Origin of the sequence: Brevibacillus sp. AF8 (genome assembly GCF_021270385.1) — a bacterium.
Taxonomy (GTDB): Bacteria; Bacillota; Bacilli; order Brevibacillales; family Brevibacillaceae; genus Brevibacillus.
Map to the genome: position 1 here is coordinate 1 of NZ_JAGQDN010000003.1, position 350796 is coordinate 350796.

A 350796-nucleotide genomic window follows, 5' to 3' on the forward strand; every position below is an offset into this window, starting at 1 on the left:
ACGTTGCGAGCAGCCAACGAATTGGAAATGCAGCGAGGAAGAATAGGACAAATGCCTGCTCTCTCCAGTGATACGAGCCAGACATTACTCGCCACAGCCGTACCCAGCGTTACAAGAAATGCGAGCATCCCTAATCCAAAATTAATCCAAATGGTTCCTAACATTTGTTATACTTCCTTCACACCTTGATTTACGGTCCTGATTTGAAGAATGCCGTTTGTGGCATCTAACTCTATTGTCCGACCGCAGTTTCCCCCTGTATCTTCTGCCACGATCTTTATATGAGCATCCTTCAATGCAAGTTTGCACGCCTCTACATTCCGAGGCCCAATCCGCATGGTGTCATTATTTCCTAAAAACGCGAACATTTGTGCGCCACCAGCCAATTTCGCAACTGTGTGTCTCGTCTCCGCACCAGCCTTCACCATCAACTGAATCAGATGAGGGATTGCTGTATCTGCATATTTGCCTATCGTTAGCTCCCCGCCTTTAGCCAAAGACGATTCAGGGAGCATAACATGTGCCATACCTGCAATTTTATGGATATGATCGTAGAGTACTACTCCTACGCAAGAACCTAAACCGGTAGTACGCAGCTTGCTCGGCGGCTTTGCCACACCGAGATCAGCCATCCCTATCTTAATAATCTCCATCGAACGGAACCCCTAATGAACGAAATAGTATTGGGAGCGATTCAGGATCAGGAATTAAGAAAAAGTTCCCTTTTACTTGATCATTGCCTTCGAAAAAAGCGGTGTCAATCGTGAGGGCAAAGTCACCCGCTTGACCCAACGCTATTAATCCATAACTTAGAATAGCTCCAGCCATATCCACAGCGAGTGCAGGTACGGACGGCTGTAAATTTAATTGTGTAAAATCAGCTAACGATGATAAATAAGAACCTGTTAAGATGTTGCCAATCTCATGCAACGCGGAGATCTCCAGCTCTTCCCACTCGTGCACATCTTTATTAATTCCTGTGATTTGCTCGAGCAGGTGCTTGGCTGAATCCAAATCAAGGATGAAAAACATGTTGCCTGGACAATCGCCTTCAACCCGGAGGAAGACGGTCACTACTACAGTTTCCGCTCCTCCGACACAATCTGCAACTTCGTCGAAGGGGATAATCTTGACTTGTGGAACTTTCATATCGATTTCTTTTTGTATGAGCTTGGAGAGAGCCGTGGCAGCGTGACCAGCACCGATATTCCCGATTTCCCGTAAAACGTCAAATTGGAAATCCCCAAACTTCGTAAAATCGCCCATTTTACTTACCCCTCAATTGCGTCCAACTGCTTGATTTCCTCAGTGCTCAATACTTTATCGAGGTTTAAGAGGATTAACAGTCGTTTATCCAGCTTAGCGACGCCTCGCAAATAAGCAGCCTCCACACCTCCAACAACTTCTGGAGGCGGTTCAATCGCATCAACTGGTATATCGATAACATCGTTTGCGGCATCTACAATGAGACCCACTTCCAATTCACCTACGGCCACGATAATGATTCGAGTTGCTTCGGAATAGACGCTTTCTTCGAGACTAAAACGATTTCGCAGGTCAATAATCGGTGTCACAACGCCACGCAGATTAATAACCCCTTTGACGAAACTAGGCGTTCGAGGAACTCTTGTGATGTGCTCCAGCTTTTCAATGGATTTAACCTGATGAACCTCAACGCCATACTCTTCGTCCTTCAATCGAAAGACAATCACTTTGACTTCGCTAATGACTTCTTTTTGATCGAGCATGTGGCTGCCCCTCCTTCTACTTAATCAGCGAGTTACAATCTATGATGAGCGCGACCTGACCGTCTCCCAGGATCGTTGCACCTGAAATGGCAAATACATTGACCAGATATTTGCCGAGAGATTTTAGAACAATCTCTTGTTGTCCGATGAACGAATCGACGACAAGGCCTGCCATTTTCTCACCTTTACGTACGATGACGACTGCCACTTCATCTTCCATCGTTTCCCCATTATCAGGCACTTGGAAAATGTCCTGCAGCGAAACGAGCGGAACTACACGTCCCCGGAAGTCGATCACTTTTTGGCGGTGAGCCATCATGATTTGATCTTTTTTAAATACAGCCGTCTCAATAATGGAGCTGAGTGGGACAGCGTACTTCTCATCCTTCACTTGCACCAGCATCGCGGAAATGATAGAGAGCGTAAGTGGCAATTGAATGAGGAAAGTCGTGCCCTGACCGCGCACAGAATCTACGCTGACACTGCCACCCAACGATTCAATTTTGGACTTCACGACATCCAATCCAACACCACGACCGGAAATGTCAGATACAACTTCCGCTGTACTAAAGCCTGCTGCAAATAGCAACTCATGGATTTGCTTGTCACTCATGCTATCTGCATTGGCAGGATTGACAATGCCTCTCTCAAGCGCTTTTTTGAGAACTTTATCTTTATTGATTCCAGCACCATCATCTCTTACTTCAATAAATACATGGTTGCCACTGTGGAAAGCGCGGAGCTCGATTTTTCCTTCCTCTGGCTTACCCGCCTTTTTCCGATCTGCTGGAGACTCAATTCCGTGGTCAAGCGAGTTACGCAGCAAGTGATTGAGTGGGTCCCCGATTTCGTCGATGACGGTACGATCCAATTCTGTCTCCGCACCGATAATCTCCAGATTCACTTTTTTATTTAGATCTTTTTGCAGATCGCGAATCATACGTGGGAAACGATTGAATACTTGCTCCACCGGCACCATGCGCATGGTCAGAATGATGTTCTGGAGATCGCCACTAATCCGGCTCATGTGCTCCACGGTTTCTTGCAGTTCATTCTTTCCAATTTCTCGTGCCAACTGCTCCAAACGACCGCGGTCAATGACCAATTCGCTAAACAGATTCATCAAGATATCCAAGCGTTCGATATCGACACGAATGGTTTTTCCACCAGCCGTCGCCTTTTTCACTGGTGCTTGAGGAGCTTCTGCTGCACCCTTTTCAGCTGGTGCTGGTGCCTGTTGCACTACGGGAGCAGGTGGAGCTTCCTTCTTCAATTGAATGGTTTCGATTGTCACATCTTGGATTTCCGAAATGTTAAGAATCGTAGTACGTACCTTTTCAATCGAGTGCTCCGTCACATAGGCGATTTCAAACGACTGTTCAAATCGCTCATTCTCGATATCTTCAACAGCTGGCTTCGTTTTGATCACTTCACCCATGGATTCCAGTTGATCAAAAACCATGTAAGAGCGGGCTGCCTTGAGCAAGCAGTTTTCATTCAATGTCACTTTGATCCACAAAACGTTGTTCCCGAGCTCCTGAGACTGCTTCAAGACCATCATGGCATAATCATCAAGCTCATGATCTTCAGCTGATGTAGTTTCCTCTTGCGGTGCTTCCACTTCCATAGTAGTAGCTGCTACTTCCTGCTCGGCTGAAAAGTCTCCTGCAACAATCGCACGCAGCTTCTTTACAATAGCGGATACATCCGCTGAGCCGTCTCCGCCTTCTGTGATATCGATGACCATGCCTTCAATCAAATCTACACTCTGGAAAATAGAGTCCATGATATCACTGGTAATCGTTAGCTTCTGATTGCGAATCAGGTCAAGTACATTTTCCGCTTCGTGAGTCAAACTCGCCATGTCTTCAAAGCCCATAGTTGCCGACATACCCTTCAATGTATGCGCGGATCGAAAAATCTCTTTGACGTGGCCAATGTTACCCGGATCACTTTCCAAGAGTAGCAAATTGGCGTTGATCGCCTGTAGGTGTTCCTTTGACTCCTCAATAAACATGTCCAAATACTGATTCATATCCATAGGTGATCCACCTCCCAAAAATCAGTGCAAGAGCTTGCACAACAGCTCTGGAATCTTTTCCAATGGGGCCACGTTGTCTGCCAAGCCTGCTTGAATCGCTGCGCGTGGCATTCCGTATACAACACAGCTCGACTCATCTTCGATAATACTTGTGACACGGCCCAGTTCCTTCATGAGTTTTAGCCCTTTAGTCCCATCATTTCCCATGCCTGTCATGATGATTGCCCACTTGTCTACATTTGTCAATTGACTGACTGATTCAAACAGGATATCGACAGACGGTCTGTGTCCGCCTCGTGGCTCCTCTTGATGTAAGTAGGCCTGCAGTCTGCCATTCACTTGACGAACTTCGAAGTGGAAGCCTCCTGGAGCGATGTACGCTGTACCATTTTCCAAAAACTCGCCATCGACAACCTCGGTTACTCGAATCTGACATAACGAGTCTAGTCGATTTGCTAACGATTTTGTGAATCCAGCTGGCATATGCTGAACGATAGCAATTGGTGCAGGAAAATTCGCCGGAATTGCAGTCAGTACACTCTGCAATGCTTTAGGACCACCTGTGGAAGTACCTAGAACCACCAGTCTTGCCTTCCCCCCCACTTGTGACCGCATCACAGCAGGCGGGCTCGGTATTTTCGTACGTATTACTGGGGAGGCCGGAGCACCAGGTGCAGCTGTTGGTTCGAAAGATACCGGTTTGGCTACGCGTGGCATCTGCTTTTTCAAACGTACTTTCGATGCTGCCGCAGCCTTCACGCGCTCGATAAGACGATCTCCCACTTTGTGGATATCGAGAGAAATTGGACCCGAAGGCTTCGTTACAAAGTCAAACGCACCTAGTTCCAACGCATGAATCGTAGCTTCGGCGCCTTCTTTTGTCAGGCTGCTCAACATGACGATCGGAACCGGACACTCATTCATCAGTTTTTCCAGAGCGTCCAAACCGTTCATGACAGGCATTTCAATGTCGAGTGTGAGAACATCCGGCACCAGTTGTTTACATTTTTCAATACATTCGAGTCCATTCTTGGCACGATCGATCACTTCAATCTCAGGATCAGTAGATAAAATGTCCGAAATCACTTTACGCATAAATGCTGAATCGTCCGTGACGAGAACGCGGATTTTGCTCATTCGAATGTCGCTCCCTTCCTACTTTTATGTCTCATCGTATCAAGTGCCTCAACCTCGCAAGAAAACCTTTGAGGCCACTGACAGAAGCATCTGAAGTAACCGGACGATCCAAATACCGCTCTACCAGATTTCGTATGCTTCTCGCGGCTTGCGATTGTGGATATGTAAGTAGAAAAGGACGCTGCAGTTTAACAGCTTTTGAAACATAAGGATCATCCGAAACATATCCAAGCGACTGAATTTCCATATTCAAAAAACGTTTGGAAACCATCGCAAGCTTGTCTGCCGTCATTTTCCCTTCTCTCTCCGACGACGCTCGATTTATCACCAAACGAATGGATACAGCAGGATTGCGTGCGTGTAGCATCTTCATGACTGCATATGCATCTGTTATCGCTGGTGGTTCAGGAGTGGTAACAAGGATGACCTCGTCTGAGGAGAGCATGAATCGCATGGATTCTTTTGAAAAACCTGCTCCCGTATCAAAAATGATGGTGTCGGCATAGCCCTGCAATGGGTCCAGATGTGAGAATAAGCGATCAAGCTTCTCATCATCTAACTGCATGATCTGCGTAAATCCAGATCCACCCGCAATGAATTCTAAGCCTCCTGGCCCGTGCTCGATAATGTCCCAAACAGTCGTATCTGGCTCTAACAAATGAAACAGATGCTTTTTTGGGGTAATTCCCATTAATACATCCAGATTTGCCAGACCCAGATCCAAGTCAAACAAAACCGTCTTATGACCTTTCTCAATCAAACCAAGTCCAAAATTCAAGCTGAAATTGGACTTGCCGACACCACCTTTTCCACTCGTCACTGTGACCAGTCTAGTTGGTCGTGTCTTCTTGTTTTGTAGCATCCGCTCACGGAGTTGCTCTGCTTGGTCACGCATCTGTTTACTCTCCCATAATCATCGTTGAAACCAGCTCGGGTGTAGCTACAACGATATCATCTGGTACATTTTGACCTGTCGTTACATAGGAGAGCTGTAGATTCATCTCCTGACAAACATTCAACATCGTGCCAAAGCTCTTCGTTTCATCCGCTTTTGTAAAAATGACTTGCTTCACTTGAACTTCCGCAAAATTTTGGACGATCGCTTTCATATCATTGAATTTGGAGCTCAAGCTAAGTACCAGGTAGTTCACGCTGTCTTTGCCATGCTCCAACAATTCACGAATGCCTTCGACGTATTCATCGTTGCGAAAATTTCGTCCAGCCGTATCTACAAAAATGAGGTCACAATCACTTAAGCGCTCCATCGCTGCCGCCATTTCTTTCGGCGAAAAGACAACCTCCAGTGGGACATTCAAGATGTTTGCGTACGTCTTCAATTGTTCTACAGCCGCCATTCGATACGTATCAGCCGTGATAAAGCCGATTTTTCGCTTTTCCTTCAACATGCTGTTCGCCGCAAGCTTCGCAATGGTCGTTGTTTTTCCAACCCCTGTCGGACCGAAAAAGAAAGCATACCGTACGTTCTTACCCAGCTTTGGCGAAGATGCTGTATATGGCTCGATCATGGAAGTGATAATCGTTCGGCTTACCGTAAACGCTTCTTCCTCCGTCCATTTTTCACCCGGTTGCGACATATCCATTACTTTTCGAATGATTTCTGCAGTTAGCTCTTCCGTCACTTCTTGCTTCAATAACTTTGCACGAATAGATTGTATCGCCGGAGGAAGTTGTTCACTTAAGTCATGCACCAACAGCTTTTGAAACATTTGACGCATATCTCGCATTTCAGTGGCAATCGCGTCATGATTGCTTACGGGTATAGCTCTTTCTTGGGATGTCGTGACAGGAGCATGCTGCTCAGCTGGCTCTCCTTGCTTTGGCACAGCTCTCGTATCTGAGATCTCTTCTTGAGGAGGCGTCGCAACCGCAGTTTGTGTCATCGCGGCTACGAGCTGCTCCCTCCCTGTTGATTGAACTTGTTGATTCTCCGATGTTTTTGCCACAGTCGGTCTTCGATACGCTTGAGCAGCCGTGTACGTACCCGTCTGCGATTTGGGCAAAACGTTGCTGGTTCGATGTTCAGCTGCTACTGTGGGATTTTCTCGCTCGGATGCCTTTTCATCGACAGCAGCGATTACTTCGATTCGTTGTTTGCCAAACATCCCGAACAATCCACCTGTTTTGATCGGCTTGGAATTAAGAATCACTGCATCCATTCCTAAGTCCGTCCTGATTTTTTCCATTGCTTCTGGCATCGAATCGACAATGTAACGTTTTACCCTCACGAAATGTTCACCATCCCTACGCTTTGCACTTCAACATGTGGTTCGAGCTCGCTGTACGACAAAACGGGAACGTCTGGCATCATGCGATCTACTAATTGACGCAAGTACATTCGGACCGCTGGTGATGAAAGAATGATCGGCTGTTGACCCGAGTTGATCATTTTGCTCACTTCAGTCGACATGTTTTGGAAAATTCGCTGAGACGTTTCCGGATCCATCGCCAGATAGCTTCCTTGCTCAGACTGTTCCACACGTTCAGAGATTGCTTTTTCCAATCCTGCTCCAGCTGTCAGCACGCGAAGTGGTTGTCCTGGCTCCGTAAATTGGAGTGTGATCTGTCTCGCCATCGCCTGTCTCACATATTCTGTCAGTACATCCGGATCTTTTGTATACAAGGCATGATCCGCGAGCGCTTCAAGAATGACATGGAGATTTCGAACAGACACTTTTTCACGCAACAGCTTTTGCAATACTTTTTGTACGTCCCCGATGGCGAGCAAACTTGGAATCAACTCGTCTACGAGAACTGGTGCTGTCTCCCTTACATTGTCGATCAGGGCCCTTGTTTCCTGGCGACCTAACAATTCGTGGGCATGTCGCTTGATGACCTCTGTCAGATGTGTAGCCACAACAGATGGCGGATCGACAACTGTATAGCCAGACAGCTCAGCAATCTCCTTATTCTCTTCTGTTACCCATAATGCGGGCAATCCAAACGCAGGTTCTACGGTTTCTATCCCAACAATGGAATCATCTTCAATCCCCGGGCTCATTGCCAGATAGTGATCCAGCATGATTTCCCCTTTTGCGACCTGGTTGCCTTTTATTTTGATCATGTATTCATTCGGCCGAAGCTGGATGTTGTCACGTATACGAATGACCGGTACAACGATCCCCATCTCGAGTGCGATTTGTCTTCGGATCATGATGACTCGATCTAGCAGATCTCCCCCCTGCTTCACATCAGCAAGCGGGATTAAGCCATAACCGAATTCGAACTCGATCGGATCGACCTGTAACAGGTTCACGACGCTTTCTGGACTGCGTACTTCTTCCATTTGCTGTTCTTCCACCTTATCGGCGGATTCTTGTATCTGCATCTTCTGGTTCTTTTCCATTTTCCAGGCGGCAAATGCCATTATCCCGCTTACTGGGAGCACAGGCAAAATTCCAATCGGAGTAAAAAGACCCAGCAACAACATGCATCCCGATACGATATAGAGAAGACGTGGGAAGCTGAACATTTGCTTGACGATGTCTTCTCCCAAACCTTCACCAGAAGTGGAACGCGTTACAATAATACCCGCTGCAGTCGAGATTAAGAGCGCAGGAATTTGGCTCACCAATGCATCACCGACAGACATGGTAGTGAAACGAGAGGCAGACTCGGCAAAGCTCATATCGTGAATGAGCATCCCGATGATAAAACCACCGATAATATTTACGATAAAAATGATAATACCCGCGATGGCGTCCCCTTTTACGAATTTGCTGGCACCATCCATTGCTCCATAAAAGTCAGCTTCGTTTTCAATCTTTTTTCTTCGTACACGTGCTTCTGCTTCTGTGATCATTCCTGCATTTAGATCCGCGTCGATACTCATCTGTTTACCAGGCATCGCATCGAGCGTAAAACGTGCTGCTACCTCAGCGACACGCTCAGAACCTTTGGTGATTACGATAAACTGAATGATGATCAAGATCAAAAACACAACGAAACCGACGACTTGATTACCACCGACTACAAAGCTACCGAACGTTTCAATAACTTTACCGCCTTCACCGTGCGATAGAATATTTCTCGTCGTCGACACGTTCAAGGCCAGTCGAAAAAGTGTTGTAATAAGCAAAACCGTCGGAAAGATCGAGAATTCCAAAGTTTCTTTTGTATACATCGACACAAGCAAGATGGTCAATGCAAGGGAGATATTCAAAATCAACAGCAAATCAAGAAGCGCTGAAGGAAGTGGGATTACCATCATGACAACAATGCTTATGACAAAAAGGATCGTACCAACTTCTTTAAATTTGAATCCCACTGGTTATCCTCCTTCCATTTATTTCACTTTCCCTTGCAGCTTGTAGACGTACGCGAGAACTTCCGCGACCGCTTTAAACATCTCTTCGGGAATTTGTTGCCCAACTTCAACTTGACTATAGAGAGCCCGGGCCAAGGGCTTGTTTTCCATGGTAACGATACGATGCTTTTTCGCTACTTCCCTTATTTTTAACGCTAGATAGTCTTGCCCTTTGGCGATTACCGTCGGTGCACTCATCGCACTCGCGTCATAGCGAACGGCAACAGCAAAGTGAGTCGGGTTCGTAATAATGACATCCGCTTTGGGAAGCTCCTGCATCATACGGCGAATGGCCATGCTTCTTTGCCGTTCACGAATCTTCCCTTTGATGAGCGGATCACCTTCCGCTTGCTTATGCTCGTCCTTGAGATCCTGCTTAGACATCCGCAGATTCTTTTCATGCTCATAGCGCTGATAGGCGTAGTCCAGGACCGCAAGAATGAAAAGCAATAACCCGAGATAGATTCCCAGCTTTGTCACCTCTTCGGCAGTAAACGATAAGACTGCTCCGAGAGACAATAAGGAAAGCTGTACAACTTGTTCCTTTGCATTCCACAAAATGACGTACGCGACGTAAATGCCTGCGCTTATTTTTAATAAAGATTTCAGTAGCTCTACGAGCGAGCGTAAGGAAAAAATTCGTTTTGCCCCTTTAATCGGATCGATCTTTTCCAGCTTCATTTGAAGGGGTTCTGTACTAATTAGCCAGCCTACCTGCATGTAGTTCACCGCAAATGCGATAAGAAAACTCAAGCCCAAGATAGGTCCTACAATTTTTATCGCTTCAAATGCAAGCTGCATTACGATGACTTTTAAATTTTCTTCATTTACTTGCCACGTGGTATATGTAATCAATGACTCCCGCATCAAATCTTGAAAGGTGCCTAGCATGGTAGAGCCAAGCATCATTAGCAGAAAGAAAAATGCTGTCAAAGATAGGGCTGGGGAAAGATCCTGACTTTTCGCGACTTGCCCTTTTTTTCGTGCATCTTGCTTTTTCTTGGGCGTAGCTTTTTCTGTCTTTTCCCCATTAAAAAATTGAAGATCTACTTGATAGGAAAGCCTCAATTGATTCATGGTGATCCTCCGAGCGATTTCATCATTTCTGCAAGTGCCCGGAACATGTTTCCAAACAATCCGTTCAGGGTCAGCAAGAACGCAGGCATCACCACAATAAGCAGTAAAAAGCCGGCAAGCAGTTTAATGGGCAAACCCACCACAAAGATATTAAACTGCGGGACAGATTTGGCGATAATACCAAGAGAGAGATCAACCAGAAACAATGCAACGACGATCGGTGCCGCAATCATAAACGCACTCGTAAACATCGTTTGAAATGTTTTTACTGCTGTCATCATGACGTTTTCGCTTCCGAAAGCCGCCCACATGATGTCCACGGGTATAACCTGGTAACTGCTTATCACACCTCGTATCAGCATGTGATGTCCGTCAATACTGAAAAAGTACAGGACAGCGAGAATGTTTTTGAAGTTACCTGTTATCGGGATATATGCACCCGTTTTGGGATCAATCACGTTTGCCATTGCGAGACCCATCTGCATGTCCATCAGTCCGCCGGCAACCTGAATGGCGACAAACATCATTTCACATATGTATCCAAGAATGACACCAACAAGCGCTTCCTTCATAATATACAGAATAAAAGTCAAATCCATTGGAATCTCGCCTTGTACCGGCAAGGATTGAAAACTAATGACGGCAATGATAAATGCGAGACCGATTTTAAACTGATTCGGTACACCACGAATGGAAAAGAACGGAGCCGTTACAAAAAAGGCACTCATTCGGACAAAAACAAGCAAGAATACGGGCAGATACATCAGAAAAAGATTCATACGCTACCCAACAAAACGATGAAGGTTACCGAAAATCCCCATCGTAAAATCAAGCAGTACCCGGAGCATCCATGGACCAGCAGCCAAGATCACGACAAATACGGCCACGATCTTTGGAATGAAAGCGAGTGTCTGCTCCTGAATTTGTGTCGTTGCCTGAAAGACACTGACCATCAAACCGACCAGCAAGGCGACCCCAAGTGCGGGTGCCGAAATCAGCAGGATGGTATAAACAGAGCTCTGGGCAATTTGCATAAGTAATTCTTGTGTCATGCTCTACCTCCTGAGGCATTCGGAATGTCGCTAAAAACTGGTCAAAAGTGATTTCACAATGAGATACCAGCCGTCCACCATGATGAACAATAAAATCTTAAACGGCAATGAAATCATAACCGGCGGTAACATCATCATCCCCATCCCCATCAAAATACTGGAGACGATCATATCAATTACGAGAAATGGAATGAATATCATAAAGCCGATCTGAAAAGCCGTCTTCAATTCACTAATGGCAAAAGCAGGTACCAATGCATTCAACGGAATATCTTGGATTGATTTTGGTCGTTCGGCTTTTGTGTATTCCAGAAAAAGTGCTAAATCTTTTTCACGCGTCTGCTTTGCCATAAATTCCTTAAAGGGTATGACCGCTGCGTCTAATGCCTGCTGTTGCGTTAGCTTTCCTTGCATAAATGGCTGCACGGCTGTTTCGTTTACTTGTCCGAGTGTCGGAGCCATTATGAAAAATGTCATAAATAACGCAAGGGCAATCAATACCTGATTCGGTGGCATTTGCTGAGTTGCCAATGCATTTCGCACAAAAGACAAGACAATGATAATTCGCGCAAAACTGGTCATTAAAAGCAAAATCGCTGGAGCTACAGATAATACTGTCAAAATCAGTAACAGCTGAATGGCCGTCGATGTCTCCTGCGGAGTTCCTGTTCCGCCGCCTATCTTCAAATCAATACTCGGAACAAGCGGTGTCCCCGCTGGCGCCGCCATGACCATATCAGGTACGGATAGCAACACTGCGACAAGCATCAGCACCTGCAAAAAATATTTCATTTTTGGTCCCCTCTGTCCTGAGCTTGCTCTTTCTTCCAATGTTCTGTTTGGTTTGGACGATTTCTCAAGTCGTTCCATTGACCTTGCAACAGATCTTGAAAGCTTTTCCCGTCCATGTCAGAAGAAAACAAGATTTCTTCTTCCGCCTGCTTTTTCTTACCGAACGGGAGCCATTCTAGCGAGAATGGGCTTTTCATCGGTTTGATCTCAGCGTCAGCCAAGATCACATCTACCTCTTCACCCGGTTCGATCCTACGAAGCAATTGAACGTTTTCTCCTACTCCCACGATGTACAAAGACTCGCCGATCATAACAACCTGCAGTGTTTTGCCATTGCCAAGCGCAGTAGCGCTAATCACTTTAATCGGTCCATGACTCCCGGCCCCTTGACGTCGACCAAGAAAACGAAGCAATAAAAAGATCAATACTGCAATAAAGCCAAGCGAAAAAATGACTTGAACCAGATACCCGATCATACTTCCTGTTCCGCTGCCCGGAATGGCCGCCGGCTGTTCACTGCCGGCGGGCGCATTGCTAGTTGGCACTTTTCCCTGGTTGTACGCATCCGCTACTGAACCTTCCGCAAAAACGGTACTCGGCAGGGAGGAGACGAAAAGCAACAGGATCAGACTGAAGGCTAAAATGAGTCTTGCCCCTGCATTCCGGATCATCATCATTAGCTCATTGTCTTTTTGATCGCTTCCAGAACGCGATCTGCCTGGAATGGTTTTACGATGAAGTCTTTTGCGCCCGCCTGGATCGCATCGATTACCATCGCTTGTTGTCCCATCGCAGAGCACATGATCACGCGCGCGTTAGGATCCAACTTTTTAATTTCTTTCAATGCAGAAATTCCATCCATCTCTGGCATGGTAATATCCATGGTTACCAGATCAGGTCCCAATTCTTTGTACTTTTCAACTGCTTGTGCACCGTCACTTGCTTCCCCTACGACGCTGTACCCGTTTTTCGAAAGAATTTCCTTGATCATCATACGCATGAATGCTGCATCGTCGACGATTAAAACTTTGTTAGACATGAATAGCTCCTCCCTAATGCTTCCCACTTGATTGGTTTATTGTAATTTTTGAACACGATCTATCTGACTGATGATGTCTGTAACACGAACCCCAAAGTTCTCATCAATGACGACAACCTCGCCCTTGGCAATTAGTTTGTTGTTCACCAAAATGTCTACATGCTCACCTGCCAGCTTGTCCAACTGTATAATCGATCCAGCGGACAAGTCAAGGATTTCTCTAATAAGCTTTTTCGTACGTCCTAACTCAACTGTTACTTGTAATGGAATATCGTGAAGCAAGTTCAAATTCTGTATGTCTCCTGTATACATAGGAGCACCTCCAAGCGGAGCAAATTGTGCTGGTACTACATTCGCCTGACTAGCGGCAGGACCTCCGAAATGCTGTGGTGTTGGCGGAGCCATTGGAGGCTGCTGATACATTCCTGGGTACGGAGCGTAGCCAGGTGGCATCATTGGTTGTCCATACGCGTCAGGATACATCGGCGGCTGTCCTGGGTAGCCCATTGGCGGTGCGTAGCCCGGCGGCTGCTGATACATTGGCTGTTGCTGTGCCTGTGACGGCTGCGCTACAGGCGGTACATGACTCTGTGGCTGTTCTTGCGCACTTGGCTGGATAGAAGGAGCCGACAGACCCATAGCAGGCAGAGAAGGCATCTCTATCTCATCTATGAGGGCCGCTGCTGCTTCTTCATCCCCTGCACCTCCAACCAGTCGATCAATCATCTTTTTCGCAAAGGAAAGAGGGAGAAGCTGCATAATATTGGAATCAATAAGTTCGCCATGTTCTCCTACCTTTAAGCGGAAAGATACTTTCACCAGAGGACTGTCATCATCAGAGAAGCTGTCTCCACCCTTGCCTTGCGCTAGATCCATTACATCGATGCCTGGTGGCGTAATATTGATGAACTGGTTGAAAATCGTCGACATGGACGTAGCAGCGGAGCCCATCATTTGATTCATGGCTTCCTGAACCGCGCTGATATGAAGCTCAGACATTTCAGTGCTCGCTGGTCTACCATCTCCGCCCATCATCAGATCCGCGATAACGGCAGCATCTTCCATGCGAATGACGAGCAGGTTAATTCCTTTGAATCCATCTGTATATTCCACGTGGACAGCCACGTGAGGAATCGGAAATTCACTTTCCAATTCATCGACATTGACTACGGAAACAGTAGGGGTGGTAATATCTACCTTTTGACTTAACAAAGTAGATAACGCAGTAGCTGCGCTCCCAAAGGAGATATTACCAATTTCTCCGAGTGCATCCTGTTCAAACGGGGACAGAAAATCGGCAACATCCTGGGTCACTGCCGATACAGCTTCCTCTTCGTCCTCAACCAAGTTGTTCGCACGTAACAGCGCGTCAATCTCGTCTTGAGAAAGCATATCTCTACTCATTTTGTTCCTCCCCCTCCTCTATGACTTCATCAATCTGTACGGCGACTCTTCCTTTATGTGTTCCTGGCTGACCCAAGAACTTTAAGTGGTCGCCCACTTTGACTTTCAGCTTGTTGTCGATCGATTGATCTAATTGAATGACATCGCCTTTTTGTAGCTGTAGGAAATCTCCTACTGTAATCGTAGCTGTTCCCATTTCAGCAACAATCGGCAATTTTGCAACTTTTACTCGCTCTTCTACACGCAGGCGCTCTTCTTCATCCCGCGTTTTCTTCTGTTTGGAGAACCAGTATTGTCCAGACAGCTTTGTCATGATTGGCTCCAGTACCACGTGAGGCAAACAGAGATTGATCATTCCTGTTGTATCGCCGATTTTGGTACTAAAAGAGATTACCACGACAATCTCATTAGGTGAGACGATCTGCATGAACTGTGGATTCATTTCCAAGCCTTCCTGATACGGGTCCAGTTCAATGATTTGCTTCCATGCCTCGTGGAAAGTATCCAGCGCTTTGCCGAATACGCGTTCCATCACCGTTGTTTCAATTTCCGTAAGGGCGCCCATTTTTTCCGGAATCGCCCCCTGTCCTCCCAGAAGTCGATCCAACATGGTATAGGCGATGTTTGGATTTACTTCCAAAACCATTCGTCCTTCCAGCGGAGGAGCTTCAAAGATGTTCAAGATAGTCATCTTGGGAATAGAACGTATAAATTCGTCATACGGCAATTGATCGACGGAGGCAACCGTAATTTGCACGAAGGTACGGAGCTGAGCTGAAAAATACGTAGTCAACAGCCTCGCGTAGTTTTCATGGATTCGCGTTAAACCACGGATCTGATCTTTCGAGAATCGCAGGGCGCGTTTGAAATCATATACTTTGACTTTACGCTCAGTTTCTTCCTTTTTCAGCTCGTTGGCATCCATTTCACCCGAAGATAGGGCGGCCAACAGCGCATCAATCTCACTCTGTGAGAGAACCTCGGCCATATGTCGTCACCTCCTTGCTATGTATACCATAATCGCTTCCTATGACAAGACGCGTTTGGTTGTCACTACTTGAACAATCTTACCTTCTTGCATCAGGGAGCTGATTTCATTCATGATTTTTGCTTCTAGCTTGTTCACACCTTCAGTCCCTTTTATGTCTTCTGGTGTCAACCCCGCCAATGTTTTAATAATCACCTGATTGACTTGCGGCAAGCGCTGCTCCAACTCTGTTTTGGCAGCACTACTGTCAGCCGTAATGCTAAAGCGTACAATCATGTAATTATTCGTTAGCAAGTTCGTAGTAATTTCGCCAGTATCAACAGAGAACTCTTTCATTTCCTCTGCCGTGAGCGGCTTCACTTCTTGCTCTTCCGTCGTGGCTGTTTGGGCTGCCGGAGAGAGATAGGTTTGCCAGAGAACAAACGAGATCACTCCCAGTAGCGATATCGCGATGATAATGATTAGAGCCATGTTAAACAATCGATTTTGAAACATCGCTAATGCCTCCCGCTATTCATTTGAATCACCCGGCATTTTCGGTACAGATGTTGCCGGAGGAACATTATGATAAAAAGCCTGAACACGTTCAGCGATGGATTCCACCGAATCCTTCACGATGTACTTTCTGTCGTTGAACAGCGTAATTACGCTATCCGGAGTTCCTTCAACAGTTTCAATGTGAGTGATGTTCAGATAAAAAGTAGAACCGTTAAACCGCGTTAACTTAATCATTGGCTGCTCCTTTCCGGATCAAGCTGGGGAAGGCTTAGAACACTTCCCCGGCTTTTCCGTTAAACGAAATTATCGTTTCAGGTTCACCAGTTCTTCCAATACTGTGTCAGATGTCGTGATGATCCGTGAGTTTGCTTGGAAACCGCGTTGTGCCACGATCATTTCTGTAAATTCTTCAGAAAGGTCAACGTTGGACATTTCCAGTTGTCCTGCGATGATGCTTACTTTTGCATCAGCTGGCGTTACTGGTGTCAAGGGGTCATTATCATTCGCACCAGCGTTTACTGTGTTTTCGTAAAGATTGTTCCCAATCTTCTTCAAACCACCTGGGTTATTGAAGGTCATTATCCCAATGGTATTCGTAGAGTCTAATGCACCTGTTTCATCCACCGTTGTGATGACTCCGTCTTTTCCGATAGAGTAAGAAACAATCCCATCATTTTGGCTGATCTGAATGGCACCTGGATCAGTGTTCATGAGCTTCATCCCTTGGGAGTTCACCAGGTATCCGTCTGCATCACGTGTAAAGTTGCCTGCACGCGTATAATAGATCGTTGCCCCTTCATCCGGGCTTACCATAAAGAATCCATCGCCCTCGATAGAAAGGTCTGTTGGCAGGTTGGTTGTCATTGGACTACCAGCATTGAAGACGGTATCAACGGATGCGATTGAAGCTCCTAGACCAATCTGAGTTGGGTTAGTTCCGCCCTTCCCACCAGCTGTAGGTGCCCCAGCCCCTTGAACGTTTTGGCTCAAAATATCTTGGAACATCACACGACCCTTTTTGAAGCCCACGGTGTTTACGTTCGCGATATTATTACCAATAACGTCCAACTTAGTTTGAAATCCACGCAAGCCTGAAATACCTGAATACATAGATCGAAGCATACCTGCTTCCTCCTTTACCTTCTCATTTACAGCGGCTACCTCTGTCAGTCGGTAGCCGAATGGGCTTCCTCAAAAGGAGGTCCAGCCCAGTAAACAGCCACCTACACGAATATGGCACTGTCAATGTTAGTAAATACGTTGTCTTTCATGCTGCCATCGTCTACAGCGGTAATAATTTTCCGATTTACGATGCTCACGACGTAGGCCACATTATCCATCATAATGAGAGACTCTCTGGCGCCTTTGGCGGCTGCTTTTTCCACAGCGGATTCCAAACGCTCCATCTGTTGTCTTTCTAGCGTTATGCCCCGTTCCTGCAAGCGATTGACGGCATGCTGGCTAAAACTAAGTGGCTCCGCCTTTGTTACAGCGCCAATCGATTCCGTCAAATACTGCTGAAATAACGTGTTGTTTCCCGGAGCAGTTTGGGCAGTAGCTTTTGCGACGTGATTCGTTTTCGGAGGAAAATAGGGTTGCCCCACACGAATATGGTTCATGGCACTTCCTCCTTACATCCAATCCTAGACGATGTCGTCAATGCCGCGAGCCGTTTCCCGCAATCGATTCCATAGCACTTCTGATGATTCATTACTGTCTACCAGGGCATCGAGAGCAAATTCTTGCTCGTCTTTATCTTGCTGTTTTCGATTCTCTTGTTGCTGTCGTGCTTGTTCACGCTGTTGCTGGAAGTTAAAAGCTGTATCCTGCTGTTGGTTTACCTCCAAGCGATCAACCTGCAAGCCTTGTTGGGTCAAAGCAGCTCGAAGCTGTGGAAGCTGATTGTCCAGCATATCCTTTCCAGCCTGTGTTTCAGCATGGAACTGTGCTGTAATCACTCCATTTTGGGAAGTAATTGTTACATCTACTTGGCCCAAAGATTGTGGATTCAGAATCAGCCTTGCCTCATGTACGCCATTATGTTGGGTCAACTGCATCTTGGACACGAAAAGCTGTGTGACTTGCTGTGTCAGTTGGTTGGCGTTCACGTGATGTGTTGGAACAGACTGTTGCTGAAAGGTCTGTACAGATTGTGTCTGTGTATTAGATGAAGCAATAATCGGCGACTGACCATTTCCATTCAACATGCCCTCTTCTGCATTGCCATCCTGATTCAAAAGGCCGCTTTGAAGGGTTGACTGTACTGTTTGGGATTGAATCCCTGCCTCTAGCTTGTAAGCCGAGAGTCCTTGATTCAACCGCAGTGGAGAAATCGTCTTAAACGTATCCTGTTGGGTTGTGTTCATGTTTGCCATCACATCGGATCGCAAGTTCAGTCCACTTCGTTTTGACTCCTCAGCATTTCCTTTTTGATTCTTCAGGGATTCGAGAAGAGCTGCCAGCTTGTCTAGTTCGTTTGGAGTTGCTTCCCCTTTTTTCAGGTTAGCTAGAAGCTGCTTTAAATCCTCACTCACTTGACCAGCATTCCCTTGCGCTTTACCCAATAGTTGTTCCATTGCAGTTGCAAATTTTTCTTGGGCGTCAGGCGGTAATTCGTCTTGCGCAGTTTGACCAGAGCCAAGCAGTTGGGCAAATAATGCCATGAGATCAGCTAATGCGAGCATGTCCTCTTCACTTAAACCCTCTGGATCCACCATTGTCTCTTCTGGGTTCCCCACCTGATCCAACACCTGAATCAATTGCATGGAAAACATTTGACCTAGACCAGTTCCACCTGCATTAACGGTAGGGGTTGCTGTAACAGATCCTGCTGATCCTACTGCAGGGGTCAAATTGGCCACATTCATCTCGTTCACCTCCTCCATTTGATATTTGTTGCTTATAAGAACGAAAACAGATGATTGCTCATTCTATTTTCGAAGCAACTCTGCTGTAATGCGAGCCGCCAGATTATCTGGTTCTTTCTGTTTCTTGTCGTCATTGGCGATCGCTGAGAGAGTTTGTGCCCGTTTATCCGCAGGCAAGTCTTTCATTAAGGCAATAGCTTGACCTCTGTTAGTATCCATGAGTGAACGAATGATAGCAGCAGCATCCGCAGGCGGCAATTGAGTAAATGTCTTCATTAGTTCCTCGTTCGACTCAGACCCCTCACGCGTATTGCTCAACGCCTTAGTCAGAACATCAACTCGTTGTTGCAGAGCAGCAATGTCATCATCTTTGTTCACAACTGAATCTTTTAACAAGATGGAAATATCGGCAGCTTTCTTTGGTTCCATCTTGGCCAAAATGTCTGCCTGTTGTGCAGGCTTCATTTTCGTCATGACGGCAACTGACTCTTGCAGTTTTAAATTTTCAATGATGGCCGCAGCATTCTTTGGAGACATGGTTGTGTACACTTTCGCCAAATCTGTAAACTGCTTCTGACGCTCTTCCTCAGTTGCACGCTTGTCTTCCATTGCCTTGTTTACATCATCGATTTGTTTTTCCAGTGCCGCAATCGTGGCATCTTTCTTTGCTGACTCTTCTTTTAAAGTGGTAATCTGCTGCTGGTTTTTTGCTTGATCTTGCTGTAGGGTTGCCACTTGTTTGTCCATGTCAGGTTGTTCTTCTGAGCCGGGAGTTGCTGCATAGTCGTCCGGGACTAATTTTTCCACGTACGGTATGGAGTTAGCCCAGTGGAGAACAGTCCCTAACACGTTTACTCCGAGCAAGCTCAGGAGCACACCGCCAAGGAGGCTGGCAAACAGAGCAGGAATGACAATCATATAAAAGAACCATTCCCACCTGCCGTATTCCCGTTCTTCTTGGATTTCTTCCATTTGGAACCTCCCTCAGTAGCTTCGGCGAAGATAGAGCTGCGTACCGATCTCATCCAACTCTTTTTGCTCTCTTTGCTTCTGGTCGTCCAGAAATTGGTGGAGCGACTTTTCCCGAAGGCGTTGCCATAGTTGGGACTCTTTCATACGTTCCGTCAATCGTGACTGACAGCGTTCCACATCCTGTTCACAACCATGCAAGGTACGTTGCTGATTCTGAATGGATTTCGCAACAGATTGCTGATATTGCGTAATGGAAATGAGCTGCGCAGCACTGCATGTCTGCATCTGTACTTCCTGGAGCTTCATCGTCATCTCGTCATGATGCTCAGTTAGTTGAGAGAGCTTCCACTCTTCTTCGTTTTTACGCTGGATGGACTTTCCGAAAGCCCACTCTGCTTGTTCTTTTTCTTTTTCCTTTAAATCAAGAACCTTTTGGAGATGAAACTGAAACACACGCACGTTAGTTCACTCCTCCGAAATGAGCTGTCAACGCTTGGATAGCACCCTGCAAAGTAGACGGTTCATGCGTTCCTTGTGCCGTAAAACCAGAAATGATATCACGATAGCGAATGGCTGCATCGATTTCCCGATTGCTTCCCGGCTTGTACGCCCCGATGTTTATGAGGTCCTCCGCTTCACGATACGTAGCCAAATGTTTTTTCAGCTGACGAGCAGCATCCAAATGGTTACTATCGACGATTTCATTCATGACACGACTTACACTCGCCATCACATCAATGGCAGGAAAATGACCTTTGTGAGCAATTTTCCGGTCAAGAACGATGTGACCGTCCAAAATCCCCCGCGCCGCATCCGCAATCGGATCGTTCATGTCGTCAGAGTCAACCAATACGGTATAAAATGCCGTAATACTTCCCTTATCCGCTGTTCCTGCACGCTCCATCAGCTTTGGCAGCATCGCAAACACCGATGGCGTATAACCACGCGTAGCCGGAGGTTCACCGATTGCCAAGCCCACTTCACGTTGTGCCATGGCAAAGCGCGTGACAGAATCCATCATGAGCATGACATTCATTCCACGATCGCGGAAATATTCCGCTATGGAAGTCGCAATCATCGCTCCCTTGATTCGAATCATGGCAGGTTGATCGGAAGTAGCTACGACAACAACAGACCGCTTTAGTCCTTCTTCCCCAAGATCGCGCTCGATAAACTCCATGACTTCACGGCCACGTTCTCCAATGAGACCAATCACATTGATATCTGCCGTCGTATTTCGGGCAATCATTCCCATCAATGTACTTTTCCCTACCCCCGATCCAGCGAAAATGCCGACCCGCTGACCTTTCCCGATGGTAAGGAGTCCGTCTATCGCTCTCACTCCCACACTCAATGGTTCTTGAATGCGCGGTCGAAGGATAGGATTTGGCGGCATATTGTTGGTAGGATAGGACGTCAGTCCAAATGGCAGTGAACCTTGATAGGGCCGCCCAAGGCCATCGAGGATCGAACCCAATATTTCAGGTCCAACTTTTACATCTAGCGACCGTCCTGTCGCGACGACGTCACAACCTGGACCAATTTCGGTCAATTCGCCTAATGGCATTAACAGCACTTTATTTTCGCGAAATCCAACCACTTCTGCGATGATCGGTTCCTTTGTGTTAGCCGGATATAGATGGCATATCTCGCCTAATTTCACTTCTGGCCCTTGCGACTCAATGGTGAGTCCAACGACCTGTGTCACTTTGCCATTCACCCGCATCGGATCTAAGCCATGCAGCATGTGCTTGTACTTCGAGAGATCTAGGATGCTCATGGAGCCTCACTTCCTCTGGCAATCGTAAGCAGTGCCTGCTTAATCTCCTCCATTTGTGTATCGATGCGGGCATCGACACTTCCCAAAGCGGTACGGATGACACATCCACCGTCTTGTACTGTATAGTCAGGGTAAATGGAGAGCTCTGCTTGTCCATCTAATAATTCCAGAAAACCAGCACGATGCTCGAGCACATAATCGAAGTACTTATGGTTGACGCACACTGTAATCTCGCCATGAACCCGGGAGCGGCGGAGTGCTTTTTTGGTCATTTCCAGGACCTGCTCGGGATGCTGTTGCAATTCCTGTCCGATGATTTTTTTGGCAATTTCTATGCTGAGTTCCACTAGAAAGGGCTCCGCCTCAGCGATAATTTGTTTTTTCTCGGCAAACGCTTGTTCCAGAATGGTTTTTGCTTGGCTGAGTGTATCTGTTTGCTCCTCGTACGCCTCACGTTTACCCGCTTCGAAACCGGCCTCTTGCCCTTCCGTCATAGCCTGCTCCTGCACTTGCTGAAAAAGTTGAGCGGCTTCCTGACGCTTTTGTTCCCACCATTCTTCCATCTGAGCAAGCGTCTCTTGTCTTACCTGCTCTGCTTGCTCCGCAGCTTGCTGCAAGATGTTTTGTGCGGTTTCTTCTGCATCTGAGATGATCGTTTTCGCCTCGATCTCAGCTTGATTAAAAATTTCTTGGTTTTCTTGCAACCTTTCGGCAACTTCCTCCGTCTTAAGTGGTACAGGCGTTACCGAGAGAAGAAAAGATTCCTCAGAAGGCCGATAATTGGCGCTTTTGATGATCCTAGACAATGATATCATCTCCTCCACCGCGGGCGATGATGATCTCACCAGCCTCCTCTAAGCGACGGATAATTGCAACGATACGAGATTGTGCCTCTTCGACGTCGCGAAGGCGAACTGGGCCCATAAACTCCATTTCTTCTTTGAAGGTATCCGCCATCCGCTTGGACATGTTCCGGAAAATAACTTCCCGAACTTCTTCACTGGATACCTTGAGGGAAAGTTGCAGATCGGCATTTTCCACGTCGCGGATAACGCGCTGAATCGAACGGTTGTCGAGTGTAGCAATATCCTCGAAGACGAACATACGCTTCTTGATTTCTTCTGCCAACTCTGGATCTTGAATTTCGAGGGAATCCAGAATCGTGCGTTCGGTTCCACGATCGACACCGTTGAGTACAGCCACGATCGCTTCGATCCCGCCTGCCTGCGTGTAATCTTGGGTAACAGTGGCAGAGAGCTTTTGCTCCAATACCTGTTCTACTTGGGCGATTACTTCCGGTGAAGTACTGTCCATAGTCGCAATACGTTTTGCAACCTCCGCTTGACGTTCTTGTGGAAGTGCCGACAGGATCATGGCAGCTTGTTGAGCCTCCAGATAAGAAAGCACCAGGGCTATCGTCTGCGGATGCTCATTTTGGATAAAGTTTAGGATTTGACCTGGGTCAGCCTTTCTAGCAAAGTCAAACGGTCGAACTTGAAGGTTTGCCGTCAAGCGATTGATAATATCCATCGCTTTGGTCTCACCCAAAGCTTTTTGCAAGATTTCTTTGGCGTATGTAATCCCGCCTTGTGCAATTACCTCTTTGGCAACTGCTATCTGGTGAAATTCAGATAAAATTTTATCTTTTTCATCCGTATCCACTTTTCGCACATTGGCGATTTCTAATGTCAGTTGCTCGATCTCATCCTCACGCAAATGCTTGAACACTTGGGCAGAAACTTCCGGCCCGAGTGAGATGAGGAGGATAGCTGCTTTTTGTCGTCCTGACAACTCTTTAGCGCCGCGAGCCATACCATTCACTCCTTAATCTTCTGCTAACCATGTACGAAGCAGAACAACAAACTCATCTGGTTTGCTTCGCGCCAATTTTTCAAGTTGCTTTCTGACCACTACCTGGTCTCCATCTTCTTGGTAAATCAAGTCTGGTATTTCGGCCGCGTTTAACGGTGTCAGCAAGTCTGGCAATTCCTCTTCTTCTTGTTGTTGCTTCGCTTGACTGCGTCTGCGATAAACGAGGAAGGCAACAGCAGCAAGTGCCAAGACTGCAATACCACCAACTGTCCAAAGAACAGCAGGACTTAGTGCACTGGAATCCTCAATCTCAGCTTTTCCTGAGAACTGACGAGGGAGTACAGAAATATGCTTGTCCAACTCAGTATCCGTCAAATCAGAAGCCTGCTCACTTAATGTGACACGAACAACATTGCGCAACACTTGTTTAATGCTCTCGAGTGTAGCAGCATCCAGTGTTCCACCAGCTGGCGGTTCTACCCCAACGTTGATTGTGATGTCTTCGATCTTGTACGGGCTTGATGTAACATTTCGTGTGATGCGATTTACTTCACGGTTAATCGTATCATTCAACTCTTCGTATTGACTGTTACTTCCTTGTGGGTTAGCTCCCGGGTAGTTCGGAACTGCATTGTTATTGGTTCCTGCAATTCCCCCTGGAGGTTGACCTTGTCCAGAAAAGGCTTTTGATAATTTTTGAGAAGAAATGATAAGTCCTTCGTTATTCTCTTTGTCAGGTGCCTCGACGATGTTCTCTACGCGATTTTCTTTGTCAAAGTTCATTTTGATGAACGTATGTACGATGACTTTATCGCGTCCCATGATTGTACCCAACAAGTTGTACAGGTTTTGTTGAATTTTCTTTTCAACATCTGCTTTGATTGTTTCCTGTTGCTTAAAGCTACTCAATGTTCCTTCGTTTTCATTGCCTTCGGAACGTTCCAGTGGATTGGAATACTGGTCTGTAATCGCAATCGCTTCCATCGGCAATTTGGGAACGCTTCGGGAAACAAGCAGATAAAGCGAGTTAATTTGCTTTTGATCAAGCGTTGTTCCAGGTTCTACATCGACGATAACGGAAGCCGTCGCTGTATCCGGAGTCTCCGTTACCCAAACGCTTTCCTGCGGCAACGTAATCATCACTTGTGCGGAGCGTACACCTTTTACACGTTCCAGCATCTTGCGTAGCTCTTGTTGTAAAGCCTCTTTCTTCATGACATCAAATTGGCGATCTGTAACTCCTAGAGTACTGGAGAATATTTCCGCATTAATTCCTGCTTGGCTCGGAATACCTTGTGCAGCCAAATCGACAATGACATCTTGTGCCATTTTTTCTGGAACCTCGATACTTGTACCATTCCCCGTGATACGGTATGGGATTTGTGAAGCTTCCAACTCTTGCTTGATAGTCCCGATTTCCTGTTCACTTAATCTTTGGTTGTAAAGTGGTTTGTACACCGGCTGAGAAGCGATGTATATGTATAGACCTAGAGAAATCAAGAGGAAGAGCGAAATACCGAGAATCATCCATTTTTGTTTCTTGGAAAATTGGTTCCATTTTGACGTAATCTGGTCTTTGTATACTGCTAAACGTTCGTTCATGTTTCACCTCTCAAAGGATACCAACAACGATCAAATCGACATGCGCATGATTTCTTGATAAGACTCAATCATCTTGTTCCTGACCTGCATGGTCATTTGTAGCATCACGGAAGCTTTTTGACCTGCAACAGTCAATTGGTGCAAGTCGGTAATTTCTCCCGCTGCAAACCTGTCGGCAAGATTCGACGATTCTACTTGCGCCTGATTCACTTTATTCATGGCATCCGATAGAAACGATGAGAATTCTTGGGAAACTTCAGCTGGGGTTGGCTTGTTCACACTCGGTGTACGAATTGGCGTTAGTTGGGAGATTGCACTCATTTCCATTCCTTACTGTCACCCGCCTTACTTGATTTCCAATGCTTTTAGCATCATCGATTTGGAAGCATTCAATGCTGTCACGTTGGCTTCGTATGATCTTGATGCGGAGATCATGTCCACCATCTCTTTCATCGGGTCGACATTCGGCATCAAGAGATACCCGTCTTGATCTGCATCTGGATGAGATGGATCAAATACTCGCTTAAACGGAGTATTGTCTTCTTGAATCGCTGTGACCTTCACACCTTGTCCACCCCGACTTCCTGAGACCGTCCCTACCGCAGCTTGCAGGAAGTTATCAAATGTTCCATTTGTTTGAGGTGACAACTCCACCATTTTCCTCCTATATGGCTGCCAGGCGCCATCTACGAAGTTCGCTCGAGTGGTTTCCGCATTCGCAATATTGGAAGCAATCGTATCCAATCGCAAGCGGTTAGCTGTTAAGGCAGAAGCACTTGTGTTAATTCCCTGAAACAAGCTCATCTTTATTTACCTCCACCCTCAATTACACTGCGTAGTTTTTGAAAATGTCCTGCTGTCAATTGCGTTAAACCGCTGTACCAAATTTGGTTTTTGGCCAATTCTGTTGTTTCTGATTCCAAGTCAACATCATTGCCACTGTTCTGAATGAAGTTATTCGGATTGGACACAACCTGTGGGACTGCAACACCTGCATTTCCAAACGGGAGGTGTCTTTGATTGGTCCGATACGCTTCTAACTTGCCATTTCCCGCTCTTGCGTTCAACTCATCTTGCAAAAAGCTCTCGAAGATGACTTGTTGACTTTTGAATTGAGGGGTGTCTATGTTGGCAAGGTTGTTTGCGATCGTTCTATGTCGCAATGTTGCAGCGTCCAGTGATCTCTCCAAGACCTGCAGATGGTAACTATCCAGCATTTTTCCTTCTCCCCCAATATGAGTCAATTCTTTTCCCTAAAACCACCTATATTTCCTGTATTTTCGACACCCTAATACGATTCAATCATAGCAAAATCAATTTGGACAAAAAAGCCCCTTTTCATGACGTTTTTCAAAATGATTCAATGGGACTAAATCCCTTATCTTTCCTGTTTTTTTACTGCATTTTACAAGGAAACCATATTCAAACCATTGCAAATGTCGAGGCATGCATAAAAAATCAATATATATTTTATGGTAATAATGTGTCGTTTTTTACTACAACTAGGACCAAAGTCCCATGAGAAAAGGTGCAGCAACTTGAGTTGCTACACCTTTTTGTTTACTTTCTTGTAACTTTTGACAAGGTAAATTACGAAGTTTTGAGCTTCTCAAGCTCAGGCAACAGCTTTTCATTCAGCACTTTAATGAAGGTACCTTTCATCCCCAGGGAACGGGATTCGATAACACCCGCACTCTCCAGCTTACGGAGCGCGTTTACAATAACAGAGCGAGTAATTCCTACGCGATCCGCGATTTTGGAGGCTACGAGCAAGCCTTCTTTGCCTTCGAGTTCTTCAAAAATATGTTCAACTGCTTCCAACTCACTATAGGAGAGGGAACCAATTGCCATTTGTACAACCGCTTTGCTGCGTGCTTCTTCTTCGATTGCTTCAGAACGCTCACGCAAGATTTCCATGCCTACTACCGTTGCCCCTACTTCTGCAAGAATCAGGTCGTCATCGACAAATTGATCGTTAATACGACCCAAAATCAACGTACCGAGACGATCTCCTCCACCCATAATTGGAACAAGCGTCGTCCAACCTGTGCGGAATACTTCTTTCATTTCAACAGGGAAAATCGTGTATGGGCTATCTACATCCAGGTTCGCAGATGTTTCGTCTACTTTTAGCAACCCCATGCTGTATTCTTCTGGAAAACGGCGCTCTTCCAGCATTTTGCGCATACGGCTGTTATCCATTTCTTGATGAATCGCAAAGCCGAGAAGTTTTCCTTTGCGGCTTACCACATAAGTGTTTGCTTCAATCACGTCACTCAAAACTTGGGACATTTCATTGAAGTTCACGGCATGACCCGCGGATTTTTGCAACATGCGGTTAATTCTTCTTGTTTTTGACAGTAGATCCATCTGTATTTCCTCCTAATTATATGTGCTGCCTATCCAATGTTTATAAAATATATTGACTCAAGTCTTTGTTCCCCGCGATTGTACCTAATTTCTGATTAACGTAATCGGGGGTAATCTGTACAACTTCTAGGTGAATTTCTGGGGCTTCAAAAGAGAGATCCTCCAGTAGCTTCTCCAATATGGTGTGCAATCGTCTAGCACCAATGTTATCTGTGCTCTGATTGACCTCAGCAGCGAGGCGAGCGAGTTCCTGAATGGCTTCCGGGGTAAAGTCAACACGCACACCTTCTGTTTCCAATAGGGCCACGTACTGCTTAAGCAACGCATTTTTAGGCTCTGTCAGAATTCGGACAAAATCTTCAACGCGCAAGCTAGTCAACTCCACCCGAATCGGAAAACGACCTTGCAATTCAGGAATTAAATCTGATGGTTTTGCCATGTGAAAAGCACCAGCTGCAATAAACAGAACATAATCTGTTTTGACAGGACCATACTTGGTCATGACGGTTGAGCCTTCCACAATCGGTAAAATATCACGCTGGACCCCTTCACGGGATACATCCGGGCCACGCCCATCCTTACCCGCAATCTTATCAATTTCGTCAATGAAGATAATCCCGTGTTGTTCAGCTCGACGAATTGACTCCTGCGTGACTTCGTCCATATCCACCAGTTTTTGCGCTTCCTGCTGAATTAATACCTTTCGCGCATCTTTTATTCGCAATTTTCGTTTCTTCATCCGCTTAGGCATCAGGCTACCGAGCATATCTTGCATTTGCATCCCCATTTGTTCTGTACCCGGAACCTGGAACATGTCAAACATCGAAGGTGATTGATCTTCGACTTCAATCTCAATCATTTGCTCTTCCAACTGGCCATTCGTCAATTGCCACATAACTTGCCGGCGTTGCTGCTGAATCGACACTTCTTCTTGATCAGAGGTATCCTGCTGCTGTTGCTGCTGTCCACCGAAGAACATCTCCAACGGATTTTTGAATGAGTTCGCCTGCTTGCGAGATGGAACGAGTACGTTCACAATCGCTTCATTCGCAAGCTTCTCGGCTTTCTCTTTCACCGACTCTACTTTTTCTTGTTTGACCGTACGGATAGAAGCTTCCACTAGATCACGGACCATCGATTCTACGTCTCGTCCTACATAACCGACTTCCGTAAACTTCGTTGCTTCTACTTTAATAAAAGGAGCACCAGTCAGTTTTGCAATCCGACGTGCAATTTCCGTTTTTCCAACACCAGTAGGTCCGATCATCAAGATGTTTTTTGGAACAACCTCTTCAATCATTTGCTCTGGCAAACGACTGCGACGATAGCGGTTGCGAAGTGCCACAGCAATGGCTTTCTTGGCTTGTGCCTGCCCGACAATGTATTTATCCAAATGCTCTACGATCTTACGCGGGGTTAATTGCTCAAGATTCAGCACAGTAGGTCCTCCCTTTCGCTCAATTCAACTCATCCACAACAAGATTGTTGTTTGTGAACACGCAAATTTCAGCAGCGGTACGAAGCGATGCTTCCGCAATTTCACGTGCACCGAGGTGAGGCGCATATGTTTTCAATGCACGACCTGCTGCAAGGGCAAAGCTACCGCCAGAACCAATTGCAAGAATCCCGTCATCAGGCTCAATGATTTCACCATTTCCGGAAATAAGCAGCAAATGCTCCTTATTGGCAACAATCATCATTGCTTCCAAACGACGCAAAATTTTATCCATGCGCCACTCTTTCGCCAGCTCTACAGCAGCTCGCTGCAGATTGCCGTGGTACTCCTCCAGCTTTCCTTCAAACTTCTCAAAAAGCGTAATGGCATCAGCAACAGAGCCAGCGAATCCTGCTAAAACTTCGCCGCGATACAGACGTCTTACTTTTTTGGCACCGTGCTTCATTACCATGCTGTTGCCAAAAGTAACCTGACCATCTCCGGCCATCGCTACAGACCCATTGTGCTGTACAGCAAATATGGTTGTTGCGTGAAACTGTTCCATCACTGATTCCTCCCGTTATGTCCGATTGGCGGAACCTGTATTGCCCGGGTTTGCTCGTGGGTGAGCGGTGTCATATACATGCCGAAGTCGCTCTTTGGTCACATGCGTGTACACCTGTGTCGTCGATACATTAACGTGTCCCAATAATTCTTGCACGGTACGCAGATCAGCACCGCCATTCAACATATGGGTCGCAAACGTATGACGAAAGGTATGTGGTGAAACCCGCAATTGAAGAGCGTACGTTTCTACGTATTTGTCTACAATCCGCCGAACACTGCGGTCGGATAACGGTTCTCCCCGATAGTTAACCAGCAAATTGCCGTGTTCTACTTTTCCAGCCAACAGTTTTTCTCTTCCATATTCTAGGTATTGCCGAAGAACGTCGCAGGCATAACTTCCAACCGGCACATATCGTTCTTTCGCTCCTTTTCCATAAACCAAGGCGACTCCCATGCTCGGATTCACATCACTCACAGATAAAGTGGTGAGCTCCGTAACGCGCATGCCGCTAGCATACAACAGTTCAAAAATCAGCCGATCACGAATTCCCAATGGAGTGGTTGTATCAGGCAGATCGAAAAAAGCTTGAACTTCTTGCGGATATAAAAAGGAAGGAAGTTTCTTCTCCATTTTGGGAGTGGAGACTAGTTGAAATGGGTTCTGTTCCAGTTGACCTTCACGCAACAGAAATCGGTACAAGCTACGCAAGCTGGATAGCTTGCGGGCAATACTTCGCCGGGAAAGCCCCCTGCCAGCCAATTGCGCGAGAAAGGAGCGACCATGCAAATAAGAAACAGCAGCAAATACGGTGATTTGGTGCTGTTCCATAAAGGAGACAAATTCGCTGATATCTGCCACATACTGCTTCACCGTATGAGGAGAGGCGTTTTTTTCAACTCGCAAATAGCGGGTAAACATCTCAATATCCGCAGAATTTTGTTGCGAAATGTCCATACGGGATGCACCCTCCTCGAAGCACCTATATAGTAACACAGACGAAAATCGGATATCAATGTTAATTGTGTCGTTCTTGTGTAAAATTCTGAATTGTATCTAGCGCCCGCTCAGCGAGCTTTTCATTTTTCAACCGCTTGTCTCGGATTCGTTCTGGCCATTCCGGTACAAGCCCGAAGTTTGCGTTCATCGGTTGGAAATGCTTTGGATCTGCCGTTGTAATATAACGAGCCATACTACCCATAATTGTTTCTGGTGGGAGCTCGATTAATTCTTCCCCTTTTGCGAGTCGTGCTGCATTTATCCCCGCAAGCAAACCAGATGCTGCTGACTCTACATATCCTTCGACACCAGTCATTTGACCAGCAAAGAAAAGTGTTTCCCGGTCTTTATACTGATACGTAGGCTTCAACAGTTTTGGCGAGTTGATAAAGGTGTTGCGATGCATCACACCATAACGAACGATTTCGCAGTTTTCCAACCCAGGAATGAGTGAAAAGACTCTTTTTTGATCCGGCCATTTCAGATGGGTCTGGAAACCTACGATGTTATACAATGTGGCAGCACTATTGTCCTGACGAAGTTGTACAACAGCATAAGACTTTTTGCCCGTCCGCGGATCAACCAAACCTACTGGCTTCATGGGACCAAATGTCATGGTCTTGTGACCACGCTTTGCCAATACTTCAATCGGCATGCAGCCTTCGAAGAAGATTTCCTTTTCAAATTCCTTCAATGGAACTGTTTCCGCAGAGATCAGCGCATCATAGAAACGATTGAACTCCTCTTCAGTCATCGGGCAGTTCAGATAAGCTGCTTCACCCTTATCATATCTGGAGGCAACGAATACCTTGTTCATATCAATCGAGTCTTTTTCGATAATGGGCGCTGCTGCATCATAGAAGTACAGATACTCTTCACCCGTCAGCTCTTTTAACTTTGTAGACAAAGCTGGAGAAGTAAGTGGCCCCGTCGCAATTACGACAATCCCATCCGGAATTTCGGTAATTTCATCCGAAATGACCTCAACCAATGGATGATTTCGAACGGCATCTGTAACATGAGCTGCGAACTCGTGTCTGTCTACGGCAAGCGCGCCTCCAGCTGGAACCGCGCAACGATCTGCCGCATCGATAATGACAGAGTTCAGTCGACGCATTTCTTCTTTTAATACACCCACTGCATTCGTTAACGTGTTAGCACGCAATGAATTACTGCATACCAACTCTGCAAATTTATCGGTATGGTGTGCAGGCGTTTGTGTCTTCGGTCTCATCTCATACAGCTTTACTTTTACACCCGCCTGCGCGATTTGCCATGCTGCCTCACTACCAGCGAGACCAGCGCCCACTACTGTAATTGTTGGTTGTGACATGCTGTTAATCCTCCAAACTACAAAATCGAATCAGGCTGTCTAGGAGTCTGCCTCTTCTTGATAATCACACTTGGTGCAAACAATGCTAACTCCTTGCTTTTTGCGCTTTTTCTCCACGAGCATGCTGGAGCATTTTGGACAAGGTCTGGCAATCGGTTTGTCCCACGATACAAAATCGCATTCCGGATATTGATTGCAGCCGTAAAAAATACGACTCTTCTTAGATTTACGTTCAATAATCTCTCCGGTTTCACACTGCGGACATTTTACGCCGATTTCTTTTACAATCGGCTTCGTATTACGGCAATCCGGGAATCCGGAACAAGCTAAAAACTTGCCAAATCGACCAAGCTTATAAACCATCACACGGCCGCAAAGCTCACATGATTCATCCGATTCTTCGACTTTCAGCTCTACTTCTTTCATTTCTTCTTCTGCAACAACTACGCGCTTTGCAAAGTCTTGATAAAAATTGTCCAGCACTTGCACCCAATTGGTGGTTCCTGCTTCGATGTTATCCAAGCCCGATTCCATATGGGCAGTGAATTCTACGTTGAGAATTTCCGGGAAGAACTCTTCGACAAGAGTGATCACAATCTCGCCCAACTCGGTCGGGACAAACCTTTTCTCCTCTAATGACACATAGCCACGCTTTTGAATGGTTTCTAATGTAGGCGCATAGGTAGACGGGCGTCCAATCCCCATCTCTTCCATCGTTTTAAGCATGCGTGCTTCGGAGAATCGAGGTGGTGGCTGTGTAAAGTGCTGACTCGGCTCGATTTCTTTTTGTTCGAGGATTTGTCCTTCTTCAATAGGTGGAAGGAAGCTCTCTTCTTCTGCACCATCATCGTTTCCTTCAATATATACCTTCATAAATCCAGGGAACTTCACTTTTGATCCTGTTGCTCTGAAGGTAACTCCACCTGCGTCAATATCTACGCTCATCGTATCAAGAACAGCAGATGACATTTGACTGGCAAGGAAACGCTCCCAGATTAATCGATACAAGCGCAACTGATCTCTCGACAAGTATTCCTTGATTTCATCCGGTGTACGCATCACACCTGTTGGACGAATCGCTTCGTGAGCATCTTGAGCATTCTCGTTTTTCACTTGATTGCGTGGCTCAGTTAACACATAGTCTGGACCATATTTCTCAAGTATGTATTCCCTTGCTTCGTTCTGCGCCGTTACAGATAGGCGAGTAGAGTCTGTACGCATATAGGTGATCAAACCAACTGCGCCTTCTTTATTGCCAACGTCGATCCCCTCATAGAGCTCTTGAGCAATCCGCATGGTCTTAGACGTGCGGAAGTTCAGCTTACGCGCTGCCTCTTGCTGTAAAGAGCTCGTGATAAAAGGAGGTGCAGGGTTGCGCTTACGCTCACGTTTCGTTACCTTTTGTACCACGTATGGTTTGTTCTTCATTCGTTTTAATACCGCTGCTACATCATCTTCCGAATGAAGTTCCACCTTTTCATCGCCATAACCATAGAATTTCGCGTTAATTACTTTACCGTCGCTAATCAATGTACTTGCAATCGTCCAATACTCTTCCGGGATAAACTCTTGGATCTCACGCTCACGATCCATGATAAGCTTTACCGCAACCGATTGTACACGTCCGGCACTCAAGCCTTTTCGAACCTTTTTCCATAAAATTGGACTGATATTGTACCCCACGAGTCTGTCGAGAATGCGACGTGCCTGTTGAGCATTTACCAAGTCCATATTTATGTGTCGTGGATGCTTGAACGCTTCTTTGATAGCATCTTTGGTAATCTCATTAAACACCACACGAAGTGGCTGATTCAAATCGAGCCCCAAGTATTGTGCCAAATGCCAAGCAATTGCCTCCCCTTCGCGATCCGGGTCGGCTGCGAGATATACTTTTTTTACTTTTTTAGCGGCATCTTTTAAGCCCTTCAATACATCCCCTTTGCCGCGAATGGTTATGTATTTGGGTTCAAAATTATGTTCAACGTCTACACCCATTTGACTTTTCGGCAAATCGCGCACATGCCCGATAGACGCTTTCACGATATATTTACTACCCAGGTATTTTCCAATGGTTTTGGCCTTCGTAGGGGATTCTACGATTACTAGCGTATCAGCCATTTTTTTCCTCCCCTTTTAGTAAGGAATCTTCCCTATTATTAAATACCCTCATCCGGTTTGTCAAACACTTGTGCCTCTAGGCATTGCCAAAAAGCTAGCGGATATGCTATCGCCGTGCAAAATAACCGCCAGGAAGTGCCACGATGGCTCCTTTTGCTTCCAAACGAATGACCAGCTGATGCAGCATCCTGCGTTGGTCTTTTTCTAAGCTGCTCATTAACTCATCCAGATGAATCCCATCATAGGTTACGGCTTCCACAATCGCTTTTTCTTCATTAGATAAGGGAACATCATCGGTTGCCTTGCTTTTTTCCACCTGCTGCATCTGCTCTGCTTCGGGAAGATGATGCTTGATTTCCTCCCATATATCGCTACTGCACGTTACTAACTTTGCACCTTGTTTGATCAAGTTATGCGGCCCCGCACTCATCAATGAAAAAATCGGTCCAGGAATTGCAAAAACTTCCTTGCCCTGCTCAAGTGCACAGTCTGCCGTAATCAACGATCCGCTTTTTTCTGCTGCTTCCACCACTAATACACCGATAGAAAGTCCACTTATGATGCGATTTCTCTCTGGAAATAATCCAGAAACAGGGGGAATATGTGGAGGATATTCGCTGAGGAGTAGGCCAAAAGATTCAATTTCACGATAAAGCTCTCGATGTCGAGAAGGATAAACATGATTCATTCCGCAACCGAGTACGCCTATAGTCTTACCACCTGCTTTCAAGGTAGCTTGGTGAGCCTCTGCATCAATTCCATATGCTACCCCAGAGACAATGACAAGACCTGCTTGTACCAGCTCTCGGACAAAAAAGCTACAGCTCGCTCTTCCATATGGTGTCGGTTTGCGCGAACCAACAACGCCAATCGACAATTTATCCAATAATGTGTGATCGCCACGATAAAACAACATCAACGGAGAATCGGGAATATTGCGGAGCGAAACAGGATAAGCATCGTCCAAAGGACATAAAAAGCGCGTTCCCTCTTCCTCACGCTTTTCCAATAATGCCATAGCTGAAGCTTCATTGCTTTGCTTGTCAACCTGCCCAGTGATCAAAGGAGTCAATCTGAGCTCACGAGCCAGTTCCTGCCAATTTTCGATGGCAATCTGAAAAGAACCTGTGATTTCAAACATCTCTCGGATTTTCTTTCTTCCCAAACCCGAGATCATCGTTAACACATACAACCAGTCTCTCTCGTCGAGCTTCGCCTTTTCCACACCAAAATCCTCCTTCATCCCGACCACAATTGTCACAGCGGATAGCATTTGAAAGTTATTCTATCGAAAGAAAGAGGCTGCTTCAAAAATAAAAAAGTGGACAAGCCTAAGCCTGTCCACTTCTGTCTTATCTGATTACTTGCCCATTACTTTCTCGAGCATACCGCGCTCTTTCAGCAATTCAACAAGTGTTTCACCGATAACAGCAGGTGTTTTCGCTACGCGAATACCGCATTCTTCGAGCTTCGCGATTTTCTCAGCAGCTGTACCTTTACCGCCAGAGATGATCGCACCAGCGTGGCCCATACGTTTTCCTTCAGGAGCAGTTTGTCCGCCGATGAAGCCTACAACTGGTTTTTTCATGTTAGCAGCGATCCACTCTGCTGCTTCCTCTTCCGCAGTACCACCGATTTCTCCCAGCATGATAACTGCTTCAGTGTCTGGATCTTCGTTGAACATTTTCAGTACATCGATGAACTCCATACCTTTTACTGGGTCTCCACCGATACCTACAGCTGTGGATTGACCAAGGCCGCGAGTAGAAGTTTGGTGAACTGCTTCATAAGTCAAGGTACCGGAGCGAGAAACAATACCCACTTTACCTGGAACGTGGATGTAACCAGGCATGATACCGATTTTGCACTCACCTGGAGTGATTACGCCAGGGCAGTTAGGACCTACGAGAAGGGTTTTCTTGCCTTCCATGTAACGCTTAACTTTCACCATGTCCAGAACTGGGATACCTTCTGTAATGCAGATTACCAGATCCAGTTCAGCGTCAACTGCTTCCATGATCGCGTCAGCAGCGAAAGGAGGAGCAACGTAGATAACGGATGCAGTTGCACCAGTTGCTTCAACCGCTTCTTTAACTGTGTTGAAAATTGGAATACCGTCAACTTCGGTTCCACCTTTACCAGGTGTTACACCGCCCACCATTTGTGTACCGTATTCAACGGCTCCGCGAGTGTGGAACAGACCAGTTGCACCCGTAATCCCTTGCGTAATTACTTTTGTATTTTTATTAACGAGAATACTCATCGCGTAATTTTCCCACCTTTTTTTACGTATCTACTCGAAATATCTTACTTCACCAAGGATACGATTTTCTCAGCGCCATCCGCCATAGATTCTGCAGCTACGATGTTCAAACCGGACTCATTGAGGATTTTCTTACCCAAATCTACGTTTGTACCTTCGAGACGTACAACGAGAGGTTTGTCCAATTTGATTTGTTTTGCTGCATTCACTACGCCGTTTGCGATAACGTCGCATTTCATAATGCCGCCGAAAATGTTGACGAAAATACCTTTTACTTTTTCGTCACGGAGAATAATTTTAAACGCTTCCGTTACTTTCTCTTCAGTAGCTCCGCCACCAACGTCAAGGAAGTTAGCTGGGTCTCCACCGTAGAATTTCACGATGTCCATTGTTGCCATCGCCAGACCTGCACCGTTTACCATGCAACCGATGTTACCATCAAGTGCGATGTAGGACAGATCGAACTTGGAAGCTTCGATTTCTTTCTCATCTTCTTCATCCAGATCGCGCAGAGCTACGATGTCAGGGTGACGATAGAGAGCGTTGCTGTCGAAGTTCAGTTTCGCATCCAGTGCCATTACTTCACCGTCGCCAGTAACAACCAGTGGGTTGATTTCAGCGATAGAAGCATCTTTATCAACAAAAGCTTGGTACAAGCTCATCATGAACTTGGCAGCTTTGTTAATCAATTCTTTTGGAATGTTGATTGCGTAAGCCAGGCGACGAGCTTGGAAGCCATTCAGACCTGTTACTGGATCAACTACTTCTTTGAAGATTTTTTCTGGAGTGTTTGCTGCTACTTCCTCGATGTCCATACCGCCCTCTTCGGAAGCCATCATTACAACACTTCCAGTAGCACGGTCAACAACTACACCAACGTAGTATTCTTTCTTGATGTCGCAGCCTTGCTCGATCAGAAGGCGCTTAACTTCTTTACCTTCTGGACCTGTTTGATGAGTAACCAGTACTTTGCCAAGAATTTCGCTGGCATATGTACGAACTTCATCAAGATTTTTTGCAACCTTTACACCGCCAGCCTTACCACGGCCACCAGCGTGAATTTGCGCTTTTACTACGTTTACTTGGGTGCCCAGTTCTTTTGCTGCTTCTACAGCTTCTTCCACTGTGAAAGCTACGCGTCCTTCAGGAACTTTTACACCGTACTGCTTAAGTATCTCTTTACCTTGATACTCATGAATGTTCATTCTCCATCCTCCTATGGCAGATAAAGATCGGCAGGCTTTTAGACCGGTTCAAAGACGTCTGTCTTTTTCCGGTCATAACCTCCACTATCAGTGCAACGTAACTATTCTACGACAAAAACTGCAAAAGTGGTAGTAATATGTTCTTTTTATCGTGACCAGAAATGCGAAACTTCATGAGGAAATCCCTCATTTTCGTAGAGATTGAAACAATTTCCACACGTTTTCAGCGAGTTCATCCTGAATATACCAAGTTTGGTCATACTTAAAGTAACGTGGATATACTTCCATTCTCTGATCGATATCATTCACCAAAAAATGAAGTTCGTATTGTTTTTGTCCCGGATTTTTGGGTGGAACATTTAGTGGATCGGCATTTTTTAGCAATCGGACAGATTGATGGGCAATTCCTTGCTCGATTGTCGTTTGGGTGACATCCAACTTTGTGTCTTGGACATTCATTTCGCCATTTGCTGTGACGCGAATCCGTGTAGATTTAAATAACGGGTCAATCTTGTCGTCCTTACGATTGCTTGGCGGCATCCATTCCGTTAACCGCGAAAAGAGACTACCTTCCACGTGAAAGAAAAACGTTTCTCTCCCAAAAGGAACCGCAATCAGCGTCGGCGTTAAAATGGCCACTTCAACTGGCCTGTCAGCAGAATTCATTCTCATCTGATAGTTCGGGTAGAGTGGATACTGCTTGCTGCGCGTGTCCACCTCCGGGACTGCCGATCCCATTACTTTCCTGATGTATTCTGCTTCTGATTCGTTCAACACGCGCGCCTGCCCAAGGTCCTCTGCCGATAAACGCACGCTCTGAATTTTTTGTGAGAGCACTCCTTTTCCAGTTAACTTGTTTACCCACTGATAAAAATAGCTGGCCCCCGCTCCACGATACGTGTGTCCCCCAAACTCACTTGCCGACTCACCCACTGTCACGACGAGTGGCGCCTGCTGTGTTCGATAAAGGACGAGCGTGAAACGTACATCTTCTTGCTTTAAAGCCTCCGATGATACTTGTAAATCTTGTCCTTGTCCGGACAGTTCTTGCAAAAACAAGCGCAAGTCCAATAATACTTCCTGTCCATCCGTTGACATCACCGTTACTTTTTCAACCGCACCAAGCTCTTTCTCGATATGATCTTTCATGTCGTCAGAAACCTTGCCTGACTGTGCACAGCCAGTGACGAACAAACTACTCACCATCATAACCAGTAGACACGTACGTAAAGACGCTATCACGCAGTAACCCTCCTCGTGTATTCCTGTAAGATAACGCTACAGAAGTCCCAATCGACGGCTGATCTCACTGCCTAGCTTTCGTTTCACGTAAATTTCACCAATTTGGTGCGGATCTTTCACGACAACGGAGCGATTGTTCGTACGAATCACCACATACTTTTCATTGTTTTTGTCCAAACCACAGATCAAATCAGACGAGGCTTCGACAAAGATAGCTACCACTGTTTTCCCATCTATTTTTTTCAACGAAATTTTTGGAAATGGGGTTACAAACGGTGACGTCTTATCTTGGATGTATTGCGTAATGGCCAGGATGTATTTGTCCGGGTCTCCGTACTGCTCGATCTCATGATCAATCCCGCACACTGTCCCCTCATCTGTAATGCCTAAAAATAAATTTCCGTTGTTTGAATTCGCAAACGCCACAATAGACTTAATAATCCCCGTCTTTGAATAAAGAAAGTCGCGTTTGAATTCAATCATGTCGTTCTCACCAAGTTTTGTTGCTGTTACAGGATCGTCAATTCGGCCTAAATAGCGAAAACGACTGATGGCGCCTAAGCGATAGACATATTCTTCAAATATATCAGCAGGTAGGGAAAGGTCTTCTATGCTTGCATCTGTGTTTTGCCACAATTTATATGTTTGCGGAGCAAAGCACATGTCAAACAATACGTTTCCACCGAGCGAGCGTATGTTCATACCAATGGAAGCAGGCATAGTCTTCCCCGGCTGATATGGGGCATCTGTTTCCACTTCCAATACTCCTGAATGAATTAAATAATCGAAATAATGACGCGGTAATTGTACATGATGCTTTAATAACTGACGTTCTGGCTTGGGTCGTCTGATTTCTTGATAAAAATCAAAACGCACAGATTGTTCTTCCAGTTGGCTTACCATCGCAATCAATGAACAAATATGGCGCATGTTTCCCCTCGTTTTGTGTTAGAGTAGGTGTCATTGTTTGGTCATATTTTAACGCAACCTTTTAAGAATTGACTAGTTTTTTCGTTATTTTCGTGATTGATAGTGATGCAAGATTGTTTGCAATTTAAACGAAAGTCCCATTTCTCCGCTAATTTTTAGCTTACCCGTTACAAAAGCAACGGTGGGATTCAAGCGTCCCTCTACGAGCTTAACAAAATCTTGGTCAGACAACTCCAGTTTGCAGCCCGCTTCCCTTGTCACACCCATTGAATAGTCCGCTTGATTATCGGATAAAACCACCTCGTAGGTGCCACCCTCTTCTCCACTTAGGACAAAATGGTACACAGCATGTAATCCAATGATCCCTTGTGGTTGGGCGTTTATTCTATTCGATAAATCCTGAAGAGTTTTTTGTACCTGCATGCTCACTGCTCCTTGCTTGCTATGTATGTGGACCGCTTTTCTGTAAAAAAAGAAAGCCGGGTGTTTACCGGCTTACTTTACACGGACAGCTGTGCCTGTGGCAATAACCATCATCATACCTTCCCGCAATGTTTCGAAGTCGAGATCAACCCCAATCACTGCGTTTGCACCCAATGCCCGTGCTTTTTCTTTCATTTCACGCAAGGCCAGTTCACGCCCTTCTGAGAGCTTGCTCTCATACGAGCCACTTCTGCCTCCGATGATGTCCGTAATTCCTGCAAGAAAGTCACGGACTACGTTTGCGCCCATGATTACCTCTCCGCTGACGATATCCAAATACTCCACCACTTCTTTTCCTTGGATCATGCTGGTAGTAGTTACGATCATGTCATTTCCTCCTCATATCGATCTTTTCACAATATATATTACGTACCATAAAATAATCGGTTGCAAAGAAGGATCTAAACCTGTCCAAAAGTGTATGCGCATTGCTAACAAACTATACTTTTCCTATCCTACTGTGGAAGTAATTGTTTTGGATAATTTGGCAGCTGAGGAGCCTAAACTTGCTTCAGCGATTAATTCCCGCCAAGATTTATCGAAAAAGTCTGGGGTTTGAAACCCGTTTACATGGCCAACAGCTGCAGATACAAAGATATCCAGAACGTTTGTTGGACGTGTAATAAGCGAAATGTATTCCTGAATCTGTTCATCGGAAATCGTAGAGATCAAAACAAACTCGTCCCCTGCATAACGACATAAGTAATCCCCCTGTTCTTCAGCCAGAGAAGAAAGAACCGATGAATAGGTGCGGATGACATCATCCCCGAATGGATGGCCATGCAGCTTATTAATTCGGCCAAAGTCGTTCAAATCGATAAAAAGCAAATGGAAAGGTTTACGCTCCTTTAAAAAATTCTCCCCAATAAACTGGATGTAGGGAGCGCGATACAAACCCGATAATGGGTCTCGATATTCTGCTATTTTCATCTCTACGATTTCTTTTGTGATGAATCCGATTAGTTGATCCTCTTCCTTGATCAAAGCCAGACCACTTTGTTCTTGATGAAGCGCGTGATAAGCCTCCCAAACATTGTGGTTGGCAGACAGGTAGAACGGGTGACTGCTCATGGCATCGGCAACGATTCGGTTAGGATGAGCGGACAGCACGTCTCTCGTCGTAACCATTCCCAGCACCTCTCCGTGATCCATGACAACTAACGAATCAACATGAGATTCGTTCATTCGCTCCGCCGCATAAGAGACACTTTTGTCAGAGGTGATGGTACAAATCGTCGTCGTCATGATGTCGGAGATGTTCATAGTAGATCCACCTCTCGTTGGACAGACAGTGCTATTTTCAATTCAGATCGCAGAACCATAGAGTCGCTAATCATACGCTCTGCCTCTTCCAGAATAATTTTCATCAATAATTTTTCATCAATCATTTGCAAAAGAGTATTTCTTAACAAGACTGCCTCAATCTTCGGATGATTCATCTTTAGTAATGTAAATTGCTCTGGAGAAAGTGCATCCGCCATTCTCCTTACAGCCTCAGGACCAATTGGTGCTTTCCGTCCGATGATCAACAAATCCTGCATCGGAGGGACTTCAAACTCGGATATTTTTAAGGAAAGCGTTGCTTTCCGAGAATATACGTTGTTATCACTAGCCATAAAAATTCCTCCAATTCTGCATTGCCTTCTTATTCGTCCGGCAAACTGCCTGGTTTACCAAACAAGTATCCCTGGCCGATTGCAACGCCCAATAAAGAAGCACAAGCAAAATCCTCTTCTTCTTCAACTCCTTCGAGAATGAGTTGAGGTGCATCTTTGCAAAAATCGACAAACAGTTTTACAGTCTTTTGCTTTTCTAATGAACTCGAGAGCTTTTGCGAAAAAAAACGATCAATCTTGATGTAATCTGGCGAGATATCTTCAATTTTACTGAATATGTTTGCGCCATCTCCGACATCATCCAACGCAATTAAGAAACCCAGCTTTTTCAATTCAGCTATGCGTCGCGTAAAAATGGGTTCGCTCCAGCATTCCCCTTCCATAATCGATTCGTTGATCTCCAATACGATTTGGGTTAAATAGGGACGGAAGGTACGAGCGATCTTTTGAATGAACCCAGGAAATGTGTCTTCTATTATGGTAGAAGGAAAAATATTCACAAATAAAAGCTCGTTTTTGTGTTCAGTCGACGAATGAAAAAAAGTCAAGAGCGCATAATGCAGGGAATGGGAGTCGAGTTCTGGCAGCATTTTGTTTTCCTTCGCCAAAGAAAACAATGCCTCTGGATGGATCCCCGCTTTACTGCGAAGTAATACTTCATACCCTATCCTACTTTTCTCAGGAAGTTGACATATTGGCTGAAATGCGTGGTAGTATTCTTTTTTCTTAAATAATTCTGCAATGCTCTCCATCAATTTTCCTTTCCCTTTCCTAGCAAGTATGAACACAAAGAAAAAGCTTCTTCCATGCGAGATATTCTGAACCATGGAAGTGCCGGGAAATGTACCTACATGCACGAGCAAAAGAAATTCTACTCTCTGTGGATATTTCTAGTCATAACAATAACTAGGTAATAAAGATTACAAATATCAGCAGACATTTCGACAATTTATGTCTTTGTCCCTACTTATTCGCCAGCATCTTGCATATTCCTTTCCAGATCATACTAATTGTTTCAAATTAATTAGGAACATTGTATGTACAATGCCTATTTTCTATCGTTATATTTCCGTAAAATGATAGATGTATCAAGTAATTCCACAACTTGTAAACTGTTCTGAATCGCGTTACGCGTTATATAAATAAAAAATTAAAATTTTACTGCTTGTTCCGTCGTTAGCAGCTATAGAGCTTTTTTCATATCGTATGAAAAATGGGTATCGTCCTCATCCAAAGGGAGGAAGGTAGGCAGTGGTCAAGATTTCAACGTTTACACTGCAAGTGCAGGAAGGCCACTTGTTCACGATTACGCTAGCGGCAAATCCCTCAACCGGTTACCAGTGGGACTTGTCTAATCCAGTGGATGCTCGCTTTTTATCGTTGCATGCGAATCATTTTGTTCCCCCATCTTCGCCTGCTCGTATTGGGCAAGAGGGGCATCAGGTGATATCTTTTCAAGCTTTGCGGCGTGGAATGACGTCGATATCAGTGAAGTATTGTCGGCCTTGGGATAGTGGTGAATGCGGGGAGTTTGCGTTTTATGTAGTTACGATTGTGTAGGGTTATGTTTCAAAATTACTTACTGTTACTGAATTGAAAGTGAAGCGGTTAGTCTGTATGTGTTAGGTTTTCATTTATGAGGCACATACAGACTAAACGATTCTGTTCTAAAACTTGACTATTTACATTTGGACAGGCGTTGACATCTTTGCAGACGTGACCATGCAGCAAAGCAAACTGTGTGCATCAAAGGCAAAATAGTCGAGGAACAAAGAAGGAGCATGATCTGGATACTGATTTAAACTGCATATATTGATAATCATCCAGCGGGATATGGTATAATTTGGATGAGGTGAATAATATGGGATTCATTGTTTTAACTGCTTTGTACCTTAACCCTATTCTGGCTATTTTGTTCTTTGTTAACTTTACATTTATTATGAAGAAAATTGTCAATAACAAGGATTATAGGCGAAATGCCGTTATTGGATCATTGCTGATCGTATGGATCTTTTTTTCTTATGGATTGCTCGCTATCGCAAGGTAGTTACTGCTAAAGGAATTGGATTTTCCATTCTATCTAGCATTTTAAAATCCCTCACGTTTAAAAAAGTAGCCCTCGATCCAAGGCTCTGTAGCCAATTGCTTCTGCTACATGTGCAGCATCTCTTGTCCTTCCTTATCTAGTAGGGCAAATTGACGGAGCTCTTCACCATTCATCACACTTATAAAAGGACATCCCGGAGGATAGTGGTATCTTTCGCATTGGACAGCCCTCGCTTGTCCTACTCGCTGCTGAATGTCTTTTGAGGACTCCTCTGCTTTTCTTTGTGAAGAAGTTGAACGGGTACTTTCGGCACCTCGATGTGCAGATCGATGCGGTCTAGCAAAGGACCTGAGAGTTTTGAGCGGTATTTGTAGATTTGTTGAGGAAAGCATGGGCAGGTTTGCTTCTCTCGAGTACCGAAGAATCCAGAAGGACAAGGTTGAAGATAACACCCTTGAAATATCACTCAAAAAGGAAAACTATTCTCCCCTTTTATGGACATGAAAGATGATAGTCCTGGTGGCCGTCTTAGAGCAGCACGTACAGCAAAACAGATGTACTTGGTCGATCTTGAATCAACTTTAAGGGAACGTATTATTAAAGCGCGCTTGTACAATGGGTACACAAAGAGAGAATTTGCTGCGCTTTTAGGAATAAGTGAGCGCACTCTATACGAATGGGAACATGGGCGCAGGATCCCACCCGAAGAACAAAGAGTCATTATCGAGAGATAGAGTCTGTAAAATATTCTGTGTAAACTCTCAACCTCTAAACTACAATTAGTCTTAGAAAGGTTGGGAGATTTTTATGATGTCAAAAGAGCAGATCAAGCAGTGGATCAAGGAGAAAAACATGAAGTCTGTGGACGATGTTCAGTCAGCCTTGAAGGATTTGTTTGCTGAAACGATCCAAGAAATGCTCGAAGCTGAGATGGAGTCCTCACTTGGATATGCCAAGCATGACATGAAAAACAAGCGAACAACCAATAGCCGCAACGGTTATAGCAAAAAAACGGTTCGCTCCGAGTATGGCGAAGTCGATATTCAAATTCCTCGTGATCGTGAGGGAGAATTTGAGCCTGCCATCGTAAGGAAGCACCAGTCCAATGTAACAGGGATCGAAGATCAAATCCTCGCGCTGTATGCAAAAGGCGTATCCACACGTGATATTCAAGATCATCTACAGCAGCTCTATGGCATCGAAGTCTCACCAACACTCATTTCTAATGTCACGAACAAAATCGTTCCACTGATTAAAGAGTGGCAAAATCGCCCCTTGCAATCGGTATATGCCGTTGTTTTCTTAGACGCTATTCACTTTAAAGTAAAACAGGACGGGGCTATCGTCAACAAGGCTGCCTATATGGTCATTGGCATTGACCTTGACGGTCATAAAGATGTCCTTGGTATCTGGGTTGGCGAGAATGAGTCGGCTAAATTCTGGCTACATGTACTCAATGAACTGAAAAACCGTGGAGTCCAGGATATTCTCATTACTAGCGTCGATAACCTCCGAGGCTTTACGGAGGCTATTTCAGCATGTTATCCAAAGACAGAGATTCAGAAGTGTGTCATCCATCAAATACGTAACTCTATTAAATATGTTTCCTATAAGGATTTAAAGAGAGTGACAGCTGAATTAAAGCCTATTTACAAGGCTCCAACGGAGCAAGCTGCACTGGAAGAATTCGATCAGTTTGAGCAAACTTGGGGGAGTAAATATCCCTTAATGGTACGCTCCTGGCGTTCCAACTGGGAGGAGATTGCGACCTTCTTTAAATATCCTCCAGAGATTCGAAAGCTGATCTATACAACTAATGTTATTGAAAGTTACCATCGTCAACTTCGAAAAGTAACGAAGGGAAGAGCTATATTTCCGACAGACGATGCCCTTCTAAAGATGTTATATCTCGTAACCATGGATGTCTTACGAAAATGGACGGGAAGGGTCCACAATTGGGGACAGATTCTCATGCAGCTATCTGTTTTCTTTGAGGATCGCGTACGGCCACACATCCGTTAACAAGTAAAAGAAAGGCTTCATCCCCGAAGGGATTGTCTTTTTCTACACCCACGTGTCAAGGGTTCGCTTTGCCTTACGCCCTTGACCCTGTTGGCTTCGAAAAAGATGTCCTAATTAGGGGGATGAAACCTTTTCATATATCGGTTGATTGAGTTTACACAAAAATCTTGACAGACCCCCTTGGGTTCTATATGCGTTAGCTCGTTCATGCGCTTCGTCTTGAGCCTTTTCTCGTTTTGCTTTGTCTTTGATTTTTTCTGCCTCTCTATATTTTTCTTTTTCTTTTTGTATTTTTTCATTCAATTCTTTAATACGATCTATACTTGTCTCTCTACTTAACATACCGCCTTTTTCTCGTGCATCTTTAGCAACTGCTTTTGCTTTTTCCTTTCCATCTTTATCACCTATTCGGTTAGCGGCTTCCCAATCTACCTTTGCTTTTAGTATACGATCATTTTGATACGTTACATTATTCATATACTTATCAATCGCTTGTTTTTCCTTATATGTAAAGTCACGATAAGTTTTTTTATTACTTTGAGTTATATATTCATTAATTTTTTTACCTGACTCTTTAACTCGGCCTTTCTCTCTCTCAACAAACTCGGCTACTCCTGGTGATACTCCAATCTTTGAATCTGCAAGCGAAAGTACATACCCGGTACCTAATGAAGCCATTAATGCAATAGTTTTATCTTTCTGTGGTGTTAGTTTCATATAAGCTGGTGATACTGCGATTGCATTCACCAATGCCGATGAACCTAGTTTAGAGATTATAGCGCCTGTAACAGCCTCTGTAAAAGATTGCGAAATCGATTTATTACTCCCAAACTTGGTATCACCTTTAGAGAGATTAGCTGCGGCATCGTAATAAACATCTGCAGTTGACGTACCTACTGCAACGATTTTCCCCGCTGTTCCTGGAAGAGTTGAATCACTAATAATGCTGCTTAACATTTTTTCAGCTGCATTATTTGTAAGTGTTGAAAGCGAAGCACTAACTGAGGCTTCACTACTTGCCTCACCCCATGTCATTTCCGTTTTAGCAGGAATTGGTGGACCGTGCTTTACTCCTGTGTTATTTGATGTTTGAGCTTGTTTAGGCACCGTAGCTGCTAAATTTCTTGCCGCTTCGCTAATGTCAACTCTATCTACACTAGCTTTTTGCACGGATGATTTCGATAAGTTTGTATTGCTTTGTTGAGCGCGACTAGAAGTCGATTTTTTTGCTTCTGCTTGGGCTTTTGCCTCTAAAGCTTGACGGCGTTTTAATCTTGCATCTCTTCTGTCCTCATTACGTTCGCTTCGAGATAACCCCATAAATACTCCTCCAAACACTTACAATTTAGCTTCAATATATTACTATCAACCTTATATCTTGATAAAGTTTAATGTTTCGACACTTTTCCGCTTTTTTGACAATACGTTTCCTAGTATTACTATTTATTTGACATTTACTCACTCGCACGATTTGACAAAACATGTAAAATGGTATTTCAAATTACGAAAACTATGTGACAGATATACTATTTTCGTGAATTTTTCATCTTGTTTTTTAGTAAAGAGACCAGATATGCTATCGTTACTCAAGCAGATAATAGTTGAATACCCGTCTCCTTAAAAGAGACGGGTTAGTTAAATTCTAAGGCTAGAAAATATAAAGGGATTTTCTTTAACTATTTTGTCAATTAGAGAGTCTCTTACTGTAGCGTCCACGACTAGATGAACATTGTGTTCAACATTCATAATTTATTTAGCATCAAAAAAGTAATCCACGATCCAATGCTCGGTAACGAATCGCTTCAGCTACATGTGCTACCTCTACGTTGGAAGCTCCATCTAAATCAGCGATAGTTCTTGCTACTTTGACTATCCTGTCGTAAGCTCGGGCACTTAAACCGAGAGTCTCGAAAGCTAACTGCAGCATCTCCTGTCCTTCCTTATCTAAGTGGGCAAATTGACGGAGCTCTTCACCATTCATCACACTATTAAAAGGACATCCCGGACGATAGTGGTATCTTTCACATTGGACAGCCCTCGCTTGTTCTACTCGCTGCTGAATGTCTTTTGAGGACTCCTCTGCTGTTCTGTTGTGAAGAAGTTGAACGGGTACTCTCGGCACCTCGATGTGCAGATCGATGCGGTCTAGCAAGGGACCTGAGAGCTTTGAGCGGTATTTGTAGATTTGCTGGGGGGAGCATGAGCAGGTTTGCTTCTCTCGAGTACCGAAGAATCCACAAGGACAAGGATTGCACGAACCGATTAACAGAAACCGAGCAGGAAAGGTAAAAACCTGCTTAGATCGTCCAATCGTGACAACCCCTGATTCAAGCGGCTGACGCAGTACCTCTAATACATGCCGAGAAAACTCTGGCATCTCATCCAGAAAGAGAATCCCACCGTGAGACAAGCTACACTCTCCGGGACGCGGGATTTGCGCACCGCCGCCAATTAGGGCTGTAGCGGTAATCGTATGGTGCGGGGAACGAAAAGGTCTCTCCTCGACAAGCCCACTCTCCCGCTTTAATTGACCAGCAATACTGTATATTTTCGTCACTTCGTATGATTCATGAATAGTCATGTTCGGCATGATACCAGGTAGGCAAGTGGCTAAAAGAGTTTTCCCTGAACCTGGGGGCCCCACCAATATCACATTATGAAACCCAGCTGCTGCAATCTCCAAGCCACGTTTTACAAATTGCTGACCGTAAACATTGGCAAAGTCCGGGGGTAGCTGGTTTGCCGTTGTCTTGCCTATCTCTGATTCGAGAAAAATCAAGTTTGAGTTTTTACTATGAAGTCCTTCTTTCCAATAGTTCACGGCCTCTTCCAGATTACTCGCAGCCAATACGCTAATGTCGACGAGCCGTGCTTCCGCTGCATTTTGTTTGGGGAGAATCACGTGAGTAAATCCTGCATTTTTAGCTTCTAGCAGGATGGGGAGTACACCCGTTACAGGGCGAAGAGAACCATCTAATGCCAACTCTCCTAGAACAAGGATTCTCTCTGGTCTAGGGAGCATTTGCTTCGAGGCTAGTAAAATTCCAAAGGCAATAGCAAGGTCAAAGCCTGAACCTTCCTTGCGCTGGTCTGCTGGTGCCAGGTTGACGGTGATCCGCTGCATAGGGTAGTCGTAGCCTGCGTTGCGCAAGGCGGCACGAACACGATCTCTCGCTTCTTTTACTGCTGAACCGCCCAGTCCGACCAAATCGAATTGAGGCAAACCATTTGCTATGTCTGTTTCTACAGTGACGACCATTCCGTCTATGCCGAGCACCGTGCCTGAATAACTGCATGCGTACATGTTCTCACCCCCTCTGGTTATAGGGTAGGAAAAGATAGAGGGGGTGGGCAAGTAAATTGGAGCTTTTGCCTAAACGTTTATGTCGAGAGCAATTCTTTAATGGCTTCTTTGTAAAGCAACAACCGCTCATGGTCTTTTGGTTTTGGATCTGGAATACGGCTCAAGTCACAATTATCTTCCAGATCTGCCAATTTAACACACCTTGCTATCGGGTTGCGTTTTGCTCTTTTGACAAATTCCATATAAGTTTCTTCTTCATCTCTGGTAACAGCTAATACAGCCTCAACAATCTCATTTGAAAACCCCGCTTGAAATAAATCTTCTTTCGTTACCTCTGTGTCTTCCAGTACATCATGGAGGACGGCAACGATCATCGATTCCTTGCTTGGCATCTTCATCATTATCCTTAATGGATGAAGTATGTAAGGATTTCCTCCTTTATCAAGTTGTCCAGTATGTGCATTGGTTGCAATTACAATCGCTTTTTCTAACGTACTCATCAACACTTCCCCTTTTCTAATGAACTACCGATTTTATTGAACATTTATTAAAAAGCCCAATAGACACTCATCACTTAATAACTTAGTTCCACCAGCTCCCCACACCTTTCTGGAAAACTTTCACTCCAGCAGTTATACTTCAATTAAACAGCTAAGGAGTTGGTTCTATTTGAATTTCACAGTTGATCCCCATCAAATTTCCATCCACTACGAACATGCTGAACCTGTTCAGATCGACTGGGACGAAGTATACAGTGTTTCTTACTACAAAATCGATTGCATTGAGTATGAAATGGGTTATCTCGTTTTTGACTTGGTATTCGGCGAGTTCATCGAGATTAATGATAGTGATAAAAATTGGGAAAAAATCGTAAATGACCTCGAAAAATACTTACCTTCGCAAGCAAGCGATTGGAGGCATTCATTATGTAGTTGGTCGATCGACGACGGTATTCTTTATCTTTATGAAAAAGCGTAAAATCGAAGGTGAACTGGATTGAAAATTTTTGAACGCATTTCCTTTTACAGCGACCTGGACCTTATCACTTTATCCAACGATTTAGAACGGGTATTATTGCTGAAACCCTTTGAATACGATGGGGAAAACGATAACTTATGATCAAGACCACATATTGACTACGAACAAGACAAATACAATACGGTTTTTGTTATCTCCGTCCTGATTCCAAAATATCTAGCCGTCTTACCATGGATACTCCATCGTGACAACTACGCACTCACGCTCATTCACCCTTTACCTCACTGCTTTCTCTTCAATTCATTCAGGAGTTCAATGATCCGTTGGTTTTGATCCACTTGCGTTACGATGTTCTGGTTCAGCCTCCGAATCGCGTCGTAGATTGCAAAAAGTCCTGTCAACAGTAGAAAAGCAAACAACAAAATCCATACCACTTTCACCTCCTTACTATGCTCATTGGTACAAAAAAGACCCGCGTTCGACTGCGAGTCTTTCCCATGCTGTGTGCTTCCTCTCGAGCAAGTCGAGCTACTTCTGATAGACAGAGATATACTCTTTTTGCACATGATCTGCTAACCAAACGAGCTCATTTCCATGGTAAAACTTCACACCATCTTGCCAAGCTTGCCTCGCATCGATTCGTAAAAGTACGGGATGATCGTCTCGTCTTTTCCCAACCTGCTGTGCTGTTTGGACGTCTTCAGACAGATGCACATACTGTCTTCCTTTGGGAACAAGTCCGCTTGCCAAAATAGAATCAAGGAATCTTTGCGGCGTGCCGTGAAAAAGAAATGCAGGCGGTTCTTTTTCTTCCTTTTGGACCTTTTGCGGCACTGAATGTCCATAGAGTGCGCGAATTTTACCTTGATTGATCTCATGGCGCTTTTTTTCTGATAACGCAATCATCGTATGTAGATCTTCTTCGGTAACCGCTCGCCACTTGCGCTGTTCATGAAGGGCCATAAGCAATTGCTTGATAGGTACCCATCCTTGTTCGTCTAATTCAAGTTCATATTCATGGGGGGCATGACGAAGCGCATAGGACAGTTCTTTACTCAATCTTTGATAATCCATACACTCATCTCCCATTACAGGTCATAGCCACTTCTTTACACAAAAAAGTAACCAAGACTCACGATTGAAGCAATAAATAGGTGAACGATGAAATTTCCTGTTAGTCGAATCCAGAGCTGTTGGCTTTTCATCGTCCAAAATCCATAAAGGAGAGCAACGATCAAGTAAGCCAGAACATAAACGAGAAACACCAGACTGTTCTCCTTTTTAGGCCATTTCTTTTTTTATGTTCGCAATTAGCTTGTCAGCGTTGTTTTCATCGTTATCAAACATAACCAGATCCTGCAAGGCAATCCCTTCCACGGATTGAATTGCTGTGGACATCGAATCGGCCAGTTGCTGCATATCAGCTTTGTCTGCTATTTCAACATCTAGAACCAGTACAAGTTTTTTCTTCATGGTGAAAATCCTCGCTTTACGATAAGTATGGATAGTGCGATCGAGCCATATCATCCCCATTATACAAAATAATCCGGCATACATCGACCATGTCGAATAACAGCTTATTCCGGAATCTCTAAATATGCGGAAGCACTCGACTTGTTACTCTGATTCGCTCCCCAGTTTCAGTACCTGCTGATCTAACTTCATATTCATTGATCCCGTGAAAAATCTTTTCTGCCGTCAAGCTCCATTTATTTCTGCTACAAATAAACAATAGCTTCATTCTTCCTCCTCATCGAAATCTTCAAACTGCCATTCCTCTGGTACCGGAAAATAAGCGTCATACTCATTCCTAGCATCCACACTCATTTCCTCTAGCCACGGCCAATAATGCATGACATAGTCCTCACCAAATCCCATCCGCCAAAACAAACTATATGGATGCTCTTCTGGAAACTCAATCCATGGCGGCAAATAGAATTGCGGTTGATACCCATCTAAGCTTTCACGTACTTCCATCCACAATTTTCCGAGTAAGTTTGGATCGTTACTCGAACGATCGATTAAGGCTGCATCCCCGGTAGAGAGCAGAATTTCACGAATGACAGGATACTGTTCCACTTTTGCTTGTAATGCCTTGCGCATGATTTCTTTTTCTAGGGCAGTCCCTAAAACTTTTTTGGCTTGCAGATAGTGTTCCAAGGTTGTCCATATTTCCCCTTCCAACTCTATTGGATGACAGGAGAAGTTGGAGAAGCAGCCGTAAGGTTTGTCTGGCTGGTCAAAATGAATTTCGAGAGGTTGCTGTATATGTTTTCGGATATGATCCTGCATGAAAATTTGTACCTCCCTATATATCGTAACGTTTCCATCATGACTAACTGATAATCCACGCCTTCTGTAAATAATTCCGAAATATCTCATCCAGCTTGTCAGTTGGGTCCTCCAAATCATTTGTATATTGGCTCGCCAGTGCAGTCAGACGCCCTATTTGTTCCTCAATAAAACGGTGAAGCTCTTCGATTCTTGGCTCCAAATTCAACTCATTCCCAGCCATTTTTCTTTGGAGCAGCTCAGAAATTTTACTTTTTAGTATAGAATCTGTTACTAGCTCTCCAACTAGCTGATCAAATCCAATGGGAGGATTCGTATGATACGTTTCGATCCAGATGCATGCGAGGATCGGGCGTAACACATAAAAGTATTTTTTGATTTTGACTTGCTCACCTTGCAGATAGTCCCGAAAATTCCCTTTGGCCATACTGAGGTAATGATGCAAGGAAGCCTTTGGCGAGAATACTTCCCCTTGCAACCTTAGCAGCTCATTCCGAAAGCCAAGTGTATCGAGATAAACAATGTCTGATACAAGCCATTCTTGTAGGGGCGGATTCGATTTTCGAAATAGCTTGAGTGCTTTTCGAATATCCCAGCCGTTTATATCTAATAGGTCGTTGATCGGTACTTCCACAACATCCCGTTTGTCGTCAATGGACAAATACCATTCCGGCTTCTTCACATAGACAAAACGTACATCATAATCGCTATCTTTGGACGGAAATCCCCATGCCCGGCTTCCTGATTCAACAGCGAACAATATTTTCAACTCGTGCGCTTGCTCGATTTCTCTTAACTTTTCCAAGATGATCTCTCTCAAGATTCATTCCTCCTCCTACAACAAATAACAAGGTACCCCTTCTCTGGGAAAAAAACTCGCTGAACCAATAACGATTCAGCGAGTTTCTTGTCAACTATTATTTTACCGTTACTTCGATTTCCACTTCATAGCCTTTATATTCAGCAGTAATAGTGGCCTTACCTTTCTTTTTACCTTTTACCGAACCGCTGCTGGATACTGATGCTACGGACGACTTGGAGGACTTCCATTTTGCTTTAGAGCTGCTGATGTCATCGCCATCATAGGTGAGTTTGATTTTTTCGGAGTCACCCTTTTTAATGGTAATGCTTGTGTCATCTGCTTCCAGCTTGCCTGAGCTTTTGCTGTCTACTTTTACTTCAATTTCTACTTTTTCGCCTTTATACGTAGCTGTAATGGTTGCTGTACCTTTACCTTTTGCTGTAATCGTACCACTGCTGGTAACGGTTGCTACAGAAGATTTAGAGGTTTTCCATGATGCTTTTGAATTGCTAATTGTGTCGCCATCATATCTCAGTTTTACAGTTTCTCTCTCGCCTTTTTTCAAGGTGATGCTCGTATCGTCTGCTTCCAGGCTTCCTGAGGAGGAGCCATCAACAGTCACTTCAATTTCTACTTTTTCGCCTTTGTATTGAGCAGTAATGGTCGCTGTACCTTTACCTGTTGCTGTAATCGTACCAGAGCTGCTTACTGTTGCAACTGAGGATCGGGATGTGGACCAAGATGCATTCGAGTTGCTAATGGTGGAACCATCATATTTCAATGTTAATGTTTCTCTTTCCCCTTTTTTCAAGGAGATAGTGCTGTCGTTTACTTCCAGTTTACCAGAGTTGTTGTAATCGACCTTTACACGAATTTCAACCTTATCGCCTTTATATGATGCTGTAATAGTAGCTGTTCCTTGGCCTTTTGCCGTAACGACACCATCGTCAACTGTTGCCACGCTGGAGTTGGATGTTTTCCAGGTTGCTTTTGATCCAGACAATTTTTCATCATCATATCTTAGCTGAATCGTGTCTCTGTCGCCTTTTTTCAGGGAGATGCTGGTTTCATCTGCTTCCAGTTTACCGGAACTGTCAGTATCTACATAAACATCAACTTCTACTTCGTAGCCTTTGTATTTTGCAGTGATCGTTGCTGTACCTTTGCCTTTTGCCGTAACGACACCATCATCATTTACAGTTGCTACAGAGGACTTCGAAGTTTTCCAGGTTGCTTTTGATCCAGAAAGTTTATCGTCGTCATACGTCAACTTAATTGTTTCTTTATCGCCTTTTTCCATTTTCAGTTTGGTAACATCTGCTTCTAGCTTACCGTCTGAATTTCCGCCGCCTTCAACATCAACGCGGATTTCTACCTCTTGGTCTTTGTAACTAGCAGTAATGACTGTGCTTCCTTCGCCTACACCTTTAATTTCACCATCGTCAACAGTTGCGACATATTTATCTGCGGTTTTCCAAGTTGCTCTTGATCCAGGGAGACTGCTGCCCGCAAATTTCAAACTAACGTTTGTTTTTTTACCTTTTTTAACAGAAACCTCTGTTTTCGTAGCTTCGAGAGTCTGTGCTCTGTCAACAGTCACTCTAACGGTAGCGCGATAACCGTTGTATCTAGCAGTAACAACAGTCGTTCCTACTTTCTTACCGTAAACAACCCCATTGCTGACAGAAGCGATGCTGGAGCTGCCAATTTCCCAATCAACCAATGCGTTATCGATAGGGCTGCCATTATAAGTAAGGCGAATGGTTTCTGTATCCCCAATCGTAACATTCACTGAGCCTACGTTTGCTTTCAGGCCTGTAGTGCTTGCTACCATACTATAAGCTTCAATAGGTTGTGGTGTCGTGACTTGAGCAGAAGCAATGCCTGCAACTGAAAACTGAACAGTACAAATAGTTGCTACCGCTAAGGAGACGTTTTTCATTAAACTGTTCTTAATCTTTTTCATGTTTTTTACCTCCAAATTATTTCCTATACTTCTATTGACGAATGAGATGGAAAAATGTCACACCAAATTGGATATTTTTTTGAAAAACATTTGTTTTTCTTTTAAATAATTGTTGGTATCCCGGGATTCAAAAGCAACAGTGATACTAGTGATGGGCTTGTCCGTGCGAATCAATCCGTTTCATCAAAAAAAATGCTTCCCAGCTTTTGAGCCGGAAAGCGGATATTGATGCTTGGAGGAGTTTCATCGCGTCGAGTACAGTACATAGTACGCTGGCTCTGCGACTGATGCTGTAGACGTATCCCCAATATATCCGTGGTCAAGAGCCCGTTTTTCCTAGAAAGCACTCTCATAATGCTCAATGACTGGGTTCGTGAAGTCTCCACCTTGCTTTGATGTACCGGTGTAAATCGCAATGACATCAAAACGAAAGGCCGGGATTGGCTGTGAGGCTTTTTGCAAGTATTCGATGGCAAGCTCACGCAGCTTCTGTTTCTTCTTCCACGTAATGGACTCGCCCGCTGTTCCAAAAAATTGGCTGCTTCTCGTTCGAACCTCAATGAAAACCAAGCAATTACCGTCTCGAGCAATCAAATCCATTTCCCCACGTTTTGTTCGAACATTTCGATCAACAATGAGGAAACCCTTGTTCACTAAATATCCTTCAGCAAGCTGTTCTCCTCTTTGACCAAGAAGACGGCGGCGATCGCTCATAATTTGGTTCCTCCGCCTTTATCGATGCGATAGACAAAAGCAAGGATTTCTGCCACAACTTGATACAGCTCCGGGGGTATTTGTTGATCCAAATCCAGCTTGCCCAAAACCTCTACAAGTGATGGATCCTCCTGAACCGGTATATCATGCTCCTTCGCTGTCTTCAGGATATTATCAGCCACGTACCCCTTGCCTTTTGCCACAACCTTTGGCGCTTCCATGGTACCCGCCTGATATTTTAGTGCAACTGCCTGTTTTCGTTTTTGCTCTGATGAGGATGGCGGCTTCATACGCGAAGGTCCACCCCTTTATAGTCAGCCAGGATGGGGCCTTTGGTTTGGATCGGACCTGTCGACTTCCCGCGATCGGCCGGGACTGGCTGCACACGCATAGCCGATAGATGGTAACCAACATCCTGTAATTGATCAGCAAAACGATCCTTGGACCCTTGAATGAGTGCTTCCACCCATGGCGTATCGTTAAATATTTGCAAGTTAACGATTCGATTCACGATACTTACATCAATCATGGTTGTCCCCATACTTTGGAGTTCCAAATGAAAGAAAAGACGGCAGTTCTCCGGATCAAGCTGTCCAGAGCCTTTCTTTTTCGATTCAATTTGGACGAAAGCGGTCTCATCCCCCTCATCTTTGCGAATCGGAATTTGCATAACGATTTGAGACAAAGCCTGGTTAGAGGGTTGTACCATCATCAACTGTTGTCCGGTCACTTGTTGCAGCAGTTGATCTGCTGCTTCACGCAAGGCGGTTGGGATTGCCTGAGCTGGCGCTTGACTGATTTGCAGCAAGAGGGATTTGACTGTATCCATCTGCTTTAATGAATGCGAATCGTTTGCCCCTTGTGAAAATGCCTGTCCCATCAATTCTCTCTCGTGGGTTACGCCTAAATGACGAAACAATTCAGCAATCGGGTTAGCAGCTGTGGCGCCATTCACTGCACCAGATGCTTGCGACACCATTTGTGGCATGACTTTTTGCCCCGCGTCGTTCACTACTGCCCTTTGCTCCGCCATCTGCTTGTTTTGGACCGGCTCCTGATTCATCTGTATTGACTGAGGAGTAGGCAATGGCTCGTTTCGAGCAATCTTTGAATCGATGCTTGGACTACTGGTCTGGTTAGACATCAATTGATTACTCTTTCCGGTCATAGCGTTTTGCAACGAGTCTACCTGTTTACCGGCGGTGTTTGGTGCAGGTACTGTCCCTGTAGCAGTAGAAGCATTTGGCGAAACAGGTTGTGATGGCGTTGGCGTGTTACTGGAAACCACCGTTGATGGTTGGGGAGATGTCTGCATTTGCGATGAAGGCTGACCGCTCTGCGCAGGCAGGGGCTGTGTCTGGTTTCCTCCAGTCGCATTCTGCGAAGCACCTTGATTGGGCTGATTTCCTTGTGGCATTTGTTTGACCGCCAGTCCCTCGTCTGCACCATCGTTGCCCGCGATAAGTATAGAGAGTCCCGTCAACTTATCTTTTAACTGACTAACAAGCTGTTTGACATCTCCCGTTGCCGCATTAGCTTGTCCGGGGACTTGCTGTGATTGGCTTTGAGGAACTTGACCCGTCATCTGCGAAGGCTGGCCCTCTCCTTCTAAAAAGAGCGAGGCTTGCTGCAGCAGGTTCTGAATGAGTTGACCCATTGGCTTGTCCGATAAAAAAGCTTTGAGCCCTGCGATTGTATCGGGAGACAGTGGCAAATTTCGTTTCATGGCAGTCATGAATGCCTCAATAGTGGCATTGTCTACACCTAATCGCTGCGCAACAGCTGAAAAAGCTTGTATTGTCTCCTTATTCACAGGCAGATTGGCACCAAGCAGCGCTTGCACGATCGCTTTGTTCTCTTTTGTATCGGCAATCCCCAGTGAGCGCATTAGCCCTTCTAGAGATGCTTCTTTGCCTGCTCCTTCCCCGACGCTTTCCAAAACCTTCAGCGTGACGACACCTGTTGATGGCTGGACTTGCAGCCAAGCTTTTTGGCCCGGTTCCAAACTTGCTTCCATTTTAGCCTGAACCTGCATTCCCCCGACTTGTACGAGCGCCATATTGTCCGGGTAATGCTTGATTACCGTGCCTTTAAAGACTTGTCCGGGAGTAAGCTCAACCGGCTTCGGAGCGGATATGGGTGCTTTTTGCACGAATGATTGAATAAGTTGCGACGGGGAAAACATGCAGATCCTCCTCCTGTGGGCGGTATGTTACTAGCCCTTTTTATGCGTGTTCTTTTACACCAGTAAATGTCTTGCGATGAATCGGCGTAGGTCCAAATCGAGCGATTGCTGCCAGATGCTCAGGAGTGCCGTAGCCTGCGTGCTTGTCAAAGCCATAGGCTGGATATTGTTCGGCATACTGGGCCATCAATCGATCACGGGTGACCTTCGCTACAATCGATGCGGCCGCAATCGAGACACTCTTGGCATCTCCACCGATAATCGGAACCTGCTCGCAATCCATTCCAGTTAGCTGCACGGCGTCAATCAGTAATGCATCTGGAGATTTCCCTGCCTGCTGGATTGCCAGCTTCATCGCCTCTTTTGTAGCAGCTAATATATTGATCGCATCGATTCTTGCCGCATCGACAATTCCGATACCCACAGCAAGTGCATCTCTTTGAATGATTTCGCAAAAAGCCTCGCGAGTGGATACAGGTATCTTCTTCGAGTCATTCAGGCCTGGCAAGTAAAAATCCTTGGGCAGGCACACGGCACACGCGACAACTGGTCCAGCCAATGGTCCTCGTCCGACCTCATCTACCCCGAATATGTATTGATGGCCTTTATCAAACATCGCTTTTTCATAGACGGTCATGTCAGCCCACATCTGCGCGAGCTTTTCTTGCCGTGCAAGCGCTGCTTCTGCCTGCTTCGCCAGAGCCTGTACACCCGCTCTTTTGTCTTCTTTCAGCAATTGTAAAAAATCTTTGGGTACCTCGTCCAACTTTTCCATCGTCACTCGTATTTCTTTTATCGACATATCCGCTAGATTCATTGACTCATTTCTCCTTATCGATCCTCATAGTAAAAAACCTGCCTACCGTATATGTCGATAGACAGGTTTTTGATGGCTGGGAAGCTTATTCTGGAAAAGACACTGGCTTACCAATCGGTTCGTCCATTTCCCAGTCAATCGGGCGCTCGACAGAGATCGTTCCCAGCTTACCGGAACGCAGCTCACGCAGGAAAATTTCCGCTGCCTTGTCGTAATCGATATTTCCGCCAGAAACGAGACATCCGCGCTTCTTCCCGATTTCTTCGAGCATCTCTACTCGATCCTCAGGCAATTCTTTTAGCTTGAAGCGTTCGATCAGGCGTTCCGGATAGTAATGCATCATGTAGCTGATGACAAATAATGCTACCTCCGTAAAATCGATGAGCTCATCTTTAATTGCCCCACTTGCCGCCAATCGCAGGCCTACCATCTGATCTTCAAATTTCGGCCAAAGAATACCAGGCGTATCGAGAAGCTCCAGTGTATCGCCCATTTTTACCCATTGTTGCGCCTTGGTTACCGCTGGTCGATCACCAGTGGCTGCTACCGAGCGCTTGGACAAGCGGTTAATGAGGGAAGACTTGCCGACATTCGGAATACCCAAGATCATGATGCGGATGGCACGACCTTGCATCCCACGCTCACTGCGCTTTGCCAGCATGTCAGCTGCTAGCTCCTTACACATTTCTGGCAGCTTGCTGACACCTTTTCCACTCAGGGCATCAATCGGCAACGTACGAATGCCTTGCTTGCGAAAATAAGCAATCCACTCATCTGTTGCCCGTTCATCTGCCAAATCTGCTTTGTTTAGTAATATCAAACGTGGTTTATCACTGACAATCTCGTCAATCATCGGATTTCGGCTGGAAAGCGGCAGACGTGCATCGAGAAGCTCGATGACTACATCGATTAATTTCAGCTTTTCCGTTACTTGACGACGTGCTTTAGCCATATGGCCAGGAAACCATTGGATCGTCATGATGTCTCACCTACCTTGAAGCTTTGCTTTATCTTGTCAAGCGAATTCCCGCAACCGGCCAAAAAGTAAATTCAGCTCTGCCAACAACCGTACTGACGGCAACAGGACCGATCGCTCTGCTGTCATGACTGTTCAACCTGTTGTCGCCCATCACAAAGATATGGTCTGCTGGTATTTGGACCGGGGGAAAATCGTGGGTAAAGAACGGCTCTCCCTGCTGCTTCGCTTGTTCTTTCGATTGTGCAAGATACGGTTCCTCTACCACTTTGCCATTGACAAGCAGCTGATCGTTTTTGACCTCTACTGTATCACCCTCAACAGCAATGACTCTTTTGATGTAATCTCGCTCCTTTTCAGCATGGAACACGATGATTTCACCAGGTTTCGGATCTTGCAAAAAGTAAAGCGCCTTGTTCACCACTAATTTTTCGCTGTTATGTAATGTACTTTCCATGGATTCGCCTTCTACAATAAACGGGGCGAACAAAAAGGTACGAATGAGAAACGCCAAGATTAAGGCGATCCCAAGTGCCTTTATCCATTCCCATAGTTCATTTTTCTTCTTATGACTGGAGGTAATTTCTTCGCTCATGACTTACGATCCTCCCATGAAAGCTCGTCCAACCTTAGCTGTAACATATGTCAAGATGAACTATTTTATTTCAAGATCGCTAAATGGAAAAAAGAGGCCTGGCAAGCAGGCCAGTCCTCTTTCTAAGCGTTACGCTTATCGACGAATTTCTTTAATACGAGCTGCTTTACCTACGCGATCGCGCAGATAGTACAGTTTCGCACGACGTACTTTACCATGACGCACGATTTCGATCTTGTCGATCTTAGGCGTGTGTACTGGGAATGTACGCTCAACACCTACGCCGTAAGAAATCTTACGAGCTGTAAATGTTTCGCTGATACCTGTACCGCGACGGCGAATGCATACGCCTTCGAACAGCTGGATACGCTCACGCTGACCCTCGATAACCTTAACGTGTACACGAACAGTGTCACCAGGTCGGAACGCAGGAATGTCCTGTTTCAATTGCGCTTTTTCCAGTTCACGGATAATTTGGTTCATTTGAATTTCCTCCTTCCGATAGACGTTCTTACTCGTCTAACCCATAGGTCCAGCCGCTTGGGCTGCGTTACGAGTAGCGGACCGCCTTAGTCAGCGGGCAAAATTGCCACAAGAAGTATATTAACATAGCGGGCACAAAACTACAAGACTCTTCCCCTATTTGTTCCCTACTTTTTTTCCTGCTCTAATTCAGCCAATAGCTTTTTCATTTCATCTGTCAGCGCGAGCTTCTCCAACAAATCTGGGCGCCGTGCTTTTGTTCGACGCAGCGACTCTTTTAACCGCCAGCTTTCAATATTGGCGTGATGGCCTGACAACAGTACGTCTGGCACTTTCCAGCCGCGAAACTCAGCTGGTCGTGTGTAATGTGGGTATTCGAGCAGTCCCGTTGAAAAGGAGTCCTCAACGGCTGACGTTTGGTTTCCCAACGCTCCTGGTTGCAGACGAACGACACTGTCAATGACCACCATCGCCGCAAGCTCTCCCCCGGTCAGAACGTAATCGCCAATCGAGATTTCATCCGTGACGAGATGCTCCCGAATTCGCTCGTCGTACCCTTCATAATGACCGCAGATGAAGACAAGATGCTCTTCTTGCGCTAGCTCTTCTGCCAGCTTCTGATGATAAGGCACACCCTGTGGGCACATCAGAATCACTCGGGGTTTTTTCTCTCCCGTCAAGGCTTCTACAGCCCGGAACAACGGTTCGGGCTTCAGGACCATTCCTCCGCCACCGCCATAAGGGGTGTCATCTACCGTACCGTGCTTACTCTCAGAGAAATCGCGAAAATTGGTGACGTGAAAATCAACCAGTTCTTTTTCGCTTGCCTTGCCCAAAATGCTGCTGGATAAAACACCTGTAAACATTTCGGGAAAGAGCGTAAAAATATCGATCCGCATCTGAAGTTCCTCCTACAGCAAGCCTTCCATTAGATGGCAGACCACACGTTTGTTCGCGATATCCACTTCCTTGATGCATTCGTCGATATACGGCAACAGGATTTCTCCGCGTTTTCCCTTCACTACCCACACATCGTTTGCTCCTGGCTGCATAACATCCACGATTTTGCCCAGTTCTTCGCCCTCGTCGGTTACTACAACGCAGCCGACGAGCTGATGAATGTAGAACTCGTCCTCTTCTAATTCCATCAAGGCTTCCTCTGGAATTTTCAATTCTCCACCCTTGTACTTTTCGATATCGTTAATATGCTCATAGCCTTGAAAGCTCACAATCTCAAAATTTTTATGCGGGCGACGAGAAGCGATTTTCAATTTTAGCGGCTCACTAAGTGTCGGGTGGAACAAGTACAGCTCATTTCCTTTGCGAAAACGCTGATCTGGAAAGTCAGTCGTTGGTGTTACGCGCACTTCACCACGCAGGCCATGCGTATTAACCAGTTTGCCTACTCCGTAAAAACTATTTTGGCTCAACGTGTTCATTCCTCCTTTTCTTTGTTCCCATTTTTTGTTTGTAGCCGAATCTCATGTACCAGGCCATCTTTTATCATGATTTCCGTTCCGGACATCATTTCATCCCAGACATCGCCCTCTTGAATCGAGACAGGGCTTTGAACTGTCTGGTAATCGACCTCGCTTCCCTCTGGAAGATTTTCTACCTGCTGGAGGGTATATGTCAGGTGATCTATCTTTTCCTTGCGTCGACGCTCTTCCTGCGCGATTTTTTCTTGGGCCAACGCATATGTATCCGCAGACTTTTTCTTCGCCTCGGTTAATAACTTTTTGGATTGAAACTGCCACTGCTCCCATTCTTTACGCTGCAAACGAAGTCGCTGGCTATACTGATCAATGAGAGCAGCCCGTGATGCTTCCGTAATGATCAGTTTAACCTGTACCGTCCGAAATATAGTAAGCACCTTCGCCACTCCTTTCGGAAAAATCATCATGGTCTATGAGCATCTTGGATACTAGAAAAAAGACTGGGAAAGCTCCCAGTCTTTTTTCATACAATTTCAACCGTGACACGCTTGTCCGTTTCCACGGATGCGGCGATCACGACCGTGCGCAGGGCTTTCGCGATTCGACCTTGCTTGCCAATAATCTTCCCCATATCATCAGGGTGTACCGACAATTCAAAGACGAGAGTTCGCTCTTTGTCCACTGCGTTAACACGAACCTCATTCGGATGATCGACGAGAGCTTTAGCGATCGTTTCGACCAGCGCTTTCATCATCAAACCTCCAGAAGACCGACTTATTTGCCGTATTTGGTTTCGTGTACTTTTGCGAGTACGCCTTCTTTGGAGAGAAGGTTACGAACGGTGTCAGTTGGAGCTGCACCATTCAGGATCCATTGTACCGCTTTGTCGGTATCAATTTTCACCACTGCCGGTTGTGCAACCGGATTGTAGTAACCGATTTCTTCAATGAAACGGCCATCGCGTGGGGAACGGGAGTCAGCTACTACTACACGGTAGAAAGGAGCTTTCTTGGAACCCATACGCTTCAGACGGATTTTTACTGCCATGTTGTGTCACCTCCTGTATTAATCAACGCTAGAAGAGCATCTGCGTTGGTGCTACTATATCTGAACCATCGCGGCCAGCTGACAAGTCAGTGTCGCGAAGAGATCATGCCTACTTACTTGAACGGCGGCTTGAAGTTAAAGGGGAAGTTCATCCCGCCCTGGTTGTTGCCTCCGCCTTTTCCCATGAAAGGTAATCCGAAGCCTTTTTTCTTCGACTTCTTGACCATTTTGTCAGCAGCGCCTGAGAATTGCTTCATCATCTTTTTCATTTCCTCGAACTGCTTGAGGAAACGATTGACTTCTTGAATACTCGTTCCGCTTCCGCTTGCGATGCGCTTGCGACGGCTGGCATTCAATAAATCAGGATTCGCGCGCTCTTGTTTGGTCATGGATTTGGCGATCGCTTCAACGCGGGCAATCTGCTTTTCATCCACGTTCATCTTGCCCTTCATCTTGTTCATTCCTGGCAGCATGCCGAGAATGTCTTCAAAAGGACCCAGGTTGCGAAGCTGCTGCATGGAATCCAGGAACATGTCGAAGGTAAACTCACCTTGGCGCATTTGGCGTTCCATATCGCGTGCTTTGTCTTCATCCACGGATGCCTGTGCTTTTTCAATCAGGCTGAGTACGTCCCCCATACCCAAAATACGAGAAGCCATACGATCCGGATGGAACGGTTCGAGCGCATCTAGCTTTTCACCCATCGCCGCGAATTTGATCGGCTTGCCAGTGACAGCCTTGACGGACAGTGCCGCACCGCCTCGAGTATCACCATCGAGCTTCGTGAGAACCACACCAGTCAGTTCGAGCTGGCTATTGAAGCTCTCTGCTACATTGACGGCATCTTGACCTGTCATCGCGTCCACGACGAGTAAAATCTCATCGGGCTTGGTTACCTCGCGAATCTGCTTCAACTCGTCCATCAGCGCTTCGTCAATATGCAGGCGACCTGCAGTATCGATGAGGACTACGTCGAGATGATTCGTCTTCGCGTGTTCAATCGCTTGGCGAGCGATATCGACAGGACTGACTTGATCACCGAGAGTGAAGACGGGAACATTGAGTTGGTCCCCTAAAACCTGAAGCTGCTTGATCGCAGCAGGACGGTAAATGTCGCCCGCTACCAGAAGCGGCTTGCGGTTTTGCTTTTGCAAATACTTGGCCAGCTTACCGGTTGTGGTTGTTTTACCTGCCCCTTGCAGACCTGCCATCATAATGACGGTCGGCGGGCGGTGAGCCATCGTGAGCTGAGCGACGTTGCCACCCATCAGAGCGACCAGTTCTTCATTCACGATCTTTATCACCATTTGACCAGGCGTCAAGCTTTTCATGACTTCCTGACCGACTGCGCGCTCCTTGACACGAGCAACGAAGTCTTTTACTACTTTAAAGTTAACGTCTGCTTCCAGCAAGGCCAGACGAACTTCACGCATCGCTTCATTCACGATGGTCTCGTCTATTTTCCCTCTGCCGCGCAGTTTGTCAAACGCGTTTTGCAGCCGATTGGCTAAGCTCTCAAACGCCATGCGAGCCCTCCTAATCCATCTCTGACAGTTGGTGGAGCAAAGTGTTCAGCTCGTCTCTTGTCTCGCTCTCCGAAAGCTCATTTACAAGTTCATTCATGCGATTCAACACGTCCATGCGTTTTTCATGACGCTCAGCGAGGCGAAGCTTCTGATCGTATTCAAACAGTTGCTTCTCTGCTCGCTTGATATGATCATAAACAGCTTGGCGGCTGACCTCATGCATCTCGGCAATTTCTCCGAGCGATAAATCGTCCAGATAATACAGCTCAAGATATTCTCGCTGCTTGCCCTTGAGTAGCGGCGCGTAAAAGTCAAACAAGAGATTGACTTGATTGGTCTTTTCTAACATGAAACCAATCCTTTGCTATGAGGTACTCGTTTCAAACTGTAAAGACTTTTTCTTTACAGCACGTAGATTATAGTACCTAATTCCACACCTAGTGTCAAGGTTTTTTATTGACATCATTTTTTTATCTTTGAAACACTATGTTTTTACGCATTTTCCTGCTCTTCTGTTTCATCTTTTTGGATCAATCCAGCAAATAGCGCATGAACAAATTGCTCAGGATCAAACTGCTGCAAGTCATCCATTCTTTCACCCAACCCGACGTATTTCACCGGAATGTTCAGCTCGTTGCGAATCGCAATGACGATACCACCCTTTGCTGTACCATCCAGCTTGGTCAGGACTAAACCTGTTACTCCAGCAGACTGTCCAAACGTTTTCGCCTGTGAAAGCGCATTTTGCCCAGTCGTAGCGTCCAAAACAAGCAAAACCTCGTGCGGAGCTCCTGGCAATTCGCGCTGCAATACGCGGTGTACCTTCGCCAGCTCTTCCATCAGATTGACTTTGTTTTGCAAGCGGCCTGCGGTATCGCACAACAGCACATCAACCTGTCGGGATTTCGCTGCCTGAATCGCATCGTAAATCACTGCAGCCGGATCAGAGCCTTGTTGCTGCTTGATTACATCAACTCCTACACGCTCTCCCCAAACCTCCAGCTGTTCAATCGCTGCTGCGCGGAACGTGTCACCTGCTGCCAGCAGCACTTTTTTGTTTTGCTGCTTGAACATATGCGCCATTTTACCGATCGTAGTCGTTTTCCCTACTCCATTTACCCCTACGAACAAAATGACGTTCAGACGACCGTCCTCTACATTCAGAGACGTATCCGCCGCATCATCATTTTTCAAAAGGGCAACCAGTTTTTCTGAGAGAATGGGCTGCAGGTCGATCGCATTCTCGATTTTTTGCTTGCGCACTTCTGTCCGCAGGTCGTCAATGAGCTCCATGACGGTATTGACGCCCACATCGGACGTAATCAAAATTTCTTCTAATTCATCGAAAAAGTCATCGTCGATCTTTTTGTAGCGACGTACCAGATCCTCGACTTTTTCTACTAGCAGGTCTCTCGTCTTAGCCAAACCATCCGTAAACTTCTGGGTGACCTCTTCGGACTTTTGGACAATAGCATCACGAAGGCGCTTGAAAAAACTCATGTTCATCTTCCTTTGCGGGTAATATCGATTGAATAGCAGATCCCTTTAAGAGGCAGATTCAACAAACTTGTCACTGTCCTCTAGCTTGACGGAGACGAGTTTGGACACGCCGCCCTCCTGCATCGTGATACCGTATAGCACGTCTGCGCTCTCCATGGTGCCTTTTCTGTGTGTGACGCAAATAAACTGCGTCTGGTTGCTGAAATGGTGCATGTACTCGGCGAAACGGTTAACGTTCGCCTCATCCAAAGCGGCTTCTACCTCATCCAATACACAGAATGGCACTGGCTTCACACGCAGGATGGCAAATAGCAAGGCCATCGCAGTCAAAGCACGTTCGCCCCCGGACAAGAGCGCAAGATTTTGCAGCTTCTTGCCAGGTGGCTGCGCCACGATATCGATGCCCGTCTCAAGCAGGTTATCTGGGTTGGAGAGTACAAGATCTGCGCGTCCTCCTCCAAACAGCTGGACAAACACGTCGCGGAACTGCTCCGAGATCGCATCAAATGTTTCTTTGAAACGGCGCGACATCTCTGCGTCCATTTCTTGGATCACTTGATAGAGCATATCTTTTGCTTCATTCAAATCAGCTTCCTGCGAGCTTAAGAACTGCTGACGCTCGGCCAAGCGCTCATATTCCTCAATCGCACCAAGGTTCACAGTGCCAAGTGCCCCAATTTGCTTTTTGAGACGATTGACCACTTGTGTCTCTTCCTGAATCTCGCCACGTGCCGGATATTTTTGCTTCGCAAGGTCGTAGCTCATTTCGTATTCTTCGGAGAGTTTATTCAACAGATGGTCGAGCTCTACCTCGTTGCGGTTGACTTTTACTTCTTCCTGATGAAGCTTTTCCTCGAGCAATTTAACCTCGCGGCGGATTTCTTTCACCTGCTGTTCTACTTGCTCCTGTTTGTAAAAGAGAGTCGCCCGCTCACTTCTCCGCTCTTGAATCAAACCAGCTACACGGTCTTTATCCTGGCGCAATTCGCTAATGCGCTGATCCAGCTCTAGCCCGGACGATTCGTTCGTACGCTCCAGCTCATCAAGAGATGCCAAATTCGCGTTTTGTTCTTCCCATTCTCGCTGCAATTGGCTTTTTTGCTCCAGCAATCGTTCTGTTTGCTCCAAGCGTGATTGATACTCTTGCTTGACCTGCGCATTCAATACTTTGAGACTTGTTATTTTTTGATTCATTTCTTCTTTGGATTCGAGCTGCTCTTGACGTTTCGCCTCTGCTTCTGCGATCTGTGCACTGAGCTCTTTTTCCTCTTGCTCCATGGCAGTCAAAGAGGCTTGCAGCTGCTCTTGCTTGCGTTTGGCTTCTTCCATCTCGCGGCGATAGCTCTCAATATCTTGTTCAACAAGCTTTGCTCGCTCGCCTAAGGATCTGCCTTCCGATTCCTTTTGCTGCAAGAGTCCTTTTACTTCCTGTTCTTTCAGTCGCAGACTTTCGCCCTCTGTCCGCAGAGCTTCTTGCTCCTGCTGCATTTGCGCCAGTTCCTTCGTCAGCTGCTCCATAAGGGTAGTATGCCCAGAAATTGCCTGGTCGATTTCTACCAGCTGCGCTTCCAGCTCTTCTGATTGACGGTTGCGCCCAAGCAGGTTCGTGCTGTTCTTTTTCAATGCCCCCCCTGTCATGGAACCGCCAGCATTTACGATATCACCTTCCAGCGTCACGACGCGATAGCGGTAGCCAAGCGTACGGGCTACACGGTTTGCCTGCTCCAGCTTTTCCGTAATAATGACATTCCCCAAAAGACTTTCGAGGATGGGTCGGTACGCTTCTTCAAAAGTCACGAGCTCACTCGCGATTCCGACGACTCCACTCTCCTCCTCAAGCTGGCGCTTATCGCTTGCCTGCAAGGTACGAGGACGGATGACATCGAGCGGTAGAAATGTTGCCCTACCTGCATTGTGTTGCTTCAAGTGAGCAATGGCTGCACGACCAGATGCTTCGTTGTCCACGACGACGTTTTGCAGTGCGCCACCCAATGCGACCTCCATCGCTGTCTCATATTGCTGTGGCACAACAACGAGCTCAGCGACCGCTCCATGGATCCCTTTGAAGCCCCGCTCGCGTGCTTTCAAAATTTCTTTTACCCCTTGCTGAAACCCTGCGAATTCCGACTGCATTTCTTTTAACAGGTCAAAACGAGACTTCGCTGCTTCCCGCTTTTGTTCCCAGTTGCGCAGCTCCCGACGGGCTGTTTCAAGACGGGCTTGTCCTTCACGCATACCCTCGACCAGCTCTTTGTATCTGACGCCAGTTTCTTGAATGGTAGAAACGATGTTCTCCAGCTGATCTTGGAGTTGGCTCAACTGAGCTAATCGCTGCTCTTCTTCTTCATCAAGCTGTTTTTTTCCAGACAATTGACGTTCGACTCTGGCCTCGCTTGTCTTGAGTAGCTGCTCTTGATGACGATTTTCGTTGCGCAGATTCGCCATTTCGTTGAGCTTTTCGAAGTAATCACTCTTCAAACGCTCCACGTCATCTGTCAGTGATTGCACCATGGAAAAAAATTGACCTTCTGCTTCTTGCAGCGAAGCGTGGGCTTCGGTCATGCGGCGATCCGCTTCCTTGGCCCGCTCTTGTTCTTCTGCCAATTCTGCCTCAAGCCCGTGCTGCTTCTCGGTAATCCGATGCATCTGCTCCATCGTCTGCTGGCGATTGGCATTGAGATTGCGCATACGCTCCCGCAATACCTCACGTTGTCCTTCGACTTTTTCCGTCTCTTCACTGACTGTCAAAAGTACTTGTTGCAGTTCTTCGATAGATTGGTCGATCTGGGTGACATGAAAACGCGCTTGCTCCAGATCAGCTTCTTGTTTGGATGCTTCGGTCGTTTGTCCGATTAACAGGTGCTTGAGTTCCTCTACCCGTCCGGTGGCTGCTTCCCACTTCGTATGAGCTGCTTCAATTTGCTGCACGTAAAGAGCAACTTCATGCTCAACCAGTTGGCGATGAAGCTCCTTGTACGTCTTGGCTGTCTCTGCCTGCTCCTGCAAAGGCCCGATCTGCTCCGTAATTTCACTGACGATATCGTGAATACGCACCAGATTTTGCTCGGTGTCATCGAGCTTTTTCTCCGCCTCGCGCTTGCGTGTTTTGTATTTGACGATTCCAGCCGCTTCTTCAAATATTCCACGGCGATCCTCGGACTTGGTACTGAGAATTTCCTCAATTTTTCCTTGACCGATAATGGAATACGCTTCTTTACCCAGCCCCGTATCCATGAACAGCTCCATAATGTCTTTTAGACGGCAGGATCTGTTGTTTATGTAATACTCACTGTCACCAGAACGATACACTCTGCGGGTAACGGACACCTCCGAATATTCCACATCGAGCGAACGATCTGTATTGTCCAAGGTGAGTGTCACTTCTGCGAAATTCACTGGCTTGCGCTTGTCACTGCCCGCAAAAATAATGTCTTCCATTTTCGCTCCACGCAACGACTTCGCGCTCTGTTCCCCCAGCACCCAGCGGATCGAATCAGAAACGTTACTTTTCCCACTTCCATTCGGTCCCACTACAGCTGTTACCCCTGGTACAAATTCCAATTCCGTGCGATCGGCAAAGGATTTGAATCCAGCCAGCTCCAGGCGTTTCAAATACATACGTACGGTCCTCCTTAAGAAACCATCCAAGACTGCCTGTCAAATTGACAGACTTACAAACATGCAAGGAACGGATGGTACCCGAAAAGAAGCCCCTGCATCGAACAGGAGCTACCTACTACGAGCCTACATGGTCATCTGTAGGTAAGTGTATCATAGATAGCGGTCATCTCGCAGTATTTTCCCTATGTTTCCCACCCGAAAGAAAAAAGCTGCACCATCTTGTAGCAGATGATGCAGCCCTTCTCGCTGACGAGTGATTATTTATCCCCCAGCTTGACCAACGCTCGTGCAGCAGCTTGCTGTTCCGCTTCTTTTTTGGAGCGGCCAGAGCCGATGCCAAGCGAACGATTGTTCAAAAGCACCTCAGATACGAATTCTCGATTATGAGCTGGTCCTTTTTCTTCTACAATTCGGTAATGGATGTCTCCCAGATTGTCTTGTTGAACAAATTCCTGCAACTGGCTCTTGAAGTCGGTTACCTGGGCAAACTCTCCCTTGTCGATGCGCGGGTACACGTATTTTTCCATAAAGGAAAAGACTGCGTCCAACCCCTGGTCCAAGTAAAGCGCACCTACAAACGCCTCAAAAACGTCCGCTAGCAAGGCTGGTCGCTGACGTCCACCTGTCAGCTCTTCCCCTTTTCCCAGCAATACGAGATCGCCAAAATTCAACAGTTCAGCAAACTTGACGAGAGAAGGTTCACAGACAATGGCTGCACGCAGCTTCGTCATTTCCCCTTCACTCATCTTCGGAAAAGTTTTATACAAAAACTGGGAGACGGTCAACTCCAGCACAGCATCCCCCAAAAACTCTAGCCGCTCATTGTCTGATATTCGTTTGCCGCGTTGCTCGTTCACGTAGGAAGAATGGGTGAATGCCTGCCGCAAAACGCTTTCATCGCGAAAGCGAAAGCCTATCGTTTCTTGCAGCTGTGCAAAATTCATCACCCTCACCACCATTCCAGGAGACTGCCTACTATTTCTATCAGTAGGGCTCATTTATGCTTCGTATCGCTTCAGGACAATCGTTGCGTTGTGACCGCCGAATCCAAATGTATTGGAAACAGCCACATGGACGGTCGCCTTGCGCGCATGGTTCGGAACATAATCCAGATCACATTCTGGATCCGGGTTTTCCAAGTTGATTGTTGGAGGCAGTACTTGATCACGCAGCGCATATGCCGTCGCGATTGCCTCGACTCCACCAGTAGCACCCAGCAAATGGCCTGTCATCGATTTGGTCGAGCTGACAGCCAATTTGTATGCGTGCTCGCCAAACACACGCTTGATCGCTTGTGTTTCTGCGATATCTCCTTGGTCAGTAGAAGTACCATGTGCATTAATATATTGGACTTCTGTTGGATCAACGCCAGCGTCTTTCAGTGCGCTCGCCATGCAACGCGCTGCCCCTTCGCCACCAGGAGATGGAGAAGTAATATGGTGAGCATCTGCACTCATCCCGTAGCCAATGACTTCCGCGATGATCGTTGCTCCACGTTTTTTCGCATGCTCAAGCTCTTCCAGAATCAGAACACCAGCACCTTCGCCCATTACGAAGCCATCGCGATCTTGGTCAAACGGACGGCTCGCTTTTTGCGGCTCATCGTTTCTGGTGGACATCGCTTTTGCCGAGCAAAAGCCTGCAAATGCCATTGGACGCACCGTTGCTTCTGCTCCACCTGCGATCATGACATCTGCGTGATCGAACTGGATCAGACGCAGTGCATCACCGATCGCATTGGTACCTGTCGCACAAGCGGTAATCGCACTGGATGTTGGTCCTTTTGCACCGTATTGAATAGATACTGCACCAGACGCCATGTTCGCAATCAGCATCGGTATGAAGAATGGACTCACACGACGCGGTCCTTTTTCCAACAAGACGGAATGCTGTTCTTCCCATGTAGTCAGACCACCGATTCCGGACCCGATGTATACACCCACTCGTTCCGCATTTTCTGGCGTGATCTCCAGTTTTGCATCTTCTACAGCCATTTTGGCAGCAGCTAATCCAAACTGAACGAATCGGTCTGTACGTCGGATATCTTTCTTGTCCATATACTGCTCAGGATCGAAGTTTTTCACTTCGCCTGCAATTTGTGTTGGATAATCAGAAGCGTCAAAGGCAGCCACACGGTCAATGCCTGATTTTCCTTCCAGCAAGCTGTTCCAGAAAGTCTGCGCGTCATTCCCTACTGGAGAAACGACACCAACGCCAGTAATCACCACTCTGCGTTTCATTACAATCACCTCTATATGAAAGTCAGCAGTCAGCTTCTTACATTCACTGCATGCAAAACGTGTATTTATTTGAATTATGTACAGGTGGCTATTGAAGGAGAAGTCCCGTATGGTACGGGACTTCCAACAGATCAACCTACTTGTGAGATTCTATGTATTTAACAACCTCACCAACAGAAGTGATCTTTTCAGCATCTTCGTCGGAAATCTCTAAATCAAACTCATCTTCGAGTTCCATTACGAGTTCAACCACATCCAGGGAGTCAGCGCCCAGGTCTTCTTTGAAAGAAGCTTCCAAAGTAATTTTGGACTCATCTACACCCAGACGATCGACGATGATTTTCTTCACACGCTCCAAAGTATCTGCCATCTTGCTTCACCCCCTCTCCCGTATTATAGTGGATGAGCTTTCAAAAAACCAGTTTTCAGAAAACGCGCGATGGTTTTCTTCCTACATGTACATTCCGCCGTCTACGTGCAGGGTCTGCCCTGTCATGTAGTTGGCTGCGTCGGATGCCAGGAACAACACGACAGATGCGATATCATCTGTTTGTCCCAAGCGGGCAAGCGGAATTTGGCTTGTGAGTCCTGCTTTGACATCCTCCGGCAATACAGCAGTCATTTCTGTATCAATAAATCCTGGGGCAACAGCATTCACCGTGATATTGCGACTTGCGAGCTCACGAGCAGCTGTCTTCGTCAAGCCAATAACCCCAGCTTTTGCAGCTACGTAGTTAGCTTGTCCAGCGTTCCCCAAAACACCTACCACAGAAGTGATGTTGATGATTTTGCCTGAACGCTGCTTCATCATTGGGCGGGTCGCTGCCTTTACGCAGTTGAATACACCCTTCAGATTCGTCGCAATGACATCATCCCACTCGTCTTCTTTCATGCGCATAATCAAGTTGTCGCGAGTGATTCCCGCATTGTTCACGAGAATATCAATTGCACCAAAATGATCCAAAGCAGCTTTGAACATGTCGTTGACATCTTCTGTAGAAGAAACGTTCGCACGAATCATGATGGCATCGCGGCCCATTTCTTTAATAAGGGAAACAGTCTCACTCGCTGCCGCTTCACTACCTGCGTAATTGACAACTACATTCGCGCCAGCTTCTGCCAGCTTCAATGCAATTGCACGCCCAATACCACGGGAAGCCCCTGTGACCAGTGCTGTTTTTCCTGTTAACATAGTACCCCTCCGTTCAAAAGCTCAGTAAGCGAATCCATGTCCTGTACAGAGATAATCGTCGTATCCGCTGGTGCGATTTTCTTGATTAAACCGGCCAAAACTTTTCCTGGACCGATTTCCACAAAGGTTGTCACCCCTGCTTCGACCATCCATTGTACAGAATCCTCCCACAAAACTGGAGCGGAAACTTGTTGAACCAATTGATCTACAATGATTGTAGCCTCAGATACTGGTCTAGCCGTTACGTTTGCCACAACAGGCACGGTCGCTTCTTGTACCGTAACGCCAGCCAAGACAGCTTGCAGCTTCTCTGCTGCCGGCTGCATCAAGCTCGAGTGGAACGGACCGCTTACATTCAATGGAAGGACACGCTTTGCGCCCGCTTCCTTCGCTTTTTCACCGGCCAACTTCACACCTTCAGCAGAACCAGAGATGACAATTTGCCCTGGGCAGTTCATGTTCGCTAATTGAACAGGATGTCCAGCTGCTGTTACCTCTTCGCAAACCGCATGCAGTGCCGCGCGATCCATGTTCAAGACAGCAGCCATAGCACCTTGTCCCGCTGGCACCGCTTCTTCCATGAACTGACCACGAGCTCGCACAGTTTTGACTGCATCTGCAAAGGACAAAGCCCCTGCCGCGACCAAAGCAGAATACTCACCCAAGCTATGACCTGCTACGAACGCAGGCTTATAGTCAGGCAACTTTTCTTTCAATGCTGCGAAAACAGCGATGCTTGCTGTCAAAATAGCTGGCTGTGTGTTTGCTGTCAGCTTCAATTCCTCTTCTGGTCCTGCAAAACACAGTCCCGACAAGGAAAAGCCGAGTGCTTCATCAGCCTGCTCAAATATATGACGGGCCGCTTCCGATTGTTCGGAGAGAGCTTGCCCCATTCCTACAAATTGTGAACCTTGCCCCGGAAAAACAAAGGCTACTTTTCCCATTCCTACTTGCTCCCTTCTGCCGGAGTCGTGCACCACTTCAAGAGCGTCGCTCCCCAAGTCAAGCCGCCACCAAACCCAACCAGGATCAGGTTATCGCCTTCTTTTACACGACCAGCCTTTACTGCTTCATCCAACGCTACAGGAATAGACGCAGAGGACATGTTTCCATAACGATCCAGGTTGATCGCTACTTTATCCTCAGACAAACCAAAGCGCTGTACGGCAGAGTCGATGATTCGTTTGTTTGCCTGATGCGGTACCAACAGGTCGATCTCATCCTTCGATACGCCCGCTTTAGACAAGACAGCCTCTGTTGCAGAATTCATGACGCGAACGGCGAATTTGAAAACTTCTCCGCCTGCCATGTAGAGATAATGCAGGCCTTGTTCGACAGACTCAGCAGATGCAGGCGTTCTGGAACCACCTGCTGGCAAGCACAAGAGGGACCCGCCTGATCCATCTGCACCGAGCTCAAAGGACTGGAAGCCGTATCCCTCAGTAACTTCACCGATAACAGCCGCACCTGCACCGTCTCCGAACAAGACGCATGTATTTCGATCTTTGTAATTCGTAATTTTGGACAAGGTCTCAACGCCTACGACCAATACTTTTTTATACAAACCGTTTTGGATGAACTGAGTCGCTGTTGTAATTCCGTACAAAAAGCCTGTGCAAGCCGCGGAAAGATCCATGGCAGCCGCACGTGTAGCACCCAGCTTTTCTTGCAGCAAGCAAGCAGTAGACGGGAACGACATGTCAGGCGTTACAGTTGCGACAATGATCATATCCAGCTGTTCCGCGCTGATGTTTGCTTTCTCGAGCGCTTCTTTGGCAGCCTCGTAAGCCAAGTCGGAGGAAGCTTGCTCCGGTGAGCTAATGCGGCGTTCTCTGATTCCGGTACGGGAAACAATCCACTCATCAGAGGTTTCCACCATTTTCTCCAGATCAAAGTTCGTCAACACCCGCTCCGGGGTATAAGAGCCTGTAGACAAAATTCCTACTGAACGCTTTGTACTCATCTGCTTCACTCGCTTTCTCCCAAAGTATTTTTCTGTAATGATTGCTGGATAATCTCGTTCACGTCCTGCTGAATAAACCGCGTTGCACTGACAATCGCGTTTTTCATCGCACGCTCATTTGAGGAACCGTGGGCCTTGATCACAGGGGATTTCAGTCCCAGCAAGGGAGCACCACCGTATTCCGCATAATCCATTTTCTTTTTAAAGCGTACCAATCCTGGTTTCAGAATGGCAGCTCCTAGCTTATTAATCAGGCTGGAAGTAAACTCCTGCTTTAACTGCGAAAAGATTGTGGAGGCAGCACCCTCTACGGCCTTTAACAAAACATTTCCTACAAAGCCGTCGCATACGAGCACATCACAGGCTCCTTGCATAACATCGCGTGCTTCCACATTTCCTACAAAGTTCAAGTCAGCTTCTTGAAGGAGAGGAAAAACGGCTTTCGTCAATTCATTCCCTTTTCCTTCTTCCGTTCCGACATTCAGCAAGCCTACTGTCGGCTGCTTGAAGCCCAACACTTTTTCAGCGTACAAGCTCCCCATCAGCGCGTACTGGACAAGCTGATGCGGCTTGGCATCCATATTGGCTCCGACGTCCAGCGTCAGTGTTACACGGCCTTTTGTATTCGGGATATAGGCACAAAGCGCCGGGCGCTCGATTCCATCCATGCGACCTGCGTACAGCAAGCCCGCTGTCATTAAAGCACCCGTATTCCCAGCCGAGATCATCGCGTCAACTTTTTTCTCGCGCGCCATCTCAACAGCTACAACCAGCGAAGAATTTTTCTTACGCCGAACTGCTCGAACCGGTTCATCATCTGGCAAAATCACTTCCGCTGCAGGAACAATTTCAATGTTCGCCGGAATATCCTGCGGCAAGTGGTTCCGAATAGCCTGTTCATCTCCCACCAATACAACTGTAATGGCCGGGTTTTCCTTGATGGCAGCAAGCGCCCCTAATACTGTACTCTTCGGTGCGTGATCGCCGCCCATCGCATCCACTGCAATTCGCAACCGTGACTCCTCCTTACTCCTCATCCATGCTGTTATGGTAGCTCGACATTTCTACTACACGGAAGGTTGCGGTAAAGACCAATTCACCCTGAACCTTCGTCTCTACACGCACCTTGCATTCGTCGCCGTTACGGCTCCTCACCACTGCTTTTGCAACCAGCTTTTCCCCTGCTCGTACAGGACGGACAAAGCGGATTCTCGCTGTAGCTGTCAACGCTACCTCTGCGTTGATTACGGCAACTGCCAATGAGTTGGCCTGAGCAAATATATAATGCCCTCGGGCAATTTGTGTTTTCGAAAAAACATGCTCTTCTTTAATTTCCAATACGGAAATGGCCTGTGAATCGAGCTGTAGATCAATAATCTCACCGATGATTTCATCGATGCCCAATGATTTTACAGGATCAAGACTTTTCTCTGCGACTGTCTTGATTCGTTCACGCAGCTCCGGTATGCCTAATTCCAGTCTGTCTAAGCGTATGGTTTGAATACTGACACGAAATAACTCAGCCAGATCTTCGTCCGTCGCAAATGGGTTATCCGCCAGATACTGCACTAAGCGGGACTGGCGATCTTTTTTTGGCAAGCGGGCGATGCTGAACACCCCCTTAAGCAGGATTCAGTTGTACTATGTATGATTGCGATCTGTTTTTAATACCTGGTACCAAAACACAGTATACGGGAGAAGATGTGGAATTACAAGTATCGATCACGAAATTAGGTAGCCATCCCTAACGGTAAATGAGACGAATGATCTCCTCAATCCCCGGTTCTTTCATCTGGATGTCCAAAGGCTCACCCCACCCCGCCACCTCGGCAAGGATTCGCGGCGAAGAAATTTTTCCTTTGTCGAAGTAAATCGAAAGCACATTCTCAGATAGCTCCATCCGCTCAATTCCCTCTAGCTCGTAAAGCTTTTCAGGCGGTTGTCGAAATTCGATTCGTATGAGGCTTGGCAGCCCTATCTGGTGTCGCAAATCAGCTAAGCTCGTATCCATCATCTTTTTGCCATGATTGATCACGATAATCCGGTTGCAGAGTTGTTCAATATCATCCATATCATGAGTCGTCAAAAGAATCGTCTTCTTCTGGGTCTGATTCACTTCTTTCAAAAAAGCTCTGATGCGAGTCTTCGCGACCACATCCAACCCAATCGTAGGCTCGTCCAAAAACAGGACAGGCGGATCATGCAGCAGCGCCGCCGCCAAATCAGCTCTCATCCGTTGTCCTAACGACAATTTACGCACTGGCGTATCAAGGAATTCATGGAGGTCCAGCAGTTCCTGATACACCTCCATCGATCGCCGATACGCGCTGTCGTCAATTTTGTACATCGCTTGCAAAATTTCGAAGGAATCTCTGACTGGCAAATCCCACCAAAGCTGTGTTCGCTGCCCGAATACTACTCCGATCTGCGAGGCTACTTGAATTCTTTCCCGCTGCGGACTATATCCACCTATTCGTATTTCCCCCTGACTGGGATGAAGAATTCCCGCCAGCATTTTGATTGTCGTCGATTTTCCAGCGCCATTCGGCCCGATATATCCCACGAACTCGCCTCTGTCAATGGAAAAGGAGATATCGTGGACGGCTTTGACTTCCCTTCGTTCACGAGAAAAGAGTGTTCGTAGAGAAGCAAAGCGCCCCTCCTTCGCTTGATTCAGGAAAAATGATTTTTCGATGTGCTCTGCTTCAATCATGTTACCCCTCCTTAGCTCCCTGTACTATGGTAGTGTCGAATCCCGACATTCCACAGCATACGAGCGAAATAAAAAGCACTCGCTGCAGCTACTGGGGTGAGTATCGGATAAAACCATTCGCCCCCTTTGCCCAACAGCGTCAACATTGGCAAATAATTCATATAAGCAATCGGAATCGCTGAGAAAAAGAGCCATTTGAGCCAGTTTGGATATAGCCCGATCGGATAATTGGAAGCATTGGCTGGTGCATAAATGGTAAAGGTCAGCATGTCTTTTATCTGATGCGTCCAAAAGGCGACCCCTGCCGTAGCAAGACCAATGGAGAAATAGATCACTCCGCCAGACAAAATGGCAACCGGTGAGAATAGCACCAACCCCATGATCGATTGCCCTTCCGCCGCAAGACCCGACAAGGAGATGACCAAAACAGACACCCCTTGCACCAACCCTCCCACTCTCGATAAATCAAGATTACGTGTCAATAGCAGAAGCAAAGGTGAAACAGGCCGGATGAGCAATTGATCGAGCTCCCCTTGTACGATGTACTTCTCAAAGTCGTTAATTTCCGGAGCAAACAGTCGATACAAGGAGACAGATGCCGAGGAAATCCCGTAAAGCATCCCAACCTCGTAAATATTCCACCCGACCACATCGTGAAATCGGTACAAAATCGCAGAGAGAATAATAAAATCAAGCACCATAATCATTCCGGTCGTGGCAGCGCTCGTGACAAAATTTATCTTGTATTGCATTTGCGAGCGAATGCTGGCCGCAATCAGTTTGCGATAGAGGGCAAACATATGGTTATCCTCCTTGAATTTCTAGCTTTCTTCTTGCCATGTTCGTCACCAATAAAGCAACTACCGTTAAAGCGAGCGCCCATCCAGCTTGGACTAGCATGCCATAAGGAGGAGCAAGCTCTAGCAAGGTCATGACTGGATAATAAATCATCGCGGAAAAGGGCAAATAAGGCGCTACCTTTCCAATCATCCCGGGCATCAAGTCGATCGGAATCATTTGTCCACCTAACCCAAAGATCAACGACAAAAGAATGAGATGTACCCAGCGGATTTCTGTGGTCCAGAAGGAAGAAATGCCCGCGAGATAAAAGAGTAACATGCCTACGTACGTTCCTAGCAGAAGCGAGAGGATAAACCAGAAGTAAGTGAACAGATGGGAGGGAAAAAAGAAGCCTACCGCTAATCCTAGCAGCAAGCCAATCGGAACACTTCGGTAACAAGCATTGTACAAAAGTCGTCCAAACTCCTGACTGAGCATGTACCAGAGATAATGAACAGGCTTGATCATATCCAGACTGACAGCCCCGCTCCTTACCGCTATTTGCACATTCAGACCTGGGGACAGAAAAGTTGTCATCCAGAGAACGCTTTGGCAAATCGCGATGTAATACCCCATCGTTTTGACATCATACGGGCCATATACTTGTTTTCCAGAAAGGACACCCGTCCAAATGGCAATAAAAACAAGCCCAAAAATCGAGCTTGCGACATTGTTGACGACATGCGATAAACGATACTGAAGATTTCGACGATAGCTCTTGCGAATAATCCGCCAATAGACCATAGAACCCTCCTCTTGGAAAAGTCAGGATTACCAGAATAGCAGGGGCGGTACACAAATGCAAGAAAAAAAGAAAGAGTCCTTCCCATTTGAAGGACTCTTTCTGATAAATCCATTTGCTGTCACGCTGGTCACCCATTCACGCCAGCCAAATGGAACTTATCCTCTTTTTTATGGATCAATAGCTTCATGTGGAAGCTACAATCACCTCTACATCGTTAGCGTGCAAAGCCTCAGCTATTTCCTTTTCAGGCAGCTTATCAGTCACGATAATATCGATCTGGTCAAAACCTGCAACGCGATACAACATGCTTTTTCCAAACTTGGTATGGTCAGTGAGGATGATGGCTTGATCGGCGCGCTTGATCATTTCTTTGATCAGAAAGCCGTGATCCTCCTGCGTGGACATGAGCCCTTCCTTTGTAAGACCGCATGCACCAACCAGCACTTTATCAACATGAAAATCAGCGAGGTTTTGAATCACTCGTGTACCGAGCACACATTGATCCTCTGCATGTACGTCTCCGCCCAAAAGCTTGACAAGAACGCCATCTTTTCGGGACATACTGGCGGCAGTCGCTAATGAATTCGTGATGATGACATGATCGCGGGTCTGCAACGATTCCACCGTAAGCTGAACAGTTGTGGACGCATCGAGCAGCAAATAATCGCCATCTTTGATCAGACGGGCCGCCGCTGTCGCAATACTGCGCTTTCCTGTCAAATCAAGCTGCATTCGTTCCTGATGGGAGTAGTTCTTTTTGTTGAGGCTGGGCAGTACTGCTCCTCCCCTGGTTCGCAGGATTTGTCCCTGCTCCTCCAGCTTGACGATATCACGCCTCGCTGTGTCACGGGAAACCCCAAACTGCTCAACTACTTCTTGCACACTGATTCGCTGGTGCTCCTGCAGATACGCAAGAATTGCAGCCAACCTCTCCTCTTGAAACACGAAGCCTCAACCCCATCCTTATCTTGACTTCATTATAAGTCATTTAAGTTATTTACACAAGTGATAATAAGCACTTGTAAGTAATGATAAGCAATAGGAAGGAACAAAAAAAGCAAGGCGATTTCTCACCTTGCTTTCTTAGCAGCGAATATTACTTCGCTACTTTCACGCCTTTGTAGTGACCGCAGCTTGGGCAAACACGATGCGCAAGCTTGTATTCGCTGCAATTATCGCATTTGATCATGCCTGGAATCTCTAATTTGAAGTGCGTACGACGCATTCTTTTACGGGTTTTGGAAGTTCTCCGTTGAGGTACTGCCATCTTCCTTACACCTCCTTCAACTGACAAATGCTAAGAAGCTCTATTGGGTGGACAGTATAGGCAAAATGCTTATGCCATCCTTCAAAAATGAGACGCTGCCACGAATGGTCGGCGAATCATCTTGAATACAGTAAGAATACTTATTTGCTGTCTTTGAAAAAGTCAGCCAACCCAGCCAAACGCGGGTCAACACGCTCATTCTTGCAGCTGCATGCCACTTCGTTACGGTTCACACCGCAAGTCGGGCACAGACCTTTGCAATCCTCCTCACAAAGCGGGAAGGTCGGCATTGCCAGTAAGAAGTCCTCTTGCAACAGCGAGTCCAGCTCGATTTCATCGCCTTCCAAAGGAAGGATATCGCTGTCCTCGTCATCTTGCAGGATTGGATCATCCGCAAGCGCAAATGTCTCAGAGAAATCTACTGTTGCCTGATCGACAAAAGGATTCAAGCATCTCGCGCAGACAAAATTCACGTCTGCCTTCATGCTTCCTTTTACGTAATAGAGATTGCCCAGCTGAACGGCTTCACCACTCGCAGTCACAGGACTAATCCCGCGAATCTCATGATGACGCTTCTTTAGCTCATCTGCTTCCAAGGTTACCTGGAATGGCAACGGCTCTCCTTTTCGGTGCTCTAACTCTGCTAACTTAATGTTCATAGCATTTTCACCTCATGCACAACAAAGATGATTATAGACCCTGCCCAAAGCTTTGTCAACCATTTTTGCTTGACAGCTAGTTTGCTCAGGTAGATTTCGGTTTTTGTCCATTCAAGTACGTAATCGCTTCTTCCACCGTCTTGACCGGAACCACTTTCATTGAAGTTCCAATCCGCTTGGCAGTCGCTAACGCCTCCTCGTAATTGGAGGTCGTATCTGGCGTATCCTGTGGAGCAAAGAAGATCTCTGCGCCCGCTTTGTCCGCTGCGATTACCTTTTGATTAATGCCACCGATCCTGCCTACTTTTCCGTCTAACGAAATCGTGCCTGTTCCTGCAATTTTATAGCCTTTTGTCAAATCCGTCTTCGTATTTAACTGGTCATAAATCTCCAGGGTCATCATTAACCCAGCAGAAGGACCACCAATCCCTTGAGAGGCAATGGTAACTTCTTTTGGAATGATGATTTCCTGTTTGTTGTCAGGGCGTACACCAATTCCAACTGACTTGGACTCAGGCAGTGGTTCCAAGGTTAACATCGTTTTGGCCTCTTGTCCATCTCTTGTGTACGTAATCTCGACTTGGTCGCCTGCTTTTTTTGCAGAGAGGGCTGTCAGCAAATCTTTTGCCTCAGATGTGCGAACCCCGTCTACATACGTAATGACATCTCCGATTTGCAATGCTTTATGGGCAGGAAACCCTTCCAAGGTACCCATCACCCACACACCCTGCTTCTCGATTTTCACTTCGAAGCCGGCAAGACGGAATGCGACTGCCTCCGCAATTTTTTGTGAATTGTCCATGACCGCTTGTTCTCGACGGATAAAATCTTCGCTGTCTTCTCCCTTGCTGACAACCAACTCCTTGGGCAATAGCTCAACATCCTGCGTCATTTTTGCATACCAATACCACGGCAAATTCGCTTCGCCCATTCGTACCGTCGTGAGCATGAAGGAGCCGGTCTCGTCTTTCTTGCCGCCTTCCACTTGAATCATCGGCCCCAACTCAATCGCTGACCCTGGACGACTCACGTAATAATTCGTCGGTACAAAAAAGGAAATGCCCAACAAGACAAAGACCAAGGCAAGTATCCAGCTAAAGCCTCTGGTTCCTGTAGATCTGCGTCTGTTGGCATAAAGCTGTTCCTCACTCATTCTTGTGCCTCCCAATTTGCAATTAGTTCCTGTATGCGTTCGATATGTTCAGTACCCGCACGTTCGCCTAGCTCGATAATTTGTTCGACACCCGTGTACGCGATACTGCTATAGTGTCCAACATCAGGCCTGATTACGATGTCTGCCGCAATGATTCGATGTCGCAGAATTTCCCTTTCCATGACATCAATCGTTTGGGCGATCACATCAAAAATACTTTTGACTTCCATCCGAGTGTCGAATTGGGCGACATCTACCGCAATCACGATATCGGCACCCATTTCACGCAGCACCGTCACCGGCACGCGATCAATTACTCCTCCGTCGACCAACAGCCGCCCCCCTACTTTTTCAGGGACGAAGATGCCTGGAATGGATATGCTCGCCCTCACCGCTTGATCAATCGGTCCTTCACGAAATACGACGCGCTCCCCTGATTCAATATCCGTCGCTACAATGGCAAGCGGCTTGTTCAGCTCTTCCAAGCGCTTTCCGTGCGTTAACAGACGAATCAATTGTTTGATCTTTTCCCCCGTAACAAAGCCCATGCTGGGTACGGTCAAATCGAGCCAATGCTTGCGTTTTAAATTCAAGGCAAGCTTTCCCATCATGTGCGGTTCAATTCCGTTGGCATAGACAGCTCCAATCAAACTGCCCATACTGGAGCCAGCGAGCATGTCAATCTGAATACCATGTGCTTCTAGCGCATTCAATACACCAATATGCGCAAAACCGCGAGCGCCTCCTGAGCCCAGGGCTACACCCACGATTGGTTTACGTCTTGTCTGCATGGAAAAACCCCTCCCTGTAACCAGCCTATGTGGTAAATCGCTGTTCCTTTCACACTTGGGAGATATTCGTCGACCAAGCTTACGCATAGTTCTCCCGCTTGCCACGTAGACATGTACTACTACTTTTCTTCGATTCAGGAGGAATCCATGTCACGCCACTCACCCGTACTTACATTGTTGCTCGCCATTTCGACAGTTTTCATTGTTATTTCGTTGATCGCATACTCACAGATTTCTTTTGAAGCTGCCGTACGCGGTCTGAAAATATGGTGGGAGGTAGTTTTTCCCTCTACTCTTCCCTTTATTGTGCTGTCTGAGGTGTTGATGGGTCTGGGCGTCGTTCATTTCGTCGGCGTGTTACTGGAGCCATTCATGCGCCCACTGTTTAACGTTCCGGGAACTGGCGGGTTCGTGCTGGCAATGGGCTTCTCGTCCGGCTATCCGGTAGCAGCAAAGCTGACAACACGCCTGCGTCTGCAAGGCAATGTGACGAAGGCTGAGGGTGAACGACTCGTCTCTTTTACAACGACGGGAGACCCTTTATTCGTCATGGGAGCAGTGGCAATCGGCTTTTTCCACAGTGAGCAAATGGGCATCATTCTAGCTCTAACTCATTATTTGTCAGCTGTACTCATGGGTGTGGTCTATCGTTTTCATGCGCCTTTTGCCATAACTTCAGCCCCATTGGAGAAAAATTCATTGCCTCTTCCTTTACGCGCCTTGCAAGCGATGCATCGGGCACGTGTCCGTGATGGACGTCCGTTCGGAAAATTAATGGGAGAAGCAGTTCAATCCGCTCTGAATACCTTGCTGATGATCGGTGGTTTCATCATTGTTTTTTCGGTATTAATCCAACTTTTCTCCACGATTCATCTGACACAAATCATCAGTACGCTTCTCTCGATTTTTCTCGGTCCCTTTGGTTTTCCGCCAGCCTTTTCCCAAGCAATTGTGGCAGGATTGTTCGAAGTAACCCTCGGCGCACAGGCAGCGAGCATTGTCCCTGATGAAGTTTCCTTGGTCTGGAAAGCAGCCATTGCCAGTGCGATATTGTCTTGGGGCGGTTTGAGTGTTCACGCGCAGGTCGCAAGTATCTTGAGTGAAACGGATATTCGTGTCGCCCCTTACTTGATTGCCAGATCCCTGCATGCTTTGCTAGCTGCGATTTTGACCTTCGTCTTTTGGGGGCCACTTGCCACAGTCAGCTCCTGGTTCGTGGAGCAAGCCGTCCCTGTATTTGTGCATGCGAAACCTGAGGTCCCTGCGACGAGTTGGTGGGAGACCTTGCTATTATCAGGGGGACTCGCCATAGGCGTTGGTGCAATTCTTTTGTGTACCAGCCTGGCTCTTTCGCGCATGAACCGCAGTAAGACGTGATAATCTACTCGGCCATTTTTCGCTTCAGTGCCTCTTCTACGATTGGCGGCACCAAATCTGCGACACTCGCCTTGTATTTCGCAACTTCCTTCACAATACTTGAACTCAAGTACGAATATTGATTGTTCGTCATCATGAAAAACGTTTCGATATTTTCATCGAGCTTTTTATTAATCGAGGCGACTTGCATCTCATATTCAAAATCAGAAACAGCACGAAGGCCACGAATGATCACCTGTGCGCCCTTTTTGTTCATATAGTCAATTAATAAGCCGTCAAATGAGTCCACTTCTACATTTTTCATGTCAGCCGTTGCCTGACGAAGCAATTCGACACGCTCTTCTACGCTGAATAATGAGTTTTTCTTTGAATTGATCAAGACGGCGACAATGACCTTATCAAAAACGTTGGCACCCCGCGCAATAATGTCGAGATGCCCATAAGTAACAGGGTCGAAGCTTCCTGAACATACGGCGATTGCCATAGCGGGTTATCCTCCCTTGATGCTCTTTACGCACCTTAATTTGAAAGTTAGGCTTGTGGTTCCAAATCGTAATAATAAACGGTAATGGCCGTATCCCCATACTTCGCTGCTCGATCCTTCACACAATGACCAATCGCATCCGGAAAGGAGTCTGCGATATCATGCTCAGCCACGATCCAAGCTCCGTCCGCCAACATTCCCAGCTCTTGTAACATCGCAATTTCTTCAACAATCTTTTGCTGGGCGTATGGCGGGTCCAAAAAGACAAGATCAAATTTTTGATGGCGGGTACTCAGCGTGCGAATGGCGCGCTCCGCATCCATGCGATATACCTCGGCATAATCGTCCAGCCTGCAAGTGCTGACGTTTTGTTTTACCACGGCAAACGCTTTCGGATCTCGCTCCACAAAAACAGCTCGATCCACTCCCCTACTCAATGCCTCGATCCCGAGACCACCTGTTCCTGCGTATAGGTCCAATGCCCAACCACCATCGAAATAGGGGCCAATCATATTAAAAATCGATTCTTTGACTTTATCGGTTGTCGGTCTGGTTCCTTTGCCCGGAACTGCTGCCAACCGTCTTCCTCTGTGTTCTCCAGCGATGACTCGCATACTCATTTCACCTGTCTGCTTTCCTGATATGTATGTTTTAAGACGCGATTTTCTAAGACTGAGAATGATATCATACTATCACAACTGCATACACCCGTAAAATTAGCAACTGGAAAAATTTATGCGCAAGAAGGTATACAACCCCATTCTATTGGAAAAGATGATGAATAGCGACGCAACGGTGTCGCTGACAACCGCGGAGAAGACTTACGTTTCCCCATAAGCTCTTCCTCCGGTTTCTCCTCTCCCATAATTGAAAGGCTGTTCACTTTGGCGCACGACGTGTCTGATAGGAGCATTTCGTGCCATCGCTCCCTTCATCGGGAGGAGTTGAACGGCTGCCCCTCGTCATTTGGCGATGGGGTATTTTTTTTGTGTCCAGCGCATACTACATGTACCTGTAAAACCCTCTACATGTAGATTGCCTGAAGGGAGTGAGTCAATCATGGCAGAAAAGCGACCGTCCGCACAAAAGCTGAAGGCGTCCAAAGCCCAGTCCATTGCAGACCGCACAGGCAAAGACGTCGAACTGGCGCGTGACATGCAATCGCGTGCAGATCAATCGGACATCGTCAAACATGGACAATAGTTGCATATGTAGCCAGCCGCATCGAATCGGCTGGCTTTTTACTTTTCCACCTTCAATTCCCTCGGCACTTCTTCTAAGCGGATACAGATACTATACAAAAATGACTGTGAAGGAGGTATCCGCATGCATACGGTGTGGAAGGGTTCAATCAGCTTCGGCCTCGTCAATATACCTGTTCGCATGTTTACTGCAACGGAAGAGCGCGATATTCGCTTTCGCCAACTGCATAAAGAGTGCAATACCCCGATCAAGTACACGAAAATGTGCCCACACTGCCAGCGCGAGGTCGATACGAATGAAATCGTCCGTGGCTTCGAATACGAAAAAGGACATTTTGTCATGATCGACGATGATGATCTGGAAGCCATTACGCCAGAAACACGCAGAGCCATTGAAATTATCGACTTCGTAGACTTGTCGGAGATTGATCCTGTTTATTTTCACAAGAGCTATTTCCTATCTCCACAAGACACCGGCGAAAAAGCATACGCCTTGCTGCGATCGGCTATGGAACAAACAGGAAAGATCGGCGTTGCACAGGTAACGATGCGCAATCGGCAAAGCCTGGCCGTTATCCGACTGTATGAACATTGCATCATGCTGGAGACGATCTTCTATCCGGATGAGGTACGCCCCGTCAATCAAGTGCCCGCCTTGCCTGAGGCCAATGTAACGTTGGCCGAAAACGAACTGAAAATGGCAACTGAGCTCATTAGCAATATGACGCTCCCTTTTGATCCGGCAAAATATACGGATGAATATCGATCCGACCTGCAAAAACTGATTGAGAAAAAATTGGAGGGTCAGGAAATCGCCACTGCACCTACTGTGGCAAGAACCAATGTTATTGATCTCATGCAAGCCCTAAAAGAAAGCTTGGAGTCTACAGCCGGTCAAGCCGCAGTACCCATCAAAATCGAGCCGGAACCGACTCCTTCAAAGCCTGCGCGAAAACGCACCACTGCTGCCTCCTCGTCCGAAAAAGAGCAAGCATCAAAAAAGCCGACCGCAGCCGATCCCCAAAAAACTACGACTACTTCTACAACCAAAACACTGCGCAAAAAGAAGGCTACCTCTGGTTAGCAGCACATAACAAAAAAACCTGCCCACATTGGACAGGTTTTTTGTATTCCCATGATGGAATCTAACTAGGCGCCATCTTCCTGCACGGTTCAATATGGATATGAACGGCGTTAATGCGGTGAATCTTGCGCATCTGTTCTTCAATTTTTTCGGTGATGGTGTGGCTCTCCACCACATTCAGCCCTGGATCTACATGGATCACAACATCAACCAGCACGCTGCTTCCATGGTAGCGGGCTTTGATGTCACTGATATCCTTTACTCCTGAAATCGAGGAAATCGTTGCCCGCAGGTCCGCAAGCTCGCTTTCGTCGAAGCCATCTGTTAAACGGTGGGTTGCTTCTCTGAAAATGTCCCACGCAGTCTTCAAGATGATGAGACCAACAACAAAAGCAGCTAATGGATCGAGCCAATGCAATTGAAACTGTGCGCCAGCTACCCCGATAAACGTCCCGATACTGACGAATGCATCTGAACGGTTGTCAGCGGCCGCTGCATCCAGTGCTTGGCTGTTTGTTTTGATGGCGAGCTTTTTATTGTAGCGATAGACGAAAAGCATAATAACGGCAGTTGCAAGTGCTGTCCACCCTGCTAACAGGTCAGGAGCCGAATGTTGTGGATCAAACAAGGATGGTACAGCATTCGTAATGACCTGAACTCCGACAAATAGCATAATAAATGATGCGACAAGTGCTGAAATCGTCTCTGCCCGGAAATGGCCATACGGGTGATCTTTGTCAGGTGGTTTCCTTGCAATACGCAGCCCAATCAAAACAGCAATTGATGCGACCACATCTGTTGAGTTGTTAAGACCGTCGGCCATTAAAGCTTCCGACGCTGTGACATACGCAACTCCTATTTTTAATACAGAGCAGAAAATGTAGGCGAAAATACTCACCCACGCTCCACGTTCTCCTTGTTTTAGATCCGAATAAACATCCATACCTCATCACCTCAAAATACTTCTCCATCTGCTTCGACAACGCGGAAAATCAAAGCGCTGGAAGCAGTTGCTTTTTTTCGAACTTCATCGTAACAGATAGGAATCATGTGGGTCTACAGAAACAGTTTTAGTCCGATTCATGAGAATAGGGGGGAGGAAAATGTGTTGCACACCTGCAATTTTTCACTAGAAAATTATCCTTGAAATTAACTTGACTTCCCGTTATCCTATTGTTGCAATCCAAAAATAAAAAAGCACGGGAGCTTGGAATTCACCAGGCTGAGAGGATGGTACTGTGCCATCGACCGTTGAACCTGAACTGGGTAATGCCAGCGGAGGAATGTCATATACGACACGAAAAGATACGTGTATTTTTAGGATACCCGTTTCTTCTCTACTCTCGCGTTGGCGTCGCATGTTGTTTATGCGGCGCTTTTTCGCGGGATGTTTCTTTCGCCTCCCTAAACGGTTCTCGCTTTCGTGCAACCAAAACAAGGAGGTTTTTCTTATGTCATTGGTGTCATCTTTTCCAGGTAGTCGCAAAGTATACGAGACAGGTAGTCGTGCGGACATCCGTGTCCCGATGCGCGAGATTTCTCTTCATCCTACCGAAGGATTGTCCGGCTCCACACCCAATCCTCCCATTCGCGTGTATGATACGAGTGGCGAGTATACTGCATCCGGTTATGTCCCTGACATTCAAGCAGGACTCCCCTCCATTCGCCACCAATGGATTGATGAGCGAAATGATGTGGAAACGTATGTCGGTCGCGAACCACAACTAGTCGACGACGGCATCCGAAACGAAGAGAAGGCTGTCACCCTCCCCACTTTCCCTCGAGAGGGCTACAAACCAAAACGGGCAAAGCCAGGCAAAAATGTTACCCAGCTTCATTATGCCCGAAAAAATATCATCACACCGGAAATGGAATACGTTGCCATTCGCGAGGGGGTCTCTCCTGAATTTGTACGGGCAGAAATCGCCGCTGGACGTGCGATCCTCCCTTCTAACATCAATCATCCTGAGAGCGAGCCGATGATCATTGGCCGCAACTTTCATGTCAAAATCAATGCCAACATCGGAACATCAGCCGTCAGCTCTTCCATGGAAGAAGAGGTCGAAAAAATGATTTGGTCTGTCCGTTGGGGTGCCGACACCATTATGGACCTCTCGACGGGAAAACATATACACACCACGCGGGAGTGGATTATCCGCAACAGTCCCGTTCCAGTTGGTACTGTCCCGATTTATCAAGCACTTGAAAAAGTAAATGGGAAAGCCGAGGATTTGACATGGGAGGTTTACCGAGACACCTTGATTGAGCAAGCGGAGCAAGGCGTCGATTACTTCACGATTCATGCTGGTGTTCTTTTGCGCTACATCCCCATGACAGCTAACCGCGTTACCGGTATCGTCTCTCGCGGCGGATCGATTTTGGCGGCATGGTGCCTGGCCCATCACGAGGAAAACTTTCTGTATACGCATTTCGCTGAAATTTGCGAAATTCTGAAGGCCTATGACATTTGTGTATCCCTTGGAGATGGACTACGTCCTGGCTCTATCGCGGATGCGAATGACGAGGCACAGTTCGCGGAGCTTGAAACATTGGGGGAACTCACAAAAATTGCGTGGGAACACGACGTACAAGTCATGATAGAAGGCCCCGGTCACGTCCCCATGCATCTCATTCGCGAAAATATGGATAAACAGCTATCCATTTGCCATGAGGCTCCTTTTTACACACTCGGGCCGCTCACGACAGACATTGCCCCCGGCTATGATCACATTACTTCAGCGATTGGCGCTGCCATGATTGGATGGTTCGGAACAGCGATGCTCTGCTACGTAACGCCCAAGGAACATCTCGGCCTTCCGAATAAAGAGGATGTCCGCAACGGTTTAATCGCATACAAAATCGCTGCGCATGCCGCTGATCTCGCAAAAGGACATCCGCGGGCAAAACAGCGAGACGATGCCTTATCCAAAGCTCGTTTTGATTTTCGCTGGAACGATCAATTCAATTTGTCGCTGGACCCGGAGCGCGCCCGCGAATATCACGATGAAACGTTGCCAGCAGAAGCCGCCAAATCTGCCCATTTTTGTTCCATGTGCGGTCCTAAATTTTGCAGCATGAAAATATCGCACGACATTCGTCACATCGCCAATGAACAAGGGGGTGCGCAAGATCCCGCCATTCTTGCAGGGATGCAGGAAAAATCGCGTGAGTTCCGCGAACAGGGAAGCCGTTTGTATCAGTCGTAATGAAGGGGGATTCATATGGAGGAAGCCAGTCGTTTACGCGAAAAAATCCTTCGACTAGAGGCTGAGCTAGAGCACTCTAAACAACAATTGCGACTCATTCAACAGGATTGCAGTCACGTCTATATCGAAACGCCACTTACGCGTACATGCTCCAAGTGCCTGCAATCCGAAAGCCTCTATTATTAAATAGAAAAAGGTCGAAATCCTTTTGGAGGATCTCGACCTTTTTTTCTTGCTTATTTCGCCATTCCGACTTGCAACGGAAGTCCTTCTTTATAATAGAGAGTGGGCGATAACAGGATGAAGAAAATATGGACTTGCAAAAAGCCTTGCTTCTTCAAAATGCCGTGGACGGCGTTTGCAATCGCATCATGTTGCTTTTGTTCACGGGGAAACATCATGATCTCTACAGACAAAGGACTGTTCGTTAGTTGCTCTACCTGAAGCAGCTCCAATTTCACCTTTTCTTGAGCTACCTCAGCAATTTTGGAAAACTCTTCTATAAGAATCTGAGAAATGGGCTCTATGTCTTGCTTCGCAAAGCCTTTAAACCGAAGAAACGGCAAGTCAATTCCTTCTTTCGTAAATGAGTTCGCACAGTCATTATAAACAAGTCTCTAATTGTATATCAACGAAAAAAGGATTAAAGAAAGTGAACAACAAACATTCCCAACTGGGGCGAGGGACACAAAGAGGGCCATATCAGAGAGCAGCTCCCTTCCATGAGGTGTGGTGGACGTACCACGGAAGGAGGAAGCAGCTCAACCAGATACAGCCCAACCCGCTAACCCAGTTACTTTATACAGGTAGTATAGCTCGAATTTAATACTTAATCAATAAAAAAGTTTCGTAAAATTCTAACAGGAATGCATCCGCCAGCTCCACATACATAGGATGACAAACACAAAGAAGCAATATTAAAAACATCCCACTATTTATGGGATGTTTTTTGTTCTGTGTTGCACCAAGAGCCTCTACTCCAATACACAGTAATCAACAGGTACATCAACAACTGCTTGAATACTCGGTTGCCGTAACGTATAGCCTTCTGTCCATTCCGCGAATTGTACCTTAACCGTGACAGTTGGTCTTAACCACACAGCACCCTTGAACCTTGCTGGGGTATTTACAAATGGCATTTCATTTTGTATCAAAGGTACAATCTTTTCCGTCAAGGCCATCCAGTCATTTCGAGTTAATTTGCCTGTTCCTGCGTGGCCAATATAAAATAGGCGCCCTTCCAGATCATACAGCCCTAACAAGAGGGAATTCACAACGTTATCACGCAGCGTAACCCCCCCAACGACAGCTATGGTGTCACGATAGTATTTTTTCTTTTGCCATTGCTTCTCTTTCCCACCAATGACATATTTGCTGTTAAGATTCTTCATAACTATGCCTTCCATACCGTACTGCTTAATGATCTCATACATAGCGTTTCCATTATCATGACCATCAACCAATTGTACATGGTCATTGGGAATAATGATTTCTTGTAATAAGTTGATACGTTCGCTCAATGTAAGATCGATTTTCCACTCATTATTTGTAAATATGACATCAAAGATCATATAGGTAATAGGGACAGCCTTCTGTGCCTGGCTGACTTTCTCCAATCGTCTAATCCCATCCCGCCGCATCACTTCATGAAATGACGGTTTTCCGTCAGTTCCTAATGCAATCACTTCTCCATCTAAGATCACCGAGCGAGCATTGCAATATGTCTGTATGTGAGCTAACTCTGGGTATTGGTGGGTCCGCTCATTTATTCTCCGATTGTATAAACGAGTTCCCTGTCCATCAAAGTAAGTCAGGATTCGAACCCCATCCCATTTAACTTGGGCAATCCACTCGTCCCCTTGGGGTATATTCTCACAGCTTATTGGCTCCATAGGTATAATTGGATTCATCTTTCACCTCAGAAAAGGGAAATGTAGTATGGATCTTATACTCTTCTTTATGGGAGTTTTTGTTGTGCTTCATACCAAATTCAATTGTTGCAAATAACAAAAAAGCGTGCAACATCATTACATAGGCACGCTTTTTCTCAAATATTTTTAGCTGGTTTACTCTATTTTTACTTTGCTTCCGTCGTTTATAAGCGTTTGTCCCTTACATAATGCTTGCCAATAGCACGATAACCGTGGTAAATACTTTCATTTTTATATGAAGGCTGGCGCGCTTTCACGGAAAGAATCCAGCCCCTCGTCAGTGTGTTTTGGAGTAAGGAACCCCTTGACTTTTGACCTCATTGTCGAAACGACCCAGCCTGTTTTGTTCTCCCCAGCCTTTGCTTGCCATGATTAAGGGCCTGCATTTCCCCGTAGCTTGTCAACAGCGCTATCAGTAAGAGGACAATGTAGACAACAGCGGTCGCTCCCCCAGCTATCGCTGATTTATCCTTAAAAAAGTCCCCAACCACTATCACGATCACACAACCACTTAAACAGACTGTCGTGGTCCATACCATGGACCTGTAAAATCGATAAAGCTTCGTTCCTTCGGGAATGAGGCTTTGCTCTCTTCCTTTATTCTTTCGCCTTACATGAACAAGCAAAAAGAGCGCCAGCGGCAATTGAAAGACGAGCACGATCAACGGCAAGCTATAGCTAATAAATTGATCGATATGTGCTATATTTGGAAACGCGAATATGGACGATACAACGATAAACCATCCACACGGTGCATTGAGTGTATTGTAATGCCTCTGTCCCCCAAACGATCCCACCCCCACTAAAAACGCCAAGTAAGCGACTATGACTTTAATTGTGAAAGCAGGAAACCAAACACTAAAGAGGATCATTTCGACCCTGTCCAGAAAATCTGTGATGTGAATTTGCTGGACGAGAATATAGATAGGGAAATTCAGTCGACCGGCGATAATGTAGCCCATCACCCCGAGCAAAACGAGCAACATAATCGTCGTTCCAAAACCAACAATAATGACCCCGTGCTTCATCGCAGCATAAAATAGCCGCGGCTCTACAATGGCATGTAAGAATGCCCCAATGAGAAATACATCACCATATACACCCACTGGAAAAAAGTTGCTGATCACGATCCGATCCAATCTATTCGTTAAAATTGGTTCCAATCGCTCTACGTTGTATTCATTCATTAGCAGGAAATATAACGATATACACATGAGGAAATAAAGAGGAAAATAAAGCTCATTTACTCGCGCCGCCACCTCAAGGCTCGTTTTACCATAGTACATTATCAGTAGGACGAAGACGAGTAAGATGACCTCCAATGGCGTGTTTGGCAATAACGAGATATGTAAAAAATCAGCAGCCCCTTTAATATCGATCGCCAGGATGATCCAAATATAAAACAAAATGAGTAGATTGACAGCTCCACCAATCCACTTCCCGCCAATAATAAACAAGATTTCAAAGATATTCTTCCCAGGGTAGGCCTCCACCAGCCCACTCAAAACGTAGGCGACAAAAATCGCATAAAAGATGGGGAAAATTTGAGAGAACCAACCATCCATCCTCGCTACCTGAACGACAGACCGCAAGAAACCGATCATCATCCCTGTCATCAAGACACTGCCGACGAGCCAGGCAATTTGCCGATGATTGACAACTTGCTTGTGAATCATACTTGGTCCTCCTTATACGAACTGATCCACCCACCACTTCACATGGGGAGAGAAAATGTTCATGATGTTACTCGTGGGTAGGATTTGATAATACTGGAATTGCAAAGCGATCAGATAAACAATCGTTAGGGTGTAAAAAATAACAATGACTCGTTGCTGTCTTCCATCTATGCCTTTTCGCTTCAGGATGAATTCTCCAATGGAATGTAACAGCATGAAGACAAAAAAAACCAGAAATATTCTATTCATGATCATCTTCACCTTTGGTTATATTCTTCGTTGTCTGTCCGAAATTGACCACGTTCACTTTGGATCGTATTTCGTATGTGATTTTCGGAAGTTCCTTATACCACCTGTTCCGATATCGGTCCCGCCACTCTCGCGGATAATTCCTTGACAACGCGATTCCTAACCCGATGAAGTCTGATTGTTTCTTTTGGATCGTTTGCATCATGTGGTTCACACCGTTATTGATTTGCTCGACGAGCTTCGCTTCCAGCATTCGAATATTTTTCTCTTCCTCGAGATCGAGGTTTGACTGATTCTCCACCACAACGGCAGAAGTGTATAAGTCAATTTTGAAATGGATGTGGTCCTTCCTAATCACAGGCTTGATATTCGCCCTTCCTTTCGAAAGAGTTATCGTAAGCCGTTCGTGCTTGGTAAGGGGGAGCACAATAGAAAACGGTGTAAATTCGCGTTGGAACAATCGCAAGCCGAGCAGCTCTTTGGGCTTCGCGATGGTTACGAGCTTGTCTTGTCGAAATAACCCTACCCCCGTCGCCTCTATTTCTTTTGACTTTCCTTTCGGATGGGAATCCACAGCCGCTAGAACGGGTAAGATGGCATCAACCCCTGGTGTACCGAGCATCTGGGCCACATCCTTCAACGTTACACTAATGCCCCCCATCTTGACCAACTCACGCATCGCTTCTCCTGAAAAACGTTCAAATTGCGGCTGTGCGGTTAGTAATTCGATTGCTTTGCCTTTTGTCATGACAATGTATGCTGTCAGTCTGTTTTCCGGAAAGCGTGCCACAATATCGAGCACATCGGACATTCCGTCCTTCGCCAGTTCTTCCCCTATCACGATCATCCGGTGATGGGAGTAGTAAATTCTCCGAGACATTCTTGCTTGGATCAAGCCATTTGCTTCCCGAATTGTCCTGCCCACTGCGGAATCAACGTAATAACTCTTATCACCACTCGTCCCCCCACCCCCTCCAGACTGTGCGCCTAGGCTGCTGACCAGGGGGACCTGAATGGAGAACCGATACCTTCCGTCTGGTTCCTTATCCATCGCCATTGCAATGACGATAGCCATGTCATTTACTTCGCGCCGATCCCAACAACCAGAAATCAGGAACATGCAGAGCGACACCACCAATATGCGGGTCACAGCCTTCACGATTGTCCCTCCTCGTTTGGATGACGGTTTCCTGTCATCCCTGATTGCCCTCCTCTTTGCTGCATAGAATTAGCAAAACCATCGTTCATACGCCTTGCGTTTTGAACTCCCAAAAAGCTCGGGCGTTTTTCCATCATCGACCATGGCGTTCTTATCAGGACGTCTTTGAGATCGCCGATTGACATCGGTGCCAGCGGAGATAAATATGGGACACCAAAAGAACGTAGGTTGGCCATATGTCCGAGGACTAGCAATAACGCTACCAGCATTCCATAGATGCCGAGGATCGAAGCCGCAATCATGATCGGAAAGCGCAGCATTCGCAATGAAATCGATGCATTAAAATGCGGGATGGTAAATGAGGCTATCCCTGTGAGCGATACAACGATAACCATGGGGGCAGAAACAATCCCTGCCTGCACAGCTGCTTGACCTACGACCAGCGCGCCTAAAATACTGACGGCTTGCCCGACCGTTTTCGGGAGACGAATCCCCGCTTCTCGCAAGGCTTCAAAAGAAATTTCCATGATAAAAGCCTCTACAATAGCAGGAAAAGGAATGGACTCGCGCGCAGCCGCAATACTTAAAAGGAGCGTGGTTGGCAGCATCTGTTGGTGATAAGTCGTTATGGCCACATATAAGGCAGGGGTAATGAGTGAAATGATGAGAAATACATAACGCAGTAGTCGTACAAGCGTAGCCATTTGAAATCGCTCGTAGTAATCCTCGCTGGCCTGCATCATCATCCAAAACGTAACAGGCACGATTAAAACCATCGGTGTCCCATCCACAAATATCGCGACACGTCCCTCCAGCAATGCCGCAGCGACCGTGTCTGGGCGCTCGGAATACATAACCTGAGGGAAAGGCGAGTATGTATTATCCTGGATCATCTCTTCGATATATCCGCTTTCCAGCACAGCATCTAAATTGATCTTACTGATTCGAGCAGTGACCTCCTGAACGATCTCTGGATCAGCAATCCCATCCAGAAAAGCAACCACCAGGTTGGTGTTTGTCTCACGTCCAACTACCAAGGACTTCATTTTCAATCGAGGTGTTCGCAATTTTCGCCGTAGCATCGACGTGTTCGTGCGAATATTTTCGATAAAACCCTCACGCGGCCCCCGTACGACCGCTTCTCCTTCCGGTTCGTTTACGGAGCGTTTTTCTGCTCCACGAATGCCGAGCGTAAGTGCTTCTGTATTTCCCTCTACAAGAATGCCTGTATCACCTGAAAGCACAGCCTGTAATAGCTTTTTATAATCGTCTACTCTTCCCATCTGGGAAACAGGCAAAAGTGACTCTTCTATCACTTTTATATCGTCATCGCCGTCTTCAAGCACCATTAACGATTTCAGTGCAGAATTGACCTCTTTGGTATCAATCAGCCCATCGACGAAGACAGCAATTGCACGGACACTGTTTTTTTGGCGGAATTCCCGTATGACAAAATCGGAGCAATCAGCGAACATTTTTTTCAACAGATCAATGTTCTCTCCCAATTGAGGCGAAATCGGTATACCCTCCAGATCAATCAAGCTGCAGGCATTCATCGTCTCAATCAGGTCCTTCATTTTATCTTTCTTCTTGAATTTCATTTCATCACCAACCACTGGAAAGCTACCCGTATTATGGTTGATTGGCAGGAAATATATGCAAAGAGGAATTCTCAATACATAGAGAATCGTGGGTGGGAGATAGTAGGAACACCTATACCGTTTCAAAAGAAGGTGAAAACGTCATTGCGTCCTGCAACAAAAGAGTACGAGCTGACGATCGACAATCACGTATTGTCCATCACAAATCCTGACAAGCCTCTATGGCCAGAGGCCGAGGTAACCAAGCTAGATTACTTGCGCTATTTGCTGATTGTTGCAGACCCACTGCTCAGGTATAGCAAGGATCGGCTCTTAACCGTCATTCGCTACCCGCACGGAATCGGTGACAAGCACTTCTATCAAAAAAATGCCCCAGACTATGCACCCGACTGGATACAAACGCATACATGGGAAAACGTACGTTACGTACTGTGCAATAACCGAGCGACACTCGTATGGATGGCGAATCAAGCAGCATTGGAGTGGCACGTCTCTTTTCATCTCGCCAAGGATGAGACTCCGACTGAGCTCGTGTTTGACCTCGATCCTTCCACAGATGATTTTGGTGTTGTGATAGAGTCTGCCCTCTTATTGAAAGAGCTGCTCGATGAATTACAGTTGCCTTCATGGGTCAAGACATCTGGTTCGAGCGGCTTGCAAGTTTATGTTCCGATCGAACTTTGCTATACGTTTGAACAGACCCGCCAAGTCGGACATTTCATCGCATCCTATTTAGTCAGCAAGCATCCCTCACTTTTAACCATCGAGCGTTTCGTGAAGAATCGGGGAAATAAGCTATACATTGATTATTTGCAACACTGGCGCGGTAAGACACTGCCAGCCCCTTATTCAACCCGCGCAAAACCACAGGCAACCGTATCAACGCCACTTCTGTGGGAAGAGGTTCCCCATTGTCATCCCACAGACTTCACCGTTTATACGGTACCCAAACGCCTGGAAACAATCGGAGATTTATTCTCATCCATTTCTGCTCCGACAAAGCGGTCCTCTCTTGATGGCATCCTCGGCTTTTTGCAGTCCCGGTAAGCCATTAGTTGGAATCCTGCAGTCTATTTGTGCTATACTTGGCACAGATGTTTTAAGGCAAGGAGGCACATTCATGATCGATCCGATCGCAATTGCAATCGGCCCCTTAAAGATTCACTGGTATGGCATTATTATGGGGCTGGCGTTTTTCTTGGGTACTTATCTCGCGCGCTACAATTCCAAACGTTCTGGCATTGATCCTGATCACGTCTTGAACATGGTGGTTCTGATCATTCCAGCAGCCATCGTTTGTGCAAGATTGTATTATGTTACGTTTGAATGGCAGCAGTACAAAGACAACCCACTGGACATCTTCGCAGTTTGGCAAGGCGGCTTGGCTATTCACGGCGGATTAATCGGTGGTGTTCTGGCAGGAACCTGGTATATTCGAAAGCATAATCTGCCGTTCCTTCGCTTGGCTGACATTTTTATGCCGAGTGTCATTTTGGGTCAAGCCATCGGGCGTTGGGGAAACTTTATCAACCAGGAAGCTCATGGTGGTCCAGTCTCTGCCGAGTTTATGGAAAAGTTCCCCGCATTCATCCGCGAGCAAATGTTTATCGGCGGACAGTACTACCATCCTACATTCTTGTATGAATCGATATGGAACCTTATCGTGTTTGGCATTCTCGTGCTCATACTGTACCGATTCAAAAAATTCGATGGACAGGTCTTGTTCAGCTACATGATCCTGTATTCGATTGGACGCTTCTTCATTGAGGGCATGCGTACAGACAGTTTGTTGATAGCCGATACCCTGCGTGTCGCTCAATTAGTCAGTCTGTGCTTGATTGCTGCCGGTGTCATCTTGCTACTCGTGTTTGCACGCAAAAGCAAGCAGGCCGGACATTCCCAAAACTCGATTGAATAACGTCAACATGCCATATCCATTGCCACTCAGGTCTGCACGACTGGGTGGTTTTTTCTTTGCCTTGTCTGAATTGTCGCAATGCAGGCAATAACTAGGAGAAAGAATAAAAAAGGATGGGAATAACATGGATGATGGAATTTTGGAAGAGTATCTCGATCGTTATGTACGTATTCATTTCGCTCCTGATATGATCGGCCAAGGATTATCTGCATATGCAGAAGGTAAATTGTATGATTACAGCCCCAATGGCATATTAATTGAAGAACGGGACGGCTCGCTGGACTATATCCCATTCTCTGCCATTCGCCTCGTGCAAATTAAACCTAAGCCTGGCTTATGGGAGCGTTTAACTGGATCAAGCTAATGAAAAAGACACCTCCCCGCGTACTCTACACGGAAAGGTGTCTGTTATCTGTTGGATAAAGATGTAGCTCTACAGGAATACGTCAAACACGACGTAGCAGGCAGCAGCCAAAAGTCCGGTAATCGGAAGGGTAATGACCCAAGTGACCAAAATCCGGCCAGCCAAGCCCCATTTTACTGCGTTCAGCTTTTGCGATGCCCCTACCCCCAAGATGGCGGATGTGATCACATGCGTTGTGCTCACTGGCAGTTTCAAAGCTGTAAAGATTGTGATAATCAAGGCAGAAGACAGGTCTGCTGAGAAACCGGAAATTGGCTTGATTTTCATAATCTTACCACCCAAGGTCTTGATGATCCGCCATCCACCAAAGGCTGTACCTAAAGCCATTGCAAGAGCAGCTGAAAGTTTTACCCACAGTGGAATAACGAATTCGCCCGGTGCTTGTACCAAGAATCCTCCAGAAATCAAAGCAAGGGTGATTACGCCCATTGTTTTTTGCGCATCGTTGGCTCCATGGCTGAAAGCCTGCCAAGACGCTGACAATACTTGCATCGAACGGAAACCTTTATTGGTTTTGTGATACGCGGAGTTACGAACGAACCAAGACACCAGCTTGATCACCACAAAACCAACAGCGAAGGCAACAAGCGGCGATACGATCAACGCTTGGATAATACTAATGAAGCCTGACCAGTTAATGGCACCACTTCCTGCGGCACCAAAAGCGGCACCTGCAACGCCGCCGATAATCGCGTGCGAGGACGAGCTAGGAATTCCGAACCACCAGGTGATTAGGTTCCACAAAATCGCAGATGTCAACGCGGCCAAAACGACGACCAATCCATTTTCCAGCTTGAATGGATCAGTAATGCCTCCCCCGATTGTCTTCGCTACCCCCGTATACGAGAGTGCACCAATCAGGTTACACAAGGATGCAATAATAATCGCCGTTTTTGGACTTAATGCGCGCGTGGAAACAGAAGTCGCAATCGCGTTCGCCGTATCGTGAAAACCATTAATAAAGTCAAATGCTAACGCCATGATGACGACGAGTACGAGAATAATCACCTCTGGCGAAAGATCAAGCATTCTTTAACACGATCCCTTCTACCAGGTTGGAGACGTCCTCAGCGAAGTCAGCACAGTCTTCGAGCTTATCGTAAATCTCTTTGAGTTTGATCGCTTCCATTGGGTTGGTATCAGGAGAATTCAACAAATCAGATACCATTTTACGGTAGTTGGAGTCAGATTCATGCTCCAAATCTTTAATTTCCCCAGCGATTTGTGTAACGACTTTATGATCCAGTTTGCGCAGTGTGCGAATCAGCTCGATCAGCTTAGCCGAGCATTTCACCAAAATATTGGCTTGTGCCAATACACGTGGATCTGGTTGAGTCACTTGGTACAAATACATACGATCAGCAACACCGTCAATGTAGTCGATCATCGAGTCCATCGTATGAGCGAGTTGGTGAATGTCTTCACGCTCAAGCGGAGTGATAAAAGTAGAGTTCAACTCGTTCATGATGCGACGAACGATTTCGTCTCCTTCTTTCTCGACAGCCTTGATTGCCTTAACCTTTGTTTCCAGATCATGATAATTTCCTATCATTTCATAGAAAAGATGAGTTCCTTTGTGTACCGTGGCAATCTGCTGTTCGAACAGATCAAAGAAGATATACTTGTTTGATTTCAACATATGGGACTTCTTCACTCCTTTGAATAAATCACACCTAACAGATTATATCGAATGTTAATGTTTCCGTAAATTTAAAATCAAGGTCAAATGTGTATATTTTTCTTTAAGGAATTATTAAGTTTTTGTAAATGCTCTTTACAATAAAAAAAAACACCCATGTCAAGAGAGATGACGAGTGTTAGTCTTGCCAATATTTATCATTTCATTCGAAGCGACCATCATGCAATCTTTCCTTTTTTTCGCTTCATACATAAGCATATCTGCTTTTTTCGCTAACTCTTCCGCTGTTGCAGCATGGTGTGGATACGAGGCTACTCCGATACTGACCGTGACACCTGCCGCCTTCCAAATGGCCAAATGAATCATTGAATATTTTGAAATTATCCAAATAAATAAACAATAAAGTAACAGATTGATGATTGCTTTTTGCCAACTCTACTTCTTCAACCAATTTGTCCAGAAATCTGCGATTGACGAGAACGCCTGTAAGTGAATCATGATAAGCCATCTGCCGCAACCGCTCTACATATTTCCCTATTTGATAGGCAGCAACCGACTGAATGACACCCACAAGTAAAAGAAAGACAATCATGCTCTCATCCCTCGGCAATCCGTAACCGATCAGCCAAACCGAGATGATCACACAGGACACACCTAAGCTAATCCAGCGTGATCCCAAAGTACAATACCCCCGATCCATCCGATGTAACCTTCTTTCTATTCGTACATTAGACCTATCAAGCAAAACCAGGAAACTGCCACTTATTCATTCAAGCGAATCATCGAAAGCTCCTGACAACCAGCCTGTGGTCTATGTACATGGTACTGCATGAATTGGAACCAATTGGAAGGGATAAGCTAATGCCTAATAAAAATAGACGGGAGTGAATGAATGTATGCCCCGTATAGAAGCCGTGGCTACAGCAGTACCTTCCCATGAGATTACACAAGAGGACTCCATCAAGCTGGCGCGCCTATTTTTTCAAGATGCCTTTCCCGATATAGACCGTTTGTTACACGTTTTTGCACACAGTCGCATTCAAAAACGACATTTTAGTATGCCAATGGATTGGTTTTTGGAAGACCGGCCATTTGCAGAGAAAAATCAATTGTATATCGAACATGCGGAAGCTTTGGCAGAGGAAGCAGCCCGAAAGTGTTTGACGAAAGCTGGAGTTGAGCCGGCATCCATTGATTGTCTGATGTTTGTATCAAGCACTGGCATTGCGACCCCAAGCCTTGATTCCCGCTTGCTCCACCGCTTGGGACTCCGATCGCAAGCAACCCGTGTCCCGTTGTGGGGCCTTGGCTGTGCCGGTGGAGCGATGGGATTGTCGCGCGCATGTGAGTACACCCAGGCTTATCCCTCCCGGCGAGTATTGCTTGTGAGCGTAGAACTGTGCGGTTTGACCTTTATCCGACAAGATTTGTCTAAAAGCAATTTGGTTGCAACGTGCCTCTTTGGAGATGGAGCTGCTGCCGTATTAATTGAAGGAGATCAAGTCTTTTCCTCATCACTCACACCTAAGGTTCAATTTTGTGATGCGCGAACGACAACATGGCCGGACACCGTAGATGTCATGGGATGGGAATTGACCGATCCTGGGTTAAAAGTGATTTTCTCTCGCGATATCCCTACTCTCATCCGGTCTTCGATGCGAGAAAACGTGGAGAGTTTTTTGTCACCGCATGGGATGTCTATTGACCATCTACGTCACTTCATTTTCCATCCAGGTGGAGCCAAGGTATTAACGGCTTACCAGCGTTCTCTGGGCATTGGTACCGAAGCCACTCGTTTTTCTGAAGATGTCCTAACCAATTTTGGAAACATGTCTTCCCCTACGGTTCTGTTCGTCTTGGAAAAAAGCATGGAGAAGGCGTGGGAGCCAGGAGATCGCGGATTGGTCGCTGCGCTTGGACCTGGATTTAGCTCCGAGCTCTTACTTCTGGAGGCGAGATAGTCATGTTGCTCTTCTTTGGATTTGTCATGGCTGGAGTCGTGTTGCAGCGACTGGTGGAGCTACTCGTTGCCGTGAGGAATGCCCGCTATATCCGCTCAAAAGGGGGCTACGAAGTTGGGGCGAGTCATTACAAATACATCGTCCTTCTTCATTTTCTCTTTTTTCTCTCGCTTATTTTCGAAGTGGTGGGAAAAGGCAGTTCCATGGTTCTGCCCTCTTGGTGGGCGGTTCCGTTCAGCCTGTTTTTGATCGCCCAAGGACTACGTTATTGGTGTATTCGAAGCTTGGGCAAACGGTGGAATACACGCATCTTCATACTCCCGGGCGAGGCTCCGATCAAGCGAGGTCCTTATCGGTTCATTCGTCACCCCAACTACTTGGTCGTATCGCTTGAGCTACTCCTACTGCCCTTGACATTTTCCGCTGTGGCTACTGCTCTGACTTTTTCTCTCTTGAATGCCTGGCTGCTCCTGCGCATACGGATTCCAATGGAAGAAGCAAGCGTCTACGATGGTCATCGTGAGTCATAAAAACAAAAAGTCTTTGGCACACGCACATGCCAAAGACTTTTTATCAGACAAAAGGTTTATTCCTTGTCATTCAGCGGGAAAAGAAAAGAAGCTGTTACTCTTTCCCGTGAGGTGGATCTAGTGAATCGCACAACCATAGTGGAGCCTCAAGAGACGAAACGTATCATCGTCCGAGACTTTTTCGCTTTGATTGAAACGGTACCGAACAAGGATGACCAGGCTAGTATTCAAACATTTCTCCGCTATTTGCAAAGCCTGCTAAGAATCAAGCAAGTCGTTCCTCCCGTTGTGGAAATCATGACGGTTATCAAACAAAACAAGCCACTTCTCTACCACGCGGCACGCAGAATTACCCTTCCTTCAAGCAATTTGCACATGCTATTTCAGCTAGAAATGGATATTATGCTTGCCCACGAAAGGCTCCGTCAGTACGACAAATGATTTGGGTAGGCTTTGCCTTACCCTTTCAAGTTTTCTGGATTCAGACATTCAAGCTCTGCAATGACAAAACGACCATCTTTGCGAATCAGGACGTCATCAAACCAGATTTCCCCTCCGCCCCATTCTGGACGCTGGATGGAAACCATGTCCCAGTGCACAGACGATTTGTTGCCATTGTAAGCTTCGTCATAGCATTGACCAGGCGTGAAGTGGAAGCTTCCGTCTATTTTTTCGTCAAACAAGATATCTTTCATCGGGTTGCGAATGTAAGGATTCACACCGATAGCGAATTCCCCAACGAAACGCGCTCCCTCGTCCGTATCCAAAATTTGATTCAAGCGTTCGGTATCGTTCGCTGTTGCTTCCACAATTTTGCCGTCCTTGAAGGTCAGGCGGACATTTTCGAATGTGAAGCCGTGGTATGGTGTTGGCGCATTATGAGTGATAACGCCATTTACGGAATCCTTTACAGGTGCTGTATACACTTCACCATCCGGTATATTGCGCAGGCCAGCACATTTTACAGCAGGAATGTCCTTAATTGAGAAGGTGAGATCCGTTTCAGGTCCTACCAAGCGTACCTTGTCTGTGCGATTCATCAAGTCAACCAGACTGTCCATTGCTTTGTCCATTTTCGCGTAATCCAGGTTGCATACCTGGAAGTAAAAATCTTCAAAAGCTGCTGTAGACATGTTCGCAAGCTGTGCCATGGAAGGATTCGGATAACGAAGAACAACCCACTTCGTTTTAGGCACGCGCACATTCATCACGGGCAGCTCATACAGGCGAGAATAGATGCCGAGCTTGTCACTTGGAACATCAGCCATCTCATTGATGTTGTTCGCTGCACGAATGCCGATATAACCTTGCATTTTCTCCATGAGTTCAACTTCATGTTGAGCCATGGTCTTTAACTGATCTTCATTGCAATTCATTGCGATTTCTCGGCTTACGGCGGGATCAATCAATTGAACATAAGGACTGCCGCCTGCTTTGTAAATCTCACGCACGAGGGCTTGCACCAAATCCGGTGTGTCCCCTTTCGCGTTGATCAAAATGTTTTCCCCTGGCTGTACTCGTACAGAATAGTTAACCAGATTGTACGCTAATTGATCTAATCGTGAGTCTCTCATTCGTGGCACACCCTTTTTAAATTTTCTGATTCCTCTTGTATTTTTACCGATACAATCTACTAAGTCAATAAAAATTTTTTTATCAACGAAACAAAAAGCGGCCAGCCTTCTTACATCCAGGCTGGCCTTGCTCTTTTCTTCCGTTTTTACATCGTCTGTTTCCTGTCCTCAATGGTTCCCATCTTGTACATGTCACTGACCAGCTCCCGTGTCGTTGCCAGTCCAGCCGTATATTCGTCTGCCGCTTGATAGTAGACGGCTCCGCCTGCATCCTCCATGCCCAACTCTCTCGCCCTGGATCGAGCCTGATCCTTATCATAACCTGCCATTTTCATTCCTCCTTCCCTTTGGTTGAATCCGCTTTAGTTTGTACGGGAATCTCCAGCTTTAGCCAAAAAGGCGCCTTGCCCAATTCGAGGGACAAAGCGCCTTTATTATCAGCTATGCTTATTTTTCGTTATCGGATTCTGGAGCGATCATTGCCCAACCAGCTGCTGGAGCACTCACAGGAGTTACGCCACCAGTTGTAACAAATTGATCTACTCCTGGCATCATTGCCCAACCAGCTACGTTAGAGATGACTGGAACATATTGACCACTTACCCATACATACTCATCTTTACCTGGCATGATAACCCAGCCACCTTGTTGAGTCAAACCTTGAATTGGAGTAACGGTTTGTGGAGTCGCAGGTTTTACTTCAGGTTTAGTTGCTGGTGCAGTTGTTGTTGCATCAGTTGCCGGCTTTTCTTCAGTAGTTGCTGGTTTTTCTTCAGTAGTTGCCGGTTTTTCTTCAGTTGCAGTTGTTTTTGCTTCTGTTGCAGTAGTCGTTTCAGTAGCTTTTACTGCCTCTTCAGCAAATGCAGCTTGTGTGAAGAGAGCTGCTCCTAAGATACAAGAACTCATGATCAGTGTGCTTTTCTTTTTCATATGTGTACACTCCCATTCCGCGGTACACACTTTTGTCTTACACGAATGTCCCCAAACCCGAACTTGAAGGTATGCTATATGCACTGCTGCATTTTCCTGAGAAAATACGTAAACTGCTCTAATTCGTCGTCAGTCAGATTCTCCAGCAGCTTTCCCACTAGTGCTCTCCTGTGGCACAGAAGTCCTTCCAGAGTTGGAACGGCTTGTTGTGACAAAGTGACCCACACGACACGTCGATCCTGTTCGTCTCGAACCCGGTCAATAAAACCGGCCTTAACCAACCGATTGAGTGCGATTGTGGTGGCACTATTGGATAACTTCAAAATAGTCGCCAGCTCAGAAACTGTGCTTCGTCCTTTTTGATGTAGCACACGCAACAAGATAAACTGCTTCGGACTGATTGACTCTTCCTCTAGCCAATTGTTAATAAAGAAACGAGCAATCTCGACAAAAACTCGATCCAGTTCCTCAAGTTTACTGGCACGGGACATATTGCTCACGACATCACCTATTTTCGGAAAATTAATAATATAAGTACTTTTACTATAAAACTATATAGCCTAAGTACCGGAAGATCAATAGCACTCCCGAAATTATTTCTTTTCACGAAAGATATGTATGAGCCAGACAAAGTGTTTACCACTTAATATTTTTATTGTAAAACTTATTTCAAGAACATCTTAACTCAAACAGGAAAAACTGACAATAGATATGCTTGTAAAATAATGTTACGACTTTTTCCGTTTTATCCACGAAGCCAATTATTTCCTTGAATCATCTTTCGTATCTATTCGTAAAGCATGTATAATGGGAAGACAGCCTTACACACACGAGGCATTTGACTCAGGCATGTTTGCCAAAGAAATCACATACATAGGAGAATTTCAATGGAACAAACCAACCCTACACCAAAATGGAAAGTGGAATTGCTTGATTGGTTAAAATCGTTTGTCTTGATTGGCGGATTGACTGCCTTCATCTACGTATTTGTCATGGCTCCCTACGTCGTCCAAGGGCGTTCCATGGAAAGTACGTTGCATGACCGCGAGCGCGTCATCGTAAACAAAGCGATTTACTACCTCAAAGAACCGCAACCTGGCGATATCGTCATCATTCACCCGGATGCAACTGGTGACAACTGGATCAAGCGCGTGGTCGCAGTAGCTGGCGACACCGTTGAAGCCAAAAATGATCAAGTGTATGTCAATGGCCAACCCCTCAGCGAAGAGTATTTGGTCGAAAACAAGCTAAAAACCTCTACAGCAGGTGTAACGTTAACCGAAGATTTTGATCCTGTAAAGATTCCAGAAGGCAGTGTATTTGTCATGGGGGATAATCGCAACAATAGTATGGACAGCCGCGTTATTGGCCCTGTTCAACTGGATCATGTAGTCGGACGAGCAGAGGTTGTATACTGGCCGCTGTCCCAGATTCGCCTCCCACGTTAACATTTATTCAGGCAGCAAAAAGCCGCTCCTTATCGGGGCGGCTCTTTTCGTTTTCGATGGCGTTATTTGTGGGCAATGGTCGCTTCCGAAAAATAATCCTCCAAAGTAAGACCACTTGCCATAATTTCTTTCGCCATTTCCTTCCCTACATAACGCAAATGCCAAGGCTCATACGCATATCCAGTCGTATCTTCCTTGCCTTTCAAATAACGAATAACAAACCCATAGTCTGCACAGTTGGCTGCCAGCCATATACCTTCTGGTGTCTCAGCAAATGCTTCTTCCAAGCGTGTGCTTGCATCATATCCGGACACATCCATAGCCAAGCCAGTCTGATGCTCGCTCTTTCCAGGTACCGCACTGTAAGCAGCAGCATGTTCAGCACCTTGCGTCCTTACATACGTTTCGTACAGCGATTTTTGGGTCTTATACGAGCGGTAGCCAGAAACGGCATACAGTTCAATGCCTTCTGTCTTTGCTTTGGCAAACAGTTCTTCTAAAGCTTGTGCGGCTTCTGCTCTCAGCAATCGCTTCTCCACTTTTTCATCAAAAGGAAATGGAACATTCGGCTCTACCAAATCCGGTGGAATATAATCGCCAGGCAATGCCCGCTGTTTATTTACGACAACCGAGAGATCTGTAGCATTCGTAACGGTTGGCACTCCATCCACATCTTTTATCGTCTCTGCAAGAGATGCCCGTTGGGGACGTGCTTTCTCCTCTTTATTTGGCTCAACTGTCGTTGATTGTGTTCCCTCAGCTGCCGGCTGTCCATTCGATTCACTGGATAGCAATCCGCCTAATGAGGGAGGTTCACATCCACTGAGTAGTGCTACTGATAATGCTGCGACGATCGCAAGGCTGCTGGTGCGATTTTTGTTCATGATCGATCCTCCTGGTTCCTTACAGACACATATGTCTGCTCTACCTTACCACGGAGTACTACGAAAGAAAAGGTAGATAGGTCACGCTTTTTCAAAAGGTATATTCCTCGTTTAGGCTTTGGATAAGCGCCGGTAACCATTCATCCAGCGACCAAAATGGAAAGCCCGCTGCCTTAGCCTTACCGTTATTCATGTAAAAGGAAGCTGCAAATCCAAAGGGAGACGCATCAGAAGCATCTGTCGTTTTCTCGATTCGGACAGGTTTTCCGACTGTTTGCGCAATTGTCTCCATCAGCTCAGCAAGCGAAACAGTCCCATCCGAGCACGCATTCACTGGCCCTGTGATGGACGCTGTCGCCACCCATTCCAAAAATTGAGCTGCTTCCTGTGCATGTATAAAGCACATCTGGGTAGCGGGATTCGTGATCCCAATCGGCCGCTCCTCTTGCACATGCTCAATATGAAACCATAGCCGCCGTGTGTAATCATCTTCCGCCAGTACGATTGGAAAACGAACAGCTACGACAGGGAAGGCTTTTTCTTGAAAAAAGACGGCTTCTGCTTGACGCTTCCCCTCTTGATAAGTTATCTCGTCTCTCGTTTTCCGGTTGATTGCATACGTGAATGGATCAAATGCTTCCTCCTGTAGCGGTTCCTCGGCATAATCGTAGACGGACAAGGTTGAGGTCAAAACGTACTTTCCCACTTTCCCCCGAAAAACCTTACACGCATCCATTGCATTTTGAGAGGAATAACAGATATTATCGTACACCACGTCCCACTGCTCTTCCCCTGCAGCCATTAATGAGTGGATGTCATCGCGATCAAGCGTTATTCTTTTGACAGCGGCAGGTAACTCCACTTGGGTAAGTCCCCTCGTTGCCACCGTAACATCTGCCCCCGTTTCAACGAGAAGCTGGACCAATCGCTTTCCAAAAAATCGCGTTCCGCCGAGTACAAGTACTTTCTTCATTTTTGCTACATCCTTTCCTTGATCAGCCTACTTTTTGCTTTTCAACTCGATGGTTCGCTCTCCTTCCTTCCACACGACTGTATAGCCCAGCTTCTCGCCAACTTTTTTGACAGGCAAGTAAGGGATTCCCTTCACCATGACCACATCAGACTGGAAGGACGTCACTTTTTGTCCCAACCCTAACAGCAGCTTTTTGGCGTGAACATGCGCTACTCCATCTATCATCACTTTTTGCTCTGCTGTGTATGGGTAAACATGGCCGTTTACTTGTAAATCAAAAGGGCCATCTTTTTCTTTTGGAGACTGGATTGGCTGAGCAGCCGTATACGCGATGGCATCGACCCCGAGTACAGTGCCCTCGCGTGTGTTATCCGCCCCGCCGTACATTTTGCCTGTTTCAAAATCGTACACAATCGCTTGGACGTTGCCAATGTTCGTCGGTTCCTCAGCAAAGACGTGACCTTTTGCCATCAATTGCAGGATGACATCTTGGTCAATGCCCGCTTCCCACGTCACATTCGGATAGCTGCTCGAAAAAATGCGTGGCGCACGGATCGCATCCTCAATTTCCATTCCATGATCGATCACATTGAGAATCGTCTGCGATACAGAGGCGATAATCGTGGAACCACCAGGTGAGCCAATCGCTAAAAAAGGCTTCCCGTCTTTTAGTACCATGGTTGGCGTCATACTGGAACGCGGACGCTTTCCGGGCTCGACCTGATTGACTCCGCCAGGAATCGCGTCAAAATCTGTCAGCTCGTTATTGAGCATGAAGCCGTATCCCGGAACCATCACACCGCTTCCAAAAATATCTTCAATGGTGGTCGTATACGCCACGATATTCCCCCATCTGTCCATCACAGAGAAATGCGTAGTCTGCTTGACCGGAGATTGATCTCTCAGTTTTATCGACACCTCTGGCTTTTTTCCGGGATCGTACTTCCAAGGATCGCCTTCCACTATATCGGCATTCGCGGTCTCTTCATGAATGAGCTGACGCCGTTCCTTGATGTATTTGTCCGCAATCAGCCCCTTTCTTGGTACTGGATAAACATCCTCGTCCGCCATAAAAGCCGCCCGATCTGCGTAAGCGAGGTGGTTGGCTTCGATCAGATGATGCAAATAGGCTACCGACCCGATTCCGTCCTTTTTGTTATCGTAGCCTTCCATCAGCTTCAAAATCTGAATGAGTGTCAAGCCGCCAGAGCTGGGTGGTGCCATCGAAATCACTTCATATCCGCGATACATGCCGCGGACTGGTTCACGCTCCTTTACTTGATACGCCCGCAAATCATCGAGACTCATAGAGCCACCCGTTCTTTGTACTTCCTCAACGAGAGCCTTGCCAATTTCCCCTTCATACAAGGCATCTGCCCCTTTGTCGCGGATGATTTTCAACGTTTTCGCCAATTGGGGCTGAACCAGCATCTCGCCTTCTTTGAGTGGAACTCCGTTTGGCGCAAACACCTGTGCAGCCGTCTCGTGCTTTTTCAGCTTTTCCATGGAATTGGCAATAAATTGAGCGGACACCCAATTGACGCGAACTCCTTTTTCCGCTAATTCAATCGACGGTTCTATCACTTTTTCCAAGTCCCATGTCCCATACGATTTCAACGCCTGCTCTACGCCAAGCAATGTACCTGGGACACCTACGGCCTGACCGCTCGTATGTCTCTCCTCAAATGGGATCGGCTTACCATCTGCCAGTAAAAACATATCGGGAGTCACCTTGGCAGGAGCCACTTCTCGACTATCTATTACCGTCACTTTGTTTTGATCCTTGACATAAATCATCATAAAACCACCGCCGCCGATGCCGGACATATACGGTTCGGCCACATTCAACGCAAATTGGATTCCAGCCGCAGCGTCAATCGCATTGCCGCCCTTTGCCAGGATATCTCTACCGACCTGCGCCGCTGCTGGATGAGAGACCGCGACAATTCCTTTTGTAGCTCCTTGCACTCCTGCTGGCACACCTGGGACTTTTCCCACAGCAAAATGCGGAAACGAAAGCACGGAAACAATCGTGAGGGCAACCAACATCCCTTTTTTCATGCGATCCCTCCTATTCCATTTCGTTAACTTCTTCTATTATTATAATTTTCAGCATTTTTTAAGGTCAACCCACAATGACAGTTGCCTAGGCAAACTTTTCTCTACAGAAAAAAACACTCTTCTGCAGCAAGACTTGTCGTCTTCACAGAAGAGTGTTGCGATTTTTGCTTATGGCATGATGACCAAATTGCTCACCACGCGCCGTTCTTTGCCGCCTGAAGGCTTGTTCAACAGCTTGCCATTGTAATAAAACGCACTGGAGCCACCGCCGTCGAGATTATACGCATCCACGACATGCCACTCTTGCAGCTTTCTTTGCGCTTCCTCCAGCGTAACCCCATTACTCCAGCCGTCTCGTCTTCCGTCAATGACAATCAGCAACAAATCGCCGTTGTCGAAATGGCCGATCAGCGTTCGCGGTTGACGTGCATTCGCCCATTCGCGAGGAATAGGCAATCGCTTGCCGTCCTGCAAGAGACGCGGCAAGAAGCTCGCGCCCTGCAATATCCCTTGTTGCGTAATTTGTGCCTGCGTCTTGATGCTTGTTCCAACCAGATGACCTTTGTTGTTGAAACCGACAAAGCTCAGCTTCGCATTATTGGAAAAGGTTCGAATCTTGCCGTCAACAACCGTAATGCCTAATGGAGTCAGATTGCCCTGCTTGTCCGACATAAAGCCGCCTGCATTAATCGCAAGAATGGCTCCAGTACGCTTACCAGCTTGAGTCGTCGTTTCCCCTTTACTTTTCACAGAGTTGTTGGCCAGCACCATTTTCAGCGCTTTCGGATCATTGAGGCGAACTTTGGCCATATAACCGCGGTATCCGCCTTCTTGCAGGGAATAAACTTTCACGGTCGCGTTTTTCCCGAAGTGTTGACCGATCGGCTTGCCAAGCATGTTGGACAAAATCGTGTCCAATACATCCGCAGATTTTTGTGTCTGGGATTTACTCGCTTCCAGTGCGCTACTGATCTTCTTGTTTTGTTGCTCGTATTCCTTCTGTTCCTTTTTCGAGCGATCCCGGATGTCTTCGATGACGAATTCCACGTTTCGAAGCTGCACCTTGGTGTCGTTGAGCCGTTCCCCCAGCTCATCTGCTTGGCTCTTCGCTACGGCAGAAGAGAGCTTCAAGCCTTCTGTCTGGAGCTTGTCCACTGGATTGTCCAGCGCAAAAGCGACCAAGAAACCGAGAGCAGGCGCCAACAGAAAGAGAAAGAAACGGTTTATCTTACCAAGCACGGGCAGCATCCTCCAATTTTTTCAGAGATGCTTTCAAATCAACCAGCTGTTTGTTGAGCTGGTCAACCCGATCCTGCAGGGCTTCTTTTGTCTTGTTGGTGCCACCAATGGTTTCACCCGTCAATGCCAAATCTTCTTCCAGATTTCCCAAACCCTTCTGGACATTTTGCATTTCTTCCTGCACCAGAGTCAGTTGATCTCCCAATGCCTTCATCTGCTTTTGATTGTCTTCCTGAATTTGATCAATTCGTTGGTTCACAAATTGTTGTTGCTTGTCCAACGTATAAACAGCAAAGGCATATCCAGCATAGGCAAGTCCTACCCAGACCAGAACGGCCAAAACGATGGGTAGTAAAGGACGCTTACCTTCTGTCTGGGAGGGAATCAATGCCTGAAAAAGACTGCCTCTTCTGCGTCTTCCTTTCTGCTTCCCGTTTGCCGGAAGTGGCAGTGTCGGTGACGAAGTCGAAGACGCTCCCATGTATTTGTCGTCCATCGGCTCCCTCCTCCTTTCTGTGACATAGAGTGAGGTTTCATTATAACATAGAAAGATTTTGAAGCAGCCTTTTGCGGAATAATGGAAAAATACGTCCAGAAAAGAAAATACCGCCAACATTTTTGGCGGTACTTCACTTTATTTTCGAAGCCGAAATTCGCTTTGCAGCTGATTGTGCAGTCTTTGCAAAAACAGGATCGGGTCTTCTTTGGTGTTCTGTTCTTCGACAAGTTCTAATTTTTTGCGCATGATGCTGGCAATTTGATTCCCGAGTTCATATTTTTTCGCTTGAGATAAAGAAGATAATCTGCTGATGAAGGAGGAAAGCAGCTGCCAGTCCTCTCGGGTAATCGCCTGTTTTTGGCGCTCATCAAGCACGAGTAGCGCATGATTCAAATCAAAGCCGTTTGGCTGTTTGTCTTTCTTTTTCTGAAAAAGAGTCGAGCGCTGTCCTGACTCCATCACGACAATCGTCCCCGCCACCATATCGCCAAGTCGCTTATCACGGGGGTGGAAAAAGCAGACGAGCGCCCCCAGAAAATAACCAGTTGGCATTGCGTCAATGATGCGAAACAGATTCCGGATCGTCGAGGAAACAAACGTCGCAGGCTGTCCATTATCACGGATGACCCGGATTCCCACCAGCCTTTTACCAACGGTCTGTCCACCCCAGAACGCTTCCAGTAACCAATAGTAGCCAAAATTCACCACGAAGATAGCCAGGATGACGATGGCCAACGCATAGTTGCCAGAATCCAGGAAAAGATCATCTTCATTTCCAAATAAAACTATACCAAACAATAGAAATACAGTAAGATTAACCAGGAGCAAGATTCCTGTATCAATCAGCATCGCAGTGGCGCGGCTGCCTAGACCTGCCGTCTGAAATCGCAGCATCACATGCTCGGGTGTCACGACAGACGCTTCTCGATTTGACCCACTGACGTATGTCGGTTCATTCATGATAGTTTTCTTCCCCCCTCGAAACTTTGAGGTTTTTTCGAGTTTATTACACACGCGCTAATGAAGGAGGCATTATACATGGATATTACCTCGTTTTGGCACAAGCATAAAGCCTCTTGGGCCGAACTGGAACAATTAGTAGAGCGTTTTACCCGACAACCTCGGCACATCAGTGCTACCGATATTGATCACCTGACACAACTATATAAGAAAACATCTGCTCATTTGGCCTATGTACGCTCCTACCATCCTGCAGACGAGATCACCCTCTACTTAAACCAACTCGTCTTGCGTGCACATAATTTGGCTTACAAGCAGCGAATAGGCAGTTGGCAGCAGCTCAAGCATTTCTTTGGCAGCTACTTGATGGGTCTCGTACATAAGCGAATGGGCTTCATTGGTGTTGCAGCCCTTCTTTTCATCATCGGTGGTATTTCTGGCTTTGCCGCCGTCATGGTCGATCCACTCAACCTGTATTATGTATTACCACAAGGGATGGCTGAGCAGATCGATCCATCCAGGCTGGGAGAAGGGCACGACTCACTAGACAGTCCGGTCATCTCCACGATGATTATGACCAACAACATCAAAGTCGCGATGCTGGCCTTTGTCAGTGGAATTACATTTGGAATCGTCCCCATCTACCTTCTCTTATTCAATGGCCTTCTGGTTGGAGCTTTGGCTGCCGTGTACTATCAAGCAGATAGCAGCTATGCTTTTTGGGCCTACATTTTGCCACACGGCGTAATCGAGCTGACTGCCATCTTCATTGCTGGCGGAGCAGGTCTTCACATGGGCTACCGCCTGCTTGTGCCTGGCCGCTACGCAAGAAGACATCAATTTTTGGAGGCGGCAAAAGAGTCTGCGCATTTGCTGTTGGCTACCATTCCACTTTTGTTCATCGCGGGAATCATCGAGGGCTATATTACTCCATCGAGTCTTTCGCTCGAAGCCAAGTACATTGTAGCTATTGGCACATTGCTTTTGCTAATTGCCTGGTACTTACTCGGATACAGACCGGATTCTCACAAAGCTTCTCTTGATTTGATGTCCAAGTAAGTATTGATAACCGTCAGCGTTAATTGATCGGCCGGAACGTCCAGTACCTGGATACCCGCGCCGATCATTTTTTGTTGAAACGCCCTGCGATCGAGCTGGAACCGTTGAGCTACCGCCTTCGTAAACGCCAAGCTACTGTTGCTCGTGTCTATATGACTCCATTCATGCAGCAGCGGATCTGCCAAAGACAGCAGCAAGAGCAAATGCGAACGGCGCATCCGCCACAAATAATTGCTCAACTGATCTTCGACGAGGTAGTTTTCCATATCAGAAAAAAGAACGATCAAGCTCCTTCTCTTCTGCTGGCGATTCAAAAATTCAAGTGCCTTCGCCGGATCAGCCTCTACAAAATCACTCGTCAGGTTGTAGGTCGCCTCCAACAGAGTGTGCAAGTGGCGCAGCCCTCTGCCTGGAGGTATGTACGTCTTGATCTCATGCGAATAGGCTAGTAACGCCACCTGATCTCCTTGACGCAATGCCACAGCCGCTAATGTGAGCGCAGACTCCAGTGATCGATCCAGTCTTGTCTGGTTATCCAGCTCGACCCCCATCAACCTGCCACAATCGATCAGAATGGTTATTACCTTGCCATGCTCTGGTCGATATTGATTCGTCATCAGACGTCGGGAGCGTGCTGAAGCGGACCAGTTAATCATCCGAGGATCATCGTCAGGCACGTAATCGCGGATCGCATGGAATTCCGTACCCGCTTTCGCCCTGCGCATGATTTTTTTCCCGTCGACGATCAAACTCTCCTGCAACGAAGCCAAATAGCCTCGAACGGCTGAAAGGTCGGGGTATACCTTGATCGTTTGTTCGCACGCAAAGCGGCTTTGGCGATACCACAAGCCGAACTTGCCATGCCACCGCATGTAAAGCCAGCGGAACACGTACTCTCCGCGTTCTTTTCCTCTTGTTTCAAAACTGATGTTGGTTAAGGGTTGTTCCATCACACCCGTGACTGGTCCTGCTTCTTCAAATGACAGCGGAAGATCATCCACGATGGCGTACGATACGGATTGTCCGCTTCTATTGGCAAGCTCAAGCTCGATCGAAAACGATTGTCCGATATCCGTCTGCTCAGGCAAGATTCTTTGGATCGACAAGTCCCGGCGTTTGGGGATAGTAACCCAATCCAAGACGCTAGCAATCAGGAGCAAGCCGTTGTACAAAAAGAAGAGCGAATAGCCAATTTCCAGTAGGAATCCGACGATCGCGATGGGCGTGCCCAGCAAAACTGCCACGAGCAGTCGCTTGGATGGCAAGACAAAACGGTCTGCCAAAAAATCAGCGAGGAACTGGAATAGCCGCCAGCGTCTCTTCGATGATGTGGTCACTGGTACCCCCCTCCAATTCTACCTGCGGTGACAGAATGAGTCGGTGCCGCAATGCAGGTCGGGCCACCATTTTCACGTCATCCGGCGTCACAAACTTGCGATTGTCCAAAAGCGCCCAGGCTTTGCTCGCCATCAACACGGCAATTCCAGCACGAGAGCTGGCACCTAAGAGCAATCGTTTCGTTTCGCGTGTGTTGCGAATCAATGTCGTAATGTACTCCAGAATCGAATCATCCACAACCACTTCTTCTAATTCGCGTCGCTTCTCCAAAATTGCCTCCCATGTAAAGAGCGGCTCTTGATTACGTTCGTGGCTGCGCTTGTTGGGAATATGTTTGGCGAGAATTTGCTTTTCATTTTCATGGGAAGGATACGACATCGTTAGCTTGAACAAAAAGCGATCGAGCTGAGCCTCCGGCAATACATACGTTCCTTCATACTCCACCGGATTTTGCGTAGCGACGACAAAAAACGGATCTGGCAAAGGATAGGTGACACCATGAATCGTCACTTGCCCCTCCTCCATGGCTTCTAAAAGGGCCGCTTGGGTTTTCGGGGGAGTCCGGTTGATCTCGTCCGCCAGCAGCAAGTTGGCGAAAACAGGACCTTTGATTGTCTCAAACTGGTTCTGCTGCATATTGAACACCACATGACCAATTATGTCCGATGGCATCATGTCAGGCGTAAACTGGACGCGCTTACTCACGCCCCCCATCAACTCCGACAAGGTCTTTACCATTTTCGTCTTTCCGATACCGGGTACACCTTCTAGCAAAACGTGTCCACCGGCAACCAAAGCGGTTAGCAGCAACCGAATATTTTGCCTTTGACCAACCAGCTCTTTTTCCATTTGTTGCAACAATTGCTCCACGGTAGTTGTCACTCCTTCTCCAGACGCTTCGTAATCTCATCCAACAAAAGACTGTCTGCAAGCAAGCTCTTCGGCGAGTATCGCCCTTCGTTTTTTGCCTGCTCCAGTCGCTCCAGCAGATGAGCGAATTTCTCTACCTCTTGATTTGTCCATCTTGTTTTGGCATATCGCACGATTTCCACACGATCAGCTCGCAGGTGCACTCCCCATCGATCGTACAACAGCTGTCGCATGTACGTTTCTCGATGTCGCAACGCATCCTTTGCCAGCCCTCTTCGCTCATACCAGCTAGACACGGCAAGCAACGTCTCATCACCACGTCGCACCGTCCATTCCCTAAGCGTATAGACTGGTCCGAATCGTTTTCCTCTCCACCACACATACAGCAAAAGCAGGATACCGAGTTGGATGCAAGCGGCTATGAGCCACCCCGGGTAGATCGCCAAAAAACCTGGTTTTTCCTGCAAGCCGTGATGGTATTCATCTACCCAAAGAACTGACCAATCCCCTTGTACATACGGCCAGATCGCTTCAAAGTGGGACAGTCGATCAATTTTTTGATTGGTTAGCCATTCCGGTACGAGAAAAAACGTGACACTGCCATTTCCCACTTCTGTTCTTCCTCCGAGTATCCCTTGATCGTCGTAGAGAAGTGGCTCCATGTCATCCTCTTCTAAAAATCTCAATGAGGTCTCCGCTTTGCCCATGAAGCTGCCCTGAACGAGAGGTCCCTGAATGTTGCGCTCCTGATTTTCTTTACCCCGGATGTACTCCGTATCAAAGGGAAGATCTTCCCACTCTGGTCTCGAGTGAAAGAGAATCAGGTCATTGCCTTCACTGACCCAGTCCAGAATATCTATCTGTTCCTCTGGCATCAGCCTTTCCGGCTCTACCACGAGCATGGCCTGCCCAGTTGCTGTCGGTAAAAAACGCATCGGCTGACGCCATTCCTTTACTTGCTTGCCTTTTTCCTCCAGTAGTACGAGCACCGCCTTGATTCCACTCGGCTGTGCAGATGAAGCCAAGTACGGTGGGAGAGGCTCAGCTGTAGGCTTGACGATCAACCAGCCCACGATGACGAGCAACAAGGTAGCCACAACGATTCCGACGCGATAAGTGCGCAAACTATCCATGCTGTCCCTCCTCGCGCCAGATGCCTTCCAGTTCGTTCACACGCTGCCAGAATGACCCTTCATCAACAAGTGCCTGCCCGTACCAAACAGCGTCGAATTCTCGTGCGAAACTGCCGAACACATCACGTAAGCTCGGCTGATTTGCCTTAATTTCTTCTGCGTATTCCCAATTCGTTTTCCATTTCTCCACGCGAACCCACGACTTCATTTGCAAATAAACCAACAACGCCAAAAACAACGAGCGTTCTCCTTCCCGCCATTCTCCTCGCGCTGCTTTTTCCTTCGCATCACGCAAATAATCTGCATGGGAACGTATTTTTTCACCGTCCATAAACAGCGGTCGATGCTTCTTCTGTTCCCAAATCATCCTGCGGAACAACCAGTAAATGATGCCGACCAGTCCCAGTACTGCCAGGATGAGCACGAGTGTCGATACGGTATTTGCCGCACCAGTTGGAATATAGGTCCACTCAAAAAGATCGGCGATCAACTCGATCAAAAACTCCATGGCTCTTTGAATCCAGTTCTCTCCACTGCCTTGGGGCAAATTAAACTCGTCTCTGGCTAGAATCTCTTGTAAATGCTCCTTGTCATCTACCCAAGGACTCGTGCTAATCATGTGTAACTCCCGGCTCTTGTGCAGGGGTAGGAGCTGCTGGTTCTACTGGTGCAGATGTGGCAAGCTGACGGCTTACGAGCTCTTGTAAATCTGTCCCGTCTTTTCTCACACGAAGATCAAAGTAAGCCAAGGCGTAAACAATGGCCATCCAAGGACTCAAGAGGCAGGTAAGTGCAACCAGAATCATTTGCGCCAGAATAGATGTGCCTAAGACGCCCGTGAGTACTAATTGTATGCCGCTAGAGAACATCGAGTAGATCACACTCAAAACAACAAAAATACCGAATAAACGCCAAAAGTTTCCTTTTGTCAAATTCCAGCTCTCGCCGATTCCGATACCATCGCGTTCGAACAGAACGAGCGGCATATAAAAACCCCACCGAATTAAGAAAAAGCCCGGTACGAGCATCATCCCGGCAATTAAGAATAAATAGCCAAATAAAACCAGAACGATCATAAGCACAATACTGCCTTCATCTGACGGATCAAACATAGTTTCCAATGTCATTCCACCAGCGAAGGCGATCATAACGAAAATCAATCCATATACGATGACAAATGCTGTCGACACTGCAAATGCGATTACTCCATATAGGAAAGTACTGCCCGCGAGCGGCCAAAATCGGCGAAGTGCCCCCTTCAAGGCATCTTTTAAGCTCAAGGTCTCTCCCTCGAGAGCAGCCTTCGTCAGTAAAATCGAACCGGAAATCATTTGCGGATAGGCGATGATCAAAAGAATCGGTCCGACAAGGAATATGAATATGAGCAACATAGGCAAGCTTTGTGTCATAAATTCTTCTTGTCCGGCAAATCTTGCGCCTAACGATTCTGCAAAGTCCATACCTTCTGTATCTTGTGCGAGCAAAGGCACTCTGGTAAGGTCAACCAGAAGCAGTTGCTGCAGGAGTAATAATGGACCGAACCAAATTAAAGCCAACAAAAAGAATGCTCCAAAATGCTGGCGATACACTGAAAAGCTCTTGTCCAACAGCTTCCCCACTCCCATGGGGGCAATCGGCGTACGATTCATGAGAAACCTCCATCTTTCTTTTTGAGAGTACCTGATAAGTATACACGATTTTCCTGTTTTTTTAAAAAAATCATCTAATTTTGCTAATGTTTTCCTGCCTGATTTTGTCAAATCAGGTGTTAGTCCAATGCGGTCGCCACCCTGTTGAATATGATATTGCATGCATAGTTAGGAGGGTGTTGCCTTTGAAAGCATTGAGAAAGAAGCAGCTAAAAGCAAAGCAAGCCCGCTGCCGCTGCAAGAAGCGATCTACCAAACGCAAATCCAATAGTCTGCTCAGGCAGTTACGTCGTTTTGTGCGTATCCACGTTCGCGCACCTCAAGTGAATGTGACCACCCCCACCCCTCAAGTAGAAGCACCTGTTGTCCATGTAGATGCTCCTGTTGTACAAGTAGAACCGCCTGTTGTACAAGTAGAACCGCCTGTTGTACAAGTAGAGGCACCTTATGTACAAGTAGAAGCTCCAAAGCCAATCGTCATCCCGGCACCGTTAGTGAAGGTAGATGTCGAGAGGGAAGAATCAGCGGACCAAGCATGTATAGAAGGGCTTCGTCAGGAACTTAACAAATGCATGAGAAACGATCAACTTGTGGAGGTCTTACTGACGACGGATTGGGGACCTGGGGGTCGTTCTTACCGAGTCGGCAAGCTTCTGAGAGTGGACGAAGGAATCATTGAATTACAGACCTTACCCTCTTCACGTACCAACGGAGCCTCTATTCTTTTTCCTATCACCCACATCGTCGCGATTATTCCAAATGCACAACCCAATTGAACAAGCTAATATTCTGCGAGGCTTTAGGAGGGACTAAAGATGAGGGGAGTCTGTGCGTAGTAGATTCCCCTCATCTTACCCCATTTCGTACAATACGCATGTGGGACAAGCCCTTTTGTTCAACGGGCCTGTCCACTCTGGCGCAAGACATTGCATGATTCTTTCGTCTCGAAGATATAAATAAACGCCCACTTCTCCGATCTCACTTTAGGGAAGTGGGCCGCTAGCATTCACTTTTTGGTTTTACATACCCCTGTTATTCCATACGTCTAGCACATCTCTTGCGACCCGATCCCATGTAAATCTTTGTTCGGCAAGCTGGCGTCCACTTCTCCCCATTTGACGTTGGAGGTCGCGGCTGGACAATAGTTGTTTTAGCTGTACAGCAAACGCTTGAGGGTCCTCCGGCTGCTCGACCAACAGTCCATTGCCTCCGATGATCACCTCAGCATTTCCACCCCGTTTTGTCGTGACAAAAGGCAGACCGGCAGCCATCGCTTCATAATGGACACGAGCCAGTGGTTCCTCCCATTGCGAAGGACAGACAAAAATGTCCCCCGCCCAGAACCAGTGGTGAATCTGATCTGCCGGAACAAAACCCGTTGTAATAACCGGAACAGGCGAACGATTCGCTAATGAGCGTACATATGCTGCATAGTCACTGATTTTATTTTCACCGTACCAGGACCCTCCAACCAAAACGAGAGCAATGTTGGAATGGTAGGAGCGGAGTTCATTCATCGCACGAACCAGAATATCGGCCCCTTTTTTCGGCGTCAATCGCCCAACAAACAAGATCACTTGTTTGTTGCCCAGATTGTGGGTAGCCCGAAGTTCCTGACGAATCTTTTGCGCCGTTTTGGATCCTTCTACCGGAACGAATGTATCCAGGTTTACACCGGAATAAATCGTACGAAGCTTGTTTGCGGCTTCGGGATACAACGAGGCAATGACCCGGCCGACATAATCACTGATGGTGATGATCCGTTCTGTTTCAGCAACCGCTCTAGCAGCTTCTGCCTGCCCTATTTTTACCGGATCAAACATATCATTGTGCATACTTAGAATAATACGTGCGTTCGGGCATACTTCACGAATGATGGGAACCATCCGCGGTCGGTTAAAAACATGGATGACATCATAGGTGTTCGCACTCAGAAAAGCGGCTACTTCACGTGCATAAATCTCGAACACACCTTGACCATCTACTCGCACATAACGCGCATTGTGAACTTTTTCATCCTTTGGTAGCGTGGGATCCGACGTTCCCAGGATAGTCAGTTCGTGATGCCTCCCTAGAATATCTGCAATCCCTGCAATATAAGTCTGAATCGCTCCCCCTCGTATAGGAGGGACTGGCAATTTTTCTGTACAGACCATGATAACTTTCATCCGTATTCTCCTTTCCCGTTCCGACTTCTTACATTAGTTGCCTCTCGTCTTCTTTGAATTTGGACGTTGCTTCTTCAACTGATTGTTGATGAGTTTACGGCTTAGTTTCGCCGCCTTGGCAACCTTCTTGTTCTTGTTGGAAGTGACGGTCCGGGACTGCTGTTTAGATGTCCACACAGTTCCTTTTTTGTTTTTCTCTGCTTGACTTGCAGGTTTTGCTTGTGATGATTTGGCCTTTACATTGATAGGGACCTTTACTTTACTTTGAAGCTTACTCGACTTTTTGCTGCTGTTTTTTGACACAGCGGAGATCATGCCCCGCTTTTTGTTTCGACGAACGAGTTTTTGTGGTTCACTTGCAACGAATGGCGCTGATGGCGTAAAAGGAACATTTCCCGAAAATGCAATTCGAGTTCTGCGGGTAGTGCTACTTTGTTCTGCCTCTGCCCCTTTTTGCTGGCTTTCTTCCCGTGTTACTGGCGTCTTCCGGGAAGTCGGAAGTGAAGTGGCTACTTTATCGCTTGCAGCCTCCTTGACTTTGGACTCTTTGTCTTTGGATTCCTTCACCTTAGACACTTTTTCCTTGGATACCTTGACCTTGGACTCTTTATCCTTAGACACCTTGAGCTTAGTAGACTTTTTGTCTTTCGGTTCCTCGACCAAAGACTCTGTTGTTGGAGTGGATACAGCAACAGGTATGAATTCCTTGATACCGGATGCTAACCTTTGCGGTTCCACCACTTCCGTTATTTGGTCATAGTTGCCCGGTTCGTATTTGCTGATGTCTTTTGCGAGCTCTGCCAATGCCGCATCTTTCGTCTTATCCCCCGTCAAAACTCGCTGCAGAATGCCTTCCGCTTCCGTAGACAGAAAGATTTCGGGATCATAAAACATCTCTTTGAGGTGCTTATAAAATTCGTTTGGCACTGCCATATCATTCAAGAGCACCTCAAACGATTCGCGATCCAGCGGGTTTGCCTTATGATAGGCTTCGATCATGCCGCGCATCCAGGTAACATCCCAGACGCCCATATCATCCATCGTACTGGTGATGAGCTTGCGCAAATCCCGAAACGGCAAATCATACGACACGCCATCTAGGTCGATGACCCAAAGCCCTCCCGGACCATTTTGACCATTTGACCAGCCATAATCTTGGTGCACCAATCCCCAGTGAGCCTCTCCCATTTTGATCATTTTCGGATAGGCAGATGCTTTTAATTTCTCTAAGGCTGCCCATGCTTGCTGTTCATAGTGATCGACGACGGCCAAAATGGATTTACTTGCCGGTGTTTCACTGTAGGCTTTTGCTACTTCCCGCATCCACCCGATTTTTTTGGCAATCTTTTGATAATGATTGGGCCAACGATATAAACGGGAAGAATTTTTGGCTCCTGCGGGCGGAACATAGCCTTTCGAATGCCGATGGAATTCACCAAGGCCGTAGCAGAGCTCTTGCGCGCCTACCAAATCTACTTTTGTTGCCGGTTGCAAAGCAATCCAATCGGTAACAATCCATAGTTTCCCGCCTTTTTCCACATAAAGACTTCCATTTCGAGCAGGAATCAGTGCTGGTACCCTTGCCCCCTGTTTGACAACGTATTCTTGGAAAGCCACACTATAGAGACTCCGTTCAGGCGTACGGTGCAGTACCTTTAGGCTGCGCGGACCTTTATCTGTTTCGATGCGCCAAATAGCCCCGCCTTTGTCTGGCTTGGAAGTAATGAGTGTACGACTCTTTACCGACATGTCATACTCCTTGATCACTTGTTCTGCGATCGCATCTACTTCCGGTGGCACTGTCATATCCCAGTTAGCCGGCGTTTCCGCATTCCCTTCTCGGGTATCCCATGGCTTAATCACATATTGTTCCATTCCATTCCCCCCACACTTCTGTGGTGATGCCTTCGTCCTTCTCCATAAGCTATTCGCTATGTCCTTTTCTCGAACCGGACAAATATCATTGGGAGTCTGCCAATTCGTTATTCGCACAGAGATAAAGTCTCGCAAAAAAACAGCTTGACTCCTCGCATGGTTGCGACAGTCAAGCTGTTCATGTTAAATCATCAGTAATTCACGTATTTCCTGCTCGGTTAAAGAAGAGATTGCCTCTTGTCCCGGTGTAATGATTTCTTCAATCAAGTTTTTCTTTTTTTGTTGCAGCTCGTACATCTTCTCTTCGACCGTTCCCTCTGCAACAAGCCTGATCACTTGGACGACGTTCTTTTGCCCGATACGATGGGCACGATCCGCCGCCTGTTGTTCGACGGCGGGATTCCACCACAGATCATACAAGATTACGGTGTCAGCGCCTGTCACATTCAATCCTGTTCCACCAGCTTTCAGAGACATGAGAAACAAATCCCGCTCTCCCTCGTTAAATCGGTTACACAAATCTAGTCTCTCTGCTACTGGTGTCTGTCCATCCAGATAGAAAAACGGGATACCATGATACCCCAGCTCGCGTCCGATTATTCCCAGCATCTCTGTAAATTGAGAAAAGAGCAAAACGCGCTTCCCTGCGTTTTTGCATTCACCGATGATCTCGAATAGCTGTTCGAGCTTGGCTGACCCTCCGTCATACTCTTTGACGAACAATGCTGGATGACAACATATTTGGCGAAGTCTCGTCAAGCCTGCGAGAATTTTGATCCGATTTTTTTGAAAGCCTTTATTGTACAGGTGCTTCACTGTTTCCTGTTGGAGCTGCGCCAAATAGGCGACATACAGCTTTTTCTGCTCTGGCAACAGTCTCGCGCTTTGCAGTGTTTCAATTTTGGCTGGTAATTCCTTCAGTACCTCCGTCTTGAGCCTGCGCAATAAAAACGGACGCGTCCGCTTCGCAATCGTATCTCGCGACAAGTCGAGAAATTCCTTTCGTGCCGGAAAAAGCTCCGGGAAAACAGCATCGTAGATGGACCACAGCTCCTCTACCCTGTTTTCCACAGGTGTTCCCGTAAGCGCAAAGCGATGCTTGGCTTTTATCCGTTTGACTGTCTGGGCTGTTTGGGTCACATAGTTTTTGAAGGTCTGTGCTTCATCCAAGATCAAGGTGTGAAAGGAATGCTCCTCGAACTGGGCAGTATCTCGACGCAAGAGCGGATACGAAGTAATGAGCACATCGATTTCTGAAAGCTCATTCACGATTTGATTCCGCTCTTCCTTCGTGCCATCCACAATAACGCTACGGATATTTGGCGCGAACTTTTTGATTTCATTGTGCCAGTTGTATAAAAGCGAGGCAGGAGCCACGATAATCGCCGGGAGCTTATGTTCTCGGATTTCGGGCAGAACAGAGAGCAGAAAAGTAATACTTTGCAAAGTCTTCCCCAGACCCATATCGTCTGCGAGAATTCCCCCAAAGCCGTAGTGTGCCAGTGTTTTCATCCATTGATAGCCATATTTCTGATAATCGCGAAGTGTCCCTTGCAAAGATTGGGGTACGGGAAAATCAAGATTATCTGGATTACGCATATTCTCCAAAAACTGGCGCAACAATTTGCCTAGCTGAACAGGCTGTCCCTGCATGGGGATATCAAGCAAACGCAGCCCGCGAAATGCAGGCAGTTGAAAACCACTCCCCATTTGCTCAGCATATTGCATGCCCATCTCGTCCAAAAAACGATTAATTTGCTCAAATTCTTTTGTCTCCAGCGGCAAAAGTGCTCCATTCGACAGCCGATGATATCTGCGCTTTTCTTCTACCGATTGAATAACACTTCGGATTTCAGACTCGGGTATGCCATCCATATCAAAACGAAAATCCAGCCAATTGGTTCGCTCATCGACATCCACTTTTACTTTTGGTGGTAGGTGAAGAGGCTGAATCCTGATTTTCACGGAAGTGGTCGCGTATACCTTTAACAGCTTTTCCAGCTTAGGGACGGTGTGGTAAAGAAAGTCGTACTCAGCTTCTTCGTCATCCAGAAAATAGCCTCCTTCTGTGCGGGTAAAGGTACTTTCCTCCATCAGCTCTAAAATCTGCCGCTCCTTCTCCCCGTCACGCATCAGAATCAGCTCACTGCCACGTTGCCCTCCGCCTTCATAGCCTTCCAGCGGATTGATGATGATATCGCCATATTGAAACTCAAGCCCCGCCAGCAGCCGGTCTCTTACCCTGTCCAAATACAGCTTGGCCTTTAACTGGAATTGCACGACTCGTTCGGAGACGGCCTTTGCAATTTGTACGTTGCCCAGTTTCATCAAGGCCGGAACAATTTGCACCATGAATGGCTCGATTTTTTCTGGGGGAATGTGAATCCGCTCACTGCTATGAGATTCTAACAAGTGCTTCAGCTCAGCCAAACTGTGGCATTGTTCCTTTGGCAGTTTGTGCCATTTGCCATCCACGAGTAACAATCCGTAAGCTTCCAAGACAGTGATTTGCTTGAATCCTTGGACTTCCAGCTGATATTGATCGGTTTTTGTCTGGTCAAATTCGAAGTGGAGTGGCGGCGGTTCATCTATACAGACAAATGTTGGATACACTTGGTCATGATGCTGGATGTGTACAGACGGTGCGGTAAGTAGCAAAGCAAATAATCGCTCCCACGTAAATGGTGGAACCAGAAGAACCCGTTCCCCACCCACATGCTTCTGTTCCTGATACTGGTAGCTGGCTGTCTCTCGATATATTTTTTCCGTGCGGTAAATTTGCAGGAGTTCGCGGAGGATGGCTTCATGCTCTGGCAAAAAGCGTTGCAAATTCGGGTCATAAGTAAATTGGTTAGAGAATCGATACACTTGCTGCTTATCCACCCGTTCCAAAAACGCGCGAATGTCCTTTACAATGTACAGCCTCTTTGGCCCTAGCCTCAGCTCTATTCCGATCATACTCTTGCGAAAGCCGTACGGTACGATTTTACATATGATTTCCAAGGCAAGCGTTGTTCGGGAATCCAGCAACACGCGATTATGGCTTGTCCGAATCGGTCGGTCCACGAACAAGCCGAACAGTCCCTCTGTCAGTTGGGAATCAGCCTGTGTTGCCATACCTGCTTGTCTCGTTGTAACGGAAGTGGAATAGCTGCCAGGATGCTCGTCTACTTGCAGTTCACGCATGATTAGCAACGAGGCTGCGATATGTTGACAGTAGTGATCGTACGACGTCAAAGTAGGACAACTGCACACGGCTGCCATACCAGACTCGTCCAGTTCAATGGTTACTTGATAGTTATTTTTCCCTGCATTCACTCTCGTTCTGATCCAAGCAGGTTCCGGTTGAAAATCCTCCACGAGCACGTTCCCAGAACGGTAAAAAGCCTTTCCTCTCTCATAAGAAAGGCGACCACACCATTCTTTTATCATTTGATGGCTCACTTGAAAGCTCATTTTCTGTTCCATCCTCATCTTGAAATATGTTTAATATTACAGAATGCAACTGAAAAAAGATACGCATGAAAGCGTATCTTTTCCCACACTTATAAAAATCAATTAGGCTTCGTCGTCAGGATCTTCGTCCTCGGAATCTTCGTCCTCGGAATCTTCATCCTCGGAATCTTCTCCAGCATAGTCTTCATCTTCTTCATCATCTTCATCGTCGTCATTATTGCCAAAGTATAATTTTTTCGTAGTGCCATCTTCGTATTCAATTTTTACTTCCATTTCTTCTGCACCTTCACCGAGTGCTTGTCGTAATTGCTCCAACCATTCGTCCATATTACCACACCTCCTGGGTATAGATGATCTCTTGGCAGCATTTGCCAACAGCTTTACTGTCGACATTGATACTATATGAAGAGTTTCTTTTTCATGTTTGGACAGCTGTCCCCGTCCTCACAGTAGACTTTTACACAACTTGCCCTCGCAAGTAATGCGTCTCCCAAGAAGCACCTATTGCCTACGTATCGTTTACATATTTGGAAGTAGACTGGACAAACTTTTGATGGAATCGACTTAAATACACCATGACTTCGCCACAGAAGGGAGAGCTCATTATTGAACAGACGATGGATCAAAAGCTTGTTGGTCGGGATTAGCTTGTTGCTTACAAGTGCCTTGCCGGTTGACTCGATTATGGCCTCACCAGATCATCCTTACCATTTTGGATTTAAAAAGAGCAAGAATGGTCAATTACCCTCGATCAATGAGGAAGGCTTTAAAAGCATTGTGGATCGCCACGGTGCGGTTTTTTTAGGGGATACCACGAAAAAAGAGCTTTACTTGACGTTTGATAACGGGTATGAAAATGGCTTTACACCAAAGATTTTAGACACACTTCTCTCAAAAAAAGTCCCTGCCATTTTCTTTGTGACAGGGCACTTTGTGAAGGAACAGCCCGAGTTGTTAAAGCGGATGGCACAGGAGGGACATCTGATCGGCAATCATTCCTGGAGCCATCCCGATATGACAACCGTACCGAATCAAAAAATCAAAGACGAACTGACAAAGGTAAGCGATGCCGTCCGGCAAGTGACCGGGCAGGCTAACATGCGTTACTTGCGGCCTCCCAGGGGAATTTTCAGCGATCGCACACTTGCTGTAACCAAAGATTTGGGCTATACCAATGTCTTTTGGTCGGTCGCCTACAAGGATTGGGATACCAAAGCCCAGCGGGGAGCAAAATATGCCTATGATAGCGTGATGGCCCAATTGCATCCCGGTGCTGTTATTCTGCTGCATTCTGTCTCCAAAGACAATGCAGAGGCTCTCGGGATGATGATCGATGAAGCACGCAAGCAAGGCTATGAATTCAAGAGCTTGGATCAGCTTCCGAAAAAGTAGCGCAAGCCTTCCCTTTTGCAAGCAAAAACTCCCGCTGCTTCGCATGTGCAAAGCGCGGGAGTTTTTGGGTTTAGTCGCGATCCAGCAAGGATGCTCCAGCAATACCTGGATGCGTCATTTCAAATGGATCGAGAATCAGATCCAGCTCTTCTTCTGTCAGTACATTGTGTTGCAAGCACAGCTCACGTACAGACTTTCCTGTCAATATAGCTTCGCGGGCAATGCGTGCAGCAGTCTCATAACCGAGATGAGGATTCACCGCGGTGATGACGCCTACACTTTTTTCCACGTATTCTTTCATGCGCTCGCGGTTTGCTTCGATTCCTTCCAAGCAGTGACGCGTAAAGACATCGAATGCATTGTCCATAATGCTGATCGATTGCAGCAAGTTGAAGACAAGCACAGGCTCCATAACGTTCAGTTCTAGCTGACCTGCCTCAGATGCCAAACAAATCGTATGGTCATTTCCGATGACCTGAAACGCTACTTGGTTGATGAGCTCTGCCATAACAGGATTGACTTTTCCTGGCATGATCGAGGAACCTGGCTGACGTGCTGGCAAGGAGATTTCTCCCAGTCCAGCTCGAGGTCCTGATGCCATCAAACGTAAGTCATTCGCGATTTTAGACATGTTCATCATGCAAACTTTCAGTGCTGCTGATACTTCTGTATACGCATCTGTGTTTTGTGTAGCATCCACGAGATGCTCTGCACCTGTCAGCGGGAAGCCTGTGATATCGGCAAGATGCTTGACTACTGTTGTAATGTAACGCGGGTCAGCATTCAATCCCGTTCCTACCGCAGTTGCTCCCATATTCACTTCGTACAAATGCTGACGAGATTGCTTGATACGCTTGATGTCGCGCTCAAGTACTCGACGATATGCTTCGAATTCTTGCCCCAAACGAATCGGAACCGCATCCTGCAAATGCGTTCTGCCCATTTTAATGACATCATCGAATTCTTTTGCTTTTTGGCCAAATGCATCATGCATCTTATCCATCGTCACGAGCAGCTTTTCCATCAGAGTGAGTGTTGCAATATGAATCGCTGTTGGGAAAGCATCATTGGTAGACTGAGACATGTTGACATGTGTATTTGGGCTCAAGTGGAAATAATCCCCTTTTTTCTCACCAAGCATTTCAAGACCGCGGTTCGCGATTACTTCGTTGGCATTCATATTAATCGAAGTACCTGCTCCGCCCTGGATCGGATCGACGATAAATTGATCATGCCATTTTCCTTGCATGATTTCTTCCGCCGCAGCGACAATCGCATTTCCTAAACGCGGATTCAATCTGGAGACTTCCATATTTGCCATCGCAGCTGCTTTCTTTACCATTGCCATTGCATTGATGAGGGAAAAATGAAGACGATACCCGGTGATTGGGAAGTTTTCCGTTGCTCGCATCGTTTGCACGCCATAATAAGCATCTACTGGAATTTGCTTCTCACCAAGAAAGTCTTTTTCCACTCGAAACGTCTGTTGTTCCATTCTTATCAGACCAGCCTTCTAGGAATAATGGTTGCTACTTCCCCATTCTACCACAGTTTATGCAGGAAGACTCATCCACCTGAAACACTATTATTTGTTTTTGCGTCTTATTATTTGTAAGTACCATTTCATACCAGACAGAATCGAGGGATACCATGAAAAAAATGCTTTTGCTGCTGTTGACGATCGGCTTGCTGCAAGGATGCACGAGTGGCACAGATAGCCCTTCCACTCCAACAGAACAACAGAAGCCACCCGTTACAGCCCAGCCCGAGACACCTGCTTCTGAGCCACCCGCAACCACACAACCACCTACAACGTCTGAGAAGCCACCAACGGAACAACCAGCTCAACAGGAGGCTGTCTATGGCAATGACATTTTCCGCAATGTCACTGTGAAGAAAACTGGTCAGGACACGTTTGAAATCAAAGGACAGGCGCGCGTGTTCGAAGCTGTACTCAATTATGTCGTAGAAGATGGACATAACGAGCTTACGCAAGGTTCCGTGCAGGCTTCGACCGCTGCTCCTGATTGGGGAGATTTTACCCATACACTGAAAGTGAAAAAAGCGGAGCAGAACAGCACACTAACACTGATCTTGTTTGAAACAAGCATGAAAGACGGCAGCCGAAGAATGGAGCTCATCATTCCACTCCCGGAGTAAAGCCTGCAAAAAAATCAGACCCTCTCTATTAAAAAGAGAGGGCCTGATTGAAAGGGTCTATTATTAGATAGCAGTAGACAGTCAGTTGCCGTATGCCTTGCTTTTACTTTTACTCGCCTTGTTCTTCCTTGAAGCATTCCATGCAGAGTGCACCATTGTTCTCGATTTCATACTCGGTCAAGCGAGCCTGGCAAGACTTGCATTGTTTTTCCGTGAGCACTAAGTTCAAGACTATATCTCCTCTCAATGATGTAACGTAGTCTATTTATATTATAACCAAAGATTTATATCAGACAAACAGCTATCTGTTAAAATTTCGTGAATTTTCAAATATAAAAAATAATAAACAAAGAGGAGATCATCATGACCTCACCCTATTTTTCACTTTTCCTAGCAGGGGAGCCGTTTCGGCTGTTTTCCCCTTCTCACATTATCACTTTGATTCTTGTGCTCTGTCTGGTCGTGCTCACCTATTTATTTCGGCAAAAGCTCCAAGCCCCGACAAACCGACTCACCACCCGTTACGTACTTGCGGGTGTCTTGCTTTTGTCAGAGGTTTGTTATCAGCTTTGGCATGTTTATACCGAGAGTTGGACGGCTGCTTACACATTGCCCTTGCAGCTGTGTAGCGTGACCCTCATTCTTTCTACCGTGATGCTAATGACGAGAAGCTACGGTCTGTATGAGATTACGTTTTTTGCCGGGATTGGCGGCGCCATGCAGGCATTGCTTACACCTGAGTTGTTTTATCCATTTCCACATTTTCGCTTTGTGCATTTTTTTGTAGCCCATGCAGGAATTGTCCTTGCTTGCCTGTACATGACGTGGGTAGAAGACTACCGTCCGACCGTCCGTTCGATATGGAAAACGATGGGCTTTTTAAACCTGCTTTTGCTCGTTGCACTTTTCGTCAACCAATGGACGGGCGGAAATTACTTATTTGTCTCACGCAAACCGGACAATCCCAGCCTGATTGACTTTTTGGGCCCGTATCCGTGGTACATCGTTTCATTGGAAGGAGTAGCGCTCGCTTTGTTTTTCTTGTTGTACCTGCCCTTTGTCCGAAAGCAGCCGATGGCGAAGGAAGTCAGGAGCGATTTGTCTGTCTGAATTACGCTTGCTGCTCGTTTACCCAATCTGTGACACACTGCAAAAAGCGTTTGGCAGCCGGTGACTGCTTGGAAAAAGAGGTTGCTGCCACCCCCAGCGAACGGTAATGCTCCCCTTCGAGCGGGATCATCCGGATATTTGCAGGCAAGCGGAACAAGATCATTTCCGGAAGGATGCTGATCCCGAGCCCATTTTGCACCATGGCAATAATCGCGTGATCATCTCCCACTTCATATTTGATTCGCGGCTCGATCTGATACTGGGTCAGCAAACGCTGTATATCATTGTCACAGCCCGTCTTCGGCATGATAAATGTCTCTTCTGCCAATCGGCTCACATGCACCCGCTCCTCTTTGTAGAGCGGGTGTTCCTCTGTCACCAGCAAATACATCTGATCCTTTTTCAAAGGAATCCATTCCAAATCCTCTGTTGTCGGTAAGGAGACGAAACCAAAATCAATCTCTCCACTTTGAATCCAACTCTCAATTCCATCGTAATACCCTTCCATCAGCTTAATCTCGATCGCCGGATACTGGTCTTGGAACCGCTTGAGGATTCCCGGAAGCCACTGTGTGGATACACTCGTGAACGTTCCAATTCTCACCGTCCCGACCTCCAACCCATTGATGGCAAACACCTCTTGTTTCATCCTCACATGACAGCGCAAGGTCTCGCGCATGAATGGAAGCAGTCGCTCCCCATTACTCGTGAGGCTAATGCCCGATCGTCCCCTTGTCAAAAGCGAAAACCCATATTCCCGCTCGAGACTCGCAATCGCATGACTAATCGCTGATTGTGTCAAACCCAGTATTTCTCCAGCTTTGGTTAAGCTCCCCGACTCAATAACGGTGATCACTACCTCAAACTTGTTCAAACTCACCCTTCTTCGCCTCCTTTTTCATGAATTCGATTCATGAAAACCATCACAAACATTCATTTTTCTTATTCAAACGATACTCGTATACTGTTTATGGCGCAACACGGATTAGGACCCGATTTTCTCGGGCAAGGAGGCTTATCTCATCATGAAACCGCAAGTGAAAGCCGATTTGGCTATGATTTTGGTCACCCTGTTTTGGGGAACCTCGTATGTGTTTATGCAAATGGGATTGAAGGATTTGGAGACCTTCAATTTGATCGGAATCCGCTTTGGCATTGCTTTTCTACTAGCTGCCGCCTTGTTCCATAAACGCTTGCGTGGCACGAATCGAAAAACATTGCTCCATGCGTTCGTACTCGGTGCGCTCCTCTTCGGGGTTTTTGCCACCGTCACGAACGGAGTGAAATCGACGACAGCTTCCCAGGCAGGCTTTCTCGTTAGCTTGACTGTTATCTTTGTTCCGCTCTTATCTATTCTTTTGCGCAACCGCCCGGAAAAAAGAGTCTTCGTGGGCGCTGGACTGGCCATGATCGGCATCGGTCTTCTCACACTAAGCGCTGAATTTCGAATCAGCCAAGGAGACCTTTTGTGCATCGCTGGCGCCCTCTTTTATGCTACACATATTACCGTAACGGGCAGATGGGCCAACCAGTCGGATACGATTCAGTTGGGGATTTACCAGCTTGGCTTTACGGCGCTGCTCGGCATTGTTTTTTCATTTGCACTGGAGACCCCTGTATTGCCGCAGACTACAGAGGCTTGGATCGCCGTCCTCGCCCTTAGCGTATTGTGCAGCGCAATCGGCTTTGTCGTTCAAACGGTGGCTCAAAAATATACGACCGCCACGCACACGGGTGTTATTTTTTCCTTGGAGCCAGTCTTCGCTGCCCTGTTTGCCTTCTTGGTCACAGGCGAAACACTGTCTGTTCGCGGGTACATAGGCGCAGGTCTCGTTTTGATCAGTGTGCTGATTGCGGAAATCGATGTGAAGAGCTTGCTGCGCGGAAAGCAGCTGACAAAAAACCCGACTCATCTATCCTGAGTCGGGTTTCGCGTATGGGTTAGGCAAGAGCGCAATCTGAAGCAAATCGACGCCATAAACCAGCGGAAGTCCAGGACTTCCTTTCTTGTCCAGGGCGCCGCTGCTCTGATTTTCGGGTTATTTTTTCAAGACGTGTAGCAAACTTTTCCACCAATGATGGTCATCATGACCTTTGTCGAGAGCAACTCGTCTGGATCGATAGTAAACAGGTCTTTGGAATAAACAGTCATATCCGCATATTTTCCACGAGACAGCGTGCCTTTTACATGATCTTCGTTCGTAACCTGTGCACTGCCCAATGTAAACAGATGAATCGCTTCCTCCATCGTCAGCTTTTCTTGTGGGAAGTATCCATCGTGAGTTTCCCCCGGTGCCTTGCGCGTGACGGCTGCGTGTATCCCCAAAAGAGGATCGATGGGTTCTACTGGTGTATCCGAGCCCGCAGCGCAAATGATTCCATAATCCATCATCGTTTTCCAGATGTACGAGTGTTGAATCCGCTCCTGTCCTACGCGATCCATTACCCACGGGAAGTCTCCTGCGAGAAAACGCGGTTGGATATCTGCAATCCGATGAGGATGCTTCAAGCGGTCCAGCAGGTCCGGCCGCAAGATTTGTGTGTGTATGAGGCGGTCCCGGTAGGCCACTGCCGGAAACTGATCCAAGCTATCCAGCACCATCTCCAGTGCTTTGTCGCCAATGGTGTGTACAGCAATGGGCATCCCGAGTCCACGTGCTTGTCGTACCAGCTCTGTCAGCTCGTCTTGCTCATGCACAGGATAACCGCTGGTGCTCGGATCATCAGCATACGGAGCTGACAGGTAAGCCGTCCTGCGTCCTAATGCCCCATCTGCAAAAATTTTCACCGCACCGATTCGCACATGAGCGTTGCCATAACCAGCCGTCATCTTTAAGTCGCGCAGCTCATGCATATGCGGGTAGTAGACAAGCAAATTGCTGCGCAGCGCAAGCTCTTCGCCATTGATGAGCTCATCATAGAGTCGATACGTTTGCGCAAGTCCGCCCAATTCACGCAAATCCTCCGTATGCGCCCCTGTCAATCCATGCGCCATTGCATAGTGGATCGAGTTGCGCAGGCTTTGCTTCAACTGATCGTAGTCAGGTCTTGGAATATGCTTCGTAATCAGGTTGGAGGCCGTTTCCAACAACATGCCTGTTGGCTTTCCGCTCATAGGATCATGTACGATGACTCCCCCCGCAGGCACCTCCATGTCACGTTGATAGCCACTTAGCTCCAATGCCTTGCTGTTGACCAAATTCGCATGTCCACATATTCGCGCCAGAAGAATCGGGCAATGTGGTGCAGCTTGATCAAGTTCTTCGATGGTAGGAATGCCGCCACCATCCGCGAACAAATTCTCATCCCAGCCATAACCTTGTATCCACGCATTTTCAGTTGTGACTTGCGCTTTTTCTTTTAAGAGAAACAGCAGCTCATCCTTGGAGCGAGCTTTGCTCAAATCCAGTTGCAAAAAGGTCAGACCGAGCCATCCCAAGTGCAGGTGGCTGTCAATCAATCCCGGGGTAGCGGTACAACCTTGCAGATCAATGACCGTTGCATCACTGCCTCCGTATTGAAGAAGCATCTCTGCATCGCTGCCAAGGTCATGCACAATTCCATCTCGAACAACTAATGCTTGTACGAACAAATGCCGGGAATCTCCTGTGTAAATGCGTCCATTTCTGAAAATGGTTGTCGCCATCTCGTGACCTCTTTTCTGTTCGCTTCTGTATTTTTCGTATGCCTCCCCTCTTAATTTGTTTGCTTGTAGTCGTTTTCCTCCCTGAAATGAAATAACGTTCAAAAAATTACGACCTTCTTTTTCATTTGGGAAAACATGGTGTTTACTCACTTTCCTGTTGAAAGCAGCAGCGGTAGGGCACGTTATGTTCATGTCCTATTTTTGCGCGGAGGGAACGTATGCAACAAAAAACAAAAAAACGCCTTCCACCCTTCCTTCCCATACAGGAGTCCACTGGTCTGAAAATGTCGCACCATGAGCCTTCTCACCAAAAGTCATCAGGCCGTCTGGACAATCAAGCCAAGCTGCTACTCCTGGTCAACGCTGTGTTTATTGCCGCTGGCGCCCTTTCTGGCACGTTTGTAAACGTCTATTTGTGGAAGGTAAAAAGTCAATTTGCCCCGATCGCTTGGTTTACTTTTTCCGCTCATCTCGCGGGTGCGCTTACCTTTTGGCTTGCGGGCTGGTACGTGAAGCGTCTGAACAAAATGAATGTCCTGCGCGCTGGCATGGCCGTTTCTGCCCTTTTTTATTTGCTCGTTCTTCTGGCAGGTCCCAAAGCTGTCTCTTATGCTGTACCGCTTGGGCTCGTTCAGGGTATGGCGAATGGATTTTTTTGGCTGTCCTTCAACGTGGTGTACTTCGAAATCACGAATGCGGATAACCGCGACCTATTCAACGGTACGGCAGGGCTGCTCGCTTCACTTGGCGGCATGCTCGCTCCATGGATATCGGGCTTGCTCATTACACGGCTTCCGGGCAACAGCGGCTACTCCCTTATTTTCGGGATTTCTCTTGCGCTATTTGTCGTCGGCGTGTTCATCAGCTTTTTTCTGAAAAAACGCCAATCGGAAGGGACGTATTCCTGGAGCTTTTCCTTACGTTGTTTGCGAGAGGAGCGCGAGTGGCGCTGGGCAGCAGGGGCTTTAGCTGGTCAAGGACTGCGTGAAGGTGTATTCGGCTTTGTGATCGGTCTACTCGTCTACATTGCCACGAAAAGCGAGATGACTCTCGGCAACTACTGGCTGACTACATCTGCCGTCGGACTTGTGAGCTACTTCCTGATCTCCAAATGGTTCACTCCCCGCTTTCGCAAGTGGGGAATGCTCACTGGTTCTGTCATCATGTGGGGGATTCTCTTCGTATTTTTTTGGCAGGTGAGCTTTACAACACTGCTTATTTTCGGGATTGCCGTGTCCATTGCTTACCCACTGTTTTCAGTGCCCATGCTTTCCACGATTTTTGATCTGATTGGCACGAACGAAGAGAGCGCCCGCAATCGAGTCGAGTATGTCGTGCTGCGAGAGTTCGCTCTGGACGTTGGTCGGCTGGTGGGGATTCTGATCTTTCTGCTGGTAACGTCTTTGAGCGTCTCTCCTCTTACACTGAATTGGTTGATTTTGTGTATCGGAATCGGCCCACTCATCGCATGGTTTTGCATGACCAAGCTATTCCGTCACGTTCCTGCTGCTAAAAAAGCAGACAATTGAACGAAGCGTGCACCCAGGAGAAAACAAAACCCGCTTCGGCTGACTTGCCTGGCGGGTTTTAGCAACAAAAAACCTTTCCCACTCGGAGGCTAGCTCCCAGGAAAGGTTGCGCTGGTTTTTTCGATTATGATTGGGCTACTTTTTCTTTCGCTTTCGTTACGATGTGGTGACCGAGCGGCAAGCCGCGCTGCTCCAGCTCATCCGCTGTCACAATATGGAGCGTCTCACTTTTACACGGCATGGGCATCAATCCGCCCAATGGACTCATCACTCTTCCGATCGTGTCTGTCTCAATGAGCACGTACAGGCCTTTTTCCTCCAATTGTTGCATGAATTCTCCCCAACGCTTGGAAGTAATTTGATCGGCGTGCTTGGTGAATATGACACCCATTTCTTGTGCTAGCATGCAAAATCTCCTTTGTTCTATCCGTCAAATATATGCTTCAAAAGATAATCTAACAATACAGGGAAACCTCCCTTCTGGCAAAATCCGTGTAAGCCAAAAAAACACGAAAAACGGTTGTTTTTGACCGCTTTTCGTTTCAGGAATCTCACATCTTCCTCGCACACACCGTTTCAACGCGGCACGCTGTTTTTTGCCGCTTGCTTTTGAAAAAGAGGCCTATTTTTGCCGATTTCCTGAGTAATTCTCATATCTTGCCCATCATGTACCTGCATTTCTTCGATTTAGAAGCTCGCTGCCAGCTCCACATGCAGCAATCGGGCAAAAGGAACCCAGTGAATCTCGGAGCCTGCCCGAAGCTTGAGGCGTCTCGCCGCTTGATCAATATGGATAATGTGGGCAGACAGGCGTCGCGGCTCTCGCCCGTCATAATAGGTCAGTGTCAGGATACTCTCTGTCTGAAACGCCTGCCATACCAGCTCGCTCAAGGCGCTGAGCTGCTCCTGATCCAGCTCGGGTGGTACATAGCGGCGCTCTTCTTCCTTGATCCGCAAATACATTTCCCGATGCTCCGGCAGCACAAACCGACTGGCCACGAATACATTTTCCTTTTTGGACACGCGTTTTTCCCTCATTGCTTGTTCTCTCCTCGCTGTTCATATCGGGTCCATAAATGGACGAGCTCCTGACACTCTGCCCGCAATACCTCAATCGTATAGATCGCTTCTCGCACATACCCGCGTTGTCGATAGTGGACGACATACATATGTCCCTGACGTCGTGAGCTGACGACTGTGCACCCTCTTTGCCGCAGGATGCGACGCAGCTGGTGATGCTGCCGCTCCGCCCACCGCGAGAGCTCATTGAACATCATCTGATAAGAAAACTTCAACGGCACAATCCGCATCTGCCCCAGATCGGCCATGACCGCCCGAAACAAAATGCCAAATAAAATATACTGGCGTATCATTTCCTGCTCGTCAGACACCATCGGCTCCGTCACTTGTAGTGTCCTCCGATCTTACGTGCACGCTCTTTCGCCTGTCCTGCTTCCAATACAGAGGTGGCGCGCAGGATGGCGTCCTGACCGTATCGGGTCCGGATATCATCCATAGCTTGTGCCAACGAACGCCGCTTGTGATTGTCCGTGAACAGATTGAGTTGTACCACGTTGTCAGGGACAAGCTGCCCCAGATTGACCCCGATACTGCGGACGGGCGTTTCCTGCCAGTGGCGGTCAAACAGAAAGCAGGCCGCTTCGTACAAAGTCATGGCATCATTCGTCTGCTCCGTGAGCTTCATCTGCCGTCCAAAGCCCGTTCCAGCAGCCAAATCAGCTCCACGACAGCCCACAGACAGAACGGAGCCCATCAGCTCCTTTTTCCTCGCCCGACGGCACACTTCTTCGCACAGCTCTAAAAGCACCACTTTGATTTCCGCTGCTGTATGGTAATCCCGCGGCAACGTCATGTGATGACCGATCCCTTTTTGTGAATCATAGGAATCCAAAGCCACAGGTGAATCGTCGATTCCGTGAGCCGTGCGCCACAGCACTTCCCCGTTTACTCCCCAATGCCGGGTGAGGATGGCTGGCCTCATATCTGCAAGCTGCCCGATCTGATAGACGCCCATTCGATGAAAATGACGCTTCATGCGTGAGCCTACGCCGAACAGCTTTTCAATCGGAAGCTTCCAGAGCGTATCCGCTAACGTTTCCCGCTTGAGCCAAAAAACGCCTTCTTCCCGTTTCTTGGCGAAATTATCACAGGCCATCTTGGCCAATACCTTGTTCTCCCCGATGCCTACCCGACAGTTGATTCCTGTCTCCATCCAGACGCGCTGCCGAATCTGTGCAGCCATCTGCATCGGATCACCAAACAGGTGAACGCTGCCTGTCACGTCGAGAAACTGCTCGTCGATCGAGTACGGCTCCACCTTGTCGGTAAATGCCTCGAATATGCGAGTGATTTGCATGGAGATGCGAATGTACATCTCCATGCGCGGACGAACAACGACGAGCTGGCGACACTTTTGCTGCGCCTGCCACAGCGCTTCGGCCGCGACCACTCCGTATGACTTGGCAATCGGACACGCTGCCAGCACGACTCCACTGCGCCGCTCCGGATCACCCGCGACGACAATCGGTTTGTTTCGCAGCTCTGGATTGGCCCCTTTCTCGATACTGGCATAAAAGCTCTGCATGTCGATCAAAAATACGATCCGCTTGTTCGCATTGGACATACGATCATCCCCTAAATAAGAACTTATGTTCCCTTGTTGCTTTGTTCTTATTATAGCAAACAAACGTTCGTTTTTATGCCTGTCTCGCGCAAAAAAAAGCTAGTAATTATTTCCTCTCGGATAAGCACACATCGGTAGGTGTTCCGCAAGCGAGAGCGAATCCAATAAAGGGTTACTTTTTCACGACAGGAATCCAAATTTCGCTTCGGAAGGTTGGGGATGAAGTGTCTTTATTTTCGTTCCACAAAATCTCCGGACCCTCAGCCTGTTCATAACCAGAGGATAAAAACCATTCCGAATAAATCCGGGCCCAGACATCTTGCAGCGTATCGGGAAAAGGACCCACTGCTTCGAAGACCGCCCAGGTGGAAGCAGCAACTTCAAGTACTGCCAGGTTGTCTGGATAAGCTTTTGTAGTGGCTACGCCGATATAATGATCGAGCTCGCCATATTCCAGCCGACCTTCTGAAAAGTTCGTGGACGCACTGATCAGTCCTAGTGGTTCGATATCGGATAGCGACTTCAGCTGCTGGATCGTCTCCCTATCTAATGAAGCCCACATAGCCGCAATCTCTGGATTGACTCCACGATAAATCAGCGGGACTCTTTTTTTCAGACCCACAATACGAAATGCCTCTTTTTCTTCCATGCGGTAGTTCATGGCACTGCCTCCTTTTATGGATAGATGAAAGGTCATTCGTGGATAAGCCTTCAAGGGTTGGCCGATATGTCTGGCTTCTGTCGGAGTGACTCCATGCACATTCTGAAAAGCTCTGGCAAAGGAATCAGCCGATCCGTATCCGTATTTGATCGCAATGTCAATGATCCGCTCGTTGCTGTCCGCAAGCTCAAAAGCTGCAAGCGTAATGCGCCGACGCCGGATGTACTCGGATAGCGGAACACCAGCGAGAAAAGAAAACATTCTTTTGAAGTGATACTCGGAGCAGCAAGCTACCCGGGCGATTTCTTTATAGTCAATCTCGCTGGTCAAATTGTCTTCGATGTAGTCCAGAGCCTCATTCAGCTTTACAAGCAAATCCATGGTAATGACCTCCCTTTCCTCCTCAGAATAGCAGATGCAAAATCGGGCGATCCGACATTTCGTGCACGATGATGACGGGTCGATCTTGTGAAAAAAACGCCTATTGAAAGGAGCTCTATCACATGACAACGACTTCCCCTCTGCTCCCCCAAATCGGAGCTATTTTTGTAGCCGTCAGCGACATCGAGCGCGCACGCGACTGGTACTGCCGTCTCTTGGGCATTCCCATAGACGGTGAAATTATGTTCGGGCATATATACTGCATTCCTTTGCAAAGTGGACTGACACTCGTCCTGGACAGCAAAATCTTTCCGAAGCGTATCACAGATGATGCCCCCTTGTTTCATTTCAACACACTGGATATCGAAGCCTCCTATGCCTTTCTCAAAGAGAGCGGAGTCGAAGTCGTCACCCCTATCCAGCATGGCCACTGGTTCAACTTCCGCGATCCCGACGGCAATCTGATTATGGTAAGCCAATGTTAAATGAAAGAGGAGATACACGCATGACCATCCACTTGCGCCGAACTACACCGGCAGACATTCCTTTCGTATGCGAAGTAGAAAATGCACCAGAGAATGCCCCGTTCATTATTCCGTGGAGCGCAGATCGGCACCATAACGCTCTTGGCGACCCGGACATCCTCCATATGATTGCCGAGAAAAAAGAAACAGGCCACCCCGTCGGCTACGTCATCATCGCCGGGCTGACCAATCCTCATCAAAGTATTGAACTCATCCGTATCACAATCGCAGCAAAGGGGAACGGCTACGGTCGCAACATCCTGCGTCAGATCAAGCAGTGGGCATTTATCGAGCAAAAGGCCCATCGGCTCTGGCTGGATGTAAAAGAAACGAACGACCGCGCCCGCAGCCTTTACGTATCCGAAGGGTTTCACATAGAGGGCACCTTGCGCGATTGCCTAAAAGCAGGCGATACTTACGAATCCTTGATCATTTTATCGATGCTGGCAACGGAATATGACGCTTAAGGGGCAAATGCGTCCGGAGTCGTGACGTAGAGCCATTTTCCATCGTTGCTCGCTCCCAGAATCGATACACTTGCTGGCAGTCCTTTCACCAGCACAGATTGTTGCTTACGATCGGCATCGAACAGGAAGAGCGACGAAACGGACTCCGCCCCTTGTTCAGCTTTTTCCCAATCGATATAAACCAAATGGTGAGTGCCTGGAATCCATACCGCTTCTGGCTTCATTTCCATCAGTTTGACGTCGCCCTTAAACACTCCTGCATTCCAATACATTTGATAGGCGCCATCCGTCGACTGAATATAGCCAGACCACGCTTCTTTGGGAACCGGTGGATTCCAGCTGATCACCTTGCCTGACTGCCAATCGTAGCGTTGACGAAGCTCTTCGAAGCTATCTTCCTCTGTTCTCATTTCAAACGTCGCGTAACGTCCACCATCCATAAAACTAACGGGCTGGACTTGCCCATTCATCTCGTCTGTTGGAACCCATCCTTTGATGACACCTGGGAGGCGCCGTTCTTTTCCAGTCTCCAAATCGTACACGATCAGATCGAGGTCCTTTTTCTGTTCGGTCTTGCCCACTGCCATCAATACATGCTTGCGATCATGGCTAAAGCTGGCTCCATGTACGTATCCATCTACCTTGACACGAATGGCAAACTCGCTTTTCGGTACTTCTGTCCCTTTCGGTGGATGAGCGAAAAAGAAGCCGCGACGATCTGCCATGAAATCGCCTGCACCGCTGTAGTTGTCAGTCAGCTCCACTGGATAAGCAGTCAGCTCTTTTGTCTGTGTGTCATAAATCGAATACAGCATGGCGAAACGGGCATCGCACTCGCAATATTCTGTAAATCGCTCCAGTAGCACATACCGTTCCTCGGGGTCGATAAACTGCATGGGAGTCCTGACGGCAAAGTCCGTCATTTTCTCTTTCACCTTGCCATCGACTGAGACTCGCCAAATCTGAGACGGAGCAAACACCACCGCCGAGAAATCATTTGTATCGCCAAAGACGGTTCCCTTTACCTTCTTCGCTCCTGCTACGCTGACAACATATTCCGTCCAGCTTCTGTCCTTGGCAAGCTCAGGAAGGGTAGCCAGCAATTGCAGTTGACGGTCGTGCACCCAGTGAAACGTAAAAATCGGCTCCACGAAACCCAAATCCTCTTTTTTGGTCTCTTCCTGGGCATTTTTGCGGATGGCCTCTTCGACTGTTCCACGGTTCACGGCTTCCTTAAAAAAGATAGTGTACGCCTGTGGTGCAGGTCCCACAACCGTTCTTCGAGGAGAGCGGAGCTGTGGTGCATCGTTTAGCTGTATAACCACGTCTTCTTTCATCGCCGCGTAGTCGTAAGGCAGTTCCTTTTGCTTCCATTCCTTTGTCGTTTGGCTAGTCGTATGAGATGGGCCAGTCTGAGCAATCCGACTGTCCGTGGAAGTTGCTTGCGCGAAGTCGGATCCTGTCATGATAAGCAATGCGAACACAATGGACATACTCATTCCCCGAATTTTTCGCAAAGACAAAAAACTCGCCTCGCTTCCTAGAAAAATTTACCTTACAGAGGATAGACGTCGAGAGCTTGCTTAAGGTTTCACCCCACAAAAGAAAAAGCCTTCTCACACGCGCTTGAACGTGGGAAGACTTTCCTTTCTTAATCGAAGACGACACCGTCGAGTACGCCCTCATTCTTCAAATAGTCACGCAGCCAGTGATACTTTTCGTCACGCCAGAAGGAGTCCTCTGCTACCAGCTTGACCGTCTCCTGTCTCGCTACCTCCAGCGCTTTGTAATCACTTAATAAATCAGCGACTTTAAACTCCGGCAAGCCGCTCTGCTTGGTTCCAAAAAAATCACCCGGTCCGCGCAATTCCAAATCGCGCTGCGACAGCTCAAATCCATCCGTCGTCTCGCACATGACACGCATCCGCTCTTTTCCAATCTCGGATTTCGGATCGGCGATCAGCACACAATATGACTGTTCAGAGCCACGTCCTACGCGCCCGCGCAATTGGTGAAGCTGAGCAAGACCAAACCGCTCCGCATCATAGATGACCATATAGGTAGCATTCGGCACATTCACACCGACCTCTACGACCGTTGTACTGACCAGGACAGCGTGCTCTGCGGCAAGAAAGGCTTGCATGACGGCATCCTTTTCTTTCGCGGGCAGTCGCCCATGCATCAGGCCTACGCCGAATTCAGGGAAAATGTGTGTGAGCTGAGCATGTACATCAATCGCATTTTGCACATCGAGCTTTTCGGATTCCTCGATAAGCGGACAAATCACGTAGGCCTGTCGTCCTTTTCGTAGCTCATCCCGCATTTGCTCCAGCACAGCCGGAAACTGATCATGCTTTTTCCATGTCGTCTCAATCGGTTTGCGCCCCGCAGGCATTTGATCAATCGTAGAAACGTCCATGTCGCCAAATGCCGTAATTGCCAGTGTTCTCGGAATTGGCGTTGCAGTCATAAACAAGACATCAGGGGACAAGCCTTTATTCCGTAAAATTCGCCGCTGCTCCACACCGAATCGGTGCTGCTCGTCCGTAATCACGAGACCAAGACGAGAAAAAAAGACATCCTCTTGAATGAGCGCATGGGTACCGACTACGACATCGATTAACCCCATTTGCAGAGAGCCGATGACTTCGCGTCTACGTTTCGCCGTCAGCGAGCCCGATAAGAGCGCAACTTGAATGCCGTAATCGGATAGGAGCTTCGTCAACGACTGCACATGCTGCTCGGCGAGAATCTCCGTCGGTACCATCAACGCTCCTTGATAACCTGCTTTCACCGCAGCAATCAGCGCGATGGCGGCTACAACGGTTTTCCCCGAGCCTACGTCCCCTTGCAGCAATCGATTCATCGCATGAGGGGCCCGCATGTCGTCCAATATTTCTTTTACTACTCGTTTCTGCGCATCTGTCAGTGGGAACGGCAACCCTTTGACAAATTCCCGGACCTCTTCCATCGGAATCGCCAAAGCAACGCCTTCCGTTTGCTGCCGATTAATCTTGCGCAATGTTTGCATTTTCAACTGGAATAAGAAAAGCTCCTCGAACATAATCCGTCGCCGCGCTTGACGACCATCTTCCGCATTTTCAGGAAAATGAATCGAATGAAAGGCATCCTTCCGCGGCATCAATCGGTAGCGCTCCACGATATCCGCAGGAAGGATCTCAGGTATCTCCTTGCCATATTGACGCAACGCCTGTTGAATGGTTTTGCGCAGCAGTGTATGCGTCACATCCCCGCCAAGTGGATAGACAGGGGCGAGCTCGCCTCTTTTTGTCGCGCGTTCGGAGTCTACTTCTGTCATTTCGCTCACTGTGATTTGTAGCTTGTGCTTGTCCCATTTTCCCGTGACGAGTATTTCCTTGCCTGGCGACAGCCTGCTTTTGACAAACGTCTGATTGAACCAGACAGCCGTCACCACGACACGGTCCATGACAACCTTGACGGACAGTCGTGATTTTCTTTTTCCAAAAAAACGAACAGAGGGTTCGCCGTACACCGTACCTGCCAGCGTGACCCTCTCTCCGTCTTTTACTTCAGTCAAATCGCGCACACGGTAATCTTCATAGCGAGACGGGAAATACTCCAGCAAATCGCCAATGCTGTTGATTCCCAGTCCTGCAAATGCCTTCGCTCGCTCTTCCCCTACCCCGTGCAAAAGGGAGACGGGCGATTGATATGCACCAGCCATCTTACTTCTCCATCCGTACGCCGAACACTTTGGCTTCGATCATGCGACCCGTTTGCGTGGCAGCAAGACCACCCTGTGCGGTTTCCTTCAGCGTAGTCGGCATAGCACAACCGATTCGGTACATGGCATCGATGACTTCATCTGTTGGGATTACGCTCTTGATGCCTGCCATTGCCATATCTGCGGCTACTGTCGCAATCGCTGCTCCCATCGCATTTCGTTTGACACATGGTACTTCAACCAGTCCGGCTACGGGGTCACAGACCAGACCGAGCATATTTTTCAACGCGATCGCTACTGCTTGGGCAGATTCCTCAGGCGTACCGCCAGCCATTTCTACAATCGCCGCAGCAGCCATGGCTGTTGCAGAGCCTACCTCTGCCTGGCAACCACCCGCAGCACCTGAAATAAACGCATTATTGGCAATGCAATACCCGATAGCGCCTGCCGTGAACAAATAATTGACCATTTCTTCACGGGTCGGCTGCAGCTTGTCAGATACGGCAAACAACGTGCCTGGTACAATGCCGCATGCTCCTGCTGTAGGCGTTGCGACAATCGTGCCCATTGCTGCGTTTACTTCATTAACCGCCACAGACATCGAGACTGCATTCAAAAGTGTGGGACCGGACAAAAACGTCTTGGTCTCCATGTATGTTTGCAGCTTCTTCGCATCGCCGCCCGTCAACCCGCTATGCGAGCGAATATCTTCGGTAAGCCCGCGACGCACTGCTTTTTCCATTACATCGAGGTTGGCGTACATATCTTGCATAATGGCATCCCGACTGCGCTGGGAAACTTCCATTTCTGCTTCAATCATCACCTCGGAGATCTTCTTCCCCTGGGATTCGGCCAACTCTACTAGTTCAGCCACATTACGAAACATCTGGTTGTTCACTCCTCTAATCCTGCTCGTCCTTTTGCTTAGTTCAATGCGAGCAGGGATACGTCAAAGATATGGGGAATTTGACGAATTTCCTCCAGTACTTCCGGGGAGATCGTCGAATCCGTTTCGATTGCCATCAAAGCACGCGAACCGCGTGTATGTCGAGACACTTCCATGAGTCCAACGTTAATGTTGTGCTGCGTCAGCACCTTTGCCACAGCCGCAATCATCCCGAAGCGATCTTCATGCAGAACCAAGAGCGTCGGTGTATCGAAGCCCAACTGAAAGGAAAACCCGTTCACTTCCAACACTTCGATCTTCCCGCCACCAATGGAGACACCAACGATTTCAATCTGACGCTCATCATCAGACAGCTTGATCCGCGCCGTATTCGGGTGCTCTGTCAAAATGTCAGAAGTGGACAACTCCACTTCCATGCCAGCTTTTTCTGCAATCACCAGCGAATTTTTCAGACGCAAATCCGACGTGTCAAAGTCAAGAATTCCTGCAACAGTCGCCACATCAGAACCATGTCCTTGATACGTTTTTGCAAATGAACCGTAAAAAACAATTTCTGCTCGCAAAGGCATTCTGCCAAACAGCTTGCGAGCCACACGACCGATACGGGCTGCACCAGCCGTATGGGAGCTAGATGGTCCAACCATAATTGGACCGATAATATCAAATACGCTTTTGTACTTCAACCGGTTCTCCTCCCGAATCACAAGGGGTTCAACAAGATTCACTCTCATTGTATCCTACAGCCTTTGAAAGCGCTACAGAGGAAACTGTACGTAAAGCAATCATAACCGATTTCCGGAGGCAACATGCGGTCAAATCAGGATAAATGAAAAAACTCCCTTTGAAAAAAATGGGGACGGGAATCTTCTTTATCATTGCTCTACGCCCAATAATCACCAGAACCTCTGTATAAAAAAGAAGCCCCCTGCCTCAGGGAAGCTCCTCTCCATACTGAATATGCCTTACCTATCTTTTACCATGACGATCCCGAGTAGACCGGGACCTGTATGCGTACCGATCACCGGACCAATCTGTTCCAACCAAGAATCCGTTACCGCAAACTCTTGCTTGAGTCGCTCCAAGAGCTCAGCCGCTTGATCGGGAACACTGCTGTGCAGCACAGCGATTTTCACTGGCTCGCCTTGCGCGTATTCCTGCAACGCTTCAAATACGCGATTCAGAGCTTTCTTCGTCCCTCGTACCTTGTCAAAAGCAGAGACGTACCCGGCAGGATCCAGTGTCAAAATCGGCTTGATGTTCAAGAGCGAACCGATGACAGCAGATGCTTTGCCGATTCGACCGCCTTTTTGGAGGAACTCCAGTGTATCCACAATAAAGTATACCTGCACCTCATCCAAGTAACGATCAATCTGATCCAGAATTTGCTCCTTGTTCTTGCCTGCTTGAGCGGCTTTGGCAGCCTCTATGCAGATCATTCCGTGAACAAATGAGGCTTTGCGAGAATCGATCACCGTAATGTCGATATTTTCATCCAACATCGACTTGGCGATCATCGCTGACTGATACGTACCCGATAAGGAACCCGATAAGAGTATGGCAATGATTTGCACGTCCTCGCCATATTTCTCATGGATCGCTTTGTACGCTTCAGCAAATTCAAGCGGAGACGGCTGCGAGGTTGTCGGCATCACGCTCGATTGCTTCAGCTTATCGAAAAACTCCGAAGACGAGATAGTGACCGCGTCCACATACGTTTCCGCCCCAAACATGATTTTTAACGGGACGGCCACGATCCCCAATGACTGCCTCGCAGACGCATCGATATCAGACGCACTGTCGGTAAGAATCACAATTGGCATTCTCGATCGCTCCTCTCCCTGTTCATTCGTTCAAAAAATAGGCTTTTACTCGACAGAAAAAATGAATGGATACAACGGTTGACCGCCTGCCTGGATCTCAACTTCCACATCCGGGTATGAATCGGACAAAGCTTTTTCCAAAGCATGAGCTTGATCTTCTGTCGCATCTTCCCCTAAGAAAATCGTAATGATTTCGGAGTCTTCATCCACCATTCCCAAGAGCAGCGTCGTTGCGCAAGCTAACAAGTCAGGATTTGCTGTGACGATTTCTTTCTCGGCCATGCCGATAAAATCGCCTTCTTTGATTTCTACCTCACCCATTTGCGTGTCGCGAACCGCGTGCGTCACCATTCCGGTTTTCACCTGAGCAATCGCCTTGGTCATCGCTTGCACGTTCGCTTCCGGCTGGGCATCTGCACGGAAGCTGACAAGTGCTGCCAACCCCTGCGGAATGCTCTTCGTCGGTATGACAGAAACCGGAACTTCAGCTAGCTCTGATGCCTGCTGTGCTGCCATGATGATATTGCTGTTGTTTGGCAGGATGATGATGTGCTGGGCATTCAGTCCTGCGACGGCCTTCATGAAGTCCTCTGTGCTCGGGTTCATCGTTTGGCCGCCCTCTACTACCACATGCACACCCATGCTGCGCAGAATCGTAGCGATTCCCTCACCAGCAGCTACCGCGATCAATCCGTATGGAAGCAACTCTGTAGCAGGTTTAGCAGCTGTTTCTGGCTTCGCCTGTCCTTTGTTTTCCTCCGCTTTGAGAATGTTCGCATGCTGCTCGCGCATGTTTTCTATCTTCAGTCGATGCAGGCTGCCGAATTGCTGAGCGTATTGCAGTACGCTTCCCGGATGCTCTGCATGAATATGTACCTTGACAACTTCCTCATCAGAGACGACCAGTAGTGAATCACCCATTGTATCCAGATGACTGCGAAACAGTGCCTCTGAAAACGGCTTTTTGTTCGGCTCGGTGCTATGCGCGACATGAACCATAAACTCCGTACAGTACCCGTACGTGATGTCTTCTGTTTTCATGTGGATTTGTGCATGATGCTGCTCAGAAATGAGCTTGTCCAACTCTTCCTGACCGATTTTGGGTACCGAACGCTCGCGATCGGCGGATAGTTCTTCCCCGCGCAATGCTCGCAAAAACCCTTCATAAATAAACAAGAGACCTTGTCCACCTGAGTCGACTACGCCCACTTCTTTTAGAACAGGCAGCATTTCCGGCGTACGCAACAGCGTAGCTTGCGCCTGCTCGTATGTTTTTTCCATGACAGAGATAATGTCATCTGACGTGCGTGCTGCACGCACAGCCATCTCCGCCGCTTCACGGGCAACAGTCAAAATCGTGCCTTCTACCGGCTTCATCACTGCCTGATACGCAGAGTCAACACCAGCTTTCAAGGCATCGGCAAACTGACGGGCGTTAACCTCATCTTTTCCATTGACTGATTTGCTGAAGCCGCGGAATAACTGGGACAAAATCACGCCGGAGTTACCGCGCGCTCCCATTAACAGACCTTTTGCCAAAGCAGCAGCCGATTCAGTGATTCGGGGGGATTCCTTTCGAGACAGCTCCTCCACACCAGAAGAGAAAGTCAAATTCATGTTTGTCCCCGTATCGCCATCCGGCACAGGAAAGACGTTTAATCCATCCACTACTCTGACGTTGTCGGATAAAAGGTTCGCCCCCAGGTAAACCATCCGGCTAAACAGCACGCCATCTAGACGCGTATGTACCAACTGATGTTCCTCCTTACATATCCCTGTCTGTACGAACTCCCTGCACAAAAATATTAACAGCAGTCACATCAATGCCTACCGTTTGCTCCAAGGTATATCGAACACGGCGTTGAACGTTGCCTGCCACCTCGGAAATTTTCACGCCATAGCTGACGATAATGTGCATGTCCAATACTACTTCGCCATTTGTGTTATGAACGACGACACCTTTGCTCAGGTTGTCTCTTCCTAACAGCTCAGCGATTCCATCTTTCAACGCTTTGCGAGAAGCCATGCCCACAAGTCCAAAAACTTCCATGGCCGCGCCTCCAGCAATCCGTGCGATCACATCTTCTGTAACATCGATCTTTCCTAGCGATGTATTCATTTCCACCGTCATGCAAGGACTCCTCCTCTGTTAAACAGCTTGACCGTCATAGGTAAGCGTAACCATGCTTCCTTACAATTCTACACTAACACTTAATAGAAATGAAGCGTTTTGTCAATCCTATCAACCCTACGAGAAAGACTGGGTAAATCATCTTGTCAAGTATTGCAATTGACAGCAATGTTGTGCTAATATAGTCGAGTATTTGTATTTCCCACAAAGGAAATCCCGTTTAGATGTAACAAGGGAGGTGGATCGTAATGGCACGTCGTTGCTTTGTAACAGGTAAATCTGCTAAAGCTGGAAACGCTCGCTCCCACTCCATGCGCGCAACTCGCCGCACCTGGGGTGTCAACGTACAAAAAGTGCGCATTCTCGTAAATGGAAAACCGAAGCGCGTTTATGTAAGTACTCGAGCACTGAAATCCGGTCTCGTAACTCGCGTATAGTTAATCTCAGCTATGCGAAAAAAAGCACCCTCGAGGTGCTTTTTTGCATTTCCTCCCGTTTCTCCACTCTTCTCCCAAAGGAGGCTCGGGGCCGAGACTTCACTTTTTCTTGTTGAACGCCTCGATGATGCCCCGAATCATGCCACCCAGGAACTTCGGCAACTTGATGGTGTAAAACCGCATGCTACCCCTCCTCACCGAAATTACTACACACGATACAAATACACGCCGGCCCCTATGAGTGCTAATGCCAATAGGCTATACCAAACCCACGGAGGTGCCCAATACAGGAAAATGGTGATTCCCCCGACAGCCAACGCTACCCCGAGAACACGTCGCAAGGCGCCCCCCTGTCGCAGGCGATAGGAGCGCAATCCCATTTCGCGTAAGCACCTCCTTTAGGTGTTCTCAAAAACGTGCATATTACATCATATTCTGCTGTCGGATAAACATGTATCCTGCCACCTGAAAAAAGTATATGTCTAAGAAGTAAAAAATCAGGCAACGAAAACTCGCTGCCTGATTACATTATGTGGATAGTTTGTACATGATACCGATTTTTTCCTTTTTCTTACGCAACTCGATCGCGTGCAGGAAACAGCAGCTGCGATGCGCTGCTAAGCACAACTGTCAAGACGACTCCCGCAATAATCATTTCTGGCAACAGATACGTGATGTTATAAATGAGGGAATATTGCCAGACTGGTACACCTTCTGGCGCGTAGCTGCCAAACCAAATAACACCCGATAGAAAATGGCAGACAAATCGTCCAATCACGCCGATGAGCAAGCCGCTCCACAGTACCATGATTCGTTGCTTCGTTCCTTCGTAGCCAGACAAGCGAAAAAGCCCAGCAAGACCAAGCGCACCAAAAGCAAGAGGATAATCCAGCAACAGCTGAACCGGATGGACAACTGTACTGCCCAAGAACAATTGAAGAAATCCGACAACAAGCCCTGTCATGACACCAGCAGCGAGTCCACGGCGAACAGCGATCAACGCGATTGGTACCATCACCAGGGACACAGAGCCACCCTGTGGCATATCGAAGACCTTGATCTGACTAAAAACAATTGCAAGAGCCGCCATCATCGCCATTTCCAACAAAATGACCAATCGTTGACGATCCAAAATAGTCACTCCCCAAAATAGAATAAATAAAAAATTTTTTACACTGATAATGTTTCTGATTCTAGCCCAAGTCTATGCTCGTGTCAAAGAAAAAAGCCGCTGCCTCATCGGCACTGCGGCTGATTGTATTACCGAACCTTCTCCAAAAACTGCTGGGCACGTTCACTTCTTGGCTTTTGGAAAAACTCTTCTGGTGGCGTATCCTCCAAGAGACGACCATCATCGAGGAATAAAATACGATCTGACACCTCTTCGGCAAAGCGCATTTCATGCGTGACGATTGCCATGGTCATTCCGCTATCAGCGAGCCCCTTCATAACCTCCAGAACCTCCTTGACCATCTCTGGGTCGAGGGCAGAGGTCGGCTCGTCAAACAGCATGATTTGCGGCTCCATCACAAGTGATCGGGCAATGGCTACACGCTGCTTCTGACCACCTGACAAACGTGATGGAAAGACATCCGCTTTGTCTGCCAGTCCTACGCGCGCCAATAGTTCTCTCGCCTTTTTTTCCGCTTCCGCCGCAGACATGCCTTTTACTTTCATCGGAGCATAGGTCAAGTTCTTTAACACTGTCATATGCGGAAACAGGTGAAAATGCTGGAAAACCATCCCGATTTGCTGACGAATGCCCATCACGTCGGCTTTTGGCGCGGTGATTTCCTGTCCGTTGATCGTAATTGTACCCGTCGTTGGTGTCTCCATCAGGTTGATGCAACGCAATAGCGTAGACTTCCCCGATCCAGATGGACCGATGATGGCGACAACCTCCCCTTTACCGATGTTCGTCGAGATGCCCTTCAACACATTCAGTTGCCCAAATGACTTCGTAATGTTATCGATCTTAATCACTGAGTCTCATCCTCCGTTCCAGTACGCGAGCTACCCAAGTCAGGATCATAACCATGACATAGTACAGGATACCGGCCATCATGTATGGCTCAAAATAGCGGAAGATGGTGCCTTTGACCACATTCGCGTTCTGCATGATGTCTGCAAGACCAATCGTGGAAACGAGTGCGGATTCCTTCAAGAGTGCAATTGTTTCATTGACAAGAGCAGGCAAGATATTTTTGACAGCCTGCGGCAAAATAATGTCGAGCATCATCCGGTGATAAGGTACCCCAAGCGCTTTGGCCGCTTCCCACTGCCCTTTATCCACCGCCAAAATTCCACCACGAATAGTCTCGGAAATGTATGCACCTGAGTTTAATGTAAACGTCAAAACAGCTGCTTCCAGTTGTGAAATATTGTAGCCAGTAAGCTGTGGCGTTGCAAAATATACAAAAGTCAGCTGCAAAATCAAAGGTGTCCCGCGGAAAACAGACGTGTAGGCAACCGCGAGCCAGTTCAGCAATTTTACATTCGAAATTTTAATGAGTGCGAGGATGGAGCCCCAGAAAAATCCTAATACAACCGAAATCAAGGTAACAAGTAGCGTGCCCTTTATCCCTTCCAATATGAAAGGAATATAGGGCACGATTTGTTCAAAATCCAAATTCATGCCCATTCTCCCCTCTTGCTGCTTATACAGTTATTCTTCGTTGTCTGGAGAGATTATTGACCGAACCATTTTTGAATCAGCTTGTCCATTTCTCCGTTTTCTTGCATCTTTTTAATCACTTCATTAAATTTCTGTACGTGCGGCGATCCTTTTGGGAACGCAACAGCGGAGCCATTCTTTTCATTTTCTTCCATTGTGGTGAATTGCAGAGAGTCATTGTTTGCCACGAAGCCTTTCGCTACCGTGTCCTCAATAATGGCAGCATCTACGCGGCCCGCTTTTACTTCTTCGACGATCTCAGGCAGCTTGTTCAGTGAAGTGATCTGCAAGCCGGAAACAGTCTTTGCAAGTTCTTTTGCTGCCCCTTCCTGAATAGAGCCGAGCTGTACCGCCACTTTTTTGCCAGCCAATTGCTCAGGCTTGGTCAGATTGCTGTCTTTCTTTGCTACGATTGTATTTTTCGCATCGTAATAGATGGTAGAGAAATCAGCGTTCTTCTCGCGCTCAGGTGTTGCTGTCATGCCCGCCATAACGAAATCCGCGCGATTCGTTTGCAGCGCCGGAATAAGTCCGTCAAAGTTCATGTCGTTAATTTGCAGTTCGTAGCCGAGCTCTTTTGCAATGTATTTCGCGATATCAATGTCAAAGCCGACAATCTCGTCTTTTCCACTGCTCAGATCGTGATATTCATACGGCTTATAGTCCGCAGAAGTAGCCATGACCAATGTTTTCTTGTCTCCAGCAGAAGGTGCAGGTGCTTGTCCTGTTGCGGTTTGATTGCCTGTACCACATCCGGCGATTACCACTGCCGCAAGCATGGAAGTAAGTGCCAGAGAAATAAATGATTTTGTTTTCTTCATGATGAAACCCCCGTTGTTATGATTTTTACGCATAAAGCAGTCTATTCGTAGCATTAATTTGCATGAAAACTTATATTTATGCATCACAATGATTATTTTACTCATAATCTGAACAATTTCAATCATTTTTTACTTGTGTTTTAAACACGGAATATACAGAATTTTATGTACAAATCTTTATTTTTGTGGCAGAAAATCAAACAAGGCTTTATAGTGCTAGTAAAAGGATTTACAGGAGGCTGACATGGAGAAAAATTGGACGTCCTATTTTCGGCAGCAGCTCCCAGAAATTATTGAGGAACTGCGTACATATGTAGAGATGGAAACACCCACCCATAACAAGAAAGCTGTCGATCAATTAGGCAGCCTGATCGCAGAACGCTTTCGCCAATTGGGATGTCGGGTGGAGAGCTTGCCACAAGAGCAATACGGAAATCAGCTGCGCATGGAGTATGGAAATGGCGATGAACAAATCCTCATTCTCGGTCACTTCGATACCGTAAAAGAGATTGGAACATTAGCTGTTGAGCCTTGTCGCGAGGAAAATGGCCGACTCTATGGGCCTGGTACATACGACATGAAAGCAGGGATCGTTTTTAGCTATTTCGCCCTGCGTGCCATGATGGAACATAATCTTTCGCCCAAACATAAGCTCGTCTTTTTTTGGAACACCGATGAAGAGATCGGCAGTGTTTCCTCCGAAATGCTCATTCGAGAGGAAGCAAAAAGAAGTAAATATGCATTGGTACTGGAGCCCGCTGCTGGAGATGGCTCTTTGAAAACAAGCCGCAAAGGCGGCGGAGACTTCATTCTGAAAGTAACAGGCCGCGCTGCACACGCAGGCAATGATCACGCCAAGGGGATCAATGCGATTGCTGAGCTGGCTCACCACGTCCTCGCGATTCAATCGTTTACGAATTATGAAGCGGGCACAACCTTGTCTGTCGGCACCATTACAGGTGGAAGTGCATCAAATGTCGTGCCTGACTTTGCCATGACTGAAATTGATGTCCGTATCCAAAGTCGCGAGGAAAGCGAACGCATTACCCGATTGATGAATCAACTGACCCCTGTCCATCCGGAAGCCAAGCTGTTCGTGGAAGGCGGAATCACCAAACCTCCTATGGAACGAACCGCTGGTACCGAGCAACTGTTCTTGCACGCACAGGAACAAGCGCGTCTGGAAGGTTTTGAATTGACGGAGCAAGGTGTCGGTGGAACAAGCGATGGAAACTTCGCCGCTGATGCCGGAACACCAACACTTGACGGTTTGGGACCTGTTGGTGATGGAGCCCACGCTTCTCATGAGCATATCGTCATTGACGCTATTCCTGGCAGGATTGCCGTCATGCTTCGGATGTTTTTAACCTTGTCATAATAATTTTACAGGTGTATAATTTTATGGAAAATTAAGGCTCCGTCTACTTAACGACGGAGCCTTATCTGCACTATTTTTGAATGGGCAATCATATATATTCCTATTCGAATAACAAGGAGAGGGAAAACATGGAATCAATCACCACATCGCCAAGCAATCCCGTAGGATTTTGGCTCCGACTCGGTGCCGGTCTGCTAGATGCAATCATTGTCGGACTACCGCTACTACTGATCACCTATATCATTACAGGCAATACAGAAGACAATCTTGTTACCAATATTATCTCCTCGCTCTACAGCCTACTCGTACCTGTATTTTGGCATGGCTATACGGTGGGAAAAAGAATTGTCGGTATTCGCATCGCCCGAATCGATGGAGAGCCGGTAGGAGTCGGAACTATGCTGTTACGCAACTTGGTCGGAGGAATCGTGTACGTCATTACACTCGGTCTTGGTATCATCGTCAGCGCCATCATGATTGCTGTTCGCCAGGATAAACGCTCGATCCATGATTTGATCGCCGGTACGTATGTAACCTCGAATCAGCCTTAATTACCATTCATCATACATAAAAATAGCAACTCTGCGACGAGCCCCCTTGGAATCAAATCCAAAGGGGCATTTTTATTAGATTGGCGCCCACAACAGCATGTCCCGACTAGAAAAGACCGGATATAATCATCCGGCCTTTTTCACGTTTATTGGAACAGCACCTTATCAGTTTTTGCATCCATAAACACCATTGTTGTGTAAGGCGGTAGGCTTGCCCGTACTATGATATAAGGTGTGTGCACCGCTGGCATTGTAATATCTTCTGGAGCAGGATTTGTCAGCTCTACATATACCGTGAGCATTTCCCATCCTTGCTCTGTTCCAACAACCTTCAAACCATAGCCAGAGGTAGGCACTTCACCACGGGAGACTACATACAAGTCACCTTGGCGATGTACACCCTTCTTCGCCTTTACTTTCCCTACGAAAGCTCGTTCAGCCGCTGACAATGTACTTTCTTTTTCGATAGACAATTTTTTCGTTTGCACGTCTACTTGAGAAGCCGTGATCGACTCCGAATGTTTTTGTTCAGCATGCACGGCAGCTTGTGAAAATGGCAGAATGGAGAGAATGGTGAGAACCGCTACACTGTTTTTCCATAACGATTTCATACATGATCAACTCCTGATTTTTTTTAGAGGGCGAGAAACATTTCTTGATACTGGCCAGTATCTCTCAGATAGGAAATTTTTACCATCTATCTGGATAATTTGATTTAATCATTATATTTATTAAAAAGCAATATTTTCCAAAATGTTTTATTTTTGTTAATTAACTTTTACCATATATACCCAAAAATCCTTGTTATAGCAAGAATAATTCAATTTTATTCAATTTGTAATACGAACGATAATTATACTTTTATTTTTATTATTAATTGATTTATCATATAATTAGTTATAATATTCAGATGATTACAAACCGATTATAAACAGAGGAAGGCACAAAAAAGCTGACGCCGATTGCATATCGTCGTCAGCTTACAGGAGCTAAGTGTTTTTCTTATTGTCCACGAATTGCAGCGATTGCTTGACCGCGATTTTCCTGATTGAATACGGCGCTTCCCGCAACGAGGACAGTGGCACCTGCTTCCTCGCACAAACGTGCTGTTTGTGCATTGACACCGCCATCGATTTCGATTTCCACATGCCCCAAACCACGTTCGTTCAGCATTTGACGCAACTGGGCAACCTTTGGCACAACGCTGTGAATGAACTTTTGTCCACCAAAACCAGGGTTCACTGTCATAAGGAGAACCATATCCAAATCAGCGAGGACTGGCTCGATCGTGGAAATCGGTGTAGCCGGGTTCAATACCACTCCCGCTTTCACACCTTGCTCCTTGATCAAGTACAGCGTGCGATGCAGATGACGGCATGCTTCCTGATGAACCGTAATCCAGTCTGCCCCACTTTTCGCGAATTGCGGAATGTAGCGATCTGGTTCCTCAATCATCAAGTGCACATCGAGAGGCAGCTTGGTCACTGGGCGAATCGCCTCCACAATCAGAGGACCGATCGTAATGTTTGGAACGAAGTGTCCATCCATTACATCCACGTGAATCCAGTCAGCTCCTCCCTTCTCGACATCGAGAATTTCTTCACCCAGACGGGCAAAATCAGCAGATAGGATAGAAGGTGCGATTTTTACCATGGTTTGTTCCTCCGTTGGTATTCTTTTAGCTCGTCGCGGAATTGTTTGTAGTGCTCGTAGCGCTGTTCGCTGATCTCTCCAGCCTCCAGCGCGGCCTGAACAGCACAAGCTGGCTCGCTTACGTGTAGACAGCCACGGAACTTGCATTCCGAGCTGCGATCGGCAAAGTCCCGGAAGGATTCCGCCAGGTCAAGCTCGGAGAAATCGATAAATTCCAGTGAACTGAAGCCCGGTGTGTCTGCCACATAGCCGCCGCCCGCAAGCGGAATCAGCTCGACATGACGCGTTGTATGCTTTCCACGTCCGAGCTTTTGGCTGACATCTCCTGTCTGCAGGCTGACACCCGGGAACAGCATGTTGATCAGAGAGGATTTGCCTACACCTGACTGACCGGCAAAAACCGAAATACGGTCCCGCAAAATCTCACGCACGTCCTCTACACCACGCTCATCGGCCGTGGAGGTCGGAATCACGCGGTACCCGATCGCTTCATACTTCTCCACGATTTCGGTTACCTCTTCTTCCGACACTTGATCGGCTTTGGATAAGACAATCACGGAATCAATCCCTGCATGCTCCGTGTGCGTCAGGAACTTGTCCAACAGCAACGGACTGAACATCGGCTTGTACATCGAGAAGACAAGTACCGCCTGATCCACATTGGAAATGGGCGGACGAACCAACTCATTCGTCCGTTCGCCCACCTCCATGATATAGCCTTCTTCCTCATTGATCACATCGTAGACGACCCAATCCCCAACCAGTGGGTTTACTTTTGCGTCTTTTTTCTTGAAGAGCCCTCGTGCACGGCAACTGTAGATTCGCCCTTCGTCGGCTACATAATAGAAACCGCTGAGCGCTTTCACAATCCGTCCTTCTGGCATTCATGTCCCTCCACTACACTATGGCAAGCTGCTATAGGAAATCGAATACTTTTGTGCCTCCATAAAGTTGTTCATGTTCGGCCCTTTGACCAACAGCCTGATCAACGCATCTTTTTGAGGCGACACTACGTATTGCACGTTGTATTCTTTGCTTTCAGTAACCGTCTCAGTCTGCACAACCTTCGTACCGCTGGCATCCGTTACTTCAATTTGCACTTCCAATGTATCACCAGGCATCACATCGAGATAGACAGGTGAAGTCCCGGTCTTGGCGTCCTGCGGATATTGGCCATTGCTGACCTCAAGTGGAATCGCTACGTCCTTTTGCACATCCATTCCTGGATCGTATGGGTGAGTGCTGAGAACAATGCCTGGTTTGTCGGTTGTATAAGTAGGCACTTCGGTGATTTTCCCGACAGACAGCCCTTTTTTGAACAATTCTACTTGCGCAGCCTCTACGGATTTATTCCGGACATCCGGCATTTTCACGAAGGCTTTTCCTTTACTAATCGTGACCGTCACATTCGTTTTGATCGGGAACACCTTTTCATTGGCGGCTGGGGACTGCTTGATAACCGTTCCTACCTCGGCCTTGTCGTCCTCTTCCTCTACGAAAGTGACATTCTCCAGTTTAAAACCATTGCTTTTCAATGCTTCCTCTGCTGTTGCCCGCGGCAACGTAACCAGATTTGGCATGTTGATCTCTTGTTGTCCTTTGCTTACAAACAAGGTCACAACGGAATTTTCCTTTAATCGCATGGGAGGTGCAGGGTCCTGACGAATCACCATTCCCTTTTCTATCGTATCGTTGGCTTCCTCGACGATACGGGCAACAAGTTTGGCATCCTGAATCTTTTTCTCAGCGAGAGTCACTTCGATCCCTTCTACATGAGGGACCTGTGCCTCTGGTACTGACGGGAACAGATTCAACAGTAAGTTAAATCCGAAGAATGCCAGTACGAAAAACAGTCCGATACCGCCTACCCACAGCAGAGCCTTGACCCACCATTGTTTCTTTGCTGGTTTGACATCCTCTTCTTCTGTACGCTGCTCATAGCGGCTACGCCCCGCTCCTCCGGTTTTGCCATTGGTGTGGCCTTCGAGCATGTCAGGTGTGATGATCGGCACCACTCGCGTCATCTCTTCATCCACCGGGAACGTCAGCTTTTCTTCGTTTAATCGTTCCGGGAACAGGCAGGTCTCCAAATCTTCTAGCATTTCACTCGCGGATGCGTATCTGAGAAATGGATCCTTTACCAGCGCCTTCAAAATGACATTTTCCACACTCTGTGGGATAGCCGGATTGACCTGGCGCGGCTCTGGAAGCGGCTCCTGCAAATGCTTGAGCGCCACTGATATAGGCGAATCACCGGAAAACGGCAGTTCACCTGTCACCATTTCGTACAAGACGATCCCCAGTGAGTAAATATCAGATTTTTCCCCGGTAATCCCACCGCGTGCCTGCTCTGGCGAAAAATAATGGACAGAGCCAAGCATCGCATTCGTATGCGTAATCGTTGCGGAAGTAACGGCTCGCGCAATCCCGAAATCCGTAACCTTCACCCGACCATTTTTTCCAATCATAATGTTATGCGGCTTAATATCTCGATGAATGATCTGGTTTTGATGCGCATGATCAAGTGCATCGCAAATTTGCTCGGCGATCCGCACTGCCTCTTCTACCGGCAGCGCGCCACGTTGAATGATGACCTCTTTCAACGTATAGCCTTCTATGTACTCCATCACCATATAATGGGTATCGCCATCCTGACCGACATCATACACCCCAACCACATTGGGGTGAGATAAGCTCGCCACCGCCTGCGCTTCACGTCGGAAACGATTGACGAAATCTTCGTCCGTACCAAACTGTGAACGCAACACTTTGACTGCCACTGGACGATTCAAAATTAAATCTTTGGCCTTGTATACAATGGCCATACCGCCCCCACCGACGCGGGATTCTATTTGGTATCGTCCTCCCAGTCGTTGACCTTCCATCTCTCTCACCCCTCTTTCTGACCGGCATCAAGCGTATTTCGTACGGCAACCAGCGTTATGTTATCTTCCCCACCGGCATCCAGTGCTTCCTGCACCAAACCGTCCACCTTCGCTTGTAACGATATCTGTTTCTGCAAATTTTCTTCCAAGGAAGGATGACTGACTTTATTGCTCAATCCATCTGAGCAAATCAAGACGACATCACCCTCTGACCATTCAAACTGTCCAAGATCAATGAGCACATCCGGCTCTGTCCCGAGCGAACGCATGATAACGTTGCGGTGAGGGTGGACAGACGCCTCCTCGGCTGTAATCTGTCCACTTTTCACCAGCTCATTGACAAGAGAATGGTCTTCTGTTTTCATGACCAGTCCGTCTTGGTTGTAAAAATACAGACGGCTGTCGCCAATATGCGCGGTAATCACGGAGGATTGGTCAAACAAGGCAGCAACCACAGTTGTGCCCATGCCACTACACTCCGGATGTTCAGCCGCATATTCATAGACTTCTTTATTTGCAAGCAGGACGGCGTTCATCAACTGCTCACGCACATCCTCTGCTTCGAGGTCCCCATCTAGGTGACGCAGTTCTTTTACTATTCGCTCAACAGCTAGGCGACTGGCAATATCACCAGCCTGATGGCCACCCATACCATCTGCTACAATGGCGAGCACGCGTCCGTTTAAATCGGTCACACAGGCATAATAGTCCTCGTTAACCTGACGAACGCGGCCAACATGGGATTTCATCGCGATTTCCATGGCATCACCCCACGGTTTCTTTAGCGTGTTGTGCCCTCAATTGTCCGCAAGCAGCAGCAATGTCACTGCCTTGCTCGCGTCTGATGGTCACATTGATTCCTTTTTCCTCTAAGATGCGTTTGAACTGAAAAATCTCATTGCGTGGCGTGCGTACATAATCACGCTCTGGTACGTAGTTCACCGGGATCAGATTCACGTGGCAAAGCATGTCGCCAATGAGTTCAGCCAACTCCTCTGCATGCTCGGGCTGATCGTTTTTCCCGCCGAATAGACCGTACTCAAAACTGATGCGGCGCCCTGTCTTGTTAATGTAATGGTGGCATGCTTCCATCAGCTTAGCGAGCGGGAAGCCGCGGTTGATCGGCATTAGCTGGCTTCTCAACTCCGTGTTTGGAGCGTGCAGGGAAATCGCCAAGTTCACTTGTCCGCCTCGTTCAGCAAACTCGTAAATCTTCGGCACAATTCCACTGGTGGAAACTGTAATGTGACGAGCACCGATATTCAAGCCACGGTTATCGTTGATGACAGACAGGAACGCCATCAGGCTCTCGAAGTTCTCGAAAGGCTCCCCGATCCCCATGACAACAACGTGACTGACGCGCTCACCTTCCGCATCCAATCTGCGTTGTGCCGTCAATACTTGAGAGACGATTTCACCTGCATCCAGGTTACGTTTTAGTCCCCCTAATGTAGATGCACAAAACGTACATCCGATACGGCAGCCCACCTGCGTCGTAACACAGATGCTGTTTCCGTAGTTATGACGCATAATCACCGTCTCAATCGCATGCCCATCGACAAGCTGGAACAAAAACTTGATCGTTCCGTCCTGCGACTCTTGATGTGTGATTTCCTTGAGTGGCTCCATGCGGAATGTATCCGCCAGCTTTTGGCGCAGCTCCTTGGACAAATTGCTCATCTCTTCAAAAGAAGTGACGCGCTTTACATATAGCCAGTCAAAAATTTGTTGCGCACGAAATGCTTTGTCGCCGGCACTAACCAGCCATTCCTTCATTTCATCTTGCGTCAAACTGTAAATAAGCGGCTTTGCGCCAGTAAATGTCGTTAACGGCATTCTATCTCCACATCCTCAAAATCATTGCTTGCCTAAATCCATTCTATCATTGTACCTCGTGGGGCGTCTCGCTTCAAACGGTTTTGACATCCAGATTCATAAATGCGTCACTTTTCCTAGTGTAAACCAATCTAAGCGCTCGCAAACAAAGGCAAAGGAGTGGCATTTTCCACCTGTTGGTGCGCCACCCCTTGCTTGTACGTCCATTACCTTATCCTCTTCGTTTCAATCGCGCGATAAAAAATCCATCACTCTCGAAATGGTGAGGCAAAATTTGTACGCAGGCTCCGGTTTCATCGACATGCACTCTAACGGCCTCAGGCAGGTCTTGTGCCAGTGTATTATCGAATACGAAATCAGGGTGTTCTTCAACAAAGCGGCGAACAATCTCCTGATTTTCTGCTGGCTCAATTGTACATGTGCTGTAAACCATGACACCACCCTGAGCAAGCATCGGCGCCAATGTCTTGAGCAGTTCGTACTGTAGCTGAGCAATCGCACGGACATCTTCCGGCGTTTTGTTCCATTTCAGGTCAGGCTTGCGACGAATTACGCCAAATCCGGTGCATGGCGCATCCAGCAAGATTCGATCGAAAGTTCCCAACGCTTTTTCAGGTAGGTCCAGTGCATCACTAACAATTGGCTCGATGATCGTAATCCCGAGTCTTTTCGCTGCACCAGCAATCAGATCGCGTTTGTGCGGATGCACGTCACTCGCAATGATTTGCCCGCGGTTTTCCATCATTTCCGCTATGTGCGTTGTTTTTCCACCAGGTGCCGCGCAGGCATCTAATACACGCATGCCTGGTTGGGCTGCAAGAGCTGGTGCTACGAGCATAGAGCTCTCATCCTGAATCGTGAAGTAGCCTTCCTTGAATAAGCGTGAGCCTGCTGCATGTCCGCCTTCCATCAGAATCGCGTGAGGACTGACAGACGACGTTTGTCCTTCCAGCCCTTCTTCCGCCAGCTTGTCCAGCACTTGTTCCTTCGTCGTTTTCCATGCATTGACTCGGACTGAGCTATGCGGCGTTCTGTTGTTCGCTTCGCAAATCGCAATCGTCGTCTCTTCGCCATATACGGCGAGCCACTGACGCACAAGCCATTCTGGATGAGAATAGGCTACAGCGATTTGCAGGGCACGACCGCCTTTTGGCTGACGCTCCCACACATCCGGCTGGCGCAGCACATTGCGCAAAACACCGTTGACCATCGAAGCAATCCCTTGATGACCGCGTTTCTTGGCGATTTCAACTGCTTGGTGTACGGCAGCGCGTTCAGGAATACGGTCCAAAAAACGAATTTGATACAAGCTGAGACGCAGTAAATTGCGGACCCAGGTTTGGACCTTTTTATTCCCGACAAAATGGGACAGGACATGATCCAGCGTCATTTTTCGCTGAATGGTACCGTAAACAAGCTCTGTCACCAGCCCTGCATCTGCTGCACTGAGATTTTCCCGATCAAGGACATTGCGCAGTTCAAGATTGCTGTAGGATTTATGTTCTTCTACCCTGTTCAAAACGTCGAGGGCGATATCGCGAGCTCCCTTTTTTGCCACGGACTATTCTCCTACCTTTGTGCCGATTTCAATGCTGCTGCCCGCTCCACGCAAAAAGTCGAGAGCACTCATACGTTTTTTGCCTTCTGGCTGCAATTCGGTTATTTTCACTGCACCACTACCGCAAGTGACAACAATACCGTCTTCCTCGCGAGCGATGATCGTTCCCGGCTCTTTGCCATCGCCGGACACAGGCATTTTTTCTACCCACCACAACTTCCAAATCTTGCCCTCACATGTTGTAAATGCGACAGGCCACGGATTCAAGCCACGGACTTGGTTGTAAATCTGTTCCGCAGAACGGCTCCAGTCAATTTTCTCGTCTGTACGCTTGATATTCGGGGCAAAAGTCGCTGCTGAATGATCCTGTTGCTCTGCTACAAGCTCTCCAGCCAGCAGGGGCGGAACGGTAGCAATCAACAGCTCAGAGCCTGCCGCAGCCAATTTGTCATGCAAGGTCCCCACGGTATCGCGCTCCTCAATCGGCACGACTACCTTGGACAGCATATCCCCTGCATCGAGAGCTTCGACCATGTACATGATGGTCACGCCTGTTTCCGCTTCTCCCTCGACAATCGATTTATGAATCGGGGCACCCCCGCGATATTTCGGCAAAAGAGAGGCGTGTACATTGATGCAGCCATATTTCGGGGCATCGAGCAGTTTTTTAGGCAAAATCTGCCCGTACGCCGCTGTAATGATCAGATCGGGCTCGAGGGCCAACACTTCTTCAAGTGCATCCTCAGCCTTGATTTTTTCCGGTTGCAATACCAAAAGTCCATGACGCAAAGCCGCCTCCTTCACGGGGGGCGGCGTCAATACTTGCTTGCGTCCAACGGGACGATCGGGTTGTGTTACGACTCCAATCACGTTGTAGCCTGCTTCGAGTACTGCCGTAAGACTCGATACAGCAAAGTCAGGCGTACCCATAAACAGGATGCGAGCATCTTTCAAATGGTTATTCCCCTTCCTGGTTCGGGTTTACTTTGTACACCTTGTCAGCTACATCGATAAAGAGGACGCCGTTTAAATGATCGATCTCGTGTTGAGCGCAACGTGACAACAGGTCGTCTGCCTCGAGCTCAACCACATTCCCGTTACGATCATGACCGCGCAGCTTGATCCACTTGTGGCGACGAACGTCTCCTTGCAGGCCAGGAATACTGAGGCAGCCTTCTGGATAATCGTATTGCTCCCCTTCATGCTCAATGATTTCCGGATTGATCATTTCAATCAGTCCATCACCGCAATCCATCACGATGACACGCTTGGAGATGCCCACCTGTGGAGCAGCCAAGCCTACACCGTCAGCATCGTACATCGTGTCTGCCATATCATCAAGCAGCTTGTGCAAATTGGCATTAAATTTGGTTACGACCATTGCTTTTTCACGCAAAATCGGATCTGGATGTTTTACAATTGTGCGAATCGCCATGTGTTTCATATCCTCCCTAAAGCAGTACGTAAGGGTCGACGTCAATCGTCATCAATACTTTCTGCTGTTTGTTCCATTCTTCAAACGCAGCCGTCGCCTGAGCGAGCAGGTCCGACAGTTGCGGTTCATCACGATATTTTAGCATGATCTGAAAACGAAATCTATCCTTCACCCTTGCAATGGGCGAAGCCACAGGGCCCAAGAGAATCGTCGTCTGTGCCAAACGCTGTCGCAAATAGTCAGCCATCGTATGCGCACCGCGGATCACAACAGGTACCTCTTCGTGGCTAAACGTAATTAAAACGAGACGGAAATACGGCGGGTAGCCTGTTCGTCTGCGCTGCATCATTTCATCCTGATAAAATGCGGGATAATCATGCTTGGTCGCATGAACAATGCTGTAGTGCTCCGGCGTATACGTCTGAATCACGACATCTCCGTCCAGCTCATGCCGTCCTGCACGTCCACCTACCTGCGTCAAAAGCTGAAATGTCTTCTCCGCTGCACGGAAGTCAGGCAGATGCAAGGATGTATCCGCTGCAATGATGCCCGCCAGCGTCACTCGTGGAAAATCAAGCCCCTTGGCAATCATCTGCGTACCGAGCAAAACGTCGCCTTGACCCGAACGAAATTTGTTTAGCAGCTCTTCGTGAGAGCCTTTTCGCGAGGTCGTGTCCACGTCCATTCGGATGACCCGGATTCCGGGGAATAGTTTTGCCAGCTCCGCTTCCACCTTTTGCGTTCCGGTACCAAAAAAGCGTATATGCTCACTTTGACACTCTGGACAATGCTTGGGCTGTGCGATGGTGTATCCACAGTAATGACAGCGTGCTGTATGATTCGTTTTATGATAAGTAAGCGAGATGTCGCAATGAATACAGCGCATCGTATAGCCGCAGGAGCGGCACATGACAAAGGTAGAAAAACCTCTTCGGTTAAGGAAAATGACCATCTGTTCTTCTTTTGCCAGTCGGTCTGCAATCATCTCATGCAGCTTCCGGCTGAACATCGAGCGATTCTGGGCCTGAAGCTCCTCGCGCATATCCACAACATGAACCTCTGGCATCGGGCGATTCCCGACACGCTCCGGCATGCGCAACAGCTCGTATCGCCCACGTGTGGCCAATGCATACGTCTCCAAAGCAGGAGTGGCGCTTCCCATGACGAGGACACCCTGATTCTCTTTCGCTCGCCACAGGGCTACTTCCCGCGCATGATAACGCGGCGTCTCTTCTTGCTTATACGAGCTCTCATGCTCTTCATCGATCACTATCAACCCAACATTCCGAAACGGAGCAAAGATGGCAGAGCGTGCCCCTACCACCACTTTGACCTGATTGCGGATGATCTTGCGCCACTCGTCATAGCGCTCTCCTTGTGACAACGCACTGTGCAAAACAGCTACGTCTGCGCCAAAACGAGCTTTGAAGCGCTCTACCATTTGCGGAGTCAGTGAAATTTCCGGAACGAGAAAGATCGCCTCGCGCCCTTTTTCCAAAGCGCGTTCGATTGCTTCGAGATACACTTCGGTCTTACCGCTTCCGGTAACGCCGTGCAGCAAGTAAGAAGCATACGTTCCCGACTCAATCGATTGCAAGATAGGGGTCAGTGCCGCTTCCTGTAAGGGAGTAAAGACGGGTTTCTGCTTTTCCTGGAATCGTCGATTGGCGTACGGGTCCCGGTAAACTTCCACTTGCTCGATCGTGATCCAGCCTTTTGATTCCAGACTTTTTAGCGGGGAGCGCGTAATTCCGTATTCATCCCGCAGCATTTGTACAGATAAGGACTGCTCCTTGTGCATAAGCATCAGTTGAAGGACACGGCGCATCTGCTCTGCCCGTGCTGGCAACGAACCAATCGCTTCTTCCAGCTTACCTTCATCCAATAAGCTTCGGACAAATGATTGCTGTTTGCGGGTAATTCTGTCTCTTACCTGATACTCCGTTGCAAGCAAACCACTCTGTATCCAACCCGGAACAAGCAAATACTCCTCCGCAAATTGCTTCTCCACTTCTGAGAGCGGAATTTGCCGTTTGCGAAACAATTCCCACAGAAGCCCGGATCTCCCGCATGCTTCTTCGTCTAATGCGTCTGTCGCCGTCAGCCACTTCTCCGACTTCCCTTTGAGCACAGCAGGGAGCATCGCCTGTACAGCCGTTACCCACGGACACAAGTATTGCTTGGACATCCATTCGCTCATTTTTAGCAGTTCTGGCGTTAGAGGAGGAGTATCGTCTTGTACCTGCACGACATCTTTTAGTCGCGAACGGTCTGGTATAGCTTCATCATCCTCTACGATCCCGATGACATAGCCTTGCAGTTGACGGGGGCCAAACGGCACAACCACACGACTGCCAATGCGAATCAGTGGACGCAACCAAGGCGGAACATGGTAATCAAAAGGTCGATTCGTCCGATTGACCGGAACGTCCACGATAATTTGGGCAATCATGACAGGTCTCGGAGCGGTCTATGCTCTTGCACGGCAAGGACAGCATCAAACAGCTTGTCTGCCACAGCCCGCTTGCTCAATTTATCCAACGCCAGTTGCTCTCCGCCACGGGTTAGCAAGGTCACGATATTCGTATCGCTCCCCATGCCTGCTCCCTCCAGCAATACATTATTGGCTACAATCATATCGAGATTTTTTCGCTCCAGCTTGGACTGGGCATGCTGTAACACATTTTGGGTCTCTGCTGCAAAGCCTACGACGAATTGCTTCGTTTTCCGCTCACCAACCGTTTTTAAAATATCGGGTGCTTTCTCTAGCACAAGGTCGAGTGGACCGTCACCTTTTTTCATCTTATGTTCAGCTACATGCTTTGGTCGATAATCGGAAACGGCTGCTGATTTGACGACGATGTCACAGTGCGGCAATTGCTCCATGACGGCATCAAACATTTCTTGTACCGATTCCACCGCGATGAATTCTACTCCATCAGGACGTGCCAAGGTAGTCGGCCCACTAATCAGTGTGACCTTTGCCCCTCTGTCTCGTGCCGCTTCCGCAATGGCGTAGCCCATTTTTCCTGAAGCATGATTGGTTATGTAACGAACGGGATCAATTTTTTCACGAGTCGGTCCCGCTGTGATCAGTACGTGCTTGCCCTGCAAATCCTTTTCTCGGATCGTTTGTCTGGTCTCATCGGAAGCAAACCATTGACGCACAGCTTCGACGATTTCCTCCGGCTCCGCCAAACGTCCTTTGCCAATCCAGCCACATGCCAATAGCCCGACACCCGGTTCAACAAACCGATAACCATAGGCGGTAAGCTTATCCATATTGGCGATAACTGCGGGGTGATTGTACATATTGACGTTCATGGCTGGCGCGACCATGACAGGAGCTTTCGTAGCCAGTACAGTCGTCGTCAGCATATCATCCGCAATGCCATTTGCCATTTTGCCGATCACGTTGGCTGTTGCTGGCGCGATCAATACGAGATCAGCTCGATCAGCCAGTTCAATATGGCTAATCACATGCGGGTCTGGCTCCGTAAATGTATCTGTATAAACAGGCAGGTGAGACAAGGCTTGAAACGTCAAAGGCTGAATAAACTGTAAGGCGCCCTCTGTCAAAATGACATGTACCAATGCACCTGCCTGTGTCAGCTTGCTGGTCAGTGCAGCAGCCTTGTAAGCAGCGATGCCGCCAGATACTCCAAGAACAATACGTTTTCCTGCAAGCGAATGCATCTGCACTCTCTCCCTTCTCCCCTATCCGAAATCCGAAAAAAACAACCTCGTGAGGTTGTTTTTAAAGGTGACTGCTTATTTGCGACCGTCCAAAAACTCGTGAACGAGCTCGTCGGAGATGAACTCTTCCAGTGCCAAACCTACAAACTTTTTGGATTTTGGTCTCACCACTTGAATTTCGCTGTTTTCGCGAAGCTGACGCGCACGCTTGGATGCGACTGTCACCAGGATGTACTTGCTCTCCGCTTTTTGGGTCAATTCGTCAATAGATGGATACAACATAATTCTATTCAACCTCCTGTAACCATTTACGATATTTGTGAACCTGACGATCTTTTTTCAGATGTTCCGCTGTAATAATTGCTTGGATTCGATCGCAAGCCGATTCGATGACGTCATTTACGACTACATAATCGTAGTGGTCCATGAGCTCGATTTCAGCACGCGCTACTTCCATACGCTTGCGAATGATCTCTTGCGATTCTGTCCCGCGTCCCACAATCCGGTTTTCCAGTTCGTTTAAATCAGGCGGAGCCAGGAACAGGAATGTACCTTGCGGGAAGCGCTCTTTTACTTGAAGAGCACCCTGAACTTCAATCTCAAGAATGACATCGCGCCCCTCATTGAGCATATCGTCCACGAACTGACGAGGGGTTCCGTAGTAATTCCCTACGTATTCTGCCCATTCCAGGAGAGCATCTTCTTCAATCATCTGCTTGAACTCTTCCTGGCTTTTAAAAAAGTAATTAACCCCTTCTACCTCTCCAGGACGAGGCTGGCGTGTGGTAGCAGAAACCGAATACACCAGATCAGGCATCACTTCACGAAGTGCCTTGCATACTGTTCCTTTTCCCACACCAGCTGGTCCGGAAAGAACCAAAAGGAGACCACGATCAACCATACTCATTGTTTACACTCCTACTTTATTCGTCCGATTCGTCATCCTTCGTTGTCAAGCGCTGCGCCACTGTTTCAGGCTGTACCGCTGACAAAATCACGTGATCGCTGTCTGTAATAATGACCGCACGTGTACGTCTCCCATAGGTAGCGTCCACTAGCATGTTGCGATCGCGCGCTTCCTGGATGATCCGTTTGATAGGAGCGGACTCCGGACTTACAATTGAAATAATGCGGTTGGCATTGACGATGTTGCCAAAACCGATATTGATTAGCTTGATTGCCATGACGGCCCAGCCCATCCTTTCATGCTACTCGACATTCTGTATTTGCTCCCGCATTTTCTCCAGTTCTGTCTTGATCTCGACAGCCAAATGCTGAATGCGCAAATGATTCGCTTTGGAAGCAATCGTATTGGCTTCCCGATTCATTTCCTGGAGCAGAAAATCCAGTTTTCGACCAATTGCTTCTTCTTTGCCTAATTGATTGGCAAACTGTTGGCAATGACTATCTAAACGGGTCAACTCTTCACTAATATCACTTTTATCAGCGAAAAAGGCAACCTCTTGCGCTACACGAGCAGGGTCCAATTCAAAAGGTGTCAAACCGGCCCACTCACTAACGCGTTGCTCAAGTCGGCCCTTGTAATCTTCCCTACAAAGTGGGGCCAACTGGGAGATCTCCCGGGTCCATGTGTTGACGGCAGTCAGGCGACTGGCTAGATCAGCATGCAGCAGTTTACCCTCGGTCTCTTTCATCGAAACGAGATCCATTGCTGCGGCCCTGACCAGGTCTTGGAGCCACTCTGCCAGCTCCTCCACATTGTCCTCTGACTCTTTGGTATGTATCACGCCAGGAAAGTGTAGCAGATCCTTGACGGTTAAAGGCGTCTCTAGCGAAAAACGCTGAGTCATCTCGCGGGAAATGGAGACGAGCTGTTCAGCTACATCCCAGTCAATGTCCATGACCGTAGCAGAAGAATTTTTCCCTTCCACTGAGACAGTGACATCGACACGCCCTCTTCTGACATACTGTGCGACCAACTTACGAATCGAATCCTCAAGCATATTCCATGCTTTGGGCAGGCGCACGACAATCTCAGAAAAACGGTGATTCACTGCACGAATCTCGACTGTTGCTCGAATGGAGCCTTTGCTATCTTCTTTTCTACCGTAACCAGTCATGCTTCGAATCACAAGTTTTCACTTCCATAGACGCAAAATCGTTAATTTATTATAGGAGACAACTCTTGGCAGTGTCAACCGAAGCAGCCCCACCATTGAGAAGATTCCTCCTTGCTCTGACTTATGCTACACTGTGACTGGCAGCTGTCTATCTATTATTCTAGCCATTTTTTTGATCTGAGGTGACTTTTGTGGCATTTGATGGCGTAGTAACCCGCTCCGTTGCGCGGGAATTACATAAACTGGTAGGAGGACGCATCTCGAAAATCCACCAGCCCCACCATAGCGATATTGTTATGCAAGTACGGACACAAGGAGAAACAGTAAAGTTCCTCCTGTCTGCAAACCCGACCTATCCGAGGCTTCACATCACGACAGAAGAATTCACGAATCCGCTGGAAGCTCCGATGTTTTGCATGCTATTGCGCAAGCATTGTGAAGGCGGCGTCATTGAATCTGTCGAGCAAATCGGGATGGAGCGAATCATTCACATCGATGTACGCACCCGGGATGAGCTGGGTGACACGGCTGTCCGCCGAATTATTGTAGAGATCATGGGCAAGCACAGTAACATCATCCTCATCGATCCTGCAACCGGAGTGATTTTGGATAGCGCCATGCATGTGACGCTGGCCATTAGCCAGTACAGACAAGTAACGCCTGGCAGACCTTACGTCTCTCCTCCGAACCAAGATAAACGCGACCCTCTCACTGTAACCGAGCAAGCGTTTCTTTCTTCCCTCGACTGGAACAGCGGTCGTTTGGACAAGCAAATCGTAGATGGCTATACCGGGATCAGTCCCTTACTGGCAAAAGAAATTTTGCACAGAGCAGGGCTCGCGAATCGTGAAACATTGTGGGCTGCCTTTTCACAGGTAATAAAGGCAATCAACGAACATGAATATGCACCATCCATTGTTGAGGCGAATGGCAAAGCGTATTTTCACGTCGTCGAGCTGACTCATCTCTCAAACGGGGTTACCACCCCTTATCCTTCCGTCCAAGAATGCTTGCAGGCATTTTACGAAGGAAAGGCGCTCCGTGACACTGTCAAGCAACGTGCGCACGATTTGATTCGCTTTGTCACCTCTGAGCGCAATAAAAATGAAAAGAAAATCGAGAAGCTCGAGCAAACGCTGCAAGATGCGCATGAAGCAGACCAGTTCCGCTTGTACGGGGAATTGATCACCGCCAATATGCACCAAATGAAGCGAGGGGATCGAGAGCTCGTCACAGTTAACTGGTATGACGAAGTGGGAGATACCATCACCATACCTCTCGACCCATTGAAGACCCCGTCGGAAAATTTGCAGTCGTATTACAAGCGGTATAACAAGGCCAAAAACAGCCTCTCCATCGTGAGTGAGCAGATTGAACAAGCGCAGGCTGAACTCTTGTATTTGGACGGCGTATTGGTTCAACTGGAACATGCCACCTTAAAAGATGCCGAAGAAATTCGCGAGGAGCTCGTTGAGCAAGGCTACATGCGGGATCGTAAAAAACGCGGTCCGCGCAAGAAAAAAGATACCAGACCTGAGCTTGATACATACCTTTCTTCGGACGGCATTGAAATTTTGGTCGGCAAAAACAATAAACAAAATGAATACTTGACCAACAAGCTCGCATCGTCGCAAGAAACATGGCTGCACACCAAGGATATCCCTGGGTCCCATGTCGTCATTCGCGCTCGGGAATTTTCGGATAAAACGTTGCTGGAAGCTGCGAATCTGGCGGCTTATTTCAGTCGAGCCAAAGAAGGCAGCCAAATTCCCGTAGATTACACGCTCGTCAAGCATGTAAAAAAACCGAGCGGGGCCAAGCCTGGCTATGTGATCTACGAGCAGCAACGAACGCTGTATGTAACACCAGATGAAGCATTGATCCGCCGTTTAAAATCAAACACCTCTTCTACGAATAGTGCGACTACCTAAGTTCATACTAAGGGCATGAAAGGTGGTGTTCGCACTTTGAACATCGTTCTCAAGCTCTTGTTTAACGGAATCATCGCCATTCCAGGGCTTTGGTGGTCGGGGACGTCCCTTATGTTTGCTGTGCTCGCAAGCGTGATTGTCAGTTTACTGGGTTATGTACTGGATTTGACAATCCTCCCACGTACGAACAATACGTTTGCGAGCTCCGCTGATTTCTTGTTCGTGTATGCCTCCTTGTGGCTTGGCTGTTACTTGTTTGGTCAAACCATATCCTTATCTGGTTTGTTGTTGACGGCATTTGCCATTACGGTGGTCGAATACTTTTTCCATGGTTACCTGCAACGGCACGGTGTCCACCATTCCAAACATCCGGGCTGAAGCATCATTTCTATTTTGGAAGGAGGATCAGGATGAACGTCATTGGCATCATCCAGACCGATCTTAACGAATTCAACGTGCTGTTTGAGCAGCAAGGCGGACAAGGCGGAAACGGACAAGGGCAGCAATCACATGACGGCGGACAAAACAACCAACAAGACCAAGACAGCGACTCGATGTTTCTCAGTTTTCTCGATGAACAACCGAGTTCAAATGAACACAGCGGGCATGGGAACAGCCAAGGTGGGCAGCAGCAAAATGGCGGCGGCCCGCAAGAGTTGACCGTTCGCATTAAAGGAATTCCTGAGGGACAAAAAGCAAACTTCCTGCAAATGTATCAAATTCTTCAAGACGCCCAAGACTCCCAAACCCTTGAAAAAGACCTGACCATTGTCGATCACGGAGATCAAGACCAGGGCTCACAAAAACAAGGGCAGGGTCACAGCTCGGGCAAGCAAAACAAAACCACTCATTAATTTGAAGGCAAAAACAAAAACCACCTGGAAGCTGATTCCAAGTGGTTTTTGTTTTTGTGCTATCGGCAATTCATTGCATTCATAAACGGCCAAGTCCCCGCTCTGCCGTTGACCTCATGTTTCTATAACCTGCGCTCACACAGGTGGGCGACCCTTCTGCACTTCAGCCTTCCCATGCATCCAAAAAGGAGGTGGGCCTGACATCCATCACAGTTTCCGTCTCCCAAAAAACACGTATAAGGTTAGAAACATTTACGGCCTATCGTACATCGCAGGATCTTGATATCCCTACTTTAACACAGAATGGTCCATTGCTCAACGGATAAAGTTCCCTTTGGACTTTTCCGAGCGCAAAATAGCCTATCGCTACGTCCGCTTTAATTTCGCTTGTACAAGCGTCTGAAATTCAGGACGTGCGATCAGGGACGGCTGCTGTTGCTTTTCCCAGGCCAGAGCGTATTCTAGGCTGTTTGTGTGGCAGCGTCCCACCCCTTCTTTTGTTATAGCATACGCTTGTTTGGGCAGGCGTAATACCGCAGCAACCAATTTTTCAACCTCACTTTCGACTTGACTTGCTTCTACCGCTCGATAGATCAAGCCGATTTCCTCCGCTTTTTTCCCTGTTATCTTTTCTCCCAGGAGTGCGAGCCGCTTCGCCCACGCGGTACCAACAAGCTTCGGCAAAAGGTACGTCCCACCAAAATCCGTTGTCAGACCGATCTGGACAAAAGGCTCCTGCAACAGTGCATCTTCCGTCGCAATGACAAAATCAGCATGCAACGCGAGATTGAGTCCCGCTCCAACAGCTACTCCCTCGATAACGGCAATCACAGGCTTTGGCATTTGATGCAAATTGGTGATGAAATCATTAATGATCGTCAATGATTGATCAGCGTCACTCTTATCCGTCAGCGCAGTCAACACGCCCAAATCAGCACCGGAGCAAAAGTTCCCTCCTGCTCCCCGCAAAATAAGCATATCGACTTCCTCATCGGCTGAAGCTTTTGCGATCGCGTCCTGCAAAAGCGAAAACATTTCTACCGTCATCGCATTGAGGACATGTGGTCTGTTGAGCGTAATCGTGCAGATTCCACCAGCTTTTGTTACGATTAATTGCGTTTGATGATCCTGTTCCATGATTTTCTCACCCTTTCCTATAAAGAAGCAGCAGGTATAACCCCCTGCCTGTGCAGCCTGTTCAGATCTTCCTCTGTCAGGTTCAGCTTGCGTTTGAGCAGTTCGTGCGTGTAATCGGTGTGCCATGGGGGTGACAACCTCTCTGCCCTGTAACGATGCGAGAAGCTCCCCTCTTGATTGAACGACTTCTTTTCCAAATAAGGAAGCGTATACGCTATCTCCCTGTTCGCAACGTACGGATTGTCTGCCCAGTTTTCCCAATCTTCAACAGCGGTCAGACAGCAATCCACTTCGCTGCCCAACTCACTCCACTCGGCTTGGGTTCTGGACAGAAACAGTGCTTTCATATCGTCAAACACTTCTGGATACTCAGCAACGCTCGCCAGGTGGCATAGCTCCCAGTCTGCTCTTCCTACCGCGCGGCAAAAATTGAGCCAGAACTTCTCTTCCAGGGCAGCAAGCGCGACATACTGACCGTCTGCTGTCTCAAAAACCTGGTACGCCAGCAAATTCCCTCTTCCTGTTTCCCGTCCAATCGACGAACTGTATGTCATAAACAGCGCATGAAGCCCTGTCCAAGAACTAAACAAGTCAGCCGATGATACATCCAAATAAGCTCCTCGTCCTGTCCGCGCACGTTGCACAAGCGCCGCACATATTTGTTCACTGGCATACAGCCCAAGTGCGTAATCAGTAAGCGGAGTATCAGCAACAACGGGCTTTCCTTCCAGATCGCGAACCAGCGAGAGAAATCCGCTTACTGCCTGGACATTCAAGTCATGCCCCCCTATTTGGTATAGCTCCCCGCTTTGACCATAGCCCGTCACAGAACAATAAATAACCGCAGGGTGCATCTCCCACAGGCGATCATAATCAAGTCCCAAATGTCGCATCACACCGGGTCGATAGCTTTCCACCACGACATCAGCCTGTCTGGCCAGAGCAAACGCGAGCGCTTTTCCCTCATTTGTCCGCAAATTCAAGGAAATACTTTTATGATTGCGATGTGAACGCAGGTAAAACGCTCCCGTCTCTCTAGCTTCGGATTGAGTTGGCCTGGTTAACGATGAGTGAGCATTGTCGTGATACGGTTCCACCTCGATGACCTCTGCCCCCAAATCAGCCAGGCGCATCGTACAAATCGGACCTGGAAGATGGCGAGAAAAATCGACTATCGTCACTCCTGTCAGCATGATTTGACTCCCCCTTCACCGACTACACTCATTTGGAATTCGAGATGAACGACTGTTCACCCTCTTTTTTTAATAGAAAATTCAAACAAATAAAAAAAGCCGTCCCCTGCGGAACGACTTTCCCAAGAACGGTTATTTGATAAACCGGAGAGTGAGCGGGTAACGGAATTCCTTTCCCTCATTCGCTTTCACCGCAGCGATAATAACGAAAATCGCCCAAAAAATAAAGAGGGCTCCCAATAATAGTACGCCAATAAAAATAATGATCAACAAACTTGAAATGGCGGCATAAATCGTCACCGAGATACTAAAATTCAAGGCCTCTTTTCCATGCTGATAAAAAAAGGCTCCTTCTTCACGTTTGATCAACCATACGATTAAAGGTCCTAGTACATTGCCGAACGGAACGATAAAACCAAGGAAGGCAGATAGATGTACGATCATCGCCCACATTCGTTCCTCTTTCCCATTCAGGAATTGCATACCCATACCTCCATTAATCCTTTTCCTCTATTGTACGAAAAATTGTGCAAAACTTGCGAAAAAACGAAAAAAGCGCCACTTTGGCGCCTTTCTCTATTAATACTTGCTCTCGTGACTTCCACCGTAACCGCCGCCGTATCCGCCACCATAAGAGGAGCCGTAACCATCGTAACCGCCGTAACCGCCGCCGAAGTGGTCATAACCACCAAAGTGACCGTGTCCACAGCTACGACCGTATGGTTTACAATGGGTTTTGTAGTGTGGCTTGTAGAAGCAATGCTTTCTGTACACTTTCTTTTCGCAGCATTTAAAGCATCTGCGACGAGATCTTCTGCATCCGCAACTCATTAACCTCACCCCTTCCTGTTCGTTACATCTACAAGGTATGTAGGTGAAGACATATCGGCATGGACAGAAGTCTATATACGAATCAAAATCAGCGGATGTCTCGTAGGCAATTCACTAGCAGGAGTGGTCAAACGCTGATTGGATCGCACTTTTTCCGGCGCTGCGAATGGAAATGATCGTACAGGAATTCAAAATCTATCGTCAACAGGAGCGAGGGCATGAAGCCTGTATACGGGGTCATACTAATTCAGATGACAATTCCTTAGGAAGAAGGTGCCTTCGTGGGAGAACACAGCCGTTTTCGTGAAGGAGAAAAGTCTCCGAAAAATGCCGTATACATGGAGATTGGTGAGTCCGGTGCAAGCGTGCAGGACCCGATGATCATCGAGCTTTCCAGAGGGGAAAAGTTCCCCGCTACACGAAATAAAAATCGCGTATGGACACAAAAGTAAGAATGCAAAAACCAACCTGGCAACATGCACAAGGTTGGTTCTCTTTTTTCCTAAATGTCGTCGTCTTCGTCGTCGTTTTCTTCCTCTTCGTCTTCTTCATCGCCGCTCAAGTAAATAATGGTGACACCCAAGCTCTCCAACAACGAAAGGACTTCTTTGTTCAACTCCTGATCCATGAGCAATCCCAGGCTTTCCACGAGCTCGAGCTCTTCCAGTTCGCCCTGTTCAGCATCCTCGATCAGTTCTATGATTTCGGTCATTCGCTTTTTTTCCAATACAGCTACGAGTTCATCTCTTGTCATAAATGGTTTTACACCTCATTTTCTACTCTCTATGCTTTATAATAGTACATAAACGAACCATTGAAAACCAAGCAGTGAGGTGAAGATCACCATGTATCCGCAACCATATCTGGATTATTTAATCCAATTTCATGTAGAACGCGATTATTTTGAGTGTCATGAGATTCTCGAGGAGTATTGGAAAAGCGCTCCTCCCCATGAGCGACAGCTAGTGTGGGTAGGTTTGATTCAAATCTCCGTCGCTCTTTATCACCAGAGACGCGGGAATCAGTCAGGTGCAATCAAAATGCTCACGAGCGCCATTTCCCTTGTCAAAAAGCATCATCTTGACATTCAGAAGCTCGGGTTGGATAGTGCCAGTCTGGTAAGCCTGCTTGAAGAGCGCCTGACGGAAATGCAAAATGGTCTGCCCTATCGAAGCCTGTCCTTGCCGATGTCCGATTCCTTGAAAAAAGCGTATCAAGAGGCTTGTGCGATGCAAAATCACCCAGAAGATCGGGATAGCGATATGCAAGACGCCTACTTGCTGAATAAGCATACCTTGAGGGATCGCAGCGACGTTTTGGCAGAACGCCAGCACCAGCTACAAATGCGCGAAGCACGTCGAAACAACGAGTCAAGCTAATCTGCGTACAACTGCAAAAAAGTGGCTGGGACAGCATCACTCAAACAATAGCGCTCACCCACTCGGTAAAAGCAAATGCCGGCTTCATAGGCCTCCTTTGCATTCACAGTGACGAGGCGCAATGTGTCTGTCGGCTCTCCGATATGCTCCGGTCTATCCGCAAGCTGCACAAACTCACTGGCAATCGGCAACAGACCGCCAGTGAGTACTTGTTTCAATAACTTTCGATGTGTCCCGTAGTAGAGAACGTCAGGTGGCACGATCTCCATGAGCCTGCTTTTTGCAATCGAGGGCAAAAAGCCGTAGGTAACACGAATGAGTGCTCCTCCGTCCCATTCGATACTTCGCTCCGGATCGAATTCCATGACTTGATGAAGATCTTGCCTCGTTATATATGCGCACCCTTTCAGCGTATGAAGATATTTCAGCAACGGCTCGACCGGGGTATACCCATACGTGTCATAGTAGAGTTGAAATGCTTCACTGTTTTGCCGAAGTATACTGAGCAGTCGCTTGCGAAGTCTCGTTTCTTCATGAATGGCCAGCATCCGTTCCGCCCTCCTCCTATCCGGTCAATAAATCCAGAGAACCACAGCTATTGCCAGACCCAAATCCGCGAGTAAATGGCTAATCCAGTTTGGATAAATCGAAGGAAACATTTCTTTCATCCATCCCCATATCAGCCCAGCGCCCAAAACCAACGAGGTAATTAACAAGCCGTTTCGAAAACCAAATAAGATCGTAGAGATAATCAGGTGATACAAAGAATAAAAGAAGCCAGAAAGGAAAATGGACATCAAGCGGGACAAGGATGCACGAAACCGCTGCAATACGAAGCCTCGCCAAAACAATTCTTCCAGCAGCGAGTTAATGAAAATAAGATAGCCAGCAAAAACCAAAATCCAGCGGCGCTCAATCCCCCATGCTTCCATACCTGCTCGAACGACTTCCGGTCTTCCCGGTTCCTGCAAGAGCAACCAAAGTCCAGCCAGCACTCCTGTCAACATCAGAACGCCAAGTGCCAGTCCGTATAAAGTACCCTGCCATTCAAAACTTCCCCACGCGAAACGCCAGTGCTTTCGCAAATCTCCCTCCCACCATGCGTGAATGACGGGAATACAGATGCAAACGAGCACATGAAAAGAAAAGAACGTGATAATGACGCTATGCTTTTCCACCAGTCCGTAAAAGATCGTGAGTGTCGCAGCAAATCCGTACACGATCAACAGTAGTAACGTTCGTTTTCGCGCCATTTACGAATAGCTCCTTTTGTGCGTAATGGCCGCAGTATTGCGTTAGTTTGTCCGTTATAAATACGAAGAATACCCACAAAGACAATAAATATACAAGCGTTTGCATGAATGCTATACTAGATAAATCGCTTTTTATCAAAAAATGGTTCGGTTCAAATTTTTACCTATCTAACGAATGTTTGGAGTGGCTCTCATGTTATGGCGTAATCGTACCTTTCTGCTTTTAATGAGCGGAGAGATCGTCGCGGGAGCGGGCATGTGGATTTCGATTATTGCCAATCTTGCGTTCATGCAGAAACTCGTTCCTTCTGATACGGTGAAGGGCTTGATTCTGATGTGTGGATTGGTGGTCAGCATTCTCCTCGCCCCAAAAGCGGGTGTGGTGATTGACATGTACGACAAAGGCAAGATCATGCTGTTTGCCAGTGTGGTCCGAACACTCAGCCCAGTCTTCATGTTCCCTGCTCTTGCAAACGATTCTCTTCTGTGGATGATCGTATCTTTGATCGTGATGCAATGCTCTGCTGCTTTTTATTTTCCGACCGTGCAGGCTTCCTTGCCAGCCATCCTTTCCCAGGACGAGTTACTCAAGGCAAACAGCGCATATTTGAATATCTCTACCCTCTCGCGCATTGGAGGAACAGCAATCGGCGGTATACTCGTCGCATCCATGGACCTGTCCATGCTATATGTCTGCTCTATCATCGCGTATGCAGTACTCGCTGTGGTCACGCTCTTTCTCCGCATTCCACCCGTCACTTCTCGGAAAATTCAGGAAAAAGTGGAGTTCCGCGAAGTACTGACGATCTCGCGACAAGACCCGGCTTTGTTTGTCGGGTTGATTAATAATGGGTTGATCACCTTGTTCCTTGGAGGTGTGAACCTGATGATCTTGAACTTTAGCGAACTGCAGCAGGAACCTCAGCTCATGGGATGGATCTATGCAGCAGAAGGAATCAGCATTTTGATTGGAGGGCTCTTGGCCAAACGTTGGATAGGCCGCAGAAACCTCGTGGCAGCGTCCACCATCATGCTCTTCTTCTTCGCGCTGTCCCAGTTTGGCATGTCATTCGCGGATAACAAATTCATGGTGCTTGCTTCCTTCTCCGTGTTCGGCTTTGTCGTTGCTTTCTTCTTTCCGGTCATCGCAACGATTTTCCAGAAGCGCCTACCTCCACACCAGCAAGGGCGATTCTTTTCTTTCAAAAGCATGCTGGATCGTGGGTTCTTCTTGTTGGCTCTCGCAATTACAGGAGTTGGGCTGGACCTTCTCGGCATTAGCGGCTACCTCCTCTTCATCGGCTCGCTGACATTGCTCTTTGGCTTGTTGACTTTCATCTACAGTAAAAAGCATAAGCTGGATGTCCGCTCCCACGATGAAGCAGCTGCCTAGTATCGGCATATAACGTACCATGACAAACGCTTTCCTATCGACCATGCTTTGGTGTACACTATTGAAGTATGTTGAACACTTATGGAGGCGTTTTTCCATGCAGATACTTTCCTCTCCCGTTTTGGGAATCTTGCTGCCTCTCGTGATGGCTATTGCAGTGATCTTTTTGAGAATGCGTCGGCAAAAAAAGCCGGCTTCTGCAAAAAGCATTATTTTGCCACCATTCTTTATGGCGACAGGGTTTGCGATGTTTTTGTTCCCGGAGGCGCAATTACCGCCCAAGTTTGATATTGCAGCCTTTGTGGTTGGGGTTATCTTTTCGATTCCGTTGATTATGACATCACGTTTTGAAATCATTGGGCAAGATGTGTATCTGAAACGGTCCCGTGCGTTTTTCTTCATTTTGTCCGGTCTGTTGGTCATCCGGCTGATTATTAAACTGTTGATCAATGATAGCTTTACACCGATTCAAACAGGTGGACTGTTCTTCTTGCTCGCATTCGGTATGCTCGTGCCTTGGCGTATCGCGATGCTGGTGATGTACCGGAACTTAACCAAAAAGACGTTTGGTACCTAATAGAAAACCACCTCCAATGCGAGGTGGTTTCTTTCTTAAAATTCTACATAAAACGGATGCTCTTCTTCTCGCAAACACAACTCAATCCGTTGCCGGAAGTTTTTCCAGGTGACCATCTCCAGCGCTTCCTCTACCGGAAAAAAGCCTGCCTGCAAGCATTCCGGGGTCGTGATCAATTTTCCGCCGATCGGTTTGGCTAAAAATAACGCATTGCAGAGGCTTTTCCTCACATTTTGAAAAATACCGCAAAATTTCGTCACTTCAATCTCTAAACCGCACTCTTCCTTCGTCTCTCGAATGGCTGCCTCCTTGAGAGATTCGCCCTCTTCTACTTTTCCACCGGGCATTTCCCATCCTCTGCGCGGACCCTTGATCAATAAAATCTCCTGACGCTCATTAATAACAATCGCTGCTGCGGAAATCGTATGCCGAGGTGATCCCATATGTACGCCTCCCTTTTTTAAACGACTACTCCAGCGCTGCCAGAAAGTAAGATCCTCCACCAATCTTATACTCGCTATTCTTGCATGCTCCTGCGAGCTTCGCAAAAAACGGTCTTTGCCCGCGATTTTTCCATGCCGTCTGCGCCAATCCCTCCTCAGTCGGTTGGCAAAGCACTACATTTCCCCCCGGAAGTTCAAATGCTTGGCAGATAGCCCCCAGTTTTTTATCGTGGAATACTTCGCTCTTCTCCCACCCAAACCAGCTTTGCCAACGGGCTGTCGCTTCTTCCAGATCCTTTACTGCATAGCCTACTGACTGGAGATGAGCTGCACCGTTCGGATGTGCGGCAATCATACCGCGATTCGTCAAATCTTCTCTTCTCTCTTCATCCGTTTGCGACCATTCAATGAGAAATGGCGGGAGAAGAGCACTATCTGTATCCTCGAGAAACAACATCCGCCACCGAAGCGTCGTACCATCATCACGCGTACGATTTCCCGCAACAGGTCCAGTAACCTGCAAGCCTTGGCTTCGCAGGCGCTCTGCCCACGCATCCATCTCGTTGGTCCGAAGCGCAATCTGACCGAATCCTTCCCCCTTTGCTTCATCCTCGATACATTGACGTACGAGCGGATTCTCTGATTGTCGAGCAAGCTCCTGGTGTTCAACCGCCAAAAATTCAACATAAGAAAGCCCGAAATAACTAAGGCTATTCCATGTCCCCCAAGACGCATGACGCCCTCCAGCTACCGCATGAAAACCCGCTTGGCAAAATTGTTCCGCTGCTTCCTGTGGAGTCCGATGTACAAAATGAACCAAATGATCAAAAGTTAATCGCACCTTTTTTCGCCCCTTTTTCGTATTACTTATAGGATATCAAACTTCATTTATGTAAGGATAGAAAGACAAGGGGGAAAAATGAACGAGAACAGATCAAGCCGGATACATGCTCGGCGCAAGCGCTCACGCAGAAAATGGGTACGTATGGGAAAGAACACGCTCCTATTTAGCTTGTTGGCCATCTTCGTCGTCGGAACCTACTACCTATTCCAAATTGCCATGGATGGAGAACATGCCAACCCGAACACACAGCCTACTCCTGACAATACCGCGAACCAAAAGACTTCTGTGCAGCTCACCTTTGTCGGTGACATCATGATGTCAGGAAATGTTGAGAAAACCTTACTCGCAAACAGCTATGACTACCCATATAAACATGTAAGCTCGCTCTTTTTGCAAGATGATATCACCATTGCCAATTTGGAGACGCCTATCACCGTCACAGGTGTTGCCGCTCAAAACAAGGAGTATGTCTACAAATCATCGCCACTTGCTGTTCCTGCCATGAAAAACGCGGGGATTGATGTGGTGAATCTCGCCAATAACCACTCCATGGACCAAGGGGTTCCAGGATTGTTGGATACTTTTGACGCTTTGGACGAAAACCGGATTGAATACGTCGGCGCCGGTAAAGATGCCAGCCGTGCCTATTCACCTGTATTCATAGAAAAGAACGGCATCAAGATCGCGATTCTCGGCTTCAGCAGGGTCATTCCCGAAACGAGCTGGTTTGCAGGAGATTCCCAGCCAGGTATGGCCGCTTCCTATGATCCTACACTGGCAGTGAAAGCGATCCAGGATGCGAACAGCCAAGCTGATCTCGTCGTGGTGATTGCACACTGGGGCAAGGAACGCTCCGACTATCCTGTCGATCATCAAAAAGAGCTGTCCCGTGCCTACATCGATGCTGGTGCAGATTTGATTGTCGGCGGTCATCCCCACGTACTTCAAGGCTTTGAACGATACAACGACAAATGGATTGCGTACAGTCTTGGCAATTTCATTTTTACACGGTCAAACGAACCCAAGACTTGGGAAACGATGGTCCTGCAAGCAAGCTGTACGAAAAGCGGCGATTGTGAACTGACGATGCTTCCGTTTCACGCAGAATTGGGACAAGCCGTACCCATGAATGAAAGCAATGGCGCTGCCCTGCTAAAACGCATCGAATCCATTTCTGAGAGTGTCGACATTCAAAGTGACGGGCGTGTGCAGCCACGTGCTAAAGCAGTGGAGACTGCCCCCTGACAAAAGAAGCCGTGTTTCCAGATACCTAGAAATACGGCTTTTCTTCATATGATTCCTCTTCCTTACGCAGATTCAAGAACAGGGAAGCAGCGCACTTCTAAGCCAAAATCATTTTTCAACAAAGACTCATGCTCTTCACTGATTCCTGTCACGATCAAGCCTGCGCGCAAGACGCCACCCAAATCGAATTGGACTTTTAGCTTATGTACGTTCACTCCTGCCTGCTGAAGGAAATGCAAGACTCGGTCTGGCGTCGCAGTATGACATGAGCCCTCAAGATAACACAGGACGTGTTCTGCCGAGTCCGATGTAGCTCCAGCTTTGTCAGCCGTTTTTTCTTTCCAGGTAGGATGCGGCGTGAATGGCTGTGTCAATAAATAGGCCAAATCCTCCACGACTGCACTTGCTGTAGGAAGCTCTCCCGCCCCTCTTCCTGTAAACAGCAAGTCTCCCACGATGTTGCCGGATAGCTGGACAGCATTAAATGCGTCGTGGATTTGCGCCAACGGATGGCTCAGCGGAAGCATGGTTGGTTCAACAGATAGGCGAATTCCTTTCTCAGCTTGATAGGCCTGTGCGATCAGCTTGATCCGATACCCCAGCTCGCTTGCAATCCGAATGTGACCTGCTGACAAATCTGCAATTCCTTTACGAACAACATCCGCTAAAGGCAGCGATTCTCCGTAAACAAGCTGTGCCAAGATATACAATTTGTACATAGCATCGAAGCCTTCTACATCCGAACGAGGGTCTGCTTCCGCATAGCCCAGCTCCTGCGCTTGCTTGAGCACCTCCTGATATGAGAGCTGCTCTGCTTCCATTTTCGTCAAGATGAAGTTCGTTGTTCCGTTGAGAATACCGCGAACACCTTGGATATCATTCGTGCGAAGGAACTGCCTCAGCACACTCAAGATCGGGATGCCCCCTGCCACACTCGCTTCATAGGCAAGATGCACTTGATGCTGATTTGCCAAATCGACTAGCTCTGTTCCTTTTTTCGCCAGGAGCTCTTTGTTGGCAGTTACCACATGGCAGCCCTTTTTGATCAAAGCACGAACGTAGTCATAGGTAGGTTCTACACCACCCATGACCTCCACCACGATATCCACATCGCTTCTCAATACATCCTCAAAATCTGTTGTCAATAAAGCCGGGTCGACATGAACCGCCCGCTCTTTTTCCGAGTCACGCACCAATGCCTTGACGATTTCAATTCGTTTACCCAGACGAGTAGCCAGCTTCTCCTGTTGCGAGCGAATCGTTTTGATTACGCCTCCACCCACTGTCCCCAATCCCAATAATCCTACGCGTACCACTTCTGCACTCATTCTAACCACCCCATACCCCGAATTTTGGATAAAAAGAAAAAGCCATCTTCGATAAGAAGAAGGCTTGTAAGTAGCTAATGCTCCCCCTCCTTATCTCCCAGGACGTATATGTCCTGCAGGAATTGGCACCTTGTCACAAAATATGCGTGACGGTTGCCGGGCTTCATCGGGCCAGTCCCTCCACCTCTCTGGATAAAGAAAATATGAAATTAAAAAACCTTCTTCGCTAAGAAGAAGGTTCATCTACCAATGGAGTAACCCGCTTCTTATCTTTCGAGACGAAACGTCTCGCAGGAATTGGCACCTTGTCGCTATATGCAACGGTTGCCGGGCTTCATCGGGCCAGACCCTCCACCTCTCTGGATAAGAACCATTTATGCTGTTGAGCTTTATTCTAAGAAATTCCAAGGCAAGCGTCAACAAAATTCTTTCTTTTCTGATTGCAAGCTGATTTTGGCAAAGCTTTCAGTTGTAGGTGAACAGGCTTTCTACCTCTTCCATACTGCAGCAAGTGCAATGAAACACGCCCTCGTGGCAGTCCTCAGGCAGCTCCTTTTCCTCAACATATCCGCACCATTGGCAAATAAAAACTTGAATCATCATACGCCCTCCTCTTCTTTTATCCTGCCCAAAATAAAAAAAGCATTTTCCGCTCGACCGTGACGATCGTTAGAAAATGCCAGAAAAGGAGGGACGTACTTGTCCACTCGCTGTTTTTCGCAAGCCATCTCTAACACCTCCCTATCTCCCGTAGGTCTATCAGTGTTGTCGAAACAGGCAGGTCTCCTGACTATGGGTTCATCGTCTAGCGTCGCCTTCCCCGTCTATTTGGATAGACCAGTGGCTTGTTGGACGCTGACTCCCCTCTTACAGTGGCGGGACCGTGTCGGATTTGCACCGAGCTTCCCTATTATCCTTGGGGCGAATTGGTAACGCCCTAAGGAACCTGTTTCCACCTATGAAATTGTCTTTTCTTGCTACTCTCCTCAGTTATTTTTCCGTGTATTGCGAACCTTGTTCGTGGGCCAGTTGCCATTCCTTCCCCAAATACCGCTCTTTCAAAATGGTAGTGTGGTGAGCTTCATGTCCAGCAATCACGTAGGCCAATGTCTTTGCAGATAGTTTGTTTCCGTTGGCAAGTCCTGTACGCGTCCATGCTTCCGGAGAGATTCCGCGGACCTGCGCGATGGTGGAAGCACGAACAGCCTTGTACTCTTCCAATAAATCTGAGAGGTCTCTTAGTTGAAAGCCCCCGTGTTCAACAAAAGCATTCTCATCAAAACCGACGAGGGGTGTCTGATCTCCTCTCGCAATTCTCAACAAGCGATAGCTCATGATGCGTTCTGTATCGATGAGATGACCCAAAACCTCTTTTACCGTCCATTTGCCTGGTGCATACCGATAATCAATTTGCTCGGGCGCAAGTGAGGAAAATAATGCGACTTGCCTCTCTCCTTGTTGTGTGAGGATCGTTTGCAGCTCCCCCTCCGGTACAAGTCCAATATAATAGTCAAAATAAGCAGCGTATTCATCCCGCTCTGGTCGTCTGAGCATACGTTTCCCACTCCTCGTCATTCAGTTTCGATAGACAAATTGCTATGTAAACCTTCAAACAATAGGACCCTTGCCGGGGCTGCATCGGTGCCAATCAGCTTGAGTGGGGCAGCTACCAGAAAGTACTCGCCTGGTGGGACCTCTGCTAGCCGCAAGCCTTCTATGACAATGACTCCCGCTGCAAACAGCTTTTTATGTGTGGGGTGACCCTCCTGGCTACGTTCGATTCCAAGTGCATCAGTGCCAATGCCCCGCACCCCCAGCTCACTTACATATTCTGCACCTTCCTCTGACAGAAAGATGAATTCAAAAGAGAACGCCTCTTCAAAAGAGTTTTTCGTTTTAAACAGGACAAAATCTCCTCGCGCAAGATCGAATCTCTCCAAGTCAGCGCGTGTGATCCTGTCTTCTACCGCTGTGAGATCGAGAACCTTGCAATTGCCAACTAGCTTCTCCAAGGAAATACTCTCAAATGTATCGCCAGCATTCACCATGTGCAGGGGAGCATCCACATGGGTACCCGTGTGAAGGTCCATATCGATTCTCGATTCGGTTACATACCCACTGGTAGCCGTATGTATTTTCGGCTGCTTTTCCGGCTTGTTTTTATATACCGTCATTCCTTCGTACACGGTGGCGGTTACATCATACATTTTCATCCCAAACCCACTCCCCTTTGCCTACTGTTTTTTTCGATCCGCTGGAAAAGCAATGCCCATCTGTCTTCTCGCTTCATCCATGACCTGCATGGCCATTTTGGAAACTTCATGCGAATTCGTTGCGGATTGTCTGGCCCCAATCCTTGCCAAGCGCAAGAATTCTCTTATTTCATAGTGCATAGTCTTCGGGGTCTGTGGCCTTGTTACTTGCTCGATTCGTCCGTCCCTGTAACGAATGTCCACTTCTTTGAGATGGTTGATTCGATCGATTACCATCGTGGCGTCCTCCCCTTGAATTTCTGCTGGCTGATAGGAGGTCGTAATTTTCGAGTAGCTAATGATGGCATCCATCTGGCGATATTTCAACAGCATACTGCCTTCTCCATCCACGCCAGAATCAAGCACAATTCCTCCTGCTTTGACGTCGTCTGGTCTGCCAAAAAGGATGAGTAACGGATATAGACAATAGATACCGATGTCCATCAAGGCTCCGTTTGAAAAAGCAGGATCAAAAGCACGTAAAACCTTCCCTTCGCGGTAGGCGTCATAGCGCGAAGAATATTGGCAATTGCTCGCAATAAAACGTCGTATTTTTCCCAGCTTGTGAAGGTTGTCTTGTATCGCAAAAAAATTGGGCAACAGTGTAGATTTGACAGCCTCCATGAGAAGCACGTCATTTCTTTTCGCTGCCTCGATCATTTCTTCTACCTCAATTGCATTGGAAGCGAGTGGCTTTTCACACAATACGTGCAGCCCCGCGTCCATGCACTGGATCGCTTGTTCCGCGTGGCAGGAGTTGGGGCTCGCAATATAGACCGCGTCAATATTTTTGCTTGCAGCCATTTCTTCTAGGCTGCTATAGGCGAATGGAGCATGGTACTTGTCAGCGATTTCCTTGGCGCGTTCGATGGTACGTGAATAAACAGCCTGAAGAGAAAATCCTTCTACTTCTTGACCAGCCTGGATAAATTCCTCGGTGATCCAGTTCGTTCCGATTACGCCAAATCGCATCTCATCCGCTCCCTTTTCTTTTTCTATCTCGTTGCAGTGACTGGCACTCGTTCTTCGACCTTATCCAGCCACCACACGAATCCGTCTGCTGCAAGCAATTGCTCTGCGGCCTTTGGTCCGAATGAGCCGGCTTCATACGTAAAGAGCGGTACCAAATTTTCAGCGAAGGCTTCCAAAATCGGTGTCACCCACTCCCACGACAACCGGACCTCATCCCAATGCGCAAAGTAAGTGGAATCCCCCCGGAGTGCATCGAACAAGAGCAGCTCGTACGCTTCTGGCACGTCTTTTGTCCCTGCACTGAAATCTACCGTCACCGGCTCAATCTTACCGCTATTTGTCGGATTCTTACTATTTACCTGCAAAGCAATACCTTCGTTCGGATTCACGCTAATAATCAACAAATTAGGCGATGTCGTTTCATTTTGCTCCTGATATAGCTTTTCGTGCGGATTTTTGAACTCAATGACGATCCTTGTTGATTTTTCTTGCAGTCTTTTGCCCGTGCGAATATAAAAAGGTACCCCTTGCCAAAACGGGTCATCAATCCAGACACGAGTGGCAATATACGTTTCTGTCATGGAAACTGGATCGACACCAGGCTCGTCCCTGTAGCCAGCTACAGGCGTTCCTTTAATATGTCCTGCGCTATACTGACCGCGAATAACGTGGGTCCCGACTTCTTCTTTCTTCATCGGACGCACGGCTGCCATTACCTTGCGTTTTTCTTCGCGGATATGAGCGGATGTGATTCGCTTCGGAAGCTGCATGGCGATGATCATGAGCATTTGCAACATGTGATTTTGAAGCATGTCACGCAGTGCTCCAGCTGGCTCGTAATATCCAGCCCGATCCTCGACGCCGACCGTTTCATTCGCCGTAATTTGCACGTTGGCGATGTACTGATTGTTCCAGAGAGCCTGAAAGACCGGGTTCGCAAATTCGAGAGCCTCGAGGTTTTGCACCATCGGTTTTCCCAAGTAATGGTCAATGCGATAAATTTCTTCTTCCGAAAATGCTTTTCCCAGCTTTTCATTCAATTCTTTCGCGGATTGCAAATCATGTCCAAACGGTTTTTCAATGATCAGACGCTTCCAGCCTGTCGTTGAACCGAGTCCGCTGGCTTTGACATTGGTTGCAATTCCCTCGAAAAATTGCGGGGCCACTGACAAGTAAAACATCCGGTTTTGCGGAATCTGCAGCTCTTGCTCTCTTTGCAGGACTAGATCATGTAACGTAACATAAGCACGCGGTTCCATGACATCTACTTCCGCATAGCGACAAGCAGACAAGAAAGCATCTAGTTCGTGGGAATCAATCAGGGCCCGACGGGAAAACTCATGGACAGAATGGCGAACAGATTCCTGAAATTCGTCATCAGACCACGCCCTTCTCCCCACGCCGATAATCGAAAAGGCGGCAGGCAACTTTTGATCGACATATAAATTGAAGAGCGCAGGGAAAATTTTGCGTTTTGCTAAATCTCCTGTCGCGCCAAAAAGGACAAAGGTCATCGCTTCCATCTACTGTTTCATTCCCTTCATACGTACGCCGTAATGATGGTTTTTTTGTCGTTACCCTGTTATTATTCGAGAAAATCACTGCTTTATCAATATGCAGCCTTACGAACGACGCAAGATTGCACGTACCGGACTTCCATCTGCTTCTACCAAAGACAGCGGCAGTGCGATCAGTTCGTAATCTCCCGGTTCGACATGATCGAGCAGAAGCCCCTCCAAAATATGAATATCCTGCTGGTGAAGTCCATGATGAGCAGCGAGTTCCTTGCTGTCTAGCGGATCGACAGATGGGACATCTACTCCAATCAGCCGAATGCCTTTTTGGGCGAGAAACGCTGGCAAGTCCGCTCGCAGATGACAGATGGTTGACGGAAATTGATGGGGATCGCTCCATGATAACGTTTTGAGCAGCAAGCGTTCGACCCCCTCCAGATCAACCTGGACAAAATCTTCTGGGCCAATGCTAGAACGTCCAGTAAGCTCCACCACTCTTGCCTCTCCGATGTACAAGTCTAGGGGCAATTCAGCTATTTTTCGGCCATCGTCATCGAAATGAAACGGAGCATCCACATGGGTACCTGTGTGAACACTCATGGTTACTTTACCGACATTGACTGAGCCACTCTCCGTTTTGGGCCAGTTTACTACATAGTGAAAGGGAGTGTCTCCTGGCCAGGTCGGCATACCTGCCATGAACGGACGGGATATATCTATTATTTTCATCGCGTATTCTCCACCTTCCAGCAACTGTTAGCGCCTATACTCAGCGTACAAAAAAGACTGTATTGAGTCAATATTCTAACATTTGCACAAAAAAGACCGCAGCTTGATAGCGTGCCGACAGTCTTTTCGTTGATTTCAGATTCTACTGTGAAGAGATAGGTAGTCCCACACTTCATCATAAATTCCGTTGTCATCCACTTGCTTCAAATGTTCTTTCAAAGTCCTCAACCACTCAATGGTTGTTGGATACGTAGCTGCAATGGCCTCACGCAGATCGCTCATTTGAATCGGGCGATCGACCCCTTTTGTTACGATATCATGCCATACTTGCTCCGTCGCGAGCTCCACCACGTACTCGATGTCTGCCCCCGAATAAAACTCTGTCCATCCTGCCAATTGCTCATAATCGAGCATCTCAGAGGGACGGCCCTCCAGTTTTAAGCGAAAAATATCCTCCCGTGCTTGCCGATCTGGCGGTCCGACAAAAATCCAGTGATCAAACCCAGCCGCTCGAAGCATGGAAGGCTCCAACTCCCATGGAACATTGGTTGCGCCCATTAGGACGAATCGTTCGTCGTACTCGCCCGCCTCCGCTATCTGCTGAAGCCATTTGGAATCGATCCCCTGTCTAGGATAGGAGTTCGCATGCTCTTCATCATGGCTGGAAGCGTCCAGTTCATCTAAAAAGAACAGAAACGGTTTATTGGCAGGGACTGTCGCTAGTAAATCGTGGATGTTGAAACGTCTGTTTGACGGCGTATACATACTTCGACCGCCTGTGATTGCCATAGAGAAAAAATGAGCCTGACATTCTTCTGCGGTTGCTTTTGCCAGCAAAGATTTTCCGCACCCCGAAGGTCCGTAAAGTAAAAGGGTACTTTTCTTTTGAGGCAGCCGTTGTGAGATAGGCTGTAGGAGTCTTTGAAAGATTATCTCTTTTACTCTTCCATGCCCGCCGACCGTTCCAAAACCCGCCGTTTTCTCAACGAGTTGAACCGATTTCGCGGTGGTCTTCCCTTTGCCCCCTTCAATGACGCGTATCTTAGGTGAAAACATCGTAGTGTATGTAGAGGAATCCTTCTGATTGATCCCTTTTAACGTCCGCGAATAGGGGAATTCTTTTTGTAGCTTGTTGAGCTCGATCACAATTTTTTCCTTCATCGCTTCATTACCATAGGCAAGGGCCTGCGTAAACGCCTGTAAAGCCTCCGTACGATCCCCCTGCTCAGCATGCTCTAACCCTAACAACAGCCATACTGGTGCATTGCGTTGATCGCTCGTCAACATGCTTTTCAGTATTTCTATCTTCGTCATCTGCTTCATCCTCTGCGATCGTTCTGCTTCAAGCGATCGTTTAGTATCACGGACATATCCATTATAATGCATACGTCTCGCAAGAAGAATACGAAAAGTAGGAAAAGATGGAAGAAGGGCTGTGACTATCATTCGAAAAAGACGCCTCCTGCTACACAGCATCGGGCGTCCAAGATCCAGTCTCTATCCTCTCGACGGAAAAGCTCCACCTTCCACACAAATGATAAACGAGAGTCCGAGATAAGGTTGCATATTATTATGAGGCTGAGTCCCGCCTGTGATTCCAATTGCTTGCTGACTAAGCTGTGTCCCATCACTCGTGTTGGAGTAAGGAATGATACCTCCCCGGCCACCAGTGGATGACCATTTTGACCCTGTTGGCGTATCCCCTGTAGGAGCTGTGCACACATTCGGAACGTGAGTATGAACCGGAATTTGGTTTTGCAGAAGTGTTATATTGGCAGCGCCATCTGTCTGACCTGCCGTACGCGGTGTCAAGCCAGGTCCTGCCCCCTGATTCATCGGGGCTGCGCCTCTTAAATTGGGAAGCGCAAATGTGGTCTTGCCATCTCCGCCATACTTTGAACCCAATATCGAATACAAAACAGGATTGGAAGAGATCGTAAGCAATTGTCCATCACAAAAAGCCCAGTCCCTTGGCGGGAAGCTGCCAGCGAAAATACGAATTTCTCCAATATACGGATCCATATGATAGTGCCTCCTTTAGTTTCTTGACGGGTAAATCCCTTGAATCGCGATGCAAAAATTCCCGACCAAATACGGCTGCATATTGGTATGAGGTGCACTGTTTCCTACCGTTTGCAACGCACTCTCACTCATCGTCGTATCAGGGGTTGTCCCATAGGTTGTAGTGGATGCTTGTGCCCAGTAGTTCCCAGCGCTAATTTTTTCAGAGGCTGCTGCATTCGAGCCGGTTGCCATATGGGTATGGGCGGGTATCTCGCTTGTCGAAAGTACATGACTTTCTTCGCCGGCTGACAGACCGCGCGTAACGATGGGGCGATCCTGTTGATTGTTTACATGAACAGGGACACGCCCTCTTAAATCCGGTAAAGCAAACGTGTTTTTCCCGTCCCCCCCATAAGCACCTCCTAACAAGGAATACAGTGCCTGGTTTGTATTGATAGGCAACAGCGCTCCATTACAAAAAGCCCAACCCTTTGGCGCAAATGGAAAGGGAAAAAATCGAATTTCTCCAAGAAATGGTTCCATGTAAAATCCTCCTGTTCGATTGGAATGTTAATTTTGTTGAGGATAAATCCCATACAGGGCAATGATGAAATTAATAACCGTAGACGGCATCAGGTTACTGTGTGGTTGATTTCCACCTACAGCACTCAAGCTGGACGCGTTCATCAATCCATCAGGTGCATTTGTTGAATATAGCTGCGTATTCTTTGCCCATACAGCATTGGCAGGGCTGTTCTGCGTTCCTGGCTGCGATGATGCATGGACCGTATGTGTATGCGCGGGCAATTGTGGGATGGTTAAGTTGACGGATTCTACACCATTTTTTTCACCTATCACGAAGTTAGTTCCTGTACGCGGATTTTTCCCTTGATGGAGCGGGATACGTCCTCGTAAATCAGGCAACGCAAAAGTCGTTTGTCCATCCCCGCCATATGTGGTTCCAATCAAACTAAATAACGTGTCGTATTCAGAAATAGATAAGATCTGTCCTTCGCATAATGCCCATCCTTGTGGTGCATAATCTCCTCCAAACATCCTGATTTCTCCAAGAAATGGCTCTGCCATGTTGCTTCCTCCTTATGTAATGTGGTTATTCCCTTTGTCATGCGACCAGCCTGGTCATTTTTGCAAAAGTGGCTGCCATTCCATTTGGATATACAGCCCCGTTGAGTCTGTCACGATGAAATGAAGTCGTTCATATAATCGAAAGGCAGGATTCCCTTGTAAAACATGTAAACGGATCGGTAATGGGACAGCTTCAGCCTCTTTTTGCAGTTCGCCCATAATGCCAGAACCAACACCCTGTCCCCGATAAGCAGGCAGCAAAGAAATATCGACAAGATGCAGTGCATCTCCGCTCGCATCCGTGATCAAACGACCAATAGGCTGCCCGGATCGGAGAATGATTTGATGATTTTGAGCGGGAAACTGCATGTGGTAAGATTTCTGCTGCATGATAAACTGCGACTGTAAAAAAGCAAGCTTGTCCGACTCACTCCAACCCCAAAGAGCTATTTCTTCGGTTCGAGTAGAGCAGTACAATTCCCAAATAAACGCTTCGTCTTGCTCATATTCAAAAGGCCTGGTATGTACCATAATCCTCCTTGTAGCAATCGTTGTACTTTTCTGTCATTTGATCAGTTACCTGCTTGCATTCTTTCAGGCCTGGATACACCGACTTCACTTTCCTCTGTGTATCGCTCTTCCTCCTTCGAACTTTTTCTGATATCCTGCCTGATTTAATAGCAATCATCAATCATGATATCATTAGCCGAATTCCTTCTAACACTAACTAAAGTTAGCTCTTTTATATGAAAAACGCTTCGTCCCCCAAAATGAGAAGAAGCGTTTTTATCGCTTGCAAAAATAAGGAAGACCCCATATTACATCTACGAGGCTAAAGCCTTTCCTTCTGGACATCTCCAAATCTGATCCTCTCGCCCATGCTCCCGATGATTTGACCTTGATTATCAGTGCGGTAAATGATCCAGATGACAAACTGCTGCTAGCTGCGGCTCGTCGACAGATCGCTTTGATTGACGTCACGCGTTGGACAGAACGATTTACAAAGTCCATCGACCGATTAAAGAAGGAGAACATAGGCTCTCCAGTCATACTCGCCTCAGGGTGGATGGGGGGAACTATATCCCTTCTTGCAAGCATACATACCTCTTCCTTGCAAGATGTCCAGATTCATCTTCACGCTCTTTATTCCCTTCAAGACAAAGCGGGTCCAGATTCCACCGACTATATGGATCGTATGAATATTCCTTTTACTGTCACCACACCTACTTTTGCCCTTGTTTCATTTGTAAAAAGCCGGATATGGAACCTGCTCGGCAAGAGCACACGTCAAAAAATACTGTACAATCCAGGCGCAGGATCTCCTCACCATGTTGTCATCCAAATAAACGGGTGCAATCAGCATGGCATGAACGTGAAACGCCAAGTCGAGATTACTGATCCGAAAGGGCAGACTCACCTGACCGCTTTGGGAGCTGCCATTTTTGCGCAACAAATTATTCGACAAAGCGAAAACTCAACGGTTACGCCCGGTATTCTGTTTCCAGAGGATTTTGGCCATTTCGAAATGACTGCCGTCGATATCCTCCAGTTCTATCGATCCGAAGGCGTCCAGATTACGATCCACGACGAAACAAAAAAGAGTAGGACGGTCTGAGTGCCGCCCTACTCTTCATCCTGTATCCCTTTTTATTCAAAAAAAGTACGCGGGGACTTCCGCCATTCGCCCAATACTTTTTCCTGTTCGCTCGTAATAACCCCTTGCTCTGAAGCTACTTCCAAAAGTGCTGTGTAATTCGATATGGTCGAGCAAGGAATGCCAGCTTCCTCAAACAAGGCTTGGGCATCCGGGAATTGGTAGCTGAAAATGGCTACGACTCCCAGTACCTCTCCGCCCTCAGCCTGTACCGCTTGCGCTGCTTTCAAGGAGCTACCTCCTGTGGAAATCAGGTCTTCAATCACGACGACCTTTTGACCAGCCGCCAATGCACCCTCAATCTGGTTTTGGCGACCGTGGCCTTTTGCCTTGTCCCGTACGTAGATCATAGGCAGATCAAGCAGCTCTGCAACCCATGCAGCATGTGGAATACCAGCAGTTGCTGTTCCCGCCACGACTTGCGCATCTGGGTACTGCTCCTTGATCAGATCAGCAAAAGCTCTTGCAACGGCACGGCGCACATGCGGATAAGACATCGTGATCCGGTTGTCGCAGTAGATCGGGGATTTGATCCCGGACGTCCATGTAAAAGGTTGCTCCGGTCGCAGATGAACTGCCCCGATTTCGAGAAGATTCGCTGCAATTTGTTTAGCGGTTGTCATTGTCGTCATTTCACTTATTCCCTCCAGCTGGCTACTTTACGAACGATCTTTTTCCACTGCTGCGACGATACTTTGCCAAACCCCTACCGGATCTTTTGCACCCGTAATGGCGCGTCCGATCACAAGGTAATCACTGCCCAAGCGGAATGCCTGTTCTGGTGTCGTGATACGTGTCTGATCGCCTTGATCTGCTCCCAGTGGACGAATTCCTGGGGTTACGGTTACAAATGCGTCTCCAGCAGCTTTTTTGATCATCGGTACTTCTAACGGAGAAGCAACGACCCCATCCAAACCAGCTTGCTTGGTCATCAGCGCATAGTGCACGACAACATCCTCTACCGCACCTGGAATCGCCAATTCTTGATTCATCGTTTGCAAACCAGTAGATGTCAGCATTGTAACACCGATCAGGAGGGGACGAGCAGCACCTGCCGCTGTCCCTTGCTCCAAGCCTTCTCTCGCTGCCGCCATCATGGCTACGCCGCCTGCCGCATGAACGTTTACCATGTCTGCTCCCAGACGCGCCAGGCTTCTCATTGCGCCTTTAGCTGTATTGGGAATATCATGAACCTTCAAGTCGAGGAACACGTTGAATCCTTTATCCTTTAAAAAGGAAACGATCGCTGGCCCTTCTGCGTAAGCGAGCTCCATCCCCACTTTTACATAGCGGATATGCCCCTGAAGCGGCTCGATGCACTTTTTGACTTCATCCAGTGTGGAAAAGTCGAGCGCAACAATCATGCGTTCGCGAATATCGGTTAGTTGTTGTTGCACGCTGCTCTCCCCTTTTTATACAGTTACTGCTACTTTGGCACCAGCACGCTGGGCAGGCATTGCTTCTGTAGAGAATGTGATCGTCTCCAGTACGTGCAGGAGAGCGGAAGCTGTATCCAGCGAAGTCAAGCATACCGCGCCGTTTTCTACTGCTTCCCGACGAATGCGGAAACCGTCGCGTTGTGGCGTTTTGCCTTTTGTCAGTGTATTGAGTACGATGTTCGCTTCGCCTGTATGGATGACATCCAGCAGGTTTGGCGTGCCTTCGGACAATTTGCTCACGCGTGTGACTTGCAGTCCCGCTTGCTCCAAATAATCGGCAGTGCCTGCGGTTGCCATCAGCTTGAAGCCGAGGTGGCGGAAGCGTTTCACAATGTCTAGCGCTTCTTCCTTGTCTTTATCGGCAACTGTCACGAGCAAGGTGCCTTGTGTCGGTATATTCATGCCTGCTGCGACCAAGCCTTTGTACAGCGCTTTTGCCAGTGTGCTCTCGCGTCCCATGACTTCTCCGGTCGATTTCATTTCAGGGCCGAGCGTAATATCAACGCGGCGCAGCTTTGCAAAGGAGAAGACGGGTACTTTGACAGAAACCATCGACTCCTCTGGATGGTAGCCCGGTGTAAAGCCTTGTTCGATGATCGAGTGACCAAGGATCGCTTTCGTCGCGATGTTCGCCATTGGAATCCCCGTTACTTTGGAGAGGAATGGCACCGTACGGGACGAGCGCGGATTGACCTCGATGACGTATGGGCGGTCTTTATAGATGACGAACTGGATGTTGAGCAAGCCTTTGATTTGCAGGGCACGCGCCAGCTTCGTCGTCATGTCGATCAGTTCATCCTTGATCGCTTGGGACAAGGATTGCGGAGGATATACAGCGATGGAGTCACCGGAGTGCACCCCTGCGCGTTCGATATGCTCCATGATGCCTGGAATCAGGACGTTTTCGCCGTCGCAGATCGCGTCCACTTCCGCTTCTACCCCGACCATGTAACGGTCTACCAGTACAGGGTGATCAGGATTTACCTTCACCGCTTTTTCCATGTACTCCAACAGTTCGGACTGATTGTAGACGATTTCCATCGCACGTCCGCCAAGTACGTAGGATGGGCGTACCAGGACTGGGAAGCCAAGACCTTCTGCTGCCACGACTGCCTGCTCGACAGAAGTTACCGTTTTGCCTGGTGGTTGGGCGATTTCCAGCTCGCGCAGCAGCGCTTCGAACTTCTCGCGGTTTTCTGCTGCGTCGATGTTTTCCAGACTCGTACCCAAGATTTTGATTCCGCGTGCAGCCAGCTTGTCAGCCAGGTTGATCGCGGTTTGCCCGCCGAATTGTACGATGACACCCTCTGGTTTTTCCACATCGAGAATGTTCATGACGTCTTCGATGTACAGCGGCTCGAAGTATAGGCGATCAGATGTGTTGAAGTCTGTGGAAACAGTCTCCGGGTTGTTGTTGATGATCACTGCCTCATAGCCCGCTTCTCTCAGTGCCCAGACAGCGTGGACAGTCGCATAGTCAAACTCGATGCCTTGACCGATGCGGATTGGTCCGGAGCCCAGTACAACCACGCGCTTCTTGCCAGTCTCAATGCGCTCGTCTTCCACTTCATAAGCGGAGTAGTAGTACGGTGTTTGCGCTTCGAATTCTGCCGCGCACGTATCTACCATTTTATATACAGGTACAAAGCCTTTCTCTTTGCGCATTGCGTGTACCGCATCTTCTGTCTCACCGCACAGCTCGGCAATTTTGCGGTCCGTGAAGCCCATGCGCTTTGCTTCGTACAGCTTCTCACTCGTCAAGCCTTTTGCCAGTTCCGCTTCAAAGGCAATCATTTTATGGAACTTGTGCAGGAAGAACAGATCGATCTTGGTCAGGTTGTGCAGTTGTTCGATCGTCCAGCCACGGCGCAGTGCTTCTGCCAGCAGGAAGAGGCGTTCGTCATCCGCTTGTACCAGTCGTGCTTTCAAATCTTCCTCGCTGATTTCGTCTGCTCCTTTGATCTCGATGTGATAGCTGCCGATTTCCAAGGAACGAATGGCTTTCATGATCGATTCTTCAAAAGTCCGACCGATTGCCATCACTTCTCCGGTCGCTTTCATTTGCGTACCGAGCTTGCGGTTGGCGGATTGGAACTTGTCGAACGGCCAGCGTGGAATTTTGCTGACGATGTAGTCCAGCGTTGGCTCGAAGCATGCGTAAGTTTGGCCTGTCACCGGGTTTTTCAGCTCATCCAACGTGTAGCCGATTGCGATTTTGGCTGCCATCTTTGCGATTGGGTAGCCTGTTGCCTTGGAAGCCAGTGCAGAAGAGCGGCTCACACGCGGGTTCACTTCGATCACATAGTACTGGAAGCTGTGCGGATCGAGTGCGTATTGTACGTTGCAGCCTCCCTCGATACCGAGCGCCCGGATGATGTTCAGTGCGGATGTGCGCAGCATTTGATACTCGCGGTCAGCCAGTGTTTGGCTAGGCGCTACTACGATGGAATCACCAGTATGCACGCCGACTGGGTCGATGTTTTCCATGTTGCAGACGACGATGCAGTTGTCGTTGGCATCGCGCATTACTTCGTACTCGATTTCTTTCATGCCGGCGATGCTTTTCTCGATCAAGCATTGCGTAATCGGGGAGTATTTCAATCCGCTTGCGACAATCTCGCGGAGTGTTTCTTCATCATCACAAATTCCGCCGCCTGTACCACCCAAGGTGTAGGCAGGACGAACGATGATGGGATAACCGATTTCGTTTGCAAAATCGACAGCTTCTTCTACCGTACTCACGATGACTGATTCAGGTACTGGCTCGCCCAGTTCATTCATGAGGGAGCGGAACAGGTCGCGGTCTTCTGCTTGCTTGATCGATTCCAGCTTGGTTCCGAGCAGCTTTACATTTTCTTGCTCGAGAACGCCTGCTTCTGAGAGGGCAACAGCCATGTTCAAGCCTGTTTGACCGCCAAGTGTAGGCAGTAGTCCATCCGGCTTCTCTTGACGAATGACGCGCGCTACGAATTCAGGTGTGATTGGCTCGATATATACTTTGTCCGCCATGTTTGTATCCGTCATGATGGTCGCCGGGTTGGAGTTGATCAGAACTACCTCCATGCCCTCTTCTTTTAACGCCTCGCATGCTTGCGTGCCGGCATAGTCAAATTCTGCTGCCTGCCCGATAACGATAGGTCCAGAGCCGATTACGAGGATTTTTTTCAGATTATCTTGTTTTGGCATGAGTTTTTTCCTCCTTAGCGGTTTCCATCATCGCAAGAAACTGGTCGAACAGGTAGCCGGAATCATACGGTCCTGGAGCTGCTTCTGGATGGTACTGTACTGAGAATGCATTCTTAGCGGCATGACGTACGCCTTCGATGGTGCCATCATTCAGTGCGATATGTGTAACTTCCAGTTCCGTGCCTGCGAGCGAGTCTTCTTTGACTGCATAGCTGTGGTTCTGGGATGTGATATAGGTGCGTCCGGTTGGCAGCTCTTTTACCGGATGGTTGCCGCCACGGTGTCCGAATTTCATTTTCGTCGTGTCAGCGCCAGATGCGAGCGCGAACAGTTGGTGACCGAGGCAAATTCCGAACAGCGGATATTCACCCAAGATTTCGCGAATCATCTCTACGGCTTGTGGTACGTCCTTCGGGTCCCCAGGGCCATTGGACAAAAGTATTCCGTCCGGTTGAATGCGGCGAATCTCTTCTGCTGTCACATTGTAAGGCACAACGACAACGTCGCAGTTGCGCTTGGTCAGCTCGCGCAAAATCCCGTGCTTGGCTCCGAAGTCTACCAGTACTACCCGATGACCTGTACCCGGGCAGCTGAAGACGCTTTTCGTAGAAACGCGTGATACTTGGTCTGTCATCAATGTCGTGCCGTTTAAGGCAGCAACCAATTCAGCCAACGGGGCTTCACTGGTTGTAATCATGCCCTTCATCGTGCCGTGGTAACGAATTTTTCTCGTCAGCATCCGGGTGTCGATTCCAGCAATGCCCGGAATGTCGTATGTTTTCAGCAGTTCGTCGAGCGTGTTCGTATTGCGCCAGTTGCTCGGTGCCTCGCAATGCTCGCGAACAACGAAGCCGTGAATGTATGGACGAACAGCTTCAAAGTCGTCTCGATTGATCCCGTAATTTCCGATTAGCGGGTATGTCATGGTGACGATCTGTCCGCAGTAGGATGGGTCGGACAAAACCTCCTGATAGCCAGTCAGCCCTGTATTGAAAACCACTTCCCCGTAGGACTCCTTTGTCGCTCCAAATGCCGTCCCGATAAATTCTGTTCCGTCTTCCAAGATCAATCTTGCACGCATCTATGCTCCTCCTCCATTGTCGTGTAAAAACTTTTGTCTTGTCTGTCAGTCGTTTTTACACGTTTTGATATACAATCTTCCCATCTACCAGTGTCAGGGTCGGCCAGCCTTTGCATGCCCAACCGGCAAATGGTGTGTTGATTCCTTTACTTGCGAATGTGCTTGGGTCAATTGTTTTTTCCGTTTCCAGATCAATCACAGTCAGGTCTGCTGGCGCGCCTACTTCCAGACGTCCGTATGGCAGATTGAATGCTTCTGCTGGCTTCACGGTCAACAGCTCAACCAACTTCTTCAAGGTCAGCTCTCCCGTTTGTACGAGATTTGTGTACAACAGCGGGAATGCTGTCTCCAGTCCGACAATTCCGAATGGCGCACGGTTTATCCCGTTTGCTTTTTCCTCTTGGGTGTGTGGTGCATGGTCGGTTGCGATCATATCAATGGTGCCGTCTTTTAATCCCGCAATCAGTGCAGCACGATCTTCACGAGAGCGCAGCGGCGGGTTCATTTTCCAATTCGTATCCAGATTGTCCGGGATATCCTCGTCGCACAGCAAGAGATGATGCGGACTGACTTCACATGTTACATTCACGCCAGCGCGTTTCCCGTCGCGTACCAGACGCACCGACTCTTTCGCGCTGATGTGACATACGTGGTAGTGCACACCTGTCTGTTCTGCCAGCAAAATATCGCGGCCAACGTGGATGGACTCTGATTCAGAAGGAATTCCCGGGAGTCCGTGTCGAGCTGCAACCACCCCGTCATGCAAAGCTGCTCCCGGGATCAACAGGTCTTCGTCCTCACAGTGAGCGACGATTGCGATCCCGAGCTCTGCTGCTTTTTGCATGGCCTTTTTCATCATCGCAGTTGATTGCACACCCACACCGTCATCTGTCAGCGCGAAGATCCCCGCTTCTTTTAACCCAGCGAAATCCGTCAGCTCTTTTCCCAATTGGCGAACGGTAATCGCACCATATGGGATCACGCGCGCCATACCTGCCTCGCTCGCTTTGTCCAAAATGTAGGTCACGGTCTCGACACTATCAATGGACGGTCGTGTGTTTGGCATGCATGCTACTGTTGTAAATCCGCCTTGTACCGCTGCTTTTGCCCCTGTTTCGATCGTTTCTTTATGTTCAAAGCCTGGCTCGCGCAGATGTACGTGGACATCGATGAGACCCGCGCTAATCATGCCGCCATGACAATCGATCCATTCATGTCCCTCGCGATCGAGTGTTTCCCCCATCGCTGTGATTCTTCCCTTTTCTACCAATATTTCCATCGGGGTGAGTTCCCCCGCCTGATTTAGTACGTTGCCGTTGCCAAGGATGATTCCCATGTCATTTCGCTCCCTTTCAAAAGAGTTTCTAAAACTGCCATTCTTGCTGCGACTCCGTTGGTCACTTGGGTTTGAATCAAGGACGTTTCGCATTCTACCAAATCGGTATGAATCTCAACCCCGCGATTGACGGGTGCCGGATGCATGATGACTGCGCCGGACTTCATCATTTTGGCTCTTTCCAGTGTGAGCCCATGTGCCTTGTGATACTCTTCCTTCGATAGATAGAGGGATTCCGCATGGCGCTCCAGCTGAACGCGCAGCATCATGACCACATCTGCGGTTTGAACGGCTTCTTCCATTTCCACGATTTTGACACCTTGCGGGATATGGGCTGGCATCATGGTAGCAGGACCTGAGAGCAGCAGATTCACACCGAGCTTCGGCAGCGCATGCAGATGAGAACCGAGCACGCGGCTGTGGCGCAGATCTCCAATGATCGCTACCGTGAGACCAGAGAGCTTGCCAAACTTTCTTTTCATGGTCAAAAGATCCAGCAGGCATTGCGTCGGGTGCTCATTCGTTCCATCTCCCGCGTTGATTAGCTTCAGGTCAACGCTTTCTGCCAACTCTTGCAGCAGGCCTTCCTTTTTGGTGCGGATCACGGCTGCTTCCACGCCCATTGCTTCCAAGGTGCGAATCGTGTCATAGACCGTCTCGCCTTTTACGGTAGAGGAGGTTTCCGGAATGAAGTTCAAAACATGTGCGCCCAGTCGCTTTTGAGCTACTTCAAAAGAGAAGCGTGTTCTGGTGCTGGCCTCGAAGAACAGATTCGCGACAAACCGTCCGCGCAGGATATCCGCTTGCTCAGTTGGTCTGGCAGCCCAATGCTCTGCTCGCTCGAGGAGCTGGATGATTTGTTCTTTCGATAAGTCTTTGAGGCCAATCAAATGCGCTACATTTTTCATCATGAATCCCTCCGGTTCTTTATTTTTCAAAAGAAAAAGCTTCTTGGCATCGCTTTGCATCTGGAGGCAAGCGAGACAAGAAGCTGGTTGAGTGCCTTTTTTGGGCAGCCAAAACAGCGTTCTTTGCCTTGCCAGCCTCTCTGGACTGGATTTAAAGGATTGGGAACGTTAGGCTATTTATTTTTGTTCTTCAAGGTGCGCTTCTCCCATCGCAGTCTCTTTTCCTGGAAGGATCAGGTGCAGAATAATTCCCAGGAAGGTAGAGAGTGCGATATTATCGATGGTCAGATCACTCAGGAAAGCGATACCTGTACTTGCAAAACTGATTTTGTATCCGCCGATTCCCGTGACGAGGATGACCGCTGCGAGAATCATGTTGCGCTTGTCTGCAAAATTCACTTTGTGCTCGACGTACATCCGCAAGCCTTGTGCTGCGATGATACCGAACAGGATGATGGAAACACCGCCAAGTACCGGCGTTGGAATCGTCATTAAAATGGCGCTAATCTTACCAGCGAAGGCGAACATGATTGCCAGTACAGCAGCCAGACCGATGACTACTCGGCTGTATACCTTCGTCATTGCAAGGACACCGATGTTTTCTCCATATGTCGTTGCTGGCGGACCTCCGATGATGGCTGCCAGTGAGGTCGCTACCCCGTCTCCGAGCAAGCTGCGGTGCAGACCCGGATTTTTCATCAGATCGCGATCCATGACCTTGCTCGTTACCAGCAAGTGCCCCAAATGCTCTGCCAGCGTGACGAAAGCGACTGGCGCGATGACCAGTGCTGCGATCCATGCAGAGCCGTCACCGATCACACTCATGACTTCGGTAAATTTGAAGTGCTCCGTAAACATTTTTTGTGGCGTGATGAACCAGTCTGCTTCTACTACTTTTTGAAAGTTAATCAGTTCAGGGTGACGCAGCAGCGTGTATACATAGCCTGTAACCATACCGATCAAGATGGGGATAAGACCAAGGAATCCGCGCAGCATGACCGCTGCAAGCACTGTTATGACCACAGTTACGAGCGAGATTTCAATCGAAGTCAGCGACATTTGCGATTGACCGTCTACAGTGACTTTCGTTGCCATATCTACTGCTACGCCAGCCAGGCTCAGACCGATCACGACGATGACAGAAGCGATGACAACAGGTGGCAGTACCCGATCGAGCCATTTGACTCCTGCTTTTTTCACGATACCGGCGACGATGATGTACACAATCCCGGAGAGGAAGCAACCCAAGAGTGCCGTCCCTACTCCATGTGATTGACTCACGACGATAATCGGACCGATGAAAGCGAAGGAAGAACCGAGGTAGTTTGGCAGTTTTCCTTTGGTGATCCACAGGAATAAAAGGGTTCCAATCCCGCTTGCCATGAGCGCCGTTGCTACATCCAGCCCCGTTAAGATCGGCACCAATACAGTCGAGCCGAACATCGCGAACAAGTGTTGGATACTAAGTGGCAGCAATCGCGAAATATGTGGTGTTTCGTCTACATCGATGTAATTTTTCTGGCTCATGCCTGTATGCCCCCTGTTTCGTTTCTTCCATATCAAAAAAGTGTCTTTTATACAAAAAACCTCTTTGTGTGGACACAAAGAGGCTAGCTTCGCCATAATCATGGGAAGTATCTTGCCTCTTGCCGACCTCACGGGATCGTTTTTAAAGAGGAATCCTATTCTTTATTACAGTAGCTGTCGGATGGAGACAATATCCATAACGTCCACTTCTGCCAATTGTACATCGACAATTTCCGTTCGGGCAGTAGGGAGGTTTTTTCCGACGAAATCAGGGCGAATTGGCAACTCGCGATGACCACGATCAACCAGAACAGCCAGTTGAATCATCCGTGGGCGACCGTTGTCAATCAGTGCATCCAACGCGGCACGCACGGTTCTTCCCGTGTAGAGAACATCATCTACCAGGATCACGGTCTTGCCTGTGATTTGATCCGGGAGCTTGGAGCCTTGCAAAATGGCATCTTCGGACTTGTGTTGCAAATCGTCACGATAGAACGTAATGTCCAGCTCACCGACTGGGACTTTCACATTTTCAATCATTTCGATTCTTTCCACAAGGCGTTGCGCGAGATAGATCCCTCTAGTCTTGATGCCCACGATAATGAGATCCTCGACGCCTTTATTTCGCTCGATAATTTCATGCGCGATTCGCGTGAGTGCGCGGCGGATCGCCGCTTCATCCATAATAACGCTTTTGTTGATCATCTCAATATCCCCCTTTTCGACGGGAACAGTGGACCTTACGAAAAAAGGCTCCTTGTCAGGAGACAAGAAGCCCTCGGACAAACTGACCGGACTTTTAAACGTCCCGCCTGTTTGTCATTCCGTGCCCTTGCCAGCCTCACTGGACTGGATTTAAAGGTTCCATTCGTCATGTAGAATTATGTCACGATTCTGGACGGGTGTCAATGCAGCCCGAAAAAGTCTAACTATTCCCAATAGACGCTGACCCACGGTGGCAAGTAGTTCGCATAATAACCAATGTCCCCTGTCATATCTTTGATCAGCTCGATTTGTTTGTCCGCATTCTCGCCAATTCCTTGGATAAACAGGGAGCCATGCTCCGCTCGATCCAACCGCAAGAAAAGAAGCTGTTTCCCATCTGGAGACGGCGCTGGATAGTAGTCCGCTGTATTCGCTTCCCCTTTTGTCACCTGCTGCTCCGCTCCATCTGCGGATCGCCGCCAGATGCCTTGTTCCGGTACCATGACCTTCTTTGGGTCGTAGGAATACTCTGTAGCCAAGCCTCTGGTGAAAAGCAGCGTGTACGGAGCTTTCGGAATCCATACCGGGTAAGTGTCTACCACCACTGGACCAGGGCTGACTGTTTTGACCTTTCCTGCTCGATCCATCAGCTTCAACTGCTTGTTAGTTGTGGCGATCCGGTCAGTTCCATCGACAAAAGCGAGCTGTTCGCCATTTGGTGTCCAGGCAAGCCAATCAGGATAAGCCAATCCTGTTCCGATCTCTAATGGCTTTTTGGCAGGCTGTGTCAAATCAAAGCATTGAATAGGTACGCCATCAGCAGATAAGGAACCGGAGTTATACCTGACAAAGTAGGCCACAGCCTTCCCATCCGGAGATACTTTTAAGCCTGTCGCTGCCCATGGGTATATGCCTTCTTCCACTTTTGGCGGTTCTGCTATCGGATAGGCAGCCAACGGTTTACCTGCAAGTGTGCGCAAGGCCAGTGTCATCGGCTTATTTTTTTCGGCAGGTAGCGAGACAAGCATGTTTTCCCCATCCGGCATCCAGACAAAATCTGCGAAATCAGCCTTCGTTGTACTTTGCAAAGCTAATTCTCCATGCTCTTGGACGTCTTTTACGATCAGCAATAGTCTCGGTGCTTCATTACTGCCAACATTCACGGTGTACGCGAGCTTGTTCGCTTTCGGAGACCATTTTGGCGTTTCAAAAACCGCTCGCTCGTCTACTTGCACAGCTTTGCTGCCGTCAGCGCTGACGATCCACACATAGCCTGGTGTCGAGTAATTGTCGTTGCCTTTGTATTTCACAAACAGGAGCCACTTGCCATCTGGCGACCAGCCCACGATCTGTGCATAGCCGTCCTTGGTGATTTGCCTTACCTTTCCTGTCGCATCCCGTCCATCCACCAAAAACAAATGCTGGTTGCTCGTAAATGCAATTTTTGCCGGAACGCTTATTTCTTTGTTCACTCGCTCTGGCCCTTGGCTTTGGGCTGCTACCTTTGCTTCACCGTTTGCTGTGACAAGTACAGCCAAAAGGACAAAAAGGCTGATCAGCTTCCCCCATTTTCCGATCACAGGCATTCACTCCTTACACGTTCTATTGAATGATGAAAAAAACGCCAGAAGAAAGTAATAAGCTCTCTACTAGCGTTTTCCAATCCAACTGCCATTATGTAAGTGTCATAGGAAGACTGGCTGCAACAACAAAAAACGATTGCCATGCAGATCCTCGAAAACAACCTCAATGCCATACATCACTTCGTTTGGTTCACTCACAAACTTTACACCGTGTTGACGCAGTGTTTCGTATGTGGACCAAAAATCATCCGTCTCCCAAACCCACATTGGATTTCTGCCGACTTGACGAAGCATTTCCTGCGCAACGTCTTCCCGATGCCAATGAGTTGGGTCATGCAGTACAATCTCTATCTCCTGCCCAGGCAGGCTGACGGTGAGCCAACGAGAGCCATCATCCATACGCGAATCCATGCGTTTTTCGAAACCGAGTTTTTCCGTGTAAAACCGCAATGCCTCTTCACTGTCGTGAACGTACAGCGTTACATGCGCTAATCTTTTTAGCACGGCTATTCCTCCTGTTCTCTTTACGCTTGTCGGAGAACTTCGATGACCTCAAGCATTTCCTTCGGCATTGGCGTTTCGAACTCGAGCTGCTCTCCTGTACGTGGATGGATGAAGCCCAATGTTTTCGCATGCAGAGCTTGTCCATCGAGCTCCAATGTATTTTTCGGACCGTATTTCGGGTCACCTGCCAGTGGATAGCCAATGTACTTCATGTGTACGCGAATTTGATGGGTACGTCCTGTTTCGAGTTTCAATTCTACCAACGTGTACTCCTTAAAGCGCTCCAACACGATAAAATGCGTAACAGCTGGCTTGCTGTTTTCAAAAACGACCGCCATTTGCTGGCGATTTTTCGGATCGCGCCCGATTGGTGCTTCAATCGTTCCCATTTCATGCGGGATGACACCGTGAACAATCGCGACATACTTCCGATTGACTGTATGTGCTTTCAATTGTTCAGCCAAACCCATATGTGCCTTATCGTTTTTAGCTACCATCAAAAGGCCGGAAGTATCCTTGTCAATGCGGTGGACAATTCCCGGACGCAAAACGCCATTGATTCCGGACAAATCCTTGCAATGTGCCAAAAGCCCATTGACGAGTGTCCCAGTGTAATGACCAGGAGCAGGATGCACGACGAGTCCACGTGGTTTATTCACGACCACGACATCGCTATCCTCGTATACAATATCAAGCGACATCTCTTCTGGCTGGATTGCCATTTCTTTTGGCGGTGGAACACGGAGAGTCACTTCGTCCTCTGCCTGTAGCTTGTAGTTGTTTTTGATCGGTTCACCATTTACAGTGACACGACCTTCCTTTACCCAAGCCTGCACCTGTGAACGGGACCAATCTTCATTTTGCAGCGTGATAAATTTGTCGATGCGCTCACTCGTATCCGCTGGGTCTACCGTCCAATCGTAACGTTCAAATAATTGCGTGTCATTCATGTATGTTCTCCACCTATCCGAGCTTTCCCACTATTATTCTCATGACTATCGGTTTTTCTTCCCATCCAGAAAAACATCGAGAAGCAAAATCCCCACACCAATCGTGATGGCCATATCAGCCACGTTAAAGATCGGGAAGTGAATCAACGTAAAATCGAGAAAATCTACGACTTGACCGGACGTCGCACGATCAATGAAATTCCCGACGGCTCCACCCAAGACAAATGACAGCGCCAACGATGCACGAGGTTGTTTTTTTCCCAAGCGAATCAAGGAAATGACAATCCCAATCACAACGACAGTGGTAATGGCAATAAAAAACCAACGTCGATTTTGCAGGATGCCAAACGCCGCTCCCATGTTTCGATGGGAAGTTAGATGAAATACGTCCGCGATCAAAGGAATGGATTCTCCCAGTTCCATATACTTCACGACTAAATACTTTGTAAACTGATCAAGCGCAATAATTACTGCCGCAATGAGATAGTACAACAATGGAATGTCCTCCTTATTCTGCTTCGACCAGCAACTGTACAAACACAATGTCAAATGATCATTTTACCAGAGACAGCCTACGTGAACAAGCGCTTTCCTTTTTTGTACAGTCGATAGCCTTTGCGTACGACTTCCAGCATCCACAATGGAATTTTCCATCCACGATCCTTGATAAACGGCAGATACACCTTGTAATACGCCTTACGTAAATCACGCCATTTCGTGTCTGTATCATTGACATAGTAATCCGATACATCAATCAGATACCCTCGTCCCTGATCCATTAATACGTTTTTCCCATGGACATCATGTGGAAACAAGCCCTTCCTGCGGGCTTCTTCTAGCGCCTCCTCCACGTCTTCAATCACCTGCGGAGGAATCGGGATACCAAAGCGCACACAGTCAAACAGGGGTATGCCGTTCATCCGCGTAATGACCAGGTATCCTTCTCCATAATCATAACAGATGGGGAAGGAACGAGTCTCGCCAAGCTTGCGATAGACTTCGATTTCCTGTTCGGCTCCTGGTCTTCCAGGTGCGTACAGCTTGATCACTACCTTCGGATAGTCCGGATGGGCAAATACGGCAGCATAATTGCCAGTACCGACCAGCTCCCAGGGATATGGCGTGTGGTGTACGACGACTGGATCATCTGGCGACAGACTCTCCACTTGAACTTCCTGTAAAAAAGCTTTCAATATATGCTGATCGATCCGCATCGTTTCTCATCATCTCTCATCAGTTACCGACTTCGAACTACGTTAAAACAAAATTACTACTACGATCATTCAGACACTTCCTATAAGGGGCAAAAAATCCTTTGCACTGGTAGGGCCAGGAGGTCCTGTCCGATTCCAATGAAAGGATTGCATATGGACAAGAATACCTCATTTTTTTGATTTGGTAAATGGGTAGCGAATGTCCACCAATCGTACCTGTTTTTATGTAGTGTATAACGAATGATTCTAACTGATTCATTTGGAAAATAAGGCTCTTGTATGGTGCTGTCGTGGTGGGGAGGAAACAGGAGAAAACGCTCAGATTCTAGGGCCACCCGCTGGGAGATTGACTGCCCGGCTCCATGATAAAAAGCGAAACCCGCGTCCAAAGTCGTCCCTTCAGGAGGTATCTCAGAGGTGGACGCTAAGAGCTTGTTTCTCTTTTTTTCATTGCGCCTCGGTCGGTGTCCCTAAGATCTTCGCTTTTTTCTCCTGTTTCCTCTACGAGCTTCCTGTGTTTACCACACATTTTAAAGCTTTAAAAGAATGAAGAATGTAATCGTTTCGCCAGAGAAGAATATTTCCAGACGTAGCGACTTGTGGAGTCCTACCCAGCGTAGAAGGGATTCGCGGGCAAAAGAAACGCAACGTGCTCGCGCTACGAAGCGGCTACCACTTTTGCGTTTCCCCGCGAATCCCTTCGGAGCGGACAGTCTCTGCTCTCAGCGGGACGAAGCCTGGAGCCTAGACTGGAAATATTCTTCTCTTCTCCGCAGCCACATAACAGGTTCCTCAGCAAAAAAAGAAGAACCTGACACATCATGCAGGCTCTCCCTTTCATAATTTACACATTAATCTCCAAAAACCATTCGCGAATCGCATCTTGCAGCTTCTGCAAGGCTGCCGCATTCGTTGCTTCACAATAAATACGCACCAACGGCTCTGTGCCAGACGGACGGATCAAGACCCAATGTCCTTCCTCGAGCAACAGCTTGACCCCATCCACTCTTTGAATCTCCAAAACCTGATAAGGACCGATGAGTGCAGGTGGCTTGGCGATCATTTGCTGTACCCATTGATCTTTTTCCGGCAATTTCATATCAAGCCGCGTATGGAACAGCTCACCGAACTGCTCGTAGACGTCTCGCAGTATTTGATCGATTCCTTTGTTTTCATACGCGCACATTTCGGCAAGCAACAAATTGATGAGTACGCCGTCCTTCTCCGGGATGTGACCGAGAATACTCGCCCCGCCACTTTCCTCTCCGCCGATAAGCACATCGCCTTTGCGCATTTCCTCACCAATGTACTTGAAACCGACTGGCGTCTCTACCAACTCAAGACCATAATGCGTAGCCATCTGATCCAGCAGATGCGTGGTTGCTACTGTTCTCACAATGCGTCCAGTCAAGCCACGATTTTTTCGCAAATGATAGGTTAGCAGCACGAGTGCTTCATTGGGCGTGATATACTGTCCAAAGCGGTCGACGACTCCGAAGCGATCCGCATCGCCGTCATTGGCAAGACCAAGAGATGCTTGGCGTTCTACGACTTCTTTTTTTAACAAATGCAAATGCTTATCGTTTGGCTCAGGCAAATCTCCGCCAAAAGCTGCATCCGGCACCTCTCGGATACCGACGTTTTTCACCCCCGCCTCTGACAAAAAACCGCTCACATAGCCCATACCGGCACCATGCATGGCATCGACAACAACGGACAAGGAAGAGTTTTTCAAAACATCCATATTTACCATCCGTCTCAGATGCGCCTCGTAATGAGGACGTAGCACAATGACTTGCAGCAGCTTGCGGGTCTTTGCTTCCGCGAGGGAAATCGTACGCACCGATTTGGTCTGGCAGGTTTCGCTGATCCACTCTTCCAATCTTTGCGTGATCGCAGGCGTTGCGGGTCCAGCGTACTCCGGAATGTATTTGATGCCGTTATATTCGGGTGGATTGTGACTGGCCGTGATCATGATTGCGCCACTCGCTGCAAAATGCTTCACTCCAAAGGCTACGGCAGGCGTTGGCGCTGCTTCGTTCACCAAATAGGTACGAATGTCATTGGCGGTCAGGACAGCTGCAACCTCCTGTGCAAAGCGTCTCCCGAGAAACCGCGTGTCGTGTCCAACCAAAACAGGCTGCTCCTGCTGTCCGATTTCTTTGGTATAGCTGGCGATGGCTTGTGCGACAATACGGACATTCTCGACAGTAAAGCCATCTGCGATTATGTCGCGCCAACCGTCCGTACCGAAACGGATCGTTGTCATCTACTCATCTCTCCCCTCGTTACCGCAACTCATTCACCTTCTCCAAATAACGCAAAACAGTGGCAACATAAGTAGCATGCGACCATGTCAGGGGTGCAACGGACACAGGAGCACCTGTATACGGATCGAGCTGTTCGGAGAGCACGCCGCTTTGTAGGGCATGTCGTACGACCCAAGCCAGTCTGCTCTTTGGCTCTTGGAGTTCATCGAGCGATTTTGCCTTGGCAATTTCCCAATCAGCCACCCATAAAGTGCAAATGATCCATGGATTTCCCGGCACCTTCACCGTGTCATGTGATTTTTTGAAATAGTAATCCCCTTGATAGCGGGCAATTCCACCGATCGCCGTGTCTACCCGCAAACTTTTTTTGACAGCTTCCATTGTCCGCTCAACCCTCGGATCATCTACGGAAAACACATCAAGCGCAAACAAGGCGAACAAGCTGCTCTCCACCGTGAAATCTTTTTCGACACTCCCATCTGCTCTTACATAAATCCCGCGCAGAAAACGCCCGCTTTCAGGGTCGTACAGATGTTTTTCCATCGCCCCACGAATGCGCTCTGCCCCTTCTGCGTAGCGTTTGTAGCGCCGATCATCCCCGAACAACTGGGCGAAACGAGCTGCAGCCATTAAGCCTGCAAAAACCGTAGCACTGCTAAACGTAAAAATTCCCCGTCGCTCTTCCCATAAGTCGTAGCTTGGTTTTGGGAGTTGCAGCTCTGAATGGACATACTCCAGCAAAAAGCGAGCTGCCGGACGAACCAGCGTGGGATAGAGAGCCTGGCAATCTTCAATTTGCTTGCCGCTCTTGTATTGCTCCCAGAGGGCATACAGCACGAGCGCCGTCTCATCCTCCTGAATCGGGAGCTGAATTTCTCCGTCAACAATATACGGATGCCAACTGGAGCCGACAGACCCATCTGGATTGTACTTGTGCAGCAAATATCCTTCCTTATTCAAGGCGTCTGCACAAAACCGAAAAAATGGTGCGACGACTCCCGTGTAGCCCGCTTTCGCCATCGCACTCGCAATCAACGCCCCGTCTCTTGGCCACATGTAGCTGTAATGGTCGCGATTGAATTGAAGAATATCCGAGTCATTCGCTGCGAGAATCGCTCCGTTCTGATCGATTTGCGTACGCACGAGTAGCAAGCTGGTCTTGTACAGATTGACAACCTCTGCCGGAAGATCAGCAAAGTCACGCCCTTCCTTATTGACCCAACGCTGCCAATACACCGCTACCCGATTTAGCAAATGTTCCGGATCACTTTCGAGTACATACTGGTTCAATCCTTTGACAGCCTCATACGATTCACCAATGCACATCCAGTAGAAGAGCGCCTTCTCTTCTTGGGGTTGCAGGGTGAGAGAAAAAGAGATTGTACTATCTACGGAGCCTTGCGCAATCGGATTGCCAGACAAAAGACCATCCTCTGCGTCCCTCCAGGTCCCCTCCGCATAGTTGAACCGCTTGATTCCGACGCTATATTGATCGATCCCACCCGTATCCGTTTTTCCATTCGCCATGATGTACACATTGCGCTTGTAGTGATAAATGGTGCGCAGGATGGGATCAAAAACAGCGGTATCCCCTACCTCCGTCTCATTCAAGCTGAAATCGTGATGAAAAAACAGCCTGACCTCCCGCATCTCGCTCGTCAAATTTCGAACGCACACCTTTTTCAAATAAATCGGGTCACGCTGATGCACCCCATCTGCGATTTGCAAGGAGATGCCCAGATGTTCATGATGCGCATGAACATCTGTCACCAAAGACTCCTGTCCGTATCCGAGCTGCCGCGTCCAGCCGTCTTCATCCAGCCAGGAGAAGCGACCTTGTACCCATATCCCCAGCTTGCTAAAGTGTCCCCCGACATGATTCAACTGACCGACATACGGAAAATAGAGATCTCGCATGTGCAGTTTGTCATCAAAATTAATCAGCAGTTTTCCATTCCCGACGACGAGCGGTCTCGGCATGCCTTCACGTCCTTTTCGTTATAGGCTGTCGATCTCTCTCTTTTCGTGAAACTGATATTCGGCAATTCGCCTCGCATAGGAAGAAGCAAGCGTAGCCGCGGTCTCTGCCGTCGCCCCTTGCGAAATCACTTTTACGTGCGAATCCTCTGAATCGGGTAAAATCAGCACCCAGCCATTCGAATCGTACACCTTGATTCCATCGACGAGCTCCAGCAGCTTGCCTTTGTTTTCTTCCATCACTCTGCGCATGACCTTCCCTTTTGCTGCCCATGGGCAAAAGACAGTCTTTTTCTCCATATGGCACGCTGGCAACAACTCCAGCAAAACGCTGAGCGATTTTTCTTCAGAAGCGAGATACGAAAGAATTCGCATGAGACTGTAAACGGCGTCAAACATCGGATGAAAACGTTGTTCACTCGATACCTCCATCATGGACCGCGGAGAGACCTTGGTGCGTACAACCTCCATTTGCAACAGCTGGGCCATATGCTCCAATTCAATCGGGGCACTCACTGGCAGGCCGATACGCCGATGTTGACCACTGCATGCCAGCAGTTGCAGCGCCGTGATCTGTTCATTCGAGAGCTTCTCTCCATGCTCGGTAAACAAGGTAAATTGCTCGCCATTTTTATCGAGACGAACGCCTAAATCTGCTCCCTTTTTTCGAATACCTTCTTGTATGGAGCTGTAATCGGCGGTAACTCCAAGTGCATGCAAGAGTGGCGCAAGAAAAGTAGGAAAAAAACGCTGTTCACTATCGATCAGCAGTCGAAAGCGCTGACGCTGGATGGACGATACGTTCAACTGTTGAACCAAAGCGTGAAGATATGCCTCTTGTACTTGATGCTCGACTTGCAGTGCTCCCAACCGATGCAGGTTGCGAACATAAGTCTCTTGCCAGTAGGCATTCTCAACTTTGCGCTCCATCTCACGGGAAATCGGCAAGCCCGCATGATCGATGAATTGGATGACAATCTCTTTATCATCGACTGGCTCTGCCATATAAACATGAATGCCGCCTTTGCAATCCAGAGAGCGCACGCCGTACCGGATCAAAGGTGAATTGCCAATCCCGAGATCGACTGTATCAATTCCGGAAGAGCACAAACTGGTCATGATGCTATGCTTCAATAGCTGAGCAAATGGGTGTGCGCATGCCGAAAGCGCAATCTTATCCCCCGCTTGTAGTAAGTACGCGTAGGCAGCAGCAAGTCTAGTGACGAATTCGGGCGTGATGTCAACATTGCCAATGCCCTTGATTCCTTGCGTCCCAAACAAATTTTTGGTTTGCTTGGCACCGTAAATGAGCGAGGTGGTGACAGTCGCATTTTCCCCGACTTCCTTATCCGGCCAAATTTTGATTCCGGCCTTTACCACTGACTTCGCCCCAATGAGGCACTGGTCTCCAATAACCGCCCCTTCCCCGAGTTGTACGCAATCTGCAATTCGGGTGTTGCGGCAGAGGGTCGTTCCTGTGATCTCTGCTTTTTTCCCAATGACACTGTTTTCCCAAATAATCGTCCTGGACAGCTTCGTACCGGAAGAAATCACCGTATTTTTTCCCAGAATGGAATAAGCACCGACGGCAACTCCAGCCTGCAAGTGTACATTTTCACCAATATAGACAGGGCCTTCCAACCGGACTGATGAATCGATGCGAACATCATTTTCCAAGAAAATGCGCGGCGCGATTTCCTGTGCTTTTATTTCGAGATGTACGTGTCCATCCAGCAAATCAAACTGGGCTTGCTGATAAACCTCCATAGAGCCAATATCGGACCAATAGCCACTTGCTTCATATCCGTATAAAGGCTTTGCTGCCTGCAAAAAGGACGGGAAAATGTCCTTGCTGAAATCCACTTCCCGCTCTTCTTCTATAGAAGACAAGACCTCCGGCTCGCAGACGTATATCCCCGTATTCACCGTATCGCTAAAAACCTCCGCCCAGCTCGGCTTCTCTAAAAAACGGGTAATGCGTCCGGCCTCATCTGTCATGACAACTCCGAATTCCAGCGGTGTTTCTACGCGCGTCAAAATCAACGTAGCCAGTGCGTTATTTTGCTCATGAAAACGGATGGCTGCCGACAAATCGATGTCTGTCAACGTATCTCCACTGATCACAACAAAACGCTCATCGAGAAAATCGGCGCAGTTCTTCACGCTGCCTGCCGTGCCCAACGGAATTGTTTCTTCAAAATAGACAAGCGAAACACCGTAGCGAGACCCATCACCAAACGTATCTCGGATGACATCAGGCAGATACTGGAGTGTCACTGCTATCTCAGTAATCCCATGCTTTTTCAATAGATCAATCGTGTACTCCATGCAAGGCCGGTTTAAGAGTGGCACCATTGGTTTTGGCGTGTGGCATGTTAACGGACGTAGTCGTGTACCTTTTCCCCCAGCCATGATTACTGCCTTCATCTTTTTTTCTTCCTCCTTCATCGTTGCAATCTATGTTGTCATGCCGATTTCCGCAGGATCGCCAAGCGAACGGTATAGATCGATGGTTTGGCTAGCCAGAAGTGTCCAGTTGTAAAACTGTTTAACATCTTGCATTGCCGTCTGGGCCAGTTTATGCCGCTGATCAGGGTCGCGCAGTAGCCAACGGAGTTGATTCGTCAGCGATTCGGGGTCACCTGTGTACATCATGGCGCCGTTTTCGCCGTGGCGAACGATCTCTCGCAGCCCTCCCGTATCCGCAACCAGAATAGGCGTACCTAAAGCCATCGCTTCTAGTGCAACAATTCCAAAAGGCTCATACAAGCTCGGGAATACCGCCACATCAGCCAAGGCGAACAGCTCATTTCTCCTTCGATCATCTACGAAGCCCAAGAAGCGTACTTGCTCAAAAAGTCCCATCTGATGGACCAACTGCTCCCATTCGTCTTGCATCGGTCCTCTGCCAGCTACAAGCAACCTCGCATGCGGAAACTCATCGCGCAGCCTTGCCATGGACTCCAACAATAGGTGAACACCTTTTTCCCGGACCAAGCGGCCTACAAAAAAGAGAACAGGACCGTCCCCTATCGCCAACTCCTGCCGAAGCTGTTCACGATTTACATCCGGCAGGGGAATGAGATCGACACCGTTGTGAATGACACGTAATTGGGACGATGGCGTTCCGAACAGGCGCATCACTTCCGACTCCATATACTTGCTGCATACGATCATCGAGTCAGAGCTTTGTGTTAGCGTACGTTCACACTCATGAATCCTTTGCTGCAACGGTGTATGAATACCTTGATGCCGACCATGTTCCAGTGCATGAATCGTGCTGACGAGCGGAAGGGAGTACCTCTGTTTCAGTTCGATCGCAGCCCAGCTCACCAGCCAATCGTGTGCGTGGATAAGATCTGGCCGCACCCCGAGTGACCATAGTTGGGAGACAGCATCGACCATCGCCAAATTCAGTTGAAACACCCATGCCAGAAAGTCAGCTTGTTCAGAAGGAATGTACGTAGGCAAACGGTGTACGTGAACCCCTTCCATCGTCTCATCTATGGAGCATGAATCTGTCGCACGTGTCAGCACATGCACCGCTACTCCTTGCTGGACAAGATGCCTGGCGAGATCGTAGACAGCCCGGCCAAGCCCCCCTACCACATGAGGGGGAAATTCCCATGTAAGCATCAAAACAGTTTTTGTCGAAGCCTGATCTTGCGCAGCCGCTACCAATTGACGCGATACGTTCACTCTATGCGTTTGTTTAGGCAAATAGAACGTGATATCCAAGTCAGGAAAGATCGGAAAATCAGCTTCTGCTTGTGTAATAGCCTCTTCATCCAGTTGATGCTCCCGATACATCGCCAAGAGAGCGCGCATGCGAACCAAATGGTCATGAATGCGTTGTACCGCATACCGAGTGACCGTTTGACCGTCTAAAATAAACGCCCAATCACTGCTTTGGGCGAGCATCAATTCGCGTGCGGCCTGCCTGAGGCACCGTAAGGCAAGCTGATCTCCTTTCATTTCAGAATAGGTAGTAATCGCTCCGATCAGTTCCCCCTCTGCCTGATGCAGATGCCTGTATATCCAGCCATTGTTCTCGTTCAGCCAGACTTCTCCGTAGCCATTTCTTCCCCATGTAGACATCGGCAAGTGACCGCGATCCTGTTCTGGATACTCCTCCAAATATTCAGATGGTGTCATTAATTTCACTTTTTTTGAATCACAAACCGTTTTGCGTATGAGAAAATCCAAAAACTGCGGACCCTCGAACCACCAATGGCCAAACAGCTCCGCATCATAAGTGGCGACGACCAGCGGCTTGCGATCCATCCATTGACTGGCTTCCTCTACTTGACGCTCTCGGTGATACAGGAAGTGGCCCGCATGTGACGCTGCTTTTTCGCGCGCCCAGCTTGGCTCATACCAGTCTTTATCCCCTTCTTTTCCGGTAATCCGATAGTATTTCAAACCGGTATGCACGCGAATGCCGTCAGGATGGATGTACGGTTCGATGTAGCTCATCTCCCTGTCAAATCCGATATCCCTGTAGTATTCCCGATAGTCATAGTCCCCCGGATAACCATCGATCGAGCTCCATACCTGGCGGGAAGCCACTTCATCTCGGGCAAAGGCAGCCACATCATGGGGCGTAAACAAGGGAGCCAGCACACCTCTGCGAGGTAAAGGCGTCGCATGCTCTATCGTGTGACTGTCTACAAAGAAATACCGAAGTCCGGCTTCTTTCAGCAAACGATCCAGTCCAGGTGTATACCCGCACTCTGGCAGCCAAATTCCCTTCGGACGTCTTCCCAAAATCCGCTCATGTGTATCAATACCTACCAGAAGCTGTGCCCGAATCGCCTCTTCTGTTTCTACATAGGGCAAAAAGGAGTGTGTGGCAGCGCAAGTGATGAGTTCGAGGCATCCACTGTCCGCGATTTTCCGAAAGGCCTTGATCAGTTGAAAATCCCACTTGCGGCAATAGGCAATGATGGTTCGAAATCGTTCCACATACATTTTGGCGATACGGTTTTCTCGGGGTTGACTTGCGGTTCGTTTGACTTCCTTCCCAGCCAATTCAACGGTCTTCGCTAGATGTGTGCGAAAACGTGTCACGATCAGATCATCATCCAGCATGGAAAGTAATGTCGGAGAAATAGCAAGGGTCATGCGAAAAGCGATGCCGTCTGAGAGGAGTTTGTCGAAAACCATGAGCAAAGGAAGATAGCATTCCAGCATGGCTTCATACACCCAGCGCTCTTCCAGGCGATCGTCCCGATCCCCGTGTCGGACATAAGGCAAATGGGCATGCAACACGAGGGAGAGATAACCTTTGTGCACAAATGACACCTCACTTATTTGATGTTTTGGTATACAACGAATAGGAGGAAAAGTTCTCAAACCAGGAAGGTGTAGCTGGATCGTGGACGGGCTCAACTAGCGGTTCCCCCCAGCTAGCTTTTGAATGGCGTGGAGTAACTACCGTTTCCGAGCGTAATATCGGACAAAACCGATTGTGTTCATATAAACCAAAATCAACAATGTATGTACGTCCTGGCTCTACATCTTTCACATACCAGGAATGAGCCTCTTCATGTACGAACACATCTCGGACGGAATGCGCATTTTTTCCATCAAATAAGCGTTCGGTCACATCATACAGACGCAAGCCCTTCTGGATGTGACGATAATCGGCTTGCAGGTACGATGCGACCATTCTCATGCGCGGCCAAGTGATTTCCCAATAGATGAATAACACCGTCGGTCCTTGTACCATCACTTTGACAATGTCCCGACCATAAAACCCAGGCAATTGCCATTCCAATTCTCTTCTAGCGGGAGATGATGCCTCTGGCTTGGCACGGTCTTTTTGCAGACGATACTTTACTTGACCGATCGTTAAGCCGCACTCTTTGGCAATTTGTGCAATGGACATGGATCGTGAACGCAGTTCGAGAATTTTTTCCAGCATCTTCTAGCACTCCCCTCCGCCAACTTCGCCTATCTGTGATTTCCCAATGTCAATCATAGCCAATGCGGCTAACAAAGACTGTCGAATGCTGGATGCACATCCCTTCTTCTTTTGTCGATCAACAATCATGTTTTCGTCATAGGCAAACAAAAGTCGCTCTCTTTCCATACTTACAAAGCTACTTCACTAGACATTCTTTTCTTTTTGCCAAATAGGAAAAAAGAGCTATATTCCGTCATCTTTTGTTTTATTTGTAAGTATTTTCATGTTGGATACCGATACTATAAAATATTCACTTATACTTCCAAAATGAATGAAAAAGGAGTCAACGAAAGAAATGAATCGTTCATGGATTAGCATGGTAACAGCAGGATCAATTGCAATTTCAACGGTAGCGGCTGGCTTGCCACTAGCAGCTCAAGCCAAAAGCACACCGCAAATCCTATCCCAAGAGCCCATTGATTCGCAGATTGGTCATACACCTGTTCAGGAAAACATGTCGAAAACACAATTACGCCAAGCAGCCAAACAGGAGAAGTACAGCATCTCGCATCTGAATACATTGGACAATTCAGAGCTTGTTGAATTGTTGAAGGAAATCAGTTGGACGCAAATCCCCGAGCTGTTTACTTACAACGACGACACTCAGGAATTTTATGAGGATCGGGAGCGGGTTCAGGCCATCATCGATGCCCTGCAAGAGAGTGGCAAAAACTTCACCAAGGATGATGAGCAGGGCATCCATACCTATGTAGAGGTTTTGCGTTCGGGGTATTACTTGGGGTACTACCATAATGAATTAAAGTATTTGATGGAGCCAAAGTATAAGCAAAAGATTATTCCAGCCCTTCAAGCAATTACTACCAATGAAAATTTCGTCTTAGGTACAAAGACTCAAAATGAAATCATCAGTTCAACGGGAAAATTAATTAGCAACACCACTGTTGATTCAGAGACAATTGGTCTTCTGACAAAAATAATGGAGGACTTTAACGACAATCGGGATAAATGGTCAGATGATCGCGAAGCAAGCGAGGCCTTTTACAGCGTCCTTCAAGGTGTCGGCTACGTTCTGATTTGGGGAGTAGATGATTCAGAAAGAGACGAGTTGAAAGGCAGCATCGACGCATTTCTCGACCCCATTTTTGACATGGCCGAAAATGGGGAAACCTCCGCTGATCACGTATGGTTGACGAACAATGCCCTGTATTACACAGGGAAATTAGGAAGCTACTACAGTGATCCTGACAAAGCCAATGACATATTGACCAAAGCGATGAAAACGTATAAAAAGTGGAGCGAGCCCTACTTCACTGCGGCCCAACAAATCGTGGAAGCATATGGTGAGGATGCCAATGGCAAAAAAATCGACCTCGAGGAAATGAAAAAAGAAGGCAAAAAGCATTATCTTCCGCAGCAATTCACTTTTGATGACGGAGCGGTTGTGTTCAAAACAGGAGATAACCTAACAGAAGAACAGGTTGAGCGCTTGTATTGGGCATCCAAGGAAGTGAAGGCACAATTTCATCGTGTCATAGGCAATGACAAGGAGCTTGAGAGCGGCAATCCGGATGATGTACTGACTATTGTCATCTACAATACGCCTGATGAATATAAAATGAATCGCTTCTTGTACGGATACGACACAGATAATGGTGGTATCTACATCGAGGGTACCGGCACTTTCTTCACCTACGATCGGACAAAAGAACAAAGCATCTACAGTCTGGAAGAGCTGTTCCGTCATGAATTCGTCCACTATTTGCAAGGCAGATATGAAGTGCCGGGCATGTGGGGACAGGGAAAGATTTATGAAAACAGTCGCTTGCCTTGGTATGAAGAAGGTGGAGCCGAGTTTTTCGCAGGTGCTACCCGAACAGAAGGAATCAAGCCTCGCCAGTCAGTTGTAGGCAATATTCGAAATGCAGCGCCTTATCTCGATTACACTGCGGCCGATATGATGCGTGCCAAATACGGAACCCTGGCATTCTACGACTACTCATTCGCGCTTCAGTACCATCTGTTCAAGAATGATTTTGCTCGTCTGGATAAAATCAATGATACGATCCGTTCCAATGATGTATCTGCTTATGATGACTTGATCGAAGAATTCAGCCATGATCGCGCACTTGAACGTGGCTATCAAGAAACGTTAGAAGATTTGATCGACCAGTATGAAGAGTTGGATGTTCCTCTCGTTTCAGATGATTACCTACAAAAAGTAGACGTGACGAACAAAGAAGAGGTTTATCGTCAAATCGCAAAGGTTGCCTCTCTGACCGATGTAAAAACAGATGAAAAAGACTCTGGGGATTTCCGCAGCTTCACGTTGCGCGGGGTCTATACGGGCGGAACTTCTCAAGGAGAATATCAGGATTGGCAAGAAATGAACCGCCTCACCAATGGATTCCTCAAGGAGTTATCGGATCTCTCCTGGAATGGCTATGACACGGTTACGAGCTATTTTACCAATTATCGTACAACAAAAGATGGACGCTTTGCCTATGATGTCGTGTTCCACGGGAAGCTGGCTCAAGAAGATGGCTCCGAAACGGAACAGCCAAATCCAAATCCAAACCCAAATCCTGAAGAATCGTCAATTTCATTAGGTAAGCCGATCACGGGTATCATCCATCCACAAAAACCGAGTCAGGAGTTCCGGCTCGATGTGAAATCAGCCCAACAGCTTCAAGTAGAGATGGAAACAAAGAATGGAGATAGTGTGGCGTGGCTTGTATTCCACGAGTCTGATAGAGAGAACTACATCTCCTATCCCACCAAGCGTGAAGGCAACAAGCTGATCGGATCATTCGATGCGAAACCGGGGACTTACTATGTGACTGCTTATACGTATCGTACAGGACAAGAGGACCAACCGTTTCGCTTATTGGTTACGGGGGAAGATCGCCCACAAGAGCAGCTCTATCAAGAAAACGAGAGCAATGATTCTACCGAACAAGCAAATGGTCCATTAAAGATTGGCACGACTGTTTCAGGGGACATGAAAGGAAACGATTGGCAAGATATCTTTGCCTTCCAAGTAGATAAACCAGAAGAAATACGTATTTCTTTAAACCCTCAAGAGGGACAAGGTGTGACTTGGATGCTATTCCATGAAGGAAATCTGGATCAGCCTGTAACGTACCCGCAAGAGCGGGAGGGAAATCTGCAAAGTGCCCATTATCAAGTAAAGCCAGGCCGTTACTTCTTGTATGTGTACAAATATCAAAATGAAGACGTTGTGTATACGGTAGAAACCAAGCAGCGTTAATCAGCAAAACAAAAAACACCCCCAAACGAGCTATCAAAATCGTTTGGGGGTCTTCGTTTCTCTCTTGTTTTTACAGTTATCGGCGCTTGGTGATCCGCCCAGAACCCCCAACCTTCGTTCGTGGGGGCGATTTACTTTTCGGCGGGGAAAAGCTCGAACGTTTGGATGAAAAAGAGTCACTTGAATTCGACGATTGACTGCTGGAAGAACGAATAATCTTGCCTGAACTACCGCTAGAAGATGAATCCGCCTTCTTCTTGAAAAGGTTGCCGTCAGAACCTACCATACCATCCGCGTTCTTCGCATTACCCCGTTTGAAAATACTTCCCGTACCCTCTTTGGTAATTGGCGGCGCTACTTTTTTGTCCTCGATTGTAGGCACGCGATACGTACCGGAAGGCTTGTATATGTCCTTGCTAGAGTAGCCACGATAGCTACCCTTTGTACTTTTCTTAAGTCCGTCGAACAAATCATCCAGTACGCTGGCTACAATATATCCCTGCAAAAACGAAGAATCGTAGTTTTGCCGGACGTACTCTTTGCTGTCGACCTCGATCAACGTATCCGTCGGCTTGGCAGCGTCTTGCTGCAAATGGTAGATCTCGTCCGGATAAATGAGGAACATATGCTGCGAATCTTCTTTGGAGATTTCATCTGGCGAATTCTGCTCCGCCAGCTCCGAGGCTACTTCCGGTACAGTCTTGTTTTCCGCACGGTAGATGCGTGACGACTGTCCATTGTCCTTCGTAGAGACAGATTCAAGCGGATATGTCTCGCCAACTCCAGGGCTGCCACAACCCGCTAGCGTAAGGAGGAACAACGCCGGAATCAGTAGGAGCTTGATTGATTTCATCCATGGATTTGGCATGTACTTGTCCCTCCTCTCTATGTGCCGCGCAATACCTGCACGTCCGCTGGCAGAACACTTTCTCCCTCATAGAGCATGAAACGGCCATCCTGCCACTCGATCCGCAGCAATTGGCGTTGATCCGATTGGAATTGCCAAATGTACTGCTCCCCTGATGTGTGAAACGGCGCTTTTCCCACAGTCTGGATGGCGCCATTATATTGCTCCTCCAAATGGTAGGTGACATCGTCCATCTCGATGGTGGTCGGTACCTCGTCTATTGAATCCAGTCGTCCATCAATGACGCTATACAGATGATAGACGATCTTCTCCCGTTCCTCGATATACAGGTAGCGAATGGTCGTTCCATCCTGCAAGGTAAGCATCGTGGCTTTGCGACTCGCATTGCTCGCCTTCCCGATTACTTGATAGGTAACGAGCGATACATCGACCACATCACCCGGTCCCACCGTCAGGATACTCTTCTCCGGTGCAGGAGGCTCATGCTTGGCAAAAATGTTTTGGATTCGCTTCATCAAACTCATGCTGTACTCCCTTCCCTTTCACGTCTTACAGACATGCAGCCAAAATCAAGGCACCCACGAGATGGAATGAACCAGCCATCATGGCATGAGCCACCTTTCCTTCCTGCGTCCCTTTTTCCAGATCCAGTCCAGCTACTTGCTTTAACAGCCATTCCACGATTCTTTCCAAAAGGAATAAAATAATAAAGGAAACCACAGAAAAGAGCAGTGCTGTCCACAATGAGTTGGAGGTAATGATAGATTGCGATAAGATGTATCCTTGCGCAAACAGCTTCATGACAAAACGCGTCGTGACCGCGATGTTTCCATTTTTGATTTCCGTGATGTCCTTGTATTTCGTAAACAACGAATCAATCCACATTAAAACAAAAAGTAAAATGCCGCCGGCTCCTGTCCAAACCAGCATCCCTAGTATTTCTGTCCACGTCAAAGCGAATCACTCCACTTCCGTCAAGGTGTTTAAGGTCTGAAAAAAAGGGAAACCGCCTGAAGCGGTTTACCCCTCATATTTTTTCAGCAGAGCAGCCAATTCGTCCTCAACGGCTTGATCCTTATTCAGCTTCGCAATTTCATCATCCAAAGAGCTCTGTTTTTTGTAAATCTCGCCGCTCGCTTCTGCTTCTGCTTCCATTTGCAGTGCTTTTTCTTCCATGCGTTTCAAGCCTGACATAGCCGAGTTCGTGTCGAAGCTACCCATCGCTTGGTTGATCGTCTTTTGCGCTTTTGCTGCATTTACGCGAGCAACTAATGTTTCGCGCTTGTTTTTCAGCTCGGTTATCTGTTTTTTCATCTCAGCCAGCTTCTCGCGCAATCCGTCGGCTGCCAACTTGTTTTTCTCGTAGCTTTCCTTGTATTCGTTCATTTTTTGCTCGGCAGCTTTCTTTTCTTCCAGAGCCCGTCGAGCCAGATCAATGTTCTGTGCTTGTGCTGCAATGTGAGCTTGCTCATCACGCTTTTTCACCAAGGCTTCCTGTTCTTCATACAGCACCTTGAATTTCTTTTCCAAAGCAATTTGAGCGGCAACCGCTTTCTCTGCTTCACTCAAGTCTTCTTGCATATCACGCAAATACTGGTCTGTCATTTTGATTGGATCTTCTGCTTTCTCAATCAAAGCGTACAAATTAGACATGGTCAAATCACGCAGTCTTTTAAAAATGGACATGGATTATTCCTCCTTAAAGTACGTGCTAGGTAGTTCGGCCTGAATTAGCCGTCCCCGTTATACATGTATTTACGATAGTTACGCAAGTAAGTTTCAACAATTTATTTTTTATTTGGCTCACCTTTACTTTTCGTAGAGCGCAACCTGTATTTCATTTCAAAAACGCATCTAGTGTTCCATCCTGACGCTCAAGCTTCATTCTACCTGTTTTGCCTTTTTCAATGTACTCGTCCGATAGTGCGATGTGTTGCTATATTGACCTACATACCCTTGACTACCACTAATTGTAAATGTTATTTTTAAATAATACCCATTTTATGGGTCACTTTATAAGGAGTGCTTCGCATGAAGTTACCTTTACATGATCGATTCATTCAGCAAGCGATTAAGTATGTAAGTCAAGATCAACGACTTATAGGTCTCCTCGCAGGCGGATCTATGATGTACGGAGAAATGGATGAGTATAGTGATCTGGATTTAATAATCGTCTACAATTATGCTTTTCGAAATGAGATCATGGAACAACGCTTCCTAATTGCCGAAAGACTCGGTCATTTACTTTCTGCATTCACAGGCGAGCATGTCGGGGAACCGAGATTGCTTATTTGTTTATATGGCCCAGCCCCTCTTCATGTCGACCTCAAATTTGTTCAACTGGAAGAGCTCGAATCCCGAGTCGAGAACCCACTGATTCTTTGGGAGAGCGGTTCTGGTATTGCAACGATACTCAGTAAAACAAGTCCCTCTCTCCCTTTCCCTCATCCTCAATGGATCGAAGATCGCTTCTGGGTATGGGTGCATTACTGCGCCACAAAATTAGGGAGAGGCGAATTATTCGAATTAATCGATACGCTAACTTTTATGCGCAATGCAGTATTAGGGCCGTTGGTACTCATTCGCAACGGTCATTCCCCGAGAGGGGTTCGAAAGCTCGAGAAATACGCTCTCAAGGAACTGGAGGAACTAAAAGGAACGATTCCCATCCACAGCTTTGAAAGTTGCTACCACGCGCTAAAAAATACGATCAAGATGTACCAACAACTACGACAAGGTTCTGAAATTGAACCTAGGAAGGACGCAGAACGCGTCTCAATCGAGTTTCTTGACGGTATATTTTCAGGAAAATCCCACTAGTAACTTGTTCAACGAACTGGTTCGAAATATGGATTAACCCCTCCCTAACCTAGTGAAGCTAATAGTAACTAGCCTTGGGAGGGGTTTATTTTTATGAAAATGACTGATCTCTGGCTTCCATTCACCTGTTCAACGACAGCACGGATGTGGAGAAATTTATTGAACTACTCCCGGATCGTCCATCTCAGATGTAGAAGAAAATGGCTATCCATGCTAGCTCAGTTTTTTTACCAGCCGCGGCATCGGATAGCCATTTTTTGTGGGGCTCTTCAAAGGTATGCTCAGATCATAGCGTAGCCGTATCCTTTTCTTTGCGTAAGAAAACCAAAGGTAGAACGATTAGAACGACAGAGATCAGTGTACATAGAATAGGGTAGCCAACATCTTCTGCGAGCTTTCCGAAAAAAGGAACCAGAACCGCCAAGATGATCGTCTTAATCATGGATGAATAAGAAAGTAGCGTACTGCGTGAATTCCCCGAGATTCGCTGATTCGTCATATTGATTAAGACAGGCTCGATGATGGAGTAAAAGAAGCTGATGAGAATCATACAGATGATCCCGGATAGTTCAGGCAACAACGGAAGCATGAAAATACTCAAAGCCATCATGACGGTGAACAAGATAACCGTTGCTGTCTCTCCCAATCGTTTCTCCATGTGATAGGAGACGACTGAACCAAGAATACTTGTGCTTTGTATGAAAATAAATACAATGCCAAGCCATTCGATAGTCATTCCTTTCTCATGTAGGAAAGGTGAAACAAATAAAAACGTAAAGCAAAAAGCGGGAACAGCCAGAATAGCAGAATAGAGCAGTACATTGCGCAAGCTCTTTCTCTTCCATACCTTTCTTGAGGTACTGAAAACGAAGTGGATGAGAGGTTCGTGCTCTTTGTTTGTTCCCACCCCCGATTGTTTCGGTTCTTTGATGAAAGAGGCAACACACCCGGCAACAAAGGAGAGAATCCCACAAATAATAAACGGTAAACCAAGCGAGTAGGTAGCTAACCACCCGCCAATGATTCCGGCAAACGCAGTGGCAATACGCATTATTGCCAATTGATAGCTCACCGCTTTGGAAAATAGATTTTCTTTACCTTTCTCGTGTAGATAATCATAGAGGAGTGCCTGGTCAGCTCCAGAAATAAAGCTCCCTCCCACGCTCCATACGATTTGCAGCAAGCAAAGAATCGGGAACCAGCCTGTGTATGCGTAGAGGATCATGGCAGGAGCCATTAATAAGACTCCTATCACAAGAGAACGGGTGCGACCGAAACGATCTGCAAGGATTCCAGCCGGTACCTCAGCCAAAGCGGCAGCTACCCAACCAAATCCCTCTACAATTCCGATTGTGGCCAGACTTAGGCCTCGTACCTGCTGTAAATACAGCACATAGATGGGAAGCCACAAATGAAATTTCGTAAAAAAGGAATAGATGAAAATCATAAGCATATTGGAATCTAGCAAAGCATGATTTTTCATTCAATCAAGCCTCACCCGACATAATAGTCGTAGACTGAGACGACTTCAAATCCTGTAGATTGATAGAGTGACAAGGCGTTTTGATTATCGACAGCCACTTCTAGGCTAATTCCTCCTATGTGTTCTCTTTGATTCAAGATTTCCACTGTCTGAGAGAGGATTTTTCTACCCAGCCCTTTTCCTTGGAGCCCTTTTTTTACGCAAAATCCTGAGATGAAAAACTCGTTATCCTCTTCGCTTACGGTAATCATCCCGACTGGTTCAGACTCATAATGAGCCAGATACGTTTGGAAGGATGGCTCTGACAAATTGCGTGTAACTAGCGCAGTCATGAGATCAGTTGTATCCTCAAAACCGCTTACGCCAATCTCTACCAGTGTCTGAAAATCATTCGTGGTGGCTGGGAAAAGCTGTAGACGGTTATCTGATTCCACAGCAGTTACGTGCGCTGTAGCGGAGTAATCCAGCTTGTATTCAGAGAATTGATAAGTGGCCGCTACGCCTTCTGCAAAAGAACTGGCTTCCTTGGACTTGCGATTGCTGACGAGTAAAATTTGCGTTACCTCACGCTTTTCACATTCAGCTTTTGCTTGTTCATACAGAGCGCGGAAGATTCCTTTGCGTCGATAGTCTGGATGAACCATTCCGCTGATCTCCACTTCTTTCGGACTGACGATCGCATACATACCGAGGAATCCAACCAGTTGCCCATCTTGGACGTACAGAAAATCATTCGTTTGTTCAGGTTGGCGGTTTTGGAGCATCGATACGTTCAGGTTGACGGATAAATCAAATTCATCGTATGCTTCGCATATTTTTGCCAAATGGACAATCTGTTTCAACCACTCTTCCGAAAGCCCTTTTGCTATTACAAGTCCTGCACCGTTGTTAATTGTACTCATCGTCTCAACCTCCAATTAGTATGTGAGTAGAAAAAAGCCGTGGAGCTTTCAATCCCCACGGCAGTAGATAGCAAAAAAAACGTGGGGATATTCGATCCCCACGGCGTCAAACATAAACAAACTTGGCTACACCAAGCCTTTGACGCGTACATCGTTGCCATACAAAAAAACACGGGTAATCCCCGTGTTTTAGGCACAGCTAAGAGAACCTGCTAGATAAACTAGGAGGATTTCACGTACGCCAGATGGGGAAATGGAATATGATTGCATACTGAAATAGAACTCATGTATGTCATTGTCATGTTCCCCACCTCCATTATTTTTACAAAATCAATAACTACCTTCAACTATACGTGAAGTACCGAAGTCTTACAATTGTTTTTTTCAACGTGTAAGAAAGTTTAAGTCCTTCACCATGTTAAGGCAATCTTGCTTGAACTTTTTGGATCGCACAAACCTTCTGCTAAAACGCGGTCGTCCTCGTTGAAAAGTCCTCGATAAAGTTTTTTACCCTTGCTTTCAAGATCCCTAGTTCCCGCATTCTTCGCCGTTAGCCATTGATCTGCCCACAGACCTGATCAATTGTGTTTCTATTAATGGATATCCAGTCGGTGAAGGCCATCACTCCAAAGAATTATTGCCGGCACCCCCTAATGACTGCTTGCAGTCCACAGCATCGCTAGTGATGCGAGATCTTCTTTTGTCCCAACCAGCCTAAACATGGTTTCCACAGGTAGGGGGTGAACAGTTTTAGCGACGGGATGAGATCTATTTTGAATGAACAAATTGTTGATTTACGTGTCACAAAAAATTACTGTTCGAAAGTAAGTTCGCCCGATTCTACGCTTTTCAAAATCAGTTTTGCTTGAAATGGTGTTCCATCCTGACGTTCAAGCTTCATTTTACCCGTTTTGCCTTTTTCAATGAGTGATTTAATCTGTGTATCCGTCAGCATACGCCCGTAATTCTCTTTCCATATGACGAATTTACAGCCCACGTTGTAATTCGAACAACCGTAACCTTTGCGTCCCATGAAAATGGAGCCTCCACACCCCGGTCGTGGACATTTGGTGATGATACTGGAAGTAGTACTAGCGGTCTTAGCTGCTGTTCGAGTTGCAGTCTTTGTGGCATTCCTGCTACCTGAACTGCCTGTACTTCGCCCGCCAGCTCGTCCTCTTGTTTTCGAAGACCCTTTCTGCGTGGTACTCTCACTCTCAAATAAGGTCTTCTCAGCACGAGATTGCACGCGAACCTTTTCTACGATCATCGTAGCGAATTTCTTCACATTCTCCATAAATTGCCCGTCGGAAGCGGTCCCTCGGGAGATCTCATTTAAGCGGCGCTCCCAATGCCCCGTCATTTCAGGAGAGGTTAATAGTTCGATCCCTGCTCCCCTAATCAATTCGATAACGGTACGGCCTTTTAGCGTAAGTTGAATCCTTTTCCCCTGCATCTCAACGTATCCGACCTTTTTCAGCCGTTCGATAGTTGCGGCACGAGTTGCCGGGGTTCCCAGACCAGATTCTTTCATCGCATCACGCAGTTCTTCGTCCTCGATTTGCTTGCCTGCGCTTTCCATGGCTTTTAGAAGCGTTCCTTCCGTATAATGCTTGGGCGGCTGTGTTTCTTTCTCCTTTGCTATGGCGTCCGAGCATAATACGCTGGCATCAGGTTGAATGATAAAAGGCTCGTTAACTTCAATCTCTTCCTTATCCTCTTCTTCTTTGGCCGCACCTTTTACATTCTTGGGCTTTTCCTTCTGCTGGTCAGCATAAATAATCTTCCAACCGAGACTTTTCCGTTCTTTCACCGATGTTTTGAAAAATTCATTTTCGACATCGGTTACGACTGTATGCATCTTATATTCCGCTGGCGGATAAAACTGTGACAGAAAGCGACGAACGATCAAATCGTATAATTTCTGCTCATCTGGCGTTAACCCTGAAGCCTTGCGATTTGTCGGCAGGATAGCGTGGTGGTCGTCTACTTTTGCTGGATTGCATATAAATTTGTTGCCTTTATGAACCAAACTACGGTTTGCACCCTTTACCAGATCGTCATACCCAGTGCCTTGCAGGGACGACAAGGTGTTGTGCATTTCGGGAATATTTTGCTCCGTCACATAGTTGGAATTCGTCCGCGGATAAGAAATCACCTTGTGTTTTTCATAGAGTGCCTGTGCTACATCCAAGGTTTTCTTGGCGGAAAAACCGTACTTGCCATTGGCCTCACGTTGCAGCAATGTCAGGTCGTACAGCTTGAATGGGTACTCCTTGGTATCCTTTACTTCGTAGGACGCGATCCGCCCTTGTTTTCCTTTCACTTTACGAGCCAACATTTCTGCTTTAGATGGATCGGTTAAGCGATCACCTTGCCAAATCCCCTTGTACGTCCTCTCCCCCTGCGAAAAATGCCCTTCTACTTGAAAAAACGTAACCGATGAGAAAGCTTCAATCTGTTTCTGTCGATCATAAATGAGAGCAAGGACAGGGGTCTGTACTCGTCCGACAGAAAGGAGCACGTTATGTTTGGTCGTAAATGCACGTGAGCCATTCATCCCGATTAGCCAATCGGCTTCACTACGAGCTTTTGCTGCCCTCGTTAAGTTTTCATAGGCTGCGGCATCCTTCATCTCCGCAAATCCTTTCCTGATCGTTTCAGGGGTCAAGTCCGAGATCCACAGTCTTTTAACGGGTTGACGCAATTTTAGATGTCGCTGAATGAGTGAAAAGATATGTTGACCTTCCCGCCCGGCATCGCATGCATTAATCAGCAGATTGCTTCGTTTGGCCAACTGCCCGATTATTTTTAGCTGATCGATTGTTTTCCGATTGGGCACTAATTTAAATGGCTCGGGAATGATAGGAAGATCATTGATATTCCACTTTTTATATTTTTGGTCGTACGCCTCCGGTTCCGCCAGTTCAATTAGGTGCCCGATTGCCCACGTAATAATGTATTTTTCACCTTCTAAATAGGTACGGTGATTTTTCGCTTTAGGATCTATTGCGGCAGCAATATTTCGTCCCATGTCAGGTTTCTCCGCAATAATTAATATCTTCAAATGGTTATCGCTCCTTCTAAAACTCTCTAAGCCTGTCGAGGTTCAGTCTAACGTTTTGGATTCCTCTCTATTTTACTACAAGTTAGCCAAGTATTCTCGCTCTGGCTGCGACAGCCCACTCGATTTTTGCCAACGCCTGGCAATACGCTTCACTCATCTCTGTTGCATCGGCTGTCTCCTCCGTTCGAGTCAACACACGCCATACATCGCCTTTGTTTTTGTACCAATCTAACTCCTTTGGCTGCTCATGGTTGACTGGTCTCCAAACTTGGCGCAGCGTTGGGGAAAATAGCCGCTTTGCCCCTGATCGCAGCTGACAGTTCATTAGTTTTACCTGATAAGGCTTGCCAGGAACTGTCTCATTCACATCGTGAAAAAGATGGGGCCAATAATCTTTTCGCGAACCTGTGTGTGGCTGATCCAATGCCCAAGCGTACGCTGCCTCCTGCCTATTTATTGCCCCAAACAGCAGACTGTACAGCCTTTTTCCCAAGCTGATTCTCTCTGGTAAGGAGGAAAAATGAAACACGCGCTCACCCGCGAGCTGCAAGGAGCTTCCCTGCTCATCAACCCTTTTTTGCTGAGGAAGCAAGATCATATTCAGTTGCAAAAGCTCCTGCAGGGCAAACGGGATTGTGCGGACAACAGAATTTTGATAGGCCGGGTCTTTCATCACCTGCTCTTCCAAGTAGTTTTGTTCATTGATGATCAAACCAATGGCGAGTATATATTTATCCGTTGTCTTCCAAAAATGATTCCAGATCGCCTGCATGAAAGTAGAGACGCCCAGATGAGGCAGTAAATAAAAAAGGTTGGTCTGTCGCCTGACACACTCTTCATACAGTAACAATTGAGGGTATGCATCGTGAAAAATCAGCCAGTTTCCCCGCTCCAAGAACGAAAAATAATCCTGCTGCTCTTTTGCTCGGAGCAAGCGAGGCAATAATTCTCCCCGCAAATCGGTCATACTCCATCCCGCATTACGTGATACGAGATGTGCCAATAGCGCCCAGTGAACTTGTGGATGTTTTTGATAAAACGACAAATAGGCGCGCGTTCTGTCTATGTTGTCGCGGTTGTGGGCGAGTGTCTCCTGTCTAATCCGCTCTACAGTCTTTTGATCTTGTTCTGACAATAATGCTGTCGCCGTACGGACCTTCCCCAGATTTATGGCAAGCGGCAGACGTGATGCGTATTGGTACCACGACAACCCCATCGATGCTCTTCCCCCTCTCTTCCTCAGACGCCGTATTTTATCGGGAGGTGAATGAGTTGCGTGAAGTCCAGCAAGAAATCAACCGCATTCAAGCCTATTTGTTACAGCGCCAACAAGAGGATGGCACTTGGCGCTTTTGTCTGGAAAGCTCACCGATGACAGATTCTCACATGATCATCCTATTGCGCACACTGGGTATTCATGATGAGCGTTTGATGGAGAAGCTCACTGCTCACATCATATCTCTCCAACACGAGAATGGGGCATGGAAGCTGTATCCTGACGAGCATGATGGCCATCTGTCTACGACTATTGATTCGTATTACGCTCTGCTGTTATCAGGCAAATACACGAAGAACGAACCAAGAATGGCTCTGGCTCGCTCGTTTATTTTGGAAAAGGGTGGGCTGACACAAGCGAACATGCTCACCAAATTTGCTACAGCCTTGACAGGCCAATACCAGTGGCCCTCGCATTTTCTCGTTCCCGTCGAGATTGCTCTCTTGCACTCGAGCTTCCCTGTCAGCTTTTACGATTTTGTCGGGTACGCTCGTGTCCATCTTGCACCCATGATGATTGTGGCTGATCGCAAATATGTAAAAAAGCCTGACAATCCACCAGACTTGTCCGATCTATACGCAGATACGCCTATCTCACGCGGTCTATATCAGCATCGATTCCTGGAGAATTTCCTCAAGGAGGGCCAATCGTTCCTCGCCACCATCCACGATTCCTTGCAGCGGCTCCCCTTTTTACCCGGACAACTGCACAAGCTCGCCCTGCGGCGCCTGGAACAATACATCCTGGCGCGAATCGAGCCAGATGGTACTCTGTACAATTACTCGACCTCTACCTTTTTCATGATATTTGCGCTGCTCGCTCGGGGGTTTTCTCCGAAAGATCCGCTTATTCGAAAGGCGATGCAAGGGCTTACGAACAGTGTCTGCGATTACGAAAACGGTGCACACTTGCAGCTAGCTACATCAGCCGTCTGGGACACGGCGCTCTTGACTACTTCTCTGCAAAAAAGCGGACTCTCTACCACCCATCCCGCGATTCAAAAAGCAAACCGTTACCTTCTCCAGAAACAGCAGCATACGTACGGTGACTGGAAAATCCGCAATCCAAAAGGAAAGCCAGGCGGTTGGGGCTTTTCTGACTACAACACGATGAACCCGGATATTGATGATACGACGGCTGCTCTGCGCTCTCTACGCCTGCTCGCCCGTAAGGATATGACAGCCGCTGCTGCTTGGAAACGCGGTCTCGAATGGCTATTATCCATGCAAAACGACGATGGAGGCTGGCCTGCTTTTGAACGAAATACGGATGCTGATTTCATTCGCCACCTGCCGATTGAAGGAGCTGATACCGTCAGTACAGATCCGTCCTCTGCCGATTTGACAGGGAGGACTTTGGAATTCCTCGGAAACGATGCCGGACGAACATTGACTGACCCGCATGTAGAAAAAGGAGTCCGCTGGCTTCTCAAACATCAAGAGTCAGACGGCTCCTGGTATGGACGTTGGGGAATTGCTTACCTATACGGCACTTGGGCTGCCATTACCGGGCTAATGGCGGTTGGCTTTTCCCCTACTGATCCCGCCATCCAAAAAGCGGTTGCATGGCTGGTTGCCAACCAAAATCCCGACGGCGGCTGGGGAGAATCTTGCCAGAGTGACCAGAAAAAAACGTACATCCCCCTCGGAGCAAGCACTCCCTCGCAGACAGCATGGGCAATCGATGCACTGATAGCCGTATCATCCAAGCCGACGACAGAGCTGCAACGAGGGATTCACTATTTGCTCACTCACAATCAAGCAAATGACTGGACGACTCGCTACCCGACTGGCGGGGGACGCCCTGGCGGCACATACTTTGCCTATCACAGCTATCGTTGGATTTGGCCGTTGCTGGCTCTCAGCCACTATCAGACCAAATACACAAACACGTAAAAACCACCGCTACCCTCTTCGCAAACCAAGGTCTAACGCCTGGATAGGAACCTGGGGTGAATAAATCACGGCATGTAGCGGTGTATCAAATATAGAGTAGCAGGAAAGGACATCGGTGTCCCCAATCAGCACAATCGACGACTTAGTTACTCCACCAAAACTGAAATCACCGACGTCTATTTTTTTATTCGTCACCTTCATATTCATGGAACTTTTTCTCCTTTTCCTAAAACTCGCGCCCATCCATACATCGTATGCAACTCGCACTGGTTCGGTCGCAAAAACAGGTATGAACACCCAATGGCCTACGACATACAATACAGAGAGGATCTCTCCCAAAAGGATGTGCCGAACATGCCAGCATTCGTTGGAGTCATCAATGTAAACAACGTGGGCGGCGTTTTCAATGTCGGAGACGTCCGTAAAATCGCTCCTACCAGCTATGCCAAGACCTTCGCAGGTGGAGGATCATTCAATTCTGGTACAAATTTGTCATTTAAAATTCCACGTAGCGTCGTCTACGTCAATGAACAATCCGATAATGATATCCCGCTTTTTGTAGAAGAAACGAATGATTACCGGGCAAAGGGACGAGATTTCGCATGAACTTTTTTGTCACGCAGCATATCGTAATCAACTCACTTAAGATCGATGGCATTACCAACTCCTCTGTGTGCCAGATCGGAAGTGCTGGTATCATCAAGCCATTATCCAAGCTTTACAACACAGGGGAATTCACAGAACCAGCACCACCAGCGGGTCCACTTCCTCAAGCTGTTTCTGAGGAGTTCGTTCCACTTGTCCCGTTGGTAGAGCCGTCACGCATTACCCCGCGCATGCCCTAGCGGCGTCGCTAATTACGCTTTATGCTAGCTGAAGAAGGATGGTCGTCATGTACATGGGACACGAAATGATGCAATATATTCAACAGTTACATGACTATATACAATCGCAAAACAAAAAGATCGAAAATATGAGGCAGATGCTTGAACAACTGCAACAAGATGTCAATGACCTCAAAGAAAGGCAGATTCCTTCGGTCATTAGAAATGAATACAAATTCGACTTGCTCAAAGTTGAACGCCTCGAAGGGACTCTCAATATCGGATTAAATCCAAAAGGCAATGATTCTGGAATCGGTGATTTCTCCATTAATCAGTCGATGGACATCCCTGATCCTCCCCAAACCAGCGCTCCTCTTTTTGACCGTGTACAAAATGAGATTTATCAATATTTGGAGGGCGATGCCTACCTCGTTCTCGAAAAAATTGAAACAGAGTGCAATTACCCACTTGACCAAAATTATCGAGCATTTATTTTAGATGACATTAAAAAGCAGATTGACCAACGCATCAAGCATTACTTAAACGAGCTTCCTGCTGATGAACTGGAACCGGAGCATCTCGACATTTTCGTGCAAACAATCGTCCAAAAAGTCAAACGCGATATTGATAAAACATGCGAAACATTTGTAAAAAATTTGCCTCGTGAGGTGAACGAGTCATGATGAGGTATCAGGTGATAAACGAAGTCATTTGTGTGAAGCGCGTCTCCATCGAAGCTCTCTCCTCTGCCGCTTCTTTATTTATCGGAGACACCCAGACGGTAAACCTCCGATCGATTTATGAAACACCGCCTGAAAAAATGATTGTAGGTGTCACTATTCCCGTTGATACGGCAATTCCTGCTTCGTAAGGAAGTGGGACACGATGTATCGGAGAACCAGCCATGTCCACAAAGTAGATGTCCTCTCAGTAGATGGCTCATCGGTTCTGCAAATAGGTGATTCCCAGTGCCTAGATGCTGTTTCCAATATTTTGGCGGTCCAGCGTGAAAAGGCCATCTTTTACGAAAACGAATTTATGTTCGAGAATTACTCTGCCTACTCCATTCCTTTAATCGCACCTAGCCTGACTGAACCGATCTGCATCGATACGTTCCATGACTGTCCTTATATTTTTGTTCGAAATGTGAGCGTCCCTTTCATAGCTGCTGCCTCTGTTGTCCACATCGGTTCAAACGAGTCTATTTCATTAGAAACACGTGTGGTAAACATTCGCCACCTGTTCCGCGAAGAACCACATACTGGGGAGAGGAGATAGCCTGTGCCTTCTGTCATTGGAGCTGTCAATATCAATAACAATTCAGGTACTGTTAACTTCGGAGACACCCTCAACATATCGCCAAAAACCGCCGCCAAGACATTCTCCGGTTCAGGAGGCGGCAACACAGGTAACGTCGTAAATACGCTCAATGGTGTCAACGCAACCAATACTTTGGACCCCAATGTCGTCGATCAACCGATGTTTGGGAACATCTAATCCTTGCAGTGTTAATGTTATTTCATTGACACTGTTTTTATTTTGGCTGAAAAACGAAACAAAAAGGAGGCACGAGGCCCCCTGACTACAATATTTCAATATACCCTTCTGTCCCATGCACGCGAATTCGTTGTCCGTCTTTTATCAGTGTTGTTGCATTTTCCACGCCGACAACTGCTGGTAAGCCATATTCACGCGCGATAACTGCTCCATGGGTCATCAGTCCACCAACTTCGGTGACTAGGCCTTTTATGGATACAAACAATGGTGTCCATCCTGGGTCAGTAAAGGCGGTGACTAATATATCTCCATCTTCTAGGTCAGCATCTTCCATGTTTAAGATGACGCGTGCTCGCCCCTCTATGACACCGGTTGAAACAGGTAGACCTACAAGCGCATTGGCTGGCAGATTTTCTCGCTTGTACTCACCAACAATAATTTCACCATCAGACGTAATGACACGTGGGGGAGTCAGTTTTTCAAAAAACTTGTACTCGTCTTTTCGTTTGCTGATGATCTGATCATCCAATTTGTTTGTGCGTACGACCTCATGAAGTTCTTCAAAAGTGAGATAGTATATATCGTCTTTTTCATGAATGACCTTTGTTTGTACGAGTCGTTCGGCTTCTTTCAGTAAAGCCTGCTTATAAACGAAGTAGCGATTCATCATGCTGTATTTTGGATATTCTCGATAGCCGATGAAATTCCGGATGAGGTCGATCATTTGTTTGGTTTCTTTCGCTTTTTGTTCACCTTCAGGTAATTGCTTCAATCGCTCTACTAACTCTTGCTCTTTTTCCAAAGCTTCCTGTCGTCCTTGCTCGAATTTCCGCTTGCCAGCATTCGGCTCAAAGTTTTTGATGTTCCCTAGAATCATGGGGACAAGCATGATTGGTTTTTCACTCCAACGGGTTTTCGTTATATCGATTTCTCCGGAACATCGCATCCCGTATTTCGTGAGATACGCATAGATTGCGTCTCGCGTCTCCTGTCCACCTTCAAAGTGAACCAGTTCATTTAAAAAGTTATCATCTTTTACATGCTGTAAAAAATCAATGACTTCTGGATAAGGACGAACGACATCCGCAACATCCATGAGCGCCAGACCCATTTCCGAAGTAATATTATTTGACACAGATTGAGAAAGCGTGTCTGCTACGTTTTTTTCCCCTAACCACATGTTCATGTTTTCATTGATCCATTTTGAAGCATTCATAGCAGCCGTAATCACACCTATGTTTTGTGGATCAAATATAATCTTCTTTAATTGCTGGATGTCTTCTCGAATAAAATCAAATAAATCCGGTCCTGATTTCGTTTGGATGTTATGCTTTACCTCTTCGATCGATCTTTGACTGCGCTTAATCAAATCAGAAACAATTGCCGGATCATTTTCGAATTGTTCTTGAAAACCAAAAGCCGACATGCCTTTATTGCATTTACCGGGATTCTGTTCATTTTTATCATTAGGAGAAGATTGTATAAAATCGCCTCGCTCTAGGACGGTCATCAGTGCGTCTTTGATAAGCGGATCGGATTGTCCCAGGGTATCTAATATGGTTTGTCTGCTGTCAGGTGAAGCCAACATTTTTGTAACATCAACAAATAACCTTCCCCCCGCTTTGCTCATGGGTGCGGGAGTCATTAACAGGAAAAAAGACAGTCCCAATGGTTTCATAGGGTCGGTCATCATTTGTTGATGGCCAACAGATACATAAACGTGATTTTCTTGATCATTCGCTTCAGGGATGGGATATAAAGTCGTGATTGGCCGGCTCTGGACAATATAAAAGGTGTCCTCAACCAAGCACCATTCGATATCTTGTGGGGAATCAAAATAAGCTTCGATCTGTCTTCCAATGCGTGCCAGTTGTAAAATTTGTTCATCTGCAAGTGTTTGCGTCTTTTGCTGATCGGGATCGATCTGCTGCGTCTCTGTTCCGCCTTCTTTTCGTCCATGGATAGCCAAATGTTTGGTTGCTATCCTCTTCTCGACGATTTCTTCTTCCAGCACTTTATAACAATCAGCAGATACCAGGCCAGAGACCAGTGCCTCTCCAAGCCCAAAACTGGCATCGATGGATAGCAACTTCCGGTTGGATGTAATGGGATCAGCGGTAAATAAAATCCCGGAAGCCTGTGGGAAAACCATCCTTTGAACGATAACGGATAAATAAACGTGACTATGGTCAAATCCATTTTGCATACGGTAGATGACCGCTCGATCTGTAAAGAGGGAAGCCCAGCATTTGCTGATGTGCTGCAAGATTGCTTCTTTTCCGATGATATTTAAATAGGTGTCTTGTTGACCTGCAAAAGAGGCATGTGGTAAATCTTCAGCAGTCGCACTTGAACGCACTGCATAAGCATGCTCCTCTCCAAACCGAGAGAGATAGTGAGTAACGGCTTTCACAACATCGGAAGGAATCTCTGCATCCATAATGATTTGTCGAATCTTCCTGCTGATTTCTCCAATTTGTTCTCGGTCTTGTACTTTTAGCATGGTGAGTCGATCCAACAAAGCATGATACACTTCGTTTTGTTCGACGGCCTTTTGATATCCCACTGTCGTCACACAAAACCCTTCTGGCACGTGTATTCCTTGTATTTTTGACAGTTCCCCTAAATGTAATCCTTTTCCGCCAACGAGATAAAGCTGCGTTTTTTCCATTTCCTGAAAACCGAGAACCAAAGAACTCATTTCAATATCTCCCCTATCCATTAAATTGAGAAAAAACATTTGACAAGAGTTCACCAGCATGGTACGATTAAAGTGTAGGATGCAATAACTTTGACTATATCGACAAAATCAGTCGTGATCTGATTATATCATCGCGTCTGTTACTGTGCAATAAAAAGAACCTGGTAGGAAGATCCAGGTTCTTTTTTCATTTTCCACTGCTACCTGCTTTTACAAGCTCGCCTTAAATGTGGTTTTTCGTTCGTTCGCAGCCCTGCCACGCATCAAATAAATTTCTAACACCCCGTCCTGATACTGAGCCCTCATCCCTTTTGAACTGACGGAAACCGGAAGAGCCAGCTTTCGATAAAAGGGGCCGTAGCTTCTCTCCCCTTGTGTACGAAGCCCCTTGTGCTCGCTTTCCTTGATAATCCCCTTAACCTCCAACCAACGTTGGTCGAAGAGGGTAATCTCCAGACTATCGCGATCGAAGCCCGGCAGTTCACAGGAAACAATGACCATTTCCTCTGATTGGAATATATCCGAGACTGGGGAAAAATGCGAATCGTCTACCTGCACGAAACGCATCGGTTTTTCCTTCGTCTTTTTTTTCCCCTTTTTCACGGGTGGTACAGTTGGCGTGGCTGCGGCAGTCGTCTTTTGTGCTGCTTGCTTATTAAGCGTCGCGATATTCTCCCAAAAATTTGTATCCAGCACCTGTCCCATCTGGCTCAATGCTTTCCATGGATGATCTGGGTCAAAACCGAGCTTGGACAAACTTTCGGATGCTTTTTGCAACTGCTTCATGGTCTCTTGCAGATTTTTCATACATACGCACTCCCCTTCCCAGCAGAGGCAAGACTGTCTATGTACGATAGAATATGTGCTTTTGCCTGGGGGGTGTGCTCAAGATCATCCAGTTTGCCCGATGTCAGCACTATCTGTCGCTGGTGCAGGCGGGGCCAAAATATCTGGTGGCGGCATATTACTATCCGTCGGCGCAGGATTGGTTTCGCCATTGCCATCTGGTACGGTCGGCTGTGTCACAGGCTCCTGTGTTGGTTCTGGAGCAGTTCTTGATGGTGTGGCTGGTTTTTGTGTTTTTGGCTGCTCTTTTGTACCTGTTGTGGGCTTTGGCTTCGCAGCCTGCGTTCTCTTCTCCGCTTTCATTTCGACCTTGGCTACTTCTGCTACCGCTGCATCACTGAGCTGTTCGCTCGGTCCAGTTGCACCCACCTCTGTTTGCAGGGCAGTTCGAACCGCTTGCATGTTCTCCCTCGGCCACAAGGAATAAGGAGAGCTCCAGATCGCCCCATTATCCAAAGTAACCATGTTGCTTGACGAAAAGCTGGCAAAATCGAGTGCCAATCCTTTTATTTGGTCTGTCGACAGATCGGTTTTGATATGTTTGCCAACGGTATCCAGCACAGCTGTCAAACTCGTTAATCCATCCATAGACATGCTCTTTTCTGCTACAGCACGAATCACCTGTTGCTGTCTGCGGTTGCGATCGAAGTCGCTCGAGTTGTAAGAGTCTCCACGCCGGTCGATGCGATGACGGACGAAGCCGAGTGCCTGCTCTCCGTTCAATACTTGTTTCCCTTTTTTCAAATTGCGGTATACCCCTTGCTTGGGCAATTCGTATACGAGATCGCGATCTACGTCAACCGTAATTCCGCCCAGCTTGTCAATAACCGCTGTGAAACCTTCAAAGTCAAGCTGCACATAATGCTCGACCGAGATCCCCAGCATGTGATTCAACGTTTTTTTGAGCATCGTCATGCCATTTTCTGTGACAGGCTTCCCTTTGATTTCCGCATCTTTCCTGATATTTTCCCCTAAGGCAAATACTTCATTGACCTTGTGATAGCCTGGATATCCTGGGATTTGAACGCGGGTATCACGGGGCAACGACACCATGCTCAGCTTTTGTGTAACGGGATTGGCGACTGCGACAATCAGAACATCCGTGTTTAACATACCGATGTTTTTGCGCGTATCCACTCCAACGATGACAAAGGCGATTGACTTCTTTTGTTCATACGGCTTTTCTACTACAGGTTGATCCGGCAGCTTGTAAGGGTCAGCTGTTACGATCTCCAGCGTCTTGTCTACCTGGTTGAGGGCGAAGCCTGCTCCTACGGCCAACAAACAGAGGAATAAGCAACCCGCCAAGAGCAGATACATCCGCTTGCTTCGCTTGCCACGCTTGATCCGTTTACGCGGCTGTTTTGCAGGAGCTTGAGGCTTGTCATTCTTGGCTTGCACGTTCGGTTCACTCCTTTTTACTATCACGGGGTCCATAGTGCTTTGGGCTATTCATTTTTCAATATATTCTGGAAAACTTTCGTCTCATTTTACCACAATCTTCCGGTAAATTGTAGAATCATGCCGATCCAACTCGATCGGTTTTCCCTCTGAGTTCTTGCACTTGCGAATCGAAACAGGTAGTCTAAAAATGAGGAAAATCAGATAGATGAATAAGGGAATCGGAGGGACTTGAGAGTGGAACACATACAGGTGCTGATCGCAGGTGGCGGCATCGCAGGGTTGTCCGCAGCAATATGGTGCCAACGATTAGGTCTTTCTTGTCTTCTTATCGAAAAAACGGATAGACTCGGCGGCCAACTGCATCACATTTACAACGAGATTACCGACTTTCCGCCCCTTGTATATGACCAGGGAGCTGCCCTTGTAAAGGAACTGATCGCACATCCTTTCATCCAGCAGCAAAACATACGATTGAACGAAACCATTCTTTCCATTGATCAGGAAACGAAACAGGTGACCACTTCGAAATCCGTTTATCGTGCCGACTATTTACTCATCGCCACAGGAGTTGGCTGGAATGAAATACCGGCCTTAGCTGATTGTCCGAGCGTCCTGTCGCCTTGGTTTTCTACAACTGCCCAAGCGCATACCATCGCCGGGCAAGATATCGCCGTTATTGGCGGAGGAGATCGCGCATTAGAAAGTGCAGCAAATTTGAGTTCGCATGCCCGACAAGTCTATCTGTTGGTTCGGAGCAATCGTTGGCGTGCTCGTCCCGAATGGCAAAAGAAAATCACAGGCCTCCCCAACATCCAAGTCCTGTGGGAAACACAAGTCAGCGACTATAAGGAAGAAGAGGCACGGACTGTTCTGACACTCACCACTACGCGCGAAAACAACCCGCAGGCAATCATAGTGGATTGGATTCTGCCGCGAATTGGTGTTCATGGAAACACAGATGGTCTCGAAGGGTTGGACACGTTTGGCGATAAGTACTTGCAAACGGACTTGTATCAACGAGTCCACTCTCCATGGATATACGCAGTCGGAGACGTGAGCAACGGGGCTGCTTATGCGAGTTTGTCTCTGGCAGTTGGGCAAGCAATGAAGGCAGTCAAACATATTTCCTTGCAAATTCAAACTAACAGATCAATGAGCCTGTAGAAGGAGCGCTTTGCATGTACGCTTTTTACGACGATTTCGGCTTACCTGTCAAGCTAACCTTTTCCCCAGAAGAGTATCGTAACCACCAAGCAGGTCACGTGCTGATCTTCGCTTTTTATCAAGGAAAGCTGTTATTTACTCGCCATCGTACACGCGGTGTGGAGCTACCAGGGGGAAAGGTAGAAGCAGGAGAAAACAGCCTGTCTGCAGCAGTTCGTGAGGTCTTTGAAGAAACCGGGGCCATACTGGAAGGGATTGAGCGCATCGGACAGTACACCATCGACGACTCGATGCGAAAAGATATTTATATCGCCAAGGTAGCGCATTATACAAGCCAACCAAGCGGCTCAGACGTGCTTGCCACCATTGTGTTTGCGGATATCCCGCGAGATGTAAAAGGCAATCCGGAGTTTAGCCGCATTCTGCAAGATGATGTGTATCCGCTCGCACTCGAACGAGCTTTACGCCATCGCTTCGCTGAGTCCTAGCCATCATAAACAGGCTCGTCCCTGTCGCTCTCCGACATTGTATTCGGTGAGAATAACCGACAGAGACAGCCTGTTTATTGTTTTTCCTTTTCTTTTTTTCCCGACAATACACGCTTGACGAGCTCATTTGGATCAAAACCATACTTTTTAATGGCTCTCTCACGTTGTTCCTCATGTACCGTTTCTGGTTCAATTCCCAGTACCTCTGATATTTGCCGCCATGCTTTCGTTTCGCTATTTTTTGTACCCTGTCCTTGCTGCTCGACCTGCTTGGGCTTCAAGAAAAAGATCGCAACTACAGCGAAAACGAGCGATAACCCTGCAATTGATAAAAACATGACCGTCCGAGAAATTCCCAGCAACCAGGTAAAAATAGGTGGGCCGATCGCAACACCGATAAAACGGACTCCGCTATACAAAGAAGTAATCATGCCCCGCTCTGTTTTCTGTACGGCCCCAACGATCATGGAGTTCAAGCACGGTAAAATCATCCCCGTCCCCACGCTGCCGATGACCAAAATGCCTATTAGAACATAAGCCCCTTGGACAAAGCTGGCCAGAATATAAGACGTAGCCAGCAAAAACATGCCAATAATCACAAACAGACGCATCAGCTTCAGCTTCTTTTTAATGATAATCCCTGTCACATATGCCGCTATACTCATCACGAGCAAAGGAATCGCCAAAAAGAAGCCTTTGATGACACCATCAATCTTGTATTTTTCCTCCAATAAATCAGACAGGTAAAACAGTACACCAAACAACGTGAACAAGCAGATGCTCCCTATAAAAAACGCGGGGACAAGCCATTTTCCATGCTGCTTGAACACTTGCGCGATTGAATGCATGTACTGCTTGACGGGGAGCGGCTTCTTCTCCTGTTTCTTTTCCTTGGTCAGAAATAAAAACATCAGGAGGACGACACCGCAAATAATCGGAAACGCTAGGAAGACCATGTACCAAGAGATGAGAGCAAGCAAGGAGCCAAAAATCGGACTTAATACTTTTCCCATCCCATTTGATGTCTCCAAGAGCCCCAATGCCCTACTCTCCGAGGCGCCATCGAACAAATCCCCTACCAACGCCATCGCGATAGGGGCTGTCCCAGCGGCTCCGATCCCCTGCAACACACGCCCTCCCATGATAGCCATGTAAGGTTGATCCAGCCACAGCGCGGCAAGCCCTGCGAGTAAACCACCCAGACCATACAGGGCAAGCGAGATGATGATGACAATTTTTCTCCCGAATCGATCCGACAAATAGCCGGCAAAAGGGATAACAATACCTGCTGCAATCGAAAAAGCGGTGATCAATAAGCTCGACTGTAAGGAGGTGAGCTTCATTTCCGTTTTCATGGTAGGCAGTACAGGGATCAGCATCGAGTTGCCCAGCACCATAACTAATGGAACCCCGACAAGCCCAATCAGGTTTTTCGCATTTTGTGCCATACGAAACTCCTTATCCTACGCATAAGCGCTTCCGTCCCAGCGCAACGCGTTCATAATCTCCCAGTCAGGTTCAACGCCTATTCCCACGCCAGCAGGAAGAGTCACTTCGCCGTTTCTGGGTCGCAGCGGAAATAATTGTGTAAACGGGTTCTCCATGACGTCCCATTCGACTGGCTCAATGGGATGGCTATCCATCTTGGTCCATGCCAGCAAGCAAGCTTGTGCAAATAACGTATACAATCTTGCCAGCGAGCCATCAAAGGAATGCGGAGACACGCGATAACCAAACTGACGGGCCATTTGCAAATGCGTTCGATAATCGTCAATGCCCCCCGTATGCATCAGGTCAGGCTGTGCAATATCAATGGCTCCCCCCTCATACAAGGGCAAAAACTGTGCGCAACGGATCAAGTTTTCTCCGCCAGCAAGCGGGATGGATAATGATGAACGAAGCTTGATATATTCTTTTGCACGATCCATAGGCATCGGCTCCTCCAGCCAAAGCCAATTGCCATGTCGGGAGAAAAGCCGCTCCCACTTCCTTGCAGTCGCACAGTCGTAGCTCTGATTGGCATCTACTGCTACTAGAATTTCTTCGGGAAGCAAATTCATCAGTTTTTCGATGTGCGTCTGATCCTCAAGAACAGAGCGTCCGCCAATCTTTACCTTCACCATCTTGAAGCCATCGTCGACTTGCTGGCTGACTTGCTTCCATGACTGTTGCATCCAGTCTTCCGTTTCCCGGTAGGATTGGAGGGAGGCATATACCGGGATGCCAGAATGAATCTGGCCTCCCCACAGTTGGCACACAGATAGCCCCGCCACTTTCGCCAAAATTTCCGTAAGTGCCATACTGACACCTGAAGCCGATCGCTGATGCCACTTTCCTATGACATCGACAATCGCTACTCTGTTATCCACCTGCTTACCCAGCAAGTACGGAATAATGCGCTCACAAAAGCCCTTGTGCAGCGTTGGCAGCCAATCGATAATTTCTCCCCAGCCATCTACTCCAGACCGTGTGATAATCCGAATGAGATAACTAGTACGATAACGCTTGTACCCATTCGCATCACCGTAAGCTTGCGATAGACGATGAAGCAGCGGATACGTTTCCACGCGCTCAATTTGCAGGTCTGAAATCTCTACCTGGTCATGAGTAGTCATCTATGCCCTCTCGTTCGGCTTGCTCTCCCTCATAATCGTCATAGGAGAGGAAGTTGCCCTTCCCTTCTCCCTTTCTCATGTACTCCTCATACGTCCCGCTTCTCATAAAATGCACACTGTCCGGTCCGTGATAGCCTTCAATATCGGTGTAACCGATCTCCTCTACGGCTTCAACAAAGCCATCCGGCTCATTGCTCTCGATATACATTTCTTCGTAATCTGTCTTGTCAGGTTCCTGGTACGAAAAAGGAGTGCTGGATGTCCCCCATGCCTCGACAATTTGCCAAGCATCCTCACCGTCGAATCCGTTCTGTCCTTCTTTTTCATCCAAAGACGTTCGTCCGAAGGGTGGCTGCAAAAACTCCTCTTCAATCGGACGCGACTCATTGATTATCGGCGCTGGTGCGTGCTCCTTGCACGTTTGTGCCTGAGGCAATGCTTCCAGTCGCTCCACAGGTATTTGCTCTCCACAGACCGTACAGAGGCCGTAGGTGCCTTCCTCCATACGCAGTAGCGCCTGATCAATCTCTTTTAATGTCTCACGATCGAGACTATCAAGAGCCAAATCTTTTTCCCGTTCAAACATCTCACTGCCGATATCTGCCGGATGATTATCGTACATGGCAAACTCCTGCAAAGAGGTTGTCATCGGTTCTCTCATGCCATAATGGTCCTGTACGCGGTCTTCCAGTTCTTTCTTCTGTTCCAGCAGCTTTTCCCGGAAGCTGGCCACCATCTTTTGGTCCACGCTGTACACCACCTTTGTTTGGTTTCCTCAACAGGTAGTATGTCTTGGTCCCGAAGGAAATATGACCAGCAAAAAACCTGCCACCCCCAAAGGGAATGACAGGTTGATCAACGTGTTTATTCTGTTACATGTGCGTAGTGTTGTTCTACGATATCAGCACAACGTACGCAGAGTGAAGCGTGCGACTCGCGAGTGCCAACATCTGGTTTTACTACGCGGCAACGCTCGCATTTTCCACCGTCTGCGGCAGAGACCACAGCAGCAATTCCTTCGAGTTGTACTGCCTCTGCCGGAGCAGAAGCGCTGTATACATCCACGTGAGCGACGATGAACAGGTCAGCCAGATCGTCCATTGCTGCCAATGTTTTCGCAACTTCTTCCGTTTGTGGGTACAGAGCCAGCTTCGCATCAACAGAGTTACCGAACACCTTGTTACGGCGCGCTTCTTCCATGGCTTTGAGAACCTCGTCTCGGATCGCCAGGAAAGCATCCCATTTGCTCTCTGCTTCTGCTGCAAAGCTGAGATGTTGCTCGTCGCCTTCTGGCATATCCGTCAACTGCACACTCTTCTCTTCCACTCCTGGAATGAACGCCCACACCTCATCAGCTGTATGCGGCAACAGTGGAGCAACCAGCTTCACCAGACTGAGCAAGCAATCGTACATTACTGTCTGTGCAGCGCGGCGCTTCAGACTGTCAGGTGCTTCTACATACAGGCGATCCTTGCAAATGTCCAGATAGAATGCGGACAAATCAATAACGCAGAAGTTGTGAACGGCATGGAATACAGTATGGAACTGATATTCATCATACGCTTTGCGTGCGCGCTTCGCGACTTTTGCCGCTTTCGCCAGAACATAACGGTCCAGCTCACCCAGCTCTTCGTACGCTACGCGGTCTGTTGCTGGATTAAATCCATCCAAATTACCCAACAGAAAGCGGAACGTATTGCGGATTTTGCGGTACACCTCAGCGATCTGATTGAGAATCGCATCGGAAATGCGCACATCAGCCTGATAATCAACAGAAGCTACCCACAGACGCAAGATATCTGCGCCCATCTTGTCAATAACTTGTTGTGGCACGATGACGTTACCAAGGGATTTGGACATTTTGCGTCCTTCCCCATCCAATGCAAAACCGTGGCTCAGGACAGATTTGTAAGGAGCTGTGCCATATACGGCAACCCCCGTCGAGAGAGAAGAGTTGAACCAGCCACGATACTGGTCAGAGCCTTCCAGATACATATCCGCTGGCCAAGCAATCCCTCTTTCGCGCAAAACAGCCTGATGGCTGGAGCCGGAGTCGAACCAAACGTCCATAATATCCGTTTCTTTGCGGAAATCCTTGCAATCGCATTTGGTGCAAGAAAGCCCTTCTGGAACCAGCTCATTCGCTTCACGGGAGAACCATACTTTCGATCCTTCTTTGCGGAACAGATCAGCAACATGGTTGATCGTCGTATCGTTAATGATCGGTTCGTTACACGATTTGCAATAGAAGATTGGGATCGGTACACCCCATACACGCTGACGGGAAATGCACCAGTCTCCACGATCCGCAATCATGTTAGCCAGACGAGTTTCTCCCCAATGAGGAATCCATTTTACATTTTTAATCGCTTCGAGCATTTGCTCACGGAATCCGTCAATAGATGCGAACCATTGCTCTGTCGCGCGATAAATAACCGGTTTTTTCGTACGCCAGTCATGTGGGTAGGAGTGCGTGAAGAAATTGAGCTTCAAGAGTGCTCCATTTTCTTTCAGCTTTTCCGTAATCACTTTGTTGGCATCTTCATAGAACAGACCTTCAAAGCCTGGTGCTTCATTGGTCATTTTACCTTCGTGATCTACCGGGCAAAGGACACCCAAATTGTATTTTTGACCAACGTTAAAGTCATCTTCGCCGTGTCCCGGAGCAGTATGAACGCAACCAGTACCTGCATCCAAGGTGACATGCTCGCCAAGGATGAGCGGAGACTTGCGATCGTAGAACGGATGCTGAGTCTCTACGCCTTCCAGATCTTGACCTTTAAAGCTCGAGAGAATCTCTACGCCTTCCCAGCCAATTTCTTTGCTCGCAGCTTCAATCAGACCGTTGGCTACCAGGAACTTGCGGTCATCCACCTTCACGACGTTGTACTCGAGCTCAGGGTGCAGGCTGATCGCGAGGTTTGCTGGCAATGTCCAAGGAGTCGTTGTCCAGATAACAACGCCTGTTTCTGTGTCCAGCTTGCCTTTTCCATCTGCTACCTGGAAGCTGACGTAAATAGAAGGAGAGCGCTTGTCTTTGTATTCGATTTCTGCATCAGCCAGAGCCGTCTCAGAAGACGGAGACCAGTACACACAGCGCAGACCTTTGTAAATATAGCCCTTTTTCGCCATTTCGCCGAATACGCGAATTTGGTTGGCTTCATACTCAGGCAGGAGTGTTACATAAGGGTTTTCCCAATCTCCACGAACGCCCAGACGCTTGAATTGGTCACGTTGCTTGTCGATATAGGACCAAGCATACTCTTCACAGCGTTGGCGGAAATCGTTCACTTCGATGCTGCGACGATCCAGCCCTTGTGCATTGATAATCGCTTGCTCAATCGGCAAACCATGTGTATCCCAGCCTGGGATGTACGGCGCGTAAAAGCCTGCCATGGATTTGTAACGAACGATGAAATCCTTGAGGATTTTGTTCAGTGCGTGACCGATATGGATGTCTCCATTCGCATATGGAGGGCCATCATGCAAGACAAAAGACGGGCGGTCTTTTGTACGATCCAACACTTGTTGGTAAATATTTTGCTCTTCCCATACCGCTTGCATCTGTGGCTCGCGGCTTGGCAAATTTCCGCGCATGGGGAAATCTGTTTTTGGTAGCGCTAAGGTTTTGCTGTAATCCATGGCCTGATTCACTCCTTAAATAAATAAAAGCCTTCACTCATCCCATAAAGGGACGAGAGAAAGCTCCCGTGGTACCACCCTGATTGAACAAACCCGTACGACAAAAAAGCCTGCATCGGATTCGTTCCACTTCACTCATTCGTAACGGGAATGACGCGCTCACTTACTCACCTGTGCAACCATCAAGGTTCTCGGTTTTCGGATATTGAACTCCCGGGTGATTTTCTGCGAAAGCAACTGGCCGGGTTTTCACCTTTTCCCGACTCTCTAGGCAGTGCTGGCTCACGTACTCTTCCCGTTCATCGTCTATGATTTGTTTAAGTGTGTTCAACTTCTATAAGTGCTTTATTTCGAAAAAGTTGTCTTTCATTATAATACCATCATTGCTCGAACGTCAATGATTTATTCAACTGTTACAGGCGAATCAACTTGTGGCTGTTCAATGCTGTCCCAGTCGCCATTTTCCAGCATTTCCAACTGCGCTTCCAAAAGCGTACGAAAGCGCATACGGTAAACCGAAGCACGTTTTTTTAATTCTTCGATTTCGATTGCGATTTTGCGCGACTTCGCCAATGCTTCGTTGACGATTCGGTCTGCATTTTTCTCGGCTTCTTTTAAGATGAGCTGCGCTTCCTTGCGGGCATTCGACTTCACATCCTCCGCTGTCTCCTGCGCCACCAAAATCGACTTGCTCAAATTTTCTTCCAAACTCTTATAGTAATCTACGCGCTCATTCAGAATAGCTACGCGCTCTTCCTGTTCTTTTTTCTCTTTTATCAAGAGCTCAAAATCTTTGATCACCTGATCGAGAAATTCGTTCACTTCGTCAATATTATACCCACGAAAGCCTGTGCTGAATTCCTTATTGTGTATATCTAACGGCGTTAATGGCACATGAACCCCCCACTTTTCCCGATAATTCGTCTTCAATTATTTCGACAGGAATAGCAGTGTTTCCTGCCGTATTTTACATTTTTTTGCGCCTTGGTCCATCTTATGTAACCAGTTCGACAATCATGCGGAGTCTTCCGCTGCGTGTTGGACCTGCTACCTCAAGAATTTTGAACCGACCATATCCTGCAAGTGATACCATATCCCCCATCTGGAGTTGATACGATGGGTCCTCGATTACTTTCCAGTTGATTTTTACTTTTCCCGCTCGAATGGGCACAAGTGCTTTTGCGCGAGACATATTGTGTACTTCTCCGATGACCGCGTCAATTCGCGGTGATGGTACGGTGATCGTTTTTTCAACAAACTTGGGAGCAGGAGGTGTAAAGTCCTCCCATTCTACCCGTTCAAACTGAACAGAAGTCCGGTGAATTTGCGTCACCTGCGCACAGACAAAATCAGCAACTTCTTCTGCTACAATTGCATAGCTGCCAGCTGAATCTGTCAGCATATCACCGAATTTCTCCCGCTTCATCCCGACACCCAGCATGGCCCCCATCACATCTCGATGCTCCAGCACATGAAAGCGCTGATCAGCCTTGATTGCCAATAAGGTAATGCGATAGTCATCAGGCTCTACAGGGATATACTCCGGATGGATGATAATACGAACTCGCTCGGCACCCTCGTAGCCTCCATAAGGAGAAACCTTCACATCTCTTACTTGTGAGGATAGACTCTGAAAAATCATCAACTGCCTAGGGTCTACAAAATCAGTAAGGCGCATGGCCTGCTTCCGCTCTACTTGCGTCAGCATTTCCAGCGCCCGTTCAACAAAGGGACGTTCTTCTTTTGAAAAATGGTCAAATATGCTCATCGTTTCACTCGCCTAGAACATGATTTGTTGCAAAATGGCGTACAGGCCAGATTGGGCAAAACGCAGTGCAATCAATGCGACAATCGGGGAGATGTCGATGAAACCGAGCGGTGGGATAAACCGGCGGAATGGCGCCAAATAAGGCTCAACCAGTCTTTCCAGTAACTGACCGATGCCTGTACCCCTCATTTGAGGAACCCATGACATCAAAATGTAAGCAATAATCATGTATTGATATACCGTAAAGGCAAAATTTAAAATCGAAATGACAGCAGTCATTGGCTCACCCTTTTACATTCGTCTTAATTGGCTACTCTTCCAACACACTGGAGATCGTACCCTGAATATCTACATGATCGGGCGTGCACACGAAGATCGTGTCTCCGACCTTTTGGATATCGCCGTTTAATGCGTAGACCGTCCCGCTCAAAAAGTCGATAATTCTCTTGGCTTGGTCTTTTTCCACGCGATGGAGGTTGACCACAACCGGTCTACGATGACGCAGGTTATCGGCGATATCCTGTGCGTCACTGTAATGACGGGGTTCACAGAGAATCAAACGGATTCCCTCCTTTTCCCGTGCTTGAAACGGTACCACGTTGTTAGCTCGGCCGATTGCTGGCTGGCGTTTGTGCGAGGACTCTTGCTCTTCTCTTTCCTCTTCCACTGTTGTTGTCTCTTCGATGTATTCCTCGTTTTCTAACCCCAGAAACCCCATCAATTTATTCATAACACCCATACTCTTCCTCCTCTCTTACTCCGTGGTTTGGTCTGCTTTCCTTTACTCCGGCTTGACCAATACCGATCCTAAACGAATATATGTAGCTCCCTCTTCAATGGCCACTTCAAAATCACTAGACATGCCCATAGACAGCTCTTCCACCTGTGCGTGCGGGAATGCCATCTCGTTAATCCGTTGCTTCCACTCATAGAGGCCACGGAACACCTGTCTGGCTTCCTCTTGATTTTCGACAACAGGCGCCATCGTCATTAATCCAACGATACTTATATGTTTCATATTACTGGTTTCGCGCAAAAAAGCCAATACGTCATTGGGACTAAGCCCAAATTTTGTCTCTTCACCGGATATATTGATCTGTAAAAAGCATTTTACGACATGATCCAGCGCTTCACCGCGTCGATTTAGCTCCTGTGCCAAAGAAATTCTGTCCAGAGAATGGATGTACGGGAATCTTCCTACGACTTCTTTTGCCTTATTCGTCTGGAGGTGCCCGATAAAATGCCAGATCCCTTTATCGCCGTGTAGCTCGTGCTTCGGCAGGGCATCCTGCACGCGATTTTCCCCGATATTCTCAACGCCTACAGCGAGCAAGTCCCCAATGGCATCTGCGTCGACATACTTGGTCACGGCAATAATTTTTACTTCCTCACGTTTGCGGTTCGCCCGATCGCAAGCAGCCTGAATTCTTGCCTCGATGGATTGCAGTCGTTCTTTTAACAATTCTTGTTCCTTGGTCATAACGAACCCTTCCCTTTCTTCTATAGGTTTTCCTTCCAGCCGATATAAGAAGCCATGCGCCCGGTAGTTCCTTGTATTCCGGCTTCCTTGCGATGAGAGAAAAACAAGTCTGTTCTGCAGCTTGTACACCAATTCGTGGCTAAAATATTCCCGGAAGAAATTCCTGCTTCGAGCAATATCGCTGTGTTCAGTTGACGAAGGTCCAGCATATACCGATCCCCTGTGGTAGAGATCACTGCTTTTTCCCAATTGCCTGCACAAGTGCGTACCTGCGTCATGATTCGCTCATCAACTTCATAGCAACAGCCGCCAATGGATGGGCCAATTGCGACGAGAATGTCCTCTGGCTTTGCTTGATAGTGCTTCGTCATTGCCTTCACCATTTCCTCGGCAATACGGCCCACTGTCCCCTTCCAGCCTGCGTGTGCAAGTCCGATTGCACCTGATTGGGGGGCTAGAAAATAGAGGGGAACACAATCCGCGTAAAACGAGGTCAGCATGACTCCTTTTTCAAGAGTAAACAAACCATCTGTTGCAGATATGACGTCCTCCAGACTTTCTTTTCCCGCACCGCCTGCTGTAACCTGGCATACCTGATTACCATGCACTTGATCGGCGCATGTCCACGCCGAAAATGACATCCCGACTTGTTCTGCCAGCTTGCGTCTATTGGCTACCACGTTCGCAGATTCATCACCCACATGCAGCCCCATATTAAAAGACCCGTACGGTTGTTCACTTTCCCCGCCTGAGCGAATAGTAAACCCCGCCACTAATCCAGGAAATTGTTGCTCCCACTCTGTTAACGATAAGATTGACTTATCCTCTACCCTGCCAAATGGTTCTCTCATGTTGTCACCTTCCTCATATGGCTAATCATACCATAGCCGAAAAGAAAAGAAAGGCTATCCGTGCCTTTCTCCCTTTACTCCGTTAGTATTCATCTCCACCTGAAGTTTTTACTTCAACTTTAAGTGCTTCTTCCATCCGAACAAGCACCACATCTTTCCCGATCTTCACAATATTGCGCCAAGGAATGACGTAATCGTTCCCGGCAGAAAAGAAGCCGAGAAACTTGCCTGGTCCCGGTACGACGATAGCCTCTACGCGCCCGTGACGCAGATCGATCTCCAAATCTGAAATTTGCCCAAGCCGTTTCCCATCAAGAATATTCACCACTTCTTTGGTCTGGAAGTCAGAGATTTTTACCATTCTTCCTCACCTTCTTTTCTCCGTTACTTTCAGTATATGAGTCCAAAGAGGAATATGTCCGCTTCTTTGCCAAAAAGTAAGTCGATTGAAAACGAATGCTTCCGCTCGTACAAAAAACCCGAACGGTACAAGACCGCCGGGTCACCTATGTGGTTTCTCATTACGATTGAACGTGCTTTTGCATATGGGCAATTGCCGCTTTTTCTAATCGGGAGACCTGTGCCTGTGAAATACCGATTTCCTCTGCTACTTCCATCTGCGTTTTTCCTTCGTAAAAGCGCATGGATAATATCATTTTTTCTCGGTCACCTAGCCGCTGCATTCCCTCACGAAGCGCAATTTCCTCGACCCACGTGACATCTTTGTTCTTCTCGTCACTAATCTGATCCATGACGTAAATCGGATCGCCACCATCCTGATAAATCGGTTCAAACAATGAAACCGGATCCTGGATCGCATCGAGCGCAAACACGACATCTTCTTTGGCTACGTTCAATTCCTGAGAAATCTCGATAATGGTAGGCTCTCGCGAATGTTTGTTGGTCAGATTGTCACGCACCTGCAAGGCCTTGTACGCGATATCTCGCAAAGAACGGGAAACGCGAATCGGATTGTTGTCCCGTAAATAGCGTCGAATTTCTCCGATGATCATTGGTACGGCATACGTGGAAAACTTCACATTTTGCCCGAGATCAAAGTTGTCGATCGCTTTCATCAACCCGATGCAGCCCACTTGAAACAAGTCATCCACGAACTCCCCGCGATTGTTGAACCGTTGGATTACGCTCAGCACCAGTCGCAAGTTGCCGTTGACCAGCTTTTCGCGGGCTGCCAACTCCCCACTTTGCAGGCGCTCAAACAATTCCCGCATCTCTTTGTTTGTCAACACCGGAAGCTTGGAGGTATCTACCCCGCATATCTCTACCTTATTGCGCGTCACGTCTTTCCCTCCTCGAAGCAAGAAAAAAGTCCCTAACCCGGTTGTCTTGAAAGGCCGCGTAACTGACGCGTAGCCGACCAAGAAGGTGGCAAAAACCACCATCTGTTTCGGTTTAGGAACAGTATCCCCCCAAGCTGGGAAAATATGCGTTAGACCATCTTGTTGAATTCTTTTCGCAACCGTTTTATAATTCGCTTTTCCAAACGGGAAATATACGACTGTGAGATACCCAACAAATCCGCAACATCCTTTTGTGTCTTTTCCTCTTCTCCTGCTAAGCCGAAGCGCAGCTCCATGATAATTCTCTCGCGGTCAGACAGTTTATCCAGTGCTTTTTTCAGCAGCTTTCGATCCACTTGGTCCTCGATGTTTTTATAGATCGTGTCATTCTCCGTACCCAAAACATCTGAGAGCAACAGCTCATTGCCATCCCAGTCAATGTTAAGCGGTTCATCAAAAGATACCTCTGAGCGAATTTTATTATTGCGGCGAAGATACATGAGGATTTCGTTTTCAATACAACGAGAAGCATATGTTGCCAGCTTGATGTTCTTGTCTGGATCAAAGGTATTCACTGCCTTGATTAAGCCGATGGTGCCAATGCTGACCAAGTCCTCAATGTTAATTCCCGTATTCTCAAACTTGCGGGCGATGTAAACGACCAGACGAAGATTGCGTTCAATCAACATACCGCGTACAGCCGGATCACCGGACGGAAGTCGTCCGAGTAGCAGCTCCTCTTCTTCTCTGGTCAACGGTGGAGGCAATGCTTCACTCCCGCCAATATAATAGACTTCTTCGGCGCGTACACCAAGCCAGAGCAAGATTCGGTACCAGGTCAACTGGAGTTGTAGGCGAAGTTTTACATACATGATTAGCCCTCCTGTTTGAGAATAAAGGTTGATTCTTCCGCTTCATAAGTTTCCATCATGGCTGGGTGCACGATGGCTTGATACTTACCGTCAGCGGCCAATGGGATGGGGTTAAGCCCGATCAGCACCCGTTCTGTTTCAAAACGAATCCCATCTTGCACGACCATGACATGGTCTGGTTTGATTGCAAGTAAAAAATCCATCCCTCTTGACACGCTGCGATACGGGATCAAGCGTACCCGCGACTGCCATTCCAGCGGCAGATGGTCCCAAGATCCGTCCAGCTTCTCCCACACTCCACCGTTTTCATCGGCTTGTCGGAGAAGCGACGGCGGAAGCAAATGTGCGAACATGCGATTTTCCATTATCATGACGGGTGTGCGTGTAATCGGTTCGTGGAGCTGGTTTCCTGTATCCACAAGTCCACGGCAAATGACTTTTTCCCCTGCTAACGTAACGACGACATCAACGAGAAAGGTTTCGATTCTTCGCGGCTCCTGAATCGCGCGGTAGCTCCTTTTCCCGAGGAAAAAGATCAGGATAAACCCAATCAAAACAATCCCCAAAGTAGGCTTGAACCCAACGCCAAATCCATCATTATGCGTGACAACCAGTCCATTTACAATTTCACTCTGCGGTGCCAAAAAATACTGTAGCCCAAGCACTCCTCCTCCGAACACAAATGCGACAAAGTAAAAAATGATCAAGTTTTGCGCAAAAGACAACAACCTCCTATTCCCAAAAGCAATCCACAGCATGATGACAGAAAAGAGCAGTTTGACCCACCATTGATACATCGGAGAAAACACAGGAAAAAAGAAAAAGACCAGATACGCGGAGCCAAACAGGGAGGCAAGTATCATTCTCCACCACACCATGCGCTCTTTACGAAAATAAGCAGTAAACCAGAGTAACAAGGTATCAATAGCTACATTCAGGAGTAGAATGATATCAAGATACACAACCACTTGCTTTCCCCCTCATCTTCTGACCGACTTGGCAGCAAGCATATGTCCTAGCAAAAATGGTAAATAGTAGGACGACTTCTATCAGTAAAAGCAGTATATATCAATGTGTATGTAAAGTCTGTCAATTCTTGACGGTGTTTTTTTGGTTTTTTTGTCTAACATTTTTCAGCTAATCAACGAAAAAAAGCCTTGTCCCCACTGACGGGAACAAGGCTTTTGACAGTCGTTTTTCACTTTAGTTTTTGTTGCGGCGGCGATTGCGCAGGAATGCTGGAATATCCAGATTATCCAGGTTGCCCATGGAGAAGAAGGATTTGTCTTCCTCTTCTTCCTTCGCTCGGCTGTTATTCGTATTGGAAACTGGTGTCGGACGATTGCCAGGCGTATTGACCGCCTGTTGTTGACGGCGAGGGGCTTCCGGAGCCCGTTGAGCATGCTCAAAGCCTGTGGCAATAACTGTCACGACCAATTCATTCTTTAATTCCTCGTTAATCACAGCACCGAAAATCATATTCACATCTGGGTCCGATGCGGAAGCCACGATGTCTGCTGCTTCGTTTACTTCGTACAAGCTCAGGTTGGTACCGCCTGTAATGTTCATGAGAACACCGCGTGCACCATCAATGGAAGTCTCGAGAAGTGGGCTGGAAATAGCACGGCGAGCAGCTTCAGCCGCACGATTCTCTCCGCTGCTTACACCGATTCCCATGAGAGCGGAACCACGCTCAGTCATGATCGTCTTCACGTCAGCGAAGTCCAGGTTGATCAAGCCAGGTGTTGCAATCAAATCGGAAATACCTTGAACCCCTTGACGAAGAACGTTGTCTACTTCGCGGAATGCTTCGAGCATTGGCGTATTCTTATCAACGATTTCCAAAAGACGATCGTTAGGAATCACGATCAGTGTATCTACTTTTTCTTTCAAAGCAGAAATACCGATTTCACCGTGCTGGGAACGTCTGCGACCTTCAAAGGAGAACGGACGGGTTACTACACCAACTGTAAGAGCACCCATCTCCTTGGCGATCTCTGCAACAACAGGTGCTGCCCCTGTACCCGTACCACCGCCCATACCAGCCGTTACGAATACCATATCAGCTCCACGCAGAGCGTTCTCAATCAAATCACGACTTTCTTCCGCTGCTTTTTTACCGATCTCAGGATTCGCACCTGCTCCCAATCCACGTGTCAGCTTTTCACCAATTTGCAGCTTCATATCGGCATTAGAGAGTTGGAGTGCTTGCGCGTCAGTGTTCAAGGTGATGAACTCTACACCTTTCAACCCTCCTGCGATCATGCGGTTTACTGCGTTACTACCGCCGCCGCCGCAACCAATAACTTTAATTCGTGCAAAGGATTCCATATCCATATCAAATTCCAGCATATTGCTAGTCCTCCCCAATTCAACATAAGAAAACTTCGTGGCTACAGAAGCCTGTCAACTAAACACAATGGAACGAATCGAAACCCGTCTTCGTCATTGTAGTTAAGCTCGATAAAGCGAACTCCATTAAATAAATTCGCTAAACCAGTTTTTTACTTTTTCCATCAAACCGCCGCCTTCTGCTTTTGGCTTAGACGAAACAGTTTGCTTCTGAGTGCCCTTGAATGAGGGGGTGACGCGAATGCTGCGGCGCTCCATCAACTGCAAGGCATATTGAATCAAACCTACCCCGGTGGTGTAGGCAGGATCTCGCACTCCGATGTAATCAGGAATCGCAATTCGAACAGGTGCGTCCAATTCTTCTTTTGCCAATTCCAACATGCCCGGCATAGCTACGGTACCACCCGTAAGAACATAGCCACCTGCAATTTCGTCGCGATAGCCCAATTTGTATACAGCATCCTCGACTAATTGGAATATTTCCGCAGCGCGCGGCTCGATAATATTGGCCAAATCCACTTGCGTAAATTGCTTTTCGACTTCACTGCCAATCCGGTTCACCTTGAACTTCACATCTTCGGATGCTTCGTCAATAAGGGCACAGCCGTTTTTGGTTTTCACACGATCTGCCACATCTGTATGCGTTCGCAGTCCGAGTGAAATATCGCTCGTAATGTGGTCGCCACCGATGCCGATCACGGTGGTCGCTGCCAGTTTCCCCTGCTCGAATACACCGATCGTGGTAGAACCCGCACCGATGTCGACAAGAACGACACCCATATTTTTGTCATCTTTGGATAGAGCAACAGTGCTAGCCGCAAGCGGTTGCAAGAATATTCCAGCTACACGCAGATTGGTTCGTTGAGCACAGCGAACGATGTTATGTACGACCGTTTTCAACCCGGTCACAATGGTCCCTTCCATTTCCAGTCGGACACCAATCATCCCACGCGGGTCCTTAATACTCCCTTGTCCATCAACGATGTACTCCTTTGGGACTACCTCGATGATTTCACGGTCTGGAGGAATAGCCACGACCTTCGCTGCCTGAATTACGCGTTGAATATCTTCTTCTCGTATCTCACGGTCTTCGCTGGATACAGCGACAACCCCTTGGGTTTCATGCAGATCGATATGGTTTCCAGTGATCCCTACATACACTTCTTCGATTGAAACGCCAACCATGCGCTCTGCATGATCAACCGCTTCCCGGATGGCATGCACGGTTTGGTCGATGTCTACAATCACGCCCTTCTTGATGCCTTCTGAGTGTGATTGTCCGACGCCGATGATGTTGATGGAACCATTGTTGATCTCGCCAATCATGACGCGTACTTTGGATGTTCCAATGTCTAGGCTGACTATGAATTCATTGCTTACCAAACCTGTGACACCTCCCCTGCTACGTCTTTTTTCTTGCTAAAGTGAGAACACCTGCATAAATTATTCCACACAGGACTACCATTCCCTTTTTTTCTTATTGATTTTTTGTAAAAAAATGACCATCTTCCCATTTTTCTTCGCGCTATTCTTGCTGATTGATCCATTTGGATAGAACAATTCTCCTAATGACAGCGAGATTGTTGAACAACCGGACCCCGAAAGCCACGATCGCAGCCAAATACAGATCAATCCCCAAGAACCCTCCAATGAAGGCCAAGCCTGCTGCAAAAAGTGTGTTGAAAAAGAATCCAGACATGAAAATACGAACGTTAAAAGTACGCTCTAAAAACGAACGAATCCCCCCAAAGATCGTATCCAATCCAGCCAAGAGGGCTATTGATAGATAGCTGCTATACTCCTGGGGCACACGCCAATCCAGCAGGAAGCCGACAACAAGACCGACAATCAGTCCGATAAGCGGGAGCCACATGGTTACGAATCTCCTTTTTGTTTCACAGGTTTCATAAATTGAATGACACGTGTTTCGTTATTCGCTGAAATCATCAGCTTGTCCCGTTTTTCTGCCAGCACCTTTTTATTCGCCAGCTGGAAGTTCTCCTCTACACCCTCCAGCTTCAATGCGGACAACAATACTTCAGGCTCCCCCAATGCTTTTATCTCATACGGAGCCCTGATCGTCCTGGTATCGATTTGGATGACGTCTCCCACATTGCGGATTGCAGTGGTAGCAATCAGTCGATGGCCATTAATGGAAACAGCTTGTGCTCCGTTTGCAAACAGGATATTTACCAACCAGCGCAAATCTTCATCGTCAATCGTATAGTCTCCTACAACAGGCACAGGCATATGTTCATCCAAAACTGGTTCTTCAGGCGTAGGGGCATCGACAACATCAATAACAATGCCTTCTCCCTCCATCCCTACCATACCAGCCATCCGGCGAGTCCGTGCCAACTCCTCTTTCATAACGGAGATACTTTCATCTTCACTGAGGGAGGTTTCGTATTGGTAGTACAGCTGATTATACTTTGAAATGTCTGCAAGCAGGTTTTTGTGTTTCTCCAGTTCTTTTTGCAACGTGGTCCGAAGTTCCGCGATGCTGCGAGACTCTTTATGCACAGGATGAAGACTGCTTCGTAATTGCACAGTCAACATCACACCTATGATAGCACTAATGATGGCAAGAATAAATGTGATTTTACGGCTTTTTTGTAACATAGGTAAACGCATCCTTTTATTTAGGAGTGTTTCGTTTTCGCGTCACCAACAAAGGCAGGCAGTTCAACCTTCTCTTTTTTGGCTACGCTTATTTGGACAAAGTCTTGCAAGGAGTGCAAAACACCTCCCGGCAAGTTCAAAGCACTGTCTAGTGTGTCGGGATTCCCTATCGCTGTTACTACGAATGGAGCGGCCGACTTGATGCCGTTTACGATGATCGTAGGTCCAATGCAACGAATTTCGGAATTGCTCACCACACGCTGCCCATTAATGCTGATGGCCTCTGCTCCTGCTGCACGCAGTTCATTGACGACCAGACGTACATCCTGCTCATGCACGATGTAGTTCGCGATGTCTGCGCTGTTCGCTGCATTCTGGCTATCCTGCATCGTTATGACGATACCCGGTCCTTCGACAGCGACTACCCCTGCCAACATCCGCGCTGCATCCAGTTGACTGAGTGTATCAGCAGCCTCCGATTTGCGCTCCGCCATCGCCTCTTCCACTTTTCCCACCTGACGCTGCAAATCGAGCAGTTGACTTTCCAGATGCCGATTTTGCTCCTTCTCAGCCAAAATCCGATCATTCAATTGCGTTTCCTGTTGGAACAGCTGATCATTCATCCGTTCTTTGCGCGTAAGCTTGTTCGTTTCGAAGGAAGTGGCCACTAGAAAGCCGGTAGAAAACGTCACGATGGTTAAATACAAATGAAATTTGCGACGACGACTCATTGTCTACTTTCCCCTTTTTCATTTACTGCTGTGGCTGTTCTTGCCCTTCCTGTATCGGAATAGCCCCTTGAGCCCCGTAAGGAATAAACCACGGCTGCTCAAACAAGGAGAGCACCCCTTTTGTATCTGGCGGCAATTCTTTCACGATTGCCGGGTACCAGTTCATCATCTTGTCCAGCTTGTAGATGACGCTTCTTACTTCATTCCCATCGCGCATGTACAGTGTTACGCGTTGTTTGTCGTAAACCGTTGGCGTCAGTGTAATATCCGAAATCTCCGCGAGTACATCTGGTGATAATTTCGATAACGACTTGGCAAGATGGGGAAGGAGCTCAGGTGAGGCCCAGGAGCTAATCAATGGCCTGTCCACTACACGCTTGGCGAAATTAACCTGTTTGAGCACATAGCCATTGTCCAGTAAGGCATAGCGGCTTCTGTCCTGCCCACTCCAAAAAGCGACGCGCTTTTGTTCGGTGATATGTAGCGTGATCAATCCGGGAAAAGAGCGGCTCACCGTCACATCTTTAATGGCCTCTAATGGTTTCAAGTTATTTCGTACACTGTTCTCCCATACGTTTAGAAACTGCATGTCCTTCACTAAGCCGGATTGAGCAACGATTTGCTCCGTCGTATAAATATCATTGCCAGTCACTCGAATCTCTTGCACCTTACTGTAAGGAGAACGGATAAAAACGATGATGAGAATGGTAAGAAAAAACAATACCAGCAAAAAGACCAGCTTGCGGTTGCCCCTTCTTCTGGGGCGTTGTTGCTTGACTTGCGGAATGCGTTCCTCATATACCGCCATGGCCGTACCCTTCCTCTTGTTTTTTAGGCTCATTGCCCAGAGCAAAGTAAATTACTGGATGTCTTTCGAATAAATGTCATTGAACAAAACAGGGAAAGCGGCATAACATTATGCCGCCCACTCTCCCTCGGTTACATCGATACTCGTGATATATCGGCTCCTAATTGACGCAACTGCTCTTCCAGCCGATCGTATCCACGATCGATATGATGGATCTGGTTCACCGTGGTAATACCTTCTGCAGCAAGCCCTGCGAGGACTAAGGCAGCACCTGCTCGAAGATCAGTAGCTTCGACATTCGTAGCGGTCAATTTGTTGACACCCCGAATAATTGCGGAGCCAAGATCTACGTATATAGAGGCGCCCATTCGCGCCAATTCATTCACATGTTTGAATCTTCCTTCAAAAATGGTCTCTTTGATGACACTTGTTCCCCTTGCCTGTGACAGAAACACCATCAGCTGCGCCTGCAAATCAGTCGGAAACCCAGGATACGGCGAGGTAATGATCCGGTCGTAGGCACGTGGACGGGACGTGCTTTTGATTTCCATTATATCATGGCGGGTCTTGATTTCAACACCGCAGCTACGGGCGACCTCAATCAATGCCATCAATTGCTCAGGCAATGTATTGGTCAATTCGATATGTCCCTGTGAAATACCGACAGCCAACAGATAGGTTCCTGTCACAATCCTGTCCGGTATGATCCGGTAACTGACGGAACGCAAACGAGGTACACCACTGATCTCAATCGTATCGGTGCCTGCCCCTCTAATTCGCGCTCCCATTGCATTCAGGAAATTCTGGAGGTCGATGATTTCCGGTTCTCGTGCTGCATTACAAATTCGAGTTGTGCCTTTTGCCAGCACAGCCGCCATCATGATATTTTCCGTCGCGCCCACACTGGGAAAGGAAAGAAAGATATTGGACCCACGCAATTGTTTGGCCCGAAATGTAATGTAGCCTTCCGATTCTTCGATTTTGGCTCCCAGCGCAGTCAATCCAGCCAAATGCAAGTCAATCCTGCGCTCTCCAATGTCACATCCACCTGGTCTGGAAATCGTGACCTCACCCAGCCGTGCGAGGAGTGGTCCCGCCAAAAAAATCGAAGATCGCATTTGGCTCATTAAATCATCCGGCACCTGCGGGACACAGACAGACGTTGTATCCAGATCGACACATCCGTCCTCATGCTTCGTATTCGCCCCAAGCAACGTCAAGATTTCGAGCATGACTTTAATGTCTTTTAGATGGGGGACGTCATAGATATAGAATTGCCCTTCCGCGAGCACTGCAGCGGCAAGAATGGGAAGAGCAGCGTTCTTAGCACCTTGGATCCGAAGCGAACCGGACAGAGGTCTTCCGCCTTCGATCGCAAAAGTCTCCAAACTTTCACCTCCGTGTTACCCCTCGCCCACCACCAGGACTTCCGGATGCAGGTCTATCCCATTTTTCTCGAGAATGGTGCTCCGAACATGATTAATCAAGGTGAGGACGTCGGCAGCCGTTGCTCCTCCGCAATTCACGATGAAGTTGGAGTGTTTTTCTGAAACCTGAGCTCCTCCGATCTGATAGCCCTTCAGCCCAGCTGCTTCAATCAGGCGACCTGCGTGGTCATTCGGCGGATTTCGGAACACACTGCCAGCACACGGCATCTGCAGCGGCTGCGTATTGCGCCGTCGTTCCTTATTGGCAGCGAGTGTGGCGGCAATCTCCTTGCGGTCGCCCGTCCTCAATTGAAAACGGGCCTCTAGCACGATCCCTTTTTGCTTTTGCAAAAGAGAAGTCCGATAGCTAAAGCTCAGTTCTTCGTTACTCAACACTTTACTTTCGCCGTTTTCGAAAAGGATCTCGGCATCAATAAGAATACGTGAAAGATCAGATCCGTGTGCCCCCGCATTCATATAGACGGCGCCGCCTACCGTACCAGGAATCCCTCCTGCAAACTCCATACCTGTTAATCCCATCTTGCCTGTCTCCACCGCCAGGCGGATCATGGAATATCCGGCACCCACACACACCTCTTCGCCCCTGAACTCACAGTGGCTCAAGCCCTCGGCCACCTTAAGCACGGCTCCACGTATCCCTCTGTCCCTCACCAGAAGGTTTGAACCGCGCCCGATTACACTCCAAGGAATTTCATGACGATGGATGATCTGCAAGGCTTTTTGCAAGGATGCTTTATCCTTGGGTTGGATTAACAAATCAGCAGGACCCCCGATCCGCCACGTTGTATGATTAGCAAGGGGTTCATCGGTCCACACTTTGTCAATTCCTGCTTGCATGAGTTCATCTGCGATTTTTTTCATTTGTGAACCTCCTGATACGTTTGCTAGGTCGGACCTAGTCTTCTCACGTGTTTGCTCCATACTATGCGTTCGCCCAGATCGGCGTGACAATCGCCTATCTGATCATTTTTTTCGTGTAATCGCCTCTAATTGACGGACAATCTCCGTAGCTGCTTGCGGCATCCCCAAGGAAAGAGAACTATTTTTCATCTCTTCCCATTTTGCTGGATTGGCAAGAATATTTTCCAAGGAAAGTAGCAAGCTCTCTCCGGTAAGTTCCCGCTCTACGATAACATGAGCTGCCCCTGCCCGCTCCAATCCCCTTGCATTTTTCTCTTGATGATTGTTCGTGACATACGGGGACGGAATCAAGATCGAAGGCACACCTAGTGCCGTAATTTCTGCCAAGGTAGATGCCCCTGCGCGACCAACCAATACATAGGTCGCTGCCAAAACATCCGGCATATTATGGACGAACGGAAGCACAGAAATGTTACTTGGAAGTGTTGCCAATTCTCTAAGCTGTGCCGAAATTGTTTCATAATGAACGTCGCCCGTCACATATACAAAATGAGAATCGGCATATTTGCCCAACTGCGTAACAACCGAAAGCACCGCCTCATTGATTGCGCGGGCTCCCCTGCTGCCACCAAAGATCAGCACGATTTTTTTGCTATTGTCCACACCCAAAAAGCTACGCCCCGCCTCTGCATTACCATGCATGACTTCCGTTGCACGCGGATTTCCGGTCAGTACCGTTTTAGACGGGGGAAAATGGGCAAGCGATTCTTTGAACGAAACAGCCACCCGTGTAGCTGAGCGAGAAAGAAACTTGTTGGTCAAGCCTGGCACTACGTTTTGCTCATGGATCAGCGTTGGAATCCCCAAGCGAGAAGCTGCATATACGACTGGGCCACACACGTAGCCACCTGTACCAATTACGACATCCGGTTTGAATTCGCGCAGCATTTTCTTGGCATCACCAACAGCCCGGACGAATTTCCACAAGGTCTTCAGGTTGTCCAACGAAAGCTTGCGTTTCAATCCGCTAATTTCTACGGATTGGAAAGGAATATTTGATCTCGGAACCAAACCTGCTTCCAAGCCTTTTTTACTGCCAATATACAAAAAGGCAGCCTGCGGATTTTGGCGGGAAACTTCCCTCGCCACCGCAAGCGCCGGATAAATATGTCCACCTGTGCCACCGCCTGTTAAGACGACACGCATACGTTCACACCCTTTTTTAGAAGGAGTAGCAATGAGCTGATGTACATTCCTATTGCGTACTCCTGTTGAGGTTTCTGTTATCGAGAAAAACGAGAGATGTTCAACAAGACACCTACACCTGTGAGCATCAGTGTCAATGATGAACCGCCGTAGCTTAAGAATGGCAACGTGATTCCTGTCACCGGAAACATCCCTGTTACAACACCAATATTGATGACAACCTGGATGGCAATCATTCCAATGATTCCTAGCGCAAGCAGGCTTCCGAACAAATCCGGAGCCGTAATCGCCGTCCGCATTCCCCTCCACAACAAGAGGAGGAAAAGCAGGAGAATGAGCGTGCCTCCGATAAAGCCCAGCTCCTCCGCGACAATCGAGAAAATAAAATCATTGTAAGGCTCCGGCAAGTACAGATGCTTCTGTCTGCTTTGTCCAAGACCAAGACCCAACAAACCACCGGGACCTATTGCGTAAAGGGATTGGATGATTTGATAGCCGGTATTGAGCGGGTCAGACCACGGATCGAGGAAGGACGTAATCCTTTTGATTCGATAAGGAGCTGACAAAACCAATCCGATGAAGCCAACCACTCCGATCATTCCCAATCCGACAAAATGACTGACACGCGCACCTGACGCAAAAATCATGACAACCGCTGTTCCCATCAAAACCGTCCCGGTGCCCAGGTCCGGTTGCAACATGATCAATCCAAAGCACAGAACCGGGATTCCCAAGGCAGGCATAAGACCTTTTCGGAACAAGACAATTTGCTTCTGATTATCTGAGAGCCACTTCGCGAGAAATGCAACAACGCCCAGTTTCGCAAATTCTCCTGGTTGAATTCCAAAAGCGCCAAATCCAAGCCAGCTTTTCGAGCCATTTACCTCGATCCCGATGATCAAAACAAGAATCAACAGACCGATGCTCGCCAAATATCCTGCCTTGGCCCATTGCTTCCACACCCAGTAATCAATATTCATCGTAATGTACATGGATGTAATCCCTAACAGAGCGAAGATCAGTTGCCGCTTGGCAAAGAAATACGGATCGGAAAACGGCGGCTTTTGCGCCACGATCGCGCTGGCGCTGTACACCATCACGATGCCAATTCCCAATAAAAAAAGTGTTGCAAAAATAATTACGAAGTCGGGGGCAGAGCGTACCTTGCTCATTGTGCCAGGTCATCCTTTCTCATGCCGTCCCGCTTTTGTCATATTCGTGATGGTACCAGTGGGACGTTATGCTAGGCTTGTTTTAAGTCTATGCACGCCGTCCTTAAACATGCTCCCCCTTGTCTCAAACGAAGGAAACATGTCCCAACTCGCACAAGCTGGGCTCAGTAAGACCACATCACCTGATTCAGCTAACCGGGAAGCAGCAAGAACGGCTTTTTCCACAGTATCGACATGGATACGCTCATTAATCCCTGCTTCCTGAGCACGTTCCAGTAAAATCGGAGCCGTTTGCCCAAGGGCGATGACTGCTTTTACCCGACCTTGGATCACAGGCAGCAGCTCCCGAAAATCAACGCCACGATCCAGCCCACCGCAAATCCATACGACCGGCTCCTTGCATGCTTGCAAGGCGCGTGATGCAGCTTCCGGGTTGGTCGCTTTTGAATCGTTGAAGTATTTGACACCGCGAATCGAATCTACGAACTCCATCCGGTGCTCTACCCCCGGGAAGGTAGTAAGAACTTTTATAATCGATTGCTTGTCCGCACCTGCGAGCTTCGCAACAAGAATCGCTGCCAGTGCGTTGTCCAGATGAGGAACGGTAATATCCGCTATTGCAACAATTGGCTCTGTATTCCCATTCCCATCCGCAAACAGGATCAAACCATCCTTGACAAAAGCTCCCTTTGGCACCTCTTGACTCTTGCTAAAGTAGTAAATGGCTGCAGGGAGGTCTTTGCATTTTTCTACAATCTCTGGTTGGTCATATGGCAAAATAGCTGCGTCATCTGCCGTTTGGTTGGCAAACATTTTCAGTTTGGCTACCAAATACTCTTCCATGGTGTGATGGTAATCCAGATGAGCAGGATACAGATTGAGTAAAACACCGATATGTGGGCGAAATTCCCTTGTCCCCATCAGTTGGAAGCTACTCAATTCGGCAACGAGCCATTCGTCGGGACCAGCTTCCTCTGCCAGACCGCACAACACGGTACCGATGTTGCCTCCTACCTTCGCATCCAGACCCGCTTCTTTGAGAATCAGTCCGACGAGCGTCGTAGTCGTCGTCTTGCCATTGGAGCCTGTTATGCCGATAATCGGTGCCTTGGCAATCTGGAAGGCTAGCTCCACCTCCGTCACAACAGGAATGCCTAGTGACTGAGCCTGTTTGACGGGTGCTGCTTCATACGGAATCCCCGGGTTTTTGACCACTAGGGATACACCTTCATGAATCAGATCATCAGGGTGATAACCGCAAATGACCGGGATTCCCAACGCTTCCAGCTCTTCTATCCCCACGGCTTCTTCACGTGGCTTTTTATCATTTACGACGACATGAGCACCAAAGCGGTGTAGCAGTTTAGCCACTGCGACACCGCTCTTTGCCATACCAATAACGACGACATGTTTATTATGAAAACGCATCATCTGATTGTCACCACCTCAAGGTATACACCCAATCCAGCAAAGAACATACCGACGAGCCAGAACGTGACAACCACGCGCCACTCTGACCAGCCTGTTAATTCAAAATGATGATGCAGGGGACTCATTCGGAAAATACGCTTTCCACGCGTCTTAAAGGAGACTACCTGCATAATGACAGAGAGTGTCTCAACAACGAATACCCCACCGATAATAGCCAAGAGCAATTCCGTCTTGGTCATGATTGCAATTCCCGCGAGCGCTCCACCAAGTCCAAGTGAACCGGTATCACCCATGAACACGCGTGCCGGATGTGCATTAAAGACGAGGAAGCCAAGTAGCGCACCTACAACAGCTGCACTAAAAATAGCAGTGTCATAATCTTGGCCAAACCATGCGATGATCGCATAAGCACCAAAAGCAATGGCTCCCGTCCCTGCCAATAGTCCATCTACCCCATCTGTGATGTTAACAGCATTCGTTGTACCTACCAAGAGGAACAACAGGAACGGGAAGTAGAAATAGCCAAGCTCCAGCTTCCACGGTGTACCTGGCAGATGAATGGACGTGTCATGCCCCATCATGAGCAGCAAAATATAAGCGCCGATTGCCAAGACAATCTGACCAGCAAACTTCTGTTTGGCGGTCAACCCGAGGTTACGTTTTTTCTTGATTTTGATGAAATCATCCAGAAACCCGATTAAACCGTATCCGAGAGTCACCAATAACAGGAAGTAAATTTCCATTTTCGCATTGGCAAACTTCAACACGGTAAATATGAGTGCCAAAAGAATGATGGTGCCTCCCATAGTGGGAGTTCCAGCCTTCTTATAATGGGATTGCGGTCCTTCCTCACGAATTGCCTGCCCAAATTTCAGGCGGCGAAGGAAGGGAATAAACAATGGGCCAATGAGTACGGCGATGAGAAACGCAGCGACGATCGTGACGATTAGGACGTTGTCAACGAACATGCCCGAGCCTCCTTTCTTTCGATGCAGTGTGTGGCATCTGTTTTATTCTTGGTTGTACCGGGCAATCGCTTCGCGCGCTACTTCACGGTCATCGAAGGGCAACACCTGGTCTTTAATAATTTGATACGTTTCGTGTCCTTTTCCGGCGATCAAGATCACATCGTCCGGCTTTGCGAGCGAAACAGCATGGGCAATGGCTTCGCGTCGGTCTGTTAGTGCCGTATAACGATCAGGTGCCACTTCCGACAAGCCTGCCAGCATGTCATCGAGAATCGCCTGCGGCTCCTCCGAGCGTGGATTATCTGATGTTAAGACGGTCAGATCAGCATATTTCGTTGCAATTTGCGCCATGATTGGGCGTTTGGATCGATCCCTGTCGCCTCCGCAGCCAACAATGCAAAATACGTTGCCACGGGCAAATTCCTTGACAGTCATCAATGCATTTTCCAAGCTGTCTGGCGTGTGTGAGTAGTCGACGAGCACCGCAAACGGCTGACCAGCATCTACTGCTTCAAATCGCCCATTTACCCCTGCTACCGCTTCCAGGCTCGCTTTAATCTCTTCTAGTGGAATACCTTCTGCGAGTGTAACCGCGATGGCTGCCAAAGCGTTATACACATTGAACTTTCCCATCAGCTTCAAGTTCAGACGCGCACTGCCAGCAAAGCTTTCGACTGTAAAAGAAGTTCCTTTACTGGTGATTTCGATTTGTTTTGCCCTTACATCTGCAGGTTGATCAATGCCGTATGTAATGACTCGCGCCGGTGTAACGGTAGCATATAATTCGGACGCCTCATCATCCGCATTCAGTACAGCGGTCTTTAGACGGTCTGTGTCATAGCTGTTGCCGAGCTGGGAAAACAACAATGATTTGGCGTAGCGATAGTTTTCCATTGTTTTATGGTAGTCGAGGTGATCCTGGGTCAGGTTGGTGAAAACCGCTGTATGGATTTCGCAACCGCGGACTCTTCCCAGCTCCAGTGCATGAGAGGACACCTCAATAATCGCATAGTCTGTGTTTACATCGCACATGCGGCGAAAGCTTCTTTGCAAATCTATGGCATCTGGAGTCGTATTTTTGACTTCCTCCGTTACGTCTCCAATTCTCATATGGATCGTTCCGATTAAGCCTGTTTGCTTGCTTTGATCGCGCAAAATTTTGTCGATCAGATGCGTAGTGGTCGTCTTGCCATTTGTCCCCGTTACGCCAATGACTTTTACTTCTTTCGTAGGAGATCCGAAAATACGATCAGCCAGCATAGCCATTGCCCGCCGGGTATCCGGTACTTTGACAATAGTCGCTGGCACGTCCAGATCTTGTTCGGATAACACGGCGACGGCACCATTCTTCACCGCCTGGGCCGCGAACGTATGTCCATCCACGGTATATCCAGTCAGACAGACAAACAAGTAGCCGGGCTTTACCTGGCGCGAGTCTGCTGTCAAACCCGTAATCTCCATGCTGTCATCCCCCGAAACCGTTACTGGCAACAAAGGCATGAGCAGATCCCGTAGAAACATGAAACAGGCACCCCATTCTCCAACTAGTATAGACAGAAATTTGAACATTTGTACTAGGCTACACCGATCATTTAGGCGCAGTCTGGACGAACAAAGGCAGAGCGAACGTAGACAAGCCTACTCCCCTCCGCCTTCGAAATCTCATTTTATAGCTAATTGGTCGATTTGTCACCAAGGTATATGCGAATTTTTCCGCCCTCATCAATTTTTACTCCGGGTGCAGGGGACTGCTGAATGACATACTGACCTTTCCCTGAAACGACTAGCGGCAGAGTATCATACGTTGTCACTACGTCTCTCATGGATTGTCCGACCATGTTTGGCACTTCGATTGGCGCCCTTTCTCCAAGTGCTTTGTTAATTTCCTTGGGGATGCCATCTTTACGTTTCGGTACATTCAAATGCTGAAGGGAGGATTCCATGATGCTTTTTACACTCGGAGCGGCAATCAATCCCCCAAACGCCAGTGCTTTCGGATTGTCTACGGCGAAATATACGACGAGCTGTGGATCATCAGCCGGCGCAAAGCCGATAAACGACACGATGTATTCCCCATCGACGTAACGGCCATTTTTTACTTTTTGCGCTGTCCCCGTCTTTCCTCCTACCCGATACCCTTCAATAAATGCCTTGTTACCCGTTCCTTGCGCGACCACACTTTCCAGTGCATGCCGAACTTTGGCGGAGGTCTCCTCTGTAATCACCTGTCGCACTTCTGTCGGCAAAGTCCTCGCTACGACATCGTGTGTCACACTATCCCGCCATTCCTTGGCGACAAACGGTTTCATAAGTTTGCCCCCATTGATGGCAGCTGAGACCGCAGCCATTTGTTGAATTGGCGTTACCGATACCCCTTGACCGAAAGAAGTCGTCCCCAGCTCTACGGGTCCTACTTTATTCAAATTGAATAACAGCCCGTTTTCTTCGCCAATCAAATCGATCCCTGTCTTTTGTCCGAAGCCAAATTTTTTGATGTAGTCAAATAGTCGTTCTTTTTGCAGTCGCTGGCCCATCGTCACGAAGCCAGGGTTACAAGAATTCTCTACCACTTCCAGCATCGTTTCCTGTCCATGCCCCTGGCGTTTCCAGCAACGCAATCGCTTCCCTGCCACATTTATGAATCCCGGATCGTAAAAGCCCTCGTTCAGATTGATGACCCCTTCGTTTAAAGCAGCTGCCAGTGTCACAATCTTGAATGTGGAACCGGGCTCGTATGTTTTCCAGATAGGGAGATTTCTATTGTACACCTCGGAAGGATAGTCCCTGTACGCATCCGGTTGAAAAGTCGGGCGACTTCCCATCCCCAATATTTCCCCTGTCTTTGGATTCATGGCGATCGCCAGAACATCATCGGGCTGATAAGCGACCACCGCTTGATCCAGCTCGCGTTCGATAAACGATTGGATGGTACTGTCGAGGGTTAAATACATGTCCATCCCATTCACGGGTGCTACGTAGTCTTCAGTTCCACCTGGCAGTACGCGCCCTTTGGCATCTGAAGGAAATGAGATATGTCCCTCGGTCCCCATCAAGAAGGGATCATAAATTTTTTCTAGCCCTGTCAGCCCTTGATTGTCAATGCCTGTGAAACCAAGAATATGGGCTGCCATATTTCCGTTCGGGTAAAAACGCTTCGTATCCCCTGCCAAGTATATCCCTGGCAGATTCAGTTCTTGTATTTTTCTCGCCTTTTCAACTGACAGTTTTCTTCCACCAGGAATCTGGTTGTTGCTCATTTCTTTTTTCGTAATGGCACGAAATACATCTTCTTCTTTTTGCTCCAAAATGACGGCGAGCTGTCTCGCTGTTTCTTTAGGGTCTTTGATTTGTGCCCCTACCGATACCAGTGTGGGGACGGTCATATTCGTCACGAGCTCATTGCCGCTTCTGTCCAGAATGCGACCGCGATTGGGTTGAAATTTAATTTCCCGCTTGAGCAGTTCATCTGACATTTGCGAGAGTTTCGGTCCTTCTATCAATTGAACATAACCCAATCGGGTGACAAGCGCTGAATACAAAACAACGCCTACAATCAAGATGATAAAAATACGACGGCGTACAGTAGCATTGGATACCCGCAAAGCGAGTCCCCCCTCAAATAGGTTGTCTCTTCTTAACCTTATTCGCAGGGGGGACTAGTTAGAACTATGGAGTTGTCGGCGTTTGCGTCGATTGGTCTTCTGGTTTGTCAGGAGGAGGTGCCTGTCCAGATGCTGGCGGCTGTGCTGCCCCACCTTGCCCAGTTTGCTGACCGGAAGATGGTGGAGCCGGATTGTTTCCTCCTGTTGAATTTGTAGCAGGATTCGACCCCGAATTGTTTGGTGTGGTTGTAACAGGCACTGTGCTGCCCTCCTGACCAGGAGGAGGGGGTGTCGGTACAGGTGGTTCCGACACGGATTGCAGCGTCACCTGTAGCAGCTCTGTACCCTGGAGAACCGTTCCCGGAGGAATGCTTTGTTGGGTGACGAAGCCGGTTCCAGTTGATTTCATTTCGAGATTGATCAAAGAGCTGAACTCCATGACATCCCGCAATGATTTTCCTTTGAAGTCAGGCATCTTCGTTCCTTTTACCCTGTCCGTTACAAGGATGATCTGTTCACCAGGAATGACCTGATCATAGGCTTCCGGATATTGTTTGACGATTTTCGTACCTGTTCCGGCTACCGTGACGGTCAAATTGTCCTGCTTCGCCCGCAATTGTGCGGCTGTAGTGGACATCCCTTCAAACTTAGGCAATGTCTTCGGTGCAGCAGGTGAGGATGCCAGCGTTGCCTGCGCTTCTTTTTTCGGCGTTGCCTTTTCTTTCTGTTTATTCTTTACTAAGGACAGATCAGGCTGCTGCTGCAAATATTGCAGGCTGCGTTCCATAATGGATGTAAACATCGGAGCGAGCATCATTTGTCCCCACAATGCATACCATGCATCTGTTTGCGGATCGTCAATAACGACGTAGACTAACAGCTTCGGATTGTCTTTTGGCGCGAAACCGATGAAGGAAGCAACGTAACGGCCATCCAAAATTTTCCCTGTATTAGGATTATATTTTTGCGCAGTTCCTGTCTTTCCTGCTACTTGATACCCTTCGATTTGATATAGTGTACCAGTCCCGGGCTTCTCTGAGACAACCTTACCCAAAATGTCGCGTGTCTGTTTTGCAGTCGCTTCACTTACAACCCTGTCCACAACCTCACGTTGCGTGCGATTGACGACTGCTCCCGTGTGAGGATCGCGCATTTCTTTTACTATATGAGGTTTTAGAAGCTCTCCTCCATTCGCGATTGCCCCTACAGCAGCAACCTGTTGGATCGCCGTAACCGTCGCTGCTTGACCATACGTTGTTGCAGCCCAGTCGCGTGGTGACCGAGGTTTTTCCAGGTTGATCAAGTTTCCTTCTTTTTCGTAAGGAAGCTCTATTCCGGTTTTTTGACCCATCCCGAATTTTTTGAAGTATTTCTTCAGACCCTCCAGTTTCAACCGTTCATAACCCAACTTAGCGAACAACACGTTACTGGATCGCTGAACCCCTTCCAAAAAGCTGATGGTTCCCCAACCGGCACCATTGTTGTGGTCACGGATCGGAATCTGCCCCTTGATGGTGTAAGCGCCTGATTGATAGGTTTCATTCTGATTAAACATTTTTTCTTCGATTGCTGCCGCCAGCGTAATAATCTTAAAAGTTGAGCCCGGCTCAAACATCGTGGTGACTGCATGGTTGTTGTAGTTCTCAATCCCGTTGTAGTACGTATTCGGATTAAACTGCGAACGGTTGCCCATCGCCAATACCTCGCCCGTTTGCGGGTCGGCTACAACGACCGTCATGCCCTGCGGCTTGTACTGCTGTTCCACCTTGTCAAGGGCTTGTTCTACATAATCCTGTATCTGGCGATCAATGGTGAGATATACATCTAAGCCGTCTATTGCCGGAATGTAATCTCCTTCTCCGTCTGGCAGTTGATAGCCTGCACGATCCTTTTGGTAGGCAATATGTCCCTTTTTGCCAGCCAATTGTTCGTTCAATTGCAGTTCGATCCCCATTTTCGGTTCATCATACAAATCAAGATAACCGATCACGTGGGAAGCGAAGGCGTTATTCGGATAAACCCGGCGAGTCGTTTCAGTCAAATAGATTCCTGGGAGCTGATTCTTTTTGACCTTCTCACCACTTGGCAGTGTCGGATATTGCAAACTTAGAATGCGGTTCCTTTGCTCTTCACTGATCTTTTTCCCGTAGCGTCCCAATTCCACCACTTTGTTCGGCTTGGTCAAATTCTTCACCAATTCTTGAACAGGCGCATTCAAAATAGGAGCCAGCATATTCGCTGTGTAGTAGGGGTCTTTCACCACATCTTCGTCTCTCGCATCAAGTGGCTTCAGCCTTGCATTTACTGTGTATGCCTTACCATCATATGCCAAGATCTCTCCGTTTCGATCATAGATTGCTCCACGCTTCGGCTTCAAAACACTCTCTCTGTCCCACTGCTTTTGAGCCGTTTCCATAATTCTGGCAGCCTCTGCCGTTTGGATCCAATAAATCCGAAAGCTCAACGTCGAAAAGGTCAAGATCAGGCATAAAGCTACCACGAGAATTCGCCAATTTACTTTTCTCTTCCATTCCATCTCCATTCAACTCCGTCACATCAAAGATCGCCCGCCTCCCAAGTAAGGCTGATGGGGGAGACGAACGCAACCTAGCCGAGTCAGGAGCAGACTCTGGCCCAGCTAAGAAAAAATGTTACCGCACATAAGGAGCAGTAACATTTAAGGTTTTTTGTGTTGTGTTTGTGGCAGAGAACTCGCCTGTACTTCTGGTTTGCCGATCGTATGTACAGCTGCCGGATTGTATACCATCCCCTGCTTCTCTGCTTCTTTTTGCAGGCGATCCCGGTTGGTCATTTGTTCAATTTGCAATTTCAGCGTTGCATTTTTTTCTGCCGTTACACGGTTTTCATGTTTGGTGCTCTGGATATCGTAATTCAACTGGGAAATTTGCGAGTAGCGGACACCCACTAGACCCATGCCGACGACGGTTAACGAGATAAATAAGAGATACAGCAATTTTTCTCCGGTCGGAATCGTTGGCTTGATTCGAACCGTGCGTTTTGTTGTTTTCGTTACAGAGCGGGATTTTTGTTCCAACTCCATAGCTAAATTTCCTCGGTAGTAATAACTCATCGCTTCTCCCTCCCCTTTCTCGTCGATCCCGGTCTACAGCTTCTCCGCTACCCGTAGTTTAGCTGATCGTGCACGATTGTTTGCTTCCAATTCAACTTCTGATGGCAAAATCGGCTTCTTTGTAATGACTTTTACTACCGCTTTATTTCCGCATGTACAAATCGGAAAAGCTGGCGGGCACGTGCACCCTTTGGAAAAGTCTTGATAAATTTGCTTGCAGATTCTGTCCTCTAAAGAATGAAACGTGATGACACTGACCCGACCTTCTGGATTCAAAACCTCAATTGCATCGACGACGGCTTCTTTGAATGCATCCAGTTCATCATTGACTGCGATCCGAATTGCCTGAAAGGTACGCTTCGCCGGATGGGGTCCGGTACGGCGCGCAGCGGCAGGAATTCCTTCCTTGATCAACTCAACGAGTTCCCCTGTTGTTTGGATCGGCTGCTTCTTCCGTTGTTGAACGATTTGCCGGGCAATTCTCCGGGAAAATTTCTCTTCTCCATACAGCCAAATGATCTTGGCAATCTCTTCTTCGTCCCACTCATTAATAATGTCATAGGCGGACAATGGCGCTTGCTGGTCCATTCTCATATCTAAGGGTGCATCGGCATTGTAACTGAAGCCGCGCTCTCCCTCATCCAATTGCGGAGAGGATACCCCGAGGTCAAATAACACCCCGTCTACACCCTTCAAGCCTAAATCTCTCACAATGTCTTTGATATGGCGGAAGTTGCTCTTTACCAGCGTGACTCTGTCCATATAGGAAGCGAGTCTTTCGCGGGCATTATCCAGTGCCCAGTCGTCCTGATCGATGGCAATAAGTCGACCGCCCTCCGTCAACTTGGAAGCAATCAAACTGCTGTGCCCAGCTCCACCGAGTGTACAGTCTACATAAATGCCTCCAGGACGAATGTTTAGCCCTTCGACAGCCTCATCCATCAAAACGGTTACGTGATGAAACGACAATGTCGTCACTCCTGTTCTTCTCGCTGCTACAAATTAAAATCAACCAGTTTTTCGGCAATTTCTCCAAAAGAGCCTTCTGACTGGGCAAAATAATCTTCCCAGCGTTCCTTGCTCCATACCTCTACACGGTTTGACACCCCGATGATCACACATTCTTTTTGCATGCCTGCATGCTCACGTAAATTGGGTGGTATGTTTACCCTTCCCTGCTTGTCCCACTCGCATTCGGTGGCACCTGAAAAGAAAAATCGTGTAAATGCGCGAGCATCTGCTTTTGTAAAGGGGAGAGACTTGAGTCTTTCCTCTAGTTGTTTCCACTCATCTTGCGGATAAGCAAACAAACATTGGTCCAGCCCGCGGGTAATAACAAAGGAAGTGCCTAGCCCTTCACGGAATTTGGCTGGGATCGTCAGGCGGCCTTTTTCGTCGATGCTGTGCTGATATTCCCCCATGAACACGCCCTGGTCCCCCACTTTCCTGTCGGTTGGCTCCACTTTCCCCCACTTTTCCCCACCTAGTACCTATTTGTTATTATAAAAAAAAATCCTGCGTTTGTAAGCAGGATTTTTTCGCATATTTTTTTGCCGGGAAAAGACGGGATTCGAGGAACTATTCGACCCAGCTTTCCAGGTAGGATTTTTGCTCATCTGTCAATTTGTCGATTCCGATGTTCAGAGCTTCCAACTTGTACTGAGCAACCATTTGATCCAACTCGAATGGTACGTTCAGCACTTTTTTGCCAATGTTTTTGTACTGTTCATTGACATAAGCCAAGGATACCGCTTGCAGAGCAAAGGTCATATCCATGATTTCAGCCGGATGTCCGTCGCCAGCAGCCAAGTTCACGAGGCGGCCTTCTGCGAGCAGATACACTTTTCGACCATCAGCCAGGACAAATTCTTCAATATCTTTACGCACAATACGGGAAGAAGTCGACATTGCATTCAGATCAACCTTGTTTACTTCGACATCGAAGTGACCCGCGTTGGACAAGATTGCGCCATCTTTCATCACAGCAAAATGCTCTTTGCTGATGATATCGCGGTTACCTGTCACTGTTACGAAGTAGTCACCATGCTTCGCAGCTTCGAGCATTGGCATTACTTCAAATCCATCCATGTAAGCTTCTACCGCTTTGATTGGGTCGATTTCGGTTACGATGACTTTTGCGCCCAAACCTTTTGCACGCATCGCTACACCTTTACCGCACCAGCCGTAGCCAGCTACCACAACCGTTTTACCAGCTACTACAAGGTTTGTAGTACGGTTGATACCATCCCATACGGATTGACCCGTGCCATAGCGGTTGTCGAACAAGTATTTGCAGAATGCATCGTTTACAGCAACCATCGGGAACTCCAGCTTGCCTTCTTTCTCCAACGCTTTCAGACGCAGAATACCTGTTGTTGTTTCTTCTGCACCACCGCGTACTTGAGACAACAGATCACGGCGCTCGCTGTGCAAAATAGTGATCAGGTCGCCACCGTCGTCAATGATCAGGTCAGGGCGAGTTTCCAGTGTTTTGATAAGATGCTCTTTGTATTCTGCAGGATCTGGATTGTATTTCGCAAATACGCGGATACCGTCTTCCACCAATGCTGCGCAGATGTCATCTTGCGTGGACAGCGGGTTGGAACCGGTAATGGTTACTTCAGCGCCACCAGCTTGAACTACTTTTGCCAGATAAGCCGTTTTCGCTTCCAAGTGCAAGGAGATCGCAACTTTCAGGCCTGCAAATGGCTGCTCTTTTTCAAAGCGCTCACGAATGCGGTTTAGGACAGGCATGTGTTCTTTTACCCAATCAATTTTCAGATGGCCGTTGTGCGCCAACGACATATCTTTTACGATGCTTTCAGACACTGTGTTCATGTATGGATGGACCTCCTTTTATCTCATAAAGCAACCTTCTCTATCATATCATACGCAAGTTCAACCATCACCTGTTTTTCCTATTATCGGCAGTTTACGGCTCTGCGGTTTCTACCGTAAGCAACTCCAAAAAGCGCAGCAAAGCCTGTGGCATCCATTTCTTTTTATGGTAAACCAACTGCCGGAATACACGGATATCCGGATGGGAAAAGGGGAGTATAACGAGTGTACCATTTTTCACTTCTTCTTGTACGACAATTTTCGGAAGCAACGCAATTCCTAAATCATAGGCAACACATTGTTTTATCGCTTCCAGACTGCCAAATTCAAAAGAAGATTCCACCGTTGCTCCTGCTTCACGCAACACCGCTTCCATCATCCCTCGGTAGCTGCATCCCTTTTCTGTAAAAATCCAGGTTTCCCCGGTAAAATCGTGGGTTTCTACCTTCTCTTTTTTCACCAGCGGATGGGTAGGGGCAGTAACAACGACTAGTTTTTCCTCACCTAAAACGACATTTGTCAGTTCAGATTGATCTTGGAGCCAATCGAGCACAAAGGCGAAATCGAACTTCCCTTCCTTTACCCCTTGCCTCAAATCTTGGCAAATGCCCGGTGCTAGCATGATCCGCATACGCGGCTGCTCCAAGCGAAATTTTTGCAAATAAGGGGGTAAATAAAAGGCCGCCAATGACTCCACTGTTCCGATACTCAACGTTCCCGCCAGTTGCGCTTGCTCGGACAGATTCGCTTTTGCCTCATCTAATACGGCTTGCAGCTGTTCGCTGTAGCCGAGAAGCACTTCGCCTGCATGGGTAAGCCTGATTTTTTTGCCCCAACGCTCGAATAGGCTGACACCGAACTCCGATTCCAGGTTTTGAATTTGGGTCGTAACACTCGACTGCGCGTAGCCCAAAATTTCTGCTGCACGAGTAAAGCTTTGGCATTTTGCTACTTCACGGAAGGTTTGCAAATAACGAGTATCCAGATTTCCCCCTCATTTCATCGAAAAAATCGATTCGAATCATCTAATATTATAGATAACTCCGATTATTAAGTCTATGCTACACTTCAGTTACCAACGACAAGGTAAGTAAAAAAGCGAGGGATCTACCTATGGGGAAATTATCTACGCAAGCCCCCGGTCTAGCCAAAACACTGCGACTTCCGCAAATCGTCGCCTTATATATCGGGGCGGTGATCGGTTCCGGCGTATTGCTCATCCCCGGACTCGCAGCCGAGAAGGCTGGTCCTGCTTCCATTTTAGCTTGGCTCGTCATGTCTATTCTCGTCCTGCCCATGGCCATTACAATGGGGCTGTTATCTGCTCGTTACCCGAGCTCAGGTGGAGTCTCTACTTTTGTAAGGACAGCGTACGGAGATCGATTCGGAAACATGGTTGGCTGGTTCTTTCTCTTGTCTGTCCCGATTGGCGCACCGATTCTTAGTGTTACAGGGGCCAACTACATTGCGATCCTGCTGAACTGGAATGAGTCGCAAGTTTATGCAGCGGCGGCTCTGCTTCTTCTCGCTGTCGTAATAATGAATGTTGTAGGTTTGCATGTAGCTGCACGTGTCCAAACGATTGTTGTCTCGCTGATTATCACGATTTTGATTTTGGCCGTTGTCGCCAGCATTCCGCATGCATCTGTGACTCACTTTACCCCATTTATGCCAAACGGTTGGTTGAGTGTCGTGCAAGCCGCAGGTCTGATGTTCTGGTGCTTCATTGGGTGGGAAGCCGTGACGCATCTTTCAGAGGAATTCGTCGATCCTGCGAAAAATGCGATTCGCGGTGTCTTGTGGAGTGCAGGAATCGTTGCTGTCTTATACTTTGCCGTAGCCTTTATGACTGTGGCTACGCATAGCTATGGGGTCGGCATCTCCGCTGCATCGCTCAGTGTCATGGTTCAACTATCCTTGGGTCCGATCGGCGGATGGATTGTAGCCGTAACCGCCTTGTTCATTTGTATCGCGACAGCCAACGCGTACATTGGAGCTGCGTCACGCATCGCCTATTCGTTGGCTCAAGAAAAGATCGCTCCGCGTTGGTTTGGCACCCTCCACGTCAAGTACCGGACACCAATCGGCGGACTTCTGTTTCTCTCTCTTTGTTTTGTCGTCGTTCTTGGCGTACTCTATTTCGACGTGATCGACTTGTCCAGACTCATCGAGCTTCCCAATGCTACCTTTTTTGCGACTTACATCGGCGGGTGTCTGGCCGGGGTACGGCTGTTGCACAATAGTCGCGTAGGCCGAATCGCTTCTTGGACTTCTCTCGTATGTACCGTAGGGCTGTATCCTTTTTTGGGGTGGTCCGCTCTCTATCCGCTCGCGATTGCACTCGTCCTTTTTATTTGGCAAAAACGTCATGCCTGACACGAAAAAAGGCTGGGGTCATGTCCCAGCCTTCTTTTTCTTATTCATCTTTTCCAATCAGTCGAAACGTTTTGCCATCGCTCGAGGAAAGGTAAAACGTGCGATCGACGCTTCCGCCCAAATCCCCTGCGTAATATTGAACCGTCATTCTGTATTTATTCATTCCGATTTTTGCAAAGTACATCAGCTCATTGAACTGCGGAAACCGGATATAATCATACACTTCATATTGCATAAACGAAAAATGCTCGCGTAAAAACGATTCGCTCACAGGCAGATTGTTTTTCTTTACATACGCGACCAAGTCATCATAGCGTCGAATTTTTTGCTTATCCATCACATCACTTACGAATGACGAGACAGCTTGTGTCATTGCCTTTTTCTCGCTCTCCGGTACATTGCCAGGGTACAGCTCGTCTATTTTCGTTTCCAAACGATTTAATAGGACGACTGCCTGTGCTCTGTTGATTTTGTCATCAGGACGAAAGCTTCCATCTGGAAAGCCAGCCAGAATCCCCATTTTGTAAGCAGGGTAGACCGTCATCACCTGTGTTTCGTTTTCGACCGAAAGATCCGTAAAAAATTTCGCTGTCGTTCCCCGATATTTTTCCCCTTCGGATTGATGCCCGATAGCTGCCAGCAAGGTTCTTGCCGCTTCTAACCGCGTCATGCTATCCATCGGTTTCCCCGATGGCATGATACCCGCAGAAGCCAAATGGTGATAGGTTTTTTCCGACCAACGTCCCGCAGCAGCCTGCAAGTAGGTCTCTTTGATATAGCCTTCAGGCTCATGACCTGTGAAGGAAGGTATGACGCGTTCAATCAGGGATAAAAACTGTTCTTGCGTCACCGTTTGCTCTGGCTTAAAGGTCCCGTCGGGAAATCCTTTGATCAATCCTTTTTTGGTAGCAATCCCTATTTCCTTTGCTGCCCAATGTCCATTCGTGTCGATAAATGCAGGGGAATTGACCACGTATTCTTCCCGTGCGTCGGCCTTCTTCATTCCTGCGGTTGCGATGCCCGTCAATAAAACCGACAAGCTAACAACTAGTAGAGTGGCTTTTTTCCCGATTTGTTGTAATGTAATCTGCATCCCGAGTACCACCTTTCCCCAAAAACAATCCATTACTACTAAGACGCAAAATTTGTCGGAAAAGTTTCGGCATGATTTGATGAAAAGTTTTCCATCTGCTTAAACAACAAAAAAATAGCCGGGTCCACTTCTAGGACGATCCGACTATTTTGCGCTGCATTTTACAGGTAATAAAGTTGATGAGTACCATCATGCGCGAATGGTGCATCTACTAATCGGTCAATCAAACCAAGACCATACTTATTTGCAAACGGAAAAAACGAATGCTTTCTTTCTTGCAGCCCACCTTCGGGCAACAAAGCGGTCTCAATTCGTTGGACGCGGACGTGTTCCACGTCATCTTTTTGCTGTAGCGAACGAATTAGACGTTCTTCCAAAAAGGAGACCTGCTCTAGCAGCAGCTTACTATTTTTCTCCGCCAGACCACGCAATCCGCCATCCAGAGAAACGACCTCCTCTACCAGCGGACGATAGATCGACATAATCGACTCCCGTGCCGAAGCGAATTGCTGCTCCAACGGATGTGGCCCCTGATTTTTGGACCACTCGGTTTTCCAAGCCGTGAAATCAGTCAAGACTTGTTCAACAGACAACCCCAAGCTATCCAGCAGTCTCAGTTGAGCACCTTCCACAAGGGTAATGGACATCCGAGGCAATACGATCGGCATCTGCATCCCGAATAGCTCGAATACCTCCCGATAAAACGCCCAATACGCAATCTCGCCCGGACCTCCAATGAAGGCAAGCGTAGGAAAGAGATGCTCCTGCATCAACCCACGAGTAACGACGTTTGTGCTAAAACGCTCCGGGGTATCTGCAACCTGCTTGAGCAATTCATCGCGACTGTAAGAACGTCTCCGATTGATAAAGCGCTCCCCGTGACGTTCTAGCAGCAATCGATCATCGCCCTCATAGACGAACAGATTGGCTTGATGCTCTTCCACTTGCAATTGGAGTGGATAGCCAGCCGTTGAAATTCGATCCGCTGCCCGCAGCATCACCTTCGTCAATTGCTCATTGTTTTCGATGATCTGTGAAAAAATGGGTTGCTGCAGTTCACGAACAAACGGCAACGAGGATTCAACCAGAACAAGACCGTGCTTGCCAAACAGTTTTGCCATCAAGCGGGCAAACCACTCTGCGACTGTGCGCGAGTCTGATGCAGTCTGCGTCAGCAACTCACGAATCTGTTTGGTTTCGGTAGTCTCTGTCTGTCCCTGGAAAAACTTTTCCAGGAACTGCGTACACAGCTCAGGGTCCAAGGGTAGCGTACTTGCCGATTGACGGCCCTTTTTGTTCAGAGCCAGTCGCTCTTTGTGCAGGCGCTTTCCATCGTCCGCTCCCCAGTACACGTGATCGATCTCATCGATGTCATGATCTTCGCCAGCAATCCAAAACACCGGAATGACGTTCGCCTGAAGCTCGGCAGACAGCCTCTTCGCTGCCTGGATCAGATGAACAGCCTTGTTGACCGTATAGAGTGGCCCACCCAGAACTCCTGCTTGCTGACCGCCGATGACCACATAGGTGTCTGGCTGTTTGAGCAACTCGATATTTTTCAGTGTTTCAGGGTGAGTACCCATCTCTTTATTAAATCGATATAAACCTTCCACGAGCTGGTTCCGGTGAGGATAGGATTGACTTCGAAGCCATTCCACGCGTTCTCGATAGGACTGTTCACGGTAGGGATTATGTGCAAAAAACTGTAATGCAGAGGCATTTTGCTGCTGGTACTCCTGTGCCAGCGGATTCGCCAATGGAAGCGCGAGACATTCAACATTCATGCTAGCTCACCTTTCTTCGGGCCATGGTCAACCAAAATTATAACATGCTCCACAGCCACAAAAAACAAGACAACCCACTTTAATGGGTTGTCAAAGTGTAATACAGGCTCGTTTGCGCTTGCATTAAAATTGCGGAGGGGTGACGGACCAGATTAACAAAGCTTCCGTTTCTCCTGTATTTTCGATTGAGTGTGTTTTGCTGCTATCAAATGAAATACTGTCTCCTGCTTCCAATACATGCTCTTCATCGTTGAAGCGTGCTGTCACACTGCCAGTAATGACCGTGAAGCACTCTTCTCCCTCTGACTGCACGAACTTGTCGACAGCCATTTCTCCAGGCATCAGTCGCACTTCCAGCATCCCCAGCTTGGCACTACCTCCCATCGAGAGCAGCGAATACGTGCCCGTCGATTCAGGAAAGACCAGTTGTCTGCGTTTTTGCAAGCGAGTCACATGCACCTGCTTTTGATCAATATCTTCGAAAAAATGAATGATGGGTGACTCCAGAGCTTTGGTGATTTTCCACAGCGAATCCAGCGACGGCTGTGAAATTCCACGCTCTACTTGGCTCAGCAAACCTTTGCTTAACCCTGTCTTGCCTGCCATAATTTCCAAGGTAAAGCCGCGTTCTTTCCGAATCATTCGAATCTTATGACCGATGGTCTCGATGGGAAGTCGCATAGTTCCAACCTTCTTTCTTATCGGAATAAATACGATATGTATCAACAGTGCTTTACACGACACCCATCGTTTTGATAATTCCGGTCGTAAACAGCACTATGTAGACGATTCCAAACCAGAGAAACGACAATCGCCAGGCTGAAAATCCTACCTTTTTGAGGGAGAGCCGCCCCTTCAACTTCATCTGTACCCACCCAAGGAGTATGGTTACCACCAGGTAAAAACAGAATACCCACCACCAAGCGGAGAATGCCTCGGGCCAGATCAGTTCGTAAGCGGAAACGGCAGAGCGAATCACCAAAAGATTCGTGATATTTATCGCGAAGCGGCCTGCCAATTTCTTGTTCCGCGTCATTCCATACAAGATGAAATAAACGATCGGAAATCCGAGAAACGGCACAACCGTCAGCGTCCCCCACAAATAGGCCCAGACATTCGCCAAAAAGGTCATCTACTGTCGCCTCCCTCCTTCCGTATTCCCATGTCTGACTTTAGAAGGATAACGCGAAGCAAGGTTTCGTGCAGCGGAGTCGGAATCCCGGCTTTTTGCCCTAGTTGGACGAGATAGCCGTTGATAGACTGCACTTCCGTCGGTCTGCGCTTCTTAATATCCTGCAGCATGGAGGAAAGATTACGGGAAGTATTTCGGCAAATGGAGACAATTTCCTGCAAGTCTGCATCCTCGATTTTTTGTCCAGCATACGCGGCTACTGCAGCTGCTTCCACAAATAAAGCACGCATGAGCTGTTGCGTATGTGAATTTTCGAGGAGGGCACCATTTGGGATTTCAAAAAGCGCGGTTAACGGATTGATCAGCGCATTTGCGATGAGCTTGCGCCAAGCGAAGGGCTGTATTGCCTTTTCATAGACAGCCTCCATTCCTGTTGCTATTGCCCATTCGACAAATATGCGAATCAGTGGATCATTGCAATCAGAAGTCTCCCAAGAGCCTACACGCAAAGTACCTGTACCGGTGTGCACGACTTCTGTAGGCGACAATCTCCTTGCCCCTTCCGTATTAATCGCAAAGAAGCACTGTGTCTCCGTTAAAACGGTTCGAAGCAATTCGTAATGACCCATGCCATTTTGCAAAGCGATTACTCTTGCCTTGAGGTCCAACCTTTGTAGAGCTGGGAGCAAGCTGTGCAAATCTGGCTGCTTTACAGTTAACAGATACAGATTCCCTTCAGGCAATCCTTCTTCAATGGAGCGAGCTGCTACGGGAACAGTGATTGAATCCCCATTCAGCTTTTGAAAGCTGAGCCCGCGTTCATTTAGCTGATTCGCCTGGAGTGAACTGCGTGTAACAATCGTAACAGGTTGTCCAGCGTGTGCGAGCCTTGCTGCATACAGCAGCCCGACAGACCCTCCACCTATGACTACTACCTGAAACGTCATTGGTTCTAGCAGCATTTGTTCACCCACATTAATCAATGCTTATTTTTCAAGAATAACAGAGTTTTCGGGATTGTTCAATTGATTGCCACAAAAAAAGATCGAAATTATCGAAATATTCCTTGGCTCCCACACCTTTTTTGTAAAAAAATAGGCTGTCGCCCATTGACGACAGCCTGACCCCTCAATTATACGGGATAAACAGCATGCTTTCTGTCCGAAAAAACGTGACGCTTTTCCTTGTAAACCTCGTAGCGCTGGATTAATTCGCGTCTCAGTTCGCTTGGAAGCACAACAGCATCCACAATCAAGTTCGAAGCCAGTAAGTACAGATCGATGTCTTCCTGATACTCTCTGCGTTTTTCCTGAATAAACGCTTGACGCTCCGCCGGGTCCTCAATCGCCTGTATTTTGTTACTGTAGACGGCATTAACGGCTGCTTCTGGTCCCATCACGGCGATTTGGGCTCCGGGCAGTGCGAGGCAAGCATCTGGTTCAAAGGCAGAGCTAGCCATTGCATACAAGCCAGCACCATATGCTTTACGTACAATGACGGATATTTTCGGTACTGTGGCTTCCGCCATGGCGGAGATCATTTTTGCCCCGTGTCTGATAATACCTGCCCGCTCTACGGCTGTCCCAATCATAAATCCCGGAACATCCGCCAAGAACAACAGTGGAATGGAAAACGCATCGCACAGCGTGATGAATCTAGCCGCCTTGTCAGCCGAATCGACAAACAAGACTCCTCCTTTTACACGCGGCTGGTTGGCAATGATACCGACAGGTTTGCCATCCAGACGTGCCAATCCGGTAATCAGTTCTTGGGCAAATAATTTTTTGATTTCAAAGAACGAATCCTCGTCGACCAATGCTGTAATGACATCATGCATATTGAAAGCTGCATTTTGGTTCTCCGGCACGATGCTCGTGATTTCTTTCGCTGTAGACACAGGAGCTTTTGCCAGTGCAGTCGGCGGCGTCAATGTATAGTTCGCCGGGAAGAAGCGCAGATAGCTGCGCGCTGCTTGAATCGCTTCTTCTTCATTGGCAGCCAGTACGTCGCCGCATCCGCTGACGGAGCAATGCATGCGTGCGCCGCCCAACTCCTCCAAGCTCACTTTTTCTCCAATCACCATTTCTGCCATGCGCGGAGAGCCCAAGTACATGCTCGCGTTTTTGTCGACCATGATGACAATGTCACAAAAAGCAGGGATATAAGCGCCACCAGCCGCAGAAGGTCCAAACAAAATGCACACTTGTGGAATTTTGCCCGAAAGCTTCACTTGGTTGTAAAAGATTCGGCCAGCCCCCCGTCGGCCTGGGAACATCTCCAATTGATCAGTGATACGCGCTCCTGCTGAATCGACGAGATAGAGAAGAGGAACACGCATTTTTTCGGCTGTCTCTTGAATGCGAATGATTTTTTCGACGGTCCGCGATCCCCAAGACCCGGCTTTCACAGTCGAATCATTTGCCATCACGCAGACGGTTTGACCATTAACCTTGCCAATTGCGGTCACAACTCCATCCGCCGGCAGATCGCCTGCCATAACATTCGCGAACAGCCCATCCTCGACCATGAACTCGTCATCAAACAATAGCTTGAGGCGATCGCGGACGAACAGCTTGTTTTGCTCCTTGAGCTTGTCATGATACTTGGCATCGCCCCCTTGCACTACTTGGGCAATTTTTTCGTGCAATGTGTCTTCCAAATGTTTGGTCATCAGCGTAATCCCCCTCGTCACTCTCCGCGGTATATCGGTTTTCGTTTTTCTTGAAAGGCTGCGAGTCCTTCTAGGCGGTCTTTCGTCGGGACGAGCAGCTTGTACGCGTTGCTTTCAATCTGAAGTCCGCTACCTAGCTCGACTTCCACTCCACAATCGATGGCAAACTTGGCTTGGGCTAAGGCAAGTGGAGCATTCGCTGAAATTTGCTCGGCCAAAGAAATGGCTGTCGCCATGAGTTGATCAGTGGGAACAATCCGATTGACTAACCCGATGGACATTGCCTCCTCTGGAAAAACACGCCTTGCCGTAAAAATCAGTTCCTTGGCGACGCCTTTTCCAACCAGCCGAGGTAGGCGCTGTGTTCCGCCGGCGCCAGGGATGATCCCGAGCGATGTCTCCGTTAACCCCATCTGGGCCTGATCACTCATGATCCGCAGATCGCACGCCAATGCCAATTCTGTACCGCCACCCAGTGCCAGCCCGTTAATCGCCGCGATGACAGGTTTCGGTAGCTTTTCCAGCTCTGTGAACGTATCTCGAATCGTTTGGATATAGACATCAACCTGTTGTGGTGACATGGAGCGTCGCTCTCTCAAATCTGCACCAGAGCAAAACGCCTTGTCACCAGCCCCTGTCACAATGACCGCCCGGATGTCGCGATTATGGTTGATTTCACTGATCAAGCCGCGCAGTGTCACAAGCGTATCCAGATTGAGGCAGTTAAAAACTTCTGGCCGTTGCAGCGTCAGTACGCCGATTGCGCCCTCTCTTTGCAGGGAAACCGTCATCTTCTATCCCCTCTTTGCGAATGTGTGGAAATACAGATCATCCAGCTGGTTTACTTGCGAGCGATGCCCGTAGCACTTTTGAGGGGAGCTCTTTGCCCAACTGCTGCCCAATATACGCACCAGCCTCAATCAACTTCTCGAGATCGACTCCCGTTTCATAGTCCATTCCGTGCAACATGTAGACCAAATCTTCAGTCGAAATGTTGCCGGCAGCTCCTGGGGCATACGGGCATCCACCAAGCCCGCCGATTGAGCTGTCAAAGATTCGGATTCCTTCATCAAGCGCCGCTGCTACGTTCGCCAATCCGGTTCCTCTCGTATCATGGAAATGGGCGGCTAAGCGCTCGTTCGTAACATCTTTCACAAGTTCTCCAAAAACCTCATGAACCTGCTTCGGTGTTGCAACCCCTATCGTATCCCCGAGAGAAATCTCGTACACTCCCATTTCCAACAGAGCCTCTGTCACCCTGCGGCTATTGTCCAGCGGAACGTTTCCTTCATACGGACAGCCGAACACCGTTGAGATATATCCACGAACTTTCATCCCGAGAGCCAGCGCTTCCTGGGCAACCTCCCGCAGGATCGGATACGTGTCTGCTATCGGTTTATTGATGTTTTTTTGATTATGGGTTTCAGAGGCAGACATGAACAGGGCAATCTCTGTCAGTCCGCACTGGCGCGCCCGCTCCAGACCGCGAATATTTGGAACCAATGCGCTAAGCGCTACCTCTTGGCTGCGATTGATTCCCTGCAAGACCTCATCTGCATCCGCCAATTGCGGTATCCATTTCGGATTCACAAATGAACTTGCTTCTATCCGCTTCAAGCCTGCTGCCATCAGCTTATGAATCAAGGCAATTTTTGCTGCTGCCGGAACGATCGCGCTCTCATTTTGCAACCCGTCACGAGGACCGACCTCCACGATTTGCACACGCACAACAAGTCACCCCCCTCGCCTAGCGGTCGCTCAGTTTAGAAGTATTCTAATCCTATTCCAAAACGACAATGATATCGCCATCATTGACAAAATCGCCAATATTCGCTTTAACTTCCACAACCTTGCCTGATGCTTGAGCCTGTACAGGAACTTCCATTTTCATCGATTCCAGTACAAGGACATCTTGTCCTTCATTGATCTCGTCACCTGGCTGCACCAGAACATTAATAACGGTTCCTGCCATATTGGCTGCTACTTGTTTCATGGATGGATCTCTCCTTTACATATCATGGATATTAGCGTTTTTCCGTGCTTGACGCAGTTCCGCGCTCAGTAACAAACCATGTTGTATAGTTACCTGCTCGGAATTGTTCATCCTGTAATACTTCTTGCAAAAACGGAATGTTCGTTTTAATGCCAGTAATCAGAAAATGATCCATAGCCTTCTGCGCCTGCTGTACAGCCTCTTCTCTTGTCGCTCCAGAGACAATGACCTTTGCAATCATCGGGTCGTAAAAAGGAGTCACCTGTGTACCTGTCTCTACCCCATCATCAATTCTTACATCTTCAAATGCAGGTGGCTGGTACAACGTAATCGTCCCTGGCGATGGCAGGAAGGTGACAGGGTCTTCCGCATAGACACGCAGCTCAATCGCGTGGCGCAGAGCCTTGACGTCCTCTTGCTTGATCGACAGCGGGTGACCATCGGCAATGTCCAGTTGGAGCGACACGAGGTCAATGCCCGTCATTTCTTCCGTCACGGGATGCTCCACTTGCAAGCGTGTATTCATTTCCAAGAAGTAAAAGTTTTTCTGTTCATCTACGATAAATTCAACCGTTCCTACACCTGAGTAGCCCACTGCTTTCGCTGCGGTAACCGCTGCATTGCACAAAAGCTCTCTTGTTGCTGTGTCCAAAAAGGGCGACGGGCTTTCCTCGAGCACCTTTTGATGTCTGCGCTGTATGGAGCATTCCCGTTCTAATAAGTGGATGACGTTTCCATGTTGATCAGCAACGACCTGCACTTCGATGTGGTGCGGACGTTCCACGTATTTCTCCATGTACATCGCATCGTTTCCAAAATACGCTTTTGCCCGACCTTTCGCCGATTGGTAGGCTTGACGCAGTTCGGCCTCTTCTCGGCAAATGTGCATCCCGATTCCTCCGCCGCCAGCACTTGCCTTGAGCATCACGGGATATCCAATGGACATCGCGATGACAGCTGCTTCATCTGGAGAATCGATAGCCTGTTCACACCCCGGAACTACCGGCACTCCCGCAGCCTCCATCATACGGCGGGCAGTCAGCTTGTCACCCATTTGCCCGATGACCTCGGGGGTTGGCCCAATGAATAGAAGACCCTCCTCCAGAACACGGCGGGCAAAAGCTTCGTTTTCTGACAAAAGACCGTAGCCTGGGTGAATGGCATCGGCACCGGTGCTTTTCGCTGCTGCAAGAATGGCCTCTACGTTCAGGTAGCTGTGTGGAACGGGCGGTGGACCAATATGGACTGACTCATCTGCTTCACGTACAAACGGCAGATCCTTGTCTGCATCCGAATAGACAGCAACCGTAGCCACTCCTCTTGCCTTGCATGTACGGATAATTCGTCTGGCAATTTCACCACGGTTTGCGATTAATACCTTGTTCATGGCAACGCTCCCCTCTTTGACAAACCGACTACAACCGTAAGCGCTTCCAAATTGTTTGCCAGGTTTGTATCATGTGATGCTACTTTCTATTTTGCCACGAGAATGATCATAGTTCTAGGATGAAATTTTAAATTTTTCCAAGGAAGCGAAATCATTTCCTGACAATCCCTCTATATAAAAAAAGAAAAACACTTCGGAAAAGCCTAACATCGTGTATAATAAAGGGGCGGGGCCAAAAGGTGGCCAAGGCAAAGAGCTGTGAGAGGAGTGGCTAACCATGTTTGAAGTAAGACGTTTGCAAATCAACTATAAGACACTGGAGGAATTCCAGAAGTTTCGCGAATTTGGCCTGGAGGAGCTTTCTATGAAGGAAGACCTGGAGGCGAACATCGTGGAAAACGATTCGGAATCTCCATTTTACGGTATTTATGACAACGATCTTCTGGTAGCACGTATGAGCCTCTACAAAATTGACGGGAAATACGACCGTTACTTCCAACCTGCGCAAGACTATTACGAGCTGTGGAAGCTTGAGGTCCTGCCTGACTACCGCGGCAAAGATTACGGAACAGCTTTGGTTAACCACGCGAAGAGCTTTGGAGCTCCTATTAAAACCAACTCCCGCTGCCGCGCAGACGATTTTTGGTTGAAAATGGGCTTCACGCCTGTGAAGTACAACCTCATGCGTGATCGTGGTGAAAACCCGTACGTATGGTTGCCAGAGAGCGTAGAGCTGCAAGACTAGCTCCCTCTTTACTAACATGAATGACAGATGAATGCGCAAACAAAAAGAAGCGGATCAATCACCGCTTCTTTTTTCATACCTAGCGCTTATTTTTCCACGCGCTCTAAATTTCCGTTTTCATCCATTTTGAAGATCGCTTTGTTGGAATCTTCTTCCTGTAAAAAAGCAAGCTTGCGTGCACGTTCCATAATCTGTACCAACGCACGGTAATCATCATTGACACCCTGAACCTGATCCAGCTCTTTTCTAGCGCGTTCGTGGGCTTCTTTCAATTCTTTTAACTCCAACTCTTTTCCTTCCAACTCTTGTTCCAATTGTCGCAAGCGACGAGTCATTTCCTTTTGATTGACGAGCATGCGAATGACTGCTTCAATCTGCTGCTCCTCTACATCCGCGTACTTTTGCACCTCTGCTATTGGTGTCTCAGAACGTTTTGTATGCAACGTGACGACCTCGACCTCTGCCACCACAGGGGGCGGTGCTTGAATCCTCCCGAGCTTTTTCAATTGCTGCCTCTGGCTTTTCGCAATCGAAATGGCCGCATCGTACCGTTTACGTACGCAACTGTTCCAGCGGAAGCCGCACGCAGCTGCTGTCCTTCCCAACCTTTGACCCACTTCTTCAAATGCAGCAAGCTGTGTGCCGCCTTCGCGTATGTGGCGCAAGGTGACTTCCGCCAACACTAGATCGTCATCTTCGGTCCATGCGTCTTGTCTGGAAGCTACCATATGAGTCCCTCCCGTTACCTTTAAAAAGGATGATGTAATTCATCCTATGCTTTTCCCTACTCTTGTAGAATCGCTTTCTACTAGAAAAAGTATGTCCAAGCAAATAAATGTTTAAACGGAAAGGTCTACATCGATCAGGACATTGGGCGCTTTGTCAGGAAGCTTTCCACTACGGAGACGTGCTCAGGGCTACCCCATAGATGCGCACATTGACTCACTTCACGCCGGATTCGTTCTTCTTGCGGAATCCCCATACGCTTCCACCGCAGGATCTGCATGTACGCTTCAATGCCAGCTAGTGGCTGGGCAGCGATTTTTCGAGCGAAACGATATACTTCCTCCTGGAGCTTCTCTTCCGTGTATACCTCGTCAACAAAACCGTAGGACTTGGCTTCCTCTGCACGCAATCTGTCACCAGTCAACAGGAGAGCGAGTGCTTTTGACTCTGGCAGCAAGTCCAACAGCCGACTTCCCCCACCCCAGCCTGTCGTAATATGCATACTGATTTGTACAAAACCGAACGTCGCCCGGTCACTGGCAAAACGAAAATGACACGCGCCCGCAAACTCACAGCCACCTCCGACTGCGGCACCGTTAATCATGGCAATCACCGGTTTGGAATACTGATCAATGGCCGACAAAAGCCCCGTCACTTTGCTGAGCAAAGGATGCGCCTGTTCAAAGCCACGAGCTGCAATAAACTGATTCAAATCGCCTCCGGAAACGAAGCTTCTGCCCGTCCCCGTCACAATCAGAACCTTCACCCGAGGATCGGCTTGGCAGTCTTGCAGGACCTGATGCAGTTCGTCAACCAGCTCCACGCTGATGGCATTATGTACATGCGGTCGATTTAATGTGATCGTGGCAATACCGTCCTGTTTTTGCAAAAGCAAGGTCTCCATAAGAACTCCCACCTCTTTATCAGCTTGTGGCTTTATTTTACCTTTCGATGGACAAACAAAAAAGAGGAGGTCTTTCCCCCCTCTTCATTAGGACAACAGATTTTTCATGGCGGAAGAATTGAATCCGACAATCAGGTTTTCACCGTCAGTCAGGATCGGACGCTTCAAAAGCTGAGGCTCTTCGCTAAGCATTTCGAGCAGTTCCTTCACCGACATATCATTAATATCGACATCCAGGTTTTTAAAACGCTGACTTCTCGTCGACAAGATTTCATCCAAGCCATTTGAAGTCATTTTGATAATATCCAGCAGTTCTTCTGCTGTCGGTGGATTTTTGAACAAGTGACGCTCTTCGTAATTCACTCCGTTTTCTGCCAGCCATGCCTTCGCTTTGCGACAGGATGTGCAGCTAGGATAAGTGAAAAACGTTAATTTTTGTGTTTGTGTACGTTCAGCAACGGCCATTGGTTACCCCTCCATCTCATCTATTACGCATGATTTCATCTATAAAAGTCTTACGATTTGCAGTTCTTGATGTTTGGTTCAGGCTCTTACAAAAAGTTAGCCAATAAAATTTCTTTCCTTACTTTGGATTTTAATGCTTCATTAACACTATGTCAATAGTAGTTAATTTAAAAACTAGATGAAAATTCGTGTGATATCCTGTTGTAGCACACTGCTACCTTAACAAGTAACACAAAATGGGATACACTTATGAAGATTGTTCAAAAAGTTGTCTTTTGATCACGAAGGAGTCCTGAAAGTTGGGTAACATCGAAAGAGGCGTTCACCTTCAAAGTCCGGTGCTCATGTAGGTCCCCTACACTCACCACTTTCTCGGTGCTGAAAAGACGACTTTTAGAATTTGATCTTATGGAAATTGTTTTGAGAAAGGGGTATCGGCATGGACCACGATGCGCAAAAGTTAACCAGTGCTTTAGCTGACCCCACCCGTTTTTCCATTTACCAATTTGTCGCCTACAGTAAAGATCCCATCACGGTTCAGGATATAGCTGATCACTTCTCTATCCATCCAAATGTGGCACGCTTGCATTTGACCAAGCTGGAAGACGTGAATTTACTCACTGCTGTTACAGACAAAAGCGGTAAGGGAGGACGTCCCAGTCGGTTGTACTCACTTTCTGAACAGGTTGTGAGTCTGCAATTCCCACCTCGTGACTATCAGTTGTTGGCCGATATCGCGATTGAAAGCCTCCTATCGCTCGGCGAGGCTGGCGAAGCCGCTCTCATTAAAATGGGACATCGCATTGGAACAGAGATGGCAAAACGGGCGGTTGTCCAAAGCGGAATCAATTTAGAAACAGCCTCTATGGAAGAAAAATTGGACCTGGTCCATCGGATTGTCGTGGCCCAGGGATTGAAACCAGACATCGAAGCAATGGATGAAGGAAAGCTGCGTTTTCGCGTGAATAATTGCACCTTCTCTGACAGCGCAAAAAAATATCCGAATGCCGTATGCCAGATGCACAACGCTCTCTTGATGGGAATATTCGAAACGTACTTGGGGAACATTGAGTTACGTGAGGATGATTCCAAAATTCGCGGTTGCCAATCCTGCAACTATACGGTGATTCAGTATTAGCACCGCAAGTCCAGTCTCTCCCCCTCGGGTGACAATAATCCGACATACCTTTATCGTTTACACGTGTTCACCTGTCCTATATAATGGGGGAGGAATCTTGTAAATCTTACCGTTCGAGGCAAAAAGGGGGGACAAAAATGGATCGTATGTATCGCGTTCTTGGTTTCTGGACCATTGTGATCGCGTTGATGGCGTTTTGGGGAGAATTGTACCCGATGGCGCTCATCTTCTTCAGTTTGACTGCTTTCTTCGTAGCATTGAGCTACATGAATCTGACTGAACGAGTATACTTAAACATTTTCTTCGGCTTCATGTTCCTGTCTTTTGTTGGATTCACGTATTACACGTTCTTCGTGATGCCTGTTGGCCCACAAGAGCACGCTTTGCTACAATTGATTATGTAAAAAAAGATGCTCGCCATGAGCATCTTTTTTTGTGTTCCCTTCTTCTTTTACTCCCGGATGCCTTTTCCTTGGACCATGACCCAAAAACGCCCACCCAAGCCAGCAGGATCGATCAACTGCTGAATAGCCCGATTCCGTTTCATCGCAACGCTCGTGAAAGGGTCTGTATCCATATGCGCGACCGCTTTATGAAGCAAGCCATTGCGCATCAAAAACCGATCCTGCCTCATATAGTCCATTTCCCGTAAACCAGCCTTTTCTCCATACTCTTGCCACGCAGAAAAATTCACATGTGTCGTCAAGTCTTGTTCGCCAATGTTGATATACGGATTCGTATGCGCCCGATGACGATGATAGCACATCAGTGTTCCGTTTTTTCTACTGGGATGGTAAAGCTCCTCTTGCAGATCACCGTAATCAATCGTAATGACGAACCCTTTTTTCAAGAGGGAGGAAACTTCTTGTGCCGCTTGCTCCATCGCCAAGTTTATCTCGATCCGCATGCCGATCGGCAGCTTCAAGTTCAGCCCTAGCACATATTCTCCTAGCGCTGGTGTCATCTCTCCCAGACACTCTTCCAACCCGTCCTCGGCAGCACGCACCCACACTTCCTGCCAGCCGAATTTGGTTTTTTCTACAATATGTACCGGAAATGCGTCCAGCCATTCATTCGAAAAAATAACCCCTTCTATTTTTTCATGCTTGGCAGCTTCCTTCACGGAAGAATACCAACGCTTCGGACCCTCGTGCCACTCGAGTGCCTCCTGCTGCACTTTCCGGTGATACGGACTCGCTTCTATCAAAATGACCGTCAACTCTTTGTATACCGCTGGCTTGCATTCGCGGATACGCTCCAGCATGTGACGGCAGACAGCCCCGGTTCCACCACCAATCTCCACGAGAACAGGCGAAGTAATATCCGCCTCCTCCCATAATGCCAAAACAGCATCCGCGATTGTTTCCGCAAAGACGGGATGCACCGATGCGCTCGTATAAAAATCTCCCGTTTTGCCTACTTTGGGTTGTTCAACCATATAATATCCATGAGTATCGTGGTATAGGGCCAACTCCATAAAGCGCGCGAACGTAATCGCTTTTCCTGGTTGGTTTTCTATTTCCTCGCGAATCAGTTCGATCATCGTCATAAGCTCTTCTCCTGCTATCCAAATTCAACTAGATAAGGCTATAATACGAAAAGAAGCATACAATATGGAAAGGCAAAAGCAAAAGGTGAAATCATGCGCAAATTTCTTCTCGTCTTGTTCCTGTTTGTATGTCCACTAACGGTATTCGCACAGGAAGAGCCCGCTACCCCTTTGGAGCAGCTTATCCTGCAGCAGCATTTTACACAAAAAGAGCTGGAGCGAACCCTCACCTTACTAAAGGAAGAAGAGACGCGGACATACGGGGAAATCGCTCAAATGGATCTCGACTTGCAACGGCAAAAGCTAGTGATGGAAGCCACACAACGTCGTGCCGGCGAAGTAGCGCGTGCCTATTACATGGGCGAGCGTACTAATCTTCTGACGTTACTATTAAATGCGGAAAATTTCAATCAGTTCTTATTGATGTACGACTTCTACGAGATCTTGTACGAGCGTGACATGTCTCGACTAGAGTCCTATCATACTGAGCGCACCAAGCTCACCTCGATGCAAACCGACAAAAAGAATCGATTGGAACAACTTCAGACGCTACGAAAAAAATACGAGCTTCAATTGTCAGAGATGCTCGCCGTTGCCGCTGAAAAAGAAAAGAATGTACAAAAGCTGGATGACCCGACCGTTGTGGAATCCATGATGAATCACTTGATTTTAGACTGGGAAAAACGTGGTTTGCCCGCATTCCAGACCTTCTTCGGAATGCTCGCGCAGGTCATGGTTCAGGTTCCCGAGTTGGCGACGCCCGATCGAATTCAGTCAGAAGGTCTTCTTAAGCATACGCTAACCATTAACCAGACTGACTTCAACAATTTTTTGATAGAGAAAGATGCGTTGTTTAAACAATCGCATTTCTCCTTTGAGGATAACAAGCTGACCGTAGAAGGCACGTATGATCAGATGGAGCTCAAGCTCGTTGGTAACTATGAGCTCGTCTCTCCTACCCATCTCAAATTCCACATTACCGAGCTGTACTTTGACGGCTTTGCCTTGCCTCAATCGACCGTAGAGGAAATGGAGGAAGCGTACGATCTAGGATTTTATCCGGAGCTGATCTCCCCCAATATCCAAGTGCAGGGCATCACGCTGATGGACGAAGAATTAAAACTCCAGCTACAATTCAATCTTCCCTTTGGATTCGGAAAGAAGTAAAGCCAGCTATTCATTAGCTGGCTTTTTTCTTGGAAACAACCTTATTGACATGAGCCGGCATTTCCTTCTGCAATTGTGTCATGTACTGGATCGCTTCTTTCGTCAGCGTCGGGTATTTCTGCCCCTGCTTCAGCTTCTCCAATGTTTCTGACACCGGGTAAATGACGTAGTTGCGCTTGTTATTTTTCCGATAAAAATGAACGTAGGTCGGAATCATTTCAGCACTTTCGATGCTTGCCTCTCCTGACTCATTCTTGTACAGCACAAGCTTCAGGATTGCCCCAACATCCTTGTAGTCCCATCGCTGCGCAGAGATGAAATTGCCTAAAGAATAGGTGATCAGTCCTTTGTGTTGACTTCCATCTTCGAGGGTAACCGTCTTCCATTCGTAAGGTTGTACCACATGTGGATGCGCGCCCAGTATGATATCCGCTCCAAATGTCAGAGCTTGCTCGGCGGTCTTGATTTGTTCAGGACTGGGCATTCGCTGATACTCATTTCCGAAATGAAGCGCCACTGCAACCAGATCGGCTCCTTTTTCTCTTGCCCGTGCGATGTCTTTCTTCATCAGCCCAGGCGAAATGAGATTGATCAGATACGGCTTGCCCTCTGGAATCGCGATTCCATTCGTTCCGTACGTATACGATAGCAAGGCTAGCGTGAATCCGTCCTTGGTCAACAGCAAGGGCTCATCTCGATCCTCAGGATTTGCAAACGTTCCCGTGTGCGGTAGACCGGCTTCATCGAGATATTTGATGGTTTGCAGAACTCCTTGTTCTTTGCGGTCCATCGAATGGTTATTCGCTGTTGTTACCGCAGTAAATCCAATTTCCTTCAACGCATGTGCAAGGGACTCAGGAGAATTAAACATCGGATATCCTGAGTATTTGGCCTCGCTACCACTCATCGTTGTCTCAAGATTGCCGATGACCCAGTCTGCCTCGCGGAACATCGGGATGACATTCGGGAAAAAACGTTTAAAATCATAGCTTTTCGTCGCTGGGTCCCAAACGGCATCCAACTGCTCCTGATGCATCATGATATCCCCAACGGCGAGAAGGGAGATACGCTGTTCCGGAAATCTTGACGGCAAAGTCGTAGGTTGTGTCTCCTGATGATTGGGCGCTGTCTGCTGTGGTGTTTCGGGATCGGGCACTTTCACGTCGGGAGCTTGGTTTGTCTTATCTGCTTGGGCGATGGGTGCCGCACACCCAACCAGACTCGTGCAGGCAATAACGAGAAGGAGTGCCCATTTCCATGTTCGCTTCATAATAAATAGCTCCTTTGGTAAATGGTGACCCCTTCCTTTTCTCCACCACCTGACAAAATCCTCTCCCAACCTTTATAAAGAATGATGAAGTGACTAACGCAGCATGCCTGTGACAAACGGATTGTACGTTTTCTCGTAGTCGATCGTCGTCTTCGGACCATGTCCAGGATATACAATTGTCTCATCATCGAGCTCAAACAGTTTGTCCTGAATGCTGATCATCAGTGTCTCATAATCTCCTCCGAACAGATCCGTACGCCCGATGCTCTGGTTAAACAGAACGTCGCCACCGAAGCAGTGCTGGCCAATTACGAATGAACAACTGCCTGGTGAATGCCCTGGCGTATGCAACACCTGAATATGAAAACCTGCCAGTTCCAGAGTTTGACCATCTGCCAATTCGTTCTCAGCCCGCTCACAAACGATGAGTTCGGGCAGATTCCAGCGTCGAGATCCGTTGAGATCAGGATTGGTGAGCCATTCCTGCTCCAATGGATGAATGTAAACCGGTGCTTTTGTCAATTCTCTTACTTGGTTGAGACCACCAATATGATCCAAGTGGGCATGCGTCAAAAGAATAGCAACGACGTTTTTATTAGCAAGAGCGCGGAGCAACTGATCTGGCTCCATGCCCGGGTCAATCACAATGGTCTGGTTGGTAACGGTGTTTGTCACCACATAGGCATTGGTTTGAAATGCTCCCAACGCATAAGATTCAATGGCAAGATTTTGATTTGTCATAGGAAACCTCCTTGATTTTTTGATACGATAGAAAAAACACGATTGCAAACATGGGGGTATGACATGCGCCATATGTACGGAATTGAACTGAATGTACCAGCCGGGAAGCTCCCTGGCTTCTATGCTCAAGTCATACATAAAATCGGAGATCATGTCAATGTCTTTGATCGGGACAAACTGCTTTTTATTGTAGAGAACCAAGCCGAACAGGAGAAGCTAGAGACCATTTTGGAGAAATCAAACATGTTAGGCGATGCCTTTTCTCTATTACTGCTCCCGTCAACAACCACCATCGATCAACTCGATGATATCGGTTTTGTCTCCCAAAATGAACATTTGTATGTATATGCAGATCAAGTTGCCATCGTAACGCCCGAGGCCCCATCCCAAACTGAAGATCAGTGGGCTGCCATGGAGCAACTCCGTGAGCATGTTCTAGGCGTGATACCTGAAAGTACACAACAACCCGAAGCCTACCTGATTGATCAAAGCTTGATTCCACTGGCAGAGGGAATCGCAAAGGCTTATCAAGTGAAGCTCGTTTGGCTCCATCCGACCAAATGAATCCTTTCCATGAAAAAAGGGAGTCCCTGATAGCGAACTCCCTTCTCCTTATTACGATGATTTACGATCAAATCGGAACCACGCCACCTGATTGTCCACAAGACCAAAATTGGCGGTGTATTTGCTGCCTTCATACACCACTTCTTGTTCGCCTTTTCCTTTGCCGTACAGCTTCTCTAGCTGCCCAGCACTGTCAAACATCGTGAGTCCTCGATATGTTTTGAATTTTTGTGCGTCCTCACGGGGAACTCCTCCCAGCATAATCGATGTCAATTCACCTTTGTGGACTTTGATCATCATCTGGCTTTGATCAACCAGCAGCATCCCCATTACTGCATCTCCCGCACCCTGCGCCATTTGCTCTACCGTGTAGCTTTGTCTTGTCACCATATCCATAAAATCAGCTTTTGTTGGCTTCAACATATCCATTGCTTCTTTTATGTTCTGCCCGATAAAAATGCCGTTTACTCCGTATTCCTTTGGATTTTCGGGGTCAAATGTAGCAGTTGGTTCCGACTGGGCCGAACATGCCACCAAGACAACTACTGTCAACACCCAAAACGCAGTCATTCGCAAGCATTTCCACATCATTCACCTGAGCCCACCTTTGCTACCGCTCTTTTGGTTATCTTAGCGTATCCGGCAAGCATCGGGCAACTATAGGAAGACGAGCTTTATTCTCGTGTTCCGCTGACTTTGCGGCGCGGTCGATTAGGAGGCAAATTGCTGTCCACTGATTGTTTGAAGCTCTCTAATATTTTGAGGAGTGATGCGAAAAAAGGCGAGCCAAACACCGCAACAATTCCCCACATCCATGTTCCTAACTGCCACGAATCTTTTACATAAGCGGATTCAGCACCCGTTAAAATAAGTGCCGGGTCCAGACCAAGCATGCCAAAAATGACACCAGCAGCCAATACGGAAATAAGCAGATTGAAAAAGCGCTTGTAGTGCATCAATCGAGCAGCATGATACTGATCCTCCCAGCAATTTTCTTTCGCCTCATAGTCTGTCGCCAAAAAGGGAATGACTGATTTAAAAGCTTCCGTAACTCCTGCTGCCGCGCTGGATACCGCTGTGATGTAAATCAAAAAAGAAATAGATGAATCCAACGTAACCATCATGCTTCCCTCCTTTGTACATATGTATGGAGTTGGAGGGACAACTTGCAAATTTTTTTGCAGTTTGTATATTTCCCCTTTGCTGTTTATGCGGTAAGATGTGAAGTGCATGTAAATATGAGGAAGGGCAGGGATTGCTATGCAGGACTTTTCTTTTGTTTGGAATCAGTACGACTTGATTCGCGGAATGTTTTTGGCGAGATTGACGGAAATAACCGAGGAAGAAGCAGATGTGGTTCCAGTTGGCTTTAAAAACAACATTCGCTGGAATATTGGCCATATTCTTCTGACACAAGATTACTTGCTCTTCGGACCAGAAGGAATGAAATGTCCTCCGCATTACGCAGCCATGTTCGCTCCAGGAACCAAACCTGCTGATTGGCAAAAAGAAGCACCTTCCCTCGAAACCTTAGCTGCCGAGCTAAAAGAACAGCATGTGCGTATCAAAGAAGAATTTCACTCCCGCTTGAATGATCCATTGCCAAAACCGTTTGAGCTAGGAGACAAAGGCACTATGCATACTTATGGGGAAATGATGGTCTTCACTCTTTTCCATGAAGGAATGCACATCGGATGTATTTCGTCATTGCGAAAAGCAATCGCGGCTGCTAAATAAGGAAAATCAGACAAAAACGCGGGATCGTTTATCCGCGTTTTTCTTTTGCCTGCCAAATCCTCAAAAATGAAAACCGCTCCAATGAGGAGCGGTCCTTGTCGAGCCCGAATTGCTTATGGGGTTCTACCGGTTATTCTCTTTGGCTCTTCAACCTCCGTCGTAGAGAAAAGTAGCTAAAGGAATCGGTGTATCTCCATACGACTTTCGTCGATTGCTTGATCATGATTATCCACGGATCTTCGCCTCCTGCAAGGCATTTCGCCGTTTACTCACATGAATCAACGGGCTCGACAAAAATAGTATGACCTTTTCGCAGTTTTTCATACATCCTCTTTACAATAAATCTGCGGCCAGCTGTGCGAGCACACTCCGTTCGCCTTTTTCCAACTGAATATGTCCAGCCAGCTTTTGGTCTTTAAATACTTCGACCACGTAGGTTAAACCGTTGTTGCTCTCATCCAGATACGGATGATCAATCTGCTCAGGATCACCCATTAACACAATTTTCGAGCCGTCCCCCACCCTCGTCAGGATCGTCTTCACTTCATGCTTTGTCAAGTTCTGGGCTTCGTCAATGATAATAAATTGTTCAGGGATGGAGCGCCCGCGAATATACGTCAAAGCTTCCACCTGCAAACTTCCCATGCCTGCCAAAATTTTATCCAAATCACCTGGGCGTTTTGTGTTGAATAAATATTCCAAATTATCATAAATCGGTTGCATCCACGGCCGAAGCTTTTCTTCTTTTTCGCCGGGCAAATAACCGATGTCTTTTCCAAGCGGAACGATAGGTCTTGCTACTAACAGTTTTTTGTATTTTTGCTGGTCCTCAATTTGCAGCAGGCCCGCTGCTAATGCCAGCAAGGTTTTTCCTGTACCGGCCTTACCGGTCATGGTTACTAAAGGGATATCATCTCGTAGCAGCAATTCGGTTGCCATCCGTTGCTGCACGTTGCGGGCTCGGATGCCCCAAATCGGATCATCATCTGAGATAAGCATTTCTAACATTTTTCCGTCCGGGTCGACTTTTCCAATCGCTGAAATAGATGGGTTACATTCGTCCTTCAGCACTAAAAATTGATGAGGATAAAAGCGATAGCGCGGAAAACAGGAGGCCAGCTGCAGTTTTCTTGTCGCATAGTAAGTCTTGATGATGTCGGATGCTACCATCATCTTCTGATACCCCGGGTAAATACTGGAGAACTCTCCCACAACTCGATCCGAAAGAAAATCTTCTGCGGAAATATTCAATGCATCAGCCTTGACTCTCATGAGAGCATCCTTACTTACCAAAATGACTGGTCTTGGCTGTGGTTTTCCATTTTCCTCCTCTTGTAAGTTTAGTGCAACCGCCAAAATGCGGTTGTCATTACTCATTTCCGTGAATTGTTTTTGAAGGCGGTGGAAAGAGGAATGATTCAGTTCCACCCGAAACAACCCACCCGTTTCAAGGGTAATGCCAGTGTGCAATTGCCCCAGCTCACGAAAACTGTCAAAGAGCCGAGATACGTACCGAGCATTGCGGCCAATTTCATCCATGTACCGCTTTTTGGAATCGATTTCTTCCAATACGACAGCTGGTATGACGATTTCGTTGTCAGCGAAGGAAAACATCGCCCTTGGATCTTGCAGGAGTACGTTGGTGTCCAGTACGTAGATTTTCTTCAAAATCTCGCCTCCTATTACCCTTCTTATATACCCTATGCAATTTTTGGAGGGATGCTCAAGTGCGGCGACGTGATGTACTACAGTCTATGTTCAGGTAGACAGAGATAGACGACCCAGTGCCAGAATGAAAATGGGCAGCCCAGAACAAAATACTTGTAACCCTGCCCTCCTCATGAAAGGAAGGCAATACTGGGAAAGGGAGAATGCCTGTGAAACGGATCATGATCTACTGCCTCGGTTTTAGCTTGTTGCTTACAGCATGTATGTCAGGCAATAAACCCCCGGCGAATCAGGCTGCACAACAGCCGAAGCATGCCAATCATACTCAGCGCGTTCAGCAAACAGCTCCTGAGCCTGCTTATAATCAATCTTCCCAAGCCACCGCTGATCGCCTCGCCCAACTGGCAACACGTGTGAAAAGGGTACACAGTGCCACTGCTGTGGTATTGGGCAAATATGCGGTAGTCGGTATTACAGTGGACCCGAATCTGGATCGCCCAGAAGTTGGCGTCATAAAGTATACGGTTGCGGAAGCTCTGAAAGAAGACCCCCAAGGAGCGAATGCTGTCGTAACTGCAGACCCTGCTATCGTACAACGGTTACGGGAAATGAGAGATGATATTCGTCGCGGCCATCCTGTTGCCGGAATTACGGAAGAGTTGGCGGACATCGTAGGTCGGATCATTCCCCAGTTGCCGCGCAGTGTGCAGCCTCGCGAAGAAACCCCTTCTCAAGTAAAAGAAAAACGCATGCACAAAGAACCGCAGGGACAAAACAAAATCAACGCAAATCGTACAGGATCACCATAAAAGAAAAGAGGTATCCCCGGATTTAAGCCCGGGAGAATACCTCTTTTTCTTTATGGACTGGTGTTTCAGACGGCAAATGATCCAGTGCTTGCTTCAAATCTGCCACCAAGTCATTGAAATCCTCTAAACCAGCTGACAATCTGATCAAACCATCTGTGATTCCCCTTGCAGCTCTTTCTTCAGCAGGCATCGCTGCATGTGACATCGTAGCTGGATAGGAAAGAATTGTTTCCACTGCCCCGAGACTGACAGCCACAATCGGCAATTTTACGCGATCAAACAACGCTTTTGCTCGCTCGCGGCTCCCTACATCAAAGGAAAGAACAGCCCCATGCCCAGTCGCTTGTTGTGTTTGAATCAGGTGCCCGGGGTGATCCGTCAGTCCCGTATAGTAGACTCGGCTTACTTGTGGATGCGTAGACAACCAGTCAGCCAAGCTCGCGGCTGTCTTCGCGCTCACATCCAGTCGGGCTTTCAATGTTTTCAGCCCACGCATCACGAGCCAGCAGTCCTGCACACCCAAAATCGCTCCCATGCCATTCTGGATAAAGTAGAGCTGCTCCCCTAACGAAGCGTCTCTGGTCACGGCCAGACCTGCCACCACATCGCTATGCCCACCGATAAACTTCGTTGCACTATGAATGACCACATCTGCGCCAAGTTCTAATGGGCGCTGGTAATACGGGGTAAGGAACGTATTATCGACAATGACGAGCACGCCGTGCTCCTTCGCGATTCGAGAAACTGCTGCAATATCTGTCACCTTTAAGGTAGGATTGGAAGGAGTCTCCAGGTAAACCCCTTTTGTTATCGGTGTAATGGCTGCGCGAACGGCTTCAGTATCTGTTGCATCCACGAATGTAACGGAGATGCCCATTCTCGACAAAACTTTGGTCAAAAACCGAAACGTGCCACCGTATACATCCTCCGCCACTACAACATGGTCTCCTGCTGAAAACAGCATGAAAACGCTGGAAATGGCAGCCATGCCAGATGAGAACGCGAAACCTCGTGCGCCTCCCTCCAGAGACGCAATGGCTTCCTCCAAAGCCTGCCTGGTCGGATTGCCAGATCTGGCGTAATCAAAAGTACCTGGCTGATCGATATCAGTCTGATGAAATGTGGAAGCTTGATAAATCGGAACCGACGACGCACCTGTGAACGGGTCAATGCAAGTGGAACCGTGGAGGATCTTGGTTGCAAAATTCATCGTACACTCCCCCCTACGACCAAACTAGCATTCAAGGCCTGAAACAAATCGGCTATGACATCATCTGGATGCTCGATGCCAACCGACAGTCGCAATAATCGATCACAAACACCGACATGCTCTCTGACTTCTTGCGGGATATCCGCGTGAGTCTGCGTCGCCGGATACGTACACAATGACTCGACACCACCCAGGCTTTCGGCAAAGGACACGATTTGCAGATTTTGCAGGAACAATCCCACCTGCTCTGCATCGCGTACGCGGAACGATACCATCCCACTATGCCCGGTCGCTTGATTCACCTGGATCTCATGCCCGGGATGCTCTGGTAGACCTGGATAAAATACCTCCGCTACTGCCGGATGCTCACGCAGTTTTTCCGCTACAATCAACGCGTTGGATTGATGACGCTCCATCCGCAATGCCAATGTCTTCATCCCGCGAATGAGAAGCCAGCAATCCTGCGGTCCAAGTACAGCACCGATTGAATTGTGCAAAAACCGGATTTTTTCCGACAACTCTTCTCCTTTTGTTACGATGAGTCCAGCCAGTACATCGTTATGTCCTGCCAAATACTTGGTTGCACTATGTAAAACGATATCTGCACCAAGCTCTAGTGGGCGTTGACAATAGGGGGTTAAAAATGTGTTGTCTACAATCGTCAGGAGCCCGTGCTGTTTCGCCAATTGCGTTACTGCTCGAATGTCGGTAATCTGCATGAGCGGATTGGTTGGTGTCTCGACGAAGATGGCCTTTGTCTCTGGGCGAATCGCATTTTTGAGTGCATCAATGTCACGCAAATCCACGTACGAAAATGTCAGACCGTAACGAGAGAGCACTTGCTCGAACAATCGATAGGTTCCCCCGTAAAGATCGAGTGAAACGATCAGATGATCCCCCTGGGAAAACAAGCCCATGACGGTGTGAACAGCAGCCATACCAGAGGCGCAAGCGAATCCTGCATCTCCTGATTCCGCTTCAGCGATGGTTTCCTCCAAAATAGTGCGAGTAGGATTAGCTGTGCGCGTATAATCATATCCAGTGCTCTGGCCCAAGGCAGGATGACGATAAGCCGTTGCATAGTAAACAGGAAAACTCACCGCCCCTGTTTTTTCGTCTCTGCCTACTCCCGCCTGAATCAACTTTGTTTCCAATTTCATGTCTGTTTCTCTCCCTCCAATAGTGTACGAGGGCATCAAAAAAGCCCCCTTTCCTCTGAAAGAAGGCTTTGTTTACGTCACCGTAAGCAAATCCTTCTCATCTTTCAGAGTTTGATAACTCTGCAGGAATTAGCACCATTATCTCCCTGTTAAAATACAGGTGATTGGTTGCCGGGCATCATCGGGCCAGTCCCTCCGCCGCTCTGGATAAGAAGATTGCTATTCAATTCGATTGACCCTAATAGTAAAGGATCGGCAGGATTCTTGTCAACAATTTATTTCCACCCGTTAATTTGCATCTTTCAAGGCGGTCATAACTTGATTGTCCAGCTTCGCTGCTGCGTTTTTGTCATACGTTTTTTCATATTGTGGTTCTACGGAAATACGGGAACCGTAAAACATAATATCACGAACAGCCTCAATTTTGATCTCTGCCATGGCCAGCTTGAGCGGAACTCCTTCCAAGCGGTCTGTTTTAACGACAGCACGACCATTAATGGCAAAAGACGAGCCGGCACCGATCAAATGCAGGACAACCTGCGGTTCCTTCGCAATATTAGCCAAAATACGGGAGCGATTATCCACGGCAAAACGAATCGTATCGGCGCTGACAGCATACGTCCAGGACAAGGAGCTGAGCGATGGTGCCCCTGACTCATGGTCTACTGTGCCCAAAGTAACAAAGCGCTCCTTTTGCAAGAGCTTGAATAAATCTTCGGAAAGAGATTGGGAAACAGTTTCAGCCATTTCAAAGCCTCCTAACAAACGTTTTGTACGTTCATTTTACCCTTCGCACAGCTGATAGGCAAACGTTTCCTCTCCACCTTGATTCTGGTTGTCTTTTTCCCTAGACTGGTAGGTAACGATACCGAATAGTGAAAGGGGATGACAGCTTGTCGCCTACAGACCGTCTCATGCAGCAAATTGATCAAGTTCTTGAAGAGCTTCAGGAAGTTCGGAAGGTAAATGAGCGGATGCACAAAATTGCGATGTTCCTGGAAGATATCCGACTAGCAGATGTAATCCAAAATTACACAGCCCCGCGCAAGCTGCTCTGGATCAATTTCCTCGCAGGTCTTGCCCGGGGTCTGGGATTGACGATTGGTACTGCTATCGTTTTGGCTTTCCTCGGCTCCCTCTTGACGCAATTTCTTTCGATCCCCATTCTGGGTGATTACATCAGACAATTGGTGGAGTACGTCGAGACTTACAAGCAGCGGCCTTAATGATAGAGACTAGTCTCTGTCCTCGTCATGATCGTCATCGTCATCATCGTGATCGTCATTCCATTCCTTACCGTGCTTTTTCCAATAACCATACGCGTTGCCGTTGGGATGCTTATCTTTCTGCTTCCCTTTTTCTTTTTTCTTTTTGTCATCATCATCATTTTCATCGTCGTCTGTTGGCTTCACAGGCTCGACAATGACTTTTGTGCTTAATGCAACGTCAGCTTTCTTAACCAGCTTATCGTCTTCATACAGTGCGAATTGAATGGATTTGGCGCTAAAGGAACGATTCTTGTAAGACAAGGTCAAAGAAAACTCACCTTTGTCATTCGGTTCAATCTCTTTTTTCTGACCGTCTGGAGCGATCACAAACAGCTCAGTATCGTCCTTTTTGTTCCAGCCGCTTACTGTCCCTTTCACCTGAATGGACTTGGCGGCAGGATTGTTTACAGCAGTCGCCTTGATGGCATATTCGGTCGCTTGATCCTTATCAGGGGCGTTAACAATTTCTACCTGAACGGATTCGGAATCAACCTTCTTGCCATCCTCATAAACCTCGATCAAGGCTTTTTGATCTTTTGCTGCTTGTACATCCTTTACTGAAACCGTAAAGCTGCTTACGCCATCCCACAGCTTCTTCACGTTTGCGTCTTTTTTCACGCCATTATAGGTGACAGTTACTTTGTCTGCCCCCTGCTTGACAATTCCTTTTACTTTTAGTTCTTTTTTCTTCGCATCCAATACAGTCATGGTATGGATGATCATTTCCTTATCTTCTTCTGCTTTTGGAACGATCTTTACCTTTTCGCTATCGACCAGCTTGCTGCCTGCGTAGGCACTCACGGTTACATACGGTTCATAGGATGCATCCGGAGCTTCAAAGCTGACTGTAAAAGAGTGATCGTTGGTCGGAACGACTTCAATGATGTCAGAATTCGGCTTTTTCACAACAACCTTGGTGACATCCGAAGTCACAATCCCCTTTATGTATACCTTGTTATTTTCAGTCTTGGCATTTACGCTCACGATTTCTTCAGTATTCTCTGTCAGGCGCACTTCCAGCCAGATATCGCTGTAGTACTCGTTGTAGATACGCTCCCACTCTGCTTTGTTTTCTTCCATATACGTTTGGAGCTTCGTATTCAAGTTAATCTCATCTACAATAATGTACAAGTGATCTGCCTGATTCTTCAAGAGCATGTTCAGTGTCGTTGGATCATTTTGGGCAAGTTCCTTAAGATTGTAGCGCGTGACTTGCTTCCCCTCGTCATTCATGACTACCTTTGTGGCACTTGGACTAGCAATCGAGCTTGCATTGGCAAAAATTGGCGTCAAACAGCCAAGAATACCTGCCGCTGTCACCACTGCTAATACGGGCTTGGTCATGTACTTTTTCAATGGTAGTTCCCCCTTCTCGTCTGTCAAAATCCCCCTGTATGCTTGGGGCATGAATATTGACGGGAAATCATTTTCAAAAGTTGCATGATCCAAGAAACCGCGTCTTATTACCTATGAAATGCGCATGATACAAAAAAACTCCACCCAACTTCCGAATCATTTCGGCAAGTGGAGGGGAGTCTTTGTCCCGTTAGTTGCAGTTGTACTTGGGTTCGCTTTCAATCGCGACCAATAAAGCTTCGACTGATTCAGCAGGGTATCGCACTTCCACAGACTGTGAATCAGCGTTCCCAAATAGCACGTACCAGCTACCTTCCTGACGATAACCGATATCGCTCATTTGATGATCCTCTCTCAGCAATTGCAAGAAAAAAGCAGCGGTATCCAAAGCAGAGCGGTCTTCTGGTCGCGCATCGGCAACCACTTGAATTTGGAGCCAATTAAAAAGTGCATCTTCACGCTTCACGTGGTTCTCCTCACTTTCGCCCAGTTTGCTCCGGTTTGATCCGTACCTTTACAATCACGAGTATCGCGATCGCCACCAGCATTGCACTTTTCACAGGAAGCTGCACATCCAAAATAGCGAAAATGAGTGCTCCAACAAATAAAAGGATGTACAAGAGCACGTTTTTCAAAATAGGCATACGGATACGAGTAGCAAAGCCAAGATAATAGACAATAATTAATTCCACAAACAAAATCCAGGCCCGATATTTATCAGCCCATATGCGAAAGCTGTCATATGCTGTGAGCTGATCTGGATTCGTTGGCACATAGGTTGATGCGATTTGTATCCAGTCCATCACTTATCTCTCCTGTCTTCAAGCGGTGAAACTCCTACCGCTTCACATGCCACCTCATAGGCGGAATGAAACGAATAGTCACTCCTTTTTTCTTAGGAAAACGCTATCTTTCTTACTTTATCAGGTGGTGCATTCTGTGTCAAAAAACGGTAGGCCCTTCCATTTGGCTGGCAAGATTTTCGCCGTACATGCTATGATGAGGGTATGTCAGTAGAAAAAGGTGGGAATAAGATGAGCTTGTATGATATTGCCGTCAAAACGATTTCCGGTGAAGAGCAGACATTGGACGCCTTCAAAGGCCATGTCCTGCTAATCGTGAACGTCGCCAGCCAATGCGGCCTTACCCCTCAATACAAAGGGCTACAGGGGCTGTATGAGCGTTATCAAGATAAGGGGCTGGTCGTTCTTGGCTTCCCTTGCAACCAATTCGCTGGGCAAGAGCCAGGAACAGAAGAGGAAATCGCAACGTTCTGCGATCGCAATTACGGCGTGACGTTCCCGCTATTTGCGAAGATCGATGTCAATGGTCCTGGTACCCACCCGTTGTATCAGTACTTAAAGGAACATGCTCCTAGCGAAGAAAATCCAGATATCGAATGGAACTTCGCCAAATTCCTCGTGGATAAAGACGGTCGTGTCGTGAAACGCATCAGTGCTCGTACTCAACCCGAAGAACTCAGCTCAGATATTGAGAGTCTGTTGTAAGGAAAAGCCCAAATAAAAACGCCACTTCATCCCCAAACAGGATCAAGTGGCGTTCTTTTCATTTCAATCTTATGCTTGCGGTTGTGCTTCATAGCGTCTTTGCTTCTCATAGCGCTCACGATCTGATTTGTTCAGATATTTTTTGCGCAGACGAACGGATTGAGGTGTTACTTCGCACAGCTCATCGTCGTTCAGATATTCCAGTGCCTCTTCCAAGGACAACATGCGAGGAGCCTTCATTTTGACAGTCTCATCCTTGGTCGCAGAACGTACGTTGGTCGCATGCTTTTCTTTACATACGTTAACAACAAGATCGTTGTCACGGTTGTGCTCGCCCACGATCATGCCTTCGTATACTTCTGTACCTGGGTGAATGAACATGGTTCCGCGATCTTCTACGGACATCAAGCCATACGTGGTAGCTGTTCCTGTCTCATGGGAAATAAGTACCCCTGCGTGACGTCCTCCTACCGCTCCTGGTACAAGTGGACGATAGCTGTCGAAGGAGTGGTTAAGAATACCGTAACCGCGTGTAATCGTCAAGAACTCTGTACGATATCCGATCAAACCGCGGGATGGAATAATGAATTCCAGGCGAACTTGTCCGAAGCCGTTGTTGATCATGTTAACCATCTCGGCTTTACGTTGACCCAATGTCTCCATAACCGCCCCTGTGTACTCTTCAGGCACATCAATGATCAACAGCTCAGCCGGTTCCATTTTTTGGCCATCGATCATACGAATGATAACCTCAGGCTTGGACACGCCCAGCTCAAAGCCTTCACGACGCATGTTCTCAACCAAGATGGACAAGTGCAATTCACCGCGTCCGGAAACCACATACGCATCTGGCGAATCTGTTTCATCTACACGCAGAGATACATCTGTCTCCAGCTCAGCCATCAGACGATCACGCAGTTTGCGGGAAGTCACGTGCTTACCTTCGCGACCAGCAAACGGGCTGTTATTCACAAGGAATGTCATTTGCAGGGTAGGCTCGTCAATTTTCAGGAGTGGCAATGCCTCTGGATGATCAACGTGGCAAACGGTTTCCCCAACGTTGATATCGTCAATACCAGAAATCGCTACGATATCCCCTGCTCTTGCTGTTTTTTGCTCAACACGCTGCAAACCGGAGAATCCGAACAGCTTTTGAATCCGTGCCTTTTTCACTTCGCCTTCGCGTGTAGTGACAGATACCATTTCATTCAGGTTCATGGTACCGCGATAGATGCGGCCAATCCCAATACGACCCAAAAAGTCGTTGTAATCCAGCATGGTTACTTGCATTTGGAGCGGAGCAGATTCGTCTGCGTCAGGAGCAGGCATATGCTCTACGATGGTGTCAAACAGTGGGCGAAGGTCGCCTTCCAGCTTATCTGGCTCAAGTCCTGCAATCCCTTGCAGACCAGAAGCATATACGATCGGGAATTCCAGTTGGTCTTCCGTCGCATCCAGATCAATGAACAGGTCGTACACTTCGTTGATAACTTCTTGAGGACGTGCATTGTCGCGGTCTACTTTGTTCACGACAACGATAGGGGTAACTTTAGCTTCCAGCGCTTTTTTCAATACAAAGCGCGTTTGTGGCATACAGCCTTCGAAGGCGTCGACGATCAACAGAACGCCATCCACCATGCTCATGATACGCTCAACCTCGCCACCGAAGTCAGCATGGCCTGGTGTATCCAAGATGTTAATCGTGAAATCTTTGTATTTGACAGAAGTGGTTTTCGCCAGGATCGTAATTCCACGCTCGCGCTCCAGGTCGTTGGAGTCCATCATTCTCTCTTCTACCTGTTGGTTCGAGCGGAATGTGCCCGATTGGATCAAAAGTTTGTCAACCAGTGTGGTTTTTCCGTGGTCAACGTGGGCAATAATTGCAATGTTGCGTATGTCAAGACGCTTCATGTGAACCTCCTCTATTATGCATACCTTCCATATTAACAGGTAGTGAAACGCGGCACAATGGGCAGTTTTTTACGGGAGCCACTTCCAGAGTAAGAGACTTCGTTTTCGTCATACTAAGGAAAATGGAGGTGGCATACGTATGAAACGGAGTGGCCCGAAATGTTTGGTTGGCTTGCTTTTGATTGCAACCATGATGACCGGATGCGCAAGCTCGAACAGCCATCCAAAAAATCAAGCGCACACACAAAGTACCACCAATCAGCAGGCCCCGGGTGCCAGGACTAGCCTCGCTCATGATTATCATGCCTACACTGGCGGAATCAATGCCCGCAATTATCACAAAGGCTATACGGTCAATGGTTTCAATCAGGATTTGGCTGAACAGCTCACCTTGGTCGCAGATGAAGTGCCTGGTGTGGAACGTGCTACTGTTCTCGTAAGCGGCACAGATGCAGTCGTCGGAATTCGTGTTCGGAAAAACTTTGGCCCTGAGCAAACGCGCATAATCGAACAGCAAGTCCACTCAGCCGTTCGTTCACGTGTTCCCAACTTCTCGATCCAAGTAGCCTCCGACGCAGCCACATTTGATCGGATTCGTGCCATCCATGCAGATATTTATAAAGAAGCTACGCATCGGACCAATCAAGTTGATGTGAGACCCAACATGAATAGTCAGATCACCAATACATCCACGGAATTTCGTTCTCTGCTCCATGATATTGGCGGCAGAATTCCTACTGTCACTCCATGATGACAAATAGGAATCGAAGCTCCATATAAAAGAGGTGCGGTATCAGCCCGCACCTCTTGAAAACTTTTCCATTTGTTCCTTACTTTGCCGCTTCAACCAGTTTCATTTCTGGCTCAACAACTTGCAGTTCACCCAAACCACGAACTAATTTCTTCGCGTAAGTTTTTTCCGGCTTCAGCACGGATACCAAGTAGTCGATAGCGATTTGCGGATCAACGGTTTCCCCACACGTGTAGCAATCCAGGGCAGCAAAGCCGCGCTCAGGATACGTATGAATGGACAGGTGGCTTTCCGAGAGAAGAACCAGTACGGTAGCACCCTGAGGAGAAAACTGCTTCGCTTGCACACTCAGTACCGTAGCACCGCATGCCTCAGCAGCCTCAATCATTTCCTTTTTCAAAAATTCTGCGTCGTTCAACAAATCAAACTGAACTCCCCATGTGTCAACAGCAACGTGTCTTCCGAAAGTCGAATATTCCATCTTTCGGTTCCCCCTTCCTAACGAGTGTAATGTTAAACATCGCTAGGACCTGCGTCATTCACTAACGGGGGCGGTTTCCGTTGTTATCCACCCTTTAAAGTGAATCCTGGTTCCTAATCCTGTTTCCAACGAAAACAACAATACCATGCATCGGCCTAGTTTGACAATACCCTTTTTCAATAATCTATAAGAACAATACAAATAGGCTGACGGCTGTCTCGACAGAATGCGGAGCCGACGCCTGCTACAAGTGGCCCTCACCTATTATGAAATATGCTAAACTTTTAGAAATGAACCAGAATGGAGAGGATCACAACACATGATTACTATCCGTAATGCCAAAGCAGAAGATTTGCCAACATTAATCGCCATCGAGCACCTTTGCTTCTCACCAGATGAGGCTGCAACACAGGAAGCATTTGAGAAGCGTATTCGATTGATTCCTGACAGTTTTTTTGTAGCGGAAGCGGATGGGATCATTGCGGGTTTGGTCAATGGACCCGTCATCGAATCCACCTTCATTACCGATGATCTGTTTCAAACGATTAAAGAAAATCCGGCAACTGGCGGACATCAAACCATTTTAGGATTAGCGGTTTCTCCCGCTTACCAAAATCGCGGTATTGCCTCCATGCTCCTCGCACACCTGGAAGCCTCCGCAAGAGAGTCCAATCGTGAGACAATCACGCTTACGTGTAAGGAAAATTTGATTGGCTACTATGAAAGTCATGGATACCTCAACAACGGTGTTTCCAGCTCAGATCATGCTGGAGCCATTTGGTACAATATGAGCAAGCCATTACAATTGCGCTAAGTGAAGGGCAAATAGTAAAAGCGGGACCTCTTGTTAGGAGGAAACCCGCTTTTTGTTATTCGCTATGTGATCCAATAAAAAAGGGCGCACCAGGCACCCTTCTTTCACTAAACTTCTAATTCAAATAGACGTCGCGATAACGTTGCTAATCGAACATCAATTGCTGGAAGTTTTTCTGGGGCAGTTCTCTTTGCCCAATTACGCAAATCCAGCCATCGGTCCGTCTCTTGACGTAAGGACTCAATCTCCTGCTCGCTGCCATCCTGCTGGAACAAAGCCTCCAGCTCATTGGCCATGTGCAGAGAGTTATTTTCAAAGATGGACACTTCTTCGTCTCCGGTTAGCTCCTGAATGCTCACAACCGATCCTTGATCGTAGTGATACACCATTGTGAAGCCGTCATAAATCCGGTGGACAATTCCATAGCCTCGGAACGCTTTCATTGCTTTTCTCATAGCATTTGCCAACTGCCGATCTCGAATTAGATACGAGCTGTCGCATGAGTAGCGGCTACCAACCCGACAGAAATTCAATTGAATTTCTCCGGTCTTGTCATTCAAGATTACGTCACGATCGCCATTGTCACACACTTTGACTTGGACTGAAATGTGTTCATTGGTGAAAAGCGAAACGAACTGGTTCAGCTCTTCTTCATTCACCGTGAAATAGGCCTTGGCGTAATTAGTTGCTAAACGCTGTGCCATAAATATCTCCTCAATTCTTTTGGTTTGCATGGGCCGAGTACGACCGAACAGTTATCCAAAACAGAGGAGATACGCTAAGTATCAACAAAAGAACGCTGTAGAACCTGGCCTTGCCCTCCGCATCGAAAATCGATTTGGGTAATGAAGGCGGATCACCTACTTTTTGTTTTTCGCAAAAAAGCCATTTTTGACATCTTTATTATACCTCAGGTGCCCTCAAAAGTCTTGAGCAAAATGACGATGAATTTTAGCAAAAAACAGGAATATCCGCAATCAGAAGCAAGGAAATGAAAAGAACTCTCTGATTCATTCATATGCTTGCTGTTTCATTGAAATTCAGAGCCACTTATATCCCTGCGGTTGAGGTCATCGCTTTTTTGATCGCAGCCTGTTCTTCTTCAGACAAATGGTAGCTCGATGTTCCCTGCTCAAGCGGCTTGGCGTACACGCGAGATTCTTCTCGTCCAAAAATGCTGGTGATCACGACACCGTTCCCAGCGTCATCTGTTACCGCCAGCGAAAAGCTAAGATCACTGCCGACATCCCCGAAGGCATTGTAACGGATAATCGCTACTTTGCCGCATTGTGCTGCCATTCGTTGTGACAGACGATTGATGGCAAACTGCTGATCGTTATGCTGCTTTTTCATTTCCTCTACCTGATCCAGCAGTCTGTGCAAGCCTTCCTCGAGATTGGCTCCTCCCGTCCCTGTCATAATCCGGTTGATCGATTTCCTCAATCGATTGATCCGGACAGACTGCATAATCACGATCCATAACAGGATCAGTGTCAATGCGATGACGGCTAAAAGCAGGATCGCTACATTGGGGATTTGTGATAGGAATGCTTCCAAAACTTTTCTTCCTTTCCGGCGCGTTCGTAAATATGCTGTTAAAAACCTTCTTTATTGTACAACCGTCGAGCCTCCCATTCAAACAAGTCTTTCATAAAAACAACAATTACTACATTAGCGACTTTTCCATCAAAAAAAGCGACACCCTCATTTGTTTGAGATGTCGCTTTTTCATTCCGTATTCGTTTGTGTCAAACTCATCGTCCTTTGGCTATCCTCCAGTCTGCCTACGCTTCCAAAAGCAACATTTCCCGACGAAGCTGCTTTAATCGCTCCGTGGACTGCTTCATTTGACTTTGGTCTTTGGCTTGCATCGCGTCATACAACGTCGCCAGTTCATAATCCAACTCCAGACGCAGCACCGGGATGCGTTCTTCCGAGTCACGTCGTTTCATCGCGGCAATTACCTGATCCATCGTTACATTGCAAAATTTTTCATAGATCACTTTTTTCTCAGCTCCTTTTAATTCCACTATTCTGATAACTTCTCCGTACTGGATTTGCTTCAGCAAGACGCACTCTTCAAAAGTGACCTTGATCATGGCATGCCCTTTCGCCCGCTCTACGAAGTGGTACAGTACCAGTGCCACCCGAGAATCATTGACAGGAATGCCTGCAATGTGCAGCTTATAGGACCCGTTTAAACGCTGCATTTTCCAGTCGGATCGGCCATCTGTGGTGTTCACGAGGAGGTGAAACTGCTCGGGAGATTCTTTCCACGTGACGCTCACCCCTGCTTCCACCAGGGCCTGCACCATCGCGTGCAATGTTTTGCGGTCAAACCAAACTGCCAAATGAAAATACTCCAACTCCATGCCGAGATTCATCTTCTACAGGCCCCTCCCGTTGACAGAATACTCAGATATCGTTTTTTGCCGTAAGGGAGTGAGTGGTATATCATATTATTCAGACTTTAGTTTTGCTATTCATAAACTCGGCATGTATTTTTTTCCTGGATGGTATGATATCATATGGAGGATTCCAAGCTCCCTTGACGGGGACGATCGCCCTTTTCTTTCCAGTGGGGTTCGATGATGCTTAAAAGAGGTGTTTGTTACATGCCAACGTTTCCAGGTTTTCGTCAAGAAGATTTTGATGTTTTTGCCATCGATGGACTGGATGCCCGAATGGACGCAATCAAAACCAATATCCGTCCCAAATTCGAAGTACTCAGCCAACACTTTGCGCCCTTTCTCTCCGTAGCAACCGGGGATGAAATGTTTACGCACATAGCAAAACATGCACGCCGTACGGTGAACCCACCAGCTGATACGTGGGTTGCCTGGGCTAATGATAAACGCGGTTACAAAAAACATCCGCACTTTCAAATTGGCTTGTGGGGAACACATTTGTTCGTTTGGTACGCGGTAATTTACGAGTCTCCTTCCAAAGAGATCATCAGCCATGCGTTTAACAAGCATCTGGATGAGGTCATTGCGATGGTTCCGGAGCACTTTCACTGGTCCCCAGATCATATGCAACCAGCAAGTACGTCTCAAAAAGAATTGGGCACCGCTGGCGTGAAAAAGTTGGTGGACAGGCTTGCACAGGTAAAAAAAGCGGAGTTGCTCTGCGGAATTACCATTGACCGTCATGATCCAATTCTGGCAGACGGAGAAGCATTGGTGAGTCGTCTCGAAGAAACATTTGGCGTGTTGAGTAAGCTCTATACATTAGGAAATTCTCGTGGATAGACCGCCTCCCGCTTTCTTTATTTAAGTTATATGCAAAAGAACAGGTCCGCTTTCATTTGAAAAACGCAGGCCTGTTCTTTTGTTTTAGGAAAAAGACCGCAGTCGATCCAACGACTTGCTCACATCGCCAAACATGCGGTCAAACAATTGTTGGACACTTGGTACATCGTCAATCAATCCGATAACCTGACCAGCCCAACCAAAGCCGCGCTGGCTGTCGCCCTCATAAATAAAGGTGCAGTTGTTCTCTCCACTGATGAAGCTCTTTAACTGCTCGTAGCCTGCCCCTTCTTTCTCCATTTGTAGAATATGATCAGAGCCTGGTGTGCGAACGACCCTCGCAGGTGCCCCCAATGTGCGCTTGATAACAGCGGTATCGTGCTCCGTCCCAGCAACCAACGCCTCTTTATAGGCCGAATGGGCATGGACACACTCTTGCGTCGCAATAAATCGCGTTCCCATCTCCACACCTTCTGCACCGAGTGCAAGCGCTGCCAAAATTCCCCGACCATCACCGATGCCACCGCTAGCCAATACCGGAATTTTCACGGAATCCACCACACGCGGAATCAAAACAAACGTCCCGATATCATCTCGTCCCAGGTGCCCCCCACCTTCTTGACCAACAGCCATCACTGCATCCGCACCAATCGATTCTGCTTTTTGTGCTTGGCGGGCAGACGCAACCAAGACGAGCTTTTTGATGGGATGACCATCGAGTCTTCGCAGCAGCGGCTCTGGATTGCCTCCTGTCACCGAAACAGCCGCCACTCCTTCTTCAATCGCCACATCCAGCATTTCTTCATACGGCCGTCCGTGTTGACCAATTGCATAATTCACACCAAATGGTTTATCCGTCATTGTACGAACCTTGCGAATCTCCTCCCGCAGTGCACCCGCCGATGGCAAGGACATAGCCGTAATTTGACCGAGTCCCCCCGCATTTGACACAGCCGCAGCCAAGTCTGCGTAAGCCAAATATGCCAAGCCACCTTGAACTACTGGATATGTTATTTGAAGTAGCTCCGTTACTCTCGTTTTCATCCTTTTATCACCCCGTGTAAATGTCCTTCTCGGCTTACAGGCCAAACTCCTGCCGCCACACGTAAACCTGAATAAAAATTCGCTTGCTTTCCCCCCCTATTTTGCTATACTCAATTTGTTTGTTTTTCCCCTTATTATTCTTGATTAGTAAAGTGAGGCGATCGTAGTGAGACAAATGAAAACTCCTTTGTTCAGCGGGTTGTTGGAGCACGCCAACCGGAACCCGATTCAATTTCACATTCCGGGCCATAAGAAGGGTATGGGTATGCATCCGGCATTTCGCGAGTTCATCGGGGACAACGCTCTTTCGATAGACCTCATCAACATTGCGCCATTGGATGACTTGCATCACCCGAAGGCAATGATTAAAGAAGCACAAGATTTGGCAGCCGAGGCATTCGGCGCTGACCATACATTCTTTTCCGTGCAAGGTACAAGCGGTGCCATCATGGCGATGATTATGGCGACCTGCAGTCCTGGCGACAAAATTATCGTACCGCGTAACGTACACAAATCGATTATGTCGGCGATTATTTTCGCAGGAGCAGTCCCAATCTTTATTCACCCTGCCATGGACGAGCGTCTGGGTATTTCTCACGGGATCACAGTGAAGGCCGTGCAAAAAGCACTGGAAGCCCATCCTGATGCTGCTGCCTTGTTGGTGATTAACCCGACGTACTTCGGTATTGCAGGTGACCTGCGTGAAATCGTGCGGGCTGCCCATAACTATGAAATTCCTGTATTGGTCGACGAAGCTCATGGTGTGCATATTCATTTCCACGAGGAACTGCCAATTTCGGCCATGCAAGCTGGTGCCGACATGGCAGCGACCAGCGTACACAAGCTGGGTGGCTCTTTGACTCAAACGTCGATCTTGAATGTACGGGAAGGGCTCGTCGATGTCGATCGGGTGAAAACAGTCATGAGTATGCTCACGACGACCTCGACTTCTTACATCTTCCTCGCGTCGTTGGATATGGCCCGTCAGCATTTGGCCCTCAATGGAAAAATGCTCGCTGATCAAGCGATGGAACTGGCAGCAAAAGCCCGGGATATGATTAACGAAATCCCGCGCATCTACTGCGTTGGCAAGGAGATTCTTGGAAAGCCTGCGACTTTTGCAATGGACCCAACCAAGCTCCTCATCCACGTACGCGATCTCGGAATCACTGGATGGGAAGTCGAGAACTGGCTGCGTGACAAGTACAACATTGAGGTAGAGATGAGCGATCTGTACAACATCCTCTGCTTCGTTACTGCCGGAGATACGGAAGAATCCATCCGTGCGCTGGTAAATGGCTTGCGTGATTTGTCCGTTGAATTTTCGCACGTACAAGCAGAAGACAAGCCGACGATCTCACTGCCGAATATCCCTATGCTGTCCACCACCCCACGCGAAGCTTTCTATGCAGAAACAGAGACAATTCCGTTGGCAGAAGCAGCAGGTCGAGTCATCACCGAGTTTATCATGGTGTATCCTCCAGGCATCCCGATCTTCCTTCCCGGGGAAGTAATCACCGAGGAAAATATCGCGTACATTCAGGAAAACATTCGGGTCGGATTACCCGTACAAGGTCCTGAAGATGAGACACTGAAAACGATCAAAGTCGTAAAAAGACAAACCGCCATTTCTGGCTAAGCGATCCGAAACGAAACATAGCTGCCCTCTTTCTCGAGAGAGCAGCTTTTTTATTTTTTATGCAAACATTTTGAGATAAGATGGAAATGGGAAAAATCAGGAAAGTAGGCGATCCTGCCATGCCAGACTGGTCGTATCAAACGTTGTTTCGGCCACTTCTCTTTCTCATGCCACCCGAACGAGCCCGGTCGATTACCTTGCAGTCAATTGGTACATTGGCCAAAATTCCGGGTGGTCCGTTCATCATTGAATGGATGGGACATATGGAGCCTCCCTCACATCTCTCCAGAACAATTGGCCCAGTCACGTTCCCTACTCCAGTCGGGTTGGGTGCCGGGTTGGACCCGGAATGCATTGCCATTCAAGCGCTGTCCAAATTCGGTTTCGGATTTCTCGAGCTGGGACCTGTGTCCAAAGAACCGATTGATTCCCGCGGCACCATTCAACGTGACATTGCCGCAATGAATATCCACTACCCCTGTCTTTTGGTAAATAATGGGATACACACCCTTCAGAGGCGCTTGGAGGGGGCTTCTGGCATTAAAATTCCGATCGGAGTCAGATTGGCCTGCCAACCAAAAGTCGGCCTGAGAGAAGCCACGGAAGAGCTTCAGGAGCTGATCGACAAATTGGAGCGTTTTTGTTCGTTTTTCACGATTGACACGCGGGCGAATATAGGACAGCCAGAATGGAGCCACACAGCGTGGAAGGAGCATTTTTCCTGTTTGCGTAACCAAACGGATCTCCCCCTCTTGCTAGCGATCCCTCCGAGCCTTGCTGAACCGGAAGCGCTCCCGATTCTTACCTCGGCAAAAGAAGCAGGACTCAACGGTCTAGTTGTCGCTGGAGGCATCATTCAGGAAGATTCACCATGTGCGAACAACACTGTTTATACCACGGGGAGGAGTTCACACGAGCAAGCCGTCAAATTTGTCTCCTGGGCACGGGAACAGTGGTCAGATGCCCTTATCATTGGATCAGGCGGAATTCTGGAACCACAAGATGCTCTGACCTTTCTTGCAGCGGGTGCCGATTTTGTGCAGTTGCATAGCGGCTTGGTCTATTCTGGACCCGGCTTGCCAAAACGAATTAACGAAGCCATCTTGCAAACACAACCAGAAGCTGATCCTCCTCAAGAAAAGCGACCTGCTTTTTTATTTCCTTCATGGGTATGGGGGATCTTGTTGGGCGTGGGCATGATGATCGGTGGGGCACTTGCTTGGCTGGTCGCCGCAACAACTGTCGTTCTCCCCTACGACGTACGCTTTCTTGGGATGTCAGCCGACCAGCTCACGCTCTTAAATCCGCAAATTCTCTCTTTCATGTCCCATGATCGGATTAGTCTGGCAGGAACGATGATATCCATAGGAATTTTGTATAGCCAACTAGCTTACCATGGCCTGCGCAAAGATATTCACTGGACGCGGACCATCTTGCTCGTCTCCGGCTCCGTTGGGTTTTCCAGCTTCTTTTTATTTATTGGATACGGGTACTTTGATTACGTGCACGCGATTTTAGCGCTCATGTTGTTTCCCTTGTTTTTGCTCGCATTACGAACTCCAGCAACCGTTCATTTGACGCGCCTACCGCCACAGCTTCACAACGATCAGGATTGGCGAATGGCTCTATGGGGACAATTGCTGTTTGTCATCATCGGATTTGGTTTGACAGGGGCTGGTATCATCATTTCGATCATCGGCGTCACGGGTGTCTTCGTTTCTTCCGACCTCGTCTTTCTCTGCGTGTCTGCCGATACCTTGCAGTCTTACAATGAGCGATTAATTCCGGTTATCGCTCATGACCGTGCTGGCTTTGGCGGGGCATTAGTTTCGAATGGCTTGGCTGTCTTGCTGATTAGCCTTTGGGGTATCAGGCGAGGAGAAGCGTGGATTTGGTGGACATTGTTTTTAGCAGGCATTCCGGGCTTCGTTTCTGGCATTGGCATACATTTTACTGTTGGCTATGTTGATTTTATTCATCTCTTGCCCGCTTATGTTGCCGTTATTTTATTTCTCGTAGCACTCGTACTTTTGAAGCCGTATTTATGCCGGACATAAATGAAAACAGACGAAAGAAATTCTTTCGTCTGTTTTTCTCTCATGGAGCCTGACTCGATTTATTCAGAATCAGTCCTCGTCTTCCTCATCATCTTCGTCGTCATCATCGTCACCCGGAGCGAACGCCAATGTGTAGACGTAAGGAGCTTTGTCGCGATCATCTATCCAGACAATGCGATTTCCACCCATGCGCGGGCTTTCCATTTCCGCATCATCATCCCACTCGATATCGCTAAATGCCCCCTCTTCGAAATCATACAGCTCAAAGTAGAACTGCTTGCCTTTTCCGGACAGACGATTGTCTTCGAATAAAATCATATTTCGTGAAGCCTGTGGATTTTTTTGGTCACCTTCCGTATAACGTAGCAGCGGATTGACTTTTTGGCGGTCGATGTTGTAATAATACAAATCCCAACCTGTTTTGGAATTGCCAGTATCTTCGCTCCAAACTACGAAATCATCGCCAATCTCTGCTTTCTCCACTTTTACGTTTTTACGAATTTCTCTTTCTCTATCTCCCTCGATATCGTAGAGAACGATCGTTGCATTCTTTTTGCCTTCTTGGACTACCCAGGTTGCATAGTCCTGATAAATATCAACGCTTAACGGTTCATCTTTCAGCCTTGATACCTCAGTATGCTTTCCAGTGGACAGATTTGTGATGATCACTTCCGCTCTGCGATCGACATTGACCCACAATAGATGTTCTCCGTCGACTTCATAAAACTTTTCACTCGGCTTCTGGTCATCATCTTCGTTTGTGATCTGGGTTTGGACGCCTTTACGAATATCGTAGGAGAAGAGTGCGTCTTCCCGCTGATCATACCAAACAACATAACGAGAACTTACGACAGGACGAGCTGCATCGTGATCTGAACTACTGATGGCTTTGCTCGTTCCTTTTACCATATCGTAAAGAACAATAGCATTGTTATTCTTAGACTTTGATACATATGCGACATAACGATCGTGACCAGCTGGATCAATAGGATCACCACCTACATTACCCAGCGGAACTTGCTCTTTTTCGTCCAGATCATACAGGTGAAGCTGGAGCTTTTTATTACTGTCCTTTTTCGCATACAAAACGTAGTCGCCAAAAATTCTCGGCCCTACATTTCCATAAAGGTTGGAGTCAATCTTCTTTTTGGACGATTTATCAACGGTACGATAGATCAGATCATTACCATCAGCATACACATAATCGTCTTTGTACGTATGTACAAATTCTTTGTCGTTCGAACCGTTCGTCAATTCTTTGTTTCTGCCATTGCTGATGGTATGCACGTAAATTTGATTATAGGAGCGATTCTCATACAAAATTTTATTCGTGGAAAGAGTAGGACGCCCTTGATCACCTTTTTGGACGACAGCCGCCTTTTCTTCTTTGGCTTTGATATCGTAATAGTAAATATCGCTGTTGCCATCACGTTCATCTTCCCATGCGACATAAGCGTCGCTTACAACCGGGTTGCTTGCTTTTCCACTCGCAGATACGACCTCTGTATCGCCTGTAGAAATTTTGTACAGATAAACATCCCCGTTATCTGTCCAGACAACGTTTTTATCCCCGATCTCCACACCATCGACAGATGCTGACCCGTCTGACAAACGGGTTTCTTTTTCCTTCGCGATGTCATACAAGTAGACTTCAGAACCTCCGTCACGGGAGTCGATCCACACGACATAATCACCATCGACTTTTGGATTCGTCTTTTCAGATTCCTTGTCGCCAATTTGTGTTTGCGTACCTTTATCGAGATTGTAGAGGGTTACAGTTTCTTCCCCTTCAACCATCCACACGGCATATTTTTTGGAAATGTCGTAACCGGCTCCGGAAATTTCAGGCTTGCTTGCGTCGATTTTTTCTTCATCACCAATACTGTAGGCAAGCGCCGGTGTCCCGCTCCACAGAGATGTGACCAAAAGTGCAGCGGCCAGCATTCCCTGCATCGGTTTTCGCTTCATGAAACAATTCCTCCTTTTACAACGATTTTCACACTTCTCCATTATCCTCCATACGGAAAAGGTTGTCAAAAAAAACAGGCCTCAACATGGGCCCGTTGACTATTTTTTATTCTTTTTCCTGTCTTTCCCCAGGTCGGCAGTCACAGTTGCACACCGCATAAAGTGTTTTCACTGAATTACATTCAAAATGCTCGATGATGGTTCCGCAAGTCTGACATACGATAGTTCCCATCTATGTCCCCTCCGCATTCAATTGATTCACATATTTCCACAAATGTTATGTTACATTCATCTTAATATGCTACGTCATTCGGAGTCAAGATGCATTTGTTGATAATTAGTATGTCACATTAATTCGATATATTGTCATTCAACCAGCTCACGATTTTTTGCAAGACTTCTTCCTTTTCAGGCTCATTCAAAATTTCGTGTCGCAAGCCCGCGAATCGTTCAAACGTCTGTCTGTCTGAAAGACCCGCTGTAAACTGTTCCACTGCATCCGCATCTACCAATGAATCAGCACCAGCTTGCAAAACAAGGACAGGATGCTTGATTTGACTTCTTTCCGCCCACGCCTTTTCCATAGAGCGATTCAATTCCGTGAACCATCTGACACTTACCTTGGAATAATTGAGCGGATCGTTCTGATAAGCAGCCTGAACCGCTTCGTCACGGGATACCATGTCGGGAGTGATTCCATTCGGCATGACAAGTGTTGGCCAGACCCGATCGAGAAACTGCGCCAATTTCTCCTTCCACGCCGGAACAGTCAGTTTGAGCTTCAAGCATGGAGAGGTGAGAATTAACCCTGCCAACTCTTTGCTCCGCTCATCCGTCTGAATAAAGCGAGTCGCAATGAGACCACCCAGACTATGCCCCATTAAACATACAGGCTTCTCTCCTGACGCATCGGCAAGAGCGGTACTCGTCCACTCACGTACACGGGACAAATAGTCTTCGAATGATTGAATATGCCCCCGTCTCCCAGGAGAGCGCCCCCATCCCGGCAAATCTTCCGCATATACATCCCAACCTGCCTGATTAAAATAAGCCGCTACATGCCCATAACGCCCATGATGCTCTCCCGTTCCATGGACGAGAACAATCGCTCCCTGAGAATCTTTGGCCGACCATTTATGTACACCCATTCTCCCTGTTCCTCCTACTGCTTGATTTCTTTCGATTATACTAAAAACGGAAGGCCGTATTTTACGAAAAAAACTAAAACGAGCAGAAGATAAACTTCTGCTCGTTACCTAATACTGATTTTCTTCAAATGGAATGGATGGTAAATGTTCCTGGAAAAACTCAGCAAGCGCGACGGCCTCGTTCTCTGAATCCAGCCTGAAAATTTTTTGCAGGTATCCTGGATTCACCGCATCTTCAGAACTGAGAAGAGTCGATTGCCCTGTCTGCATACAGATCACCAACGGCTTCCCATAAAACTTGTGTGTAAATACCATGCCAAAGTCGTATCGTGTTCCCTCTGAAATAAAACCGAGAAAACGTACATTAGCATTCTCCGAAACGTCGTATAAGTGGTCGTAGTGCTCCATCAGCAATCCCTCCTCAACAGTATTTTGGCCTCCGAATTTCGTGAAATATTCGGATTATTCACTAGTATAAGCGAAAAATCACGTTTTTGCCACCCAAACAGCATCATTTACCAGACGCGTTGGGTTAATGACCCTGTCTTCCCCTTCTTGAATCCATCTTACTTTTTCGGCACCATGCAACGATTGCGCGACAAAGGAAAGGCATTCAAAGAACAGTTCAACTACTGCTGTACTGTATCGTTCCTCCATTTTCTCCAATGCATACGTCAATCTAAAAATATCTGGTACACTTCTTCGACTGGCTTCCAATACTTCTTTTCCTTTTTCAGTCGGGTATACGTGAACCACCCGCCCATCCAACTCCGACTTTTCGATGGTCACCATGCCTTTCTCCATTAATTTCTTGATATGAATGACAATCGAAGAGGGATGCCAGAAGGTCCAATCTGCAATTTGTGTGACGCGTACACCTTCATAACAGTAGATGATCCAGAGAATGTTTAACTGTACGGAAGAATCCAATTCGGCTTCCTTCGCTGCCCGCTCCCAGTCTTCTTTGTTCACCACATCGATGGCGCGCATGGTGTTTAAAGCTTCGAATACATGTCTAATTGAGGCCTCCTGCATGCGTATATTCCTCCATGATCCTTTATCGTTCATCTAACGGCATATAAATATGATATATATTTTACACTTTTCAGAAAAAACACGCAATTGTTTTTGGTCGCCAACTGCCTCATTGCCAAAGAGTGGAAGACAATGCTACACTAAACGCACAGAATACCGGTACTAGGAGTGAGTGCAGTCGTGAAACTTCAATCGGCCTACATCTATTTCGTTGATGGTTCTACCGCAGCATCTGCAAGTATTGACGACGTGAAAGCCAAGTTTACGCGATACGTTGACATGACAACAAAAACAGGAAAGCAGTTGGGCTGGACCTATGCTGACGCCGCTTTCCCCTACACCCTAGAAGAACGCCCGGAAGGAAAGGAATCATGGTTCCTTCTCAAAGGAAAAGACCCTAATATGTACAAAGCCATCGTTGTTGGAGTCGGGAGCAAAAATGAAAACGGTTCCGAAAAGCACTACATACAAGTGTCCCTCCCTGAATCTGCGACGCATGGCGATAAAAACAAGGCAAATGAGTACTGTCGATACTTGGCACGTGATTATAAAGCAGAGCTCCACCTCTTCAACAAGCGCATTCAATATTTCCAACCTCGAAAGCCATAAAGAAAAATGGAAAAACAGTCGAGAAATTTCGACTGTTTTTCATGTTCAGGCCTATTCCCTCTGACCTCTTTTTTTCATACGAATAACAAAGAGAGGAAAGAGGTGAGCTTATGGATGCGCAAGCCTTTATTCAGTTGGTTGCTGACCATGCCAGGAAGACTTATTTGAACGATCGTCTCTTCCCCTCCATTATCATAGCGCAAGCCATACTCGAATCTGGTTGGGGTGAAAAAGTACCTGTTGACCCTGCCACTGGAACATCCTCGTACAACCTCTTTGGAATAAAGGGAGTGGGACCTGCAGGCTCTGTCACCATCGAAAGCAAAGAGGTGGAAAACGGAAAGACCGTTATACGTACTTCCCAGTTCCGCGCTTATGAAAATTACCAGCAATCCATGGAAGACCATGCCCAATTTTTACGTAAGCCCGCTTATAAAAACGTGCTGGCAGCCACAACTCCCGCACAAGCCGCGCAAGCCTTAGAAGAAGCCGGCTACGCTACTGATCCTGCGTATGCTGAAAAACTGACGCGCCTCATTCAGACGTACAACTTGACCCAGTACGATCAATTCGTTCCAGAAGATCCACAATCGTTACCTCCCTGGAAACTGGATCTGGGCAATCGTGCGCTACAGGAGGGCTTGCTGACATCCCCTGAATGGCTAGATAAGTTAGATGAACCAATGCCAGTATGGGCTGTTTTAGCGGTTGCCCTGCGACTGCTGGACAAACAGCGAGAGAAGCCGTGAGTCCATAAATAACAATCAAAAGCCCCATTTCCACTAGCAAATATCGTGGGTAATGGGGCTGTTCCGTATAAAAATGCAGTTGCCTCAGTCGTAACGTTGCTCGAGCACGTTGATCAAATCATTTGAGACCTGGACAGCGAATAAAACCTTCCGTCCACCATCCGAATTCCCAGATCGACGCAATATTCCAATCCTTGCGTCACTCCGTACAAAATCCATTCGGAAGAACGGTGGTTGATATCAAAATCAGTGTAAAGGTCAGTGCCATCATTTCGGATCTCTTTGCGGTACGTCACATCAAAAAGGCGTAGGACAAAAGGCAGTTCAGCAAACGGAATAGCAAACTTTCGCTCTATTTCTTGCTCGAACTCCTTCGTCATGCTCCACTCTGCCTGAATGGATTGTTCATCTTTCCAGGCAATGCGTATACTCGGGCCTTCTACATCTGTGGACGATCGCGGGGGATTTGTCTCCATTCGCTCCCATCGTTCCTTTCTTTCATGTACTTGCTATCACCAAGTATATTGGCTTTTCCGTATATTATAGCACGGGGACATGCAAAGTGGAAACGCATCCAAGCCATAATTTTTAGCGGCCAACTGTAAATGTATTTTCTCCGACGGTTACATAAGAAGTGAATTTCTCGGATTTCATTTGAACTTGTACTTTATAAGTGCCGTATGCTTCGAGTTTCGTAGATACAAAAGGCTCTGAAAAATAGAAGCTGTTTGCATTTTGCGTGGAGTATTTCCATTCTTTCCCTTTGGACACTTCTTTGCCGTCCGGTCCGACCAACACAAGTTGCATGCGCAGGTCTTTGGCTACAGGCGCGTCATCAACCTCTACGAATACGTTAAACGTACGAGGCACATTTTTGTCGCTGTATCCTTTGACAGGGTTGCTGAAAACAACATTTTTATTGCGGGTCTGCTGAATCCCTTCGACCACAATAATATTTACGTTTGGCTTAATCACTTGCAATTTGCCAGATTGCTGATCGTAATCGGCGAAACCACCGAGCTTGTTCACTATTGATTCAACCGATTCGGCCTTGGATGCTGGCATTTCACTCGCAACGGTTTCTGCGCCGAAGAATACGCGCATCGCACCCTCTCCAAGCGCAGTAGTGCTCCCCACCCCTGCTGCTACAGTCAACGCCAACAAGGCCGACAACCATGCTTTTTTCATGTCAATAATCCTCCTGTATGTGTGCGCGGCAGCGCTTGTTTTTCCGGAATTTCTTCTCCCTAGTTTATACGTTTGGAAAAGGAAATAGTTGTGCTGCCCTGATAAGTTTTTTCAACAATATCCACATTATCCACAAGCACAAAAACCTTAGGAAGAAAGACTTATACACAGAGATGTTAGTAACTACTTCTTACCCTTGACCAGAATACGGGCGGGAAGGACACAGAAAAAAGAGCGGCTATCCAGCCACTCTTTTTTTGTTCCTGACACCTGCTACTCCTGTTGCGAAAGCCATGTAAAATACCGGGAGACCAGTCGAACAGCAACCTCGATCGCGTCTTCGTTCGGCTCAATTTTGGAATGGTGCAAGCCGTACGGCGTTTGCACACCCAGCCAGAACAAAAAGCCGGGGATTTCTTTCAAAAAGTAACCGAAGTCTTCTCCGGTCATGGCTTCCTTGCAGGTAATGAGAGTTACCTCTGCACATTGTTCCTGTACCCATTGCATGAAGTCTGTCGTTAGCTGCTCCTCGTTGTAAACCTGGCAGTAGCCAACACCGTAATCAATCGTTGCCTGGCAATCAAAGCCTATTTCCACTCCCTTTACGAGAGATTCAATGCGGCTTTTGACGAGTGCCATCGATTCCATCGAAAAGGTTCGGATGGTCCCTTCTAGCCTGGACTTCTCCGCGATGATGTTCTGCTTCGTCCCGCTCTCCAGCTTGCCAATCGTTATGACGGCCGAATCCAATGGATCGATATTGCGCGAAATAATCGATTGAAGCTGAGTCACAAGATGGCTTCCTGCAACCACCATGTCATTCGCCTTGTGGGGGAAGGCTGCATGCCCCCCTTTGCCAACCAAATCAATGTACAACTCAGAAGTATTGGCAAACAAAATTCCTGGCTTCGTCGCAATATGACCAACTGGATATTCCGGCGCGATATGCAGGGCAAAAATGCAGTCCGGTCGCCAGTCTGCAAACTCTTCACTTTCCATCATCGGTTCAGCACCGCCAGGGCCTTCTTCTGCCGGCTGAAAGAGAAACAACAAATCATCTGCAATCGGATGCTCGGTAAAATGCGTCAGGAGGCCAAGAGCAATTGCCATATGCATGTCATGCCCGCAAGCATGCATGTATCCTTCATGAAGCGATCGAAACGGATAGGACGTTTCCTCTACGATCGGCAGGCCATCCATATCCGTCCGCCAGGCAATTAATCGTTTTGGCTCTGTTCCTGCCAGCTTGACCAAAATGCCTGTCCGCCACGTTTTGATCTCGATTCGCTCCTGAGGCAGCTTTTTCAAATAATCGAGCAAGTATTGTTGCGTCTTCACTTCAGCGAAGCCTGGCTCCGGTATTTGGTGCAGGTCTCGGCGAATTTGTGTAAACAAGGAAGTCGTCATGGTCTACGCCTCCTTTTTCGTACTTGTTCTTGCTGTTAATTGCTCCTCAAACACGGCAAGGAAACGGTCCACATCGGCTTTGGTCAACGTCAGTGGCGGAAGCAGACGAACAATCGTTTTCTGCGTCACGTCAACGAGAATTCCTTCGTCAAGCAATGCTTGCTGCAAGTGGCTTACCTCTTCCGGGGTGGAAGAGAGCGGAATTCCAACCATCAAGCCTTTTCCGCGCAGGGATTGCAGCTGATCCGGAAGGCGCGTTCGCAACGCTTCCAAGCCCGACCACAGGTACGCAATCACTTCTTCTACGTGAGCGATGAAGGCTGGATCAAGCAATTCGTCCAACACGACATTCCCCAGGGCAGCAGACAGTGGCGATGGTGCGAATGTCGTTCCGTGATCCCCTGGTTTGAACTGATTCATCAGCTTTGGACCAGCGATGACACCGCCGAGGGGAAGCCCTCCTCCTATACCTTTGGCAAAAAGGATAAGGTCTGGCGTTACGCCTGCATGCTCATAAGCAAAGAGCTTTCCTGTTCTGCCCATTCCTGTCTGGATCTCGTCCATGACAAAGAGCATACCTTCTTGCTCACAGATCGCAGCTACCTCTCGCAAGAACGCTTCAGATAACGGTACGACACCGCCAGAACCCAATACTGGCTCCATGAGGACCGCAGCGGGTCTTGCTTCCTGGCAAATCGCTCGCAATCCTGCCGTGTCCTCCACATCCAATTCATAAACAGGAAAAGCTGGCTGAGGAAAGTCTTGATAGACGTGAGCCTGCCTCGTCAGACGCACTGCTCCGAGTGTTCGCCCATGAAAGCTGTTGCGCAAGACAACGATGCCTTCACGACCAGCTCCCTCATTTTTTGTCCATTTGTGAATCAGCTTGATGGCAGACTCTGTGGCCTCTGCACCAGAGTTGGTGAAAAACACCTTACCGCTGATGCTGTTCGCAACCAAACGCTCGGCTAAACGAATAGCCGGCTTGTTTAAAAATACATTGGAAATATGCAAGAAGCGCTCTCCCTGCTCACGCAGAGCCTGTACAATGCGCGGATGAGAATGCCCCAAAACGTTTACCGCGAGTCCGGTAAACAAGTCGAGATAACTCTTCCCGTTCGTATCGTACAAGTAATTTCCTTCGCCTTTGTCTATGGCAATCGGAAGTCTTTTGTAAGAGGAGACGATATATTGTTCATCGAGCGAACGCCAGTCCATGTGCACTCTCTCCCTTACAGCTGACGTAGCTCCTGCTTGATCTCTGTCTTGGAACGAGTTTTTTCATCGATTTGCTTGATCACACGTGCAGGCGTTCCCGCAACTACTACGTATGGAGGTACATCTTCAATGACGACAGCGCCCGCTGCAACGACAGCACCTTTTCCTACGCGTACACCTTCCAGAATGACTGCATTTGCTCCGATGACAACATCATCTTCGACAACAACTGGCTGTGCAGACGGCGGCTCGATAACGCCCGCGATAACCGATCCCGCACCGATGTGGCAGTTTTTCCCGATAGTTCCACGTCCACCTACTACAACATTCATGTCGATCATTGTACCTTCACCGATAACTGCACCGATGTTAATGGAAGCACCCATCATAATGACCGCGTTGTTACCAATTGTCACTTGGTCACGGATAATTGCGCCTGGCTCAATACGCGCTTGAATCCCTTTTGTATCCAGCAATGGAATGGCGGAGTTGCGACGGTCACTCTCTACTACATAATCTTCAATTTTGTCTGCGTTAGCAGCGAGCACTGGCTCAATCTCTTTCCACTCACCAAAAACAACACCAGTAGGACCAGTAATGAAAGCTTTGGAGCTCGCACCGAAGTCGATTCCCTCCAGGTTCCCTTTCACATATACTTTCACGGGTGTTTTCTTTTCGCTTTTTTGGATAAACGCGATAATTTCGTTGGCATCCATCATATTCATTGTTACATCCTCCTCAAAATAACAGCATGGTAAATCAAAAAAAGCAATGAGTGCATTCGCTATCTCATTGCTCTTGATACTACAGAAGCAAATAATAAATAGCGCTCCACAAAAAGACGTAAGGTCCCTTGTGACAGGATGTTCATTTTTCATGAGACACCCCAGCCTGTGCTACGTAGGGGCATAGCATAAGCTTCGGCGCTTTAGCCTTTCTTCCTTCTCCTGCCCCCTGGCAGATTGCGAAAAGACTTACTCTTCTTCGGCGCACCTCTATTTAGAGTACATTATTATAATTTTATTTAACTCTACCAAAATCAATGAAACGTGGCAATAAGAAAAAAGTTATTGACAACGATTCTCATTTTCATTATTTTATTTATTGAGAATGATACTCATTATCCAATTGGAGGGTTTACGTTTTATGAGCATTTTGATGGTTTACGCGAGCATGACAGGGAATACACAGGAAATTGCTGAAGCAATTGCAGAAGGTATTCGTTCCACTGGTGCTGAGCTGGAGATAAAAGAAGTGATGGATGCAAACGCAAAAGAACTCGAGGCTTACGACGGAATCTTGCTTGGCGCCTACACATGGGGCGACGGCGAACTCCCAGATGAATGCATGGATTTTTATGAGGAAATGGACGACATTGACCTTAGCGGGAAAAAGGTTGTTGCTTTTGGCTCTTGCGACTCCGCTTATGAGCATGTCGGTGCAGCAGTTGATATTTTGCTGAAAAAGGCGAGCGAACGGGGAGCAGAAACACCAATGGAAGGATTGAAAATCGAGCTTTCTCCTACTGCAAAAGAAGTGGAAACTTGCAAAGCATTTGGGGTATCGTTTGCTGAATTGCTCGGATAATCGGTGTTTCCCAAATACTCTGGCATATGCTATACTATCAATCCAACTTTTTCAGGAGGATTGATCTCATGACACTACATACGGACGAGATTCTCTTACGGCCTCTCCACCAACAAGACGCAGCCGAGCTCCTAGAGCTTCGGCTGCGCAATCATGACTTTCTCCAACCATTTGAACCGATCCGCCCCGCTTCATTTCTGACCCTCCCAGTACAGCAAGAACAGATTTCACAAGCGCAGAATGATTTTGAACGTGGCACGGCCTATGCTTTCGGCGTATTCTCCCGGGAATCCGGAAAGATGATTGGGCGTATTGCGTTGTCAAATGTGGCACGCGGCGCATGGCAAAATGCAACGATTGGTTACTTCATGGATCAGGCGTGCAATGGCAAAGGCTATACGACATTAGCCGTAAATCTTGCCCTTCGCTTTGCTTTCACGGATGCTGGGCTACACAGGGTACAAGCGGCTGTAATGCCTCGCAACCAAGCCTCCATTCGTGTCTTGGAAAAAAACCGTTTTCGCCATGAAGGCCTTTCGTTACGCTATTTACAAATTAACGGCGTATGGGAGGACCATCTTATCTACGCTCTTACAGCTGAGGAGTGGTCTTTGTAATCTCCCCACTCTTTTCGCTATCGCGCAGCCGCTCCAGGATGCGCCGTTTGCGGTACAGCATCATCCCCGCTTCGGCGACATCCTGTACGGTTGAGCGATTCAAATACGCCCCGAACAAAATACCCGCAATGGGCACCATTTGAAATAACTTTTTCCACCCAAAGTTTTCTGTGTACGTTACCACGACTTCACGCCATCCCTGCAATTGCGCCATTACCTCTCTCTGGGCAGTTGGGTCATCAAAGCGGGAGAGCTCAGCGAGTATCGCTTTTTTCCCTACGATGTCCGATGAAGCAAACTGCAGGCATTTGACGACAAACAGCCGCTCCTTCTTCTCTTCCGGTCGATAGCCATAGGCAAGCGCCATCTCTTGTAAAACTTTTAGGGATGTCCCCATCAATAACGGGATATCGATCGCAAGGGTAAATATCCCCCCGAAGCCAGTCGTCGCACCTTGTACCGTGGCAAAATTCGCACGTGAATCCTTCAACTCCATGGCGACTTCATTCATGATCGTAAGCGGAACAGCGGCTATCTCCTCCTTGCCAATAACAGAAGTGCCCTGTCCCTCTAATCGTTTGCCAAACCGCTTGTATATCGGTTCATCCTGCACCAAATAAGTTCCACCTGTTTCAAGAAAGGCTGCCATTTCATCTACGGCTTTTCCCAGCTTCTCCTGAACGAATGCAGGCGTAATCCGATCCAACAAAACAAAAGGAAGTCTGCCAAGCTTTTCCCAGAACCACAAGTCGTTCTGGTCCTTCTCCCAAGCCTCCACTTCGTGTAATGCCGTAACCAATGTCTCCCTAGACTCCTTCAACACCAATAACCTCCCTGGCTGCTCACTCAGATTCTCCTCGCTTCCACTGACATTGGTTGCGCAAGACGGACTTGATATAGTCCCGCAACTCTTCTGACGTGGCGTGACAGACGAACTCTCTTTTATGTCTTACGATCCCCAGCTTCAAATGTTTCACTTGCTCTCCTTCGATCCGAAAGCCGAACTTTTCTAGGATTGCCTTCTGCTCATTTGTCACAGGACTTCCTCCCCTTGTAGTCGAAAACCCCCATGCCAAATTGCAAGGGGGTCTTCCTACCTACTTTACTTCAATTGTCATCGTCAATGTTTCATTACGCTCATTTTCATCGGTTTTCTTGGTGTGCTTTCTTTTGGAGTTGATAACTGTGCAGGTTTTATTGGTGAGCGTATTCGTTACCTTGATCTTGTATTCCCCAGGCTTATCCGTATCGATATACCTTTTCAAATTCAGTGATTCAAGTCCCTCACCATCGTCGCCATCACCTTTGCTTGGCTTGATGCTGGCGATTTCTTCTTCCCCGAAAAAGATCTCGATCCGATTTTCTGAGGAAATGGTACCGTTACTGTGCTTCCGATTGGCACCAATACCAATTTCTCCATGTTTCCATTCAAATTTCGGCATATAGTAGGACTTCTTTTCGCTCTTATCCCTGATCTTTTTGGATCCGACAAGCTCAGCATGAGTAGCGATCAGTCTTAAGTCTTCCCATTCTTCGAGATTATCGCCTGCATTCACGGTAATCTTTTGTCCGTCCCGGTATTCCTTCCCGCTCTCGCTTCGAAGAAGAAGTGGCGAACTTGGCGGAGTTACACCTGTATCATCCGGCTCACATGACGGATACGACTTGATTGGAGGCGAATCTTCTATCACTTGAACGTAGCCGCACCATACCTGCGACGGGTCTCTTTTGCTATAGTAGTTGACTTTGTAGCGACCTGGTTTGTAACCGGACAACAGCAATGCCGTGTGATCCCAGCTCAATTTGCTCTCGTCGGCAATGACATTATCGATCGCCCATACACCCGGCCCTTCATCATCATCCGCTTCACTTCCATATTTGATGTGTTCGGCAGCAGTTGCCAGCCAGATCACATGAACAGGATTCTGATACAGCTTGATTGTATTATCAGAGGAATACAGGTTCATCTTTTCTACCGTCGGTGTTGATTGTTCGTTCTGCTGCATCAACACATCCATCGTGACATTTCCATTAGCAGGGCCGCAGGCATTAGGTGCACCTGGTATTTGTATTTGAACCGTTGTCGCCGAAGTATCGCCCCACATAGACGATGTCTCTTTTTGCCCCGAAACAGGCTCAAAGGTAACAGCGATTGTGATTCCGGCCAGTCTCTCAGGAATGTCCACCTCAAAGTGCTGCGCGTCTGTCAAGGTTTGTCCGGTTCCGTTCACCGACCATCTTCCTGGGATTGGCGAATACAATGGAACCTTCCCTGGTGCTGCTGGAGCTGTTATTTTCTGATCTTGCGTGAGCTTTTGACCACTTGCATCTGTCCCCATGTACAGCTCTGCAACGCCTACTTGAATCATCGTCATCCAAGGTGACATGGTAGTATCATCAGGAACAAAGAGGAGCTCGTACTGCCCCGTCAACAATGTCCCCGTCGAAAATATGGTTTCTTGAACAGACCTCATTTCTGTATTCGTGGACTTATTTGTTAATTTCCAAGTGCCCGGTACAGAACTAGTAAAGTCGTGTGAACCCATCATTCCAAAAATCGCCGTTTGTCCGCCGCTTGGTACTGGTTCTCCCTCAGCCTTTTCCCCATTAAATATGCTCGGGTAATTTTGGGCCTCTACCAGAAATCGCACATGCAACGTGCTGCTCTTCCCTTTGGCATCCGTCACAATAAAGGTCAAGGTATGCGAGCCGGCAGATAGCTTTTGTGCTGGAATGGTAAACCGAGGCACTTGCCATTTGAAAGAGGTCTGTGGGGAGGTAGTTTCGGCTTGATACTCCGATAACTCTACGCCATCCAATAAAACTTGCTTCCGATTGAGGTTAGTGCCAGTTCCATAAGTGGTCTGTATCACGTCAATATCAAGTGGTGTCTCGGGAGGAAGAATAAACTCATCATTCTTCACCCAGTTCCAACCATTTGAATCCAATCCTGCAACCTGATAATCGTTAAAGATAACCATATCGTGAACAGGCTGCTGCCGGAGTGGCTTAGATACTTGGCTGTTTTTTTTCATGGATGCTGTTGCCCCGGCCCCCATGGCTGGCAGTACTGACACACCTGACAAAAAGGTGCCCGTTGCCAAACACACTAGAAGTGCTTTTACAACCCATTTTTTCACGAATTGTCCTCCTATTTCTTCCTTTCAATTTTTCAACTGTGATCATTCGACAAAAACAGCGAAATATCCTTTACAATCACAGAGCTTTTTGCGCCATCGGTATAGTTAAAAACTATTCAGTTTATAATTTATATAGATTTGACTTATATCCCCCCAGTTGGTAAAAATGGATGAAAGGGAGGGATTCGGATGGTTCAAACCAATCAATGGAATGCCGGGCTATACGACGCCAAAATGAATTTCGTTTCTGAATACGGCAAAGGTTTAGTGGACTGGCTACAGCCGGCTTCTGGAGAAAACATTCTTGACTTAGGCTGTGGAACAGGTGACCTGTGTGCTCAACTATCGCTTGCAGGAGTTAATGTGACAGGAATCGACTTTTCTGCCGCCATGATTGAGGCTGCTCGTCAAAAATATCCGCAGTTTGCCTTTGAAGTAGCCGATGCACATACGTATCGTACAGATGTCAGCTACGACGCTGTCTTTTCTAATGCCGCACTCCACTGGATGAAACGTCCTGCCGAAGTCATTGAAACCATTTGGTTGGCTCTAGCTCCCGGTGGACGCTTTGTCGCTGAATTTGGAGGGCAGGGAAATTGCGGACAAATCACCAAGGCATTACGGACTGTTTTAGCACGAAGAGGAATATCTGCCGACGAGCGCTCGCCTTGGTATTTTCCCAGCATAGGAGAGTACACGACTCTTTTGGAAAAGCAAGGCTTCCATGTCGTACTTGCCTCCCATTTTGATCGCCCGACAGTCATGGCTGATGGAGACCTGGGGCTGTCACATTGGCTGAATTCTTTTTGCAGTCCTTTTTTCGCGGGACTGTCCTCAAATGAAATTCAGCAAGTATGTAGCGAAGTCACTGACTTACTGCGTCCTGCTCTGTTTCAAGAGGGACACTGGGTGCTCGATTACAAGCGTATTCGCGTCATTGCCCATAAGAAATCAGAGAAGGATACTCTACATGGGGGAGCTGCACAATGACCCGTATTGGCTGTCTCCATGGACATTATTCGAATATTTCCCTCTTATCAGATGCGTTCGCAGCCTTTGACGTAGAGCTCATTCATTTTGTTGATCCAGGTTTACTCCTGCAGAACGAAGGAACCTCTGTCCATACCAAGGAACAATCGCATGCCAAATTACGTGAGCAACTAAACTGGATGCGAAACTGCGGGGTCGATGCAATCGTGATCACATGCACGCAGTATGCTGCACTGGTAACACCAGAAGATGAAGCAACTGCCACTGTTCCACTCTTCACAATCGATGGATCTTTTTTTCATGAGCTTGCACGGCATACTGAGCCACAAGTTCTGCTGTTCTCCAATCCCGCTACTGTTCAACCTACGATGGAGCGTCTCGTGAAACACGCCCATTCTCACAGCCTTCATCCAGAGATACAAGTATCTCTCGTCGAAAATGCTTTTGCCCTGCTCATGGAAAACAAGCAAGAAGCTTACAGAGAAGCGATAAAAGACGCCCTGTATCAGCTCCGCCAAACGTTTCCAGACCAACCTATTGCAGTGGCACAGCTCTCCATGGCCCCTGTTGCTGATCAATTTGCAAAGGAAAATGACTGTACAATTTCCCATCCTTTACATAGTTTGACGTCGTTAATGTCCGTAGCGTTACAATTGCGTTCAAACCGTTGAAAAGGGAATGCGTGTAAAAAACAGCCCCGTTTGCTTAGGTCTAATGGCCAGTGGCAACGGGGCTGTCGCATAAACACGAATTCAATTGGCTTTTACATGCCTTCGGAGTTGGTCACCAGAACCTCTTCTCCCTCATTCAAGCCGCCTTTGATTTCAATAAAATCATATCCTTCAATCCCGATTTCTACGTCTTTCGGCATTGGATCTCCGGTGCTCGGATCTTTCACCATTACCGTTCCCTGACCTGGTCCCAGAATTTCAACTGCATTGCTTGGCAAGCGCAGGACATTCTGTGCTTGGGCGACGATAATATCGTTGTCTCCCGTCATTCCATGCTTAAAATCAGCCTTGTCTAGCAATTCCACTTTTACCGCGAAACGAACTTCCTTGTCTTCTTTTTTCCCTTCTTTCGGGAGCTCTACGACTTTGCCTTTAAACGGCTCGGTACCGAATGCATACACGTAAACATCGACATTTTGTCCGATTTTAATCGCGGGGATATCAAGCTCTCCAACGGCTGCCATAAAGTAAACAGAAGACGTGTCCATAATAATGGCTGCAGGCTCTGATCCTGGCGCTTCGCCTTCTTTTACGCCCAGCTTGGTGATTACACCGCTAATTGGCGCCGTTACTTGGTTCTTCGCAATTTCACGCTTTTTCTGCTCCATGTTCAATAAGGAACTTTTTAGCGCCAGTTCTTTTTCCATCAGCTCCATACCGGACGCTTCCATATCCATCTTGAACAGTTGTTGCCCTACTTTGACTACATCGTCCTTTTTGACGTCGATCTTGCCGATTTTCCCGTACGTACCAGCCAAGATTTCTATTTCATCCGGCAGCTGGAATTCTTTCTGATTTCGGCTTACGTATAAGAGGCCCTTATCATCCGTGTACTGTACCTCACCCTTGTCTCCGACGTAAATGGCCCCAGGCTTCTTGACCAATACCTCGACATTGTGAATTCCGCCAGCACCTTCTACTTTTTCACCTATTCTATCCACTTCTGTGACAACACCATCCACAAAATACATGGAAGTCGGAATGAATACCTTCACTTTTTGTCCTACACTGAATCGTTCAGACTCATAGGAGGTAAATTGCCCAATAATTTTCAAATAGTCGGTATTAGCCAGCTTGACTACCACCTGTTCCGGTCTTACATCTTGTCCTTCTTCTACAAGGACCTCAACCACTTTTCCTTCTTTTGTAGCCGTGATCTTGTCTTTCTTTTGCTTAATTTCATTTAGCTCTTTTTTCGCCTTTAAAATGTCCAGCTCCAGCTTTTGAATTTCCAGTTGTGCATCCGAGCTGTCTATCGTGAACAAAACATCGCCTTTTTTTACGGACTGCCCTTCTTTCACTAGCACACGTTGCACCTTGCCGCTGAGCTCTGGCTTGACTTCCTCACGGGCCTTCGCTTCCACTGTACCTGCTGAGTTGATTGTCTTCTTGACGTCACCTCGTTCCACGACCGCTGTCGGGAAGTTCGGTTTTTCTTCCGGCTTTTCTTCTGTAACCTCTTCGCCCTTGAAGTATGAGTAGCCGTAATAGCTACCTCCTCCAAGAACGGCCACGACCGTGGCGATAATGATCCATTTTTTCTTGTTCATCTTACGTTCCTCACATTTCATCACTTATTCAGATCGAATCGCTTGCAGCGCACTTAAACGAGACGCGCGGATCGCCGGGAAGATTCCCGCCAACACCCCAATAATAAAGGAGAAGCCAATCGCAAAGAGTGCCAGCCAACCCGGAATCACTGCCAATTTTGTTGGCTCAGCCTCTGGATCACCACCGCCGCCGTAGCCCATGTTGAGACTATCCAAGAGACCGCCAGACGCTCCAAAGTAATTCACGAGCTCAACCGCTCCCCACGCCATTCCGAGACCAGCCAGTCCACCAATTAAGCCAATAAAGCCTGACTCCATTAAGAACAGCCAACGAATATTCAACACAGTGGCCCCGATTACTTTCATGATACCAATCTCTTTGGTTCGCTCTAAAATCGACATGATCATCGTATTGACGATTCCAATGGTTGCGACGAGCAAGGAGATTGCAGCAATTCCTCCGAGGACCATCTGAATCACGAAGAAGAAGTTATTGATGGTTTCCAGCTCACGTGCAGGCGACCATACTTCAAAGCCCTTTTCCTTCAACGCTTTGACTACACCCTCGACCTTTTCACGAGATTCTACCTTGACAGTAATTCTGTCAAATTCAAAGGTTTCCTTTTTGGCTTTATCGCGTGAACGGCGAGATGCTCCCTCTTCGACTTCGTCACCTCGACTGCGCGTGACCCACTCATTTAGCTCTTTCACTACATTAATCGGTACATAAACCGCGGCTGACGAGTTACGTTCTTCCGATTTCTTTAATTGACCGACAACCTTTACACGCAATTCTTTTTTCTCGTATTTTGGTTCATCATCGATGCGATATTCGCGCGACAAGATGAGAGTCCCTGCTCTGTCTACGAGATTGAAGGTCAGTGCTTCTCCGCCCCCTATATCAGGAGGTGGCATCTGAGACATTTCATGCCGTCCAGCTCCGGCCTTTCTTCGCCGTTCCTCGCGCTTTTCCTTTTCTACGTCGCGCAATTCTCTGGATACATCGAAAGCAACCACTATCTCTTGGGGCGCCCCTGTCAGATAGGTTCCTTTTTCAATGTCATTTTTGCGATAGGCAGCCGACTCATTCACATCCACCCCAATAAGCTGGACGTAGCCTTCTCGTCTACCTACCTTAAGCTTCGCTTGCTCTCGTAATTCTTTTATCGGCATAACCGCCTGAATGCCAGGAATCTTTTTTAATTCCTGCACCGCTTGCATATTCAGCTTCTTGACCTTATCCTCTGGAACATCAATCCATTCACCATTTTCCTCGTACCAACGCAATGGCTCGACGTCCATCTCTGTCAAGTTCCCGAAGTTCTCCAAGCTTTTTACCGCACTTTCCTTAAGCCCTAAACTAAGCGCCATCATCGCGACGATTGCAGCCGTCCCGATCATGACACCAACCGATGTGAGGGCTGTCCGCAGCTTCATTCGCCACAGATTCCTCCAGACAATGCGAAAAGAATCCATTACCTTCACTGTTTGTTCACCTCATACCCTCGCCTACGCTGGTCTTGTCCTTTTTTGTACAACCCGTCCGTCCTGGAGATAAATGACGCGGTCGGACTGTTCCGCTACTTCCTGTTCATGGGTAACGATGATGAACGTAGTCCCATTTTCCTTGTTCATTTCTCTCATTAATAGGAGAATCTCTTGTTCTGTCTTCGAATCCAGGTTCCCCGTCGGCTCATCCGCCAAGATAATGCCAGGCTGATTGACGAGTGCTCTGGCAATACTGACACGCTGCTGCTGTCCACCACTAAGCTCATTGGGTCTGTGGTCGATACGACCTTCCAGCCCCACGCGGTGTAAGATTTCTGTTGCTTTCTCCCGACGTTTTTTCTTGCTTTCGCCTGCAAAAATCAGTGGAAGCTCTACGTTTTCCAACGCTGTCAGATTCGGAAGCAGATTGTATGACTGAAAGATAAAACCCATATTTTTACGGCGAAACAGGCATAGTTCGTTTTCGCTGTAGCTGGAAATCTCTGCTCCGCTAACCATGACACTCCCTTCCTCCGGCTTGGTCAAACCTGCAAGCAAATTCAAGAGCGTAGATTTGCCAGAACCCGATGAGCCACACAGGGCCACGAATTCTCCCTTGTTGATATGAAGGTTGATATCATACAGCACGGGCACTTTGATTTTTCCCGTTCCGTAGCTGTGATTGACCCCTGTCACCGTCAGCTCTCCTGTTGAATTGACCATCGTTTGTCGCACCTCATTCGTTCTTTCAAAATGGAAACTTTCGTAAACATCACATACTAAAGACGTAACATTTCGCAAAACGTAACGCTTCTTTCGGAAACATTTTACGATTTACGTAAACAACCATACTTTCTTCAAAAATATGTAACAGCTATGTAACCTTTTGCAGCCGGCTACGTATTACAATGTAGATGTCAACAAACCATGGAGGGTCGAAGAAGATGACTATCTATCGCTTTTTATTTGAAACAGCAACACGCAGATGGGTTGAAATCATCAAGGCACCCAGTATGTTTGAGGCAGCAAAGCAAGCCAAACAGCTTGCAACCAAGCGTTCCAAGTCCATGTCCACTACCATCAGTTTCTCTTTTCACCACGCTGCTTCTCAAGCATAAATGCACACATACATAAACCGCTTGCCCGCTACGGGAGGCGGTTTTTATATTTTGGGGATATTATTGACAGCACCGAATTCTTCCTCTTTAATAGAGAGAGAGGCATTACAGCGCATGACAGTATAGATCCGCTTCGATTGTGCAGCGGTATACAAAGGGAGATAATCACAATGACCATGAAGAAAGCACTCACCATTGCAGGTTCCGACACCAGCGGCGGAGCTGGTCAGCAAGCAGACCTCAAAACGTTTCAGGAGCTTGGTGTTTTCGGGATGACCGCCCTCACCGTTATCGTAGCCCAAGATCCACATAACAAATGGTTTCACGAAGTGTTTCCGATCGACGTTACGATCCTAGAAAAACAAATCGAAACCGTACTCGCAGGAATTGGCGTAGATGCTGTAAAAACAGGGATGCTCGGAACCACTGAATTGGTTGACCTCGCTACCCGTAAAATAAAACAATACGATTTGAAAAATGTTGTCGTTGACCCTGTGATGATCTGTAAGGGTGCAGATGAAGCTCTCCATCCAGAAATTGCAGTCAGCCTGCGCGAAGTCTTGCTCCCGCATGCAACAGTTGCAACTCCTAACCTGTTCGAGGCTGGTATTCTTAGCCAAATGGGCGCATTGAAAAGTGTCGATGACATGAAGGAAGCAGCGAAGCGCATCCACGACTTCGGCACCTCTTATGTCGTTGTAAAAGGTGGCAGCAAGCTTCAAAGCGGAAATGCCGTAGATGTTTTCTATGACGGGAAAACGATTGAGGTAATGGAATCAGAGCGCTTTGAGACGAGCTTTACTCATGGTGCCGGCTGCACGTTCTCCGCTGCAATCTGTGCGGAATTGGCAAAAGGAAGCTCTGTGCACAACGCAGTAGCTGTTGCCAAAGAATTTATTACCGAAGCGATTCGCCACTCGTTTGCGCTCAATAAATATGTGGGACCTACTAATCACGGTGCGTACCGCATGAAAAAGCACGGCGAAGCGATTTGCTAATTACGTCTTGGTAAACAAAAACTCCTGACCAAATCCGAGTCTTTCTCGGCTGGTCAGGAGTTTTCTTATAATTACGCTTGTTTTTTGATAGCGACCTCGGGATTGATTGGGGCAGCTCTTCGTTTCATGCGTACGGAAGACACCGTAAATACAATAAGCGCAGACCAGATGAGTCCAAAGCTGATGAGATGTGTTTGGGTGAAAGGCTCACCGAATAAGAATACAGCTGATAAGAGCGATATCGTAGGTGCCAAGTATTGAATGAAGCCCACAACGGAAAGCGGGAGTCTAGTCGTTGCTTGGGCGAACCAGTAGAGCGGCATGGCAGTAGCTACCCCCGCAAGCGTCAGCAATAAAAGTTGCCACCACGCTAAGGATGTCATCGTCTCCGTCCCATTGACCTGTAGCATCAACAGATAACCGAAAGCAATAGGGGCCACAAACAACGTCTCCCACGCCAGTCCGATCATCGCCTCCATTCGGACGAGCTTCTTCGCCAAGCTGTAAAAAGCAAAGGTCAAAGCAAGTGATAGAGAGACCCATGGAATCTCACCGTACTCGAAGGTGATGAACATGACTCCGAAAGCCGCGAGTATAAGCGCGAGCCATTGCCCAGCATGCATTTTTTCTTTTAAGAAAAGGACTCCAAGCAGTACGGTGATGAGAGGATTCATGTAGTAACCAAGACTCGTTTGCATGACTTGATCGTTATTCACTGCCCAGATAAAAATGAGCCAGTTTGCGCTGATTAACAGTGAACATATCGCTAATGCTCCGAGCATTTTAAAACCAGTAACCGCTCTCCACATACTGCGCCAGCGTTTCGTTACCTGGATAATGATTGCAACAAAAATAATCGACCAGACGATTCGATGAGCGAGTATCTCCCATGCCCCCATTGCCTGAAACAGCTTCCAATAGAGCGGGAGTAAACCCCAAGCCAAATACGCCACAATTGCATAAATAATCCCCTGTCTCATCCTAGCTCCTCCATGTGTTTCGCCTTCTCTTTCTCTATAGACAACTTTTGAACTTATTATCTATGAAATAGTGTAACGGAAATACGAAAAAACAGCTATGTATTCTCACGTAGAATAGCGCGTTCTTTACACTTTCATCCGTTACCATATTACCAATGCACGTAGCTAGCTAGTTACCTCAGTAGCATAGTAAAGCATGCACAAAAATTTTATTGTACCACTTTTATACCTGTAGTACAATAGTCATTATTCTTCCGAGTTTAGTCATACGAAAGGAACTTTTACTTATGACATACTGGCGATCTATCTTTTTAGTTTTACTCGGTGCGTGCAGCTACGGTGTCCTCTCGATCTTCATGAAGCATGCCTTTCAACTCGGCTTTACGCCATTTGAAATGAGTGGGAGTCAATTGATTTTTGGCGGCTTGATTATGACGGTCATGGCCATCCTTTTCTCGAAGCAGCGCTTTTCGTTTACGTATTTGTTGCTTTTGGCACCAGCCAGCCTGATGATGGCCTCAACCAGTCTTTTTTACCATCAGGCTGTTAGCCGGGTTTCTGCTTCACTCGCAATTGTTCTCCTCTTTCAGTTTACCTGGATCGGTGTCTTGCTAGAGGCGATTGTAGATCGAAAATGGCCGACCGCTGAAAAATGGGTGTCTCTGGTTATGCTTGGAGCAGGGACTGTTCTTGCAAGCGGACTAGGCGAAAGCGGTATTCAGAGCGTAGACATGGTTGGTTTGATCTTCGGTCTGATGTCTGGCGCGACCTTTGCCCTGGTTATTTTCTTCAGCGGGCGAATTCTCCCTGGAATGGATCCATACTTGCGAAGCGCGATTTCGATTAGTATGGCAGCCCTGATGCTCTCGATCGTTTATCCGCCGACTTTCTTGGTAAATGGTCAGCTTCTGCAAGGTTTACTGCCGCTCGGTCTTTTGGTTGCGATCTTCGGTTCGGTCATCCCGATCTTCTGTTTGGCTGTCGGTGTGCCGCGGATCGGCAATGGACTGGCTACCATTTTAAGTGCAGTCGAGCTGCCCACAGTCGTGCTCTTGTCGAGCTTCGTGCTTCAAGAGACTGTCTCTCTCCCTCAATGGGGTGGCGTATTCATGATCCTGGCTGCCATTTGTGTACCGCAAGTAAAGTGGCGGAAACTATTCTCCCCTTCTCACGCCCTCGAGCAGGAAAGAATGTAGCGCCGTTTTCTATAAACCGCATACAAAAAGCGTGCAGACGAGCTGTTCTGCACGCTTTTTTTTGGTACACCCCCTTCATATAGAAGGAAGGTAGATTCTCTGCCTCGAATTTATTTGCGAAAACTGCCACTCAAAGGGGGAAAGGTATGGAAAAGCGGCATACGGTGTTATTCCAGCAGCTAGAGGATTATCGACAGGAGACGTTAAAAGCAATCGATGGTTTGACAGATGAAGATGCGAACATCATTCCTGATGGTTTCTCCAACAATATCTTGTGGAATCTGGGGCACATTTATCTGGATCAGTATTTATGGATCGCGTACCTTACAAAAGAAACGATCCCGCTCCCCCCTGGCTTCAAGGAATGGTTTAACTTCGGGACCAAGCCTACTGACTGGAAAACACCGCCGCCGAATCTCGAAACGCTCGTTTCCTTATTACAAGAACAACCTCAGAAGATACAGGCTGCTTACAAGGATCGATTAGACGAAGAGTTTCCCGCAACAGAATCCGGCATGCATACGATTGCGCAAGTGCTTGTACGAACGATTTTTCACGAAGGGATGCACCTCGCCTCCCTCAATACAATCCGGAGGTTTCTAGGCAAATGACTCAGACTATAACGCCAATTTTTCGCATGTTTGACGTTGAGAAGGCAAGAGAGTTTTATGTGGATTTTCTAGGTTTTCAGATTGATTGGGAGCATCGTTACGAGGATCATTTTCCTTTATACATGCAAATTTCCTCTCCATCGTGCACGATTCATCTATCCGAGCATCACGGAGATGCTTGTCCTGGCTCAGCGATTCGCGTACAGGTGGAAAACATTGAGCTTTTCCATCAGTCCCTGTTGCGTCAAGGATACAAGTACGCTTGTCCTGATTTAGAGGAGACGCCGTGGGAAACGCGTGAAGTGAGCGTGACCGATCCTTTTGGCAATCGCCTTCACTTTTATCAGCCTGTCGATCACTCGTAAACAAATACAAAGAAAGCCCAGCGACAGTTCCTTTACAGGAGCCACCGCTGGGCTATTTCATTTTACATTTTGAACATAAATAGATGGGGCGATCGATGGGACTTGAACCCACGAGTGCCGGAGCCACAATCCGGTGCG

Annotated in this window: 365 protein-coding genes, 1 other RNA gene, 1 pseudogene, 6 riboswitches and 1 other annotated feature; of the genes and pseudogenes, 74 read left to right on the top strand and 293 right to left on the bottom strand. The window is 47.5% G+C overall.

Annotated elements, in window-relative coordinates; translation table 11 throughout:
- Positions 1-167 precede the first annotated feature (167 nt).
- From KB186_RS06175 to KB186_RS06400, 46 genes are all read right to left on the bottom strand, one after another.
- On the bottom strand, positions 168-653 hold the full coding sequence (locus KB186_RS06175) for a chemotaxis protein CheD (protein ID WP_015891734.1): 486 nt from the start codon (positions 651-653) through the stop codon (positions 168-170).
- Positions 640-1266 carry a chemotaxis protein CheC gene (locus KB186_RS06180; RefSeq protein WP_173608003.1) on the bottom strand — a complete coding sequence of 209 codons (627 nt, stop codon included), beginning with the start codon at positions 1264-1266 and terminating at the stop codon, positions 640-642. The genes KB186_RS06175 and KB186_RS06180 overlap by 14 nt, the downstream gene beginning before the upstream one ends.
- A 5-nt stretch (positions 1267-1271) precedes the next feature.
- Positions 1272-1748 (bottom strand): chemotaxis protein CheW, encoded by a 477-nt coding sequence (locus tag KB186_RS06185; RefSeq protein ID WP_007719278.1) that lies wholly within the window; start codon positions 1746-1748, stop codon positions 1272-1274.
- Between the two features lie 16 nt (positions 1749-1764).
- Positions 1765-3789, bottom strand: coding sequence for a chemotaxis protein CheA (locus KB186_RS06190; protein WP_232773264.1), 2025 nt, complete (start codon positions 3787-3789; stop codon positions 1765-1767).
- A gap of 21 nt (positions 3790-3810) precedes the next feature.
- Positions 3811-4926, bottom strand: a complete 1116-nt coding sequence (locus tag KB186_RS06195) for a protein-glutamate methylesterase/protein-glutamine glutaminase (protein ID WP_173608005.1) — start codon at positions 4924-4926, stop codon at positions 3811-3813.
- Between the two features lie 31 nt (positions 4927-4957).
- Positions 4958-5821, bottom strand: a complete 864-nt coding sequence (locus tag KB186_RS06200) for a MinD/ParA family protein (protein WP_232773266.1) — start codon at positions 5819-5821, stop codon at positions 4958-4960.
- A 4-nt stretch (positions 5822-5825) separates the two neighbouring features.
- Positions 5826-7172: a flagellar biosynthesis GTPase FlhF gene (flhF, locus tag KB186_RS06205; RefSeq protein ID WP_232773268.1), complete on the bottom strand. Its 1347-nt coding sequence runs from the start codon at positions 7170-7172 to the stop codon at positions 5826-5828.
- On the bottom strand, positions 7169-9211 hold the full coding sequence (gene flhA / locus KB186_RS06210; protein WP_064202438.1) for a flagellar biosynthesis protein FlhA: 2043 nt from the start codon (positions 9209-9211) through the stop codon (positions 7169-7171). The genes flhF and flhA overlap by 4 nt, the downstream gene beginning before the upstream one ends.
- Positions 9212-9229: 18 nt before the next feature.
- Positions 9230-10327, bottom strand: coding sequence for a flagellar biosynthesis protein FlhB (flhB, locus tag KB186_RS06215; protein WP_173608008.1), 1098 nt, complete (start codon positions 10325-10327; stop codon positions 9230-9232).
- A complete protein-coding gene (gene fliR / locus KB186_RS06220; RefSeq protein ID WP_173608009.1) occupies positions 10324-11106 on the bottom strand; it encodes a flagellar biosynthetic protein FliR in 783 nt (260 codons plus the stop codon). Before fliR ends, flhB begins: the two co-directional genes overlap by 4 nt.
- A 3-nt stretch (positions 11107-11109) precedes the next feature.
- Positions 11110-11379, bottom strand: coding sequence for a flagellar biosynthesis protein FliQ (gene fliQ, locus KB186_RS06225; RefSeq protein WP_007719290.1), 270 nt, complete (start codon positions 11377-11379; stop codon positions 11110-11112).
- A gap of 30 nt (positions 11380-11409) precedes the next feature.
- Positions 11410-12171 carry a flagellar type III secretion system pore protein FliP gene (fliP, locus tag KB186_RS06230; RefSeq protein WP_088908099.1) on the bottom strand — a complete coding sequence of 254 codons (762 nt, stop codon included), beginning with the start codon at positions 12169-12171 and terminating at the stop codon, positions 11410-11412.
- On the bottom strand, positions 12168-12848 hold the full coding sequence (locus tag KB186_RS06235; protein WP_173608010.1) for a flagellar biosynthetic protein FliO: 681 nt from the start codon (positions 12846-12848) through the stop codon (positions 12168-12170). The genes fliP and KB186_RS06235 overlap by 4 nt, the downstream gene beginning before the upstream one ends.
- Positions 12848-13210 carry a response regulator gene (locus KB186_RS06240; RefSeq protein WP_007719294.1) on the bottom strand — a complete coding sequence of 121 codons (363 nt, stop codon included), beginning with the start codon at positions 13208-13210 and terminating at the stop codon, positions 12848-12850. The genes KB186_RS06235 and KB186_RS06240 overlap by 1 nt, the downstream gene beginning before the upstream one ends.
- 36 nt (positions 13211-13246) lie before the next feature.
- Positions 13247-14614 (bottom strand): flagellar motor switch phosphatase FliY, encoded by a 1368-nt coding sequence (fliY, locus tag KB186_RS06245; RefSeq protein ID WP_173608011.1) that lies wholly within the window; start codon positions 14612-14614, stop codon positions 13247-13249.
- Positions 14607-15602, bottom strand: coding sequence for a flagellar motor switch protein FliM (gene fliM, locus KB186_RS06250; RefSeq protein WP_172140508.1), 996 nt, complete (start codon positions 15600-15602; stop codon positions 14607-14609). The genes fliY and fliM overlap by 8 nt, the downstream gene beginning before the upstream one ends.
- Positions 15603-15641: 39 nt before the next feature.
- Positions 15642-16097, bottom strand: coding sequence for a flagellar basal body-associated FliL family protein (locus KB186_RS06255; protein ID WP_173608012.1), 456 nt, complete (start codon positions 16095-16097; stop codon positions 15642-15644).
- 15 nt (positions 16098-16112) lie between these two features.
- Positions 16113-16334 carry a flagellar FlbD family protein gene (locus tag KB186_RS06260; RefSeq protein WP_015891749.1) on the bottom strand — a complete coding sequence of 74 codons (222 nt, stop codon included), beginning with the start codon at positions 16332-16334 and terminating at the stop codon, positions 16113-16115.
- Between the two features lie 69 nt (positions 16335-16403).
- A complete protein-coding gene (flgG, locus tag KB186_RS06265) occupies positions 16404-17222 on the bottom strand; it encodes a flagellar basal body rod protein FlgG (protein WP_173608013.1) in 819 nt (272 codons plus the stop codon).
- A 101-nt stretch (positions 17223-17323) separates the two neighbouring features.
- Positions 17324-17719: a TIGR02530 family flagellar biosynthesis protein gene (locus KB186_RS06270; RefSeq protein WP_232773269.1), complete on the bottom strand. Its 396-nt coding sequence runs from the start codon at positions 17717-17719 to the stop codon at positions 17324-17326.
- 24 nt (positions 17720-17743) lie between these two features.
- Positions 17744-18967, bottom strand: a complete 1224-nt coding sequence (locus KB186_RS06275; protein WP_232773270.1) for a flagellar hook-length control protein FliK — start codon at positions 18965-18967, stop codon at positions 17744-17746.
- Between the two features lie 63 nt (positions 18968-19030).
- Entirely contained in the window at positions 19031-19939 is a 909-nt protein-coding gene (locus KB186_RS06280; RefSeq protein WP_173608016.1) for a MotE family protein, read from the bottom strand.
- 12 nt (positions 19940-19951) lie between these two features.
- On the bottom strand, positions 19952-20398 hold the full coding sequence (fliJ, locus tag KB186_RS06285; RefSeq protein ID WP_173608017.1) for a flagellar export protein FliJ: 447 nt from the start codon (positions 20396-20398) through the stop codon (positions 19952-19954).
- A 1-nt stretch (position 20399) separates the two neighbouring features.
- Complete coding sequence (fliI, locus tag KB186_RS06290) at positions 20400-21719, bottom strand: flagellar protein export ATPase FliI (protein ID WP_173608018.1); 1320 nt, start codon at positions 21717-21719, stop codon at positions 20400-20402.
- Complete coding sequence (gene fliH, locus KB186_RS06295) at positions 21716-22534, bottom strand: flagellar assembly protein FliH (RefSeq protein ID WP_173608019.1); 819 nt, start codon at positions 22532-22534, stop codon at positions 21716-21718. The genes fliI and fliH overlap by 4 nt, the downstream gene beginning before the upstream one ends.
- Complete coding sequence (gene fliG / locus KB186_RS06300; RefSeq protein WP_007719331.1) at positions 22518-23531, bottom strand: flagellar motor switch protein FliG; 1014 nt, start codon at positions 23529-23531, stop codon at positions 22518-22520. Before fliG ends, fliH begins: the two co-directional genes overlap by 17 nt.
- 12 nt (positions 23532-23543) lie before the next feature.
- On the bottom strand, positions 23544-25133 hold the full coding sequence (gene fliF, locus KB186_RS06305) for a flagellar basal-body MS-ring/collar protein FliF (RefSeq protein ID WP_173608020.1): 1590 nt from the start codon (positions 25131-25133) through the stop codon (positions 23544-23546).
- Between the two features lie 30 nt (positions 25134-25163).
- Positions 25164-25460 (bottom strand): flagellar hook-basal body complex protein FliE, encoded by a 297-nt coding sequence (gene fliE / locus KB186_RS06310; protein WP_088908111.1) that lies wholly within the window; start codon positions 25458-25460, stop codon positions 25164-25166.
- Between the two features lie 18 nt (positions 25461-25478).
- Complete coding sequence (gene flgC, locus KB186_RS06315) at positions 25479-25937, bottom strand: flagellar basal body rod protein FlgC (protein ID WP_106653452.1); 459 nt, start codon at positions 25935-25937, stop codon at positions 25479-25481.
- Between the two features lie 2 nt (positions 25938-25939).
- Entirely contained in the window at positions 25940-26350 is a 411-nt protein-coding gene (gene flgB, locus KB186_RS06320; RefSeq protein ID WP_173608021.1) for a flagellar basal body rod protein FlgB, read from the bottom strand.
- A gap of 373 nt (positions 26351-26723) precedes the next feature.
- Positions 26724-27503, bottom strand: coding sequence for a GTP-sensing pleiotropic transcriptional regulator CodY (codY, locus tag KB186_RS06325; protein ID WP_016743316.1), 780 nt, complete (start codon positions 27501-27503; stop codon positions 26724-26726).
- A gap of 40 nt (positions 27504-27543) precedes the next feature.
- A complete protein-coding gene (gene hslU / locus KB186_RS06330; RefSeq protein ID WP_304502563.1) occupies positions 27544-28941 on the bottom strand; it encodes an ATP-dependent protease ATPase subunit HslU in 1398 nt (465 codons plus the stop codon).
- A 19-nt stretch (positions 28942-28960) separates the two neighbouring features.
- Positions 28961-29503 carry an ATP-dependent protease subunit HslV gene (gene hslV, locus KB186_RS06335; RefSeq protein ID WP_015891764.1) on the bottom strand — a complete coding sequence of 181 codons (543 nt, stop codon included), beginning with the start codon at positions 29501-29503 and terminating at the stop codon, positions 28961-28963.
- Between the two features lie 15 nt (positions 29504-29518).
- A complete protein-coding gene (xerC, locus tag KB186_RS06340; protein ID WP_173608022.1) occupies positions 29519-30460 on the bottom strand; it encodes a tyrosine recombinase XerC in 942 nt (313 codons plus the stop codon).
- Positions 30461-30521: 61 nt separating this feature from the next.
- Positions 30522-31835 carry an FADH(2)-oxidizing methylenetetrahydrofolate--tRNA-(uracil(54)-C(5))-methyltransferase TrmFO gene (gene trmFO / locus KB186_RS06345; protein ID WP_056488428.1) on the bottom strand — a complete coding sequence of 438 codons (1314 nt, stop codon included), beginning with the start codon at positions 31833-31835 and terminating at the stop codon, positions 30522-30524.
- Positions 31836-31874: 39 nt separating this feature from the next.
- Positions 31875-33953 carry a type I DNA topoisomerase gene (topA, locus tag KB186_RS06350; RefSeq protein WP_232773272.1) on the bottom strand — a complete coding sequence of 693 codons (2079 nt, stop codon included), beginning with the start codon at positions 33951-33953 and terminating at the stop codon, positions 31875-31877.
- 106 nt (positions 33954-34059) lie between these two features.
- On the bottom strand, positions 34060-35178 hold the full coding sequence (dprA, locus tag KB186_RS06355; RefSeq protein ID WP_232773273.1) for a DNA-processing protein DprA: 1119 nt from the start codon (positions 35176-35178) through the stop codon (positions 34060-34062).
- Between the two features lie 135 nt (positions 35179-35313).
- On the bottom strand, positions 35314-36216 hold the full coding sequence (sucD, locus tag KB186_RS06360; protein WP_015891769.1) for a succinate--CoA ligase subunit alpha: 903 nt from the start codon (positions 36214-36216) through the stop codon (positions 35314-35316).
- A gap of 44 nt (positions 36217-36260) precedes the next feature.
- Complete coding sequence (gene sucC, locus KB186_RS06365; protein WP_016743310.1) at positions 36261-37421, bottom strand: ADP-forming succinate--CoA ligase subunit beta; 1161 nt, start codon at positions 37419-37421, stop codon at positions 36261-36263.
- Positions 37422-37607: 186 nt separating this feature from the next.
- Positions 37608-38663 (bottom strand): hypothetical protein, encoded by a 1056-nt coding sequence (locus tag KB186_RS06370; protein WP_232773274.1) that lies wholly within the window; start codon positions 38661-38663, stop codon positions 37608-37610.
- A gap of 36 nt (positions 38664-38699) precedes the next feature.
- On the bottom strand, positions 38700-39593 hold the full coding sequence (locus KB186_RS06375; protein WP_221869170.1) for an AlbA family DNA-binding domain-containing protein: 894 nt from the start codon (positions 39591-39593) through the stop codon (positions 38700-38702).
- Positions 39594-39677: 84 nt separating this feature from the next.
- Positions 39678-40016: an SCP2 sterol-binding domain-containing protein gene (locus KB186_RS06380; RefSeq protein WP_173608027.1), complete on the bottom strand. Its 339-nt coding sequence runs from the start codon at positions 40014-40016 to the stop codon at positions 39678-39680.
- A 72-nt stretch (positions 40017-40088) separates the two neighbouring features.
- Positions 40089-40403, bottom strand: coding sequence for a YbjQ family protein (locus tag KB186_RS06385; protein WP_173608028.1), 315 nt, complete (start codon positions 40401-40403; stop codon positions 40089-40091).
- Between the two features lie 123 nt (positions 40404-40526).
- Complete coding sequence (locus tag KB186_RS06390) at positions 40527-41339, bottom strand: CBS domain-containing protein (RefSeq protein ID WP_173608029.1); 813 nt, start codon at positions 41337-41339, stop codon at positions 40527-40529.
- The gene (locus tag KB186_RS06395; protein ID WP_017249346.1) at positions 41336-41692 is read right to left on the bottom strand and encodes a hypothetical protein; all 357 of its coding nucleotides are present in this window, start codon (positions 41690-41692) and stop codon (positions 41336-41338) included. The genes KB186_RS06390 and KB186_RS06395 overlap by 4 nt, the downstream gene beginning before the upstream one ends.
- A gap of 29 nt (positions 41693-41721) precedes the next feature.
- Complete coding sequence (locus KB186_RS06400) at positions 41722-42444, bottom strand: EAL domain-containing protein (RefSeq protein ID WP_221869172.1); 723 nt, start codon at positions 42442-42444, stop codon at positions 41722-41724.
- A 499-nt stretch (positions 42445-42943) separates the two neighbouring features.
- Here KB186_RS06400 and KB186_RS06405 point away from each other — a divergent pair, with 499 nt between their 5' ends.
- Complete coding sequence (locus KB186_RS06405) at positions 42944-43252, top strand: protease inhibitor I42 family protein (protein ID WP_173608031.1); 309 nt, start codon at positions 42944-42946, stop codon at positions 43250-43252.
- A 591-nt stretch (positions 43253-43843) separates the two neighbouring features.
- On the opposite strand, the gene KB186_RS06410 is transcribed toward KB186_RS06405, so the two are convergent.
- Together KB186_RS06410 and KB186_RS28415 are read right to left on the bottom strand one after the other, a co-directional pair.
- Complete coding sequence (locus tag KB186_RS06410; RefSeq protein ID WP_229088237.1) at positions 43844-43993, bottom strand: hypothetical protein; 150 nt, start codon at positions 43991-43993, stop codon at positions 43844-43846.
- The gene (locus tag KB186_RS28415; protein ID WP_229088086.1) at positions 43978-44205 is read right to left on the bottom strand and encodes an ATP-binding protein; all 228 of its coding nucleotides are present in this window, start codon (positions 44203-44205) and stop codon (positions 43978-43980) included. The genes KB186_RS06410 and KB186_RS28415 overlap by 16 nt, the downstream gene beginning before the upstream one ends.
- Before the next feature lie 34 nt (positions 44206-44239).
- On the opposite strand from KB186_RS28415, the gene KB186_RS06420 reads away from it, so the two are divergent.
- Both KB186_RS06420 and KB186_RS06425 read left to right on the top strand, forming a co-directional pair.
- On the top strand, positions 44240-44473 hold the full coding sequence (locus tag KB186_RS06420; RefSeq protein ID WP_255675870.1) for a helix-turn-helix domain-containing protein: 234 nt from the start codon (positions 44240-44242) through the stop codon (positions 44471-44473).
- 73 nt (positions 44474-44546) lie between these two features.
- Positions 44547-45761 carry an IS256 family transposase gene (locus KB186_RS06425; protein ID WP_173608033.1) on the top strand — a complete coding sequence of 405 codons (1215 nt, stop codon included), beginning with the start codon at positions 44547-44549 and terminating at the stop codon, positions 45759-45761.
- 114 nt (positions 45762-45875) lie between these two features.
- Here the strand turns inward: KB186_RS06425 and KB186_RS06430 are convergent, their stop codons facing one another.
- From KB186_RS06430 to KB186_RS06440, 3 genes are all read right to left on the bottom strand, one after another.
- Positions 45876-47081, bottom strand: a complete 1206-nt coding sequence (locus KB186_RS06430) for a hypothetical protein (protein WP_173608034.1) — start codon at positions 47079-47081, stop codon at positions 45876-45878.
- A gap of 439 nt (positions 47082-47520) precedes the next feature.
- Positions 47521-49065 (bottom strand): YifB family Mg chelatase-like AAA ATPase, encoded by a 1545-nt coding sequence (locus KB186_RS06435; protein WP_232773275.1) that lies wholly within the window; start codon positions 49063-49065, stop codon positions 47521-47523.
- 77 nt (positions 49066-49142) lie between these two features.
- Positions 49143-49565, bottom strand: coding sequence for an HD domain-containing protein (locus tag KB186_RS06440; protein ID WP_232773277.1), 423 nt, complete (start codon positions 49563-49565; stop codon positions 49143-49145).
- A 169-nt stretch (positions 49566-49734) separates the two neighbouring features.
- Between KB186_RS06440 and KB186_RS06445 the strand changes: the two genes are divergently transcribed.
- Complete coding sequence (locus KB186_RS06445) at positions 49735-50043, top strand: hypothetical protein (RefSeq protein ID WP_173608037.1); 309 nt, start codon at positions 49735-49737, stop codon at positions 50041-50043.
- Between the two features lie 281 nt (positions 50044-50324).
- On the opposite strand, the gene KB186_RS06450 is transcribed toward KB186_RS06445, so the two are convergent.
- The 40 genes and pseudogenes from KB186_RS06450 to KB186_RS06645 all read right to left on the bottom strand — a co-directional run bounded on the left by KB186_RS06450 (position 50325) and on the right by KB186_RS06645 (position 83566).
- Positions 50325-50477, bottom strand: a complete 153-nt coding sequence (locus tag KB186_RS06450; protein WP_173607640.1) for a hypothetical protein — start codon at positions 50475-50477, stop codon at positions 50325-50327.
- Positions 50478-50571: 94 nt separating this feature from the next.
- Positions 50572-51117 carry an RNA 2'-phosphotransferase gene (locus KB186_RS06455; RefSeq protein WP_173608038.1) on the bottom strand — a complete coding sequence of 182 codons (546 nt, stop codon included), beginning with the start codon at positions 51115-51117 and terminating at the stop codon, positions 50572-50574.
- 35 nt (positions 51118-51152) lie between these two features.
- Positions 51153-51308 carry a hypothetical protein gene (locus KB186_RS06460; RefSeq protein WP_173608039.1) on the bottom strand — a complete coding sequence of 52 codons (156 nt, stop codon included), beginning with the start codon at positions 51306-51308 and terminating at the stop codon, positions 51153-51155.
- Between the two features lie 16 nt (positions 51309-51324).
- Positions 51325-51516: a hypothetical protein gene (locus KB186_RS06465; protein ID WP_173608040.1), complete on the bottom strand. Its 192-nt coding sequence runs from the start codon at positions 51514-51516 to the stop codon at positions 51325-51327.
- Positions 51517-51646: 130 nt separating this feature from the next.
- Positions 51647-51784, bottom strand: a pseudogene (locus KB186_RS06470) (protein tyrosine phosphatase); the annotation flags it as partial.
- Complete coding sequence (locus tag KB186_RS06475; RefSeq protein ID WP_232773278.1) at positions 51781-52335, bottom strand: NADAR family protein; 555 nt, start codon at positions 52333-52335, stop codon at positions 51781-51783. The pseudogene KB186_RS06470 and the gene KB186_RS06475, both read right to left, overlap by 4 nt.
- Before the next feature lie 43 nt (positions 52336-52378).
- On the bottom strand, positions 52379-53155 hold the full coding sequence (locus tag KB186_RS06480; protein WP_232773279.1) for a nucleotidyltransferase domain-containing protein: 777 nt from the start codon (positions 53153-53155) through the stop codon (positions 52379-52381).
- 97 nt (positions 53156-53252) lie between these two features.
- Positions 53253-55103: an Ig-like domain-containing protein gene (locus KB186_RS06485; RefSeq protein ID WP_173608043.1), complete on the bottom strand. Its 1851-nt coding sequence runs from the start codon at positions 55101-55103 to the stop codon at positions 53253-53255.
- 336 nt (positions 55104-55439) lie between these two features.
- Positions 55440-55817: a YraN family protein gene (locus KB186_RS06490; protein WP_173608044.1), complete on the bottom strand. Its 378-nt coding sequence runs from the start codon at positions 55815-55817 to the stop codon at positions 55440-55442.
- A complete protein-coding gene (locus tag KB186_RS06495; RefSeq protein WP_232773280.1) occupies positions 55814-56107 on the bottom strand; it encodes an EscU/YscU/HrcU family type III secretion system export apparatus switch protein in 294 nt (97 codons plus the stop codon). The genes KB186_RS06490 and KB186_RS06495 overlap by 4 nt, the downstream gene beginning before the upstream one ends.
- Positions 56104-58002 carry a hypothetical protein gene (locus KB186_RS06500; protein ID WP_232773281.1) on the bottom strand — a complete coding sequence of 633 codons (1899 nt, stop codon included), beginning with the start codon at positions 58000-58002 and terminating at the stop codon, positions 56104-56106. Before KB186_RS06500 ends, KB186_RS06495 begins: the two co-directional genes overlap by 4 nt.
- 40 nt (positions 58003-58042) lie before the next feature.
- Positions 58043-58819, bottom strand: a complete 777-nt coding sequence (locus KB186_RS06505; protein ID WP_173608047.1) for a ribonuclease HII — start codon at positions 58817-58819, stop codon at positions 58043-58045.
- An 85-nt stretch (positions 58820-58904) separates the two neighbouring features.
- Positions 58905-59798: a ribosome biogenesis GTPase YlqF gene (gene ylqF, locus KB186_RS06510; RefSeq protein WP_007719698.1), complete on the bottom strand. Its 894-nt coding sequence runs from the start codon at positions 59796-59798 to the stop codon at positions 58905-58907.
- 28 nt (positions 59799-59826) lie between these two features.
- The gene (gene lepB / locus KB186_RS06515) at positions 59827-60390 is read right to left on the bottom strand and encodes a signal peptidase I (RefSeq protein WP_221868383.1); all 564 of its coding nucleotides are present in this window, start codon (positions 60388-60390) and stop codon (positions 59827-59829) included.
- A gap of 135 nt (positions 60391-60525) precedes the next feature.
- Positions 60526-60873, bottom strand: coding sequence for a 50S ribosomal protein L19 (gene rplS / locus KB186_RS06520; protein WP_015891886.1), 348 nt, complete (start codon positions 60871-60873; stop codon positions 60526-60528).
- 167 nt (positions 60874-61040) lie between these two features.
- Positions 61041-61772 (bottom strand): tRNA (guanosine(37)-N1)-methyltransferase TrmD, encoded by a 732-nt coding sequence (trmD, locus tag KB186_RS06525; protein ID WP_056486459.1) that lies wholly within the window; start codon positions 61770-61772, stop codon positions 61041-61043.
- Between the two features lie 12 nt (positions 61773-61784).
- The gene (gene rimM / locus KB186_RS06530; RefSeq protein WP_173608049.1) at positions 61785-62312 is read right to left on the bottom strand and encodes a ribosome maturation factor RimM; all 528 of its coding nucleotides are present in this window, start codon (positions 62310-62312) and stop codon (positions 61785-61787) included.
- Complete coding sequence (locus tag KB186_RS06535; RefSeq protein ID WP_173608050.1) at positions 62309-62746, bottom strand: YlqD family protein; 438 nt, start codon at positions 62744-62746, stop codon at positions 62309-62311. Before KB186_RS06535 ends, rimM begins: the two co-directional genes overlap by 4 nt.
- An 86-nt stretch (positions 62747-62832) precedes the next feature.
- Positions 62833-63060, bottom strand: coding sequence for a KH domain-containing protein (locus KB186_RS06540; protein ID WP_007719711.1), 228 nt, complete (start codon positions 63058-63060; stop codon positions 62833-62835).
- Positions 63061-63083: 23 nt separating this feature from the next.
- Positions 63084-63356: a 30S ribosomal protein S16 gene (gene rpsP / locus KB186_RS06545; RefSeq protein WP_047067992.1), complete on the bottom strand. Its 273-nt coding sequence runs from the start codon at positions 63354-63356 to the stop codon at positions 63084-63086.
- A 113-nt stretch (positions 63357-63469) separates the two neighbouring features.
- Positions 63470-64882: a signal recognition particle protein gene (gene ffh, locus KB186_RS06550; protein ID WP_047067995.1), complete on the bottom strand. Its 1413-nt coding sequence runs from the start codon at positions 64880-64882 to the stop codon at positions 63470-63472.
- A 10-nt stretch (positions 64883-64892) separates the two neighbouring features.
- Entirely contained in the window at positions 64893-65231 is a 339-nt protein-coding gene (locus KB186_RS06555) for a putative DNA-binding protein (protein WP_016743283.1), read from the bottom strand.
- A gap of 143 nt (positions 65232-65374) precedes the next feature.
- Positions 65375-66382 carry a signal recognition particle-docking protein FtsY gene (ftsY, locus tag KB186_RS06560; RefSeq protein WP_144614433.1) on the bottom strand — a complete coding sequence of 336 codons (1008 nt, stop codon included), beginning with the start codon at positions 66380-66382 and terminating at the stop codon, positions 65375-65377.
- A gap of 45 nt (positions 66383-66427) precedes the next feature.
- Positions 66428-70000 (bottom strand): chromosome segregation protein SMC, encoded by a 3573-nt coding sequence (smc, locus tag KB186_RS06565; protein WP_221868384.1) that lies wholly within the window; start codon positions 69998-70000, stop codon positions 66428-66430.
- Positions 70001-70260: 260 nt separating this feature from the next.
- Positions 70261-70947, bottom strand: coding sequence for a ribonuclease III (rnc, locus tag KB186_RS06570; RefSeq protein WP_026043146.1), 687 nt, complete (start codon positions 70945-70947; stop codon positions 70261-70263).
- 54 nt (positions 70948-71001) lie between these two features.
- Positions 71002-72243: a beta-ketoacyl-ACP synthase II gene (gene fabF, locus KB186_RS06575; RefSeq protein ID WP_173608053.1), complete on the bottom strand. Its 1242-nt coding sequence runs from the start codon at positions 72241-72243 to the stop codon at positions 71002-71004.
- A 136-nt stretch (positions 72244-72379) separates the two neighbouring features.
- Positions 72380-72613: an acyl carrier protein gene (gene acpP, locus KB186_RS06580; protein WP_005834336.1), complete on the bottom strand. Its 234-nt coding sequence runs from the start codon at positions 72611-72613 to the stop codon at positions 72380-72382.
- Between the two features lie 81 nt (positions 72614-72694).
- Positions 72695-73435: a 3-oxoacyl-[acyl-carrier-protein] reductase gene (gene fabG, locus KB186_RS06585; RefSeq protein WP_173608054.1), complete on the bottom strand. Its 741-nt coding sequence runs from the start codon at positions 73433-73435 to the stop codon at positions 72695-72697.
- On the bottom strand, positions 73429-74379 hold the full coding sequence (gene fabD, locus KB186_RS06590; RefSeq protein ID WP_221868385.1) for an ACP S-malonyltransferase: 951 nt from the start codon (positions 74377-74379) through the stop codon (positions 73429-73431). Before fabD ends, fabG begins: the two co-directional genes overlap by 7 nt.
- Before the next feature lie 2 nt (positions 74380-74381).
- Positions 74382-75398 carry a beta-ketoacyl-ACP synthase III gene (locus tag KB186_RS06595; protein WP_173608378.1) on the bottom strand — a complete coding sequence of 339 codons (1017 nt, stop codon included), beginning with the start codon at positions 75396-75398 and terminating at the stop codon, positions 74382-74384.
- 5 nt (positions 75399-75403) lie between these two features.
- Complete coding sequence (gene plsX, locus KB186_RS06600; RefSeq protein WP_173608056.1) at positions 75404-76411, bottom strand: phosphate acyltransferase PlsX; 1008 nt, start codon at positions 76409-76411, stop codon at positions 75404-75406.
- A gap of 13 nt (positions 76412-76424) precedes the next feature.
- Entirely contained in the window at positions 76425-77015 is a 591-nt protein-coding gene (gene fapR, locus KB186_RS06605; protein WP_088908224.1) for a transcription factor FapR, read from the bottom strand.
- Between the two features lie 127 nt (positions 77016-77142).
- Entirely contained in the window at positions 77143-78111 is a 969-nt protein-coding gene (locus KB186_RS06610) for an ABC transporter ATP-binding protein (RefSeq protein ID WP_221868386.1), read from the bottom strand.
- Between the two features lie 11 nt (positions 78112-78122).
- The gene (locus KB186_RS06615) at positions 78123-78911 is read right to left on the bottom strand and encodes an ABC transporter permease (protein WP_173608058.1); all 789 of its coding nucleotides are present in this window, start codon (positions 78909-78911) and stop codon (positions 78123-78125) included.
- A gap of 4 nt (positions 78912-78915) precedes the next feature.
- Positions 78916-79695: an ABC transporter permease gene (locus KB186_RS06620; RefSeq protein WP_173608059.1), complete on the bottom strand. Its 780-nt coding sequence runs from the start codon at positions 79693-79695 to the stop codon at positions 78916-78918.
- 184 nt (positions 79696-79879) lie between these two features.
- Positions 79880-80641, bottom strand: a complete 762-nt coding sequence (locus KB186_RS06625) for a DeoR/GlpR family DNA-binding transcription regulator (RefSeq protein WP_221868387.1) — start codon at positions 80639-80641, stop codon at positions 79880-79882.
- 151 nt (positions 80642-80792) lie between these two features.
- Positions 80793-80963 carry a 50S ribosomal protein L32 gene (rpmF, locus tag KB186_RS06630; RefSeq protein ID WP_005834357.1) on the bottom strand — a complete coding sequence of 57 codons (171 nt, stop codon included), beginning with the start codon at positions 80961-80963 and terminating at the stop codon, positions 80793-80795.
- A 140-nt stretch (positions 80964-81103) separates the two neighbouring features.
- Entirely contained in the window at positions 81104-81622 is a 519-nt protein-coding gene (locus KB186_RS06635) for a YceD family protein (RefSeq protein WP_221868388.1), read from the bottom strand.
- An 85-nt stretch (positions 81623-81707) separates the two neighbouring features.
- A complete protein-coding gene (locus KB186_RS06640) occupies positions 81708-82775 on the bottom strand; it encodes a SepM family pheromone-processing serine protease (RefSeq protein ID WP_221868389.1) in 1068 nt (355 codons plus the stop codon).
- Positions 82772-83566, bottom strand: a complete 795-nt coding sequence (locus KB186_RS06645) for a patatin-like phospholipase family protein (RefSeq protein WP_173608063.1) — start codon at positions 83564-83566, stop codon at positions 82772-82774. Before KB186_RS06645 ends, KB186_RS06640 begins: the two co-directional genes overlap by 4 nt.
- 147 nt (positions 83567-83713) lie before the next feature.
- On the opposite strand from KB186_RS06645, the gene ylbJ reads away from it, so the two are divergent.
- Entirely contained in the window at positions 83714-84943 is a 1230-nt protein-coding gene (gene ylbJ, locus KB186_RS06650) for a sporulation integral membrane protein YlbJ (RefSeq protein ID WP_173608064.1), read from the top strand.
- A 4-nt stretch (positions 84944-84947) separates the two neighbouring features.
- Here the strand turns inward: ylbJ and coaD are convergent, their stop codons facing one another.
- Both coaD and rsmD read right to left on the bottom strand, forming a co-directional pair.
- Positions 84948-85427, bottom strand: coding sequence for a pantetheine-phosphate adenylyltransferase (coaD, locus tag KB186_RS06655; protein WP_137028288.1), 480 nt, complete (start codon positions 85425-85427; stop codon positions 84948-84950).
- Positions 85428-85474: 47 nt separating this feature from the next.
- Entirely contained in the window at positions 85475-86041 is a 567-nt protein-coding gene (gene rsmD, locus KB186_RS06660; protein ID WP_232773282.1) for a 16S rRNA (guanine(966)-N(2))-methyltransferase RsmD, read from the bottom strand.
- A gap of 445 nt (positions 86042-86486) precedes the next feature.
- Here rsmD and KB186_RS06665 point away from each other — a divergent pair, with 445 nt between their 5' ends.
- Together KB186_RS06665 and ku are read left to right on the top strand one after the other, a co-directional pair.
- The gene (locus tag KB186_RS06665; RefSeq protein ID WP_016743266.1) at positions 86487-86630 is read left to right on the top strand and encodes a hypothetical protein; all 144 of its coding nucleotides are present in this window, start codon (positions 86487-86489) and stop codon (positions 86628-86630) included.
- 123 nt (positions 86631-86753) lie between these two features.
- A complete protein-coding gene (gene ku, locus KB186_RS06670) occupies positions 86754-87713 on the top strand; it encodes a non-homologous end joining protein Ku (protein WP_232773283.1) in 960 nt (319 codons plus the stop codon).
- A 61-nt stretch (positions 87714-87774) separates the two neighbouring features.
- Here ku and KB186_RS06675 read toward each other — a convergent pair whose 3' ends face one another.
- Entirely contained in the window at positions 87775-88656 is an 882-nt protein-coding gene (locus KB186_RS06675; protein WP_221868391.1) for a cation diffusion facilitator family transporter, read from the bottom strand.
- 246 nt (positions 88657-88902) lie between these two features.
- A riboswitch (TPP riboswitch) is annotated at positions 88903-89015 on the top strand.
- A 149-nt stretch (positions 89016-89164) separates the two neighbouring features.
- Here KB186_RS06675 and thiC point away from each other — a divergent pair.
- Together thiC and KB186_RS06685 are read left to right on the top strand one after the other, a co-directional pair.
- Entirely contained in the window at positions 89165-90919 is a 1755-nt protein-coding gene (gene thiC / locus KB186_RS06680) for a phosphomethylpyrimidine synthase ThiC (protein WP_173608068.1), read from the top strand.
- Between the two features lie 15 nt (positions 90920-90934).
- Positions 90935-91105 (top strand): hypothetical protein, encoded by a 171-nt coding sequence (locus KB186_RS06685; protein WP_173608069.1) that lies wholly within the window; start codon positions 90935-90937, stop codon positions 91103-91105.
- 50 nt (positions 91106-91155) lie between these two features.
- Here KB186_RS06685 and KB186_RS06690 read toward each other — a convergent pair whose 3' ends face one another.
- From KB186_RS06690 to KB186_RS06715, 6 genes are all read right to left on the bottom strand, one after another.
- On the bottom strand, positions 91156-91485 hold the full coding sequence (locus tag KB186_RS06690; protein ID WP_173608070.1) for a DUF1904 family protein: 330 nt from the start codon (positions 91483-91485) through the stop codon (positions 91156-91158).
- Positions 91486-91893: 408 nt separating this feature from the next.
- On the bottom strand, positions 91894-92829 hold the full coding sequence (locus KB186_RS06695; RefSeq protein ID WP_232773284.1) for an ATP-dependent DNA ligase: 936 nt from the start codon (positions 92827-92829) through the stop codon (positions 91894-91896).
- 338 nt (positions 92830-93167) lie between these two features.
- A complete protein-coding gene (locus KB186_RS06700; protein WP_173608073.1) occupies positions 93168-94526 on the bottom strand; it encodes a GerAB/ArcD/ProY family transporter in 1359 nt (452 codons plus the stop codon).
- A gap of 12 nt (positions 94527-94538) precedes the next feature.
- Positions 94539-94775 (bottom strand): hypothetical protein, encoded by a 237-nt coding sequence (locus tag KB186_RS06705; protein WP_173608074.1) that lies wholly within the window; start codon positions 94773-94775, stop codon positions 94539-94541.
- Positions 94768-95934 (bottom strand): Ger(x)C family spore germination protein, encoded by a 1167-nt coding sequence (locus KB186_RS06710; protein ID WP_173608075.1) that lies wholly within the window; start codon positions 95932-95934, stop codon positions 94768-94770. The genes KB186_RS06705 and KB186_RS06710 overlap by 8 nt, the downstream gene beginning before the upstream one ends.
- Entirely contained in the window at positions 95931-97511 is a 1581-nt protein-coding gene (locus tag KB186_RS06715) for a spore germination protein (RefSeq protein ID WP_370646657.1), read from the bottom strand. Before KB186_RS06715 ends, KB186_RS06710 begins: the two co-directional genes overlap by 4 nt.
- 168 nt (positions 97512-97679) lie before the next feature.
- On the opposite strand from KB186_RS06715, the gene ligD reads away from it, so the two are divergent.
- The 3 genes from ligD (at position 97680) to KB186_RS06730 (ending at position 99817) form a co-directional block, all read left to right on the top strand.
- Complete coding sequence (gene ligD / locus KB186_RS06720; protein WP_232773285.1) at positions 97680-98582, top strand: non-homologous end-joining DNA ligase; 903 nt, start codon at positions 97680-97682, stop codon at positions 98580-98582.
- 73 nt (positions 98583-98655) lie between these two features.
- On the top strand, positions 98656-99453 hold the full coding sequence (gene lgt, locus KB186_RS06725) for a prolipoprotein diacylglyceryl transferase (RefSeq protein WP_173608078.1): 798 nt from the start codon (positions 98656-98658) through the stop codon (positions 99451-99453).
- 124 nt (positions 99454-99577) lie between these two features.
- Positions 99578-99817 (top strand): hypothetical protein, encoded by a 240-nt coding sequence (locus tag KB186_RS06730; RefSeq protein WP_173608079.1) that lies wholly within the window; start codon positions 99578-99580, stop codon positions 99815-99817.
- 69 nt (positions 99818-99886) lie between these two features.
- On the opposite strand, the gene KB186_RS06735 is transcribed toward KB186_RS06730, so the two are convergent.
- The 4 genes from KB186_RS06735 to KB186_RS28420 form a co-directional block, all read right to left on the bottom strand.
- Positions 99887-100906 (bottom strand): inorganic phosphate transporter, encoded by a 1020-nt coding sequence (locus KB186_RS06735; protein WP_173608080.1) that lies wholly within the window; start codon positions 100904-100906, stop codon positions 99887-99889.
- A complete protein-coding gene (locus KB186_RS06740; RefSeq protein WP_173608081.1) occupies positions 100899-101516 on the bottom strand; it encodes a DUF47 domain-containing protein in 618 nt (205 codons plus the stop codon). Before KB186_RS06740 ends, KB186_RS06735 begins: the two co-directional genes overlap by 8 nt.
- A 159-nt stretch (positions 101517-101675) precedes the next feature.
- On the bottom strand, positions 101676-101837 hold the full coding sequence (locus tag KB186_RS06745; RefSeq protein WP_232773361.1) for a hypothetical protein: 162 nt from the start codon (positions 101835-101837) through the stop codon (positions 101676-101678).
- The gene (locus KB186_RS28420) at positions 101761-102159 is read right to left on the bottom strand and encodes a GGDEF domain-containing protein (protein WP_232773362.1); all 399 of its coding nucleotides are present in this window, start codon (positions 102157-102159) and stop codon (positions 101761-101763) included. The genes KB186_RS06745 and KB186_RS28420 overlap by 77 nt, the downstream gene beginning before the upstream one ends.
- 253 nt (positions 102160-102412) lie before the next feature.
- On the opposite strand from KB186_RS28420, the gene KB186_RS06755 reads away from it, so the two are divergent.
- From KB186_RS06755 to KB186_RS06765, 3 genes are all read left to right on the top strand, one after another.
- Complete coding sequence (locus tag KB186_RS06755) at positions 102413-103477, top strand: type III polyketide synthase (RefSeq protein ID WP_232773287.1); 1065 nt, start codon at positions 102413-102415, stop codon at positions 103475-103477.
- 2 nt (positions 103478-103479) lie between these two features.
- Complete coding sequence (locus KB186_RS06760) at positions 103480-104007, top strand: isoprenylcysteine carboxyl methyltransferase family protein (RefSeq protein WP_173608083.1); 528 nt, start codon at positions 103480-103482, stop codon at positions 104005-104007.
- A 120-nt stretch (positions 104008-104127) separates the two neighbouring features.
- Positions 104128-104448, top strand: coding sequence for a hypothetical protein (locus tag KB186_RS06765; protein WP_026043151.1), 321 nt, complete (start codon positions 104128-104130; stop codon positions 104446-104448).
- A gap of 17 nt (positions 104449-104465) precedes the next feature.
- On the opposite strand, the gene KB186_RS06770 is transcribed toward KB186_RS06765, so the two are convergent.
- The 4 genes from KB186_RS06770 to KB186_RS06785 all read right to left on the bottom strand — a co-directional run bounded on the left by KB186_RS06770 (position 104466) and on the right by KB186_RS06785 (position 107011).
- Positions 104466-105581, bottom strand: coding sequence for an aminopeptidase (locus KB186_RS06770; protein ID WP_173608084.1), 1116 nt, complete (start codon positions 105579-105581; stop codon positions 104466-104468).
- A 146-nt stretch (positions 105582-105727) separates the two neighbouring features.
- Positions 105728-105910, bottom strand: a complete 183-nt coding sequence (locus KB186_RS06775) for a YozQ family protein (RefSeq protein ID WP_173608085.1) — start codon at positions 105908-105910, stop codon at positions 105728-105730.
- Between the two features lie 118 nt (positions 105911-106028).
- Positions 106029-106511, bottom strand: a complete 483-nt coding sequence (locus KB186_RS06780) for a hypothetical protein (RefSeq protein WP_232773288.1) — start codon at positions 106509-106511, stop codon at positions 106029-106031.
- A 74-nt stretch (positions 106512-106585) separates the two neighbouring features.
- On the bottom strand, positions 106586-107011 hold the full coding sequence (locus KB186_RS06785) for a MarR family winged helix-turn-helix transcriptional regulator (protein WP_015891940.1): 426 nt from the start codon (positions 107009-107011) through the stop codon (positions 106586-106588).
- A gap of 387 nt (positions 107012-107398) precedes the next feature.
- Between KB186_RS06785 and lepB (KB186_RS06790) the strand changes: the two genes are divergently transcribed.
- Positions 107399-107959, top strand: a complete 561-nt coding sequence (lepB, locus tag KB186_RS06790) for a signal peptidase I (protein ID WP_173608087.1) — start codon at positions 107399-107401, stop codon at positions 107957-107959.
- 62 nt (positions 107960-108021) lie between these two features.
- Here the strand turns inward: lepB (KB186_RS06790) and KB186_RS06795 are convergent, their stop codons facing one another.
- From KB186_RS06795 to KB186_RS06820, 6 genes are all read right to left on the bottom strand, one after another.
- Positions 108022-108843 (bottom strand): M15 family metallopeptidase, encoded by an 822-nt coding sequence (locus KB186_RS06795; protein WP_232773289.1) that lies wholly within the window; start codon positions 108841-108843, stop codon positions 108022-108024.
- A gap of 91 nt (positions 108844-108934) precedes the next feature.
- Complete coding sequence (locus KB186_RS06800) at positions 108935-109816, bottom strand: NAD-dependent epimerase/dehydratase family protein (protein WP_232773290.1); 882 nt, start codon at positions 109814-109816, stop codon at positions 108935-108937.
- Between the two features lie 27 nt (positions 109817-109843).
- Positions 109844-111877 (bottom strand): gamma-glutamyltransferase, encoded by a 2034-nt coding sequence (gene ggt, locus KB186_RS06805; protein ID WP_232773291.1) that lies wholly within the window; start codon positions 111875-111877, stop codon positions 109844-109846.
- 168 nt (positions 111878-112045) lie between these two features.
- On the bottom strand, positions 112046-113125 hold the full coding sequence (locus tag KB186_RS06810; protein ID WP_173608091.1) for a phosphodiester glycosidase family protein: 1080 nt from the start codon (positions 113123-113125) through the stop codon (positions 112046-112048).
- Entirely contained in the window at positions 113106-113612 is a 507-nt protein-coding gene (locus KB186_RS06815) for a coiled-coil domain-containing protein (RefSeq protein ID WP_173608092.1), read from the bottom strand. Before KB186_RS06815 ends, KB186_RS06810 begins: the two co-directional genes overlap by 20 nt.
- Before the next feature lie 138 nt (positions 113613-113750).
- On the bottom strand, positions 113751-114575 hold the full coding sequence (locus tag KB186_RS06820; RefSeq protein WP_173608093.1) for an RDD family protein: 825 nt from the start codon (positions 114573-114575) through the stop codon (positions 113751-113753).
- 78 nt (positions 114576-114653) lie between these two features.
- On the opposite strand from KB186_RS06820, the gene KB186_RS06825 reads away from it, so the two are divergent.
- The gene (locus tag KB186_RS06825) at positions 114654-115634 is read left to right on the top strand and encodes a stage II sporulation protein M (protein WP_232773292.1); all 981 of its coding nucleotides are present in this window, start codon (positions 114654-114656) and stop codon (positions 115632-115634) included.
- Here KB186_RS06825 and KB186_RS06830 read toward each other — a convergent pair.
- From KB186_RS06830 to KB186_RS06850, 5 genes are read right to left on the bottom strand one after another with little or no spacing between them, the layout of a single operon-like run.
- The gene (locus KB186_RS06830) at positions 115601-116971 is read right to left on the bottom strand and encodes a DUF58 domain-containing protein (RefSeq protein ID WP_173608095.1); all 1371 of its coding nucleotides are present in this window, start codon (positions 116969-116971) and stop codon (positions 115601-115603) included. The two genes, KB186_RS06825 and KB186_RS06830, sit on opposite strands and share 34 nt — an antisense overlap.
- Entirely contained in the window at positions 116922-117842 is a 921-nt protein-coding gene (locus KB186_RS06835; RefSeq protein ID WP_232773294.1) for an AAA family ATPase, read from the bottom strand. Before KB186_RS06835 ends, KB186_RS06830 begins: the two co-directional genes overlap by 50 nt.
- A gap of 8 nt (positions 117843-117850) precedes the next feature.
- Positions 117851-118975, bottom strand: coding sequence for a DUF4350 domain-containing protein (locus KB186_RS06840; protein ID WP_221868400.1), 1125 nt, complete (start codon positions 118973-118975; stop codon positions 117851-117853).
- On the bottom strand, positions 118968-119594 hold the full coding sequence (locus tag KB186_RS06845; RefSeq protein WP_232773295.1) for a DUF4129 domain-containing protein: 627 nt from the start codon (positions 119592-119594) through the stop codon (positions 118968-118970). Before KB186_RS06845 ends, KB186_RS06840 begins: the two co-directional genes overlap by 8 nt.
- Positions 119587-120624, bottom strand: a complete 1038-nt coding sequence (locus KB186_RS06850) for a DUF7847 domain-containing protein (protein ID WP_173608099.1) — start codon at positions 120622-120624, stop codon at positions 119587-119589. Before KB186_RS06850 ends, KB186_RS06845 begins: the two co-directional genes overlap by 8 nt.
- A gap of 176 nt (positions 120625-120800) precedes the next feature.
- Between KB186_RS06850 and KB186_RS06855 the strand changes: the two genes are divergently transcribed.
- Positions 120801-121400 (top strand): hypothetical protein, encoded by a 600-nt coding sequence (locus KB186_RS06855; protein ID WP_232773296.1) that lies wholly within the window; start codon positions 120801-120803, stop codon positions 121398-121400.
- Between the two features lie 243 nt (positions 121401-121643).
- Here the strand turns inward: KB186_RS06855 and KB186_RS06860 are convergent, their stop codons facing one another.
- From KB186_RS06860 to KB186_RS06875, 4 genes are all read right to left on the bottom strand, one after another.
- Positions 121644-122792, bottom strand: coding sequence for a glycosyltransferase family 4 protein (locus tag KB186_RS06860; protein WP_173608101.1), 1149 nt, complete (start codon positions 122790-122792; stop codon positions 121644-121646).
- Between the two features lie 33 nt (positions 122793-122825).
- Positions 122826-124667, bottom strand: coding sequence for a CotS family spore coat protein (locus KB186_RS06865; RefSeq protein WP_232773297.1), 1842 nt, complete (start codon positions 124665-124667; stop codon positions 122826-122828).
- Positions 124668-124850: 183 nt separating this feature from the next.
- A complete protein-coding gene (locus tag KB186_RS06870) occupies positions 124851-128123 on the bottom strand; it encodes a DEAD/DEAH box helicase (RefSeq protein WP_232773299.1) in 3273 nt (1090 codons plus the stop codon).
- A gap of 102 nt (positions 128124-128225) precedes the next feature.
- The gene (locus tag KB186_RS06875) at positions 128226-128450 is read right to left on the bottom strand and encodes a DNA primase (RefSeq protein WP_232773300.1); all 225 of its coding nucleotides are present in this window, start codon (positions 128448-128450) and stop codon (positions 128226-128228) included.
- A gap of 279 nt (positions 128451-128729) precedes the next feature.
- Between KB186_RS06875 and pdaA the strand changes: the two genes are divergently transcribed.
- Positions 128730-129515, top strand: coding sequence for a delta-lactam-biosynthetic de-N-acetylase (gene pdaA / locus KB186_RS06880; protein ID WP_232773301.1), 786 nt, complete (start codon positions 128730-128732; stop codon positions 129513-129515).
- A 70-nt stretch (positions 129516-129585) separates the two neighbouring features.
- Here the strand turns inward: pdaA and aspA are convergent, their stop codons facing one another.
- Positions 129586-131010: an aspartate ammonia-lyase gene (gene aspA, locus KB186_RS06885; protein WP_255688494.1), complete on the bottom strand. Its 1425-nt coding sequence runs from the start codon at positions 131008-131010 to the stop codon at positions 129586-129588.
- A gap of 155 nt (positions 131011-131165) precedes the next feature.
- On the opposite strand from aspA, the gene KB186_RS06890 reads away from it, so the two are divergent.
- Both KB186_RS06890 and KB186_RS06895 read left to right on the top strand, forming a co-directional pair.
- Entirely contained in the window at positions 131166-131675 is a 510-nt protein-coding gene (locus tag KB186_RS06890; protein WP_221868407.1) for a Gmad2 immunoglobulin-like domain-containing protein, read from the top strand.
- 363 nt (positions 131676-132038) lie between these two features.
- Entirely contained in the window at positions 132039-132785 is a 747-nt protein-coding gene (locus KB186_RS06895) for a YwaF family protein (RefSeq protein ID WP_232773302.1), read from the top strand.
- Position 132786: 1 nt separating this feature from the next.
- On the opposite strand, the gene KB186_RS06900 is transcribed toward KB186_RS06895, so the two are convergent.
- Positions 132787-133665 carry a LysR family transcriptional regulator gene (locus KB186_RS06900; RefSeq protein ID WP_173608108.1) on the bottom strand — a complete coding sequence of 293 codons (879 nt, stop codon included), beginning with the start codon at positions 133663-133665 and terminating at the stop codon, positions 132787-132789.
- 145 nt (positions 133666-133810) lie between these two features.
- Between KB186_RS06900 and KB186_RS06905 the strand changes: the two genes are divergently transcribed.
- Complete coding sequence (locus tag KB186_RS06905; RefSeq protein WP_173608109.1) at positions 133811-134707, top strand: DMT family transporter; 897 nt, start codon at positions 133811-133813, stop codon at positions 134705-134707.
- Between the two features lie 125 nt (positions 134708-134832).
- On the opposite strand, the gene KB186_RS06910 is transcribed toward KB186_RS06905, so the two are convergent.
- A complete protein-coding gene (locus KB186_RS06910) occupies positions 134833-136431 on the bottom strand; it encodes an amidohydrolase (RefSeq protein WP_221868409.1) in 1599 nt (532 codons plus the stop codon).
- Between the two features lie 218 nt (positions 136432-136649).
- On the opposite strand from KB186_RS06910, the gene KB186_RS06915 reads away from it, so the two are divergent.
- The gene (locus KB186_RS06915; RefSeq protein WP_232773303.1) at positions 136650-137960 is read left to right on the top strand and encodes an MFS transporter; all 1311 of its coding nucleotides are present in this window, start codon (positions 136650-136652) and stop codon (positions 137958-137960) included.
- 124 nt (positions 137961-138084) lie between these two features.
- Here KB186_RS06915 and KB186_RS06920 read toward each other — a convergent pair whose 3' ends face one another.
- From KB186_RS06920 to KB186_RS06940, 5 genes are all read right to left on the bottom strand, one after another.
- Positions 138085-138366, bottom strand: a complete 282-nt coding sequence (locus KB186_RS06920) for a hypothetical protein (protein ID WP_047068137.1) — start codon at positions 138364-138366, stop codon at positions 138085-138087.
- 281 nt (positions 138367-138647) lie between these two features.
- Positions 138648-138998, bottom strand: a complete 351-nt coding sequence (locus KB186_RS06925; protein WP_007728326.1) for a YolD-like family protein — start codon at positions 138996-138998, stop codon at positions 138648-138650.
- On the bottom strand, positions 138995-139366 hold the full coding sequence (locus tag KB186_RS06930; protein ID WP_173608112.1) for a YhjD family protein: 372 nt from the start codon (positions 139364-139366) through the stop codon (positions 138995-138997). The genes KB186_RS06925 and KB186_RS06930 overlap by 4 nt, the downstream gene beginning before the upstream one ends.
- Entirely contained in the window at positions 139363-140604 is a 1242-nt protein-coding gene (locus tag KB186_RS06935) for a DNA polymerase IV (protein ID WP_173608113.1), read from the bottom strand. The genes KB186_RS06930 and KB186_RS06935 overlap by 4 nt, the downstream gene beginning before the upstream one ends.
- 172 nt (positions 140605-140776) lie before the next feature.
- Positions 140777-141646 carry an AraC family transcriptional regulator gene (locus KB186_RS06940; protein ID WP_173608114.1) on the bottom strand — a complete coding sequence of 290 codons (870 nt, stop codon included), beginning with the start codon at positions 141644-141646 and terminating at the stop codon, positions 140777-140779.
- A gap of 122 nt (positions 141647-141768) precedes the next feature.
- On the opposite strand from KB186_RS06940, the gene KB186_RS06945 reads away from it, so the two are divergent.
- Together KB186_RS06945 and KB186_RS06950 are read left to right on the top strand one after the other, a co-directional pair.
- On the top strand, positions 141769-142131 hold the full coding sequence (locus KB186_RS06945) for a VOC family protein (protein ID WP_173608115.1): 363 nt from the start codon (positions 141769-141771) through the stop codon (positions 142129-142131).
- Positions 142132-142151: 20 nt separating this feature from the next.
- Positions 142152-142637 (top strand): GNAT family N-acetyltransferase, encoded by a 486-nt coding sequence (locus KB186_RS06950; RefSeq protein WP_173608116.1) that lies wholly within the window; start codon positions 142152-142154, stop codon positions 142635-142637.
- Here the strand turns inward: KB186_RS06950 and KB186_RS06955 are convergent.
- The 7 genes from KB186_RS06955 to KB186_RS06985 all read right to left on the bottom strand — a co-directional run bounded on the left by KB186_RS06955 (position 142634) and on the right by KB186_RS06985 (position 151201).
- Positions 142634-144130, bottom strand: coding sequence for a hypothetical protein (locus tag KB186_RS06955; RefSeq protein WP_173608381.1), 1497 nt, complete (start codon positions 144128-144130; stop codon positions 142634-142636). The genes KB186_RS06950 and KB186_RS06955 overlap by 4 nt on opposite strands.
- A 158-nt stretch (positions 144131-144288) precedes the next feature.
- Positions 144289-146343 carry an ATP-dependent DNA helicase RecG gene (gene recG / locus KB186_RS06960; RefSeq protein WP_173608117.1) on the bottom strand — a complete coding sequence of 685 codons (2055 nt, stop codon included), beginning with the start codon at positions 146341-146343 and terminating at the stop codon, positions 144289-144291.
- A 1-nt stretch (position 146344) separates the two neighbouring features.
- A complete protein-coding gene (gene sdaAA / locus KB186_RS06965) occupies positions 146345-147229 on the bottom strand; it encodes an L-serine ammonia-lyase, iron-sulfur-dependent, subunit alpha (RefSeq protein WP_047068155.1) in 885 nt (294 codons plus the stop codon).
- Positions 147230-147267: 38 nt separating this feature from the next.
- Positions 147268-147933, bottom strand: coding sequence for an L-serine ammonia-lyase, iron-sulfur-dependent subunit beta (sdaAB, locus tag KB186_RS06970; protein ID WP_221868413.1), 666 nt, complete (start codon positions 147931-147933; stop codon positions 147268-147270).
- 279 nt (positions 147934-148212) lie between these two features.
- Positions 148213-149070 carry a DegV family protein gene (locus tag KB186_RS06975; RefSeq protein WP_232773304.1) on the bottom strand — a complete coding sequence of 286 codons (858 nt, stop codon included), beginning with the start codon at positions 149068-149070 and terminating at the stop codon, positions 148213-148215.
- A 45-nt stretch (positions 149071-149115) separates the two neighbouring features.
- Positions 149116-150822 (bottom strand): DAK2 domain-containing protein, encoded by a 1707-nt coding sequence (locus KB186_RS06980; RefSeq protein ID WP_173608121.1) that lies wholly within the window; start codon positions 150820-150822, stop codon positions 149116-149118.
- A 13-nt stretch (positions 150823-150835) separates the two neighbouring features.
- Positions 150836-151201 (bottom strand): Asp23/Gls24 family envelope stress response protein, encoded by a 366-nt coding sequence (locus KB186_RS06985; RefSeq protein ID WP_007728362.1) that lies wholly within the window; start codon positions 151199-151201, stop codon positions 150836-150838.
- A gap of 248 nt (positions 151202-151449) precedes the next feature.
- Here KB186_RS06985 and rpmB point away from each other — a divergent pair, with 248 nt between their 5' ends.
- The gene (rpmB, locus tag KB186_RS06990) at positions 151450-151638 is read left to right on the top strand and encodes a 50S ribosomal protein L28 (protein WP_005831020.1); all 189 of its coding nucleotides are present in this window, start codon (positions 151450-151452) and stop codon (positions 151636-151638) included.
- 99 nt (positions 151639-151737) lie between these two features.
- Here the strand turns inward: rpmB and spoVM are convergent, their stop codons facing one another.
- From spoVM to KB186_RS07020, 6 genes are all read right to left on the bottom strand, one after another.
- Complete coding sequence (gene spoVM, locus KB186_RS06995) at positions 151738-151821, bottom strand: stage V sporulation protein SpoVM (RefSeq protein WP_005831022.1); 84 nt, start codon at positions 151819-151821, stop codon at positions 151738-151740.
- A gap of 23 nt (positions 151822-151844) precedes the next feature.
- Entirely contained in the window at positions 151845-152018 is a 174-nt protein-coding gene (locus tag KB186_RS07000; protein WP_007728365.1) for a hypothetical protein, read from the bottom strand.
- A gap of 191 nt (positions 152019-152209) precedes the next feature.
- Positions 152210-152770: an energy-coupled thiamine transporter ThiT gene (thiT, locus tag KB186_RS07005; RefSeq protein WP_173608122.1), complete on the bottom strand. Its 561-nt coding sequence runs from the start codon at positions 152768-152770 to the stop codon at positions 152210-152212.
- A 128-nt stretch (positions 152771-152898) separates the two neighbouring features.
- Positions 152899-153621 (bottom strand): amino acid ABC transporter ATP-binding protein, encoded by a 723-nt coding sequence (locus KB186_RS07010; protein ID WP_232773305.1) that lies wholly within the window; start codon positions 153619-153621, stop codon positions 152899-152901.
- On the bottom strand, positions 153614-154273 hold the full coding sequence (locus KB186_RS07015) for an amino acid ABC transporter permease (protein ID WP_173608123.1): 660 nt from the start codon (positions 154271-154273) through the stop codon (positions 153614-153616). The genes KB186_RS07010 and KB186_RS07015 overlap by 8 nt, the downstream gene beginning before the upstream one ends.
- 53 nt (positions 154274-154326) lie before the next feature.
- Positions 154327-155133 (bottom strand): transporter substrate-binding domain-containing protein, encoded by an 807-nt coding sequence (locus KB186_RS07020; RefSeq protein WP_173608124.1) that lies wholly within the window; start codon positions 155131-155133, stop codon positions 154327-154329.
- Positions 155134-155377: 244 nt separating this feature from the next.
- Here KB186_RS07020 and KB186_RS07025 point away from each other — a divergent pair, with 244 nt between their 5' ends.
- Together KB186_RS07025 and KB186_RS07030 are read left to right on the top strand one after the other, a co-directional pair.
- A complete protein-coding gene (locus KB186_RS07025; protein WP_173608125.1) occupies positions 155378-156511 on the top strand; it encodes a M20 family metallopeptidase in 1134 nt (377 codons plus the stop codon).
- Between the two features lie 128 nt (positions 156512-156639).
- Complete coding sequence (locus KB186_RS07030) at positions 156640-157062, top strand: RDD family protein (protein WP_173608126.1); 423 nt, start codon at positions 156640-156642, stop codon at positions 157060-157062.
- A gap of 146 nt (positions 157063-157208) precedes the next feature.
- Here the strand turns inward: KB186_RS07030 and KB186_RS07035 are convergent, their stop codons facing one another.
- The 15 genes from KB186_RS07035 to KB186_RS07105 form a co-directional block, all read right to left on the bottom strand.
- Positions 157209-157673 carry a protease complex subunit PrcB family protein gene (locus tag KB186_RS07035; protein ID WP_173608127.1) on the bottom strand — a complete coding sequence of 155 codons (465 nt, stop codon included), beginning with the start codon at positions 157671-157673 and terminating at the stop codon, positions 157209-157211.
- A 391-nt stretch (positions 157674-158064) separates the two neighbouring features.
- On the bottom strand, positions 158065-158715 hold the full coding sequence (gene rpe / locus KB186_RS07040; RefSeq protein WP_015891988.1) for a ribulose-phosphate 3-epimerase: 651 nt from the start codon (positions 158713-158715) through the stop codon (positions 158065-158067).
- Positions 158709-159599, bottom strand: a complete 891-nt coding sequence (gene rsgA / locus KB186_RS07045) for a ribosome small subunit-dependent GTPase A (RefSeq protein WP_221868416.1) — start codon at positions 159597-159599, stop codon at positions 158709-158711. Before rsgA ends, rpe begins: the two co-directional genes overlap by 7 nt.
- 18 nt (positions 159600-159617) lie before the next feature.
- Positions 159618-161600, bottom strand: a complete 1983-nt coding sequence (pknB, locus tag KB186_RS07050; protein ID WP_173608129.1) for a Stk1 family PASTA domain-containing Ser/Thr kinase — start codon at positions 161598-161600, stop codon at positions 159618-159620.
- Between the two features lie 5 nt (positions 161601-161605).
- Positions 161606-162361: a Stp1/IreP family PP2C-type Ser/Thr phosphatase gene (locus KB186_RS07055; RefSeq protein WP_173608130.1), complete on the bottom strand. Its 756-nt coding sequence runs from the start codon at positions 162359-162361 to the stop codon at positions 161606-161608.
- A gap of 4 nt (positions 162362-162365) precedes the next feature.
- Positions 162366-163436, bottom strand: a complete 1071-nt coding sequence (gene rlmN, locus KB186_RS07060; RefSeq protein ID WP_173608131.1) for a dual-specificity RNA methyltransferase RlmN — start codon at positions 163434-163436, stop codon at positions 162366-162368.
- A 211-nt stretch (positions 163437-163647) separates the two neighbouring features.
- Positions 163648-164994 (bottom strand): 16S rRNA (cytosine(967)-C(5))-methyltransferase RsmB, encoded by a 1347-nt coding sequence (gene rsmB / locus KB186_RS07065; RefSeq protein WP_173608132.1) that lies wholly within the window; start codon positions 164992-164994, stop codon positions 163648-163650.
- A gap of 3 nt (positions 164995-164997) precedes the next feature.
- Entirely contained in the window at positions 164998-165948 is a 951-nt protein-coding gene (fmt, locus tag KB186_RS07070) for a methionyl-tRNA formyltransferase (protein ID WP_173608133.1), read from the bottom strand.
- Positions 165949-165952: 4 nt separating this feature from the next.
- A complete protein-coding gene (def, locus tag KB186_RS07075) occupies positions 165953-166429 on the bottom strand; it encodes a peptide deformylase (protein WP_173608134.1) in 477 nt (158 codons plus the stop codon).
- A gap of 16 nt (positions 166430-166445) precedes the next feature.
- Entirely contained in the window at positions 166446-168881 is a 2436-nt protein-coding gene (priA, locus tag KB186_RS07080; RefSeq protein ID WP_232773306.1) for a primosomal protein N', read from the bottom strand.
- Complete coding sequence (gene coaBC / locus KB186_RS07085; RefSeq protein WP_173608136.1) at positions 168878-170125, bottom strand: bifunctional phosphopantothenoylcysteine decarboxylase/phosphopantothenate--cysteine ligase CoaBC; 1248 nt, start codon at positions 170123-170125, stop codon at positions 168878-168880. The genes priA and coaBC overlap by 4 nt, the downstream gene beginning before the upstream one ends.
- A gap of 75 nt (positions 170126-170200) precedes the next feature.
- Positions 170201-170407, bottom strand: coding sequence for a DNA-directed RNA polymerase subunit omega (gene rpoZ / locus KB186_RS07090; RefSeq protein WP_106653312.1), 207 nt, complete (start codon positions 170405-170407; stop codon positions 170201-170203).
- 4 nt (positions 170408-170411) lie between these two features.
- Positions 170412-171032, bottom strand: coding sequence for a guanylate kinase (gmk, locus tag KB186_RS07095; protein ID WP_047068199.1), 621 nt, complete (start codon positions 171030-171032; stop codon positions 170412-170414).
- A gap of 16 nt (positions 171033-171048) precedes the next feature.
- Positions 171049-171309 (bottom strand): extracellular matrix/biofilm regulator RemA, encoded by a 261-nt coding sequence (gene remA / locus KB186_RS07100; RefSeq protein WP_015891999.1) that lies wholly within the window; start codon positions 171307-171309, stop codon positions 171049-171051.
- A 24-nt stretch (positions 171310-171333) separates the two neighbouring features.
- Positions 171334-172218 (bottom strand): YicC/YloC family endoribonuclease, encoded by an 885-nt coding sequence (locus tag KB186_RS07105; RefSeq protein WP_232773307.1) that lies wholly within the window; start codon positions 172216-172218, stop codon positions 171334-171336.
- A 179-nt stretch (positions 172219-172397) separates the two neighbouring features.
- On the opposite strand from KB186_RS07105, the gene KB186_RS07110 reads away from it, so the two are divergent.
- From KB186_RS07110 to KB186_RS07120, 3 genes are read left to right on the top strand one after another with little or no spacing between them, the layout of a single operon-like run.
- Entirely contained in the window at positions 172398-174137 is a 1740-nt protein-coding gene (locus tag KB186_RS07110) for an Rqc2 family fibronectin-binding protein (protein WP_173608138.1), read from the top strand.
- A gap of 36 nt (positions 174138-174173) precedes the next feature.
- Positions 174174-174515: a DUF2512 family protein gene (locus tag KB186_RS07115; RefSeq protein WP_047068205.1), complete on the top strand. Its 342-nt coding sequence runs from the start codon at positions 174174-174176 to the stop codon at positions 174513-174515.
- A 32-nt stretch (positions 174516-174547) separates the two neighbouring features.
- Complete coding sequence (locus KB186_RS07120) at positions 174548-174991, top strand: hypothetical protein (RefSeq protein ID WP_221868420.1); 444 nt, start codon at positions 174548-174550, stop codon at positions 174989-174991.
- 90 nt (positions 174992-175081) lie between these two features.
- On the opposite strand, the gene ssrS is transcribed toward KB186_RS07120, so the two are convergent.
- The 5 genes from ssrS to KB186_RS07145 all read right to left on the bottom strand — a co-directional run bounded on the left by ssrS (position 175082) and on the right by KB186_RS07145 (position 178152).
- A non-coding RNA gene (gene ssrS / locus KB186_RS07125) (6S RNA) lies at positions 175082-175272 on the bottom strand.
- 85 nt (positions 175273-175357) lie between these two features.
- The gene (locus KB186_RS07130) at positions 175358-176128 is read right to left on the bottom strand and encodes an enoyl-CoA hydratase/isomerase family protein (protein ID WP_173608140.1); all 771 of its coding nucleotides are present in this window, start codon (positions 176126-176128) and stop codon (positions 175358-175360) included.
- A 17-nt stretch (positions 176129-176145) separates the two neighbouring features.
- A complete protein-coding gene (locus KB186_RS07135; RefSeq protein ID WP_221868421.1) occupies positions 176146-177321 on the bottom strand; it encodes a CaiB/BaiF CoA transferase family protein in 1176 nt (391 codons plus the stop codon).
- A 132-nt stretch (positions 177322-177453) separates the two neighbouring features.
- The gene (locus tag KB186_RS07140) at positions 177454-177804 is read right to left on the bottom strand and encodes a DUF4870 domain-containing protein (protein WP_007728403.1); all 351 of its coding nucleotides are present in this window, start codon (positions 177802-177804) and stop codon (positions 177454-177456) included.
- Between the two features lie 96 nt (positions 177805-177900).
- Complete coding sequence (locus KB186_RS07145; protein WP_173608142.1) at positions 177901-178152, bottom strand: hypothetical protein; 252 nt, start codon at positions 178150-178152, stop codon at positions 177901-177903.
- A 281-nt stretch (positions 178153-178433) separates the two neighbouring features.
- Between KB186_RS07145 and KB186_RS07150 the strand changes: the two genes are divergently transcribed.
- A complete protein-coding gene (locus KB186_RS07150; protein ID WP_007728413.1) occupies positions 178434-178604 on the top strand; it encodes a YjzC family protein in 171 nt (56 codons plus the stop codon).
- Positions 178605-178654: 50 nt separating this feature from the next.
- Here the strand turns inward: KB186_RS07150 and KB186_RS07155 are convergent, their stop codons facing one another.
- Positions 178655-178906 carry a hypothetical protein gene (locus KB186_RS07155; RefSeq protein WP_221868422.1) on the bottom strand — a complete coding sequence of 84 codons (252 nt, stop codon included), beginning with the start codon at positions 178904-178906 and terminating at the stop codon, positions 178655-178657.
- 91 nt (positions 178907-178997) lie between these two features.
- On the opposite strand from KB186_RS07155, the gene KB186_RS07160 reads away from it, so the two are divergent.
- On the top strand, positions 178998-179531 hold the full coding sequence (locus KB186_RS07160) for a DUF309 domain-containing protein (protein ID WP_232773308.1): 534 nt from the start codon (positions 178998-179000) through the stop codon (positions 179529-179531).
- Here KB186_RS07160 and KB186_RS07165 read toward each other — a convergent pair.
- On the bottom strand, positions 179528-180079 hold the full coding sequence (locus tag KB186_RS07165) for an RNA 2'-phosphotransferase (RefSeq protein ID WP_232773309.1): 552 nt from the start codon (positions 180077-180079) through the stop codon (positions 179528-179530). The two genes, KB186_RS07160 and KB186_RS07165, sit on opposite strands and share 4 nt — an antisense overlap.
- A gap of 24 nt (positions 180080-180103) precedes the next feature.
- Positions 180104-180784: a CPBP family intramembrane glutamic endopeptidase gene (locus tag KB186_RS07170; RefSeq protein ID WP_173608146.1), complete on the bottom strand. Its 681-nt coding sequence runs from the start codon at positions 180782-180784 to the stop codon at positions 180104-180106.
- A 193-nt stretch (positions 180785-180977) separates the two neighbouring features.
- On the opposite strand from KB186_RS07170, the gene KB186_RS07175 reads away from it, so the two are divergent.
- Positions 180978-182177: an MFS transporter gene (locus tag KB186_RS07175; RefSeq protein ID WP_221868425.1), complete on the top strand. Its 1200-nt coding sequence runs from the start codon at positions 180978-180980 to the stop codon at positions 182175-182177.
- A gap of 97 nt (positions 182178-182274) precedes the next feature.
- The gene (locus KB186_RS07180; RefSeq protein ID WP_015892012.1) at positions 182275-182754 is read left to right on the top strand and encodes a CcdC family protein; all 480 of its coding nucleotides are present in this window, start codon (positions 182275-182277) and stop codon (positions 182752-182754) included.
- Positions 182755-182789: 35 nt separating this feature from the next.
- Here KB186_RS07180 and KB186_RS07185 read toward each other — a convergent pair whose 3' ends face one another.
- Together KB186_RS07185 and KB186_RS07190 are read right to left on the bottom strand one after the other, a co-directional pair.
- Positions 182790-183197 carry an NUDIX hydrolase gene (locus tag KB186_RS07185; RefSeq protein WP_232773310.1) on the bottom strand — a complete coding sequence of 136 codons (408 nt, stop codon included), beginning with the start codon at positions 183195-183197 and terminating at the stop codon, positions 182790-182792.
- Between the two features lie 25 nt (positions 183198-183222).
- A complete protein-coding gene (locus KB186_RS07190) occupies positions 183223-184038 on the bottom strand; it encodes a VOC family protein (RefSeq protein ID WP_173608149.1) in 816 nt (271 codons plus the stop codon).
- A gap of 78 nt (positions 184039-184116) precedes the next feature.
- Here KB186_RS07190 and KB186_RS07195 point away from each other — a divergent pair, with 78 nt between their 5' ends.
- A complete protein-coding gene (locus tag KB186_RS07195) occupies positions 184117-185286 on the top strand; it encodes a CapA family protein (protein WP_173608150.1) in 1170 nt (389 codons plus the stop codon).
- Between the two features lie 62 nt (positions 185287-185348).
- On the opposite strand, the gene KB186_RS07200 is transcribed toward KB186_RS07195, so the two are convergent.
- From KB186_RS07200 to KB186_RS07255, 12 genes are all read right to left on the bottom strand, one after another.
- Entirely contained in the window at positions 185349-186614 is a 1266-nt protein-coding gene (locus tag KB186_RS07200; protein ID WP_221868428.1) for a homoserine dehydrogenase, read from the bottom strand.
- Positions 186615-186701: 87 nt separating this feature from the next.
- Positions 186702-186813, bottom strand: a riboswitch (SAM riboswitch).
- 64 nt (positions 186814-186877) lie between these two features.
- Positions 186878-186984: riboswitch (SAM riboswitch) on the bottom strand.
- Positions 186985-187079: 95 nt separating this feature from the next.
- Entirely contained in the window at positions 187080-187217 is a 138-nt protein-coding gene (locus tag KB186_RS07205) for a hypothetical protein (protein ID WP_173607641.1), read from the bottom strand.
- 156 nt (positions 187218-187373) lie between these two features.
- A riboswitch (cobalamin riboswitch) is annotated at positions 187374-187579 on the bottom strand.
- A 25-nt stretch (positions 187580-187604) separates the two neighbouring features.
- Positions 187605-188168, bottom strand: a complete 564-nt coding sequence (locus tag KB186_RS07210) for a DinB family protein (protein WP_232773311.1) — start codon at positions 188166-188168, stop codon at positions 187605-187607.
- A 17-nt stretch (positions 188169-188185) separates the two neighbouring features.
- Positions 188186-188827, bottom strand: a complete 642-nt coding sequence (locus KB186_RS07215; RefSeq protein WP_173608153.1) for a cyclase family protein — start codon at positions 188825-188827, stop codon at positions 188186-188188.
- A 21-nt stretch (positions 188828-188848) separates the two neighbouring features.
- Positions 188849-189838 carry a Gfo/Idh/MocA family protein gene (locus tag KB186_RS07220; protein ID WP_173608154.1) on the bottom strand — a complete coding sequence of 330 codons (990 nt, stop codon included), beginning with the start codon at positions 189836-189838 and terminating at the stop codon, positions 188849-188851.
- Between the two features lie 23 nt (positions 189839-189861).
- Complete coding sequence (gene zwf / locus KB186_RS07225; RefSeq protein ID WP_232773312.1) at positions 189862-191361, bottom strand: glucose-6-phosphate dehydrogenase; 1500 nt, start codon at positions 191359-191361, stop codon at positions 189862-189864.
- A 99-nt stretch (positions 191362-191460) separates the two neighbouring features.
- Positions 191461-192081, bottom strand: a complete 621-nt coding sequence (gene kynB / locus KB186_RS07230) for an arylformamidase (protein WP_173608156.1) — start codon at positions 192079-192081, stop codon at positions 191461-191463.
- 135 nt (positions 192082-192216) lie between these two features.
- Positions 192217-193395 (bottom strand): ATP-binding protein, encoded by a 1179-nt coding sequence (locus KB186_RS07235; RefSeq protein WP_173608157.1) that lies wholly within the window; start codon positions 193393-193395, stop codon positions 192217-192219.
- A gap of 183 nt (positions 193396-193578) precedes the next feature.
- The gene (locus tag KB186_RS07240; RefSeq protein WP_173608158.1) at positions 193579-194103 is read right to left on the bottom strand and encodes a phage tail protein; all 525 of its coding nucleotides are present in this window, start codon (positions 194101-194103) and stop codon (positions 193579-193581) included.
- A 15-nt stretch (positions 194104-194118) separates the two neighbouring features.
- Positions 194119-194628 (bottom strand): phage tail protein, encoded by a 510-nt coding sequence (locus KB186_RS07245; RefSeq protein WP_173608159.1) that lies wholly within the window; start codon positions 194626-194628, stop codon positions 194119-194121.
- Positions 194629-194655: 27 nt separating this feature from the next.
- Entirely contained in the window at positions 194656-195171 is a 516-nt protein-coding gene (locus tag KB186_RS07250) for a phage tail protein (RefSeq protein WP_221868431.1), read from the bottom strand.
- 54 nt (positions 195172-195225) lie between these two features.
- Positions 195226-195702: a GNAT family N-acetyltransferase gene (locus tag KB186_RS07255; protein ID WP_173608161.1), complete on the bottom strand. Its 477-nt coding sequence runs from the start codon at positions 195700-195702 to the stop codon at positions 195226-195228.
- Positions 195703-196069: 367 nt separating this feature from the next.
- Between KB186_RS07255 and KB186_RS07260 the strand changes: the two genes are divergently transcribed.
- Positions 196070-196786 carry a hypothetical protein gene (locus KB186_RS07260; RefSeq protein ID WP_232773313.1) on the top strand — a complete coding sequence of 239 codons (717 nt, stop codon included), beginning with the start codon at positions 196070-196072 and terminating at the stop codon, positions 196784-196786.
- 32 nt (positions 196787-196818) lie between these two features.
- Here the strand turns inward: KB186_RS07260 and pyrE are convergent, their stop codons facing one another.
- The 18 genes from pyrE to KB186_RS07350 form a co-directional block, all read right to left on the bottom strand.
- Positions 196819-197457: an orotate phosphoribosyltransferase gene (gene pyrE, locus KB186_RS07265; protein ID WP_087349934.1), complete on the bottom strand. Its 639-nt coding sequence runs from the start codon at positions 197455-197457 to the stop codon at positions 196819-196821.
- Positions 197458-197484: 27 nt separating this feature from the next.
- Positions 197485-198222: an orotidine-5'-phosphate decarboxylase gene (pyrF, locus tag KB186_RS07270; RefSeq protein ID WP_330873220.1), complete on the bottom strand. Its 738-nt coding sequence runs from the start codon at positions 198220-198222 to the stop codon at positions 197485-197487.
- Between the two features lie 15 nt (positions 198223-198237).
- The gene (gene carB / locus KB186_RS07275) at positions 198238-201450 is read right to left on the bottom strand and encodes a carbamoyl-phosphate synthase large subunit (protein ID WP_232773315.1); all 3213 of its coding nucleotides are present in this window, start codon (positions 201448-201450) and stop codon (positions 198238-198240) included.
- Positions 201434-202531: a carbamoyl phosphate synthase small subunit gene (locus KB186_RS07280; protein ID WP_142061874.1), complete on the bottom strand. Its 1098-nt coding sequence runs from the start codon at positions 202529-202531 to the stop codon at positions 201434-201436. Before KB186_RS07280 ends, carB begins: the two co-directional genes overlap by 17 nt.
- Positions 202532-202586: 55 nt before the next feature.
- A complete protein-coding gene (locus KB186_RS07285; RefSeq protein ID WP_221868434.1) occupies positions 202587-203867 on the bottom strand; it encodes a dihydroorotase in 1281 nt (426 codons plus the stop codon).
- Complete coding sequence (locus KB186_RS07290) at positions 203834-204775, bottom strand: aspartate carbamoyltransferase catalytic subunit (RefSeq protein ID WP_173608383.1); 942 nt, start codon at positions 204773-204775, stop codon at positions 203834-203836. The genes KB186_RS07285 and KB186_RS07290 overlap by 34 nt, the downstream gene beginning before the upstream one ends.
- A 177-nt stretch (positions 204776-204952) precedes the next feature.
- The gene (locus tag KB186_RS07295) at positions 204953-206302 is read right to left on the bottom strand and encodes a solute carrier family 23 protein (protein WP_173608165.1); all 1350 of its coding nucleotides are present in this window, start codon (positions 206300-206302) and stop codon (positions 204953-204955) included.
- A gap of 165 nt (positions 206303-206467) precedes the next feature.
- Positions 206468-207007 (bottom strand): bifunctional pyr operon transcriptional regulator/uracil phosphoribosyltransferase PyrR, encoded by a 540-nt coding sequence (gene pyrR / locus KB186_RS07300; RefSeq protein WP_007728461.1) that lies wholly within the window; start codon positions 207005-207007, stop codon positions 206468-206470.
- Between the two features lie 224 nt (positions 207008-207231).
- Complete coding sequence (locus KB186_RS07305; protein ID WP_232773316.1) at positions 207232-208593, bottom strand: TolB-like translocation protein; 1362 nt, start codon at positions 208591-208593, stop codon at positions 207232-207234.
- 99 nt (positions 208594-208692) lie between these two features.
- Entirely contained in the window at positions 208693-209094 is a 402-nt protein-coding gene (locus tag KB186_RS07310) for a VOC family protein (protein ID WP_232773317.1), read from the bottom strand.
- 20 nt (positions 209095-209114) lie between these two features.
- Positions 209115-210044 (bottom strand): RluA family pseudouridine synthase, encoded by a 930-nt coding sequence (locus KB186_RS07315; protein WP_232773318.1) that lies wholly within the window; start codon positions 210042-210044, stop codon positions 209115-209117.
- 45 nt (positions 210045-210089) lie between these two features.
- The gene (gene lspA, locus KB186_RS07320) at positions 210090-210539 is read right to left on the bottom strand and encodes a signal peptidase II (protein ID WP_173608169.1); all 450 of its coding nucleotides are present in this window, start codon (positions 210537-210539) and stop codon (positions 210090-210092) included.
- Positions 210540-210616: 77 nt separating this feature from the next.
- A complete protein-coding gene (locus KB186_RS07325) occupies positions 210617-211258 on the bottom strand; it encodes a serine/threonine-protein kinase (RefSeq protein WP_173608170.1) in 642 nt (213 codons plus the stop codon).
- Positions 211259-212102: 844 nt separating this feature from the next.
- Entirely contained in the window at positions 212103-213527 is a 1425-nt protein-coding gene (locus KB186_RS07330; RefSeq protein ID WP_221869123.1) for a phosphoglucomutase/phosphomannomutase family protein, read from the bottom strand.
- A 19-nt stretch (positions 213528-213546) separates the two neighbouring features.
- Positions 213547-215508, bottom strand: coding sequence for a glycoside hydrolase family 15 protein (locus KB186_RS07335; RefSeq protein WP_221869122.1), 1962 nt, complete (start codon positions 215506-215508; stop codon positions 213547-213549).
- An 18-nt stretch (positions 215509-215526) separates the two neighbouring features.
- Entirely contained in the window at positions 215527-217932 is a 2406-nt protein-coding gene (locus tag KB186_RS07340; RefSeq protein WP_232773319.1) for a sugar phosphate nucleotidyltransferase, read from the bottom strand.
- A gap of 30 nt (positions 217933-217962) precedes the next feature.
- On the bottom strand, positions 217963-220800 hold the full coding sequence (locus KB186_RS07345; protein ID WP_232773320.1) for a 1,4-alpha-glucan branching protein domain-containing protein: 2838 nt from the start codon (positions 220798-220800) through the stop codon (positions 217963-217965).
- 10 nt (positions 220801-220810) lie between these two features.
- Positions 220811-221431, bottom strand: a complete 621-nt coding sequence (locus tag KB186_RS07350; RefSeq protein WP_173608175.1) for a DUF4912 domain-containing protein — start codon at positions 221429-221431, stop codon at positions 220811-220813.
- A 337-nt stretch (positions 221432-221768) separates the two neighbouring features.
- Here KB186_RS07350 and KB186_RS07355 point away from each other — a divergent pair, with 337 nt between their 5' ends.
- Positions 221769-224702, top strand: coding sequence for a collagenase (locus KB186_RS07355; protein ID WP_232773321.1), 2934 nt, complete (start codon positions 221769-221771; stop codon positions 224700-224702).
- Positions 224703-224778: 76 nt separating this feature from the next.
- Here the strand turns inward: KB186_RS07355 and KB186_RS07360 are convergent, their stop codons facing one another.
- The 4 genes from KB186_RS07360 to KB186_RS07375 form a co-directional block, all read right to left on the bottom strand.
- Positions 224779-225570 carry a DUF4247 domain-containing protein gene (locus KB186_RS07360; protein WP_173608176.1) on the bottom strand — a complete coding sequence of 264 codons (792 nt, stop codon included), beginning with the start codon at positions 225568-225570 and terminating at the stop codon, positions 224779-224781.
- Between the two features lie 17 nt (positions 225571-225587).
- Positions 225588-226094, bottom strand: a complete 507-nt coding sequence (locus KB186_RS07365; protein ID WP_016740757.1) for a DUF4178 domain-containing protein — start codon at positions 226092-226094, stop codon at positions 225588-225590.
- A gap of 25 nt (positions 226095-226119) precedes the next feature.
- Entirely contained in the window at positions 226120-226524 is a 405-nt protein-coding gene (locus tag KB186_RS07370; protein ID WP_016740756.1) for a DUF350 domain-containing protein, read from the bottom strand.
- A 66-nt stretch (positions 226525-226590) separates the two neighbouring features.
- Positions 226591-227256, bottom strand: a complete 666-nt coding sequence (locus KB186_RS07375; RefSeq protein WP_173608178.1) for a PspA/IM30 family protein — start codon at positions 227254-227256, stop codon at positions 226591-226593.
- A 345-nt stretch (positions 227257-227601) separates the two neighbouring features.
- On the opposite strand from KB186_RS07375, the gene KB186_RS07380 reads away from it, so the two are divergent.
- Positions 227602-228390: a nucleotidyltransferase domain-containing protein gene (locus KB186_RS07380; RefSeq protein WP_173608179.1), complete on the top strand. Its 789-nt coding sequence runs from the start codon at positions 227602-227604 to the stop codon at positions 228388-228390.
- 286 nt (positions 228391-228676) lie between these two features.
- Here KB186_RS07380 and KB186_RS07385 read toward each other — a convergent pair whose 3' ends face one another.
- The 4 genes from KB186_RS07385 to KB186_RS07400 all read right to left on the bottom strand — a co-directional run bounded on the left by KB186_RS07385 (position 228677) and on the right by KB186_RS07400 (position 235058).
- Positions 228677-229873: an MFS transporter gene (locus tag KB186_RS07385; protein ID WP_173608180.1), complete on the bottom strand. Its 1197-nt coding sequence runs from the start codon at positions 229871-229873 to the stop codon at positions 228677-228679.
- Between the two features lie 11 nt (positions 229874-229884).
- On the bottom strand, positions 229885-230775 hold the full coding sequence (locus KB186_RS07390) for a GNAT family N-acetyltransferase (RefSeq protein ID WP_173608181.1): 891 nt from the start codon (positions 230773-230775) through the stop codon (positions 229885-229887).
- 811 nt (positions 230776-231586) lie between these two features.
- Positions 231587-233842 (bottom strand): type IA DNA topoisomerase, encoded by a 2256-nt coding sequence (locus tag KB186_RS07395; protein ID WP_173608182.1) that lies wholly within the window; start codon positions 233840-233842, stop codon positions 231587-231589.
- Between the two features lie 82 nt (positions 233843-233924).
- The gene (locus KB186_RS07400) at positions 233925-235058 is read right to left on the bottom strand and encodes a DUF2515 domain-containing protein (RefSeq protein ID WP_232773322.1); all 1134 of its coding nucleotides are present in this window, start codon (positions 235056-235058) and stop codon (positions 233925-233927) included.
- Here KB186_RS07400 and shc point away from each other — a divergent pair.
- The gene (gene shc, locus KB186_RS07405) at positions 235031-237013 is read left to right on the top strand and encodes a squalene--hopene cyclase (protein ID WP_232773323.1); all 1983 of its coding nucleotides are present in this window, start codon (positions 235031-235033) and stop codon (positions 237011-237013) included. The two genes, KB186_RS07400 and shc, sit on opposite strands and share 28 nt — an antisense overlap.
- A gap of 9 nt (positions 237014-237022) precedes the next feature.
- On the opposite strand, the gene KB186_RS07410 is transcribed toward shc, so the two are convergent.
- On the bottom strand, positions 237023-237220 hold the full coding sequence (locus KB186_RS07410) for a hypothetical protein (protein WP_173608185.1): 198 nt from the start codon (positions 237218-237220) through the stop codon (positions 237023-237025).
- 147 nt (positions 237221-237367) lie between these two features.
- Here KB186_RS07410 and KB186_RS07415 point away from each other — a divergent pair, with 147 nt between their 5' ends.
- The 6 genes from KB186_RS07415 to KB186_RS07440 are packed head-to-tail and all read left to right on the top strand — an operon-like array spanning position 237368 to position 239334.
- Positions 237368-237619 (top strand): spore germination protein, encoded by a 252-nt coding sequence (locus tag KB186_RS07415; protein ID WP_173608186.1) that lies wholly within the window; start codon positions 237368-237370, stop codon positions 237617-237619.
- Positions 237616-237858: a spore germination protein GerPB gene (locus tag KB186_RS07420; protein ID WP_173608187.1), complete on the top strand. Its 243-nt coding sequence runs from the start codon at positions 237616-237618 to the stop codon at positions 237856-237858. The genes KB186_RS07415 and KB186_RS07420 overlap by 4 nt, the downstream gene beginning before the upstream one ends.
- A gap of 47 nt (positions 237859-237905) precedes the next feature.
- A complete protein-coding gene (gerPC, locus tag KB186_RS07425; protein WP_221869116.1) occupies positions 237906-238520 on the top strand; it encodes a spore germination protein GerPC in 615 nt (204 codons plus the stop codon).
- Positions 238517-238708 (top strand): spore gernimation protein, encoded by a 192-nt coding sequence (locus KB186_RS07430; RefSeq protein ID WP_232773324.1) that lies wholly within the window; start codon positions 238517-238519, stop codon positions 238706-238708. Before gerPC ends, KB186_RS07430 begins: the two co-directional genes overlap by 4 nt.
- Positions 238709-238722: 14 nt before the next feature.
- Entirely contained in the window at positions 238723-239115 is a 393-nt protein-coding gene (locus tag KB186_RS07435; RefSeq protein ID WP_173608190.1) for a spore germination protein GerPE, read from the top strand.
- Between the two features lie 3 nt (positions 239116-239118).
- Positions 239119-239334 (top strand): spore germination protein, encoded by a 216-nt coding sequence (locus tag KB186_RS07440; protein WP_007717765.1) that lies wholly within the window; start codon positions 239119-239121, stop codon positions 239332-239334.
- A gap of 85 nt (positions 239335-239419) precedes the next feature.
- Here the strand turns inward: KB186_RS07440 and ppsA are convergent, their stop codons facing one another.
- From ppsA to KB186_RS07455, 3 genes are all read right to left on the bottom strand, one after another.
- The gene (ppsA, locus tag KB186_RS07445; RefSeq protein WP_232773325.1) at positions 239420-242035 is read right to left on the bottom strand and encodes a phosphoenolpyruvate synthase; all 2616 of its coding nucleotides are present in this window, start codon (positions 242033-242035) and stop codon (positions 239420-239422) included.
- Positions 242036-242245: 210 nt separating this feature from the next.
- Complete coding sequence (locus KB186_RS07450; protein ID WP_232773326.1) at positions 242246-242842, bottom strand: Hsp20/alpha crystallin family protein; 597 nt, start codon at positions 242840-242842, stop codon at positions 242246-242248.
- Positions 242843-242926: 84 nt separating this feature from the next.
- Entirely contained in the window at positions 242927-244282 is a 1356-nt protein-coding gene (locus tag KB186_RS07455) for an LCP family protein (protein WP_232773327.1), read from the bottom strand.
- Positions 244283-244519: 237 nt separating this feature from the next.
- On the opposite strand from KB186_RS07455, the gene KB186_RS07460 reads away from it, so the two are divergent.
- Entirely contained in the window at positions 244520-245449 is a 930-nt protein-coding gene (locus KB186_RS07460) for an NAD(P)/FAD-dependent oxidoreductase (RefSeq protein ID WP_232773328.1), read from the top strand.
- 14 nt (positions 245450-245463) lie between these two features.
- Positions 245464-245937 (top strand): NUDIX domain-containing protein, encoded by a 474-nt coding sequence (locus KB186_RS07465; protein ID WP_232773329.1) that lies wholly within the window; start codon positions 245464-245466, stop codon positions 245935-245937.
- A gap of 74 nt (positions 245938-246011) precedes the next feature.
- Here the strand turns inward: KB186_RS07465 and KB186_RS07470 are convergent, their stop codons facing one another.
- The 34 genes from KB186_RS07470 to KB186_RS07635 all read right to left on the bottom strand — a co-directional run bounded on the left by KB186_RS07470 (position 246012) and on the right by KB186_RS07635 (position 282581).
- A complete protein-coding gene (locus KB186_RS07470) occupies positions 246012-247385 on the bottom strand; it encodes an MFS transporter (RefSeq protein WP_232773330.1) in 1374 nt (457 codons plus the stop codon).
- A gap of 15 nt (positions 247386-247400) precedes the next feature.
- Complete coding sequence (locus KB186_RS07475; RefSeq protein WP_173608197.1) at positions 247401-248552, bottom strand: mandelate racemase/muconate lactonizing enzyme family protein; 1152 nt, start codon at positions 248550-248552, stop codon at positions 247401-247403.
- A complete protein-coding gene (locus tag KB186_RS07480; RefSeq protein ID WP_173608198.1) occupies positions 248539-249312 on the bottom strand; it encodes a TraR/DksA C4-type zinc finger protein in 774 nt (257 codons plus the stop codon). Before KB186_RS07480 ends, KB186_RS07475 begins: the two co-directional genes overlap by 14 nt.
- 104 nt (positions 249313-249416) lie before the next feature.
- The gene (gene ileS, locus KB186_RS07485) at positions 249417-252194 is read right to left on the bottom strand and encodes an isoleucine--tRNA ligase (RefSeq protein WP_221869107.1); all 2778 of its coding nucleotides are present in this window, start codon (positions 252192-252194) and stop codon (positions 249417-249419) included.
- Positions 252195-252239: 45 nt separating this feature from the next.
- Positions 252240-252506, bottom strand: a binding site (T-box leader).
- Positions 252507-252596: 90 nt separating this feature from the next.
- Positions 252597-253088: a DivIVA domain-containing protein gene (locus KB186_RS07490; protein WP_007717747.1), complete on the bottom strand. Its 492-nt coding sequence runs from the start codon at positions 253086-253088 to the stop codon at positions 252597-252599.
- Between the two features lie 100 nt (positions 253089-253188).
- Complete coding sequence (locus KB186_RS07495; RefSeq protein ID WP_232773331.1) at positions 253189-253962, bottom strand: YlmH family RNA-binding protein; 774 nt, start codon at positions 253960-253962, stop codon at positions 253189-253191.
- Between the two features lie 12 nt (positions 253963-253974).
- Positions 253975-254241: a YggT family protein gene (locus KB186_RS07500; RefSeq protein WP_173608201.1), complete on the bottom strand. Its 267-nt coding sequence runs from the start codon at positions 254239-254241 to the stop codon at positions 253975-253977.
- A 31-nt stretch (positions 254242-254272) separates the two neighbouring features.
- Positions 254273-254701 carry a cell division protein SepF gene (locus KB186_RS07505; RefSeq protein ID WP_007717736.1) on the bottom strand — a complete coding sequence of 143 codons (429 nt, stop codon included), beginning with the start codon at positions 254699-254701 and terminating at the stop codon, positions 254273-254275.
- Between the two features lie 42 nt (positions 254702-254743).
- Positions 254744-255442, bottom strand: a complete 699-nt coding sequence (locus KB186_RS07510; protein ID WP_232773332.1) for a YggS family pyridoxal phosphate-dependent enzyme — start codon at positions 255440-255442, stop codon at positions 254744-254746.
- A gap of 20 nt (positions 255443-255462) precedes the next feature.
- The gene (gene pgeF / locus KB186_RS07515; protein ID WP_232773333.1) at positions 255463-256293 is read right to left on the bottom strand and encodes a peptidoglycan editing factor PgeF; all 831 of its coding nucleotides are present in this window, start codon (positions 256291-256293) and stop codon (positions 255463-255465) included.
- Between the two features lie 82 nt (positions 256294-256375).
- Positions 256376-256654 (bottom strand): YlmC/YmxH family sporulation protein, encoded by a 279-nt coding sequence (locus KB186_RS07520; RefSeq protein WP_015892085.1) that lies wholly within the window; start codon positions 256652-256654, stop codon positions 256376-256378.
- 160 nt (positions 256655-256814) lie between these two features.
- A complete protein-coding gene (gene sigG / locus KB186_RS07525; RefSeq protein ID WP_007717728.1) occupies positions 256815-257594 on the bottom strand; it encodes an RNA polymerase sporulation sigma factor SigG in 780 nt (259 codons plus the stop codon).
- Positions 257595-257743: 149 nt separating this feature from the next.
- Positions 257744-258466 carry an RNA polymerase sporulation sigma factor SigE gene (gene sigE / locus KB186_RS07530; protein ID WP_007717727.1) on the bottom strand — a complete coding sequence of 241 codons (723 nt, stop codon included), beginning with the start codon at positions 258464-258466 and terminating at the stop codon, positions 257744-257746.
- Between the two features lie 2 nt (positions 258467-258468).
- Positions 258469-259434: a sigma-E processing peptidase SpoIIGA gene (gene spoIIGA / locus KB186_RS07535; protein ID WP_221869104.1), complete on the bottom strand. Its 966-nt coding sequence runs from the start codon at positions 259432-259434 to the stop codon at positions 258469-258471.
- 235 nt (positions 259435-259669) lie between these two features.
- Positions 259670-260818, bottom strand: a complete 1149-nt coding sequence (ftsZ, locus tag KB186_RS07540) for a cell division protein FtsZ (protein WP_106783052.1) — start codon at positions 260816-260818, stop codon at positions 259670-259672.
- Positions 260819-260944: 126 nt separating this feature from the next.
- Complete coding sequence (gene ftsA, locus KB186_RS07545; protein ID WP_173608204.1) at positions 260945-262201, bottom strand: cell division protein FtsA; 1257 nt, start codon at positions 262199-262201, stop codon at positions 260945-260947.
- 142 nt (positions 262202-262343) lie between these two features.
- The gene (locus tag KB186_RS07550) at positions 262344-262691 is read right to left on the bottom strand and encodes a small basic family protein (RefSeq protein ID WP_007717721.1); all 348 of its coding nucleotides are present in this window, start codon (positions 262689-262691) and stop codon (positions 262344-262346) included.
- Positions 262692-262693: 2 nt separating this feature from the next.
- Positions 262694-263440, bottom strand: coding sequence for a DUF881 domain-containing protein (locus KB186_RS07555; RefSeq protein WP_173608205.1), 747 nt, complete (start codon positions 263438-263440; stop codon positions 262694-262696).
- A 20-nt stretch (positions 263441-263460) separates the two neighbouring features.
- A complete protein-coding gene (locus KB186_RS07560; RefSeq protein ID WP_173608206.1) occupies positions 263461-264171 on the bottom strand; it encodes a DUF881 domain-containing protein in 711 nt (236 codons plus the stop codon).
- Positions 264172-264193: 22 nt separating this feature from the next.
- Complete coding sequence (locus KB186_RS07565; protein ID WP_232773334.1) at positions 264194-264979, bottom strand: cell division protein FtsQ/DivIB; 786 nt, start codon at positions 264977-264979, stop codon at positions 264194-264196.
- 131 nt (positions 264980-265110) lie between these two features.
- Entirely contained in the window at positions 265111-266367 is a 1257-nt protein-coding gene (gene murA, locus KB186_RS07570) for a UDP-N-acetylglucosamine 1-carboxyvinyltransferase (protein ID WP_015892094.1), read from the bottom strand.
- 15 nt (positions 266368-266382) lie between these two features.
- Positions 266383-267288 carry a UDP-N-acetylmuramate dehydrogenase gene (gene murB / locus KB186_RS07575; protein ID WP_173608208.1) on the bottom strand — a complete coding sequence of 302 codons (906 nt, stop codon included), beginning with the start codon at positions 267286-267288 and terminating at the stop codon, positions 266383-266385.
- A gap of 102 nt (positions 267289-267390) precedes the next feature.
- The gene (gene murG / locus KB186_RS07580) at positions 267391-268494 is read right to left on the bottom strand and encodes an undecaprenyldiphospho-muramoylpentapeptide beta-N-acetylglucosaminyltransferase (protein ID WP_232773335.1); all 1104 of its coding nucleotides are present in this window, start codon (positions 268492-268494) and stop codon (positions 267391-267393) included.
- A 77-nt stretch (positions 268495-268571) separates the two neighbouring features.
- Positions 268572-269666 carry a stage V sporulation protein E gene (spoVE, locus tag KB186_RS07585; protein ID WP_173608210.1) on the bottom strand — a complete coding sequence of 365 codons (1095 nt, stop codon included), beginning with the start codon at positions 269664-269666 and terminating at the stop codon, positions 268572-268574.
- Between the two features lie 66 nt (positions 269667-269732).
- On the bottom strand, positions 269733-271097 hold the full coding sequence (gene murD, locus KB186_RS07590) for a UDP-N-acetylmuramoyl-L-alanine--D-glutamate ligase (protein WP_232773336.1): 1365 nt from the start codon (positions 271095-271097) through the stop codon (positions 269733-269735).
- Positions 271094-272065, bottom strand: coding sequence for a phospho-N-acetylmuramoyl-pentapeptide-transferase (gene mraY, locus KB186_RS07595; protein ID WP_007717699.1), 972 nt, complete (start codon positions 272063-272065; stop codon positions 271094-271096). The genes murD and mraY overlap by 4 nt, the downstream gene beginning before the upstream one ends.
- Before the next feature lie 42 nt (positions 272066-272107).
- Positions 272108-273586: a UDP-N-acetylmuramoyl-L-alanyl-D-glutamate--2,6-diaminopimelate ligase gene (locus KB186_RS07600; RefSeq protein ID WP_232773337.1), complete on the bottom strand. Its 1479-nt coding sequence runs from the start codon at positions 273584-273586 to the stop codon at positions 272108-272110.
- A 152-nt stretch (positions 273587-273738) separates the two neighbouring features.
- On the bottom strand, positions 273739-275667 hold the full coding sequence (locus tag KB186_RS07605) for a stage V sporulation protein D (RefSeq protein WP_173608213.1): 1929 nt from the start codon (positions 275665-275667) through the stop codon (positions 273739-273741).
- A 64-nt stretch (positions 275668-275731) separates the two neighbouring features.
- Positions 275732-278203 carry a penicillin-binding protein gene (locus tag KB186_RS07610; RefSeq protein WP_232773339.1) on the bottom strand — a complete coding sequence of 824 codons (2472 nt, stop codon included), beginning with the start codon at positions 278201-278203 and terminating at the stop codon, positions 275732-275734.
- A 141-nt stretch (positions 278204-278344) separates the two neighbouring features.
- The gene (gene ftsL2, locus KB186_RS07615; RefSeq protein ID WP_173608215.1) at positions 278345-278758 is read right to left on the bottom strand and encodes a cell division protein FtsL; all 414 of its coding nucleotides are present in this window, start codon (positions 278756-278758) and stop codon (positions 278345-278347) included.
- A 33-nt stretch (positions 278759-278791) separates the two neighbouring features.
- Positions 278792-279736: a 16S rRNA (cytosine(1402)-N(4))-methyltransferase RsmH gene (rsmH, locus tag KB186_RS07620; protein ID WP_232773340.1), complete on the bottom strand. Its 945-nt coding sequence runs from the start codon at positions 279734-279736 to the stop codon at positions 278792-278794.
- A gap of 17 nt (positions 279737-279753) precedes the next feature.
- Entirely contained in the window at positions 279754-280185 is a 432-nt protein-coding gene (gene mraZ, locus KB186_RS07625) for a division/cell wall cluster transcriptional repressor MraZ (protein WP_007717680.1), read from the bottom strand.
- Positions 280186-280336: 151 nt separating this feature from the next.
- Positions 280337-281596 carry an adenosylhomocysteinase gene (locus tag KB186_RS07630; RefSeq protein WP_047068374.1) on the bottom strand — a complete coding sequence of 420 codons (1260 nt, stop codon included), beginning with the start codon at positions 281594-281596 and terminating at the stop codon, positions 280337-280339.
- A 94-nt stretch (positions 281597-281690) separates the two neighbouring features.
- The gene (locus KB186_RS07635; protein WP_173608385.1) at positions 281691-282581 is read right to left on the bottom strand and encodes a LysR family transcriptional regulator; all 891 of its coding nucleotides are present in this window, start codon (positions 282579-282581) and stop codon (positions 281691-281693) included.
- A 128-nt stretch (positions 282582-282709) separates the two neighbouring features.
- Between KB186_RS07635 and KB186_RS07640 the strand changes: the two genes are divergently transcribed.
- Entirely contained in the window at positions 282710-283972 is a 1263-nt protein-coding gene (locus tag KB186_RS07640; RefSeq protein WP_232773341.1) for an APC family permease, read from the top strand.
- A gap of 40 nt (positions 283973-284012) precedes the next feature.
- On the opposite strand, the gene KB186_RS07645 is transcribed toward KB186_RS07640, so the two are convergent.
- The 10 genes from KB186_RS07645 to KB186_RS07690 form a co-directional block, all read right to left on the bottom strand.
- Positions 284013-285065 (bottom strand): S-layer homology domain-containing protein, encoded by a 1053-nt coding sequence (locus tag KB186_RS07645; RefSeq protein ID WP_221869101.1) that lies wholly within the window; start codon positions 285063-285065, stop codon positions 284013-284015.
- Positions 285066-285226: 161 nt separating this feature from the next.
- Positions 285227-286849: a bacillithiol biosynthesis cysteine-adding enzyme BshC gene (gene bshC / locus KB186_RS07650; protein WP_173608219.1), complete on the bottom strand. Its 1623-nt coding sequence runs from the start codon at positions 286847-286849 to the stop codon at positions 285227-285229.
- Positions 286850-286972: 123 nt separating this feature from the next.
- Entirely contained in the window at positions 286973-287530 is a 558-nt protein-coding gene (locus KB186_RS07655) for a helix-turn-helix domain-containing protein (RefSeq protein ID WP_007717657.1), read from the bottom strand.
- A 52-nt stretch (positions 287531-287582) separates the two neighbouring features.
- Positions 287583-287981 carry a DUF3397 domain-containing protein gene (locus tag KB186_RS07660; RefSeq protein ID WP_016740712.1) on the bottom strand — a complete coding sequence of 133 codons (399 nt, stop codon included), beginning with the start codon at positions 287979-287981 and terminating at the stop codon, positions 287583-287585.
- Positions 287978-288943 carry a ketopantoate reductase family protein gene (locus KB186_RS07665; RefSeq protein ID WP_232773343.1) on the bottom strand — a complete coding sequence of 322 codons (966 nt, stop codon included), beginning with the start codon at positions 288941-288943 and terminating at the stop codon, positions 287978-287980. Before KB186_RS07665 ends, KB186_RS07660 begins: the two co-directional genes overlap by 4 nt.
- A gap of 170 nt (positions 288944-289113) precedes the next feature.
- A complete protein-coding gene (locus tag KB186_RS07670) occupies positions 289114-290652 on the bottom strand; it encodes an acyl-CoA carboxylase subunit beta (protein WP_232773344.1) in 1539 nt (512 codons plus the stop codon).
- 17 nt (positions 290653-290669) lie between these two features.
- Complete coding sequence (locus KB186_RS07675; protein ID WP_173608222.1) at positions 290670-291443, bottom strand: enoyl-CoA hydratase-related protein; 774 nt, start codon at positions 291441-291443, stop codon at positions 290670-290672.
- Between the two features lie 37 nt (positions 291444-291480).
- On the bottom strand, positions 291481-292380 hold the full coding sequence (locus KB186_RS07680) for a hydroxymethylglutaryl-CoA lyase (RefSeq protein WP_173608223.1): 900 nt from the start codon (positions 292378-292380) through the stop codon (positions 291481-291483).
- A 52-nt stretch (positions 292381-292432) separates the two neighbouring features.
- Positions 292433-292645, bottom strand: coding sequence for a biotin/lipoyl-containing protein (locus KB186_RS07685; RefSeq protein ID WP_015892116.1), 213 nt, complete (start codon positions 292643-292645; stop codon positions 292433-292435).
- Positions 292646-292676: 31 nt separating this feature from the next.
- Positions 292677-294032, bottom strand: a complete 1356-nt coding sequence (locus KB186_RS07690; protein WP_232773346.1) for an acetyl-CoA carboxylase biotin carboxylase subunit — start codon at positions 294030-294032, stop codon at positions 292677-292679.
- 277 nt (positions 294033-294309) lie between these two features.
- Here KB186_RS07690 and KB186_RS07695 point away from each other — a divergent pair, with 277 nt between their 5' ends.
- A complete protein-coding gene (locus tag KB186_RS07695; protein ID WP_047068385.1) occupies positions 294310-294777 on the top strand; it encodes an N-acetyltransferase in 468 nt (155 codons plus the stop codon).
- A gap of 86 nt (positions 294778-294863) precedes the next feature.
- Here KB186_RS07695 and KB186_RS07700 read toward each other — a convergent pair whose 3' ends face one another.
- The 3 genes from KB186_RS07700 to KB186_RS07710 form a co-directional block, all read right to left on the bottom strand.
- Complete coding sequence (locus tag KB186_RS07700; protein WP_173608225.1) at positions 294864-295505, bottom strand: RsfA family transcriptional regulator; 642 nt, start codon at positions 295503-295505, stop codon at positions 294864-294866.
- A 134-nt stretch (positions 295506-295639) separates the two neighbouring features.
- A complete protein-coding gene (locus KB186_RS07705; RefSeq protein ID WP_232773347.1) occupies positions 295640-296407 on the bottom strand; it encodes an enoyl-CoA hydratase/isomerase family protein in 768 nt (255 codons plus the stop codon).
- Positions 296408-296494: 87 nt separating this feature from the next.
- On the bottom strand, positions 296495-296872 hold the full coding sequence (locus KB186_RS07710) for a Spx/MgsR family RNA polymerase-binding regulatory protein (RefSeq protein WP_016740704.1): 378 nt from the start codon (positions 296870-296872) through the stop codon (positions 296495-296497).
- A 439-nt stretch (positions 296873-297311) separates the two neighbouring features.
- Between KB186_RS07710 and KB186_RS07715 the strand changes: the two genes are divergently transcribed.
- Both KB186_RS07715 and KB186_RS07720 read left to right on the top strand, forming a co-directional pair.
- On the top strand, positions 297312-298010 hold the full coding sequence (locus KB186_RS07715) for a helix-turn-helix transcriptional regulator (protein ID WP_047068388.1): 699 nt from the start codon (positions 297312-297314) through the stop codon (positions 298008-298010).
- Between the two features lie 137 nt (positions 298011-298147).
- On the top strand, positions 298148-298414 hold the full coding sequence (locus KB186_RS07720; RefSeq protein WP_015892123.1) for a DUF2626 domain-containing protein: 267 nt from the start codon (positions 298148-298150) through the stop codon (positions 298412-298414).
- A gap of 47 nt (positions 298415-298461) precedes the next feature.
- Here KB186_RS07720 and KB186_RS07725 read toward each other — a convergent pair whose 3' ends face one another.
- On the bottom strand, positions 298462-299559 hold the full coding sequence (locus KB186_RS07725; protein ID WP_173608227.1) for a class I SAM-dependent methyltransferase: 1098 nt from the start codon (positions 299557-299559) through the stop codon (positions 298462-298464).
- 93 nt (positions 299560-299652) lie between these two features.
- On the opposite strand from KB186_RS07725, the gene KB186_RS07730 reads away from it, so the two are divergent.
- Complete coding sequence (locus KB186_RS07730) at positions 299653-300726, top strand: hypothetical protein (RefSeq protein ID WP_232773348.1); 1074 nt, start codon at positions 299653-299655, stop codon at positions 300724-300726.
- 13 nt (positions 300727-300739) lie between these two features.
- Here the strand turns inward: KB186_RS07730 and KB186_RS07735 are convergent, their stop codons facing one another.
- Positions 300740-301996 carry a CapA family protein gene (locus KB186_RS07735; protein WP_173608229.1) on the bottom strand — a complete coding sequence of 419 codons (1257 nt, stop codon included), beginning with the start codon at positions 301994-301996 and terminating at the stop codon, positions 300740-300742.
- Between the two features lie 93 nt (positions 301997-302089).
- Complete coding sequence (locus KB186_RS07740) at positions 302090-302737, bottom strand: MBL fold metallo-hydrolase (RefSeq protein ID WP_173608230.1); 648 nt, start codon at positions 302735-302737, stop codon at positions 302090-302092.
- Positions 302738-302800: 63 nt separating this feature from the next.
- Between KB186_RS07740 and KB186_RS07745 the strand changes: the two genes are divergently transcribed.
- Entirely contained in the window at positions 302801-303301 is a 501-nt protein-coding gene (locus KB186_RS07745; protein ID WP_232773349.1) for a hypothetical protein, read from the top strand.
- Positions 303302-303352: 51 nt separating this feature from the next.
- Here the strand turns inward: KB186_RS07745 and KB186_RS07750 are convergent, their stop codons facing one another.
- Both KB186_RS07750 and KB186_RS07755 read right to left on the bottom strand, forming a co-directional pair.
- Positions 303353-303892: a hypothetical protein gene (locus tag KB186_RS07750; RefSeq protein WP_232773351.1), complete on the bottom strand. Its 540-nt coding sequence runs from the start codon at positions 303890-303892 to the stop codon at positions 303353-303355.
- Positions 303893-303975: 83 nt separating this feature from the next.
- The gene (locus KB186_RS07755; RefSeq protein ID WP_173608386.1) at positions 303976-304422 is read right to left on the bottom strand and encodes a hypothetical protein; all 447 of its coding nucleotides are present in this window, start codon (positions 304420-304422) and stop codon (positions 303976-303978) included.
- 139 nt (positions 304423-304561) lie between these two features.
- On the opposite strand from KB186_RS07755, the gene KB186_RS07760 reads away from it, so the two are divergent.
- Positions 304562-305038, top strand: coding sequence for a DinB family protein (locus tag KB186_RS07760; RefSeq protein ID WP_173608233.1), 477 nt, complete (start codon positions 304562-304564; stop codon positions 305036-305038).
- Positions 305039-305371: 333 nt separating this feature from the next.
- Here the strand turns inward: KB186_RS07760 and KB186_RS07765 are convergent, their stop codons facing one another.
- Positions 305372-306706 carry a PhoH family protein gene (locus KB186_RS07765; protein ID WP_173608234.1) on the bottom strand — a complete coding sequence of 445 codons (1335 nt, stop codon included), beginning with the start codon at positions 306704-306706 and terminating at the stop codon, positions 305372-305374.
- Positions 306707-306909: 203 nt separating this feature from the next.
- Between KB186_RS07765 and KB186_RS07770 the strand changes: the two genes are divergently transcribed.
- Positions 306910-307515 (top strand): YhcN/YlaJ family sporulation lipoprotein, encoded by a 606-nt coding sequence (locus tag KB186_RS07770; protein WP_173608235.1) that lies wholly within the window; start codon positions 306910-306912, stop codon positions 307513-307515.
- Positions 307516-307537: 22 nt separating this feature from the next.
- Here the strand turns inward: KB186_RS07770 and KB186_RS07775 are convergent, their stop codons facing one another.
- The 3 genes from KB186_RS07775 to KB186_RS07785 all read right to left on the bottom strand — a co-directional run bounded on the left by KB186_RS07775 (position 307538) and on the right by KB186_RS07785 (position 310632).
- Positions 307538-308725, bottom strand: a complete 1188-nt coding sequence (locus KB186_RS07775; RefSeq protein ID WP_173608236.1) for a trans-sulfuration enzyme family protein — start codon at positions 308723-308725, stop codon at positions 307538-307540.
- A complete protein-coding gene (locus KB186_RS07780) occupies positions 308722-309885 on the bottom strand; it encodes an aminotransferase class I/II-fold pyridoxal phosphate-dependent enzyme (RefSeq protein WP_173608237.1) in 1164 nt (387 codons plus the stop codon). The genes KB186_RS07775 and KB186_RS07780 overlap by 4 nt, the downstream gene beginning before the upstream one ends.
- A 94-nt stretch (positions 309886-309979) precedes the next feature.
- Positions 309980-310099: riboswitch (SAM riboswitch) on the bottom strand.
- A gap of 74 nt (positions 310100-310173) precedes the next feature.
- On the bottom strand, positions 310174-310632 hold the full coding sequence (locus KB186_RS07785) for a pyridoxamine 5'-phosphate oxidase family protein (protein WP_007723265.1): 459 nt from the start codon (positions 310630-310632) through the stop codon (positions 310174-310176).
- Between the two features lie 167 nt (positions 310633-310799).
- Between KB186_RS07785 and KB186_RS07790 the strand changes: the two genes are divergently transcribed.
- Entirely contained in the window at positions 310800-311111 is a 312-nt protein-coding gene (locus KB186_RS07790) for a DUF5665 domain-containing protein (protein ID WP_015892138.1), read from the top strand.
- Positions 311112-311120: 9 nt separating this feature from the next.
- On the opposite strand, the gene KB186_RS07795 is transcribed toward KB186_RS07790, so the two are convergent.
- The 3 genes from KB186_RS07795 to KB186_RS07805 all read right to left on the bottom strand — a co-directional run bounded on the left by KB186_RS07795 (position 311121) and on the right by KB186_RS07805 (position 313312).
- Positions 311121-312509 carry a hypothetical protein gene (locus KB186_RS07795; protein ID WP_232773352.1) on the bottom strand — a complete coding sequence of 463 codons (1389 nt, stop codon included), beginning with the start codon at positions 312507-312509 and terminating at the stop codon, positions 311121-311123.
- Between the two features lie 190 nt (positions 312510-312699).
- Positions 312700-312975: a hypothetical protein gene (locus KB186_RS07800; RefSeq protein ID WP_173608239.1), complete on the bottom strand. Its 276-nt coding sequence runs from the start codon at positions 312973-312975 to the stop codon at positions 312700-312702.
- Positions 312976-312985: 10 nt separating this feature from the next.
- Positions 312986-313312 (bottom strand): YlaH-like family protein, encoded by a 327-nt coding sequence (locus KB186_RS07805; RefSeq protein ID WP_088908425.1) that lies wholly within the window; start codon positions 313310-313312, stop codon positions 312986-312988.
- 231 nt (positions 313313-313543) lie between these two features.
- On the opposite strand from KB186_RS07805, the gene KB186_RS07810 reads away from it, so the two are divergent.
- Complete coding sequence (locus tag KB186_RS07810) at positions 313544-314017, top strand: glutathione peroxidase (protein ID WP_173608240.1); 474 nt, start codon at positions 313544-313546, stop codon at positions 314015-314017.
- Positions 314018-314086: 69 nt separating this feature from the next.
- On the opposite strand, the gene typA is transcribed toward KB186_RS07810, so the two are convergent.
- Entirely contained in the window at positions 314087-315928 is a 1842-nt protein-coding gene (gene typA, locus KB186_RS07815; RefSeq protein ID WP_048033790.1) for a translational GTPase TypA, read from the bottom strand.
- Between the two features lie 139 nt (positions 315929-316067).
- Here typA and KB186_RS07820 point away from each other — a divergent pair, with 139 nt between their 5' ends.
- Positions 316068-316679, top strand: coding sequence for a YhcN/YlaJ family sporulation lipoprotein (locus KB186_RS07820; RefSeq protein WP_232773353.1), 612 nt, complete (start codon positions 316068-316070; stop codon positions 316677-316679).
- Between the two features lie 79 nt (positions 316680-316758).
- Here KB186_RS07820 and speD read toward each other — a convergent pair whose 3' ends face one another.
- The gene (gene speD, locus KB186_RS07825) at positions 316759-317160 is read right to left on the bottom strand and encodes an adenosylmethionine decarboxylase (RefSeq protein WP_007723244.1); all 402 of its coding nucleotides are present in this window, start codon (positions 317158-317160) and stop codon (positions 316759-316761) included.
- A gap of 319 nt (positions 317161-317479) precedes the next feature.
- Here speD and KB186_RS07830 point away from each other — a divergent pair, with 319 nt between their 5' ends.
- A complete protein-coding gene (locus KB186_RS07830; protein ID WP_221869087.1) occupies positions 317480-317974 on the top strand; it encodes a GNAT family N-acetyltransferase in 495 nt (164 codons plus the stop codon).
- Positions 317975-318081: 107 nt separating this feature from the next.
- Here the strand turns inward: KB186_RS07830 and KB186_RS07835 are convergent, their stop codons facing one another.
- The 3 genes from KB186_RS07835 to KB186_RS07845 all read right to left on the bottom strand — a co-directional run bounded on the left by KB186_RS07835 (position 318082) and on the right by KB186_RS07845 (position 320358).
- Positions 318082-318678, bottom strand: coding sequence for a hypothetical protein (locus KB186_RS07835; protein ID WP_173608243.1), 597 nt, complete (start codon positions 318676-318678; stop codon positions 318082-318084).
- A gap of 346 nt (positions 318679-319024) precedes the next feature.
- Complete coding sequence (locus tag KB186_RS07840) at positions 319025-319531, bottom strand: DUF4446 family protein (RefSeq protein WP_221869086.1); 507 nt, start codon at positions 319529-319531, stop codon at positions 319025-319027.
- A gap of 227 nt (positions 319532-319758) precedes the next feature.
- Entirely contained in the window at positions 319759-320358 is a 600-nt protein-coding gene (locus tag KB186_RS07845; protein ID WP_048033797.1) for a hypothetical protein, read from the bottom strand.
- Between the two features lie 231 nt (positions 320359-320589).
- Between KB186_RS07845 and KB186_RS07850 the strand changes: the two genes are divergently transcribed.
- A complete protein-coding gene (locus KB186_RS07850; protein ID WP_173608245.1) occupies positions 320590-321225 on the top strand; it encodes a YktB family protein in 636 nt (211 codons plus the stop codon).
- 84 nt (positions 321226-321309) lie between these two features.
- Here KB186_RS07850 and KB186_RS07855 read toward each other — a convergent pair whose 3' ends face one another.
- Positions 321310-322314 (bottom strand): NAD(P)H-dependent flavin oxidoreductase, encoded by a 1005-nt coding sequence (locus KB186_RS07855; RefSeq protein WP_396021479.1) that lies wholly within the window; start codon positions 322312-322314, stop codon positions 321310-321312.
- Positions 322315-322435: 121 nt separating this feature from the next.
- On the opposite strand from KB186_RS07855, the gene KB186_RS07860 reads away from it, so the two are divergent.
- The gene (locus KB186_RS07860; protein WP_173608247.1) at positions 322436-323908 is read left to right on the top strand and encodes an aminotransferase class I/II-fold pyridoxal phosphate-dependent enzyme; all 1473 of its coding nucleotides are present in this window, start codon (positions 322436-322438) and stop codon (positions 323906-323908) included.
- Positions 323909-323994: 86 nt separating this feature from the next.
- Entirely contained in the window at positions 323995-325965 is a 1971-nt protein-coding gene (locus KB186_RS07865) for a beta/alpha barrel domain-containing protein (RefSeq protein ID WP_232773354.1), read from the top strand.
- Positions 325966-326034: 69 nt separating this feature from the next.
- Here the strand turns inward: KB186_RS07865 and KB186_RS07870 are convergent, their stop codons facing one another.
- The 5 genes from KB186_RS07870 to KB186_RS07890 form a co-directional block, all read right to left on the bottom strand.
- Positions 326035-327933, bottom strand: a complete 1899-nt coding sequence (locus KB186_RS07870) for a hypothetical protein (protein WP_173608248.1) — start codon at positions 327931-327933, stop codon at positions 326035-326037.
- A gap of 106 nt (positions 327934-328039) precedes the next feature.
- Positions 328040-328165 carry a GapA-binding peptide SR1P gene (locus KB186_RS07875; protein WP_007723214.1) on the bottom strand — a complete coding sequence of 42 codons (126 nt, stop codon included), beginning with the start codon at positions 328163-328165 and terminating at the stop codon, positions 328040-328042.
- A gap of 118 nt (positions 328166-328283) precedes the next feature.
- Positions 328284-329081, bottom strand: a complete 798-nt coding sequence (locus KB186_RS07880; RefSeq protein ID WP_173608249.1) for an alpha/beta hydrolase — start codon at positions 329079-329081, stop codon at positions 328284-328286.
- Between the two features lie 108 nt (positions 329082-329189).
- Complete coding sequence (locus KB186_RS07885) at positions 329190-329489, bottom strand: DUF3055 domain-containing protein (RefSeq protein WP_015892160.1); 300 nt, start codon at positions 329487-329489, stop codon at positions 329190-329192.
- A gap of 78 nt (positions 329490-329567) precedes the next feature.
- Positions 329568-330116, bottom strand: a complete 549-nt coding sequence (locus KB186_RS07890) for a MarR family winged helix-turn-helix transcriptional regulator (RefSeq protein ID WP_007723208.1) — start codon at positions 330114-330116, stop codon at positions 329568-329570.
- A 180-nt stretch (positions 330117-330296) separates the two neighbouring features.
- Between KB186_RS07890 and KB186_RS07895 the strand changes: the two genes are divergently transcribed.
- A complete protein-coding gene (locus KB186_RS07895; protein ID WP_221869085.1) occupies positions 330297-330725 on the top strand; it encodes a DUF1885 family protein in 429 nt (142 codons plus the stop codon).
- A gap of 110 nt (positions 330726-330835) precedes the next feature.
- A complete protein-coding gene (locus tag KB186_RS07900) occupies positions 330836-331474 on the top strand; it encodes a glycoside hydrolase family 73 protein (RefSeq protein ID WP_232773355.1) in 639 nt (212 codons plus the stop codon).
- 113 nt (positions 331475-331587) lie between these two features.
- Here KB186_RS07900 and KB186_RS07905 read toward each other — a convergent pair whose 3' ends face one another.
- The 5 genes from KB186_RS07905 to dapD all read right to left on the bottom strand — a co-directional run bounded on the left by KB186_RS07905 (position 331588) and on the right by dapD (position 336012).
- Entirely contained in the window at positions 331588-331950 is a 363-nt protein-coding gene (locus tag KB186_RS07905; protein ID WP_007723202.1) for a DUF4912 domain-containing protein, read from the bottom strand.
- Positions 331951-332062: 112 nt separating this feature from the next.
- The gene (locus KB186_RS07910) at positions 332063-332662 is read right to left on the bottom strand and encodes a hypothetical protein (protein WP_048033807.1); all 600 of its coding nucleotides are present in this window, start codon (positions 332660-332662) and stop codon (positions 332063-332065) included.
- A 273-nt stretch (positions 332663-332935) separates the two neighbouring features.
- Positions 332936-334069, bottom strand: coding sequence for an N-acetyldiaminopimelate deacetylase (locus KB186_RS07915; RefSeq protein ID WP_232773356.1), 1134 nt, complete (start codon positions 334067-334069; stop codon positions 332936-332938).
- 3 nt (positions 334070-334072) lie between these two features.
- Entirely contained in the window at positions 334073-335287 is a 1215-nt protein-coding gene (locus tag KB186_RS07920; protein ID WP_173608253.1) for an aspartate aminotransferase family protein, read from the bottom strand.
- Between the two features lie 14 nt (positions 335288-335301).
- The gene (gene dapD / locus KB186_RS07925; RefSeq protein ID WP_007723196.1) at positions 335302-336012 is read right to left on the bottom strand and encodes a 2,3,4,5-tetrahydropyridine-2,6-dicarboxylate N-acetyltransferase; all 711 of its coding nucleotides are present in this window, start codon (positions 336010-336012) and stop codon (positions 335302-335304) included.
- A 91-nt stretch (positions 336013-336103) separates the two neighbouring features.
- Positions 336104-336293, bottom strand: a riboswitch (Lysine riboswitch).
- A gap of 140 nt (positions 336294-336433) precedes the next feature.
- Here dapD and KB186_RS07930 point away from each other — a divergent pair.
- Both KB186_RS07930 and KB186_RS07935 read left to right on the top strand, forming a co-directional pair.
- Complete coding sequence (locus tag KB186_RS07930; RefSeq protein ID WP_173608254.1) at positions 336434-336874, top strand: flavodoxin; 441 nt, start codon at positions 336434-336436, stop codon at positions 336872-336874.
- A gap of 68 nt (positions 336875-336942) precedes the next feature.
- Positions 336943-337491: a GNAT family N-acetyltransferase gene (locus KB186_RS07935; RefSeq protein ID WP_232773357.1), complete on the top strand. Its 549-nt coding sequence runs from the start codon at positions 336943-336945 to the stop codon at positions 337489-337491.
- Here KB186_RS07935 and KB186_RS07940 read toward each other — a convergent pair.
- The 3 genes from KB186_RS07940 to KB186_RS07950 are packed head-to-tail and all read right to left on the bottom strand — an operon-like array spanning position 337466 to position 340631.
- A complete protein-coding gene (locus KB186_RS07940) occupies positions 337466-338311 on the bottom strand; it encodes an EcsC family protein (protein ID WP_232773364.1) in 846 nt (281 codons plus the stop codon). The genes KB186_RS07935 and KB186_RS07940 overlap by 26 nt on opposite strands.
- A 22-nt stretch (positions 338312-338333) precedes the next feature.
- Positions 338334-338528 (bottom strand): hypothetical protein, encoded by a 195-nt coding sequence (locus tag KB186_RS07945; RefSeq protein ID WP_229088093.1) that lies wholly within the window; start codon positions 338526-338528, stop codon positions 338334-338336.
- A gap of 60 nt (positions 338529-338588) precedes the next feature.
- On the bottom strand, positions 338589-340631 hold the full coding sequence (locus KB186_RS07950) for a hypothetical protein (protein WP_173608258.1): 2043 nt from the start codon (positions 340629-340631) through the stop codon (positions 338589-338591).
- A 189-nt stretch (positions 340632-340820) separates the two neighbouring features.
- Here KB186_RS07950 and KB186_RS07955 point away from each other — a divergent pair, with 189 nt between their 5' ends.
- Both KB186_RS07955 and KB186_RS07960 read left to right on the top strand, forming a co-directional pair.
- The gene (locus KB186_RS07955; RefSeq protein WP_232773358.1) at positions 340821-341621 is read left to right on the top strand and encodes a class I SAM-dependent methyltransferase; all 801 of its coding nucleotides are present in this window, start codon (positions 340821-340823) and stop codon (positions 341619-341621) included.
- Positions 341618-342292 (top strand): type 1 periplasmic-binding domain-containing protein, encoded by a 675-nt coding sequence (locus tag KB186_RS07960; RefSeq protein ID WP_232773359.1) that lies wholly within the window; start codon positions 341618-341620, stop codon positions 342290-342292. The genes KB186_RS07955 and KB186_RS07960 overlap by 4 nt, the downstream gene beginning before the upstream one ends.
- Before the next feature lie 92 nt (positions 342293-342384).
- Here KB186_RS07960 and KB186_RS07965 read toward each other — a convergent pair whose 3' ends face one another.
- Genes KB186_RS07965 through KB186_RS07975 form a run of 3 tightly spaced genes read right to left on the bottom strand, consistent with a single transcriptional unit; the run spans position 342385 to position 346113 of the window.
- Positions 342385-343902, bottom strand: coding sequence for an efflux RND transporter periplasmic adaptor subunit (locus KB186_RS07965; protein WP_173608261.1), 1518 nt, complete (start codon positions 343900-343902; stop codon positions 342385-342387).
- 24 nt (positions 343903-343926) lie between these two features.
- Entirely contained in the window at positions 343927-345387 is a 1461-nt protein-coding gene (locus KB186_RS07970; protein ID WP_173608262.1) for an ABC transporter permease, read from the bottom strand.
- 24 nt (positions 345388-345411) lie between these two features.
- On the bottom strand, positions 345412-346113 hold the full coding sequence (locus tag KB186_RS07975; RefSeq protein ID WP_173608263.1) for an ABC transporter ATP-binding protein: 702 nt from the start codon (positions 346111-346113) through the stop codon (positions 345412-345414).
- Between the two features lie 221 nt (positions 346114-346334).
- Between KB186_RS07975 and KB186_RS07980 the strand changes: the two genes are divergently transcribed.
- Entirely contained in the window at positions 346335-346508 is a 174-nt protein-coding gene (locus tag KB186_RS07980) for a hypothetical protein (protein WP_007723176.1), read from the top strand.
- A gap of 170 nt (positions 346509-346678) precedes the next feature.
- Complete coding sequence (pdxK, locus tag KB186_RS07985; protein ID WP_232773360.1) at positions 346679-347506, top strand: pyridoxine/pyridoxal/pyridoxamine kinase; 828 nt, start codon at positions 346679-346681, stop codon at positions 347504-347506.
- Between the two features lie 71 nt (positions 347507-347577).
- On the opposite strand, the gene rarD is transcribed toward pdxK, so the two are convergent.
- Entirely contained in the window at positions 347578-348486 is a 909-nt protein-coding gene (gene rarD, locus KB186_RS07990) for an EamA family transporter RarD (protein ID WP_221869076.1), read from the bottom strand.
- A 287-nt stretch (positions 348487-348773) separates the two neighbouring features.
- Between rarD and KB186_RS07995 the strand changes: the two genes are divergently transcribed.
- The 3 genes from KB186_RS07995 (at position 348774) to KB186_RS08005 (ending at position 350658) form a co-directional block, all read left to right on the top strand.
- Positions 348774-349682, top strand: coding sequence for an EamA family transporter (locus tag KB186_RS07995; RefSeq protein ID WP_221869075.1), 909 nt, complete (start codon positions 348774-348776; stop codon positions 349680-349682).
- A gap of 146 nt (positions 349683-349828) precedes the next feature.
- Positions 349829-350293, top strand: coding sequence for a DinB family protein (locus KB186_RS08000; RefSeq protein WP_221869074.1), 465 nt, complete (start codon positions 349829-349831; stop codon positions 350291-350293).
- Positions 350290-350658 (top strand): glyoxalase superfamily protein, encoded by a 369-nt coding sequence (locus KB186_RS08005; protein WP_173608268.1) that lies wholly within the window; start codon positions 350290-350292, stop codon positions 350656-350658. The genes KB186_RS08000 and KB186_RS08005 overlap by 4 nt, the downstream gene beginning before the upstream one ends.
- Positions 350659-350796 lie beyond the last annotated feature (138 nt).

What these genes read in the sequence shown, in the direction of transcription:
- KB186_RS06175 (WP_015891734.1), bottom strand. Translation starts at nt 653, where the DNA reads ATGGAGATTATTAAGATAGGGATGGCTGATCTCGGTGTGGCAAAGCCG.
- KB186_RS06180 (WP_173608003.1), bottom strand. Translation starts at nt 1,266, where the DNA reads ATGGGCGATTTTACGAAGTTTGGGGATTTCCAATTTGACGTTTTACGG.
- KB186_RS06185 (WP_007719278.1), bottom strand. Translation starts at nt 1,748, where the DNA reads ATGCTCGATCAAAAAGAAGTCATTAGCGAAGTCAAAGTGATTGTCTTT.
- KB186_RS06190 (WP_232773264.1), bottom strand. Translation starts at nt 3,789, where the DNA reads ATGGATATGAATCAGTATTTGGACATGTTTATTGAGGAGTCAAAGGAA.
- KB186_RS06195 (WP_173608005.1), bottom strand. Translation starts at nt 4,926, where the DNA reads ATGAGCAAAATCCGCGTTCTCGTCACGGACGATTCAGCATTTATGCGT.
- KB186_RS06200 (WP_232773266.1), bottom strand. Translation starts at nt 5,821, where the DNA reads ATGCGTGACCAAGCAGAGCAACTCCGTGAGCGGATGCTACAAAACAAG.
- flhB (WP_173608008.1), bottom strand. Translation starts at nt 10,327, where the DNA reads ATGAATCAATTGAGGCTTTCCTATCAAGTAGATCTTCAATTTTTTAAT.
- fliR (WP_173608009.1), bottom strand. Translation starts at nt 11,106, where the DNA reads ATGAATCTTTTTCTGATGTATCTGCCCGTATTCTTGCTTGTTTTTGTC.
- fliQ (WP_007719290.1), bottom strand. Translation starts at nt 11,379, where the DNA reads ATGACACAAGAATTACTTATGCAAATTGCCCAGAGCTCTGTTTATACC.
- fliP (WP_088908099.1), bottom strand. Translation starts at nt 12,171, where the DNA reads ATGAAATATTTTTTGCAGGTGCTGATGCTTGTCGCAGTGTTGCTATCC.
- KB186_RS06235 (WP_173608010.1), bottom strand. Translation starts at nt 12,848, where the DNA reads ATGATGATGATCCGGAATGCAGGGGCAAGACTCATTTTAGCCTTCAGT.
- KB186_RS06240 (WP_007719294.1), bottom strand. Translation starts at nt 13,210, where the DNA reads ATGTCTAACAAAGTTTTAATCGTCGACGATGCAGCATTCATGCGTATG.
- fliY (WP_173608011.1), bottom strand. Translation starts at nt 14,614, where the DNA reads ATGAGTAGAGATATGCTTTCTCAAGACGAGATTGACGCGCTGTTACGT.
- fliM (WP_172140508.1), bottom strand. Translation starts at nt 15,602, where the DNA reads ATGGCCGAGGTTCTCTCACAGAGTGAGATTGATGCGCTGTTGGCCGCC.
- KB186_RS06255 (WP_173608012.1), bottom strand. Translation starts at nt 16,097, where the DNA reads ATGTTTCAAAATCGATTGTTTAACATGGCTCTAATCATTATCATCGCG.
- KB186_RS06260 (WP_015891749.1), bottom strand. Translation starts at nt 16,334, where the DNA reads ATGATTAAGTTAACGCGGTTTAACGGTTCTACTTTTTATCTGAACATC.
- flgG (WP_173608013.1), bottom strand. Translation starts at nt 17,222, where the DNA reads ATGCTTCGATCTATGTATTCAGGTATTTCAGGCTTGCGTGGATTTCAA.
- KB186_RS06270 (WP_232773269.1), bottom strand. Translation starts at nt 17,719, where the DNA reads ATGAACCATATTCGTGTGGGGCAACCCTATTTTCCTCCGAAAACGAAT.
- KB186_RS06275 (WP_232773270.1), bottom strand. Translation starts at nt 18,967, where the DNA reads ATGAATGTGGCCAATTTGACCCCTGCAGTAGGATCAGCAGGATCTGTT.
- KB186_RS06280 (WP_173608016.1), bottom strand. Translation starts at nt 19,939, where the DNA reads ATGGAAGAAATCCAAGAAGAACGGGAATACGGCAGGTGGGAATGGTTC.
- fliI (WP_173608018.1), bottom strand. Translation starts at nt 21,719, where the DNA reads ATGAGCATCCTAGATCTCTCGAAGTACAAGCACATGCTGCATGGCTTA.
- fliH (WP_173608019.1), bottom strand. Translation starts at nt 22,534, where the DNA reads ATGATATCATTGTCTAGGATCATCAAAAGCGCCAATTATCGGCCTTCT.
- fliG (WP_007719331.1), bottom strand. Translation starts at nt 23,531, where the DNA reads ATGGCTCGCGGCGCTAAAGAGTTGTCAGGACGACAAAAAGCAGCTATC.
- fliF (WP_173608020.1), bottom strand. Translation starts at nt 25,133, where the DNA reads ATGAACGAACGTTTAGCAGTATACAAAGACCAGATTACGTCAAAATGG.
- fliE (WP_088908111.1), bottom strand. Translation starts at nt 25,460, where the DNA reads ATGGAAATGAGTGCAATCTCCCAACTAACGCCAATTCGTACACCGAGT.
- flgC (WP_106653452.1), bottom strand. Translation starts at nt 25,937, where the DNA reads ATGAGCTTGTTTCAGGGAATTAACACAAGTGCTTCTGCCTTAACAGCT.
- flgB (WP_173608021.1), bottom strand. Translation starts at nt 26,350, where the DNA reads ATGCTGGATAGTTACCATCTGCAGGTCTTGGAGAGATCACTGGACGCT.
- codY (WP_016743316.1), bottom strand. Translation starts at nt 27,503, where the DNA reads ATGGATCTACTGTCAAAAACAAGAAGAATTAACCGCATGTTGCAAAAA.
- hslV (WP_015891764.1), bottom strand. Translation starts at nt 29,503, where the DNA reads ATGGAACAGTTTCACGCAACAACCATATTTGCTGTACAGCACAATGGG.
- xerC (WP_173608022.1), bottom strand. Translation starts at nt 30,460, where the DNA reads ATGGACATTTCGCAACAAAATTCTGCGGATATTGAGATGTTTACCCGC.
- trmFO (WP_056488428.1), bottom strand. Translation starts at nt 31,835, where the DNA reads ATGTCACAACCAACAATTACAGTAGTGGGCGCTGGTCTCGCTGGTAGT.
- topA (WP_232773272.1), bottom strand. Translation starts at nt 33,953, where the DNA reads ATGGCTGATACGCTAGTAATCGTAGAATCCCCTACGAAGGCCAAAACC.
- sucD (WP_015891769.1), bottom strand. Translation starts at nt 36,216, where the DNA reads ATGAGTATTCTCGTTAATAAAAATACAAAAGTAATTACGCAAGGGATT.
- sucC (WP_016743310.1), bottom strand. Translation starts at nt 37,421, where the DNA reads ATGAACATTCATGAGTATCAAGGTAAAGAGATACTTAAGCAGTACGGT.
- KB186_RS06375 (WP_221869170.1), bottom strand. Translation starts at nt 39,593, where the DNA reads ATGCGCCATATTTGTTCATTGATTGCGATGGTAAGCCAACTGGAAGAA.
- KB186_RS06380 (WP_173608027.1), bottom strand. Translation starts at nt 40,016, where the DNA reads ATGCAGGTACAAAAAACTCTTCAGGATTTATCGAATAGAATAAACGCC.
- KB186_RS06385 (WP_173608028.1), bottom strand. Translation starts at nt 40,403, where the DNA reads ATGATCGTAACTACTACCAGCATGATCCAAGGAAAAGAAGTGGTGGAG.
- KB186_RS06390 (WP_173608029.1), bottom strand. Translation starts at nt 41,339, where the DNA reads ATGAACATCTCCGACATCATGACGACGACGATTTGTACCATCACCTCT.
- KB186_RS06395 (WP_017249346.1), bottom strand. Translation starts at nt 41,692, where the DNA reads ATGGCTAGTGATAACAACGTATATTCTCGGAAAGCAACGCTTTCCTTA.
- KB186_RS06400 (WP_221869172.1), bottom strand. Translation starts at nt 42,444, where the DNA reads ATGGAGAGCATTGCAGAATTATTTAAGAAAAAAGAATACTACCACGCA.
- KB186_RS06420 (WP_255675870.1), top strand. Translation starts at nt 44,240, where the DNA reads ATGAAAGATGATAGTCCTGGTGGCCGTCTTAGAGCAGCACGTACAGCA.
- KB186_RS06425 (WP_173608033.1), top strand. Translation starts at nt 44,547, where the DNA reads ATGATGTCAAAAGAGCAGATCAAGCAGTGGATCAAGGAGAAAAACATG.
- KB186_RS06430 (WP_173608034.1), bottom strand. Translation starts at nt 47,081, where the DNA reads ATGGGGTTATCTCGAAGCGAACGTAATGAGGACAGAAGAGATGCAAGA.
- KB186_RS06435 (WP_232773275.1), bottom strand. Translation starts at nt 49,065, where the DNA reads ATGTACGCATGCAGTTATTCAGGCACGGTGCTCGGCATAGACGGAATG.
- KB186_RS06440 (WP_232773277.1), bottom strand. Translation starts at nt 49,565, where the DNA reads ATGAGTACGTTAGAAAAAGCGATTGTAATTGCAACCAATGCACATACT.
- KB186_RS06455 (WP_173608038.1), bottom strand. Translation starts at nt 51,117, where the DNA reads ATGGATTATCAAAGATTGAGTAAAGAACTGTCCTATGCGCTTCGTCAT.
- KB186_RS06465 (WP_173608040.1), bottom strand. Translation starts at nt 51,516, where the DNA reads ATGAAGAAAAAACTTGTACTGGTTCTAGATGTTGAAATAGCAGACAAA.
- KB186_RS06475 (WP_232773278.1), bottom strand. Translation starts at nt 52,335, where the DNA reads ATGCAGGATCATATCCGAAAACATATACAGCAACCTCTCGAAATTCAT.
- KB186_RS06485 (WP_173608043.1), bottom strand. Translation starts at nt 55,103, where the DNA reads ATGAAAAAGATTAAGAACAGTTTAATGAAAAACGTCTCCTTAGCGGTA.
- KB186_RS06490 (WP_173608044.1), bottom strand. Translation starts at nt 55,817, where the DNA reads ATGAGCGATCGCCGCCGTCTTCTTGGTCAAAGAGGAGAACAGCTTGCT.
- KB186_RS06495 (WP_232773280.1), bottom strand. Translation starts at nt 56,107, where the DNA reads ATGAAGCCGCCATCCTCATCAGAGCAAAAACGAAAACAGGCAGTTGCA.
- KB186_RS06500 (WP_232773281.1), bottom strand. Translation starts at nt 58,002, where the DNA reads ATGTTTTCCCCGTCGCAACTTATTCAATCATTCGTGCAAAAAGCACCC.
- KB186_RS06505 (WP_173608047.1), bottom strand. Translation starts at nt 58,819, where the DNA reads ATGAATCTAGCGGATATGTCGATAAAAGAAATACGAGTGACGATGGAA.
- ylqF (WP_007719698.1), bottom strand. Translation starts at nt 59,798, where the DNA reads ATGACGATCCAATGGTTTCCTGGCCATATGGCTAAAGCACGTCGTCAA.
- lepB (WP_221868383.1), bottom strand. Translation starts at nt 60,390, where the DNA reads ATGAGCGAAGAAATTACCTCCAGTCATAAGAAGAAAAATGAACTATGG.
- rplS (WP_015891886.1), bottom strand. Translation starts at nt 60,873, where the DNA reads ATGAACCAAATTATCCGTGAACTGGAAAAAGCGCAATTGAAACAGGAC.
- trmD (WP_056486459.1), bottom strand. Translation starts at nt 61,772, where the DNA reads ATGCGGATCGATATTTTTACGCTCTTTCCCGAAATGTTTACAGGTGTT.
- rimM (WP_173608049.1), bottom strand. Translation starts at nt 62,312, where the DNA reads ATGAACACGTTGAGCCAAAATAGTTTTTACGGAGTAGGCAAACTGGTT.
- KB186_RS06540 (WP_007719711.1), bottom strand. Translation starts at nt 63,060, where the DNA reads ATGAAAGCGCTGGTCGAAACGATCGCTAAAGCTCTCGTCGATCATCCG.
- rpsP (WP_047067992.1), bottom strand. Translation starts at nt 63,356, where the DNA reads ATGGCAGTAAAAATCCGTCTGAAGCGTATGGGTTCCAAGAAAGCTCCT.
- ffh (WP_047067995.1), bottom strand. Translation starts at nt 64,882, where the DNA reads ATGGCGTTTGAGAGCTTAGCCAATCGGCTGCAAAACGCGTTTGACAAA.
- KB186_RS06555 (WP_016743283.1), bottom strand. Translation starts at nt 65,231, where the DNA reads ATGTTAGAAAAGACCAATCAAGTCAATCTCTTGTTTGACTTTTACGCG.
- ftsY (WP_144614433.1), bottom strand. Translation starts at nt 66,382, where the DNA reads ATGAGTTTTTTCAAGCGCCTTCGTGATGCTATTGTCCAAAAGTCCGAA.
- smc (WP_221868384.1), bottom strand. Translation starts at nt 70,000, where the DNA reads ATGTATTTGAAACGCCTGGAGCTGGCTGGATTCAAATCCTTTGCCGAT.
- rnc (WP_026043146.1), bottom strand. Translation starts at nt 70,947, where the DNA reads ATGAATTTTGCACAGCTGCAAGAAACGATAGGCTTTCGCTTTCGCGAT.
- fabF (WP_173608053.1), bottom strand. Translation starts at nt 72,243, where the DNA reads ATGAAACGCAGAGTGGTGATTACTGGCGTTGGTGTCGTTTCTCCAGTA.
- acpP (WP_005834336.1), bottom strand. Translation starts at nt 72,613, where the DNA reads ATGGCAGATACTTTGGAGCGTGTGAAGAAAATCATCGTCGATCGTCTG.
- fabG (WP_173608054.1), bottom strand. Translation starts at nt 73,435, where the DNA reads ATGTTAACAGGAAAAACAGCACTGGTCACAGGGGCTTCCCGTGGTATT.
- fabD (WP_221868385.1), bottom strand. Translation starts at nt 74,379, where the DNA reads ATGGGAAAAGTAGCCTTTGTTTTTCCGGGGCAAGGTTCACAATTTGTA.
- KB186_RS06595 (WP_173608378.1), bottom strand. Translation starts at nt 75,398, where the DNA reads ATGAGTACAAAGCGTTCAGTAGGAATTTTGTCTACAGGCTCTTATACC.
- KB186_RS06610 (WP_221868386.1), bottom strand. Translation starts at nt 78,111, where the DNA reads ATGATTGAAGCAGAGCACATCGAAAAATCATTTTTCCTGAATCAAGCG.
- KB186_RS06615 (WP_173608058.1), bottom strand. Translation starts at nt 78,911, where the DNA reads ATGTTTGCCCTCTATCGCAAACTGATTGCGGCCAGCATTCGCTCGCAA.
- KB186_RS06620 (WP_173608059.1), bottom strand. Translation starts at nt 79,695, where the DNA reads ATGGTCTATTGGCGGATTATTCGCAAGAGCTATCGTCGAAATCTTCAG.
- rpmF (WP_005834357.1), bottom strand. Translation starts at nt 80,963, where the DNA reads ATGGCAGTACCTCAACGGAGAACTTCCAAAACCCGTAAAAGAATGCGT.
- KB186_RS06635 (WP_221868388.1), bottom strand. Translation starts at nt 81,622, where the DNA reads ATGAACATTAAGTTAGCAGAGTTAGAGCACCGAAAAGGAGAGCCGTTG.
- KB186_RS06640 (WP_221868389.1), bottom strand. Translation starts at nt 82,775, where the DNA reads ATGAGTGAGGAACAGCTTTATGCCAACAGACGCAGATCTACAGGAACC.
- KB186_RS06645 (WP_173608063.1), bottom strand. Translation starts at nt 83,566, where the DNA reads ATGCAGACAAGACGTAAACCAATCGTGGGTGTAGCCCTGGGCTCAGGA.
- ylbJ (WP_173608064.1), top strand. Translation starts at nt 83,714, where the DNA reads ATGTCACGCCACTCACCCGTACTTACATTGTTGCTCGCCATTTCGACA.
- coaD (WP_137028288.1), bottom strand. Translation starts at nt 85,427, where the DNA reads ATGGCAATCGCCGTATGTTCAGGAAGCTTCGACCCTGTTACTTATGGG.
- rsmD (WP_232773282.1), bottom strand. Translation starts at nt 86,041, where the DNA reads ATGCGAGTCATCGCTGGAGAACACAGAGGAAGACGGTTGGCAGCAGTT.
- KB186_RS06665 (WP_016743266.1), top strand. Translation starts at nt 86,487, where the DNA reads ATGGCAGAAAAGCGACCGTCCGCACAAAAGCTGAAGGCGTCCAAAGCC.
- ku (WP_232773283.1), top strand. Translation starts at nt 86,754, where the DNA reads ATGCATACGGTGTGGAAGGGTTCAATCAGCTTCGGCCTCGTCAATATA.
- KB186_RS06675 (WP_221868391.1), bottom strand. Translation starts at nt 88,656, where the DNA reads ATGGATGTTTATTCGGATCTAAAACAAGGAGAACGTGGAGCGTGGGTG.
- thiC (WP_173608068.1), top strand. Translation starts at nt 89,165, where the DNA reads ATGTCATTGGTGTCATCTTTTCCAGGTAGTCGCAAAGTATACGAGACA.
- KB186_RS06685 (WP_173608069.1), top strand. Translation starts at nt 90,935, where the DNA reads ATGGAGGAAGCCAGTCGTTTACGCGAAAAAATCCTTCGACTAGAGGCT.
- KB186_RS06695 (WP_232773284.1), bottom strand. Translation starts at nt 92,829, where the DNA reads ATGAATCCAATTATACCTATGGAGCCAATAAGCTGTGAGAATATACCC.
- KB186_RS06700 (WP_173608073.1), bottom strand. Translation starts at nt 94,526, where the DNA reads ATGATTCACAAGCAAGTTGTCAATCATCGGCAAATTGCCTGGCTCGTC.
- KB186_RS06705 (WP_173608074.1), bottom strand. Translation starts at nt 94,775, where the DNA reads ATGAATAGAATATTTCTGGTTTTTTTTGTCTTCATGCTGTTACATTCC.
- KB186_RS06715 (WP_370646657.1), bottom strand. Translation starts at nt 97,511, where the DNA reads ATGAAGGACCTGATTGAGACGATGAATGCCTGCAGCTTGATTGATCTG.
- lgt (WP_173608078.1), top strand. Translation starts at nt 98,656, where the DNA reads ATGATCGATCCGATCGCAATTGCAATCGGCCCCTTAAAGATTCACTGG.
- KB186_RS06730 (WP_173608079.1), top strand. Translation starts at nt 99,578, where the DNA reads ATGGATGATGGAATTTTGGAAGAGTATCTCGATCGTTATGTACGTATT.
- KB186_RS06735 (WP_173608080.1), bottom strand. Translation starts at nt 100,906, where the DNA reads ATGCTTGATCTTTCGCCAGAGGTGATTATTCTCGTACTCGTCGTCATC.
- KB186_RS06740 (WP_173608081.1), bottom strand. Translation starts at nt 101,516, where the DNA reads ATGTTGAAATCAAACAAGTATATCTTCTTTGATCTGTTCGAACAGCAG.
- KB186_RS06755 (WP_232773287.1), top strand. Translation starts at nt 102,413, where the DNA reads ATGCCCCGTATAGAAGCCGTGGCTACAGCAGTACCTTCCCATGAGATT.
- KB186_RS06760 (WP_173608083.1), top strand. Translation starts at nt 103,480, where the DNA reads ATGTTGCTCTTCTTTGGATTTGTCATGGCTGGAGTCGTGTTGCAGCGA.
- KB186_RS06770 (WP_173608084.1), bottom strand. Translation starts at nt 105,581, where the DNA reads ATGAGAGACTCACGATTAGATCAATTAGCGTACAATCTGGTTAACTAT.
- KB186_RS06775 (WP_173608085.1), bottom strand. Translation starts at nt 105,910, where the DNA reads ATGGCAGGTTATGATAAGGATCAGGCTCGATCCAGGGCGAGAGAGTTG.
- KB186_RS06780 (WP_232773288.1), bottom strand. Translation starts at nt 106,511, where the DNA reads ATGAAAAAGAAAAGCACACTGATCATGAGTTCTTGTATCTTAGGAGCA.
- lepB (WP_173608087.1), top strand. Translation starts at nt 107,399, where the DNA reads ATGGAACAAACCAACCCTACACCAAAATGGAAAGTGGAATTGCTTGAT.
- KB186_RS06795 (WP_232773289.1), bottom strand. Translation starts at nt 108,843, where the DNA reads ATGAACAAAAATCGCACCAGCAGCCTTGCGATCGTCGCAGCATTATCA.
- KB186_RS06800 (WP_232773290.1), bottom strand. Translation starts at nt 109,816, where the DNA reads ATGAAGAAAGTACTTGTACTCGGCGGAACGCGATTTTTTGGAAAGCGA.
- ggt (WP_232773291.1), bottom strand. Translation starts at nt 111,877, where the DNA reads ATGAAAAAAGGGATGTTGGTTGCCCTCACGATTGTTTCCGTGCTTTCG.
- KB186_RS06810 (WP_173608091.1), bottom strand. Translation starts at nt 113,125, where the DNA reads ATGCTGCCCGTGCTTGGTAAGATAAACCGTTTCTTTCTCTTTCTGTTG.
- KB186_RS06815 (WP_173608092.1), bottom strand. Translation starts at nt 113,612, where the DNA reads ATGGACGACAAATACATGGGAGCGTCTTCGACTTCGTCACCGACACTG.
- KB186_RS06820 (WP_173608093.1), bottom strand. Translation starts at nt 114,575, where the DNA reads ATGAATGAACCGACATACGTCAGTGGGTCAAATCGAGAAGCGTCTGTC.
- KB186_RS06825 (WP_232773292.1), top strand. Translation starts at nt 114,654, where the DNA reads ATGGATATTACCTCGTTTTGGCACAAGCATAAAGCCTCTTGGGCCGAA.
- KB186_RS06840 (WP_221868400.1), bottom strand. Translation starts at nt 118,975, where the DNA reads ATGGATAGTTTGCGCACTTATCGCGTCGGAATCGTTGTGGCTACCTTG.
- KB186_RS06845 (WP_232773295.1), bottom strand. Translation starts at nt 119,594, where the DNA reads ATGATTAGCACGAGTCCTTGGGTAGATGACAAGGAGCATTTACAAGAG.
- KB186_RS06850 (WP_173608099.1), bottom strand. Translation starts at nt 120,624, where the DNA reads ATGAATCGTACGCCGATTGCCCCCATGGGAGTGGGGAAGCTGTTGGAC.
- KB186_RS06860 (WP_173608101.1), bottom strand. Translation starts at nt 122,792, where the DNA reads ATGAAAGTTATCATGGTCTGTACAGAAAAATTGCCAGTCCCTCCTATA.
- KB186_RS06865 (WP_232773297.1), bottom strand. Translation starts at nt 124,667, where the DNA reads ATGGAACAATATGTGATTAAGCCATGGGATACCCGAGAAGGGAATGCG.
- KB186_RS06870 (WP_232773299.1), bottom strand. Translation starts at nt 128,123, where the DNA reads ATGAGCTTTCAAGTGAGCCATCAAATGATAAAAGAATGGTGTGGTCGC.
- KB186_RS06875 (WP_232773300.1), bottom strand. Translation starts at nt 128,450, where the DNA reads ATGGACGAATGGTTGGAGCAATTACGACAAGCACTCGGTGAAGGTGCA.
- aspA (WP_255688494.1), bottom strand. Translation starts at nt 131,010, where the DNA reads ATGGAACAACAGACGTTTCGAGTGGAAAAAGACTTTCTTGGTGAGAAG.
- KB186_RS06890 (WP_221868407.1), top strand. Translation starts at nt 131,166, where the DNA reads ATGAAAAAAATGCTTTTGCTGCTGTTGACGATCGGCTTGCTGCAAGGA.
- KB186_RS06895 (WP_232773302.1), top strand. Translation starts at nt 132,039, where the DNA reads ATGACCTCACCCTATTTTTCACTTTTCCTAGCAGGGGAGCCGTTTCGG.
- KB186_RS06905 (WP_173608109.1), top strand. Translation starts at nt 133,811, where the DNA reads ATGAAACCGCAAGTGAAAGCCGATTTGGCTATGATTTTGGTCACCCTG.
- KB186_RS06910 (WP_221868409.1), bottom strand. Translation starts at nt 136,431, where the DNA reads ATGGCGACAACCATTTTCAGAAATGGACGCATTTACACAGGAGATTCC.
- KB186_RS06915 (WP_232773303.1), top strand. Translation starts at nt 136,650, where the DNA reads ATGCAACAAAAAACAAAAAAACGCCTTCCACCCTTCCTTCCCATACAG.
- KB186_RS06920 (WP_047068137.1), bottom strand. Translation starts at nt 138,366, where the DNA reads ATGCTAGCACAAGAAATGGGTGTCATATTCACCAAGCACGCCGATCAA.
- KB186_RS06925 (WP_007728326.1), bottom strand. Translation starts at nt 138,998, where the DNA reads ATGAGGGAAAAACGCGTGTCCAAAAAGGAAAATGTATTCGTGGCCAGT.
- KB186_RS06935 (WP_173608113.1), bottom strand. Translation starts at nt 140,604, where the DNA reads ATGTCCAATGCGAACAAGCGGATCGTATTTTTGATCGACATGCAGAGC.
- KB186_RS06940 (WP_173608114.1), bottom strand. Translation starts at nt 141,646, where the DNA reads ATGGATTTGCTTGTAAAGCTGAATGAGGCTCTGGACTACATCGAAGAC.
- KB186_RS06945 (WP_173608115.1), top strand. Translation starts at nt 141,769, where the DNA reads ATGACAACGACTTCCCCTCTGCTCCCCCAAATCGGAGCTATTTTTGTA.
- KB186_RS06950 (WP_173608116.1), top strand. Translation starts at nt 142,152, where the DNA reads ATGACCATCCACTTGCGCCGAACTACACCGGCAGACATTCCTTTCGTA.
- KB186_RS06955 (WP_173608381.1), bottom strand. Translation starts at nt 144,130, where the DNA reads ATGTCCATTGTGTTCGCATTGCTTATCATGACAGGATCCGACTTCGCG.
- recG (WP_173608117.1), bottom strand. Translation starts at nt 146,343, where the DNA reads ATGGCTGGTGCATATCAATCGCCCGTCTCCCTTTTGCACGGGGTAGGG.
- sdaAA (WP_047068155.1), bottom strand. Translation starts at nt 147,229, where the DNA reads ATGTTTCGTAATGTGGCTGAACTAGTAGAGTTGGCCGAATCCCAGGGG.
- KB186_RS06975 (WP_232773304.1), bottom strand. Translation starts at nt 149,070, where the DNA reads ATGCCAATTGTGATTCTTACCGACAGTGCGTCTGATATCGATGCGTCT.
- KB186_RS06985 (WP_007728362.1), bottom strand. Translation starts at nt 151,201, where the DNA reads ATGACGGTGGAAATGAATACATCGCTAGGAAAGATCGATGTTACAGAA.
- rpmB (WP_005831020.1), top strand. Translation starts at nt 151,450, where the DNA reads ATGGCACGTCGTTGCTTTGTAACAGGTAAATCTGCTAAAGCTGGAAAC.
- spoVM (WP_005831022.1), bottom strand. Translation starts at nt 151,821, where the DNA reads ATGCGGTTTTACACCATCAAGTTGCCGAAGTTCCTGGGTGGCATGATT.
- KB186_RS07000 (WP_007728365.1), bottom strand. Translation starts at nt 152,018, where the DNA reads ATGGGATTGCGCTCCTATCGCCTGCGACAGGGGGGCGCCTTGCGACGT.
- KB186_RS07015 (WP_173608123.1), bottom strand. Translation starts at nt 154,273, where the DNA reads ATGAATTTGGATTTTGAACAAATCGTGCCCTATATTCCTTTCATATTG.
- KB186_RS07020 (WP_173608124.1), bottom strand. Translation starts at nt 155,133, where the DNA reads ATGAAGAAAACAAAATCATTTATTTCTCTGGCACTTACTTCCATGCTT.
- KB186_RS07025 (WP_173608125.1), top strand. Translation starts at nt 155,378, where the DNA reads ATGGAGAAAAATTGGACGTCCTATTTTCGGCAGCAGCTCCCAGAAATT.
- KB186_RS07030 (WP_173608126.1), top strand. Translation starts at nt 156,640, where the DNA reads ATGGAATCAATCACCACATCGCCAAGCAATCCCGTAGGATTTTGGCTC.
- KB186_RS07035 (WP_173608127.1), bottom strand. Translation starts at nt 157,673, where the DNA reads ATGAAATCGTTATGGAAAAACAGTGTAGCGGTTCTCACCATTCTCTCC.
- rpe (WP_015891988.1), bottom strand. Translation starts at nt 158,715, where the DNA reads ATGGTAAAAATCGCACCTTCTATCCTATCTGCTGATTTTGCCCGTCTG.
- rsgA (WP_221868416.1), bottom strand. Translation starts at nt 159,599, where the DNA reads ATGCCAGAAGGACGGATTGTGAAAGCGCTCAGCGGTTTCTATTATGTA.
- pknB (WP_173608129.1), bottom strand. Translation starts at nt 161,600, where the DNA reads ATGGAAGGTCAACGACTGGGAGGACGATACCAAATAGAATCCCGCGTC.
- KB186_RS07055 (WP_173608130.1), bottom strand. Translation starts at nt 162,361, where the DNA reads ATGGAAATCGCGATGAAATCCCATGTTGGCCGCGTTCGTCAGGTTAAC.
- rlmN (WP_173608131.1), bottom strand. Translation starts at nt 163,436, where the DNA reads ATGCCGTTAACGACATTTACTGGCGCAAAGCCGCTTATTTACAGTTTG.
- def (WP_173608134.1), bottom strand. Translation starts at nt 166,429, where the DNA reads ATGGCGATTCGCACAATTGTAAAACATCCAGATCCGATTTTGCGTGAA.
- priA (WP_232773306.1), bottom strand. Translation starts at nt 168,881, where the DNA reads ATGATTGCCCAAATTATCGTGGACGTTCCGGTCAATCGGACGAATCGA.
- coaBC (WP_173608136.1), bottom strand. Translation starts at nt 170,125, where the DNA reads ATGCATTCGCTTGCAGGAAAACGTATTGTTCTTGGAGTATCTGGCGGC.
- rpoZ (WP_106653312.1), bottom strand. Translation starts at nt 170,407, where the DNA reads ATGTTGTATCCATCTATTGACGAATTGACCCAAAAAGCGGAGAGCAAG.
- gmk (WP_047068199.1), bottom strand. Translation starts at nt 171,032, where the DNA reads ATGAGTATGGTTGATCGTGGTCTCCTTTTGGTTCTTTCCGGACCAGCT.
- remA (WP_015891999.1), bottom strand. Translation starts at nt 171,309, where the DNA reads ATGGCAATCAAGCTAATCAATATCGGTTTTGGCAACATCGTCAATGCC.
- KB186_RS07120 (WP_221868420.1), top strand. Translation starts at nt 174,548, where the DNA reads ATGAACGTCATTGGCATCATCCAGACCGATCTTAACGAATTCAACGTG.
- KB186_RS07130 (WP_173608140.1), bottom strand. Translation starts at nt 176,128, where the DNA reads ATGGAACAGGATCATCAAACGCAATTAATCGTAACAAAAGCTGGTGGA.
- KB186_RS07135 (WP_221868421.1), bottom strand. Translation starts at nt 177,321, where the DNA reads ATGCTGACAGGAGTGACGATAGTCGATTTTTCTCGCCATCTTCCAGGT.
- KB186_RS07140 (WP_007728403.1), bottom strand. Translation starts at nt 177,804, where the DNA reads ATGCAATTCCTGAATGGGAAAGAGGAACGAATGTGGGCGATGATCGTA.
- KB186_RS07145 (WP_173608142.1), bottom strand. Translation starts at nt 178,152, where the DNA reads ATGAGTTGCGGATGCAGAAGATCTCGTCGCAGATGCTTTAAATGCTGC.
- KB186_RS07155 (WP_221868422.1), bottom strand. Translation starts at nt 178,906, where the DNA reads ATGACAAGAGATGAACTCGTAGCTGTATTGGAAAAAAAGCGAATGACC.
- KB186_RS07160 (WP_232773308.1), top strand. Translation starts at nt 178,998, where the DNA reads ATGTATCCGCAACCATATCTGGATTATTTAATCCAATTTCATGTAGAA.
- KB186_RS07165 (WP_232773309.1), bottom strand. Translation starts at nt 180,079, where the DNA reads ATGCTGGCCATTCATGAAGAAACGAGACTTCGCAAGCGACTGCTCAGT.
- KB186_RS07170 (WP_173608146.1), bottom strand. Translation starts at nt 180,784, where the DNA reads ATGGCGCGAAAACGAACGTTACTACTGTTGATCGTGTACGGATTTGCT.
- KB186_RS07175 (WP_221868425.1), top strand. Translation starts at nt 180,978, where the DNA reads ATGTTATGGCGTAATCGTACCTTTCTGCTTTTAATGAGCGGAGAGATC.
- KB186_RS07180 (WP_015892012.1), top strand. Translation starts at nt 182,275, where the DNA reads ATGCAGATACTTTCCTCTCCCGTTTTGGGAATCTTGCTGCCTCTCGTG.
- KB186_RS07185 (WP_232773310.1), bottom strand. Translation starts at nt 183,197, where the DNA reads ATGGGATCACCTCGGCATACGATTTCCGCAGCAGCGATTGTTATTAAT.
- KB186_RS07195 (WP_173608150.1), top strand. Translation starts at nt 184,117, where the DNA reads ATGAACGAGAACAGATCAAGCCGGATACATGCTCGGCGCAAGCGCTCA.
- KB186_RS07200 (WP_221868428.1), bottom strand. Translation starts at nt 186,614, where the DNA reads ATGAGTGCAGAAGTGGTACGCGTAGGATTATTGGGATTGGGGACAGTG.
- KB186_RS07205 (WP_173607641.1), bottom strand. Translation starts at nt 187,217, where the DNA reads ATGATGATTCAAGTTTTTATTTGCCAATGGTGCGGATATGTTGAGGAA.
- KB186_RS07210 (WP_232773311.1), bottom strand. Translation starts at nt 188,168, where the DNA reads ATGCTCAGACGACCAGAGCGGGATGAATACGCTGCTTATTTTGACTAT.
- KB186_RS07215 (WP_173608153.1), bottom strand. Translation starts at nt 188,827, where the DNA reads ATGAAAATGTATGATGTAACCGCCACCGTGTACGAAGGAATGACGGTA.
- KB186_RS07220 (WP_173608154.1), bottom strand. Translation starts at nt 189,838, where the DNA reads ATGCGATTTGGCGTAATCGGAACGAACTGGATCACCGAGGAATTTATC.
- zwf (WP_232773312.1), bottom strand. Translation starts at nt 191,361, where the DNA reads ATGGAAGCGATGACCTTTGTCCTTTTTGGCGCGACAGGAGATTTAGCA.
- kynB (WP_173608156.1), bottom strand. Translation starts at nt 192,081, where the DNA reads ATGAAAATAATAGATATATCCCGTCCGTTCATGGCAGGTATGCCGACC.
- KB186_RS07235 (WP_173608157.1), bottom strand. Translation starts at nt 193,395, where the DNA reads ATGACGAAGATAGAAATACTGAAAAGCATGTTGACGAGCGATCAACGC.
- KB186_RS07240 (WP_173608158.1), bottom strand. Translation starts at nt 194,103, where the DNA reads ATGGATCCGTATATTGGAGAAATTCGTATTTTCGCTGGCAGCTTCCCG.
- KB186_RS07245 (WP_173608159.1), bottom strand. Translation starts at nt 194,628, where the DNA reads ATGGAACCATTTCTTGGAGAAATTCGATTTTTTCCCTTTCCATTTGCG.
- KB186_RS07250 (WP_221868431.1), bottom strand. Translation starts at nt 195,171, where the DNA reads ATGGCAGAGCCATTTCTTGGAGAAATCAGGATGTTTGGAGGAGATTAT.
- KB186_RS07255 (WP_173608161.1), bottom strand. Translation starts at nt 195,702, where the DNA reads ATGGTACATACCAGGCCTTTTGAATATGAGCAAGACGAAGCGTTTATT.
- pyrE (WP_087349934.1), bottom strand. Translation starts at nt 197,457, where the DNA reads ATGACGACAATGACAACCGCTAAACAAATTGCAGCGAATCTTCTCGAA.
- carB (WP_232773315.1), bottom strand. Translation starts at nt 201,450, where the DNA reads ATGCCAAAACAAGATAATCTGAAAAAAATCCTCGTAATCGGCTCTGGA.
- KB186_RS07280 (WP_142061874.1), bottom strand. Translation starts at nt 202,531, where the DNA reads ATGCGTGCAAGATTGATCTTGGAAGACGGAACAGAATTTATCGGGACG.
- KB186_RS07285 (WP_221868434.1), bottom strand. Translation starts at nt 203,867, where the DNA reads ATGGGAATCATCCTTGGCAACGGCAACGTACTAAATCAGGCGGGGGAA.
- KB186_RS07290 (WP_173608383.1), bottom strand. Translation starts at nt 204,775, where the DNA reads ATGAAAAATGTAGCGCATTTGATTGGCCTCAAAGACTTATCGAAAGAA.
- KB186_RS07295 (WP_173608165.1), bottom strand. Translation starts at nt 206,302, where the DNA reads ATGAGCCAGAAAAATTACATCGATGTAGACGAAACACCACATATTTCG.
- pyrR (WP_007728461.1), bottom strand. Translation starts at nt 207,007, where the DNA reads ATGATCAACAAAAGCGTTATTATGGATGAAGCGGCGATCCGCCGCGCA.
- KB186_RS07305 (WP_232773316.1), bottom strand. Translation starts at nt 208,593, where the DNA reads ATGCCTGTGATCGGAAAATGGGGGAAGCTGATCAGCCTTTTTGTCCTT.
- KB186_RS07315 (WP_232773318.1), bottom strand. Translation starts at nt 210,044, where the DNA reads ATGAATGACACGCAATTATTTGAACGTTACGATTGGACGGTAGACCCA.
- KB186_RS07325 (WP_173608170.1), bottom strand. Translation starts at nt 211,258, where the DNA reads ATGCGGATCGATCAGCATATATTGAAAGCTTTTTTACAGGAAGTTCAA.
- KB186_RS07330 (WP_221869123.1), bottom strand. Translation starts at nt 213,527, where the DNA reads ATGACAACGATCCGTTTCGGTACGGACGGTTGGCGCGACATAATCGCA.
- KB186_RS07335 (WP_221869122.1), bottom strand. Translation starts at nt 215,508, where the DNA reads ATGCCGAGACCGCTCGTCGTCGGGAATGGAAAACTGCTGATTAATTTT.
- KB186_RS07340 (WP_232773319.1), bottom strand. Translation starts at nt 217,932, where the DNA reads ATGAAGGCAGTAATCATGGCTGGGGGAAAAGGTACACGACTACGTCCG.
- KB186_RS07350 (WP_173608175.1), bottom strand. Translation starts at nt 221,431, where the DNA reads ATGCTGGAAAAAATTCTCGAACTGCGTTCACGATCCATGTCCATTGCA.
- KB186_RS07355 (WP_232773321.1), top strand. Translation starts at nt 221,769, where the DNA reads ATGAATCGTTCATGGATTAGCATGGTAACAGCAGGATCAATTGCAATT.
- KB186_RS07360 (WP_173608176.1), bottom strand. Translation starts at nt 225,570, where the DNA reads ATGCCAAATCCATGGATGAAATCAATCAAGCTCCTACTGATTCCGGCG.
- KB186_RS07365 (WP_016740757.1), bottom strand. Translation starts at nt 226,094, where the DNA reads ATGAGTTTGATGAAGCGAATCCAAAACATTTTTGCCAAGCATGAGCCT.
- KB186_RS07375 (WP_173608178.1), bottom strand. Translation starts at nt 227,256, where the DNA reads ATGTCCATTTTTAAAAGACTGCGTGATTTGACCATGTCTAATTTGTAC.
- KB186_RS07380 (WP_173608179.1), top strand. Translation starts at nt 227,602, where the DNA reads ATGAAGTTACCTTTACATGATCGATTCATTCAGCAAGCGATTAAGTAT.
- KB186_RS07385 (WP_173608180.1), bottom strand. Translation starts at nt 229,873, where the DNA reads ATGAAAAATCATGCTTTGCTAGATTCCAATATGCTTATGATTTTCATC.
- KB186_RS07390 (WP_173608181.1), bottom strand. Translation starts at nt 230,775, where the DNA reads ATGAGTACAATTAACAACGGTGCAGGACTTGTAATAGCAAAAGGGCTT.
- shc (WP_232773323.1), top strand. Translation starts at nt 235,031, where the DNA reads ATGCGTATTGGTACCACGACAACCCCATCGATGCTCTTCCCCCTCTCT.
- KB186_RS07400 (WP_232773322.1), bottom strand. Translation starts at nt 235,058, where the DNA reads ATGGGGTTGTCGTGGTACCAATACGCATCACGTCTGCCGCTTGCCATA.
- KB186_RS07410 (WP_173608185.1), bottom strand. Translation starts at nt 237,220, where the DNA reads ATGAATATGAAGGTGACGAATAAAAAAATAGACGTCGGTGATTTCAGT.
- KB186_RS07415 (WP_173608186.1), top strand. Translation starts at nt 237,368, where the DNA reads ATGCCAGCATTCGTTGGAGTCATCAATGTAAACAACGTGGGCGGCGTT.
- KB186_RS07420 (WP_173608187.1), top strand. Translation starts at nt 237,616, where the DNA reads ATGAACTTTTTTGTCACGCAGCATATCGTAATCAACTCACTTAAGATC.
- gerPC (WP_221869116.1), top strand. Translation starts at nt 237,906, where the DNA reads ATGTACATGGGACACGAAATGATGCAATATATTCAACAGTTACATGAC.
- KB186_RS07430 (WP_232773324.1), top strand. Translation starts at nt 238,517, where the DNA reads ATGATGAGGTATCAGGTGATAAACGAAGTCATTTGTGTGAAGCGCGTC.
- KB186_RS07435 (WP_173608190.1), top strand. Translation starts at nt 238,723, where the DNA reads ATGTATCGGAGAACCAGCCATGTCCACAAAGTAGATGTCCTCTCAGTA.
- ppsA (WP_232773325.1), bottom strand. Translation starts at nt 242,035, where the DNA reads ATGAGTTCTTTGGTTCTCGGTTTTCAGGAAATGGAAAAAACGCAGCTT.
- KB186_RS07450 (WP_232773326.1), bottom strand. Translation starts at nt 242,842, where the DNA reads ATGAAAAATCTGCAAGAGACCATGAAGCAGTTGCAAAAAGCATCCGAA.
- KB186_RS07465 (WP_232773329.1), top strand. Translation starts at nt 245,464, where the DNA reads ATGTACGCTTTTTACGACGATTTCGGCTTACCTGTCAAGCTAACCTTT.
- KB186_RS07470 (WP_232773330.1), bottom strand. Translation starts at nt 247,385, where the DNA reads ATGGCACAAAATGCGAAAAACCTGATTGGGCTTGTCGGGGTTCCATTA.
- KB186_RS07475 (WP_173608197.1), bottom strand. Translation starts at nt 248,552, where the DNA reads ATGACTACTCATGACCAGGTAGAGATTTCAGACCTGCAAATTGAGCGC.
- ileS (WP_221869107.1), bottom strand. Translation starts at nt 252,194, where the DNA reads ATGGATTACAGCAAAACCTTAGCGCTACCAAAAACAGATTTCCCCATG.
- KB186_RS07495 (WP_232773331.1), bottom strand. Translation starts at nt 253,962, where the DNA reads ATGAGCATATTTGACCATTTTTCAAAAGAAGAACGTCCCTTTGTTGAA.
- KB186_RS07500 (WP_173608201.1), bottom strand. Translation starts at nt 254,241, where the DNA reads ATGACTGCTGTCATTTCGATTTTAAATTTTGCCTTTACGGTATATCAA.
- KB186_RS07505 (WP_007717736.1), bottom strand. Translation starts at nt 254,701, where the DNA reads ATGGGTGTTATGAATAAATTGATGGGGTTTCTGGGGTTAGAAAACGAG.
- KB186_RS07510 (WP_232773332.1), bottom strand. Translation starts at nt 255,442, where the DNA reads ATGACCAAGGAACAAGAATTGTTAAAAGAACGACTGCAATCCATCGAG.
- pgeF (WP_232773333.1), bottom strand. Translation starts at nt 256,293, where the DNA reads ATGAGAGAACCATTTGGCAGGGTAGAGGATAAGTCAATCTTATCGTTA.
- KB186_RS07520 (WP_015892085.1), bottom strand. Translation starts at nt 256,654, where the DNA reads ATGGTAAAAATCTCTGACTTCCAGACCAAAGAAGTGGTGAATATTCTT.
- sigE (WP_007717727.1), bottom strand. Translation starts at nt 258,466, where the DNA reads ATGTATGTAAAACTTCGCCTACAACTCCAGTTGACCTGGTACCGAATC.
- ftsZ (WP_106783052.1), bottom strand. Translation starts at nt 260,818, where the DNA reads ATGCTGGAATTTGATATGGATATGGAATCCTTTGCACGAATTAAAGTT.
- KB186_RS07550 (WP_007717721.1), bottom strand. Translation starts at nt 262,691, where the DNA reads ATGTGGCTCCCGCTTATCGGACTGATTGTCGGTCTTGTTGTCGGCTTC.
- KB186_RS07555 (WP_173608205.1), bottom strand. Translation starts at nt 263,440, where the DNA reads ATGTTACAAAAAAGCCGTAAAATCACATTTATTCTTGCCATCATTAGT.
- KB186_RS07560 (WP_173608206.1), bottom strand. Translation starts at nt 264,171, where the DNA reads ATGAGTCGTCGTCGCAAATTTCATTTGTATTTAACCATCGTGACGTTT.
- KB186_RS07565 (WP_232773334.1), bottom strand. Translation starts at nt 264,979, where the DNA reads ATGGCGGTATATGAGGAACGCATTCCGCAAGTCAAGCAACAACGCCCC.
- murB (WP_173608208.1), bottom strand. Translation starts at nt 267,288, where the DNA reads ATGAAAAAAATCGCAGATGAACTCATGCAAGCAGGAATTGACAAAGTG.
- murG (WP_232773335.1), bottom strand. Translation starts at nt 268,494, where the DNA reads ATGCGTGTCGTCTTAACAGGCGGTGGCACAGGTGGACATATTTATCCG.
- spoVE (WP_173608210.1), bottom strand. Translation starts at nt 269,666, where the DNA reads ATGAGCAAGGTACGCTCTGCCCCCGACTTCGTAATTATTTTTGCAACA.
- murD (WP_232773336.1), bottom strand. Translation starts at nt 271,097, where the DNA reads ATGATGCGTTTTCATAATAAACATGTCGTCGTTATTGGTATGGCAAAG.
- mraY (WP_007717699.1), bottom strand. Translation starts at nt 272,065, where the DNA reads ATGTTCGTTGACAACGTCCTAATCGTCACGATCGTCGCTGCGTTTCTC.
- KB186_RS07600 (WP_232773337.1), bottom strand. Translation starts at nt 273,586, where the DNA reads ATGTTTCTACGGGATCTGCTCATGCCTTTGTTGCCAGTAACGGTTTCG.
- KB186_RS07610 (WP_232773339.1), bottom strand. Translation starts at nt 278,203, where the DNA reads ATGGAATGGAAGAGAAAAGTAAATTGGCGAATTCTCGTGGTAGCTTTA.
- ftsL2 (WP_173608215.1), bottom strand. Translation starts at nt 278,758, where the DNA reads ATGAGTTATTACTACCGAGGAAATTTAGCTATGGAGTTGGAACAAAAA.
- KB186_RS07630 (WP_047068374.1), bottom strand. Translation starts at nt 281,596, where the DNA reads ATGAACACAGTGTCTGAAAGCATCGTAAAAGATATGTCGTTGGCGCAC.
- KB186_RS07640 (WP_232773341.1), top strand. Translation starts at nt 282,710, where the DNA reads ATGGGGAAATTATCTACGCAAGCCCCCGGTCTAGCCAAAACACTGCGA.
- KB186_RS07645 (WP_221869101.1), bottom strand. Translation starts at nt 285,065, where the DNA reads ATGCAGATTACATTACAACAAATCGGGAAAAAAGCCACTCTACTAGTT.
- bshC (WP_173608219.1), bottom strand. Translation starts at nt 286,849, where the DNA reads ATGAATGTTGAATGTCTCGCGCTTCCATTGGCGAATCCGCTGGCACAG.
- KB186_RS07655 (WP_007717657.1), bottom strand. Translation starts at nt 287,530, where the DNA reads ATGCGACTTCCCATCGAGACCATCGGTCATAAGATTCGAATGATTCGG.
- KB186_RS07660 (WP_016740712.1), bottom strand. Translation starts at nt 287,981, where the DNA reads ATGACCTTTTTGGCGAATGTCTGGGCCTATTTGTGGGGGACGCTGACG.
- KB186_RS07665 (WP_232773343.1), bottom strand. Translation starts at nt 288,943, where the DNA reads ATGCTGCTAGAACCAATGACGTTTCAGGTAGTAGTCATAGGTGGAGGG.
- KB186_RS07670 (WP_232773344.1), bottom strand. Translation starts at nt 290,652, where the DNA reads ATGACCAAACATTTGGAAGACACATTGCACGAAAAAATTGCCCAAGTA.
- KB186_RS07675 (WP_173608222.1), bottom strand. Translation starts at nt 291,443, where the DNA reads ATGACGGTTTCCCTGCAAAGAGAGGGCGCAATCGGCGTACTGACGCTG.
- KB186_RS07685 (WP_015892116.1), bottom strand. Translation starts at nt 292,645, where the DNA reads ATGAAACAAGTAGCAGCCAATATGGCAGGAACCGTTATTAATGTTCTG.
- KB186_RS07690 (WP_232773346.1), bottom strand. Translation starts at nt 294,032, where the DNA reads ATGAACAAGGTATTAATCGCAAACCGTGGTGAAATTGCCAGACGAATT.
- KB186_RS07695 (WP_047068385.1), top strand. Translation starts at nt 294,310, where the DNA reads ATGTTTGAAGTAAGACGTTTGCAAATCAACTATAAGACACTGGAGGAA.
- KB186_RS07700 (WP_173608225.1), bottom strand. Translation starts at nt 295,505, where the DNA reads ATGGTAGCTTCCAGACAAGACGCATGGACCGAAGATGACGATCTAGTG.
- KB186_RS07705 (WP_232773347.1), bottom strand. Translation starts at nt 296,407, where the DNA reads ATGGAGACCTTGCTTTTGCAAAAACAGGACGGTATTGCCACGATCACA.
- KB186_RS07710 (WP_016740704.1), bottom strand. Translation starts at nt 296,872, where the DNA reads ATGGCCGTTGCTGAACGTACACAAACACAAAAATTAACGTTTTTCACT.
- KB186_RS07715 (WP_047068388.1), top strand. Translation starts at nt 297,312, where the DNA reads ATGGACCACGATGCGCAAAAGTTAACCAGTGCTTTAGCTGACCCCACC.
- KB186_RS07720 (WP_015892123.1), top strand. Translation starts at nt 298,148, where the DNA reads ATGGATCGTATGTATCGCGTTCTTGGTTTCTGGACCATTGTGATCGCG.
- KB186_RS07725 (WP_173608227.1), bottom strand. Translation starts at nt 299,559, where the DNA reads ATGACGATGATCGAACTGATTCGCGAGGAAATAGAAAACCAACCAGGA.
- KB186_RS07730 (WP_232773348.1), top strand. Translation starts at nt 299,653, where the DNA reads ATGCGCAAATTTCTTCTCGTCTTGTTCCTGTTTGTATGTCCACTAACG.
- KB186_RS07735 (WP_173608229.1), bottom strand. Translation starts at nt 301,996, where the DNA reads ATGAAGCGAACATGGAAATGGGCACTCCTTCTCGTTATTGCCTGCACG.
- KB186_RS07740 (WP_173608230.1), bottom strand. Translation starts at nt 302,737, where the DNA reads ATGACAAATCAAAATCTTGCCATTGAATCTTATGCGTTGGGAGCATTT.
- KB186_RS07745 (WP_232773349.1), top strand. Translation starts at nt 302,801, where the DNA reads ATGCGCCATATGTACGGAATTGAACTGAATGTACCAGCCGGGAAGCTC.
- KB186_RS07750 (WP_232773351.1), bottom strand. Translation starts at nt 303,892, where the DNA reads ATGATGTGGAAATGCTTGCGAATGACTGCGTTTTGGGTGTTGACAGTA.
- KB186_RS07755 (WP_173608386.1), bottom strand. Translation starts at nt 304,422, where the DNA reads ATGGTTACGTTGGATTCATCTATTTCTTTTTTGATTTACATCACAGCG.
- KB186_RS07760 (WP_173608233.1), top strand. Translation starts at nt 304,562, where the DNA reads ATGCAGGACTTTTCTTTTGTTTGGAATCAGTACGACTTGATTCGCGGA.
- KB186_RS07770 (WP_173608235.1), top strand. Translation starts at nt 306,910, where the DNA reads ATGCCTGTGAAACGGATCATGATCTACTGCCTCGGTTTTAGCTTGTTG.
- KB186_RS07775 (WP_173608236.1), bottom strand. Translation starts at nt 308,725, where the DNA reads ATGAATTTTGCAACCAAGATCCTCCACGGTTCCACTTGCATTGACCCG.
- KB186_RS07780 (WP_173608237.1), bottom strand. Translation starts at nt 309,885, where the DNA reads ATGAAATTGGAAACAAAGTTGATTCAGGCGGGAGTAGGCAGAGACGAA.
- KB186_RS07785 (WP_007723265.1), bottom strand. Translation starts at nt 310,632, where the DNA reads ATGGCTGAAACTGTTTCCCAATCTCTTTCCGAAGATTTATTCAAGCTC.
- KB186_RS07790 (WP_015892138.1), top strand. Translation starts at nt 310,800, where the DNA reads ATGCAGCAAATTGATCAAGTTCTTGAAGAGCTTCAGGAAGTTCGGAAG.
- KB186_RS07805 (WP_088908425.1), bottom strand. Translation starts at nt 313,312, where the DNA reads ATGGACTGGATACAAATCGCATCAACCTATGTGCCAACGAATCCAGAT.
- KB186_RS07810 (WP_173608240.1), top strand. Translation starts at nt 313,544, where the DNA reads ATGAGCTTGTATGATATTGCCGTCAAAACGATTTCCGGTGAAGAGCAG.
- typA (WP_048033790.1), bottom strand. Translation starts at nt 315,928, where the DNA reads ATGAAGCGTCTTGACATACGCAACATTGCAATTATTGCCCACGTTGAC.
- KB186_RS07820 (WP_232773353.1), top strand. Translation starts at nt 316,068, where the DNA reads ATGAAACGGAGTGGCCCGAAATGTTTGGTTGGCTTGCTTTTGATTGCA.
- speD (WP_007723244.1), bottom strand. Translation starts at nt 317,160, where the DNA reads ATGGAATATTCGACTTTCGGAAGACACGTTGCTGTTGACACATGGGGA.
- KB186_RS07830 (WP_221869087.1), top strand. Translation starts at nt 317,480, where the DNA reads ATGATTACTATCCGTAATGCCAAAGCAGAAGATTTGCCAACATTAATC.
- KB186_RS07835 (WP_173608243.1), bottom strand. Translation starts at nt 318,678, where the DNA reads ATGGCACAGCGTTTAGCAACTAATTACGCCAAGGCCTATTTCACGGTG.
- KB186_RS07845 (WP_048033797.1), bottom strand. Translation starts at nt 320,358, where the DNA reads ATGAATCTCGGCATGGAGTTGGAGTATTTTCATTTGGCAGTTTGGTTT.
- KB186_RS07850 (WP_173608245.1), top strand. Translation starts at nt 320,590, where the DNA reads ATGCCAACGTTTCCAGGTTTTCGTCAAGAAGATTTTGATGTTTTTGCC.
- KB186_RS07865 (WP_232773354.1), top strand. Translation starts at nt 323,995, where the DNA reads ATGGGAAAAATCAGGAAAGTAGGCGATCCTGCCATGCCAGACTGGTCG.
- KB186_RS07870 (WP_173608248.1), bottom strand. Translation starts at nt 327,933, where the DNA reads ATGAAGCGAAAACCGATGCAGGGAATGCTGGCCGCTGCACTTTTGGTC.
- KB186_RS07875 (WP_007723214.1), bottom strand. Translation starts at nt 328,165, where the DNA reads ATGGGAACTATCGTATGTCAGACTTGCGGAACCATCATCGAGCATTTT.
- KB186_RS07880 (WP_173608249.1), bottom strand. Translation starts at nt 329,081, where the DNA reads ATGGGTGTACATAAATGGTCGGCCAAAGATTCTCAGGGAGCGATTGTT.
- KB186_RS07885 (WP_015892160.1), bottom strand. Translation starts at nt 329,489, where the DNA reads ATGGAGCACTACGACCACTTATACGACGTTTCGGAGAATGCTAATGTA.
- KB186_RS07890 (WP_007723208.1), bottom strand. Translation starts at nt 330,116, where the DNA reads ATGCAGGAGGCCTCAATTAGACATGTATTCGAAGCTTTAAACACCATG.
- KB186_RS07900 (WP_232773355.1), top strand. Translation starts at nt 330,836, where the DNA reads ATGGATGCGCAAGCCTTTATTCAGTTGGTTGCTGACCATGCCAGGAAG.
- KB186_RS07905 (WP_007723202.1), bottom strand. Translation starts at nt 331,950, where the DNA reads ATGGAGACAAATCCCCCGCGATCGTCCACAGATGTAGAAGGCCCGAGT.
- KB186_RS07910 (WP_048033807.1), bottom strand. Translation starts at nt 332,662, where the DNA reads ATGAAAAAAGCATGGTTGTCGGCCTTGTTGGCGTTGACTGTAGCAGCA.
- KB186_RS07915 (WP_232773356.1), bottom strand. Translation starts at nt 334,069, where the DNA reads ATGACGACTTCCTTGTTTACACAAATTCGCCGAGACCTGCACCAAATA.
- KB186_RS07920 (WP_173608253.1), bottom strand. Translation starts at nt 335,287, where the DNA reads ATGGACTGGCGTTCGCTCGATGAACAATATATCGTCTCCTCTTACAAA.
- dapD (WP_007723196.1), bottom strand. Translation starts at nt 336,012, where the DNA reads ATGAATATGATGGATGCCAACGAAATTATCGCGTTTATCCAAAAAAGC.
- KB186_RS07930 (WP_173608254.1), top strand. Translation starts at nt 336,434, where the DNA reads ATGAGCATTTTGATGGTTTACGCGAGCATGACAGGGAATACACAGGAA.
- KB186_RS07935 (WP_232773357.1), top strand. Translation starts at nt 336,943, where the DNA reads ATGACACTACATACGGACGAGATTCTCTTACGGCCTCTCCACCAACAA.
- KB186_RS07955 (WP_232773358.1), top strand. Translation starts at nt 340,821, where the DNA reads ATGGTTCAAACCAATCAATGGAATGCCGGGCTATACGACGCCAAAATG.
- KB186_RS07960 (WP_232773359.1), top strand. Translation starts at nt 341,618, where the DNA reads ATGACCCGTATTGGCTGTCTCCATGGACATTATTCGAATATTTCCCTC.
- KB186_RS07965 (WP_173608261.1), bottom strand. Translation starts at nt 343,902, where the DNA reads ATGAACAAGAAAAAATGGATCATTATCGCCACGGTCGTGGCCGTTCTT.
- KB186_RS07975 (WP_173608263.1), bottom strand. Translation starts at nt 346,113, where the DNA reads ATGGTCAATTCAACAGGAGAGCTGACGGTGACAGGGGTCAATCACAGC.
- KB186_RS07980 (WP_007723176.1), top strand. Translation starts at nt 346,335, where the DNA reads ATGACTATCTATCGCTTTTTATTTGAAACAGCAACACGCAGATGGGTT.
- pdxK (WP_232773360.1), top strand. Translation starts at nt 346,679, where the DNA reads ATGACCATGAAGAAAGCACTCACCATTGCAGGTTCCGACACCAGCGGC.
- rarD (WP_221869076.1), bottom strand. Translation starts at nt 348,486, where the DNA reads ATGAGACAGGGGATTATTTATGCAATTGTGGCGTATTTGGCTTGGGGT.
- KB186_RS07995 (WP_221869075.1), top strand. Translation starts at nt 348,774, where the DNA reads ATGACATACTGGCGATCTATCTTTTTAGTTTTACTCGGTGCGTGCAGC.
- KB186_RS08000 (WP_221869074.1), top strand. Translation starts at nt 349,829, where the DNA reads ATGGAAAAGCGGCATACGGTGTTATTCCAGCAGCTAGAGGATTATCGA.
- KB186_RS08005 (WP_173608268.1), top strand. Translation starts at nt 350,290, where the DNA reads ATGACTCAGACTATAACGCCAATTTTTCGCATGTTTGACGTTGAGAAG.